The following is a 461,373-nucleotide window of genomic DNA, read 5'->3' on the forward strand; positions in this document are numbered from 1 at the left end:
GCCGCCGCACACGCCGTCAGATGCCCGGCGAACACCGGGCTGGACGCCATGAGTTCCACACCCATACCGGCCCACTGCGAACCCTGCCCGGGAAAGACGAAGACCGTCCTGCCCCGCTGAGCCGCCGCTATACCGGTGACGACCTGCGGCGACGACTCACCCGCCGCAAGCGCCGTCAAAGCGCCCCGGAAATCGGCCGGTTCACGGCCCACCACCACCGCCCGGTGGTCGAACACCGACCGGGCAACCGCCAGCGCATGGCCGACCTCCGCGGGCGGCAGCCCGGGGTGGCGGTCGAGGTGCTCCAGCAGACGGGCCGCCTGCTCCCCCAGCGCGGCCGGCGACTTCCCCGACACCAGCCACGGCACCGTCCCGTCCGTCACCACCTTCGGCTCCGGCACCGCGTCGGCGGTGCTCTCGCCGGGTTTCCATTCGCGCAGCACGACGTGGCAGTTGGTGCCGCCCATGCCGAAGGAGCTGGTGCCGGCGATCAGGGGGCGGTCGGGGTGGGGCCAGTCGGTGAGGTTCTGCTGGACGCGCAGCCGCAGCTCGTCGAAGGCGATGTCGGGGTTGGGTGTCTCGAAGTTGAGGCTGGGCGGCAGCTCGCGGTGCCAGATGCTGAGGGCCGTCTTGAGCAGGCCGACGATGCCCGCGGCGCCCTCCAGGTGGCCGATGTTGGTCTTCGCGGACCCCACGCGCAGCGGGGAGTCCGCGGGGCGTCCGGTGCCGAGCGCGGAGCCCAGGGCGGCCGCCTCGACGGGATCGCCCACGCGGGTGCCGGTGCCGTGCAACTCGACGTACTGGACGTCCTCGGGTCGGGTGCCGGCGCGCTCGTGGGCGCGGCGGATGACCTCTTCCTGGGCGCGGGCGCTGGGCACGGTGAGGCCGGGTGTGGCGCCGTCGTTGTTGACGGCGCTGCCCTCGATCACGCAGTAGATCCGGTCGCCGTCGGCGACCGCCCGGGACAGGGTCTTCAGGGCCAGGTAGGCGCCGCCCTCGCCGCGGACGTAGCCGTTGGCCCGGGCGTCGAAGGTCTTGCACAGTCCGTCCGGCGACAGGCCGCCGAACTTGGTCGAGCCGATGGTGCTCTCCGGGGTGATGGCGAGGTTGACGCCGCCCGCGAGCGCGAGGGTGCACTCTCCGGCGCGCAGGCTCTCCGCCGCCAGGTGCACCGAGACCAGCCCCGAGGACTGGGCCGCGTCGACGGCGAGGCTGGGGCCGTTCAGGCCGAGCGTGTAGGAGAGGCGGTTGGCGATGATGCTGCGGTGGAGCCCGGTGACGGAGTGGCGGTCGATGCGCCGGGTGCCGTGCTTGTAGAGCCGGATCGCGTAGTCGTCCCACATGGCGCCCACGAAGACGCCCGTCCGGGTCCCGGCGAGGTGCGCGGGGACGATGCCGGCGTCTTCCAGGGCCTCCCAGCCGAGTTCCAGCATCAGACGCTGCTGGGGGTCCGTCATCGCGGCTTCGTTCGGGGCGATCCCGAAGAAGTCGGCGTCGAAGCCGGCGATGTCGGCCAGGTAGCCGCCGCGGGTGGTGATGATCCGGCCGGGGGCCGTGGTGTCGGGGGCGAGCAGCCGGTGTGCGTCCCAGCGGTCGGCCGGGACGTCGGTGATGCCGCTCCTGCCGTCGCGCAGCAGTTCCCAGAAGGCCCGGGGGCTGCCGGCTTCGGGCAGGCGGCACGACATGCCCACGATGGCGACGGGCTCGCGAGCGGGCTCCTGCGGCCCGTGCGCCCGCGCCTCGCCGACGGCGCGTCGCGAGTAGGACCGGAACGTGTCGACGTCCTGCACCAGGACCTCCCCCAACGGTTGCTTAGAAGAACAGGTGTGGCTGCGGGTATCCGCGGTCGAGCGGTTCGTGAAAGGCGTGGTGACCGCGGGCGGGACCGGGCGGACGTGCCGGTGTCCGAAGGCCGCGGGCTGCTGTCACCGCCAGGAGGACAACTGCCTGCGCAGGTCGTCCGGCGCGTTCATGAAGTCGTAGTGGCCGCCGTCGAGGACCCGGAACTCGACCGCGTCCGCGTACTGACGCCACCCCATCAGTGCGTCGAGGCTCACGTCGGGGTCGTCCCGCCAGTGCAGTACGACGATGGGGCAGTCCACCTTGGCCGGCCGCTGCCGCCGGTAGGCGCCCGCGGCGGCGTGGTCGCGGCGCAGCACCAGCATGCCCATGTCGATCATGTCCGGCCGCGGCTCGATGCCCCGGCCGCGCAGGAACGATTCCAGTTCGGCACGGAGTTCGGGTTCGCTCATGGTGAGCATCCGGTCGCGTGAGGCGTCGTGCGGGGCGGGCTGGCCGGACACGAAGAGGCGGTCCGGGCCGGGCAGGCCGCGTTCGGCGAGCCGCAGGACGGTCTCGTAGGCGGGCAGCGCGCCCGCGCAGTGCCCGAAGAACGCGTACGGCCGGTCGAGCGCCGGTTCCAGCGGTTCGACCAGGCTGTCGGCGAGGGCCTCGTAGGTGCCGTAGTGGGGGTGGCCCAGCCGGTTTTCGCGGCCGGGGAACTGCACGGGGCAGATCTCGGCGTCGTCGATCGCGGCGGGCCAGGCGCTGAACGCGGAGGCCCCGGACCCGGAGAAGGGGAAGCAGAAGATCCGGCCCGGGTGGGCGGCGGACGGCGGCCGGACGAACCACGGCGAGACGGTGGTGGCGGTGGAGCCGGAAGTCATGGCGTGTGCCGTTTCTCGGCGACGATGGGCAGGTGGGTCATTCCGGCGATGAAGTACGACCGCAGATGCTGCGGTTCGCCGGCCGGCTCGATCGATCCGAACCGCTGGAGCAGTTCCTCGAAGAAGACGCGCAGGGTCAGCCGGGCCAGCGGCGCCCCGATGCAGAAGTGCGGCCCGAACCCGAACGCGACCTGGCGTTTGGCGTTGTCCCGGGTGATGTCGAAGACGTGCGGGTCGGGGAAGCGGGACGCGTCCCGGTTGGCCGACCCGATCCACGCGACGACCGCCCCGCGGGCCGGGATCGTGCCTCCGGCGATCTGGACGTCGTGCACGGCGTAGCGCATGAAGTTGCAGGCGGCCGATGTCCAGCGCAGCCCTTCCTCGACCAGGTTCGGGATCAGTGACGGGTCGGCCTGCGCCTTCTCGAACTGTTCGGGCCGCTCGATGAGAGCCTGCACGGTGCCCGACACGGTGTGCGGTGTCGTCACGTTGGCGCCCAGCAGAATGCTGTAGCCGTCGAGGGCGATCTCCTCGTCGGTCAGCGGTGCGCCTCCCGGGCGGACGCTCATGAGGTGGGCGAGCAGGCTGTCGTCCTCGCCTCCGGCCGCGCGCCGCCGTTTGACCCACTCGGTGACATAGGTGACCAGTTCGTGGTGGGAGATGGCGAGCGTCGCCGCTTCGCTGCCCTGCTGGAAGTGCGGGTCCGCGGGGGCGGTCACCATCGCGGTCAGCTGGACGAGTTCCTCCCAGTCCTTCTCCGGGATGCCAAGGAGCGGGCCGGTGACGAGCGCGGGCAGGAGCAGCGCCCGCTCGGCCAGGTCGAACGTGCCGCCGTCGAGCGCCGGTTCGAGGAAGCGCCCGACCGAGCGCCGGATGGAGTCCTCCCAGGACTTCACGGCCCGCGCGGTGAGCTGGGTGCCGATCGGCCTGCGGACCTCGGTGTGCCGCGGCGGGTCGGTGGAGGTCAGCAGAACGCCCGCCGCGACGTCGTCGGTTCCCAGGTGGGTGGGGACCGTGCCGCGCTCGGAGGTGAACTCCCGGTGGTCGCCGAGTACCCGGCAGACGTCGTCGTAGCGGGTGACGGACCAGAACTCCCGGCCGTCCGGCAGGACTTGGTGGTGCAGGGGCGCCTTCTGCCGCAGCACGTCCCAGACCGGGTGCGGATCGCCCGAGGTGTAGAGGTCCAGATCGAACAGGTCGATGCGGTCGAGGTCGATGTCGCGCGCGGGCCCCGGCGTCAGCCTCACGTCACCGCCCTGCCCTTCTCGATCAGCCCGGCGACCCGGGCCGGGGTCTGCGCCAGGTAGAAGTCGCGCACGGAGAGCTGGACGCCGTAGTCCCGGGCCACCCGGTCGATGATCTTGATGCCGGTCAGCGAGTTGCCGCCGAGGGCGAAGAAGTCGTCGTCCGCTCCGACCTCGCGGCCGTCGAGGTACTCCCCCCACATCTGCGAGATCTCCCGCACGAGTGACACCGGCGCGCCCGCGGACGCGTCCTGTCGTTCTGCTGCCTCGTCCCGTCCAGTTCGCTCGTGGACCTGTGACGACGATTCCATTGCCCGTTTTCCTTTCTCCGCCGGCCAAAAGTGCCCGCCCCGTCATGACCGCCCTGGTCCCCCGGGCCGTCACCACCGTCATGGCCACCGGGTCCTGTGCGCTGTCCCGCCGGCGAGACAGATCCAGGGGACGGCCGGACGAGTCTTTCGTGACGCGCTTGCGTCCGGCACGTGGTGACGGGGTGCGGCGCTCGTCGGCCGGATGGGGTTGAGGGCGGAGCGCCGGATCTGCATGCCGGCCCCGCCCGCGGCCCTGTGGCCGTTGTCCGGCGGCCGGCCCGGCAGCGGTTTTCCGGGGCCCTGCGCGGCATCGCCGCCCTCAAGCGGAACCGGCCGTGTCCGCCCTTGCGCGGCCGGCGAAGGCCCGTGGCAATATCAGCGGGTGCAGATCGCGATGCTGGGTCCATTGGAGGTACGCACGGACGCCAGTGGACTGGTCGACGTGCCGGGCGCGCGGCTGCGCGGGCTTCTGGTCGCCCTCGCGCTCAGAGCGGGCCGGGTGGTACCGAAGGCGTCGCTCATCGACTGGATCTGGGGGGAGAACCCTCCCACCGACGCGACGAACGCCCTGCAGCGCCTGGTGTCCCGGCTGCGCAAGGCGCTGCCCTACGGGGTGATCGAGGGCCATACCGACGGCTACCGGCTGACGGTGGATGCCGACGCCGTCGACGCCGTGCGCTTCGAGCGCCTCGTCGTCGCGGGGCAGGCCCGCACCGAGGACGCCGCCCGGCGGGCCCGGCTGCTGCGCGAGGCCCTCGAACTGTGGCGTGGTGCGGCCATGCAGGACGTCGGCCTCCAGGACAGCGTCGCGTTCGACACCGCGGTCGGCCGGCTCGACGGGCTGCGCCTGACCGCCATGGAGGAGCGGTTCGACGCGGAGATCACCCTCGGGCGCGGTGCGGAGCTGGTCACGGAACTGACCGATCTGGTGGCCGCGCACCCGCTGCGGGAACGGTTCGTCGCGGCGCTGATGCGCGCCCTTGTCGCGGCAGGCAACGCCGGTGAGGCGCTCCTCGTGTACGAGCGCGTGAAAGAGGCCCTGGCGGACGCTCTGGGCGCCGACCCCTCGCCGGAGCTGGCCGCGCTGCACGTCGCGCTGCTGCGGGGCGAGCTGGGCACGCGTGAGCAGAGCCGCAGGACCAACCTGCGTGCCGAGCTGACCAGCTTCATCGGCAAGGACGCCGATGTCGCCGCGGTCCGCGCGCTCATCGCCGAGCACCGGCTCACCACGGTGATCGGGCCGGGCGGCGCGGGCAAGACGCGGCTGGCCACGGAGACCGCGCGGACGCTGCTCGGCGAACTGCCGGACGGGGCCTGGCTGGTGGAGCTGGCCGCCGTCGGCACGGACGGTGACGTGGCCGACGTGGCGCAGGCGACGCTCGCCGGCCTCGGCCTGCGGGACGCCCTGCTCGGCGGATCCCCGAACGTGGAGCTGGCGGACCGGCTCATCGCCGCGATCCGCGAGCGGGAGGCGCTGCTGATCCTGGACAACTGCGAGCACGTGGTCGAGTCCGCGGCAGTCTTCGCCCACCGGGTGCTCGGTGAGTGCCGGCGGCTGCGGATCCTGGCGACGAGCCGGGAACCGCTCGGCATCACCGGGGAGGCGCTGTGGCAGGCCGAGCCGCTGGCCCTGCCGGAGCGGGGCGCGGGCCCGCGCGAGATCGAGTCGGCGCCCGCCGTGCGGCTGTTGCGGGACCGGGCCCGGACGGTGCGCCAGGATCTCGCGTCCGACGACGCCACGCTGGCCACGATGGAGCGTGTCTGCCGGACCCTCGACGGGATGCCGCTGGCGATCGAACTGGCCGCGGCCCGGCTGCGCACCATGTCCGTCGACCAGCTCGCCCACCGGCTCGACGACCGGTTCCGCCTGCTGACCAGCGGCAGCCGCACCGCGTTGCCGCGGCACAAGACGCTGCGCGCGCTGGTCGACTGGAGCTGGGAGCTGCTCACCGACGCCGAGCGGCTGGTCCTGCGCCGGCTCTCGGTGTTCTCCGGCGGAGCGGGCCTGGAGGCCGCCGAACGGGTCTGCGGGGGTGCGGAGGTCGAGCCGGACCAGGTCCTTGAGCTGCTCACCTCGCTGACCGAGAAGTCGCTGCTGCGCGCCGACGGCGACGGCGACGGCGGCCCGCGTTTCCGCATGATCGGCACGATCAGGGAGTACGCGCGGCAGCGGCTCGCGGAGGCGGGTGAGGCGGAGCGGGCCCGGCACGCGCACCTTGAGCACTTCACCGAGCTGGCCGAGACCGCGGATCCGCATCTGCGCCGGGGCGAGCAGCTGACGTGGCTGGCCATGCTGGAGGCCGAGCACGACAACATCGGTGCGGCGATGCGCGGCGCGCTCACGGCGGGCGAGGCGCAGGCGGCGATGCGGCTCGCGGCGGGCGCCGGCTGGTACTGGTGGCTCGGCGGGCACCGGACCGAGGGCCTGGAGCTGATCACCGCGGCCGGCCGGCTGCCCGGCGAGGTGGCCGACGAGGTGCGGGCCGTGATGTACGCGCTGGTCGTGCACTTCCTGAGTTCCGGTCCCGGCGACGAGCACCAAGTCGCGGAGTATGTGCACCAGGCGTACCGGTTCAGCCGGAACAGCCGCAGCGGCCATCCGCTGATGGGGTTCATCGCCCCGTTGAAACGCATGCTGGAGGGGCCTCACGCGTTCCTGCCCGCGTTCGAGCCGCTGCTCGACCACCCGGATCCCTGGACGCGTGCGCTGGCCCGGCTGCAACTGGGCAAGATGCGGGTCATGCTCGGCCAGGGCGGGCGGGACGTGGACACGCACCTGGAGCAGGCGCTCGCCGAGTTCCGGGCGCTCGGGGAGCGGTTCGGGATCTCGTTCGCCCTGACCGAGCTGGCGGACCGGATAGCGGTGCGCGGCGAGTTCGCCGCCGCGTGCGCGCACTACGAGCAGGCGATCGCGGTGGTCACCGAGGTCGGTGCCATCGAGGACATCATCCAGATGCGGTCGCGGCAGGCGCAGTTGTACTGGCTGCTCGGCGACGAGGACGCCAGCGCGGCCGCCGTCGCCGAGGCGCAGCGGTTCGCGAAGGGGGTCGCCTGGCCGGGCGCGCTGGCCGTGCTGGCCCTGTCGAAGGCGGAACTCGCCCGCTGGGGCGGCCGTCCCGAGGAGGCACGCCGGCAACTCGGTGCCGCGACGGCCCTGCTGGGCGCCGAGGCGGGGCAGGCGACCATCCGCGCGGTGACGCACGATCTGCTCGGGTATCTCGCCGACGACCTCGGCGAGGCGCGGGCGCACCACGCGGCGGCCTGCGCCGCGGCGTCGGAGGCGGGACACGCGCCGCTGATCGCACGGACGCTCGTCGGGGTCGCGGATCTGGCGCTGCGCCGCGACCAGCCCGAGCAGGCCTCCCGGCTGCTCGCCGCGAGTACCGGTGTGCGCGGACTGCCCGACCGCTCCCACACGGATGTGGCCCGCATCGAGCGGACAGCCCGTCGCCGCCTCGGCGACACGGGGTTCGTCGAGGCGGCGCGGGAGGGGACGCGAACGGGCTGGTCTCAGCTGGCCGAGGTCACGCTCGCTTCTTGAACGTGGAGACCGCCCACACGTAGCCGAGGACGGTGAACCCGGCGCACCACACGACGGCCGTGACGGCGTCGCCGGTGGACGCGCCGCCCATGAGCAGGCCGCGCAGGGTCTCGATGATCGGGGTGAAGGGCTGGTATTCCACGAACTGCCGCACGCCGGTGCCCATCGTGTCCGCGGGCACGAAGGCGCTGCTCAGGAATGGCAGCATGATCAGCGGTACGGCGGCCATGCCGGCGCCCGCCGCAGTCTTGGCGGACAGGCCCATGGCGACGATGAGCCAGCTGGCCGCGAAGCTGACCAGGGTGATCAGGCCGAACGCGCCGAGCCAGCCGGCGGCGCTCGCGCTCGGGTCGAAGCCCATGGCGAAGGCCACTCCGACGATGACCGCGCAGGCCACCACACAGCGCACGGTGGTGATGACGACGTGTCCGGTCAGCATGGCTCCGCGTGAGACGTCCATCGTCTTGAAGCGGTTGATGATGCCCTTGGTCATGTCGTCGTTCACGGCCGTCGCGGTGGCGCCCATGCCGTAGCTGATGGTCATCACGAGCAGACCCGGCGTCGCGTAGTCGATGTAGTCGACGCCGACGTCGAACCCGCCGCCGAACACCCCGACGAAGATGAGCATCATCACGATCGGGAACAGGATCGCGTTGAACACCGTGACGGGGTTCCGCGTGGTGTGCTTCAGGTTGCGGCGCAGCATGATGGCCGAGTCGGCCAGTGCCGTCGAGACAGCGCTCACTGCGAGATCGCCTCCTTGCTGGTGTCCTTGCTGGTGTCCTTGCCCGAGCGGTCGGTCAGGGCGAGGAAGACGTCGTCGAGGTCGGGGGTGTGCACGGTCAGTTCGTCCGCCTCGATGCCGACCGAGTCCAGCCAGTCGAGGATGGACCGCAGCTCGCGCTGGGTGCCGTCGCTGGGGATCTGCACCGACAGCGTCTCGTCGTCCGTGGTGACGTCGCGCAGCGCGGCGGCGGCGGAGCGGTAGCTGCCCGCCTCGGTGAAGCGCAGCCGCACGTAGCCACCGGGGACGAGTCGCTTGAGTTCCTCGGCGGTCCCCTCGGCGACGAACTTGCCCTCGCTCAGCACCGCGATGCGGTCGGCGAGTTCGTCGGCCTCCTCCAGGTACTGGGTGGTGAGGAAGATGGTGGTGCCCTCGGCGACCAGCTCGCGGACGATGCCCCACATCGTGCGCCGGCTGCGCGGGTCCAGACCCGTCGTCGGCTCGTCCAGGAAGATGATCTCCGGGCTGCCGACCAGCGTCATCGCCAGGTCCAGCTTGCGGCGCATACCGCCGGAGTAGGTGGCCGCCATCTTGTCCGCCGACTCCACCAGGTCGAAGCGCTCGAGCAGCCGCGTGACCAGTTCGTCGCCGGAGCGGACCCGCTTGAGGGCCGCCATCATCTGCAGGTTCTCGCGGCCCGTGAGCAGGTCGTCCACCGCGGCGAACTGACCGGTCACGCCGATCGCGGCGCGCACCTGCTTGGTCGCGGTCGCCACGTCGTGGCCGGCGACGTGCACCGTTCCCGCATCGGCCTTCAGCAACGTCGCAAGGACGTTCACCGTCGTCGTCTTGCCGGCACCGTTGGGGCCGAGCAGGGAGAAGATCGATCCTGCGGCGACATCGAAGCCGATGCCGTCGAGGACGGTCTTGTCCCCGTACGCCTTCCGCAGCCCGGAAACTGCAATCGCTGTCCGTCTCATGCCACCACAGTCGCGGCCGGCCCTGTCACGCACCTGTCACCCCTCTGACATGACCGCTGACATGAGCGCTGACACGGCCGGCGAGCCGCCGCTCTCACGCCTCAAGGGTGCCGCGGACGCAGGTCACGCTCGCGCCGCCGACCCAGATGTCCTGGCCCTGTGCCTCCACGGTGAGCACGCCCTGCCGTCCCAGGCGCGCTCCCTGGCCGACCCGGAAGCCGCGCGGGGCGCTCCCGTCGCCGATGAGCCATTGCGCGAGCCCCGCGGTGAGGCTTCCGGTGACGGGGTCCTCGCGCACACCCTGGGGCAGCGCGAAGGCCCGGACCTCGAACTGCTCGGGCGAGCCGTCGGGGTAGGCGCCGACCACGCCGAGTGTCAGGTCGCGCATGTGCTGCTCGTCCGGCTCCAGGGCCAGCACCTCCTGGGCCGAGGCGAGTTGTACGGCGGCCCAGCCGGGCCCGTTGTCGACCCATTGGTGTCCGACGATCCGTGCGCGGTCGACGCGCAGGCCACGGGCGATGCGGTCCAGGTGCGCGTCGTCCAGGGGGCCGCTGCGGCGCAGGGCGGGGGCCAGGAAGGCCGGCCCGTCGTCGCGGAGCCGCACCTGTACCAGCCCCAGGCCGCAGCTCTGTGTCAGCTGCCCGGGCTTCTTCGGGGTGCCGCCGGCCTCCAGCCAGGCATGCGCGGAACCCAGCGTGGGGTGACCTGCGAAGGGGATCTCACCGCCCGGTGTGAAGATCCGCAGCCCGTAGTCGGCGTCGTCGCAGGGGGGCGGGACGACGAACGTCGTCTCGGACAGGTTGGTCCAGCGCGCGATCCGGGCCATGTCCTGGTCGCGGATCCCGTCGCCGTCCAGGACGACGGCGACGGGATTGCCGCGGTAGGGGACCTCTGTGAACACGTCGACCTGCGCGAAGGCACGCCGGCGGCGGGACGGCGGTGTCATGCGCCCTCGCCCTCGCCCTCGATCAGGACCAGGTCCATGTGCGTGCCGTCACGGAGCGGGAGAATGGCCTGGTACTCGGGCGAGGTGTACCAGCGGCGGGCGTGCTCGGCCGTGGGGAACCCCATCACCGACATGTGCGCGGGATGCCAGTCGCCCTCCAGCACCTCGAACTCCCCACCGCGGATCACGAATCCCCCGCCGTAGAGACGAAGCGTGTCCAGCACCTTCGCGCGGTACTCGGCCATGCGCCGCTCGTCGCCGATGACTCCGACGTTGCCGATCAGTAGTGCTGTCATGCGATGTCCTCTTCCGGTGTCCTCTTTCATGGGTTTCATGGGCTTCGTGGGCTTCATGGGTTCCATGGGGTTCAGCAGGTGAAGTCGGCCTCGGTGCCGATGCGGAGGCGCCGTGCGGCACGGACGACGGCGAATCCGGAGGCGACGTCCTGTGCGGCCATGCCCAGCGACTTGTAGAGCGTGCGCTCGGCGGGGCCCGTACGTCCCGGGTGCTTGCCCAGCAGCACCTCGCCGATCTCGGTCAGCGGACGGTCGGCGGGCACCAGACCCTCCTCGACGGGCGCCGCGATCTCGGAGGACTCGCGCAGGGCTCCTTCCCTGCTGTCCACGAAGACCGTGCAGGAGGCCACCGCGCCCGCGTCGAGCTCGCGCTTGCCCGGGACGGAGGAGCCGACGGCGTTGATGTGCACGCCGGGTGCCAGGTCCGCCGCCCGGACCACGGGTTCGGCCGTGTCGATCGTCGTGCACACCAGGTCGGCGCCGCGCAGCGCGTCCGCGGGCGTGGCCACCTGCTCGACGTCGACACGGGCCTGCGTGCGCGCCCATGCCACGAACTCCTCGGCGCGTGCGCGGCCCCGGTTCCACAGCCGCACCCTGCGCAGCGGCCGGATCTCGCGCAGCGCGAGCAGATGGCTGCGTGCCTGGGTGCCGGCCCCGATCAGGGCCAGGTCGCCGGCGTCCGGGGCGGCCAGGGCCTCGGTCGCCACGGCGGAGGCCGCGGCCGTACGCAGCGCGGTCACGGCCGCACCGTCGATCAGGGCCATCGGCTGGGCGGTCTCGGGGTCGAACACCACCACCAGGCCCACATGGGTCGGCAGGCCGCGCGCGTGGTTGCCGGGCGCGTGCAGCACCGCCTTCATGCCGTAGCCCGTGCCGGATTCGCCGACGACGTGGCACGGCATGGCGGCGAACAGCGAGGCGTCACGGCCGGATCCGAGCACCGTGCGCACCGGCTGGACGACGTCGCCCGCGCTGTAGCGGCGCATGACCTCGGCCACCACCCGGTGCGCCTGCGCCACCGGCAGCGCCTGTCGTACCTGGTCCCCGTTCAGGAGTAGCACGGGACGGGCTCCTTCTCGTGGGCGTGCGCCGTGCCGCTGAACACCGACCAGACCATGCGGATGGGCCGGGTCTTGGAAATGAACTCCAGGCCGTGCAACCGCGCGGCCGGCATGGTGGTCAGCGCGAGATCGGAGGTCCCGTCCACGACGGCTCGGGCGGCGGCGCTGGTGGAGTCGTGGTGGATCACCTTGTACGTGGCGTGCGGGTCCGGCAGCAGCTGCGCGATGATCGGCTCGGGCGAGGGGTGGCTCGCGATGATCGGCACGTCGGGCACGGGTCCGGCTCCGCGGCGCATGGCGATGCCGTACAGCGGGGTGTCCATCACGAACACCCCGGCCAGCTCGACGGCCGGGTCCATGTAGAACTGGTAGATGCCCTTGTAGGCGTTGGCCACGACGATGTGGGACACCTCGCGGGCGCGCAGCGCCTCTCCGGCCTCCTCGTAGGTGTCGAACAGCCGGATGTCGGCGGGCGGCCCTTCGGGTCCGGTCATCTGGACGGCGTACCGCTTCGACGCCACTTCGCTGCTCGTTCCGGGCGGACCGAGGGTGCCGACGGCCACGGGATGGTCGGAGCCGGAGCGCGGGAGAGAGATGAGATCGGACGGCTTCATCCGTCTGTCCTTTCGCTGAGCGTGGAAGGGTGGTGGGGCTGGTGGAACTCCGTGACGGCGGTGAGCCATCGCGGGCGGTCCGCGGCCCGGTCCTGGCCCGTCGTGGCCGTGCGGTACAGGGCGGCCACGCGGGCCGCGACCGGTCCTGCCGTGCCGCTGCCGACGGCGCGGCCGGACAGCTCGATGACGGAGGCCACTTCCTTGCCGGTCGAGGTGAGGAACACCTCGTCGGCGGTGTAGAGGTCCACGGGGGTGAGGGGGTGCTCCAGGACCGTCGTCCCTGCCTCACGGCACAGGGTGATCACGGTGTCCCGAGTGATGCCGGGCAGCAGGTCGCCGGTGGCCGGCGGGGTGACGAGGACGCCGTCGCGCACCGCGAACACGTTCGCGGTGGTCGCTTCGGCGACGTTGCCCGACCGGTCCAGGAGGATGGCATCGTCGTATCCGGCCGCGCGCGCCTCGTCGCAGGCGAGGGCGCTGGTCACATAGCCACCGGCGATCTTCGCCTGGACGGGGAGCGCGTCGCGCGACGGACGCCGCCACGCGCTGAGGGCGCAGCGCACCTCCTGGACGTCACCGGCCGTCGGATACCCGAACGTGGTGAGGGACAGCGCGTCGGACACCCCGGCCAGGCAGACCCCGGGCGGTGTGCCCGGCAGCAGCGAGAGCTTGTGCGCCACGGGACGCACATAGACGTCTCCGTCGTGGGCGTTCCTGCGCATCAGCTCGACGGTGATGTCGACGAGTTCCTCGACCGTCGAGGGAATTCCCGTGATGCGCAGCATCCGGCAGCCGCGCAGCAGGCGCGCGTAGTGCTCGTGCGCCCGGAACAGCTGGAGCCCGCCGTGTGAGCGGTAGGCGCGGATTCCCTCGAACACCGCGGTCCCGTAGTGCAGGCCCTGTGTGGAGAGCGGCAGCCGCGGAGCGTGCGCCGGGACGAACTCGCCGCGGTCGTAGGCCCATGTCCCGAGTCCGAGCTTCGGCGGCCGCTGCGCGGAGGAGGTGTCCACGAGGGACGGGGCGGCCGTCATGCCCGGGCCCCGGCGATCCGCTCGGCCGAGCGGTTCTCGACCGAGGCCTCGGCCCGCGGGTCGCGGAGGTCCACCACGCGCGCGGCCTTCCAGCTGACCATGGCTCCGGTGCTGGTGATGGGACCGGGGTCGCCGAAGCCCACGCTGAACGCGGTGTCCAGCTCCTCGCGGCAGTCCGCGACGGCCTGTTCGACGGCGGAGTGCCGGTTGTGGTCCGGGTCGGCGTTCAGGGTCAGCGACAGCAGGTCCCTGCCCGCGTCGTCGCAGGACACGGTGATCTGGTAGTCGAGGTAGCCGCGGAAGTGACGCAGCAGCAGGTTCTCCAGGTCGTACCCGTTGACGAGGTGTCCGTTGAGCCGGAGCCGGTCGCGGACCCGTCCGACGGCCTCCAGCGACGGCGCCGGCACGGCGGCGCCGGGGCCGGCCTCTGTCATGCGCACCATGTCCCCGGTGCGGTAGCGGACGAGGGGCTTCGCACCGGTGTAGAGGTTCGTGACGACGAGTTCGCCGTAGCGCACCCCGTCGGGGCCGGGTGCCACGGGCTCGCCGGTGGCGGGGTCGATCACCTCGTAGAGGTTGATCAGCGGTGCGGTGCGCAGTGTCCCGTCGGAGGTGGCCGCCGCGAGGACGGAGGCTTCCTGCGACGCGTAGAGGCAGTTGTGCACCTGGGCACCCCAGAGGTCGCCGATGTTGTCGCGCAGGCTGGGCGACATCAGCTCGCCGGTGAGCATGAGCACGTCGAGGGAGAAGTCCCGCCGGGGGTCGAGGCCCGCCTCGACCGCCTTGCGGGCCAGCCGCAGGGCCATGCCCGGGGTACAGAAGAGCCCGGTCAGCGGCAGCAGCCGCATGACCTCCAGGGCGCGGTCGAATCCGATCACCGGCGAGTGCGGCCACAGCTTGGCCACCGCGTGCCCCAGGTTGCGGCACACGTCCCCGAAGGTGTCCCCGGTGGCGTGCAGTTCGGTGGGGCCGGAGATGCCGATGACCTGGCTGTCCCCGTGCGCCGCGAGGATGTCGCGGTAGTAGGAGGTGAGCACTGTGTTGTTGTGGATGGAGTCCCCGTTGGTGCGGGGGCACGGGGTGGGCCTGCCCGTGGTGCCGGTGGTCTCGTAGAAGGTCCAGGCGGCGGAGACGGGGAGCGAGAGCAGGTCGAACTGGGCCTGCTGGAGATCCGCCTTGGTGGTGAAGGGCAGGCTCCGGATGTCGTCGCTGCGCAGTGCGGACAGTGCCTCGTCGGAGATCCCGGCCAGCCTGTCCCGGTAGAACGGGGACCTGGCGCGGACATAGGCGAGCACCTCGCGCAGCTTGGCGGTCTGATGCCTTTCCAGCTCGCCGGCCGACCATTTTCCCGCGCCGAACTCGTCGAACCGTCCGCGCAACTCGTCGGTGAGCGCCGCGGATTCCGGGTCGTATTGCGTGAACACCCATCCTCCTTCAGAGGTCTTCCAGGTCGGCGACGACCCAGTCGGATATCGCCCGCCACTTCTGCACGGACTCCTGGTGATATTCGTTGGCCTGGTACTTCTCCAGTGCGGCGAGATCCGGCAGGACCCCGATCACGGCGAAGTCGTAGGAGATGTCCCGGTCGACGGTGTTCCAGCCCACCCGCCAGTCGAGGAGTTCCGGAACGTTGTCACCGACTCCCCGGGCGAGCTCCTCGGCCTCGGTCACGGAGGGAGCGGAGCGCTCGATGCCGTCCTTGAGCTTGAAAAGAACAATGTGCGTGATCACGATTGCCTTTCGTGCAGCATGTCGGCCGGTTTTCCGGCGCAGGGACGGGAATGCCGCCGCGGATTCACACAGCCCGGTGGCCCAGAAGGGATGCCACGAGGCCGGTGTCGACGTTGCCGCCCGAGACCAGCACCCCGATGTCCCGGGCGCGGCCCCCGGCGGCGAGGCGCAGCGCGCCGGCCACGGCGGTGGCGGCGGCGGGCTCGATGACCAGCCGGGCGTGGACGAGGACCATGCGCAGCGCTTCGGCGATGGCGCCCTCCTCGATCGTGAAGACATCGGCGACGCGGTCGTGGGCCAGGTCGTAGGGGAGCCGGCCGATGCGGTCGGGGCGCAGTCCGTCGGCGATGGTGGGCCCGGCGTCCACGGTGACCGGGCCCCCGGCCCGCAGGGCCGCGCTCAGGGCGGGCACGGCACCGGGCTCGGCGCCGTAGACGTCGATGTCCTGACCGGTGGTGGCCAGGCAGGCACCGGCCAGCGCGCTGCCGCCGCCCACGGGCAGGACCATCGCGTCCAGGTGCCCGTCGGCCGCCTGCACCTGGTGCAGCAGGTCCACGGTGGCGGTGGCCTGGCCGGCCACCACGTCCGGGTTCTGGTAGGGGTCGATCTCGTCCAGGCCGCGGGTGCGCTTCAGTTCCTCGACCACCGCGATCCGCTCGGCCAGGGTGGTGCCCGCCTGGAGCACCTGGGCGCCGATGTCCTTGATGCGCCGCACCTTGGCCGCGGCGGCGTCGACGGGCAGCACCAGCACGGCCGGAAGGCCGTGCTGGGCGGCGGCGAGCGCCACCGCTATGGCGTGGTTGCCGGTGGACTGCGCCACCACGCCGCGGCTGCCGGCCGCCACCAGCCGGTCCAGGGCCAGGAGCGCTCCGCGCATCTTGAACGAGCCGCCGCGCTGGAGGTTCTCCGCCTTCAGCCACAGCCGGGCGCCGGCCGCCCGGTCCAGTTCCTCGCTGCGTACGACGGGCGTCTGCACCACCCGGCCGGCGAGGCGCCGGCGGGCGTCGTGCACCCCTTCGCGGCTCAGCAGCGACGACGGCGCGGCGACGACCTCGGCCACAGCCACGGCATGCGCGCTGATCGACATGATGTGTCTCCGTTTCTTCCGCGCGTTCGAGGTGCCTTCGAGATTCCTTCGTGGCGGCGTGCGGACGTTAGCGACCGCCGCTGGATTCCGCCTCGATCACGTCCAGCACCTGCGCGCCGAGGTCGACCAGGTACATGTGGTCCCCCGGGAACTCCGCATAGCTGAACTCGCCCGACGTGGTCGCCTCCCGCCACTGCCGCGCCTCATGCGCGGTGACCAGGCCGTCGCAGGCGCCTCGCAGCGAGCAGATCGGCACCGACACCGGTACGTCGGTGCTCGGGACGTAGTTCTCGTGCATCTCGCAGTCGGCCTGGAGCACGGGGAGAATCAGTTCCCGCATCTCCGGGTGGTCCAGCGCCTCGTGCCGGAACCCCGCGAACTCCTCGACCCGGGTGAGGAATTCCTCGTCCGGCAGCCCCGCCGCGCGCCGCTCGCGCTGCGTCCACGGCCCCGGCGACCCGCTGACGACCAGCCGCTCGACCTGCACGCCGCGCGCGCTCAGCAGGTGCACCAGTTCGTACGCGAGCACCGCGCCCAGGCTGTGCCCGAACAGCACGGTCCGCGCCCCTTCGCCGAGGTCCGCGACGATGTCGTCGATCGAGCCCTTGGCCGCCTCGACGACATTGCGGTACGGCGTCTCCAGGATCCGCCGTTCCCTGCCGGGCAGTTCGACCGCGCTCACGCGCCACCGGTCGCCTGCCAGCTCCCGCCACGGGTGGAAGAACGAGGGACCGGCTCCCGCGAACGGCACGCACAGCAGCGTGGCCCGGTCCCCTTGTTTCGTGGACATGCCGGGTTCTGTCACCCCGACCAACCCCAATCGTCCGTGTGATGGTGCGTCGAACCGGTTCCGGGAGATCGCCGGCCGGTCATCGCGACAGCTCCGCCAGCTTGCGGTTGATGACCGCCATGACGTCGGCCACGGCCGCGGGCATGTTCATCTCGTGGTGGGTGGCACGCACCTCGTGCACCTCGATGGAGCCGAGGACGTAGGGCCGCCACAGATGCGCGTACGACTGCTCCTGGAGCGTCGCGCTGAAGAAGATCACGTCGCCGCGGTAGACCGGCGACTCGAAATCCATCATGAGCGTCGTGTTGTTGGCGAGGACCCTCGCCATGGCGTCCAGGAAGTCCTGCCGGTTGTCGGTGCCGATGTACTGGCCGAAGAACTCCTCCAGTTCGGCCCGGTAGTCCGCCGGTGTCTTGCCGGCGTGGATCTCGGTGAACCCGTGCCCGCCCGGCTGGGAGTCCAGGATCGCCACGAAGGCGATCTCGTGGCCGCGCCGGTCGAGTGCCTCCGCGACGGCCTGCACGACCGTGCCGCCGTAGGACCAGCCGATCAGGTGGAAGGGCCCTTCGGGCTGGATCCTCAGCATCTCGGTGACGTAGTCCTCGACCATCTCCTCCACCGACCCGGCCAGCTTGTCCACGCCGTCGGAGCCGCGGGCCTGGAGCGCGTAGGCGGGCCAGTCCGGCACGTACGCCGCGAAGCTGAAGTACGTCCAGCCGAGGCCGCCTCCGCCGTGGAAGAACCACAGCGGCAAGTTGCCCGTACCGGGATCGGTGTTCAGCGGCAGCACGACCGAGAGCGAGTCGGAGGCCTCCGCGGGGGTGGCGACGAGCAGCAGCGCGGCCAGCTCGCCCGCCGTGGGGAACTTGATGATCGTCCTGAGGGGCATGTCGATGCCGTACTCGTCGCGGATGCGGGCGCTGAGCCGGGTGGCCAGCAGCGAGTGCCCGCCGAGGGCGAAGAAGTCCTCGTCGACACCGACCCGCTCCAGGCCCAGCAGTTCGGCGAAGAGGCCGCACATCTTCGCTTCGTGGGCGTTGAGCGGGGCCCGGCCGGTCTCGGTGTGCGTGTCCTCGGCCGGCAGCGCCGCGCGGTCGAGTTTGCCGTTCGGGGTCAGCGGGACCTCCGCGAGCGCGATCAGCGTGGCGGGCACCATGTAGTCCGGCAGGCTCCCCCGCAGGAACCCGGGCAGTTCGTCGAGCAGCGCCTGGACACCGCCGTCGGCCTGCGCGGCCTTCGGCCCGGGCATCACATAGCCCACGATGCGCTTGTCGCCGTCCTGGTTCTCGCGCACCACGGCCGCCGCCTGCGCCACGCCGGGATGCCCGGTCAGCGCGTGCTCGATCTCCCCCAGCTCGATCCGGTAACCCCGGATCTTCACCTGGAAGTCGGTGCGCTCGAGGTACTCCAGCTGACCGTTGCGGTCCCAGCGCACCAGGTCGCCGGTGCGGTACATCCGCGTACCGGCCGGGCCGAACGGGCACGGCACGAACCGCTCCGCGCTCAGGCCCGGCCGGCCCTGGTAGCCGCGGGCCATGCCGGCGCCGGCGATGTACAGCTCGCCCGGCACGCCGCGCGGGACGGGGTGCAGCCGCGCGTCGAGCACGTACACCTGGAAGTTGCCCATCGGCCGCCCGATCGGCGCGCCCTGGCCCGGCCGTACGCGCGCCTCGGTGCACCAGGTCACCGTCTCGGTCGGGCCGTACATGTTGAACACCTCGGCGGCCTGCTGCGCCAGGGTCTCGGCCAGGCGGACCGGCACGGCCTCCGCGCCGATGATGATCCGCAGGTCCTTCGCCGCGTGCGGGTCGTGCATCAGCAGCATCTGGAAGAAGGCGGGCGTGGCCTGCACCACGGTGACCTCGTGGCGGCGCATCAGCTCCAGCACGGCCGCCGGGTCGGTGACGGTGTCCTTGTCCGCCACCACCATGGCCGCGCCGGAGATGAACGGCTGGTACAGCTCGGTGTTGGCCATGTCGAACGCCACGGTGGTGCTGAACAGCACCCGGTCCTCGGCCGACAGCGGGAACCGCCGCTGGTTCGTGGCGAGGTAGTTCGCCACCGCGCCGCGCGGGATCGCGACGCCCTTCGGCTTCCCCGTCGACCCCGACGTGTAGATCACGTACTGGATGTTCTCCGGGCGGACGGTCACCTCCGGCGCCGTCTTCGGGTACTGCGGCCAGTTCGCGCCGGCCAGCGTCTCGGCGTCGAGCACCAGCAGCGGATCGGCGTGCTCGAGGATGTAGTCGATCCGGGAGCGCGGGTGGTCCGGATCGATCGGGACGTAGGCTCCGCCGGCCTTGAGGACCGCGAGCAGCGCCACCACCAGGTTCACGGTCCGGGGCAGGCACACGGCGACCCGCGACTCCGCCCGCACGCCGCGCTCGGCCAGCCAGTGCGCCAGCTGGTTCGACCGCGTTTCCAGCTGCCGGTAGGTGAGGGACTCCTCCGCGCCGATGACGGCGGTGGCCTGCGGTGTCGCCAGGACCTGCCGGCGCACCGCCTCCACCAGCTCCAGGGTCGGCTCGGCGGTGTCGTTCACCTCCACCAGGAGGTGGTGCCGCTCGGCCGCGCCCAGCACGTCGACGTCCCCGACGCGCATGCCGGGATCGGCGACCAGCTGCTCCAGGACCCGCGCGAAGCGGGCGGCGACGGCCTCGGCCGTCTCCCGGTCGAACACGTCGGTCGCGTAGGAGAGGTCGCCCCGCAGCACTCCCGCGTCGTCCAGGGCCAGGTTGAAGAACAGGTCGACCTTGGAGATCGCCGGGACGGTCTGCTCGACCTCCAGGGTCAGTCCCGCGAGTTCGAGGTCCGGCCGCGCGTAGTTCTGCAGGCCGAGCATCACCTGGAACAGCGGCTGGTAGGCCGCGGAGCGTTCGGGGTTGACCGCCTCGACCAGCGTGTCGAACGGCACGTCCTGGTGCTCGTACGCCGCCAGCGACTTGTCGCGCACCCGGGCGAGCAGGTCGGTGAACGACGGGTCGCCGGAAAGGTCCACGCGCAGCACCTGGGTGTTGACGAAGAACCCGACCAGATCGGCCAGGGCCTCGTCGGTGCGCCCGGCGATCGAGCTGCCGATCGTCACGTCGTCGCCGCCGCCGAGCTTGCGCAGCAGCACCGCCAGCGCGGCGTGCAGGACCATCGACAGGGTCGCCCCGCGCTCGTCGGACAGCTTGCGCAGCCCGGCCGACACCTGCGGCTCCACGGTGAAGCCGACCGTGGCACCGTGTCCGCTCGCCTGGGCGGGACGCGGACGGTCCAGCGGCAGGTTCAGCGGCTGCGGCACCCCGGCCAGTTCCTCGCGCCAGTACGCCACCTGCCGCGCGGCGAGGCTGTCCGGGTCCGCCACGTCACCCAGCAGCTCGCGCTGCCACATCGTGTAGTCCTTGTACTGGACCGGCAGCGGCTGCCACCCCGGCGCCCGGCCGTCGCGCCGGGCGGTGTAGGCCTCGGCGAGGTCCCGTACCAGGGGGGCGCCCGAACTGCCGTCCGTGGCGATGTGGTGGATGACCAGGACCAGGACGTGTTCCTCGGGCGAGCAGCGCAGCAGGCGCACCTGCACGGGGACTTCGGCCGTCAGGTCGAAGCGGTACGCGAAGGCCTTCTCGACCGCGCCCGGCACGTCCTCGGGCGCCACCTCGACGACCGTGACCTCCGGCGCGGCCTGCGCCGTCGGGACGATCCGCTGGTACAACTCACCGTCGTCGCCGGTCCCGTAGACGGTGCGCAGGATCTCGTGCCGGTCGACCACGTCGCGGATCGCCGCGGCCAGGGCGTCCGGGTCCAGGGAGCCGGTCAGCCGGAAGGCGGCCGGCATGTTCCAGTTCTCCGACCCGCCTTCGAGCTGGTGCAGAATCCACATACGGCGTTGTGCGTATGACAGTGGAATCATCGCTTCTACTCCTCTACGAACATCTTGCGCAGGCCGGGGCGGCGGGGAGCGGCCGATTCCTCCGACCACGCGGCGAGCGCGGTCACCGTCGGCAGGTCGAAGATCTTGCGGATGGGGATCTCGATCCCCAGCACGGCGCGGGCGCGGCTGATCAGGCGGGTGGCGAGCAGGGAGTGCCCGCCCAGCTCGAAGAAGCCGTCGTCGATGCCGACCCGGTCCACGCCGAGCACCTCGGCGAAGAGCGTGGCCAGGGCCTCCTCGCGGGCGGTGCGCGGTGCCCGGTAGGCGGCCGTGCCGTACTGCGGTGCGGGCAGCGCGGCCCGGTCCAGCTTGCCGTTCGGGGCGAGCGGCAGCCGGTCGAGGACCACGAAGGCGGACGGCACCATGAAGTCCGGCAGCCGCTCGGCGGCGAAGGCGTGCAGCTCCTTGGGGTGCGGGCCGTCGCCGGTGACGGCGGGCACGACGTAGGCGACCAGCCGCTTGCCGCTGCCGCGCTCGTCGCGGGCGACGACGGCGGCCTGCGCGACGCCGGGGTACGCGGTGAGCGCGGCCTCGACCTCGGCGGGCTCGATGCGGAAGCCGCGCACCTTGACCTGCGCGTCCCCGCGGCCCACGTACTCCAGCCGGCCCTCGCCGTCGAGGCGGGCCAGGTCGCCGGTGCGGTACATGCGGGTACCGGCCGGGCCGAACGGGTCGGCGACGAAGCGCTCGGCGGTCGGTGCGGCGCGGCCGTGGTAGCCGCGGCCCACGTTCCCGCCGACGTACAGCTCGCCGACCGCGCCCGGCGGCACCGGGCTCAGGCCGGGGCCGAGGACGTAGGTGCGCATGTTGCCGAGCGGGGTGCCGACGGGCGTGCTGCCCGGCAGGGCCCCGGTGCCGGCGTCGACGGTGAAGGTGGTGGCGTAGAACGACTCGCTCTGTCCGTAGGCGTTGACGATCCGTACGCCCGGGAAGGCGGCGCGTGTCTTGTCGACGAGCGAGGAGGGCAGGGCCTCGCCGGCGAAGACGACCGTCTCCACGCGGGTGCGGTCACGGATGCCGTCGACGAGTTCGGCGAAGGCGGACGGCACGGTGGAGATGACGCTGCCGCTCCAGCCGTTCGCGTCGCTCAGGGCCAGGACGTCCTGGACTATGTCGACGACGCCGCCGGTGGCGAGTGTCGTGAAGATCTCGAACGCCGAGACGTCGAAGTTCACCGACGTGCCGGCCAGGAGCCGCTTGCCGGGCGCCATGCCCACGCGGGAGGCCAGCCGCAGCACGCCGTTGACCACGGTCTCGTGGGTGATGGCGACGCCCTTGGGCTTGCCGGTGGAGCCGGAGGTGTATATCACGTACGCCAGCTGCCCGGTGTGCAGCGGCGGTTCGAGGCCGGTGGCGGCCCCGGACAGGTCGATCGTGTCGAGGAGGACGTGCGGGGCGTCGTGCGCCGGCAGCACCGCGAGCGTCGTGGAGTCCGTCAGCACCAGGCGCGGCCGTGCCTCCTCGAGGATGGCCGCCAGGCGCCGGCTCGGGTACCTGGGGTCGACCGGCAGATACGCGCCGCCCGCCTTCAGCACCGCGAGGAGGGCGACCACCAGGTCCGCCGACCTCGGCAGCGAGACCGCGACCAGCGACTCCGGGCCCACGCCGCGGGCGGCCAGTTCCTGTGCCAGGCGTGCGGCCCGCGCGGTCAGTTCGCGGTACGTGAGCGAGACGTCCCCGGCGAGCACGGCGGGCTCGTCCGGGCGCTGTGCCGCCTGTGCCTCGACGAGGCCGGTGATCGTGACGTCCGGGGTCGGGACGGCCGTGTCGTTGAACTCGACCAGGAGGCGGTCGCGTTCGGCCGGCTCCAGGACGTCGAGCTGCGCGATCCGGCGTTCGGGGGCGGCCGCCAGCTGTTCCAGGATGCGCACGAACCGGGCTGCGTAGGCCGCCACGGTGTCCCGGTCGAGGGCACCGGGCGTGTACTGGAGGAGGAACTTCAGGTGGGTCTCCACCGCCGCCATCAGGGCCAGCGGGTAGTGCGTGCCGTTGGAGGGGCGCAGGCCGGTGATGGCGATGCCGTCCGCCGCCTCGGTGGCGGCGCCGATGCCCTCCTCGTCGACCGGGTACGACTCGAAGACGACCAGCGAGTCGAAGAGGGTCTGGAGGCCGACCGACTGCTGGATCTCCGTGAGGCTGTAGTGGTGGTGCTCCAGCAGGGCGGCCTGCCGGCCCTGGAGCCGGGTGAGGAGCTCGGCGAGGGTGTCGCCGGGTGCGTACTGGACGCGTACGGGAAGGGTGTTGATGAACATGCCGACCATCGACTCGACGCCGGTCACCGCGGCCGGGCGCCCGGAGACGGTCGCGCCGAACACCAGGTCCTGGCGGCCGGTGAGCTGGCCGAGCAGCAGGGCCCAGGCGCCCTGGACGACGGTGTTGATGGTGACGCCCAGCTCGCCGGCGCGCCGGTTGAGTGCGGCGGACACGTCGAGCGGGAGGCTGATCTCGACCTGGTCGAGGCCGTCCTCGATGGCGGCTCCCGGTACGAGCAGGGTCGGCTCCTGGACCCCTTCCAGTTCGGCCGCCCAGGCGCGGGCCGCCTCGTCGCGGTCCTGCCTCGTGTACCAGGCCAGGAACTCGCCGTAGCTCCGGGTGGCGGGCAGGCCGGCCGCGTCGCCGTGGGAGCCGTAGAGCTGGAGCAGGTCCTGGAGCAGCAGGGGCGCGGACCAGCCGTCGGCCAGCGCGTGGTGGACGGTCATCACCAGCTCGGCCCGGCCGGGTTCCAGGGTGACCAGTGCCAGCCGGATCAGCGGCGGGGTGTCCACGTCGAAGTGGGCGGCCCGGTCCTCGGCGAGGAACCGCTCGAACGGCTCGGTCCGTTCCGCCTCGCCGTATCCGCTCAGATCCAGGTGCTGCCACGGCAGGGTGACCCCTGCCGCCGGGATCACCTGGACGAGAGCACCGTCGGCCCGGTCGACGAACGCCGCCCGCAGGCTGGTGTGGCGTTCGAGCAGCGCCTGTCCGGCCCGGCGCATCCGCTGCGGGTCGACCTCGCCGCAGAGGTGGAACACCAGCTGCACGTGGTAGGCGTCGAACGACGATCCCGCCAGCATCGAGTGGAAGATGATCCCGGACTGCGCCGGGGTCACCGGCCACACCTCGGCCAGGTGGCCGAAGCGGTCCTCCCAGGTGTCGATCTCCTGCTGGCTGACGTCGACCAGCCGGGCGTCCGATGGGGTCAGTCCGCCGGCCTCGGGTGTCGCGGCGTACCGGGCCAGGGCGGTGAGCGCCCGGACCCACAGCCCGGCCAGCTCGCTCACCTCGTCCCGGGAGAGCAGACCGGTGGGGAAGCCGAACCAGGCGGTCAGCTCCTCACCGTCGGGGGTGGCGCCGGCCACCGCGTTGATCTCCAGGGCCGACATCACCGGCAGGTCCGCGTCGGGCGCGGCGATCAGGTCCGGTTGGGTGCCGTCCGGTGTCCAGCCCTGGCGCCGCAGGTCCTCGGGGGCGGCCCCGCCGGAGGTCCGGCCGAGGTAGTTGAACCCGATCTGCGGTTCCCGTTCCGTGCTCAGCGCGGCGGCGGTCTGCGGGTTGAGGTGGCGCAGCAGGCCGAAGCCGATGCCGTCGCCCGGAACCTCCCGCAGCTGCTCCTTGACCGCCTTGACGGCCCGGCCGGCGGCCGGTCCGCCCGCGAACGCGTCCGCGAGGTCGACACCGGCCACGTCGAGGCGTACCGGATACATCGCGGTGAACCAGCCGACCGTGCGCGACAGGTCCGCGCCGGGCACCGCCTCTTCTTCGCGGCCGTGTCCTTCGAGCCGGACCAGCGCCGAGGAGGCGGGCACGCCGCGCGTGTGGCGCCAGTGGGCCAGTGCCAGTGCCAGAGCGGCCAGCAGCCCGTCGTCGACGCCGCCCCGGAAGACCGCGGGCACCTTGGTCAGCACGGCCTCGGTGACGTCCGCGGGCACCTGGACGCGCACCGTGTCCACGGTGGCGGTGACATCGCGTGCCGGGTCCCGTTCCCGGGCGCCGAGCACCGGCTCGTCGCCGCGCAGGATCCGCTGCCACACGGGCAGCTCCGCGACCCGCTCGGGACGGGCCGCCTCGTCGGCCAGGGCGTGCGCCCACCGGCGCAGCGAGGTGCCGGGCGCCGCCGGCTGCGCGGCGCACCCGCCCCGGACCTGCTTCCAGGCCGCGGCCAGTTCCGGTACGAGGAGCCGCCACGACACCCCGTCGACGACGAGGTGGTGCAGCACGACCAGCAGCCGGTCCGCTTCCGTGCCGGAGGTGAACCGCACGAACTGCGCCATGACGCCCGCGTCCGGGTCGAGCCGGTCCGCGGCCGCGTCCAGCTCGGCCTGCGCGTCGGTGTCGCCGTAGGGGACTTCGCGCAGCAGCGCCTCGGCGTCCACGCTGCCGGGCGCCTGGATCGACAGGCCCTGCCGGGTCCGGTCCAGCCGGGACCGCAGCACGTCGTGGCGGTCGAGGACGGTCTGCACCGTCGCGATCAGCCCCGCGCGGTCGATGTCCTCGGGCAGGGTCAGCATCATGGACATGGAGAGCCGGCCGAGGCCGCCGCCGAGTCCGAGCACGTGCTTCGCCGTCGGCATCAGCGGGGCCCATCCCGTGCCGCCGCCCGGCAGCTCGTCCAGGGTGAACCGTTCGTCCTCGCGTCCTTCGACCAGTTCCGCGAGCCGGGCGACCGTGCGGAGTTCGAAGATCTCCCGCGTGCTGACCTCGATGCCACGCGCCCTGGCGCGGGCGACGATCTGGATGGAGCGGATGCTGTCCCCGCCGCTGGCGAAGAAGTCGTTGTCGATGCCGACGCTGTCCACGCCGAGCACCTCGGCGAACAGTGCGCTGAGGATCTCCTCCACCTCGTTGCGCGGTGCCCGGCCGGTCGATGCCTGCCCGTGGTCCGGTGCGGGCAGCGCCCGCTGGTTCAGCTTCCCGTTCGGTGTCAGCGGCAGTTCCGGGAGCGGCACGAACGCGGGCGGGACCATGTAGTCGGGCAGCCGCTGACGCAGGTACTCGGGCAGCTCGATGAGCAGCGGGCCGATCGACCTGGCCAGCGCGGGGTCGTTCGCCAGGGCCCGGCCGGCGGTGGTGCCGGGCACGAACGCGCCCGTGACGGCGCGCCGCCCCGTCCGCCGCCCGAGCAGCACCGCGTCGAAGCATCGCGGGTCCTGTCCCGACAGGGTGAGGACCACCTCGCGGTCGTGCTTGTCCGCCCACCGGATCAGATCCTGCGGATCGGCCGGGGCACCGGTCCTGGACGCCAGCTGGAGCAGGCCTGTCGCCGCGATCAGGACGGCTTCCTCGGCCAGACGCGCGTTGGGTATCCCGGTGACCCGCACCGGGCCGTCCGCCCGGTCGGCGAGGCGGCCGAGGCCGGCCAGGTCGTGTACGTGCTCGCCCCACGGCACCGAGGGCGCACCGGTCACGTCGAGGACGTCGGCCCGCCGGTCGTGCAGGATCACCTCGTAGCGGTGCCGGGTCAGCTCGTTGTGCGCCCCGCCGGGCTTCACCCGGATGTCCGCGCCGACGCACCGGCCCGCCGCCCACTGGGTGAACCACTCCGGGGCGATGGTCAGTTCCCGCTCGCCCAGCAGCTCTCGCTGCACCAGCGTGCGCAGTTCGTCGTACGAGGCGTGCGGGTGCAGGGCACGCTGTACGGCGGTCTGCATGAAGCTGCGCGTGGCGGCGCTGCGGACGTCACCGACGATGATGCGGCCGCCCGGCGCGAGGAGTTCCAGGGCCTGGTGCAGCACCTGGTCCAGATAGTCGACGTTCGGGAAGTACTGCACCACCGAGTTGAGGACGATGGTGTCGAACCGGCCGCGCGGCAGTCCGGAGGTGTCGTCGGCGGGCTGGGCGCTCAGCCGGACCCGGTCGCCGTAGCCGGCCTGTTCGGCCTGCACGCGGACCCGGTCGACCACCGTGCCCGAGATGTCGGTGCCGTAGTACTCCTCCACCTCGCCGGCGATCTGCGCGAGGAGCAGGCCGGAACCCACACCGATCTCCAGCAGCCGCCGCGGCGTGAACCGCAGCACCTGCGCCACCGCCGCGTCCTGCCACTGCCGCATCTGCTCGAGCGGGATCGGCTCGCCGGTGTAGCTGGAGTTCCAGCCCTGGAAGTCGTCGCCCAGTGTGCCGTCGCTGGATTCGGTGTAGCTGTCGTCGTAGAGGTCGCGCCACTCGTCCACCTGCGCGTCGGCGACCGCGGCCGCGGCATACGGTTTGGGGACCAGGTAGCCGACGAGCTGCTTGTCGCCCTGCGAGGTCTCCCGCACCACGGCCGCCGCCTGCGCCACGCCGGGGTGCGTCGTCAGCGCGTGCTCGATCTCCCCCAGCTCGATCCGGAAACCCCGGATCTTGACCTGGAAGTCGGTGCGTCCGAGGTACTCCAGCTCGCCGTCCTTGTTCCAGCGCACGAGGTCGCCGGAGCGGTACATCCGGGTGCCCGGCGCGCCGTAGGGGTTGGCGACGAAGCGGTCCGCGGTCAGCGCGCTCTGCCCGAGGTAGCCGCGGGCGAGGCCCGGTCCCGCGATGTACAGCTCACCGGCGACGCCGGGTGCGACCGGGCGCAGCGCGGTGTCCAGCACATAGGCCTGGGTGTTGGCGACGGGCCGCCCGATCGGCGGGGTACGGCCGTCGCCCACCATCGGGGCGCTCATGGCGGCGCACACGGTGATCTCCGTCGGGCCGTAGCCGTTGATCATCCGGCGTCCGGCCGACCACTGTGCCACCAGCTCGGGCGAGGACGCCGAGCCGCCCACGACCAGGGTCCGCACGCTCGGCAGGGAGCCGGTCGGCAGTGCCGCGAGCACCGCCGGTGGCAGCGTCGCGTGTGTCACGCCGTGCGCGGCGATCGTCTCGATCAGCGGCTCGCCCGCGGCCAGTTCGTCCTGGTCGGCCAGGACCAGCCGCGCCCCCGCGAGCAGGGACATGCCCCATTCCCAGAGCGAGGCGTCGAAGCTCGGCGAGGCGAACTGCAGCACCCGGCTGTCCGGTGTCACCGCGAGCCGCTCGGTCTCCGTCGCGACCAGGCTCGCCATGCCCGCGTGGCTGACCGCCACGCCCTTCGGCGTCCCGGTCGAACCCGAGGTGTAGATGACGTACGCGGTGTTGGCCACCGCCACCGGGGCGAGCCGGTCGGCGTCGGTGAGGGGGCCCGGGCCGGCGGCGGCCAGCGCCGCGGCCACGTCCGGGTCGTCCAGGCGGATCAGGGGCGCGGACAGCTCCGGCAGCTGCGCCGCCGAGGCCGCGTCCCCGAGCACCAGCAGCGCCCCGGAGTCGGCGACCATGAACGCCACGCGCTCCGCCGGGTAGGCGGGGTCCACCGGCAGGTACGCCCCGCCCGCCTTCAGCACGGCCAGGATCGCCACCACCCACTGCGGGGTCCGGGAGAGGGCCACCGCCACCACCGACTCGGGCGCAACTCCCCGTGCGGTCAGCACCCGTGCCAGCCGGTCGGCCCGCTCGTCCACCTCCCGGTAGGTCAGCGCCACGTCCCCGTGCACCACGGCCACGGCGTCCGGTGTCGCGGCGGCGCGCTCGGTGAAGAGCGCGTCGATGGTCCGCTCGGGCACCTGCGCCACCGTGTCGTTGGCCCCGCGCAGCAGCCAGTCCCGTTCGCCGGCCGACAGCACCTCGATGGCGCCGACCGGCAGTGCCGGGTCGTCGAGGACCTGCTCCAGGATGCGGATGAACCGCTCGACGATGCGCTCGGCCGTGCTGTGGTCGAACAGGTCCGTCGCGTATTCGAGGAGCCCGTGGGTGCCGCCGGACGCGTTCGGGACGATGTTGATGAGCAGGTCGAACTTCGCGGTGCCGGTGGCGGCCGGGACGGGGGTGACCTTCAGGCCCGGCATCTCGATCTCGCCCCACACGAACTGCCAGCCCAGCGCCGTCTGGAACAGCGGCATGTACGCGCTGGTGCGTTCCGGGTTGAGCAGCTCCACCAGCCGCTCGAAGGGCACGTCCTGGTTGTCGTAGGCGGTCAGGGCCTTGTCCCGCACCTGCTCCAGCAGATCACCGAAGGACGGGTTGCCCGACAGGTCGGCGCGCAGCACCCAGGTGTTGACGAAGAACCCGATCAGATCGTCGAGTTGCTCGTCGCCGCGTCCTTCGATGGGGCTGCCGATCGGCACGTCCTCGCCCGCGCCCAGCTTGTTCAGCAGCACCGCCAGCGCGGCCTGGGCGACCATGGGCGCGGTGGCACCGCGGTCGGCGGCCAGCTTGTTCAGCCGGGACATCAGCTCGGGCGCCAGCTGGAAGGGGACCTCGCCGCCGCGGTGGCTGGCCGTGGCCGGGCGGGGCCGGTCCAGCGGCAGCTGGAGCGGCTGCGGTATCTCGGCCAGCTCCTTCTTCCAGTAGGCCAGTTGCTCGGCGACGGTGCTCTCCGGGTCGTCCTCGTCGCCCAGCACCTGCCGCTGCCACAGCGTGTAGTCCTTGTACTGCACCGGCAGCGGCGTCCAGTGCGGCGCGCTGCCGCGAAGGCGGGCCGTGTACGCCGACACCAGGTCCCGGATGAACGGCGCCACCGACGAGCCGTCCGCGGCGATGTGGTGGAACACGAACACCAGGACGTGCTCGCGCGGAGCGATCCGCAGCACGGTCGTCCGCAGCGGAAGCTCCGTGTCCAGGTCGAACGGCTCGCGGGTGGCCTCGTGCAGCGCGTCGCCCACCTCGTCGGCGGCCACGTCGGCCACGCGGAAGGGGAAGACCGCCTCCTGCGGGGGCAGGATCCGCTGCTGTGCCGTGCCGTCCGCGTCCTCGAGGACCAGGGTGCGCAGACTCTCGTGGCGGTCGGTCACATCCGTGACCGCGGCGGCCAGGGCCGTCGTGTCCAGTGCCCCTTCCAGGCGCAGCACGAAGGGGACGTTGTAAGTCGCGGACGGGCCTTCCAGCTTGTGGAGGATCCACATCCGGCTCTGGGCGAAGGACAACGGGATCATCGACGGGTCTCCTGTACGTTCATCGGGCGCAGCCGGGGACGTTTCGACGTGGCGAGCTTCTCGATCTGCTCCGCCAGCTGGGCGACGGTCGGCTTGCGGAACACCGTCGTGACCTTCATGTCGGCGTCCAGCTCGCTGCGTATGCGGCCGATCAGCCGGGTGGCCAGCAGTGAGTGGCCGCCGAGGTCGAAGAAGTCGGCGTCGATACCGACCTCGTCGGTGCCGAGCAGTTCGGCGAACAGCCGGCAGAGGACTTCTTCGTTGGGGTTGCGTGGTCCTCGTCCGACCGCGGCTTCGGTGTGGTCCGGCGCGGGGAGCGCGCCCCGGTCGAGCTTGCCGGTCGGTGTCGTGGGGAACGCCGCGAGCGGCACGATCGCCGAGGGGACCATGTACTCCGGCAGCCGCTTGCGGGCCAGGTCCGTCAGGGCCGCGACGTCGGGGCCGGCCGGGTCCGCCGTGCCGCCGCCCGCCAGGACGTAGGCGACCAGCCGCTGGTCCCCGGCGCGGTCCTCGCGCACCACGACCACCGCGTTGGCGACGTCCGGATGTCCGGTCAGTACGTTCTCGATCTCGCCGAGTTCGATGCGGAAGCCGCGGATCTTGACCTGGAAGTCGATACGGCCGAGGTATTCGACCTGGCCGTCGTCGCTGAAGCGCACCAGGTCGCCGGTGCGGTACATCCGGGTGCCGGGCGCGCCGTAGGGGTTGGCGACGAACCGGTCCGCGGTCAGCGCGCTCTGTCCCAGGTAGCCGCGGGCCAGGCCGGAACCCGCCAGGTAGAGCTCACCGGCGACGCCGGGCGCGACCGGGCGCAGTGCCGCGTCCAGCACGTACACCTGGGTGTTCCAGACCGGCGCGCCGATCGGCACCCGGTCCGCTCCCGGCACGTGCTGCCACGCCGTGACCTCGACGGACGCCTCGGTGGGCCCGTAGAGGTTGTGCACTTCGCAGTCCGGCAGCAGTTCGGTGACCTTGTTCGCCAGCGCCGGCGGGAACGCCTCACCCGCGACCTCGATCCAGCGCAGGCTGTCGCACTGCCGTACCGCGGGCTCGCCGGCGAACACCTCCAGCAGGGAGGGCACGAAGTCCGCGCCGGTCACCCGCTCGCGCTGGATCAGCTCGGCCAGATAGGACGGATCGCGCCGCCCGTCCGGACGGGCGATCACCACGGCGGCGCCGACCTGCAGGGGCGCGAACAGCTCGGGCACCGACACGTCGAAGCCGGCCGAGGTGCTCAGGAGCATCCGGTCCTCGGCGGCGACGCCGAAGTGCGCCAGGCCCCACTTCAGCCGGTTCATGATCGACCGGTGGGACACGGCCACGCCCTTGGGGCCGCCGGTGGAGCCGGAGGTGAAGATGACGTACGCGGCGTTGTCCGGCGACAGCGCCCGCCGCGGATCGGTGGCCGGGTACGCGGACACGTCCGGCAGCGTCCCGTCGAGCACCAGCAGGGGCGCGGCGTTGTCCAGCACGTGCCGCACCCGGTCCTCGGGCAGTTCGGTGTCCACCGGCACATAGGCGGCGCCGGCCTTGACGATCGCGTAGATCGCCACCATCAGGTCGACGGATCGCGGAATGCGTACCGCGACCAGCCGCTCCGGGCCCGCGCCCTGTGCGATCAGCCAGTGCGCCAGCTGGTTGGCTCGCCGGTTGAACTCGCCGTAGGTGAGCCGCTCGTGCTCGCCGATCAGCGCCACGCGTGCGGGGTCACGCTCCACCTGGGCCTCGAACGCGTCCGGCAGGGTGTCGGGCGCCACGGGATGTGCCGTGTCATTGATCCCCCGCACCAGCCGGTCCCGTTCGTCCGCCGACAGCACGTCCACGGCGCCGATGGGCACGGTCGGGTCGTCGAGCACCTGGTCGAGGACGCGGACGAGGCGGGCGGCGATCCGCTCGGCCGCCTCGCGGCTGTAGAGGTTGGTCTGGTAGTCGAGGGAGGTCCGCAGGTAGGGGTCGGAGGCGTTGAGGGTGAGCGGGTAGTGCGAGCCCGCGAAGGGCCGGATGGCGTCGATCGAGAATCCCGCGGCGGTGTTCGCGTCGACGATGCCGGCCCGGTCGATCGGGTAGTTCTCGAACACCACGATCGTGTCGAACAGGGCGGGCAGGCCGACGTCGCGCTGGATGTCGGCGAGCCCGTAGTAGTGGTGGTCGAGGAGCGAGGTCTGCCGGTTCTGCAGGTCGGTGACGACCTGGGCGACGCTCCGGTCCGGCCGGCAGAACGCCCTGGTCGGCAGGGTGTTGATGAACAGGCCGACCATTTCCTCCGCACCGGGGAGTTCGGCGGGCCGGCCGTTGACGGCGGCTCCGAACACCACGTCCGGATGCCCGGTCAGCTTCGAGAGCAGGATCGCCCACGCGCCCTGGAGGAGGGTGTTCAGCGTGACGCCGAGTTCCGCGGCGCGGCGGGCGAGTTCGCGCCCCTTGTCGATGGACAGCGGTACCTCGATGCGGCCGAGGGCGGACACCGCGGCGTCCTGGACGGGAGCGTTCGGGGCCACGAGGGTCGGCTGGTCGAATCCGTCGAGTTCGGCGGCCCAGCGGGCGGCCGACGCCGCGCGGTCCCGGGTGGACAGCCAGGCCAGGTAGTCGCCGTAGCTGCGGACCGGGCCGAGCCCGTCGGTCGCGGAGTACAGCCGGATCAGGTCCCTGATCACCAGGGGCGAGGACCAGCCGTCGAAGAGGGTGTGGTGCGCCGTGATGATGAGCTTGGCCTGCTGCGGCCCGCAGGTGAGCAGGGCCAGGCGCATCAGCGGCGGCTTGAGGGGGTCGAGCCGGTCGGCCCGGTCGTCGGCCAGGGCCCGGTCGAGCGCCGCGTCCTGCTCGGCCGGGGTGCGGCCGGTCAGATCGGTGTGCCGCCAGGGCAGGGTGACGTGTTCGGGCAGGACCTGTACCGGATCGCCGGCGGCGCCGGCGAGGAACGCGGAGCGCAGGTTCGGGTACCGGCCGAGCAGGGCCTGCCCGGCCGCCCGCATGCGCGCCGGGTCCACGGTCCCGGACAGATGCAGCACGAACTGCATGTGGTACACGTCGAAGGAGCCGTCGGCGAGCGCGGCCTCGAACTGGATACCGGACTGTCCCGGGGCCTGCGGCCACACCTCGGTCAGCCGGCCGTAGCGCTGCTCCCACGCCTCGATCTCGTCCAGCCGCACCGAGACCAGCGGGGCGTCCGAGGGGGTGAGGCCGCCGGTGTGCGGCTGTGCGGCGTGCGCGGCCAGGCCGCGCAGCGCCGCCACCCACAGCTCGGCCAGTTCGGCGGTCCGCTCGCGGGACAGCACTCCGGTGGGGAACATGAAGACCGTCTGGAGCCGGGTGCCGTCGGCGGTGTCCGTGGCGACCGAGTTGACCTCGAGGGCGGACAGTGCGGGCAGGTCCGGGTCGGGCATCGCGATCAGTTCGGCGGACCAGGGCGCCGGCCCCCACCCGAGCGCGCGCAGGTGCTCGGGCACGTCGGCGTCGGAGATCCGGCCGAGGTAGTTGAAGCCGATCTGCGGGGCGGGGTACTCGGCGAGCTGCTCGGCGGTCTCCGGGTTCAGGTGGCGAAGCAGTCCGTACCCGATGCCCTTGTCCGGGACGCCGCGCAGCTGCTCCTTGACCAGCTTGATCGCTTTCCCGGCGGCGGGGCCGCCGGCCAGGGCGTCGGCCAGGTCCACGCCCCGCACGTCGATGCGGGCCGGGTACATGCTGGTGAACCAGCCCACGGTGCGCGAGAGGTCGGCCCCGGGGACGACGTCCTCCTGACGGCCGTGCCCCTCCAGGCGGACCAGGGTGGAGCCTTCCTCGCCGCGCCACCGGTTCACCGCCAGGGCGAGCGCGGTGAGCAGCACGTCGTTCGCGGTGCCCCTGAACGCGGCGGGCAGCCGGGTCAGGACCGCTTCGGTGACGTCGGCGGGCAGCTCCACCCGTACGGTGTCGACCGTGGACCACACGTCGACCGCCGGGTCCGGCGCCCGCGTGCCGATCAGGGGGTTCGGTGCTTCGAGCAGGTCCCGCCAGTAGGCCAGTTCCGCTTCCCGCTTCTCGGAGAACGCCTCGTCCTCCAGCGCTACCGCCCAGCGGCGGGCCGATGTGCCGACCGCGGGCAGCTCGGGCGCCCGGCCGGAGCGGACCTGCTGCCATGCCTCGGCGAGGTCCGACATGAGGATGCGCCAGGAGACGCCGTCCACCACCAAGTGGTGCAGCACCACGAGCAGCCGGCCCTGGCCCGAGGGCGCGGCGAACCAGACGAAGTCCGCCATGGTCCCGGCCGCCGCGTCGAGCCGGCCGACCGCGTCGTCCAGCTCGGTCCTCGCTGCCTCCAGCAGGTCCGGATCGTCCCATCGGCCGTCGCAGTCGACCCGGCGGATCAGGTCCGCCGCGCGTACGGTGCCCTGCGCACGCACGACGAGGGAGCTCTCGTCGCCGCGCACCAGCCGGGCGCGCAGCAGGTCGTGCCGGTCGAGCACGGCGTCCAGCGTCGCGGCGAGGCCGCTTTCGTCGATGCCGGCGGGCAGTTCGAGGACCATCGACATGGCGAACCGGTCGGTCCCCCCGCCGTGTGCGAACACCTGCCGGGCCACCGGCTGCAACGGCATCGGTCCGACGCCGCCGCCGTCGTCCTCGGCGAGCACGGGCACCCGGTCCCGGCGTGCGGAGGCCGCCTCGGCGAGGCGGGCCGCGGTGCGGAACTCGAAGATCTCCCGGGTGGTGAGTTCCAGGCCCCGGGCACGGGCTCGGGCGACCACCTGGAGGGAGCGCAGGCTGTCGCCGCCCACCGCGAAGAAGTCGTCGTCGACGCCGATCCGCTCCACACCGAGCACGTCCGCGTAGGCCGCGGTGATGACCGTCTCCGCCTCGGTGCGCGGCTTGCGGTAGGTCTCGCCCGTGAACTCCGGTTCGGGCAGTGCCGCGCGGTCCAGTTTGCCGGTCGGACCGAGCGGGAGCTTGCCGAGGGCGACGAAGGCGGAGGGCACCATGTAGTCGGGCAGCCGGGCCGCGACGAGGGCGCGCAGATCGGCGGCCGACGCGCCGGCCATCACGTCCACGTCGCCGATGCCGCCGGCGCCGTCGTCACCGACGGCCCCTTCGCCGGTGTGCACCACGTAGGCGACGAGCCGCCGCCCGCCCGAGGGCACTTCGCGGCTGACCACGACCGCCTCGCTGATGCCGGGGAGCGCGTTGATCGCCGCTTCGACCTCGGCCGTCTCGATGCGGAACCCGCGCACCTTCACCTGACCGTCGCCGCGGCCGAGGCATTCGAGCCGGCCGCGCGCGTTCCAGCGGGCCAGATCGCCCGTGCGGTACATCCGCTCGCCCGGGGTGCCGAAGGGACTGGCCACGTACCGCTCGGCGGTCAGGCCGGGGCGGCCGTGGTAGCCGCGGCCGAGGCAGGTTCCCACCACGTACAGCTCACCGACCGCGCCCTGCGGCACCGGGGCGAGGCCCGGGCCGAGCACGTAGGCACGCATGTTGCCCAGCGGGGTGCCGATGGGGGCGATGTCGCCGTCGGCCCACTCCTCGCCGGCCTCGAGGGAGAACGTGGTGGCGTAGAAACTCTCGCTCTGCCCGTACGAGTTCACGATCCGCGCGCCGGGCAGTGCTTCGCGTACTTTGCCCACCAGCTGGGCCGGGAGCACGTCGCCGGCGAACACGACCGTGCGGACGTTCGGCGCCTTGTCGAGGTGGCCCACCAGTTCCCCGAGCACCGAGGGGACCCCGCTGATCACATGGCCGTCCCAGCCGTCCCGCTCGCCGAGCGCGAGCGCGTTGTGCACCAGCTCGGCGGTGCCGCCGGTGGACAGGGCGGTCAGCAGCTCGAAGACCGAGACGTCGAAGTTCACCGAGGTGCCGGCCAGCATCCGCCACCCGGGCGGCGTGTCCAGCAGCCGCGCCAGTTCCCGCACGCCGTTGACGACGCCCCGGTGGGTGATCGACGCGCCCTTCGGCTTGCCCGTGGAGCCGGAGGTGTACATCACGTACGCCAGGTTGTCCGGGTGCGGCGGGATCCGGCCGGCGCCGTCCGGCGCCCCGGCGGGCGCCTCCCACGTGGCGCGGTCGTCGACGTTGACGCTCACCATGGTGTGCCGCGGCAGGTCCCGCGCCGTCACGGTGTCGGTGACGACGAAGCGCGGGCGGGCCTCGGACAGCACGCTCTCGGCCCGCCCGGCGAGGTACTGCGGGTCCATCGGCAGGTATCCGGCACCGGATTTGAGGATGCCGAGCAGCCCGGCCACCAGGTCCTGCGTGCGCGGCAGCGCGAGGACCACCAGGTCCTCCGGCCCGGCGCCCCGGCACACCAGTTCCCGGGCGACACCCTCGGCGCGCTCGTCCAGCTCGCGGTAGGTCAGTGTCCGGCCGTCGCACACGAGGGCCGGGGCGTCGGGCGTCCTGGCGACCTGGTTCTCGAACAGCTGCGCAGCGGTCAGCTCGGGCAGTGCCATGGCGGTGTCGTTGAACCGGGTGAGCAGCAGGTCCCGCTCGGCCGCATCGAGGACGTCGATGCCGCCGATCCGGTGTTCGGCGTCGGCCACGAGCCGGCTCAGCACCAGGACGAAGCGGTGCGCGAGGCCCTCGACGGTGTCCCGGTCGAACAGGTCGGTGCGGTACTCCAGACGGCACTGCGCTCCGCCCGAGTCCTGCGGGATCAGGTCGAAGAACAGGTCGAACTTGGCCGTGCGGGTCTCCAGCCGCTCGGAGCGGGCGAGAAGGCCGGGGAGCTCCAGTTCCGGTATGGACGGCTGCCAGGCGAGCATCACCTGGAAGAAGGGGTTGTAGGCGGTGGAACGGTCGGGGTTGAGCAGTTCCACCAGCCGCTCGAAGGGCATGTCCTGGTGGTCGTAGGCGGCGAGGGCCTGCTCCCGCACCCGCTGGAGCAGCTCGCGGAAGGTCGGGTTGCCGGCGAGGTCGACGCGCAGCACCCAGGTGTTGACGAAGAACCCGACGAGTTCGCGCAGTTCCTCGTCGGTGCGGCCGGCGATCGGCGCGCCGATGGGGACGTCGTCACCACAGCCGAGGTGATGCAGCAGGACCGCGAGGGCGGAGTGCATGACCATCGAGACCGTGGTGTCCGCCTGCGCGGCGAGCTTCTCCACGGACCGGAGCAGGTCGGCCTCGATGGAGAAGGGGACCATGTCGCCGTGGTGGCTCATCGACTTCGGGCGCGGGCGGTCGGTGGGCAGCGCGAGCGGCTGCGCCAGGTCGGCCAGGGTCCGCCGCCAGTACTCCAGTTGTGCGGCCGCCAGGCTGTGCGGGTCGGACTCGTCGCCGAGCACGTCCCGCTGCCACAGCGTGTAGTCCGCGTACTGCACCGGGAGCGGCTCCCACGCCGGGGCCCTGCCGTCCTGGCGGGCCGTGTAGGCGGTGATGAGATCGCGGCACAGCGGCCTGAAGGACTCCCCGTCCACGGCGATGTGGTGCATCACCAGCACCAGGGTGTGCTCGCGTGGTCCGCTGCGTACGAGGGTGGCGCGGACCGGCAGGTCGGCGGCCAGGTCGAAGGTCTCGGTGGCCGCCTCGTCGACCGCGGCCGCCCGCTCCTGCTCCGTGGCGGCCTCGACGATCCGCAGGGCGGGCCGGGTCCTGTCCGTGGGCAGCACCCGCTGGTACGGGACACCGTCGTCGTCCTCGACGACGATCGTGCGCAGAGCCTCGTGCCGGCCTGTGACGTCGTGGAGCGCTGCCTCGAGCGCGCCCACGGTCAGCTCACCGGTCAGCCTCAGGGCGAGAGCGCCGTTGTAGGTCGGCGAGGGGCCTTCGAACCGGTCCACGAACCACAGCCGGCGCTGCGCGAACGACAACGGGATCATTGTGTGTCTCCAAAATCAGCAGGACCACCAGGGAGCAAGCCGCAACTCAGCTCTGGTCGAGCAGCGTCAAGAGTTCGGTGTTGTAGAAGTCGTCGAGGGAACAGGCGCCCGACAGCGTCGAGAAGTACCGGTCGATCAGGTCCTGGTGGCCGACCAGCTTCCGCAGCAGCTCGGCCCGCCCCTCGGGCTTCAGCTCGGCCACGTTCAGCGCGCCCTGGTAGTGGCTGAGGGCGTCGCCGTCCAGGTCGTCCTCGTAGCGCTGGAGGGCGTCCTCGAGGGCCGCGTCGTCGTGCAGCTGCTGCCCGATGTGGTCGGTGAGCGACTGGGCCTGGGCGAAGGCCTCGGTGATCCCGCGGGCGGTGATGGAGTCCTTGTGGTTCACCGCGTCGCCGACCAGCACCCACCCGGGCCCGAAGGCCTTGCGGAAGAAGTTCTCCTGGTGCCCGGTGCCGTACAGCTGCTCCTCGCGCCTGCCCGCCCGCATCCGCTCGTACAGTTCGGGCGCCGTCGTGCGGAAGGCATCGAGGTAGAAGGGCTCCACGTCCTTGCGGACCCCGGAGAACTCGTCCTGCGGGAAGTAGGTCATGAGCAGGGTGAGGTCGTCGTTGGTGGGGATGACGCCGATCCAGCGCCCCGGCCGCTCGTACAGCTCGAAGTGTGCGGGGATTCCGGACCAGTAGCTGTAGTAGGTGCAGGTCAGCCGCGGGTGCTCGATGACGTTCGGCGCGCCGGTCTTGCGGGCGACCAGTGAGCGCATGCCGTCCGCTCCGACGACGAGGCGCGCCCGGTCCTCCGCGACGGCGCCGCCGGGCGTCGTGTAGCGCACGCCGACGACCCGGTCGCCGTCGAACACCAGGTCGTTGACCGCGCAGGACTCCCGGAACTCCACGCCGGCCGCCACGGCACCGTCCGCGAGGATCGGGTCGAGCACGTAGCGGCGCGGCGCGTACGTGGTGCGCTGGCCGTCGATCGGCAGGGAGAAGCCGTCGACGCGGACCCCCGGCCCCTCGTAGCTCTGGCGGTCGATCGGCCGGCAGCCCGCCTCACGGAGCCTGTCGAGCAGCCCCCACCGGTTCAGCAGCGCCACGCCCTGCAGGTGGATGTAGTGCGAGGACAGCGTGTCCTGCGGAAAACTTGCTTTCTCCAGGAGCAGGACGCGATAACCCTGCCGAGCGAAGAGCATGGCCGTCGGCGATCCCGCACAACGGGCACCTATGACAATCACGTCGTACATGGCGCCTCTCTTGCCTGATGGCTTCTTGGATTCCAACGGCCGCAGCCGGAAAGGACTTGTGCAAGGGAGCGAAACGCGAGAGCGCGCGGAGTGGGCCGGGCCTGACGCTAGGAGGCCACCGCGCCCCGGGATTCGCCCTGGGATTCGCCCTGGGATTCGATGTACGCGGAGATGGAGGCCACCGTCGGGTTGCGGAACATCTGGTCCACCGGCACCTCGACGCCCAGGTCCTCGAGGAAGGCACCCTGGATCCTGACCATGATCACGGACTGGCCGCCCAGGGCGAAGAAGTCGTCGTCGACCGCTATGTCGTCGCGTTTGAGTTCCCGGCACCAGATGGCGCGCACCTCGTCGGCGATCATCGCTTTCCTTTCGGTTGTCATCGGGGTCCGCCGGCTACGCCGTCGTGCCGCTGACGGCGTACCGGTCCCGGTGCATGTCGAGCAGCGCGGGCCGGTCCACTTTTCCGTGGGGGCTCAGCGGAATGCTGGAAACGGAGATGAATCGGGCCGGCACCATGTTCCGCGGCAGTGTTTTGAGGAGGCCGGCGCGCAGGTCGTTCTCGTCGGGAGCGTTCGCTCCCGCCGGGACGACGAACGCGAGCAGCTCGGCGTCGCCGGAGCCGGTGTAGGTGACCGCCACGGCGGCCTCGCGGACCCCGGCCAGCCGGCCGAGCGCGCGCTCGACATCGGTGGGGTCGATGCGCATGCCCCGCACCTTGACCTGCGCGTCGATCCGGCCGGCGACGACGAGTTCGCCGGCCTCGTTCACCCGGCCGCGGTCGCCGGTGCGGTACAGCCTCAGCGGCGCGCCGTCGGCCGTGATGGTCGTGAACTTCTCGTTCTCGGGGCCGGTGGCGCCCACATAGCCCGCGCCGACGCCGGCTCCGGCGATGCAGACCTCGCCGTACTCCCCCGCGGCGACCCCGCGCAGCTGCTCGTCAAGGAGGTGGATGTCGGTGTTGTAGGCGGGCTTGCCGACCGGGGCGATGTCGTGTTCGCCGGGCCGGTACCCGGCGAGGTCGTAGGAGGTCGCGACGTCGGTGCACTCGGCGACGCCGTACTGGTGCAGGAGGGTGCAGCCGTTGCCCTCGCGCTTGGCCCAGTCCGCGAGGCGCTCGGGCTTGAGCGGCTCCCCTCCGAAGAGCACGTAGTCCAGCCGGGTGAGTGCGTCGCCGCCGCGTGCGCTCTCCCAGTCGACCAGCACGTACAGCGTGCTGGAGGCGCAGTGCACCACGCGTATCTCGTGCTCGGTGAGGATGCGGTAGGCCATCATGGCGTCGAAGTTGCGGCTCGCCAGCAGGTACTGGGTGGCGCCGCAGAACAGCGGTGTCATCAGGGCCCGCTGGGAGAGGTCGAACCCGAACGCGCTGACGACCAGGTTGTGCGATCCGCTGTGCAGGCCGTACTCGAGCCGCAGCCAGTTCATCAGGTTGAACCAGCCCTCGTGCCGCACCGCGGTCAGCTTCGGCGTGCCGGTCGAGCCCGAGGTGAAGACGGCGTAGCAGATGTCGTCCCCGGTGACGGGGACTTCGGGCGCTGTCGCCGGGAGGTCCGCCAGAGGGCCGGACAGCTGCTGGAGGTCGACGGTCTCGACGTCTGCCGACTCGGCCATCGCGGCGGTCGCCGGGGAGACCACGGTGAGCGCGAGGTCGGGCACCTGGCCCAGCAGCAGTTGGAGGCGTGCCGCCGGGTAGGCGGGGTCGAACGGCACGTAGGCCGCGCCCGCTTTCAGGGTGCCGAGGATCGCGACGAGCATGTCGAGCGAGTAGTCGAGACAGACGCCGATCTTCGCGCCCCGGCCGTGTCCGCGCGCGGCGAGGTAGTGCGCGAACCGGTTCGCCCGCACGTCCAGCTCCGCGTACGTGGTCTGCCGGCCGGCGCAGACGACGGCGACGGCGTCGGGGGTGGCCGCGGCGTGCGCCTCGAACTGCCGGTGGACGACGGTCGACGGGGGCAGGGCGACCCGCTTTCCCTTGAGGATCATCAACTGACTCCGATGGTGAGAGGTGTCCGGTCGGACGGGCCGCCGGCACGCCACGGGGAGGGGGGTGTGACCGGCGTGTTGGGGCGGCGCGCAGCCGGGTGTGCGCCTTCAGGCGGTCCGTCGCTCGGCGGTCTCCAGGACCTGGGTCACCCACTCGCCGACGGGCAGGCCGTGCGCCGCCGCGGCTTGCGAGTAGTGCTCCAGCTGGCCGGCGGACAGCTCGATGGTCAGTGTCGTGACCTTCTGCCTGCGTTTGCCGGCGGCAGCCGACTCGGCCAGCCGCGCCACCTCCGGGCTCTTGCCGTCGCCGCTGGAGGGGATCTCGGCCGTGTCGCTCTGCACGGCCAGGCTGGCGCGGACCGTTCTGCGCAGCTCGTTGCGCGACCACTTCTGCTGCTCGGCCTTGCGCAGCCAGTAGTCCTGCTCGGGCGGTGACAGGCGGGCCACCTCGGCGTGGTGGGCGAAGCTGAGGCCGCCGCGCCTGCGGTGGTGGTCGAAGCGCCGGCCGACCCACGCGTAGTTGCGCAGGGTCTGGTAGTCGAGCCCTGTCCGCTCGATCGCCTCCTTGTACCTGCGCCAGCCGTAGGTGCTCTCCCCGTAGATCAGCCAGTCGGCGAGCCACCAGGCCGAGGAGTTCACCAGCTCGCGCAGGCTGGTCCCGATCCGTTCCCAGGACTGCTCCGAGAGGTTCGCGGGGAAGATCATCCCCGACTCGTGCACCTTGGCCCGGGTCCCCAGGAGGGACAGGACGGCATCGTGCTGCGCGGGCTCGCCACTGTTGTCCACCGGCCCCGCGCTCGCGGTTTTCACAGCGCCCCTCACGACCTTCATCTCCCAACTCAAAAAGTGTGTGCCCGGGCGTGAACCGAATCGTCGGGCGGAGCGCCCGGGCGGCGATCACTGTCGTTCCCCTTTGGGCCGGCCCGCGCGTGTTCTTCGCGGCCGCCGGCGAGAGGCGGGTGTGCGGGCGACGGGCCGACGAGGGTCGATCCGGCGCGGGTCCGGGCCGGGGTCAGTCCCCCGCCATGGCCTGCTGAAGGCTCTTGGGGCGCAGGTCGGTCCAGTTCCGCTCGACGTATTCCAGGCACTCGGACCTGGCCGCCTCGCCGAAGACCACGCGCCAGCCCGCGGGCACCTCGGCGAACACCGGCCACAGGGAGTGCTGCTCCTCGTCGTTCACCACGACGAGGAAGCGGCCGTCCTCGTCATCGAATGGGTTCGTGCTCAACTGGCACCGTCCTTGTCCGTCACGGGGTGACTGAGGGATGGAAAATCGCCGGGGGGGTGCGGGAAGGCACCGGGCAGGGTCGCCGGACCGGCGTTGTCCGGTCGACAGGACACCCGGCAGCGGTGGCGGCCCCCGGCATGCCACGTCACCGTAAGGAGCCGGTCGGCGGCGCCACAAGGCGTCATGTCCGCAGGCCGGTCGTCCGTCCGGCCCAACCCGCGGCGCGCCGGGATCCCCTGTACCCGGCGGCGTTCCTGTGTCACGATGCCGCGCCCGCGACTGCGGGAACGGGCCGGTCAGGCGCTGCCCGGTCCGGGTCCGGCCGGGCCGGCGGGCGATGCCGGGCCGATCACCGGCGGCCGCGCCTGCGGTGGGTGCGCGGACCGCTCAAGAGCCGCTACAGCGGCGGCGGAACTCCTCTCGCATCCGCGCCCCGCCGGCCGGAGACCGCCCTATGGTCGAGGACGCGTGGCCCGATCCGAGGGGGAGCGTGGGAGCGCACACGAACTGCCGTGCGCGTGCCGCGGATCCCGGACGCCGGCCTCGCCGGCTTCCTCGGGCACGACCTGCTCCCGCCGCGCCGTCGGTGACCACCGGCGTGTGACCGCCCGGCGCCTGCAACCGACTGAGATTCCCGCTTGTGTGAGGTGAAGAGATGCAGTTCCGCATTCTCGGTCTCGTGGAGGTCCAGGACGAGCAGAGCGGTCTTCGGATCCAGCCCACCGGTGCCAAGCAGCGTGCGCTGCTGGGGGCTCTGGTGGTGCGGGCCGGCCACAACGTCTCCGCGCACCGGCTGATCGACGAACTGTGGGGCCAGCGCCCTCCCGCCAACGCGACGAACGCGCTCCAGGTCCATGTGGCCCGGCTGCGCCGGCTGCTGTCCGGCCCGCCGAACCGGCACGGCGAACAGCACGCGCGACGCCCGTGGATCGTGACCACCTCGCACGGCTACACCCTGCAACTCGCCGCCGTCGAGACGGACGCCACCCGCTTCGGGCATCTGACCGCGCAGGGCAGGCGGTTCCTGTCCGAGGACCCCGGCAAGTCGGCTGAACTGCTGCGCCGGGCCCTGTCGTTGTGGCGCGGCCCGGCGCTGGAGGGCAGCGTCCTCGGTGACATCTGCGCGGTCGAGGCGGCCCAGCTGGAGGAGCACCGTCTGACGGCTCTGGAGATGATGTACGACGCGTATCTGCGCACCGGGCGCCACGGCGAGATCACCGGCGAGCTGGTGGAGCTGACCGTCGATCACCCGATGCGCGAGACGTTCTACGATCTGCTGATGGTCGCCTTCTACCGCTGCGGCCGGCAGGCGGAGGCCCTCGAGGTGTACGCCCGGGCGTACCACCACATGGTGGCCGAACTCGGTGTCGAGCCGAGTCCCGCGCTGCGCGGCCTGCGCGAGCGGATCCTGCGCCACGACCCGGCCCTCACCTCGGCGCCGGACCCCCTCCCGGCCGCAACTCTGGGGGGCGGAGCGGACGCGGCGGCCGACGACGTGGTGCTGCCCCTCTACCGGGAGATGGCCGGCCTGCACCGCCGCATCGAGCAACTGCAGCAGGAGCAGCACCGGCTGCTGTGCCGTTTCAACGAGCTGACGGCGAGCACGGAACGACGGGTGTCGGTCGGCTAGCCTCGCCGCTTGGGCGGGGGTGATGCGGTGTCGCCGCCAGGCAGTGGCCGACGGGGCCGATGCGTCCTCGGTGCCGGCATGGCGGGTGCTCAGCCGGCCGGGCGGGCAGTGCGCTCAGGCGGTCGAGGGCCGCGGCGCGTCCGTGCCGCCAGGGCCAGGTCGCTGATGTTCGCCGGCGCAGGCGTCGGCCACCCGCGGGTGAGAGGACGGCGGCGTGCGGCAGCCGGCAGCGAGGCTTCTTCGGGCCGGCGGTGGCCGGCTCCTCGTCCAGGAACGGGACGGGTATCGCGGCCGGCGCGGTGATCGCCGCGTGGCCGGCTTCGGCCGGACGGGCCGGCACGGAGCGCCTGTGCCCGGACCGGCAGAACCCCCGCGCAACCGTTCGAGTGCCGCTCCGGTGCCGCTTCAGCCGGTCCCGCCAGACTTATGGCTGATTGTGTGCACCCTTTTCCTGGAGGCATGATGGCGCGTCAGGCTGGTCGAACCGCGGGGTCACTTGGCGGCCCGGCAACCGTCCTCCCCCAGCCCCCGTCACGGCAGTCGCCCGCCACCGGGGCTGCGCAGGGCCGGGGCCAGGTACTCACGACCAAGGTGGGCCTGCAGTTGCCGACCGGGATGGCCTACGACGAGTGGGAACGCTCCGGCCGCCAGCTCGCCGGCGTCCTCGACTCGTCCTCCTGGTGGCTGGGCGACTGGCTCGTCTACGGCAAGGACCACTACACCGACCGGTATCAGCGCGGCATACGGGCAGTCGGCCTCTCGTACCAGACCCTGCGCAACTACGCGTGGGTCGCGCGGCGCTTCGGCCACGCCCGGCGCCGCCCCTCCTTGAGTTTCCAGCACCATGCCGAACTGGCCTCCATGCCGGTGGAGGAACAGAACTTTTGGCTCGATCGCGCCGAGCAGCGGCAGTGGACCACGAAGCAACTGCGCGGCGCCCTGCGCGCCGAACGCCGGGGCGAGCAGGAGCCGCAGGCTCCCGCCGAGCCGAGCCGCCGCCTGGAGGTCGCGGGCAGCCGTCTTCAGTGGTGGCACAAGGCCGCGGAGCAACTGGGCGTCGACTTCGAGCAGTGGGTGACGAGCGCACTGGACAGCGCGGCCGCGAACGCCCTCGAGGACCTCGGCGAGCCGCAGGCACCCGCGGAGATCTCCGGGCGCAAAGGCGTCCGGGCACTGGCTGCACCGGGCGCCGACGGTGCCGAGGAGAACGCGCGGACCCACAGACCGGCCGGGCAGGCCCCGCCGGTGACCGTCGGCGCCTGAGTCCCCGGCGCCGAGGCCCCCGGCCCGTCAGGGCAGCCGGCTCATCAGCCCGGCGGTCTCCCGCTTGTACGTGCACGCGCTCTGCCCGAACGATGCGCGCACCCGCTCACGCACCTCGCCCGGTTGCTCCTGGCTGAGCTTGAACATGCCCTCGGCCCCGGTCACGGTGAACCGGAAGGCCCCCACCGCGGGCGCGATCTTGCGGAAGTAGTCGAGCGACCCGGTCATGTCCCAGTCGTCACCGAACGCCTTCTCGAAGGCCTGCACGGTGGACTGCACCACGCCCAGGGTCTCCTCCAGCGAGTCGATCTTCTGGACCACGCCCCGGACATGGACCGCGGTGAAGTTCCAGGTCGGGGCCGCCGGCGTCACCTCGTAGACCGTGGGCGACACATAGGAGTGCGGACCGGTGAAGGTCAGCACCAGGACCCCGCCACTCTCCAGCGCCTGCCAGTGCGGGTTCGCCCGGTTCATGTGCCCCAGGAGCGTGGCCCCCGGCAGGTCGCCCTGCCAGTCGCCGGACGTCTCGGGGTCGAAGATCACCGGCAGATGCGTGGCGAACGGGCCGTTTCGCGCATCGCCGTTCGCCACCGCGAGCGCCAACGGATTACCGGCGATCAGGTTCACCATCCACGAACTGTCGGGTTCGCGGTAGAAGCTGGGCACAAACATCCGGATTCACCCTTTCAAAAAATGAGCGCAGACATGGCCGGAACATGGCCGTGGATCAGGTCATGGCCTGATCGCGTCACGTGGGGCATATACGCCGCCGACTGTGCCGTGCGGAGATTCTGAGAACCCGCGCCGACCATAGCTCCGTCCCGTCGCCAGGACAACGAGTTCGGATGTCGAGCATCCCCGTAGAAGCTCTCGACAGGACTTCATGTCGTCTTCGAGTTGCCTTTGAGAGTCTCTCAGGAGCACACTGCGAAACGGTCTCTCGGGACACCCTCCGAGTTTTCCAGACGCAAAGTGGGAGAATTTTCTATGGGCATAACGGGCAGGCGCAACCAAGAGATCTACGACCTGGTCGGCATCGGGTTCGGCCCGTCCAACCTGTCGCTGGCGATCGCCTTGGAGGAGCACGGGGCGAGCGCCCCGGAGCATCCAGTCACGTCCCGCTTCTTCGAGCGGCAGCCCGAGTTCGGCTGGCACCGGAACATGCTGCTGCCGTCGACGACCATGCAGATCTCGTTCCTCAAGGACCTGGCGACGTTCCGGAATCCGATGTCCCGGTTCAGCTTCGTCTCGTATCTGCACGCCTCGAACCGCCTGGTGCAGTTCGTGAACAACCAGGACTTCTATCCGACCCGGCAGGAGTTCCACCAGTACCTGGAGTGGGCGGCCGCCGGGTTGGGCGACCAGGTCACCTACAGCGCCGAGGTCACCTCCATCCGGCCCCTCGCCGGGGACGGGGAGCGCACGCCCGACCTCCTTGAGATCGAGGTGCGCTCCGGCGACGGCAGAACCGAAACGGTCACCGCGCGCAACGTGGCCGTCTCGACGGGCCTGGTGCCGCGTCTGCCGCAGGGCGTGACGTCCGGGGAACGGGTGTGGCACAGCTCGGAGTTCCTGAGCAGGTTCCACGCGCAGGCGCCGGACGACCTCAAGCACGTGGCCGTGGTCGGCGCCGGCCAGAGCGCGGCCGAGATCACCCGGTTCCTCCACGACGAGCTGCCGCACGCCCAGGTCAGCGCGGTCATCCCGTCCTACGGCTACTCCGTCGCCGACGACACCCCGTTCGCCAACCAGGTGTTCGACCCCGGCGCGGTGGACGAGTACTACTTCGGCACCTCGCAGGCACAGGAGGCGTTCTGGCGCTACCACCGCAACACCAACTACGCGGTGGTCGACTCCGACGTCATCCGGGCGCTGTACCAGCGTGCCTACGACGAGCAGGTGCGCGGCAGCCGCCGGCTGCACTTCCGCAATCTCGCCCGGGTCGACGCGGTCGAAGCGCTCGGGAGCGCGGCGCGGCTGGTCCTGCGCTCGCTGCTCGATGACCGCACGGAGGAACTCGCCGTCGACGCGGTGGTGTTCGCCACCGGCTACGACGGCCTGGACCCCGCCCGTCTGCTCGGCGACTTCGACCGGCATTTCCAGCGCGACGCGGCAGGCATGCACCGGATGGAACGCGACTACCGCCTCGTCCCCGCGTCAGGGCTGACCTGCGGCGTCTATCTCCAGGGCGGCACGGAGCACAGCCACGGCCTGTCGTCGTCGCTGCTGTCGAACATCGCGGTGCGCAGCGGCGAGATCGCCGATTCGATCGTGCTGCGGCGTACCGAGCGGGAACTGGACCGTACCCGCCCCGTGGGGGCGCCCTCCGCCGTCTGAAAAGGACGGCGCACTGCGAGGTGCGCCCCGGTGCCGTGGCAGCGGCACCGGGGTCCACTCCAGATTTGCTGTCTCAAACCAAACGGGGAATGATCACCGCCCTTCGGTCCACTCCCATTCAAGCCGTTCACGATTCCCTTTCGAGCGGACAGTAAAGAATCATCCCCGGCGGGGGGAAGCTGTCGGCCATTTCACGTGAAGTGAAGGGAATCCGGTCTTCACCTTCTCAGGGGCTCCCGGCACGGCTGGGGTCTTTCATGCCGAATTCAAGCGCGTGTCCACCGGTCTTGGGATTTCCGGGCCGGGCATCCGTCACAGAAGGAGTCGTGCCCATGAGCACCCACTGCCCGGCCGGCCCTCCCGCCTTTCGGCGTGCGAGGCTCTCATGACCGTCCCCGCGCATCCGGCCGAGGCCAAGGCCCGGTTCGTCGGCGAGGCCCTGCCGTGGCTGGCCCGTCACCAGGGCCGCACGGTCGTCATCAAGCTGGGCGGCCACGCCATGGTCGACGCGGACCTCACGGCGGCCTTCGCACGCGACGTCGTCTTCCTGCGCTACGCCGGGCTGCGGCCCGTGGTGGTGCACGGCGGAGGCCCCCAGATCGACGCCGAGCTGGCGCGGCGCGGTATGGAGCGCGAGTTCCGGGCCGGGCTGCGCGTCACCTCGCCGGCCGCGATGGACGTGGTACGGATGGTCCTGACGGGCCAGGTGCAGCGCGAACTGGTCGGTCTGGTCAACCGTTTCGGCCCGCTCGCCGTCGGCATGAGCGGCGAGGACGCAAACACCCTCACCGCGGTACGGCACGTGCCGTGGATCGACGGGGAGCCGGTGGACATCGGCAGGGTCGGCGACATCACCGGCGTGGACACCGGTGCCCTGGACGCGCTGCTGGCGGACGGCCGGATCCCCGTGGTCTCCCCGCTCGCCCGCAGCGCCGAGGACGGCCTGGTCCACAACGTCAACGCCGACACCGTCGCGGCGGCCCTCGCGAGGGCGCTGCGCGCCGAGTCGCTCGTCCTGCTGACGGACGTCGCGGGCCTGTACGCCGGCTGGCCGCACAGCCAGGAGGTCATCGCGCGGCTCACGGCCGGCGAGCTGGAGAAGCTGCTGCCGGAGCTGAGCGAGGGCATGGTGCCCAAGATGACCGGCTGCCTGCACGCCGTACGGGGCGGCGTGGGGACGGCCCGGGTGATCGACGGCCGGATCCCGCACTCGGTGCTCTGGCAGATGTTCACCGACGACGGGGCCGGCACGGTGATCGTGCCGGACCCGGACGAGGCGGAGATGCTGTCGTGAACGCGCAGCGGCAGCGGCGACGACGTCAACCGCGGGCCACCGGCACGTCCTGGCCGCGCGGCGGCCGTCGCGCCGGCACCCCGACGGCGGCAGGCGGGCGAAGGCGAGGACAGTGCCCGTGACACACGTTCCCCCGACTCCTTTCCCGGCCGGCGGCCGCGTCCCCGGCGCGGATCCCTCGGCGTGGGCGGCTGCCCTCGGCCACGAGCTGGCCGTCGCGGCCGCAACGGACCGGGACACGGCCCGCGTCCTCGCCCGCCGTCTCGCCGATTCCCTCACGCCCGAGGCCCGGTTCGTGCTGCTGAGCGCCCTGGCCGAGGCCCGCCCGGCGCACGGGCCCGGCGTGGTGCCGCCCCCGGGCGGTCACGGATGCGCCCGAGAGCCCCGCAACGACCCGCCTCCCGGCCTCGTCCGGCTGCGGTTCGCCGACGCGCGTGCCCTGGAGCGGGCCGGCGCCGCCTTCGGCGCCGGCCCGGGCGCGGAAGGCGGCGGCGCGCTGAGCGACCCCGCGACCCTCACCCTGCAACTCCCCGGCGACACCGGTGTCGAGACCGTACGGGCCGTACTGGCCGTACTGGACGCGGCAGCGGCCACGGCCGAGTCGCTCACCGTGCACTCCCGCACGCTGGACGACGTCTTCGCCGCGGTCACCGGCCTGCCGTGACCTGCGGGCGGGCACACCGGCCGCCCGGCATCGCGCGGTGCGGGCGGCGGGCGGACGGGTGACGCCGTGTCACGACAGCACGAGGGTGCAGCACTTGACGCTGCCGCCCGCCTTGAGCAGCTCACCGAGGCTCACCCCGATCGGGTTGAAGCCCCGCTCCTTCAGCTGGGCGGCGAGCCCGGTGGCCGCCTGCGGCAGCAGCACGTTCAGGCCGTCGGAGAAGGCGTTGAGACCGAACACCGCGGCGTCCTGCTCCGAGGCGAGGAGCGCGTGCGGGAACATCTCCCGCAGCACCGCCCGGCTGCCCGGGCTGAAGGCCGCCGGGTAGTACATGATCTCGTCCGGCGAGAGCACCGAGAGCGCGGTGTCCAGGTGGTAGAAGTTCGGGTCGACCAGGGTCAGGCCCGTCACGGGCAGGCCGAAGAACTCCTGGGCCTCCCCGTGCGAGCGGGAGTCGGTCCGAAAGCCGGTGCCTGCCAGCATCCGGCGTCCCACGCGCAGGTAGTCGCCCTCGCCCTCGTTGATGTGCTCCGGCCACAGCAGGTCGTCAAAGCCGTTGCGCGCGAACCAGTCGAGGTAGGCCGGCCCTTCCGCGGTCCGCTCCCGGTGCCGGAAGCGGGCGCCGAGGACCTTGCCGTCCACCACGGTGGCGCCGTTGGCGGCAAACACCATGTCCGGCAGGCCCTCGACCGGCTCGACCACCTCGACCGTGTGCCCGAGCGAAAGGTACAGCTCCCGCAGCTGCTCCCACTGGAGCAGGGCGGCTGCGGTGTCCGTCGGCTTGTCCGGGTTCATCCACGGATTGATGCTGTAGGTCACGTCGAAGTACTGCGGCCGGCACATGAGCAGTCGGTGCGCGACCGCCTTCCGTTCGGCCCGGGGTGCCCGTCCGCCGGGTGAGGCGCCGTTCAGGGACATGGCGGGTTCCTCCTTAAGTTCTTCGTGAGTGAGGGATGCGTGCTCGGCGCGGCGGGGTGTGCGGCGCCGGCCGCTCGGGCCCGCTAACGGGCCGTCGTCGGGTCGATGGGGCTGCTCGCCCGGGGCAGCGGTGGCTGCGCACCGGGCGGGCGGCACGGGGAGGGTCCTTGGCAGGTCCGGCTGCTGTGCGGACGGTTGTCCCCCGGCGGCACCGGCTCCCCTGTTCCACGGGGGCGGCCGGCCGCTCCCGTGCCGGTCCGCAAACCCGCCCGCCCCCGTCGGAAGGGATGACGGCGGGCGGGCGCGGACGGGGAGGGGATGTGCCCGGCCACTCTAGGCACGGGGCGGGCCCCGGCCCCCTCGGCTGTGCGGAACGTCGAGTTCAGTTGCGGCGGCGCTCCACCCCCACGCCGCCCTGCCGGGCCGCTGCCGCCCGCTTCAGGCCAGGTCGTCGCGGGTCACCCGGCGGTGCGCGGTGCGCCACCCGCCGCCGGCCGGGACCAGGACGTCCTCCATGACGCACACGTACAGGATCCGCGAACCGCCCTGGTCCGGGGTGCCGTAGGCCAGGGCCGAGCAGCGCGTGCGAAGCGAGCCGTCCGTGTGGAGACGTACGTCGAGCCTGCCGACCCAGTGCTCGAGGCGGCCGCCGGCCCGCCGCTGCCGCTCCGCGCCGGCGCGCCGGTAGTGGGCGAGCCCGGCGCGGGCGGGCATCGGCGCCGGCAGGTGCGGCAGTTCGAGCAGGGCGTCCTCGGTGAAGGTACCCGCCCAGCGCTCGGCGCCGTGCGCGTCCAGGATCCGCATCTGGTGCGCGTAGAACTGCTGCGCCTGCGCGTACAGGGCGGCGAACCCCTCACCGCCGGGCAGGCGTCCAGCGGTGCGCACCAGCTCGACGGTCATGATCTCGGCCCCGATTCCGGTCCGTGTCCTGTACGAAGTCCTGTACGCAGTCCTGTACGCAGTCCTGTACGGAGTCCTGTGCGGATCACTGTGCGGGGCGCGGATCGAGCATCCTTCGCGTGTTCCTCAAGCAGCCGTCGGCTGGATCGGTCCTCGAGCGGTCCTCGACAGGCGGCTGCGAGCATGCGTGCACAGTGGCGCTGGGCCCACTGGGGCATCTCGTCGATGGAGCAGTCATGCAGAAGGTGGAAGAGCCGGAGCTGCGTCTGTTCGTGTTCCACCACTCCGGTGGTTCACATCTGATGTACCAGGACTGGTCGTCGCACTTCCCGGCCGGCTGGGACGTGCGGATTCCTGACGCGCCGGGCCGCGGGCCGCGCGACGAACGCCCCGCGATGAGCGACACGGGCGCGCTGCTCGATCACTTCCTGGACGAGCTGGACGGCCTGCTGACGGGCCGCTTCGCGTTCTTCGGGCACAGCATGGGCGGGCTCGTCGCCTACGAACTGGCCCGCCGGCTCATCGATCTGGGCCGCACCCCGCCGGTCTGGCTCGGGGTGTCCGCGCGCGGCACGCTGCACCCCGACGGGGACCCGGTGCGCCGGCATCTGCTGTCCGACGCGGACCTGCGCGAGGAACTGCTGGCGATGGGCGGTTCGTCGTCCTCGGTCCTGGCCCACCAGGAACTGTGGGACCTGTTCGCGCCGACCATCCGCGCGGACCTGCGCATCAGCGAGACCTGGCGGACGAAACCCCTCACCGCGCCGCTCCCGGTGTCCCTGTCGGTGTTCGGCGGCACCCGGGACCATGTGGCGCCGCCGCACCGCCTGGGCGGCTGGGCGGCCGTGTCCGACCACTTCCTGGGCCTGCGGCTGTTCGACGGCGGCCACTTCTACTTCCAGGACCGGCTCCCGCAGGTCGCCGGGCGGATCCAGGACGACGTGCGCAGCGCCCTGCTCCTGCCCCGGGAGGCCACCGCGGTGGTGCGGTGACCGTCACCCGGGCCGCCCGGCGGGCCGGGTGAAGGCACGCGGTGGCTGGCGGCGGTGCGTTCCTCGCCGTCCGGCGTCCCCCTTTCAGCCCGCCGCGACCTCGGTGAGCACCCGGGCCAGCTCTCGCGCCGCGTCATCGTCCTCGCCGCTGCCGAGGACCACCAGCGGCGGTCTACGGCCCGCCGCCACCTGGTGGCGGGCGATCTCGTACGCGATGGCTCCTGCGCCGGAGAAACCGCCCAGCACCAGGCGGGTGCCGGGGCCGGCGACGGGGCCGAGCGCGGCCACGCCGCCGCCGGATGCGTCCGCCGGGGCCCGCAGGACGAACAGCGCCTCGGGGCCGTCGTAGTGGCGCACGAGGCGGTGGCACCAGGTGTCGGGCGCGCCCGGTGCGGCGACGAGGCAGATCGTGGCCCTGCCCGGCAGGGCCGCCGCGCGCAGCGGGACGAGCGGGCTCCCGGGCCCGCCCCCCTCGTGCATGCGGGGCATTTCCACGCCGCTGAGCGAACCGATCACGTCGGCGACGGTGGTCCGTTCCCGCACGGTGGCGGGCAGAATGCGCAGCAGCCGGGCGCTCTGCGCGAGCATGGCCCGCGTCTTGTCGTCCTCCAGGCGTTCGCGGTCGTGGACCGCGGACAGCACCAGAGCGCCCTGTCCGTCGTGGTGGGCGACGACGGCCAGCGCGCTCGCGGTGCGGGCCATGGCGGGGACGGGTTGCTCGACGCGCACGCCGTGCGCCGCGAGGGCGCGGGTGAGCCGGTCGTCGCGGCGCGGGGTGTGCTCGAAGGCCAGCAGGGTCTCGGCGGGTTCGGCGGCGTCCCGGCCGGTCCACTCCTGGATGCGGCCGGCCGGCGTCCATTCGTGGCCGGCCATGTCCAGCACCCGGTCGCGCAGGGTGCGCAGCAGCCGCGCCACCGTGTCCGCCGGGTCGACCTCGACGGTCAGCGGGAGCGGGTTGGCGAGCGGGCCCGGGATCCGCTCGATGTCCTCCATCAGGCTGCCGCGGCCGGAGAAGGAGACACCGAAGCCGACCGGGACGGGTCCGCGCAGCGGGCCGGAGGCCCGGTACAGCAGCATCGCCCACACGGTGTGCAGAACGCTGGACTCGGTGGCGCCCCACCGTGCCGCCCAGTGCACGAGCCGGGTCGTCTCGGCCCGGGAGAGCCGGGCGCGGCTGCGTCCCGAACCGTCGTGGCCGGTGCGTGTCCCCGGGGCGGCACGCGGCAGCAGGGCGGCGGCAAAGGGGTTGCGGCTCCAGAAGTCGCGGGCGGGGGCGGGGTTTTGACGGTCCAGCCATCGGGTGTAGTCGCGCAGGTCGGGGCGGCGTTCGCCGCCGGGCAGGGTGCCGCCGGACAGGTAGGCGCGGTAGAACTCGCGGATCAGGACGCGCACGCTCCAGCCGTCGAGGAGGGCGCGGTGGTAGGTGAGCACCACGTCGGTGGACGGCTCCTCGTCGAAGGAGCGCACGGGCGGCCCGTCGAGCAGGGCGACGCGCAGCGGACCGGGGCGGCGCAGATCGAAGCCGCGGGAGCGCTCGGCGCTCAGGAGGTGCTCGCGGTCGGCGAAGGTGCCGTGCGCGTGGCGGGTCACCTCGAAGCCGCAGCGGTCGAACAGCACAGCGCGGGGGTGCGGGTCCCAGATGAACGCGGACCTCAGGACACTCTCGCAGGCGGACACCGCCCGCCACGCCGCGGTGAACAGGGCGGTGTCCAGCGGCCCGTGCCACCGCCAGGCGAGCTGCTCGACCTGGTGGTCGGGGCCGGTCCTCTTCTCGGCGAGCAGCGCGCGCTGCAACGGGGTCACGGAGAAGGTCTGCGGCAGCGGCCCGTACGGCCGCGGCCGGCCGCCGCCGGCCGGGTTTGCGGCGCCGGGTGCCGCCGCCGGGGTGCTGGTGATCAGGTCGGCCAGGAGTCCGGCCGGGTAGGGCGCCGGGTCACCGGCCGCCGGGGGCAGTTCGAGGCTGTGGTGGCCGGGCCCGTGCCGGTGCAGCCGGAGCCGGCCGGTGAACGGTGTGGGATGGTCGGCGGCGATCCGGTCGAGGGCGGCCTGGAGCAGGGCCGTGTCGAGCCGGCCCAGCAGCTCCATGACCGGCCGCAACTCCCGGGTGGGGTCTCCGGGGTCCAGGACCACGGTCGTCGTCGCTGCCGGAAAGCGATCCGTCGGCATCGGTCTTCCTCCTCTCCTGACGCACGGACCTTCGATCATGGCCAGATCCGCCACATACCGCTGATACAGCGCTGACACGGTCCGGCAAAAGCGGCGCGGGCCGGTCGCGGAGCACAGGCGCCGCCGGGCGGCGTGCGGGCCGGATCGCGGAGGCGGGCCGTGCGCCGTGCGCGTCCGCGGGCCGCGTGCGCCCGCGGACGCGGGCGGTGGGCGGTACGCGCGCGGTGGTGTGCCGTTCGTCCACGGCCGGCTCCTCCCAGTCGACACCGGCCACGGTAGGGGCACGCGCGGCTTTGTCCCCGTTTCTCCAGCACTTGCCCAGCGCTTCGCTAGCGGTCATGTCCCCGCTAGCGGCGCGTGGCGCGTGGTTCAGCGGCCGGGGCGGGGCGCGGGCGCAAGGCCGCCGAGGGGTATCGGGCGGTGCAGGCGGGTGAGGGCGGTGAGGACGTCCGCGGTGTCGCCGACCGTGGCGGTGACGTCCCCCGCCCGTGGGTGCGGGCCGCATTCGAGGACGTGGGTGTGACCGGCCGAGCGCAGCCGGTGTTCCGCCCGGGGCGGGGCCGCCTCGGCCGGGCGGACGGTGCCGTGTGCCGCCGCGCGCAGGGTCAGCGTGCCCGCGACATGACCGGCGGCGCACGCGCCCACACCGTCACCGGCCAGGGCCGCGCCCCGCACCCCCTGGCCCTCCCACAGCCGGTACAGGGCCACCTGGTAGGCGAGCAGCGCGCCGCGGCCGTACTGCGGCACCGCGGACAGCCGTGTGTCCACGCCGTCTTGTGGAGCGAACACCACCGCAGCGAGCGGCAGGGGCAGGACGTCGTCCAGGGCGCGGCACACGGTGTCGAACGCGGCGCGGAAGACCGGGAACGTCCCGTACAGGGCACGGCACAGGGTCAGAGGCCGGCCCTGCCAGTCGGGGAACAGCACGGCGGGCCCGGGCCCGCCGTGCGGCGCGGGTGTTCCCAAAATCTCGGGGGTCGTCGGGGATTCGGGCACACGGACCACCTCTCACAGCATGCGGACCAGGGCCCCGGCGTGACGCTTGGCCAGCTCAAGGGTGGCCAGGCTGTCGCGGCCGAGCCACGCGCGCACATGGCGGCGGGCGTCGGCGACGGTCGCGCCCGGGCCGAGGACGGCTTCGATGTTCTCCTCGCGCAGCACGACGCTGTGCAGCGCGCTGGCCGTGACACCGGACGCGTCCGGCACGACGGACCACTCGCCGGTGTGGGCCGTCAGCAGTGCGGGCGTGAGGGTCTGCTTGTGGACGATGCGGCCGGCGTGCGGGAAGCACACGCGCACCGACTCGGTGGTGTGGGTGCAGCCGTCGGCGGTCGTGGTGTCCATGGACAGCACCTGGACGCCCGGCTCGGCCTCGGTGACGTCGCTCCGGGACACGTGCGGTATCCGCCCGGGCCAGTCGGCCGCCCGGTACAGGAAGTCGTAGACCAGTTCGGCGCCGCCCCTGACCCGGACCGATTCCTCGAAGAGCAGGGTCAGTTCGTCCAGGCGGCTGCATCGCTCGGCGATCCGGCTCAGGGCGTCCAGATCGGCACGGCCGGCGCGGTCCGCCCCGTGCAGCGCCCGCGCCGCGCAGGCCGGGCCGCCGCCCTCGACGACGACGTCGTGCAGCAGCGTCAGCCGGCTGCGCCGGGCGCCAGCCGCCTCGACGATCCAGGTGCCGAGCAGGCGTGCGCCGTACGCGTCCGGCGCCTGGCGGCGGAAGGTGATCCGCCGGCTCCGCGGGAACCGCCGCCGGTGGGAGGTCCAGGATGTGACCTGCCCGCCGTCGGTGGCCCACATCCGCAGCCGCTCGCTGCGGCCGTCGAAATCCAGTTGCTCGACGTGGACGCTGTGCGGGAGGTGAAGGGGCCAGCGCGCGGCGCCGGCGACCAGTTCATAGACGACACCGGCGGGGGCGGCGACGTTCACGTGGTGCGCTGTGGTGTGCACTCGCTCGGCGGCCATGTGTCCTTTGCACCCTCTCCACGATGGTGCTCGACACCGTGTCCCGGCCCGCTCGAGGCCCGCACGAGAGCGCCTCGAGCACGGCCACCCGCCCCGAACCGACCCGAACCGACCCGAGCAGGACCCGAGCAGGACCCGAACCGACCCGAGCAGGACCCGAGCAGGACCCGAGCAGGACCCGAGCAGGACCCGCGGACCCGCGGAGCCCGCGGAGCCCGCCGGGGGCGTGTCCCCCCGAGGTAGGCCTGGCCGGCTGAGCCGCAACGGCCTGTGCACGGTGAGGAGTTCCTGGCGCCGGGCCTCACCCGCCGAAGTGAAAGGAGCGCGCGAGGACCCGTCGGACGCCTCCGCAGCCGGGGGCCCCGCACCCGCGACGACAAGGTTCTCGCGCGGGGCGGGCGTCAGGCGGCGAAGAGGTCGAAGGTCGAGGTGCGCCGCGCCCCCGCGGCCACGTCCAGCTGCGGGTCGACCGTGAGCATGGCCTGGTGCAGCCGCTGAAGCTGCGGCGAGGGCTCCACACCCAGCTCGTCGATCAGCCTCATCCTCAGCCTGCGGTAGGCCTCGAGCGCCCCGGCCTGGCGCCCCGACCGGTACAGCGCCACCATGACCTGCGCGTGCAGGCCCTCGTGCTGAGGGTGGCGGGCCGTCAGATCGGTCAGTTCAGCGATGAGTTCGGCGTGCCGGCCGAGTCGGAGGTCGGCGTCGATACGCCGCTCGACCGTCGCCAGCCGGCTCTCCTCGAGCCGTCTGACCTCGATCTCCAGGATCGGCCCGACGCGTACGTCGACCAGGGCCGGCCCCGTCCACAGATCGAGGGCCGCCCGCAGCCGCTGCGCCGACACCTCGTTGTTGCCCGCCTCGAAGGCGGCCTGCCCCTCCCGTGCGAGACGCTCGTACTCGTACACGTCGACGCTTGCCTCGGGGATCTGCAGCAGATACCCCCCGTGCCGGGTGGCCAGCACCTCCTTGACGCTGCCGGGAGCGCTCGGGCCCATCGCGGTGCCCAGTCTCCTGCGCAGTTGGAGGATGTACGTCTGGAGGGTGGTGAGCGCGCTCTGCGGTGGCGCGGTCCCCCATATCTCCTCCATGAGCATCGGGATGGGCCTGACCCGCCCCGGATAGAGCGCCATCAGCGACAGGATCTGCCGCGGCTTGGCCGCCGTAGGAACGATCGATCCCCCGTCGACCTCGGCACTCAACGGACCCAGAACCTGAATTTTCACAGTTTCCTCCGTAGTGGTCGAGCTCTCTGTCCAGTTCCTTTCATTGGCCAGAAATCTGTGCCACGAGTCACGCTAGCCGGGCCCGTTTTGAGCAAGCGAGGTTCTGTAGTGGCCCTCTAGCAGGCCTCCAAGCACGGCATCGCCAAAGGGGCCGCGCCGCTGAAGGACGCTTGCAGAAATACTCGGAACGAACTCCCGGTTCCGCCCCTTCGGTGATCACTCCCCTATCGTTCAAAGCATTCCGAGGACACATTCTTGAATGCCGCTGCCCGGACGGAGACGCAATGAGATGCACCGGCTCTTCACCGGGCGGCCCGCAGGACCCCGGAACAGGTGGTGACGTGCGGCTCTTCGGGTGCCCGCAGGCGGGAGGACGGAGCCTGGCGTATCGGGAAAGGCCAGAGCGTTTTCCGTCCGGCCGGCGCGTGCGGGCGCCGGACGCACCAGGCCGCGGGGCGGTTGTAATAACGCCTGTGTTCATCGAAGGTGGGACTCGCGTCGCGTATTTCCCCGGCCTGCTCGCCCCGGAAATAGCCGGCGGCCGCACCCCGTTCGCGTTCTTCGGCCACGGCACGGGATCCCCCGTGGCGTACGGGCCGGCCCGCCGGCTGCAGGCGGAAGGACCGGCTCCGCCGGTGTGGCTGGGAATCTCCGCCGCCGGCACCCCGCGGCAGGGCGACGCAAAGGCCGAGGCCCCCTCGCCCGACGGCGCCCTGTCCGGCGTCACGTTGCGCCACTCCCCCGGCGGCATCCCGGCGCTGGTGCTCGCTCACCCGCGTCCGTGGACGTCCTTCACGCCGGCGATCCGCGCAGGCTTCGCCGTGCCGCGCGGCCTGCGCGGATCGGCGGCGGCCGCCCCGCTGCCGGTCGCGTTCTTCGCCGTCGCGGGCTCCGGCGACCGGGCCGCGGCCTGCGCCCGGTGCACGCCGCGGGCCGGGCGCACCGGACACCTCGGTCTGTATGTCGTCCCCGGCGGCCGCATCCTCGGTCCGTGTGTCGTCCCCGGCGGCCGCATCCTCGGTCCGTGTGTCGTCCCCGGCGGCTGCTTCTCCTTCCCGGACGGCCTCGGCGCCCCGGCCGCCCGGGTCACCGCCGGCGTGCGCAGCGCGCCGCGGTCCCGGCTCGCGGGTGCCCGGCGACCGGGACGGGTAGCGAGTTCCGGCTCCTGGGCCCGGTGGAGGTGCATCAGCCGCGCACCGGCTCGCCAGTCGTACCGCCCGGGGCCAGGCAGCGGGTCCTGCCGGCGACGCTGATCGTCCAGGCCGGGCACACCGTCTGCATCGGACGGCCGGACGGCCGGCCGACGAGCTGTGGGGCGCCCACCCGCCGCGCGGCGCGGCGGGCGCCGTGCAGGCGCACGTCGCCCGGCTGCGCAGGCTCCTCGGGCCGCCCGACGGCCGGGCGGGCCGCGAGGTGATCACGACCGAGCCAGGCGGATATCTGCTGCGGCCCGGCGAGGCGACCACCGACGCCGGGCACTTCCGTCGGCTATCCGCCGACGGCTGTCCGCCGAGGGACACGCGGCGGCCGCGTCCGACCCCGACCGGGCAGCCACGCTCCTGGAGCGCGCCCTGTCCCTGTGGCGGGGGCCGGCGCTCGCGGACTGCCGCGGCGGCCCCATCTGCACGGCCAAGGCCTACCGGCTGGAGGAGCAGCGGCCGCTGACGCTGGAGGCGTTCTACGACGCGAGGCTGCGTTCGGCCCGTCCCGACGGCATCACCGGCGACCTGGAACTGCCGGCGGAGGAACACCCGCTGCGGGAACGCTTCGCCGATCTGCTGATGGTGGCTCTGCAGCGCGCCGGCCGCCACTGCGAGGCCCTCGCCGTCTACGACAGGGTGCGCCGGCGGCTCGCGAGCGAACTCGGCGCCAGCCCCGGACCGTTGCTGCGCGGCCGCCGCGAGGCCCTGCTGCGCCACGGCCCGCCCCCCGGCCCCCTCGCCAAAACGGAGCTCCGAGAAGTACGAGGGGTGTGCGGGGTGCACGGGGTGCGCCGGGTGTGCGGGGTGTGCGGCGAGGGCCTCGGCCGCGGCGGGGACGTGGCGTACGGCGACCCGGCCCTGAAGGCGGCCGAGATGGCCCGCATCGGCAGGCGGCTGGAGGAGCTGTTCCATGAACTGCGCGACCTGAACCGACGGTTCGGCGCCCTGAAGGAGGCGGGCCATCACGCCGCCGGCCCGCCCGCCCTGCCTCTCGCGGACCAGGCCGGCTCCCGGTGACGGCCGGCCGGTGGGGCGCCCGGCGGTGTGCGGGCGCCCCGGCCGGCGCGGACGGGCCGGTGGGGTGCGGGCGCGGCACGAGGTTTGCGTGCCGCTCCCGCCCGCCCGCCCGCCGGGCGGTCAGTGGCTCACACGGGCGCCATGCGGCTGCGGCCGGACCCGGCCGGCGGCATCGGGGCCGGCGCCGCGGACGAGGGGTGCTCCAGGGACAGCGGTGTCTCGGGCACGGCCGTCAGGATCGACTGCTGGAGCCGGCGCAGCCGTGCCGAGGGCTCCAGGCCGAGGTCGCGCACGAGGGTGCCGCGCAGCCGGTGGTAGACGTCGAGCGCCTCGCTGCGCCGGCCCGAGCGGTACAGGGCCAGCATGAACTGCCCGTGCAGGTTCTCGTGGGTGCGGTAACGAGCCGTCAGCACGGTGAGTTCGGCGAGCAGTTCGCGGTGCCGGCCGAGCCGCAGGTCGGCCTCGATGCGCTGGTCGAGGGCGCACAGCCGGCTCTCGTCCAGCCGTTTGGCCTCCATCTGCAGCTGTACGCCGGTGTGCACGTCGGCGAAGGCGGCGCCGCTCCACAGGCCCAGCGCGTCGCGCAGTTTGCGGGCGGCGCCGGGAAAGTCCCCCGCGTCCATGGCGCGGTAGCCCGCTCCCGCGAGCCGCTCGAACTCGCGTACGTCGATGCTGCCGCCGCCGGTGGCGAGCAGATAGCCGCCCGGTGAGGTCACCAGCACGTCCTTGGCGCGGCGCGCCGGCCCGTCCCCGGCGGGGGTGTCCTTCTCCAGCGCGAGGGTGATGAGCTCGCGCAGCTGCAGGACGTAGGTCTGCAAGGTGGTGCGGGCACTGCGTGGCGGGTTGCCGCCCCACAGCTCCTCGATCAGCCCGCAGACCGGCACCACCTGGTCGGCGTAGAGCGCCAGAAGGGCCAGGACCTGCCGGGGCTTGGGTGCGGTGGGGGCGATCGAGACCCCGTTCTCCCTGGCGTCCAGTGCGCCCAGTATGTCGATGTCCACGCCGTCTCCCCCTGCTCCCTTTACGGTGTCCGGCCGCACACAGTAAAAAACAGCACGCACGGTATGTCAATATCCAACCGCTCGGGCCTCTTCGTCCACCGCCGCCCCACCGGTCCTCAAGTGCAGGGAAACCCAACTGACCTGCAAAAATGCCTGACTTGGCGTCATGCGAGCAGTGACAGGGCATCGTGCCGGAGAGGGAGGAGGCGGCGAGATCTCCGCCGGAAGCCGGGTGTACCGGCCCCCGGGGCATACCGTACGTGCTGTTTACACTCGGTCGGGCACGGTGTCGGGGGTCCCGCCGGACACCAGCCGGCCGAGGCCGTCGGCCGCCGCCAGCCGGGGCAGCAACAGCTCCCAGAACCGCACGAGCGTGGCCGCGGACGTCCACGTACGGTCGTGTGCGCCGAGCAGTTCGAAGCCCACCGTCGCCGCCACCACGGCGATCGAGGCGTCGGCCGCGGACACGCCCTCGGCGAGCACGCCCTCGCGCTCCGCGTCCCTGAGCACCTCCTCGACCCAGTCCTGCCACACGCCGCGCAGGTCCACGGCGTCCTCGCGGCGCGGCAGGGCGCTGCCCAGCCCGAATCCGGCCCGGACCATGACGTCCTGGTCCAGCCGTCCCATCAGGGCGTGGGTGGCGTCGATGAGCCGCTGCAGCGGATGCGGACCGCCGTCCGGGGCGGGCCCGGCGATGGCACGGACGACGGCGGCCGCCTCGTCCTCCACGGCGCGGGCCAGGGCCTGCTTGCTCGCGAAGTGGAAGTGCAGCGCGCCGGTGCTCACCCCGGCCTTCTTGCTGATGGTGCTGATCGAGGCCATGGTGAAACCGGATTGCGCGAACACCTCGGCGGCTGCCCGTACCAAGTCCTGCCGCGTGCGCGCGGCACGCTCCTGCTGCACCATGGCGGTTCTCCTGACTGCGCGGGCCCGGTGAAGTCACCTGCCCGCTCAAAGGGTCTGTCACTTGAGCGGCGGCGGCGCGCTCACGCGCCCCGGTGCGCCGGCCGGCCCCGCCGCGATGGACACCGGGTCCGCCGCCGTCGCCGTCGGGGCCTTCACCGGGAAGGGCCCGAGCAGGTCCTGCCCGGCCCGCAGAAGACATCATACAAACCGCACGGGCGGTTTATGAAGGGCGGGGGTCCCGCGCCGCCGAGCCGGCCACCGGGAGCCGCCGCCCGCACCCGCCCCGCCCCGCCCCGCCCTGGGACTGTTGCGTTCGCCGGGGAATGCCGCACACGCCCAACTCCCGTGCGCGGGGGGCGTCGGCCCCGTGATCCGTGCGGCGGGGGACGCTTCACGGCCCGCGGGGAGCCGTCCCGCACCCGGCACTGCCGGGGGTGGCCGGCCCCCGTCCGCGGGAGTGCGTCGTTCCCTTTGTGTACGGTCGCGGACTGCCCGCGCCCCTCCTAGAAATTAAACCGGATGGTATGTATCTTCGGTCCTGCCGAGGCAGTCCCCTCGGCATCAGGCCCACGCGGCTCAGGGGGAAAACCATGTCTGCGAGCACGTTCCGTACAGAGCGCGCGATACCCGGCGCGGCCGGCACAGAGAGCGCCACCAGCACGCTTCCCGGGACCAGGAGCCTGCTCGTGCGGCCCCTGACCACTCCCGTGGCGAAGGAACTCGTTGAGCGCGCGAGCGTCGCCGAGGTCATGCTCACCGGATGGGAGCAGGTGGGCGAGCACCGTTTCACCGTGGCCGCGCAGTGGCCCCGCGGGCACAGCTTCTTCGCCGTGGGCGGCCGCTACCACCCGCTCATCGCGGCCGAGACGATCCGTCAGAGCGCGATCCTGCTGGCTCACACCGAGTACGGCGTTCCGCTCGACCGGCAGCTGCTGGTGCAGGGCATCGGCGTGAGCCCCCGTCCCGAGCGCTTCGACATCGGCTGGACGCCGGCCACGCTCGAACTGCACGTCCGCGTCGCGGCGGACAGGGGCCACGACGGCACCCTGACCGGGCTCCGCGTGGAGGTGGAGATCCGCCGTGACGCTCAGCCGGCGGCGACGGGCCATGGCACCTTCGCCTGTGCCGCGGCAGCCGGCGGCCAGGCGCCGGGCCGTCACCCCCTGCCCCGCACCGCGCCGGCGCACCCCGTCCCCCCGCAGGCCGTCGGACGCCTCTCGCCCCTGGATGTCGTCCTGTCCGCCACAAGGCGAGAGGACCAGTGGCGGCTGCACGTGGACACCGGGCACCCCGTGTTCTTCGACCGCCGCACCGGCCACGTGCCGGACACGATCCTGCTCGAAGCCGCCTGCCAGGCCACGGCCATGACACTGGGACGCCCCTGCGTGCCGCTGGACATCACCACCGAGTTCGACCGCCGCGCCGAACTGGGCAGCCCCTGCCTGATCGAGGCGCACCGCATCCCCGGCAACGGGGCGGACGGCTCGGAAGCGGTGCGCGTGACGGGCCATCACAGCGGCAGGCCCCTCTTTTGCTCCACGGTGACCGCGGCCGCCGGCTGAGGACACCGGCGGGCCCGCCCCGGCAGGGCCGGGACGCGGTCCGCCGCGAGCGCGACGAGAACGTGGCACAACGCGCTCGCGGCGGCGGCGCGGGGCGGGGCGGGCGGCCCATCCGGTCAGCTCGCCACCGCCACGAGTTTCCCGGCCAGCTCCTCCTGTACCCGCGTGTCGCTCCGGGCGCCGAGTTCCCTCGCCCGCGCGGCGGTGATCTCAAGGCTCGCCAGGACGGCCGGAACCGCGATGCTGGGCAGCAGGTGCCTCAGGAGCGACACCACCCGCTCCTCAAGGTCCTCCCGCTGCGACAGGATCTGCGAATACACCTGCACGCCGGTCCAGGCGGCCGAGAACTGCCAGGCGGTCTCGGACGGCACGATGTGCGGAAGGAGCTCGCCCTGCTTCTTGGCCTCGGTGAGCAGATAGCTGCTCGCGTCGATCCACTGGGTGATGGCCGCGGTACCGAACGAGGCCCGCACGTCCTGGTCCAGGCTCAGCCTCGCCACCGCGCTCACCAGCGGATCGTGGCGCATGCGGTAGGCCACCGTGAGGGCCGTGTCCACCAGCTGCTGCAGTTTGCAGCTGCTCGGCTCCACCGAGATCAGACTGAACTGCTGGGTGAGCACACCCTCCGCCAGGGCCGCCTTGGACGGGAAGTGGAAGTAGAGCGCCCCCTTGGTCAGACCGGCTCTGGCCAGGATCTCGCCGATGGTGGCGCGATCGTAGCCGTACTCGTCGAAGACGGAGGCCGCCGCCGTCAAGATCGCCAGTCTCGTTCGCATCGCACGCTCCTGCCGTGCCATGAAAGCCCTCCCTGGTTGTTGCTGGGGTACGGCACCAGGTCACGTGTCCGCTCAACCCTGGAACCAAACCAAGCCGTCCGTATTTTCCCAACCCGACGGCCTGTTTCTCACTCCGTCCCTCTCCCTGATCCCCCGTGAGGAACTCTCCGTTGCCGAAGAATGCACTGGTCACAGGCACAAAAGGCGTCACCGGGCGGCACATGGTCCGCGTCGCCCTTACAAAACCAACCGTGCGGGTTCGGATGATACACCGCGGCACCCCAGCCCCCCAGGGGCACAGCGCGCAGCCCGTGGTACAGGCGAACCCCGCACCGCTGACGCGCCCGCACGAAGAGACCGGCGCCGCCGTGCACCGCGCGTCCCCCGCAAGGACGGACACGCGAAGCCCGCACGAAGAGGCCGACGCCCTTGCGCACTACGCGTCCCCCGCAAGGACAGACACGCGAAGCCCGCACGAAGAGACCGGCACCCTCGTGCACTGCGCGGCCCCCGCAAGGGCACACGCGCGGAGCCCGCACAAAGGGACCGACGGCGTGCACCGCGTGTCCCCCGCGAGAGCACACGCGCGGAGCCCGCGCGAAAGGACCGGCGCCCTCGTGCACCGTGTGTCCCCCGCAAGGACAGACACGCGAAGCCCGCACGAAGAGACCGACGCCGCCGTGCACCGTGTGTCCCCCGCGAGGGCGGACGCGCGGAGCCTGCGCACGGCCGGCGGCCTGGGCGTCCGGGCACTGGCCGAGGAGGCACTGCGCCACGGCGTGCGCCGCATCGTGCATGTCGGAGCGGCCGCGGTGTGCGGAGGGGGTCCCCTGCGCGGGGCCGGGGCCGCCGCTGCGGTCCGGGCCCGGGCGTCCGCCGCCGGCCGCACCCGTGCCGCCGCCGGGCGGCAGGTGCCGGCCGGCGGCGGCACGGTGGTGCGGCCGTACCCCGTCTGCGGCGCGGGCGGCGGGCGGGTGGTTCCCGGACCGTCCGGGCCCGTGCGGCTCGCCGGCGCGGACGCCGCGTGCCCCCCGGTGCGCGCCAGCGCCGGCGGCGGCGCGTCGTGTTCTGCCGCGGCCGGGGCGGCGGCGCGGGCAGAACACGGGGTGGCGGCGGTCCTCCACGTCAACCACCCCCGTGCGGTGTCCGCTTCGGCTCCGGTCGACAGGGCGAGGGGGCCCCTGGACCTGCCGGGCGGTGAGCCGCAGCCGCTGCCGCTGCGGCGGGCCGGGCTGCCGTTGCGGTGGGCCGGGCTGCCGTCGCGGCGGGCCGGGGAGATCACCGGCGGGTTCCCGTCCGTCCTGCGCCGGCGGCCGGTGCCGGCCACCGGCCGCCGGCCCGGCGGCGAGTGTGCCCGGACGGCGGTGGGCCGCGTTCCGGGCGAGGCGCCCGCCGCCGGCCCGGCCGCCCGCCAAAGGTGGTGGGGCGTGCTGCCGCGTGGGAGCCACGGCCGGTTGCGGTGCGCGAGGGCGGCGGGCAGGGGCGTCTTGGGCCGGCCCGGTCCGGGGCCGGCGCGGCGTGTCCTAGTGCGCGAGGGCCGCGGCCTCCTGCCGCGGCTGCGCCATGACAGGCGCTCGCTTCGCGGCGGACGGTCCGAGCATCACGGGCAGTTCCTGGTGTCCGTTGGAGATGAACGACTCCAGCGGGCGCAGGCTCTGCGCGGGCACGGCGAGTTCGAGCGCGGGGAACCGCTCGAACAGCCCGCTCAGTGCGACCGCCGCCTCCATCCTGGCCAGCTGGGCGCCGAGGCAGAAGTGCGGGCCATGGCCGAAGGAGAGGTGCTCGCGGCGGGTGTCGCGGGTGACGTCGAAGAGATGGCCGTCCCCGCCGTGCACCAAGGCATCGCGGCCGGCGGCGATGTAGGAGATGACCAGCGGGTCGCCCTTGGGTATCACCGTCCCGCCGACCTCCACGTCCTCCACCGCATAGCGCAGGATCCCGTTCGCGCCCGGGGCGTCCACCCGCAGGGTCTCCTCAACAACGTCCTCCCACGCCGCCCGGCCGGAGCGGACGAGCGCGAGCTGTCCGGGATGGGCCAGCAGCAGGGCGATCGCGTTGTCCAGCAGGTTCACGGTGGTCTCATAACCGGCCGTGTACAGCAGGATCAGGTTGTCGGCGAGTTCCTTCTCCGTCAGCCGCGTACCGCCCTCGTCCCGCTGGGCGATCAGCGCGCTGGTCAGATCCTCACCCGGGGCCTCACGTTTGAGAGCGAGCAGTTCATTCATCGTCAGATACAGATTGACACCGTTTCGCTGCGCCTCCTCCAGCGAGACGGAGGTCTGGAAGAAACCGACGATGATCTGGCGCAGCTTCTCGCGCAGCTCCCCGGGGATACCGAACAACTCGGCCAGCACCTGCGTGGGAACACGGTGGGCGAACTCCTGGCGCAGATCCACCGGCAGGTCCGGCGGCAGCTGCGCGAGCCGGTCCAGCAGATCGCGGGTGATCTCCTCGACACGCGGCCGGAGCCCGGCGACCCGGCGGGCCGTGAACGCCCCGGCCACAAGCCTGCGCAGACGTTTGTGGTCGTCCCCGTAAGCGGTGACCATGTTCTGCACCGACACCCAGATCGCCAGCGGCCAGGTCTGCGCGATCTCCCCCTCGATCCACGCCGGCCAGTGCAGATAGGCGTCCTTGGAGACACGCGGATCGGTCAGCAAAGCCTTGATCTCACGCTGACCCGTCACCGCCCACGCCCCCACACCACCGGGCAGCACCACCCGGACCACCGGACCCTGCGCCCCCAGCCGGGCGGCCTCACCGTGGATGTCCCGTCCCGACGGATCAAAAGCGTACGGACAGTGCTGTTGACGAGGCATGGACCCTCCGGTCGCTGAGGCGGACTCCGGGAATCCGGACCCGCACGATGAAGAAAACCGTACACGCGGTATTTCCACGGTCAAGGGCTTCTCGCACCGGAACCCTTAACGGAAGGCTCACCACCGCTTATGCCGGGACTGAGCGCCCTCGGGACCCTCAGATTCCCTGTCCAGTATGACGAAAAGGGCTTGAAAACAAAACCGGATAGTCTGTATGTTCTGTGCTCCAGCCCCACTGACCTGCTCGACTTCTATGCGAGAGGCGGAGAGCGAGCGTGACTGCTCCGAGAAGCCGTACGACGGACCTCCTCACCCCCCGAGGGCCGCACGCCATACCCACGAGCGGCATGCAGTCCCTGCCGCGGCTGACGACCACGGTCCCCAGGGAGTACGTGCACCGGGCCTGCCACGCGGAGGTCTTCCTGACCGGCTGCGAGAAACTCGACGAGGACCACTTCGCCCTCAGCGGCGAATGGCCGCGCATCCACCCGTTCTTCACCAGCGCCGACGGCAGACGCCACGACGCCCTGCAGGCCGCGGAAACCATCCGCCAGACCGGACTCTTCCTCGCCCACGCCGAGTTCGACGTCCCCCTAGGCCACCAGTTCCTGCTGTCGGAGCTCTACCTGACCACCTTCCCCGACAACATGGTCACCGGACACGGACCCAGCGAACTGTCCCTGACAGCCACCTGCACCGACATGATCCGCAGAGGCAAACGCCTCGCCGAGTTCACCATGAACATCACCATCGAACGCGACAACCGGCCCTGCGCCACCGGCGGCGGCCGCTTCGCCTGCATCTCCGACGGAACCTACCGCCGCCTGCGCGGCACCGCCACAACAGCCCGCCTCCACACACGGACACAACCGAAAGCCACACTCACCCCAGCCACCGTCGGCAAAACCGCACCCGCCGACGTGGTCCTCGCCGCCACCGCCCTACCCGGCCACTACCTCCTCGACCCCGACCCACGCCACGCCACCCTCTTCGAACACGCCGGCGACCACTACCCCGGCATGGTCCTGCTCGAAGCCGCCTGGCAAGCCGCCACCGCCCACACCCACCCCCAAGCCCGCACCCCCACCTCCGTACACGCACAATTCCACCGCTACGCAGAATTCACCACACCCGTCTGGATCACCGCCACCCCCCACCCAAACCCCGACAACAACGACACCACCCTCACAATCACCGCCACCCAGCAAAACCACACCCTCTTCACCGCAACCACCACCACACCACCCACCACCAACTGAACACATACCGGCAGAACCACAGAAGCGCGCCACACCAAAACCACCCCCACCACACCCCCTCCAGAACAGGCACCCCCCAACACCCCCGGCAAGGCGCCGTACGATGCGATACGGCGCGACGCCGGAACACCCCCGGGGGGCGGCCGGTGCGGGCGCGGTATTCCGCGAAATTCTCCAGCACCTCAATCAGCGTCGTCCTCTCGCCGATGTTCAGGTCGTCACCCTCCGCGTCGGCCACGGCGTCTTCGACCCGGGGGGCACCAGGCGTCCGCTTCCCTCAGCTCTCCGTTGGTGAGGTGCTGGAGGTGCAGGCAGTAGGCGGCCGCGCCGTGGTCGGCACCCGCGGCCCACCAGAACCTGGCGCTCTCGGGGCGATTGGCGAGCTAGAGCCAGCACGCGAAGACGTAAATGCCTGACTTCCCGTCCGGCTGTTCCTCGGTAACCGGGTATCGGGCGCCAACGTTCGCCTCTGCCTGGCCGGACAACTCAATGCTCCTGCAGTCGCGCCACCCCAGGCAGCCCGCGCGACCAGTCGATTCAAGATTCCTCCAAGGTCGGTCCAAGCACCGGCTAATAGCGTCTGTTCCGCGGCCTAACCCCCGCTTTCGCCTTCCGCAAACAGAAACCACCTGGAGGAAACTGTGACGATTCGTCATCGCTTGCGCGCAGCAACAGCAGCCAGTGCCGGCGTGCTGGGCCTGGCGGCAGCACTCACCGTCCTGTCCCCAGCCACTGCCGCCCATGCAGCGCCCAGCTGCCAGCCGTGGTCGGACTCCAACACCTTTGGCACCTACTGCAGCTCGGCAGACGGCAACCCCTCCTTCCGGGCTATGGCGAAGTGCAAGAACGGCGCGACCGTCCCTGGCCAGTGGAAGCGAGTCGGCGGCGGCACCTGGTCCTACGCATACTGCACCTCGGTGAACTCCTCGCTCAGCTACGGATGGGCAGAAATCGGCCGCTGAGCAGCGGCGGGTGCCTGGACGTCGTCCTCAGCAAGACCCGCCGCCCCTCATCACCCGCACCACCAGAGGGCCCGCAGCCACCACGGCCGCGGGCCTTTTCGTGCCCGGGTTTCTGGACTTTCTGGCCCTTACAACGGCTAACACAAAGAGGTGGACCGATCCTGGTTGCCGTGTCCGAGGCGGGAGTTGAGCGTTCGGTGCAGTGTAGGAACGTCACCGTGGATCATGTCGGATGAGCTGTGGGACCGCCTCGAGCCGCTGCTGCCGCAGCGTGAGCGCCGGTTCCGGTATCCGGGTCGTAAGCCGTTGCCGGGCCGGGAGGTGCTGTGCGGGATCTTGTACGTGCTGCACACCGGGATCCAGTGGGAGTACCTGCCCCAAAATTTTGGTTTCGGGTCGGGCATGACGTGCTGGCGTCGTCTGAGGGACTGGAACGAGGCCGACGTGTGGCAGCGGCTGCACCAGGCCCTGTTAAGGGCTGTCCCGAAACTGGGGTCACAGACAGGCGTCAGACGCTCGGGTTCCTCCACAGATGCCGCTCGTCCAGGGTCCCGAACCGAACGTCTCCGCGTTCAAGGTCGACGAGGATGGGCCAGCAGTCCAAGAGCTGCTCTCTCGCATCACGCGAGGCGAGGAACTGCACAGAGTTGTAGGGCACGATCAGGAGCCCGTTGCTCGCACGAAGCCGCTCTTCGTCGATGGCCAGAGGCGGCTCGTCATCGCGCTGGCTACGGGCGAGAAACGCCACCGCGAGTTGCAGGGCCTCGTCCTGCTCCATGATCCGTCTCCAGTCCGTCGGCACGAAGAAGGAACCCTAATCGGCCTGGGATGATCTTGGTGTGGCTGGTGTGATCACGGCGTCGGAACCTTCCTGGATAGCCCCGTTCACGGGGCTCAACCCACGGCAGTTCGGCAAGCTGGTGACGGTGCTGCGACGCACAGGTGCGGACTCGGTCCGCAGGGGTCGGCCGTGGAGTCTTCCGCCTGGGGATCGGGCCCTGCTGGTCGCGGCCTACTGGCGGACGAACCTCACGATGCGCCAGCTCGCCCCGCTGTTCGGGGTGTCCAAGTCGGCGCCGGACCGTATCATCAACCACCTCGGGCCGATGCTTGCCCTCCAGCCCCGCAAGCGGTTCGCGAAGGACACCGTGCTCATCGTGGACGGCACCCTCGTCCCCACCCGGGACCACACGATCGCCGAGCGGTCGAAGAACTACCGGTACTTTACCCAACCACCAGGTCGTCGTCGACGCCGACACCCGCATGGTCGTGGTGGTCGGCCGGCCGCTTGCCGGGAACCGCAACGACTGCAAGGCATGGGAGGAGTCCGGCGCCAAGGCCGCCGTCGGGCATACCCTCACGATCGCCGACGGCGGCTATCCCGGCACCGGACTCGTCATCCCACACCGCCGCGAGCACGGACAGGCCGAACTGCCGGCCTGGAAGGAGGAACACAACAAGTCCCACAAGCAGGTCCGGGCCCGTGTCGAGCACGTCTTCGCCCGGATGAAGACCTGGAAGATCCTCCGCGACCGTCGCCTCAGAGGTGACGGCGTCCACCACGCCATGCTCGGCATCGCACGGATGCACAACCTCGCCCTCGCCGGTTAGGCCAGCGGGTCACATGGCGGCCCGCCATGCCCGAGACGACCCAGAGATCATTTGCGGGACAGTCCTTAGCCGAGCTCAACGCGGCTTCCCGGCTGGACTGGTCCCGGTGTGTGGTCGACTCCTCCCACGTCAGGGCATTAAAAGGGGGATCCATACGGGTCCGTCACCGGTCGACAGGGGCCGGGCCGGCTCGAAGCACCATCTGATCAGTGACGGGCACGGCACCCCGCTCGCGGTCCTGCTGACCGGGGACAACCGCACGACGTCACGCAGTTGCTCCCGCTGCTCGACGCGGTCCCGCCGGTCCGCGGCAAGGTCGGCCGTCCTCGCCGCAAGCCGGACTCGTTGTTCGCCGACCGTGGCTACGACCACGACATCTACCGCGACCAGGTCCGCGCCCGCGGCATTGTCCCGGCCATCGCCCGCCGCGGCACCATGCACGGCACCGGACAGGGCACATACTGGTGGGTGGTTGAGCGGACCTTCGCCTGGCTCCACGGCTTCCGACGCCTTCGCACCCGGTGGGAACGCAGAGCCGACATCCACGAAGCGTTCCTCAAGCTCGCCTGCTGCCTCATCACCCGCCGACAGAAAACCGGTCGTGGTCAAGGATGATACGGGAATGAATGATCAAGTTCCCGCCGTAATTCCAGCGCTGGTGTTCGATCGGGAGCACGTACCCGAGCTCATCGGCGGCTCGGTAGTACCCGGGCGCTTCACGGTGGGCGGTGCCAGTGTCGTCATAGGCCCGGTCGGAATGGTGATCATCGCGGAAGCGAGTGACGCACCCGCCCAAAGCGGTGTGTGGAACGCTGAGGAGGTCCGCTTGATCGGGCCCGCACCGGCGCCGGTCACAGAGCGACTCATGGGGGCGCCCTAGGGTGTGGGCAAAGGCTCGTTGCCGATCCACATCGCGGTCCGCGTTGGGGGTGAAGTTTTGTACCTGGGCACCGCCCGAGTGAGCCAGGCTGGCACCTCCGATGGCGTTCTCACCGACTGTGAACTGCGCTTTGAAGCACCCTTGAGCAGAGAACTCCTGAACCGAGTGCGCCCGCCCCTTCCACCTGAGCACTTGCCGGGCTTGGAGTGGCTGGGGAATGTGAACGGTGACCGTGCGGCAGCTCTCGAGCAGTTCGTCACCGGCTGGTACCCCACCGCAGACGCCACCGAATCGCCTACCAGCGACTCCGCGTCACGCCTTCCCGGTGGACTGAGACAGCTGTACCGGCTCGCGAAGCAGCGACCGGGTGCCCTCGGAATCCAGAACAGGATCCTGCCCGAGCCAGACCTGCATACCGACCATCTCGGGGAGATGCTCGTCTTCGGCGTCGAGAACCAAGGAGGCTTCTTCTGGTCACTCCTGTGGACGCTTGAGGGACCTGAAGCCGATCCGACTGTCTGGTTCCGTGAATTCGACGAGGATCCGATCGCCGAACAGGAACCACTCAGCGGCTTCGTGATCCAGTTCTCCCTCTTCGAGGCCTCCATGGGCGCCGACTACCTCGCCCTGCCCCGCAAACTCACTGCACCACAGGTCGAGCAACTCACCGAAGCGCTGCACCTTGTGCCCCTGCGTCCCTTCTGGCCCTGGGCACCCACCCACTTCTATGTGGCCCCCGGCCTCGTCGTGCATGTCAGCAGCGAGGACGGCGAAGCATTCGATGCCTGGGCCGGCGCCACCCACCGAAGCGCCCTGGACCCTCTGGCCGACCTCCCTATCAACTGGAATCGCTTCGATGGCTGAGCGTCTTACGAGACCAGCTGACGGCCCGCCGTGGTGATCGCCTCAGCAGCCAGGCAGTCAACGGGGTAGTCGGGCGGTCCGCTCCGAGTACGCCGCAGCGACGTAGCGCATGGCGGTCTGAGCGGTAATCCCGAAGAGCCGCATCAGCTTGAGCGGATCGCTGGTGGCAAACGCCTCGTCGAGCATGCGGTCCTGGCGCAGGCCGACGAGCGTGACGTCCTTGGGTAGGGCCTTACGAAGCAGAGTCCTGCTGACTGTCGGCTGATCCGGAGCAAGGGCCGTCTTTTGGCTCACGAGGAGATGCGGATTGGCTGAGGCTGGCCAGCGCTGGTTGCGGTAGGCCAGCCACTCCCTGGCAAGTCGGTGAGTGAACTCCGCCAGGTAGAGGGTGTGTCGCAGCAACCGGCGTCGGACTTCGAGGGTGCCGCGGGCGAGGCTCAAATCGGTGGTCGGCACTCATCTCATTCGGCGGATCCCGCGACAGCCGGGCCGACGCCCGCGGGAATATGGGACACCGCCAGGGCGACGGCATCCTCGGCTGTGGCGGCCTCTCCGATGGTGTCGGCGTGCGGGTGCTTCATCACGCGGTAGGGGCTGCCGTTGCGTGCCGGAGCTATGGCGACCTCATTCCGGAAGGGGAAACCGGTGCAGGAGCTGAAGCCAAGCGTCCAGTGACTGGAGTACACGTAGAGCTGCCGCAGCCTTGGGTTGGCGTGAGCCGCTTCCACCAGTGCGCTGAACCCTGGGAAATCCGGGGCTTTGGTCGCCTCCGCCCGCGTCTTCCGCCATTGCAGCTCTACTACCGCCACCGGCCCGCGCTCGTTTGCCTCGGCGCGTTCACTGGAGTGCAGAAAGGGCAGGTCAGCCTGCAGCTCCCGCAGGCTCCTGGCCTGCCCCCACGCCACGCCGGCTCTGACGACATCCGCCAGGTCCGACGTGGCTCCGGTAATCATCTCGACGCCCTGTGCCCACCCCGAGAGCATGAACGAGCGGCTGTCTACTCCGATGTAGATGGACAGCGACTTGCGCCCCGGGACCGATGAGGCGGTACCCGCCGTAACGGGGGATCCTCCTGCGTGGGGAACCACCGTGAGGTCAACGCCAAGCTCGGCCGCCAGTTGTTCCAGCGCCGCGGTCAGGCTGCCGGCAGCAGCCAGGTCAGGGTAAAGGTCAGTGTCCATCTGCACAGTCTGCCCTTGCCATGTCACCGAGAGAACAGCGGTCAGGCACAGCAGCGGGGAATGGTACGCACGTCCCTCCATGTGTTCGTCGCTCGCGGCCCGGGGATTGCAACTGGCCGCCGGTGGGGGCTGTGAGCAGGGAACCGCTGGCCGTACATGGGAAGAGTTCTTGGCCGCTGTCAGCAGAGCACGGCCGCTTCACCAGTAGTTCGGAGAAAGCAGGAACCGGGGTGCGCAGAGGCAAGCAGTGGTGGTAACGACGCCTGCAGACAGGGCACGTGGCCCTCGCTGCGATGGCCTTGTCGAGCGCGCTTCCTTGGCCAGCGTCATCAGCCGCACCGGCAGGGCGAGGTCGATCCGGTACAGGTAGGCGGCGCGGGTACAGGCGCGCTGCGGACGGGCGGCGCAGGCCTTGCAGCGCAGAACCGCGACCGGCTCGTGCCCACCAGGGCGTAACCCGGCGGCGCGCAACTGGCGCCGCGTGGCCAGCACATCGGTGGGGGCGGTCCCCCACTCGTACTCCGGCAGGCCGTGCCAGGTCCGCGGCGCGGGTTCGCATCGACGGGCCCGGGCGCGTGCGGTCACCGGGTCGTCCACGTGCCGGGCAGCCGGTCGTGACGCTGCGGGTAGCGGGTGCCGGGGCGCTGGGGGTGGGGCCGGCCGATCCGGCGGCGCGGGCGGGGAATGCGCACGAGCGATCTCCTCCAGACGTCGGTGGACAGCACTGCGCCCCGGGCCGACTGGTGTCGGCGGGGCGCAACGGTGATGGGGTGGCGTGCTTATGCGGCGAGGCCGTGGGCCGTGGGGTGGTCTCCGGGTGTGGCCGGCGCGGGCGTGGTGTGGCCCGGCCGGGGGCGGTCCGGCACTCGCGGCAGCGGCCGAGAGCGTGGCCCCAGACCTGCGCAACCAGGGCGCACGGCCGGCAACACTCCCCTTCGGCGGCTCCAGCGCAGTGGGAGCGCTCGGCTACGACGCGTGAGGACGAGAGCTGCTCGCCCACGCCCCCGATCTCGACACCGTCGTGGCGGCCCTGGGTTCCGGCGGCACCATGGCCGGCCTCGTCCACGCCCTCGGTCCCGAGCGGGTACTCGGCGTGCACTGCGGCGCCGTCGACGACCCTGCCAGGGTGGTCTCCGCGCTCCTCACCCCGATGGGCGGCCGGCCCGTCACGCACGGCTCGCTGCGGGTACGCACCGACCAGGTCGGCCCCGGCTACGGCGCCCTGACCGACCCGGTCATGGACGCACTGACGCGCACCAGCCCGCACGCAGGGCATCGTGCTCGACCCCGTCCACACCGGTCGGGCCATGGCCGGCCTGATCGCCGCCGTAAGCGAAGGCAAGGTCGTACCCGCAGCAAACGGTGTTCCTCCACACAGGTGGACTGCCCGGCCTGTTCGGACACCCGGCCGCCCTCCGCGCAACGGCAGCCCAACTCGCCGGCGAACCCCACACACCCTGAACCAATCACGCGGACGCAGTGCACCCGCGGAGGCCGGCGAACACCAGAGACGAGCTCGGTGCCGGCGTCTGCGTAGGTGAAAAGGGGTTCTGGTCCAACTTCTGTGGAGCGGTGACGTTCAGTGTTGGCGAACAGGTCTGCGATGGGGTGTGCTACCGCGACAGACGGGTGTCGGTGGGACAGCCGAGAATGCCGGTCATGGCAGATCGCAGTCCGGTGCTCCGGATCATCACCTCAGCCGCGCGAGACTCCCTCAAACCGCTCGGCCTGGCCCAGCGCGGACGGTCGCGGCTGTGGATTGATGATCACGGATGGTGGCTCGGGGTTGTGGAGTTCACCCCGCCGCGGGTGGCCGGCAGCGGTCTGTACGTCGGTGCAATGTGGCTGTGGCACGACGTAGACCACCTGGCCTTCCACGTGGACGCAATCCGAGTGGGCTCCGAGCTGTTTCGCACCGAGGACCAGTTCACGCCGCTGGCACTCGAACTCAGTCGGCAGGCGGCCGCGAACGTGACAGCGCTGAGGGAGAAGTTCTCAGCTCTGCCGGACGTCGCCCGATATCTGACGTCCAGACCGGTGCGGCGGGGATTCCTCTGGGACAGCTTCGACTCTGGGATCGCAGCCGCTCTGGTTGGGGACCCGAACACGGCCCGCGATCACTTCGAACGAGTCCTTCGAGAGGACGCGCTGGCCACGTGGATGGTCGAAGCCCAAGAGAAGACGCGTGATCTCCACGCGATCGCAGCAGATCGCGACGCCGTGATCGCCTGGGTCACACGGGCCGTCGACTCCTGCCGGAGCAAGCTGGGCCTGGATCCCGTGCCGTTTCCGATCAGCTGACGGATCCGCTCAGCGAGCGACAGACCGGTCAGCAAAAGGGACTCGCTTCCGTAGCAGGCTGAAGCCAACCCGGCCGTACATCTGGCGTTTGATCATTTTGATCCCGTTGACGTGGCCTTCGACGATGCCGGAGTTCCAGGGCAGCGTGAGGCCGGCGATGACGGCGGCGAGGTCTCGTTCGAGGCCGTTGACGAAGGTAGTGGAGGCTAGGAAGGTCCCACTGGAAGTGTTCATGCCTCGCCGTCACGGTGGACGACGAGCCACCCCTCCGGCCGCCCCCGAGGCAGACTTGGGCGGCCCGGCTGATCCGGGTGGGCCTGCCCGTCTGCCGCTCAAGTGCCGCCAGCAGGGCACGCCTTCCTGCCGGAGGCCGAGCCGTACGCCGTGTGCGTCACGGACCAGTAGGACGCAGACCGCGGTGATCGGCGCACGGTTGCTGGACTGGCCCGCCGAGGAACTACGAAGCACCCCGACGGTGTCCGAGACGCCGGCCGTTACCGACCGAAGTCAGTCGTCGGAGGTCTGCGTCCGGCGAGACGTCTGGGTCGACTTCGCAGCCTCGGCCTCGGCCTTGGCGTCGCTCACCGCGGCGGCGGCCTGCCGTTCGGCCTCGTCGGCAGCCGCGGCAGCATCCAGGGAGGCTGTCCAGCCTGCGGTGAGCTCCGGGGTCCGTCCGTCGCCCGGCGTGTCATCAGCGCCTGCGGTGGCTTCCTCCGCCGGTCGCGCGGTACCGGGAGGACTTGCCGGCGACTGATCACCGAACGCACGAGTGACGGTCCGGACAGCCTCTGTCAGCTCCCCCGGGATCACCCAGAACGTGTTGTTGTCGCTGCCCGCCAGATGTGGCAGCGTCTCGAGGTATTTGTAGGCCAGAACCTTCGGGTCGGCATTGTTGCGATGAACGGCCTGGAAGACGAGCTCAACCGCCTTTGCCTCACCGTCCGCCCGAAGGATCATGGCTTGCTGCGTGCCCTGTGCCTCCAGGATGTCCTTCTGCTTCGTACCCTCCGCTGTGAGGATCTTGGCCTGGCGCTCCCCTTCGGCATGCAGGATGGCCGCTCGCTTGTCACGCTCGGCCCGCATCTGCTTCTCCATCGCTTCCTTGATGGTGTGCGGTGGATCGATGGCCTTGATCTCGACACGGTTGACCCGGATGCCCCACTTGCCGGTGGCATCGTCGAGGACGGCGCGAAGACGGGAGTTGATCTCCTCACGAGAGGTGAGAGTCTCCTCCAGGTCCATGCTGCCGATGACGTTACGGAGTGTGGTCACGGTGAGCTGATCGATCGCTTGCAGATAGTCAGCGACCTCGTAGGCCGCCGCCCGCGGATCGGTGATCTGGTAGTAGAGGACGGTGTCGATGTTCACCACGAGGTTGTCCTCGGTGATCACCGGCCTGGGGTCGGACGAATACACCTGCTCACGCACGTCCAGTTTGGTGTTGATGCGGTCAGCGACCGGCACGACGAAGTTCAGGCCGGGCTGCAGCGTCCGGCGATACCGACCGAACCGCTCGATGTTGCAGCGGCGCGCCTGCGGAACGATCCGCACAGTGGATGCCACGAGGAAGACAACGACGATGGCCGCCACGAGGGCGAGGATGACAAGCGGCTCCACAGTGCCTCCGTTGCTTGGTGTTCAGCCGTTCACGGAAGGAGTTCACGGGGATACACGAGGGCCGTGGCGCCTTCGATCTCCATGACATCCACCAGCGCCCCCACCGGGATCACCAGAGTGTCGTCGAAGGCGCGGGCGGACCACTCCTCGCCGGACAGTTTGATCAGACCACGGGTCGCGGTGACCTCCTGCATCACCTCGGCCCGCTTGCCGATCAGCGCATCGCTGCCCTCGCGCACGAGAGGTTGCAGCGCCATGTGCCGCAGCGCGACCGGACGGATGATGAACAGCCCCGCTGCCGCCGCCGCAGCCAGGGCGAGAAGCTGCCCGAGAAGCCCGACGCCCACACCTGCGACCACGGCGGCAACCAGCGCAGCACCGGCCAGCAGCCCCAAGACCAGTGTCAGAGTGAAGAACTCCGCGACACCCAGCGCCGCGGCGGCGAGCAGCCATGCGAACCAGGGCATCGAATCGCCCTCCTTCAGAGGCCTTCTCCCCCAAGTTACCGTCCGGACCGCCAGGCAGAACAGACACGGCGACCGGGTCCGTACGCGTGTGTGCGCGGGCCGCCTTGCGGGCAGGGCAACGGAGGGAGCAGATGCTCGCTGGCGCCGTCCGTGAGGGGCGCGACCCCGGAGGGAACAGGTGTGCTGATGACGCGACCCCTTGTTCGCTGGGCTCAGGGCGGTCTCGCACCGGTCGATGCGGTCGGCGTGGCCCACACTCATGGATCGGCTTTGAGGCTGTCGCGGCCTTCGGTCAGGTGTGTTCGGCCGTCGTAGGGGCCGGGGACGCTGCGGCGGGCGCCGAGGAGGGACCCGGAGGCAGCAGACCGGCTCTGGGGATACGGCACTGACGCCCTCCGCACTGCATAACCGCCTGCCGCCGCGGAAGGTCGACGCCTGCACTGCTGTTGGAAAGCCCGGCAGCGCCCGACCGACCCGAAGCGCCCACGCTTGAACGGATAGCCTCTGCACCCGCCCGGTGCTGCACGGCGGAGTCCTCCTGCTCCCTGTGCAGCACCCTTGAGCCGCTCGGCCCATGCGAATGCTGCGCGACAGACTCGGCATCACCCAGCCACCAACAGGCCCCCGGCCAGGCATACAGCAGCAGCGAGCAGCGGCGACGGCTACGACAAGGTGCCACGCAGGGCGCGGGGATCTCGTACGTCGGCGGCTTCGTTGTCGGAGTTGTAGGTCGTGGCGACTTCGAGCATCAGTTCCCCGAGCGCATGAGCGCTGGTCGCAAGATCGTCCACGACGGCGCGTAGTACGGCGACGGTCGGGTCCGCCGGCGGATCGGCGGGGGCCCCGCGACCTCGGTGCCGCTCCGGAGTTCGCCTGCGGCCGTCCGCCGTTCAGCGAGGTGCCACCGCATCACGTGATCGCCGCCTACCGCCACCCCGAAAGATGGGTGCAGTTGGGCGTACGGCCGCCGTCGGCGCCCGGGCTCCGGTTTCGCCGCGGACGGCACCAAAGCCCGCGACGCCCAAAGACTCGTCCTCGGTGGAGGCCGGCTATCCCAGGTGGAAATCCCGAGGGCGCTGAACACCGGGGACAGCACGGGGGGCCTTCGGCGTGCTGTTCGGGACGCATGTGCCGTTCACCGCCGCGCAGCTTGACCGTCGGTACCCTGCCCACGCGGGCTGTGTCGCCGGGCCGTCGGCGCCGACGGCGGTGCCGCGCGGCACAGTCATCCGCTGCTGGCCGACGTACGCGCCAACCTGCGTGACGCTCTGTTCTTCGAGGCGGATCTGCTGAGGCCCGCATCGGTGGCGCGGACGCGGGCCCGGCCTCCGCCGCAGTACGCGGCGTGCTGCGGGACTCAGTGTGTTTGGCCGCCCTCCCAGGGCACGGTGGGCTGGAGCATGGCCTCGGTCAGGGCGCCGCTTCGCAGCGCGGTCACCTCCTGGTATCCGGGGTCGGCCACCATACGGCCTTGCGCCTCCCGGCTCGGGTAGCGGACGAGCAGCACGGCGTCCCACGCCTGACCGTGCTCGGCGACCAGCGGGGTGCCGCCGTCACCGGCGTAGAGCAGTGCGCCGCCGTACCGGTGCAGGAACTCGGCCGCGCGCCGGGAGTACTCGGCGTACGAGGCCCGTCCGCCGGGAGCGAAACGCAGCAGGTTGAGCATGACGAAGGGGCCGTCCGGGGTGTGCGTACTCAGTCCGGCGAGTGCTGCACCCGTGGGTTCGACGGCCATAGCGGTCTCCTTGTCGTCTGGCCCGGCCCTGAGACGACCAGTGGGACGCCCGCAGCCCAGAGGCATTCCGGCGAGCGGCATACCGCCCAGTCGGTAAGCCCTGTCAGTACGGTGCCGGTGCAGTGCGGCCTCCACACGGTCGGCGTGTTTCCGACGGCGTGTTTCGGCCCCACTGGAACATTTGGCACCACTCTTGGGCCAAGGGGGCCTCCCCTGACCCAACCCGATGCGAAAAAACGCCTGGGCCTTCCTACCTCAGACCGCCACCTCATCGGCTCCCTCGTCCTCCCCTAAGACCAGCCCCGCTCCTTCCCCCCGGCCGAACGCGGCTTCCTTACCTCACCGGCTCCAAGCTGGCGGCTGATCAGGACTCGGGGCAGAGCGTCCTGCGCAGCCCAACGTTGATGTGACTTCCGTCGTCATCGGTCAGCGTCACGCCGTCGTACGAGAACCGCTGCGCAGCAGCGTGGTCGGGGTTCGTCGTGCCGTTATCAAGAGAGGAGCACTGGTTGCGGGCCGCCTCGATTGCCTTGTCCTCGTCACGGGTGAGGTTGCCGTTGACGTCGTGGATGGCCGCGAGGACGGCGTCACGCTCGGCGCCGGTGGGCTCGGACGGCAGGCCGGCGTTCTTGGCGGCGCCGCTGTCGTCCGAGCCTCTCGACGATGCGGCTACGGTGCTCTTGGTGGGTTCCGTCTTGCTGTCGCTGCTCTTGTCGCTGCTGCAGCCAACGACGGCGACGGCAAGAATGGCGAAGATGGCCGCGGTGGTTGTGCGGATGCGCATGATTCCCCCTGGTTATGACATGAGTAGGAACATGGTGTGGCACGTGGGGCGACGGGCCTGCAGCGGTGATGGAGCTGTGACGTGACCCGGACGCGCTTGAAGCAATCCGTTTCCTCGACGCCTGCCGGCGTCCGCCGGAACACCCTGCAGGGTTGGTCCCTTTACCATCCCGGCCAGCCGTGACGGCGAAGCCAGCCGCCACTTCGGCAGGCGCTCGACAGCGACTGACATACGGAGCAGCTCCCGGCATCTACCTGCCGGGCGTATCGCCGGATTGGTAGAAGCGGCAGCTGATACCAGGCCCCTGCGCGCGGGGTTCGCCGGGGCGCGTGTCGTGCAGGGCGCGGCCGCAGGGCCGCCGTCCGAGCTCGGTGAGAAGAGCAACGCCGTCGTCGATGTCCTTGTCCGACCATCCGTGGATGTCCAGCAGCAGGCCGTCCAGCGGCCCGCCGACCAGTTCGGCGTAGGTCCGGTGCGGGAGCGGGCCGGGGTCGGGGTCGTCGTGGTCCGCGCCATAGACCCGGCCGTTCAGCAGCTGCTCATCGCCGTTCATCCGACCAAGCGTTGCAGCCGCCACCGACAACGCGGGCTTGCCCAGGGCTGCCTTTGGGCTTGCCCGCGTGGTCGGTCGCCGCGGCTTGCCCAACGTCAGGTGCGGAAGCGGGAGAGCCAGCCGCCGGCCTTCTGCGCGGCGGCCTGTTCCTCTGCCTCCTGGCGCAGGCCTCCTGCTCCTGGCGCTCGCGTTCGTCGGCTTCAGCCTGCTCCTCGGCTGCGACGGCCCGGTCCTGGCAGTTCTCGCACAGGTGCGGGTGCGACTGGCGCTTGCTCCAGTCCCGGGTGTAGCCGATCGCCTCCCACCTCTCGTCGGTGAACTTCTGCCCACAGTCCGCGCAGACCGGCCGCCGCGCCTCCCGCTGTGCGGCTTCCCGCTCTGCACGGCGCCGCTGTTCTTCCCTGGCGGCCTGGCGGCGCCGGGCGAGGTAGGCGTCCCGGCGGGCATTGCCGATCGCGTTCCACCAGCGGCTGGCGGTGGTCACGGCCTAAGCGCCAGAAGGCGGGCCCGGCAGGGCCGTGCTCGCGCAGCAGCTCCAACGTGGTCGCCACGATCGGGATGCAGCGGTCGTAGGAGTGGTAGCCGCCCTCGGGATGCCACCGCCCTTGCCAGTGGTGGCGGGTGAGGTCGGCGACCCTGGCCATCTGGTACTTGGCGGAGCGCTGGCCGGCCTGGTGGAAGACGAGCAGGACCGGCGGGTGCACCCGTTCGTACTCATCGGAGGGGGGTGCGGACCATCGGGTGCGCCACATCGGCTTCTCGATGCCGTCGGTGTCCTTCTCCTGCCGCTGGAAGAACCGGGCGTACTTGTCGAACTTGGCGGCGATGAGGACGGCTTCCTCGGTGCAGTTGTCGGCCTCGATGAACAGCAGCGGCACCCCGGCCTCCGGGGCGGTCAGGACGACGTCGGCGCGGGCGCTGCCGATCGCGGGGTTCTTCCAGGTGCCCTTCACCGGGAGCGCGACCTCGGTGGCGTAGGAGGCGAGGGTGCCGATCCCGTCCGGTGCGTCGACGGCGGCCCGCGCGGCCGCGACCGCTTCGGCCGGCTCGCCCGCGACCAGGTCCAGGTTCGGCTTCGGGCGGATCAGCGCGATGACCGTCTCGTTCACCGTCATCGGGTGCGAGGCGCCGGAGCGGCCCGCGCTCTTGGGCATGCCGCCCATCTCCTCTATCTCGCGGTCCAGGTCGATCGCGGCGGCGGCCAGGCCGTCCTTCGTGAGCAGCCGGGTCTCCTCCCCTCCCTGCGTGCGGCCGCCGTCGACGGCCAGGCCGTGACGCCGAAGGTCGTTCACCGCGGCGCGGTGGGAGGCGGTCCGGGCTTCCTTCCGTTTGGCCGCCGTCGGCTTGGTCGTGTGCCGGTAGGTCAGGTGCGGCGAGGACAGCCGCTGGATCTGGTCGGCGGTGGCGACCTTGAGCACCCCGAGGACGCGCAGCACATCCGCGCGCAGGTCGTTGCTCGATCCCGCCTCGTTCTCCTTGCGCTTGCCCGCCATCAGGCTCGCCCTCCCGTCGTCCGCGACCGGCCCCGGGGCCGGGCGCCGGCCCCGGCCGTGGAGGGGACCGGGCCCCCGGACCCGATGATCTCCCCCACCACCGACAACCAACTCAAGGCCAAAGGGAGAGAAGAGGGTTGCGACGATCCGGCACGGACCAGAAAACCCGCGCTGACTAGGGGAAATACCGGGTGTGCGGCTGCCGGGCACGGAAGTGGCTTCGGCAGTGGGAACGCAAGCGCCGGCGGCAGGGCCTCACCGGGGCTTGCCCAGCAGCCGCTACGCGGGGCGCGGCCAGGCCGGGCGGCGACAGCGTGAGGGGTCGGGCTCCAGGATCGCGGCCGCGCGGGGCGGCGGGAAGGGGTGGGTCGGTCGGGAGCGGGCACGGTGTCCTCGTTCCTCCGGCCTGCTGGCCGGGTCGGTGGTCGTCCGACCCGCGCGCGGATGTTCGCACGGGCCAGGGCCACCGTGAGGAAGGACCCCTTGTCCGCGGTCTGACGACCAGACCCGGCATGTGTCCGTTTTCGCCTTGACCAACCCTTGCAGGGTGGGTTTGTCCGTGGCCGAGGCCACACCGCCGGGGCGGAGTTCAGCGGGCGGGACGTGTGCTGGACGGCGAGGCTCCGCGCCGCCAGTCCGAGGGCCTCTGGCCGCGGAACGTCTCGCCGCTCGCGATCCGGGCCTTGTTCCGGGCGAACTCCCGCTCGGCTGCCGACATCTGCCGGGGCGCACAGCCGGGGTGTCCCCAGCGGTCGGTCACCTTCGTGATGATCTCGCCCTTGGCGTAGTCCTTGAAGCAGGCCGGGCATGTGCCCGGATACGCGGCGCGCACCGAGCCGCGCGGCAGCGGCACCGCCTTCTTCGCCGCCGTCTTCTTCGCGGCCGGCTTCCCGCCGCCCGCCTTCTTCTTCGCCGCCTGCGCCCTCTTGATCGCCTCGCGCTGGCGCCTTGCCGGGCCGCTTCTTCGGCTGCTGCCCGCGTGCCGCCTTCTGTGCCGGGGTCTGTCCCACGCGCGGATCGTAGAGCCGACTCCTGGCGGGCATCGCGCGCCACGCGCACCAGCCACCGGGAACAGCGGCGCGCGGAGGCGCGCCGGTGGGCGCGCGGCGCGTTGAGTTGCGCACGATGCACCGCACTCCCCCACCGGGTGGAGCGCATCGGGTGGACTCCACCGCGCAGCCGATGCGCATCACGATGGGCTCCACTCCCCACCCGGTGCGCCAAGTGGCGTCCACTCCCACCCGGTGGAACGCACCGCGATGCCAGAGCGCGCGGCATCGTCCGCACCCCGCATCGCCCTTACGCACGGTGATGATGCGCGGTGTGCAGGGAGGGAGAGATCTCCCCTCCGCCATTCGAGCGGTCGAGGCCGCGAACGGGTGCTACTCGGTGCGCCACCAGCCCTGTCCGAAATGCCAGTCCCTCACCCAGCGCAGGAAATCGCCCCCAGACTGATCGGACGGGGACTTGGCATAAGGTGCGGCACATCCGTCTCTGAGCCACCACACCCGACCGCGGTGCGGCCCGGTCACCACCAGCGTCCAATACTCACCGGGCCTGTCGCTGCCCAGCAGCACTGAGCCGTGCTGGTAGGTCTGGTGCAACAGGGACGAGTGGCGGGTGTGGTCGTAGTATTCGTACTCCCACTGCCATTCCTCCTCAAGGGGGAAGGGCTGATCGAGCACGCGTGCGGCGGTGCCATCAAACGGCTCCGGGCTCATCCAGCAGTCCGCTTCCCAGAAGGCCCAGCTGTCCGGCTTCTCACCCACAGGCAGCAGACCACCCTCATCAGGCGGACCGTCGTCGGTACCGTTCGCGATCTCAGCCACGAACGTGCGATACGGCTCAGGCAACACCATCCCGTGCCTCCGCTCCCACGCCCGAAGCTCTTGCCAGCCCAAAGGAGAGTGCTGGACCTCTGCCGGCAAGGCTTCACGCAGGATGGCTATCGCACCCGAAATCGCATCTTCTACGGCCTACAGGTATCACCAGTCACCGACACTCGACCTCGGCCCACAGGATGCAGCGGGTTAAAGGACAAGCTGAGCGCCTGTGCCTGAGTCGTCCATGACGAAGTGGCGCTGGCGGGTCAACGGATCACGCTGGCAAGCCACTCGCTGAGCGGGTCGTGGGCCGGATCACCGGCATGACCGTCAGGGCACCGGAGCCGGCCCACCGCTCGCCCAGTAGGGCCGTTGTCACAGGCAGCGGCTACCTTGCAGCTCAACACAGAACCAAGGCAGGTTGCAGGAAGAGGAGCGGCAATGGTCGTCGAGGTGGGGTACGCGCAGGCGTGGGACCTGGAGGCTTGCGCGCCCTGGCGGCCGATATCCGTCGAGGAGGCCCGGGGGCGGGATGCCGCCGGGCTTCCGTACGTGGTGGTGTACCGGGCGCCGGGCCGGGAGGCTCCGCTGGAAGTCCGGCTCGTCTCCTGGCGAGACCACTACGTCGGGCTGTGGGTCTACGACGCCCACGGCCGCCGCACCTACGACCTGGACATGCGGCTGCTGGACGACCCGTCGCGGCTGCTGCGCCGGTTCTCTGTCGGCTGGTACTACACAGGCCCAGAGATGGCGGAGTTCGACAAGGCGTGCCCCCGCATCACCGTGGACCTCTTCCCGGACGGGAGGGGCCGACGGACGGAGGAGCGGCAGGGGCAGGGCGGGGGCTCCTACGTCACCTCGCCCGGACTCCGGGATGACGAGCGCTGGATGGACCGCCCCGCCTTCGGGGAGTGGCCGCTGCTCTCGGCTCAGGTGCACGAGTTCATTGAGCCGCCGGCCTTTAAGGCGGCTGAGGTGGCCGAGGCAGCCGAGCCAGGTGACGGAGCCGCCCCCGCCGCCTGCTGGCGTCCGCCGCGCCCCGCGCAGCCCGGGCCGATCAACGAGTTGTTCCGGCCTGGGGTGCGCGTGACCGACGGGTACCACCCCGAGATGACAGTGGTGGAGCCGCGCCGGGTCGGCACTTTGCGCGTACCCAGCGGGCTGCTGGCCGTCTTCGGCCCGGACATCGACCACGGCGACAGGCCGCGCATTACGGTCCCTGTCCGGCCCGGGGAGTACGTACTCGACGAGGCGCGGGTCCGCTTCAGCTACCACTGCGAGTGGCGGGACGCCGAGGTCACGACCACAGAAGCCACGGCCGTCCGCCTGCTGGTCAGCGAGACCCCCGCAGCGACCTGGGAGATGGCACTCGGTCCGGATGACGATCCCCGGCTGTTCATCGAGCAGCAGATAGCCGGCTTCGACACCGACAGCGCCACTGGCTGCTTCGCTGACGCCGGGGCCTGGGAGCCGCTCATCGCGCTCTTCGAGCGGGGGCTGATCCGGGGGGAGTCGGGCCTGGACGGGTACGAAGACATCGACGACGGTTCCATGTTCACGCAGCGCACCTGGGACGAGGCTTCCGGCGGCGAGCTCATGGCCTTCGCGACGACCGGGGACGGTACCTACCCGGTGTGGGTCGGCCGTTCCGAGGCCGGTGAGGTCATCGGCGTCGTGGTGCTGGTGGAGGGGATGCCCGAGCTGCTCCCGGAGCGGGACGGAACCCCCACCGATGCGGCTGTGTAGGCAAGGTCCTGCCTGCGGCCGCAGTCGCCAGCCTGGTTGCAGCTGGTGACGATCTCGGCAACACGGTTCACAACGCTCGGCGCCGGAGTCCGGGATACATGTACCCATCAGGTCAGCGGCGGGCGCCGCCCGAACTCGTGAACATCGACTCGGCCGCCTTCGGGGCGCCTCCCGCGCTCATCGACAAACGACTCCCGTTCTCGGTGGACAAAGCCATTGGTGCGATGATCCCCGAGGTGGGTGTGCGCTCGCCGAAATCTCGACTCGGGGGTGGCTCGGTTTTGGACACGTGGCAGGAGTTGTCGGCGGCGGTGGAGGATCGCCTGGCGGCCATGTCGTCGAGTGAGCGCGCAGTGTTTGCCGCTGGCGCCGCTGAGCGGCTCATGAGTTGGCATGAAGCACTACCCGAGGAGGATCGGGCGCCGTTCACGATGAGCCTTCGCCCCCTGCTGAACGCCGTATGGGAGGGTTCCCTCGGGGACTCGACGGCTTTCACGGCGGTGAAGCGGGGTGTGGCCGAATACATGCTCAGCGAGTACTGCCACAACGATGGCCAGGACGGTCCCGACGATGCGGACGAGAACGCGGCGGCCACGACGCTGTATGCCGCGCACGCCTACCTGTTCGAGTGCTGTGACTTCTCGGTCTGGGCCAGCCGACGGGCCGTGGACGCTGTGGACGAGCACCTTGAGCACCTCGCCGAGCAGGAAAAGGAAGTACCCGACCTCGACGAGGCAACCATTGCCGAGCTCCAGCGCCAGCTGCGGGATCTCGACCTCATCGCGACCTACTCGAAGGATCTGCGGCTCGCCAGCCTTGGGCTGCCCATCGATACTTCGATCCGGCTTCGCATGGAACTGCAGACCCCTCTTTCCAGCCGGGACTGACCGTGTGAACAGCCCGGTCACTTGCGTCGTTCTGCTTCGGTGATACGGAAGCGGTAGGACTCGGTGCCGGTCTGGATGAGGGTGCAGCGGAACGTGATCCGGTCGACGATGGCCGCGCAGAGGCGTGCGTCGCCGAAGGTCTTGTCCCACTTTGCGAACGGGGAGTTCGTGGCCACGGCGGTCGCCTTGCACTCTTCACGCTCGGTGAAAATCTGGAACAGCAGCTTGGCGCCCTTCTTGTCCAGGTTCAGATACCCAAACTCGTCCAGACAGAGGAGGTCGACCTTGCTGTAGCGGGCGATCACTGAGAGCCAGAGCGGTGACGTCCCTCAGCTGGCAGCGACGTGCTTACCGTGGGGTCGTGACCATGCCTTCCGATGACGCGGCCGTGCCGGTGCCGGTACGGGTCGCGCTGCCCGCCGACCTGGTGCTCGGACACCCAGAGCAGGAGGTCCTCGCGCGGCTGTGGAAGCGGCGGCAGACCGAGACGGGCTGGCTGTATCTGGTGGGGCTGCCGTCGTACCAGGAACGCGGGGACGGGGGTGTGGAGGCGGCGGAGTACCGGGTGTGGGTCCGAGCTCCCGACCATGTGCGGCCGGTCGACGGGTCGACTACCACCAGGTCGCCACCGAGCGGGCAGAGTCGTCACCGCAGTCGGTGGTCCGCGAGGTGCTCGGGGAGCGCCGGGCGTCGGGGTGGGTACTGGCGAAGGTGCGTGAGGGGTGGGGCCCGGCCCGGGGTGTACTGCACGCGCCCGACTGCACCGAAGCCCCACAGGGTGCACCGCTGCTCGACGTCGAGCACGCACTGAACGTCGCGGAGAACCCGGGGACACGGCTGTGCACGCTGTGCGGGTGCGCGCAGGAGCTGATGCCGATGCTGAACGGGTTCGACCACATCAGCGACTCCTGACCTGTCATGGTCGGGGTGAGCGGTGCCCTGGTCGGATCCACAGCGAGGTCGCAACTCAGTACAAAGCGGGTGACCTTCCCGACGCATCGTCGTTGAGGACATAGCGCACCTCCCCGAGCGCGAACCTGCCCGGGCACGCCGCGCGAACCTGCCCGGGCACCGCATCCTGACCGGCCCTGGGGACTCCTCACCCCCGGGGCCGACAATCCCTCAAGGGTGTCTAGGACGGTCTTCTTTGGCCCCGCTGTGACGGCTTCGTCTGGCCCCGGGGAGGAACGGTTTGAAGTGGCCCCACCTGGCTTCCCGGACGGCGGGGTGCCCCGCTGGGCTCAGTGTCGGCGGCAGCGCCTAGCTTTTGCGCATGACTGATCAGGCATGGACGGGCGTCCGTCAGCGGGTCGAGGCTTTGGGGGCGTCTTGCAAGAGCAACAAGGTGTTCGGGGCCTTGGGGCACAAATGGGTTCTGGAGGAGCCGCTCAGCCATGCTGAACTCGCTGAGCTTGAGGCGCAGGTGAAGGTGCGGCTACCAGAGGAATTTCGGTCCTTCCTCGTTCGAGTTGGCGCGGGTGGCGCAGGTCCTGCCTACGGCGTTTTCCCGGTGCGGCGAGTGCAAGGCCGCTGGCTGTGGGAGGGCGATGGAGCTGAGCTGGCGGACCTGTCCCGGCTTGCCGAGCCGTTCCCGGAGAAGGGTCCGGATCCGCAGCTTCTGGAGGAGCTTGCGGCCGAGCAGCCCGAGGAAGAGGACTTCGACGAGGTCGAGGAGTTCGACGACGCCATCGAGTCGTGGGACGAGCGCTGGGACGACGTCATGTTCAACCCTGATCGCACTGTCGGTGCCATCGTCATTGCAACCCGTGGCTGCGCCCTGCGCGATTGGCTGGTCGTCAGCGGACCGCACCGAGGCACGATGTGGTCCGACGACCGGGCCGACGAGGTTGACTTGGCCCCACGTCTCAACGACGACGGGACCCCTGTGACGTTCGCCCGTTGGTACACCGACTGGCTGCACCAGGCCGAGCGTCCGGACCCGCGCGGCTGATCGCCGCGCTGGCGTGACCGGCCAAAACTTGGCGCTCAGGCACAGGTGCACTCGATTGGAGTAGTGCGGTATTGACCCGGATTCGCGACCGGTATCACGCTGTGTGAGTCAGCGATTCCTGACCTGCGAGGGTCGGGGTGCGCGGTGCCATGGTTCACGGCAAGGTCGCAACTCGGCAGGCAACGGGTGACCTTCCCTGCGCATCGTCGTTGAGGACATCGCGCATCTCCCCGTTCTGCGCGTGTGGGGGACCCGGGCGTCCTTGAATTTGCCCGGGTCCCGCATCTTGACCGGTGCTGGTTTCCTCCAGCCCGGGGAAAATCCGGAGGACATGTTCACCTCCAGCTCGTACCGGCCGCTCGTGAAAGTGCTGGAGGGATTGCGGGCTCGTGATGAAGAGGCCGTCGAGTTGCTGGCCATTCCTCAAGCGCCGCAGAAGGACGTCGCGCAGCCATCCGAATGGATCGGCACGGCACCCGAGGAAGGCGCGGAGGAATCCCGGCTGCTGCTGCGTTTTGCTGCTCCGAGGGATCCGGTGATGGTCGCGGAGTGGGTGTCGTTCAACGTCATCGACACCGAACGGCAGGACTGGGCGCGTGGCTGGGCGAAACTGAAGGAGTACGTCGAGCGCGAAGGCCACGCCCGCGTCCCCTACGGACACCGGGAAGACGCCACACCCCTCGGGCAGTAGCGGAGCAGCGACGCGCGTACGGGGCCGGGGAGATGACCGGCCAGCGTGCGCGGCGGCTGGAGCGGCTGGGCATGGTCTGGTCGGTGACGGATGAACGGTTCCAGGAGAACCTGGAAGCCGCGAGGGCCTACTACGAGGAGCACTGGACGCTGTGCGCGCCGCGCACGGCGACGGCACTGGACCGGCCGATCGGACAGTGGCTGTCCAACCTCCGCCGCCCCGCTGCCCTCGACAGCCACCCGGAGGGGGAGGACGGCGCTGGAAGCCGTGGACGCCGACTGGAATCCGGCATGGCCGGCCGACTGGCAACGGCACTACGCCGCACTACGCGAGCTCGTACGCGACGAAGCAGGCCAGGCCGACGTCCTGCCCGGCGTCACCGTCCACGGCATGGACATCGGCAAATGGCTCGCCAAGAAGCGCCAACCGGCTGTCTGGGCCGGCTTGCTGGACGGGCAGCGCGAACGCCTGGAAGCCTTCGGCATCGCGCCGCTCGCCCCGGAGCCGGAAGCGCCCGCCAAGGCCCCTCAAAGCGCCCTGAGCGCCTTCGAGCGAGGTGTCGCGGCCCTCGCGCAGTACAAGGACCGCACAGGCTCCCTGGCCGTCCCCAGAAGCCACGTCGAGCGGCTGGAGGACGGCACCGAGGTCAAGCTCGGAGTCTTCTTGTCCAACACCAAGACCAGGTGCGCCAAGCTCACCGCCGACAAGCTCGCCGCCCTCGCCGCCCTCGGACTCGACTAGGCGCATGGAGGGCTGAGCTGACGCGCAACGGTATCGGTAACGCCGCCCCCGGCGGTGGTGCGACACAGTGGTACCGAGGACGGCGGAAGGGCTGGGTACCGAGCCCTCACCGCCTGTTCGGAGCCGACGGCCTTGATGGATGCCGTCGGCCGTCGTGTGTTTGGCCCCGCAACAATTGCCCCGGATGCGGGTCGGCGGCCGGACCGAGGCCTCACGTATCGTCTCCCGATATCGGAGTGCGTAACGTCTGCGGCTGTGCCGCCGAGGGAGTGGGCATGAGCAAGCCATCGACCACCGCCGGGATACCGGACGAGCTGAGCCGTCGGCTCGGGGTGCCGGATGCCGTGGTGATCGGTCTGGGGTCGATGATCGGCGCGGGGATCTTCGCCGCACTCGCCCCGGCCGCGGCGTCGGCCGGCTCCGGGCTGCTGATCGGCCTAGCGCTCGCGGGGGTGGTTGCCTACTGCAACGCCACCTCCTCGGCTCGGCTGGCAGCCCGCTATCCGGCCTCGGGCGGTACGTACGTCTATGGCCGTGAACGTCTCGGCGACTTCTGGGGCTACCTGGCGGGCTGGGCGTTCGTGGTGGGCAAGACCGCCTCCTGCGCGGCGATGGCGCTCACGGTCGGCTCGTACGTGTGGCCGGGCCAGGCCCACGCGGTCGCGGTCGCCGCGGTGGTGGCGCTGACCGCGGTGAACTACAGCGGTGTGCAGAAGTCCGCCCTGCTGACCCGGGTCATCGTGACCGTGGTCCTGGCGGTGCTAGCCGCCGTGGTGGTCGCCGCGGTCGCTTCCTCGGCGTCGGACGCGGCCCGGCTCGACGTCGGGGACGATGCGACGTTCGGCGGGGTGCTCCAGGCGGCGGGCCTGCTGTTCTTCGCCTTCGCGGGGTACGCGCGGATCGCGACCCTGGGCGAGGAGGTCCGCGATCCCGCCCGCACCATCCCCCGGGCCATCCCGATCGCGCTGGGCATCACCCTGGTCGTCTACGCCCTCGTCGCCGTCGCCGTCCTGACGGTGCTGGGTCCGCGGGAGCTGGCTGCGGCCGCCGCACCGCTGTCGGACGCGGCCAGGACGGCAGGCGCCGACTGGCTCGTCCCGGTCGTACGCGTCGGTGCCGCCGTGGCCGCGCTCGGTTCGCTGCTCGCGCTGATCCTCGGAGTCTCCCGCACCACGCTGGCCATGGCCCGCGACCGGCACCTGCCGCACGCCCTGGCTGCGGTGCATCCGAGGTTCAAGGTGCCGCACCGCGCCGAGCTCGTCGTCGGCATGGTGGTGGCGGTGGTCGCCGTGACGGCCGATGTGCGCGGGGCGATCGGATTCTCCTCCTTCGGCGTCCTTGCCTACTACGCCGTTGCCAACGCCTCCGCCTGGACTCTGCGGCCGCACGAGGGGCGTCCCGTACGGATCATCCCCGTGGTGGGGCTGGCTGGCTGCCTCGTCCTTGCCTTTGCCCTGCCGCTGTCCTCGGTGATCACAGGGACGGCGGTGCTGGCTGCCGGTGCCGCCGCCTACGGCGCCCGGCGCGTGGTGGCCACACGCACACCGTGACCCGGTGACGGTCAATCGGGGTGCGGCGGCGGGTGAGCGCCCAGCGGCCGAGCAGTACGGCGCCCAGCCCCAGCGCAACGGCCACGATGGCGCCGACGAGCCCGTTGCCGGTGCCGGGGCCGCCGCTGGAGGTGAGCAGGTGCAGCACCGCGAGGATTGTGCCGACCGTTCCCACCGCGATGGCCGAGATCCCGCCGGTGCGTGCGTTGCCCGTACTGATCCGGCCGCGGGCGCGGGCCAGGGCGAGCCAGCCGACGGCCAGGCCGAGCAGCCCCACCCCGAGGGCAAGGTTGGCCCCGGTCCGCCCGTCACCGATGATCCCGCCTTCGGCGGCTGCCACCAGTACTGAAGCATTCATGCCGTTTCCCCTCCGCCTCTGTCACTGTCCGAGGTCTTCGATGTGCCTTGAGCATGCGCGCCGGGCCCCCTGCCGGTCGTCCAGCAGGCGCAGGCACTGTCGGCTGCTGCCGCAGCGGGCATCCGGGTACTGCGGCCGCAGCAGGCCGTGCCCGGGTACCGCGCATGCGGTACCCGGCCGCTCGTCCACGAGCAGGACTCGCCCGCGACCAAGTGCGGCTACGGTGCCCGCATGGACACATGGCGGTTCGCTGTCCCGGCCCGGGTCACCGACTGGGCGATCGCCGTGGGCGTGGCGGCACTGCTGCTCAGCACCGGGCTGTCCGGACAACACCCGGCCGGAAGGCAGGAGTTGCTCGGCTGCGCGCTGCTGGCGGTCGGCGGGATCGCGCTGGCGGGTCGCCGACGGTCACCGCTCGTGGTCCTGGCCGTCACCGGGCTGTCCGCAGTGGGCTACCTGGGGGCCGGGTTCGAGGTGCTCGCCGTCTCCTATCTGGTCGCCGTCCACGGCGCGGTGCGCGCCGGGCACCGCGCCCTCACACTGGCCGCGTCCGTGGGCCTGCTGGTCGTGCTCCACCTCACCGTCCTGATCTCCCGCGACGGTCCCGCGCGCGACAGCTTGACGCAGGCCAGGAACACCCTTGAGATCGCCTGGCTCATCGCCGCGTTCGCCGCCGGAGAGGCGGTGCGGCAGGCCGAACGGCGGGCGAACGAAGCCGAGCACACCCGCGAGGAGGCCGCGCGCCGCCGGGCCGACGAGGAGCGGCTGCGCATCGCCCGGGAGCTGCACGACTCCCTCACCCACCAGATCTCGGTCATCAAAGTGCAGTCCGAGGTCGCCGTCCACGTGGCGCGAAGGCGAGGCGAGCAGGTGCCAGATGCTTTGCTGGCTATCCAGGACGCCGGCCGGGAGGCGAGCCGGGAGCTGCGCGCGACCCTGGAGGCTCTGCGCGACGACGACCTCACCCCGCCGCCCGGACTCGACCACCTCGCGCACCTTGTGGAACGGTTCCGGACGACCGGCCTGGAAACGACGCTCACGACGGAAGGACTGCCGCACGCCGTGCCGGCAGCGGTGGGCCGCACCGCATACCGGATCGTTCAGGAATCGCTCACCAACGTCGCCCGGCACGCCGCCGCCACCACCGCATCGGTCCTCATCGACTACCGGCCGGACACCCTCGCGATCCGCGTCGACGACAACGGAACGGCCACCTCGCACCCCGCGCCGACGCCCGGCCTCGGGCTGCTCGGCATGCGCGAACGCGTCACGGCCCTGGGCGGCCGGCTGCGCGCCGAGCCGCGCAGCATGGGCGGCTTCACGGTCCAGGCCGAACTTCCCACGAACGGAGCGTCGTGATCCGTGTCCTGCTGGTCGATGACCAGCCGCTCATCCGCAGCGGCTTTCGCGCGCTGCTCGACCTCGAAGACGACATCGAGGTGGTGGCCGAGGCCGGCGACGGCCAGGAGGGCCTGGCGCGCGTCAAGGAGCAACTGCCCGACGTCGCACTCATCGACATCCAGATGCCCGTGATGGACGGCATCGAAGCGACGCGGCGCATCGCTGCGGACCCGGCCCTGGCGGGCGTACACGTCGTCATGCTGACCAACTACGGCATGGACGAGTACGTCTTCGACGCGCTGCGCGCCGGTGCCGCCGGCTTCCTCGTCAAGGACATCGTGCCGGAAGACTTCCTGCACGCCGTACGCGTCGCCGCCCGCGGCGACGCCCTGCTTGCGCCCGCGATCACCCGAAAGCTCATCGACCGCTACGTCACCCAGCCACCCGCCCGCACCGGCCGCGGCCTCAAGGAGCTGACCAGCCGCGAACGCGAGACAGTCGCCCTGGCCGCCCAGGGATTGTCCAACGACGAGATCGCCGACCGCCTGGTCATCAGCCCGCTGACTGCCAAGACCCACATCAACCGGGCCATGGCCAAGCTGCACGCGCGCGACCGCGCCCAGCTCGTCGTCCTGGCCTACGAATCCGGCCTGGTGGCCCCGCGCAACTCCTGACCCCGCGCCGTTGACCGGCCGGACGCTACGGCGCCTCGTAGCCCAAGACCTCCCGAGCCAGTTCCTTCAGTGCCTTCCGGTCCTCCGCCAGGGCCACTTTTCCGGCCTCCGTCGCCCTGTACACCCGCCGGGTACGGCCGTCGACCACCCGCTGCCGCGAGGTGAGCAGGCCGTCGGACTCCAGCCGGTGCAGCGTCGGATACAGGGTGCCAGGGCTGATCCGGTAGCCGTGGGAGGCCAGTTCCTCGGTCATCCACGCACCATGGATCTCCTCCTCGGCCGCGTGATGCAGGATGTGCAGCCGCACCGCACCCCGCTGGAACTCCCGCACCCGGGCCACCTCCGACAGTGACGAAACCGATATCGGCATCCGATTTTACGCCGCCACTGGACCAGGCCGCTCCCGGCCAGCCACCCTCAACGGGCGGAGTTGGTGGCCGGCGGGGTCGTCGGAGTGCCGGCCGTGACGGTCGTGGCGCGCGCAGCGATCGGATTCTTATCGGGGTCGTGCCGGTGAATGACGCCGTCGCCAAGCCTCCGCCTGGACCCTGGCCTCGACGAGGGCCCGCTCCGCCCGTCCGATGCGCAGTGTGGGTTTGGCCGGCTGCCTGACTCTCGCGTTCGCCCTCGCTCCGGCCTGGTGTTTGCCACCGCCACGGTGGTGACCGTGGGCGGCGCCGTCCACGGTCCGCCGGACGGTGGCGGGCGGGACTGACCGCATGGCCGGGCTCGGCCTGAGGGCGCGGGTCAGGCGCAGTGCAGCAGGAGCATGAATCCGTAGTCCATGTGGAGTTGCTGGTGGCAGTGGAAGAGGGACAGGCCCGGCTGGTCGGCGGTGAAGTCGAGGGCCAGGGTCTGGTAGCCGCCGAGCATGACGACGTCCTTGCGCAGGCCGTGCGTGGGGGTGCCGGCGATGTGAGTGACCTCGAACGTGTGCCGGTGCAGGTGAACGGGGTGGATGTCGTCGGTCGCGTTGCGAAACCGCATGCGGTAGCGCGTGCCGCGCTCGACGTCGAGGACCGGTGTGTCGGTGTGCATGGAGAAGGGGGTGCCGTTGAGGGTCCAGACGTTGAACCCCTTGTCGGCGGCGTTGCGTTTCTCCACCAGGAGGTCGATGGTGCGGTCGGGCCGTCGGGCGGGGGTACCGGCGCGGGCGAAGGTGCGGTAGTCCCATATGGATCGGGACGGTGTCCTCCACTGCGGGGTGCCGGTGCGGCCAGCGTATTCGACGACGGTGCCCAGGCCGTTGTTGCGGTCGTCGTCGGACAGGTCCCCCAGCACCCAGACTCCGGGGTGGTCCATCTCCACCAGGGCGGACACGCGTTCGGCGGTGCCGATCCACAGCACCGGTACCTCCGCCGGGCGAGGTACCGGGTTGCCGTCGAGGGCGACCACCTTGAAGGTGTGGCCCGGCAGGGCCAGGCTGCGGATTTCGGTGGCGCTGGCGTTCAGGACATGGAACAGCACCCGCTGACCGGACTTGACCCTGACCGGCTCTCCGTGGCCCAGTTTGCGGCCGTTGACGCTGAAGACGCGGTAGCCGACCTCGTAGCCGTGCGGCATGCCCCGGGCCAAGGAGTCGGCCATGGCCTGCTTACCCTGGCGCCTCAACTTCGGCACCGGGGAGCCGGCCAGGAAGTCCTGGGCCATGTCACCACCGTGGCTGAGGGACGGCTCGAACTCCTTGAGAGCCAGGAAAACTTCCTGGTCGTAGGCCCCAGGGTGGATCTTCGGCTCGATGTGGACGGGGCCCGCCTGCCCGGTGTAGGTGCCCCGCGCCAGGTCGCCGAGCGCTGCCACATGGGTGTGGTAGAAGCGGAAACCGGACGGCCCGGGCGTGAACGACAGGCGCCGCATCCCGCGGGCGGGAACGTACGGCGTTCCCTCCTCCGAAGCCCCGTCCACCTCTGCTGGAACCACCTGGCCATGCCAGTGCACCAGCTCCGGGGTATCGGTGTCGTTGTGGACGTCGATCACCACCGGACGGCCCTCGGTGAACCGCAGCAGCGGTCCAGGAAACTGTCCGTTGTAGGTCGTGGTGGAGACCAGGGTGTCCGGCGCGAGCTCCACGCGCCCCCGCGCGATGCGCACCGTGTGATCCGCCCGGCCCGATACTGCAGGCCGTAGAGCAGGCTCCGCGGAACGGGACGCAGAGGCCGCACCGGCCTGGCTGCCGGCCAGCAGAGCCAGTCCACCCACCTTCAGCACATCACGACGAGAGATCGGCATGGCCCCGCTCCCTTCCCATAGGCCGGAGCACACCCAGCCGGCGGCACCGGGATCCCGGCTTCACACCACAAACGCCGAAAAGTCTACAGAATTCACATGACGGACATGACGCAACCTGGTCTCACCCATCGAGATGGCCCCGGCTCAACATCGAAAGGGATCGTCGACCGTCGGTGAAACGCCGGAGGGTGTGGGCCCCTGCTCACGGGTACGCCGCTCCCTCACACGGAGACACCCATTGGCCGACCCTGCTCTGCTACGGGTGAACCGGCCGGTTACCAGCGATGACAGATGACGCCTGGTATTTGGAACTGGATCTCGTGGCCGGGCAACGGACGCTCGTGACCGCAATCGTCCCCGACGAGGATCCGGCACGGGAACCCACGGTGTGCTTCGCCCCGCACGCAGGGCACGCTGACGTTCCGTACGAGGTCATGCGCTGGTTCATGCACCAATGTCGATGATGAGATCCGCACCTCCCGTGCTTGGATGCGGCTGAGACCGGAGCTCGTCGAGATCATCTACCAACTCCGTCAGGAGCACGTGGGTGTCATCGACAATGGCGACTTTCCCCAGGTTCTGGCGGACGTGCGAACGATGGTCTCCGAGGAAGACGCGGGGAAGCGGCTCGTACCGCGCACCGCGTGATCAGGATCCGCGAGAAGTGGATGTCCTTCCCGTCATCCATGCGCGCCGTTCGTCCGATGTCCGTCTCTTGCGCTCGGCTAGGGCCGGATGACGCTCGATCAGGTCCATGCGGCCCGTGGTGCTCCCGGCCAGCCGGTAAGAGCCTGGGATCAGCAGGCCCCATGGCTCCCGGAGTGTCGATGACCGTGCACCCCCGGAGCCGGTCACGGTGGCCGGATCGAAAGGACCGGAGCAATGACCTCCACCACCACCTCGGCCAGGAGCCTCCCGGCCGAGCATCGCGAACGACTGATGCGGATCGCCCGCGAGGTGTCCTTCGACGCGGGTGCCCGCCTGTTCGAGGAGGGCCGCCGTGCCGACCGGTTCTGGATCATCCGGACCGGCACGGTCACGCTGGACCTGAGGGTCCCCGGCCGCCGCGCCGCTGTCATCGACTCACTCGGCCACGGGGAACTCGTCGGCTGGTCCTGGCACTTCCCGCCGTACCTCTGGCACCTGGGTGCCGAGGCGATGAGCCCGGTACGCGCCTGGGAGTTCGACGCGGATGCCGTGCGCGCCCTGTGCGCCGAGGATCCGGACTTCGGCCGCGCGATCGCCGATTGGGTGGGGCATGTGGTCGCCGACCGGCTGCGCACGTCGCGGATCCGGCTGCTCGACCTGTACGCGCCCTACGGCAGCGGGAGTTTGATTTGAGTGCGTCGGCGCGGCCGGGCACCTCGTCGGCCGCCGCATCCGACCGTACGAGGAGGAGACCATGCATGGCAGTCCGTACATCGTGAGCGACGTCATGACGCATACCGTTGTGGCCGTCGGCCGTGACGCCTCGTTCAAGGACATCGTCGAGCTCATGCAGCAGTGGAAGGTCAGCGCCCTGCCCGTGCTGGAGGGTGAGGGCCGCGTGATCGGCGTTGTGTCGGAGGCCGATCTGCTGCCCAAGGAGGAGTTCCGGGACGGCGATCCCGACCGGTTCACCCAGATGCGCCGCCTGTCCGACCTCGCCAAGGCGGGAGGTATGACCGCCGGGGAGCTGATGAGCACTCCGGCCGTGACGGTCTACCCCGAGGCCACGCTCGCGCAGGCCGCCCGCATCATGGCCCAGCGCAACGTCAAGCGGCTGCCCGTCGTCAACGGCGAGTGCATGCTCGAAGGCGTCGTGAGCCGGGCCGACCTGCTCAAGGTCTTCCTGCGCACCGACGACGAAATCGCCCAGGAGGTCGACCGGGAGATCGTCACCTCGCTCTTTCCTGCGCCCGTGGAGCCCATCCAGGTGGAGGTGGTGGACGGAGTGGTCACGCTCACGGGCCGGATCCGGGACACCTCGCTGGTGCCTGTCGCGGCTCGCTGGTGCCTGTCGCGGCGCGCCTCGTGCGGGCCGTGGAAGGTGTCGTCGACGTCGAATGCCACCTCATGTGCGGATCGGCGGTAAGGGGGGTGACGGGGCTGCGCTGAGCCGAAGGCGTCTCACCGGTCCCGGGTAGGTGCCCCAGCCTCTGTCTGGGGCACCTACCCGCGTGGTCGCGGGGCCCGCTTACGTCACGCGGGCGATCGGGTCTCACCGTTTTTCACGGAGTCCGGGCTCTCCGCGAGGTCCGGTTCGAGCAGCGGGCGGTGGCGGGGCCCTCCGAGCGAACAGCGCACGTCCACCACGCCCTCGACGGTTCGCACCAGGCGCACCGCCAGCGGCACGACGGTGGTGTCGCGAACGCGGCCGGTGAGGATCACTACACCGTCCTGTACCTCCACGCCGACCGAGTCCATCGGATCCGGGAAACGACCGGCGACGACATCCCTGCGGACCTCCTCGGCGATCTCCTCGTCGTCGCGAAGGAACACCTTCAGCAGATCCGTCCGGCTGACGATGCCCACCAGGACCCCCTCGTCGTCGACCACCGGCAGTCGCTTGACCCTGTGCCGCGCCATCAGGCGGGCGCTCTGGGCGAGCGTGGCCTCGGGGTGGACGGTGACGGCGGGGGTGGTCATCAACTGCTGCGCGAGGACCGCGCCGGCCTTGTCCGAAGCGGACCGGTGTGCGCGCCCTGCAGGTCCCGGGTCGTCCCGCGCCTCCTGCTTGCGCAACAGATCGGCCTCGGAGACGACGCCGACCACCCGGCGGCCCTCGTCGACCACGGGCAGGGCGCTCACCCGCCACTGCCGCATGACCCGCACGATCTCCTTGAACGCCGCCCCGCTGGACGACGCTACGACAGTACGGGTCATGACATCGCTCACGGTGTGCGGGGAGCCCTTCATGACTTCCTCCGGTCTTTGACGCCGGGGACGTGCCCGTCAGCTGTGCGCGACGACAGCGACGGGTGTGCCGGCGTGGTGCAGGACGGCATGGGTGACCGGGCCGATGTGGGCGCCGAAGGGGCTGCGCCGGATGCGACGGCCCACCACGACCAGCGAGGCCGTTCGGGAGGCGTCGATGATGTAGTGCGCGGGACTGCCGGCGCGTGAGTTCTCGACGACCTCGACGCCCGGGTACTTTCCGCGCCAGGGGCGCAGCACCTCGGCGAGTTCCGCGGCCTTACGGCGCGCGGCTTCGTCGAGCGTCTTCACGTCGACGACGGGAGTATGCACGTAGTACGGAGGCAGGTCCCAGGCCTGGATCACGCGGAGGGCGGTGTCGCGGCGCGCGGCCTCCTCGATGGCGAAGGCGATCAGTGTGTCGTCGGGGCTGTCGGTGTCCAGGCCGAGAACGACGGGCCGGAACGAGGTCGCCGCGGACGGGACCCCGGCGGGATCCATGACGTGCTCGTCGGCGGCCGCCTCCCACGCCCGGACGAGGACCACGGGCACCTCGGCCAGGGCGACGACGGCCTGGCCGACGGAGCCGACCAGGAAGCCTCCGAGCCCGCTCAGGGCGCGGGAGCCCAGGGCCAGCAGCTCCGTGTCGCGGGCTGCCTGCACGAGCACGTCGGACGGTCGGCCGCTGAGGTGTTCGCTGCTCACCTGCACTCCCGGGTGGCGCAGCCTGAGTCCCTCGGCGGTCTCCCGGGGGATCTGCTCGGTCCAGTTCCAGTGGGTCTCGGTACCGAGCAGCGGGGCCTGGGCCATCGGCTCCGGTACCGGCTCCCGGACGTGGACGAGTTTCACGGAGAGTTCACGCAGTTTCGCCTCACGGGCGGCCCACTCGGCGGCCGCCCGGCTCTCGGGCGAACCATCCAGACCTACGGTGACGGTGCCGGGCATGGTGCCCACCTCCTGCATTGTTCGTCCGATTCGAGCATCGTCCTCGGTGGCTCGGCCCGCGAAGGGGCCACTGGTCCCTGTTCCGGGCCGACCGACCTGGCGGCCCTGAAGGGTCGCCGATGTCAGCGCAGCCGCCGCAGGTACGGGTCGTGCGGGTGGTGCGGCAGCAGCCGGATCCGCACGTCCAGGGCGGTGACGGCGTCAGGGCGGGCGACGACGGGGTTGAGGTCGGCCTCGGCCAGCTGCGGTAGGTCACAGGCCATACGGGACAGCCCCAGCAGGAGCCGTTCCAGTCCTTCGACATCGACGGCACCGCCGCCCCGGTAGCCGAAGAGCAGCGGTGCACAGCGTGGCGTGGTGATCAGGTCCCGCACGTCTGCGTCGGTGAGCGGCGCGAGCCTGGCGGCGTGATCGGCGAGGAGTTCGGTGGCCGTACCGCCGAGGCCGAACAGCACCAGCGGGCCGAACACCTCGTCCTGCACCACCCCGGCGACCAGTTCGGTGCCCCGCGCGGCCAGCGGCTGGACGACCACGCCTGTCATCAGGTCGCCGAAGCGGGCGGCCATGTCGCGGTAGGCGGCACCGACCTGGTCGGCCCCCTGGAGGTCGAGCCGGACGGCGCCCCGGTCGCTCTTGTGCACGAGGCCTGGCCAGTAGGCCTTCACGACGACCCGACCGTCGGGTCCGGCCAGTTGCTCCGCCGCGCGTACGGCCTCGTCCTCGTCCCGCGCCCAGGCCCACGGCGACTGCGGGATGGTGTAGTGGGCAAGCAACTCGGCGGTGGTCCGCGGATCCAGCCAGCCGCCGTCCGGGTGCTCGGCGAGGTAGCGGGCCACGACGGCCTCGGCGGCGGTGTTCACCTCGGGCTGGTCGGGGACGGTACCAGGGCGGCGGGCGAGCCAGCGGGTGCGGGTGGCGGCGTGTGCCAGAGCGAGTGCGGCGGACTGCGGATCGGCGTAGGCGGGAACCGTGCCGCCCCCCGTGGCGTCCAGCAGCCGCACGGACTCGGACTGGTCGAGCAGGACCGCGACGACCGTCCCGGGCCGGGTGTTGGGGGCGGCGTGGGTGAGCGCGCGGACCGGGTCGTCGCCGGTGGCCTCGGCGAGGGCGGTGGGGACGAGCGCGACCAGGACGGCGTCGACCGAGGGGTGGGAGGCGAGCAGGTTCACGCAGGCGGACAGGGCCTCGTCGCCTACGGCAGCGGTGGCGTCCACCGGGTTGGTGGCGCTCGCACCCGCAGGCAGGACCCGCAGGAGGTCCTCGACCAGGGGCGCGGGAAGTTCCGGCACGCTCAGGCCGGCCTCCGCGCAGGCGTCGGCGGCCAGGACTCCCGCCCCGCCCGCGTTGGACACGACGGCGACGCGGACGCCGGCGGGCAGCGGCTGGGAGTGCAGCAGGGCGGCGGTGTCGAGGAGTTCACCGACCGTGCGGGTGGCGATGACTCCGGCCTGCGAGAACAGCGCCTGACGGGTCATGGTCGGTGTGGCCGCAGCCGCGGTGTGCGAGGCGGCGGCACGCCGCCCCGCGGCGGAGCGTCCGGCGTCCACGGTCAGGACGGGCATCCTGCGGGCCACGCGGCGTGCGGTCCGGGAGAAGGCCCGCGGATTACCGAAGGACTCCAGGTGGAGCAGCGCCAGGTCGGTTGTGCCGTCGCTCTCCCACCACTGGAGCAGGTCGTTGCCGCTGACGTCGTACTTGTCGCCGAGCGACACGAAGCTCGACACGCCGATGCCCAGCCGCGACAGCCCGCGCAGGAGTGCGATCCCGACGCCGCCCGACTGGACGGCGACACCGGCGGTGCCCTGCAGCGGCCGGTGCGCGGTGAAGGTGGCGTCCAGGCGGACGGACCTGTCGGTGTTGGCGATGCCCAGGCAGTTCGGTCCGACCAGGCGCATCCCGTGGCGTCGTACGGCGTTCATAAGGGCCGATGCCTGCACCGGGTCCAGGCCCGCGGTGAGGACGACCAAAGCACCAATGCCCGCCCTGCCGCACTCCTCGGCCACTTCGGGCACCGCCTGGGCGGGAACCGCGAGGACGGCGAGGTCGGGGGTTCGGGGCAGGTCCTTGACGGTCGGGAAGCAGGGCGTGTGATCGATCGCATGGGCGTGCGGGTTGACGGCGTACACCAGTCCGGTGAACCCGGTCCGGCGGACGTTACGCAGCACGGCGCGGCCGACGGAGCCGGGCTTCGAGCCCGCTCCGACCACCACGAGGCAGCGGGGCAGCAGCAGCGGCTGCATGCTGGCCACGTCGGCGGCCCGGCCGCGTTCCTCGACCGCCGTCAGATACCGCTCGTCCTGTGCGAGGGCGATCGTGCAGCGCAGCTCGGGTCCCTCGAGTCGGCGCCGGACCTGCAGGCCGAGGTCGGTGAAGACCCGCAGCACCTTGTGGTTCTCGGCGAGTGCGTCGGCGGTGAAGCAGGTCAGACCAGCCTCGCGTGCGGCGCCGACCAGGTGTTCCAGCAGCAGCGTGCCGATGCCCTGGTGGTGGTGTCCGTCGGCGACCGTGAGGGCGATCTCGGCGCTGGTGGTGCCGGGTTCCGTCTCGTACTCGGCCAGGCCCACGATCCGTTCGCCGTCGTCGGCGACCAGGGCCCGGTGGCCGGCCCGGCCGGAGACGGCCCGGTCGGCGGCCAGTTCGGCACATCGCAGGCTCACGCCGAAGAAGCGCAGCCGCACGTTCTCCAGGGACATCTCCTCGTACAGCCGCAGGATGCCGTCCCGGTCCTCCGAGGCGGCCGGCCGTATCCGCACGGTGCTGCCGTCGGTGAGAAGGGCGTACGTCTGCGGCTGGGTCTCGGTCATCACGGTGCCTCCTCGGTGCCGAGCCGACGCCATCAGCGTCCGGCCGAGGGGACCGGGGCCCACAGGGGCCGACCGGGCAGGATCACCGGGCCGAGCGGCCCTACGTCAGGGCTCGCGCTGCGGCTGCCCCACCGGCACCCGCCACACCAGTCGCGCCCCGCCGCCGGAAGGACTGCTCACTTCCATTGAGCCGCCCAGCTGCTCCGCCCGGTCGGCCATGTTGCGCAGGCCGCTGCGGCGGCCGTCCGGCGGGATGCCGACGCCGTTGTCCGCGACCGTGAGGGTCAGGCTGTCGCCGTGGGCCTCCAGAACGACGTCGGTGCGGTCCGCGCGGGCGTGCCGGGCGATGTTGGTCAGGGCCTCGGAGAGCACGGCGAGGACGTGGTCGGCGGTCTCCACGGGTACCTGGGTGTCCAGCAGGCCCTCCATTCGCAGGCTCGCCGCGAAGCCGAGTACGGGCGCCGCTTCCCCAACCGTGCGGACCACCTTGGCTCGCAACCCCTGCCCGACGGCGTCGTCACGCGAGCGCAGCCCGAAGATCGTAGATCTGATGATCTTGATTGTTTCGTCCAGATCGTCCACGGCGCGCGCGACGCGCTCCGACGCCTGCGGATGGTCGATGAACCGGCCGGCGCTCTGCAGTGTCATTCCGGTGGCGAACAGCCGCTGGATGGCCAGATCGTGCAGGTCCCGGGCGATACGGTCGCGGTCCTGCAGGAGCGCGATCTGCTCGGCGTCCCGGCGGCGCTCGGCGAGCTCCATGGCGACCGCGGCTTGGGCGGCGAAGCCCTGGAGTGGTTCGGTCTCCTTGTCGGAGAACGCGGGCCGGCCCGCCGGGCGGACCAGCAGCACGACTCCGCGCACACCGTCCTTGCCACCGATGGGGACAGCGACCGCCGGGCCGAGCGTGCTCACCAGCTCGGGGTCGGCCGACACCCTTTCGTCGTCGGCCACGTCGGGGCTGGTGACCGGGACGCCGGCGGAGAAGGCCTGGCCGATCAGGCTGCCGTCGGCGGGCAGCACGCGCCCCCGGTGCGCGTCGGCCTCCTGGCCGATGGCGAGTTCCACGGTGAGGGAGTCGGTGTGCTCCACGGGCACGGCGACCACGGCGAGGGCGGCGCCGGTGTTCTCCCTGGCACGCTCGGCGATCAGGGCGAGGACCTCGGTGCGTTCGCTGCCGGACAGCAGCCGGTGGGTGATCTCGGCGCTGGCCCGCAGCCACCGCTCGCGCAGCCGGGACTCCTCGTAGAGCCGGGCGTTGTCGATGGCCACCCCGGCCGCCACGGCCAGCGTCGCCAGCACCGATTCGTCGTCCTCGTCGAACTGCGCCCCGCCGCGCTTCTCGGTCAGGTACAGGTTGCCGAAGATCTGCTCGCGGACCCGGATGGGGACGCCGAGGAACGTGTTCATCGGCGGATGGTTCGCCGGGAAGCCGTACGAGGCGGGGTGCGCGGAGATCTTCTCCAGGCGCAGGGTCTCGGGATTGCGGATGAGTTCGCCGAGGATGCCGTGTCCCTCGGGGTAGTGGCCGATCCGGGCGATCCTCTCGTCGCTGATGCCCACGGTGAGGAACTCCGACAGCCGCCTTCCGTCCGGGCCGATCACCCCCAGGGCCGCGTACTCGGCGTCCACGAGCACGGCCGCAGCCTGCACGATGCCGCGCAGCGCCTGCTGCAGGTCCAGCTCACGGCCGACGGAGAGCACCGCCTCCAGCAGGCTGTGGACCCGGTCCCGGGTCCCCCGGGCGGCGTCCAGGCGGGCCTGGAGCTCCTCCAGGAGCTCGTCCAGCCTCAGCTGCGGCAGCCGCACACGGGCCTGTTCCCCGGGTGCCTTGGGCCGTCCCACCGCTGGTCCTCCAGGTCCCCGTGATCTGTCCCGGGCCGATTGTTCCGGTCATCTACCACGGTATAAGGCCGTGGCCGCGTGCGGCACCGGGTAGGGGCAAATGGTCCGGAGAGGGGACGCGGACGGTCAGTGCTCTTGCTGTCTCATCCGGTCCTGGGCCTGCGTGGCGATGACGGCGGCCTGAATGCGGCGTTCCACGCCGAGCTTGGCCAGCATGCGGGAGATGTGGTTCTTGACAGTCTTCTCGGCGAGGTAGAGGCGCTGTCCGATCTGGCGGTTGGTGAGGCCCTCGCCGATGAGGGCGAGGATCTCCCTCTCGCGGGCGGTCAGCCCCGGCAGGGGGTCGGGCTCGGGCTCCGGCTGCTGTCCGCCGCGCAGCCGGGCCATCAGTCGTGTGGTGGCGCTCGGGTCCAGCAGCGACTGGCCGCGGGCCACCGTCCGGACGGCGGAGACCAGGTCGGAGCCCTGGATCTGCTTCAGCACGTAGCCGGACGCGCCGGCCATGATCGAGTCCAGCAGGGCCTCCTCGTCGTCGAACGAGGTCAGCATCAGACAGGCCAGGTCCGGCAGGCGCGAACGCAGCTCCCGGCACACCGTCACGCCGTCGCCGTCCGGCAGCCGCACGTCCAGCACCGCGACCTGCGGACGCAGGGCCGGCACCCGGACCAGTGCTTGTTCGGCAGTGGCGGCCTCGCCGATCACCGTGATGTCCGGCTCGTCGTCGAGCAGGTCGTGAACCCCCCGGCGTACCACTTCGTGGTCGTCGAGGAGGAAGACGCGGATCGGGGTCCCGGCGCCGCTGCGCTCACTGTCCGACATGGGCTGCTCCTGTCGTACGCCGTCGTCCCCGTCCGGACGCGTTCGGCTTCCCTGTGCAGGATCGTGCTCGCACGCGGGCCGAAGGGCCAGGGCCGGTCGGCCCTGTTTTCCCACCGTCTCAGGACCGGCCGGCACCTGCCTTCTCGCCCGCGCGCGTTCGACGCTGAAAAGGCGCCGGACCGCCGGGCCCGGCAACGGAAGGCAGGACAGCAGATCATGGGCCGCTACGTGTACGACTTCGCCGAGGGCGGCCGCGGCATGGCCGACCTGCTCGGCGGAAAGGGCGCGAACCTCGCCGAGATGACCCGCATGGGCCTTCCCGTGCCACCCGGTTTCATCGTCAGCACCGAGGCTTGCCAGGCCTTCCTGGCAACAGGCGCGGAGCCCGAAGGCATGTCCCGGGAGATCTCGGCGCACCTGTGGGCCCTCGAGGACGCCGCGGGACGCCGCCTGGGCCAGGCCGACGATCCGCTGCTGGTGTCGGTCCGGTCCGGGGCCCGATTCTCCATGCCCGGCATGATGGAGACGATCCTGGACATCGGCCTCAACGACGCGTCCGTGCTGGGGCTGGCCAAGGTCTCCGGGAACGAGCGTTTCGCCTGGGACTCCTACCGACGCCTGCTCCAGATGTTCGGCAGCACGGTCATGGGGGTCCATGCCTCGCTCTTCGATGAGGCGATGGCGGTGCTGAAGGAGGCCCGCAACGCCCCGGACGACCTGCACCTGGACGCCCGCGATCTCGCCGAACTCGTGGAGATGTTCAAAAAGCTGATCTACGACACCACCGGGCACGACTTCCCCCAGACCCCGGCCGAGCAACTGCAGAGCGCGGTACTCGCCGTGTTTCGGTCCTGGAACGGTGAACACGCCCGCCTCTACCGGCGCCGCGAGCACATCCCCGACGACCTGGGCACGGCCGTGACCGTCCAGCGCATGGTCTTCGGCAACCTCGGCCCCGGTTCCGGCAGCGGCGTCGCCTTCACCCGCGACCCCGCCACCGGGCGCCGCGGTCTCTACGGTGACTTCCTGCCCGACGCACAGGGCGAGGACGTCGTCGCCGGTGTCCGCAACACCGTCGCGCTGACCGAGCTGCAGCGGCGGGACCCGTCCTCGTACGACCAACTGCTCCGTTTCGCACAGGCGTTGGAGAGCCACTACCGGGACCTGTGCGACATCGAGTTCACCGTCGAGCGGGGCCGCCTGTGGATGCTCCAGACCCGCGTCGGCAAGCGCACCGCCGAAGCCTCCTTCACCATCGCCGCCGAGCTGACCGACGAGGGGGTCCTCACCCCCGACGAGGCGCTGGCACGCGTGAGCGGGGAGGAACTGGCCCGGTTGATGTTCCCGCGCTTCGACGAATCCGCGACCGGACCCGTGCTCGCGCGCGGCGTCCCGGCCTCGCCCGGCGCCGCGGTGGGCGCGGTGGTCTTCGACTCCGCGACGGCCGTGCGGCGCGCCGCCGCCGGGGAGAAGGTCGTCCTGGTACGCCACGAGACCACCCCCGACGATCTTCCCGGCATGGTCGCCGCGCAGGCCGTACTGACCAGCCACGGAGGCAAGACCAGCCACGCGGCCGTGGTCGCCCGCGGCATGGGCAAGGTCTGCGTCTGTGGCGCCGAGGAGCTCCGCGTGCACTCCGGTGCGCGGTGCTTCACCACTTCCGACGGTACCGTCGTCGAGGAGGGCACGGTCGTCTCGGTGGACGGGACCGCCGGTGCCGTGTACCCGGGTGCGGCGCCGCTGGTCGAATCGGCGGTCATGCGGTACCTGGAGACGGGCGAGCGGTCCGGTGATCTGATCGAGGCCGTGGCCGGCGCACTGCACCAGGCCGACGGAGTACGGCGTCTGGAGGTGCGGGCAAACGCCGACACCCCCGAGGACGCCGCGCGCGCCCGCCGGTTCGGCGCCCAGGGCATCGGCCTGTGCCGCACCGAGCACATGTTCCTCGGTGAACGCCGCAAGCTGGTCGAGGAGATAATCCTGGCCCGCACGGACCACGAACGACGCCGCGCGCTGGCCGCGCTGCTGCCGCGGCAACGCCAGGACTTCACCGGCATCCTGGCGGCGATGGACGGCCTTCCGGTCACCATCCGCCTCCTGGACCCACCGCTGCACGAGTTCCTTCCCGACCGCACCGAACTCGCCGTGCGCATCGCGACCGCCAAGGCCCGCGGCGGCCTGCCCGACCCCCGCGACGTCGAACTGCTCGAAGCGGTGAGCCGCATGCATGAGCAGAACCCGATGCTCGGTCTGCGCGGTGTCCGCCTCGGCCTGGTGGTCCCGGGCCTGGTCGCCATGCAGGTGCACGCCGTCGCCGAGGCGGTCGCGGAGCGCGTCCGGGCCGGTGGCACCCCGCTCGCGGAGATCATGGTGCCGCTGATCGGCTGCGTGGAGGAACTCCGGCTTGAGCGCGACGAGGTGGAGCGCGTACTGGCCGAAGTCACCAAGGACACCGGCGTACGGGTGCGCTGCCCGGTCGGCACCATGATCGAGCTGCCCCGGGCCGCGCTGACGGCGGGCCACATCGCACCCGAGGCGGACTTCTTCTCCTTCGGGACGAACGACCTCACCCAGACCACCTGGGGCTTCTCCCGGGACGACGTCGAGGCCGAGTTCTTTTCCGCCTATCTCGACAAGGGAATCTTCCGGGCCTCCCCGTTCGAGCGGCTGGACCGCGAGGGAGTCGGCCGGCTGGTCGAGCTCGCCACCGCCGAGGGCCGCGCCGCTCACCCCGGGCTGAAGATCGGTGTCTGCGGTGAACACGGCGGCGACCCGGACTCCATCCACTTCTTCCACGCCACCGGGCTCGACTACGTCTCCTGCTCGCCGTTCCGCGTCCCTATCGCCCGGCTGGAGGCCGGACGGGCCGCCCTCTGACCAGGGACAAGACATCATGGCCGTTCCGGACGGCCGGCCCGGCCCCGCCGGACCGCGCCAGAGCATCGCGCTCGACAGCGCCCAAGCCCTGCGGCTGCTGGGCAGTGTGTCCGTGGGCAGGATCGTTTTCACCCGGCGTGCCCTGCCGACGGTGCGGCCGGTCAACCACGTCCTGGACGGCGGCGACATCGTCATCCGCACCCACGAGGGCGCGGCGCTCACCCTGCACGCCCAGGACGGGGAGTTCCGCGAGGTGGTCGTCGCCTACGAGGCGGACGCCATCGACCCGGAGACCCACCTCGGCTGGTGCGTCGTGGTCACCGGGTTCGCGAGGCTGGTGACCGACGCCCAGGAGCTGGCCCGCTACCGGTCGATGCTGCATCCGTGGGTCCAGCAGGCCATGGACTACGCGGTCCGCATCCGCCCCGACCTGATCACCGGCATCCGCCTCACCGTCCCGGACGGGACAACCGTCTGACGGTGCACCGGCCGTGTGCTGCGGGCCATCCTCCGCGCCTGCGGCGCCGCTCATCGAGCGGCACAAGGCGCCGGGGCACCGCCGTGTCCTCACGGCGGTGCCCCGGCGGCAGGCGCGAGCACGTCACAGCAGCCATGTGTTCCGGCGGACGAACGGGAGCCGGGCCCACGCCCTGCCAAGACCCCAGGTCGCGCCGGCGCCCGCCGCCGCAAGGGCGACAAGGACGACGGCGTAGACGAGGTGGTAGTCGGCGAAGGGATTGGTGGACATGCTCGGCGAGCCGTCGGCCAGATGCCGGGCCGGCGGCCACTCGGCGATCCACATCAGCGCCATCATGACCGCGCCCCCCACGGCGGCGACCCGCAGGCCGATACCGGCGATCAGGGCGAGCCCGACTGCGAACAGGCCCAGCATGAACAGCGAGTCGGCCCAGGCGTCCCCGGCCCACGCGTGGAACGTCGACTCCATCGGCCCCACGGCGACCGAGCCCAGGAATCCCTCGGTGGGCGAACCGCCGTCGATCCAGGCCTTGGCGGACGGCGTGGCGTAGCCGAGCCCGAACGCCTTGTCCAGGAACGCCCACAGGAAGACGAACCCGGTCAGCAGGCGAAGTCCGGCCAGGACGCGGGCGCCGCCCGCCGTCATAGCCGTGCTCGTGGCCTCACCGGACGCGCGGACGTTCGCGGCACGGCGCAGGGACGGGAGGTGACGCAACCCCGGGTACCGGTGGGGGTGGTCGTGGACTGCCATGATGCTCATCCCTTCGGGTGGGTGGTGCGCGGGGTCTCGGTGACCTCTTGTCGCGCCCTCACTGTCCCGTTCGGGGGCCCGACGCCGCTGGGGCTTGGCGGCCCACGATTGAGGGCCGAAAGTCCCTCATCTCAAGGGAAGTTGACTTGTTCGACGGACGCCGATCTTCGCCACGACCTCGTCGACGCTAGGCCTCCGCCCGTCGGGTGTGTCGCGCGACGCGCCCGACGGGCGGCCGGGGCAGGGTCGCCGGGAGCACGGCGAGGTGCCGTCCGGCCCTGTGTGACGGGGCCGGACGGCACCTCGAGCCCGTGAGAATTCGGCGCGACCGCTCACGGACGGCCCACTGTGTCAGCGGGATTCGATGCGGCGGCCGGTGACAGCGACGGGGTCGATCCGCACCCACACGTCGCGTCGTCCGCCGGCCCAGGGCATGCTGTACGCCCTCTCCTCCAGTCGGCGCACCTCGTCCGGGTCCGAGACAGCTTGGGCGTGGCCGCGCACCAGCACGCTCCAGCCCTGGCTGAACGCGTCGTCGATCCGGTCGACCTCGAAGGCGATCAGCTTTCCCCGGGCCTGCCACGGTGTGGTGCCGGGCGCGGTCCGAAAGGCGATCTTCTGATCGACGACGCTGTAGTTGACGGGAACGATGGCGGGGCCGGCGGAGGTCGGTACGGCGATCCTTCCCACTCCGTGCATGCCGATCAGTGTCCGGCACTCCGCAGCGCTCAGCTCGGTGAACCGGCCGTGCCGTGTCGCCCGGCCGAGGCCTGGCGGCAGATCTACATTGCCGCCTGCGAGGTCGTCCACGGTGGTCCCGAGTACCCCGGCGAGCCGGAGCAGCACCCCGGCGTCCGGCCTCGCGGTCGCGTCCTCCTCCAGATGGCGCAGGTAGGTCGTGGACATCCCGGCCTGCGCGGCAGTCTCCCGCCGGGTCAGGCCGAGTTCCGCCCGCCGGTGGAACACACGCCGGCCGAGGTCACCTCGCGGCGAGGGCTTGGCCTTCTTCCACATCGCCTGTTCGGGCATGGCAGCTCACTTCCTCTCCGTCAGACAGGACGGACCGCGACGACATCGTGCTGCGGATCGCCGAGCACCACCTTGAGCGCGCCGGTGTCGGCGGCCCGGGCGAAGACGTCGTACGCCTCCTCCATCTGCTCCAGCGGGAACGTGTGCGTGACCAGCTGCGAGGTCGGGAGACGGCCGGCTGCCGCCATCCGCAGCAGGGTGGGCGTGGAGTACGTGTCGACCAGTCCGGTCGTGATGGTGACGTTCTTGATCCACAGGTCTTCGAGATGCAGGGTCGCGGGCCTGCCGTGCACGCCGATGTTGGCGACGTGTCCGCCGGGGCGCACCATGCGTGTGCACAGCTCGAAGCTCTCCGGTACGCCGACCGCCTCGACGACCACGTCGCCGCCCAGCCCGTCGGTGAGATCGGCGATCAGCTGTTCGGGACTCTCCCCGGCATCGGCGACGGCGTCCGCGCCGAGCTGCTTGGCGGCGTCCAGGCGGGAGGCGGCCAGGTCCACGGCGACGATCCGCTCGGGTGCGAACAGCCGTGCCGTGGCGATCGCCGCCAGCCCGATGGGACCGGCTCCGACGACGACCACGGTGTCTCCGGGCCGTACACGCCCGTTGAGCACGCCCACCTCGTAGGAGGTCGGGAAGATGTCCGCGAGCAGTACGGCGTCCTTGCTGTCCACCGCGCCAGGCAGCGCGTGCACGGACAGGTCCGCGTACGGGACACGGACGTATTCGGCCTGCGTCCCGTCGATGAGGTGGCCGAGGATCCAGCCTCCCCCGCCGCGGCACTGGCCGTACATGCTCTCCCGGCAGTACCGGCAGCGGCCGCAAGCGCTGATGCAGGAGACCAGCACCCTCTCGCCCGGCCGTACCGTGCGTACGTCGCCGCCGACCTCGACGATCTCGCCGACCGCCTCATGCCCCAGCACTGTGCCGGGACGCACCTCGGGCACATCGCCCTTGAGGATGTGCAGATCGGTCCCGCAGATGGTCACGGCGTCGACCCGCACGATCGCGTCGGTGGCGTCCTTGACGGACGGGTCCGGGATCTCCTCCCAGGCGGACTGTCCGGGACCGTGGAAAACGTAGCCCTTCATGACAATTCCCTCCTCGGGCAGGGACGCGGTGCCGGAAAAGGCCCCACAGGTCCAGGCTCACCCGCCGACGGGGGATCCGCTTGGGCCTGTCGGCCCCCCGTGCGCGGCTGCACGGGCCGCAAGCCGCACCGGGCCCGTCGGCCCCGTGGCCGCCCGCCTGGAGGGTCCGGCCGGCCCTACCGCGCGCGCCGGAAACGGGATGGTCTTTCGGTTGTGTACGACATCCTGGTAAGGGCCACGAACCACACCACCGAACGTGTCCTCGGTGACACGACGATCGTGGAACTGCGCGATGAGATAGACACGTGTACGGCGCCGTGCATCGGCGCCCGCCTGGCCGTGCTCAGCGCGCGTCCGCGGCCTGACCTGGTGCTCGACCTGCGCGCGGTGTCCTTCATCGACTGCAGCGGACTGGGACTGCTGTGCCGGGTCGCCAATATCGTCCGGGTCCGGCATGGCCGGCTGCGGCTCGTCACCTAGGACCCGGGCTTCCTGCGACTTCTGCGGCTTACCGGTCTTGTCGGCGCGTTCGAATACTGCGGCAGCCGCGCCGTCGGCCCTTCGGCCGCGACACCGGCGTGGAGCCCACCGCACAGCGCCTACTCGGTCCGTCACCCCGGGGACGCGTAGGGCGATTCTCCAGCATGGGCCATACGGTCCCCGAACGACGTACCTTCCGGCTCTCCCTCGGCGGACACGCGCGGGCGACCCTGAGAACACAGGAGCATGCGCGAAGACGGACCCGGCGCGGATCCGTCGGCATCCGGAGGTGCGTCATGACCGGACCTGTGGTGGTTGGCGTGGACGGCTCCCCCGCCGGGCTGAAGGCTGTCTGGTGGGCCGCCCACGAAGCAGTTGACCGGCACGCGCCCCTGCACCTGCTCCACTCGTGGACCACCCAACCGCTGGTCGTGCCCGCCGCCCAGGAAGCCGACGGCAGGCGGGAGCACGGGCGGGACGTACTGGAACGAACTGCGGCCGAACTCCTGGACCACCACGGCGATCTGCTGGAACTGACCACGGAAACCGTCTCTGCCCCCGCAGAACAGGCTCTGCTGGACCGCAGCGGCGACGCCGGACTGTTGGTGCTCGGCTCCCGCGGACACTCCTCGGTGGCGGGCTTCCTGCTCGGCTCCGTCACCCTGCAGGTCGTCAGCCTCGCCCTGTGCCCGGCCGTCGTCGTCCGGGCGGACGACCCCACGGTCGAAACCAGCTACGGCCGCCTCCAGGTGGCGGACCGCGACGAGATCGTAGTAGGCGTGCCGGAGTCGGGCCCGGCTGTCGACGCCGTGCTGGAATTCGCCTTCACCACCGCCGACGCAAACGGTGGGCTGGTACGCGCGGTCACGGCCGTACCTCCGTCCTCTCCTGCACACAGCGTCGAGGAAGAGCGCACTCAGCTCGCGGCGATGCTTGCCCCGTGGCAGGGAAAATTCCCTGACGTGCCGGTTGTCGCACGCGTAGGCGCAGGACCTGCCGGTCAGATCCTGCTCGCCTCCTGCGCGCGGAGCCGGCTCCTGATCGTGGGACGCCGACCGCGCCCGACGCACCTCGTCTGGAAGCTCAGACCGGTCACACAAGCGGCCGTGCGCCACGCCGCCTGCCCCGTCGCCGTTGTTCCGCACTGCTGACACGTAACAAGCGATCAATTGCAAGTCGTCAATGACTCCAGAGAGTTCCGCGACGTTGTCTCGCCGAACGGATCTTCGACTAACCGATCATCACCGCTATGTGGCTCGCGACTACAAAGCCATGGCACCGACGCCAGGCACGCACCGCCAACCCGTCCGCCCTGAACCCCCTGCATCGTCGGTGCGTGGCCGTGGTCGGCGATGTGCCGGCGAATGCAGGTCAGGACGCGTCCGGTGCATACTTGTTCGAATCGGTGCACAAGTGGAGATCCACGGCAGCCGGGAGCAGCAAGTGGGTGGTCAGGAACCGCTCTCGCGTCTCGACGCGCTGCGGTTCGTGCGGCGCTTCGTGGAGCAGCAGGCCGTGCGGCAGCTGCGGCTCATCGAGAGCTGGATCGCCGCTGAGGAACGCCGCGAAGCAGAACAGCGCCGCGGTGCGGAGCGGCGGCCGGCCCCGCCGGAGTGGCTGGTCCAGTACGGGCTCAACCACTCAAACATCGACGCCGTCCACACAGTTGACTGCCGGGCAGGGGCCCAGAGCGGCCGCTGCCGTCCCGCGACCCGGCAGCAGGCACTCGACGCCCTGCTCCAGGCACCCCCGTGCATCCACTGCCGGCCCGACACCTCCCTCGGCATCCTCGACGAAGCCGATTCGTTTGGATCACTCCCGCTCAGCAAGGTCGCCTGTGATGGAAATCGGGAAATGGTTGGCCAGGCAGCGCCAGCCAGCGGTCTGGGAGCGGCTGGTGAACGGGCAGCGCGAGCGCCTGGAGGCCCTCGGAGTTGTACCGCTGGCACCGGGGAGCCGGAAGCGCCCGCCAAGGCCCCGCAGAGCGCCCTGAGCGCGTTCGAGCGGGGTGTTGCGGCCCTCGCGCAATACAAAGCCCGGACAGGCACTTGACCGTCCCCAGAAGCCATGTCGAGCGGCTGCCGAACGGCGCGGAGGTCAAGCTCGGGGTGTTCCTGAGCAACACCAAAACCCGGCGCGCGAAGCTGCCGGCTCTGACAAGCTCCAGGCGCTGGCGGAGTTGGGGCTGCAATGGGCGGTGTAGGGACTGCTCCTCCAGAGCCCCCGGGGCTGCCTTAGCGGCCGGCGCGCTATAGGTTCCGCGGCTCTGCTTGGGTGCCACGGCAGATGACCGGATTTAGGGGTTGAGGCTGCAGAGTGCGCGGGTCCACGCAATGTCATAGAGCACCCAGCCGAAGTAGATGCTGACGAAAACCAGAGACAGTGGATCTTTGGTGACGGCTGCGAGGAGCGCGAGGACCGGGATGGCGAAGGCGATCATGCTGATGAATCCTGCTCGAACACTGCGGCGGCTGAAGAAGATCCAGTTCCAGGCCTCGTTACCGAGCAGCACTGTGAACGTCAGCAGGATCGCTTCCATGTTGTTTTGGTCCAGCGCTCGGTACAGCACCACGCCTATCAGGATGTAGTAGATCAAACCCACCACTAGGAAGCCCTGGAAGGGGATCATCCATCCGGGCTTGCGCAGCTCACGGAACCAGTGCAGAGCGTCTTTTGGCACCCAGAGGTTCCCCAGGAGGGCCGACAGCACCACACTGACGACCGTCACCCACGTCGCTGTCCAGTTCACGCGCCGCAGCCTATGGGTTGCCCTGCCTTCCGCGCATGGGTTGATCAGGCTGTTCGCGACACGTCCTCACACCCGGCCGGGAATGGGCCGGGGAAGTACGGTTGCTGCGGCAGCTGCGGCTCATCGACGGCTGGATCACCGCTGAGGAACGACGCGAAAAGGAGCGCCGCCAGGGTGCGCACCACTGCCAGCCTCCAGGAGTGACGGGTGTCCAACTGCTGACCAACCCCATGACGCACCTCATCGGCTCCACCACGTAGCGGGCTCGCCACACGGCACCTGCAACCTAACCACCACCATGACGGCGCTGACCGGCGAGCAGGGCCTGACGGCCGACAGGCAGCCGCCGCTACCGGGTCCCGATCTCTCACGATCGGGTACGCAGCAGCGTCGTCATGCAGCGGAGGGCGCCGTTGGACAGATCGATCACCGAAGGACGGATGAGCACGCGAAGCCCCTGGCGGACAACGTGATCTCGATTGAGAACCCGTCTACCAGGGGCTTCGCCGTTCCGTGCAGCCGGCAACCTCCAACACCTCACCGCCGCCGTCAGGTTGGAGACAGATGCACGCAGCTCACTGGACCTTCACTCCGAGTTGATCACGTTACTGACGGCACTTCCGAGTGCGTGGGGAGCCTTGGCTGGGCATCCTGGTTGCGGTACGGCGGCTCCTCCATGTACGGGGCTTGGGCAGCGTTGCGCCAGTGGGCGGTCTGACCTATGAGGCGCCTTTTCATCGCTCCCGGTCGCATCGAGCATCGCCGGGATCCCAGAAATTCGGTGAGCAATCATGGAAGTATTTGACTTCGTCGTAGTCGGTGGCGGAACTGCTGGGTGCGTCTTGGCCAACCGACTGTCCGAAGACCCGGAAGTGAGTGTTCTGTTGCTGGAAGCCGGTACGGCGGTTGGCCCCTCGATTGTGTCGGATCCAGCTTCATGGCAGAAACTGGCCGGCACAGAGGTTGACTGGGCTTTGTCGTCCACACCACAAGAACATACGGGCGGCGCTGTACAGCCTATTACACGCGGAAAAATGCTCGGGGGGTCAAGCAGTATCAATGCCATGATGCATATCCGTGGCCACACTCTCAGCTATGACACGTGGGAGAAAATTGGTGCAGCGGGCTGGAATTACCAAAGTATGCTGCCGTTTCTGAAGCGTACCGAGAAGGCGCCTGGGCGCAATCCCGCCTATCGAGGGATGGACGGCCCGATGTATGTGGCTCCTGCTGATGAAACTCATCCACTCTTCGATGCTCTGATGGACGCTGCGGTAGAAACAGGTCATCCGTACTACGACGACCTCAATGCGACGGATGGGGAGGGGGCATCATGGACTGAGGTGAACGTTGTCAAAGGCGCGCGCCAGTCCGCCGCCGATGCGTACCTCCGCCCGGTTCTCGGCCGCCGAAACCTTACGGTGGCGACCGACGCGATCGCCCAAAAACTCATCCTCGACCAGCTGCGATGCCACGGAGTCCTCTACCGACGGGACGGTGAGGAATGCTCAGCTTACGTGGAGCGTGAAGTCGTCCTTACTGCTGGAATTATAGGGTCCGCTCAGTTGCTGATGGTTTCAGGAGTAGGCCCGGCAGAGCATCTGCGCCGGGTCGGCGTCACGGTGAAGGCTGATCTTCCTGGTGTGGGCGGAAACCTGCATGACCACCCAGTCATCGCCGTTGCGTACACTTCGTTGCAACCGGTCCGCAAAGCCTTCGTCCGAAAGCCGTATATCCGATTCTGCAGCGGTCTTTCCGATCAGCCAGACCTGCAGATAATATTTCTCGACACGCCTCTGCATCCACGCCGAAACCCGGGAAGGGAAAGCGGATACTCCGTGCGCGTGGCACTCATGACACCCTCCAGTCGGGGATGGCTTCGCCTTGCTGACTCCACGCCCGGCACAGCGCCCCACATCAACCCGAACTACCTCGGAGACGAGTACGACCTCGAGCGCTTGGCCATCGGACTGCAACGGGCCCGGGAACTCGGACAGGCCGAAGCGCTGGCCGACTGGCGTGAACGCGAAGCCGCCCCCGCTGTGAGCGCATCCGACGGCTTCGACCCGAGGGGGTTCATCCGGCAGAGCCTGCATTCCTACAACCACCTCGTGGGCACCTGCCGCATCGGGACGGACGAGCACGCCGTGGTGAGCCCTCACCTGCGTGTCCACGGCATCGAGAACCTCCGCATCGCCGACGCCTCCGTCATGCCTTCCATCATCTCCGGCAACCCCAACAGCACCGTTCTTGCCATCGCTGAACGAGCGGCCTCACACCTCACAACCGAGTAGCCCCTGCAAAGCTGACAAGCCAGCCCACCCCGTTCGCCTGGACCCCCGCGAGGGAACATCGGAAAGGGGCGAGCCAGTTGCGGTCGAACCCTGCAAAGCGTGCGCGAACGGGTGAAGGGCTTCGGCTTACCAGCCAACCGAGAGCGCATCGTGGGGCGCCTAGGGTCTGTCGTCAAATGATCTTGCATAGTGGATCATGGTCGGGTGATACGTCGCCATGAACTGTCCGATGCTGAGTGGGAGTTCGTCCGGCCGCTGCTGCCCGAGTCGTTGCGTGGTCGCAAGCGGTCGGACGACCGGACGGTGCTCAACGGGATCGTGTGGAAGTTCCGTACCGGGGTGGCCTGGCGGGATGTGCCCGAGCGGTACGGACCGTGGGCCACGCTGCATACCCGGTTCCGCCGGTGGGCCAAGGACGGCACATTCGGGCGGATGCTCCAGGCAGCACAGGTTCGGGCGGATGCAGCGGGAGACATCGACTGGCTGGTGTCGGTCGACTCCACGATCGTGCGGGCCCACCACCACGCCGCCGGAGCCCGAAAAGGGGGCGCCGGGCACTCGGACGTTCGCGAGGCGGCCTGACCAGCAAGATTCATCTGGCCTGCGATGCCTTCGGCCGGCCGCTCGCTTTCGTGGTCACGGGCGGCAACACCAATGACTGCACCCAGTTCACGACGGTGATGAAAGCGCTCCGAGTGCCCCGCGTCGGCCCGGGCAGGCCCCGGACCAGGCCGTCTCATGTCATCGGCGACAAGGGCTACAGCTCGAGAGCGATCCGCACCTGGTTGCGCCGACGGGGCATCGCTCACACGATCCCCGAGCGAGCCGACCAGGTCCGCAACCGCCGGAAGCGCGGCAGCCGGGGCGGCCGGCCCCCGGCCTTCGACCAGCAGACCTACAAGCGGCGCAACGTGGTGGAACGCTGCTTCAACCGGCTGAAGCAGTGGCGCGGCATCGCTACCCGCTACGACAAGACCGCCGAGTCCTACCAAGCGGCCGTCGCCCTCGCATCCCTGCTGATGCGGGCGTGACATTTGACGACAACTCCTAGGCCTCCCACCGCCGGGGGCCGTCACACCACACTTCGCGGGCCGAACTGACACGAGCTGCCGGTACACGGATGGCCCACGGTGCCGACAAGAACCTTCGACGCCCCGGCCGACCACGCGATGCGCCTCGACGCCACCCCCGCAACTCATGCCCGGCCCTCGCCGACACCCCGAATGCGCGCCGTGATCACTCCGACAATTGCCGCATCTCGATCACGTGCAGCCCTAGCGACTCACAGCGCAGCAACAGCCTGTACAGCTCGGACGGCTCATCGACGGATCCGAACAGCACGCTCTGCCCACCCACGACCACATGATCCAGCTCAGGAAATGCCTTCACGAGACTCAGCGACATTTCACCGTCGATACGAAGCTCAACTTCAGATGCCCTGTTCCCACCGCATCGGGGGACGCCGACCAGACCTGCCATGGCCAACATGGCGTGATCCGTCCGACCGGGCCTCACCCGGAACAGGTGAGACCCCTAAGGCCAGCTGACCAGCACGTGATCGGTGTCCTCGTCGGTGAGGGTGAGGCGGGCGCCGGGCATGCCGCCGTACTTCCCGACCCACCTCCGGAACTTGCCGCTCGCAATCTCCTCACTCCCCCACCAGCCGTGCTGCACCGGCCGGCCATTGGCGGTGAGCAGCAGGTGGAAGCGGTGAGGGCTGGTCATGCGAGGCGGATCCCTCTCCACCATCCGGGCTCGCGCACGATCGCGGCTTTCGCCTCGAGCTCGGTCAGCTGGTAGTGCACCGAGGCCCTGCTGCGCATGCCGACTGTTGCCCGATCTGCTGAATCGTCGGTGCATGGCCGTGATCGGCGATGTGCCGACGGATACAGGACAGGACGCGTTCCTGGGTGTCGGCCCTGGCACAAGCGCTCGCTGCCTACCCAGCCGGTGTCACTCACAGCCACACGATCATGGAAATTGAGCCAGAACCCGTTCTCGTGGACAAAGCCACTGGTGTCAGCGGTCCAGGGGTGGCAGGTGGGCCAGACCGGTGTCGATCATGAGGCGGTCGACGGTCTCATGCAGGGCGCTGCCGGCGCCGATGACGGTCTCGACGCCGCCCGGCAGCAGATCGCGCGTCCGGTACCAGTCCCGCAGCTGGGACTCGTCGACGTCGTCGGCGATCGGTTTGGTGGCGTGCCGGGCGAGGGTCTCACCTAGGGGCACGTCCAGGTAGTAGCCGTGGGTCGGGCCCAGGTGGTCGGCGCGCAGCTGGGCGAGCATGTCGCCGTAGCGGTCGGCGTAGAGGATGCCTTCGACGACGACGTGAAATCCGGCGTCCAGGGCGTAGCGGGTGGTCAGGTCGATCAGACCGATGTTCGCGGCGCCGGGCCGGTCGTGCTCGCGCAACACGATGCGGCGGAGGTTGTCCTGGCCGACGATGGTTAGGCCGCGCCCGAACCTCTCGCGGACGCCGGCCGCGACGGACGACTTGCCCGAAGCGCTGTTGCCGCGCAGCACGACCAGCCGCGTCTCTTCGGTTCCCACCCTCACGAAGACCACGTTACCGACCAGCGGCGACACCCCTGGGACGCGCGCGGAGGCCACCGAGCTGCTAGCGGAGGCCGTCGCGGCGGCGGTGGGGGGCACACAGGCACGTGTGAAGTCGAGTCTTCAACTGCTGTGCGCGCAAAGGCAGTTGTCGCCTCGCACGTGTTCGCGTTAGGGAACGGGCGTCGAGTCGACGCGGGACGAGTACGGGCTTGTCGGGCAGCGGAAGAAGGGTTCGCACGACGGCTGAACTCAGGCCATACGAGCCGCATTTTGGCAGATCAGAGATAGTCGGACAGGGTCTCGGCAAACTGTGAAAACGCCATGTACGCTGCCTGCGAGCACTTCAGGGGTGGGGTGCGGCACGGGGGGTGCTCATTGTTCATACATTGCAAAGGGGCCGGATCGGACGTCACCGTCATCGGTGACCTGACCGACCGCGTTCCGCCTTCGCCGTCCGGTCGGCGGGCCGTCACCCTCGCCGCCGTCTGACGTTCTCGGTACCTGCCTTCGACTGACGCTCGACTTCGCGAGCAGAAGTCGTTTCGACCTCCCTCGCATTCGAACGTAAGTGCTGGTTTCTTCCTCGTTCCGCCCACGGTGTGGGCGTCCTCACGAAATGGTGCAGCTCATGTCCACGCTCACACGGAGACCCTCATGACACCGATCCGACGACGCGCAGCGCGCTTGACGGGAATCGGAGTCGTGCTGGCGCTAGCGCTGACGGCCGTTCCGGGCCTGCCACTCACCATCGGCCCGGCAAGCGCTGCTCCGTCGGAAGCCTCCACCGCACTGTCCCCCTCCGAAGAGGCGCTAGCCCGGGCCGAGGCGAGCGGCGAACGCGTGGAGGTGACCGGGGAGCGCACCGAGCGTGACACCGTGTTCGCCAACCCCGATGGCAGCACGTTCACCCTGGAGAAGTCGATCGTCCCGGTCCGGGTCGCCACCGCGAACGGCGGCTGGACCGAGCCCGACGCCACGCTGGAGAAGCGCGCGGACGGCTCGGTTGCCCCGCGGGCCGCCGCCGTGGAGGTGACCTTCTCCGGCGGTGGCTCCGGAGAAGGCCTCGTGACCATCGGCGAGGCGGGCCGGTCGGTCTCCCTGGGCTGGGCTGGCACACTGCCCGAGCCACGCCTGGACGGCAACCGCGCCGTCTACGAGAACGTCCGGCCCGACGTCAACCTCATCCTGACGGCTACCTCCGAAGGCTTCCGCCAAGTCCTGGAGGTAGAGACGCTGGAGGCCGCCGCCGCGCCCGAACTGCGCACTATCAGCTACGGCCTGGACACAGACGGGCTCTCCGTACGGGCGGGCGCCGCCGGCACCATGGAAGCCGTCGACGGCAACGGGCAGGTCGTCTTCCGTTCGCCGAGCGCCCAGATGTGGAACTCCGCGGGCGACAGCGGGCAGACCTCCGCCGCCGACGGCCCGTCGGCGCAGACCGCCGGCGCGCACCCGCTCGACGCCGAGCCCGCCCTGGTGCCGGTGACCGGCCCGGACCAGGCGGACCCGCTCGACGGCCCCGGTCCCGGCGACAAATCGGCCATGATGGACGTCGTCCTCGACAGCAACGCGCTCCACGTCACCCCAGACGACGCGCTCCTCACCGACACCGCCGCGGACGAACTCCCGCTGTACATCGACCCTTCGGTCGAGCTGAACGAGTCCGAGCGCACGGTGCTTTCCTCCGACGGCGATGTCTTCTACAACTTCTCCGGCGGCACCAACGGCATGAGCGTCGGCAAGTGCGGCTCCGCCGTGATCGGCGGCATCTCGTACTACTGCGGCAACGGCTATGTGAACCGCATGTACTTCGAGTTCGCCCCCGACAAGCTCAAGGGCAAGCATGTCCTCGACGCCGAGTTCCGGGTCACCGAGACCTGGTCCTTTTCCTGCGACGCGCGCTGGGTCGACCTGGAGCGCACCAACAACATCTCCTCGTCCAGCAAGTGGCCCGGCCCGACCAAGCTGGACCAGATGGGCGACCGCCATGTCTCCGCCGGCCGCGGCGACGCCTGCTCGCCCTCGCAGCCCAAGGCGCCGATCCGGTTCGCCGACAATCCCGAGGAGACGGACGAGAACCTCACCCCGACCGTCCGCTCCTTCGCCAACGGCTCGTTCCCGCGGCTGACACTGATGCTCATGGCCAAGGACGAGTCCGACACCGTCTCCTGGAAGCGCTTCGACGACGACGCCGTCCTCACGGTCGATTACGTCAGCAAGCCTGCCACCCCCACCGAGTACGGCGTCAAGGCCGGCGCCGGGCGGGTGTGCAGCAAGACCGAGTCGTCCCCGAGCACCATCACCGACCCCAGGCCCGACCTCCTGGCAACCCCGGAGACGGCCGCCGGCGGTGAGTCCGGGGCCCGGCTGCGGATCTACTTCGACGTCGACGTCAAGAATGGCACCACCTGGTCCGACGCGCCCGAGCCAAGCACTACCTCGTACAAGCCGACCAGCGGCTTCGCCGCGTACAGCAGCACGCTGAAGGGCTTCCCGGCGCAGACGAAGGACTGGGACACCGCCCTGGAGGACGGCAAGCTCTACCGCTACCAGGCCTTCACCAAGTCCTACTACAACAGCGACCAGAGCAACCTGACGAGTTCGGCCAGCCCCTTCTGCTACTTCCGCGTGGACAGCAAGGCACCGCAGAAGCCGAGCATCACTTCCTGGACCACGTACAGCGAGTGCGTGTCGGGCGGTAACTGCCTCGCCGCCGGCGGCCCCGGCACCGCGGGCACCGCGGTGTTCGGTCCGGCCCCGGGCGAGACCAGCACCAACAACGGCTACCGCTTCCGGCTGTCCACCGACGCCGCCTGGTCCGAGTGGAAGGCCGGCTCCACCTACAAGGCGACTTTCACCCCGCCGTCCTCCGGCACCTACCTGCTGCACGTCCAGGCCAAGTCCACCGCCTACCCGCTCGGCGGCGACGAGCAGATCGTCCGGTTCCTGGTCAGCGAGGGCCCCAAGCCCGTTGCCCACTGGAACTTCGACGAGTCAGGCGGCGCCGCCGTCGACACCTCCACCACCGACAGCTCCCTGCGCGACGACCTGACCCTGTCCGGAGCCGTGCGCACCCCGAATGGACGCCGCGGCGAGATCGTCAAGCAGCCCGCGACCGACACCACACCCGCGGTCATGGGCCCGGACCAGGCGCTGAAGATGTCCGACTCGGGCTACGCCGCGACCACGAAGCCGGTCCTCCAGACGGCCGCCGCGTACACCGTGGCGACCTGGGTCCGCCTCGGCGCCACCGGCCGCAACCTCACCGTCGCCGGCCAGGACGGCACCTACTACAGCCCCTTCTTCCTCAGCTACTGCGAGGACGTGCAGACGTGGTGCGTGCGCCTGGCCGACGCAGACGTCGTCAGTACCTCGCTCAGCAACCAGCGTGTCAACGCCAAGGACCCCGCCCAGGTGGGCTCCTGGACACACCTCGCCGTGACCGTCGACCACGACAGGAACGTCCTGTCGCTGTACGTGAACGGACAGCTCCAGGGCACCGACACGATCACCTCGAATTGGCCGGCGGGCGGTGCGTTCCAGATCGGCCGGGTCAAGTACAAGGGCGCCTACGCCGACGCCTTCATCGGTGAGATCGACGAGGTCACCCTCTGGCAGGCGGCCAAGTCCGCCGAGGAGGTCGCTGACGAGGCCCGGCTGCTCGACGGCGCCAACGGCACCGGTCTGCCGCACCTGGAACTGGTGGCCGACCTAAAGGCCGACGGCGCATCCGGCACCACCCTCCAGGACACCACCAGCAACTACGGCCCCACGCTCACCCTCGGCAGCGGCGCCAAGCTGGACGGCGAGTCCGTCGTCCTGGACGGCTCCGGCGGAGCCGAGTTCGGCGCGCCGCTCGTCGACGCCACCGGCTCCTTTACGGTGGCCGTGGAGACGAGGGTCGACGGGGCCGCGCTCAAGGACAAACCGGACGGCTACCGCGCCCAGATCCTCGGCCAGCGCACGGCGACAGGGTCCTCCTGGGGCCTGTGGTTCGAGAAGACCGGCGTCGACACCACCGGCCACGAGGTCCTGGACGAGAACGGCGACCCCGTTATCGACGAGACGACCGGCGAGCCGCTGTTTGAGACCTGGGCGCTCGGCCGCTGGCACTTCGGCCGGCTCAGCGCGGACGGGTCCGGGGTGTCGGTGCGCAGCGACGAGGTGGCCGTGCTCGGCACCGAGGTCGAGCTGACCGGCGCCTACGACGCCCACACCCGGCAGATCTCCCTCTTCCTCATCGACCGCCAGGGCGAACCCACCGCCTTCACCGCGACCGCGAGCAGCGGCGGCGCGGCAGTCGGCAAGGGCTGGCTGAACAGCGCGTGGGGCAACCACGTGCCGGGCCGCGTCAACCACATCCGCCTGTGGGCGGGCGCCGTGCAGAGCGCCCACCACAAGTCGGCCGTGGTCGGCGACTGATCACGGCCGTCGAGGCCGGCCGACCTCATCCCTGAGGCAGGGGCGCGGGACGCACAGCCCGCGCCCCTTCTCCTTCTCACCCCCTTTCTTCTCCACCTGCCACACCCCCTTTCTCCACCTCCCACCAGAAAGCAGACCGTGTTCAGACCACGTTCGCCGAGGGGAGGGAACCGCACCGGCCGACGGCCGGTGGTCGGTGCTCTCCTCCTCGCATTGCTCGCCGCCCCGGTGGTGCCCACCGGCGTGGCCATCGCAGCAGACCGCCCCGGCGCCCCCGACTCCGCCGACACCCGGGTCAGCAAGGTCCACCCCGTCACCGGACTGGGCGCGAAGAACGCCCGCAAGCGGGTCACCCGGGACGAGAAGGCCAACCAGCGCCTGATCACCGAAGCGCGCGAGGAGCGCCGTATCTCCTGGCCGGCCGCCGGAACCACGCGGGACTCCCTGGCGCAGCGGTCCGCCGACGCCGTCGTGGACGTCACCGCCGATCCGAAGGCCAGCGCCAAGCGGCCCTCCGGGGTGGCGACCGTGCGCATCCTGGACCGGCGGGCCACGGAGCGAGCCGGGATCACCGGCGTGCTGTTCACCGTGGGGACCGAGCGCCGCGGCACCGCCCGGCTGACGGTCGACTACAGCGGCTTCGGCTCCGCGGTCGGTGGCAACTGGGCGACCCGGCTCGGCCTGGTGAAGCTGCCCGCGTGCGTGCTCACCACTCCGGAGAAGGCTGAGTGCCGCACCACCACACCGGTGGCGTCCGACAACGACGCGAGCGCGCAGACCGTGACGGCCCGCACAGCCCTCGCCGCCAGCAGCACGCCGACGGTGATGGCCCTCGCGGCCGAGTCCGGCACCACCTCGCCGGCCGGCGCCGGCGACTTCGCCGCTACGCCGCTGTCCGCCTCCTCGGCGTGGCAGGCGGGCGAGTCGTCCGGCTCCTTCTCCTGGTCGTACCCGGTAAACCTGCCGCCGGCACCGGCCGGCCCGGTACCGCCGCTGACGCTCGCGTACGACTCCGGCTCCATCGATGGCCGCACCGCCAACACCAACAACCAGGGCTCCCAGGTCGGTGAGGGCTTCTCCCTCACCGAGTCCTACGTCGAGCGCAAGTACGGCTCGTGCGAGGACGACGGGCAGACCGACAAGCACGACCTGTGCTGGAAGTACGAGAACGCCTCGCTCGTGCTCAACGGCGTCGCCAACGAGCTGGTCAAGGACGACACCTCCGGCAAGTGGCGGCTGAAGAACGACGACGCCTCCCAGGTTTTCCATGAGGTCGGCGCGAACAACGGCGACGAAGGCGACGACATCGTCAGTGGCAAGGGCGACGGCAAGGGCGAGTACTGGAGGGTCGTCACCGGCGACGGCACGACGTACACCTTCGGCCTGAACATGCTGCCCGGCGCTGGCGCCGAGCGCACCGACTCCACCTGGACCGTCCCCGTCTTCGGCGACGACAGCGGCGAACCCGGCTACTCCTCGGGCACCGGCTACTCCGGCCGCGCCAAGACCCAGGCCTGGCGCTGGAACCTCGACCTCGTGCAGGACGTCCACGGCAACGCGACGACATACTGGTACACCAAGGAGAGCAACCACTACGCCAAAAACGGCGACAAGACGGCCCTCGCCTCCTACGTCCGCGGCGGCTATCCGACTGAGATCCGCTACGGACAGCGCGCGGACGCCCTGTTCACCGGTGTGCCCTCCGCGAAGGTCACCTTCGACTATAAGGAGCGCTGCACGGCCTCCTCGTGCGAGTCGCTCACCAAGGACACTGCCGCCAACTGGCCGGACGTGCCCTTCGACTCGATCTGCTCGGCTTCCGAGACGGACTGCCTGTCCAGCGGCCCCGCCTTCTTCACCCGCAAGCGCCTCACCGAGATCCACACCCACTGGTGGTCCACGGCCGCCGAGCCGGATGCCTTCAAGCCGGTCGACTCCTTCGCCCTGACTCAGGCCTTCTTCGACGGCCAGGACATCGGCAACAGCTCCGACCAAGTCCTCACCCTCACCGCGCTCAAGCGCACTGGCCTCAACGGTACGGCCGAGTCCCTGCCGGAGATCGGCTTCACCTACCAGCAGCGGCCCAACCGCGTCGACGGCGGCACCCAGCCCGGCGGCGGCGACATCCTTCCGCTGACCCGGCCCCGCGTCTCCACCATCACCTCGGAGACCGGCGCCGTCACGACCGTGGACTTGTCCCACCCGGAGTGTGTGCGCGGCAGCAGCATGCCGGCCTCGCCGGACAAGAACACCACGTCCTGCTACCCGGTGTACTGGGCCATCAACGGCGGCGATCCGGCGCTGGACTGGTTCCACAAGTACCGGGTCACGGCGGTCTCCTCCAGCGACACCGCCGCCAAGAACCCGGCGGTCGAGTACAGCTACGAGTACGACACCCCGGCCTGGCACTACAACGACGATCCTTTCACCAAGGAGAAGGAGCGCACCTGGTCCGAGTGGCGCGGCTACCGGAAGGTCACCGCCTACACCGGTGAGGTCGGCACCGTCCGCTCGAAGGCGGTCAAGCTGTTCATGCAGGGCATGAACGGCGACAAGCTGGCGGACGGCACCACCCGCGCAGCGAGCGTCGACCCGGTCACCATGCCGGGCGTCACCCTCTCCGCGGCCACCGACTCCGACCAGTACTCGGGGCAGTTGCGCCAGCAGATCACCTACGACGGCGCTACGCCGATCGCGTTCACCGTCAACAACTTCTGGTCCAAGCAGACCGCGAGCCAGCAGAAGTCGTACGCGCACACCAAGGCGTACTTCGTGCGCACGGCTCGCAGCTACGAGCGGACCTGGCTGACGGCCGGCCAGAAGTGGCGGACCACGGCCACCTCCACCACGTACGACGACACGTATGGCATGGTCACCCACAGCGAGAACCACGGCGACTGGTCGGCGACCGGCGACGAGAGCTGCTCGCGTACCTGGTACGCGCGCAGCGACGCCAAGGGCCTCACCTCGCTGATCTCCCGGACCCGCACCGTCGCCAAGCAGTGCGCGGACACCGACGACAAGCTGTCCCTGCCCGCCGACGCCGAGACCCGCGGCGACGTGCTGTCCGACGCCGCCGTCGTCTTCGACGACCCCGCGGCGACCGGCTGGAAGGCCGACCAGACGCCGACGCTCGGCCTTCCCACCTGGACAGGCCAGCCCAAGGGCTACCCGGCCGCCAGCGGCACCGCCGACCGCAACCCCGGCACGACGTCCTGGCAGACCGTCACCGCCACCACCTTCGACACCGCGACCGCGAAACTCGGCCGCCCGCTCAAGGTGGTCGACGCCGCCGGCACCGCGACCAGCACCGCCTACTACCCGGCCAACGGCGGACCGGTGACCGGCATCATCGTCACCTACCCGAAGCTCGCGTCCAACGGCCAGACGCACAAGTCGTACACCTACTTCGACCCGGCGCGAGGCACGGTCACGTACACCCTCGATGCCAACCTCAAGCGCACCGAGCACACCCGTGACGCGCTGGGCCGGCTCACCGCGACCTGGCTCTCCAACCGGTCGAAGGCCGCGGGCGACACACCGAACGCCCGCTACGACTACGGCGTCAGTCAGACCAAGCCGTCGTGGAACTCGGTCGCCAAGCTCCAGGCGGACGGCACCACCTACCGCACTTCGTACGCCCTGTACGACTCGCTGCTGCGCCCGATCCAGACGCAGGTCCCGGCCGCGGCCGGCGGCGGGCGGGTCCTCAGCGACACCCGCTACGACTCCCGCAGCCTGGCCGTCACCACGCAAAACGACGCCTACGACAACAGTAGCGCGCCGAGCAGCACGTACACCGGAGTGGAGTACGCGCAGTCGCCCAAGCAGAACGACACCGTCTACGACGGCGCCGGGCGCGCGGTGAAGACGACGCTGTCTTCGTGGGGCGTCCAGAAGTGGGACACCACGACGACGTACACCGGTGACTCGGTGGCGACCAGCGCTCTCGAGGGCGGCACGGCGTCCCGCATGATCACCGACGTGCTCGGCCGGACCAAGGAGACCCGCACCTACTCGGGCCCGAATCCGAACGACACCGAGTACGGCGCCGCCCAGGCCACCTCGTACACGAAGGTCGGCTACACCTACACGCTGGACGGCAAGCAGAAGACGGTCACCGGCCCCGACGGATCGGTGTGGTCGTACACCTACGACCTCGGTGGCCGCCAGGTCACCGCGACCGACCCCGACAAGGGCACGACGACCACCAAGTACACCGTCCTCGACCAGGTCGACCACACCAAGGACGCCAAGAACCAGTACCTCTACTACGGCTACGACGAGCTGGGCCGCAAGACCGGGCTGTGGCACACCAGCCGCACCGACGCCAACAAGCTCGCCGCCTGGACGTACGACAGCCTGCTCAAGGGCTACGTCGACCAGTCCGTGCGCTACGAGAACGGAGTCGGCCAGGTCAACAGCAAGGCGTACAGCAAGTCCGTCGACGCCTACGACAGCCTGAACCGGCCGACCAGCACCACGCTGACCCTGCCGGCGAACGACCCGCTGGTCACCTCGGGCGCGGTCCCGCAGAACACGCTCACCTTCGGCACGGCCTACCGGCTCGACGGCAACGTCAACAACACCAAGGAGCCCGCGGCCGGCGGACTGGCCGCCGAGACGGTCGAGACCCTGTACAACGACGCGGGCCTGCCCGTGCAGCAGTCCGGCATCAGCGGCTATCTGCTGGGCGTGGACTACTCGGCGCTCGGACAGGTCCACCAGTACCAGCTCGGCACATCCACCACGGCCAAGCGTGTCTTCATCTCGCGCACCTACGAAGCGGGCACCGGCCGGCTGGTGACGTCGGCCATCGACGACCAGACCCGCGGCCCGGTCCAGGACCTGGAGTACCGCTACGACCAGACCGGCAACGTCACCGCCATCCACGACCGCGCCGACATCGGTGCCGGCCCCGACTTCCAGTGCTTTGCCTACGACGGCCAGAAGCGCCTGAGCGAGGCCTGGACGCCGAAGACGGCCGACTGCTCCACGACCGGCCGCACCGTCCCCAACCTCGGCGGCGCGGCCCCGTACTGGACCAGCTACACCTACACCGCGTCCGGCCAGCGCCAGACCGAGACCCGCAACACGGCGGTCCCGACCCCCATCACCACCACCTACTGCTACGACCCCGCCCGCAAGCACGCCCTGAAGTCGACCACGACCGCGGCGACGTGCGACCCGGCGGCAACCGCCCAGTACTCCTACGACGCGGCCGGCAACACCGAGAACCGTGTGGAGTCCGCGGGGTCCGCCACCAAGCAGTCCCTGCTCTGGAACCCCGAGGGGAGGCTGAGCAGGCTCACCGAGGGCACCGCGGCCACCGACTACCTGTACGACGCCGACGGCACCCTCCTCATCCGCCGCAGCACCGCGACGGACGGCGAGACCGTGCTGTACCTCGGAGCCACCGAGGTGCACCTAAAGAGCGGCAAGAAGTGGGCCAACCGCTACTACGCGGTGGGCGGGGCCAACATCGCGGTGCGCAGCAACGCCTCCGGCACCGAGAAGGTGCACTATCTCTCGGGTGACCACCACGGCACCAGCACCGTCTCCGTCAGCAGCGACAGCACTCAGGCGCTGAGCAAGCGGTACACCACGCCCTTCGGCGCGGTCCGCGGCAGCGCGGTCGGTACCTGGCCGGACGACAAGGGCTTCCTCGGCAAGAGCGCCGACAGCTCCACCGGCCTCACCCAGGTCGGCGCCCGCGCGTACGACACCTCCACGGGTCAGTTCATCAGCGTCGACCCGCTGCTGATGCCAGACCAGCACCAGTCGCTCAACGGCTACGGATACGCGAACAATAACCCGACGACCGTCGCCGACCCGTCCGGACTCGGCGTGCCCGAGTGCCACACCGGTGAGATCTCCTGCACGGGCGGTATCCCGGACACCGAGGCGGAGCGCAACGCCAAGGGCTGGAAGCCCAGGAAAAACAGCAGCGCCGCGGGCACCTCGTACGTCTACAAGGACGGCCGCTCCGGCAGCGCCCCGCCGGGCGCGTCGCGGTACTCGCGGAGCATCGAGGAGATCCTCTTCACCAACCACGAGATCGCGGCGATGCTCCGCAAGGAACGGGTGAATCAGATCCTCGACGGGAAGTGGGACCTCTCCAACCCCATCGACGAGATGGTCGAGGAGATGAACGAGGACATGTGCCGCCGTGGCGCGCGGGACGGCTGCGGAGCGTTCAACCTCGGCGACGACCTGAAGGACTGGCTGACGGGCGGCATGGACCGCGACGAAGCCGAAGAGGTCATGGAGCGGATCGACGAGTCCTGGAAGCGCAAGAACACCAAGAAGGGTGCCAGCGAATTCGGATTCGACAAGCCGGACGAATTCCAGCTGGCCCTGACGCTGGCGATCATGGGGCATAAGGTGATGTCCCGGAACGACGACCAGAAGGCGCCGCACGCGGGTGACGCCTGGGTCGACGACAAGCGGGCCGACTTCAAGTCGATGACGAGCCATCGCAGTGACGGACTCAAGAAGCACCTGGAGAAGGCGGACAGACATCAGCAGGTGGACGTCGCCTACGTGGACCTGCGGCCCGGCGGAATGAGTGAGGACGCCGCCAAGGACGGCCTCAGGCAGTTCTCCCACAAGGGGCATCTGGAGCGTGTCGTGATCATCGGCAGAGACTTCATGATCAACGAGGACTTCTAGGCCGGTCCTCCGGAACGGGGAGCCGCCGCCCGCCTCGGCGGGCGGCGGCTCCCCGCCGTCCATGGCAACCTGAAGAGAGATTCCTATGACAGATTTCGCGCAGTACGACGGTTACAAGAAGGACTTCGACTTCTATGTCGGGCCCGCGCAGCCGGACGGCTTCCGGAGCGGAGAATTCGGCGACCGCCTGTGGGCGGACGTCTCCCGCATCCTGGGAACACCGTTCGACGGTGGCACGATCACGCCCGACGACCACGACGGATACACCTACTGGTTCGACAACAACGACCTGAGCGCTTCCCTGTACTCCGGCCCGCGCGAACCAGGCTCGGGAGCGCTGGACCAGGTGCCCGCGATACTCACCGTGATCTCACGGTCCGAGAACGTCGCGAGTTCGGAGCTGGCCGAACGGCTCTACATCGGGCTGACCGGGGCCGACGGCTACCTCGTGGTGGTGCTTGCGGACGACGGGATGCCGATCGCCGCCAACTTCGACATCGGCGACGGCTGGTGAACCCGGCCGCGCCACCCTCATCACATTGAGAGCTGCGATCAGCACGGTCGCCTCGTAGCGGACGGCGAGCTTGTCGTATCGCGTGGCGACAGCGCGGTGTCTCTTGAGGCGGTTGATCCCGCACTCGACCGCATGGCGCTCGCGGTAGTCGACCGGGTCGAAATGCGGCGGTCGGCCGCCGCGGGAGCCGAGCCTTCGGCGGTTGCGCGCCTGGTCGGCCTTGTCCGGGATGGTGCAGCGGATCCCCCGGCGGCGCAGGTAGGCGCGGTTTCTGCGGGAGGCGTACGCCTTGTCTGCACGCACCCGTTGGGGGCGGACGCGTGGCCGGCCCGGCCCGATGCGGGGCACACGGACCTTCTCCAGCACCGGTTCGAACTGCGGCGAGTCCCCACGCTGCCCTGCCGTCACCACGATCGACATGGGCTTCTGACCCTGCTCGACGGCCAGGTGCAGCTTGGTGGTGAACCCACCGCGCGACCTGCCTAGCCCATGATCACGGGGCTCGGTGAAGACGCCACCTGGTGGTTCTTTCTGCAGGTCGCCTTGCTTGCGAGCCCCGGCCGCATGCTGATGGGCGCGGCACACCGTGGAGTCGACGCTCAGGTCCCACGTGATGGCACCCTTCGCGTCGGCCAGGGACTGGAGCCGGGTGAGGATCCGCTGCCACGTGCCGTTCCGCTGCCACCGGCGGAACAGGTCGTAGATCCGGCTCCACGGTCCGTACTCGACGGGGATGTCCCGCCATGGAACACCGGTCCGGACCCGGAACCGTATGCCGTCGATCAACTGCCGCCGAGGCCAGACGGGCGGCCGCCCTGCCCTGGCCCCCTTCGGCAACAACGGCTCCAGCACCGCCCACTGCTCGTCCGTGAGATCTCCCCGACCCATGAACCGTGATCATCCACAGTCCAAGATCCACTTTCGATACACGGCCTAGGCGCCCACCGGCGTCTTGGAGGCCACCAAGCCGATGAGCACCGGCAGCAGTTCGGCATCGCTGCGGGGCTTGAGCCCGGCCTTGGCGGCCTGTCGCAGGACGTCCCCGACGTGGGCATCGGAGAAAGCCAGCGCCTCCTGGCCTGGCGGGAGTCCGTTCCAGAGCAGCAATCTGCGCCACTTTGCGCATCTAGCGCTGCTAGATAATTCACAGCGAATACCCGCACTCCTCGAACATCGGAGTCAACCCCTTCCGGAGCCAGCGTCGTCTCACGGCACGGTGTGGCCGAGGCCGGACCGTTTTCACTCAAGGCGAACCCCTCTCCATAACCTCGCTCGCGCCCGATTGCGCTATCACCTCCGCCTCGGCCCGCTGGTAGCGCACCCGGGCCCCTGCTGCGCACGACGCTTGCTTTGAACCTCGGATGCACGACGATCGTCAGCCATGCGATTCGCGGCAGGCTGGTGAGGGATGGCGTCTCGTCGATGGCTCCAGGTCTTGGCCTACGTTCTGTTCATCGTCGGCACGGTCATGTTCTTCATCAACGCCGAGGCGGTTTTGAACGGCAACGCCGTCGAGTGCGACGGCAGCCCGATGAGACCAGGCCAGTGGTGCGCAAGCTTCAGCGGCGGCGGAAGCGTCAGCTACGACGAGGAGAAGCAGAACGAAGCCCAAGGCGAACTTGTCGGACACGCCGGGATAGGCCTCGCCGTCCTGGGGATCGTTCTCTTCGCCAGCCACGGGATCACCGCTCGACGAAGAAGGCGATGACGCATCTGCCAGCGATTCGCGCACAGGTCACAAAGACGGCTTCGCGAACGGCGCACCTTCGGCCTGATGGCCCAACGAGCCTCTGGCCTGGTATGAAATGGGTGACCTCCCCGGCACAGTCCTCGTTGAGGACATCGCGCACCTCCCCGAGCGCGAGCGGGGGCCCGGGCCCGCATCCTGACCGGTCCCGGCGGACTCCTCACCCCGGGGCCGACAATCCCCTCAGGGGCTTTCCGGCCCGGCCTCTGTGGGGGCGTCTGATGTTCAGGTGAGGCGCTTGAAGAGCGCTGTGAGCAGCCTGGGGTATTGCCGGGGCAGGTCGATCCGGCAGTCGGGGCAGAGCCGGCCATCTTCTGCAGGCGCGTCGTCGTGGCGGATGCCACGCTGCCTGGCCACGGACGCCTGCCGCTGGAGCGGGATCACAAGCGACTCGTTCCGGCACGTACCGCCAGCGCGCAGCTGCTGCGACTATCAGCCCTACGAACGAGCCTGTGAAGGAGCCGCGAGGTGGGTCACGAGTCATCGCACTACCGAGAGCTCTACCGGCAGTCACTCTTCTACCGGCCCGGAAGCACGCTGCTGACCACGATCCGCGCGTACATGGGCGGGCCCACACCGGCCCGCCCCAACGACCCGGCTGTCCGTTTCCATCCGGAAGGAGTCGCGTACCACCAGGCATTTGGATACGTGCCCGTGATCAAACTGGGCTGGCCAGCGGTCCGAGCAGTCGCCGTACTCCCTGGACCGGTCCCGGACCGACAGGCCCTGTGCGTGTACCGGATCAACGAACCACCACAGCCCGACGTCCCGGCCCACGAAATGTTCACCGGCACTGGACGGGGCCTCGGGGCCCACTTCCAAGCGCTGTTCGGCACGAGACTCGTGGTACATCTGCACCACGTACGGGGCCCGTCACTGAAGAAACTCGCCCGGCGCCTACCCGCCTGGACAGACGGCCGCATCACCCTCACCACCGAACGCCCGGCCTGAAGCAGGCCCCCCTGAGCTACAAGACGGGTAACCTCCACCGGCGCGTCCTCGTTGAGGACATAGCGCATCTCCCCGTATTGCGCGTGTGGGGCCCCGGGCGTGCCACATGGTGCATCTGCCCGGGTCCCGCATCCTGACCGGTGCTGGGGACTCCTCACCCCCCGAGGCCCGGACACCCCACGGACCTTTTTCGGCCCGGTCCGTGGGGTGTCTGGTGGTCAGGTACGGCGCTTGAACAGCGCCGTGAGCAGACCGGGGTGCTGCCGGGACAGGTCGGTCCGGCAGTCGGGGCAGTGCCGTCGGTAAGCAGGGCGACGCCCGTCTTGTGCGATTGATCTCTGCATCCAGCAGGGGATGTGGACTTGAGGACGCAAAGTGATTCGACCTGTGGGGAGGGTGCTCTGCGCAGACCTACTCTGCGTTTTCCTTGCCCATGGAGATTGCCGCGTGCGTCACGTTCAGTTGCTGACGTCCTTCTTGATCTGTACTAGGGTCCGTCTTCAAACTGATCTTGCCCAGAGCAGGAATGACGCGAGATTGACCGCTGCTTCGTAGGAGGTGGCGGTCTTGTCGTATCTGGTGGCGATGCCGCGGAAGCCCTTGAGTCGGTTGAAACAGCGCTCAACGATGTTGCGTCGGCGGTAGATCTGGCGGTCGAATGCGGGTGGGCGGCCGCCGCGGCGCCCGCGGCTGCGGCGGTGTTGCATTTGGTCGGCCTTCTCCGGGATGGTGCACGCGATGCCGCGTTTGCGCAGGTAGGCGCGGAACCCGCGGGAGCTGTAGGCCTTGTCGGCGATGACCTGGTCGGGTTTGCATCGAGGTCGGCCGAGGCCGGTGCGCGGGACGCGGATGCGTTCCAGGAGAGGGCGGGCGTAGACGCTGTCGTGGCGTTGGCCGGGTGTCAGCAGGATCGCGAGCGGGCGTCCCTTGCCGTCGCATGCAAGATGGATTTTGGTGGTCAGGCCTCCTCGGGATCGGCCGAGGGCGTGATCGTCCGGTTCGTCCGGCCGGTGGATCCCCCTTTTCGGCCGGTGGCGGCGTGCTGATGGGCGCGGACGACGGTCGAGTCGATCTGGACGAGCCAGTTGATGTCGCCGACCTCATCCGCATAGGCCTGGACTTGCTGGAGAGCTCGAGTGAACATGCCTTCCAGCGCGTAGCGGCGGAAGCGGGTGTAGACCGTTTTCCATGGGCCGTAGCGTTCCGGCAGGTCACGCCAGGAAATCCCGGTGCGGATCTTGTAGACCATCCCGTTGATGATCTGCCGGTCCTCCACCCGCGGCCGGCCCGTGGCGGCCCGCTGTATGAGTGGAGCGAGTAACTCCCACTCCCGATCGGTGAGTTCGTGGCGGCGTATCACCCCGTCATGATCCACCAACGCGATGATCTTTGAAGACGGACCCTAGTGCCTCATCCCACACGTCGCCTCCATCCGCCCAAGTCCACAGCCATTGGCGCAGAGACGGTGCTGCGTAGCGCAGGCCGTCGTGAGGGTTCTGGCCCCAATCGGGTTCCCAGCCGTCGGCGTCCCAGAGAAGCACCGGGTTGTCGACCGCTATCAGGGAGACGTGCCACTCCATGGTGCAGCCGCCGCCGGTCAGGAAGAACCACGAGGCCGGTGGCCCCCATCCTGGCCGCTGGTCATGAAGGGCGGTTGCGCAGGGCCAGTCCTGGACGTGCCAGTGCGGGATGCTGCGCGGTATCAGTGATGCGAGGCCGCCATCCGGTCCGAATCCTCCGTCACCGATCTCGGTGTAGACGCGTCGAAGCAACTCGGGCAGCCGAAACCCGAGCTTCAGTTCCGCGTCCTTAACTTCAGCGAACGTGACAGGCGGGAAGGGCTTGTCGGGGAGGCTTCCGCGGGAGGGGAAGGCGCCTCCCGCGCCCCATGTGAGTGCGTGCAGCCTCTCCAGAAGCGCGTCGTCGTCCGCAGCAGTGCGGTGGGTGGCATCGGTCACGAGCCGGAACTGTAGTGGGGAAGGGTTCCTGCCTCGGAAGCTCGGCGTCTCTTCGCGACTTCTTCGCGCATGAGGTCGTGGGTGCGTGTGCTGTGCCAGAGGGTGCCCTCCCACTGCACGTACTGAGGGTCGCGGTCGCGTAGGAGGACGGGCTCGAGGTGGCCGTGGAAGAGGAGTGTGCGGCCCTGGTTCCGGCGGAGCCGAGGTTGTGCAGCTCGTCCACCAGGACATCGCCGACCGGGCGCTCAAGGACCAGATGACCTACTGCGGCTTCCTCGCCGAACTGCTGATGGCCGAGTGCGACGACCGGGCCCGCCGCAGGTCGGAGAGGCGGATCAAGGCAGCCGGTTTCCCGAGGGAGAAGTCCCTGAGGACCTTCGACTTCGACGCCAACCCGAACATCGACCCGGCGGCCATCCACACCCTCGCCAGCTGCGAATGGATCAAGAAGAGCCAGCCCCTCTGCCTGATCGGCGACTCCGGCACCGGCAAGTCCCACATGCTCATCGCTCTGGGCACAGAAGCCGCGATGAAGGGCTACCGCGTCCGCTACACACTCGCCACCAAGCTGGTCAACGAGCTGGTCGAGGCCGCGGACGAGAAGCAGCTGAACAAGACGATCGCCCGCTACGGCCGCGTCGATCTCCTGTGCATCGACGAACTCGGCTACATGGGACTCGACCGCCACGGCGCCGAACTCCTCTTCCAGTCCTGACCGAACGCGAGGAGAAGAACAGCGTCGCCGTTGCATCCAACGAGTCGTTCGGCGGCTGGACGAAGACCTTTACCGACCCGAGGCTCTGCGCGGCGAATCGTCGACCGGCTCACGTTCAACGGCACCATCATCGAGACCGGCACCGACTCCTACCGCCTCGCCAGCACCCGAGCCCGAGCCGAGGAGCCGGTCAAGGCCGGCTGAATTATCCGGGTCCGCCCCGCCTGCGGCGGGGCGGACTCACAGCCAGGACACCTGGGCCAGCCGTGAGATCCTCTCCGTCATGTTCGAGAGCGAGCGCAACCAGCGGGCGATAGCAGGCGTCGAGGCCCACGTTCGCGACTTCTTCACCGGCCAGGCGATCACGGTCAGCAACTACGACCTGGGACCTGGACGAAGGCAAGCGGTTCCCCACTTGAGGATCCTCACCGTCAGCCCAGGACCGCGCGCCGACAGCTGGGCCTACATCACCGCCGGCTGCTGGTCCACGGTCGAGACGGACGGTCACGGCCACGAGTTCGTCCTCACCGCTCCCGTCCGCGACGAACGCTTCGCCGAGCTCCTGGCCATGACCGCCTACTACCACGCCGATCACCACCTCGACCTCGAGCACAGCCTGCCCATCGGGGAGCCGTGGCTGCCCGGGTCCCACTGCGACCACCTGCTCATCAGCCTCCCCTACCTCCACGGCCCTGACCTGGAATACTGCCCGCTGCCGGACGGTGATGCCCGCATCCTCTGGGCCCTGCCGGTCACCGCAGCCGAGATGGCATACCGCCGTGAGCACGGCCACGAAGCCCTTGAACAGCTCTTCGACGAGCACGCGATCGTCCCAACCGATCCAAATCGTCCATCCGTCGCCTGAACCTCGCGGGCACAGTTCGGGCAAAAGCGGCAGTCGAGGAGCCCTCCAGCGCCGTCAAAACTCGGGTTCTGGTCCAACTTCTGTGAAACGATAACGCTGGGTGACGATCACGCCATAGCGTAGGCGGCATTGGTTGTCAGCGGCGAATGCGATGATCGGCTCCGTGGAGCGCTACACGGCTGACCAGATCCAGGCAATCACCTTCGAGGAGCACGTGCGGGCGCGTCCTGCGATGTACTTCCGGGTCGCCCGGGAAAGTCCTGAGCTTCCGACAGAGATTCTTCAGCAAGTGGTGTGGGACGCGCTGCACCACCGCGACGGCACGCATGGCCAGATCAGCGTGGAGATCGAATCGGACCTGGCCTTCAGCGTGGAGGATGACCAGCGCCGTACTGGCGACGAGCGGGGAAGACCTGTCCCTGGATTCTTCGGTTCTCTCGTCGACAAGGAGCGATGGGCGCCTGCGGCGGCCGCGGTCCTCAGCGTCCGTACTGTTGTTGAGGTGCGGCTGAACGGGCGAGGCTTCCGCCAGGAACTGGCCGGGGCCGTGTCGGCGGGCGACTGGGATGAGTTCGCCACATCCAAGCTCCGGTACACGGACCACATTCCAGCTGGACCCGTCGTACTGCGGCCCCGGCGAGGCCATCGCCTGGTCATTGCGCCCGGAGGAACTGCACGGCCGGGAATGCGACGCGAGTCCTTCGCCGGTGACCTTCTCTATTCATGACCTACGCGCAGAAGCCGAGAACTCAGCTGGCGAGTAGGACTCGCTTCCGCAGGAGCGCGAAGCTGGCACGGCCATACATTTGGCGCTTGATCATTTTGATCCGATTGACGTGGCCTTCGACGACGCCGGAGCTCCACGGCAGTGTGAGGCCGGCTGTTACGGTGGCGAGATCGCGTTCGAGGCCGTTCGCGAAGGCGTGGAGGCTGGGCAGGTCGTCGGAGCGGACCCGCTTGATCCATTGTGGGAGCTGGTCGCCCGAGCTGGGTGAGCATCTTCCCGAATGCGCTGACGTGTCCGGTGAGGGCTTCCAGTTCGGGGCAGCCGGCAAGGACGGACTTGAGCTTCAGTCGCTCGCTCTCCGGCAGGGTGTCGGGGTGAGTCAGGATCCAGCCGGTGACCGTGCGTGGTGACGGCGGACGAGCTGCGGGTGCGGTCGGGGATGTGCGGAATGGCTGGAGGTAGGCGCGGACGGCTCCGTAGCCGCCCGTGTAGCCATGCGTCTTGATCTCTTCCCAGAGGCTCCAGGCGTTCGTGCAGCCCTCGGCCCACCGCTCGTGCAGGTAGGGCCTGAAGTCGTCGAGCTTGGTCCTGCGGTTCTGCCACTGCCCGTGGAACAGGTCTTCCGCCTTCGCGGCGTCGGCCAGCAGCTTGACGGTGCGGTAGGTCATGCCGAGTTCTCACTGGATCGAGCGTCGGCTGTGGCCGGCAGCCAGCAGCGCGTGGACGGCGGCGTGCTTGGCGCGGGTGCGATCGGCGAACCGGTGTCCGGTGGGCCACGGCGACCCGCTCCCGGCCGGTGCCGGAGGGCTCTCTGGCGCCGGCTCGGCGAAGGTCGCACGGAGGCAAGAGCGGTGGCGGGACACGCACCGTTCTGCCGCTTCGCCGAGGTTGCGCCAGAGGTGGAACCTGTCGGCGACCTGGACCGCGGTGGGCGCCCCGATGCTGGCACCCTCGGCGAAGAACGGGGCGCGATCGCGGCAGACAACCTCGATCCCCGGATGATCGGCCAGCCAGGCCGCGACCGTGCCCGCCTCACGATCCGGCAGCAGGTCCACCGGCCTGCGGGTCTCGACGTCGACCAGCACAGTCCCATAGACACGCCCCTTGCGCATCGCGTACTCATCGACGCCGACCACACGCGGGCTCTGCGGTTGCGGCTCCGGCAGGGCCTCGACCAGTCGCAGGACCGTGTTCCTACTGACCCTCGCCCCGAAGACGTCGGTCAGCGGGCACCGGCGCGGCCGGCCAGGGCGAGGCCGACCTCGGCCAGCAGCGACCGCATTCGTTCGGTCCGCTGACTGTGCCGCCGGGTCAGGCCCGCGACCTGCTCGACGAACGTCCGCCGCCCGCAGGAGACGTCTCCGCACGTGAAGCGCCGGACACGAAGTCGCAGCACAACCCGCCGCCCCACCACGGGCAGGTCCGCCGGAAACCGCAGGTAAGAGCCGTGCACCCGCTCGGACCAGCCACCGCAGCCTGGACACCATGCCCCCGGTCGTTCGGCATCTGACACCGAATCGAATCACTTCGCCATCGTCCTGCACGGACTCCACCCTGATCCCCGGATCCGCCAGGAAGAGCAGCTCTTCCAGCCGGAGCAGTACCTCGCGCACAGCTCAGAACCATCAGCCCGAACGCTGCAGGCACCAGCTCTTTCGAGACGATCTCGCGAAGCGCACCAGCGAGATCACCAGTCACAGGGAGTAGCCACACCACAGAAGTTGGACCAGAACCCAAGAACGGACAGCAGATGTTCACCACTTCGGGAGGCACCGCTGTCCGGCGCTGTTCGATTGCGGAACAGATCGGACGGGGTCCTGGCACCCTGTCAGTCGACTAGAAGAGGCCAGTGCGCATGTGCTGCGTGAGGTTGTCGTGGATCTCGCGCAGCCACGGGGTGCGGACGGCTGGCAGCCGGGCCAGGGTTCGCTGGAAGACTTGCCAGTCGATCCGGAACACGTCGTGGACACTCGGCGTGGGCGGGTCGTCGCGAAGGACGCCGTCGGGTAGGAGACCCGATGCGGGGACGGGCAGCTGCGACTCGGGGATGACCAGCCGGAGCCACACCCCGAACGGCAACGGCACCAGGTACGCCGACGCGGCCGGGGTCCATGCCTTACCGGTCTGCGGATGGGACGGCACGAGGAGGATGTCCGCGTCAGTGTCGCGCGCGGGCTGTCCCGGTCCGGCCAGGACGGCGCGCCGCGTCGGCGGACCGGCCGGCAGCAGGATGTCGAGGGCCCGTTGGAACATCACTGCGGTCAGGCCCTCCGGAACGGCTACCGCCCGGCCTTCCGAGGCCACCAGGAGGTGGGCGAGCGCCTGCCCGGCTGCCGCCACCCACTGGGGGCTCCAGTGCCACCGGTCGCTCGCCCCGAACAGCGCTCCCCACCGGGCGATCGGCTCGGACGGGGGCACGCCCGTACCCTCCGCGAGCAGTTCCTCCCAGGACAGCGGTCCGGCGTCGGTGCCTTCGACGGGAAGGCGGCGCACGGCGTTCGGGGCGAGCCACACGGCCTGCCAGAGCGAGCAGTCGTCGATCCGTGCAGCCACCGGAAGACCGCATGCCGCGCAGGCCATGTTGGGGCCGTCACCCCCGTCGAAGCCGCAGCAGGCGCCGCCGCGCTTCTCCGGGATCAGCACGGCGCCACGGGTGTCTCCCGGTGCGATGACAATTGCGCCGGGCGCGCCGTCGGACAGGGCGGGGACCGGCGCGTAGATGCCGCGGGCTGCTGCCTCGTCCGGATCGATCTCCTCCCACCTGCACCACGGCGGCCCCCAGGGCTCCGGTTCCACGGCGAACGTCCCCGATTCCATGAGCACCGGGAGCTGAAGCCCGTTCCCGTACTGCTGACGAGCATGGGCCGGCAGGGCGACCTGGGACAACGGGGCGGTCAGCTCGGCGTCACACCGCACACACACGAAAACGAACAATCGTCCTCCGCTCGGGAACAGGGGGCATCGTCGCAGCTCCGCGGCAGACCGGCCAACGTGTTTTCAATTGGCTGGGGGGATCGAAGCACAGCCACGACGCTGGGCATCAGCGTTCGGATCTTCGACGGGCTCTGGTGCCTCCTGAAGGCGCCGGCCCTGCCCGCGGCCCGCCCACTCGCGACGAGCGTGGAATTCGAGACCCCGGCGACCTTGCGGTCGACGTCACCGGGCTTGCCTGGCGCCAAGCCGACCGCCCCTGACCCACCTGCCGACTTCGCCCCCAAGGCGCAGCCGTCATCGCCCCTGTCTACGCACATCAGGCCAGTGCCGCATACCAGGCCCGCTACGACGAGCGGGCTTTCGGCGTGCTGCGGCCCGGGACGGGGCGCGGCCCTTCGCCGACCGGGCAGCCCAGATCCAGGCCATGGCCGAACGGCTCCTGCGAGGCCAGGCCGCACGAGCCCGGACCCCACGGCCATCGTCCGCGCCACCGCAGACAGCCGTGCACGCCTGGCTCCACGTCAATCCACCCAACAGACTCCAAGCAGCCTCAGGGGCAGCGGGGCCCTCACACTCGTCTGCGACCAGCGGGGACTGACCTGCTCGTACTGTCAACATCGTCCCCTCGCGCACCTGGTGTCCGCTGAGGGCTTCCCTGTAGGGGGCTGTCAACGGGCCGCGAACCCGCATCGGCCGTGCATCCCGCATCAGCATCCCACGGCGGCCCGTCCGCCCGACCGTCCGGCCCGTCCTTCGATGAACCCGGTCAGGGGTTCGCAGGGTCCCGCCATCGAATCAGGCCCTATGCGGGTCGAGCGTTCAGCCCGGACGGCATCCACCGCAGTACGTGACCCGCGGCTTACCACGGTGACGCCCGTCCGGTCCCGGAGCGCGCGGACACCGGCTGAGCCTGCGAAAGCCGGCGCCCCATAGCACCGTGGAAGGAGGTGACGGCGGCGCCGGAACCGGCGGCCGGAGCCTGTGCCCGTCACACCGGCTACGGGAGTCAGCGATGGGGTACGACAATTTGCTCATCGTCCTCGTGGTGGCGGCTGCTGTCCCGTTCCTCCTCGCCCTGGTGCCCCGGGTTCCGCTCCCGGGGCCGGTCCTGGAGATTGTGGCAGGCATCGTGCTGGGTCCGGCGGTGCTGAACCTGGTGCGGCCGGACGCCACCGTTCAGGCCCTGTCCGTCATCGGGCTGAGTTTCCTGCTGTTCCTTGCGGGCCTGGAGATCGACTTCCAGTTGCTGCGCGGGCCGCTGGCCAGGCTCGTCGCCGTCGGCCTGGTGGCCTCGATCGCGCTGGCCGGGATCGTCGGCTGGGGCCTGGACCTTGCCGGCCTGGTCGAGAGCCCCCTGCTGATCGGCACCGCACTCGTGGCCACGTCCCTGGGACTGCTGGTCCCGATCCTGAAGGACGCCGACGCGGTCGGACGCCCGGTCGGCCAACTGACCATCTGTGGCGCCTCCGCCGGTGATATCAGCGCCGTCGTGCTGCTGTCGCTGTTCTTCTCCGAGCATTCGTCGAGCCCGGGCTCCAGGGTCCTTCTGCTGATCGGCCTCGCCTGCCTGACGGCGCTCATCGTGGTCACGTCGATGCGCGCCGGACGCTCCATGTGGCTGTCGCGGACTCTGGTGAATCTCGCGGACACGAGCGCCCAGATCCGCATCCGCCTCACGATGGTTCTGGTCGTCGGGCTGTCCGCCGTCGCCATGCATCTGGGATTCGAGGCCGTTCTCGGCGCCTTCATCGCCGGGGCCGTACTGCGGCTGGTCGCACCTGACGCAGACCGGAAGCACCCCCAGTTCCACGTCAAACTCCAGGGAATCGGCTACGGCTTCCTCGTCCCGGTCTTCTTCGTCACCAGCGGCATCCAGTTCGACCTCAAAGCGCTGTTCGCCGACACCGCGACCATCCTGCGCGTGCCGATGTTCCTCGCCGCACTCCTCCTAGTACGCGGCTTGCCCGCCTTGGTCTACCGCAGGGCCGGTCTGTCCCGGGCGGAAGTGTTCGCCAGCGGCCTCCTGCAGGCCACCTCCCTGCCGTTCATCGTGGTGACAACGACGATCGGACTGAAGCTGGATGCGATCCAGCCCGCCAACGCGGCGGCCCTGGTGGCGGCCGGGCTCCTGTCTGTGATCGTCTTTCCCCTGACGGCGCTTCCCTTGCTGCACCGTTCACGGGAGCCCGTGAAACCAGGCTCGCAGGAGAGATCTGATTGACGGTGTCACGCGTGGGGATGCGCCCAGGCGACTACGTGGACGCGGACGTCACCGCCCGCGGTCGTCGCCCCCGCCGCCCAGGTCCTCGACGTGAGGAGCGGGTATCGATCACGGCGACCCCGCTCGCCTTGATGCGCCGGCTTTTCGTTCTCCGTCTCAGCGGCCGGGTGCCCGCATGGTGACCTCCTGGATCACCCAGCCGTTGCCGTCCGGATCGCTGAAGGTGGCGTAGGAGCCATAGGAGGCACGGTCCGGATGGGGGCCGGCCTCGCGTGTCTGGCCCTCGCTGTCATGGACGACTCCGCCATTGTCGTGGCCGTGGAAGAAGATGCCTCCGGCGTCGTGGAATACCTCACTGACGTCGACGCCGCGGGCGGCGAACTCCGCGCGTGCCGCCTCAACGTCGGGGACGATGAGGTACAGGCCCTGGATCGCGCCCGGCGGGGTCGAGGTCAGTCCCTCACCGAAAATGATGGAGCACTCCGAGCCAGGCGGCGTGAGGTGTACGGCGCGCCACTTCGCGCTGACGGTGGCGTCGAGGTCCAGCCGGAATCCTGCGGCCTCGTAGAAGGCCTTGGCCCTGTCGACGTCGGAGACGGGCAGGACTATGAGCTCTAGCTTCACATCCATGGGAAAGTCCTTCTTTCGGCGGCGGCCCAGGCCCGGAGGCCTCAGAGGCAGGTACAGCGCGCCAGATGTCGCCGAGCGGATCGTGCACGCCAGAAGCGCCTGCGTAGCGTCGTGAATAGGCCGCTATGGCTGCTCTGACGTACCCGAACAGGTGACGTCCCGCAGCCGGTCGTCCTGTTCTGCCCAAGATCACCGGCCGCACTCCGGCATCCTCAGCCCTGGGAGGGGCGTGGAGCACGCAAGTGCGCCCTTTCGTTCAGCTCATCCTGGTCGACCACTGTGAGCATAGGCTGACCGGGCGCACACACCATGGTCACGATGAATTTGGCCGGTGCGTCCGAGTTGGCGTTTCCGTCCTGGTAGTGGATTACGTCACCGCCCGGTTCCCAGAACGTCCCACCGGCCTCGATCACGCGCTCCGGCTCACCCTCGAGTTCGAAACGGAGTTTTCCCTCCATCACGTAGCCGAACGCTGGCCCTGAGTGGCGATGCGGAGGGAGGCCAGGATGGCCAGGAGGCCACTCCACAAGGATCGTCATTGCCGATCCGCCCTCGGGAAGAAAGGGCGGAGTGACCTCCTGCAGCAGCTGGACCTCAGAAGGCAGCGAGACCTCCAGCGCCGGATTCTTCTCGGCCATGGACCACACCTCCATCACCAGGCCCTGGAGCGGGTGATCAACTACAGCACGGATCTATGACTCGCCGGATCCGGATACCACCCTCCCTCACCTAGACGGCGCCCACAATCCGGGAGCAAGCGCACTCCGCGCAGGCCAGAGTGGTCCGGGCCCGCTCGCCCGCACGGGCCGACGCCGCATCACCCGCCCAAGCCGCCAGCTGCGTCCTGCTTGCCGGGCGTCTCTTGACCGAGGGCCTCCTGGCGGGGAGCGCTTCGTCAAACTCGCTACGTGCACATCGGCGGGCCTTTCGAGCTCGTCGGCGACAGGGGTCACACTCGGGGGATGAGAGAGCTGAAGGGCGTGGATGTCGGGACGCCGCATGCGCATTTTCTGGTGGCGGAGCATTGGAGTCTGCTGGCGACGCGAAGTATGACGTGGCAGGAGATCTTCAGCCGGACCGCGACGTATCTGACGGTGCTGTCGGCTGCGGTGGTGGCGCTGTCGCTGGTGGCCAACGCGACGGGGTTCGGGTCCGGGTTCACGACGTTCGCGTTGCTGGTCCTGCCGGTTGTCCTGCTCGTCGGCTTCGGGACGTACTTCCGGCTGATCGAGGCCGATATCGAGGACACTTGGCTGATCATCGGCATGAACCGGCTGCGGCACGCATACGTCGAGCTCGCTCCGGAGCTGGAGCCGTACCTCATCGCGGGGTACCACGACGACCCGCCAGGGATCTGGACGACCTACAGCTTCCGCCGCCGGCTGGGGGTGACGCACTGGCTATCCGGCTCGCCTCTTGTCGTCGGCGTCATCAATTCCTTTGTCACCGGCGTGCTGGCCGCGGTGGTCTGCGAGGCCGTTGACGCCGGGGGCACAGTGCAGGCACTGGTCGCCTCCGCCACCGCCGTCGTGACCGCGGCCGTCCTCGGGTTCCTCGGCCTGCGCAAGGTGCACGAGGTGTCCCGCACTTACCAGCCGCGCTTCCCCAGCGACGAAACACGACAGCCGACGCGTTGAGGCGGCCGGAACCCCCGTAGTTGGCCGTATGGTCGATTTCCCTGATCCAGGCGGCGACCGTAGTGACGGCGAGGGACCCGAAGAGCTTCGTCGCCCGTTGCTTTGCCGGTGAGGAGCTGGTTGTCCGCTGTGTGCAGCAGGGCGTCGTGTTCCCTCCTTCCCGGCAGTCGCCCACACGAGTCCGACAGCAGGGCATGGTCCATGCTTGACGCCTCGTGGAATACCCGCAGTCCATCGCCGATCAAGCCGCGCGGTCAGGCACACGCTCGCCTGCCGACACGCCGCCGCTTGCCGGGAGTCCCACGGTCGCCCGGAACTGGTGTTTTGTCAGGGATGAACGAGCGGCTCGGAGCGGGGTCCGGAAGTACGGCCGAAGGAACACTGAGCACCGAAGGGGCCGAGATGGCCGATGATGTGCAGATCGCGAACCGTCGACTCGACGCGAGTCGCAACGAGGTGCTCATCGGCATGGCCCGGATGGGCGCGGATGCGTTTGGATACACAGCGACGCTGCGTATCGACCGCGGTCTCGCCCAGCTACTGCGCCTGCGGGTCTCGCAGCTCAACAACTGCACCTACTGTCTCAACCTGCATTATCAGGCGGCACGTGGGGCGGGCATCCCCCGGGCCAAGATCGACACTCTGACCGCGTGGTGGGAGACCGAGCTGTACTCCGAGGCCGAGCAGGCGGCGCTGCGCTACACCGAGGCGCTCACCCGCGCTGCCGACACCGATCGCGACGCGGCATTCCAGCGCTTCCACGACGCGCTCGCTGCGCACTTCAGCCCGGAGGAAATGCTTGAGATTGTCGGCGTCGTCGTCAACATGAACGTCTGGACCCGCATCAAGCTCGCCGAGGGCGCGATGCCGGGCCTGGCGGACTGAGCGGCCCTTCGTACCCCCGTCCATCGGGAGGCGATGCCCCGGGCGGGCCCGTCGGCCCATCCGGCGTCGCCCAACGCACAGCTCGGGCAAGAGGTGCCGCGCGACGGGTTGCTTCGAGCCCCTGCTGCTGCGCCGAGCCGGCGGCCCTGAGGAGCCGCCGCGCGGATCGGGATCAGACCGGACGGCGGACGCGTCGCGGCGCCGGGCACCGGCCGGGGGCGGACGCCGTCACTCCCGGCGGGGGCTGCCTCGCCCTGGCTGGCAGTGCGGCGGGCGGTTTGGCGATGGGCGGGCGGGTGCGTCGGGTATGGGGCACCGCGTGGGCGAACCGGATACGACCGTGACCACTTGGTCGTGGTGGCAGATCGTCATCGGCTCTCCTGCGAGCAGTGTGTAGGTGGCTTCTTCGTCTGTGATCTCCACGCGGAGCCGGCGGCCCCAGATGATCATGTGGAATGCCAGGCGGCTGAATTTCTCGGGCAGCCTGGGGACGAACGTCAGGTTGTCCTCGTTGTGCCGCATGCCTCCGAAACCGCCTACCAGAGCCATCCACGTGCCAGCCAGCGAGGCGATGTGCAGCCCGTCCCGGGTGTTCATGTGGAGATCGTTGAGATCTATGAACGCCGCTTCGACGGCGTACTCGTAAGCCATACGTTCGTTGCCCACCTCCGCTGCGACTACGGCCTGGCAGCAGGCGGACAGGGAAGAGTCGCGCACGGTCAAGGACTCGTAGTAATCGAAGTTGCGCGACTTGTGCTCCATGTCGAAACAGTCGCCACAGGTATACATGGCCAGCACCAGGTCCGCCTGCTTGACCACCTGCTTCCGGTAGATGTCGAAGTAGGGGAAGTTGAGCATCAGAGGGTACTGATCGGGCCGGGTGCCGGCGAAGTCCCACGGCTGGCGGTCGGTGAACCCGGCGTGCTGTTCGTGCACCCCCAGGTCCTCGTTGTAGGGGATGTGCATCGACTCGGCGGCGTGACGCCATGACGCGGCCTCCCGGCCGTCCGCGCCCAAGGCCGCCGCATCGTCGGGGTAGCGGTCAACCGCCTGGGCGGCCCCGCGAAGGTTCCTCGCCGCCATGAGGTTGGTGTACGTGTTGTCATTGACGATCGCGCTGTACTCGTCCGGCCCGGTAACGCCGTCGATATGGAACAGGCCACGATGGTCTTGATGGCCCAACGACATCCACAGCCGGGCGGTCTCCACGAGGAGTTCGACACCGCTGCTGCGGGCGAAATCCTCGTCGCCGGTCGCGGAGACGTAGCGTATGACCGAGTCGGCGACGTCGGCGTTGATGTGAAAGGCTGCGGTGCCAGCCGGCCAGTAGGCGCTGCATTCGGCGCCGTCGATGGTTCTCCAGGGGAACGTAGCCCCCCGAAGCCCGAGTTGGCGTGCTCGCTCGCGCGCTGCGGGCAGTGTGGCCTGGCGCCAGCGCAGCGCTTCGGCGACGGCGCCAGGCGAGGTGTACGTGAGCAGCGGCAGCACAAAGGTTTCGGTGTCCCAGAAAGTGTGACCGTCATATCCCGTTCCCGTGAGCCCTTTGCCGGGGATGGCCCGCTGCTCGGCACGCGCACCGGCCTGCAGCACATGGAACAGGGCGAAGCGGATGGCCTGCTGCAGTTCGTCGTCGCCGTCGACCTCGACATCGGATCGTTCCCAGAAGCGCTGCAGATAGGTCCGCTGCTCCTCCACCAGGCCCTCCCAGCGTGTGCTGCTCGCCGCCGCGAGAGCCGCTTCGACCTGGTCCCGCACCGCCGGAAGCGACCGCATGCGCGACCAGCCGTAGGCGACCATTTTCTCGATCCGCAGCTTTTCGCCGGCCGCCAGCTGCGTCGTGACGGTCAGGCGTGCGACGTCCGCAGTGCTCTCGCTGCTGGTCTGTGTCCCGGCGGGTCCCTCGACAGTGTGGTCGGCCGCGGTAGCGATCCGGAGCTTGCTCCGGCGAGTGGCGTGGACCAGCAGCAGTCGGTTTCCCGACGCGCGGTTCTCCTCCGACTCGAGAGGTGACTTCAGGACCGCGGCTGTGCGAGGATCGCCCGAGACCGTCGGAAGCTGCTCGTTGGCGATGAGTTCCGACTGGAGGACGATACGCACCGCGGCGTCCAGGGCTTCGACCTCGTAGGCGACGGCCGCGATCGCACGCTGAGTGAAAGAGACCAGCCGAGTGGAGTGCAGGCGCACGGTGGAGCCGGCGGGCGAAGTCCATTCGCAGTGACGGTGCAGCAGACCCGCACGCAGGTCCAGGACGCGCTCGTGGCTGTGGACCTTGCCGTAGCGCAGATCGAAGGGCTCGTCACCGACCAGCAGCCGGATCACCTTGCCGTTGGTGACGTTGATCGCCGTCTGACCGGATTCCGGATAGCCGTACCCTCCTTCCGCGTAGGGCAAGGCGTGTGCCTCGTAGAACCCGTTGAGGTACGACCCGGGTATCCCGTGCGGCTCGCCCTCGTCGAGGTTGCCCCGCCAGCCCAGGTGACCGTTGGACAGCGCGAAGACCGACTCGCTCTGCGGCAGCATCCCGAGCTCGAGCGGTGTCTCCTTCAGACTCCAGCGGTCCATGGAGAAGCAGGGCTCAGTGATCATTCCCGATCCACCAGTTCTGAGATGTCCCGCACAACGACGTCGGCGCCATGGGCACGCATGACGTCCCCCTGACCCGCCCGGTCGACACCGATGGTGAAGCCGAAACGGCCCGCCCGGGCGGCGTCGATCCCCGCGAGCGCGTCTTCGAAGACCGCAGAAGCCTCGGCCGTGGAACCGAGATCGTGAGCGGCGGCAAGAAACGTGTCAGGACGCGGTTTTCCTGGCAGTCCCCGTTCCGCAGCGACGAGCCCGTCGACACGGACGTCGAACAGCTCCTCCGCCCCTATCGACCGCAGGACCTCACGGCAGTTGGCGCTGGAGGACACCACCGCGGTCCGCAGCCCGAGCCGCCTCACCTCTTCGATGTAGTGCAGCGTGGTGGGATACGGCTCTACGCCCTCACTGCGGATCTTCTCCAGCAGCAGCTCGTTCTTGCGGCGTCCCAAACCGTTGACCGTGTCCTGCTGCGCGCTGTCGTCGGGGAGGCCCTCCGGAATCACGATATCCCGGGACGCAAGAAAGCTCCGCACGCCCTCGGTACGAGGTCTGCCGTCCACGTACGCGTTGAACGCATACAAATCGAACGGCCGGAAGTCAGCTCCGAGCCGTCGGCGCAGGAAAGGGTCGAATGTCTCTCGCCAGGCGGCCTCATGCATCGCAGCCGTCTTGGTGATGACACCGTCCAGGTCGAAAAGACACGTGTCGATCGTTTCCGGCACACCGAGATGCGTCATCGCGCGGCCCTCCTTCGAAGCAGGGGCCACCATCCGGCGGGCAGGGACGAAACGCGTCGACTGCTAATCGTCCGAGCGCCTATCCCACCATCCTCCCGACAGCGATCCACCGCAACGGAAGAGGGACGAAGCGACACCGTAGGACGACGCCTTCACCGTGCTACGAGGGTCTCCCACCCGCGTCACCGAAAACTACTCCTAACTGAAGGTTTCAGAATGAGGTTCGAATGACGCGACCAGCCCAGAGCGTCCTCGCAGGTCATGCAACACTCGACGCGTGACAACGCCCGAAGAACCGCCCAATGCAAGCCCTCCCAGTGGCGGTCCGTTTGCCTGTCCCTGCTGCAAACTCATGACGCTGGAAGCCCGCGGACAATTCCAGATCTGTGACGAGTGCAGCTGGGAAGACGATGGCCAGGACGACCCGAACGCCGACGAGGTCTGGGGCGGCCCCAACGGGGCGGATAGCCTGACCGACGCACGTCGTCGCTACGCGCAGTACGTCACCACGACGAGGGCAACAGATCCGAGATCGGCAGCCAATGGAGGCCCAGGCAGGTGGCGTTCACGCCCCAACCGTCGTCGCAGCTGACCGATCGCTTCCGGATGATGTGCGGAGTCGTCGGAGGCAGATGATGCTGCAGGCGAGTTCCAGGAGGCCCTGGTGGAGGCCGGCGCGGCGTTCGTAGCGGATCCGCAGTCGTTTGAACTGGTGGAGCCCGGCGAAGGTGCGCTCGACGACCCAGCGTGTCTTGCCCAAGCCGGTGCCGTGAGCGGCGCCGCGCCGTGCAATGAGGGGCTTGATGCCGCGCTGCCACAGCAGTCGGCGGTACTTGTCGTAGTCGTAGCCGCGGTCGGCGAAGAGTCGCTTGGGTTTGCTGCGCGGACGTCCCCGCAGTCCCCGTATTCGGGGGATCGCTTCCAGCAGCGGGATCAGTTGGGTAACGTCATGCCGGGTTCCCGCCGGTCTCGGACACGGCCAGCGGGGTGCCGCGGCGGTCGACGATCAGGTGGTGTTTGGAGCCGGGGCGGCCTCGATCGACCGGCGACGGCCCGACGTGGTCCCCCCTTTGAGGGCCCTGACGTGGGAGCCGTCGATCGCGCAGTCGTCCATCTCCAGCAAGCCGGTCTTGCGTAGTTCGGAGAGGAGTTCCGTGTGCAGCCGGGGCCAGACACCGGCTTCGGTCCAGTCCCGCAGGCGGCGCCAGGCGGTCACGCCCGAGCAGCCAACCACACTGGCGGGCACATCCCGCCAGGCCACACCCTTGCGCAGCACGTAGACAATGCCCACGAGTGCAACACGGTCAGGCACCCGAAGCCGGCCTGGGTGCCGGTGCCTTCGCTCGGGCTGCGGCGGCAGCAGTGGGGCTATGCGCTCCCACAGGTCATCAGAGGCAAGATCATCGGACACCCCGCAGACCCCGCCGACGAAGATCACCGGCTGCCAGCCGACACGCCGATCTCATCCTGAAACGATCAGTAAGCGACGCCGGCATCCGCGAAGCATTTCTCAAACTCGCCTGCTGTCTCATCACCCACCGACAACTCAAGTCCCTGTGTTGATCCTGGGAAGCAACAGATGGTGGCCGTCGCCTTGACGTCCTAGGCACGTGCCATGATCCGGCTTCATGAGTGGACCTTCACTGTCACCTGCCTGGCTGGCCGCGTGGATCAGCAGGGTCTCGGACCCCCTGCAGACCATGACAGCCGAGTTCGAGCGCCGGCACGGGTATCCCCCGGGCACCAATCAGGTCCGGCCGGCCGCCCCCGACGACCAGGCAGCACCCCGCGCTCTGGCCGAACTGGATCTCGCCTCCGCCGACCTGGTCACCCTCTACGACAGCATCGCCGACATCGCCTGGGCGGACGTCGGCAACGGCTACTTCGTCGACCCGGTACCTGACGTCCTTCTGCGGCTCAAGGAGTACGGCGCTATCAGCGATAGTACGGGCGAGGAAGCTCGTGGCCTGGTCATCGGCTCGACCGGTGGCGGACTGTGTTACGTCACCGACCCCAGCGGGGCTGTCTACCGGACACGCACAGCATCACTGGACGAACCCGAACTCGACAGGGTGGCTGATGATCTGCGGCACTTCCTGGAACTGCTGGAGCAATCGCTGAAGCAGTTCGTGGCCAACAGCGAGCCGGGATACCTATAGGTGCGGTTCCCGGCGCTTCTTTGTGTTAGCCGTTGTAAGGCCAGGTGACCAGCACGTGATCGGTGTCTTCGCCGGTGAGGGTGAGGCGGGCGCCGGGCATGCTGCCGTACTTACCGACCCACCGCCGGAACGTGTCACGCGCGGTCACCTCACTCCCCCACCAGCCGTGCTGCACCCGCCGACCACCGACAGTGAGCAGCAGGTGGAAGCGGTGAGGGCTGGTCATGCGAGGCGGATCCCTCTCCACCGACCCGGCTCGCGCACGATCGCGGCTTTCGCCTCGAGCTCTGTCAGCTGGTAGTGCACCGAGGCCCTGCTGCGCATGCCGACAGCCGTTCCGATCTGCTCGATCGTGGGTGCGTGCCCGTGGTAGGCGATGTGCCGGCGGATGCAAGACAGGACGCGTTCCTGAGTGCCGGCGAGGCGGTCGACGCGGTGCATACTTATATTAGATCACTTGTTCGAACAGGCGGCCAAAACGGAGGTGAAACGGCGGCCGGGAGCAGCAGGTGGGTGGTCAGGAGCCGCTGTCGCGTCTCGACGCGCTGCGTATCGTGCCGCGCGTCGTGGAGCAGCAGGCCGTAAGCAGCTGCGGCTCATCGACGGCCGGCTCGCCGCTGAGGAACGACGCGAAGCGGAGCGCCGCCGCGGTGCGGAGCGGCGGCCGACCCCGCCGCAGTGGCTGATCCAGTACGACATCAACCACACGAACATCGACGCCGTGCACGTGGGTGACTGCTGGGCCGCGGCCCAGAGCGGCCGCTGCCGCCCCGCAACCCGGCAACAGGCACTCGACGCCCTGCGCCAACAGACACCCCCGTGCATCCACTGCAGACCCGACACCGCCCTCGGCATCCTCGACCAGGCCACAGGGGGCTAGAGCCTGTCTCTTGGAAGATGTCTAACGAGCTCGTGCACGGTAAGCGGTGAGACGCCGGGGACCCCAGCGGGGCTTGGTGGTCACACCTGCCGTGCCGGGACCAGGTCCGCGGTCTGCTGATTGGAGAGCAGGCCAGCGATGGCTTGCACGGTGTCGCTGATGTGCTCGCGGCGGCCGAGGTGGCGGGCCAGCGTCCGCCAGTTCTTCAGGTGTGCGATGCCGTGCTCGACGCGGATGCGCCGCGAGGAGTGCGCTTTGCGTTGGCGCTCGTGCATCTCCTCGTACCAGTCCGGAGCGTTCTTCTTGAACTTGCGGTGCGGAGGTGTCACCACGCGCCCGCCGGTCTGGGCTCCCAGGCCCTGGTAGCCGGCATCCGCGAGGATCTCGGCTGCCGGACCACCCTCCAAGAGCCTGACCAGCCCTAACTGGCGGGCATGGGTGATGTCCGCGCAGCTGCCGTGCTGCGCCGGGCTGCAGAAGAGCATCCGGCCGTCGCCATCCGTGACGACCATGGTCTTGACCGCGTTCTGCTTGCTCTTGCCGGAGATGAACTTGTCCCGGTCTTTGTGTCCGGCAGTCGGGCGCCTGACGCGGATCTCGGTGCCGTCGATGATGCCGGTATTCCCGCTGGCGCCGATATGGTCGATGACCTCGGCCAGGGTCCGCAACCGCACACCCGGGCTGACGGTGCAGCCTCGCTCGGCGAGCAGGGGTCGCACCTCGCCGATGGCCCGGGTGATCGTGGAGCGGTCGACGCCGAACCAGCAGGCCAGCACGTCATGCGTGGCGGCGTGACGGAGATGGATGAGCGTGGCCAGCAGCCGGTCGACGAACACCAGCTGGTGCTTCGCGCCGGCACCCACCGCCCGCTTCCGTGGCCGGTACGCAAGCCTGGCCTGATGCCGCTCGTGCCACAACGGGCCTACCTCAGCAACGAGTTCAGCAATCACAGCAGCCGACATGCCCGTGATCCTCCGGTTTCTGATGATCGCTGCACGAGACGCGTTCCCCACCACATGACCATGATCGACGATCAGGAGCTCGACGTCTCACCGCTTACCGTGCACGAGCTCGTAAGGGCTGTCCCGCAAGTGCTCTGAGGCGTGCTCCTCATCAGCCGTCGGTATAGATCCGCTATCCGGTCAGGGTGAGGTTGTGGAGGCGGGCGATGCCGAGCATGGCGTGGTGGACGCCGTCGCCTTTCAGGCGGCAGTCGCGGAGGATCTTCCAGGTCTTCATACGGGCGAAGGTGCGCTCGACTCGGGCGCGGACTTTGCGGTGGGAGGTGTTGTGGGCTTCCTTCCAGGCCGGTAGCTCGGTCTGGTTGGGTTCTCGGCGGTGCGGAATGATCAGACTGGTGCCGCGGTAGCCACCGTCGGCGATCACGGTGGTGTTGCCGACCGAGCGCTTGGCACCGGAGAGTTCCCACGCCTTGCAGTCGTTGCGGTTGCCCGGCACAGGCCGGCCGACGCAGACGACAAGGCGTGAGTCAGCATCGATGACGACCTGGTGGTTGGTCGAGTAGCGGTAGTTCTTGGACTGCTCCGCCACGCTATGGTCCCGTGTCGGCACCAGGGTTCCGTCCACGATCAGTACCGTGTCTCTGCGGAAGCTGCTCCGCGGCCGCAGCGCGAGCAAGGGACCGAGCTGGCTCACGATCCGGCCCGCGGCCGACTTTGAGATCCCGAACAAGGGAGCCAGCTGCCGCAAGGTCAGATTCGTCCGCCAGTACGCGGCAACCAGCAGCACCCTGTCTTCCAGCGAAAGACTCCACGGGCGGCCCCTGCGAACAAGGGGCGGGCCTCCGCACCGCAGCATGGTGACCAGCTTCCCGAACTGCTTTGGACTCAGGCCGGAGTACGGCGCTATCCATGACGGCTCCGACGCCGTGATTACAGCCCCCACATGAAGATCATCTCAGTGGTGGGGCTGGGCATCCCCGCACGTCGCCATCTACGGACTCTGGATCTGCCGGCCGAAATCAGTAGAGCCAGCGGTCCAGATGTGCTGGCCAGAGAAACCCCTCGTAGCCGTTGAAGGCCGCCGGGTCGATCTCCTTCAGTCCCTCGGCCAGCCGGTTCAGCTCGGCAAAAGCCCGCTCTTCCTCCTCTTCGGAGAGGTACTCCTCAGGACCGTCCGGCTCGCTGAGGAGCTCAGAAGCTGTGATGAGACTGCCGTAGCGGTGAAGGACGTCGAGCCACACGTCGACACCCGAGTTGGCGAACCATGCCTCCCCGTCCGGCATGACGAAGTAGACCGCCCCGGTCTCCGGCTCGACGCCGAAGGATGACCGTTCGGCTTGATCATCGTGGTCCGCCTGTTCGGTGAGACGGTAGAGCGGGCCACGGGACGTGAGAAGGACTGGCTCAGCCTCGCTCTGCATCACGACTCGTTCAATGAGGCGCGGTGATACCGGGATGCCCACCTCGACGAGCTGTGCCTTCATGGGGCCAGGGATCCGCCAGCCGGCCACAACGTCCTGTCCGGCCCGTGTGACACGACCCAGGCCGGCCCACTCAGTCAGCTGGTCGTACGTCGGCATCGAACGATCCTCTTCCATAGGCTGAGCCCTGACCCTATCGAGCCGGTCTCGGGTCACGGCTCGGCCGCACTTGCGGGAACAGCCATTAGGGACGCCATTTCTGCTGGTAGGCAGGGTGCTCGGCATACGACTGGGCAAGGACGCGAATCGCGTAGGTGAGGCCCGCGCGACGGGCGTCTGTGGGCTCCAAGGCCTGGTAGTCCCGTGCCAGCATGTCGATGAGATCGAGCATGGCCAGGTGGCTGTCGAGGAGGGCTTCACCGCCGAACGTCTGGGCCACGTAGGCGTAAGCATGGTTGTCCTCCTCGATGCGAGTGCGGAGGAATTTCAGGAGGTCGTCCATGCGCCAATTTTTGCGCGCCGCGCTTGCTTCTGGGAGGCGTGTTCGTGATCGTCCCCGTCATCAACTCCTGGTCCAGATGAGGATGGCAGCAAGGTGGAGTGCGGCCTGGTAGGCAAGAGCTAGTATGTCGGTGCGCATGGCCAGGCCCCGCCACTGTTTGAGTCGGGCGATACAGCGTTCGACGCTGTTGCGCGCTTTGTACGTCTCGGCGTCGAAGCCTGGCGGGCGGCCTCCGGCGCGGCCGCGCCGGAGGCGGTGACCGATCTGGTCGGCGGGTTGCGGAATCACGGCTCGGATGCCGCGCCGGCGTAGATGTGCGCGGATTGCCCGGGAGGAGTACGCCCGGTCGGCGAGGACGAGTGCCGGTCGAGTCCTTGGTCTTCCAAGTCCTGTTCGTGGCACCCGGATTCTGGCCATGACTGCCTCGAAGGCCGGGGCGTCACCGGCCTGGCCAGCAGTGACATGCAGAGCCAATGGTCGTGCCTGACTGTCACTGGCCAGGTGGACCTTCGTGCTTAGGCCACCGCGTGAGCGTCCCAGTGCGTGATCGTGAGGTTCCGAACGTCCGAGTGCCCCCTTTTCCTGGCTCCGGCAGCGTGCTGGAGGGCCCGGCAGATGGTGGAGTCCACCGACACCGTCCAGCCCACGTCGTCACCAGCGTCCGTCCCGGCGAGAATCACCGAGAGAATCCGTTCCCAGGTGCCGTCAACGGCCCATCTGAGCAGGCGTTTATGCGCGGTCTGGAACGGCCCGAGCTCACAGGGCAGGTCGCGCCATGGGGAACAGGTGCGGTAATTCCACGCGATGGCCTCAAGAGTCCGACGGTGGTCGGCCCAGCGTCGGCCGCGGACCGGATCGGCCAGCATGAGCGGCTCGATCCGGGCCCACATCGCATCAGTGATTACTAACCGGACAGACACATCCGATCAACCGACCAACCCATCAAAGAGATACGCTCTAGGGGGCACGGGCTGGACCATCCTGGGCGCCTGTTTCTGGCCCCGTAACAGCAGGCCGAGGGCCGCCAGTCCGGGATGGGAGCTTTGCGAAAGCGTGCGGGGAACGGTCACTGCGACCGTTCCCCGCACGCTGACGCGGAGTGCTTTCACACTACCCAGGTCAACACGTACGGCCGGTGTACCAAGCACCGTCGATACCGGAACTGGAACCGATCCAGGTCACACCCGGTCCCACACACCGCTCACTGTTCGGACCCCAGTCATCGATCTCGATAATGATGTTTGAGCCGTCCGAGGTGCAGTGGTTGTAGTAGGCGTCGGAGTGGGTCTCGTAGAAGCCGCAGGGGTTCGCTGCGGCTGGACCGGCACTCATCGTGACTGCGCCGGCGGAAGCGAGAATGAGAGCGACGGAACCAAGGGCACCAGTCGCGATACGACGAAGACGCAAGGGGAGCTCCAAACAGTAGAGGGACGAGAGTCCGGCCCGCAGGGTGCCTGCCGATCCGCTATCCAAGCCCGAGAGTGGCAGCTCAGAGCAGCCATCGCGGTCTCGGTGACACCTTTCACCCGGCGAATCGATTCGCTTCTGCGCCGACCGGTTGGTCTTTGCCAGTTCCGCATACGCCGGGTCAGAAGCAGACATGCCGGTTCCACCCGCTCGGTGACCTTCCCAAGCGCGTCTTCGTTGAGGACATCGCGCACCTCCCCGAGCACGAGCGGGGGCCCGGGCACGTCGTGTAAACCTGCCCGGGCCCCACATCCGGCCGCTCCCGGGACTCCACATGCTCGGAAGCCCAGACGCTCCCCAAGGGCTTTCGGCCTGGCCCGTGCAGGGGCGTCTGGTGGTTGGTCAGGCGCGGCGTTTGAACAGTGCAGTGAGCAAACCGGGGTACTGCCGGGGCAAATCGATCCGGCAGACGGGGCAGTGCCGACCATCTTCTGCAGGCGCGTCTTCGTAGCGGAGGCCAGGCTGCTCGGCTCGGGGCTGCCCGCACCGCTCGCACAACTCCCAAACAGGCGTCGCGGGCGGCTCGGGGCGCCGTGCGGCGTCCTGCTACTCGGGGCGCTCCTGTGGCGGCACCGACTGCGGCACGGTGGCCGGCTCACCTCAGCCTGCTGCCTGCTCCTGCCGTTCACGTTCGCATTCTTCGTCGCGTCTGCGGCTGCGTTCGTCGTCGCGTTGGTGCCAGGCGTCGGTGTTTTTGGGGTTGGCCAGGGCGGTGTCGAGGGTTTCCGACTGGCCGTGTCCGCAGCGCCACCACACCGCCGCCCGCGGACCGTGCTCCTTCAGTCGTTCGAGGGTGGTGAACAGGATCGGGATGGCGTCGGCGTAGTTGTAGTAGCCGTCCGGATCCGTGTCGCCGAAGCCGTCCATCCGCTCAAAGCTGCCGGACCAGATGGCGCGGGTCGCCTTCATGACCGCGTTCATGCGGTTCTTCAGCGCCTGCGATCCCATCCTCGTGCTCGGGTTGAAGACCACGACTACCGGGGGGATGCCCTTCGCGGCCGGTCGGCGGGTAGAGGTTCCGCCACGCGGGAACGTCCCGGCCGCGGTGGTCCTTGGCCTGCAGGCGGAAGAAGCGCAGGTACTTGTCGAACTTCGCGGCCACGACGTCGGCCGCCTCGGTGCAGTTGTCGACCTCCACCAGCAGCACCGGCACCCCCGCTACCGGAGCCTGCAGCACCGCGTCCGCCCGGACACCGGACCGGTTCCGGCCCGTGCTGGGCAGGTTCAGCGCCACCTCCGTCGACCAGGCGAAGATGCTGCCGATCCCCTCCGGCGCGGCCGGCGCGGTCTCGGTCGGCGGGGCGGTTGCGGGGTTGCGTGTGCTGGGTATGGGGCGGGTGGCGGCCGGCGGGGTGCGGGTGATGGCGATGACCGTCTCGTTCACGGCCATCGCGTGCGGGGCACCGGAACGGGCAGCACCCCGCGCGATACCGCCCATCTCCCCCGGTCCCCGGCCCAGCACTTCAGCGGCCGCGTCCAAGCCCAGGGGCGTCAGCCCCCAGAGCTTGTTGCCGTCCCGGGCCGCGCCCTCCGACAGGGTCAGTCCGTGGCGGGCGAGGTCGAGGCAGGCGTTGCGGAAGACCTTGTTGTCTTTGTGGCCGCCGCGGCGCCGAACTCCTCGTCCAGATTCTGACCGAGCGGGAGGAAAAGAACAGCGTGGCAATCGCCTCGAACGAGTCGTTCTCTGGCTGGACCAAGACCTTCACCGACCCCCGCGTCTGCGCGGCCATGGTCGACCGCCTCACCTTCGGCGGCAACATCATCGAGACCGGCACCGACTCCTACCGACTCGCCACCACCCGCTCCCGCGCCGAACAGCAGGCCACGGCCAGCTGACTTCCCGCAGGGCTCAGAGCGCGATCGGTCGGTACCTCAGAGCCTCGTCGACAATCTGCTTCGCAGACGCGCCCCGCAGGATGTCTGCGGGGTGGAAGACCAGGTCGCTTACCCGGGGGTGCGACACGTTCGCCTCCAGGAGGCGCAGGTAGTAGTCGCTCTCCGGGTCGGCCAGCAGGAGTCTGCGAACGATCTCAACGAGCTCGTCCCGGGTGATGTCCGCAACCACGGGGTGAGCCGGACGGGCCGCCTCCCGCGCGAACTCCTCCAGGCTCCTGCTTCCGTCGTACTCAGCGAAGTCGAGGACCTCGTAGTCATGACCGGTCATCGCGTTGAAGGCCGTGATTGCCTCACGCGCTGCCGCCCGGCGGGTTTCCAGCATGTCAGCGATCCGCTCAACCTCGGCGCACAGCTCGTCCAGCCGCTGCCGACTCACGGGCGGGGGCAACAACTCCGGTCTCAGGTCCACAGCCGCATTATGTCCGTCCGTGCCAACACGCCCGAGCCAAGCCCTCTGGGCGCTGCCAGTTCTCATCGACATTGCTGGGCGCCTCGATCAAGAACCGCTGCCAGACCCCGGCGACATTCGCTCTCCGTTCTCACCTACGAAGCCAATTGGAGACGCCGGGCGAGCTGTTGCACATGTGCGAGAGGTGCGACTACTCGCCCGTGATCCGCTGGGCCACGGCAGGCAGCTACTCGAGGGCGACGGCGACTAGGGCGGCCATGATGACGTGCTTGTGCTGGCGGGTGGACCAGTGCAACTCTTCTACTGCGGACCCAGGGCGTCGGCTGACTCTTCGGCATGTACCAGGAACGGCGGTCCATGGCCGGGCCCTTGGCTCGTGCGGGGCGCTGTACGGGCTCATGAGCGGCCGGGGCGGGTACCTGTGGCGCCGGGGAACGTCTCCGTCGTCGGTACGAGTGTGACGGGAGCGCAGAAGGGCGGTGAGGTCCCCGCCGTTGGCTGGGGGCGGCAGTTCCTTCCTGCGGGCGCTCACTGTCCGGCCCTCAGGGTCTTGGCGAGCGCGCGGTACGCCTCAGCGTGCTCGGAGTCGGGGGCGTAGTCGACCACGGTCCGGCCGGACCGCCACGCCTCGGTGACGACGACACCGAGCGGCGCCGTGCCCAGGATCGGCAAGCCATTGAGCTTCCTCAGCTCATCGAGGACCGATTCCGCGAGCTTCGTCGTCGGCCGACGCAGCAGGAACACGACCAGGCCGTGCAGCTCTAGCGGCTTGTCCCGCAGGTCGGCGTCCACCGAGGAGATCTGAGCAGCAGCAGACGAAGGGCCTTGAGCGAGCTGTCCTCCGCTTGGACGGGGATGAGCACCCCGTCGGCGGCCGCGAGCGCGTTGTCCGTGAGGATGTCCAGGCTCGGGGGCGCGTCGATGAGCACGTGGTCGCAGATGCAGCGGAAGGCCGCCAGGAGCCGGGCGAGCCGGTGCTCCCGCGCGCGCTGCTTGTCGAGCTCCCGCACGGCCATGAACATCTCGATGGTGTTCGGCACCAGGTCGAGCCGTTCGGCCGGGACAGAATGCGGGGTGATCAGGTCGGCAATGCTGCCGGTGTACTCCCCGATCAGCGTGCGGTACAGGTTCGCGGCGCCTTCCCCGGCGGGCGCCTGGTCGATGCCGAGCCCGTCCGTGAGGTGGCCCTGGGGGTCGAGATCGACCAAGAGCACGTTGTGCCCGGCCTCTGCTAAAGCGCCGGCCACGTTCAGGGCGGTGGCGGTCTTGCCGACCCCGTCCTTCTGGCTCCTGCCTCGGTACTGGAATGGGTGATGTGCCGAAGCACGATGGTTGTCACCACCGGCATCGGCTGGCCTGCGGCTTCAATAGGACCAAGCATGGTGGTTGTCACCGATGCGGCGCGCTACCTGTCACCAGCGGCAAGCGAAGCAGGGGCGATGTCATCGCGTTCGGCTTCTGATGGGCAGGGTGCCGCACGGCGGCCTTTGGCGATCACGGGCCATATTTCGCGAGCCCTACGCGAACCCCGCCCCTACGATCACCTGGTACGACTGCTGGAGGGGCGGAATGCTTGAGGACATCAAGGACGGGACAGCGGCAGCGACGCGGCTCGCGGGAGGTGCGCCGCTTCACAGCACGCTTGATGTCGCCGACCCCGCTGACTGGCTCGCGCTGGACGCAGGAGTGCGTGAGATGGCCTGGCACCGCCCGGAGTTCCTGCCGGGGTGGGAGCACTCCGCCCCACTGCCCGCCGACCTGACTCAGCTCGGCGAGTCTCGGCTCGCACTCGCCCTCTGCCACCGCGACGGGCGGATCCGTCAGGAGGCGGTGCGTCAGTCGGTCCGATACCCCGGTCTGCTGCCGTTGGTCGTGATCCGCTGTGCCGATTGGGTCGGCCCAGTGCGCGAGCACGCCCGGAAGTTGCTGCGCGAGGCCCTGAACGTGGACTCGGCCCTCTCCCTCGCGCCGCTCATCCTCCGCGTCGGCCGCCGCGACAGAGGGGCCTTCGGCGTCGATGTGCTCGGCCAGATCCTGCGCCAGGCATCCCACGGGCAGCTCGCTATTCTCTTCGCTGCCCCCGACCGCGTCGTCCGGCGGTTCGCGTACCGGTTTGCCATCGAGGGCCGACTGCTCCGTCCCGCTGAGCTGGCCCGCGCGGCCGCCGGGGACCAGGACACCGTGGTCCAGGACCTCTGTGCCACAGCAGCGCTCACGGCTCTGGGGGATGAGGATGCCTACGAGGGAGTGCTGCCTTCACTGCTGTCCGCACGCAACCCACGTACCCGTTCGGCCGGCGTCACCGCGCTGAGGCGCGCGGGGCGGGCAGAGCAGGCGGAAGCGTTTCTCAGCGACCGCTCCGCGCTCGTGCGCGCTTGCGCCCGCTATGTCGTACGACAGCAGGGAGGTGACCCGGAGGTCTGGTACCGGGAGCAGTGCACGACACCGGACGACCCCGATTTGCCGCCCGGTGCGGTGATCGGACTGGCCGAGTGCGGGAACCGTGCAGACGCCGGACTGCTGCGGCCGCTGCTCGTGCACCCGGCGGCCGGGGTGCGGGCGCGAGCGGTGGCCGGGCTGCGGGCGCTGGATTGCGCGGATGCGGAGCAGTTGCGGCCGCTCCTCGACGACCCTGCCGCCGGTGTCGTCCGCGAGACTGTCGCCGCCCTGTTGCCCTCGGTCAGGGAGCTGCCCGCCGACTGGCTTTTGGCGCGCACCAGTACCGATCTGCCGCGGCACGTCCGCGTCGGTGCGTTCCGGCTGCTCGACGCGCGCGGCGGCACCGTGGCGCTACGGGTGGCGGTCGGTCTGTTCCAGGACCCGGATATGAAGCTGCGCACCTGGGCCGCGCAATCAGTGCAGCGCTGGCATCCGTAGCCGGGCGAGCGGCGCGGTGACGCGGAGGTGGGTGAACTGCTCGACCAGAGCCGACACCTCTTCAGCGACCACATGCTGCGCCGACGCAAGTGGGAAGCCGGGGTGGACAGCTGAGACTGCACCGCAGTCAAGAAACTCGGCTCAGCACTCGCCCCCCCCGGCGGCCCTGGTGACAGCACGCCTGCCTTGGTGACAACTATCGTGCTTTGAGCTCGTAACACGATCACGCGAACCAGTCCCAGTAGTCGTGTCGTGGTAGAGCGTGGGAGCGTGGCCCTCGATCGTGGGCGATGACCTGTGTGGGGATGGGGGGCTGGATGAGCGTGGTGTGGGCGGCGACGTCGCCGGAATCGGGACTGTTCCATCCGGTTGAGAGAGGTTCAGAGGTGAAGGATCTGGCAGACCGCTTCAACGAGCTGCGTTCCCGTGGTCAGGGGTACGTCGAGGTTTGGTCGCCGAACAGGGAGTTCCCGGTGCTGATCCTGGCCTTCCGAGATGATCACGCAGTCGTCCATCTGATGAGTGACGCTGAGCGGGTGTCTCTGCTCGTAGGAGACGGCACCGTGCCCTCGAGTGCCGAGGTCGAAGTCCCGATCATGGACGACCTCGCCGCGTTCACGGGTGACTTTGCCCTGCATATCGATCGTGCGTGGGACCTGCTGCACGACTTCACCCAGACCCGGGCGGCCGGCCCTCTGGGTAAGTGGTGTGAGTTGTAGCCAAGGAGCTAAGTTCACGATCATGATCGGTGCTTCTTCAGCCGTCCCCAGCAGATGAGGGCGCAGGCCAACGAGACGAAGGCGTCGTGGAGCTCTGTTCGGCGTTCCCAGCGGACGGCGAGGCGCTTGAACTGGTGGAGCAAGGCGAAGGACTGCTCGACAACGTAGCGGAGTCGAACCCATCGCCCTCAGACATCTGGACGAAGTGAGCAAGCACACTGGGCACCTGCGGCAACGAGAACCCGACAGGCGCCGCGTTCCTACGGGCAGCAGCCTCCCCACCCCGAGACTGCTTCGTCCAGGACGTCCTGATCCATTGCACCGTGATGTCCACTGCACCCGCCTTTCGCCGGGAGCCTACGGCGATCACGCCCAGGGCGTCATCCGGCTTCCGACACGCAGGTGCCCGTTACCAGTTCTCAGCAACATTCCGAAGGGCCAGGAGCCCCGCGTGCTCTCCGAACCCACCAGCAAACGCTCCTAGATTTCACCAACGCAGCCAGCCCGCGCCCGCCCGGAGGAGCGGAGCGACGACGGGTGCTTGAACCAGTAGAGAAAGTTGCAACAGTACGTGGTGCAGGCCTCTCCGGTCCCGGTAGATGCTTGACGGTGCGTGGCTTGAAGTCGTGTGCACGCGTGATGAGTTTGCTGGTCTCGCGGTGTGCGAGCGGTAGGAAGAGGGCTGGCCGGATCGTCCACGTGATCTGGGTGCTGGCGTGCGTGACCGTCACCATGCATGGCTCGGAGCTAATGAGAGCTCTGCGGGTTTCGGTGCGGCCCTCGTACAGCCAGGTCCATGCCTCGTCGCAGGCCTCGGAGTCCAGGGCCGGCGTAATGCTCCGGAGCTCGACGGCTACCCATCTGTCTGCCTGCGGAGCGGAGTAGGCGTCGAATGACGCGTGCAGAGTGGGGCGTTCGGTGGCCGCTGTGAGGTCTTCGGTCCAGCACTCGCACCAGAAGCCGTAGCGGAGTCCGGTCATCAAAGCACTCCCGTCGCTCCCGTCGGCGATGCCGTCAGTACGTACTGCGCACTCTCGTTGTACAGGGTGAGTCGGTAGGCGCTGCCCGACGTCAGATACAAGAGGGCGCCTTCGTGTTCCGCTTCGTCCATCAGCCAGTAGCGGACCGGATGCGCGTACGCCGTGTCGAGCTGGTCGACCACGTGGCTTGTCTGGTCGCGGAGCCATCTCAGGGCGAGGCGGGGGCTCGTTGCCTGGTGAGATCCGAGGTTGATGCAGTCGGGCGTGTGCCACGGGTATGCGGCTGGCACGTGTACCAGACGACGCGAGTCGCCGCGGGAAAGCTCCCGGCGCTGGCCGGCGCCCCCGCTGGGTGTCCTCCGTGCCCGTCGCGGTGAAGAGCTCCGCCGTGACCGTGTAACCCGTGCCGTGGCTGTTGTGGATGACCACCCGGTGGGCGAGGGCGGCGACCATGCCGAGTCCGCGGCCGTGTTCTGCGTGCTGGTTCTGGTGCTCGGCCTTGGGGGCCGTGCCGGTGCCGCCGTTGTCTGTGACCGAGAGGGCGATCACCTGCGGGGAGACGGCTAAGGCCAGGTGGAAGCTGCCGGACTCCGTCCCGCTGTCGGTGTGGAGGATCGCGTTCGCGCTCAGCTCGCTCACGATCACTTCCACGACCCGCGGCACGCGGGCAACACCCTGGCCTCGATCGTCGGCGCCAGCACGCGGGAGCTGATGATCCGCATGGGCCACAGCAGCTCTCGGGCCGCGCTGATCTATCAGCACATGACCAGTGACCGTGATCGGGCCATCGCCGATCGACTCGGAGCCGTGATCCGCAAGGGTGGGCGGGAGGAAACTCCCGATTAGGGTCTGTCGTGCCTGTGCAGCTCAGAGCACGCATTGAGACAACGACTGCGCGGGCCGGCTCCATCCGCCACCTGTACCGCAAGAGGGCATAACACTGGGCGGCCGATAGCATCAAGGGGTCGGCATCCCGCCCAGAAGCACGGCAACCACTATGTACATCGGGATGGCCAAGGCTACGGCCAACCCGGCAAGGCAGCCCCACATGGTCAGTCGCATTCTGGTTCTCGCGTAGTCATCGCTCTTCGGCACGTCCGTATCCAACAGTGAGAGACACCGACCCTCTGCCCAGTGGATGTGGACTCCGTGCGAACCCTGTTGGCACGCGTGTGGCACGACCCCGGACACGACGAAGGGCCAGCCTGGGAGGAAACCCCTCCTGAGCCGGCCCTCTTCTCTGTGGTCCCGGCAGGATTCGAACCTGCGACACCTGCTTTGGAGTTCGGTCTGACCGCCTGTCCACCCGTGCTGCGCGCGGCGGCCGTGGCCGTGTCAGACCGCAGCACCACGCCGCTGCTGTCCGCTGCCGTTGATGTCAGCCCTGGATGTCACCTCATACCGGCTGGGGTCATTTGCGACGCTTGCGTGCCTTCGCCTTGCGTTCGGCTTCCTTGCGCTTCTCGATGGTGTACGACGACCACTCGCCACGGTGCAGGTTGCATCGCGACGCACCGAACATCGCCAGCCGTCGGTACCGAGTGCCCCTCGCCGTGAGCGCTCCACGTCTGGACTGCGTACGGGCCACGTCTCCACCTCCGGTTTCGACCGTTTGCGGACCAGGGCAGGATTGCCGGCACGTGTCCTATGTGGAAGGCGCACTGCTCCGCGGCGGTGCTCGGCGTTCCAAGGAGGTTGCTTGGGGGCGCACTCTTTCCAACTGCGCTGGTCGGGGGTTCACTGGCGTTCGCCTGGGTTCGTGGTGTCTCATCACGAGGTCGGAATCGGCTCCGGGGCTCGGCTGAACGCCAGTGAACCCGGTTAAATGAGACCGAAACTGAGACGGTCCACCCGGCGGCTGGTGTCACTGGCGTCACATACTGTCTGTCCATGAGCATGATCGGTGAGTACTTGCGCGTCACGGCTGCGGAGCTTGACCGGGCGGTCCACGACCCCAACTGGGCTCTGGACTTCGTTGAAGAGGTCCAGGACGCCGAGGAGGAGTCGGAGCCTGCGCCGGCCAAGGCGCGTCACTTCAGCACGTACAAGACCTGGGGCATGCTCCGCTTCCTGCTGGCGCGCATCGAGTTCCCCGTGAACGTGATCCACGGTGAGGAGCCGTTCGCAGAGGACGAGGACTGGGGATATGGGCCTCCGAGGTACCTGCGGCCTGAGCGGGTCCGGCTCGCAGCAGAAGCCCTGCGGGCCACCACCTATGCCGAGCTCATCAGTGGGGTGGATCCTGCTGAACTGACCAGCGCCGAGATTTATCCGCTCGGATGGAGTGAGCCTGGCGCGCTGGAGTGGGGTCGCCCCTGGTACGACGGCCTCAGACAGTTCTTCGAGGCTGCTGCCCGGGCGGACGACGCGATGCTCGTCTGGCTGGACTGACGGGCCACGACGGCAGTGAGCCCCCAGCTTGGGAAGCTGCGATCATTGGTCGCTATGTCGGGCGCCGACCTGGCCGAACGGTCGGGACGCGACCTCGCTGGGCTTGACTGCTTTCACCGTGATTCCCCGCTGCTCCCGGCTCGATCAGGTACGGTTGTGGTGCGTGCCACCACAGACTCGGTGCCGGAGGACGCTTGCGACTTCCTTCTTCGGCGGCGTCGATGCCAGCGCTCCGAGAGCTCCCCGACGGCGATGGAAGCGGCAGCCAGCCCGGCGCACGCCGACCAGCTCCCGGAGTCGTTGATGACCACGCGGACAAGGCGGAGCACCGCCGTCGCCAGGCCCCACCAGACGACCGACCAAGCTGATGTGCCGATCCACGTGCTTCTGCCGTTCACGGGCCAAAGGTAGCTGTCCCGTCAGAGGGCCACGGATGTCTGTCCGGCAGACAGCCTTCTGATCCGTGACTCTACAGAGATCTCGCATTGGCAGTCATACAGGCTGCCGGACGGGGGTTGATGGGCACTCAGAGCCATAACGGTTGTTGTAGTTGCTGTACTTCGATGCTGTGCAGGCACAACTTCACTGTGCGAGTTCTTCCCAGGGGTCGTAGCGCTTCAATGCGGTTTGCTCCGACAGACCAAGTCGCTTGGCCGCCCGGCGTCGCGCGTACTTCTGCAGTCGACCGCGGCCGGTAGCCAGGACCTCCGCAACCGCATGAGTGGAAGGTAAGGCCGACGCGCAGTGCTGCCCCAAGTGCTTCCCAATCCCTCTTGTCTCTGCGGCGGGGGATGGCAAGGTCGAACCCAGCATTGATCATCGGAGTGCCGCAGCGCGGGCATGGATGAGCTCGCGGCGGTAGCGGGCTCTGCTTGAAGGACGACCGGCACGCCAGACACACGAAGTGCGGCTTGTAAGGGGTCGCGTATCGACACATGCCGACGCGGTAGAGAGAGCGCCCGGACAGAACCACCGCTTTAGAAGCCATTTCAGTTGGCGTGATCTTGCGGCAGCCTGGGGTGATGACTGCTGCGCTTGTCGAACGGTTAGCGCCGGAGGACTTGTGGGAGCTGTTCCAGCGGGTAGTGCCGCCAGCCCCGCAACGTCCGCAGGGCGGTGGGCATCGTCGTCGAGGGGATCGTGAGGTGCTGGCCGCGATCATCTTCGTGGCTACCTCGGGCTGCACCTGGAACCAACTGCCAACGGGCTTCGGACTGTCGGGCGTCACCGCTTTCCGCCGGTTCACCGAGTGGACCGAGGCCAGGGTGTGGGCCAAGCTCCACCGCCTGGTCCTCGACGAACTCGGTTCCCGGGGCGGGCTGGACTGGTCGCGCTGCGCGATCGACTCCGTCAGCGTCCGAGCCCTCAAAGGGGGCAGCTGACGGGACCGAATCCGACCGACCGCGGCAAGGCCGGATCGAAAATCCACCTCATCGTCGACCGCGGCGGCATGCTCCTTTCCCCCGGGATCTCCGCCGCGAACCTCCACGACAGCCAGGACCTGATCCCGCTGGTCCGCGGCATCCCACCCGTCCGCTCACGTCGCGGACCCCGACGCCGACGGCCCGGCAAGCTGCACTACGACTTACCGCCACCTGCGACGCTGGCTGTCCTCCCGCGGCATCAAGCACCGCATCGCCCGCAAGGGCACCGAATCGTCCCGACGCCTGGGCCGACACCGCTGGGTCGTGGAACGAACCGTGTCCTGGCTCTCCGGCTCCACCGCCGCTACGAGCGCAAGCCCGAACACTTCCTTGCCTTCACCGCCATCGCCGCGACCCTCATGGCCACCGCCGACTCACCGACTGAAATGACGTCTAAGTAGGTCTTTTTGAAGGCTCAAGGCCCTACTGTTTGGTGATGTGCTCCGTCCGTGTTCACCGCCTGTTTGAATGCGTGAGTGATCGAACTAACGATTGGTGTGGTCGCTGTAGCCATCGTTGGATGGCTCATGCGCCGGAAGCGGCAGCAGAGGTCGACCGCGATAGCCGCCGGGGAACTTGCCGGGGTGCCATGCATGCTCAAGTGGTCAGCTCAGGGCTCACGCTGGAGGGCAGGACGTCTACTGATCGGTGCTGATCCTCTCGTCTGGAAGCCTTCCTTCGGTAAGCAGGAGGCCGCCCTACCGGCCGGTCTACGTCAGACGGGGATACGCTCGACCTCACTGCGTGAGGCACTGGCCTTCAACCCGAGATCCCGGATCGTGAAATGCGAGTCGTCCGACGGCGAGGTCCTGATCGCGGTCATGCCAGAGGAACTGGACCACGTGATCAAGGCTCTTGAAAGCCCGTAGCGTGCTGCTCATGCTCTCGACTGAGGAGTAGTCAGCCGAGGGCTTGTTCTTCTTCGTCCAGCTGTCGGTGTGCGGGCCCTTCCGGGCCAGGCGCCGAGTCATGAGCGTAATGAACGCCCAGTTCAGATGGGCTTCGGCATGCTGAGGCAGCCGCTATTAGGGCCTGTTGCGAAAGTGGCTGAAGGTGCGGGAGGTTTTCAGAGGCTGCGAATGGCCTCGGCCAGGTCGGAGCCGTAGGAGGCCCAGCAGATCACCGAGCCGTCATCGTCGAGCTGCCCCATGAACCACTCACCGTCGTCCCTCACGAGGCACAACTCGTGGAACGCAAGAATCACATCGGGCCGAAGCGGCTCGTAGTCGCCCTGGCCGGCCACCTCGATGACTACGAGCCGATCGAAGGAAAGCGGGGCGGCGCTTGGGTCTCCGGAAAGAGCGCGCACGCGCTCGATCGTCCATCCGGCGGGGAGTCCTGAGTTCACCGGCGCATGGTCGCAGGAGGGCGACCGTCACAGCCACTCGTTAAGGACCGCGACCAGTACGGTCGCCTCATAGCGGACCGCAAGTTTGTCGTACCGGGTGGCGACGGCACGGTTCCTCTTGAGGCGGTTGATCCCGCACTCGACCGCATGGCGCTGGCGGTAGTCGGCCGGGTCGAAGTACGGCGGCCGGCCGCCGCGGGAGCCGAGCTTTTGGCGGTTGCGTGCCTGGTCGGCCTTGTCGGGGATGGTGCAGCGGATCCCGCGGCGGCGCAGGTAGGCGCGGTTTTTGCGAGAGGCGTACGCCTTGTCCGCGCGGACCCGGTTGGGGCGGACGCGTGGCCGGCCCGGCCCGATGCGGGGCACGCGGACCTTCGCCAGCACGGGCTCGAACTGCGGTGAGTCCCCGCGCTGCCCGGCGGTCACCACGATCGCCATGGGCTTCTGACCCTGCTCGACGACCAGGTGCAGCTTGGTGGTGAACCCGCCGCGCGAGCGCCCCAGCCCATGATCTCCAGCCTCTTCATGGACACCGCCCGGCGGTTCCTTCTGCAGGTCACCCTGCCTTCGGGCGCCGGCCGCGTGCTGATGGGCGCGGCAGACCGTGGAGTCGACGTTCAGGTCCCACACGATCGCCCCCTTCTCGTCGGCCAGGGACTGGAGTCGGGTGATGATCCGCTGCCAGGTGCCGTTCCGCTGCCATCGGCGGAACAGGTCGTAGACCCGGCTCCACGGTCCGTACTCGGCGGGGATGTCCCGCCACGGAACCCCGGTCCGGACCCGGAACCGTATGCCGTCGATCAGCTGCCGCCGAGGCCAGAGGGGTGGCCGCCCCGCCGTGGCACCCTTCGGCAACAGCGGCGCCAGCACCGCCCACTGCCCGTCTGTGAGATCTCCCCGCCCCATGAACCGCGATCATTCACAGCCCAAGACCCACTTTCGATACACGGCCTAGTCCCGGCAGATGCGGCGAGCGTTCATGATCCAGCCGATCGAGCGTTCGACCTTCCAGCGCCGGGGCAGCACGACGAACCCTATAGCGCCCCTGGGCCGGAGGACGGGCCCCAGGGTCAACCACAGATGGTCCGCCGTCCAGGAGGGCAACAGGTCACGGGAGTAGGCGGAGCCCGTCCAGACCTGGGTGATCTGCGGGTGGGTGAGCCTGAGGCGCCAGCGAAGGTCCCTGGCCATAACCTCTTCCCGGGCATCGCCGGGCGTCACCGTGATCATCACAGGAAGCTCGAGGGTGTCGACCACGATGCGTCTCTCGCGCCTGTTGATCTTTCTGCCCGCGTCGTAGCCGCGGCTGTCCTTGCCGACGGTGGAGGCGCTTCCACGGACTGAGAGTCGACGATCAACGTCACCGGGAACGGGCAGCGGCCCTTGTTGGTACGGACTTGCCGGCACGTGAACGCTGAGCTTGGGAACGTTGAAAGACCCCGGTCCCACCGGGGCAGAGGTTTTCGTGTTGGTGGGGCTGAGCTGACAGGATTTGAACCCGTGGCCTCATCTCTATCAGGTCGATCACAGGGGACCGTCGATGTCGGTCAACCGGGCCTGGGCCACGGTCGATCGTCCACTGAGGTCCGGCGCCGACCGCTGCTGTTCGTGCTTGTTGGCGTCAGCCGTTGGTGTCAGCCGCCGTGCGCAGTCTTGACAAGCGGCTTTGCCCCGGCACTCCCGCTTCTGGGCTCGGTACTGCTTGAGCAGAGCCGTGATCTTTTCGCTGTCGGCCGCGCCGCTTAGTTCGACCAGTAGAAGATCGGGAAACAGCTCGTAGAGATCGGCCCACTATCGGCGCCCTCGGTTGTCCCAGATCCGGAAGCCGCCCGGCAGCCTCTGGCTACGTACCGACGCTTACCCATGGCTGCTCCCCAGGCCGTGACAGCCGCAGGGCTTCCTCACGGACTCCCTTGTCCTGGTCGGCGGCGAGTCTCGCAAGCTGGTCCACGAACTCGTCTGTCCGGTCGTCGGCAATCATCCAACTCTGGTAGCCGAACACCTGGCCGTCGAGCTGGTCGGCGGTCCACCACTCCTCAGCCCGCGACAGCGCCGCCAGCACCGCGCGCAGACCGACCAGGTCCCTCCGTTCGAGCAAGGCCTGCGCCGTCTCCTGTGTAACTGCGGTGTCATGGGCGTCCAATAGGAGCCGCTCAAGGATTGGGCCGACCTCTTCCCGCTCGGCCCACGCCGCAAGCTGTCGGCCGGCCGCGGCTCTTCGCGACCACGATTCCGATTCCGAGTCACGAAGCGCTGCCTTCAATCGGTCCGTCCCCTGGTCCTGGCTCACGTAGCCATACTGCCCGTGACGAGATCGTGCAGGAAGAGACCAAAGCACAGCTCGAGCGCCGGGAGAAGGCTTGAAAACCGTCGTGGCGCGAGTCACCGTGGGTTCAAATCTCACACCCACCGCGCAGGTTGAAGGCCCGTGACCAGGAACATCAGTCGGGGGCCTTCGTCATGCTCGTTGGCCGCGAGTGACCGCGATTCCCCGTGAGTTCCCGGTCTATCGGGCACGGGAGGGGCCTGACCGCTACCCCTTGCGGCTCGCGGTACATACGATCAGCGTGTGACGACGCCTCATGACGGCTTTGGGAACCATGTAGCGATACCTTCCGCCGCTGCTGATGCGGTCACTGGGTGGGCTTTGCTCGGCCCATTCCTCATGGGCGCCTGCGCAGTCGCAGTAGGACTGATCATTGTTTGCGACTTTCGAGGCTTCGCGACTTGGCACCATCAACAGGCTGATGCCAGTGTGCCCTCGTGGCTGCGGCATCTGTCCGACGGACGTGAGGGGCAGCGGCGCGAGGCCAATGATCGCCACGCCCGCATCATTCAGAAAATCGTGGGCTGTGGCTTCGTGGGCGTCGGTGGGGTCTTCGCCATCTACGCGTTGATCCAGGGGATTTCTGAACTGACCTGAGGCCTATGGAGACCCCCGTTCACCCACCACTCTCCCCAGCTCCCATCCCGTCCGCCGTCGACCCACATACCGTGGAGCGGGCGTGGTTCCTGGCGTCCAGGAGGAGCGCGCCACTGTACGAACGACCTGGACGCCAGGGGCCGCGTCTGCTCGGCTCTGCCTGGGTCGACGGCAAACGGGATGGGAGCTCCCACGCACACCACGACCAACCTGCACTCGGGTACGGCGCCTCCTCCATCCCGGCTTCGGCCGATCCCCCGCCGGAGGCTGGTTCTGACCTCATGTGGTCGCGGGGCGGCAGCGGCCGCTCTGGCCGCGGCCCAGCAGTCACCCACATGCACGGCGTCGATGGGACCTCGCCACCAGTCAGCCCAGACGCACCTCGCCGCCCCCCTCGCCTGGAGTGGTGGCGTTCAGCCCGGACGGACGCATCCTGGCCATCAGTACGGGCAGCTCCGTCGAACTGTGGAACGTCGACCTGCCCGACCCGGCCCGCGCGATTGGCACCATCGGCGAGGCCATCGACGCCGCTCTCACCCCTCAGGAACAGTCCCGCTACCTGCACGACCACTCCGCTAGGACCGGCTGCCCGTCGGCTGGGCGATAGGACCTCACTGCATCACCAGTCGACGATGCGCTGCGGCTCGTGGGGTACTACTACGGCGGCAACCGGACCGACGCTTAGCTCCCGACCAAGGGATTCGTGCCTCACCCGTACACGCTCCTGCACCCGGATTTCCGGGCGCAGGTCCCCTTGCCAAACCCCGACAAGGTGAACTGTGACGAGGTGACGTTCGCCTCGACGTACGAGACCGCCGGCCTGCCTGCCACAGCCGGCGGGTTGAACCCGGCCGGCACGGCCAGCGGCTAGCGTTGCATCCAGACCTGGCGGCGAAGGTCGACAACGTCAGTGACCACCTCCTGGATGACACCCGCTACGACGCGCCGACGCTCGCCAAGAAGTGCGGCCGCTCCTCGATGTCGGCGTTCGTCAACCAGGGGGCGATGAACAAGTACGGCAACGAGTTCCTCCCACGGATGCGGGTCGTCGACGGCGACGAGCTCGCGATCGAGGCGGGTGATCTGTGGTTCAAGGGTTGCCGTTTCAAGGGTTGCCGTTTCAAGGGTTTACCACACCGGCGCGGCGACGCTCGTCTGCGAGTTGAAGGAGCCGTAGCCACCGCACTCTGCCCGGGTCCACCCACCAGGCGGGCTCTGGGCAGATTCACGGTCAGTGGACGGGCTGCCAGTGCTCCAACGCATCGTCCAGCAGAGGTGCCTCGGGGTCGTCCCAGATCAGGCAGCCCCAGACCAGGCCGGGCACATCGGGGCCCATGGCGTCGGCCGGCCCCTCGGTGAGCGTGCGGTGAACGGCGTCCAGATAGGCGGCGATCGACGGATAACCGGGCTTGTCGCATGCGAGATTGTCCGGCAGCGACCAGTAGCCGACGCCGTCCTCGCCCACGTAGAGCCCCGACTCAGGTCCTGCCTCGTCGCCGGTCAGCCAAGGCACCACCGCGGAGCCCCACATGTCGCCGCGCCCGACCTCCGGCAGCCGCGGCCGGAGCGCATCCTGCGGACCGAGCAGAACCCCGCCCGGCAGGAAGGCCCCTGAACCGACCTCGCCCGCATCCTCATTGGCCTGGATGTACTGGTGCTCAACACCGCCGCACAGCCGCCACAGCGCCGCCACCTCCGTGGGCAGCCCGAACCCGACGGCAAGCCTCAGGCGGGAGTCAGCCGCGGCGATCTCCTCCTCCATCGCGGGCGCAAGGAGAGAAGCGTGGGAGAGGGGAGCATGCTCGGCTAGCCAGCCGGTCACCTTCCGCCAGGCGGCCGCGACCCGCTCGCCCTCACCGGTGTGTTGAACAGACACGCGCCCACCGTAGCCGCCAGCATGCCCAACTCACTATGCGCAAGCCGCGTTCGGAGGCGGCGGAACGGCCGAGCCATGATCCGCCCGGATCTCTGAGTTGTCAGAACAGAGCCCCCGCCCGTCCGGCACACGCGGCTGCCTGACGCTCGCCGCCGGGAGAGCAGCCTTCGGTGCTGGTGCGGGAGACGCCTCTTCCTGCACCTGCGTCTTGCGCTTCCGCCCGCGCTTCCCCCCGCGGTGCGGATGCAGCGCCCGCCAGCACCTTCTTCAACCGGTCCCGCTCCCGGTTCCCCCGAGCTGCCGGATGCGCTCACGCGTGACTCCGCACTCCTCGCCGGGCGGTGACATAACTGCACGGGAATGGGCGCAAACACCCACGGATGCGAATCCAATACCGAACGCGGCGTTCTGGCCCTTGTCAATTCCATACTCTGGCAATTCCCCGCGTGTGAATCCCTTTCGCCGACCTGTCCGTCACAACTGGTCGGTCCGCCCCGGTCTGTCCGAAGAGGGTGCCTAGGCCAACGGTCGTCGTTCGCCGGCCCACGTGATGCGCCTGGAGGGCCGTCACCCGTCATGAGCTGGGCTGATCTGGACGTGCGTCCGGCGCAGGGCGGCAGAAGGGGCAGCCCTGTATCTACGTGAGGGCACTGCGGGAAGTCAAGTGTTGACATGTGCCTGAGCAGTGACTGATCATCACCAATGCACCACGAAGTATTCCAGTGAGCCGCAATCCCACCATCCTTTCTCTTGGGAGCGGATCACTGGGCCAGTATTTCTTCCGTCATATCCCCTCACGACCGTTCAGCAACGAGCCGACACCTCTCCTCCCCCATGCTGCGCGCTCCCTCAGCCCCCCGACACGGGGCGCGCGCTCTTCTCGGCCCCCGGCCGTCCGGTGATCCCGGGCCGCCGCGCCCCTCCTCTCCCCCAGTCCCCTCTGACGGGAAGACCAGGTAAGCCGGTGCAGCACACTCCCACCTCCGTCCCCGCGCCGCGCTCGTGTGCGGACCCCGATAGCCGCGCCGAGGCCGCCCCCAGAGCCCTGCCGGCCTCCTTCGCCCAGCAACGCCTCTGGTTCCTCGCACAGTTGCCCGGTGCGAACGCCGCGTACAACGAGACCGTGGCGCTCTCGCTCACCGGTCCGCTCGACCACTGGGCGCTGGCCAGGGCCCTGGACGTTCTCAGTGATCGCCACGAGACGCTGCGCACCCGGCTGGTGGCCGAGGCCGGGAGTGTCCAGCAGATCATCGATCCGCCCGGCACCGGCTTCGCGCTGACTTCGCAGGACCTCAGCGGCCTCGCCGACCCAGACGCCCAGGTCACTGCCTTACAACGCCGGGAAGCGGGGCAGGAGTTCGATCTGGAGGCCGGTCCCCTCGGGCGCGGCCGCCTGTTGACGCTGGCCTCCGAGCGCCACGTGCTGCTCCTGACGTTCCATCACAGTGTTTACGACGGCGCGTCGATGAACGTCATGATGCGCGAAATCAGCCTGCTCTACGTGGCCTTGCGTGCGGACGACCCGGTTCCCCTGGCACCGCTCGCCACGCAGTACGCGGACCACGCGCGAGCCCAGCGCGAGGCGGTACTGGCCGGTGCCCTGGCGGATCAGGAACGCTATTGGGAGCAGGCGCTGTCGGACGCGCCGCCCGTTCTCGATCTGCCGACCGACCGACCGCGTCCGGTGGAGCAGCGGTACGAGGGGGGCCGGGTCGAGTTCGAACTGGACGCGGACGTGGTCTCGGCGCTGCGTACGCTGGCCCGGGCGCACAGTGCCACCCCGTTCGTGGCGGTGCTGACCGGCTGGATCAGCCTGCTCTCCCGCCTGTCCGGCCAGGACGACATCGTTGTCGGCAGTCCGGTGGCGAACCGGCGCGGGCCCGGCGCGGCCGGCCTCATCGGCTTCCTGGTCAACTCGCTTCCGCTGCGCGTCGATCTGTCCGGTACGCCGACCGCAGCCGAGGCGCTCGCCCGTACTCGGGCTGTAGTCCGCGACGCACTGGCCCACCAGGACCTGCCCTTCGAACGCATCGTCGAGCTTGCCAAACCGCCGCGCAGCGCCGCTCACACCCCGCTGTTCCAGACCATGCTGGCCTGGGTCCCGGACCGCCGGGATCTACTGGACCTGCCCGGCGTCGAGACCCGGCCGCTGCCGATCGCCGACGCCGCGGCCAAGTTCGATCTCGCGCTGTCGGTGACCGAGTCCGAGGGGCGTCTGCTCGGCCATCTCGACTACGCGACCGCCCTGTTCGACGATTCCACGGCGCGGCGCTGGGCGGAGTATCTGCGTCGGCTACTGACCGACATGGCCCACCATCCCGACCGTGGCATCCGGGATCTGGAACTGATGGACCCGGAGGAGTCACGGCAGCTGGTGCGCGAGGGCGACGCCACGCCGTCGGGGGACGGGCCGGAGAACGACGCGGAGGCCGATCCGGTCGCCCTCGCTCTGCGGTCGGCGTCCGGGATCGCGGAACTGTTCGAGGCACAGGCGCGGGCGCGTGGGGAACTGACCGCGGTGGCCGACGGTGAGAGGTCCCTCGACTACGCGACCGTGGACCGCCGCGCCAACCGGCTGGCGCACGCCCTCGTCGCCAGGTCCGTGCGTCCCGGTGATGTGGTGGGCCTGCACGCCGGACGGTCGTGCGACCTCGTCGTCGGCATCCTGGGCATCCTCAAGGCGGGCGCCGCCTACCTTCCACTGGACCCCGGGCAGCCCAGCGAGCGGCTCGCCGGCATGGTCGAGGACGCCGCCTGCCCCGTCGTACTGAGCGACCAGGGGGACGACACGGACCGGCCGGAGGGTTGGCTCGCGCTCGCCGCCGTCGAGGCCGAGGGAGCGGAGAGCGAGCGGCCGCCGTCCGGCACCGACCGCGCGCCGGACCGCACGGCGTACGTGATCTTCACCTCCGGGTCCACGGGCCGGCCCAAGGGCGTCGCGGTGGAGCACCGCAGTGTCCTCAACCTCTTCGCCACCTGGCACGACCGCATGGGCACGGCCCCCGGAGAGGCCGGTTCGGCCTGGTCCAGTATCGGCTTCGACGCCTCCATCCACGAACTGCTGCTCCCCCTGACCACCGGCGGTGTGCTGCACGTCGTCCCCGAGGCGCTGCGCGGCGACCCGGAGGCCCTGCTGGCGTGGCTGCGCGAGCGACGGGTGACCCAGGCGTTCCTGCCGCCGGCCTACGTCAGGTGGATCGACGAGGACCCCGCCGTACGGCTGCGCGGGCTGGCGCTGCGCAAGCTGCTCACCGGAGTGGAGTCGCTCACCGAGGCCGCCCTGCACCGCATGACCCTGCACCTGCCCGGCCTGCGGATCTGCTTCGGCTACGGGCCCACCGAGGCAACGCTCTACAGCACCGCCTACTACGCGCCGCGTCCGCTGGAGCGCCCCTGCCCCATCGGCCACCCGCTGCCCGGTACTCGTCTCTACCTGCTCGACGACCGGATGCGGCCCGTCCCGCCGGGCGTGGTGGGAGAGGTGTACCTCGGCGGGACCTCCCTCGCCCGCGGCTACCTCAACCGCCCCGACCTCACCGAGGAGCGGTTCCTGCCCGACCCGTTCGTGCCCGGCGAGCGGATCTACCGCACCGGCGACCTGGCCAGACGGCAGCCGGACGGCGAGGCGGTCTACGCGGGGCGCGCGGACGACCAGGTCAAGCTGCGCGGGTTCCGGATCGAACCGGCGGAGATCGAGGCGGCGTTCATGGCACTCCCCGGTGTCCGCGAGGCCGTGGTCCTCGCCGACCGCGACGCCGCGGGGCAGATCCGGCTGGTCGCCGGGGTCGGCCGGGGTACGGCACCGGCGCGTGCCGCCGGCGACTGGCGCGCCACACTCTCCCACCGTCTGCCCGACTACATGATCCCCGCCGTCGTGGTCGACCTCGACGCCCTGCCGCTCAACCGCAGCGGCAAGGTCGACCGTGCCGCCCTGCTCGCGCTGGCCCACGAGCGGACCTCCACACAGGTCAACACCGCCAGCCCGCGCGACCACGTCGAGCACGCCCTGTACCGGATATGGCGGAGCGTGCTGCTCCACCCGGACATAGGCGTCGGCGACGACTTCTTCGAGGTGGGCGGCACCTCCCTGTCCGCCATCAAGATGGCGCACGCCGTCACGGAGGCGTTCGGCCGGCATCTGCCGGTGGCCGAGGTCATGACGCGGCCCACGATCGAGGCGCTCGCCGCGCTGCTGCGCGAGGACGGCGCCGACTCCGCGCCGGGCAGTCTCATCGAGTTCCGGCGTGGCGCGGGGCCACGGGTGGTCTGCATCCACCCGGCCGGGGGCACGGCGTTCTGCTACCTGCCGCTGGCCGAGCATCTGCCCGCCGAGGCCGGCCTCTACGGTGTCCAGTCGCCGGGCGTGAACCCCGGCGAGGACGTCCTGCCCACGGTGGAGGCCATGGCGGAGGAGTATCTGCGCCTCCTCGGCCCGATGGACGACGGCCCCGTCGTGCTGACCGGCCTGTCCTACGGGGGGCTGGTCGCCCACCGGATGGGGGAGATCCTCGGCCGGGCCGGGCGCCGTGACGTCAGTGTCGTCCTCCTCGACACCCAGGCCACCGACGACGCCACCGCCCGTGCGGCGATCACCGCCGTCGACGAGGCGGAGTTCCGCGACAAGCTGGTGAGGTTCAACGGGATGTACCCCGGCATGGACGACGCTCAGATCGAGCGCTACTTCCGGTTGTACAACCACAACCGGTCGACGGCCCGGGATTACCTGCCCACCGCCTCCCCGACCCGCCTGGTCCTGGCCCAGGCCGTGCCGGACGGTGACGACACGCCGTTCCACGCTGAGGTCCGTGCCTTCTGGCAGCGGCGGGCCGAGGGAGACTTCCAGGTCGAGACCCTCGCCTGTGACCACTGGGAGATCCTCGAAGGCCCCGGAGCGGTCCGTGTCGGCGCCCTGCTGACGGCGGAACTGGTTCACCACGGACACCGGTCCGCGCCGGCGTCCGCCGCTGCCCTCCCCGTGGCGGGAGTCCGATGAACACCGACGTCACCTCCCCTTCCGCCGACTCCGCCCCGAGCCGATCGGCCTCCGCCCTCGCCGAAGCGGTGCTCGCCCGGGCCCGGCGCAACCCGTCCGCCGTAGCCGTCGAGGACGACACGCACCTGCTCGACCACGCCGGCCTCGACCGCCTCAGCGGCCGGGTGGCCACGCGGCTGCGCGATCTCGGGGTGGGCCCTGGGCAGTCCGTCGCCGTCTGCCTGCCGCGCTCCTGGCGGCTGGTGTGCGTGATGCTCGGCATCCGTCGCGCCGGTGCCACCGTCGTCCCCCTGGACCGGCTCAGTCCGTCCGACCGGCAGCGGCACATCCTCGACGACTCGGGCGCCGTCGCCGTCGTCCACGACGAACTCCCCGATGTCGGCGGAGAGCTCCTTGCCCTCGACGCCGACCTGCTCCTGCGCGACGAGGAACCGGACGCGGTGCGGGAGGCCCGGACCGACCCGCCCGCTAAGGCGTCGACGGACACCGGGGGCACCGGGACGGGTTTCGTCTTCTACACCTCCGGCAGCACGGGCCGCCCCAAGGGCGTCGAGGTCACCGACGCGGGCGTGCTGCGCCTCGCCGAACCCGGTTACATCGACCTGCGGCCCGGCGCCCGGTACGCCTGCCTGTCCAACCCGGCCTTCGACGCCCTCAGCTTCGAGGTCTGGGCACCGCTGCTGACCGGCGGTGTCTGCGTGATCCTCGACGACGAGCAGGTGCACAGCCCGCACCGGCTCGCCGCGGCGCTGACGGACCGGCGCATCAACACACTGTTCATCACGGTCGCGTTGTTCAACACCGTCGTGGAGAAAGTGCCCGACTGCTTCGGCACCGTCTCCCAGGTCCTCGTCGGCGGCGAGCAGCTCGACGCGCGGCTGATCCGCCGGTGGTACGCGGCCAACGCCGCCTCGCGCACCGTCCTGCACAACGTGTACGGGCCGACGGAGGCGACCACGTTCGCCCTCTGCCATCCGATCCCCCGGGACTTCGCGGGCGCCATTGTTCCCCTCGGCACCCCGCTGGCCGGCACGCGTACGTTGCTGCGCACCGAGGACGGACGCACTGCGGAGCCGGGCGAGATCGCCGAACTGCTCCTCGCGGGTCCCGCGTTGGCCCGGGGCTACCGCAACCTGCCCAGTCAGACCGAGCAGAGCTTCGTCATGCTGCCGGACCCGGAGGGCGAGACGCCCGGCGAGGAACGCTGGTACCGCACGGGTGACCTCGTGCGCCGGGACACCGAGGGACAGGTGACCTACGTCGGCCGGGCCGACCGCCAGGTGAAGGTGCGCGGCTTCCGCATCGAGCCCGGCGAGGTGGAACGACGCGTCCTCGCCCACCCTGACGTGCGCCAGGCGTACGTGTGCACACGCCGTGACGAGGCCGGCCGCAACGAACTGCTCGCCTTCGTCGTCCCGGGCGGTGATCCCGGCGACCTCTCCTTCGACGCCTACGACCGGCACCTCACGACCGGGCTGCCCCCGTACATGCGCCCCCACCACACCTACCTCGTACCGGAACTGCCGCTCACCGCCAACGGCAAGGTCGACCGGGAGGCGCTGCTGCGCGACGCCCCGGCACCGTGGCGGCGCTCGTACGAGGGCGAGGGACGCGTCAGCGACGAGCAGCGGCCCGTGCTCGATCTCGCCGAGGACATCCTCGGGGTGTCCGGCCTGCGCCCCGAGGACCGGTGGATACCGCACGGCGGTGACTCCCTGAAGGCGCTGCGCCTCCGCTTCGAGGTCATGCGGCGTTTCCGCGTCGACCTGCCGCAGAGCCTGGTGCTCACCGCCGACTTCGCCGCCCTCGCCGAGGCCGTGCACGCCCAGGACGCCGCGACCGGCGAGCACCCACCCGTGCCCGCCGCCTCCGGCGAACCGACCGCGCCGGCCACCAGGGAGCAGGAACGCCTGTGGTTCCTGCATCAGCGGGACCCCGAGGACCGCGCCTACGACGTACCGCTCGTCTTCCGCCTCCGGGGCGGCGTCGACCGGGGGGCCCTGCGCCAGGCGGTGCGCGGGCTGGTGGAACGGCACGCGGCTCTGCGGACGCGACTGGTCCCCACCCCGCACGGGCTGCGCCAGCGGGCGGGCGACCCGTACGACCCCTGGGAGCCGCTCGACGGTGGTGAGGGCCCGGATTCGCGGGACTTCGACGGCAGCGAGGGCGAGGGGTGGCAAAGCTACGCCGACCGGTTCTTCGAGCACCGCTTCGACCTCACGGACACCCGTATGCTGCGCGCCGCGTGGGTGGGCGCTCCGGACGCGGGGGTGCTCCTGCTGCACTTGCACCATGTCGCCGTGGACGGCTGGTCACTCAACCTCCTCTTCCGCGACCTCGCCGACGCCTACTCCGCCGCGCTGCGGGGCGAGTCGGGCGTGCCCGGCACCGCGTCCGCGTCCACGCCGCTGGAGTTCGCACGATGGCAGCGGGAGTGGCAGGCGAGCGCCGCGTACGGACGGCGACGGGCCCGGCTCGGTGAGCGCTACGGCCGTGACGGCGAGCTGTCGCCCGTCCTGCCCGCCTCGAAGGAGGTGGCTGTCCGGCCCCGGGCGAGGCTGCTGCGGACCTCCCTCGACCTGGTCCGCCGGGCCACCCTGGACCGGCTCGCCGCCGAACGCGGGCTTACCCGCTTCCAGTTGCTGGTGTCCGCGTTCGCCGCGAGCGTGTACGGCGTGACCGGCCAGGAGCGTCCCCTTGTCGCGTCGCCGGTCTCCGGCCGGTCGCGGCCCGAGTTCGCCGACGCCGTCGGCATGTTCGCCAACACCGTGCTGCTGGAGCTGGAGCTGCGCCCCCGCGACAGTCTGGCCGCCCAGCTCGCGTCGCACGCCGACACGGTCCGGGGCGTCCTGGAGGACCAGGAGGTGGCCTTGGCCGACCTGTTGTCCGATCCGGTGCTCCGCGAGCGCACCCCCCTCTTCGACTATCTGTTCGTCCTGGAGAACACCGACTTCTCCGCGCTGCGGCTGGACGGTTGCGAGGTGCGGCCCGTGTGGCCCGAGCCGCTCGGCGCCAAGTGCGCGCTCACCCTGTCCGTCGTCGAGCACGAGTCCGGCTTCGACTGCCTGTGGGAGTACCGCGACGACCTCGGCGCCGAACGCGCGGAGGCGGCGGCGCGGCTGTTCCGCCGGTGCCTGGACCACTTGACCAGCGGCGACGACGTCACCTTGCACGAGCTGATCGCCGACCACCGTCGCGGTCTGCCCGACATCGGCCGGGGCGAGGCGCTCGTCCCCGACTTCCCGACCGTCGCCGACGGCTTCGCCCGGCAGGTGGCCGCCACCCCGCACGCCCCGGCCCTCACGGACGGCGGGACGCCCCTCACGTACGCCGAACTCGACGCGCGGGCCGACGCGTTGGCGACCGATCTGCGCGCCCGCCATCCGCTGCCGGCCGACCCTGCCGCTCCGGCGTCCGTCGCGCTCTACCTCCCGCCCTCCGTCGAGCACATCGTGGCGCTGCTGGCCGCCGCCCGACTGGGCGTGACCGTCGTCCCCCTCGACCCGGCCTATCCGCCGGCCCTGCTGCGGCACGTGCTCGACCAGGCGGACCCCCTGTGCGTGCTGGTGACCAGGCCGGACCTCGGTGTCCTGGAGACCCTCGCGCCACCGTCGCTCCCCCGCCACGTCGTCACCCTCACCGACACACCCGCCCGCACACCCGCAGCGGTGCCCGCGCCGTACACGCACGAGGGGCTGCGCCCGCTGTACACGCTCTTCACGTCGGGCTCCACCGGCGTCCCCAAGGGCGTCCAGGTCCCCGACCGGACTTTGTGCAACCTGCTGACCTGGCAGCGCGTCGCGGGCGGACTGGACCGGCCGACCCGTACCCAGCAGTTCTCGATGCTCTCCTTCGACGTCTCCTTCCAGGAGATCTTCACCACGCTGTGCTCCGGGGGCCTGCTGCATCTGGTCGATCCTGGCTGGCGGCACGACGCGCCCGCCCTGCTCGAACAGTTGGAGTCGGCGGCGGTGGAGCGCGTCTTCCTGCCTTACGTGGCGCTCCAGTTGCTCGCCGAACACGGTGTCCGCACCGGGCAGTACCCGTCAGGCCTGCGCGAAGTCGTCACCGCCGGAGAGCAGTTGGTGTGCACCGACGCGATCCGCCGCTGGTTCGCCGGACTGCCGGGAGCGCGTCTGTTCAACCACTACGGCCCCACCGAGACCCATGTCGTCAGCGCCCTGTGCCTTGAGGGCGACCCGGCCCACTGGCCGTTGCGCCCCGCCATCGGACGGCCCGTGGCGGGCGCGGTCCTTCGCGTGGTGGACGGCAGCGGTCTCCCCGCCGCGCCGGGGGCCACCGGCGCGCTGCTGATCGGCGGGCCCATGGCGGGCCGCTGCTACCTCGGTGACCAGGCAGCGCACCGCGAGCGCTTCACCGACGATCCCGAACTGGGCCTGCTGTACCGTACGGGCGACCTCGCCCGCTTCGACACGCGGGGCCTGCTCCACTACGCGGGGCGGGACGACGCCCAGATCAAACTCGCCGGTCACCGGCTGGAGCTGGGGCAGGTCGAGGCCGCGATCCTGCAGTACCCGGGCGTGGTCAACGCGGTCGCGGCCGTGGCGGACGGCCGCCTGGTCGCCGCGCTGGAGTGCCGGGGCGAGGACCCCGATCCGGCCGGGCTCGCGGAACATCTGTCGGCGCTGCTGCCCGCCCATGTGCGCGTATCCCGCTTCCGTCGCGTGACCGCGCTGCCACGGACCCCGAGCGGCAAGCTGGACCGGCGCGCGACGCTCACCGCCTCTGGTCACGATCTGCGCCAGGGAGAACCGGCCGCCGCCGATCTGTCACCACTGGAGGAGCGTCTGACGGCGCTGTTCGAGGACGTCACCGGCAGACCGGTCGGCGTGCGCCAGCGGTATTTCGACGCCGGCGCCACCAGCCTGGACCTCATGCGGTTCCAGCTCGCCTGCGCGGGCGAGGACGGGCTCTCCTTCTCCGTACCGGACCTCTTCGAACACGTCACGCTCCGCGCCCTCGCCGGTTACCTGAAGGGGCGGCGCGCAGGGCACGACGCGGCGGCTCAGGTGGCGGTACGACCGGACGGGAAGGCGGGCGGGGCCCTGCCGGGCCGAGTGACGGGCGTGGCCGCAGCGGACCGTGACAGCGGCGCGATCCGACCCGGCCGGGACGCCGACGTGGTACGACCGGCCCTGGACACTGGCACGGTCCGACCGGCCCCCGAGGCCGCCGACGTGCCCGTCGCGGTCATCGGCATGGCCGTGCGGCTGCCGGGCGCGCCCGACCTGGCCGCCTTCTGGGACCTCGTGACCTCCGGCCGCCGTGGCATCGAGCACTTCCCCGCGGCGGACGGCCGCGTCGGTGCCCGCAGCCAGATGGAGGGGCTCCTCGCCTTCGACGCGGGACGCTTCACCCTCAGCCCGGCCGAGGCCCGGCTGATGGACCCGCAACAGCGCCACCTGCTCATGAGCTGCGTCGAGGCGCTCGCCCACGCGGGCATCGGCGACCCGGCCGCCCGTGGGGTGGGCCTGATCGCGGCATGCGGGGAGAACACCTACTTCCAGAACATGCTGCGCGAGGGCGATCCGGACGTGCTGCCCGACGCCTTCCGGCTGGCCCTGCACCACGAGAAGGACTTCCTCGCCACCAAGGCGGCCTACCACCTGGGGCTGACCGGTCCCGCCTTCACCGTGCAGTCGGCGTGCTCCAGTTCGCTCGTCGGCGTGCACCTGGCGGCGGGGCTGCTGCGCCAGGGCGACGCCGAGGTCATGCTCGTCGGCGGTGTCCTCGTCGACACCGAACTGACCGACGGCTACACCTACCGGCCGCAGCACATCTTCTCCCCCGACGGGCACTGCCGGCCGTTCAGCGCGGACGCCGCGGGCACCGTGGGGGCCAGCGGCACCGGTGTGGTCGTCCTGAAACCCCTCGCCGCCGCCCACCGCGACGGCGACACGGTGTACGCGGTCGTCACAGGGTCCGGCATCAACAACGACGGTTCGGACAAGCTCAGTTACAGCGCGCCCGCCCGCTCCGGCCAACGGGCCGCGATCCGTGCCGCCCTGCGCCGCAGCGGCCGTACGGGAACCGACCTCGGCTATGTGGAGGCGCACGGCACCGGCACCGCCCTGGGTGACCCGGTGGAGGCCGCCGCGCTGCGCGACGCATACGGTCTGGCGGACGACGCGGGCGTGGCACTGTCCTCCGTCAAGAGCCAGATCGGGCACCTGGGCGCCGCCGCGGGCGTCGTCGGCATGGTCCGTGCCGTGCTCGCCGTCCACCACGGGGTGGTCCCGCCCACCGCGGACTTCGACCGCCTCAACCCGGAGATCGACGCGGGACCGTTCCGGGTGCCGGTGACAGCCGAACCCTGGCCCCGGGACGTACCCCGGGTGGCCGCCGTCAGCAGTTTCGGGATCGGCGGAACCAACGCCCACCTGCTCCTTGAACACCCCGCGGACCGGCCGTCCGGACCGGCGCCCGACGCCGCGACACCCACTGCCACGGCCGCCACGGCGCCCGCCGCCGTGCCCTGCGTGGTGCTCTCCGCGAGCAGCGAGGCCGCCCTGCGTGCCGACGGCCGCCGCATCGCCGACTACCTGGACGCGCACCCCGCCACCTACCCGCAGGTGCTGCGGCACCTTCAGGCCGGGCGTCCCGCGCTCGGTCACCGTGCGGCGGCGGTGTGCCCGGACGCCGCGTCGGCCTCCGCCTGGCTGCGCGCGCCCGCGCCGATCGCCGCTCCGGTCGCCGTCGGGTCCGCCCGGGACGAGGCGCCGGTGCACAGCGGCGACCCGCGTCACCTCGCGGAGGCGTGGACGGCCGGCCGCACCGTCGCCTGGCCCGAAGGTCCGGCCTGCGCTCCCTGGGACTTCCCGCCGCCCGCTCTCGACCTGTCCGAGTACGACTTCCCGCGCGCCACCGGCCCCGCCGCGCCCGCGTCCGCCTCCGCGCCGGTCCCGGACGACGCCGGCCCGCCGTCCCGGCGGCTGCCCGCCGATCAGTGGCTGCACCAGCCGCAGTGGACACGGCTGCGCCGGGCCCGCACGGGCGTTCCCTCGGGACCGGACACGGCCGTCGGCGCGGCTCCCGGCGCCGTGGACGTCCCAGGGACGCCGACGGACGGCCCCACGAAGTCCCGTACCGCACGGCGTACCGCCCTCGTCGTCACCGCGGACATCGGCGGTGGAACCCGGGGTGACAGCGGCGGCGGCATCGGTGCGGACACCTGGCGGTTCCTTGAGGACCACTACGCCCGGGTGGTGCGGGTGCGGCCCGCGACGGTTCTCGGCCGACTCGCCGACGACCGTTACGAGGTCGACCCCGGCGACGCGGCCCAACTCGCGGCCCTGCTCACCCTGGTCGGCGACGGTGTTGGCCGGACGGATGGCGGAGCCGACGGCATCGACTGGCTGCACGCGCTGCCCCTGGCCCTGGACGGCCGGGTCGACGAGCGCGCGCTGGAGGACGCCCAGCGGGTCTGCCTCGACGCGGTGGCCGCGCTGGGCAAGGCCCTGGCCGACCTGCCGGACGTCTCCAGGCCCCGCGTGTGGCTGCTGTCGCACCGCGCACAGCCCGTCACCGGCGCCGTCGCCACGCCCCTGGCCGGCCTCCTCGCGGCGGGCATCGAGACACCCCGCCAGGAACTGGGGGTGGTCCCCCGCTGGATCGACCTGCCCGGCCCCGACCCGGCGGACTGGGCACCGTATCTGCCGGAACTGCTGCGTGACGAGACGCTCGTCCCGCGCGTGGTCGCCCTGCGCGACGGCTACTGGTGGCATCGCCCGCTCCAGCCGGTCCCCACTCCCACGTTCCCGTCCACCGCCGACCGGGTGGCGGAACCGGGAACGCATCTGATCCTCGGCGGGACCGGCGGCATCGGTGCCACGCTGGCCGCCCGGCTGCTGGCGGACCCCGCCAACCGCGTGGTCCTGGTCGCCCGCGGGACCGAGGTGCCGGCGAGGCTGCGGCCGTACGGGGAGCGTGTGACCCTGGTCGGCGCCGACCTCGCCGCGGAGGACCTGGACGCAATCGCCGACCGGCTCGCCCCGCACCTGGACGGCCTCGTCGGTGTCGTGCACGCGGCGGGCACGGCCGCGGGCGGGCTCCTCGCCGGGCGGGTGGCCGCCACGGCCCGCCGCGCCACCGCGGCCAAGCTGCGCGGCGCCCTGCTCGTCGAACGGCTCGCGGTCCACCACGCCCCGGCGTACGTGGCCTACTGCTCGTCGATGGCGGCCCACCACGGCGGGGTCGGCCAGTTCGACTACGCGGGGGCCAACGCCTGCCTGGACGCCTTCGCCCACCACGCACCCCCGGCGGACGGCGGGGCGACCGTCCGGTTGAGCATCGGCTGGGACATCTGGAGCGAGGTCGGCATGGCGCGGCAGGCGCTGGCTGGTGACAGCCGCCACCAGGAACACCTGAAGGTCGCGCTCGCCCCGGAGGACGGCGCGGCGGTCTTCGCGCACGCCCTGAGCCTGGGACTGCCGCATCTCATGGTCAGCACGACGCCTCTGTCGCAGGCCCGGTTCTTCTACGAGGCAACGCCCGCCGCCCACCGGAGCGGGTCGGGGGAAGACGTGACGGACAACTCGAGGGAGGTGGCGGCAGGGGGAGCCCTCTCGGGCGAACCGGCGGCCGGCCTCACCGAGGTCCTGTGCGATCTGCTCGGCGTCGACACCGTCGACCCCGACGCCCCTCTGTACGACCTGGGGGCCGACTCGCTGACCCTCCTGGAACTGCTGGAGGAGGTGAAACGCCGTCACGGCACCGACATCGACCTCGCCGCCCTCGGCCACCACGTGACCCTCACGGAAATCCTGGGGAAGCTGGGCGGAGGCGCCCGTCAACCCGCCCAGGCGGGGGGCGAGGCAGAGGTCGAGGTCTGGCAGCGCGGCACCGGCGAGGACGTCCTGTGCCTGGTCCATCCGGTCGGCGGCGACATCCAGGCGTACCGGCCGCTGGTCTCGGCCCTGCCCGGCGCGCTGACGGTCTGTCTGATCCCCGACCCGGCGCTGCGCGACCCGCGGCTGCCCGCCCGGTCGATCGCCGACCGCGCCGCCGACTATCTGCGGGCCGTGCGAGCCGCCTTCCCCGACGCGGGGCCCCGGCTCCGGCTGGCGGGCTGGTCGTTCGGAGCGTGGACCGCCCTCTCCATGGCGGCCCTCGCCGAACGGGACGGGCGGCCCGCCGCGGGCCTGTATCTACTCGACCCTCCCCCGCCCGGCGCCGGAACGGAGTTCGCCGCGTACGACAAGGCGCAGGTGGACGAGGTCTTCGCCCGTGAGCTGGGCGGCAGCCGCGCCGACGGCCTGACCGATCCGGGCCGCGCGTACGCCGAGCGCCTCGCCCGCTGCTGCCGGGCCAACCTGGCCGCCATGGCCGAGCACCGACTGCCACGGATCACCACGACACCCACCACCGTGTGGCTCGCCGAACGCCCGGTGGACACCCCCGTGCTCGCCCCACGGCCGACACCGCCGGGCGCCTGGGACGCGCACCTGCCCCGGACCTCGCGAGTGCACTGGGTCGACGCCGACCACTACGGCCTCGTCGCCGCGCCGCACGTGGTGGACGTCGCCGCCGTACTCGCCGCCGGCCCGGGTCCCTCCACCCGGCAGCCCTGAGGAGGCACCCCCGATGGCATCACACCCTTATACGAGCTTGCCGGAGCGCTCCTTCTGGCGCAGCGCGGTCGCCGAGCGGGACCCGCTGGACATCGCCGACCTGTGGACGCCGAAGTGGCCCATCGGGCAGGACGCGCCCGTCATCACCGCGGGGTCCTGCTTCGCCGGCCACATCGGACGCGCCCTGCTGGAGGAGGGCATGCACTGGTACGACGCCGAGCCGCCGCCCCCGGGACTGACCGCCGAGGAGCAATCGGCCCGCGGCTACCGCCGGTTCTCCTTCCGCACGGGGAACATCTACACCGCCGCCGCGCTGCGCCAGTGGATCGCCTGGGCAGTCGGCTCCCGCATGCCCCCCGGGGACGTCTGGGAGGAGGACGGGCGCTTCTACGACCCCTACCGGCCCACGGTGGAGCCGGAGGGGTTCGCCTCGCCCGGTGTGCTGCTGCGCTCCCGCGAGGTCACCCTCGCCGCGCTGCGCACCGCGCTGGCCGAGGCGGAAGTCTTCGTCTTCACCCTCGGCCTGACCGAGGCGTGGCACGACACGGAGCGGGAGACAGTGCTGCCGATGTGTCCCGGGACGGTCCGCGGTTCCTTCGACGCCGGCCGGTACGCCTTGCGCAACCACACGGTCTCGCAGGTGCACGAGGACCTCACGGCGGCACTGGCCATGGCCCGGGGCGTCAACCCCGGTCTGCGGACGGTCCTCACGGTCTCTCCCGTGCCGTTGACGGCCACCGCCACCGGACGGCACGCCTTGGTCGCGACCACCTTCTCGAAGTCGGTGCTGCGGGCGGCGGCCGGGCAGCTCGCGGACGAGGACGACCGCGTCGACTACTTCCCGTCGTACGAGATCGTGACGGGACTGCCGGGGCTCCCGGTCCTCCCGGCCCCTTCGGGTGACCGGGATCCGTACCCCTCGGGTGCCCCGGATGCGTCGGCCGCCGGAGGCCGGCGCGGCTTCTTCGAGGCCAACCTGCGTACCGTCCGTCCCGAGGGCGTGGCCTTCGTGATGGGGCACTTCTTCCGGGCCCTGCAGGGCGAACCGACCCACGCACCGCACACTCCCCCGCAGCCGCCGCCCACCGCCGGCGGAGAGGACCACTCCTGTGACGACGCCCTGCTCGACTACTACGGCCCCCGCCCGGTTCCTCCTGCTCGGTGACTCCCACGCGGCCTGCGTCGGTGAGGCAGCGCGGGCCGCCGGACTGCCTTTCGCGGGCGGGCCGCTCGGTTCGGGCCGGGATTTCCTGGGCCCCTTCTTCGACACCGATGGCACCGACGGCACCGAGATCCGCTTCCGCGCGCCCGAAGGACAGCGGCTCTACCGGGAGTTCCTCGACGCCCTGGGCGCCGAGGGGCTCGCCGGGCTGCCGGTGCCGCTGCTGTGCACCTTCGGGTTCAGCGCCCACACGGTGGCCACCCGGCAGAACTGGGACGTCCACCGCGACCGCCGCGGCGACTTCCCTGAGTCCTTCCTGCGCAGCGCGTACTTCTCGGCCCTGGTGCGGGCAATGATCCGCGGGGCGCTCGACTTCTACGACCACACGGCCGCGCTCGGCCTGCGGGTGGTGGCGGTCATGCCGCCGCAGCGCGTCCCCGACATGTCGGACGCACGGGTGTTCCACGCCGCGCAGGACATCGTCCGTGACGAGGTCGCCGCGCGCGGCGTCGAGATCGTCGACCTGCGGGCCCGGGTGACCGACCGCTCGGGAGAGCAACGCCCCGCCTTCTGCCTGCCGAACGACACGATCCACGGCAACCTCGCCTTCGGCCGCCTCGTGGTCGCCGAACTCCTCGACCGGGGACTGTGATCCGCCCCCCCCCTCATCCGTTCCAGTCCTCTGCCCCACCCACCCCGTCCCATTCGGAGGTTCCCCATGGAGCAGTACGCCCTTCAGGCAGTCGAACGCCTGACCACCCGGCCCGCCGAGCGGTACGAGACCCTCTCGGTCAGCCCCCTCACCCCGCTGCTGGGCGCGGAGGTCTCGGGCCTCGACCTGTCACAGGAGCTGACGCCCCAGCAGGAGAAGGAGGTCAAGCACGCCTTCCAGTCCCACCACGTCCTCGTCTTCCGCGACCAGGACCTCACTCCCGAGCAGCACAAGCGGTTCGCGGGCGTCTTCGGTGAACTGCACCCGGTCACCCTCCCCGTGGAGGGTTCCGACCCGTACATCCTGGAGATCAGCGCGGACAAGAATTCCCGGGCCGTGGCCGGCAACGGCTGGCACTCCGACGGTACGGCGGACCCGGCGCCCTCCCTCGGATCCTTGCTGTACCTCACGACCGTTCCCGAGGGGGGCAGCGGCGGCGACACCCTGTTCGCCAACATGCACCTCGCCTACGAGCTGCTCTCCCCAGCGATGAAGGAGTTCCTCGGCGGACTGACCGCACTCCACGACGGCGCCCTGCCGTGGACCGCCGCCGGGCAGACCCCTCCGGCCGAGTACGACGTGCCGCGCACCGAGCACCCCGTCGTCGTCCGGCACCCGGAGACGGGCCGCGAGCTGCTCTTCGTGAACGCCCCCTACACCTCGCACATCACTCAGCTCTCCCGCGCCGAGAGCGACACCCTGCTGGGCATGTTGTACGCGCACGTGGCCCGCACGCCGCTGCTGCAGTGCCGCGTGCGGTGGCAGCCGCGCACCCTGGTGCTCTGGGACAACCGCAGCGTGCAGCACCACGCCGTATGGGACTACTTCCCGCTCACGCGGCTCGGCCGCCGGGTCGCCGTCGAGGGCACGCCCCTGCACCGCTGATCCATTCCGCGCACATCATCGATCCCCTGGGGACAGGAGGGCGGTACCGCATGACTTCCACGACCGACGAGGCGGCGGATTTCCTGACCTCGCTGAGGTCACCGGACGCCGAGCCCAGGTCCGGCCCGGCAACTTTCGTGGGGCTGTGGCCTCTTGCGACCGCCCTCCACGACGTGTTGCCGGCCGACGTCCGCGACGGCTGGGCCCGTCGTCTGTACGCGCTGCTCCAGGAACGGTACGAGGAGGACAAGGTCACCGATTCGTCGGTGGGCTCCGGCCTGTCGGTGGTCCACGACTGGCACCGCCACACGGTCCTGCCCCTGGTCGCCGAGACGGTGCCCGGCGCGCAGGCGGTGCCGTTCTCCTCACTCGCCCGTCTGCATACCAGGGCGGCCGCGGGGCAGCCGGCCACCCCGGACGCCTGGCGGACCGCACTGCATCCGGTCCTGCTCAACCTCCACACCGCCGCGTACGACCGCACGACCGCATACGCCGAGGGCCACGCGGGGGCCCGCGACTACGCGCTGTCCCAGGGCCGGTCCCCGGCCGAGGCCGACGCCTACGGTCACGAATACGCCGAGCTGAGCTGCACCGCCAACGCGCGCGCATTCGCCGAGGCGCACGCGCTGGCCCTGAGCGACGCACTGGCGCTCGCCTACGCCGCCGACGACCGTAGGGCCTACGCGGACACCTTCCCCGGTTCCCACGTACGTGCGGTGGTCCGTGCCTGTGAACAGGCCGGGCCGCACGCACCGGCCGCCGGGAATCCGGCCGAGCGTATGTCCGAGGGCTTCCTCATGGCACTGGTCGGGGCGCGACCGCTCCGGAGCCGGTGAGCGCGCGGTCGTACACGGCCCGCGCCACCGGAGACACCCACCTGGGAACCTCTGCCGGTCCAGCTCCCCACGGCTTCACCGCACCCCTGACACCCGCGTGCCGTTCCGGCCGTGGTCCTCCTGGGGTGTTCGCGTTCGCGGTGCTGCAATCCCTGATCTGTCCGGTCCTGCCACGGCTGCAGGTTGGAAGGCGGGAAGTCGTGCGGCAGGTAGTCCGGAATACCGGTGCGGTTGACACGCCACATCCAACGACCACCAACGACGCGAGTCACAAAATCATCCCAGGACACCAACTACCTAGATCAGGTGCCCTCTAACGAGTTGGTGCGTAATAGGGAGTGCGACACGTTGCCCTGCTCAGTGCCTTCTTCAAACGGTGGTGTTGCGGGCGGACACGAGAGCGGCGTTGGCTTGGTAGGTGTCCGAAAGGTGAAGCACCTGCCGATACCGGCCAGACGGACGGCGTCGTGCATCCGCCCAGGACGCAGGCCGTCGGTCCACAAAGTGCGGCCCTGGTGGTCGGCGATGACGGTGGCCTTCATCGTGTTCTGCTTGTTCTTGCCCGACACGAACGCCCGCCGGCCGCCCCGGCCCGCGGCCGGACGGCGGACCTGGAACTCGGTGGCGTCCAGCCGTAGCCGGACACCTTCGGCCTGGGCGTAAGCGCACACGTCCTCCAGCGTGCGAAGCCGCACACCGGGCCGTTCCGGGACAGCAAATCCTCTCCCCGCCGGCAGTCTGCGCACCTCACCGACCGCCCGGGTCATGATGGAACGGTCCACCTCGTACAGCAGTGCCAGGACGGCATGCGGCAGGTCGTGACGCAGGTTAGATGAGCGTGGCTACCGGTCGGTCCACGCACACCAGCCGATGGCGGCACCTGCTCCCCGAGCCCGCTCCCTGGCCCCGCCCGAGAGCCTCGGCCTCGAGATGACCGCGGTGTGGGCCCGAGCACGCACCGACACCCGGCTCACGATCGCGCTCGCCGGCCGGGACCCCGATGCCCTTGAGGAGCGTGTCCGGACCGGACGGGCCGACTACCCGCGTCTGCTCGCCCTCGGCGTACCGCCCGGCCGGGCCGAGCTCATCCTCGGTATCGCGCACACGAGCGGCTGGCGCAGCGACGGCCCGGCGTTCGCGTAGGCCTGCGATGCCGTGGCCGCGGCCTCCGCCCCGTACGCGCACACCGGGCAGACGCGCCTCACCTCCGCCCTGGTGGCGCAGTTCCTGCAGGAGTTGCGCAGCCCCACACGACGGTCCTCGCGGCCTCGGCCGCCGTCGGGGACACCACACCGGCCAACTACCAGAAGCGCCACCGCGACGACGCGCGCGCGGACGCCCGCCAAGCCGCTACCTGAGCCGCGCCACCGTCACCACCGCATGCCGGGTCGTGCCCGCGAGGACCTCAACCAGGACATCGACGTCGACCGCGGTGTACCCGTCGCCGCCGCTGGTGCCTGCTCTGCGGGCCGGTCGACCCCGATGGGTCTGCCAACCGGCGCCACGGCGCCGGTGCAGCCAAGAGACACCGACCTGCCGTTCTACCTCACCACCTGCCAAATGCCAGGCGCGGTCTCCTCGGAGCACTCTCGTACGTCGTCGGTGATCGACGCCGGCCAGCGGGTGGCGGATGACCAGTGCACCGACATGAAGATGCCCGAGCCGGTGTGCGCCTCGAACAGACGCCTCCCGTACGCCTCCCGTTGTACGTCGCCGACCCCGTCCGGCGGGCCGTCCACCATCTCCAGCCGCGCGCCGCGCAGATCCGCTTCCCGGAACGTCGCTTCGGCGACGTCGGACAAGAATTCAAGCTCCGCCTCACGCAGGTCGGCGCGGCTGAGGTCCGCGCCCCGGACGCTCGCGAATGACAGGCGGGCGTTCCGCAGATCCGCTCCTGTCAGATCCGCTCCTGTCAGGTGGGCGCTGCGCAAGTCTGCGCCCTGTGCTCGTGCGCCGGTGAGCCGCGCTGAGTGCAGCTTCGCGGCCTGGAGGACGGTTTCGGTCAGATCCGCGTCGGTGAGGTTCGCGTGGACGAGGTGTGCCAGGGCGAGGCGTTGCCCGTGCAGCCGCGCCCCGGTCAGGTCCGCGGCGTGCAGGCGCGTCCCGAGCAGGTTTGTCCCGATGAGGTTCGCACCCCCCAGGTCGGCACCGGTCAGGTTCGCGCCGGACAGGTTGGCGTACTTCAGATTGGCGTCGCCCAGCCGCGCGTTCGTGAGATCCGCGTGCCGGAGGTGGGTGAGCGTCAGGCTCGCTCCCCGAAGATTCGCACCTCGGAGCTTCGCTCCGAACAGGTTGACGTCGTCCAGCTTCGCGCCCGACAGGTCCGCCCTGGTCAGGTTCGCTTTGGTCAGAGTTGACCCTCTCAGATTGGCGCCCCTCAACCGTGCCCATGGCAACCAGGCCCCGGGAACGTATTTGTGGTGCAGCCGCGACCCCGACCTGCTCTGCAGCCGTATGAGCAACGAGCGTACACACCGGTCGAAATTCTTCATTCGGCTACCACCAGGGGGAGGTCACATCACTTGGGGAGCGCTTTCCCTTGCACATTATGCCCAGGGCCAATCGGGGTTCCCCGTTGATGCGTGACGGGGATCTTGGGTGGGTTCTCACAGAAGCTGGGGCGATCGAAGTTTGTGTCGGCGAAGATGGGTCACTTCACTGTTTGTGACACTGAAGATGGGCCGATGGTCTATCCGGAGGCTTTGACGATCACTCGTGAAGCGTCAGCCAGCGGCGCTAGGCTGCTGTCTCGTGCAGGAGACGCGCCTCGACACTGCTCGGATCCGAGCCGCTCGGCGGGTAATCGACCCCATGTTTCTCGACACGCCGCTGTACCGCTGTGAGGCGCTGGAGCCCGTCCTCGGGTGCGCGGTGAGCGTCAAGCTCGAAACGGCGAACCCGGTCCGCAGCTTCAAGGCCCGTGGCACCGAGGTGGTTGCGAGCCAACTCGCCGAAAGCGATTCGAGAGCCGTGGTGTGCGCGAGCGCGGGCAACCTGGGCCAGGCCCTCGCCTGGTCCGGTCGCGGCCGGGGACTCGACGTCACCGTCGTGGCCTCCCGCTTCGCGACCGTGGCCAAGCTTGATCGCATCCGCGCGCTGGGCGCCAGGTTGGAGCTGGTGGACGGCGACCACGAGATGGCTCGTGAGCGGGCCGCGGCCATCGCGCGACGCGACGGCATTCGCCAGGTCGAGGACAGCCTGGACATCGAGACCTGCGAGGGTGCGGCGACCATCGGCCTGGAACTGGTGGACGCCGTGCCGTCGTTCGACGCCGTCCTGATTGCTCTGGGCGGCGGGGCGCTGGCCACCGGTGTGGGGCATGTGGTGAAGGCCCTTGCGCCCGGGGTCGAGGTGATCTGCGTCCAGCCGCTGGGTGCACCGGCGCTGACATACTCCTGGCGCCAGCGGCGCGTCGTGACCACTGACTCGACCGACACCATCGCTGACGGCGTCGCGGGCCGGTGTCCCATCCCGGCCGTCCTGGACGACCTTCTCATGGTCGCCGACGACGCCGTCCTGGTCCAGGAGGCGTCGATCATCGCCGGTATGCGGATGCTCCTCGACCATGCCGGCCTCGTCGTGGAGCCGTCGGCCGCGCTCGGCATCGCGGCAGTCCTCGAAGACCGTGACCGCTTCAGCGGCCGACATGTAGCCACCATCGTGTGCGGCAGCAACGTCGACATGGGCGCGTATCACCGCTGGGTCGGTGCCGGCCAGCCGGTAGCACGTTCGTGAACACCAGCGCCGGCCCCTGCCGTTCGCGGGGGGTTCGTACGGCCTCTGGCGTTGTTTGCAGATCAACGGGTTGAAGAAGGTGGCTGGGACATGGCCTTGGGATCCCTGTGTGCGGCATCGGCGGCTGCACCAGCGGCGATGCGGGTCAGAGGGGAGCTTCGTCACTGTCGGGGTTCCCCAGAACGTGTATGTCCTTGAGGGCAGAGGGAGCCCGTGCTGTTCGATCATCCAGTGCCAGCGGGAGATCTGCCGTCTGCATTTCTCTGAGCAGGTGATCTCGAGGGCGGGGTGGTCGGTGGCAGGAGGTGCTCGCAGGCGATGCAGGTGCGGGGTCTGTGCTGCTCAGTGGTGTCCTTGTTGCGAAGCTGACGTTCGATGCAGGCCACTCTGCGACAGGCGGAAGAACAGAGCCGGTAGCGTTGACCGAACTGGATCTTCATGGGTTGCGGAGCAGTAGCGGGGCAGGTAGCGGAAGGTGTGGTCGAGCGGAAAGACGGAGCCGCACTCCTTGCACTTGGCGGTGTCGAGAGTCTTCGGAGGTCCGGCGAGGAAACGCCGCAGGTGGGCGGGCGGGAAGCAGTTGGCATGGGCGTGTCGGCGTACGACTGTTTGCGTCCAGCCGCGTACACCGAAACATCCCCATGAATCCGGCGGCGAGGGCCGGCGGAGGCCGGGTGCCTGTTGACTCTCCCTCCATGGGAGACCCAAGGGTGGAGCGCATGCACGTCGGTGACAACACGCTCTGGGGTATCGGGGAAGTCGCCCGGAAGACCGGGCTGTCGGTGAAGCTGATCCGGCACTGGTCGGACGCCGGGGTCGTTCACCCGACACGTCGGACCGGGGCCGGCTACCGGCTGTACGGCACCGAGGCACTGACCCGGTTGCAGCTGGCGCAGACACTGCGCGGGCTGGGCCTGGGGCTGGCGACGATCCGGGACGTACTGGAACGCGAGAGCACCCTGCCAGGCGTGGCCGCGACGCACATCGACGCGCTGGAGAAGCAGATCCGCACGCTGCGAACGCAGCAGGCCGTGCTGCGCTCCGTCATCCGCCGCAACACCACTGCCGAGGGGCTCACCACCATGACCGAGCTGGCGCGCATGTCCGCAGCCGAACGCCGTGCCATCATCGAGGACTTCGTCACCGACACCCTGGGGGAACTGGACGTACCCACCTATCGACGGGGCCTGCTGGCGGCCACTCCTGACCTGCCCGCCGATCCCACCGACGAGCAGGTCGACGCCTGGCTCGAACTGGGCGAGCTCGTCAGGAATCCAGCTCTGCGCGCCAGCGTGCGCCGAATGGCCCGCTACGCCGCCGAACACCACCCGGGCGAGCACGACGACAGCGCTTTGCGGAACGCGGAGCAGGTGACGGACGACTGGCTGAGGCGAGTGGAGACAGCGAGGACGCAAGGCATTGCCCCGGACTCGCCGGCAGCCGATCCCGTCGTCACCGCGATCGTGGCGACCTGGATCCCCACGCAGGCTGCTCCGGACGGAACGGAGCTTGTCGACGACGCGCAGGCCAGAGCTCTCCTCCTTGAGCAGCTCGAAGTCGCCTCCGACACGCACGCGGAGCGGTACTGGCAGCTGCTGTGCATCATCAACGGCTGGCCCGTGCGGCCCAGCATGGCGGCAGCCGGCCGATGGCTGACGACGGCACTGCGGACGCATACTGAGCCCGGTGTGCGAGCCGCGCGACTCGGCGAGATGTACGACGCCGGGGAGAACGCGTGGGAACCAACCGGCGTGCTCCAAGCCTGTGAGGAGGTCCTGGACGCCGTCGGCGTGCTCGTCTCCGAGGTGGAGCCGGGCCAGTTCGACCAGCCAACGCCCTGTGCCGACTGGGACGTTCGTGCCCTCCTCAACCATCTGGTCTGGGAGAACCTGCTATGGGCCGGACTGGCAGACGGAACTCCCCGCTCCGACTTCACCGCCGACCACATCGGGGACGATCACGTCACGGCCTTCCGTACTGCATCCCGGGCCGCACGGTCGGCCTTCGCACGCCCGGGCATGCTTGAGCGACGCTACGGGCCCGCCCCCGGTCGACGGATCGTCGAGCAGCTGCTGATCGAGATGCTGGTCCACGGCTGGGACCTGGCCCAGTCCATCGGGCGCCCCTACGACACCGTTCAGCACATCGCCGAGACGGCGCTCCCCGTCGTACGCGAGATCTACGGCGATCTGCCCCCTACTACCGCCGGTTCCTTCGCTCCCCCGCAGCCGGTCCCCGATGACGCCGACCCTCTCGACCGTCTCGCCGCGTACCTGGGCCGGACTGTCACATCGGGGGCCATGGCCAAGTGCAGTTCATCGAACCGGGCTCGGCCCTGTCAGCGCCACCGCGACTGAACGAGTGGATACGGTTCCCCCATGACGAAGACTGCCCGGACCATGAAACGTACGGGAGCCCTCCTCGCGGCAGCCGCCGTGGCCGCGCTCGCCTTCCCCGCCCCGGCCCACGCCGCTGCCGTAGCCTGCGGCGGCGGGGTCTCGACGCAGAACATCGGCGCCCGGGGCTGTATTTCCGCCGAACGCTGGAAAGACGGGCAGATCTTCTGGCGCGAGATCACCGCTCATGCCCTCCTCACCAACTCCCGCTCCCACGCCTCATGGGTCGAGTACGAGGCGTATCTCCACGTACAGGGAGACGGCGACGACTGGATGAAAATGGGCAGCGGCCGGTCCATCGTGCAGCGACGTTCCACGGTCGGCCCGATCGCCGTCGCCACGAACACCCGCATCTGTGGCCCCGTCAAAATCACGATCCGCATCCATGTGAGGCCGGCGGGGGGCGCCTGGTCGAACTGGTCCAGCGCGGCAACCTCGCAGTGCCAGACCTGACGCTGCCAGACTTCGCACACCGCAGCGCCCCCGCCTCCACGCCCAGGAGGACGGGGGCTCTCGTGTCTCGTGCGGGGGGAATTGCGCGGCCGCGGGACGCCTGTGCAGCTCCCCATAGGCTGGTGCATGAGACCGGTCGAAACAGCCTGCTTGTCACCAGTGAGGCACGCGGCTTGTCACAGATCCTCGTACAGGACCCTCGTAGCCGACTAAGAAGCGGTCTCTCAGTATCCCCATCTGGCATAAATGGTCACGTTGGTGTCATTGTCCCTGGCTCCTACGCACACGTCACGCCAGTCGAGCAGCCAACCGCTGGAGCGGCAGCTCTCCTGCTGGAGGCCCAGTTCGCGGATGATCTCCGAGCGCGACAGACCCTCCCCGCTGGTAACCCTCGCGGCACGCCAGCAGCCGCCCGAACCGCAGCCGATGCCCTCGTCAACCATGCTGATGCCTGGCGGCAATGAGGGGAGGGCCTTGGACGGCGGGGCATCCGAGCCTTCGCTGAGCATCAGCGCATACAGGAGACCGACCACGAGGGTGAGTGCGAACTGCATCCCTAGGAAACCGATCGCTCCGTTTCGTCGGGAGGTCCATTCCGGGGAACGAAGGTTCTCGTTGCGGCCTTCCAGTCCCGCACCGCAGGCGATGACCAAGGGCGCCAAAGCCGCGAACAGCAGGTGAGCGTCAGGCCTTGGGGCGTGGATCCAGCTCTGCTGGACACTGATCAACAGAACGGCTCCGGCGAGCAGCGTGCCGCCGATCGCGAAGCCGACAGGGCGGGTACGGGCGATCGTCATCCAGACGACGACGGGCGCGACGGCGAAGAGTATCCCCAGGACGATCAGCATGTACGGGAGGACGTGCGGCTCCGAACGCCCGGTTCCACACGGCCGGGGCTCGCCGTAGGCCCGCGGGCCGGTCGTTCATGCCGTGACTCCGGCGCCGTCGTCGGTCGTGCCCATGGGCGCGGAGCGTCGAACCGGGCCCGCGTCTCCACGGTCATGCCGCCGGTGCTCAAGAAGGTCCAGCGCGACTGGCACCCGGAAATGTGAAGGACGGGGTCTCCACCGCGGTGAGATCGGTGGCGTTCATCGTGTCGGCGGCTTCGGGGCGGTCTCCCCTACCGGCGAGATGCTCGAAGCGGCTGCCGGTGAATGGCATCGCGCCGAGAGGGCAAGCCGAAACCTGTCATCATCCTCACCCGCACCGCCTCACTCCACCAACGCGCCCCCTGGCCGAACACCTCATCCTGCCCAGCGCCGGCCCCGGGCCCTCGCCCCACAGCCGACCAGGGCAAGCTGTTCTGACATGCCGGTGACGCGGCGCGGGAGTTCGCCTGCTGACCGCGATGTGCCCGCACCGGGCCAAGCGCACTCGCCGAGGTCCGCAGATCGCCACCATGTGTGGCCGGAAGGGAGGGGGCAACTCTGTGTTCAGGCCGTATACCGGCGTTCCTTGGGGCCGGTCCGGCTCAGGCTTCCCCGGTTCAGCCCGAGTGCCGGAGGGCCCGTCTAGCCGGGGCTTCAGTCGAGGTTGCCCTCCATGCATACCTCTCAAGCATGCTCAGGGCGCCCCGCTGTCCGATGCGCTGCTCGGGGAGTTGCAGGCGGCCCTCGCCCGTCATCGCGCCGGCACGCGACCGGATCCCTGACGAGGGTCGCCGCTTCCGTCACCGTGCACGCCCTGGCGCCGATCACTCAGGCGCTGATGTCACCACCCAGCATCCGTTCGGCACGTGAACACCGCGCCGATGCCCACTTCGCGACCATGTACAAGGCTCTTGGCGGCTAATACGGTCAGGCTCGCCGCTCGTCGGCAAGCGGCGAGCGGCGAGCCTGAGGGGGGCACTCTTCGACCAAGGCGCTTGCGAGCTACTGCCCGGCGTGCACGTCCCTGGCCACGAAGACGTACGTGCCGGAGGGCACGTGGTAGACCGCCCGGTCATCTTCGACACGGCGGAAGGTCGCACCCTTCGGGATCTCGTGAGCGGTGCGGCCGCCTCGCGGTACACGAACTTCTGCTGTTGCGTTGGGCGGCACGCTGATCTTGAGTCTGAAAGTGCCTCTCGTCAGGGACCATTCGGATGCGACCTCGCCTTGGGGCGTCTGGTAGGTGCCCTCGACGTGCGTCAGGTCCCCCACGATGCGCGGATCGATGACCAGCTGCCGGTAGCCGGTGGTACCGCGGGCCTGACGGATGCCCGCAAGGCCGCTGTGGAACCACTCCTCGATCTGGAGAAGGATCATGTGGTTCTTGGAGTTGCCCATGTCCCACTGCTCGGGGTGCGTGGTGAGCCCCTGAGGGTTCGCGGTGGTCGGCGCCATGAAGTATCCGTAGCTCGGCCGGGTGTCTTCCTGCAGCACGTCCCACAAGACATCGTCGCGGCCGCCGTCCGTCAGGACTCGAACGATGGGTGCAAGCCCGATGGTGCCGCCGCTGAAGTGCGGGCCGCCACCGAAGGGCTGGAAGCCGTAGACCAGTTCGACCAGGGAGTCCAGCACCCGCTGGCGTTCGCTTTCGGGCACGAGGTGTTCGTCGAGCGCGAGGGCCTGGGCAGCCTGGGTTGCTCCGGCGGTGCCCGCGTTTCCCTGGCTGGTATAGCGGCCGAGAGCTTGATTGTAGAAGGCGTCGTTGAACGCGGTTCTGATGTTGGAGGCGAGACTGCGGTATTCGAGGGCTTCGGCGCGCCGGCCGAGGAGCGCGGCCATCTTTGCCATGCGATCCGCGATCTGGTGGTAGCCCCAGGTGCCGGTGATGCGGCCGGAGGTGGTTTCGGCGGCGATCCAGTCCGCCAGAGCGGCGTCGACGATGTAGGCGTCGGCGCCCGTTCCCACCTTCTGCGTCCTGATGTAGTTCATGAACGCCTGCATCTGCGGGTAGTAGCGCTCCATTGTCTGGGTGTCGCCGTAGAGCTCGTAGAGGAACCACGGCACCAGGATGATGCCGTTGCCCCAGTTGATCTCGTCGCCGAAGCGGCCGGTGTAGCCCCAGTCGTACACGGGCGCCTTGAGGGCCACGTTTCCGATGTTGTCGCCGGCCTTGGACTGCCCCTCAGCCAGATGACGCTGCATGGTGCGCAGGTAGGCGTTGTAGCCGAAGATGCGGTGCAGGGAGCCGATGGGCTGGAGATAGTCCGCGGGGTAGGCCAGTTTCTCGCGGCCGGGGCAGTCGGTGAACGTCGACATCATGTTGCTCATGACCGAGTACCGCGACATGCGGTGGATCCGGTTGATGCGCTCGTTCGAGGTCTTCAGTGTCCCGGCGACGGGGGTGTCGGCATGGAGCTGCACTGCGGTGATGGTGTCGGCGGTGGGCGTGTAGCCCTGCGGCAGACCCGTGACCTGGAGCCACTGCATACCGAAGTAGTCGAAGCGGGGGTGCCACGTCTCCCCCTGGCGATTGCCGTGTGTGGTGTAGGTGGCGAAGACGTTGGTTCCGCGGCTGCTGCCTCCGCCCATGATGGAGCCTTGGTGGACCGTCCCGTCTGCGGACAGCGACTCTGCCGGCTTCATGGTGATCGTTGTGCCCGCGGGGACCGTTCCGTCGACCGCGAGCTCTGGCCAGCCGGCAATGTTCTGGCCGAAGTCGAAGACCCATACTCCGGGGCTGGGCTCGGTGATACTGACGGGACGTATCCGGTCGGCCTTCTTCACCGGCTCGCCCACGCGCCATACGAGCTCGGTGGTGAGGTTCGGGGGTGGCGCGATGCCCGCCCGCACCCATGCGGCCGGGCTGCCGTCGCGGCGCTTGGCCGTGGCGGAGAGGTCGGCGCCGGGGGCGTTCCATCCGACCTGTTCCCTGCGGGCGTCGTAGTCGGTCCCGGAGTACCAGTTACCCGTCGTCGTCGGTCCGAGTGAGGTCTTCCAGGAGTGGTCGGTGACGATGCTCTGGACGGAACCATTTGCCCTGGTGAGCTCCAGGCGTGCGATCAGGCGGGGTGTGACGGCGGCTCCGGCACTGGGGTCGGTGCTGGCCAGTGAGTTTCCAGAGCCGCTGACGGCCGCGCCGCCCGCATGCTGCTTGGTGAGGGCCGGGGTGACGGTGATGCCGGTGCCGTCGGCTCCGGCCGTGCCGATCGCGGTGATGGTGCGCGACTCGAGGCGATCGCCGCCGTCGCCGGTGTCGATGTTGATCGTGCCGCCTACGTGGTAGCCGCTGACACTGGTGAGCTTGACCACGGAGTCTCCGCCTGCGACTGGTGCTGCCAGTTGGCCGGTGCCCTTGAACTGGCTTTGCCACCAACTGTATGGAGCGGTGCGGCCCGTGGCCGGGTTGGTGACGGAGCGGGTGACCAGGGCCTGTCCGTGACCGAGTTCCACCCCGAGGGTGTTGGCTCCGGGACGGATGAGACGGGTGACGTCATAGGCGCGGTACTCGACGGACAGCTGGTAGTTGGAACTGCCCGGTGCGAGCGCCTCGTCGGTGACGGGCCGTCCGTTGAGGCTGGCCTCGTGGAAGCCGACGCCAGCGATGTACAGCCGCGCCTTGACGACCTTGCCGCCCTGCCGGTCGCTCACGCCGAAAGCGCGGGCGAAGATCGGCAAGGGGTCGCCGACCTGCCGGCCAGGGTGCTCGATCCACTGTGCCGGCTCCCACTCGGTGCGCTTGAGGAGTCCCATCTCCCACGAGGACGGGCTGCTCCACGGCGTTGCGTCGTCGTGGGAGTCCCACAGGCGTACCTGCCACACGACGTTCTGACGGGATTTGAGGGCCTTACCGCGCCAGGGAATGTCGGTCTGAGCGCTGGAGCGTATCTTGCCGGAGTCCCAGATGTAGCGCCCGTGGATCAGATCTGTGGCGCTTGCTGCCGCGCGGATCTGGTAGGCCTTCTGGGTCCAGTTCGGCGGTGCGCTGGTGACCTGCCAGGCCAAGCGTGGAGAGGGGTCGTCGACACCGAGCGGTTCATCGGTGCGGCCGTCGATGCTGAGGTGTCCGACGGTCGCCCTGCGGTCGTGCCTGAGCGGCGTAGTGGCAGCTGCCGGAGTTTCGCTGCCCATCGGGATTGCCAGTCCGCCCGTTCCAGCCACCATGATCCCTACGACGTGTCGGCGGCTCAAGCCACGCGAATCTTCGGACATTGACGAACTCCTGTCAGTCAGGGCGTGCTTTTAGGAAGGTGCGGCGGTCAGCGTTCTTCGATGAACAGCTGCCGCTGGCCATGGCACTTGTGTCAGCGGCTGACGCTGATGTCGTACGTGCCGCCGGGAACGTTGAGCTGCGCATAGCCGTCGGTGATGGCGCCTTGGTAGGCGTTGCACTTCCCTGCCGTGCATACGGTGCGACCGTTGACCTTGACGATGGACTTGCTGGTGACAGGCACGGCGACGGTTCCGGCCGTGTTGCGGGGCGTGCTGGCGTGGAGGCTGAACTGCCCGGCCTTGGCCTTCGCTTGCCAGCTCATCGCGATGTTGCCGTACTTCGTGGGAATGGAGCCCTTGGCCCACTTCAGGTTGCCGGTGCGGGGCTTGATGCTCCACGTGGCGTAGCCGGGATCGCGGGGTGTCACACCGAGGACCTGCTCGGTGAGCTGGACGGTCGGGGAGGCGGCCCAGCCGTGAGCAAGGCTGGCAGTGGCGCGATTGACGCCGCCGTTGTTGTTCTTGAACTCCCAGAAGGTTCCTGTGTACAGGGGGTCCTTCTCGTCGACCATCGGCCCCCACGTGCGGCGCATCAGGTCGAAGGCACCGTTGGTGTCGTCGACGGCGAACCTTCCGGCGGTTTCCATACCGTTCCCGAAGGGCTCGATGGTGTGGCCGGTCGGGTCGACCAGACCAGGCCCCATGATCGCGCCGTAGGGCGTCCAGAGGGTCTTCAGCGCGCTGAGCACACTGGCGCGCCGCTCCGCCGGGACGAAGCCGTACTGCAAGGCGAGTGCGTTGGCGTCCTCGACGAGCACGTCCGGGTGGTCGGTGCTCTGGCCGTAGGCGCCCAACTGCGGATTCCACAGCGTGGCGTTGACGGCTTCCTTGATCTGGTCGGCCTTGTTGTCGTGCTCGTCGGCGATGGTGGCGGAGCCGACCTGTCGCTCCAGCCAGGCCATCTCCTTGAGGAGGATGTAGTAGTCGATGCTGTACTTGGTGACCTCGCCGGTCTGGCTGGACTGCCAGTAGTCACGGTCGTTGGATTCGACGAGATGGTTGGCGGTCAGGAACGTGTCGTTATAGGCGAGTTCGGCGCGCAGGGCAGGCAGGATCGTGGTGATGTAGTCCTCGTCGCCGGTGTAGCGGTAGTAGTCGATGGCGGCCCGTGCGCCGTATCCGGAGTAGTTGTTGGAGTAGAACAGCGGTGATCCGGCTGGGTTGCTGCCCTTGCGGAAGTCCGGCGATCCGGGGATGGCTCCGTCGGCGCGCTGGGTGGCGAGCAGCACGTCGATCGAGGCCTTGACGTAGCCGGCGCCCTCGTCGCCGAGGGTGGAGATGGCCGTCGGTCCCTGGACCAGGAGGTCGCCGGTCCAGATGCTGCGGTCGCGCTTGGCACCGTCGTAGATGCGTTTGTCCGCCAGGCCGTTCAGTCCTGCGGGCTTCAGGTTCAGCTGCAGAGTGTAGGCGCCGGAGTACCACATCTTGTTGAGCTCGTGGTCGTCGGAGAGGAACCAGCCCTTGTAGTGCGCGGGGGTGGCCCGGACGCCCTGGAAGTCCACGCCGGCGGCGGAGATGGAGATGCTGCCGGGCGAGGTCAGGGTGAGCAGGGCGAAGCGGAAGCCGGGGTGATAGCTGGCGGAGATCCGGCCCGTGGCGGTGGGCTGCAGGTTGTCTATGCCGCCGACGCCCGCGAGGCCGCGGGACTCGTCCGAGCTGGGTGCGCCCGGCGATGAGGTCGTCGTGGCCTGGGCCGGGACGTCGCTGGTCAGGGCGGGCTTGAAGGAGATGATCCTGGCGGTGGTGTCGAAGGCGGTGATCGTTCGGTTCTGCGCGGCCGACCCGGTGCCGAAGGTGATCGTGTTGCCGACTTCGAGGTTCGTGGTCGAGGCGACGGTGACCTGTGTGGCTCCCGACGCCGCGGTGGCGGACACGGTGGTCAGGGCAGGCGTGCGGATGTAGCGGCGGGCCTCCGCCGTGGCCAGGGACAGTGTCGGATTGCCTTCGAGGGCGGTGATGTCGAAGTACGGGGTCCCGGCGATGTTCTTGCCGAAGTCGAGGAGGACGGATGCGGGCGGACCGCCGGCGACCGTGGTCAGCGTGGTGGCTTTCGGCTTGCCCTTGCCCCCGCCGCGGACCAGGGTCTTCGGGTGGGTGACGTTGCCGCGGGTTTCGACGTCGACCGGCCTCACCTGCGGGGTGGACGGGGCCAGGACGTAGGACTGCCAGTCGGGGTCCTCGGTGGAGAAGGCTTGGGCCTGGACTCCGGTTGAGCCGACAGTGGCCAGCAGTGTGACAGCCATGACGACCCGAGAGCGTCTGAGGCCGCGGGTGCCGCCACCAACCGAATTGAATCGTTTCATCATGAGGGTGTGATCTCTCTTGGAGAAGGTGAACGGAGTCGAACTCACATCGCAGGGGCAGCACTTGCGCCCCGGCGGTCGGTCTGGGTCAGGAGCCGGTCTTGTAGTCGGCGTCCATGGCCTGGAGTACCTGCTTCGGGGTGGACTGTCCGCTGAAGATCTCCTGCAGGCCGCTGAGCATGGTCTGCTGCACCTTGGCGTTGGGCCAGAGCTGGTCCATGAAGGGGACGGTGCGGTCGCCGTTGACGAATGTGGACACCTCGGCAAGCGAGGGGTCGGGGGTGAAGCCGGTGTCCGACAGGGTCGGAAGGCCGCCTTGTGTCTTCACGAAGAGGTTCATGCCCGCGGGCGACATGACGAAGTCGACGAATTTCAGGGCGAGGTCTTTGTTCTTGGTCTTGGCGTTGACTCCGTAGCCGGTGCCTCCTGCGGCGGGCATGAGGAATTCCGAGGCGGTGTCGGTGGCCGGGAGTGCCTTGACGGTGAACCTCCCGTTGGGGTTCTTGCCTTTGAGCAGGGCGATGACCCAGTTGCCCTGGATGATGCCGAGAGCCTTGCCGGTGGCGGCGAGTTCCTGGCTGGCCTCGTAGCTGGTGCCCAGCGGATCCTTCTGGAAGCAGCCGGACTTGTCCATCTGCTGGTACTTGGCCATGGCCGTGGTCCACGGCGAGTCCGCGAAGGTGGCCTGGCCTGCCTGCATCTTCTTGTCGAAGTCCGGGTCGGGGCCGTAGACGGTGGTGGCGACCAGGGCGTAAAGGACGATCTGGGTGACCCAGTTGTCCTGGATACCGAGTGCGAAGGCAGGGGTTCCCTTGGCTGCGGCACCCTTGCAGAAGTCAAGGAGTTCGGTCCAGGTGCCGGGTGGGGTGAGGCCTGCCTTGTCCAGAGCGTCCTGGTTGTAGACGGCGCCGATGCCGTTGAGTCCGAAGACGCCGTTGTAGGTCTTTCCCTCGTACTGGGCAACGGTCTTGACCGCGTCGGGCAGCTTCGACGCCCACGGGCGGTCCGACAGGTCGAGCAGGTAGCCAGGCTTGGCCAGCACATAGGTGGCCGCGGGGTTGCCGTTGCCCGGCCAGACCGACATCACGTCCGGACCGGTCCCGGAGGCGAGCCGGGTTCTGATCTGCTGCTGGTACTGGTCGGCGCTGCTGACGGTGAGGCGTACGTCGATTCCGGGATTGGCCTTCTTGAAGGCCTCGACGACGGGCTCGATGGATCCCTGATCCTGCGAGGCGATGGTGAGGGTGGTCGAGGTTTTCCCGCCCGCGGCGTTGGTGCCGCCGCTACACGCTGCAAGAAGGCCGGCGGCCGTCACTGCCGCTATCGCAGCGGACAGTCTGGTTCTGATCATGGTGTCTCCCATGGGGAAGGGGCTGCGATCACGAGAGGATCGGTGAAGTCAGCACCGGGGCAGCGGCGCTGACGACGTAGTGGCCTGAGGCCGGCCGAAGAGCGGCTCCGGCCGGACGGGGTACGAGGCTGAGGACGCCTGGCCGGCCGGCAGCGGGTACGGCGCCTTCGCGGACGCTGCTGAGGTCGGGCGTGGGTACGAGCAGCGTGGCGGTGGCGCCTGGAGGCACGGTGCAGGTCACCGTGAGCAGGCCGTCGGCCAGGTCCCATCCGCAGGTGACGTGCCCGCGGGCGGTGTCCTGTTCGGCGCGGGCCCAGGTGAGCCTGCCTCCGGGCTGAGGTCGCAGCAGCAGCTCGCTGTAGGCGACCGAGGAGGGGGTCTGGTCGATGCCGGCGACGCGGCCGAAGAGCCAGTCGCCGATACTGCCCAGGCTGTAGTGGTTGAAGGAGTTCATCGCGGCGGCCTGGAAGCCGCCGTGGTCGGTCCAGCCGTCCCAACGTTCCCAGATGGTGGTGACGCCGTGGCGGATCGAGTGTTGCCAGGAGGGATCTGCGTCCTGGTGCAGCAGGGCGTAGGCCAGGTCGGCACGGCCGTGCTCGGCCAGTACCGGGCAGTGGAGGGCGGTGCCGACGAAGCCTGTGGTCAAGGTGGTGTTCCGCTCTTCGATGTCGGCGGCCAGGTGGCTGACCGCGGCTTCGACGAGGCGCTCGGGCAGGAGGCCGAAGGCCAGGGCCAGCAGGTATCCGGTCTGGGTGCCTCCTTCGATGCTGCCGTCGGCGTGGACGTAGGACTCGATGAAGACCGTTCGGATAGCGGCGTGGAGCATCCGGAAGTGCGTGGCTTCCCGCGTGCGGCCCAGGACTTCGGCGGTGTCGGCGACGATCCGGGTGCTGTGGGCGAAATATGCGGTCGCCAGCACGTCGCGGGGTGTGGTGACGCCGACCTGCAGCCAGTCGCCGTAGGAGTTTCCGGTGCGGTGCCGCCACCGGAGGTCGGGATGGTGACGTCGGACGTGTTCCACCCAGGCGGCCATCGCGTCGAAGGAGCTCTCAAGGGCGTGTCGGTCGCCGTAGGCGCGCCACAGGAACCAGGGAATGATCACTCCGGCGTCGCCCCAGGCAGGGGCCGCCTCACAGGCGAGGGTCATGACGGGGGCGACGTCCCTGAAGGCGCCGTCGTCGTCCTGTCCGTCGAGCACGTCGCGCATCCACCGTGCGAAGAAGGCGCTGACGTCGGCGTTGCGGCTCGCGGTCGGGGCGAAGATCTGGGCGTCGGCGAGCCAGCCGAGCCGCTCGTCGCGTTGCGGACAGTCGGTGGGCACCGCGAGGAAGTTTCCCCGCTGTCGCCAGGCGATGTTCGACTGCAGTTGGCTGACCATGAGGTCGGAAGACTCGAAGCTGCCGGTCCATGGTGTGTCGTTGTGCACGACGCGGGCCGTGACGTCGGCGGCGGCAAGAACGCCCGGGTAGGGGTCGATCTCGGCGTGGCGGAAGCCGTGGACGGTGAATTGCGGTTCGAACATCTCGATACCGGTGCCGCCGGCGATGTAGACGTCGCTGGCCTGGGCGCGACGGAGATCGTCCAGGTACAGCTCGCCGTTGTCGAGGACCTCTGCGTGGCGCAGGACGATCCGCTGTCCTCGTTCGGCGTCGCGGACGGTCAGCTGGACGCGGCCGACGAGGTTCTGCCCGAAGTCCACGATGTACCGGCTGTGACCGCGGTGGTGCACGTCGATGGCCGGCAGATTCCGGGTGACGCGGATGGGGTGGTCGGGCTCGGCGACCAGCGGTCCAGGGTCGGTTTCGACAACGGCGGCAGGGCGGAAGCCCGCAGGGACCCGGCCGGGTGCGTCCCAGCCGGCGGTGTGCCGGCGGGCGTCGACGGTCTGGCCCATGAGCAGGTCGGCCGAACGGATGGAGCCGGGCTGCTCGGCCCGTTGCGGACCGGTCGCAACCACCTGGCGCGAGCCATCGGTGAGGTCCATGACCAGCTGGGCCAGGACGGCCGGGCGGTCCCCGTAGTGCTGCGCTGCGCGGCGCGGATCGAACCCGACATACCCGCTCCACCAGCCATCGGCGACGACGACGGCCAGGACATTGGCGCCGTCCGTGACCAGGTCGGTGACGTCGTAGGTCTGGTACTGCAATCGGCGACGGTACTCGGTCCGGCCCGGTGACAGTTCGCTGTCGCCGATGCGGGAGCCGTTCAGGCGAGGCTCGTAGACACCGCGTGCCGTGGCGTACAGGCGCGCTCGCGCTGGCCTGCTGGGCGCGTGGAAGGCGCGGCGCAGTTGCAGGGGCGGGGACTGCAGTGACGAGGCTTCGGGGTCGTCGTCCTGTGGTGGGTCGTAGGGGGGAAGGGTGGCCAAGTCGCGGCCTACCCACACGCCCAGCCAGTCCGCGCGGTCCAGCAGGCCGGTTTCGAACCAGGACCGGGCGGTGCCCCCGCGGGCGCCGTTCTCGTCCCAGGCCTCGACTCGCCAGTGGTAGCGAGTGGCCGATGCCTGGGCCGGTCCGTCCAAGACGATGAGCAGGGTGCCGGGCGATGCACGGCGACCGCTGTCCCAGAGCAGGCAGCCTTGGGTGTCGAGGTCGGTGGGGTGTGCGGCGACGGTGATGCGGTAGGCGCTCTGGGCTGCGCCGCGGCGCCGACAGCGGAGTTTCCAGGAGAGCCTCGGGTGCCGCTCCCCTACCCCAAGGGGTGCGTCGCGCTGCTCCGTCTGCAGTGCGTAGGGAGTGAGGAGCGACGGGTTCATGGCGTCGGTCATCCCTTCAGCCCTCCGGCGAAGCCGCTGATGATGCTGCGCTGCAGCGCGAAGTAGACGGCCAGGATCGGCACGATGCTGATCGCCAGGGCGGCGAAGACGAGGTTCCAGTCGGTGACGTACTGGCCGAAGAATCCGGCGATCGCCACTGGCATGGTCTGCTGGGTGCTGCCGCTGAGATACAGCAGCGGGGTGAAGAAGTCGTTCCATACCGCGACGACATTGAGGACGAGCGCGGTCAGGGTGATCGGTTTGAGCATGGGCAGCACCACGTGGCGGAAGCTCTGTGCCGGCGTGCAGCCGTCGATGAGGGCCGCGTCTTCGAAGTCGCGGGGCAGGGCGCGCAGGAATCCGGTGTAGAGGAAGGTGGTGAAGGGAACTTGCAGGCCCGAGTAGAACAGGATCAGTGCCCAGGGGGTGCCCAGCAGGCCGAGGTCGCGCATCGTCTGGTAGAGCGGCAGCGCGGCCAGTTGAAAGGGCAGTATCAGTCCGAGCATGATCAGCAGGAACAGTCCGCGTGACCATCGTGCGGTCGAGCGGGCCAGCGGGTAGGCGGCGAACGAGGACACCGTCAGGATGATGAGCACGCTTCCGGCGGTGACCAGGACGCTGTTGAACAGTGCGCCGCCCAGGCCGCCTTGCTGCCAGGCTTGGGAAAAGTTGTCGAAGGTGGGCGAGGTTGTCGGCCGGATCGGCGAGGAGGTGTCCGCCACGGGCCGCACGGCCAGGTTGACCAGCACGTAGACGGGGAAGGCGACCACCAAGGCGACGGCGATCATGGCCAGTTCGAGTGCGAAGGTGCGCTTGCGGTAGCGGGTCATGAGGCGGCTCTCTCTCCGCGGGCCAGGACGAGGTACTGCCCGGTGGAGGCAACCGCCACGATGATCGTGAGGACGACTGCCAGAGCGATGCTGTATCCGAACTCGCCCAGGGTGAAGGCGTCCTTGTAGATCAGTGTGGACAGGGTGTCGGTGGCGTGGCCGGGGCCTCCCCCGGTCAGGGCGTGGACCTGGTCGAAGAGTTTGATCCCGCCGATGACCGACAGCATCAGATTGATCGTGAAGGCGGGGGCCAGCAGGGGGCAGGTGATGGACCAGAACCGGCGGACGGGGCCGGCTCCGTCGATGTCGGCTGCTTCATGGATCTCCTGTGGCACAGACTGCAGTCCCGCCAGGAAGATGACCATGGAGTAGCCGCCGAACTGCCACACGATGACGCCCACGATCGACCAGAGGGCCAGTTGTGGGTCGCCGAGCCAGTTCTGCTGCAAGGAGTCCAGGCCGACCGCGCCGAGGAGGCTGTTGACTGCGCCGCTCGGGCCGAGCAGGTTGCGCCAGAGGTAGGCGGTCACGATCGGGGTGATCACGGCCGGGGCGAAGAGCAGGACCCTCAGCAGGTTGCGGGTCTTGATGAGGCTGTTGACCCCGAGTGCCAGCAGGAGCCCGAACAGGTTCTGGATGATGGTGACCGACACCGCGATCAACAGGGTGTGCCAGATGGCTTGCACCGCGTTCGGGTCGTCCAGTATGCCCGTGAAGTTGTCGAGGCCGACGAAGGAGAAGTCCGGGTCGAGGCCGTCCCAGTCGGTGAAGGCGTAGTACACCCCGCGGGCGCTGGGCACCAGGACGACGAAGGCGAACAGCGCCATCGCCGGTGCGGCGAACCACCATGGGGAGGTGGTCCGGCGCGGGGAGGGCCGTTTGCCCATGGGGGGTCTGGGGGCGACGGTGGTCGGCCGCGACAGCTGATCGCGGGAGGCTGTAGGCACTGGTGACGCCCCGTTCTTAAAACGTTTCAATTTCGTGGGTAACGTTCCCCAAAACGTGCGACAGACCCTAGGGAGGGGTCCACGAGACGTCAAGATGTCGCACACGATCAACTGGCGCTCCCTACGCCGCAGTCGGGCCCGTCCTGCCGTGAGCTGCCGAAAGAGACTGCTGGACGGTACGGTTCGTCGACGAGATGGCCACGCAGGGCTGTCCGCCCGGTGGGGAACGTTTCCTACGTGAGTCCTGGAGGGAGCCCGATGGAACCGCCCGCGCAGCCCAAGCGCGTCACCATCGTCGACGTCGCACGGCATGCTCAGGTGTCCACCACGGCAGTGTCCAAAGTGCTGCGCAACGCCTACGGGACGAGCCCTGAGATGCGCGCGAAGGTCCGTCAAGCCATAGACGAACTGGGATACCGCCCCTTCGCCGGGGCACGAGGCATGCGGGGCCAGACGTACACAGTCGGCGTGATGCTGCCCGACATCCGCAACCCTTTCTTCCCCGACATCCTCGACGGCATCACCGACGCCCTGTGGGACACCGACTACCGGGTCCTCATGGCGCCGGGGCGTAACGGCGAGGAGGCGGAAGCCAAGGTCACCGACGCCATGATCGACCGCGGGATGGACGGCTTGATCCTCGTTGCCCCCATATCACCGCGGTCCCATCTCGAAAGCGTCGCCGGCGTCGTACCCACAGTCGTCGTCGGCCGGCACGGCCAATCCGCCGCGTACGACACGGTCTCCGACGACGACCTGGCCGGCGCAGCCCTCATCGTCGACCACCTCGCCGATCTCGGGCATCGCCGCATCGCCCACATCGAGCACGCCGAGACCGACCCCAGCCGCCTTGCCGAGATGCCCAACGCCATCCGCGCCGACGGCTACCGACGGGCAATGCGAGCCCGCGGGCTGGAAGAGGAGATCGCGGTCGTCTCCACCACTTACACCCAGGAAGGCGGATACCTCGGCGCGCAGCAACTACTCGCGCGAGACCCCCGGCCCACCGCCATCTTCGCCGGCGCGGACATCGTTGCCATGGGAGTCCTGCAAGCCGTATCCGAGGCCGGCCTCCAAGTTCCCGGCGACATCTCCATCACCGGTTACGACAACACCACCTTCGCCGCCCTCGGGCCCATCTCTCTCACCAGCGTGGACCAGGCAGGCCGTCTGATCGGCGCAAACTCCGCCCAACTCCTCATCGCCCGCATCCGCGACCGAACCCGCCCCACCGCCCAGATCAAGTTCTCCCCCACCCTCGTCTCCCGACGCACCAGCTCTCCCCCGCCCAGCTGACTCCCCGTGGTCAAAACGAGCTGACCGGGAACAGCAACTCGACGGAGCAGTTCTCCGACGCGCCAGATTGCCGGCTCGTAAGGTGCGGCTCTGGGAAGCAAGAGTGCGCTTCTCGCGCCTACTTGGCAGCGGGACGTCTGACGTTCGCCGGAGGGCACCACGTCCCGCCCTCCGCAGACGAACTGCCGGGCCGCGTCGCTCTGAATGGCTCGCCCGTCAAAAACCCGTATGAACATGTCAGAGCTCCGTCATAGGACGGGATCCCGGCTTGCCCGGGGCGTACGGCAGGGCTTCCATGGACTTCGTGAACAGCGCCTGGCTTCTCTTGGACCGACCGCCGAGTCCCACTCGGCCGTCGTGTCCTGAGCCGCGCTGACAGGAAGCGCCCTGCGTCCCGCCGACGCGTGTCCGCCGACTCCGCTTCCTGATACATGAGGGGCGCCGTGATCAACTCCGGCGCCCCTCATGCTTCCTTGCCCTCCGCACGTCCGCCGCCCCTAGCCGGGCCGTGCCGGCGTGCCCGCAACCCCGGATTGGATCATGTCCGACTCAAGCCTGTCCTCCTTCTCCGACCGCACCGTCATGGTGACCGGCGCCACCACCGGCATCGGCTACGAGACCGCGCGCCGACTCGCCGAGCGCGGCGCGACCGTGCTGCTGCACGGCCGTACCGCCGAGGAGTCCCGCGCGGCCGCCGACGCCCTCGTCGCAACGGCGGGCATCGACGCGGACCGCCTGTGCACATACGCCGCCGACTTCACCCGCCTCGACGAAGTCGAGACCCTCGCGCACAAGGTGGTCGCCGAGCACCCCCACCTGGACGTCGTCGTCAACAATGCGGCCATGGCCGCCCCGGAACGGCACACCGTCACCGCCGACGGCAACGAGATCGCCTTCCAGGTCAATTTCCTCGCCCACTACCTGCTGACCTGCCTGCTCGAGCCGGCGCTCACCACCGAGCCGGGGGGCCGCGTCGTCAACGTGTCATCGGCTCTGCACCGCACGGCTTCGATTCAGTGGGCCGACCCCAACCGCGCCCGTCGCTACTCCCGGCTCGCTGCCTACGCCCAGTCCCAACTGGCCCTGACGGTGTTCACGGCCGACCCCCGTGTCACCGCGGTCTCCGTGCATCCCGGCGCCTGCGACACCGCGCTGCTCCCCTTGTATGCCCACGAAGGCACCACGCCCGCCGAGGGCGCCGCACACGTCGTCCGGCTGTGCGACCCGGCCGTCGAGATCGTCAACGGCGCCTACTACGACCGCGACGAACGTGTCGCCCCCGCACCGGCCGCCACCGAGGACCGCACGGTCAAACGCCTCAACAAACTCGCCGACCTCTTGGTCGGCCGCAGCACCACCTGAAGCACACCGCACAACACGGGAGTTGACCGCAATGTCGAAACGAGCCCGCAAGAAGAGGACCCGCCGCAAGAAGAAGGCAAACCACGGAACCAAGGCCGGTCAACGCTAGGCCCGGCGTCCCAGAGCGGTCGCCGAGGAGCGGAACACGCGTTCCCCGGCGCCCGCCCTTCCCATGCGAGTTCTCCATGCCTCACCCCCGCACCGTTGCCGCCCGCGGATCCATGCTCGGTCCATCGGCACATGAGGCTGTCGCGGATATGGAGCGGTGGCAGACCGAGACGGGCTGGCTGTACCTGGTAGGGCTGCCGTCGTACCGAGACCTTGACGGCGGCAGGGTGGAGGCGGCGGAGTACCGGGTGTGGGTCCGCGTGCCAATGTTGCGCGGCATCCGATCACACGCGCCTCCCACACCCCGAAAACCGCCGGCAGACGACTCCACCGTCACCGAGCGCACATCTACGTACCGCTCCCCCACCCAAAGGCCAGAGACGCCACGCCCTGCACCACGTCACCGACTCTCCGCCCCCAGCAACGCCGGGGGCTTCTTCAGTCTCACTCGAGCCGCCGGACGGCCGCTGCGGACCTGGGGCTACTGGGAGGCGGGCACCGACGGCCCCGAAGAGGTGGTCGGCGCGTCCTGGCCCCGGCTGCGGGTGTGTACGGCACCGACGGCCGGCCGGTCACGGTGGAGCCCGCCCCGTCACCTACCGCATGGTGCGCTCCGCCGACTTCGAGCGGAGCCGGCATCCTGTCAGCGGCTGTTGGCCACCTCGCGTTCCTGATACTCGCGTGCGGAGAGCCCGTGGAAGCGGGAGAAGGCGGCGCTGAACGTGGGGAGGTGGGCGTATCCGATCCGGCGCGCGACGGCGCTGGGCGGGGCGCCCCCGGCGAGCAGGTCGCGGGCGATGCGCATGCGGGCGGCGTAGCGCCAGCGGCTGAGTGTCATACCGGTCTCGTCGCGGAAGGCGCGGTGGATCTCGGCACGGACATCGACATCATGCGTACTGCCAGGCTCGCGGATACGGCGCAGGTACTCCATCGCGACGGCACGCGCGCGCGGATCGGTCGGCATCGGCACCGACAGCGCTCGCTGTACGGCGATCTGTTCCGTGAACAGGTCGAGGATGTGGAGGGGGTTGTGAGCGTGGGGACGCAGAGGGGACCGGGCGCTGATCGAGCAGAACATCAAGTAGTCGTTCCACGCGGGCGAGAATCGCACCTGCAGCGGCGCGGTCAGGTGGAGGTCGGCGGTACTGGCGTTGCCCAGCGGCAGGGAGACGGAGTTCTCGCGGAGGCCGGTGACATGCTCCAGGTCCGCCGGGATCCAGGTCGCCACGCCCCGCTCCCGCTCGTAGCGCTGGTCGCCGATGTCCAGGTACCCGCTGCCTCGGTACATCCAGCTGAGGACGTGAATGTCGTTGGTATGTGACGGCGTGCTGGCCGCGGGCAGGGTCTCAGGCGCGGCGGGAGTGTCCGTCTCGCGCATCATCCGGATCAGGTGGTCGGTCTGCCGTGCCGCCGCCGCCCGTTGCGTCAGCCCACCGGCGCCAGGCCGGACGGACAGTTCCCGTCCGAACTCGTGGGGGGTGAGTCCGAATTGTGCCTTGAAGGCCCGCGTGAGGCCGTTGCGGCTGGCGAAGCCCACCAGAGCGGCCACTTGGTCCACGTCGTAATGGGCGGCGAGGAACTCCACGGCGGCACCGAGCCGGCAGAGCAGCCGCCACCGCTCGAACGTGAGCCCGGTGTCGGCGAGGAAGTCACGGCGTAGGGTCCGCGCGCTGCAGAGCACCCGCGCTGCCCATCGCTCGACGGTGAGGTCGAGCCCGGGGTCGCGCATCAGTTCCTCAGCGACCGCTCTGGCGCCGCGGGCTCGCGGCATCGCCGGCGAGGCGAACCCCTCCTGGCTTGCCTCTCGCCCGACCACTGCGGGCGCCGGCGGGCGCGAGCCGGGGCGACTGAGAAGCTCTTCGATCGCCTCCAGGGAGTACCCGCGGCCGCTGAACGGAGTGACCTGCATGTTGAAGAGCTGGATCAACCAGTCCTGCCAGCCGCTGGGAACCTCGAACCGCGTCAGTTCCGACAACCCCCGAGAGCCGACACCGGCCGGGGGAGACAGCGGGAAGGCGACCGTGCCCGGCTCAGTGGTGATCGCCCGCTCCGCCCGGCCGTCCGCGGGAATCCAGGCGCCTTCGCCGGCCCTGAGATGGAGCACCGGCCCGCCGTCCAGGCGTACATGTGCGGTGCCGGTGCGCACCCACAGCAGCAGCGGTCGAACGGGCGCGTCCGCCGTATTCCAGCGCGACCCCGGAATCGGCGGAGGGCAGCTGGAACCTGCGGCGAACGAGGAGGGCAGGACCATGTCCTAACCGTACGGCAGTCTGCGCACGCTATTCGAAGTAAGGTTGCCCTAACCTTACCTCTGCGCCCCCCTGATACCGGCGCGCAGCTCCTGCCCTCGAAGCCCGTGCCTCGAACGATGAGAAAGTCCGGTTTCCCGCATGCCCAAGACCTCGCGCCGGCTCACCGTGCACCCGCCGACCCTGCGTGAGGTCGAGGTGGTCCGGACTGCCGACCTCACCCCGGGAATGCGGCGCGTCACGCTGAGCGGCGATCAGCTGCGCGCTTTCACCACCGCGGCCGGCTTCGCGCGGCCGGCCTTCGAGTCCGAGGGGTTCGACGACGACCTCGGGCTCTACTTCCCGTACCCCGGTCAGAGCGATCCGGTGCTCCCGGTCCAGGGTGAGGCCAAGCTGACCATGCCCAAAGATCCTCGACCGCTGTCGCGGACCTACACGGTCCGACGGTGGGACCCCGAGACGGGCGAGCTGGACGTGGACTTCGTCAAGCACGGGGTGGGCGCGGGAACGACGTGGGCCTACCGCACCCGGCCGGGCGACCGGATCCACCTCAGCGGCCCGAGCACGTCGAAAGCATGGCCGGTCGGCGCCGACTGGTGGCTCGTGGCAGGCGACGACACCGCACTCCCCGCGATCGGCCGCCTGCTCGACGAGCTCCCGTACGACTCCCGGGCGCAGGTCTTCATCGAGATCGCCGAGGACGCCCACCGCCAGGAGCTGCGTGAGCTGCCCGGGGTGGACGTGACGTGGCTGGTCCGCCCCGCAACGACGACGGCCGGTACCGCCTCGCCGCTCACCGCGGCCGTCCGCGATGCGCAATGGTGGCCGGGCCAGGCGTTCGCCTGGCTGGCCGGCGAACACACGGCGGTCCGGGACATACGCCGGCACCTGGTCGAGGAACGTGGCGTGCCCAAGGAGGACATCGACTTCGCCGGCTACTGGCGTCGCTCCTCGGTCGTCGCCCTGGACAGCGACGGGGCGATACCCGACCCGGAGAGGACGGTCACGCCGTTCCAGAAGCTCCATGACCTGACCGAACTCGTCGCGCCGATCGCGATCCGCACCGCCGTCGATCTGGGTCTTCCCGACCTCATCTCCCGCGGCGTGACCGGCGTGACAGAGCTGGCAGCCAAGGCCGGCGCCGACGAGCGCGCCCTGGGCAAGCTGCTGCGTTACCTGCACACCCTGGACGTGGTGACCGAGACCGAACCGCGTCACTATGCGCTGACACCGGTCGGTGATGTCCTCACCCTCGACTTCATCGCCGACAGGCTCCACTCCGACGGAGTGGTCGGTCGCGAGCTGCTCGGCATCCACGGACTCACGGAGTCGGTCCGCACCGGCCGACCCGCCTACGCCTCGGTCACCGGGCAGACCTTCGCCGATGTGCGAGCCGAGCAGGGCTACGAGGACCGCCACTTGGAGCGCCTCGCGAAGTTCCAGCCCGCGCTCGCGGGACCGATCGCCACGTCCGACCTGCTCGCCGGAGTCAGGCACCTGGTGATCCACTCCGGTGGTGCCGGTGCTCACGCCCGTGAGTACGTCGCGGCCCACGAGAGCTTGCGCGTGACGATCTGCGCGCTGCCTGCCCAGGCCGACTGGCTGCGCCGCGACCTGCCCGCCACGATTCCCGACGAGCGGCAGCGCACGCGGGTCTGCGTGCTTGAGCAGTCCGTCTTCGAGCCCGGCCCGGCAGCCGACGCCGTGCTCATCAGCCGCGCCTTCAAGACCCTGCCCGACGCCGACGCCGCTCACGCACTGCGCCGGGCAGCCGAGAACCTCACCCCCGGCGGACGAGTGCTGCTGATCGAGGAGGTCTTCGACACCGACGGCCTCGACGAGCACGACGGCGAAGCAGACCTGATCGGCCTGGTCTGCCACGGCTCCGGCCTTCGCACAGCGGCGGAGCTGGACGCCGTCATCGCCCGGGCCGGCCTCACGCGCAGGTCCGCGCGGACCGTCGGCCTGGGCGTCACCGTCCACGAACTCGTCCGCTGCACCGCCGACTGATCCCCTCCACCGCTGACTGATCCCCTCCACCCGGGAAAACCCCTCCACCCGGGCAAGAAGAGAGAGAAAAACATCATGAGCAGCACCCCCGTAGCCAGGCGCGGCACGGCCCTTGCCGCCGCACTGATGAGCGCGTCGCTCGTCCTCACCGCCTGCGGCAGTGAAGGCGAGGACACCGGCGACAAGGCCGCCGAGACCCGTAGAGTCAAGGCCGAGAACGGCACCGTCGAGATTCCCGCCGCCCCCCGGCGGATCGTCACGATCGGCAACACGAACCTCCCCTTCATCGACCTGGGCGGCAAGCCGGTGGGCGTCACCGAGGTGTCCGACTCCGAACTCGACGTGCTGCCCGCAGAACAGAAGGCCGCGTACGAGGCAGCCGAGGTCGTCGGCAGCAACGGCGGTGAGGTCGACCTCGAGAAGCTCGCCGGCCTCGAGCCGGACCTCATCCTGGTCCAGTTCCACTCGAACGACTGGGACAAGGTCGGCAAGCGACTCGAGTCCATCGCCCCGACCGTGCTCTGGGGGCTCGACACCGAGTGGAAGACATTCGCCGGCGAGATAGCGGAGGCCGGCAACGTCACGGACGCGCTCAGCCGGCAGACGGAGCAGTTCAAGGAGAAGGTCGCCAAGATCCAGAAGACCTACCGCAAGACCATCGACGACACCTCGTTCGTCGACGTCTCCCGCGGAGACTGGAGCGATCCGGGAACGTTCTACGTCGCGGACATCGGATGCTCCGAGATCGCCCGGGACGACCTCGGCTTCGACCTGCCCGAGGCGGCCGAGGGCAAGGACCCCCTGGCCTACGAGTCCCTGCCGTTCGAGCAGATCGGTGAGCTGTCCAAGTACGACGTGATCACCTACCCCGTCGACGCCGAAGGCCGCCCGACCGAGCCCTTCGTTCCGGTGACCAAGACCAACTCCTGGAAGGCGCTGCCCGCCGTGAACTCCGGTCGCGCGCTGGGAGTCTTCTGCCCCGGCAACAACTCCTACGGGCCCGTCCTGCAGTACCTGGACTCGCTCGACCGTGCCCTGGCGACGCTCGCGCACGACGACGCCAACTGACCCTCATCAACGAAGGAAAAGAAGAGCACGGCGATGGAGTCGCTCAAGGAGAAGCCCGGAAGGTTGCCCGAGGCCGGATGAAGCTCGTGGACACAACGCAAACGTCGGCTCTCGCAGAGGAGCGGCAGCCGCCGGTCTCGTATCGACGCCGCCGGGTCATCGGACTGGTCGCAGCCCTCACCGTGTTGATCGTGCTGATGATGCTCAGCGTGATGGTCGGCTCCAAAACGATACCGGTCCCGGTGATCTGGGACGCGCTCTTCAACCCGCCCTCCCGACCTGACCAGTTCGCGATTCGTGACTTCCGGCTGCCGCGCACGATCGTGGGTCTGGTCGTCGGCGTCGCACTCGGCCTGTCGGGCGCGCTCATCCAGGCGCTCACCCGCAATCCCCTGGCCGATCCGGGCATCCTCGGCGTGCACGCCGGTGCATCGTTCGCGGTGACGGTTGCGGTGGGAGTGCTGGGCGTACGTGAAGCCCAGGGCTACATGTGGTTCGCGTTCGCGGGGGCGCTGATCGTCACGCTCCTGGTGCTTGCTCTCGGGTCGACCCGGAAGGGTTCCTCGCCGGTGGTCATGGTGCTCGCCGGGGTCTGCGTCGGCGCCGTGCTCGGCGGCGCCAGGGAAGCCCTCCAGTTGACCGACCCGGACGCCTTCGACGCGATGCGGAACTGGAACGCCGGGTCGATCGCGGGTCGCCCGCTCGACGTCGTATGGCCGATCCTGCCGTTCTTCGCGGTGGCGCTCGTTCTCTCCTTCGCGGTGTCGGGCCCGCTCAACGCTCTGGCACTGGGTGACGAGTTGGCGGTCGCCCAGGGGGTCCGGCTGGCACGCACCCGTGTGCTCGCGGTGATCGCCCTCACCCTCCTCGCAGGTGGTGCCACCGCGATCGCCGGACCCATCGGATTCGTCGGACTCATGGTGCCGCACATGGCCCGCTGGATCGTCGGCCCGGACCAACGCTGGATCTTCGCCTACTGCGTCCTCCTGGCGCCGAGCCTGCTGCTGGTCTCCGACATCCTCGGCCGCATCGTGATGAGACCCGGCGAGATCCCCGTGGGCATCGTCACCGCGTTCGTCGGCGCTCCCGTCCTCGTCGCGGTGGTGCGGCGGAAGAAGGCGAGCGGACTGTGAACACACACATTGCGCGGGTGGACTTCGGGCGGCGGGTGCTGGTGCTGCGGCGCGGGCGGATCGCGGTCCGGCTCCAGTGGCGCTCGGTCGTCGTCTGTACGGTGCTCGCGGTCGTGGTCGCCGGTACGGCGGTGCTCGGGCTGATGACCGGCTCGTACTCGCTGAGTCCCGGGCAGGTGCTCTCCGCGCTGACCGGCCAGGAGACCGGCTTCGTCCGCGAGATCGTGGTCGAGTGGCGGCTGCCCCGGGTCGCCGCGGCGCTGGTGTTCGGCGCGGCTCTGGGGGTGAGCGGGGCCGTTTTCCAATCACTGTTGCGCAACCCTCTCGCCGACCCCGGCATCATCGGGCTCTCCCAGGGCTCCTACACCGGCGCACTGGTCGTGATCCTGGTCGTCAACGGCACCTACACGCAGCTGGTCGGCGGGGCGCTGCTGGGCGGGATGGCCACCGCCGTGGGCGTGTACGTGCTCGCCTACCGGCGAGGGGTGCAGGGGTTCCGGCTGATCGTCGTCGGCATCGGAGTCTCGGCGATGCTCGAGTCGCTCAACACCTGGCTGATCCTCAAGGCCGACCTGGACCAGGCGATGTCCGCGGCCGCGTGGGGTGCTGGGTCGCTCAACGGCGTGTCCTGGAACCAGGTCGTCATCGGCGGCGCCTGCATCACCGTACTCCTGCTGCTTGCCGGGATGTTGAGCCAGCCGCTGCGGCAGCTGCAGCTGGGTGACGACGTAGCCGCCGCACAAGGAGTACGGGTCTCGGCCGCGCGCCTCGGCCTGATCCTGGTGGGTGTGGCGCTGACGGCGACGGTCACGTCCGTGTCGGGGCCGATCGCGTTCATCTCCCTGGTCGCCCCGCAGATCGCACGCCGGCTCGCCCGCACCGCCGGCATCACCCTCGCTCCCGCCGCTTTCGTCGGGGCGCTGCTGTGCCTGGCGTCGGACTACCTCGCCCAGCACATCGCCCCCACCCCGCTGCCGGTCGGCCTCATCACCGTCGTGCTCGGCGGCGGCTACCTGGGATACCTGCTGTTCACCGAAGCAAGGAGACGCCTGTGAGCGCGCAGACGCCTGTCAGCACAGTCCCCACCGGCCCCGCGCGCCTGCGCGTGGAGTCGGCGACGATCGGCTACGAGCAGCGGATCATCTCCGAGCGTCTCTCGGTGGAGATCCCCGACGAGTCGTTCACCGTCATCGTCGGCCCGAACGCGTGCGGCAAGTCCACCCTGCTGCGCGGCCTGTCCCGACTGCTGAAGCCGTCGGCCGGGCAGGTCGTCCTGGACGGTGCCGGCATCAACTCGTACAAGACCAAAGAGGTGGCGCGGCGGGTCGGACTGCTGCCGCAGACCTCGACGGCCCCGGACGGGATGACCGTCGCCGACCTGGTGGCCCGAGGACGGTACCCCCACCAAGGATTCATCCGGCAGTGGACCGAGGACGACGAGCGGGCCGTGCTCAGGGCGATGCGCCAGACCTCGGTCACCGACCTGTCCGGGCGCCTGGTGGACGAGCTGTCGGGCGGGCAGCGCCAGCGCGTGTGGGTGGCGATGGCGCTCGCGCAGCACACCGACATCCTGCTGCTCGACGAACCGACCACGTTCCTCGACATCACCCATCAGATCGAGCTCCTTGAGCTGTTCACCGACCTGCACCACGCCGGCCACACCCTGGTCGCCGTACTGCACGACCTGAACCACGCCGCCCGCTACGGCACCCACCTGATCGCCATGAAGGACGGCGCCGTGGTCGCCGAGGGCACTCCGGACGAGGTCGTCACCGCCGAGCTGGTCGAGGAGGTGTTCGGTCTGCGCTGCCTGGTGGTGCGCGATCCGGTGGCCGGCAGCCCCCAGGTGGTGCCGCTCGGCCGCGAACGAACCCAGCACAGGTCCGCTGACTGCAGGCCCGCTGACACCACCGATGCAGAGAGCGCGATACATGTCTGATCCGTCTGTCGATCCGTCTGTCGAGAAGCTGTCGACCGGTGAGTGGAGCCCGGAGAGGTTCCGGCGCCATCTCCAGGAGACGGGCACACCGCTTGTCGAGCGGGTCTGTGCGGACGAGGTGGAGGTGACCTTCGTCGACGAGCCCGGAGACGACACGACAGTCGCCCTCTCGGTGGTGATCGGCCCCAGAATCGCCTTCAACCCGATCGACGCGGAGTTCGCCCCGGTGGCGGGGACGCCGTTTCGCGTGCTCACGCTCCGGATGCGTTCCGACCTGCGCTTCTCGTACGTATTCGTACGACGTGGGCCGGCAGGCGAGCGCGCACAGGTCGCGGATCCGTTCAACCCGCCGCCGAGGTTCTCGCAGTGCTCGGTGGAACGGTTCTCCGGGGCCTCGGTGGCCGCGCTGCCCGACGCACTGCCGTTGCCCTGGCTTGATCAGGCCGAGGCGCGGCCGGCCCCGGCAGTGGAACCTGCCGTGCTGGCGAGCGAGCTCCTGGGAGACGAACGCCGCATCTGGGTCTCGATGCCCCCGGGAGAGTTCCCCGACGAGAGCGCACTGCCCTTCGTGATCCACCTGGACGGGACGCCGGACCACAGCGCCCCGAGCGTGCGTGACGCCTTGGTCCGGGCGGGACTCATCCGGCCCTGCGTGGTGGTTCTCGTCGAGCAGCCTGCGCTGCGGCGCGCCGAAGAACTGCGCTGCGACCCTGCGTTCTCCCGGATGCTGGTCGAAGAACTGCTTCCGTGGCTCCACCACAGGTATCCGCTCTCGCGGGACGCCGGTGACGTCGCGCTGGCCGGTGAGAGCTTCGGCGGTCTGTGCGCCGGCTGGACAGCGCTCCATCACCCGACGGTGTTCGGCAACGCCATCCTCCAGTCCCCGTCGTGCGGGTACCACCCCGACCTCATGTGGGGCACCGAGGCAGGTGAGTTGCTGCGCCGCACCCCCGTACCGACACTGATCGCCGACTGCCTCGCCGCGGAAACGGCGCCACTGCGCGTCTTTCACGACGTCGGTGAGCTGGAGGGCTCGAACACCCACAGTCGCTGGCTTGACCACGTGCTCACCGCGAAGGGCTACGACACCCTCTACAGGGAGTTCGCCGGTGGACACGACTACGCATGGTGGCGAGGACTCTTCGCCGACGCCCTGCTCTGGTGCTTCCCGCTCAGGAGCGGGGACGGGAGCCAGGCGTGAGCAACTCCGCACAGGTCCCGGACGCCGACACCGCACAGATCCCGGGCACCGACACCGCGGGACTGGGACGAGGACCTCTGACCCGCCGTCTGCCCGTGCTGCTGCAGGCACCTCCCCAACCGCGCGAGGCTCCTGCGTACGAGGCCGGGGCGGGCATCACACCAGGTCGGTTCCTGCTGCGTGTGATCTTCTCCGTGAAGCGGGTCACCGTTCCGGCGATGCTGCTCGCGGTCGTCTGGCAGGTGGGCGAGTCGGCGGTCCCTGTGGTGATGGGTGTGGCCATCGACCGGGCGCTGGCGACCGGGAACGCGGGGCAACTGGTGCTGTGGCTCGGCGTGCTGATGACCCTGTACGTGGCGTTGACGATGGCGGCGAAGGTGTCGAACCGGCTGACCTCGTATGCGGTGCAGCTGGTGCAGCACCGCCTGCGGAGCACCCTCTCGACCGCCGTGCTGCATCCGGTCGACGGTGCCGCCCGGCCTCCGGACGGCAGCGTCGTCTCGGTGCTGACCAGCGACGTCGCCCGCCTGGCCAACGGGGTGCTCCTCGTGATCCTGCCGGTCGCGAGGATCGCGGCCATCGGCTTCATCGCCGTGTCGCTGCTGGCGACGCACCGGCTGCTCGGGCTTGTGGTGCTGCTCGGAGCGCCTGTCGCGGTGTGGCTGATGGGTGTGCTCAGCGAGCGGCTCTCCCGGGACACCCGCGCCTACCAGGGGCTCTTGGCCTCCACCGTCGGGCGGGCCACGGATCTGGTCGCCGGCTACCGGGTGGTCAAGGGGATACGCGCCGAAGCCGAGGCGACCAGGAGGTACCGGCAGGCGAGCCAGGAAACCCTCGTCGGGGCCAGGCGCAACGCGGGGCTACTGGGAAGGTTCCTCGCAGGCTCGGGTGCGGTCACCGGCACGTTCGTCGCCGCGGTGATGGGGCTGGCGGGCTGGTTCGCCGTGGGCGGGCGGCTGAGCATCGGCGAGCTGATCGCCGCTGTCGGCCTCACCCAGGCGATGTTGCCGCAGATCCAGTCGATCGCGAGCGCCTCCATCCCCAACCTCGCCGGAGCCCGCGCCGCGTCCGCGCGCGTCATCGACGTGCTGCGCGGCAACGGCGAGGAGAGCAGAAGGGGGAGCCCCGGGCAGGACGACAGGACGGAGGCAGAGGTCGCGCAGCTGCCGGTGGTGGAGGTGTCCGCGCCAGGCGCGACGATCCGGGTGGACCCCGGCGAGTTCGTGGGAGTACGCGCTGACGACCGGACCGCCGCCCGCATCGCCCAGGCACTGCTGGACCCGCGGGCCGGCGGCGAGGTGGAGGCGCGGCTCGACGGACTCCCGGCGCGGGAGCTGACCGCGCAGGAGTACCGCTCCCGGGTAACGGTCGCCCCGCACCGGGCCACATTGTTCAGCGGAACGATCCGCGACAACCTCACCGCCGGCGCCGGCACGCCCGTGCAGGTCGATGTCGCGGTGCGAGCTGCGGCATGCGACGACTTCGCCGCCGATCTCGACCTCCCGGTCGGCGAGGACGGCAACCGCCTCTCCGGTGGCCAACGCCAGCGGATCGCGCTCGCCCGGGCACTGGCGAGCGATGCCCCGGTGCTCGTGCTGCACGACCCGACCACGGCAGTGGACCCGGTCACCGAGCACGCGATCGCGGTGCGTCTGCGCGACGTCCGCGCGGGCCGCTCCACGCTGCTGATCACCTCGTCCCCGGCACTGCTCGGGCGCTGCGACCGCATCGTCGACCTGCCCGAGGGCGCACCCTTGCGCGGAAGGACGGTGGGATGAGCGTGGCAACCGATACGACCGGGCACGCGCTACCCGTCGCGGGCGGCCGGGCGACGGCCAGGGAGGTTCTGCGGCTCAGCCGCGGACACCGGCTCCGGCTCGCCGCCGTCGGCGTGGTCGGGATCGTCAGCACCGCCATCGACCTGATCCCGCCGGTGGCGATCGGGTACCTCGTCGACCGGGTGCAGGCGGGCACCGCGGATCTCGGCACCGTGCTGACGGTCACGGCCGTCATGGCGCTCTCGGGCGTCCTCGGCGCCGCGGGCACCGCGGTGGCGATCGTGCACGCCACCCGCATCTACCACACCGTCCTCGCAGCGCTGCGCGAACGGCTCGTCAGCCGCGCCATGTTGCTCCCGCAGCACCTCGTCGAGCGCGCCGGTACCGGGGACCTGATATCCCGGTCCAGCGACGACGTCACCGCCGTCGCCGATGCCGCTCCCACGGTGATCCCCGCACTCACCGTCACCGCCTTCACCATCATGGTGTCGCTGGGCGGGCTCGCGGCGCTGGAATGGCCCTATGCGGCCGCGTTGGCCGTCGTGCTGCCCGTCTACGCGCTCGCCATGCGGTGGTACCTGCGCACCGGGCCTGGGGTGTACCGGGCCGAGCGTGCGGCGATGAGTGGGCGTGCCCAGCAGATCCTCGAATCCCAGCGCGGCTACGCCACCGTCCTCGGCTTCGGGCTCGCCGAGCACCGTCATCGCGCCGTGCTGACGGACTCCTGGGGCGTCGCGGTGCAGTCGCTGCGGGCGCGCACCGTGCAGAGCATGCTCAACGCCCGGCTCAACCTCGGCGAATGCCTGAGCCTGGCCGCCGTGCTCGTCGTCGGATTCCTCCTGATCGACCACGGATCCTCAACCGTCGGCGGCGCCACCACCGCCATGCTGCTCGTGCTACGCCTGCTGGGGCCGGTCAACCAGTTGCTGTTCGTCATCGACACCCTCCAGTCGGCCCTCGCATCGCTGAGCCGCATGATCGGAGTCGTCACGATCCCGACGGTGGACGACGCGGCCGACGCGTCGACGACGCCGACGGACATGGCCACCGCCGTACGGCTCCACGAGGTCGCGTTCCGCTACGCCGACGGTCCACTCGTCCTCGACGACATCCGCCTCGACATCCCGGCTGGTGAGCACCTCGCGATCGTCGGCCCGTCCGGGGCAGGAAAGACCACGCTCGCCGCTGTGATCGCGGGCGTTCACCGACCTGACGACGGGACAGTGACACGTCCAAGCCGCACTGCGGTGATCACCCAGGAGATACACGTGTTCGCCGGGACGCTGCGGGAGAACCTCACGCTCGCCGCCCCCGAGGCTACCGACGGCGACATCCGCGCCGCGCTCGAGACCACCTGCGCGGCCGAGCTACTGGACCTGTCGGCGGATGCCCTCGACACGGTGGTCGGCACCGGCGGACATCCGCTCACCGAGGCACAGGCGCAACAGCTAGCCCTCGCCCGCCTGCTCCTCGCCGATCCCGAACTGGCGATCCTCGACGAAGCCACGGCCGAGGCCGGTTCCGCCCACGCCGAGCGGCTGGATCGCGCCTCGGAGGCGGTCCTTGCCGGCCGGGCCGGCATCGTGATCGCTCACCGGCTCTCCCAAGCCGCTACCTGCGACCGGATCGTGGTCATGGACGCCGGCCGCGTCATCGAGACCGGCACCCATGACGAACTCCTCACCGCCGATGGCACATACGCGCGGCTGTGGGCGGTGTGGCAAGCCGGGCAAGACATCGGCGCGAACAGGTGAGGGGTTGCCGGATGGTCTTCTGGCAACGGGGCAGCCTCAACGGGCAGCCGCTGCACGTATCTGCTCAGCATCCTGCTGCCGCCCCGGCTGACGCGCACGAGGCGGTGGTGACGCGGAACGGGTGACGGCCTGGCGGGTGTCCTCGCGCGACCGGTCCATGAGGTTGGCGTAGTCATTGCCGCGGTGGCGCCGATGGCAGATGGCTACCCTGGTGACGCCGACGGTGGCCGCGAGGACCGTCGTGCGAGGCTTGCGCGGCTCTTGCGGAAACTGCGCCGCCCGCGCCGGGCGAGGCGCGTCTCTCCCGCGGCGGGAGTGCGCCACTGGGGGCAAGCGCCTCCTCAGGCTGGAGAAGCGTTCGGAGGCTCCCTGCTCCGTCCGCGCACCCCCGGCGGGCTTCGCCGTCACACTGATGGGGAGCCGGAGCCCCGCCTGACCGACGGAACGGCCTACTTCTCGATCTGCAGCACGGACATCATGCCGAGATCCTCGTGGTTGAGGATGTGGCAGTGGAGCACGGTCCTGCCCGAATAGTCCACGAACCGGGTCCGGATCACCATGGTGCCGCGCGGCGGAATGTCCACGGTGTCCTGGAACCCGTAGTTGGGTTTCGACTTGCCGTTGATGCTCATCACCTGGAAGTCGTTGGTGTGGACGTGGAACGAGTGCACCTCGTCGGTGTCGTTTCGGATGGTCCACTCTTCGACCGTGTTCAACTTGACGCGGAAGTCGACGCGGTTGTGGTCGAACTGCTTGCCGTTGACGAAGAACTCGGTACCCGCCGCGTTCTCGGTGTATGTGATCGTCTTACGGTCGGCGACGGAGGCTTTGGCGAGGTCGTCGGTGGGCCCGAAGTTGGTGGGCATGGGCTCGGGGGTCATCGGCTCGCCGGCGGACTCAACGGTGGCGAGGGTCGCCTGCGGGAACTGGTTGCCGGCCTTTCCGCTGTTGTAGGGGAGCGTCAGCAGTTCCCGGGAGCCCTCAGGGCCGCCTTGGACGAGCAGGTCGTAGCGGGCACCCGCTGGAATGACGATCGAGTCGGCCGAGTAGACCTTGTTGACCGGATAGCCGTCCTGGGCCACGACGTAGAACTTCTGGCCCGGCAAGGCGACTTTGTAGAAGATGTTGGCTCCGACGTTGGCGATCCGCCACAGCTGTGTCTCGCCGGGGCGGATCCGGATCCGAGGATTGAGCTGCCCGTTGACGGTCCGCGTGGTCGGCGCGCCCATCTTCAGGTCCTGGGTCTTGATCCGGTCACGGACGATCTGGAAGTCCTTCAGTGCGATGACGTGTTCGGTGATGCCGCGCAGGGGCGGCGGCAGATACTTGTCGAGCCCGTCGACCACGATGATGCCGGAGAGTCCACCGGCGGTCTGAGCCGCCGATTGCGTGTGCGGGTGCGGGTGATACCAGTACGTGCCGGGTTCGAGGCTCTCCGGGAAAAGGTAGGAATATCGGAAGGTCTTTCCCGGTTCGATCGCCAGGAACACATTGTCAGAGTTCCCCGCCGGTGATACGTGCATTCCGTGCACATGTAGATTGGTCTGCTTGTCGAGCTTGTTCTCGAACGTGATCTCCATGCGGTCGCCGGGCTTGAGGCGCAGCGTCGGCGGCATGTACTGGCCGTTGTAGGTCAGGGCCCACAGGCGGCGGCCCGCTAGGTCGACCTTCTTCTGCTCGACGACGATGTGTGTGCGGAGCAGCCCGTTTCGGCTCACCACCTGTGCGGGATCCCGCAGTTCGGTCGTGGCCGGCGCGGTGAGGGCGGCTGACGGGGAGACCGTGGCCAGGTCCGCCGGTGGTGGTGTCGAATGGGAGTGCGTGTCGGCTTCCGGACTTCCGGCACAGCCCGACACCAGAGCGAGAACGGCGAGAAGAGATACGACGGTGGACCAACTCCACGTGAAACGCGCATACATTCCGGGTCGACTCCGTAGCGAAAATCCTTGGCGGGCGGACGAGATTCGTCGCATGCCATCCTGCCTTGGAAGAACTTCCTGCAGAGTAGCGACCCGCGAGTGACCGGAAACGGACTCGAACCCGACACGCGACGTCCCCGCAGCCGCCGAATTTCAGGCCGCATCGCTATGCGGTCCGACTGCGGCGGAGATCTCACTGCCAGGGCGGGTGTGACGCTTGGCGTCGGAGCTTGGCGCCAACTTTGTGATGAGCCGGGCGGGTTATGCCTCGACGGTCGCGAGAACTCTCCCCCACTGCATGGCGGGTAGCCAGCTGACGGTTCTTCGAGCCCGCAGGTCGTCCGAGTCCGGGACGTGTTGGTTTCGGCGAACCGGCTGGGGAGCCGGTCTTCGTGCGCAGGTTCCCGTACCCTCGCCGGACGCGGGCAGACGTGCGGTTTTTCGCCTCGGTCTGCTTCTCCCAGATTCTGCGGAGGTTGGCGGCCAGGGTCGGGCGAGCCGGTAGAGCCCTGTACCACTTGCTAGCCCCAGGAGCTCGGTTTCGGCTCGGGCATGACCTGCTGGCGCCGGCTGGCGGCCTGGAACGAAGCCGGGGTCTGGGACCAGCTGCTGCTGAACAAGCTGCGGTCGAAGAACCAGCTGGACTGGTCGCGGGCGGTGACCGACTCCTCCCACGTCCGGGCCGCACGACTGCGAAGAGTATCCCCAGGACGATCAGCATGTACGGGAGGACGTGCGGCTCCGAACACCCGGTCCCACGCGGCCGGGGTTCGCCTCAAGGCTCCGCTGCTCTTCTTGGGTGCCACGGCAGATGACCGGTTCAGGAGTTGAGGCCGCAGAGTGCTGCGCCCGTCCACGCAATGTCGTAGAGCACCCAGCCGAAGTAGATGCTGACGAAAACCGAAGACAGTGAGCTATTTCCATCTTGATCAGGCGGCGAGTTCAAGGGCGACGACGGCGCGGACGATGGCGGTGATCCGAGTGGTGCTGCAGCGGAGCTTCCGCAGGAGCCGCCAGCATTTGAGGGTGGCCATGGCACGCCCGCCGAGGCCGCGGATCTTGGCGTGATCGAGGTTGTGACGTCGGCGCCAGCCGCGCAGATTCTTGCCCCGAAACGGGACGCGGACCGCTGGATCTGCGCCCTGGTACGCCTTGTCGGCCCAGCACTTGATGGCGTTGGCGGCGACGGCAGCGGGAATGCCATGGGTCCGGGCCGCGGTCAGATCGTGCACGGCCCCGGGTAGCGCGTCCGAGGCCCAGATCAGGCGGCCGGCTGGATCACTCCTGAGGTGTTCACGGCCTCCCTGCCGCTCGGAGCTGGACGGCTGACCCACGAGTTCCTCCCGGACCAGGACCCGCCCACCCCGCAACAGCTGCACGCCCTGCGCCGCAAGGTCCGCCACCAGTTGCGAGACGTCGGCTCACGAATCCGCTGGGAAGGCCCCCGGACCGCCGTAGCCACCTCGCGGGCCTTCCTGCAGCTCGGCAGATTGTGCGGAGCCGCCCCGGGACGACAGGGACCGTTCGCCGAACGGCAGGTGCGCCGCGCCGACCTCAAGGCGGCTGTCGGCCGGCTGGCGGCGCTACCCACAGCGGAGCGGGCCCTGCTCCCCGGGATTTCCGAGCCGCGGGCGGAACAGAGCCTGGCCGGCGCAGTGGTCGCACACACGATGATGAAAGTGACCGGGCTGACGACAGCCACCGTCTGCCCCTGGGCGATCCGCGAAGGCGTCCTGCTGCGCCACGTCGAGGACGGCCCCTCCTGGTGAGCCGAAATCTGCCGCCTCAGCCTGGACGCCACACCGCTACCCGAACCACGGCCACTGCAACTCGCCGCCGCCACCCCCTGCCCCCCCACCACAGCCGCACGCCGAGAAGATGGTCCTGATGACCGAGCACGGTCAGAAAGCCGAGGCGAGCCGCGTTCTTTCAGTGGTTCCGGAAGCCGCGGTCGGGTGTCGGTCAGCCGAGACTCGCCTGGTAGGGGGTAGACGTCGGGGAATGAGCGCACCCGGCAGTGGTCAGTTTCCGTCGTTCGCTTTGGACTACACGGCGGTCTTCCGCGCGTTTCCGGGGCCAGGACTGCTCCTGACCCCGGATCTGGTGATGGTGGACGCCACCCAGGACTTCCTCGACAGATCCGGGCACTCCCGTCAGGAACTGGTGGGCTACTCGGTGTTCGACGTGTTCCCGCAGGATCCACGAGACCCCCAAGCCCCAGGCAACCAACTCCGCGCTTCGGTGCAGCGAGTGCTCACCACACGCGAGCCCGACACCATGGCGCTGCAGCGGTACGACTCTCCGGTGCCCGGCCGGCCAGGGCGCCGTGAGGAACGCTACTGGAGCCTGGTCACCGCCCCGGTCCTCGGTCCAGGCCGTCAGGTCCTTCTGATCCTTGCGCACGTCAAAGACGTCACCACTTTGGTCCATGCCCGTGCTGCGCTGCGCAACGGCGAGAAGCTGAGCGATGAGGAAGCCATGGCGGCCTCGCTACTGGCCCGCTCCCAGGAACTCAGCAAGCTCAACGAGGAGCTGCAGCGCGCTTACGCGCGGGAGAGGGAGATCGCCGTGACCTTGCAGCAGGCCATGCTGCCCGACACGACGCGGGAGCGGAGTAACGTCGCGGTGCGCTATCAGCCGGCTGCGAGCACCATGCACGTGTGCGGGGACTGGTACGACTTCTGCGAGCTCGGACCGGACTGGCTTTCTGTCGCGGTCGGGGACGTCGTCGGTCACGGCCTGAGCGCCGCCGGCATCATGGGCCAGCTCCGCAGCGCCCTGAGCACCGCCATGCACGCCACATGTCAGCCCGCCCGAGCTCTCAAGGCCCTGGCCCACTACGCGGTCACCGTCGAAGGCGCACTGGCGACCACCGCCGTGCAGACCCTTATCGATGAAATCACCTGCACCATCACCTACAGCCGCGCCGGCCACCCCCCACCCCTGCTGCTCGACGCCGACAGACGCACCGTGCTCGTCCTGGATCAGGTGGCCGACCCGCCACTGGGAGCATTGGCACCCCAAGCACCCAGAACTCAGGCCACCCTGGCCTACCGGCCCGGCGCCACCTTGGTGCTCTACACCGACGGCCTCATCGAACGCCGCGACCAGGACATCGACACCGGGCTGACCCACCTCACCCAGAGCCTGGCCCGCCACGGCCATCTCAGCCCCGAACCCCTGGCCGACGCCCTCCTCACCGACCTACCGCCACTTCAGAACGGCCCGGACGACGACATCGCCCTCGTCGTCGTCCAACTCTGACCTCAGCACCGCGCTGCCGCAGCGCACAGAAGGGACACTGCTCCCGGCCGGGGCGGACGGCGGTGCCAGCGAACACCCTCGACGCCCTGGCCCAACGCTCAGCGGCCACCACCATTCACCCGACCCGCGCCCCACGCGCGAGGGGGCCCGCCGATATTCGCGACAGCGCAGGAGACGCTCCCGAAGACTCCGCCACGTCGACCAACAGACTCGTACGTCTTCCGCTTTGGCACGCACGCGTCGCAGACGGCCCCAGGGCCAGGTGACCTGACCAGCACGTGATCGGTGTCTTCGTCGGTGAGAGTGAGGCGGGCGCCGGGCATGCTGCCGTACTTCCCGACCCCACGCCAGAACGTGCCACGTGCGGTCTGCTCACTCCCCCACCAGCCGTGCTGCACCAGCCAGCCATCGGCGGCGAGCAGCAGGTGGAAACGGCCGGGACTGTTTGCAGGAGGCGGATCCCTCTCCACCGGCCCGGCTCGCGCACAATCGCCGCTTTCGCCTCGAGCTCCATCGACTGGTAGTGCACCGAGGCCCTGCTACGCATCCCGACCGCTGCCCCGATCTGCCGGATCGTGTCCATGATCGGCGATGTGCCGGCGGACGCAGGACAGGACGCGTTCCTGGTGTCGGTGAGGTGGTCCACGCAGGTGCACAATTTCATTAGAGCGCGTGTTCGGATGGACGCCGTGCACGTGGGTGACTGCTGGGCCGCGGCCTAGAGCGGCCCGTGCCGCCCCGCGTCCCGCCAGTGGGCGCCCCCGTGCATCCACTGCAGGCCCGACACCGCCCTCGGCATCCTCGAATAGTGCCGCATCAAGCACCGTTTGCCCCGTCCTGCCGGACGGGTTCGCGGCAGGTAGCCGGTGGATGCGGTCCGCGTAGTCTCCTGGGATGCATTCTCATCTGAGCTTCGAGAACCCTCCCGCGCTGCCTCACGGGGTGGTGGTCGAGACGTTGGAGCGGGCTCTGCGTGACCGCTCAGCAGAGGTCGAGGCGGCGGGAGTCCTGGTCGGCACCGCGTTGAACGACGACGACGCGGGGTTCGTCGAGCACTGGTGCGTGCAGGTCGGGACGCGGGCTGTGTCGGGTAGTCCGCTGCTCGGGCTGGCTGAGCTGTGCCTGGGCCATACCGCTCGACGCTTCGGGCATCTCAGCGATAAGGCCCGTGCCTTGGCGGAGTCGCTGGCGGCGCGGGCGGAGGCGGACCCGTCGGATGTGGACGGTCGGGCCCTTGATGGCTATGACGATGTCCGGGACTTCCTTCACCTGTGGTGACGTCGCCTGTTGCCGCTGTTGTTGCAGGTCAGGCTGTGTTGGCGCTACTCACGAGGGCTTTGGGGTGCTTGTCAGCGGCGTTCTTGTTCCGCCAGATGGCATAGCGGCGGATCATGCTGCCCTGAGGATTGCGGATGGGGTGGTCGGTGCCGTCGAGGCGAAGTAGCGCAGGGCGGTGAACTGGGCCTCGATGCGGTTGAGCCATGAGCTGTGGGTCGGGGTACAGGCGATCTTGACGCTGTTGACATGGGCCCAGTCGGCGACGCGGCGGCAGCAGTTGGTGGTCAGGTGCGGGTAATAGTTGTCGCAGATGATTGCGATGCGCTTGCCGAAGGGGTGGAGGGAGCGCAGGTAGCGGCAGAACTCCAGGAACTTGGAGCGGTTCTTGGTCTTCTTGATGTGGCCGCAAAGATCGTCCTTGCCCAGGTTGTATGCGGCGAGCAGGTGGCGGACACCGTGCGGGCGGGTGTAGGTCGCGCGGCGGCGCGGAAGCGGATCGTGGTCGGCGTCCTTGGGCTTGCCGCCGCGGCCGGTCCACTGATGGCCTGGGTGGGGCTGGGTGTGAGGGGGCCGAACTCATCCAACTGGTTCGCCGACTGGAACGAGCACCCGCGTCCCTTCGTCTGGACGAAGACCGCCGACGGCATCCTCGACAAAGTCGCCGCCTACTGCCCACGAATCTCCGACTCAGGACACTAGCGGTCGAGCCGCACATCTGACGGTGCACAAGGTCCCATCCTTGTCCGATGGGCGGGCGACGCCGCTCACCACCGTCTGATCACGATGGAGGACGTCAAATTCTGGCGCCGTTACGAGGCGCCGCCGGCTTCGGGTACCGGTTTGCCCGGGGGTGTGAAGGCGGCGAGAACTGTGGCCGTGATGTGGTCGGCAGCGCGGTCGGAGGTGAGTCGGCCGGCGCGGATCTCCTCCGCCGCGCTGTGCATGACCGCGTGCAAGACGTTGACCATCCAGGCGATCGGCAGGTCCGTACGGAAGACCCCCTCGGCGCGGCCGCGGGCGACCAGTGCCTCGACACGGGCGGCGGGCCCGGCATGCAGTTCGCGGATGCGCCCAGCGGACAGCTCCCGTTGCGCGGCGGTGAGCAGCGCCCGTGCCCGGTCCACCAGGTACCAGCCGGCCTCGATGTACCGGGACAGGGCGAGCCGCGGGTCACCGGTCATATCGACCGTGTCCAGGACCTCGTTGCCCCGGTCGAGAGCGCGGCTCATCGCCGCGTCGACGACCTCCGCCCGTGAGGCGAAGTGGCCATACAGCGTCACCCGGCCCACGCCTGCGGCCCGCGCGATCTCGCTGAGGCTCGCCTCCGGGTTGCGCCCGAGGCATTCGGCGGCGGCCTGCACGATCGCCTCGATGCTGCGCAGCGCGTCGGCGCGTTTGGCGGTCGTGGAGTTCTTGCTGCCCATGGCGCCCACTCTACCCCGGTAGGTCGTACAGCACTGTTTGGCTTATACCCCCCGGGCGTATAACGTGAACATCGCTGTACGACTTAGAGACGAGGGGTACGCGTTCATGAGCGACACGGAAACCACCACCAGCCGCCCGCCGGATGCGCCGCATCCACTGCGCTGGACGGCCCTGGGACTGCTGGGACTGGCCCAGCTGATGCTGATCCTCGACATCACCGTCGTCGCGATCGCCCTGCCGGACATGGGCGCCGAACTGGACCTGGACCGCGCGGCCTTGACCTGGGTGGTCAGCGGCTACGCCCTCACGTTCGGGAGCCTGATGCTGCTCGGCGGCCGGGCCGCGGACCTCTTCGGCCCCAAGCGGGTCGTCCTGGCCGGGCTCGCCGTGTTCACCGCCGCCTCCCTGGCCGCCGGGCTGGCCACCGGCGCCCCACTGCTGCTTGCCGCACGGACCGCCCAGGGCGCGGGCGCCGCAATGCTCTCACCCGCTGCGCTGTCGGTGGTGGTGCGGCTGTTCGACGGCGACGAGCGCAACCGCGCGCTGGGCATCTGGTCGGGGCTTGGCGGCGGGGGCGCCGCCCTCGGTGTGCTGCTGGGCGGGCTGATCACGGCGGGTCCGGGCTGGGCCTGGGTCTTCTTCGTCAACGTCCCCGTTGGCCTGGTCGTCCTCGTCTCACTCGCCCGGATCCTGCCCCGCCTGCCTCGCGCGGCCACAGGCTCCCTGGACATACCTGGCGCCGTTTTGGTCGCCGCCGCGACCGGCGCGCTCATCTACGCCCTGATCCGTGCCGGTGACCACGGCTGGCTCGAACTGGTCACCGTGGCCTTGGCCTTCGCTGCGGCAGCCGGTTACGGGGCCTTCGCCCTCTGGCAGCGCCGGGCGGCGGCGCCGCTGATGGACCTGCGGCTGCTCATCCGGCGGCCGGTGGTGGCGGGCACCTTCGTCATCGCCGTCACGACGGCGCTGATGGTGGGGGCCTTCTTCCTCGGCTCCTTCTACCTGCAGAACCTTCAGGACCACGCGGCACTGACGACCGGTGTGCTGTTCCTGCCGGTGGCGCTGCTGACCATGGCCGCCGCCGCGGCCGCCGGCCGTGTGATCGGCGTTCTTGGACCCCGGCTGCTGGCGGTGCTCTCTTTGGCTGTGGCGTCCGCCGGGTTCCTCGTGCCGGTGCTGTGGTCCGGAACGGCCGCGATGGTCACCGGAGTGAGCGTGGCCGCGGCGGGACTGGGCGGCCTGTTCGTGGTTGCCTCCGCCACCGCACTCGCCAGTGTCGCCCCCCACGAGGCCGGGGTCGCGTCGGGCATCGTCAGCACCTTCCACGAGTTCGGCGCCTCCGCAGGCGCCGCGGCCGTCTCCAGCGCCGCCGCCGCGGGCATCGCCGCGCACACCGGTGCCCAGAGCGCCTCCGGCTTCGACGACGCGTTCCTCGTCGCCACCGGCCTGGCCGCAGTCTCCGCCGTCATCGTCTGGTGGCTGATCCCCGCCAAGCAGCAGTAGGCCCAGGCCACATACCGCAGGGCCGAAAGTGGCGGGCCGCGCAGGCGAAGCCGAAGGACTGCGCTATGCCCCCGCCACCGCATCGCAGCGATCCCACCCACAACGGAACGGACGTACCGCACGCCCTCGGAAATGCTCACGGAGGCACAGGATGAACATCGGAAAGCGCCGGCTGCTGACGGCCGGCATCACAACGGCCTGCATGGGCGCGGCAGTGAGCGCAGCCATCTGGATCGGCGGCCCCCAAAAGGACAGCAGCGAGCGGCGGACCGACCGGCAGGAAGCGGTCGCCGAACGCGGCCGGTCCGTGATGCCCTTCGACCTCGAAGAGACCACCCACCACTTCACCCCGACCGACACAGGCGGCATCCAGGACGTCGTCGCAGATAAGCCCGACGACACCAAGCAGATCGCCCTCATTCGCACCCACCTGAAGCAGGAGGCCAAGGCTTTCGGCCAGGGCGACTTCGGCGACCCCGCCCAGATCCACGGCGACAGCATGCCGGGACTGGCCACACTGGAGGAGAGCTACGACCGAATCGAGGTCCGCTACACGGAGCGGACCGACGGAGCCACCCTGACGTACACCACCGACGAGCCCACGTTGGTGGACGCCCTGCACGACTGGTTCGAAGCACAACTCACCGACCACGGCGGCCACGCCGAAACCGGCCACTGACCCACCAGCCGAGCCCCACGGCAGACCGTCACCGCAGCGAACGCACGATCGGAAGTGGACAGCTTGAACGACCCGTACGAGTTGAGCGTCGGTGTGCCCTCCGTCGAGGTCTTCCGCCGCCTGCGCACCGACGCCGGCCTCTCCGACAAGGACCCCGAAGCGGTCACGCTCGCCCTGCCGAACACGTGGTACGGGGTGATCCTCAGCCACGGAGGGCAGCCCATCGGCATGGGACGGATCATCGGGGACGGCGGCACCGCCTTCCAGATCGTCGACATGTGCGTTAACCCCGCCCACCAAGGCCGCGGCCTCGGCAAGCGCATCATGACCGCACTCACCGAGGAACTGGAACGCCGGGCGCCCGCCACCGCATACGTCTCACTGATCGCCGACGGCCCGGCCTGCTTTCTCTACGAGAAGTTCGGCTTCGCCGACACCGCCACCCACGACTCGATCGGCATGTACCGCGTCATAGGCAAACCCCCTGGGGCCAGCCCACCACAGGCGCAGCCGTAGACGTTGCCGGTCACGTAGACGCAGCCCCGAGACCGCGCCTGCCTGTCCGATACCAACAACGGGCAGGGGAACGAGGGTGGACTGGACGCTGCCAGGAGGACTGGTTGCCGGGCTGCTGACGCGTGGGGCAGGAAGTACACGGCGATCGTGAAGCTGTGGTAGAACGCATCGTCTGCACCACCAACGCAATTGAGTCGGTGAATGCGCGGATACGACGGGCTCTCAAGGCCCGCGGCCACTCCCCCAGCGAGCAGGCCGCGTTGAAGTGCGTCTACATGGCGATCATGTCCCTCGACCCCACCGGCAAGGGACAGGCCCGCTGGACCATGCGCTGGAAGACCGCGCTGAACGGCTTCGGCACAACCTTCCACGGCCGACTGCCAGCAGCCCGTCAGTAACCAACAACCCCAGATACACCGCTCGTTTGACAGACCCCTTCCTGTCCGCACGGCTGCGCGCCCATCGCCGCCGGCGCGGCACCCGCTGGCGACGGCTGACCACGGGCCGCCAGGCCCTGCTGGCCTGGCCCACCTGCGGTGCGGGCACACCTATGCCCAACTTGCGGCCGGCTTCGGCGTAGGCACCACCGCCGCCTGCCGGTACATCGCCGAGGCCGTCGAGGTCCAGGCCGCGGCTTCCTCGCTGGGTACGGTGCTCCACTCCCCCAGGCCACGGTGCCCGCATGTCCGGTCAGTCGAGCGACTTGGCGATCCTCGCAGCGTGTGCCTGGGCGTCAGCGTTGCCGAAGAGGCCCGGAAGTCCTCCCGTATGAAGGAAAACGGTCTTCTCGCCCGGCCTGATGTCGCCGTCACGGACGGCGGCGATGAGACCGGCCATGGCCCGGCCCGTGTAGATGGGATCCAGGATGATGCCTTCGGTGCGGGCCGTGACCGACAGGGCGGCGGCGGCCTCATCGGTGTATGTCGCGTATCCGGCCCCGATCTGATCGTCGCGGACACGCAGATCGGCTGCCTCCAGGGGGCGTGACATGAGTGGGCCGGCGAAGTCCTGCACGGCCTCGGCGGCACCGGAGCGCGCTCCTGTGTCCACCCCCAGGACCGCTTCGGCACCGAAGCCGGCGACCAGGCCGGCCATCGTCCCCCCGGATCCCAGGGCCACGACGGTGTGCCGGATGTCGGACGCCTGTGCACGCAGTTCCCTGGCGCACTGGAGGTAACCGCGTGCTCCCAGCGAACTGGACCCGCCGAAGGGGATGAACGCGGTCCTCGCCCCTGCCCTCCGCAGGCGATCGGCCACACTATGGGCGGCGTCCGCGAGCCCGTCCGCATCGACCTCCCCTGCCCAGAAGATGCTCGCGCCCAGAAAGCTGTCGAGGACCAGGTTGCCCGTCCACGACGGACTCGGTGTGCCGGGAAAGACCAGGACGACGTCAAGCCCGAGTCGTGCGCCGGCGGCGGCAGTGAGACGGGCGTGGTTGCTCTGCGCGGCCCCCGTTGTGACCAGGGTGTCCGCGCCGTCGGCAAGAGCCGCTCCGACCGTCCATTCAAGCTTGCGGATCTTGTTTCCGCCGCCCGCGAGTCCGGTCAGGTCGTCGCGTTTGATCCAGAGGTCCTCTGGCCGCAGACCGATGGCTGTGGCCAGCCGACTGGCCGGCTGGAGGGGCGTCGGGTACGTGCTGAGGAGGACTGGACGGTGACGAGTGTGATCTGGTGCGGTCATCGTGGTTCCTTTGTGTTCTTGCAAGCAGGTGCGGGTGTACGGGTCGCCGCTCACGGTCGGAAGAAGGCAACCCTGCCCAGCCCCGCTCTCCAGCCAAATAGGCCACCCGTGAAATACGGGGCCAGGTGAGGATCTTGCTGTCGAGCTCGCCAAAGGGACGAGTAAGTTCCGGCGCTACGTCGTCCTCCTGGGAGAGGTGCGTCGGTGCGCCCGCGCGCGACGGTGACTGGACCTCCGGTTCCGAGCTTGTGCGCGACGGCGAGGCCGACGCCCTTGTCGGCGGCACCGATCATGGCGGTCCGCACAACGGCCTCCTCATGGTACGGAGAGGTGATCCCCTGGGCCGTGTCCAGACCCCACAGTCCGAGGCAGCAGAGGTCAGCGGAGAGCTTGCCGTGCCCCTTCCAGATGTTCTTATGGCAGATTCCCGAATCCCCTACAAGGCGCTCGGGCAATCTCATGAGGCAGCAATCAATAGTTTGCGGGCAGGTCTCGGGATGCTGGCCCCGGAGGTCGAAGTACTGCTGCGAGACACCATGGACGATGTACGCATGGCGATGCCCGACCTCATGGCCGGCGAGCGCACGCGCTTGGATGGGACGCGCCAAGGTTTCTTGATGGCAGCGCGTCTTCCGCTGGACGGCGGGCTGCCTGGTACCTCCCGGGACGGAGACAACGCGTGATCCCAGCGAGGGGAGCTACTACGCCCATTACGCGGCATCAGGTACGGCCCGCTCACCCGTGGCCGGAGCGGCCCAACCGGTGGCGGGCGCGGTGACCGTAGGGCCGACGCCCTATGTGGTGCCACCGTCTCGTGGAACCGGGCAAGACGCCGGAGCACGGCCCGGTGCCGCAGCCGGATCAGCACCTCGAAGCGCGCTTCGAGCAGCAGCCTGTCCGGCAACCAGTGTTCAAGACCGCGGGAGCAGCATTGCGCGGCGTGGAGCCGGCCGTACCGCACCGGCGCCGACCACCACTGCATCCGCTCCCGCCGGCAGCAACGCCGCGTCAGAGACAACGGGCGGCCCTGCCGCCATGGTCACCGAGTCGGTCGGCACCACGCGAGGCGGGCGCGGCCGCTCGGAGGTGGCCGAGTGAACAGCGCCGACCTCATCCTCCGGGCTCTCCACCAAGGCCAGAGGCACTGGCCAGAGAAGTCGCGGCGGTGACGGACGACATCGGAACGACCAAGCGGGCGCAGGGTCTCCACGGTGATGCCGCCGGTGGCGGCGCCTTGGCGCTGCCGGCTTTGTGTACGCCGGGGTCCCATCGGGCCCGGACCGTGGCGTACATGTTCGCGGCGATGTCGGGTCAGGCGTGTTTGCGGGCGCCGCGGCGGTAGCGGTTGACGGAGTCGGCGGTGACACCGATCTCCTGGCGACTGCCTTGGCGCTGCCCAACTGACGGATAGGGTGGCCGATCTGGCCTTTCGAGGTCTGGGGCGGCTCGCCGGTGAAGGCTTCCCGGTCGGCGCGCTCGATGGCATCCTCGATCTCCCCCACGGTGTACTCTCCCTCGCCCAGGACGGCGTCGCCCGCCTTTGATGTGGCGGGCCGGGTTCGGCCCCTGCTCCAGCAGATCGACCGCACATCATCGGCTGGACGCCCTCCAGCTTCGCCAGTCCGGGCGTGGGTCCGAGGCGGAAGCCGCCGGGATAGGGCCTGCCGGACGCTGCGTGGGGCATGAAGTACAGCGGGCTGGAGTTGGGCGAGGGGTGGACGAGGCAGTCGGAGGGTACGGCGAGCGGGAACAGGCCCGGGTTTTCGCCATGTTGGCGAGCTTGCGGTGCATATTGACCCGGGCCTGGCTGATCACGGCCGCCCGTATGCCGGGGCGCCACGTCGGCCGCTCCCGTGCCAGCCATCGTGAACCCGCCGTTACGCCGGACTGAACCACGACGGGGTGCTCCGGGGCGGCCTCCGGCGGAGCCGGGTCCATCGGCTCCCTTCCCAGCGAGCCCGGGTTGTGCCCCGAGGTCCAGTTGCCGGTCTCCGCATCGCGCTGCGGCTTTGTCGGCGGGCGCAGCGCCGTCATCAGCTCCAGCCCGGAGACGACCGTGGAGCCGGGCGCGACGATGACCCGCTGGGCATAGACCCCATTGTCGAGCCCGTCACTACTTGCGTCGGCGCTGCCACCAGCGCTGCGGGCTCTCCTCGGCGGGGAGCTCGGCCTGGGCCGGGGACTCCACCCTGGCGCGGAACTCGGCCGCCGCCTTGAGCTTCGCTGCCATCGAGACTACGCGTTCGGCTTGGATGCGGGCGGCGGTGCGGGTGGTGTCGTTGACGGGGTTGGTGCCCTGGCCGTCGGCGTGGGAGGTGCCGTAGGGGTTGCCGTCGGTGAACTTGGCCGGGTCCGTGAAGCCCGGGCTGACCACGATGCCGCCGAAGTGGTGGACCGAGTTGTACAGGGCGAGCAGCGTCGACTCATGGCCCGCGTGCGCCGTCGCCGTGGAGACGAAGCCGCTGTAGACCTTGTCGGCGAGCTTGCCCTCGGCCCACAGGCCGCCCAGGGTGTCCACGAACTGCTTCAGCTGGGAGGAGACGTTGCCGAAGCGGGTCGGCGTGCCGAAGATCACGGCGTCCGCCCACTCGATGTCCGCCGGCGTGGCCTCGGGAACACCCGCGGTGGCCGCGTGGTTCGCCGCCCAGGCCGGGTTGGAGTCGATGGCCGCCTGCGGAGCCAGCTCCGCGACCTTCAGCAGCCGGACATCGGCACCGGCCTTCACACCGGCGTCATGGAGCTCCCTGGCGATCTCCGTGATCGTCCCGGTGGAGGAGTAGTAGACGATAGCGAGCTTGACAGGGGTAGTCATGAAGATTCTCCATCGAGTGGGTATTTTCAGGGACAGTAGACGACCGGTCGCCTATGCAAAGTAGACGACCGGTCGAGAGGTGTCAAAGGAGCATCGAATGACGTCGGCACTGCCTGGCGGAACACAGCCGCCCCGAGCATGGCGGCGAGCGGTCAGCTCACTCCCGGGCCACCGGTGGGACCGCCTCCTGCATGGCAGGCCTGTGAACCGACTCCGGGTGCGGCCGGAGGCTTCGGAAGTGCCGGCCTGAGCGACCGCCGCGACGGCAGCCGGGACGTTGCCACGGAGCGTCTCTGCATACGTGGCGACACCGGGGATTCCGGCGTGCCGGTGGGTCGCCGGCACCTCGACGCAAGGCCCGTCCGCCCCCAGGTGGAACACGGGCGCGTGCCAGGCAACTATGCGGTGGAGATCAAGAAACGTAGGCGTGCCGGGTGTGCGAAGGAGCACATATGCCCCGAATGCGGCGAGACACCGACCCGGGTGGGGTGCAAGCAGTGCCGTCGGTTCGCAGGACTACGAACGATGCCTCGCACCTTGGGGAGAGGGGTGCGCGATGTGTGCGACCGATTGGCTCACACCTGGTAGTCCAGGGCTCCCATCACCGGTGAGTAGGCCTTGTGTTCAAGAGAAATCATCGAGCGTCCGGAATTTGTCGACCGGTCGACTAGTTTAGACGACAATTCGAAGAACCGACTCGATTCCCTTGGAGAAGGCACATGACCACCACCGACCAGAAGGTCGCCGTCATCACCGGCGCGTCGCAGGGCATCGGCGCCGGCCTGCTCGACGCCTACCGCAAGCTCGGCTACGCCGTCGTCGCCACTTCCCGAACCATCACGCCGTCTGAGGACGCGGACGTCGTGACGGTGCAGGGTGACATCGCCGACCCATCCACCGCCGAGCGCGTGGCGAGCGCCGCCATCGAACGGTTCGGGCGCATCGACACGCTGGTCAACAACGCCGGCATCTTCATCGCCAAGCCGTTCACCGAGTACACCTCGGAGGACTACGCCGCGGTCAAGGGCGTGAACCTGGACGGCTTCTTCCGCCTCACCCAGCTCTCGGTCGAGCGGATGCTCCGTCAGGGCAGCGGACACGTCGTACAGATCACGACCAGCCTGGTCGACCACGCCAACTCCTCCGTCAACTCGGTTCTCGCGTCGCTGACCAAGGGCGGCCTCCAGTCCGCGACCAAGGCCCTGGCCATCGAGTACGCCACCCGCGGCATCCGCAGCAACGCCGTGTCTCTCGGCATCATCAAGACGCCGATGCACAGCGAGGAGCACCACGCCACGTTCGCGGCGCTGCATCCGGTCGGCCGGATGGGCGAGGTCAGCGACATCGTCGACGCGGTCGTCTACCTGGAGAACGCCCACTTCGTCACCGGCGAGATCCTCCACGTCGACGGCGGCCAGAACGCCGGCCACTGACGGCCGAGGCCCCTCCGGAGGGGTTCGACGCGGGCTCCCGGCGTCCACACGCGGAGCCCGCTGCCCCCACGACGGAATCACCGGTGACCAAGACCTTCCTCATCACCGGCGCCAGCGCCGTCCTGAGGCGCTCCTTCGCCCGCGAGGCACTGGCGGCAGGTCACCGGGCCAGCGCAACCGTACGCCAGGCGCACCATCAGAGACTTCTCAGCACGGCTCCAGGTTGCCCCACCAGCATGCTGCTGGACATCACGGCCGACCACGAGGTGGAGGCCGTGGTCCAGCAGGCCGAAGAAGAGGTGGGCCCCCGGAAACGTCCCTTCCTGGCCACCCGCTTGGACCTCTTGAACGTATCCGCACATCGCTGGACGTCGTGGACCAAGTAGGCAGCCACGTGTACGCGCACGGGCAGTGCCGCGAGCTGCTTCACGAAGACGGCTGGCGCACGCTCGTCAGCGACGACACAGCGAGAGCCGCCGACGAGGTGGCCGAGCTGGGCGATGCCCGACGCGCGATCGCTCGCCCCGCCCGCCGCGCCGCGGCAGTACGGCCTGGATGTGCTGCCCGAGGGAGCGGCAGGGTGAGCTCACCAAGATCGAGGGCTGGAGATGGGCTCAGGCCCCAGCCCGAGCTGCTTCTACGCCGAGATCGAGGGCTTCCCCGACCAGCCGCGCGTGGCCCGCGCCCGTCAGAACTGCGCTTCTTCACGTTCGAGTTGCGCGCCCTCGGGGCCCACCGGCGCATCCGCACCGTCTGCGGTACTGGGCGGGTGACCGCGCGGCGCCCCTGACCACTCGTTGCCGGGCGATGAACCCCGTCAGCTCTTCTCGTTGCGCCGACGGGCCCGGTATGCGGCGGCCTTGACCCTGTTGCCGCACGTCTCCATGGCGCACCATTCCCGTCGGCGGCCGCGCGATCGGTCGAGGTAGGTCTGGGTGCACTCGGGGCGGGAGCACTCGCGCAGAAGATCGGCTTCCGCTCCGCCCAGGATCTCCACCGCCTCGCGGGCCAGGGTCGCGAGTCCCTGGGAGACGGAGCCCGTCCGGAGCGCGCCATCGTCGCCGAGCTGCACCTGTACGGGCAGCGCGGCCGCCCGCTGGTTCACCTCGGTGAGTGCGTCGGCGGGCAACGATTCCTTCGTGAGGGTCGACGCCGTCACCGAGTAGAGGGACTCCCGCAGGCTCACGGCGATGGCAAGTTCGGTGCGATCGGCTCCGGGAGCCGCGTCCACCATTCCCGACTCGACGAACCAGTCGTCGAGCGCTTGTGGGCCTGCCAGCATCTCCGTCGGTTCCTCGCCGCGGCGCGCGCGCAGCGTTCCGACGAAGTCGAGAAAGAGCGTCCCGCAAGGAAAGGCATGCACGTCACCACTCTAACCGGTGAGCGTCACTCGTGCAGAGGTCCCGCCCGTGCACCGTCCACCGGCCCTGGCCGCGTACCGAGTCGGGAATCCAATGCGCGACACCGGTACCGGCACCCGGCGCTCAGTCGCAGGTGACCAGTTGCCCCGTGAACCTAAGTGGGCGCCGCCGACGTCTTCCTGACAGCGGCCCGGTGGCCGGTCGGGCGCACACAGACGGAACGCCGGCCAACGCCACGGCTGTCGCGGCTGCCGTCGCGACGCCGACAATGACGGGAGTCGTCGCCATGGCGACGGCAGGACGGCACGCTGTACGGCCACGTCGAGACGGGGACACCAAGCCAAGTCAGCTTCACCCTGCGCTTCGGGGTGTATCCAGCAGGCCGATCGCTGACCAAGCCCTGCACACCGAGCACGTGCACAGCGGGAGCCGCATGGGCAGCACGCCTGTCGCCCTGGAGGTGCTGCCCGTCCCCCGCCCCGGCGAGACGACAGCGGAGCATGCCCCCCACCCCGGCTTCAAGTGGAAGCGGGATGCCCTCGGGCTCAGGCCGTCCGCTGCCCGGTCGCTGCGGCGTTGTGGCGGCTGACGTTGGTCGTCAGCCGTCGCACGAGGGTCTGAAGGGTGGCGATCTCGTCGTGCGTGAGCCCCACGGCCTCACCGATCGCGGGCGGAACGCTGGAAAGGCGCTGGTACACCGCCAGGCCCTCCTCGGTGAGCGCCACCTGGACCACCCGCTCGTCGTCGGCCCGGCGCTCCCGCTTGAGCAGACCATTCGCTTCCAGGCGCTTGATCAGCGGCGTCACGGTGCCGTAGTCCAACTGCAGCCTGGCGACCAAGTCCTTGACGGACACCGTGTGGTGCTCGCCGAGAGCGACCAGCAACAGGTACTGCGGATAGGTCAGGCCCAGCGGATCGAGCAGAGGCCGGTAAGCGCCGGTGAGTGCGCGCGAGGCGGCGTACAGGGTGAAGCACAGGTGCTTGTCCAGCATGGGCGGGACAGCGGTCGAAGCCGGCGCGTTCGCGTCGTCGCTCATGTGTCACTCCTTGTCTCTCAGGTCGGCGGGCCGCCCTTCCGGATGCTGGCAATTCGGACATTGCCGCACCTTTCAGGGGACACTATACACTCGCCTCCACTTAACTTGCGCACAAGTTAATCGTGCACTAGCTTTCTCTCTGTCGCCGCCGACCGAGGCGGGACAGCCGGGGCTCCCCCGGCACGCCGACTTCGTCCTTCTGGAGATCCACATGAACGTCTCGTCCGTCTTTCGCCGCACCCGCAAGCGCGCCGCCGTCGTGGGTGCCCTGACGGGAGTGGCCGCGCTCGCCCTGTCCGTCACCGCCTCCGCGGACGCGACGACCAAGCACCACACGTCGGAGAAGAAGCCGACCGTCGTCCTGGTGCACGGCGCGTTCGCGGACTCCTCCAGCTGGAACGGCGTCATCAAGCGCCTGAAGCAGGACGGCTATCCCGTGGTCGCCCCGGCCAACCCGCTGCGCGGCCTGAAGAGCGACGCGGAGTACCTCAAGGCCTTCCTCAAGAGCGTGCAAGGCCCCGTCGTGCTGGCCGGCCACTCCTACGGCGGCGCGGTGATCACCGAGGCCGCCGAGAACGAGCCGAACGTCAAGGCACTCGTCTACATCGCCGCCTTCGCCCCCGACAAGGGCGAGTCCGCTCTGGAACTGTCCAACAAGTACCCGGGCGGCACGCTCGGTCCGACTCTGAACTCGGTCCCCTTCGCGCTGCCCGGCGGTGGCACCGGCAGTGACCTCTACATCAAGGCCGACAAGTTCCACGATCAGTTCGCGGCCGACGTCCCCCACCAGATCAGCGACCTGATGGCCGCGACGCAGCGCCCCGTGGCCGCCACGGCCCTGGAGGAGCAGGCCACGCACACCGCCTGGAAGGCCATCCCGTCGTGGAACCTGATCACCACTCAGGACCTCAACATTCCGGCCGCCGCGCAGCGGTTCATGGCCCAGCGGGCACACTCCCACACCACGGAGATCAGGGCCTCCCACGCCGTGTCGGTCTCCCGCCCCGGCGCGGTGACCCGCGTGATCGAGCAGGCCGCACGCTCCACCGCCGGTCACTGAGTCCCACACCGGGCCTCGCGCGCTGGGACCGACCGGCTGGATCCAGGCCGAACGGGTAGGGCCGCTCCATCTCGGCGGGAGTGGCCGTACCCGTTGGGCCGCAGCGACACTTCGCGCTGGCACAGCCAGGGGCACTTCCTGCGGGCGAAGCCGGGTGGCGCCTCGGCGGCCGGCATCGGCCGGCCGAGCGGTCAGGCGGCGGCACTCTCCGTCCACGCCTGCTCCAGTGCCTGCGTAAACATCTCGGGCGACTGGACCCCGCTCACGCCGTAGCGCCGCTCCAGCACGAAGAAGGGCACGCCGCCCGCGCCCAGTTCCGCGGCCAGTTGCTCGTCGGAGCGCACTTCGTCGGCGTACGCGTCCGGATTGTCGAGCACCTCTCGCACCTCGGCCTCGGCCAGCCCCGCCTCGACCGCCACACGTACCAAGGTCTCGCGGTCGTAGATCGAGGCCTCCTGCGCGAAGTTGACCTGGAAGGCGAGGTCCAGGAACGTGCCCTGCAGTCCCCGGGTGGCGGCGAGGTGCGAGAGGCGGTGCACGTCGAAGGTGTTTCCGAAGACACGTCCGCCGATGCGAAACTCCAGGCCCACGGCGTTGGCCATGGCCGCGGCTTGTTCCTCCCGCGCGACCTGCTGCTCCCGGGTCCGGCCGTACTGCGCCGCGACGGCGTCGATGATCGATACCGTGCCGTTCTCGGCCTGGGGGTTGAGCTCGAAAGACCGGTGTACGACCTCGACCTGGTCCCGGTGCGCGAAAGCGGCAAGCCCTCTGGTGAAGTGCTCCCTGCCGACGTAGCACCACGGGCAGGCGACATCGGTCCACATTTCGACACGCATCATCTGGTTTCTCCTCTGCACGTGGCGGCGGGCATGCGGTGCCCGGCGCGGAATGACAAGGACGCCCCGCCCGAGTCAGTCACAGTGGTGAGTTACGACCTGTTACCGGTCGACTTAACGGCACCCCTGCAGAATAGACGACCGACCGTCTTCTATCAAAGTCCCCTGGTCAGGGAGGCTTCTCCTCAGCAATCCCCGACATGACCAGGGGTGCCGGAGCCCTGCGCCCCGACGGCTGGTGCCCGCCGGGGATGGTGGGGTGGAACTCGGTCACGCCGATGCCGAACACCGTGGAGGCGGTGCAGGTTTGGCGCGTCCTTCAGGTGCCGCACAGACCAGTCCCCGCGCTGCTGAACCAGCAGCGCGGCGGCGCCGGCCACATGCGGGGTTGCCGTGGAGGTCCCGGACAGCGAGACATAGTGGCTGGGCGACCAGGTCGCCCAGGGTGATGCCCTCCGCGCGGGCGGCGACGATGCCGACGCCCGGGGCGGTCACGTCCGGCTTGACGGCCCCGTCGCCGTAGCGCGCTCCGCGGCCGGGAAGGGCGCGAGGGAGTCGTCGCGGTCGACGACCCCTACGATCCCACCTCGGCGTGATGTATCCGGGACGGGCGGCACGGGGCGGTACTCCCGCCCGTGGCCGCGGGGCCGCCGGGATCCGCCGTCCGGGGCGGCTGTGTGCGCTCCGGCGGAGGTCGTCGGCCGCCCGGGCGAGGCTCCCACGCACAACGCACCCGGCATCCGGCGCGCCGCGGAGGCGCAACGCAGGACAGGTGCTGCCCAAACCATTCGACAGCCGCGCCGGGGTCGCGCCCTCAGCCGGTGTCTCCACGTCGCTTCGCGTGAGCGTCATCTCGTCTTTCCTTCCGGGTCCGTCGCAGGCGTGGGGGCCGCTGGTGCAGCGCGCCGGTCACCGCCAGCCCTCTCGGTGGCGACCGTTTTCCTCAGCCGGACGCGCCGTGCGCCTGGACGCCGTTCAGTCGGCCAGGCGGCGGCCAAGGTCGACCTCGACGCCGTCGGGGCGCTGGAGGCCGCGCTCGAACAGCACGCGGACGCGGTAGGCGTTCTCGGGGCGTCCGGAGGTCTGGAAGAAGGCCTGGAGGCTGGCCCCGTACGACTCGGCCGTCGGCAGGGACTCGACGTCCACCAGGGACTTGGGCCGAGCGACGGCGACCTTGTCGAAGCCCGCGACGCGCCTGGCGAAGCCGTCGACGAAGCGCTCAAGTCCCGTTCCCGGCAGCGATCGGCCGCCGGGGGCGGAGGGTCGGGTGGCCGACGGGGTGGCTTCCCGGCTTCCGTAGGTCGTCGTTCGGTGGGTCCGCACCCGCAGGACGGCAGACGCGTCGCGCGGTCGGACCGCGTGGGAGGGCCGGAACGGGTGGTGTGGTCAGAATCCTGTGGAAGCCTGCGGTCAGACCAGCCTGTTCCATGTGAGTTCCGCCGTACGCTCGGCACCCCACAGCCGGGTGGGCGTGGTGACGCCGAGTCGCAGGAACGAGCCGGCGAACTCGACGCTGCGCACCTGCTTGCGCCCGATCCAGTTCGGAAAGAGGCTCGTGGTCAGGTGGTGCTCGACAGTGTGCGGATCGACCACCTCGAACGGGCCGCCATAGGCGACGTAGCCGGTGGCCGCCCGGGCCAGGTCGTCGGCTGACGCGTCCTCCAGACGCGCCGAGCCCAGGAGCGGCCGGTCCCCGCGACCCAGTTGAGCGGACATGTATCCCTCGGGGGTGTAGAGGATCAGGCCGTACGGCGAGCGGCCCAGAGGGTGGATGACCGCCCCGTCGGCACTGGTGGCGGTGTACGCGACGAGCTGCCACGCGCCGAACAGCTTCATGCGGATCACGTCGCGGGCCACGCCCTCTTCGTGTTCTGCGGACGGGTCTGTCGTGGTCATGAGTACTCCTCTTCGGACGGGAAGGGGGCTGCGGGACAGTACGGTGGGCGGACGGTCCCGCAGCGGGTTCACTACCGGGTGAGTTCGCCGTCGACGAGACGCCAGACGTTGAGCGGATTCGCCTCGCGCAGGGGCTGCGGCAGCAGGTCGTCGGGGAAGTTCTGGTAGGTGACCGGGCGGATGAACCGCTCGATCGCGCCCATGCCGACCGACGTGAAGCGGCTGTCGGAGGTGGCGGGGAAGGGGCCGCCGTGGGTGGAGGCGTACGACACCTCCTGGGGGATCGAGAAGGCGTTGAAGACGATCCGTCCGGTACGGCGTTCCAGGACAGGCAGAAGCTGCTCCGCGGTCGCGCGGTCGGCGGCGTCCGCGTGCAGGGTGGCCGAGAGCTGTCCGCGGAAGGCGCGTGCCGCCTCCAGCAGTTGCTCCGTGCTGGAGACCTTGACCAGCAGGAGTGTGGGGCCGAAGACCTCCTCGCGCAGGGTGGGCTCGGCCAGCAGCTGCTCACCAGTCACCTCGAGTAGCAGAGCCTGTCCGTACGCCCCGCCCTCCGGGACGGCTCCCTCGCCGAGCCGGACGGCGCCGTTGTCCTGGTGGCGCTGGGCATTTCGGGTGTAGGCGTCGTGGATACCGGGCGTGAGCATGGGGCGCGCGTCCCACTTCTCCACCTCGGTGACGGCCGCCTCGCGCAGCTCGGCGTAACCGGGCCCCTCGACGGCGATGAGGACGGCGGGCTTGAGGCATGCCTGTCCGACGTTGTACATGCCGCGCTGCACGAGGCCGGTGCCGATCTCGGCGGCGCGCGCGGCCAGGGCGGCGGGCAGGACGAAGGTCGGGTTGACGCTGGTCATCTCGGTGAAGACCGGGATGGGTTCGGGGCGCTGCTGGGCGCGGCGGTACAGGGCCATGCCGCCGGCCTCGGATCCGGTGAAGGTGACCGCCTTGACCAGCGGGTGGTCCACGATGGCTTCGCCGATCTCGTTGCCGGAGCCGCGCACCAGGGAGAAGACGCCCGCGTGCAGACCCGATTCGGCGACCGCCTCCTGGATGATGCGACCTTCTATCTCGGACGCGCCGGGGTGCGCGTTGTGGGCCTTGAGGACAACGGGGCAGCCGGCGGCCAACGCGGAGGCGGTGTCACCACCCGCGACCGAGTAGGAGATGGGGAAGTTGCTGGCGCCGAAGATCGCCACGGGGCCGAGGGCTATCCTCTGCAACCGGTGGTCCAGTCGCGGGGTGGGCTGCCGATCCGGCTGTGCGGGGTCGATGGCCGCGTGGAGGAAGCGGCCCTGGCGTACGACGGCGGCGAACTTGCGGAACACGCCCGCGCTGCGCACCGCCTCGCCCTCGAACTGCGCTGCGGGCAGGCCGGTTTCCAGGGAGGTCCGCGTGGCGAGTTCGTCCTTTGCCGCCTCCAGCTTGTCCGCGACGAGTTCGAGGAACAGCGCCCGCTCCTCCAGCCCGGTGTGGCTGTAGCTGTCGTAGGCTTCGTCGGCCAGGCGCAAGGCACGGTCGACTTCGGCCTGCCCGCCGAAGGCGAACTCGGGCTCGATGAACTCTCCGGTGGCGGGGTTGAATGCCTTCATGGTTCCCGCGGTGGCGGGCACCTGGCCTCCGCCGATCAAGAGGTCTCCGGTCAGTTTCATACGCTTGCTCCCTTGAACGCGGCGATGAGCTCTTCGGTGGTGGTGATGGCGTGGGCGTAGGTGGGCCCGTTCAGCTCGTGCGCGGCGTGCACCATCTCCGGCAGGAACGCCGCGGTCGCGTCGCGTACGAGCGTCACGTGGTAGCCGAGCTCCATGGCGAAACGGCCTGTGGACTCGATGCAGGTGTTCGCCAGTAGGCCGACAAGCACCACATGGGTGATGCCGTGCTGCTTGAGCTGGAAGTCCAGGTCCGTGTTGGCGAATCCGCTCTGCGCCCAGTGCTCGGCGACGACCGTCTCGCCGGGCAGCGGCTGGAAGTCCGGGTGGAATTCGCCGCCCCAGGTTCCTCGGGCGAAGCTGTGGCGCTCCATGATGCCGAGCTGGGTGGGGTTGGGGTGGGCCCACGTCTCATAGTCGCCCTTCTCCCAGCGTCGGTGCGGAACGAAGATCACCTGCGTGCCGATGTCACGGGCGGTGCCGACGACGGACCGCAGATGATCGAGCAGACCCACCTGCTCCGCCATGGGCTCGAGGCGCGGCCAGATCTTGCCGCCTTCGGACAGGAAGTCGTTGAACGGGTCGACCAGCAGAACGGCCGTGTGCCGCGGGTCATAGGTCAGGGGCATGAAGGTCCACTCCGATCTGGATTATTGGCATCATCCCGTTTGAGGATTACGTTCATCATCCTCAATGTCAAGGGAGAGTTGCTTTCATGCCGTGCTAACAGCGACAGGTGTATGATGAGTGTCATCCAGTTGCGCTGCGTCGCACCGCGCCGCCCTCTTCGAAAGGCAGGGTCGTCATGGGCCACTCGCAGGCAGAGAAGGCGGCCACCCGCGAACGGGTGCTGAGGATCGCGTCGCGCAGGATCCGCACGGACGGCGTCAGCCGCCCCGGCGTCGCGGAGCTCATGCAGGAGGCCGGCCTGACCCACGGGGGCTTCTACAAGCACTTCAGTTCCCGGGACGACCTGATCACCCAGGCTGCCGCCTTCGCACTGTCGGAGGGAACGGCGAAGATGGAACGGTCCGCCCGCAAGAACACGCACGATGCGCGAGCCGGCCTCATCGAGGCCTACCTCGCAAAGCAGCACCGGGACGGACCGGCCACTGGATGCGCCCTGGTCACCCTGGGCGCATCCGCCGGCCGTGGCGACGAACAGATCAAGCAGGCGTACGAGAACCAGGTCCGCACCTACCTGGACCTGATCGCGGGTCTGGACGAGGACACCGAGGACGCCCGGGCCGAGGCCATGCTCACGCTCAGCGCGCTGGTCGGCGCCGTGTTGATGTCCCGGGCCGTGGCCGACAAGGGATTCTCCGACGACCTGCTGGAGACCGTCACCGAGCAGCTGACGGGCCGCACCTTCCGCGAGGTCTCCACGAACACCTGACGCACCTTTTCAGCTGCCGGCACGGCGGCTCACGTGCCCGCACCGGCGAGGTGTCCTATGCAGCCCCTGCCCGCGACCGCTCCATGACATCCTCCAACCGCAACTAAGTAGACCGGTCGTGTTCGTGCGGTGAAAAGAAGGCCTCAAGATCGCGTGCTTCTTTCCAGGACCGCACGCGCGAGGCGGACCAATCGGACACCCGATGGAAGCGAACACTACTCTGCGGCCAATCCGTACGCGGTGCGCATGGTGGTGCACACGGGCATGACACCCGCCGTGGAGTCGGTGTTCGCGCGCGACCTATTGACGGAAGGCGTGCGCGGGCCGGCCGGACTGACAGACGTTCAGATCTGGCCCGCGCCCCGCGGACCGCAGCGCCCGGGGATCAGCGGCGACACCGTACGTATCCGGCTCAGCACACCGGCCGGGACGACCACCCTGTCGGTGCCGACCGTCCCCCTGCGCAGGTTTCTCGCCCAAATCCTCGAACAGGTCCCGGTCGGGGCGGAAAACAGCTCCGTGGCAGTCGACAACGCCATCGCCTCATGGTTGCTCGCCAGGCTCCCGGAGGGCGGGGCGGACTGAAGGGCACGCCGTGACGGGCACAGCAGGCGCCACTCCCCACAGTGTTGCTTGACGAAGCAACTTCTTGTTTGTTTACTTGCGTCAGCAACTACATCTCGGATCGGTACCCGGGGTGGCCTTCCTGAAGGGTTCCACATGATCAAGATCGGCATCATCCTCGGCAGCACCCGTCCCGGGCGTAACGGCGAGGCCGTGGCCCACTGGGTCCGCGACATCGCCGCGCAGCGCACCGAAGCCGAGTTCGAGCTGGTCGACCTGCTCGACTACAAGCTCCCGCACCTCGACGAGATGCTCCCGCCGTCCCTGGGCCAGTACGCCCAGCCGCACACCCAGGAGTGGGCGCGCAAGATCGACTCCTTCGACGGCTTCATCATCGTGACGCCCGAGTACAACCACTCGACGTCCGGGGTGCTGAAGAACGCGATCGACTTCCTCTACGCCGAGTGGAACAACAAGGCCGTCGGCTTCGTCAGCTACGGCTCCCTGGGCGGCGCCCGCGCGGTGGAGCACCTGCGCCTGGTGGCGGCCGAGCTCCAGATGGCCGACGTGCGTGCGCAGGTCGCCCTCTCGCTGTTCCACGACTTCGAGAACTTCAGCGAGTTCAAGCCCGGCGCCTTCCAGGTCGACGCTCTGAACGCGACCCTGGACCAGGTCGTGGCCTGGAGCCAGGCGCTCGCACCGCTGCGCGCCGCGTAACGCAGATACGTTGTCTGCGCGTGCGGACGCGCGAGTACACGCGGGGCTGGTTCCCCCGCACATCGGGGTCCGGGGCCGCGCGGGCAGTCTCGCAGTACGGCCCTCGAGGGCCCGGCCGGCATCCCGTAGTGCCCGGCATGCTCCGTCTGGCCCTGCGACATGCCCGGCCGACGTTTCACCTGTCTCCGGGCCCACGCTTCCTTAGACCGGAGCCCCCACCACCACTTCATCGACAAGGATCATCGTGTACATCGCCGCTGTCATCCTCAGCGCTCTTCTCGCTCTCTTCTCTCTCGCCGCGGGCGCGCCTAAGGCACAGCTCAAGGGCAGTGTGCCGGACGGGCTCGTAGCCAAGGGCCTCAGTTCCGGCCTGATCCGCATCATCGGCCTGGCCGAGGTGGCCGCAGCGGTGGGCCTCGTCGTGGGCATCTGGTGGCAGCCTCTGGGCATCGCCGCCGCCATCGGTGTGGCCGTCGTGATGATCGGTGCGGTCAGGTACCACGCGAAGTGGGGCGACTACGCGGACAACGAGGCCCGTGGTGCCGCGACGGCGCCTATCATCTTCACTCTCGTTGCGCTGGCGACGGCCCTCACCCTGGCCGCCTCGCAGTGACCGTGTCCTGTCATGATCCTGACAGGATAACCCCGGGCTGAAGCAAGGCACCCGGCCGCGGACGTACGTCTTCTCGCGTGCGTCCGCTTTCGCATGTCCGACCGGATTGGCTTGCGCCGGTAGGTATGACACGTGAAGCGCGGCGCCACCGCGCCGCACCGACACCCTCCAAGACGGCCTGAACCGAGTGAGACGGCTCGAAGCCGGCACGCCAGCGCCGCAAGCGAGAGACTTCACGCCCTCGGACATTCGGCATCCAATCGTTGACGCCTGCCCGCGACGCGATATACTTGCAGCGTCAAGCAATTATCCCCGGCCGGTGGCCGCGCCCACCATCCGGACGACCTGCGGGCATCCCCACGACATCGCCATCACGGCGTCAGCAGGCACCGCAACCGCGACACATCGTCGGGCCGGCACTGCGATGGATCTACGGCCGACGCATCAGCGCGGCCGGCCGCAGCCCTCAGACACACAGCTGCTCAATTCCCCTTCAACGACAAGGAGAGATCACATGGGAATCCTCGAGGACAAGGTCATTCTCATCACTGGCACCAGCGGGGGCATGGGCCGCGTCGCCTCACTCATCTTCGCGAGGGAGGGAGCGAAGATCGTCGGATGTGACATACAGGTCGAGGGCAACGAAGAGACCGTCGACATGGTGCACCGCGCCGGCGGCGACATGACCGGCATCGCCCCCGTCGACCTCACCGACCCCGACCAGGTGCACCGCCTTGCCGACGAAGCTGCCGCCGCCTACGGCGGACTCGACGTCGTCTACAACAACGCCGCAATGCAGCGCTTCGGAGCCATGCCCGACTTCTCCATCGAGGACTGGCGCGCCACCGAGGCCGGAGAGCTCGACATCCCCTTCTTCGTCTCCAAGTACACCTGGCCCCACCTCGTGCAGCGCGGCGGCGGCGTCATCATCAACGTCGCCTCCGAAGCGGGCCTGATCGCCGGTTCGACGCCCCCGATGGTCGCCCACACCGCCGCCAACGCGGGCGTCATCGGCATGACCCGCCAACTCGCCCTCGAAGGCGCCCCCCACAACATCCGCGCCGTCGCCATCAGCCCCGGCCCCGTCCTCACCCCGGCCAGCGACCGCGACCTCGGCGACAACCAGGAAGCACGCGACGCCATCACCAGCAAGACCCTCCTCAAACGCTTCGCCCGGCCCGAGGAGATCGTCGAACTCGCCGCCTTCCTCGCCTCCGACCGCGCGAGCTTCATCACCGGAGCCAACTACCCCGTCGACGGCGGAGCCAGCGCCTGGTGACACACGGCCGCCGACGAGGACACTCATGCGTCGTCGCGCATCGGGCATCGAGCGCGGGCCAGGCCGAAGCAGGCCGGCACTCACGGGCTTGACACCCCTGGCCCGCACACGAGGTTTTCACATGTGCGCCAGGCCGGAAGAGATTTCGCACCCGCCCGGCTCATGTCTGATCCGCCGGGATGCCTTGGCACGCGCAACGAGCGGTGAACGCGGCCGTGCCGCAGCAGCGACTTACCGCAACCCGCAGCCTGAGCCGAAAGAAGCGCGCTGATCATGACCACAAACACCCGGCATGTCGTCATCGTCGGCGGGGGCTGTGCCGGGGTTCGCCCGGCGCGCGAGCTGGACGCAGGCACCGACGTCACCCTCGCTCATCGCACCGGCATTCGGACGCCGGTTTCGCGGGGCAGGTCTTCGAGCGGATGCGCGTGTAGGCCCGATCGATGCCTGACGACGTGGGTCCGTGGCGTAATCACGATCACCACAGCGCGATCGTCACCAGTCAAGACCGTGACGACAACTAGTGCCGCCACCCGCGCGATCCGGTGCGGAGGGCTGGGACCGGAAGCACGGCACGGCAGCCCTACACCTTGATCTAGAGCGGTTCGGAATGACTGCTCCGAAATGATCGCGCCGCTGGTGTACCGCAGCGGGCTGCGGCAGCGCAATGATCAAGGGAGGGGCGCCGACGGCGGAAAGACGGCCTACGAGGACCGAATGTCGGGTCGCAAAGGGGCAGGGCCCAGTCGTGGTAGCACCCGACAGATAGCCGATCGGTCGTATACTCCACGTATGGGGCGAACGAGCGATGCCAGGAACAGGATTCTCACCGCTGCTCGGTCACTGCTCGAGCGGCGGGGCTATACGGCGCTGGGCGTGGGCGAGATCTGCAAGACGGCCGAGGTGCCCAAGGGCAGCTTCTACTACTTCTTCGAGTCCAAGGAAGCCCTTGCCCTCGCCGTCATCGACGAGCAGTGGGCCGCGGAGAAGCGGGAGTGGGAGGGCATTCTGCGCGGCGAATCCCAGCCCTTGGACCGGTTGAGGCAGCTCTTCGAAGCCACTGAAAGCCGCCAGCGGGCCGGGCAGGACAGCTGCGGAGTGGTCTCCGGATGCATGTTCGGGAATCTCTCCCTGGAGATGAGTAATCAGACGGACGCCGTACGCGAACGCCTCCAGCAGATCTTCGAAGCGCAAGTGGACATGGTCGAGGCGACCATCACCGAGGCTCTGGGGAGGGGTGAGATCACGGTGGCTGATCCGCGCGAGGCCGCTCGGTCCGTGGTCGCACAGCTCGAGGGACAGGTGCTCTTCGCCAAGCTCTACAACAACACGTTGCAGCTGAGCTCCTTGTGGCCCAACTGCCTCGCCCTGCTGCGCGCCCACGATTCCCAGGTCGCTGAACTCGCCTGAGCGAGGCACGTCCGAAGCAGGTCACCGTCGGGGCGGGCATGTCGCACCCCAGAGGTGCCGGCCGTGCCGCGGTTGGCCGTGCGACCGCGGGGCGCCGCGCGGATGCGTGTCCGCAGAGGCCGGTTGCCCTCCTCTGGGACGTGCCATGCGCCCCGGACACCGCGTACGGTCCGTTCCCGGCGTGTGGACATGGCGCAGGCGCGGTACGGGGTCTCTGGCGTCCCAGCGCTTCAGGGGTTCTCCCACCGGTGCGGCACGGAGGTCCTACGCACCGCCCACGGTGAGCAGCGCCTCGCATGATCAAGCGGGGGTCGCACTACCGGCACATGACCGACCCGGCCGGGACATGCTCGTCGGTGAGCTCCGGGAGAGATGCGGGCGGTCGCACCCCGTTCGCTGCGAGCGGGTCCGTACCCAGCCCGGCCGCACGCAAGTCATCTGCTGCGCGGTGACGGCTCCGTATTGCTGATCACTTCTCGCCTTCACGGCGACGTCGTCGGCCCGGCACCACTCAGGGGCTGCCGCCCCGGGCGATCGACTCGGGCGAACGGCTCGGGCGCGATCACTTCACGTGCGGGCGAGGCCGAAATGCTGACGTGAGTCCCAGCGCTGCTTCCGCACCATCCGGCTCAACCCTGGCGTGTCAGTGACGGAACACGGCCGCCTCCGCCGCTCCGTGCCCGGAACGGCAGATACGTATGTCTGCTGGGCCACCGTACGCCATCGTCACCAGTTTGACCGGTGACGCGGCGGTGTGGAACAGTCGGGAACATGGGCAGCGCCGGGATTCCCGCACGCTTCATCGGGAGCGCCTGCGCCTCAACAGGACACTGGACGACGGAGTTGTCACACATGATCAACAGGCGCACTTTCAACCAGGCTGTGGGCCTCGCCACCGGCGCGGCCGCGGTCTCCCTCGCCGGCCTCCAGGCCAACGCGAAGGCGTCGACCGGCCCTTGGGCGGGCGGCGACGCACCGGCGCCTACGGTGCCCCCGGTAACCCCGGGGACGCACACCTCCTTCGACCGGATCAAGCAGGTCAGGGCCGGAGTGCTGGATGTCGGCTACGCCGAGGTGGGCCCGGCACACGGCCCCGTCGTCATATGCCTGCACGGCTGGCCCTACGACATCCACAGCTTCGTCGACGTCGCCCCTGCGCTGGCGGCGCAGGGGTACCGGGTCGTCGTGCCGTTCCTGCGTGGTCACGGCACGACCCGGTTCCTGTCCTCCCGGACGTTCCGCAATGCCCAACAGTCGGCCGTCGCCCTCGACGTCATCGCCCTGATGGACGCTCTGAAGATCGATCAGGCGCTGCTCGCCGGCTTCGACTGGGGTTCGCGCACCGCCGACATCATCGCGGCCCTGTGGCCCCAGCGGGTCAAGGGACTCGTGTCGGTGGGCGGCTACATCATCACCAACGTGGAGGCTCAGAAGCAGCCCCTCCCGCCCAAAGCGGAGTACGCCTGGTGGTACCAGTACTACTTCGCGACCGAGCGGGGCCGCCTCGCGATGGAGAACAGGACGAGTCGGCACGACCTGTGTCGCCTGGTGTGGGATACCGTCTCTCCCACTTGGAACTTCGACGACGCCACCTTCGAGCGCACCGTTGCCGCCTTTGAGAATCCCGACTACGCCGCGATCGTGATCCACAACTACCGCTGGCGGCTCGGTCTGGCCGACGGCGAAGCGCGCTACGAGCGCTACGAGCGCAGACTGGCCACCCGTCCCGTCATCGAAGTGCCTACCATCACCCTCGACGCCGAGCGCGACCCGTTCACCGCACCCGGCGACGGCGCCTCGTATCGCGACCAGTTCACGGGCAAGTACGCCCACCGAACGCTGACCGGTATCGGTCACAACCTGCCGCAGGAGGCTCCCACCGCCTTCGCGCAGGCGGTCGTCGACGTTGACCACCTCTGAGGCGTCGCACACGCTACCCGCCCCGCGGTGCTCACTGGGCACACCTGTCCGGCGTGAGTCGCACACGGGCGGGGCAGGTGTGTGCAGGACCTCCTATGGAGCAGAGACCCCGCTCCCCCGCTCACCACGGACACGGCGGTGATCGTTCGGCCGGTTCCGCTCATATCGAGGCTCAGGGTGCTGCCGGCACTCAGCGCCGTCGTGGACTATCGGCTGATCGTGGCGCGGAGTCCCGGACTCGTCCGCAACGAGGCCGTCGGCCAGTGGCGGGACAGGTGCACTCGCAGTCCGCCCTGGGCACATTGTTGCCCGAGGCGGACGTCGTGATCCTCACGGTGCCACCCACCGGGAGGACGCGGCACTTGGCCGACGCCGCGTTCCTCGGCGCGATGAAGGACGCTGCTCTGCTCGTGAACGTGGCGCGCGAGGCGATGATGAACACCAAGGCGCTGTTCGCGGAGGTCGGGAGGTGCAGGCTCCAGACGCCCCTCGACGTGATCGATTCCGAACCGCTGCCCACCGGGCTCCCCTTGTGGACCGCATCGGGAACCCTGGTCAGTCCGCACGCCGATGCCGACATTTCCGCCGTGCTGCCCTCGCCAAGCAGCTGCTCAGGGTCCGTTGCAGCGCTTCGCGCGCAGGCGAGAACTCGGCACCGCGGTGCCCGCGTCTCGCTGGCCGGCCCCGCCGCCCCACCGCCCGCGCCTCACCAGGCGTCGCTGAGTCGCCTCAGCGTCCGGGCCGCCGGCTCATGCACGGCCCGGCGGTACCCGGTGCCCGCCCACAGGTGCATGAGTCCCTGGTCGCCCGCCGCAGTGGCCGCCTTGCGCAGCGGGGCCGTGAGGTGGTGCACGGCCGGATACCCGGCCGGGGCCGAGGATTCGTAGCGGTCGGTGAAGGCGTTGCGCAGCCCGCGAGCGGGCCGTCCCGTGAAGGCACGGGTCAGCACGGTGGTGTCGAACGCCGGGTCCGCCAAGGCCCGCTTGTGGGGGACGGAGGCGCCGCTTTCGTCCGTGCGCAGCAGAAGTGTGCCGACCATGGTGGCCTCCGCCCCCTCGCGGAGCGCGGCCGCCACGTCAGCGGGCGTCCCGATGCCTCCGGCGGCGACGAGTGGGAGGGTGACCTCGCTGCGGATGTGTGCGACCAGGTCGGGCAGGGAGGCGGGGGCGAGCGGGCGGTCGGGAGTGAGGGTGGCCGAGTGACCGCCCGCTGCTGGCCCCTGCACGACCAACGCGTCCATACCGGCCTCCGCCGCCAGGCGGGCCTCGTCGACCGTGGTGACGCTCTGCAGGACCGTGGTGCCCGCTCGCCGCAGAGCCGTCACGACCGTGGAATCGGGGATGCCGAACGTGAAGGACACCCACGGGACCGGCGATCCGACGAGCACGTCGATCTTCGCCGCCCAGTCGTCGTCGTCCTCCTTCGGCCCGCTGTCGGACAGGCTCAGCCCGTACCGGTCCGCCTCGGCCTGCACCGCACGGGCATAGCGGCTGAAGGCGTCGACCGAGACGGGGACCGGGTTGGGTGCGAACACATTGACGCCGAAAAGGGCGCCCTGCTCCCGGACGGCCCGCATCTGTTCGGCGAGGAGTGCCGCGGACTTGTACCCGGCCGCCAGGAAACCCATGCTCCCCGCACGCGCGGCCGCCACGACCAGCTCGGTGGTGCTCCCCCCGCCTGCCATGGGTGCCGCGAGAACCGGGAGTTCTACACCAAGGTCGGACAGCAGTCGGCTCATGCCTGGTAACTCCTCTGCGCGCACGGAGGGCAGCGTATTGATCCCGCTCTCATGGCGGGCGGAGCGCCTCACCGGCGTGACGGACGCCGGATCCCGCTCACGTCGACAGCGTATGACGCCAGGCACGCACGGCCGGGACCGTGGCGATACCTATTAGGCTGCGACTATGCACGTCGGGCATCGATACGCGAGGGACTGAGGCGTGGAGGTCGAGATCCGCCACCTCCGGGCCTTCGCCGCGGTGGCACGCCACCGGTCCTTCTCCCGTGCCGCCCGAGAGCTGTTGATCACCCAGCCGGCCCTGAGTCGCACGGTCGCTCAGCTGGAGGCGACGCTGGGTGTCCGCCTCCTCGATCGCACGTCACGCCGGGTCGAACCGACGGATGTCGGCAAGGATTTCTTGCAACAGGCGGAACGAGTCCTCGCCTCCTTCGACCACGCACTCACCACGGCACGCCGACGGGCTGTGCTACGACTCGGCTTCAGCTGGCTGCTGCCGGCTCCCTGGGCGCAGCGGACGATCAAGGACTTCGAGCAGACCACCGGCGCCTCCGTGACACTCAGCCGCACCGACGATCCACTGGAAGCCCTGCAGCGGCGCACCGTCGACATCGCGGTGGTCCGCGGGGACGCGGTCGATCCGGAACTCCTGCATTCCGTCTGGCTGTACGACGAGGCACGCTTCGCCGTCTGCGCCCGAGAGAGTCCGCTCGCCGGCCGCGGCCACCTGGACTGGGGCGAGGTGCGGCAGTGGCGCCTGATCGTAAACGTCGTCAGCGGCACCACCGGGCCGTGGTCCTGGCCCGAGGAATCACGGCCGACAGACATCGTGGAGACGTCGAACTACGACGAGTGGGTGGAGACGGTCGCCGCGAACCGCGGCATCGGTATCGTCCCAGAGACCGCCAGGCACCGTTCCCCCCACCCCTCTCTACGATTCGTCGCACTCACCAACGCCCCGCCTGTTCCCGTGAGACTGGTCTATCTGCCGGACGGTCCCCGCATTCTCATCCGCCGGTTCGTCGACGCTTCCCTGGCGGCGGTCGGCAGTTGAAACGAGGTTCGTGTGGACACACCTCGCAGGCGGGCGTGTACGGCATGCATGTGTCTCCACCGGCCGCAACCACGCCGTGGGCGCCATTTATGCATGAGCGGCATGCATGCGCATGCCGAGGCATTTCATTTGCCAACCGGAAATGATTAGCGTGGGCGTGAACAGTAGTGATCACCAGAGCCGGCGAGGATGGGCATGGCAACGACAGGACTGCCTCGGCAGAAATGCGCAGTGACGGTGCTCGGAGGCCCGACGACCGTCATCGACATCGGAGGCCTGCGCATCGTCAGTGATCCAACCTTCGACCCGCCCGGTCCGCAGGGCTACCTCACCAAGACAATCGGACCCGCCGTCAACGAGCAGTCCGTCGATCCCGTGGACCTGGTGCTCGTGAGCCACGACCTCCACCCGGACAACCTGGACGCGAGCGGGCGGGCGTTCGCGACGTCCGCGCCCCTTCTCCTCACCGGCCCTCTTGCCGCCGCCCGGCTCGGGGCCCCCGCCGTGGGCCTGGCCCCCTGGACGACCCACACCGTGCGGCGCCGGGACGGCGAGGGCGACCTCACCGTTCTCGCGGTGCCGGCTGTCCACGGCCCGGAGGACGGCGAACGGGACGCCGACGGCAACGTCAACTGCGAGGTCACCGGGTTCGTCCTGTCCGGCGAAGGGCTCCCCACCCTCTATGTCAGCGGAGACAACGCGTCCATCCGGGCGGTGGCGGAAGTGTCCCGCCGCGTCCCGGATGTCAGTGTGGCGCTTCTGCACGCCGGTGCCGCCCGCGTACCGGCGAAGTTCGAAGGGCGTCCGCTGTCCATGGACAGCGGACGGACCGCGTCGGCGGCGGCCATTCTGGGCGCCGACATCGTGATTCCCGCCCATTACGACGGCTGGACCCACTTCTCTGAAGGCCTGGCCGAGCTCGAACTCGCCTTCAAGGAGGCGGGACTGTCCTCCCTTCTGCACGCACCGGCGCACGGATCCTGGGTACATCTGGGCTCCTGAGGCGCCTCTGCACCGGTACCGCAGGCATCCGGACCGCCCCTCCCGCCGATGCGGGCACCGACTACTCCCCCGAAGTGCATTACTCGGTTCTCGGCACCGTGCGTGCCGTGCGCGGGGACACGGAGCTCGACGTGGGTCCCCCGAAGCGGTTGGCACTGCTCTCGCCGCTGGTGCTCCGGGCGCCCGGTCGGGTCTCTCTGCGCGATGCGCTGGACGTGCCGTGGGACGACGAACCACCGGTCAGCGCCGTCAACGTCATCCACCGAAACATCGGTGCTCTGCGCAGACCGCTGGAACCGGGGCTGCGCAGCCGCAGCATGGCTGAGCATCTGGCACGGTCCGCCGACGGATACCGACTCCTCCTCGACACTTCGACATCCGACCTCATCCGCTTCCGCGATCTTCGTGCCCGGGCGCAGCTGGCCGTGAAGAATGGCGGCGCCGTGCAAGCCGCCATTCACTTTCACCGACGCCCTTCGCCTGTGGCGCAGCCCCGTGGTGGCCGACGGCATGTTCTTGGCCCAGCGACCGGTGTTCACCTCGGATGGACACGAATTCGTCGCGACGGCCAAGGAGCGCGCCGATATCGCCCTGACCGCGGCCTCAGCATCGACGGAGAGGTGCTGACCGCCCTGCGGCGCGCGGTCGAAGGGCACCCTTTCGACGAGGCGCTGCACTCCCACATCATCACCGCCCTGGCCTCGACCGGTCGTCGGGTCGAGGCCCTGGAGCAGTTCGAGCGCATCCGCCCACCGTGGCCGACGACCTCGGGGTCGAACCCGGCCCGGGCTCGCGCTCCGTCCAGCAACGCTTCCTGCGGCGAAGGCACACGCACACTGCCGAGCCCGTACGCCGGAGCCGACCCGTCCTCGACTCGGGCCACCTGCCCGAGGACTCCTTACAGAGATCGCCGCTTCGGCACCCGGTCGCGCGGGAGGCAATCCGGTCAACGCGCTCTGGAGTACCGGACCTCCGGTGCGTCACCTTCGTTGTCGCTCGCCCGGGCGAGCGCGGGGCCCTCCCGCTCGGGGCCCATCCATCGGGAGTGGTAGCGCCTGGCCCAGGCGGTGCTGACGTATCCCGTGCGCATGCCGAGCCGTGCTTCGGGGTCCCGATACGCCATGCGGATGTGCCCAATGATCACGATGGTGATCAGCCAGGCCAGGCCGTCGTGGACGAAGATGGCGCTGGTCCGGGAGATGAAGGGCAGCAGCCCCAGGAACCACATGAGCAGACCGGTGAACATCATCACCGGCACAGCCCCCGCGATCCAACCCGCGAAGAGCTTCTGACCCGCGTTGAACTTGCCGGCGGGCCGCGCCTGCGGCGAATGGCGACGCCCGCGGACAGCCCTCAGCCACTGCCGGTCGTACACCGCGAACCGGTTCAGCCGCTGCAGGTCCGCGCGGAAACTCCGGGAGAACAGGCCGAGCAGGAAGGGAGCAGGCAGGCAGATCCCCGACCATTCGTGGACGGCGGCGACCAGATGACGGCGGCCGACGAGTTGGGCCAGCGGATCAAAGTACAGACAGGCGGCGGTGACCAGGCACACCAGCATCAGCCAGCCGGTCGCCCGGTGCACCGCCCGCTGGACGGGACCGAACCGGCGGATCCGGTCGCCCGGCTCAGGCCGCATCGCTGCGCCGGTCCGCGTCGTCGAGCCAGCCGTCGACCGCATAGCCGCGCTCCTCCCAGAAACCGGGAATCACCCTGTCGGTGACCTCGATGCCGGACAGCCACTTGGCCGACTTGTAGAAGTACATGGGTGCCACGAAAAGGCGTACCGGCCCGCCGTGTTCATGGGTGATGGGTTTGTCCTGCATGTCGAGCGCGACCAGGACGTCGGAGCGGCGCGCCTGCTCAAGGGTGAGGCTCTCGGTGTAGGCACCGTCGAAGCACGTGAAACGGATGGCCGTGCCCGGCTCGCGTACCCCCGCGGCGTCCAAGAGGTTCGCGAGCTTCACCCCGGTGAAGGGGGTGTTGTTCACCCTCCAGCCGTCCGTACAGAGGACGTCATGCACCACCCGGGTCTGAGGCAGAGCTCGCAGTTCGGGCAGCGTGTAGGTCTTCGGCCTCTCGACCAGACCGCCGATGCGCAGCATGTAGGTCGACTCGTTCTTCCGCGGCACCGAACCGACGACGCTGTAGTAGCGGAAGCCTCCTGGGTTGGGCAGCAGACTGGTCAGCCCCGTCCCGTCGACCTGCGAGGCAGCGCCGAGCGCGCTTTCCCAGCCGCCCTGGAGGTAGGGGGCGGCGGCGATCGCCGTGGCACCGGCGGCCAGCGTCCCGAGGAAAGCCCGGCGGCCCACCGGAGCTCCGCGTGTCGCCCGCTTCGGCTGGTTCGTCATGTCGTGTGCTCCTTCAAGGTGCCGGCCTCCCCGGCGTGTGTCGCCGAAGATGGCCGCGGGTGGCCGTGGGCGCCCGGAACAGCGGGAGCGCCGCCACCACAGCACCCTCCCTGAACGGGCCGCATGGGGGGGCGGTCCGTGCCGCTTGGGCCGTCGCTCCTCTCGCATCCCGGAAATGCATCCGGCAGAAGACGAGTTGGCAGGTCGGATCCGCCCAGATCGTCACCTGCTTAAGCGGTGACGGAAGAGTTGCATGACTCTACGCCCGGTGTCAACGCGCGACCTGATCTTGGGCGTAGCGGCACTCGCTCTAGCGCCCGGCCTTCCTCGCCACCCCGGGGAGTCACCTGACAAAGCGGTGATGTGAATCTCGACCATGTCTTCGTCTGCGGCGGTCCCGCGCACGACTTCGCGGGCGACCCTGCGCGCGGCGCTCGTTACGGTTCGAGATGTTGACCTCGCCGGACCGGCTCAATGCCTGATACAGGGAATCAGTACTGATCGACCGGATGTAGCCCTTCTGCGAGGACGATGTCCAAATGGCTGTGTCCGTGCGAGGGGCGATATACGCGCTGGTCTTCGCACCGCGTCAGGGGCAGAGGTACGACACCGAGGCGCTGAGTGTCCTCAACAGCGCAGCTCCACCGGTGGGCCCCAGCTCACGGCGGCCGGGCGGCACGCGAAGGCGCGCCTCCAACAAGCCCTGTCCTCCGCCGCAGGGCTCGCTGTCGAACTGCTCGCGGGCACCGATGTGCCGTTGCTCAAGGGGGGCGGTATCCCGGAGTGCACCGCGTCCGGACGCAGCGGAGCGCGCTGCCTCCGTCGCGCATGGGCCGCCCCTCACCGTTGTGGCGGTGATACCGAGGCTGGGCCGCCCCCCATCCGCCCGGGGGCTGCCGGACCGCCCGCCGGTCGGTAATGGTGCGGCGCGGTGGTCTGCCGACAGGGGGCCCAGGACGCCCCTCGGGAGGTGCCCCTCATGCGAGCTCGGACACCTGGTAGTGGCTGATTAGCCATTCGCTGTCGACGCGCTTGAGAACGACGCTGAGATTCACGGAGATCGTCGGGCGGTCGACGAAGGTGAAGTCGACACCGAGGTAGCCGAGCAGGACACCGTCGGCGAGTTCGCGCGTCTCGAGGACGGCATAGTCGGCCTTGAGCCCGAGCGGCTGTGAGTCGTAGTACTCGGCCACACCTGAGCGGCCGACGCTGTAGGGGCGCAGGCCCTGGAAGATCGCGTCCTCGGTGAAACATGAGGCCACCTGCTGCGGCTCATGGGCATCGACGGCGGCCTTCCACCGGTCGATGACGCCACACAGAATGTCTCGCTGCATCCACGTGCTTTCCATCATGTACACCAAATTTCGTAAGAGGGGGTGCTGCCGTCAATCCATGTGGGCGTTGCCGCGCGAGGCCTGCCGGAAGACTCACCCGACCCGGCCCGGGTCGTTGGGGTGGGACTGCAGCGGCGTAATCATGGCGGTCATCCACGGCCACAGGGGAAGACTGCCGAGCACCTTCGAGCGCAGCTCCGCCTCGTCATCGGCAAGCCAGACACCGATGCTGCGAAGCTCACCGACCGGGCGCCACAGCCTGGACAGGTGCCCCTCAGCCGTCAGTTCCTTGGCCCGCATCGCTTCGGCGGCTCGACGTTCGTCGACCACCGCCTGGTCGGTTCCCTCAGGAACGGTAGTGGTCAGTTCGACCAGGAACTCCTTCATGAGCTTTCCTCTCTCAGTGGCTCAGTCGGTAACCGGGGTGCAGACCAAGGCCGCGAGCCCGGCGGTCATCATCCTGTTGACGCCGCCCGGACCGGCAACGCCCGACATCACGGGCCCACGTCCCACGCCGTGGGCCCGAGCAAACTCCCGTTCGTCCCATCCCGAGGAGGGTGACTGCCTCATGCCGTCACCGCTCGGGCTGGGTCAGGCAGCCGCCTTGAACGCGTCGGCGATCTTGACTACGCGTTCGGCTTGGATGCGGGCGGCGGTGCGGGTGGTGTCGTTGACGGGGTTGGTGCCCTGGCCGTCGGCGTGGGAGGTGCCGTAGGGGTTGCCGTCGGTGAACTTGGCCGGGTCCGTGAAGCCCGGGCTGACCACGATGCCGCCGAAGTGGTGGACCGAGTTGTACAGGGGGAGCAGCGTCGACTCATGACCCGCGTGCGCCGTCGCCGTGGAGACGAAGCCGCTGTAGACCTTGTCGGCGAGCTTGCCCTCGGCCCACAGGCCGCCCAGGGTGTCCACGAACTGCTTCAGCTGGGAGGAGACGTTGCCGAAGCGGGTCGGCGTACCGAAGATCACGGCGTCCGCCCACTCGATGTCCGCCGGCGTGGCCTCGGGAACACCCGCGGTGGCCGCATGGTTCGCCGCCCAGGCCGGGTTGGAGTCGATGGCCGCCTGCGGAGCCAGCTCCGCAACCTTCAGCAGCCGGACATCGGCACCGGCCTTCACACCGGCGTCATGGAGCTCCCTGGCGATCTCCGTGATCGTCCCGGTGGAGGAGTAGTAGACGATAGCGAGCTTGACAGGGGTACTCATGAAGATTCTCCATCGAAAGGGGCCTTCTCGGTGCCGGTAGGCGACCGGTCCCCTAAACATAGACGACCGGTCGCCTAACAACAAACAGCGTGGCAGTCGTGAATCCCACACCGGTGCGGTCACCCCGCGACAGACCCCGCCGCAGAGGGCTCGGCGGCATGCACCCGGTTCCTGCCGTGGCTGGTGGCCAGATTGGGCGTCGGCCTGGTTATGGGCGGGGACCTCGCTGATGTCAGGTTGTGGGCGGGTGAACTCGCGGCGGTGCACGAGCGGTCTGTGCACCGGTTCAGCAGGTCGGAGCCGCGGGAGTCGGCGCTGGCCTACGGATCCCAGCCCCGGACGTCCGCTCGGGGCGCTGCCATACCGAGAGATCACCTTGATGGCTCTGCCGGCCTGGCGCACGCCGGCCTGCGCGTCCCCTGGGCTCTCCTTTCGCCGAAGGCGTGACCTGACCCCCGAGTAATATGACGACCGTGGAACTGCGCCAATTGCGGTACTTCGTCGCGGTCGCCGAGGAACTCAACTTCGGCCGTGCCGCCGCCCGCCTACTGATCGCCGGCCCTTCCCTGTCGCAGCAAATCAAGGCACTCGAACGAGACCTGGGCGTACCGCTGTTCCACCGCGACCGTCGCTCCGTCTCCCTCACGACCGAGGGCTCGGCCCTGCTTCCCGACGCCCAGGCCCTCCTGGACCAGGCCGACGCCTTCCAACACCGAGCCCGGGGGTTCTCGGGTTCGCAATCGCTGACAATCGCCTATGTCAGCTGGCTGCCGCCGGACCTCGGACCCCGCACCTCCAACGCGGCCCAGGTTCACATCGACCCGTGGGTCGCACCGTCACACGTGCAGGCGGCCCGGGTGGCCGACGGCAGTCTCGACCTCGCCGTGTGCTGGGTGGGGTCCTCAGACCTGGAGAAGCTAGGCCTGCGGGCTGCGCTCGTCGGCGTCGACCGGCTCCATGCGGTCTCCTCGCGGAAGGACATGGGCGACGTGGCCGCAAAGGACACGGTCCTTCTCCTCCACGACGACACCACGTGGCTGTCCTGGAACGCCTATGCGAAGCAGATGTCTCGTGCCACCGGGGCCCGTTTGAGCCAGGTGTCCCACAGCAGCCTCACCGGACAGGCGTTCTTCGACCACGTACGTCACAGCCGCCGCCCGGTCATCAACAACCCGAAGAGCCAGACTGCTCCCCTCCCACAGGACCTGATACGACGGACGGTCGTCAGTCCCGAGATCTACTGGACCTGGTCTCTCGTGTGGCGCCGGGACGACGACCGCGCCGAAGTTCGCGCGGTCGTCGAAGCCCTGTGCCGTAACTCCGAGGACCTGGGCATCCACGGCCAAGCTGCCTGGCTCCCCGACGACGACCCTCATCGGCGGTGAGCGCCCGTCGACGCCGCAGGTGCCGGCCCCGGCAGCAGCTGCCGGCCGCCGTCGATGTCGTCCTTCCAGTCGCATGTGCCCCCCGCACGAAGGTCCATTGCCACGGACTCCAACCAGTCCACCAGGTCGCCGTCCCCCCAGTAGGCGGTCGTCCTGTCCCGATCGCGCAGCCGCGGGGACATCCAGGGGCCCTCCGCTGCTCGCTTCAGTCCCGGTACACGCCATGCGTCCGCGCGCGCCACCACGGGACGCAGCAGTGCCTTGCTCGGTTCACACGCCACGGACGAACAGCCTCCGCCGAGCAGCTCGCTGCACGACCACCTTGGCGAGCCCGGCGGCCCTGGTGCGCTCGGCGAGGTCCTCACCCGTGGGGCCAGCACCAGGACCTCCACGTCATAGACGCCAGGTGCTTCCCATGCCTGCTCCAGATTCTCACTCGAATCCCAGCCTCGTCTTGCGGTATAGGAAAGGCACTGCTCGGGGAGAGGCTCGCCCCGGGTTCACGCAGCTTCGTCGCATGTTCCCCCGAATGAGGAGGGTCCGTGCGGCGATTGGGACAGGCGGGAGCGAAGGCAGGCGAGCGAAAGATGCTCCCGTGCCGCTGCCATACGAGGGGACCGTGTGATCGGGCGGCAGGTACCCGGTCACCGCAATCGGGCAAGACAAGCTCCGCCCCCGGGCAACTCGCGGCAGGCGAGGGCTCGAACCGTCATGTACAGCCGCGGAGGAGCCGCTCGCCCGGAGTACCTGGCCGCGAGAGCACCGGCGTACGGATCTGGACGGCGCAGAGCGGTCAGTGACCTGCCGACTGGCCGCCGTCGACCGGCAGGATCACACCGGTGACGAAGGGGGCGTTCTCCAGGTAGATCACCGCGTCCGTGATGTCGCTGATCTCACCCATGCGGCCGACCGGGTGCAGTGCCGCGAGCCTGTCGTGGTGCTCCTCGGGGTGCATGGGGGATTTGATAGTGCCCAGGGCCACCGCGTTCGAGCGGATGTTCCTGGACGCGTACTCAATGGCCAGGGCCTTGGTCGCGGCCTGCAGGCCGCCCTTCGACAGCGAGGCGAGCACGGAGGGGACGTTGGAGTTGGCGTGGTCGACCAGGCTGGTGCTGATCTGCACGACGTGACCGCCCCCCTGCCGCAGCATCTGCTCGATCGCAAGCTGCGAAATGCGGAAAAAGCCGGCGACGTTGATGCCGAGCACCGCGTCGTAGTCGTCCTCGGTGAAGTCGGTGAACTCCTTGGAGATGAAGATGCCCGCGTTGTTGACGAGCGTGTCGATGCGGCCGAATCGCTCCACACCGGCCGCGATGACGCGCTCGGCGGTGGCCCGGTCAGCGATGTCGCCCTGCACGGTGAGGACATCGGGGTCTCGCGACTCGGCGATGCTCCGCGAAGTGGCCACGACGGCCCAGCCCCGTGCACGGTAGGCGTCGACGAGTCCCGCGCCGATGCCCTGCGACGCGCCGGTGATGACGGCGACCTTCTGCCCCGTGTTGGTCATGTTGCTCCTTCGGGAAAACGATGCGGCCGGCCCCGGCTCACCGGTCCTCGAATGACGACCGGTCATGGTGTTTCAGCAGAGTCGGATCATGGAGTGGCACGGTGGCATGACGGCCGGAACCAGATCCGCGGTAGTCACGCTCGGGTACCGGTTCCACCGGACCGGAAAGGCATCGCGCTTAGCGGGCAAATATCGCCGTTTCGGCGGGGTTCTCCCATCGGTTGGAAGGCGGGCGGGACGGTCGGCGAGGCGTGTGCACGGCTGATTACTCGGCGGCCTGTTGTCGATCCGCATCGGGATGCCGATTGGCGCCTTGGCACCGGTGCTGGCTTCGGCCTCTTCCAGGGATCGGGCCGTGGTCACCGACTGGGCTGATGGTGGCGGCGTGGGGGTGGCGAGGGTCAGGGAGCCGACGGGTCCTTCCGATGACCGCCGTGCCGCCGACGGCTGGGCGTCGGCGACGATCGGGGGTCCGGCGACGAGAGGCGGCATCGAGGATGTAACGCCCTCTCCTCGAGAACGACGGCTCGCCCCGGCATCGGTCCGTTCGGTCTTTCTGATCGGGCACAGCACAGGCCGGCACCGAACACTTCGAGTGGTGGCCGGCAACCTAGCGCGATAGCTTCGAGGTGGCCGCGGGTGCTGTCAGCACCACATCACGAGCGACGGTCGGCCGAGGCTCGTTCCCCGCACAAGCGGGAGGTTGTCTTGCAAGCAGGTCGAACGCTGCCCTGTGTCCGTGACCGGCACAGACGCGCTGGGGACCGCGCCCGAAGCCCTCCCGCACTGCCCTACGGTCTTGTCCTGCTGAGCCGTGCGGCCGTGCGCTCACCGGGCACAGCGAGCGGCCGGTCCGTCCCGTCACTTGTCCCATTCAGCGGCCGACGTCTGTGGTGCGGGGATCGGCAGCTTATGACACCGGTTCGTCAGGAAGGGCTCATCGATGGACATGAAACTGGAAGTCGTCGTGGTACCGGTGGCCGATGTCGACCGGTCGAAGAGTTTCTATGAAGGGCTGGGATGGCGGCTGGACGCCGACTTCACCGCCGACGACGGCCTGCGCGTCGTGCAGGTGACGCCGCCCGGTTCGGGGTGCTCGGTGATCTTCGGTCACGACGTCAGCGCTGCCGCCCCAGGGTCTGCCGAAGGGCTCCACCTCGTGGTCTCGGACATCGAGGCGGCGCGGGAGGAGTTGGCACGGGCAGGCGCAGACGTCAGCGAGGTCTTCCACGATGCCGGTGGAGTGTTCCATCACGCAGGGCAGAAAGCCCGGGTCTCCGGCCCTGACCCCCAGCGGGGCAGCTACAGCTCCTTCCTCTCGTTCACTGACCCAGACGGGAACGGCTGGATCGTGCAAGAGGTCACTGAACGGCTGCCGGGCCGCTGAGAGCGTCACGTGCCCGGTCTGCGCGACGGCAAGGTGGTCTCGCACGAAGCGGTCCGCGACGACATCTCGGTGCTCGGGCGGCTGGGCGTGTTCCCGCCGGAGCCGGGCAACATGCTGTGCATGGTCGGGTGGCGACTGACCGGGCGGGCCAAGCGCGCCGCGCAACTCGTGACGGCACAGGCGGCCGAGGCAGCCGCCCAGGCGTAGCCGGCCCCCGCGCCCTACCGGCCCCTGTCACCCGTCTGGGTCCTTCAGAAGGCCCCGGCTGGGCCGGGGACAGCGGCCGGAGCCGCCTTCAGCGCCTGCGGCCGTACGGCCATGGACCAGCGCCGTGCAGGTCAGGCACTCGCCAGGCCACTGACCTCGGCCAGCAGTTCCAGGGACCTCAGCCACGCCCCGCGATCGACCGCCACGGACGCGACGATCAGCTCGTCGGCCCGCGCCGCGGCCGTGAAACGGTCCAGGTAGTCCTTCACCTCCGCCGGAGTTCCGACGGCTGCGTACCTCATCTCCTGCTCGACCTGCTGAAGCACCTGCGCCCCGGACGGCGTCTCCAGGATCGTCGCCGCCGCCCCCGGCTCGACGACCACCCCTGCACGGCCGAGCAGCTGGATCACTCGGCCAGTTGGGCGGCGGGCTGGAAGTCCCGCCGATACAAAGCCACGGCGTCCACCAGTGCGCCGGGCGCGAAGTGCGAGGCGAGAGCGAAGGGCAGCCCGAGCGCCGCGGCAAGGCCCGCTCCGTAGTGCGACGAGCGAGCACGCAAGGCGGCACATCGGTGCCCTTGCCGGGCGTGGCGTCGACCCCGGGAATCTCCGGCTGGCCCCGCTGCCTTGCCCTGACCGCGCCGCCTTATGGGGCCGGTTCTCCCTCGTCACCGACGGTGGCTCCATGCTGGCGCCGCTTCTTGGCGACCGAGTCATGCATGGCTTCAGTGGGAGCGTCGGAAGGCGTGTGGTCCTCGGCCTCGCGAGCACTATCCGCAGCCTGAGGGGCATCCGCTGGGGCGGATGCCCTCCCGTCACCTTCGCCAGAACAAGTGGTGTGTCACGCCGCTCGGGCTCGGTACGACCTCCACGTGGAACCGGTCGAGCAGCTCATCGGGAGACTCCCAGAGCCGTAGTCCGGACCCGAGTTTTACCGGCGAGACAGCCACATGCATGGTGTCGACCAGGCCAGCATCGAGGAACTGCCGGATGGTGGCGACCCCGCCGCCGAGTCGAACGTCCTTGCCCTGCGCCGCTTCGCGCGCCCGTTCGAGGACGGTGGCCGGGTCGCCGTCGACGAAGTGGAAGGTGGTGTCGGAGAGCGTGAACGACGGACGCTTGTGATGAGTCATGACAAACACCGGCGTGCGGAACGGGGGTTTCTCCCCCCACCAGCCCTGCCACTCATGATCCTGCCAGGGCCCGCGCTGAGGCCCGAACTTGTTGCGGCCCATGATCTCTGCACCGACGTTGCGTGCGAAGTCCCGCGTGAAGTAGTCGTCGAGGCCCCGGCTCCCTCCGGGATCCGTGCGCATGGGCCAGCTGGCCGTGGCTCCGGCCCAGGCGAACAGCCTCTCGGGATGTGCGTGGCCGAACGGACTCTCGAGACTCTGGTGCTCACCGGCACCGATTCCGTCACTCGAGACGTTGAAGTTCATGACTCTCAGCAGTTGATCCACGTGCTTCCTCGTCAGGTTGTCGCATCCTCGTGTGGCGGGGCGCCGCACATCATGACGTCGAACGGGCCGTGGCCAGATCGACACCAGCCCGCATCTCATTTCCAGGCCACGTCACGAAGCTGCCCCATTGCCGGTATGGCCGTGGCGGACGCGGCCAGCGTCGAGGTGGCCGCCGCGACCATTTGCGTGCGCCGCATCGGACGTCACTGCCCATCCCAACGCTCCGACCGCCAACCTGGCGAGCCTTCGCCGGATCGTCCCGTCGTCTCGTGACTCAAAGACGACATCCAGCACCGCCTGCCGGCCTGCTTCTTACCGGTACCCGACCAACCGCCAGGTCATCATCTACGCCGACACCCGTTTCGGAGCTGTCCCGGAAGAAGGACGTCGCCGGCAGCACCACCTCGGGTCATCGGCTCGGTTCTGCCGTGTCGGCGTCGGCAGGCTCAGTCGAGTTCGATGACGACCTTGCCGAACAACCCGCCGGCGGTCTGAGCCGTGTACGCGGCTGGGGCGTCGAGGAAGTCGATCCGGCGGTCGATCACCGGGTGGATGTCATGGGTCTCGACGTGACGCACAAGATCGCGGTGCATGGCCTCGCTGCCGACCGCGACGCCGCGGATCCGAGCCTGCTTGCCGAGCAGGGCGTACCCGTCCAGTGGCCCGCTGGTCGCATCGAACAGGCCGAGGGTGGCGATCTCACCGCCTGGTGCGAGGGCGGCCAGGGCCTGGTTCAGGATCGAGACGCCGACGCTGTCGACCACCTTGTCGACGCCCCCGGACAGCGCGAAGACCGCATCGCCCCAGTCTTGGGTGGTCGTGCTGTTGACGTAGCCAGCAGCTCCGAGGTGGACGAGGGCGTCACCCGCGGCGTTGTTGCGCACGGTTGCGTAGACCCGGGCGCCGGCGGCCCGAGCGAACTGTAGGGCGGAGAGCGCGACGCCGCCGCTGCCGATGATCAGGACGGTGCTGTCCGCGGTGATCGGGTGGTCTCCGTAGAGGGCGTTCCAGGCGGTCAGGGCCGCCACGGGCAGGGTGGCTGCCTCGGGGTGTTCGAGGTTGGCGGGGGAACGCATGACGCGTCGGGCCGGAAGGACGACGTACTCGGCGAGCACTCCGTCCTCGTGCAGGGCGCCCAGTCCCAGGCCCATGGCGGCCGGCGGGCGGCCGTCGCTCCAGTCGAGCACGTGCAGATTGGTGACGCGCTCACCCACGCTCCAGCCCTTGACTCGCGGACCGACGGCATCAATCTCGCCTGCGACATCCGACAACGGGACGAGATCCTGCTCCGGCAGCCGGCCGAAGGGGCCTTTGAGGATCAGTTGGTCGCGGTAGTTCATCGAGATCGCCCGGACGCGAATGCGGACCTCGCCGGGGCCCGGTGCGGGCACAGGCGCCTCGTCCAGGACGAGCTTGGCGGCATCGGTCGCGTCTGCGGGCAAGATCCAGCGCTTCATCAGCTGCGTGGGGGGCGTGCTGTCGGCGGTGTGAAGGGAAGTCATGGGTCCCTTTCTATGGGGGCTGCGGGTACCGGGCCAGGTCAGGACGAACCTGGTTACGGCAGGACCAGTCAGGGGCGTCCTGGGCCGCCTACGCTGGAGAAATGCCACGCGACCGCGCCGCGCTCGGAGCGTTCCTGCGTTCCCGCCGAGACCGCCTCACCCCGTCCCAGGCCGGCATCGAGCCCTTCCCCGGAGCCCGGCGGGTGCCGGGCCTGCGCCGGGACGAGCTGGCCGTAGCGGCAGGCGTGAGCCCGGACTACTACAGTCGGCTCGAGCAGGGACGCCAGGCCAACATCTCTGCCGCGGTACTCGACGCGCTGGCCCGGGCCCTGCGTCTGGACGAGGTCGAACGCACTCACCTCCACGACCTGGCCGCGCCCACCACCCCGCACCGGCCGGCGACGCCGCGCACGGCCCAGCGCCCCGATCCCGGGCTGCTGCGTCTGATGGACACCCTCCACCACGTCCCGGTGCTGCTGCTCGGCCATCGCGGCGAGGTTCTAGCCCGTAACACTCTTCTCGCAGAGGTCCTGGGCAGCCCACTGGAACCAGGCACATCATTCGTCCGTTACATGTTCCAAGACCCGAGCGCCCGTGAACGGATCGTCAACTGGGACGACTTCGCCTCAGCCACCGTCGCCACCATGCGCCGCGAAACCGCCCGCCGCCCGCACGACCACCGCCTCACCGCACTCATGGACGAGCTGCGCACCACCGACCGTGACGTTGCCCGATGGTGGGACGATCACACGGTCCGCGACTACGCGTCGGTGAACAAACGTATCCAGCACCCCACCGCCGGTCCGATGTCATTCAACATCGAGATTGTCTGCGCGCCTCACGAACCGGACCAGCGCCTTGTCGTCTACACCACGGAGCCCGACTCCCCCACCGCGCGCGTCCTGCCGTTCCTGGCCAGCTGGAACGCCGTACCCCGTCGCTGACCGGCCCAGCCCAGCTACCCCCACCCCGCGGCGCGCGGGGCGTCACGGGCAATCACCGGTTTCCTCATCCGGAGGACTACAGCCTGCGGCCTCGTGATCGCGGCAGGGGCACCGGCACCCAGGGGACGCCATAATATTTGCTTCGCACAGCAATTAAAAGTACCGTGGCCTTCGCCCGACACGCTCGCGTACCGGCGCACAGCCTCCCCTCACACCCGCAAGGAAATCCGCATGTCTTCCACCGCGCCCGACAGTCAGCCCGGCCACTCCCGGACCGCAAGTGACCTCGATGTCGCAGGCACCGGACGGCACCGGGGCCGACAGGCGGATGGAGAAGTGTGGACCCTGGGTGCCGACACCACGGGTCGCGGCCGGCACCGCAGGACGACGCTCGTCGTCGCGGCCTGGCCGGCGCCGCCCGGCCACCCCGACAAGGAGCCGGTCCGGCAGCTCGTCTCGAGCTGAGACGCGGACCACTGCCAGAGCCGCCTGGACCGCCCCCGGTACGCGCCCCACGGACTGCCCAGGTCGCGCGCTGCACGGCACCAGTAACCGGCCGTGGCCCCGCGGCGCAGCCCGGCCCCGCCGATCAGCGGCCGGGTATCGGCTGAACGAACGATCCGTACAACAGACAGGACTTGGACGATGCAATTCGGGATCTTCGGCGTAGGGGACATCGCTCGCGACCCGGTCTCCGGGCAGACACCCACGGAACACACGCGGATCAAGGCAGTCGTGGAGTACGCGAAGCTGGCCGAGGACGCGGGCCTGGACGTCTTCGCCCTGGGCGAGCACCACAACCCGCCCTTCGTGCCGTCCTCCCCCACTACGATCCTCGGCTACATCGCGGCCCGCACCGAACGAATCCTGCTGTCCACCTCAACGACGCTGATCACCACCAACGACCCAGTGAAGATCGCCGAGGACTACGCGACGCTCCAGCATCTCGCCGGAGGCCGGGTCGACCTCATGATGGGCCGGGGCAACACCGGGCCGGTGTACCCCTGGTTCGGCAAGGACATCCGTGACGGCATCGCCCTCGCGGTGGAGAACTACGCCCTGCTGCGCCGGCTCTGGCACGAGGACGTCGTCGACTGGGAGGGTAAATTCCGCACGCCGTTGCAGGGTTTCACCGCCACCCCGCGCCCGCTGGAGGGCGTACCCCCCTTCGTCTGGCACGCCTCCATCCGCAGCCCGGAGATCGCCGAGCAGGCCGCCTACTACGGCGACGGATTCTTCCACAACAACCTCTTCTGGCCGAAGGATCACGTGCGGCGCTTGGTCGAGCTCTACCGGACCCGCTTCGAGCACTACGGTCACGGCAGGGCGGACGAGGGCATCGTCGGACTGGCCGCGCACGTCTTCATACGGCCGAACTCCCAGGACGCCGTGCGCGAGTTCCGTCCCTACTTCGCCAACTCCCTCTACGGCGGTGGCCCGTCCCTGGAGGAGACCATGGCGCAGACCGCGGTGATCGCGGGCAGCCCGCAAGAGGTGGTGGAGCGCGTGCTCACCTACCGTGAGCACGCCGCAGGCGACTACCAGCGGCAACTGTTCGTCGTGGACGGCATCGGCGTACCCCACAAGACCGTGCTCGAGCAGATCGAACTGCTGGGCGAGGTCGTGCCGGTGCTCCGCAGGGAGTTCGCGAAGGACCGCCCGGCACACGTCCCCGACGCCCGCACACACCCCTCGCTCGGCAAGACGGATCAGGAGCGGGCGGCATCCGAGGAGGGCCGGCGATGAAGCGCTCCCTGGCCGTCGTCTCGGCGGGCCTGCGGCTGCCCTCCTCCACCCGGATGCTGGCCGACCGGCTCGCCGAAGCCACCCGGCGGGAGCTGGAGGGGCAGGGCGCACAGGTCGACGTCGATGTCGTGGAAGTGGCCGACCACGCCCAGGACCTGGTCGGCTACCTGACGACGGGCTACCCGACGGACGGACTTCGACGGGCGTTCGAGACGGTTGCGGCGGCGGACGGACTGATCGCCGTCACGCCCACCTTCACAGCCTCGTACAGCGGGCTCTTCAAAATGTTCTTCGACTGCCTCGACGACACCTACCTGGTGGGCAAGCCGGCGCTGATCGCAGCCACCGGCGGCACCGGACGGCACTCCCTGGTCCTGGAACACGCCCTGCGCCCGATGTTCGCCTACCTGCGCGCGGTGGTCGTGCCTACCGCCGTGTTCGCCGCCACGGAGGAATGGGGCGGCGGCAACTCCCAGGAGCCGCTCGTACGGCGTATCGAGCGGGCGGCCGGCGAGCTCGCCGGTGAGGTGCGGCGCCGTGAGTCCCCGGAAGTCCGGGACCCCTACCGCGATCCCGTGCCATTCGAACAGTTGCTGGAAGGCCGGTGAGGTGCCTCCACGGGGGGGCGCATTCCCGTCGGCAGCCGTGTCCACTGCGAGATGTCTCACTGGTCCGGCACACCTCACCACTAGACAGATCTGTCTAGGATGGGGCTCCAAGCCTGCCGATCGGGAAGTACCGCATGCGCTCCGCACCCCCCACACCTCAGTCCGACTCGCTGAGCATGCCCAAGAAGCGGGCACCCGCCCACGCGGCCCCGCGCCGCGGACGGCTCGGCCCCACCGCCTCCATAGGCGTGCTGGCCTCGATCCTCGTCTCACTGCTGGCCGCGTCGAGCGCGCCGACCCCGCTGTACGCGATCTACCAGCTGCACTGGGGCTTCTCCCCCGTCACCGTCACCGTCATCTTCGGCATCTACGCACTGGCCGTGCTCCTCTCGCTCCTGGTCTTCGGGAAGATCTCCGACCATGTGGGCCGGCGGCCCGTGCTGCTGGTCGCCCTGCTCGGCCAGGCGCTGGCGATGGTGGCGTTCGTCGAGGCCGGCGGGGTGAAGTCGCTGCTCGCCGCCCGGGTCCTGCAGGGAATCAGCACCGGCGCCGCGGTCGGTGCCCTTGGTGCCGGCATGCTCGACATCGATGCGCGCCGGGGCGGCTTCCTGAATTCCCTCGCGCCCACCCTCGGCACCGCGGGCGGCGCCATGGTCTCCGGTGTGCTCGTGCAGTACCTGCCGGCCCCGACCCGTCTGGTCTACCTGGTGCTGCTGGGCGTGTTCGTGCTGCAGGCGCTGGCGGTGCTCGCCATGGGCGAGACCGTCTCCCGCGAGCGGGGTGCGCTGGCCAGCATGGCTCCCGAGTTCAAGCTGCCCAGGGCGGCACGTCCGGCGGTGGCGATCGCCGCGCCGGTGATGTTTGCCGTGTGGGCGTTGACCGGCCTGTACGCCGCGCTGGGACCCGCCATCATCCGGACTCTGGTCCACTCCGACTCCGTCGTGTGGGGCGGCCTGCCCCTCTTCGTGCTCGCGACCTCCGCCGGACTGGCGGTGGTGCTGCTGCGCGGAACGGCGACGCGTACGGTCATGTTCACCGGCATCGGGTCGCTGATCGTCGGCGTGCTGATCACCCTGGTGTCCGTCGCCTCGCACGGCGGGTCCCTCGCCGTGACCACGTTCTTCGTGGGGGCAGCGATCTCGGGCTTCGGCTTCGGTGCCGGCTTCCAGGGCGGCATCCGGCTGGTCGTCCCGCTGGTCGAACCGCACGAGCGGGCAGGAGTGCTGTCCCTGCTCTACGTCGTCTGCTACGTCGGCCTCGGCGTCCCGGCCGTCATCGGCGGGTTCCTTGTGGTGCACGGCGGAGGCCTGGTGCCGACCGCCCGCGAGTACGGCGGGGCGGTCGTCCTGCTGGCCCTGGTGGCGCTGGTCGGGCTGCTGCGCAGCGGTCGCCGCGTCGAGCAGACGGCAGTGGCGCGGTCAAGCGACCTCCCGGCCCAGCCAGCACACGCCGAATAACCGGCCCCCGCCCCGGAGGCGGCACCCGCCGCACAGCCGGCCCAGCAGTGGCGTTCCCCGAGGCGCTAACATAGACAGATCTGTCTTATCGAGGTGACGAGATGTCGACCAGCAGCAGGGGGGCCAGGACCCCGGCCCGGGAGCGGCTGCTCCAGGCAGCCAATGAGCTCTTCTACGGCGAGGGCGTGGAGACCGTCGGCATCGACCGGGTCATCGAGCACGCCGGGGTGGCCAAGGCGTCCCTGTACAACACCTTCGGAAGCAAGGAAGGCCTTGTCTGCGCCTACCTGGAGTACCGTCACGAGCGCAGCCGTGAGCGGATCGCCCGGACCCTGACCCGCTTCCGCTCACCACGTGAACAGCTGCTCGGCGTGTTCGACGCACAGGGTGAAGCCTTCACCGACCCCGCCTACAACGGCTGCGCGTTCGTCCGGGCCAGCGCCGAGGCACCCGCGGGCAGTGCGGTGCGCCGGGCCGCCCAGAAGTACCGCGCCTGGGTCCTCGACCTGTTCACCGAACTGGCCGCCTCCGCCGGCTACGCCGAGCCGGAGGAACTGGCCCGACGGCTGCACCTGCTCTACGACGGCGCCGAACAGGCAGCACGGATGAACCGCGACCCTTCCGCCGCCACGACTGCCCGCGGCGCCGCGGCCGACCTCCTCGACGCGGCCCCCCTGGCGGAGAGCTCGCGCTAGCCGCCGCGCCCCAACGCCCCGGGCGGCCCTGCGCAGCATGGTGCGCAGGGCCGCAGTGCGGCAGCAGGAGACGCCCTCCGATCACCACACCGCGACGCCGGTCCACGCGGCGGCAAACATGCCTGCCGCCCGGACCGAGCGAACCGGGGCATGCGCGGGCCCCATGATTCGCCCATCGCTCCCCGAATTCACCATGCAACATAGGGTTCATACATGGACGTTTCCTCCCCCTTCCGAGTGGAACGGAGGTCCGCGTCGTACTGGCGGGTGACCTTCGACTCTCCCCCGATCAACCTCGTCACCTTCGACACCTTCGCGGCCCTCAGCGAGCTCGTCGACCGGATGGACGCCGACGACGACGTCAAAGTGGTGGTCTTCGACAGCGCGGATCCGGATTTCTTCCTCGCGCACTTCGACCTGGTGCCGCCGAAGCAGCCCTACACGGGACCCACGTGGCTGGACGTCGCCGCGCGCATGACACGTTCACGGGTGCTCACCATCGCCTCGGTCCGGGGCCGGGCGCGAGGCGTGGGCAACGAGTTCCTCCTGGCCTGCGACATGCGGTTCGCCAGCAAGGAGAGGGCCGTCCTTGGCCAGCCGGAGGTAGGAGCGGGGATCACCCCGGGCGGTGGAGCCACCGAACGGCTGCCGCGATTGGTGGGACGAGCCCGCGCCCTGGAGATCATCACCGGCGGCGACGACTTCGACGCCGAGACGGCCGAGCGGTACGGCTGGATCAATCGGGCGCTGCCCGATTCCGAACTGGACGCGTACGTGGAGCGCGTCGCCACGCGCATCGCCTCCTTCGACCGGCAGCCGCTGGCCGAGGTGAAGGAACTGATCAACCGGTCGACGCTGCCGACCGAGAGCGACCTGACGGCCGGTCAGAACGCCTTCCGCGCCTCGCTGACCTGGCCGGAGGCGCAGGGGCGGATCCGGCTGCTGCTCCAGCGGGGCATGCAGCAGCGCGGCGACCTCGAGTACCGCCTCGGAGAGCACATCACCGACAGGTGAGGGTCAGAGCCCCGTCGCGGCCGGGGACCGGCCTTGCGCACCCACCCGGGCACGGACGCGATCCCACACCCCCACCGAAGGGAAAGGAGGCACTTCGCGGCGCCGGCCGTCCCAGCAGCCTTACCACCACCATGCTCGCCGAGCGCAGTCAGCCCATACCCACTCCGGCGCCGTCGGGCATGACAGCCCCGGTGCCGTAGGTCGGCCTCGAACGTATGAAGGCGACAGCTGCCGCGATCTCCCCGGGCCGGGCAAGCCGGCCGAGCGAGATCTGCTCACCACGGCCGACCGCTGCTCCTCTGCGAGCTCCGCCGCCATCGCCGTCGCGGTCAGGCCGTGTGCGACGACGCTGAAGGTGATCAGACGCTGTCGAGAGCAAATCATTGTGGGCGACAGCGTGCTCACCACGGAGCTTGACGGAAACGCCAGCGACCTGCACTCATGACGCCGGTCGCTGCGGCAACCGCCACGTTGGACGCAGGGAACGGCGATGAGCAAATGACAGCTCCAGATCGGCAGCGCGCGTTCGCCCGAGGTCCGCGACCTGCTCGTCGACAACACCGCTCGACGATGGTCCCCTGGGTCCTTCAGTCCTGGGGGATGACCAGGTTCAGGGCCACCGTCTTGCCCTGACCGTTGGGATAGCTGGTCCACTCGTCGGCCAGAGCCTCCACGATCAGCATGCCGCGGCCGTGCTCGGCCTCGGGCGCTTCCTCCTCGGTCAGCGACAGCGAGGAGGGAATGGGCGGGTTCGTGTCGGAGTCCCGGACTTCCAGTCGCAGATGGTCCTCGAAGACCCGCATACGCAAGTCCACGTCACTCCCGGCGTGGATGAGCGCATTGGTGACGATCTCGGAAGCCGCCAACTCCACAACGTCCACCATGTCCTGAAGGCCCCATGAGCCGAGCTGGTCGTGCACGAAAGCGCGGGCCGTCCTGACCCCCCGCAGATCGCGTCGCTGGATGTGCATTCCTGCCACCCGGGGCTCGCCCTGATGCCGCGCTCCCTCGTACCGAGCCAGCAGCAGGGCGGCGTCGTCACGGCGCTGCTGCGGTGTGACGACCTCGGAGACGATCCTGTCGGCCAGATCCTCAAGGGCCGGCGACGTGGTGTCGCCCGAGCCGAGGAGATCCCGCGCACAGGCTTCCGGGCACATCGACCGTGAGGAGACGAGACCGTTGGTGTACAGCATCAGGATCGAACCGGACTCGAGCGTGTGCTCCCGGGCCTCATAGGGCTGGGTCATGGGCACCCCGAGGGGCACGTTGGCCGGTGCGTCCAAAGCCTCGATGCGCCCGTCACACCTCCGCACCAAAGGAGCGGGATGGCCCGCCAGGGCCACCTCCGCGGTGCCGTCCAGCGTGTCCAGCGCCACGACGCAGCAGGTGACCGTCAGGGCGGTGCCCAGCGCGGCGAGCACCCTTCCGGTCCGGTCGATCATCGCCGCGGGTCGATGGCCCTCGATCGCATAGGACGCCATCGCGGTGCGCACCTGCCCCATGACGGCGGCGCTCTCCACCGCATGCCCCTCCACATCGCCGATGACAAGTACCGCGCGCTCATCCGCGATCTTGAACACGTCGAACCAGTCGCCCCCCACCTTGGAAGTGACGTCGGCGGTCCGGTAGCGGGCCGTGGTGACCAGTCGCGGCAGGTCCGGCAGTTGTGCCGGCAACAGGAACCGCTGCAGAAGCTGGGCCGCTTCGTGTTGCTCCGCGCTCAGTTCGACGCGGTCCACGGCCGCCCCAAGCAGCCCCGCCATCATTCCGAGCAGCACCCGCTCCTCGGAGGGGAACCGGCGGGGTCCGGAGAAGGCCAGACAGCAGACGGCTACGACCCGGCTGCGGTCGGCGAAGGGCAGATCGACGAACTGTCCATCTCCCCTGAGCGGCAGGTACGCCTCGGTGCGTGTCTCGCCCGCCGTTGTCTTCCCGAGGAACGAGGTTCGGTCCCCGGTGAGGTACAGCGGCCGTCCGTGGAAGGCCACGGCAGCCGGTGTCTGGTCGTCCACCCCGGTACCGTGGATTCTGCGGGCCAGATCCGCGGAGTCACCGCTGTGACCCAGCACCCACAGGCGGCCCTCACGCGCAGCGACCATCACCAGCGCGTCGGCGCGCAGGGACGACATCACGCAATACTGGGCTGCCGCCACGACGTCGTCCATGGTCGTGGCCCGGTTCAGCAATTCCGCCAGTCGCCGCAGCGGGAACATCATGCTCGTACCCGAGGACCCCGGAACGTCGCGCACACCCCAACCGGGTGTGCACACACTGGTGTCCACCTCCTCCTCCGCGGGGACGAGCATCGGCGTCGGGCCCGCCGCCACGCTGACGCCGTCGTCCACGAGGCGTGCCAGGACTGAGGCCAGCTGGCGCCCGATTTCCTCCAGGACCCGCATCTCGGCGGGTTCGAAGACGCCGGCAGTCTCCACGCGCAGCACCGTGAGGCATCCGAAGCGGCGCTCGGCCGTGGCGACGGGCGCCGAGAGGGCGACGTAGGGATAGGGGAGAACGTGTTCCTGGTCCGGACCGGCGGGATCGGGATCGATCAGCACAGCCGCCTTGCCCGTGGCCCACGCGCGCACCGTTGCGGACGGCGTGTCGAGTGCCATCCGGCCGGGGAACGTGAAGAACGAGGGCGCGCTCCCGCCAGCCAGCGCCAGCCGCAGAGCGCCTTGGTCCTCGTCCGACAGGTAGATCGCCGCCGACACGGCGTCCAGTGCGCGCCTCGCCTCACGAGCGGCACAGTGCAGGGCCTCTGCCAGGTTGGAGCCCTGGACGACGCGGGCGCCGCCGTGCCGCTGATCTCTTCCCGGTGTACTGCTCCCCACGAGAGGGCTCCCTCCAGCGCTGCGTGCCTGTTGGGCGTCGGCAGAAGATCGTCGCATGCACGGAGTCTTTTCCGGCGGGGCGGGCCCGGCGCCTCGTCTGTCCCATCATGTCCGGTCCGGGCTCCGGGGGCACGGACCGCTGATCCGTGCCGCGCCGCCGGTTACCAAGCGGGAGGGTCTTCCCCCATCCGTGTACGGCCTTCCCGACAAGCTGCAGGAGCCGCTTGCTCCGGCGCGATGGTCGCCGGAGGGATGCCTACAGCTCCAGTAAACACCTTCCTCGTCGGTGTCCCTGCGGTGCTTGCCGACGTCCGGGCGGAGCCCCGGCGGCTGAACGGAGGCGTTGCGTTGTTCCCGATGTCCCAGTTCGGCGGCATCCAGACGAACGTCTCGATGGGGTATCCGCCCCGGAAGCCGGGACCTCGCCCAGGAGGGCTCGCACACCCCCTGTTCCGCGTGCAGGGCACCCGATGCGGAACGGGATGAGGCGCGGGCGACGATCCGCTCAGCCCACTACGACCGCGCTCGTCCGTTTGGTGTTGGCGTCCTCGATGCAGCCGCGCAGGCGCACCATGTCGTGCGGGGGCAGGGCGGGTCCGATGACGGCGACGTAGACGCCGTCACGCAGCTCCCTCAGGCGCGCGTCCTCATTGAGGGCCGCGGTGGAACGGCGGCAGGTCTGCCACAGGTCGTTTGCGGAGAGCTGGGTGTCACCACTGAAACTCCCGTGGGTCTCCACCTTGAAGGTGACCGTGGTGCGCGCCGTGTGGGGAGCGGGCTCGGGCCGGGTCCGGGTAGCGTCAGCGAGAGCGGACCACAGGAGCGGGACGAGCAGCAGACCACCCCCTACGGCCGCCGCGACCGCCATCGCCCGGCGCGCCGGGCGGCCTGGCGGCACTGCGGGCCGGCTCTCCAGCGTGTCCGTCCCGCCGACCGTCAAAGCTGCCCCCGCGACCTTCTGGAGAATCGTGGCGAGGCCGGACAGCGCCGCGCCCGCCACCGTCCGGATCGACGGGGGCGAGCCAGTCAAAGCGGCCCCGGACCTGGCCCCTGGTCTGCTCCAGCCGACTGCGCACGTCCTCCATACGCGAGACTGACTCGTCAGCCGACTATTCAGATGGGCGAACCGGGCAAAGGCCGGACAACCCGCCGAGGGCGTACCCGGCCAGTTTCATGCGGCCGACTCCAGGTCGCGGACGGTCACGGCTCCGGTGTCGCCGTCGACAACCAGGGGGGTGCCGGCTGGAAAGCCCATGGTCGCGTCCGCGACCCGACGGAGGTGCCAGGGCGGGGTCCAGGAACTCCACCTCCAGCACCCGTCGCTCGGGGCGCTCCTCCTGCCCGTGCAAGGCCGTTCCGGCGCCGAAGCCGCCGCCCCGCGCCCTCTCCCTGGTCCGAGGCCGCCGGGCAGGACACCGTTGTCCGGGCGAGCAACTCTTTCGTCCAGGCCGGACGGCAACCCCTCGCCCCGGGCAGCCATCCGGACCGGCGTCCGGGTCCGGGGCGGGTTCGGGGCTGGGTGGAAACCACCCACCCCTGCGGGTCCCAGGCGTCCGCCTGTCGCCGGCGGCGCTCCGTCTCCTGCACAGGGATGCGACCCGCGATCCACCAAGCCAGCAGCGGCACCCCCGCGGCAGGGCGGCGCACTGGGGGTCGGCGGACGTCAGGACGGACGTCATGACGGCACCGGTACCGATCGTCGCGACGGCAATCCGTGCACGCGGTGAGGGGAGGGCGGTCGCCATGGCGGCCGCCGTCGACAGATACCAGCCGGTGAGAGCGCCCGGCAGCGCCAGGTACTCCCGGAAGAGGCTGCCTTCGTGCGCCGCTGAGAGGTCCCCGAACGCCTTCCAGCCGGCTTGGGCGAGCCCGGCCGCGCTCGTCAGCAGCAACGCGACCGCGGCACGGGCGTAGAGCCCTGGCCGCTGGTGCGCCAGCCACAGCAGGACCAGGGCGGTCAGCGGCCAGGGGACGAGCGTGTAGAGGGAGGTCGTCACCTCTGCCGTGTTCATCCTTGCGAGGTCAGGGTACGGACCGCCGTGGAGAAGACGCCGAGCACGGCTGCGTGCAGCATCGCAACCGCCGCCGCTCCCGTAGCCAACTGCCGCAGGATGCCAGGCAGGCGCGCCTCTCGCACGGCCCGGTACGGCGGTCGCCGGTCGAGGGATCGATTGCCCGGATGCCCGACAGGGAGCGGGCGCTTCCGCGCCGACCGAGACGGTGGCGCAGCGCAAACTCCCCACCCCACGAGAGAAATTGACGTCGGATCTGATGGCACCAACGGCCGTTCACAGCGCCGGTCACCACAGCGAGGGCGCCTGCGGGTCAGGACTGCAAGGGCCGGGCGGCGACGCCTCATGGCAGCCGAGGGAACCTGGTCGGCGTCAGAGAAGTGGCTGTGAGTCCCCCGCCCCGCCCTGGGCCGTCGGGGCGGGGCGGACGTCACCCGAGGATCTCGAGGAGCCGGTCCGCGAGGATGGCGGCCGAGTGGGGATTCTGCCCCGTGATCAGGTTTCGGTCCTCGACCATGTACGGCGTCCACATCTCACCGCAGCTGTATTCGACGCCGACCTTGTCCTTCAGTTCGTCCTCCAGCAGCCAAGGCGCCTTGGCTGCCAGCCCAACGGCCTCTTCCTCGGCGTTGCTGAAGCCCGTGACCCGGTAGCCCTTGAACGGGGACTCACCGTGGATCCTCGTGGACAGCAGCGCCGCGGGGGCGTGGCACACGATCGCGAGCGGCTTGCCCGACGCGAGCTGAGCGGTGAGCAGCCGCCCGGCGTCTGCGTCCTCCCACAGGTCCGACATCGGGCCGTGGCCGCCGGGCAGGTACACCGCGTCGTAGTCCTCAAGGCGGACGTCGGACAACTTGAGCGGGCGGCGCATGACCTCCGCGGATCGGATGATGGACTCGAGCTCCAGTGCCCCGTCCTCGCCACCGGCCATTGACGGGCGCAGGCTCATCATGTCGACGTTCGGAGTCACGCCGTTCGGGGTGGCGACGACGACCTCGTGCCCCGCCTCCGTGACCTTCTTGTAGGGGAGTGCGAATTCCTCGGCCCAGTAGCCCGTCGCGTAGCGGGTGCCGTCCTTGAGCACCCAGTACGTCGCCCCGGACACCACAAAAAGTATCTTCGCCATTTGCGTACGCCTCCCAGACCCCCATGGGGACATATGACGGTTTGCGGCAGTCGAGCACCTTAAACCGTAGGCGGTGCTCCAAACGTGCGCATCCGGGAAGGGGGACCACCCCCGCTTTAGTCACCGCCTTGACCGGTGACGAGTGAACCTGGCAGGCTGTCACCAGTTCAACCGGTGACGCACGAAAACGTCGTGCCCGGTCCGTGGAAGTGAAGGCGAAAATGGATCTGAAGCTCGAGGTTGTGGTGCTGCCCGTCGCTGACGTCGACCGAGCCAAGGCCTTCTACGAGAAGGCCGGCTTCCGCCTCGACGTCGACTACGTCGCCGACGACAGCTACCGCGTGGTGCACCTGACGCCCCCCGGCTCGGCGTGCTCGATCCTCTTCGGCACCGGGGTCACCACCGCCACACCGGGTTCCACGCAGGGTCTGCACCTGATCGTCGACGACATTGAGGCCGCCCACGCCGAACTCGTGAGCCGGGGCATCGAGATGAGCGAGATCTTCCACGACGCGGGCGGGGTGTTCCACCGCGGCACGGAGGAAGGACGGGTGAGCGGCCTGGCCCCGGAGCGCGCCAGCTACGGCTCGTTCGCCACTTTCACCGACCCGGACGACAACGGATGGGCGCTCCAAGAGGTCACCACCCGGCTCCCCGGCCGCTAGGAAAAGCACACGGCCGCCCGGGACACGGCGAGGCCACCCCAGCCCCTTCGACAGGGGCCGCAGCACCCCACGCCTACGACGTAGTGGTCATCGGCGCGGGCCCGGTCGGGGACCGCGACACGCGGTCGCCCTGTGCACCGGCACCACCCGCCACGCATACCGGGCATCGACACCGTGACCCGGGCGGCTCGACGTGGTGGGCGGCGGCGTGGTCGCCGTCGACATGGCCACCGCATGGCAGGCGCTGGGGGCCCGGGCGACCCTGCTGGACCAGGGTGAAGAGCTGCTGCGGACGATGGAACCGTTCGGCGGCGAACTCGTCGCGGAAAACGTGGCCGACCGCGCCCGCGCCGCGGGACTCAGCACCGTGATCGTGGAGCGCGAACTGCTAGGCGGTGAGTGCTCGTTCTGGGAGCGTTCCGCGAGGCCGGTGTGGCCATCCGGACGGGCACCGAGGTCACGTCCGTGAAGCGCGAGAGGGGGGCGGATGGTGACGTACGCATCGACCGCGCACGGTGGACGTCGGCCTCACTCCGGGCTCGTGGCTCAGAGTGGACGACACCTTCCGTCGGCTTTTGGCTGCTTGACATGGTTACGGATCAGTCCACTGGGCCTCGTAGGGTGCGCAGCGGCTGCTGGGCGTGTGGTCGTCTTGGGTGAGCTCGCAGACCGCCTGCGGCAACGCCGGAATGCCAAACGCACTGGTTTGCCGGCTCAAGCCGACGAAGAGCCAGGCACTGCTTGGCGAGCGGGCAGGGTGATGGCCCTCTCCTGCAAAGGAAGGCTCGTAGTCAGTGGCCCATCCGGCGACGCTCGTCAAACCGAAGCAGCACCCGTACCAGACGCCACACTCCGGCCACCACCCCGACGAATCGATTCGCTTCTGCGCCGATTGGTTGGTCTTTGCCAGTTACTCGTAAGCCGCCACAGTGGATCCCCAATGTCAGCGTTGGGCTTCCAACGGCTTTTGAGAGCCCGGGCGGGTGAGCGGTCGAGGAGTGCGGCGAAGAAGTCGGCGAGCAGGGGCTGGGTGCGGCAGCGGGACGACGACGCCCTTGCGCCAGGCGGACGGGGTGGTGGTCTCGGCGTGGGTCAGCAGGCCCGTACGCACGAGGTGGTCGAAGTCGGCGGCGCGGAGCCCGAGGACGGCTGCGGCGTCATCTCGGGTGTATGTGCGGCCGGCGGCGGAGGCCCGCGCGGCCTTACGGCGGTCGGTGAGGCGCTCCAGGGTCAGTCCGCAGTAGAGGGTGTGCCCCTAGTACTCCCCGTTCCCTTTCAGGTCCTGCGTGTTGAGGCAGGGCTTGGACGTGAGGCAGGGTTGATGGTTGACGTGTACCGGGATCGGCTCCCGCGCTTGAGTTTCCCTGCCGGCAGGAGAGGCAGCATGGTGCTGGGCGTCGTACATGCCTGAATTTGATCGTCGACAGTGAAACAGTGGAGTGGTCGACTTGACGCACGGTGCGGAGCCGGACCCTGTCCTGCGCGAGGAGGACATCCAAAACAGTCTCGACAGCGGGTACTTCACCCGCTGCCCGAAGTGTGGCCGCATCAGCTTCCTCGCCTGGGTGATACACGAACCGCGGTTCCGGCTCCGGCTGTGCCAGTGGCGACGGCACTGCCGACACGAACCGGTCACGCGAGAACAGGTCAGAGCCTTCACCGGAATGTCGGAGCGAGACCTGCTCAGGCTCATGTACTCCTACCTGAAGTCGCGCTTGGCTGGGAACGCCTCCAAGAAGATCGGCGCCGAGGTCGAACGTCGCTTGGGCTTGTCCCCGGTCCGCCCGACAGAGGTCTCCTTCGGTCAGGTCCGGACCGACAGTGTGGATGCGGCGCTTCGGATTCTCACGGACGAGGCGCTCCCGGCAGTCCCCGTCATCTGCCAGGCGCGGGCCGAGGCCGAACACGAACCGCTGACGCGGGGCTATCGGATGGGGCCACTGAGGAGCGGCCCGCCGGAAGACGCGACAGCAGTACTGCGGGCGGCTCTGGAGCACGAGCAGCATCGACCGGATTTCCGCTACTTTCAGATCGAAGTCGAACCAGCGAAGTTTTGCGTCCAACTGGACAGCAAGGGCGGCGATCCGATCCAGGTGCCGGGCAAGCCGCTCTTTGCGTTCGCCGGCTACCGGGTCTGGCGGGGTGCAGACCAGCTGTTCCTCTGCGCCCACGAGAACGCTGTGTTGTAACCAGTAGCCGTTTCCGAACACCCCAACCTCGCCGGGCCCGGGAGGCCCAGCAGGCCAACACTCGCCCGGACTGCGCGAAGCAGGGCCCTCGCCGCGATCAGTGGTGCGGTCTCCGGGACCTGGGAATGTGTCCGTAGGGCGAGGCCAGGGCACGACACCCCTGCGGCTGGGAGCCAGGCACTGGCCCCGCGCCGTGCCCGTAGGCTCGGCGGGTCCTGGCGCGTCGTGCACCTCCAAAGCCGACGACGCGCGGTAGAGGACACACCTCGCCGCGTTTCGTCCGCGCTCAACGCGCGCCAGCGCCCGTACCCGACTACTGAATTGATCTGGACCTGGCGCAGGTTCGTGTGCTCGTGAACGGGATCACGCTGTGGCCAGTTGTCGGCCGGCCATGTCAGGAGGCCGGGCTTAGCAGCGTGTTGAATTGCTGGAGCAGATCCGGCGTGACCGAAGGGCGGAGAACGCTTCGGTCCGGAGTCTGGGCAAGCGTTGTGGAGTGCACCGCCGGGCGGTGCGTCAGGCGCTGGAGAGTAGCCACGATCTGCATCGTGGCGCGGGTCAAAGGTTGCCATAGATCGGCTGACGAGGCAGGGGCGAGGACTGCTCCCATCAGGCGGGGGTAGCGGCGGGCGCGCGTCAATGCGCAGGCGCACAGTGGCGCCCGACTCGTGTGGACAGGCGGTGCCATGTGACGCGCTGCAGGGTGATCCTGCCGCCTGGCTGCGATGCTTTACTCATCTGCGACTAGTTGCATACTGTACTTTATGTCAGCTTTGCCCACCCGTGGGCCCGAGATACTCGTCCCCCTGTTCGACCAGGTGGTCGAGGAGAGCGGCGCCCATGGCGGCCTGCTCCTGCTGCTCCCGCCGGGCGAGCCCATGCTCTTCGCCACCCTCCTCACCGGCTTTCCCGCCAAGTACGCCGACCCGTGGACACGGATCTGGCTGCAGTCGAACTTCGCCATCGCCCGGTCCGCACGCGAGCGCCGACAGATCTGGATGGGCCCGAACGAGCGGGCGCTGCTCTACCCCGAGTCGGCCGTCGCGGCACCGTACCCGTACGCCGTCATCGACACACCCTTGGTCACCGGCGACACCCTGTGGGGGGTCCTCAACCTCGTCTGGCCCGGTTCCCACCCGCCCGAGCCCGTTCCGGAGGAGCTGAAGGTGGTCGACGCGGGGGCGCACCGGCTGAGCAAGCTACTCAGCCGGTGCGCCGAGGACGGGCGACCAGTGCGGCCCCACCGCCGGCCGCTCGTCGTTCCCCGGCGAGAAGCGAACCACTACAGAGCAGGCGAGGCACGTGCGGGCGCCCACTTCGCGGAACGGCTCCCCGGAGGGGGCCTCGGTATGAATCTGGAGGGTGAGGTCACCTTCGTGACCCCCACCGCCGCTGATCTCCTCGGCACTTCGGCAGGCGCCTTGATCGGCGCGCCGCCCTGGGAGGCTCTGCCCTGGCTAAGCGATCTCGTGTACGAGGACAGCTACCGACGGGCCCTGTTCACCCGGCTGCCGACCTCGTTCACCGCGCTGCGTCCCCCCGATGTCTGGCTGTCCTTCCGTCTCTTCCCCGGCGCCTCCGGTATCAGCGTCCTTGTCCAGCGCGCCGCGCCCCCCGCCGCGAATGCGATCTCAGGCATCCCGGCACGCACGGCCGAGGCCGCGGAACTCACACCGACGACGGACGAGGCCCCCACCCGGGTCGGCTCCCTGTACCACCTGATGCAACTGGCCACCGTCCTCAGCCAAGCCGTCGAGGTGCAGGACATCGTCAATATCGTGTGCAATCCCGTGATGTCCGCTTTCGACGCCGAAGGCATTGCCCTGCTCACCGTGGACGGGGCCAGGCTGCGCCTCCTGGGCCACCGGGGAATCACCGAGGAGGCCACCAGGATGATCGACGGCCGCCTGGTGGACACCGCGACCCCCGCCGCCCGCTGCATCCTGGAACAGGAGGCGTTGTACTTCTCCAGTGCGCAGGAGATGGACCACGCCTTCCCAGGCTGGTCGGCCCGCAGCCGCTTGTCCTCATTCGCGTTGATGCCCCTGACGGCCTTGGGGCGACCGGTCGGCTGCGTGGCGTTCGGCTACCGTGAGCCGCATCAGTTCGGCTCCGGCTACAGGACCCTGTTCACCTCGCTGTCGGGGCTGCTCGCCCAAGCGCTGGACCGGGCCCAGCTCTACGACACCCAGCACCAACTCGCCCGGCGACTCCAGGACTTGCTGCTACCCACAGCCCTGCCTGAGATCCCGGGACTTCAGGTCGCCGCGCGCTATCGGTCCGCGACCCGGGGCGTGGAGATCGGGGGCGACTTCTACGACCTCATCCGGCTCGACTCCGGCTGCGCGGCCGCGATCGGCGACGTCCAGGGGCACAACGTGACCGCCGCCGCTCTTATGGGGCAAGTACGCACCGCTGTGCACGCCACCGCGGGCGCCCGCCCCGACGAGGTGCTCACCCGCGCCAACAAGCTGCTCACGGACCTGGACGCCGGGCTCTTCACCAGTTGCCTCTATGCCCACGTCGACTTCGCCACCCACCGTGCCGTGCTGGCCACCGCAGGTCATCCACCGCCTCTGCTACTGGATCCCGAGGGGCAGGTAACCATCCTGGACGTGCCCCCGGGACCGCCGCTCGGCATCGAGCCGGACGCCCTCTACACCCCGATGGAGGCACCCATGCCACCCGGCAGCGCTCTGCTGCTCTACACCGACGGACTGGTCGAGACCCCCGGGACCGACATCGACGTCTCCCTCGCCGGGCTCGCCGACCACCTGCAACGAACAGCCGGGTCACCACCGGACGCCATAGCCGACAGACTCCTCCGCCAGGCACCCGGAACCACCGCCGGCACCGACGACGTGGCGTTGATCCTCATCCGCCGCGAAGACGATCACCACTGAGGTTGAAGACGGGCCCTGGCAGCCGCAGACACGGCGGGCCCCGGCCGGTGCCGACTCCCTCACATTCATCCCATCGTCGGCCCTTCACCAGGGCGCACTCTTCCTCGGAGGAGAATGTCGCCCCTGAGACCGCGGCAGTGCTCGCACGGGCGTGGCCAGGAGCGGTGTCGGTTCGGGTACGGTCTTGCCGACCGACTGGTTCAGACGCGGGCTTCCGCGGCGGTCCGGCGGTGATCATCGGCGATCTGCGCTGCCTGGGCCTCCGGCACCACGCCGCTGTCGAGACCGCAGGTGCATCGCACCACGGCACATCCGGTCGGCTCGTACTCGACGCACCCTCCCCGGTGGGTTCTGTTCCGGGTGATGCCGTGCAGGACCGTCGCGTGTTCCACCATGGCACCCATGCAGCGCCCGGGCAGTGGCTGCCAACGCCCCGGCCGCCGAATGGCCGATCAAGGTCAGCAGCAGACCGCTCCTTTGTGCTGCGACCCTGTGCTCAGAAGAAGAATGCGTGGCGGCGTGCCCTTCCCGTTCCGTGGGCGCAGACCGGGGCCGTGTACAGCGGCACGCGGGCAGCGCACGGGGGGCGCGGGTCTATGGGGCGGGGCGGCGCGCGGGTAGGCGCCCGTGCATGCGGATCAGCGTGGTGGATGTCGGATCGAGAACGGTCCGGCTCGTGGTGGCGTATGCGGAGGACGGCATCCCGCTGCCGGTCCACACCGCCTAGTGGCGGCTGCGGCTGTGCGAGCCCGCCCACAGGCGTCCACGGTCCCGCCATCCCAGGGCGTCCTCTCAGCTGCTGACGAGCTCGCCTTCCCGTTACCGGGAGACGGGCATCTGCGAGACACCCAAGCGCTCGCCGATCTGGGCCTGGGTGAGTCCCTCCACATACCGCATGTGAAGCACCTGGTCCTTGCTACAGATGAAGTCCTGTAGGACGCTCTCGCCGTCCTCGCACCTGAACGTGTGAGGTGTCTGTCCGCTTCCCTCCGGGCTCGGGACCAAGCGCGACGGCTGGAGGCGAAGGTGCTGGTGCCGGCACCAGCACCGGAGACGAGCAGACGCCAGTGCCAGATACCGGGCACTTCACGAGCGGAAGTGCCGAACTCGCCGTGATTTCATGCCTGGTCGTCGCGTGCTGAGCGTCGACGAAGCCAGGCCGGCAATCCGTACCAGCACATGGCGAACCACAACATGACCCCGCCGACCAGCAATTCGGCGAGAAGGCTCGGCACCACGACATGCAGGAGAAGCAGTAGCGTGCCGCCGATGGTCAACGCGAGAAGCACCATTCCGAACACCATCAGCCTGCCCGCAACCCTGACGATGTGGTCCTTCATGCGTTGCCCCGACAGCAGCCGATGTATGGACACCGGCGCAATCAACGCTCCGGTAGCGGATGCCCCGAGTATCACGGTGATCACGTAAACCACGTGATCGAAGGTTTCCAACCTGTGGAAGTGCGCAGTGAACGCCACGCTCAACAGAAACCCGAAGAGAATCTGCACGCCGGTCTGCGCGACTCTCGTCTCCTGCAGGATCTCATTCCATCTGCGATTCAGACGTTCCCGCTCCGATTCCTGCGGTTCCTGGGTCTTGTGTTCTCCCGCCTCGCGACAACAGGGGCAGCCGGGCTGCGGCGCGTTGGACGGCAACTTGTCAGTCATGCTCATGGCATCCTCCTGCTCAGGGAATACCCGGATGCCCGCCATCGGTGATTTCACGTCTCTCGCAGCAGAGCGAGATGCTCAAGCTTCCGCGCACTGCGCCGTGACGGGAGCCCCCCCCCCGTACCGTCCAGTAGGCGGGCCTTGCTGTAGCGAGGCCTGTCCGGTCCGCTCCCCCAGGACCCGCAGGGACGGCCCCCCGGCCTGCTGGCGTGACCGACCCAGCAGGGCCGCGAAGTCGACAGGCCCCTGCCCTTGCCAATCGGGCCGAGATTCACGTGCATTTCGAGCATTCCTAAGCCATGCCACGCCTCGCCATCCTGGGATTGGCAAGGTCTCCCCGCAGGCCTGTCTGGACAACACCCGCTTCATGAGCCCGGGCGTCGAAGCGGATGCAGTCCCACTGGCGGCCGCTTGTGCTTCTACGGCAAGGACGGCAGCGTCGCCTCTATCACGATCAAGCGACTCAATCCCACCGACGACTCCGTCAACGGCGCGGCCACGGCCGACATCACCGTCTGGCCAGGCGCCACCGAAAGCCATCTCTTGGGGATGGACAGGGCGCATCTGCTGTGGTTACTCCCCCGCCGACCACGCACAACGGAGACCAGCCAATGATCATCAAGAAGATGCATCACGTGGGAATCCGCAGCGAACACGCCTACATGGCAGCCATGGCTGCCATGGGGCTCACCGTCGCAGCCTGGGCCGACTCGCTCAAGCTGGATTGCCCGCGCCGACCGTTGGGGCCTCTTCGTCGGCGAATGGACACCCACCTCCTCGGCCTCGCCCTCTCCCACTACGAAGGCAAACTCGGCGCGACCTTAAGCCAGGGAGCGGGGCGCAGGAGCGCTGATCGTCACAGCCTCGGACACCCGGGAGTCAGCTGTCACCGGCCGCGGCCGTCGGCCGGGTCGAGTCGGCGGCGCGGCGATATTCGGCGTTGAGGCGCTGAGCTTCTTCGAGCTGGTCTTCGAGGATCACGATGCGGCAGGCGGCCTCGATGGGAGTGCCGTGGTCGACGAGTTCCCGGGCGCGGGCGGCGATGCGCAGCTGGTAGCGGGAGTAGCGGCGGTGTCCGCCGGCGGAGCGGAGTGGGGTGATGAGGCGGTGTTCGCCGATGGCGCGGAGGAAGCTCTGGGTGGTGCCGAGCAGTTCGGCGGCCCGGCCCATGGTGTAGGCGGGGTAGTCGTCGTCGTCGAGACGGCCCAAGGTGTCGCCTGCTGTCATTGCACCTCTCTGTGGAACGCGTGGAGGGGCCCTGGCGCCGTTGGCGCCAGGGCCCCGAAGGAACGACTACACCATCTGCCGGCCCTGGTACTGCGCCGGCCTTCTGTTTCCGCTGGCCCGACCAGGGTGCTGTCGGGGTCGCGGGGATCGCGGTTGCTTGACCGGAGACCACCTCACTATCGATGTCCTGCGGTACCCGGGCTCGACATTTCTGCCCGGGCGATCCTGATGGTGCTCAGCCCCTCCGTTCTTCCCTCTTGATCACTTACCTACGGGACTGCGTACTGCTGGTTCTGCAAACTGCCGTGTACCTGCTGGTGACCTGACCAAGCGTCACCTGTGGTACCGCTGATGGCGGCCCCTGATCACTGCGGCCGCCCGGTCCGGTCGTCAGCCCCGTCACCGTCCTGCAACAACCCTGGCTTCGGGACTCCACCACCGCACCGTCCTGCACACTGCACCTACGGGTACTGCGGATACCGCTGACCGGCAGTTCATCTCTGCCAGGCCCTCTTGTCTTCCTTGGCTACGAAGGAAACCATAACCACACCACCGCCCAATGTCTACTCTGGCAAGCATAGATTTTCGCGTGTTCGACGGAGAGGCAATAGGCCTCGAACACGGGCGGGTGTGGCGCGTAGGACCGTCACCCCGCGGGGCAGCGGGCCACGGTCAAGGACACGAGCTCCCCTGCGGGAACCGGCATCGGACGAGCCAGGCCGGGGTGACTGCTGGACACGATGTGCAGGCCGTTGTGCGAGGTCGGGTGTCGGTCGGCCGAGACCGGCCGGACGGACGGAAGGTGAAGGTCGGAGAGTGAGCACATCCGGCAGTGGTCAGGTCTCGTCCTTCGCTGTGGACTACACGGCCGTCTTCCACGCGTTCCCTGGACCGACACTGCTCCTGAAGCCGGGTCTGGTGATGTTGGACGCGACCCAGGCTTTCCTTGATACCTGCGGGCGCTCCCCGGGAGCTGCTGGGTCATTCCGTGTTCGAGGTGTTCCCTCAGGATCCGCAGGACCCGCACGCGCTGCGGGGTTACGACTCTGCGGTGCCTGGCCCGCCAGAGCACACCGTAGAGCGGTGGTGGAGCCCGGTCACCGCGCCGGTTCAGGGCCGGGAAGGACAGGTCCTTCTGATCATTGCGCAGGTCAGGGATGTCACCGCTTGGGTCCGGGACCATGCCGCGCTGCGCAGTGGTGAGACATTGACTGACCAGGCGGCCATGGCCACCTCGCTGCTGGCCCGCGCCCAAGAGCTTGGCGAGCTCGACGAAGAGCTGCGGCTCGCGCCCGTATCAGGGACCCGCGCAGGTGGCGGCCCGCAAACTGCCGGCCGCTCACCTCAGCGCTGCCTGATCCTCAGCCCCGCTCGTGGCTTCACGCATCACGGGGCCCATGCGGCCTGGCGGGGACCTGCGCACCTACCTGGGGTTCAGAGGGCGGTCGGGAAGCGGTCCCAGACGCGATGCCGGGCGAGCAGCGGGGAGAGGCCGCTCAGGACGGCCGCGCCGCTGTCGGCGAGGACCACTCCCGGGGCACCGGCCGGAATGCCGGCGGCGTCCAGGACGACCTCGGCATCCGCCCATCCGCCGAGGGCCTTCGCGTGCCGGAACGCCTCGGAGACGAGAAGCAGGAGCCTCGGGTCCAGTGGGGCACCCGGTCGGGCCTGCTCGCCGGCCTTGGCGTCCCGGGCGCCGAAGGCGTCGCCGCCCAGAGCGGGCACCCCGGCCAGGACGAGCGCGTCGAACTCGATCGACCGGGCCGTCGCCAGTGTCCGCTGCACCGTGATCGCGTCCTCGCCCGTACCGAGCTTTCCGCCGGCCGGTGCGATGACCAGCGGCACCATGCCGGCGTCCAGGACCGCCTCGCGCAGCGTGCGCACCCCGTCGGCGTCGGTCGCGCCGTCGGCGACGATGCCGATGATCCGGCCGTCGGCGGGCCATTCCTGTCCGATCTGGGACAGCGCCGGGCTCGGCTGCACGTCCACGGGCGGCTCGGCGGGCTCCGGGGCGGGCAGACCGAGGCCCTCGGCGACCTGGGCGCACAGCTCGGAGTCGATGTTGGCGAGCGCGTGCAGCTGCCGTTCCTTGATGGCGTTGCTCCAGCACTTGCCGAGCTCGAAGGTGTAGGCGGCGACGATGTGCTCGCGTTCCACCGCGGACATGCTCAGCCAGAACAGCCGGGGCTGGCTGAAGTGATCGGCGAAACTGGCCGGCGCCTCACGGACCTTGCGGGCTGCCGGCACCTCGACGGGTGTCTCGACGAAGGCTCCGGTGTCGGCCCCGGCGAAGAACGGGCAGCCACCGTCCAGCGAGTTCGGCTTGTAGGGTGCCACCCCGCTGTGCACGGCCTGCTGGTGGAAGCCGTCCCGCAGCATGTCGTTGACCGGCGCGTGCGGCCGGTTGATCGGGCTCTGGCTGAAGTTGGGGCCGGCCAGGCGCGTGATCTGGGTGTCCAGGTAGGAGAAGAGCCGGCCGGCCAGCAGCGGGTCGTCGGTGACGTCGATGCCGGGCACCAGGTGGCCGACATGGAAGGCGACCTGCTCGGTCTCGGCGAAGAAGTTGCTCGGATTGCGGTTGAGCGTGAGGAGGCCGACGGGCTGCACCGGGGCCAGCTCCTCCGGGACGATCTTGGTCGGGTCGAGCAGGTCGATGCCCTCGAAGGTCTGTTCCGGGGTGTCCGGGAAGACCTGCAGGCCCAGCTCCCACTGCGGGAACGCGCCGGCCTCGATCGCGTCGGCGAGGTCGCGGCGGTGGAAGTCGGGATCGACGCCGCCGGCGATCTGGGCCTCCTCCCACACCAGGGAGTGCACTCCGAGCTTCGGCTTCCAGTGGAACTTCACCAGTGACGTCCCGCCCTCGGCGTCCACGAGCCGGAAGGTGTGGACGCCGAAGCCCTCCATGGTCCGGTACGACCGCGGGATGCCGCGGTCGGACATGTTCCACATGGTGTGATGCTGGGCCTCGGTGTGCAGGGAGACGAAGTCCCAGAAGGTGTCGTGAGCGCTCTGCGCCTGCGGGATCTCACGGTCGGGATGGGGCTTTCCTGCATGGATGACGTCGGGGAACTTGATCGCGTCCTGAATGAAGAAGACCGGGATGTTGTTGCCGACGAGGTCGAAAACGCCTTCCTCGGTGTAGAACTTGGTGGCGAATCCGCGGGTGTCACGGACCGTGTCGGCGGAGCCGCGCGACCCGAGCACCGTGGAGAACCGCACGAACACGGGAGTCTCGCTGCCCTTGCGCAGGAAGGCAGCGCGGGTGACGTTGTCGGCGGTGCCGTAGGCCTGGAACACCCCGTGGGCCGCACTGCCGCGGGCGTGGACCACGCGCTCGGGAATGCGCTCGTGGTCGAAGTGCATGATCTTCTCACGCAGGTGGTGGTCCTGGAGCAGGACCGGTCCGCGCGCGCCCGACTTGAGCGAGTGGTCGGTGTCGTAGAGGCGGGTGCCCTGGGCGGTGGTCAGGTAGGGGCCGCTCTGTGCCTTGCGGGTGGGCTCCGCGCCGGTCGGCTGACCGGTAGGGCTGACGGTCTCCGGGGCACCCTGGTCGGGCTTCGGCGGCAGGGGTTCGCGCGGCTCGACGGGCTCCTCCACTGGGACGGGTTCCGGGGACGGGGCGCCGGGAATCCCTTCGGCGGGCCCGTCACCGCCAAGAGCATCGGCCAGTTTCTTGGCTGCGGCCTTGAGCGGGTTGGTGTCGGACATGATTCCTCCGTGGTCGCGGGAGAGAAATACAGCCATGACCGCTGCCTTGAACAGCCAAACAGGTGATTCGCGAACGTCGCTCGAACTGCACAGGGCTAGCCCGCCATGCGGAGGCGTGTCAGGGCAGCGGGGTGCCGTCCGTGGCGTTGAGAATCTCCGCCGTGATGAAGCTCGCCCTCGACGACGCCAGGAACACGTAGGCGGGTGCCATCTCGGCCGGCTGGGCGGGTAGCCCCAAGCGGGGCCTGTTCGCCGAATTCCATCACCCCTCGATGCCGGCTGCGTCATCGGCGGCGCCGACCGGTTTGGACTCCGGTGAGCCGCGATACCTGAGGTGGATGGCGAATACGGCCGTGGAGGCGACGGCAAGCAGTTCGGACTGCCAGTTCTCCAGTGTGCGGCTCCAGAAGCTGTTGTTCGCTGTGGGCGGCCACGCCGGTGATGTCTGTGTCCGGCAAGGGGGGCTCACCCTTTTGGCGGCAGGTGTGGCCCTGGCAGTAGGGGGCTACTCGCTTGGCAGCGGGGTTAGGAATCCAGCCCCACCGGGTGAGTCCTTCGGACCGTGGGTCTGGGGGACTCACGCGTTGTGTCCGGCCGCGGCCGGCGGGATCCTGGAAGGGAATGCTGGGCAGGCGAACGAAATGACGTCGCCCCGATTCACCATGGATGAGCGCATGGCTTCCTCAGCGGCCCATCAGCCCACCCCCGCCACCGCCGCAGTCAGCCAGCTGCAGGCCGAAGTGGAACGGCTGCGTGCGGAGAACCGCCAGCTGCACGAGGCGATCGGCTCACACGCGGTGGTCGACCAGGCCATCGGGGCGCTGACGGTGCTGGGGCCGATAACAGCGCAGGACGGCTTCACCGTGCTGCGGGAGGTCTCCCAGCACACCAACACCAAACTCGCCCACGTCGCCGAGCAGGTCCTCAAGCACGTCCAAGGCGCAGCCCTGCCCGAAGAACTGCACAAGGAACTCCAGGCTGCCCTCGTCCGTCACGCCACCGGCCCGGCACGCGGGTCCTGACTCCGCCACCGCAGCCGTTTCGCCGGCGGGGAGGCCGATGGGCGGGGTTCACAGGCCGCCGGCGATGCAGCGGAAGGCGGCCAGGACCGGGTTCGTGGCAGGCCGCGCTACTGGGGGCCGTCGCGTTGTCAGTCGGTGAGGGCGATGCGGGCGGTGAGCCGCTTGCCGACCGGTTCCCGGTGCGCTTCGAAACTCTGCACGACGGCCATCACGATCTCCAGGCCATGCTGGCCCACCCGGCCGGCGTCAGCGGCCCTGGCGACCGGCAGGACCGGGTCGGAATCCCACACCGACACCTCCACCGCATCGTCATCGATCCGCAGATCCATCAGCGCCGGGCCCGGCGCATACTTGCGGGCGTTGGTGACCAGCTCACTCACCACCAGCTGCGCCAGGTCGATCGCGCGCGTCGAGACCGGCAGGCCGTGCTCGGACCGGCACCGGGTGAGAAACGCGACCGCTAGATGGCGGGCCTTCGCAATGGCCGTGCCGTCCCCCTCCAGAGCCACGGCGGTCCGAAGCGGCCACGGCGGTGGCACGCTGCTACCGTCCTCGTCCGCCTCGTCGGCAGGCACCGATCCAGTCAACACGACCACCTCATTACCCCCGTTCCCCCTCGCGCGTACCCGTCTTCGCAGGCGTCACCGCACGTGCGGAGAGCAATTCCGGGCGATGGTCTGGCTGTGCCAGTATGACCGGCATGGCTGAAAAAGCAGCAGCGAACCACGCACCAGCGCAGCGACCCGGCCATTTGTCGGTCACCACCACGACCGCCGAGGGCATCCACGTCCTGACCGTGGCAGGAGAGATCGACCACCACAGCGGTGAGGCACTGCGCCAGGCCCTGGACTTTCCCAGCGCACCCCGCCTCCGCGCCGTTATCGACCTGCACCAGGTCACCTTCATGGACTCCAGCGGCATCAACATCCTTCTGGCCGCACATCAAACACTCACCGCTTCCGACGGATGGCTACGCCTGGCCGCGCCCACCGAACCCGTCCTGCGCACCCTGCAGATCGTCGGCATCGACACCATCATCGACTGCCGCCCCACCCTGAACAGCGCACTGGAAAACTGACTGCTCACCACGCCGCGGTAACTGGCTGCCGCATGCCCCGGAAGACGAGCGCCCCGATGCACTGCATGGGAACCTCTGTGGGCCAGGGCGTACGGCTGTGCCGGCGAAAACCCCGACATCCTGGCCCACCGCTTGTGCCACGCCCACACCGCTGCGACGTCCTCCGGCTGAGCGCGAGTTGGGCCAGGTGGCCAGCACATGATCGGTGTCGCCGTCGGTGAGGATGAGGCGGGCATTCGGCATGCCGCCGTACTTGCCGACCCACCGCCGGAACTTGTTGCGCGCGATCTCCGCGCATCCCCACCAGCCGTGCTGCACCGGCCGACCATCAGCGGCGAGCAGCACGATCGCGGCCTTCGCCTCGAGCTCGGTCAGTTGGTAGTGCACCGAGGCCAGGCTGCGCATCCTGACCGCCGCCCCACGCGTGTTCGTCGTCACGCTGGTTCCAGGCGTCGGCGTCGTTGGGGTTGGCCCGGGAGGCGTCCAGGGTCCCACTGGCCCATGCCTCCAGCGCCACCATGTCGCGATATAGCGTTAGTCTTCTACTCGCGCCGCTGCCCGCGTCGCGCGGAGACGTTCGACACGACCAGGACGGAAGCATGTCGGGAGAGATTTCGCCCATCGGGAAACGCCCTGACCCCGGCTCGCCGCCCGAGCTGCGAGCCTCTCATGCGGACCGGGACCGGGTGGTGGATGTGCTGCGTATCGCGGCGGGGGACGGCCTGCTGACCGCGGAGGAGCTGGACGAACGCCTGGAAGCTGCCCTGTCGGCGCGGACTCTGAGCGAACTGACCCCGCTCACCGGCGACCTGCCGGCCGTGTCGGCTGCGGTCGGCGCGACTGGAGCAGAAGCCAAGGACATAGTTCGGATCGAACACGTCCACAGCGGCGCGGTCGAGCGCGCGGGGCGCTGGGTGGTACCGCGGAGGCTGGAGCTTGCGGTGACGTACTGCAAGGTGACACTCGACTTCACTCACGCACTGATTACGCACGACACCTTGCGGATCGACGTGAGCATGACGGGGAAGACCCTGACGCTGGTCACGAGGCCGGGCATCGTGGTCGACACTGACGGCCTGCAGCTGGTACACAGCAGCGTCAAGTACCGGCATAGTTCGATGAATCCCGACATGCCGGTCACTCTGCGAGTGGAACTGGTCGGCCAGAAGGCTCACGGCCGCGTGGTGGTGCGGCCCCCGCGTAGGACGTTCGGACAGTGGCTGCTGCGCAGGCCGACATCCCATCCTGCAGGTGATTGACTTACGCATCCGCCACCGCCCCCACCACGCGCCTGAAGGCATGAGCCGCCGAGCCCAACACTTCGTTCAGCCTGCCCTGCCCATGAAGGTGGGGCGAGCCGACTGCAACCGCCCTATCAGGTCGCACCGGAGTAGTAGAACCGGCAGCTGACGCCAAGCGCCTGCGCGTGAGGCTCGCCGGGGCACGGGTCGGGGCTCGGCCCCCGGGCCACCGCGACAACTCAGTGGACAGGGCGACACCGTCGTCGACTTCCTCGGTCCGCCACCCGTGGATGACCAGCAGCAGGCCGCCCAGCGGCCCGCCGACCAGTTCGGCGTAGGTCCGGTGCGGGAGCAGGCCGGGGTGGGGGTGGTCGTCGCGGGCCTCGCCGTGGTGTTCCCTACCGCTAGCACGCTGCCCGCCCTTGACCCCACGGCTTCGTCGAACAGCAACCACAGGGGACCGACATCGGCAACTACACGTGTACCAGACCCTATGGCAGTAAAGGAGCCGGTGACGCGTCTGCCGGTGGTAGGGCGAGCAGACCCTGCTGCACCCGGCGAGCGCACCCGTACGCCTCCTCACCCCCGGCCTGCCCGTCACAGGGGCCGGGCGGGCGGGGTATGCCCTTCGCGCATGACAGGGCACAGATAGTGAAGGAACCGATCTTCCTTGGCACCCGTCCGGCGGCGCCCGGAGGACGCCGATTGACGTGACCTGACCATCCCTGCCGCGATCAGCATGGCGATCGCCCCGGTATGACGTTGTGTGGAGCACATGATCGTCGACAGCGGCTAAGACGGCTTACCTTCCGTCGTGGGCAAGGCCTGCCAGGTACCGCGACCTCGGCGACCACAGCCGGAGGCGTGACGCCCCTGCCTGCATGCGTGTCGCGCAGGGAGCTCCGGTGGCGGCCGACCCGGCCGCGTGTCGGAGGGCAACAGAAATAGGAAAAGAATCTGCCCGGGCGGTGTCGAGAACGTGTCATCGGCTCCGACGTTCTCCGTGAGTGTGCAGCCCAGTCCCGCACCCGCGAGATCAGACACAAGGAGACAGACATGGCCCCCGTCACTTTCGACTACACCATCACCCGCACCCTGGAGGCTCCGGTCGAACAGGTCTGGGCCGCCTGGACCCGCGCCGACCAGTACGGACAGTGGGCCAACGCCGAAGAGGTCGTCCTCGACGTCCGGCCCGGCGGCGCCTGGAGCTCCGTCATGGTCATCCCCGGCGGCACCCGCGTGCCGCTGTCCGGCCGCTACACCGAGGTCGTGGAGAACAAGCGACTGGTGATCGGCATGAGCGTGCCCGGCCGCGAGGAGCTCGTCCTGATGACCGTCGACCTGGCCGCCGACGGAGACCACACCCGGATCACCCTGTCCCAGACCTTCGAGAGCGCCGAGAACCGCGACCAGTCCGAGTTCGGCAGCAACATCCTCCTGGACGGGCTCACCGCCTTCCTCGCGGCAGCCTGAGCTTGGCGTCGACGTCCGCTCCTGGAAGAGGGCTGCGGGCCCACCCGCTGGCGAATGGGCCGCGAACGAGGAGTCCGGTTCTGGCCTGACGAGGTGCAGCCGGCTCCGGCAGTGACTCGACAACTCGCCCAACAGCGGTCCGCGGCAGCAGCTTCACGCTGTCGGACGGGACCCTGAGCAGATGTTCCGCTCAGGGTCCTTCGCTGTCCCCGTCTACGGCGCAGCTGAAGTTCGCGTCGGCACTGGGTTCTTGGGTCCCTCCTGGGAGGCAATGCCGGCTCCGCCGCTTCTCGGCGGGGAGTCGGCTTAGCACGAGACGTCAGTGGCGGCCGAGGTTGGGATTCCTCGGCCGGAAAGGCCGGGGTCTGTCGATTCTGGGGCGGCATCGGCAAGTGAGTGGCCGGCCCGCTAGGTGGTCTTTGAACTGCTCTGTGCGGGCGCGGATCTGGCGGGCTACCGTACGAGCGACTCGCCGCCACCCCTTAGGGGACACCGTCTCCTTCTGCAGAACGCGGAAGTATGTGTGCCGGATCTCCCGTGCGCGCCCTTTGTCGCCGGTGAGGACGAGTCGCATGGTGTCTTCGGCTGCTGTGCGAGCCCCGGCTGGCAGAGCCAGGTGATTGCACACGGCTCAGGACGTACCGAGTCCCCGGACCAACGTATCCACGACCATGTCGGCCGCCTCCGGGGCAGCCATGTCAGGAAACTGATGCGCCGCACTTTGTACTAGCTGGTCAAGGACCGCCCTCGCCCACGCTGCGGAGACGTCGGAGCGCAGAAACCCTTCGTCGATGGCGCGTTCGATGAACCTCGTGAGTCGCTGGCTCTGCTCTTGCCGTCGTTCGCTGGCGCTCGGGTCCTGCTGCATCATGCGACCTGTGTCGACGGGCCACTCCCTACTGACGGGGATGATCCCCTCCACGTAACGGTGCAGCGCGACGGGCACCGGTGCCTGCAGGAGTCTGGCGTCGTCCAGGACCTGCTCTGCGGAGTCGAGCTTCGCCTGAAATACCGCCGCGAGCAGCGCTTCGCGTGTGGCGAAGCGTCGATGCACTGTCGTGCGATCCACGCCTGCCGCGCTTGCGATGGCCGCCATCGAGGCGCCCGGGTCCTCGGCAAGGAGCCGGGCCCCCGTGCGCAGGACGTTACTCAGGTTCCGTGCGGCGTCAGCTCTCATGATCCCGACATGTTACCAGCCATGGGCACTTACATGGCCTTTCGCAACGTTGTGGCTGCGACCAAAACCATTACCGCAACACTGATGTTGCGTTTTCTGAGATTACATCTACAGTGAAGAGGTGGCCGCGACGTTGCGGCCCGGTTCCAGCAGAGACAGGAGTAATGCACCATGGCGCGGACTTGGCTGATCACCGGTGGTTCCCAGGGGCTGGGCAAGGCGCTGACCGTCGTGGCCTTGGCGGCAGGGGACCAGGTCGTGGTGACGTCGCGCCGACCCGATGCACTGGCCGACCTCAAGGCGAAACATCCGGAGCGGCTACAGACCGTGAGCCTGGATGTCACGTCCCCCGCCGAGGCCCGCGACGTGGTGGCCACCGTCGTGGAGCGCTTCGGCTCCCTCGACGTGGTCGTGAACAACGCCGGATACGCCACCAGCGGGTCGATCGAGCATTTCCCCGAGGACGAGTTCCGCGCCCAGGTCGAGGCGAATCTGTACGGCGTCATCAATGTCACCAGAGCGGCACTGCCGATCCTGCGCGCCCAGCGCTCCGGGCACGTCGTGCAGATCTCGTCCATCGGCGGCCGTGTGGGCGGCACCCCCGGGCTCAGCGCCTACCAGACGGCGAAGTTCGGCGTCGAGGGGTTCTCCGAGGTGCTGGCGAACGAAGTGGCCCCCTTCGGTGTGAAGGTGACCATCGTCGAGCCCGGCGGCATCCGTACGGGGTGGGCAGCGGGCGCGGCATCCGTCTCGGGAACGATTCACCCCGACTACGAGCCGACCGTCGGGCAGTGGCTGGCGGCCTTCGCCGACTACAGCGGGAAGGAGCCCGGGGACCCGGACCGCATGGCCCGGGCGATCGTCAACGCGGTGGACGCGGCCGAACCTCCGCGTCGGCTGCTGCTTGGCAGTGACGCGTTGGAGATCGCCCTCGCCGCCGGGGAGGAGCAGCTCGAGCAGGCACGGCAGTGGGCGGACGTCAGCCGCTCCACCGACTTTCCGAACGTTTCCTGAACCCCGCCACACCAGATGGCGCTCTTCACCGTCCGGCGCCGAAGCCTGATGCCTCGGGGCGCCTGACGGAGGATCGAGACAGTCTTATGAGCAAGGTCCTTCTCATCACCGGGGCGGCCGGTGGGCTGGGTGCGAGCCTGGTCGGTGCCGCTCTGGAAGCGGGGCACCAGGTGGTTGCGACCGACCTTTCAGCCGACGCGGTACCCGTGCCCGACGGTTGCGGCGACCGGCTCCGCGTGCGGGCGCTGGATGTCACCGACCCCGACGCCGCACGCGACGCGGTCGCTTACACCGTAAGCGAGTTCCACCGCCTGGACGTACTGGTCAACAGTGCCGGCACACGCAGCGTCGGCTCGATCGAGGACATCCCGGAGGCAGCCTTCCGGGCCGACTTCGAGGTCAACTTCTTCGGAGTGGTCAACTTGGTGCGGGCCGCCCTGCCCGTGATGCGACCGCAGCGCTCGGGCAGCATCGTGAACGTCTCCACCATCGGCGGACGACGCAACCAGCCGGGTCTGGCTGCCTATCAGTCGTCGAAGTGGGCCTTGGGCGGCTTCACCGAGATCCTCGCCCGCGAGGCGGCTCCTCTGGGGATCCGGGTCACCCTCGTCGAGCCCGGGGGGATCCGCACACCGTGGGCGTCCCTGTCCATGCCGGCCCTGCGTGAGGAGTACGAGGAGACCGTCGGCGCCTTCGTCCGCTCCTACAGCAACAACCCGGACGTACGGCGCGGCGACCCCGCCAAAATGGCCGCGGTCATTTTGCGCATGACGGAAGTACCGCATCCCCCGGTCCGTCTTCTCCTCGGCTCGGACGCAGCCTGGCTCGCGCCGCAGATCTCCGCGGCCCGCGCTGCCGAGGACGCCGCCTGGCACGACGTCAGCATCTCCACCGACCTCGACGGTCTCGAGGACTTTGCCGACACTCCCGTCGCGCAGGTGGTCCGGCCGCAGACCTCCCAAGCGGGCTGAGCCCCGATCCGCCTGCCCCGCACTGCCCCTCGAAGTCCCTTTCGCCACTGCGGCCAGGTGGCACGTCGCCCGCCGGCCTCCCCCATCCAGCAAGAAGGTAGTGACAGACATGATCATCCGTGACCGACTCTTCATCGGCGGTTCCTGGGTCTCCCCCAGTGACCCTGCACTGCTGCTCGACATTCGCTCCCCCCACGACCACTCGGTTCTCGGCCGCGTGGCGCAGGCTGCCGAGAACGACGTCGACGCCGCCGTCAGTGCGGCACGCGCAGCCTTCGACCACGGCCCGTGGCCTCGCACCTCTCCCCGAGAGCGGCAGGAGATCATCAGGCGCTACGACGCCCTGCGCTCCGCGCGCGCCGACGAGATCGCCGCACTCATCTCCGCGGAGAACGGCTCGGCGGGCTGGTTCACCAGGGCAGGCCAGCCTTTCCTGACGCGTCAGGCCAATGCCGACCTCAAGGCCGCGGAGGAGTTCGGCTGGGAAGAGGTCATAGCCCCCTCGGATCCGGCCGTGCCCTTCGACACGATCGTGCGGCGGGAACCGATCGGCGTGGTCGCCGCGGTCATCCCCTGGAACTCACCCTTCTCCGCAGCCAGCGCCAAGCTGTTCCCGGCACTGCTGGCAGGCAACACCGTGGTGCTGAAGGTGTCTCCGGAAAACTCCCTGAGCATGGCGCTGCTGGCCGACCTGTGGCAGGAGGCCGGCCTGCCCGAAGGCGTACTCAGCGTGCTGCCGGCGGACCGGGACACCAGCGAATACCTCGTCTCCCACCCCGACATCGACAAGATCGCCTTCACTGGCTCGACCCGGGCGGGACGCCGCATCGCCTCGATCGCCGGTGAGCAGCTCAAGCGGGTGAGCCTCGAACTCGGCGGCAAGTCCGCCGCTCTCATCCTCGAGGATGCCGACCTGACCGCCGTGGCTCAGGGACTCCGGTTCGGCTCCCTGGGCAACAACGGCGAGGCATGCATCCTGCAAACCCGCATCCTCGCCCCGCGCAGCCGCTACGACGAGACCGTCGCCGTACTCAAGGACATGGTGGAGTCCCTGGCGGTCGGCGACCCTTCTGCCCCGGACACCTTCATCGGTCCGATGATCCGTCCCGATCAGCAGCAGCGCGTCATCGACTACATCCGGCTTGGCATCGAGGAGGGCGCCCGCCTCGTCACGGGTGGACCGCAGGTGCCCGAGGGGCTGGGGACGGGCAACTACGTCACTCCGACCCTGTTCGCCGACGTGGACAACCGCATGCGCATAGCGCGGGAGGAGATCTTCGGCCCGGTCCTGGTCGTCATCGCTTACGACGACGAGGAGCACGCGATCAAGATCGCGAACGACTCGGAGTACGGTCTGTCCGGCGGCATCTGGTCCTCCAGCCCGGAGCATGCCCTGGATGTCGCCCGCCGACTGCGCACCGGCACGGTGACGCTCAACGGCTCCCCCATCAGCTTCGACGGCCCCTTCGGCGGATACAAGGCCAGCGGCCTGGGCCGTGAGTACGGCACGGTGGGTCTGACCGGCTATGTCGAGCACAAGACGATCACCCGCATGCGCTGACGACTCGGCGGCGATACAAGGTGCTCTTCGGGCCCACTCGTCGGGGCCGGATGTGTGATCTCGTCCGGCGGGGCGGCGCACCGCCTCGCCGGACGAGACCGTCAGAGCGTGTTCAGCACGGCGAAGGGATCGACCGCGTTCCGGTTGTCGACCGCTGTGATCCGGCGGCGCAGGGTGTAGCTCGCGCCCGGCTGGATCGTCACCTGTCGCTGGGTCATCGCCCAGATGTCACAGGCGTACGCGGTGAATGCCTGGTCCTCGTAGATCAGGCCGTAGGTCTGGCTGTCGGAACCGGTCATGCCGATCCAGGGGGCCTCCGGCAGGTAGTCGGCAGGCGTACCGATCGTGATGGTGCCGTGGCCGGGGACACCACTGCGCTGCCCCGCTCCGTCATGGTCGATCACGTCGCCGATCCACAGGGTGCGTTCCACCGTGCCGCGATTGGTGAAGACGCTCTCGGCGGTGATCCAGCGCTCGCCCTCGCGGATGGAGAAATCGGTGACGACTGAGACGTCCGTGACGGCGGTACTGGCGCCGGTGGCCCTGATGCGCGCTTCGGCGCCGGTGGAGGAGACGACCTCGACGGAGGTCGACCTCACCGTGCGCTGCTGCCATGCGCTCGTGCCGCGCGGCTGACTTGCGGACGCGTACGGCAGGTTGAGCCAGTCGATCTGGTCCAGGTGACCGACGGCGGCCATGTCTCGTGGCTTGCCGAGGGTGACGGGGGTCAGCTGTGAGTCCTCGGAGCCGGCCGAGATCGCCAGGGCAAGGTGGTCATTGGAGATCACCAGGTCGGAGGTGAGGCCTTCGGCCACGGGGCCGGGAATGGTGGTTCCGGTGCCGGCCCGTGCCCGTGCCCGGTCCGCCCGCAAGGTGACACGGGTCTGCATACCGTCCTGAACGGTGGCAGAGACGTGTACGGGGTCGTAGCCGACTCCGTCGGCCTGCACGGTGTAGACGCCGGGGACGGCGAAGGCGAGGAACTCGCCGTCGGCACCGGTCGTGCTCGTCACGATGGCCTTGCCGGTCGAGTCCAGCACCCGTACGCGCATGTTGGCGAGGGGGGTTCCTGTCCGGCTGTCGGTCAGACGGCCGGACAGGCCGTCGCCGACGCCGTCGAGACGCCGGGCGCCTGGGACGCCGTCGAGTACCTCGAACGCGGCGATCGTGTACGCGGGAGAGCCGGCGTCGCCTGCGTTCAGCACGATCCGAAGGTCGGCACGCCAGCGCTTCGGCGTGATGTCGCAGATCACGTAGCCGCGGTAGGTGCCGTTGTAGAACTTCACGTGCGGATTGGCCGGGAGACCCGCCCGTACGTCCGCGTCCCAGCCGGCACCCGAGGAGATGGAGGTGCCGACGAACTCGGTCGCGACGGTGCGGGACGTCGCGTCGTCGAAGTCCTTCTTCAGGTCGTTCACCCAGTGCGTGTGCCAGTCGCCGCTGAGCACCACCGGGTTCTCGGGGCGCTTGCGGTCCAGGAAGTCCAGGATCCGGGAGCGGGCGGCGGGGTAGCCGTCCCACTGGTCGAGGTTGACGACCTTCGACGGCCCCAGGTCGTAGTCGAACGCGGCCATGATGGTCTGCTGGGCGATGACGTTCCACTGCGCGCCGGACCGGCCCAGGCCCTTGAGGAGCCACTGTTCCTGCTCCGGACCGGTGAGGGTGGCCGCCGGGTCGCCGACCGCTTCGCAGGGTGTCTTCCGGCCGTCGCCGCAGGGCTGGTCGGTGCGGTACTGGCGGGTGTCGAGGATGCTGAACTCGGCGAGCCGCCCGAAGCCGAACCTGCGGTACATCAGTGCGTCGGGGCCCTCCGGCTCCTGCTGCCGCCGCAGCGGCAGGTGCTCGTAGTAGGCCTGGTAGCCGTTGGCGCGGCGCTCCAGGAACGGCCGACCGTCACCGGCGCCGCCCGCGACGTCGCCCGCGTAGTTGTTCTGGACCTCGTGGTCGTCCCAGGTCACGAAGAAGGGGAAGCGGGCGTGCGCGTCACGCAGTTCGGGGGCCGTCTTGTACTGGGCGTGCAGCCGCCGGAACTCCGTCAGGCTGCCGTTGGTCGTCTCATAGATGTAGTCGCCCAGGTGCATGACGAAGTCGAGGTCCTGCTCGGCCAGATCGCTGTACGCCGCGTAGTGGCCACCGACCCAGCTCTGGCAGGAGACGAAGGCGAAGCGCAGATGATCGGCCTTGGCCCCGGGCGTCGGCAGGGTACGTGTACGGCCGGTGCGGCTGTACACGCCGTTCACCTCGAACCGGTACCAGTACCAGCGGTCCGCCTTCAGGCCTGCCGCCACGACGTGGACACTGTGCGCGGAGTCGGGTACCGCTGTGGCGTGCCCCTCGTCGACGACGTGACGGAACTCCTCGTCCTTGGCCAGCTCCCAGCGCACCTTGACAGGTTCGGGGGCCATTCCGCCGGTCTCCGCGTCGAGCGGATCGGTGACGAGCCGCGTCCAGAGCACGACGCTGTCGTGGTGCGGCTCGCCGGAGGCCACACCGAGCAGGAAGGGAGCGGGGTCGGCCACGGCCGCCACGGCCGTCACGGTCGCAGCGGTCGCAGTCCCGGCGGCAGCGGCCGCGCCGATGGCGAGCTGACCGGCAGCCAGCGCACCGAGGGTGGTGCCGCCGGTAGCCACCAGGAACTTCCGGCGGTCCAAGGGAGCGAATTCTGGTGTATCCATCATGTGCCGAGGGTGACCGGTTGATGCGCCCTTGCGGTTGCGTGATCATGAATGGAATCCGCACGGCAGATCATCCTGCGACGTCACCCCGCCGTCTTCCGCTCACCCGTTCCGTCCCGCTCGACCGCAGCGGAACCTGGCGCCCGGGGCGTCACGGGCAGCCCCTTCGGCTCGCGGCGAGCACCGAGGGCGGGCCGGCCGCCGGTGACGGATGCGCAGAGGCGCGCGTCCGGTATCGCCGCGGGACGTACGGTCGGAACATCCTCCCCGCATGCGGGGTGGATGCGTGACGATCTCCTGGACGACGGCGGCAGCAAGGTGTGGTGCGGTCCGCAGCAGTGGAGCGGCTGCGGCCTCCGTCTCACGTGAGAGCAGGCGCCCGTACGGCTCAGCTGAGCTGGTACGAGCCGGCGCGGTCGTACCAGTTGACGGCTGGGCAGTCTCCGGTCCCTGAACCGCCCAAGTGAGTGCACCGGTCGATCCATTCCGAGGAGGCGCCGGTGTAGTCGGCGCCGTCGAAGAGCTTGATGTCGCAAGACTGTGCCGTGTAGGTGCTGACCGAGCTGTACGTGTTGTTCTCCTGAATCCCGCTGGGATTGTTGGAGTTGTACGGATGCGTGAGACCCGGAAGGCCGTACTCAGCGTCGCTGGTGGTGGCGGTACAGGCGTGATCACCGTAGTAGATGGAGTAGCCGCCGCCTTGTCCGTAGTTGATCCAGTTGTAGACCGAGACCAGTGGAAGCGACGCGAGAGTGGAGCCGTAGGAGACCAGGTCCTGTTCCGTGGTGAAGCAGGCCGACTTCTGCTCGCTGAGATCGACCGCGCAGTACCGCCCGGCGGGGTCGGACACCGGGGCCCGAGGGGCCTGAGGGGTGGGTGCGGCGGTGGCGGTGGAGGCCGTGGCACCGAGTGCGAGGGCCGCAAGGACCGCGAACAGCGCCCTCACCGGTGACAGATCTCTGGGCACGGGCACGACATCCTCCTGAGGGCACGTCCGCTGAGGGGTCCTCATGGTGGCCGTCGCCCGGACCGCTGACCAGTGCCATATCGGGCGACATGTTTTCAGTCACAAGTACCAGAGGCGGCGAAGGTACCTCGCAGATCGGCGTCCAACAAGGTGCCTCTAGCCGGGACGCGTTCCGTGCCCGAGATCTCCAGTCCCTCCCGCGACCACACGGATCTGTCGGTGGAGGTCAGCGCGATCCGCGGCGCTTGGGCCTCCTCGGTCAGCCGACGGCCCACGGACAGTCCGTCCGGGGCGGAAGGGTGTGGTGTCCGAGCCCCGCCCCACCGGACCCGCAAGCCTCCCCCTGTGGATTTAGCTGTCATTGACGTCTTGCTCTCGGTCACACGAAGCGCGCTTTTCCCCGAGTTGTGCGGGGAAGGTGCGCGTTGGGTCAGTATGCAGCGACCCCATAAGCGCTACCGCTGTAGAATATAAGATAGAACTTGGTGCCGTCCTTGACGTCGGTGGCCGCCAACGTCCATGTGTTGGCCCGGACTTCGTGACCCCCGTTGCAGTACTCCGGGCCACTCGATGGGATAAAGCAGGTTTCCACCGTGTTCTGACCAGTAACCTTGACGTTGATGTCGCTGCAGTTGGACGTGGTGAAACGGTAGCCGGTGACGGGCCACCGCCCATTGGGGTCCGTGCCATTGATGCTCTTGGCGCTGCCATAACAGGACGTGACCCCGGACGTGGCCGCGGTGGCCGTACCACCAGCGGTCATAAAACCAGCCGCCAGCACGGCAACAGCCAGAACCCTCACGGCACGTGCATGGATACGCATGCTTGCCCTCCCTCGTAGGCACCGGTGAAGCGGTGCACAGAGTCAAGGAGGTGCATGGCCCCGCGGGGTAGTCGACTTCAAGCCAATCACGCCGAACCGGCCCCAGAAATTCGCCGAAGCAGGCCTTGCAATTCCATTGACGTCGCGCTTCCATGAAGCGGCCTGTCCGAGGCTTGATCAGAAACATGAAAAGTGCTCCCGACTTGCGCAACGATAGGACTTTTCGGGGGTCCAGATCGTGCCGTGGAAAGAAGCACTTCTCAGGTGCGCGAGCGCAGCGGGTCGTGCGGGCAGTCAGTTCGTGGCCGTGAACGCGCCTTGTGCCCAGTCGGCGAAGCTCCTCCGGGCAATCGCTTCCAGAGGGACCTTCTTGTGCCACACTTCTCGTCCCAGGACGGCATCCAGTGCGGACGCCGCTGGGTGGGGGTGGGCGCGTCGCTGGCCAGTGCGATACTCCGCCCTACATATTGCGCGGGGTCGAGCAGAACTCCGGCCGCGAAAGCGCCGTGGTCACTGCGGCCCAACTGCTGCAGCCGCCGGCCGGACGTTACGGGACGGTCAAGTACACCGTCGCTTATGTGCTGTGCTGCCCCGGGCGCATTGTCGAAGAAGTAGGTCGGGTCCCAGGATCGTCCTTTCGGGGGCAGTTCTAGACTGATGACGAGGGCAACAGCGTCTCGGTCAACGTTCTCGGGCGTAGTCCCAGATGAGCCGCCGGGCTTGACACGTCGATCGCCGTCAGAATGCCCTTCGTGTCTGGACGTATCAACCTGGCTTTCTACGTTGCGCGGTTGGAGAGCTGGGCCGACGCGCTGGACCGACTCGACGCCGGCGAAAAGGCGGGGACGGAGATGAGCAGCGTGCCGTCCGTCTTCATCCAGCGCACGGGGCGAGCGCGACTGCCCGGAGGTGGTAGTTGAGGACGAGTCCGAGTCCGAGTCACCGTGCGGGCCCCGCTCGTCCCGCCGCACGACTGGATTACCGACCACCGCCGGCGTCTGCCTCCGGGCCGCCCGCAGGGGCCCAAGAGTAGGGTCCAGCCCGGTCGACCGCGTACGGCCGGGCAGCAAGCACCGCGTCATCGCCGACGGCCAGGGCATCCCGCTTGCGGTGTCGCTGACCGGCCAGAACCGCAGCGACGCCACCCAACTCCTGCTGCCGTCGGACAAGATCCCGGCGTGGCCCACCGGCCCGACGCGCAAGCGGCCCGACATGCTCTTCGCAGACCGCGGCTACGACCATGACCAGTGCCGCCGGCTCCTGCAGCGCCGGATCCGACCGGTGATCGCCGAACGTGGCCAGCCCCACGGCACCGGCCCTCGGGCACCTTTCGCCGGGTCGTCGAGCACACGATCTCCTGGCTGCACGGCTTCCGACGCCTTCGCATCCGGCGGCAACGCGACGACATCAACGAACCCTTGCGCGGACTCGCCACCTCCCTGATCACCACCGCCACGTGCAGAACCTCTGTCGGGGCCAGTTAGCCTCATGGAGAGGACGTCGGACGCCGCGGGTGTCCACTGTGAGGAGGCGATGGTGTTGTCCAGACGCACGCGTGTACTCGTGGCCGCGTCGGTCGTATCCCTCATCGCGCTCGTCGGCCCCAGCGCGCCCAGTGGCGTTCCCTTCGCCGGGCTCTCCTCCGGCACGGCCCCCGCGGACGTCGTACCCAACCGTGTCATGACCTGGAACATGTGCAACCCGTGCGAGGAGAGCAACGTCGACCGGGCGGCGGAGATCGCCGCGTACGCCCCACAGGTCATAGGTCTGCAGGAGGCATGCGTACGGGATGTCGAGAGGATCCGGGGCTACCTGGCCAGTCGTCACGGACTCGTGTACCAGGTCGAGTACGGTCCCGTGCTGCGCAATTGGAGCAGATGCGGAGGACTGCCTTGGCACCCGGGTGCCTACGGACAAGCGGTGCTGTCCATCGCGTCGATGACCGACTCCGTCAACGTGGAGTACCCGAACGGCGGCTCCGAGGACCGCGGTTACATGGCCGTCACCACCACCGTGGGCGGCCGGTCCGTGCGAGTCTTCAACACCCACCTCGCCGAACGACGGCAGGAGCCCGTCCGGGCGGCCCAGATCAGTGTGCTCGCAGCCGAGGTCGCCCGGCACAAACACACCATCGTCCTGGGCGACTTCAATTCGGTGCCAAACGCGCCCGAACTCGCCAGAATGTGGGACCTCGCCGCGGACGCGGACACCCAATGCCATCCCTCCCTGGACGGCGAGTGCGAGCCGACAACGGACTGGCAGAGCAAATTCGACTACATCTTCCTGCGGGGCATCATCCCGCTCGACCAACGGGTGCGCCCGACCCGCTACTCTGATCACAACCTGGTGTACGCCGACGTCGATCCCACGTAAGCGAGCGAGCGGTCTCTCGTACAGCCCGGGATGTGCCCGGGCAGTTTCGCGAAACCGTGGCGCTTCACCATGCGGCGAGCTTGCGCGACGTGCGGCCTGGCCCTCCGAACGGGGCCTGTGGATCGGCCGCCAGCGGCTCAACTCCCGCTTCATCGCCTACCGCAAGGCCCTGAGCCTGGAAGACGGACTCGACGTCCGCTCCTTCGGCAAGTCCTACGTCACCCCACCTCATCGAGGGCGGCTGGGACCCGCGCTTCGTCCAGGAACAAGTGGGCCACGAGCACGCCAGCAGCCCCATGGTTCCGGCATTCTGCGGGTTGCCGCCGGGGCTGTGGGGACAGTTCAATGCGTAGGCTCACGATGACATGGCCGGGTGGCCAGAGCACAATGATCGCGCCCCTCTGGTAGCGCGCACCGCCTGGCCACGAGAATCACGCCATGGACGCAGGACTTGCAGGACTCCTCGGTGGCGTCATCGGCGCCGCGGTCGGCGCAGTCGGTGCCACGGCATCCGCCTGGATCACCGGAAGGAAGGCAGAGCAACAGGCCGAGATCCAGTCCGAGACGCTGCTGAGGCAAGCCCGCCTCCAGATAGATGCTGAACGGGCTGGTGCTCTTCGCGAATCACGCAAGAGTGCCTACCTGGCCTTCTCCGAAGGCTGTCACCTCGTACTCGGAACGCTGAGCGAAGCGGGCATCAAACTTGGAGGCATCGCAGCGAGCGACCCTCCTGAGGAACGCGAAGAACGCCGCCAAGCCGCCCGCCGCCTCTGGAACGAGGCACGAGTTCTGCACCGCCAGCTCGACCGCCTTCAGCACATCGTTTTCATGGAAGGCCCCAGTGGGATGGGCACTGCCGCGCAAGCGGCAACGGGTGCTTTGGTGCCATATTTCGGCGCAGTCATCGACTGGCTGCACGCGGTTGACAATGAATCAGAAACGCCGCAACACAAGGCAGAGCAAGATAAAGCGCACGGCGATGCATACGGCAAGCTCCTGGAGTTCCTCTATGCCGCCGCGGACACCACCTTGCCGGACATCCAGGACCGGTGAGCCTAGGGTATTAGGGCAGTTCCAACACTCGGCTCCACAGCGATCCCCCCGGACCAGCAAGTGAGTGCCCCACCGCACCCGGGCGGTGTCGGCGTGAGCAGAGCTCTCCGCAGGACTGAGGGACGAGGGATTCGGATCCTGTGAGAAGGGTGGGGTCTTCGCGCGTCCAGGTGGTCACCGCGTCAGGTCCTGCGTTCGGTCGGTGCTCGGTTTCCGGGTGGTCCACGAGGTGAGGATGCGCAGGGCGTCGTGGGAGGGGCTGCCGGGTTCGGCGGTCAGGATCATCAGGCGCTGTCCGGAGCCGTCGGGGCTGGTCCAGGTGTCGCAGTCGAGGGTGAGGTCGCCCACCAGGTGGTGGCGGTAGTGCTTGGTGCCGTAACTGGCGCTGTTGACGCGGTGTTCGGCCCACCAAGTGCGGAAGTCGGGGTCCTGGACCGACAGTTCGCCGACAAGCTGGGCGAGGTCGGGATCGTCGGGGTCGGCCGCAGCCTCCATGCGCAGTGCGGCGACGGCTTCCCGGGCGTCGTGGGCCCAGTCCTGGTGCAGTTGCCGGACCACCGGGTTCGTGAACACCAGTCGCATGTAGTTGCGCCGGTTCGCCGGAAGGGCGGCGAAGTCGGTGTAGAGGGCTGCGGCGGCGGGGTTCCAGGCCAAGATGTCCAGGCGCTTGCCAAGGACGAGTGCGGGGGTATCGGTGAGCTGGTCGAGCAGGCGCCGCACGGCGGGACGCAGGCGTTGGGCGGGCCGGCGGCGGGGCGGGTGGGCGTCGCTTCGGCCGGCGAGTTCGTAGAGGTACTGCTGCTGGTCGTCGTCGAGGCGCAGGGCGCGGGCCAGAGTGGTCAGCACGGGTACGGATGCCCGGACGCGGCCCTGTTCCAGTCGTGTGTAGTAGTCCACGCTGATGGCGGCGAGCTGGGCGACCTCCTCGCGGCGCAGTCCGGCGACTTTCCGGGGGGAGTCCGTCTCGGGGAGGCCGCACTCTTGCGGTGTCAGCTGGGCCCGGCGGGCCTTGAGGAAGGCGCCCAGCGCCCGGGAGTCGGAGTCTGCGGTCATGCTCTCCAGTGTCCTTGCGCCGCGACGGCCACGGCACAAGTGTGAGGGGGCAAGTTCTTTCCCAGGCAGAAACCTGGCTCTCCCGCGCGTGCGGAGGCTGACAGAACGTGGATATGTGCCCGGCAGGAGCGGACCTCGAGTCCGCCGCGCCGGTGCGTTACACCACGTCATCACTTCTCACGGAGCGTGCCCTCATGGCCCAGACCACCGTCAGTTTCGACAGCGCCGGCATCCCGCTCGCCGGCCACCTCTACACCCCCGACGCGCCGGCATCGGGTCCGTGGCCCGCGCTCGTGGTCGGTCACCCCGGCACCGGCGTGAAGGAGCAGACATCCGGCACCTACGCGCGACGGATGGCCGAGCGCGGGTTCGTGACCCTCGCCTTCGACGCCGCCTACCAGGGCGAGTCCGGCGGCCTACCCCGTGGCCTGGAAGACCCTGCCCAGCGGGTGGAGGACTTCAAGGCGGCCGTCTCCCACCTCACCACCCGCGACGACATCGACGCCGACCGCATCGGCCTGCTGGGCATCTGCGCGTCCGGCAGCTACTCGCTGGCCGCCACCGGCGGCGACCACCGCGTCAAGGCTGTGGCCACCGTGTCCACCGCTGAGCCTGCCCGCCAGTTCCGTCTCGGCGCCGACGGCACCCAGGACCCGGCCGTCTTCCAGGCCCTGCTGGACGCCGCCGCAGCAGCCCGCAACGCCGCCGCACGGGGTGAGGACCCCGGCACGATGACCATGTTCCCGAAGACTGCCGAGCAGGCCCGCACGCTTGGCGGCCAGCACGGCGTCGAAGGCTTCGAGTACTACTGCACCCCGCGCGGCCAGCACGAACGCTCTGCCAAGACTCTCTCCTGGGAGAGCATCGACAGGATGGCCCTCCACGACGCCTTCGTCGCCGTCCCGCTGATCGGCGCCCGCCCCATCCTCCAGATCATCGGCGACCGCGCCGTCACCGCCTGGATGGCCGTCGAGGCCCACCAGCGCGCCACCGGTCCCAAGGAAATCCACTGGATCAAGGGCGCCAGTCACGTCGACCTCTACGACAAGAAGGAGTACATCGACCCCGCCATCGACAAGCTCACCGACTTCTACACCACCCACCTCATCATCGCCTGACGAGCACTCCTCCGCGGCGGGATGGGCCCTCGGGGGCGTGTTACCGCGCGCCCTCTTCGCGAGCGCCTTGATTACCGCAGCCACGCACGACAACCGCTTCGGCGCGGCCGTCGAAGCTGGATCCGTTCACGCCGCTGATCGACGAGGTCCTGCTCGTTGATCTGGATGCGCCCAGGGAACAGCGCCACACCGTCACCCCGGATCTACCGCCGTCTGATCGACGAGCACTCCTCGTCCGAGGCGTGCGTTGACCACGTGAACCCGCACCGATGAGAGGGCGCAAGCGTACTGCGAGCAACCGCGCGGTCCGGCCAGGGACTGAGAGTCCGGTGTTTATACCTTGCTCGCGACCACCATGTAGTTCTCGGCCTGAAGATCGAACGTGCTCAGTTCCGTCCGGAGTCCGACCCGGTGCAACTCGACTTCGAGTTCCTCGTACCGGTAGGGCCAGCAGGACAGCACTTCCGAGCGGACAAGAACCAACCCGGTCGCATCAACTTGCGCGATCGCAATCTCGATGTGGTGCTCCTCCTCCCAATGCGGCGCAATCTCCCAGCGGTAGACCACTACGGCATCGCGACCGTTCCGGCGGACGAGTCGGTCACTGATCTCCAGCCGGGAACCTCTGGCCCTCACAAGTTCCCAAGTGCGGGATGCGAGTACCAAGCGCCCGCCGGGGCGCAGAAGCCGTGACATCGACTCCAGAGCAGCACCCCTGCCTGTCGCGCCCGTGGCATGGTGAAGCGAGTTGCCGACGCAGAACACCACGTCGAACGTGTTGTCCTGGAAATGGTCGGGCAACTCTTCCCAGCTCGCCCGTACGGCCCGGACGGATGCCCCGAACTCCTCAGACAACTCTGCGGTCCGACGAACCATCGCCTCGCTGGCGTCAGTTGCGACAACGTGCATGCCACGACCGGCGAGGCCAACCGCCAACTGTCCGGTTCCGCACGAACAGTCGAGGACGTGAGCGTTCGACGGCAGGAGGTTGAGGACGTCGTCGAACGACGCAGCGAACTCGGCTGGAGGCAACTTTGCATCCGAGATAAGCCATTCGTACACCTCGGCAAGCACGTCATAACCTGTCACAACCACTACCTCCGTCACGCGGCAGACTCACGGTAGGACGTCAGTCCATCAGCGGAGCAGGTGGGGCACCAATGGTTTTCGCAAGGATGGCTCTGACGGTATTTGTGGGTTGTCAGTTGTCCGTCTGAGTGGATGTCACCCGCCGGTTAGCTGAGGGTCGAGTTCTATGCCGCGCTGCGGCGTGACGCTCGCGAGGGCATGTCGAACCGGGCGCTGGAGCGCAAGTACCGGGTGGGCTGGCGGACTGTTCGGAAGGCGCTGAGTTCGGCGTGGCCGCAACCTCGGGAACCGTACGCGCCTCGCCGTTCCAAGCTGCATCCGTTCAAGCCGGTGATCGACCAGATGCTACTGGCTGCTCTGGATGCGCCGAGGAAGCAGCGTCACACGTGCTCCGGATCTATCGCCGGTTGATCAACGAGCACGCGATGGACGACGTATCCTACCAGGGCGTGAGCGCCTACGTCGCCAAGCGGAAGCCGGAGATTCGGGTCGAGGCCGGCCGTGGCCCGGCGCAGGTGGTCGTCGAGCAGTCGCACCTGGCCGGCGCCGAAGCCGAGGTCGACTTCGGCGAAGTCGCGGTCCGTTTTGCGGGGCGAGGCCTTCGGCGGTCAGGAGGCGTTCCTCGAGGGCCCACGAGCACGCTTTCAGAGTGCTGGGCGGCGTGCCATTCGGCGAAATCCGGCCTGACAACCTGAAGGCCGCGGTCGCGTCGGTGCTCGGCGTCACGCGGCGCCGGGTCGTACAGGGTGGTGCCGCATGTCAACGGCGTGCGCGGTGTCGTGAATGCCGCATTGCGCAAAAAAAGTGTTTTACCACGATTTGATGGCACGTGCCCTCAGATGGAGTATCGTCGATAGTGGTGTGGCGCCAATGCGGTGTGTGCCGCATGAGGGTTCCACGCGTGGAGAGCGTGTGCTGTTTGCGGGCTATGGCCACCGGATACGTCAGGTGGTGCACTGCGGTCAGCTTCCCCCTTCCCAGTCCAGATGGGCTGTGCAGGGGAGGCGTCATCCGCCGCTGCCTGGATCACCTCCTCTCATGATCCTTCCTTCGCGCAGTCGATTCGGAGGACGAAAAGAATGGCGCTTTCCCAAGCGAAGATCTTCGAGTGCCTCAGCGACGTGGCCACACCGCAAGACGCCCGCGCTCTCTTCCGTACCGCTCACGTTCTGGGCGGAAGTATCGGCGGACTGCTCGCGGCCCGCGTGCTCTCCGACCACTCAGAGCATGTTGTGATCATCGAGCCGGACACTACGGGGGCGGGCTGCGACCCCCGCCCGGGGGTGCCGCAGGGGTATCAAGTCCACATCTTGCTGCCCGGCGGTCGGACGCAGCTGGAACGCTGGTATCCGGGAATCGTCCAGCAGGCACTTGACGAGGGCGCTCTCCTTTCCCCTCCCCAGCAGACCGCGCTGTATGTCGATGGAGTCCAAGAGGTCACCACGTCCAACGCGGAGCTGGTGACCAGCAGCCGCCCCTTCCTGGAGTCAGTGATCAGAAGGCAGACCCTCGCACTCCCCAATGTCGAAATGCGGACCGGCCGTGCTGTCGGTGTGGAATGTGATCGCGACGTCGTGAACAAGGTCCGGTACAGGACCTCATGTGGCGAGAGCGTCGAGGCCACCGACTTCGTTGTCGACGCCACCGGCCGCGGTAGCAGACTCTCGGACTGGCTGGCCAAGGGAGGGTGGCCCATTCCGGAACTGGAGAGGCTGAAAGCCGGGATCCGCTACTTCACTGCACGCTTTGCCCGCCCCCCGGGCTGGACCGGGTTCAACATTTTCATCCATCGCTACAGCGCCGGCTTCCCGTCCGATGGACTGTGTGGCGCGCTGGCCACCGCCATCGAGAACCAGCAGTGGGCTCTCACCCTGGCCTACTTCGACGGCGAGCGCGAACGCATGAGTGAGGAAGATTTCCGCGCCCGCTGCCGCGAGCTGCACCCGTTCTACGACGAGGTGGTGTCCAACCAACAGCAGGGTGCGCTCATCTCCTACCGTCATCCCGAAAGTCGCTGGCGACACTTCGAGTCCCTCGGCCGCTTCCCAGCTCGCCTGGCCCCGATGGGAGATGCGGTGGCGTCGTTCAATCCCGTTTTCGGCCAGGGCATGTCGTCTGCAGCGCTCCACGCCTCATGCTTGTCGGACTATCTGCGATCGGATCCGGACCTCAACGCGCCGGCGCGGCGATTCATGGACCTGCAGAAAGTCGTGGTCGAGGCCGCCTGGGGGTTCTCCACACGGGCCGACGCCGCCAGGCTGGGGATCGTCGAGGAGCCTGTCACCGAGGATGACCGATGGCAGGCATGGGCGATGCAGCAAGTCCTGTCTGCGGTAGGTCGCGACGAGCAGGTCACCAAGGCCTTCCGGGCCGCCGCCTTCATGACGACACACCCGGCCACACTGCTCGCCCCCGAACTGGTGCGCAGGGCGTTGGCCGTGAACACCAAACAGGATGCGTAGGTCCGCCCGCTTCTGAAGCGACCTGCACTTCATAGCCGGCAGGCGCCGACTCTGCTCGATGCGCGCCCCGAGCGCGATCAAAGTACGAGACCTTCCCAGGCATCCGGCGATCCGCTACTCGCACGCGCGCTCCCGGACCTCCTGGTATGCGCGGACCCGTGATCGCGGACGCCGCAGGAGTCGGAGCGGGACGAGGCCAGTCGCGGACGCCTGCGATATGAGATCGAGACGGTCGCGATCACTTGAGCAGCCAGCTCATTTGGCGGCGTGGGAGGCCGCTGATACGAGCACGGCCAGCTGGCGCAAGCGGTGGAAGTATTGGAGTTCTTGAGCTTCGGTGATCTCCAGGAGGACTCGATCCAGGTCCTTGATGCTGTCCTGCAGGATCCGGCTGCGCGCTGGGTCGAGGGTGCCGGCGTGGTTCAGCCAGGTGGTGACGCAGCCGGCGACGCTCGCGTCGAGTAGCACCATGTCGATGTCAGCCAGCTCCGCGCCGCGCAAACCGGCCGGAAATACGGCACCGAGGTGTTCCTCCCACAGCCGGGACGCGTTCTGCAACTCTCCTGCTCTGCTCATCCGGACCATACTGCTGCAGCCAATGATGGACTGCGAGTGAGGTTACTTGTGCAGTCAGCGCAAGCAGATGAGGGTGCAGGCGATGCTGGTGAAGGCGAGAAGGACTCGGGCCTGTCAGCTGAGCGCCGTTGCAGTATTACGGTGCAGGTTCCGTGCCGCTGAATGCCTGTGTCTTCAGCGCCAATGACTTGTCCTGGGCGCTCCCCCAGGCGTAGACGACGTTGCTGGTTCCTTCTTGCAGTTTCAGGTCGGCCGGGCCGATAGCCACGGTGTCTGTTCCGGCGAGTACGACATCAGCGTCGACGGAACCGGCATCCACCGTGGTTGACTTCTGGTCGGGATTCTCCAGCCCCTTGAAGATCGGTTGCCCGCCCGCTCGAACGTCCACGGCAGGGGCCGCGGCGACGTGCCGCACGGTCAGCCGGGCCTTACCGTCCTCGACTTCGGACACATCATTGACGAACGCTGTCAGTTGAGGCTTGCCCTCGGCCGAGAGGTGGGCGGCAACCGTGGCGTTAGCTCCCGCAGGTACCTTGATGTCCTTCTCGATGGCCGGTGTGCCGTCAGGCCCTGTGCCCGCCTTGAAGATCTGGACGTTGTAGGTACCTGCGTCCAGGGCCTGAGGGTCCGTGACGGTCCCGGGCTTGAAGTTCCCCAGCAGTTCCTTGCCGTCGGCATACACATCGACCGTCAATCCGGGTACGCCGTGGAAGACGGACACCATCGCTTGATCGTCGGTCTCGGCGGCTGGGGCTGCCATGGCGGGCGTGGTGACAGCCAGCGCTATGCCGAAGGAACTCACTGTGGCAGCCGCAAAGCGGAAGCTCTGATAGATCATGATAGTCACCTGTTCACGAGGTATGCCCTATGCCTTTTATGAGGGGCTTTGCTACTACTTCGTGAGCAGGTCCAGTCCTGGATGCGGTAAGGACCGAACCGGGACGCATGTATCCAAGGTCATGCCTGTCCCCCACGGTCATGCCTCGTTGCGGGCCGAGTCTTTCCCACCCCGCCCCAGATCCAAAAGGATCTGCGACGCAGTGGGTGATCAGCACCGCGATGGTGTCCGCACGGCTGGAGACGTCGAGCAGGGCGCGCTGGGACTGGACGTAATCAGCGCGGCCGAGGGGCCGGGGTGGCGTCTCACGCGCGAGACAGGTCGGCGCCAGCGGTTACGGCCCGTGGATCGCGGTGAGGAACGCAATCGTCTCGCGGCAGTGCTGATCATCCATCCGAGCGCCGACATCGACCCGGCATTCCGGCAGCCCGCCTTTCTGCTGGGCCTCCCTTTCGAGACCGCCCGGACCGTCGTGGATCTTCTTTACGCCGGGTGCTTCCACAAGTACCCCCGCCTGACGGTGGCCCTCGCCCACTGCGCCGGAGTCCTGCCCGCCCTGTCCGGCCGCACCGCCGCCTCGGGCTGCTCGGAGTGGAAGACCATGTGCCCAACCCACGTGGTTTGACGATGTACGACTTCCATGCCGTCCTGGTTCCCTGCTCGAACGAAGACTGCATGCGCTGCAACATCAATTCACTTCGCCGCCCCGGAATCCTCGCAGCGGGCGAGGTCGACACCCTCGGTCGTCGCGGCTTCGACCTCTTCACCTCAGCAGCCCGGTGCCACCTGACGGCTGCCATGTCAGCTGAGCACAGCGGTCGGGCAAAGAGCGGCACCACCCGCCATCGCCTCGTCGGGCGTACGACAGGTGCGTTGTGGCCGCACCGGCCCTCCTCTTGCAACTCCCCGTGTCCCAGGGATGGTCGCTGAGTGCGTGTCCTTCAACGTGATCGATGCGGCGAAGCAGGACTGGGTGCGCGGCTGGCGAAGGGGAAGGCGTGCACCGTGCGCAAGGGGCACGCCCGGGTTCCGGACGGACACCCATGGGGAGGTCGCAGGTCGGCCGCCGTCGGCATGAGCGTCGTCCTCGCAGGACGGGGCTGATTCGGACGATCGACGCGGCGCGAACCCGGCGCATGCTTGCCGCACGGCCACCGGACGGTGGGCGGTCACGATAGGAGAAGGCCACATGGGCATCCAAACGCACCAGATCGGCAGCCAGGGACTGACGGCGTCGGTCGAGGGTCTGGGCACGATGGGCATGACCGCGCTGTACGGCACCCGCGATGACGCCGGGTCGATGGAGACGATCCACCGGGCGGTCGAGCTCGGGGTCACCCTGTTCGACACGGCCGACATGTACGGACCGTTCACGGGTGAGGAGCTGGTCGGACGTGCGGTGGCGCCGTTTCGGGACCAGGTTCTGCTGGCGACGAAGTTCGGCGGTCTGACGCTCGATGAGTCAGGCAACGTCGTGGGCGGTCCGAACGGGCGGCCGGAGTACGTGCGGAACTCGATCGAAGGGTCACTGCGCCGGCTCGGCACGGACCGCATCGACCTGTACTACCAGCACCGCGTCGACCCGGACGTACCGGTGGCAGAGACCTTCGGCGCCCTGGGCGAGCTGGTCGCCGAGGGCAAGGTGCGCTACCTCGGCATCAGTGAAGCGTCCGCCCAGACGATCCGCGCCGCACACGCGGCGGCGCCCCTGTCGGCCGTGCAGACCGAGTACTCGCTGTTCACGCGGACCGTGGAGACCAATGGTGTGCTCGACACGGTGCGCGAGCTGGGCATCGGCTTCGTGGCCTACTCACCGCTGGGCCGCGGGCTCCTTACCGGTCGACTGCGCTCGTTCGACGGGCTTCCGGAGCGGGACTGGCGGCGCACGACCCCCCGTTTCAGCGACGAGAACTTCGCACGCAACCTGGCGCTCGCCGACCGGATACAGGTCATCGCCGACAAGGCCGGTGTCACGTCCGGACAGCTCGCTCTCGCGTGGGTGCTGGCCCAAGGCGTCACCGCCATACCCGGCACCAAGCGGGCGGCGTATCTGGAGGAGAACGTGGCCGCAGCGGCGCTCCGGCTGGACGCCGCTACGCTGGAAGATCTCGGCGCGGCGATCCCCGTCGGCGAGGTGGCCGGTGAGCGCTACACCTCGCAAGGGATGACGTCGATCCAGGAATGAGCGGCGCGATGAACCACAACGAGCTCGGGCGCTACCTGCGGGCCAGGCGGGCAGTCTTGCGCCCGGCCGACGTCGGGCTGGTCGCGGGCAGCCGCCGCCGGACACCAGGGCTGCGCCGGTCCGAAGTGGCGCTGCTGGCCAATATCTCCGTCGATTACTACGAGCGACTGGAGCAGGCCCGCAACGCTCACCCCTCGCAAGCCATGCTGGCGAGCCTGGCGGGAGCCCTACGCCTGTCAGTGGACGAGCGCGACCACCTCTACCGGCTGGCCGGTTACGCGCCGCCGCCGACAACGGGAGGCGGCCGTTACGTCGACCCCGCGATGATGTTCCTGCTCGACGCCCTGACCACGGTGCCGGCACACGTAATAGACGATCTGTCGACAATGCTCGCCCAGAACACGTTGAGCCGGGCACTCTTCGGCTCATGGGAACTCGGTGACGAAAGGGCCGCCAACGTGACATGGCGCTGGTTCACCGCCCCAGAATCCCGAGCGCTCAACGTTCCCGAGGAGCACGAGGCGATCGGACGCGGCTACGCCGCGGACCTACGGTCCGCGGCAGCACGGCGCGGGCGCGACGCTGTTGCGGACCAGCTCGTAGCCGATCTCCTCCAGGCCAGCGAGGAGTTCGGCCAGTACTGGGGCGAGATGGATGTCGGACCGCTGAACTCCACACGCAAACGGCTGGTGCACCCGCAGGTGGGCCCACTTGATGTGCAGTGCGATGTAGTCCTCGGCTCGGTCACGGGACACCGAATGGTGGTCTTCCGTCCGCAGCCGGGAAGCAGCACCGCGGACCAGTTCGAATTCCTCGAGGTGCTCGTTGGACAAGGCCTCGGCAATTGACGTTCCCAAGAGGAGCTTCGAGCGCGAGCCACTGAGGGGCCATGCCACGCTGACCCTGCAACGCGTAGTGCAACTCACCGCCATCGGATGCACTGGGCAATAACGCCGTACACACAGGGTGTGGGACAGGAAAGGGACCACTGCTGGGCGTGGCGGTGGGTGATCGGAGAACCATCGGCTGCCCTTCCCTCCGAGTTGATCCGGCTTCTTGACCCGAGCGTTCAGCGCCGCTTGCCGCGCGGCACTCCTCCCGAAGTCGGCTCAGGGTCTGCGACTGCGTCTCTGATGGACGAGAGGTCGACTCAGGCAAGCGCTCCGGGAACGTCAGCCAGCAGCAACCGTTGCGCTTTCGGTCAGCTACCAGGCGCGGCGGCGAGGCGAGGGTCGCCCTTGTTCGACGGCGGGCGTGTCGGTTGTGGTGCTGCCGCAAGATCAGAGAAAGCAGGGTGGACGAAGATCGCGTCGGAGGGGTGCTCCGCGCAGCGGCGGTGCGGCCGAGTTCCAATAGGGCCTGGCGGGCCCTCCGAGGTGCTGCCGATCTCGTAATCGGCCTGGAGCGACCGGGCCAGCTCATCCTCGCCGGGACTGCGCTTCAGCCCTGCTGAGCGGCCCCGAGAGCTCCAGGTCGGGCGTGGGCATCGCAGATCTGCAGGGCAGGCGGCCGCCGCAAACAGCATCGGCGCAGCCTCCAGGAACAGGCCTTTCGTCGATCAGGACGAGGCTCTCCTCCATGACGATCACGACCGGAGGGGCAGGACGCCAGGTCTAGCCTCCCCAGGCCCCATCCGCAACGAGACACAAATTACGATGACCGACCGTCTCGACCCGAATCAAGAGTTATATCCTATTTGACAGAAAGATGACGACTGGTCGTATTATCGAGTACAGGCGGGTAGCGGCTATGCGACGAGAGCTGATCAGCCAGGCCTCGACCTGGAGGTCGAGTCCCTCAAACGACCACTGGAACGGGTAGCGTCCTTGATCCTCTCCGACGTGCGTCGCCTGGAGGACTGAAAATCCGTCGACGCAGAAGAAGGGCCCTCATGACCCGGACTCAGCGCTGCAGCATCTAACACCGTAGGCATCTACATTCGGCCCACTCGAAGGATCCTCGCCGAACTGCGGCGGGAGTTGAAGCGTCAGCCGACTCTGACACCTTTCCTACCGTCACCGGCACGGCATGGTGGGGTCCGGCGCAGCGTGGCCGGCCACGTTCCGCCTCAATCCAGCCTCGTGCACAGCTCAATGGACGGCTCAGTACCAGCCGCGCTCAGGACGAGTGTGGGGGCGCCTGCCGGAAAGGGCGGCCTGACGCAACAGAGAGTTGAGAAGCCGTGAACAACGAGAAACACGACAGCGTCATGACAGGCGACGGAGTTGAGATCCACTACAGGGAGGCGGGAGAAGGACAAGTCCTCGTCATGTTGCCAGGGTTCTCTCAGTCCGCCGCCGAGTTCGACAAGCAACTCGATGGACTGGGCATATCTCGTCGCGTGTTGGCGTTGGATCATCGCGGTCATGGTGAGTCCGCCAAGCCGGCTCACGGTTACCGCATCGCGCGGCTTGCCGCCGACCTACAGGATTTTCTGCTCGCACTTGACCTGAGCGAGGTCACGTTGCTGGGCCACTCGCTCGGTTGCACGGTGGTCTGGAGCTATTGGGACCTCTACGGCGGCGACCGGATAAAGCGGATCATTTTGGTGGATCAAGGCCCAATCGGCCTCAAGGAACTGGCCCAGGGTGCTCCAGCGGAGCAACGAGGAGCAATCTTCACATTTGAGCAGGCTCTGCACATCGCGACCGGACTGAGAAACGATCAGTATCTGCAGACCTCGCGAACGGTAGTTGACATGATGCACACCCCTGAACTGAGCGACGCAGAGGCGGAGTGGATTCTCCGTCAGAATCTCCTGCTACCACGAAAGCATGCCGCCACTCTGCATCTCGACTACTGCGGCAGCGACTGGCGGGACGTGCTGCCTCGGATCACCCTCCCCACACTGGTCATCGGAGGAGCGGCCAGCTTCATCCCACCCGACGTCGCAGAAGGCACCGCGAGACGCATCCCGGGAGCCGTCTCACGCATATTCTCAGCAGCCGAAAAGGGCAGCCACTTGATGTTCCGGGAGAACGCCGCGCTGTTCAATTCGGTGGTTTCCCGATTTATGGAGGGTGACACAGTGAGGTGAAGCAGAAAACCCCGATGCCGAGGTCCCCAAGGGTGAGGGCCGCCTGCGAAACTACGGAATCGCTTTGGCTGTCGACGCAAGACCGGCCAGATCAGGCCCGGGTACATCCAACACACACGCTGCGATGTCTCAGACAGTCCGCAGTCGTTGGTCGCACCCTCGACGGCCAAGAGCAAACAGAACGCGAGGTCCTCACCGCATGACCAGCAGGGCATCCTGGACACCGCTCCCCCGTGTGGGCACTCCACGCCCGCACGGTCAGTAGACGAAGCCACCGTGGGATCAGAACCCTCGAGCGCGGGCCGCGGCGGCCGGGTCGGTGTCTCGCGTGCCAGACGTCTCGGAACGGCGGTGACAGCGTTGATCGCGGTCAGGAGCGGGCCACGTCCAGGAGTCGGTACGCCTGCGCGCGCCCCGTGCCGAACTCCGCGTCGTAGAAGGCCACCCCGCTCGGGTGACCGAGTGCGTGCCCAGATGCGAGCAGCGTGCGCGTCCAGGACACCGGCGACGAGCTCCTGAACTGAGCGTCGGACGTGGTCCATCGCTTCACACAGTCCAGCCGTAGTTTCCCCGGCCTGCGCCGCGCTGAGCGGCGGCCGCGCCAGGTGAGCTCCGTCGTCCCGGTCGTCGTCGTGCTTGCCCATGACGTCGTCGTCCTCCGCGGCGACCGCTCAAGCAAGGGGGGTACGGAAGCGCGAACGCGTGCTCCGTTGTCCTGTGTCATCGGACCTGGACCGATTGCCGCCGGCCTCCGACCATCTGAGACGTTGCCCTCCACCAGTAGCGGTCGGGGTCATTCGTCTACGGATCCGGCCCCGGCCGCAGTCGGTCCTGGCTGCCGGGCCTTACCTTCGACATAAGGGCGTAGCTTCTCGATGACGGCGTCCGCATCCATGTCCGCGCGCACGTCCGTCAGGCGAGGTTCATCGGGGGAGTACGAGAAGGAAGCCGGGCAGCTGTCACGCCCCTTGACCTTAAAGCTGGCGACAAGGTTGGAAGACTTCGCCTCGAGCACCAGATAGGTCGCCCGAGCTTGCACCAGCCACACCTGGCCGTAGCCGCGATACGCACACTTGATGTCCGTGATGCCTGTTTCTTCCACGTACTCGCAAACGACCAACTCAGCGGTGTACGGCTCGTTTTCGGGAGCCTTCCAGTGAGAGGGCAGAGGAGTGTGGGCCAGTTGGAAACGGAGATCCACTGTGTGTGGGCCTGGGCCGGTGTAGGGCCTTGCATCCTCGGTGTAGGTCGTAGGGTAGGTCCCTCTCTCGGATGCAGCGGATGCAGGACACGGGTCAGAGGGCAGAACGGGCGAGCCGGATTCGAACGCCGTTCCGTCCACAATCAAGACGAGCATGGTCACCGCGGGAATGATGACCAGAGGGGCGAGCACCGCCGGTCGTATACGGAACATCATCACCCTTGCCTTCGGTACGGCCTCGCTCAACTGACGGATCAAACACCGCGATTATCCGACCTCCCTGACAGCTAGTCCAAGTGCAGCGTCACGGGACATCCGTTTCCAGCTCACCCCGCCCATATTTCCGTCTCTTCGGTGTCCCCGCCTTCGAGGGGGTGGCCACGAGCGTGCGCTGCCGCGATGACGACGCCCTCTGCTGCTCGGCGTCGCGCGGGCAAACCGCGACCAAGCAACGACCACCTCCGAACTGCTCCACACCATGCGAGCGGCTCTGACTCCCGATGCCGATCGGTGGCCCCAGCTCCGCCCGACGCCGGCCGGCCGGCCGGCCAAGGGAGCACACTCATAGCCGACTGCCGGCGTCACGGGCCATGCTCTTTACACTCGGCACCGGCATCGCCACGGTGCTGAACACCTTTTCCGCGCTTCGTACGAAGTGGCGGTCTTGTCGTATCTGTTGGCAATGGCGCGGAAGCCCGTGAGTTGGTAGCAGCAGTGCTCAACGAGGGTGCCTCGGCGGTAGATCTGGCGGGCGAATGCGGGTGGGCGACCCCGGTGGTAGAGGTACTGCTGTTGAGCAGCGTGGTCGGAAACATTTCTCAGCGCTGAACAGGAAGCGGAGAACGCCCTGTGCCGCCGGGCCCCACGCGCAGGTGGAACACGCCGTGTCCCGACTGAAGAACTGGAAGATCCTTCCGGGACTGCCGACTCAAGGGCGACGGTGATCAGGCACTCGCGGCCGCCTGTCCACCTGCTTCGGCGGCGACTCGGGAAGCAACGGCTCAATGAGCGACCACAGTTCGTCCGACACGATCCACGGCCGCGCCTCACGCTCCCCCGGCTCCCAACAACGGGTGATCAAGCCAACAGCCACATGATCAAACCGCTTTTGGTTGGAGCCAGTAAACGGTCTCCCACAAGCGGCCATCAGCGCATTCAAGGTTCGTCCCAGCTTTCTGCAAGACCGTTCCGACACAGTTCTGCCACAGCATCCGGACCAACGCGAAAGCAGGCAAACATGCGCAAGATCCGCAATGCAGTCTCAGTCCTCGCCGCTTCGGCCGCCGTGCTGACGGGCACCGCCACCAGCGCCATCGCGACCGACAGCCCCGACACCAGCCGTTCGGCAGCGGCCTCGTGCACCGTGTCCGGCGCATTCTGCGCCACCAGCGACAGCGGCGGCCGTCTCGTCCTGTACTGCGGCATGTCCGCCAGTATGCCCTGGAGCGGCGGCGGTTACTGGAACAACCGCCTCCCCGGGAACGGCAAGGTCAAGATGTTCGGATCGAGCAACACGGTGATCTACACGACACCCGCCAACTACGGTCCCGTCAGGGGCAACTGGAGCCCCGTCTACAGCCTCCGCGCCGACTGCTGAGACCTCCCACGTCAACCACGGCCACGCCCAACCCAAGGCTCATCACCGCAACGCCCTCGTCCGCGATCCAGCAGGCGGGGGCTCACCTCCGCAACCGCCCACCGGCGTCACATCACCGCCCTTCCACCTCCTGTCACCTACGCCTAGAGTTTGATGTTGCACGGTTCAACTCATCTACCACGCATACACCTTGAGACCGTGGCCGACTGGTCGCGCCGGGGGGGCAACATGCATGCGCTCGGTCCGGGCGATCCCACACACGTCGGCGCCTACCGGCTGACGGGAAGGCTCGGTGAGGGCGGAATGGGGACGGTCTACCAGGGCCGTTCCCCGGGCGGGCGACTGGTCGCGGTCAAGATGGCGCGGCCCGAACTCGCGGCCGACGTCGGCTTCCGCTCACGATTTCGCAGCGAGGTCGAGGCCGCCCGACGCGTGGGCGGGTTCCACACGGCGCAGGTCGTCGATGCCGACCCGGACGCAGACCCGCCGTGGATGGTGACGGCCTACATCCCGGGCAGGCCCTTGGACGCGGTGATCGTCGAGGACGGGCCGATGGGCCACGCGGAGCTGCGCGAGCTGGGGGCCGCGCTGGCGGAGGCACTGGTGGCCATTCACAGCTGTGACCTGGTCCACCGCGATCTGAAGCCGTCCAACATCATCATGACCGACGACGGACCGCGGGTCCTCGACTTCGGCATCGCCCGGGCCCTGGACGAGACCCGGCTGACGAACACCAGCATGGTCGTCGGTACTCCGGGGTTCCTCGCTCCCGAGCAGATCGGGAGCGGTCTCGTCGGGCCCGCCTGCGATGTCTTCGCGCTGGGGGCGGTGTTGGTGCACGCCGCCGGCGGCCGGGCGTTCGGTGAAGGCGGCCACATGGCCCTGATGTACCGGGCCGTGCACGACGATCCCGAACTCACCGCACTGCCGGATCCTCTGCGCCGATTGGTCGCGCAGTGTCTCGCGAAGGACCCAGGGACCAGGCCGACGGCGGAACAACTGCTGACCGCATTGGCCCCTACGGCCGACGGTGCGGCGGCCCGGAACACGGCGACCGGGGTGCCTCCGCTCGCGCACTCTTCAGCCCAGACCTCCGTTACGGCCGTCAATCCTGACTCGGTCACGATCCGTCCCACGCGGCAACTGGCCGCCACCCGGCCCACCATGGGCTCCGGCCCGCAGGCGGTCACCTTCCGCACCCCCTGGACGGCGCGCGTCGCCGCTCTGACGCCGGTGGTCTTCTTGTGCCTCGTACCGAGCGGGCTGGCCGCCTATCTCTTCAGCACAGGAGCCACGTGGGCATGGGCCCTTGTGCTGCCTGCACTGCCTGGCGTGCTGGGCATCCTGAGCCTTCTGATGCGCGGCCGCAGTTCCGTCCGGCTGGATGCCGACGGCGTGACGACGCGGAGAGGCACCTGGTTCGGAACGAAGTGGGATCGCGTTCCGTGGGAGGACGTCGCCGCTGTTGACGTCCGCGTGGGCGAGCGGCCGCTCGCCGTGTTGAAGCTGGGCATGTTCGACGACGCTCCCCTGCCGTTCGGCGCGACCGGCGATCCGGTGTTCGGGCCGATCGCCGATGTCCATCTGTTGCAGCGCATCGAGGTCCTGGACCCGGACGGTACTCGACGCAGGCTGCCGGGATCCGCTCCGCGGGAGGCAGCCCGCGTCGCACTGGACGCCGTACGGCGCTTTGCCCCGGAAACGCTGTCGGACGAAGAGGCCACGACCCGGCGCCCCGCTGCGACCACGAGAGGGACCGGCGACGGGGACCGGCCCCGACGGGACACGTCGCAACGGAGCACGTCGCAGAACACCGTCACGCACATGGAGTTCACCCGCAGCCCCCGCCGAAAGGCCGCTGCCGGCGGGGGATGGCTGTTCCTGACCGTCTGCTGCGGCGCGTTGGCCTACATGATCTGGGGGCGTGGAACCTTCCCCGACAACCTCTTCACCTACGTGCTGGGCATAGCCTCGATCACGGGCCTGGTCCTCTTCCTGGGCAAAACCATGCTCCCCCAGGGGCTCACCGTGACACTTGACGCGGACGGTATCAGCGTCCACAGCCGGGCCGAGCGCGTCGCGCCGGCCACCACGCAGGTCATCCCGTGGCGTGATGTGGCCGCCGTCTCCCCCGCCGACAACTCGGAGGGCCTCGACTGTGCGATCGAGATCCGGGTTCACGAGGGGAGACCTCTGCCGCGTCGACAGCACGGACTGGTTCCCGAGGAGCCGAACCGTCTGAAGGTGACCGTTCCCCACCCGTCGACCGTCACCGCCGAGACGAAGCGCCTGCGTATCGCGGCCCTGGTCCGCCAGCTGGCCCCCGAGGTCCACACCGACTACCTCTGAGCCGACAGCTCGTGGTCGCAGCCGCCATGAGTTTTGGATGCGAAGCAATCCTGGACACCTTCATGTGTGCCCCACTGCGCTGTCTCCGCGGCACAGGCCTGCGGCCTTGTGCTGTAGATGGCCAAGGGCAGTCACGCGCCACGGCCTTGCGACGTGGGGGCTACGAGGAGGTCGTCCAGCGGGGTGCTGTCTTGGCCCAGGCGGCCTCCCATGCGGCGAGGTTGCGCCGCTGCAGTGCACGCTTGGCGGTGCCGTACGCGAGAGCGCCGGTGGCGTGGACGGCCGTTGCGGCGACGAGTGCCCAGCCCATGCTGCGGCTGCGGATCTGTTCAGCGGTCATGGGCGGACCGGTGATCTTGCCTTCCGTGCTCGCCCAGATGTGGGTGGTGCTGCCGGCCGACAGTTGCGGCTGGACGTCGGTCTTGCCGGTGCGAACGTGTCCGTTGGGGTCGGTGAAGCGGACTTCGACGGGGTAGCGGGTCTCTCTGGCTTCGGCGGATCCGGGTTCGGGATGGCGTGGGGCGTCGTGCAGGAGGACGGCGGTGGTCGCCTGGCGGGTCTGGGCCTGGTGCCGCGCGATTTGGGTGTAGTGGTGGTGGGCGGTGTCGCCGGTGAGGAACACGACTGCGGGAGTGACGGCCAGCACGGCGAGCAGCAGACCCAGGCCGATCCATGCCTCCCACAGATCAGTGCGGCGCCGTAGCGGGTTGCGCCGCAGGCGCCACAGCATGACGTTGGGGACTTCTTCCGGTGGAGGTTGAGCTGTAGGTATGACGCGGGCCATGGTGCCTCCTTCGTCCGCAGGGGCGGCGCAGAGGGGCACCCGGCTGGTGGTCGACCAGCCGGGTGCCTGGGGGACGGGGCCTAGAAGCCGCTGTTGGAGGGGTGGGCGTGTGCGGCGTGCAGGAGTTGGGCGGCGCCGCGGACGGCGGCCGTATGCGGTGCCGGCACGATGCGCAGGGGTGCCCGGAGCCTGCCGGTGAGGTGGTAGGTGATCTCGGGGCGCAGGGCGCCTCCGCCTGCCACGAGGACGTCGGTGTGCAGCGCGTGTACGGCGAGGGTCGTAGGGTCCTGCCGCAGCATCACGGTCACCATGGTCCCCACCGCCTCAATGATGTCCGCGCATGAGGTGGTGGCGAGGTCGCTGGTGCCCAGTGCGGTGCGGCGTGCGTCGACGACGGCGCCGTCGGACAGCAGCACCACCTCCGTGAGGTGGGCGCCGATGTCGATGACGAGCAGCGGCCGGGACAGGTCGGCGCCGGCGGCCACGGCAACGGCCCGGGCGCTGGGGACGGTGAGCACGCTGCGTGGCCGCAGCGCCTCGACGGCGGTGCGGGCCGCGGTCCGGTAGGCGATGCCGTCCAGGACGGGGGTGGTGACGACGACCATTGGGCGGATGAGGCGGGGCAGACGGTGGCCGAGCAGGCGCTCCAGCATCCGGGCGCATCCGGCCGGATCGACGATGGTGCCGCGTTGGATGGGGTACACCGTGCCGGTGCTGGGAAAGGCCACCGTCGGAACGTCGGCGATCAGTCCCCTTCCGGCGATCCATACGCGGGTGCGGGCGCTGCCCATGTCCAGCGCGATGCCGCTCCGGCACCGGCATGAGGGCCGGTGCCGGTCGGCGGAGGTGTCGCGGGGGTGGCGTGTCGTGGTCACCGGCCGGCCTCTCTGACCTGCTGGCAGCGGGCGCAGTAGCGGGCCTGCGGCACGATCATCAGCCGCTCTCGGGCGATGGGGCGACGGCACAGGTGGCAGTCGCCGTAGCGGCCCTCGTCCACGCGCTGAAGGGCGGCTTCGACGTCGGCGAGGACCATCCGGGCGGAGGCGGCGAGCTTGACGTGGACCTCCACCTGCGAGGCAGCGTGCTGGTGCCGCAGGTCGTGTGCGCGGGACGGGGCCGCAGCCGCGATCTGCTGGAGTTGTTCCTGGCGGAACAGGCGCTGCTCGTGCAGGTTCTCCCGCAGCGCGGCAAGGTCCTCGGCCGTCAGGCGCGTGTCGCGTTCGTCGATGGTCTGGTGGTTCACCACTGCACCCCTTGGGCAGAGCGGAAGACGAGGGACTGGTGGGTGCCGGTCAGGCGGCGCTGCGCTGGCAGGCGACGCAGTACCGGGTGTACGGGAGGATCTCCAGGCGCTCCGCGGGGACGGGCTTGGCGCAGCCCCGGCAGATGCCGTAGGTGCCGTCGTCGACGCGCGTGACGGCTGCGTCGATCTCTTTGAGCACCCGTTCCAACGCCGCCTTCTGCGCCGCGACCAGCGGGTCCGCGGTTCGTTCGGCCTCATCGAGGGCGTGCAGTTGGGTCAGCCGGGTGCTGCGGGCGTGCTCCAGGCGCTGGCGCGCCTCGTGCGCGGTCACCCGCTCGGGTCGGGACTCGGTCCGGGGAGCGTCGAGCGACACGGTGGCTCTCTTTTCACTGGGTGGGTGGACACTGCGGGGCAACGAGTGCGGCGATGGCCGACCTCGGAGACCGCCCCCGCTGTGGGCCTGTGGGGCTGACTTCACTCTCGCTGTTTCGGTGGCGGATCCCTATCGGGCCCCGGACCCATTTGCGCGGGGGCGAAGGATGCAGTCGGCCTGGCCATGGGTGTACCGCGCCCGGGGAAATGGGGCCTGGGCCCCATCGACCCTGCGGCCGGGCGCGGGCAGGCTTGATGGAGGCCACGGGCTCCGCCGGCCCGTCCGGGATGCGTATGCCCGACAGTGGAGGCAGGCCGCATCTCAGAAGGAGGCGTAACGTCCGGTGTCCCTGTTCTGGCGGATCTTCGGGCTCAATGCGGTGGTCCTGGGTACGGCGACAGCACTGCTGCTCTGGGCCCCGGTGACCGTCTCCGTGCCGGTCCTGCTGACCGAGGCCGTGATTCTGGTGGGCGGCCTGGTGGTCATGCTGGTCGCCAACGCCGCTTTGCTGCGGTGGGGTCTGGCCCCACTGGACCGGCTGACGAAGCTGATGACCACCGTCGACCTGCTGCGGCCCGGCCAGCGGCTGTCCGCGGACGGCGGCGGCGAGATCGCCGAGCTGATCCGCACGTTCAACGCCATGCTGGAGCGGCTGGAGCAGGAAAGGGCCACCAGTAGCGCCCGCGTGCTGCTCGCGCAGGAGGAGGAACGCCGCCGCATCGCGCAGGAACTGCACGACGAGGTCGGGCAGAGCATGACCGCGATCCTGCTCTCGCTGAAGCAGGCGGCGGACCAGGCCGGTGAGCCACTGCGCGGCGATCTGCAGCAGGTGCAGGAGATCACGCGGGAGAGCCTGGACGAGGTCCGCCGCCTTGTCAGCCGGCTGCGGCCCGGCGTCCTGGACGACCTCGGCCTGGTCAGCGCGCTGACCTCACTCACCCACGACTTCGCCACCCACACGGGGCTCAAGGTGATCCGCCGCTTCGACACGGATCTGCCCCCGCTGGCGCCGGAGACGGAGCTGGTCTTCTACCGCGTCGCCCAGGAGAGCCTGACCAACGTCGCCCGCCACGCGGACGCCGAGGAGGTCAGCGTGGCCCTGCATCACTCCGGCGACAGCGTGGTGCTGTCGGTCACCGACGACGGCAGCGGCCTCAAGGCCGCGCGCGAAGGCGCCGGTCTGCGCGGCATGCGCGAGCGCGCCCTGTTCATCGGTGCCCGCCTCGACGTCGCCCCGGCGCCCCGGACCGGTACCCAGGTCCGGCTCACCGCGCCCCTGCCCAGGGAGCCATGACCATGTCGCAGACGCCTGTGATCCGCATCCTGCTGGCCGACGACCACGCGTTGGTGCGCCGTGGCGTGCGGCTCATCCTCGATCAGGAGCCGGACCTGGAAGTGGTCGCCGAGGCCGGTGACGGAGCCGAGGCCATCGAGACGGCCCGCGGCCATGACATCGACCTCGCCGTGCTGGACATCGCGATGCCCCGGATGACCGGACTTCAGGCCACACGTGAACTGGCCGCGTCCACACCGGGTTTGCGCATTCTGATACTCACCATGCACGACAACGAGCAGTACTTCTTCCAGGCTCTCAAGGCCGGGGCCAGCGGCTACGTCCTGAAGTCCGTCGCCGACCGGGATCTGGTCGCCGCCTGCCGGGCCGCGATGCGCGACGAGCCTTTCCTCTACCCGGGCGCGGTCACCGCGCTGATCCGCAACTACCTCGACCGGGTTCATCACGGCGACGAGTCTCCCGACCAGACACTCACTCCGCGCGAGGAGGAGGTCCTCAAGCTGGTCGCCGAGGGGCACTCCTCCAAGGAGATCGCCGACCTCCTCTTCATCAGCATCAAAACCGTGCAGCGGCACCGCGCCAACCTGCTGCACAAGCTAAGACTCCGTGACCGCCTGGAACTCACCCGTTACGCCATCCGCGCCGGCCTGATCGAACCCTGACCCCGTCCCGCGAACCGCCTGGGGTCCCGGCCGCGCTCCCCGGCCGGGACCCCAGGCCCACACACCCGACCGCCGGCCCACACACCCGTCCGGCCCCACCAGCACTGCCGCGAAAGGGGGATTGGCGCATGCATCCTGCCGCACCTGTCGACCTGCGCACGGCCTACGGCCAGGCGGTCGCCGCGCTGGCAGTGCTGACGGCCGTGCTGCTGGCGCTGTTCTCGGTCCTCCCAGGCAGTTCGCAGCCCACCCCAGCCGGCGCGGCAGCAGCCGGTGCTGTCAGTGCCGACCGCCACGACACCGGCAGGGAGGCGAGCGAGGGCTGGGCCGCCATCTGCACCACCCCGACCGGCACGTGGCCCGCACCCGGCGGGGAACGCACCCCCCACGCGCATCTCCCCACCCGGCGTGCCGGCGCCACGACTCTGCCCGTCACTGACCAAGAAGCAGCATCGTCCTCGCACGCTCCTTGCAGCACGGCCCATGGGTCCGGCGACCGAGGGCGGGCGCCTCCGGCACGTCTCGGCGCCTGAACCTTCCCGTCCCCTCTTCTTCTGCCGCGGCAGGCCAGCCGCGGTCGCAGTGTGCCCGCCGGAGGCTTCGTTGTTCCGTTCTGCCCGCGTGAGGGCGCTGTTGGCCCTCACCGTGATCGCCCTGTCGCTGTACATCACGTTCACCGTGCCGGTCCGCCTCGGACTCGACCTTCGCGGCGGAACCCAGATCGTGCTGGAAACCCGCTCCACCCCGACCACCGCCGCAGACCACGAGGCCACCGACCGCACCATGGAAGTGCTGCGCGGCCGCATCGACGCCTTGGGCGTCGCCGAGCCCACCCTCCAGCGTTCCGGCAGCAACCGCATCATCGTCGAACTGCCCGGGGTGCAGGATCCCACCGAAGCAGCCGCTGTGCTGGGCCGCACCGCTCAACTCACCTTCCACCGCGTACTCGGCACCTCCGATACGGGCGAAACGCAGCGGCCACTGCCCAAGCGTCCGCGCGAACTCATCCTGCACGATGAGACCGGCCGGCTCCTGCGCCTGCAAACCACCGCACTGACCGGCCAGGAAGTCGAAGGCGCCGCCGCACGCTTCGACCAGCAGACCGGGGCCGGATGGCACGTCACCCTGGACTTCGACAGCTCCGGCCGCGACCAGTGGGCCCGCCTGACCGGCGAGGCCGCCTGCCACCCGGCCGGCGACCCGGCCCGCCGCGTCGCCATCGTCCTCGACGACAGAATCATCTCCTCACCGCAGGTGGACCCGTCCGTCACCTGCCAGGGGGGAATCGTCGGCGGCTCCACCCAGATCAGCGGCTCCTTCACCGACACCGAAGCACGCGAACTGGCACTGCTCATCAGCGGCGGAGCCCTCCCGGTACCGGTCGAAACCATCGAACACCGCACCGTAGGCCCCACCCTCGGCGCCGACGCCATCACGGCCAGCGCCTGGGCCGCCGTCATCGGAACCACCCTGACCGCGCTGTTCATCACCGCCGTCTACCGCCTCATGGGCGCCCTCGCCGTGGTGGCCCTGGTTTGCTACGGCCTGATCTCCTACGCCGCACTGGCCGCCCTCGGCGCCACCCTGACCCTGCCGGGCCTTGCGGGTTTCGTCCTGGCGATCGGCATGGCCGTGGACGCCAACGTGCTCGTCTTCGAACGCGCCCGGGAAGAACACGCAACCCGCCGCCGCCCCAGCCCGCGCTCGGCCCTGACCGCCGGTTTCCACAACGCCTTCACCGCGATCGCCGACTCCAACATCACCACACTGATCGCGGCCTGCTTGCTGTTCTTCCTCGCCTCAGGACCCGTACGCGGCTTCGGCGTCACCCTCGGCATCGGGGTTGCCGCCTCCATGATCAGCGCCCTGGTCGTCACCCGCGTACTCGCCGAGTACGCCGCCTCTCGCCCCTGGGTACGCCACCGCCCCCGAATCACCGGCCTCGCGACCACCGGCAAGGTCCGCGACATCCTCACGCGTCGCAACCCACAACTGATCCGCAGACCGCGCCGCTGGCTGGCCGTCTCCGCCACCGTCCTGGTCCTCGCCGTATCGGGCATCACCGCCCGCGGCCTGGAACTCGGCATCGAGTTCACTGGCGGCCGACTGCTCGAATACACCACGACCAGCCCCGTAGATCCGGAAAAGGCCCGGTCCGCCCTCGACGAGGCGGGACTCCCACGGGCCGTCGTCCAGTCCTCCGGCAACACCGGCCTCACGGTGCGCACCGGGGAACTCACCAACTCCGATGCGGACACCGTCACACGAACCGTCGCCACCCTCGGCGGCGACGCCGACAAGATCCGCGACGAGCGCGTCGGCCCCAGCCTCGGCGACGAACTGCGCCGCAACGCCTTGATCGCCCTCGCCGTAGCCCTCGGCGCCCAACTGCTCTACCTGGCCGCTCGCTTCCGCTGGCTGCTGGGCAGCGCAGCAGTCATCGCGCTCGCCCACGATGTGCTCATCCTCGTCGGCATCTTCGCCTGGCTGGCCAAACCCATCGACGGCGTGTTCCTCGCAGCCCTCCTCACCGTCATCGGCTACTCCGTCAACGACTCCGTCGTCGTCTTCGACCGCATCCGGGAACTGCGCCGACGCGACCACGAGGTACCGCTGAGCAAGGTCATCAACCGGGCGATCCTGCAAACCCTGCCCCGCACCGTGAACACGGGCATGGGCGCTCTCCTCATCCTCGCCTCCCTTGCCGTCCTCGGCGGCGGCTCACTCACCGACTTCGCCATAGCCCTGCTCATCGGTCTGGCCGTCGGCACATACTCCTCCCTCTTCACCGCCGCACCCCTCGCGATCGCGATCAACCACCGCACGAAGTAGCGTCTCGTCGATCGGGGATCGAGCCGGATGGGTGTGCCGGCCAGGGCGATGGCGGCGAGGTGGCGGCCGGGCTGTATCTCGTAGCGGGGTAGCGATGCCGCGTCATTGCTTGAAGCGGTGTGCGACGACGTTGCGGCGTCGGTGGACAGCTCTGTCGAAGCCGCAAAGACGCTCCCGGCTGCGGCGCCGACCCGCGAGATGGTCGACCCGTTCGGGGACGGTCGCCTTGATTCCGCGTCTGTGTAGTTGGGCGCGGGACGAGCGGGCCGAGTAGCCCTTGTCGGCCACGAAGTGGTCGGGCCGGACCCTGAGGCGTCCCGGCCTGGCGAGGCGGAGATGGCATCGATGACGGTTTCGGCCTGGGTGCAATCGCTGCGGGTGCCGGCCGTGACCGTGTCCGACCAGATCCGCAATTGCAAGAAGCTAGGCGCCCGCGGTGGTCGTCCGCGAAGTTCGACAAGGCCGACTACCGTAGGCGCCACGCGGTCGAGTGCGGGCGGGTTCAACCGCCTCAACCGCCATCGAGCGGTGGCCGCGAGATACGACAAGCTGGCCGTCCGCTGCGCGGCCACCTTCACCATCGCCGTCATTGACGAGTGGCTCTGATCTTGCTCGCCAACCTGGTTCAGCGAGAAACGCGGTATCGGTGCACGTAGCCAGACATCTAGCCTGTGGTCCATGCATCAGCCCCGAAGGCGCGATCGGCGCCTGGCTCGCCGTGTGCCACCGGAGGCGGCCCGGCACCAGGCATCTCGGCTTACGGCCGACGGCGCCGATGTAGTGCTGGTCGGCTACTTCTCTGCGAAGCAGAAGAACTTCGAAACACTCATGGCATCGGCAGCCACAGAACTGGCAGCACACGGCGCTCGGGTCGTCGTGCAAATCGTGCAACGACGAGGCGTCTCGGACGGTGAGGTCCAGAAGATGGGCCTCCCCTACTCCTCGCGGACTCTGCTGAGCTATGGAAAAGTCCGTGAGGTAGCTCAGGCCTGCGACCAGGCCCACGCTGACGCAGTGATTTTCGCTGCCTCCTTGACCGAGCGTCAGAAGCGCGCGCTCACAGCGCTGCTTGGCCGCCCCGGCGCGAGTCTCTCCGACATCCTCGCCGCCAACTGACCGCTCGCTCGAAGCAGGCTTCTGAAACAGGCGCCACCCCAGGTCCGGCCGAAGTGACGGGCGGCGTCACAGCCGGCGTCGCGGCCAGCCGGGTTCACCAGTCGTCGCCGATGTCGAAGTTGGCGGCGATCGGCATGCCGGTGTGCGCCAACACCACCACGAGGTAGTCGTCCGACGCGGTCAGTGCGGCGTAGATCCGTTCCGCCAGCACCGAACTCGCGACGTCCTCCGACCGTGAGATCACGGTGAGCATCGCGGGCACCTGGTCCAGCACGCCCGATCCCGGTTCCAGCGGACCCGAATACAGGGAACAGCTCAGGTCGTGGTTGTCGAACCAGTAGTTGTATCCCTCGTGGCTGTCGGGTGTGATCGTCCCACCGTCGAAAGGCGTCCTGAGGATGCGCGAGACGTCCGCCCACAGGCGGTCGCCGAACTCCCTGCTCCGCAAGTCGCCCTGCCACGCAGGCCCGACATAGAAGTCGAAGTCCTGCTTGTAGCCGTCGTATTGCGCGAAATCTGTCATCGGAATCGTTCTCCAGCTTGTCATCGAGAGCGGGTTTGCCGCCGCTCGCCGAAACGCGCGGCGGCACCGCGACCGTGACCGGACCAGGCCGTGTATCGAAAGTGGATCTTGAGCGATGCATGATCACAGTTCATGGCGCGAGCAGATCTCACGGACGAACAGTGGGCGGTGCTGGAGCCCTTGTCACCGAAGGGGAGGAAGGCGGGACGGCCGCCCATCTGGTCCCGGCGGCAGCTCATAGTCAGCATACGATTCCGGGTCCGTACCGGTGCCCCATGGAGGGACGTCCCTGTTGAGTACGGGCCTTGGGGCCCGATCTACGATCTGTTCCGTCGATGGCAGCGGGATGGCATCTGGCACCGGGTCCTCAGGCGGCTGCAGTCCCTGGTTGATACGGAGGGTTCGATCACGTGGGATCTGAGCGTTGACTCCACAGTGTGCCGCGCTCATCAGCACGCGGCCGGGGCTCGTAAACGGGGTGACCTGCAGAAAGAGCCACCCGGCGGTCTATTCACCGAGCCCTCTGATCACGGACTGGGACGTTCGCGCGGCGGGTTCACCACCAAGCTGTACCTGGCCGTTGAGCAGGGACAAGAGCCCGTGTCCGTCGTGATCACCGCTGGACAGCGCGGGAGCTCCCCGCAGTTCGAACCAGTGCCGGAGAAGGTCCGCGTGCCCCGCGTCGGGCCGGGCCGGCCTCGTGTACGTCCCGATCGCGTGAGGGCAGACAAGGCGTACGCCTCCCGCCGGAACCGCGCCTACCTGCGCCGACGTGGCATCCGTTGCACCATCCCGGACAAGGCCGACCAGGCGCGTAACCGAAGGAGGCTGGGCGCTCTCGGTGGCCGGCCGCCCAGATTCGACGCCGAGGACTACAAGGCTCGGCATGCGGTCGAGTGTGGAATCAACCGACTCAAAAGGCACCGAGCTGTGGCCACCCGCTTCGACGAACTCGCGGTCCGCTACGAGGCGACCGTCCTCGTAGCGGCCATCAACGAGTGGTTGTGACGTAATGGTCCGACGGCAACTCGAATACGCGTACTCGCCGACCGCCAGCGGGACTGACGGTCTCACGGACCGGATGCATCCCCAGTTTGGTCATGATCCGTTCGGAGGCGTCGTTGCCCACTTGAGCGATGCTGACAATGCGCTCCAGCCCTCGCTCTTCGAACCCGAACCGCACAGCGGCCGCAGCGGCCTCGGTGGCCATGCCCTGCCCCCAGTAGGAACGTCCCAGCCGCCAGCCGATCTCAACAGCCGGTAGTACCTCCGGCAAGTAGTTGGGCACCGAAAGGCCGGTGAACCCGGCCAGCTCGCCAGTGGACCGGATCTCCACGGCGAACAGACCGAAGCCCTGTGACTCCCACTCGTTCTCCCACGCCTGGACCCGGACGCGAGTCTGTTGTTCGTCAAGGACGCCGCCGTCACGGATCCACCGCATGACCTCGGGGTCTGCATTGACGGCAGCCATGGGCGCAACGTCTTCCTCGCGCCAGCGACGCAGGATCAAACGGGGAGTCTCAAGCATGACCATCCAATCATTCTTGATCACAGATGGGCCCTCCGTCATCCTCGCCAGGCGCTGTCGGCACACGCGGTAGAAGTCATCGTCGATCACGAGGTCCCTGCCGATGATCACGACCCGCTCCAGATGCCCCTTGTGGGAAAACTGCCTGAGGCCGTCCCCGGCGGCGTCCTCACTCACTCCGCCGGGCCGCAGGTCCACACAGGCGACGTCCACCTGCTGATGTCTGTCCACCTTCTCCAGGTGCTTCTTGAGCCCGTCACTGCGATGACTTGTCATGACTTGCGCTCGGCCCGCTTGTCGTCGACCCAGGCGTCACCCGCGTGCCTCTGAGGCCTGCCTCATGATGCGTGCTCCCGAGCCGGCTCGCCAACACGGCGCCCTGAACAGGTCGGTGCCGGCCTGAAAGGCCATCCCATTTGGCGACTCTGCGACAGCAGATGAGGGTGCAGGCGGGGATGTCCGTCGCACCCGCTCAGCTGGCCGAAGGGGACTCCGTAGCCTCGCGAGCCTCGGTCAGCGCTCGCTGCCTCAGGTCGCGGCCGAACAACTGAATCGTCGTGGCGGCCAGGATGTCATCCCTGCCGATGGTCCGCCTGTCCCCCATACGGGCCGACAGGGCCCGGAGGGAATCCTTGAAGACCGGGGGCGGCACCGCTTCGCCCGACATCACCACGGTGCCCGTACCGAAACCTTGGACCCCGCCCTCACGGACGACCATGGCCGCGTCCCGGGCGAGGTCCGTCAGGAACACGCTCGCGATTCCGTCCAGGTCGCGGACCATAGCTGGGACGGCCGTCGCCCCCTGGCTCCGCAGCAGCCTCTTGACCCCGGCCTCGAACCTGTGGGCGCCGACCACAGCACTCGGTTTGCGCGACCTGCTGCGCTTACGAGAAGGCACAACGACGCCCTCGGCGTCGTACAGAACACCGGTCAGTCCTTTGAACGTCGGACTGTGGACGTACCACTTGTCCCCCACCTCGAGCTCGGCGTCCCGGTCGATCGCCGAGAGAAGGTCCCCGGGAATCAGCTTCGTCCGGGCCTCCGCCGCTGCCGCTCTCCTCGCGCCGTCGATGATCGCCGTCAGCACCGTTCGCGTCACAGACGCGGAGGCCCACGCGGCCGACCGAGAGACGTGCAATGGGGTCACGTCCCTGAACACCGCCTTCACGAGGGAAGGCTTGAACGGCGAGACATACAGGCTCAAGTCGGTCTCGAAGCCCTTGCGTTCAGGCTGTACGGACTGTGCGGTCATGGAAGAAGCGCTCCCTACTCTTGGAGTTGTCAGAGGCCCACAGTTCACCACGCAGACCCGCGGCCGGACGGGCACCCCCGTCCGGCTGTACCCCGCTCTCCAGCTTCTGCCGCTCAGGACGAGGGGTCGGTGAAGCGCGCGCAGGACACAAGTCGGCGGCCAACCTGCGGCGCGGCGAGGCGTTCCACGCCCGTGGGGGGAGGCGTATGGACGTGCCCTGCAGAGCCTGCGGCAGCAGATGAAGGTGCAGGCCATGCTGGCGAGGGCGAAGAAGGGGGCGGCTATGCGCTCGTACGTCGGTGGAGGCGGCGGCAGTCGGCGGGCCTGCCCAGGGCGAGGACATCTCAGGTCGCCTCCTAGAGGCCGCGGTCAGTTTCCGATCAACGACGTCCACGTTTCCGCGGTGCGGAAACCGAGGCTCTCGAAGAGACCGACCGCCTCTTCGGTCGCGTGGAGGTAGGCCGTGTGCGCGCCAGAGGCCCTGCCGTCCTTCAGAATCCTTTCGACCAGGATTCTGGCGTGACCCTTTCCGCGGTGCTGCGGCGTAGTGGCGACGTTGATGACTCCGAGGTGGCCCTCGACCACGACGCCCAGGCCCGCGGCTACGGCGCCCCCGTCCGTCTCGGCCACGTAGGCGGTGATCCCCGGCGTGTCCAGAACGGCTGATGTGTAGAGGCTGGAGATGATCACCGCAGGCGCGCCGAATCCCGCGGCCAGCACCTCGGCGAACTCGTTGTACTCATCACCACCGAGGGCGCGCACCCGCACCTGTCCGGTCTCCGGCGGGAGTGCGGACGCGTCCGTCAGCGGCAGCACCATGAAGGGCTGCTCGGACCTGCCAGTCAGTCCGTACTCACCGGCCTTGCGCGTCATCGCCTCGTCCGGGCCGCCGCGCAGGCGGATGCTCCAGGGGAATCCGCCGCGGTCCGCCTCTTGGGCGGCCTCGGCGGCCAGGTCTGCGATCTCCCCCGCGTCGGGTTCCTTCACCGTGCTCATCACGACGTTCAGAGCGGGTATCTGCGAGCGGGTGAGGGCGAGGAGAGTGCCCTGGGGGCCGCTGCGCCCGGTGGCGCCGGGCACGACGCTCACCAGCCTCTCCATCGCGGACCCGAAAGCGTGCGCGGCCGCGTCCGCCTGGGAAGCGAGGGACTTGGGATCCATGTGAACTCCAGGTTCAAGGTGCTGTGACGCCGGCGGTATGCCGGACGGGGAGAAGAGCGTTCGTGAGGCGCGCAGGGCGCCCGATGGGGGGGCCTGCCACAGGAGACGTCCGTGATCACGCGCGGAACCGCTGGGCCGCGGACGGTGCGGCCGTCCGGTGGTTCACCACGACGACGAGCCGGGTGTCAGCGTCAATGACGACCCGATGCCCGGTGGACCACGTGTACTTCTTCGACTGCCAGCGCCTCGCAAGCTCTGGCAGTGCAGTGCCCAACTTGTGCGACGCGACCACTCATTGAGCTTGAACGTCAGGGCATCACTATTCGGTAGTCGGAGATGGGCCGGTATCCGATGCGCTGGTAGACGCTGTTGCTCGTCGGGTTGGCCAGGTCGGTGAAGAGAAGTACGTGTTCCGCACCGGCGTCGCGGGCTGCTTGGGAGACGGCTGCGGTGACGGCGGATCCGTAGCCCCGGCCGCGGTGGTCGGGCAGCGTGTAGACCGGGGTGAGGCGAGACGTACCGGCTACCACCGACGTCATGGCGGCCATGGCCACTGGTTCGTCCCCGACGGCCCACAACCGCCACCCGCCCCGGCTCATCCGCTCGTCGATGAATGCGTCGAGATCCGCGCCGAGCGAGCCGGCTTCCGTGACGAAGCGGGTGCACCAGTCGTGGAGAAGAGCCCGGTCATCGTCAGTGGCCGTCCGGGGTGCCCCCGGCGGTGTGACGCCAGGACACACAAGCCGCCCAAGACGATGGAGGCGCAGGTGCGGTCCGCTCCTCGGCGCGGAGCCGGTGGCCGTCTGCCACGCTTCGGAGAAGACACGAACCGATGAGTCGTCGGCCAGAAGCTGGGTGAATGGCTGAGATCGGGTGGACAGGAGTCCGGCCAGGTGCGTTGCCGCCGCCCGGGAAAGGCGGCTCGCGGTCAGCATGTGCGGTGGCAGCCACACGAACGCGGCCGTCGTCGCCGCTTCATCCGGCTCCCGCCACCAGCCGAGCACCGTGGGCGGTGTCTTACCCCCGGCCCGCAACTGCTCGATCGTGCCGAGTCCGGACAGCAACATGGTGTGCAAGTCGGGACGTTCGGCGAGGAACTGCCCCGCCTCGGAACGAAACACATCGGGCTTGTCCGTAATGAACCAGGTCACGAGTTGTGTCTCCTGCTTACCCGACGGGCGTCAATGCACGGAGCCGGGGAGCGGTCGAGGGCCCACCGGCGCAGCCGACGCGATGGGCGGGTGGTTGGGGCGGCCGGGCTCACGCTCCGGCCCCGGGCGGTGCCGGCCGGTTCAAGGCAGGCTGAGTTCGTGCCTGATGAGTTGTGCGAGTGCGGAGGGCTGCGACAGGAAGGGCGAGTGCGAACTGTCCAGTCGCAGTGTCCTGTCGGCGCGCTTCGCGAAGAGTTCCTGGACGAAGGGTGGGATGGCGCCGTCTGCTTCGCAGATGATGTAGGTGGTCGGAATCGTCTGCCACGCGACCGCGGTCAGCTTCTGGGTGGTAGCGGCGTAGGACTGGTAACCCAGGACTGCCGCCGCTCTCTCTGCGACGCTCCTGTCCACATCGCCGTAGAACAGGTCGACCGGGTTCGCGACGGTCAGGAAGTCGCCGACGCCTTCCTGCCGGTGGAACTCCCACCAAGGTGGCGGGGTGCCGCCCGCGCTCGACAGCAGGGAGTCCCCCGCGTCCAGCTGGAACGCGGCGAGGTAGACGATGCTCTTGACGTTGGGTGCATCGGCCAGCGCCTGGGTGGTGGGAACGCCTCCGTACGAGTGCGCGACGACGACCACGGGCCCGCCGATCGCCTCGACCGCGGACCTGATGGCGGCCGCGTCGGAGTACATGTCACCCAGCGTCTTGGGATCGTCGCCACACGAGGTGAGGGCAACGGTGTGCACATCGATGCCGGGCAGGTCGTCGATGAGGAGTTGCAGATGCTCGGGCTTGTGCCACGCTCCAGGCACCAGCAACAGCGAAGGCAGGGTCATTAAAACCTCGTAGTACAGGTGATGCGTCGGGCATGAAGTGCGGGCCCATCATGTAGGCCGTCACCGCACAGCGTCCACGTGATAGATGTCACCAACCATCTAACAGGTCATCCCGCGACCCTCCGGTCGTCGCGTCCGGCGATGCCGTTCGGGGAGTGGAGGGGCAGCGCCTGCCGAGTGGGGCCGGACGTCGCCGACGCACGGATCCTGACCAACATCCTGTGCGCAGCGAGATCAACGCCCACCGGCCGCCGGCTACGGACAGCGCGCTCGGCGAGGCCTTGCCCGCGCCCACCAGGACGCAGTCCGGGACAAGGGTCAGCCGATCAACTGGCTCCACTCCCCACCAGCGCGAGTACTACCTACCGCGCTAACGACCTCCCACAGGCGCGGCAAGCTCGGTGACGCCAAGAGGCATCCCCGTGGAGGTTTGCCGACACTTGAGTTGCGGGACTCGCCTCCACCGGGTTAGATCACAAGAGTAATCTAAATGCGCTGTACGCGCAGTACGCACAGCCACCTTGAGAGGAACCCCCTATGAGCACCTATCTGATCAACCATCTCCGTATCCCTGGCGACGTCCCGAACGAGCAGGGGCTGTCGTACCTGGAGCAGGTCGAGGCCACTGTCCAGCCGTTCGGCGGGAAGTGGCTGGCCAATGGTGCAGCCGACGCGATCGAGGGTTCATGGCCGGGTCTGGTCGTGCTGATCGAGTTCCCTGACCGCGCCGCCGCTGAGGCCTGGTACCGCTCGCCCGAGTACCAGGCGATCCTGCCGCTGCGCGTGAACAACGCGATCTCGGACCTCGTCCTGATTGACAGCCTGCCCCCGGGCTACACCGTGAAGGGATTCGCCCAAGAGGTGCGCGCCGCGGTCGCGGCAGCGGCAGGCGCCTCCGAGTAACGTCGCCATACCGACCGGGACCGGCCAGGTGCACGGCCCGGGAGCCGGCGACGCAACGGCCCTTGCCCTCAGGGCCGCTCCGCGCGGGGCAATTGCCTTCACGGCATCATCGAATAACGAACACGTACTCGTTCGGCCACGCACTGCCTGACGACGACACTTCGTCCAACTCAGAAGCCGCGCGGCGCACCACCACGACAAAGGCGAACGTTGCCTGGGCTGTCCGTGCTCCGCGGGATGGTCGGGGGGCGACTGCGACGGCGCGATCGACGGTGGCGTGCTCTCCGCGGCGTGGACGGTTGTGCGGCCTTCGGCGTCGGCGCAGGCGTGGCGGACGACCTCGGAGGCCATGAGGCGTCCCGGATGGTGACGGTGCGGTCGGCTGCAAAGGCCACCGCCCGATCGCGGCTGACGAGCACGACAGTCGTGACGAGCTTTCCGTCGGCTGTGCCGCATGCGCCGAACAGCGGCTCGGCGGTGGCCGAGTCGAGTGGGCCGGCAATTCGTCGGCCATTATCAGTGAGGCTCAATGGGCCGGAGCCGCAGCGTCACCGGCGTCCGGGGCGCGGCCTTGGCCCCGGCGGCGCGCAGCGCCTTCGTGTCCATGCGGCACCCGCCGGGTGGGTACAGCATCGAGCGCCAGTACGCCGACCCTTCACGTAACCATGATCAGGCCGACCGAGGACCTGACGGTCTCCGAGCCGGACGCCCGTCACCTCGCGGACACCCGAAGCCTTCCGAACCTGCGCGCCGAGTCCCTCGGGAGGGCGCCGAAGGTTTGCACGCGGGCGTCCGCGCCGACTGAGGTCACCGCGGCGCGATCGCGTCCCGCGCCTGCGAGGACGGATCCTCTCGAAGGACTCGAAGGAGGTGACGGTTACGGCCCCCAGCATGGTCGGCACGGGGGCCGTCGCCAGCAGCGCCGACGCCGCGCACGCATCCTCTGCGGGACGTCGAGCGGTTGACAACGCCAAGGCGGCGTAGCACGTCAGCCGTTCGCCGGCTCGGCACTGTCGGCAACCCTCGCTACTGCGGCATGTGAAGCCCGCAAGATTTGTTCAGACAAAGGCGTGCCTGCGGTGGCGCGGGCGAGGAGTATGCCGCCGACAAGCGTGGCATAGGCGGCCAGACCGGCGTCACCAGGCGCGATCCACCCCGCGAGTTCCTGGACGCCCCTGGCGTAGGTCTCCCTGTGCTCGGGCTCGCGCGCAACATCGCCGGCGAACCCGGCCGCGGGGCAACCGGTACCAGGGTTGTCGCGATGATCGACGGAGAAATAGGACTCAAGCAGCGACTGCCACGCCGCCTGATGCTCCCCGGCCTCCTGGTCCAAGGCCAGGAGGTCTTCCAAGTTGTCGGCGAACGCCTTGGCAGCCGCTTCGTCAACAAGCGCCGCCTTGGAGGCGAACTGCTTGTAGAAGCCGCCCTGGGTGAGTCCGATCGACTTCATCACATCCGCGATACCGACATTGGTCACGCCGTCCTCACGAAACAGCCGAGCGGCGGCGGCCACTACTCGCTCTCGGTTGGCACGCGCTTCAGCTTGCGAGACGCGACTCATCCATCACCCTCCGTGACGCCAGGCAGCCATTTACTGCCCTTTAAAGATTACGCCTACCGTCTATCGCTTGCCGCAGCCGTCCGCCTCCCGCATCACCGGCAGGCACACCCGACCACGCCCCGCAGGGCACGGCCGATCGGCCGATACCAGAGGGTCATCCGCTACACCGGCAAGAATGCGCAAAAACCGTCGTATTCCAGACAGCGAACACCCTCGGGTATGTAAGATTGCAGACACAATCTAACATGCGGTTGCCGCCACGAACGGGCCGAGGTGGGCATCCACCCAGAGCGAAGCGAGCTCCTTGGCACAATTCCGTGGCTCGTCGTGCCTCTGGATGGCGCGGTTCGGCAGTTCACCCCCAAGAGCGCCGATCGAACAGGCACAAGTCCCTTCAGCAGGCGGGAGGGCATTGCCACAGAAGCCGCGGGAAGATCCGGCCGGGCGGCCTGCCGCCGATGCCCGTTCCCGTGCGAGCCGCACTACCCGCCGAGGGCTTTCCCTCGCCCACACCGAGACACCTTCCGGCGGGGAATGATCCCAGCCGCCGAGCCGGTCGGGCGAGGTCGGCGAGATGCTCCGAGAAAGGGAAGCGCAGGAGGCACCTATGACGAAATTCGGAACGCAGGGACGGTGACGAGGATGGCCATGCCCCGACTCCTCCTGCTCCGGCACCCGAGTGCACTGCTCGCCGTCTATCTCGCTGCGACCAGCACACTGCAGCTGAAGGCGTCTGCGGTGGGCTTGGTCCGCTGGTCGGACTACTCGGTCCTGGCACCGCTGATGGCGGCAGCACTGCTACCCGTCAGGCACACAGTGATCGTCGGAACTTTCACACTGGCAACCAGTGTGGCCATCTACGGTTTCGTCGTACCGGGCGTGTCGGACGGGGGCCGGACGGTGGTCATCACCGCAACCGTCCTGTCCCTAGGCGCGAGCCTGCTCATCTGCCGAAGCCGCCTTCGCCAGAAGGCCAGGTGCCGCCTCCCCGCCCGTTCCGGAATCGCCAAGGAGACGGGCCGCGTCGCCGCCGCACCACATCAGGCCACCGATCTGTGCACCCCCCGGCCGGTGGACGAACCGCCGCCCATGCCCCGGTCCGCGGCCGTGGAACTCGCATACTGTCGGGCTGATGACGGAAGGCCGCAGGCTCATTGGCTGGACGCGATCCCCCTGTCCGGAGCCCGGGTGGCGCTGGTCGCCGGCAGTGTGACCGAGGACGGATACCCCGCTCCCGCCCTGGTGCCCGAACTTCGCGCCGCGGTGCGGACCCTGGCGGACATCGATGTGCAGCCGGACGAGGTGCTCATCCATCTCCACGACGTCATACGTCAGTTGCGGCCGGACGAGAGTGGCCGCGACGTCATGGCAAGCTGCCTGTACGCCGTCTACGACCCCGTCACCGCAGAGTGCACCCTCGCTTGCGCCGGACATCCTGCACCCACCGTCGTCACCCCCGACGGCGCGATCACTGCCGTCGACCTACCTCCTGGAGCACCGCTCGGCCGTGCGCGAGCGAAGGTCGAGACCTCCGAAATGCGGCTTCGGAAAGGCAGCGTTCTCCTGCTGGACACGCGCTCCGCCGAGCCATCCGCCTCCGAGACAAAAACCGATGGGCTCGAGGTACCCGCACGAATTGCCGAGCCAGGGTCCTCGCTCACAGACACCTGCCGTGCCGCGTTGGAGGCCCTGGTGGCATCGGGAGCCCCACAACAGTTGCGCGTGCTGGCCGCCCGCACCCGCACGCTCGACGACACCACCGTGGCGACCTGGAACCTCCCGGCCGACACGGCGGCCGTCTCCGCCGCACGAAAACATGTCACGGCCACCATGAGGACATGGGGTTTGGATGGGGCGACCTCCAACACCGTCCTCATCGCCAGCGAGCTGGTCACCAACGCCATCCGCTATGCCCAGCCACCGGTAAGTCTCCGTCTGATCCGCGGTGCCACGGGCCTGACTTGCGAGGTCACCGACGGCAGCACCACCTCCCCACACCTTCGACGCGCCCGGACCTTCGACGAAGGCGGTCGGGGACTGTTCATCGTTTCCCAGCTCACCCAGCGGTGGGGAACCCGTTATCACCCACAGGGCAAGACCATCTGGGCCGAGCATCCCTATGAGGCCGACGAACCCGCAGGAGAGGAAGGACCGGCGCTGTAGGTGAGGGCTCCCGCCCACCGGGTGCACGGCACGGAACCCGCCCCCACATCAGGCACTCGCAGATGTTCTTGCCGACCCGCCCCAAGGTCGCCCAGCAGCGAGGACGTCTGCTCCTCGTGTACATGTGGGCCGAGCTCCGGGTTCATGCCGCGGACCAGTCGCCGCACGTTCGGCAGCAGATGGGGCGCGACCGTGGAGATCACCCCGAGCCGCAGCACCCCGGTACAGGGCGTGCGTCTCATCCGCCCCGTCCAGCAGGTCACCCGCGTCGGCACGGCTCCCCGCTCCCCCGCCAAGGTCGGCAACACCCCTTGCGGCTCGTACGCTCGACGAGCACTACCCCCAGCGCCTCCTCGAGCGCGGCGACCGCCCCGGACAAGGTCGGCGGACTCGTGTCGGTCGCCGGGCCACGCCCCTTACGTACAGGCTCTCGGCGACTGCCAACAAACCTGTGCGCTTGGGACGCCAGATGGGGAAGGATGAGGACGGGCCGCAACGACCAGGTCAGCTCCACAGCCACACGTCTGCGGGGCAGGCGTAAATGCGCCTGCGTGACATACACTTCCCGCGCCGCGCCCACCTGAGCCGCCATCACAGCCTTCTGGCATGCCGGGGGCGGTGGCGGCTTCACGCTCCGCCCGGCATCGGCGGGGACGACTCCGACCCGCAGCGCCCTTGACGGGCCCACCGCCACCGACCCGGTCCCGGTGGGCCGAGTTCCATCAGCCGGGCAGGATGTTGTGGTTCACACGGAACATATTGGTCGGGTCGTATGCCTTCTTCGCGGCGGTCAGACGTCGGTGGCGCTCAGCACCGTAGACCTCGCTCAACCGCTCGGCGTCGGTTGCCTCTTCGGTGGAGAGGAAGTTGACCATCCTGCGCCTGTCTGCCCAGGGCTCCATCGCGGTCATCACCTCTTCGAGTTTGCCGGTCAGGAACTCGGCCCGGTCGGGGGCGCCCACGCCGAAACCGAAGAGGACGAAAGGAAGCCCTCGGCTGGAAACGGCGTTGGGTACCTCGGGCTCACGGTCGAGCGCACCGCCGAGCATGCGAATCTCGACGCTCACCAGCGGGGAGTCCGACCCGGGACCGAGCAGTTCGACCAGCTTGTCGGCCGCCTCGGCGGGAAATGCGCGCAACAGTGTCGTGCGGTCGTAGTAGGGCATCGGGGCCGGCGGGTCCATGTGGATGGCGCCCATGGCGGTGTAGGGCATCTCACCCACGGTGTCGAGGAGAGCCGGGGCGGCCGCGCGCAGGGGGGCGATCAACCGCTCGCCCTCGGCCAGCGGACCGAGGTAGGCGATGCGCACGTGAACTACGAACGCCCCCCGGAGCGGCTCCGGCAACTCGGGCAGCGGAGGGAGCCGTTGCACGGCGACCGAGGAGGACATCTCCTCCGGCATGTCTGATTGCCAGGTGCGCCAGGTGTGCAGCACATCGGAGAGTCGTGCGCCGGGGAAGTAGATGCCGCCGCCGTAGAAGTGGGTCAACGGGAACAGGTCGAACTCCAGCGCCGTGACAACGCCGAAATTGCCTTTTCCTCCGAGCAGAGACCAGAAAAGTTCACGATCGCTGTCGGCCGTGACATGCCGCAACTCGCCGTCAGCGGTCACCACCTCCAGCGAGCGGACATGGTCCGCCGCGTATCCCCGGCTCCGGCCGAGGACCGGGCTGAGTCCACCTCCGAGGGTGTAGCCGGCCACGCCCACCAGCGGAGCCGAGCCGCTCATGGGGGCCAGGCCGACGTCGGCGGCCCGGTCTATGACCTCCTGCCAGATCACCCCTGCCTCGACCCGGGCGCATCTGCGTCCGACGTCGACGGCGATGCCCTTCATACGCCGGGTACTGATCAAAACGCCGCCGCGGGCAGGGTGGACCTGTTGGTGCCCCGTGGTCTTCACCGTCACAGGCCGACCCTGGCGGGCCGCGAAGCGGATGGCCGCCTGGACGTCGGCCGCGTTGGCGGCACCGACCGCGAGCGCGGGCTCCAGGGGGACGTTCAGGTTGTAGATCCGGCACTCGGTGTCGTACCCATCGTCCCCCGGCAGCAGAACCGGACCGCTCACCAGCGATGCGAGTTCGGCCGCCTCGGTGGGCGACACGCGTGGGAGCAGATCGTCAACGTTCATGGGTTCCTCGTCACATGGCACCAACGTGAGCGGGCAGCTGCCCGCTGGGGTCATCCCGCGTGTGCGAACCGAAACTGCACGGCGCGAGCAAGAAGCCACATCCCTGGCGGGCGGACAACGGACGCTTACATTACACCCATAATCTAACGTGTCACGATGAAGGCCTCTGCGGACCTCGCCGTTGCCACGCCACTGCTCGCGCCCCGGCGGCCACCGTCATGGTGCCGTCGGGCACGACAACGTCGTAGCCCGGGCGTCGACCCACCACCTGCGGCCGCTTCGGACGGCTCTGCCCTGCCGTTCAGACAGTCCGCTCGCGGCATTCGATCGGCGGAGCGCGGCCGGGTGCCGCCGTCCGCACCCGGCTCGGTCGGCCTCCCGACCAACGCCGTGACCGTCACACCGGGTGTGCGCGGCGCCTGTCGCAGTCGGGTGGGGCGCCAGGGGAGGTGTCCACGCCGGCGCGGCCGGTGGTGCGCGGGTCAGCGCGCCTCGCACGCGAAGATTTTGGAAGTCGGCGTCTGGTGGTCAGTTGCGGCGCTTCAGAAGCGCCGTGAACAGACCGGGGTGCTGCCGGGAATGGCCCTCCCGCCACTCACGGAAGTGCGGCCAATCCGCTGCGGGAACAGCATCGTCGTAGGAGATGCCACTGGCCGAGTCCGCAGCGCCACTACACCGCTGCTCGGCCATGTGGCGCCCCCTTGTTCAGCCAACAGCTACACCGGCCATGCTGTACCGGTATTAGAATCGGCGTCATGGTCAGGTTGCCGCTCACTCCCGAAGAGATCGAACGCGGGCAGCGTCTCGGTGCCCTCCTGCGCCGGGCAAGGGGAGAGCGTTCGATGCTCGACATCGCCCTCGCCGCACGCGTCTCGCCGGAAACCCTCCGGAAGATCGAGACGGGACGCGTGGCCACCCCCGCTTTCCCGACCATCGCGGCGATCGCTGACGTGCTCGGCCTCTCACTCGACGCGGTGTGGGCTGAGATCAGCGGAGCCGAACGCGCCGTCGGGGCCGCCGACTTCACCGACTGCCCCCCGGAGCGGCTGGCGTCCTGAGCAATGCCGCCCCGGCTCTGCCCGTCGGGGCAACACGGAATCGGCCCTCCAGCCGGACCAACTTCGACGGCGACGCATGTGGTGGGACGGGCAGGCCCTGGAGGTCCAGCACGGGCCGCCGCCCGGCACCGCGCCGGGAGGCGTCTCCGAGGACCTAACAGGGGCCGAACCGCTCACCCATGGCCCGGCAACCTCTCACCACGCACCGACCGGCGCGCGGACTTCAGCCCTGTGGCTGCGACAGCGTCGGCAGCGTGAGGATTTCGGCTCCGTCCTCGGTGATGGCGATCGTGTGCTCGCTGTGTGCCGTCCGGCAGCCCGTCGCGCTGCGGAGCGTCCAGCCGTCGGCGTCGGTGACGAGTTCGGCGGTGTCGGCCATGACCCAGGGCTCCAGCGCCAGCAGCAGTCCGGGGCGGAGTTTGTATCCACGGCCTGGTCGCCCGGTGTTCGCGATGTGCGGGTCCTGGTGCATCGTCGACCCGATGCCGTGTCCCCCGAATTCGGTATTGATCTTGTACCCGGCCTGCCGGAGGACCGTGCCGATGGCGTGGGAGATGTCGCCGGTACGGGCTCCGGGGCCGGCGGCGGCGATCCCTGCGGCCAGCGCGCGTTCGGTTGCTTTGATCATCGCAACGCTCTCCGGGGGCTGCACGTCGCCCACGACGAAGCTGATGGCGGCGTCTGCTGCGACTCCCCGCTGGGAGACGGCAAGGTCGAGTGTGAGCAGGTCGCCGTCGGCGAGCGTGTAGTCGTAAGGACGTCCGTGGAGCACCGCATCGTTGACTGCTGTGCAGATGTAGTGGCCGAACGGGCCGCGTCCGAAGGACGGCGCGTAGTCGACGTAGCAGGACGAGGCTCCCGCCTCGGCGATCATGGTTTGGGCCCACTGGTCGATGTCCAGGAGGTTCGTGCCGACCGCGCTCCGGCCCTTCAATGTCTGCAGGATGTCCGCGACCAGGGCGCCTGCTTCTCGTGCCCGGACCAGCAGGGAGGGGTTCAGAATCTCGATCATGTGGAGCTTTCCTCGTGGAGCCAATAAGTATCCCGGTAAAACTATACCGGTATTTGAATGGTGTCCATGCGTCGGCGGCGGGGCGATCGGCGCGTTGGCCCGCCTCGTCGCAACTCCTCACGGCTCGCCAGCAGTTGAGGGCATCCCCGGGCAGGCGCCTACTCCGTTCGCGAGCAGTTCGACACCGGCTCGGCGGCCCTTGCCTCGCCCGCCGGGTCGTCGTCGCTCCTCGTAGCCACGCGGCGCCGCCCACGCCGCCGGATCTGCGACACCTGACACGTCGCGGTCCACCCAGCGCCGAGGTACGAAAAGGGCATTGGCGGGGAGATGAGGTGGCCCTGTCAGCGCTGTCCGTCGTACTCCGTGAAACGTGGCACGACCGGCTCGGGGCCTGTCAGAAGTCGCAGTCGCGCGAGACTGCTTCTCTGGTCCACCGCCTCGGACAAGCCCTGGCCTGGGCAGATACCGTACGGGTATCGTCGGCGGCCATGGAGCTGCGCACCCTAAGCTATTTCGTGGCCGTGGCCGAGGAACTTCACTTCGGCCGGGCCGCCGACCGCCTGCACATGAGCCAGCCTCCTTTGAGCCGGGCGATCAAGCATCTGGAGGCCGACCTCGGTACCCCACTCTTCGAGCGCTCCCCCGCAGGAGTCACGCTCACCCCGCCCGGCGCGACGCTCCTGAGCGAGGCACGCACCTTGCTCGACCGAGCCGATCAGGTACGGGTGCGTGTGGCCGCGGCAGCCGGCGCCTCGGTCCTCACGGTCGGCATGCTGGGTGACGGCTCCGACCGGGGTGCCCAGCGGCTCGCCGCCGCATACCGGCGCCGCCACCCGTAGGTCGAGGTCCGCATCCGCGGGACCGACCTCACCGACCCGACCTGCGGACTGCGCGCCGGACTGGTCGATGTTGCCGTGACCCGCGCACCGTTCGACGAGACCGGCCTGACCGTGCACGAACTGCGCGCCAACCCAGTGGGCACAGTGTTGCGCGCCGCTTTCGCCAGCGAGCCGACCGGGACGCCTGGACGTGCACGGCGCCAGGAACTCGGTCAGCGCGGCAAGCTCTGCTCAGGTACATGCTCGGCGACCCAGTGCCCGCAGCCGGGGATTTGAGCCAGAGCCAGGAATTCCCCACCGTGGCGGTCTGGGGGGTTTCTTGGGGAGCTGTAACCGTGAGTGAGCCCGTTGATCGCGCTCGGCCCCAAGCGATTGCGAGAGGATCCGGTGGACATTGCCGAGATAATGGCACCATGGCCATCACTCAGCAACTCGCCCGCATTCCGGAGGTGTATCTCGCAGTCTGCCGCCAGTCAGCCAGCGCGTCACCTGACGGTGATCCTCGATGGGATCCGCCGGCATCGGACGTGTTGGACCTGGACTGGGCCCCAGCCTTGCTCTCACGTCTGGGCGAGGTGTCCGGGCTCGATGAGGCTCGCCTCGACGCTCTCCGCCAGGCCACCGACGGCGACACCGCTCTCGACCTGGGCTTCCTCAATAGGCACCCGCACGCCATCGGTCCGTTCGGGCCTGTCCCTGCGGGCCTGTCCAGCGCTCAAGTGGCGCGTGTCTCCGATCTGCTCAACCAGATCGACATCCACGCCCTCTTGGCTGCCCTGCCGCTCGACGAGCGCGAAGCCGGCTGCGTCATCGGACACGGGGCCGACCGCATCATCGGCGGTCCGCGTGAGTACCTGGTCAAGCACTTCAACGCCCTGCGGGACTTCTACCTTGACGCAGCGAAGCGCCACTTGCTCATCGTGCTCTGGTGGCACTGACCCTGGCACCAGCCGCGGCATCATCCCGAGGAGCACCGGGGGATTTCGTGAACTTCCGCCCTGGAATGACGTGATCGTCAACCACTGTCAGGAACGGACATCAGCTTCACAGATCACGGACGGCCGCAGACCCACGACAATCCTCATCAGCACTGCTGGAACGAAGATGCAACCGGGCCCTCGCGGTCGTCGTGTCGCCGAGCCGTTGGAAGAGAGGGAGTGCTCGTGAGTGAGCTGACGTCGTTCCAGATGCATGATGGCGATGGGGGAATCGTAGGTCTTGCTGACCTGCTTGCCTTTGTACCTGGAAACGACTGGGTGTGGAGCATCCTCGATTTCGACGGCATCGCGCCCCCTCCCGATGGTCTTGGCTTTGAGGAGTTCAGAGCTACGGTGCATGAATCTCCGGAGGGTCACACCATGTCGTGGGGGCAGTTGCAGGACTTCGCAGTCGGCGTCCGCCAGTGCTTCGATCTGCTCCTCGTGGCAGCAGAGGACCGCAGCCGGCTCTCACCGCGGAAATTCGCTGTGGATGACTTCGGAGAGTGCCTCGTGGTCCTTGCCGCGATTGACAGCGGCTCATGGGAGGTGACCGTCGACGACCGTCTCGAGCAGACCCTCGGTCTCGCGGCAAAGCTACGAGCACGGTATGCGGCCGGGGCGTCAGGGACCGCGTAATTCCTGCACGCAGGTGCGGGGCACTGCGAAGCGTACCGGCATCTCCCAAGGCACGCACGAGCGGCTGTCGCCCTGAAACGTGGTGTTGGTGCGCGTCGGCCGTGCCCCCCTGACCTGGTGGGGGCTGTGGTACGGCCGATTCTCCCCTGGCCTGCCAGTTCCGTTGCGGGCACGCGAATACGGGATCCTGAGCCTCTTCCAACCTCAGGTCTAGGCGTGGTGAAGGACGAGCGCGGTCTTCACGAGGCCGTTCCCGGTGGCCCGCACCAGGGATGGGCGCCCCGTCCGTCCGTTCGTTCAGGAAGCACGGATCGCCTGATCGATCTCCGCGCCGGTGCGGGCCACCACGACCGGCCACCCGTCCCTGAGAGCGGCAGGCAGAAGGTCGCGGTCCTCGTCCCGCTGAATCATGGTTGGTCCGCCCGGGACGACGAGCACGGCGTCCAGCCGGCGCAGCAGGACGGCCAGGAGGTCCATGATTCCGCCGCCTCCGAAGCGGTTGAAGGTGATGTTGTCCGGGCTGGAGAAGAACACATCGGCCTCCTCCCTTTCCCCCGTACGAACGTGCAGGAAGTTTGTCCGGGGGTCCCGTGCCACCACATAGGGGGCGAGGACCTCGTGCGCAGCACTCATGTCCAATCGCGTCGGCTCACCGTTCTCGAACCGGCACACGAAGATGTCGAAACTCATAGAGTGTTTTCTATCCTCAGGTCGAGGACGGCCTACCTCAGTTTGTGCAGTCCAGGTGCAGGGTGAGCATCGCATGGACGAGCCTGCTGATGCGATTGGTGCTGCAGCGGAGTTCGCGGAGCAGGCGCCAGGTCTTCAGGGTGGCCATGGCCTGCTCGCTCAGGGACCGGATGCGCGCGTGGGCGATGTTGACGGCTTGCTGACCTGCGGACAGTCGCTCCCACCGGCTGCGGATGAGCACCCGGAGGGTGCCGCCGGCGCCCTGGTAGCCCTTGTCGGCCCAGCAGGTCAGGCCGACGTCGGTAAGGGCATCGATGATGCCGCGACTGCGGGGCGCCTTGATGTCGTGGACGGCGCCGGGCGGAGCGGGCGAAGCCCACAACAGGCGGCCGAAGGGGTCGGCGAGGATCTGCACGTTCATGCCGTGCTTCTTGTGCTTCCCGGAATAGAACGGGCGGTCGGGGGCGATCCGGTCGATCGCCAGCAGTGTCCCGTCCAGGATCACGAACGCCTTGCGGGATGCGGCCAGACGGCACTCGCCAGGTCCGGGGCGAGCGCGGCCCGGGACCTCGACGGCCTCGGTGATGTACCGGTAGGAGGTGGTGGGTGCCTACGCCGAAGCCGGCCGCAAGTTGGGCATAGGTGTGCCCGCACCGCAGGTGGGCCAGGGCCAACAGGGCCTGGCGGCCCGTGGTCATCTGTCGCCAGCGGGTGCCACGCTGGCGGCGATGGGCACGCAGCTGTGCGGACAGGATGCGCAGAGCGGAACTCGACACGTCGATCCCCGACGGGTAGACAAGCATATGCAGCCTCTGGTGGAGACGGTTCTCTCAGGGCTGTCCCGCAATGATCGGTTGGGCGCAAACAACGCGGACAACCTACTGTCGGCGGAGGCTGGGATGGGGGTGAGCAGACGCCTAAGCTTCCGCCATGCAGCAGCCTGGACCTATGGCGATGACCGACGATGACCTGGTTGCGGCGTTCCCACACCACCTTGCCAATGACGTTCGCGCGGTCTCGGCGGTCATGCCGGAAGCCCGGATCGCACCCGTATCGCCGTTCTCGGTGTACGTGGGCGATGAAGTCGTCGCTATCCCGTATCGGATCTATCAGGATGAGCTGCCCGTCCACGTGGTGTGCGCGCTGACGGGGGTGCAGCAGGCGATCCTGCACTGCCTGTACTCACGGCACAGCAACGGGCTGGTCCGTCAGCGTCACCTGGAGCAAATCGCCAGTTCCGACGAGGCGTGGGCGGTGCCGTTCGTGGTGCAGTTGGCCGGTGAGTACGTCTTGGAGATCCTGGAGTCCATCCAACACGGCCTTTCCGACCTGCCCTTCAAGCGGTCTGCCCAGCGGCTGGCATACGGGGACTTCGTCGCGCGGAATCCTGGGTTCTTCGCGCGGACCGAGCGCCGGGTGGTGAGCTACTGGTCCTGCTACTACCGGTGGAAGTTCCCAGTGTTCGGCACATACCCGGGCTGCCATCTGCTGGAGCTGCTGCGGGCCGCTGCAGTCGATCACACGGGCAGGCCGTGGCCCCGCCACACGCCGCCGGGCTAACGGAGATGAATACCGTCGCAGTCATCTGGTGAGTGCGAGGTTGTACAGGTGGGCGATGCCGAGCACCGCGTGGCGGACTCCGTCGCCTTTCAGCCGGCAGTCGCGAAGGATCGTCCACGTCTTCATGCGGGCGAAGACGTTCTCGACACGGGCCCGGACCTGCTTGTGGGACTTGTTGTGCGCCTGCTTCCGGGCAGGCAGCTTCTCGTCCTTCGCGTGCCGGCGATGTGGGATGACCAGCCCTGCTCCCCGGTAGCCGCCGTCGGCGATGACGGTCGTGGCGCCAACGGCGGTCTTGGCGCCGGACTCGCTCCAGGTCCGGCAGTCGTTGCGGTTGCCGGGCAAGGGCCGGCCGACCACGATGACCAGGCGGGTGTCGGCGTCGATGACCACCTGGTGGCTGGTGGAGTAGCGATGGTCTTTTGACTGCTCCGCGATCTTGTGGTCGCGGGTGGGCACCAACATGCCGTCGACGATGAGAACCGTATCCCTGCGGGACCGCGTCCTGGATTGCAGCGCCAACAGCGGACCGGTGCGGTCGATGGTGCGATCGGCCGCTGACTTCGAGATCCCAAAGAGTGCTGCAAGTTGGCGCAGGGTCAGATCGGTGCGTCAGTACGCCGTGACGAGCAGGACCCGGTCCTCCAGCGACAGGCTCCGCGGCCGGCCCCGGCCGGATGCGTCGCCGCCCTCGCGCCGCAGCTGACGCATCAGCTTGGCGAACACACGCGGGCTCAGCCCGGTAAACGGGGCAATCCAAGACAACTCCGACGCCGTGATCACACCAGACACCGCAAGATCATCTCAGCTGTGGCCAGCCGTTACGGGACAGCGTTCAGGCCGAAAAGCCATCAACCAGGGGCTTCACCGCGCTGTCAGCCCAACTGGCCATCACAGATGCCAGGTTGGAAAACGCTCCCTCAACGCCTCAGAGACGACCGGGCCGTCGGTCCAGGACGCCACCAGGTGGGGACTCTCGCCGATCAGGGGCCAGCCGGGGTCGGGAACATGGGCACGAAGGATCCCGACCTGGCAGGTGTGCCCGCTGTCCCCGAGTGCTGCCGCCGGGATCTTGCCGGCCGCTCACCCCGCCCGCCTCGGAGGGGGGGATCGCGCCTTGAGATGACCCACCTGGCGTGCCACGACCCTCCGCATCCGCACGCAGAGAGAACTGAGCCCAGCACCGACGTTGACTTGACTCAACCTTTGTCGCATCATCCTGAGTCAAAGGTTGAGACAAGAGGTGGGATGTCGATGAATCCGAAAGACGAGCGACGGGATCGTCCAGTCGATCTTGAGCGGGCCCGCCTCTGGCTGTCTGGGCACGGGCTGTCCCACGTTCCGGCGACGCCCCTGTTGGCCAGGCGCCTGGCCGCCCGGCAGAGTTCCCGGCTGGCCGGGCAAATCCTCCTGGCTGCGTTCATCATCGCGCTCGCCCTCGTCTACAGCACCAACCTCCCCGCCGAGGCCGCAACCGAGGCGCCCTACGAGAACGGGGCTCTGCCGTTCCTCGCCGGAGTGGTGGCGATATTCGTGCTGGCGCAGGCGTCGCTGGACCGGCGGGTGCGTCGGATCGACCGTCAGGTCGGCGCAGAGTTGCCACGGAGGGCGGCCCATCTGACACGCCCGAGCTGGCGCACCGTTCTCGGCTGGCCGCGAGCGGCTCTCACGGCCGGTACGTTCGTCGGTGCGATCGCACTGACCGCCGGCGCGCTGGCATCCCCCGCGCCCGGCGTCCGGTACGCAGCGACCATCCTGCTTATCGGGCTGTTCGGGGTGGCCGCCGTCATGCTGGTCCAGCTTCGCCACGTTCTGACGCACCCGGCAGTGGCGGACGACGAGGCGACGTTGCACGCCGATGCCGTTCTCCGGGCTGAGGATGCCCGTGAGATCGCGACGCCCACCATGGTGTGGTGCCTGCCGTGGGGCATTCCCGCCGCCGCGGTCACCGACGGCACACTTGCCTGGTGGACCACCGCTTGGATTGCCCTCGTCGTCCTCGGCGTCGTCTCGCTCGCCGCGATCACGTTCCGGTCGGCGAGGACGGGCAACGCACCACATCGTCCCCCCGTCGACAGCTGACCACGTGATCATCATCGACACGGCCTCCGCCGTCCCGCCGTTCGAGCAACTCCGAGCCCAGCTCGCACGCCAGATCCAGGACCGGACCCTCGTCGTGGGCACCCGGCTGCCCACCATCCGCAGGCTGGCCGCGGACCTGGGCCTGGCGGCCAACACCGTCGGCAGGGCATACAGAGAGCTGGAGGAAGCGGGCCTGATCGAAACCCGCCGCGCAGCCGGCTCCTTCGTGGCCGCCACCGGCGAGGACGGACGCGAACAAGCCCGCCACGCAGCCACCGAGTACGCCGCCCTGATCACACGCCTCGGCATCAGTCCGGACGAAGCCCTGAACATCGTCAGAGCGGCACTCGGCCCCTCCCCCACGCCAAGCCCATGAACCCCCCGTCTCCGGGCCGTTATGCGTAACTGGACGGGCCGGATGCGGGATGCGTTCATCAATGCGGGCCGACCCACGAGCAGCCGGGTGAACCCGATGGAATGCCCTGCTTCTCCTCAGGCCGTCATGGGGTCACCCGGAGGATCAGGTCGTAGTCAGGGCCGGTGCGGCCGTTGGTCAGGACCCACAGCGAGCCGTCCGGGGCCACACTCACGTCGCGCAGTCGGCCGTACTCGCCGGTCAGCAGCTGCTCGGGCGACGAGCCGTCGGTGGCGATCCGGTAGAGCCGCTCCCCGCGCAGGGAGGCGACCCAGATCCGTCCGTCGTGGTAGGTGATCCCACTGGGGGACGCGTCGGCGGGCTTCCAGGTCGCGATGGGGTCCGTGAAGTCGGGCTCCCCACCGGTGCCTTCCAGTTCGGGCCATCCGTAGTTGGCGCCGGGTTCGATGCGATTCAGCTCGTCGAGGTTGTGGTGGCCGAACTCGGAGGCGTAGAGCTGATTCTTGTCGTCCCAGGCGAGTCCTTGCGGGTCGCGGAACCCCCAGCTGTACACCGGTGAGCCCTCGATCGGGTTGCCCGGTGCGGGCTTGCCCTCCGGCGTGATCCGCAGGATCTTGCCGCCCAGATCGTTGCGGTCCTGGGCCCTGGAACGCTCGTCGGCTTCCCCGGTGGTCACGTAGAGCATGCCGTCCGGACCGAACCTGATCCGCCCGCCGTTGTGGATTTTCCCGCTGGGTATCCCGGTCAGTATCGGCTCGGGCGGAGCCTTCGAGTCCAACCGGAGCCGGCTCACCCTGCTGTCCTGCTCGGTGGTGTAGTAGACGTAGACCCAGCCGTCCCGCTCGTAGGAGGGAGAGACCGCCACTCCCTGCAACCCGGCTTGGACGACCGGCTCCGCGATCTCGTGGATCGTCCGGACCTCACTGATCTTCCCGTCCGAGGTGACCTTCCGCAGGCGGCCGCTCTCGCGCTCAGTGACCAGCGCCGACCCGTCGGGGAGGAACGCCAGGTCGAAGGGATGGCGCAGCCCGCTCGCGAGCGGCTTCACGGACGCCGGTTTCGCCACGGGGGCGTCGCGGACGGTCGGGCGGGCCCACCAGCCGAAGAAGGAGCCGTAGAAGTAGACACCGACGGCCGCCGCCACCACTAGCACAGCAGCCGAGCCAAGTAAGAGTATCCGTGACCTACGCACGCGGCGATCCTAGGAACCGGCCCGTTGCATCATCCACCTCGAGATGGTGACCGTCAGCTGAAAAACTGGTTCTGTGACCCGGTCGACGACCGTACACATTCGCTCCGATACCCCTACCGAATCGGAGTTGACGAGTCTCCTGAAGATCGCCCTCGTCAGAATTCGGGGCACAGCACGACGCGTGCACCGCACGAGAGTCACTGAGCACGACGAAGACGATCAGCAAGCGCTGCCAGAGCCTGTGCGGAGCCTCGGTCCCGTCTGCCCCAGGCCAGCAGATGGTGGCGTCGTGCCCAAGGATCCCGGAGTTGACACACCTCGAGCTGCAGGTCGGGGTCCAGGGCGCGGCGCGGCACCACGGCGAGTCCGACACCGGAGGCAGCAAGGGTGATGAGCGCGTTGAGGCTGCCGACACGAGTGCGATAGCGCGCGACCGGGCTGTTGGAGCCGAGGTGCCTCTCGATCCATCGCTGATACGAGGAGGCGTCGTCCAGCCCGACGAGAGGGTGTTCAGCGACCTCGTCGTAGCTCAGCTCGTCCCGGCCGGCGAGGATCCCCGCGACCTGCCCGATCACCACGAGGGAGTCGTCACCGAGAGGCTCTGTCCGCACATCCGCATCACGGGCCTCGTCGTCGAGAACCACCCCCAGGTCCGCCGCCCCATCGGCCAACATCCGCAAGGTCCGCGGGGTACGGCTCTCACAGACCGTGACATCGACATCGGGGTACGCGCGGAGGAAGGAGACCAGTGCGTTCGGTATGAGCCGGTGCATTGCGGATCCCCCGCCGAGCAGGACCAGAGGGGCCGTCGGTGACCGGGTGTAGCTTGCGACAGCGCTCTCCAGCCGGGCCGTCTGAGCAAGGACCTCGCGTGCGTGCCGCGTCAGTGTCGTCCCCGCGGGAGTTGGCCGCACTCCCCTACGGCCGCGGATCAACAGCGCCACCCCGACACTGCGTTCCAAGGAGCGCAGCCGGGCACTGGCCGAAGGAAGACTCAGATGCATCCGCCGAGCACCCGCCGTGATCGAACCCTCCGTCACGGTGTGGAGGAAGAGCCGCAAGTCGTCCAAGTCGTAGCGCACGCCGCCAGGCTACGGCTCGGCCTTAGGCCGGCTTCGCCGATTACGCATTGTGAGGCGGCCGCTCACGCGTGATGCTCGGCGCGTGACGGAGATACTGCTTGTTCTGCTGGCGGGCGTCGCCGCCGGGGCGCTCAACGCCCTGGGCGGCGGGGGCACGTTCGTCGCCATGCCCGCCCTTGTCGCGTTCGGCCTGTCACCGGTGACGGCGAATGCCGTGTCGCGTATCGCGCTCGCGCCCGGGGCCATTGCCAGCGCGGCGGTCTACCGGCGCGACCTCGCCCCAGTGGGAGGCACGTCCACGAGGACACTCACGGCGACCAGTGTGCTCGGCGGCGTCGTCGGCGCCGTCCTGCTGCTGGCGCTGCCGGCATCGTCGTTCGACGCCGCGGCGCCGTGGCTGCTCGCCTTCGCCACAGTGGTGCTGCTCTTCGGACGCCGACTCTCAGGAGTGGCGAGCACCGTGCTGGGACGCACCGTCGACATGAGTCCCCGGGCCATCCTGATCGGCCAGTTCCTCCTCGCCGTGTACGGCGGATACTTCGGCGGAGCCGTAGGCATCCTCATGCTCGCGCTGTGGAATTTCGGCCTCGGCATGGATGCCGCGGCCGGAAATCCGATGCGGGTTGCCCAGCTAGCCGCCATCTATCTCAGCGCGACCGCGCTGTTCCTCGTCGCCTCGGACGCGCTGAGCGCTCCCCTCCTCCTGACCGCCACCCTCGTCGGCGCTGTCGTCGGCGGCATCGCCGGCGCCCATCTGGCCCGCCGTCTGCCCAGTCGGCTCCTGCGGGTTGTCATCCTGACCACTGCCGTGACCACGACGACCCTGTACTTCCTGAAGGGCTGACACGCGACGTCTCATCCGGGCGGCAATGCACGCGTACGGTGCTCCCGGTCCGTCGGGGTCAGGCCCGCAGGTAGGTGAGGACGGCCAGGACCCTGCGATGGGTCGTATCCGTCGGAGGCAGGTCCAGCTTGGTGAGGATGTTGCCGATGTGCTTGCCGATCGCCGCTTCGGAAACCACCAGCTCCTTGGCGATCGCGCCGTTGGACTTGCCTTCGGCGATCAGTGCCAGCACCTCGCGTTCGCGCGGGGTGAGCTGCTCCAGCGGATCGCGGCGGCGGCGCAGCAACTGGCGCACCACCTCGGGGTCGACCACTGTCCCGCCGTCCGCCACCTTGTGCAGCGCTGCCACGAACTCCTCGACCTGGCCGACTCGGTCCTTGAGCAGATAGCCGACGCCTGATCCGTCGCCGGAGTCGAGGAGTTCGGCGGCGTACGTCCGCTGCACGTACTGGCTGAGGACCAGGACCGGAAGTGTGGGGCGCTGCTCGCGCAGCCGTACTGCCGCGTGCAGGCCCTCGTCCTGGAAACCGGGCGGCATGCGTACGTCCGTCACCACGATGTCGGGGGCGTGCTCCTCGACAGCGGCAGTCAGTGCCCGCGCGTCCCCGACGGCCGACACCACCTCGTGGCCGCAGCGGCCGAGCAGGCCGATGAGTCCTTCCCGCAGGAGCACGCTGTCTTCGGCCAGCACTACGCGGAGCGGTCGGCCGCCTCGGTCAACTCGCAAGGAAACTCCACACGCAACGATGTCGGTCCACCGGGCGGACTGGTCAGGGCAAGTCTGCCATCCAGGACCGACACCCGGTCCGCGAGCCCGGTGAGGCCGCTGCCCGCCGAGGGGTCCGCGCCGCCGCAGCCGTCGTCGCGCACTTCGAGGAACAGGCGTCCGTCACGTTGGCCGCCCCTCACCTGCGCGCGTTCGGCCCGGCTGTGCTTGGCGACGTTGGCCAGCGCCTCGCAGACCACGAAGTACGCCGCGGATTCGACCGCCTCCGTTGGCCGGCCCGGCAGTTCGAGGTGGACCTCGACGGGGACCGCGCAGCGGTCGGCGGCGTCGGCGATCGCAGCCTGGAGGCCGTAGTCCGTGAGGACCTTGGGGTGGATGCCATGGATGAGTTCGCGCAACTCCACGAGCGCCTTCCCCGCCTCCTCGTGGGCCTTGGTGAGCTGGTCGGCGAGCGGGCCGGGCGGGACATCGAGGCGGGCCAGGCCGAGGGCCATCGTCACCGCCACGAGGCGCTGTTGGGCGCCGTCGTGCAGGTCGCGCTCGATACGGCGACGCTCGGCCTCGAAGGCCTCGACCAACCGGACGCGGGAGCGGGCCAGTTCGACCACCTTGGCGTCGAGCTCGCCCTCGCGGGATGCGATCAGCAGGCGGGTCAGCTCGGCGCGGGCGCCCGCCGTGACGCCGAGCAGGTAGGCGCACAGGGCCAACAGGAACAGGCCCAGGACAGCGACGCCGAACGCGGTCGGCCATGTGGTGACCGTCCACTGCTTGAGCACCTTCGTCTCGTGGCCGTCGCCGACCGTGGCCATCAGCAGCGGAGTGGCGACCATGGACAGCGGGAAGAGCAGGGCGACCGTGACGGCAAGGGCGTCGACCGGCCACAGCAGTCCGGCGAACAGCAGCGCGTACCCGAGCTCCCGCCAGGTCCACTTCTCGCGCAGCCGGGTCGTCAGCCAGGCCCACAGTCCCGGGGCGGTCGGGACTTGATGCCGGCCGGACACCGGGTCGCGGTCGATCAGGCGCAGCCTGCGCCGCTCCACCTCGGCCACCGGGATCCCGGTGAGGGCGACCACCACGAGCAGAGGCAGCCCCACCAGGACAAGGGCGAGAGCACCGCCGACCGCTGCCACCGTCACGATCCCCACCAAGGTGGCGACGCCGCTCACCGCGCCGGTGAGCAGATACGCGGCGGCGCGCCAGGGCCAGGCCGACAGCAGGAAGCCCGGCCGGGACATGGCCTGCCACACATTCCGAGGGTGCATGTGCATGACCGTATGGGGCCGCACCGGTCCGGTGCCATCGGCCCTGGGTCCGTATCGGGGGTATGCCTGGCACTACCCCAAGTCTCGTTCGGGCCGTACTGCGCCGCGCGGCGCTTCCGCGGTTTCGTGGAGCCACCAACGAGACGAGGAGCAAGTACTGGTGGGGGAACTCATGAGCAACGACGCGGTCCGGTTGCGCTCCGTGATCCGGCGATACGGCTCGGGCGGCGGCACGTCCGTCACCGCCCTCGACCAGGTGTCGCTCGCCTTCCCGAGGGGGACCTTCACCGCCGTGATGGGCCCGTCCGGGTCCGGCAAGTCGACCCTTCTGCAGTGCGCCGCGGGCCTGGACCAGCCCACATCGGGCTCGGTCACCGTGGGCGGCACCGAGCTGACCAGGCTGAGCGAGACCAAGCTGACCCTGCTGCGCCGCGAGCGCATCGGGTTCGTCTTCCAGGCGTTCAACCTGCTGCCCTCGCTGACCGCCGAGCAGAACGTGGCCCTGCCGCTACGGCTGGCCGGCCGCCGCCCGAAGAGGGCTCACGTGCGCGAGGTGCTCGACCAGGTCGGACTCGGCGACCGTGCCCGGCACCGGCCGACGGAGATGTCCGGCGGCCAGCAGCAGCGGGTCGCGCTGGCCCGCGCACTGATCACCCGCCCCGAAGTGCTGTTCGGCGACGAGCCGACCGGCGCGCTCGACTCGCAGACCAGCCGCGAGGTGCTGACCCTGCTGCGAAGCATGGTCGACCGGAACGGCCAGACGATCATCATGGTCAGCCACGACCCCGTCGCCGCCTCCTACGCCGACCGCGTCGTCTTCCTCGTCGACGGCCGCGTCAACGGCGAGCTGATCGGCGCCTGCGCCGAGGACATCGCGGCGCGTATGACCAAGCTGGAGGCGGCACCGTGCTGAGCACCACGCTGCGCACACTGCGCACCCGCTGGGTCACCTTCCTCGGCAGTTTCGTCGCCCTCTGCCTCGGCGTCGCGCTGATCGCCGTCATGGGACTGGCCCTGGCGTCCTCGCTGGACGCACCTGACCGGAAGCCGGAACGGTTCGCCGCCGCGCCGGTGGTGGTCAAGGGCCAGGACACCCTCACGGTGCCCACCGCGGTCGGCGACCGCACGCAGAAACTCGCGCAGCCGCGTGCCGTGCCCGACGACGCGGTGGCGGAACTGCGGGACCTCGGGACCGTGGTCGAGGACCGGTCGTTCGCCGTGCGGGCCGAGGGCGGGCCCGCCGATCTGGTGGGCCACCCCTGGTCCACCGCGGCCTTCGCTCCGTACGCGCTCGACGCGGGACGCGCGCCCGAGGCCGCGGACGAGGTCGTGGTCAGCGGTGACTGGGCCCGTCCGGGCACCCGGGTGCGGACCGGCGGCGGCACCGTGCGCGTCGTCGGCACCGTGGCCGGACTCGGCTTCGAGAACGCCGTGTACTACACCGACACCCGAGCCGCCCAACTGTCGCCCCGCAGCGTCCAGCTCGTGGTCGACGCCGATGCGGCGGCCGTGCGCGAGGCTGTGCGCGGGAGCGGGGGCGTGCGGGTCCTCACCGGGGACGCGCGCCGGTACGCCGACGCCGACCCCGACCGGGACAGCGAGGCCCTCACCGCGATGAACGCCATGTTCGGCACGGCCGGCGGCGTCACCGGATTCGTGTCGGTGTTCGTGGTGGCCTCGACCTTCGCGTTCGCGGTGGCCCAGCGGCGCCGCGAGTTCGGGCTGCTGCGCACCGCCGGGGCGACCCCGGGGCAGATCCGCCGCATGGTCGTCTACGAGGCGCTCGTGATCGGTGTGCTCGCATCGGCCGCCGGCTGCGTGCTCGGCTCCTACGGGGCTCCGGACCTCGCCGAGTGGGCGGTCGACGAGGGCCTCGCGCCCCGCTGGTTCACCATCGGCGACTACGCCTGGCCCTACCACATGGCGTTCTGGACAGGCCTGTTCGTGGCCCTGTGCGGCGTGCTGGCCGCGTCCTGGCGGGCGGGGCGCACCGGCCCCACCGAGGCACTGCGTGAGGCGACCGTGGACACCCGGCCCATGACACGGGGCCGCCGGCTGTTCGGCACGGCCCTGCTGATCACCGCCGCGGTGACACTGGCCCTGGCCCTGGTCACGAACCCGGGCGAGCTGCTGCAGCGCAAGACCTATGTGAGTCGGCCGATGCTGCTGATCACGGCGGTCGCGCTGCTCGCCCCGGTGCTTGTGCGGCCACTGGCCCGGCTGATCGCCTGGCTACCGGCCCAACTGCCGGGCGCCGGCGGGATGCTGGTGCGGGAGAACGCCGTCACCGGCGTGCGCCGCACCGCCGCCGTCGCGGCGCCCGTACTGGTCACGGTCGCACTGGCGGGCTCACTGCTGGGCGCCACCGCGACCCTCAACGAGGCCAAGGCAACCGAAGTGCGCGGGCAGACGGCCGCAGACTTCCTGGTCACTCCGGCGGGCGGCACCGGTTTCGACGAGGCGACGCTGCGGAGGCTGCGCGCCGTGTCCGGTGCCGAGGTCTCGGCGAGCTCGTCCAGTGCCGTGTACGTCATGGAGGACGGTGTGGCGCTCATCAGGTCCGACGCCAGGGCCGTCGAGCCGGAGCCGCTCGCGGCAACGGCACATCTCCCCCTCACCGCAGGGAGGTTGAGCAGCCTGGACGACGACTCGATCATCGTCAACGAGGAGTGGGAGAACCACACCGTGGGCGAGCGCGTCGACGTGTGGCTCGGGGACGGCACGAGGAAGTCCCTGAGGATCGCCGCGGTCATGACCATCGGCACCGGCAACAACGGCGTCTACGTCACCCCGCGCAACGCCCCCACGGCACCCGTCGACCGGGTCGACGTGCGCCTCGCGGACGGTGCCGACGCGGGCGCTGTGGCCGCCGGTCTGCGTCAAGCGGTAAGGCCATCGGGCGGGGAGGTTCTCACCAGGGACGCCTGGGTGCGGACGACGTACCCCGAGACCAGCCGGACGACCCGGATGGGCTTCTTCCTGGTCCTCGGGATCGCTCTCCTCTACACCGGCATCTCGCTGGCCAACACGATGGTCATGGCCACCTCCGACCGGGCCCGCGAACTGGCTGTCCTGAGGCTGGCCGGCGCCACCAGGTGGCAGGTGCTACGACTGGTGGGCGGCGAGTCGTCGATGGTGGTCATGGTCGGCGGACTGCTGGGAGCGCTGGTCGCCGGGGTCAACCTGCTGGGCATGTGGAGCGCGCTGGGCCTGCTCTCGGTGTGGACGTCCATCGAAATCCCGTGGGTGACGCTCGCAGCGGTCCTGGGGGCCTGCGCGGTGCTCGCCGTGATCTCGGCGGTGGCTCCGGCCGGCCTCTTCCTGCGCCGCGGGGCGGTGGAGCTGGCGGGCGCACGGGAGTGACGTCGTCGTGTCTTCTTCTGCGGGGCTGTCCGAGCCGGAAGACTTCCCCGCAGAAGAAGACACGAGACCGGCCAGGCATCGGAGCGGCATCAGGACCTCAGCAGTCCGCCCACCCACCAGTCGTGCGGCTTGCCGTCGTTGGCGATGCTGCGGTTGCGCAGCGTCCCTTCGACGGTGAAGCCGAGTCTTTCGGCGACGGCACGCGAGCCGGTGTTGCCGGCCATGGCCCACCATTCGATGCGGTGGACGTCGAGGGTGTCCCAGCCCCAGTCGCACAGGGCCCGAGCGGCCTCCACCGAGTACCCGTGTCCGCGCTGTTCCTTGACCGCCCAGTAGCCGAGCTCCCAGACGCCGCGGCTGATAAGGGTCAGGCAGTACGACCCGACCAGGGCGCCGGTGTCCTTGCGGAACGCGCCGAGGGTGTAGTCCCTGTCCTCGGCCCACTGAGCGGGCAGCTTCTCGCCGACGAGTTTCTCCGCGTCAGCACGCCGGTACGGCACCGGCACCGGGGTGTAGTACTGGATGTCCTCGTCCTGGCAGGCCTCGTACACCGCATCCACGTCGGCAGGTGTGAAGGCCCGCAGGACCAGACGGTCGGTCTCAAGCGTCACTGGATCCATCGCGGCAGTATGACCACCATCAGCAAGCGGCAACCAGCGAATATCCCGACCGGGCCGGCTCATGATCCGCCCGGCTTGCCCTGCGCGAGGCGCGCGACGTGGTCCCACTGCTCCAGCCCGGCGAGCCGACCGGAGTACTCGGCGCGTAGGGCCTCCAGGCCGCCGGTGCCGAACAGCACCCGCAGGGGCGGCTCAGGCGTGTCCGCGAGCGCGAGAAGGGCTTCGGCCGTCGCCGCGGGATCGCCGGGCGTGAGGCCCGCAGCTCCTGCCCCTGCGTAGAGCGCCTCCCGGGCATGCGCGTACGCGGGCTCCTGCCGGGCCTGCGGGGACGCGGTGGCAAGACCGGTGGGGAACATGACCGGCTCGATCAAAGTGACGTATATGCCGTACGCGGCCACTTCGGCCGCCAGTGACTCGCTCACCCCCTCCAGGGCCCACTTGGAGGCCTGGTAGATGCCGAGCGCCGGATACGCGACCAGACCACCGAGCGAGGAGACCTGCAGGATCCGGCCCGCACGACGCTCCCGCATTCCGGGCAGCACGGCCCTGGTGGCCCACAGCGCGCCGAAGTAGTTGACGTCCATCTGTGCCGGGCCTGCTCCTCCTCGATCTCCTCGACGGCACCGACCAGCATGTGACCCGCATTGTTGACCAGCACGTCGATCCCGCCGAACGCCTCCTCGGCGCTCCGCACGGCCGCACCGACAGCCGCGGAGTCGCGGACGTCGAGCTGCATCGGCAGAACGCGGTCGCCGTAGCGCTTGGACAGCGGTGCCAGCGCCGCGGTGTCACGAGCGGTCGCCGCCGGCCGGTCACCGCGGTCGAGGATCGCCTCGGCCCAGATTGCGCCAAGTCCGCGAGAGGCTCCGGTGAGGAACCAGGTCCGGGAAGTTGCGGCCGTGCTCATGAGGATCTTCCCCTCGTCGAAGTCGTCGACCGGGAGGTTCCCGGCACGACGACGAGCCTGTCGCCGATCGGAGACAGCAGGCAGAGTCGCCTTACCCAGGGATCGGCGGTCTCTGGCTGCCGCTCGGGGCGCGACCGCAGACTTGAAGGGTGGACACCAAGCAGTTGGCGGACTTCCTGCGGGTGCGCAGGGAGGCGCTCAGCCCTGGGGACGTGGGTCGTCGCGAGACACGACGCCGACGTACTCCCGGACTGCGCCGCGAGGAGGTCGCACACCTGGCCGACATCTCTGCGGACTACTACACCCGTATGGAACAGGATCGCGCGCCGCAGCCGTCGCCCGGCGTATTGCCCGCGATCACCAGAGCACTGCGCCTGACCCTGGACGAGCGCGACCACCTGTCCGGCTCGCCGGGCATCAGCCGCCAGACCGCATACGGTCGGACGACCACGTTGCACCGAGCCTGCTGGGTGTCCTGGACCATCTCTCCGACATCCCGGCTCAGGTCATGACCGATCTCGGCGCCACCCTGGCCCAGAACGAATTGGCTCGGGCCGTCTTCGGTGACCTCACCCAGGTGCGCGGTCCCGTTGGCACGGTGATCTACCGCTGGTTCACCGATCCCCGTGCCCGCGCCGGATACCCGGTCCAGGACCACGCGACGGAATCCCGGGCGCTCGTCGCCGACCTGCGGGCTGCTGTCGTCCGCCGCGACGACGCCCAGGCGAACGACTCGGTGGAACGGCTGCTACGGGCGAGTGCCGAGTTCGAGGCCCTGTGGCGTCTGCATGCGGTGGGAGTCATGCGCAGCAGACGCAAGCGGATCCAGCACCCCGAGGTCGGGTTGCTGGAACTCGACTGCCAGGTGCTCCTGGACGAGGAACGCACTCAGGTCCTCGCCCTCTTCTCTCCAGCGGTGGGCACACCTGCGGCAGAACGTCTGGGTCGCGTCCGCCGGATCCTGTGACTTCTACGGATGGATCGCTCCGGTCGATGTCAGGCGGGGTGATCCTTCAAATGATCGGCGGGGTCGGGGAAGGCGAGTTCGCCGATGAGCAGGACGACAGTGAAGCCGAGGCCGGCGAGGACCGCGAGTGCTCCGACATCGGCCCAGGCGAGGTCCCCGAACGGCTCCAGCAGCGCGACCAGGCCCTCGCCGGCGGGGTGCTTGGTCGGGACCGCGGAGTGCGCGATCGGCGTAAAGCACGCCGACCACCGAACGCGGTCGACTCGCCGCCCTGCGTAGCCGAGCGTTGTCGGCCGCCGACTCGATCGGCCGCTGTGCCGTCACGCCGGTACGGGCATACCGTCCCTATATGGGCGACTTCACGGAGGCCGAGGCGCAGCGGACCCCGGAGGCCGTCGCACCGCAGGAAGGAGCCAGGTGGGCAGAGATCACCACGGGGCTGGGCATCGGGGCGGAAGCGGTCCGTGACCCCTTCGGCCGCGCCGGCACAGCCATGGCACCCGTCGCAGGAATCAGGTAGCAGCCATGCAGTCACCCATCGGGGCCCGTAGCGGTGCTGAAACCGCCCTGGAGAACCTGGGAGCGCCGCTGTCCGACGTGGTGCGTGAAACCCGTGCGTCGGTCGGCCTGCTCTACCTCCTGCCGCCCGGGGCACGGCTGCTGCGTCTGGCGCTGGTCACCGGCGTCTCCCCGGAGATCGCCGCTCCCTGGACGCGGGTACCCATGGACGCTCTGTCACCGGTCACGGACGCCATACGCGAAGGGCGCCTGCTCTGGCTCCGCAGCCAGGAGGAGATGGCGCGTCGCTATCCGCAGATCGGTCTCGTACTCCCCTACGACTTCATGCTCGCCGCAGCCCCAGTCCCCACAGGCGGCACCGGCGTACAGGGCGGCATCGCACTGCTGTGGCCCGCCCGGCACCCGCCACACCTCAGCCCCGACCAGCACGAGGCAATCACCACATGCTGCCGAAACATGGGAGCCCTTCTCGAGCGGGCGGCCGACGACGGTCATCCGGTGTTGCCGCCGGATGAGCCCTGGATGCTTCCCGCCCTGCCGGCGGAGGCGACCTCCGGCCAGGCCATGGCCGCGTACGAGTTCGCCGAGCGTCTTCCCGTCGGCTGCTGCGCTCTGAACCTGGACGGCCGGCTCACCTTCATCAACTCCGCCGGCGCCCAGCTGGTGGGCGCCGACGCCGCCTACCTGGTGGGCAATCGCCCCTGGGAGGTGCTGCCCTGGCTGCGGGCCCCGGTCTGCGAGGACAGCTACCGCGCAGCGGCCGTCACCCGCCGACCCGCCGGCTTCACCGCCGTGCGTCCGCCGGACACGACCCTGCATTTCCAGCTCTATCCCGGCGACAACGGCATCAGCATCCACATCACCCCCGACGCCCAGCGGCCGGACGCTCCACAGACCGCCACGCCGGTAGGCGCCATGGCGCTGTACCACCTCACACACCTGGCCGTCGTGCTCGCCGAGGCGGTAGGCGTCCACGACGTGATCGACCTCGTCGCCGACCAGATCGTGCCCGCTTTCGGCCCCCAAGGCCTGGTCCTGATGACCGCCGACGAAGGACGCCTGCACATCGCCGGCCACCGCGGCTACGACCCCGACTTCCTCAGCCGCTTCGACGGCACACCGCTGGCGGCGCGCACCCCACCCACCCACGCACTGACCACCGGAGACCCCGCCTTCTTCACCAGCTTCGCCGACTTCCAGCACGCCTACCCCGACGCACCCCGCCACAGAGGACGCAGCGCCTGGGCATTCCTGCCGCTGACCGCCTCCGGCCGCCTCATCGGCTCCCTCGTCCTCTCCTACGACCAGGAGCGACCGTTCCCCCCGGCCGAACGGGCCCTTCTCACCTCCCTCGCCGGACTGATCGCCCAAGCCCTGGACCGCGCCCGCCTCTACGACACCAAACACGCCCTCGCCCGCACACTCCAGCAAGGCCTGCTGCCGCACACGCTGCCCCACATCCCCGGTCTCGAGGTCGCCGCCCGCTACCTGCCCGCCGGCCACGGCATGGACATCGGCGGCGACTTCTACGACCTCATCCACCCGGCCCCCACCACCGCCGTCGCCGTGATCGGCGACGTCCAAGGACACAACCCCACCGCCGCCGCGCTCATGGGGCAGGTCCGCACCGCCGTGCACTCCTACGCCACCACCGGCACCGCCCCCGACGAAGTCCTCGCCTGCACCAACCGCCTCCTCACCGACCTCGACACCGAACTGTTCACCAGCTGCCTGGCAGTCGAGCTCTGCCTCACCCACCACCGCGCCCGCCTCGCCTGCGCCGGACACCCCCCACCCCTGCTCCGCCACCCCGACGGACACACCGACGTCCTGCGCGCCACACCCGGGCTGCTGCTCGGCATCGACTCCGACGCCGATTACCTCAGCACCGAGATCGCCCTCCCACCCGGAGCCGTCCTCGCCCTGTACACCGACGGACTCGTCGAATTGCCGGGCGTAGACATCGACGAGACCATCGACGCTCTCGCCCGTCACCTCGCCAGAACCCGGGCGCAGGACCTCGACGAACTCGCCGACGCCCTCGTCGAGCACGCCGAACGCTCCGCCCCCCGCCACGACGACATCGCCCTCCTCCTCGTCAGCCCCACAGCTCGGCGAGAAGGGCGGCACCCGCCGTCGACGTCTCGATCCGCCACCCGGTGAGACTCAGCGCCGGTCCGCCCAACGGGCCTCAGGACGGCGAGCCAGTCGCCGCTTCCCCGCGAACGGCCCCGTCAGGGACCTCTTCCGCCACGCCGCTGTCACCTGGCAGTTCTCCCCCTGCGACCACGCCGTCCGGGACGCGCGCGAGCGGCGGACCTTGCGGTTCATCGCAGTCAAGTGACGGGGGCCGGCCACCCGGACGCAGGGTGCCTTGGCCGGACACGACTGCGGCCGTCGCGTGCCGGGTCGGCAGACCCCACCGACGCCTGGCCGCGCTGCCGGCCGACCGCAGCTACGACTACGACGAGCACCGCCGCCTGCAGCGGTAGCGCGGGTTCCGTGCCGTGGTCGCCGAGGGAGGCCACTCACGGCCCTCGCCGTCTGCCTGATCGCATACCGCTGCGTCCAACGCCTCGATCGGGGCCAGTTTTCGCACACCCCAGAAAAACACGCCGTTTCCTGCAAGATCGGGCTTGAGGTACGGGACCTCGAGCCCGGCAGGCAACGGCGTGCTTTGCGCATTGTGCTTCACGCTCGGGCTGATGGACCGCCCGCCCGGCCGTCAGGTCCAGCAGTTCCTGACGTGCCAAATGGGCGTCCAGTAGTAGCTGTCGTCCGAGCTGTACGGGGCCGGGGTGGTGTAGGCGACGCCCCCGCTGCTGTTGTAGAAGGTGGCCCGTGTACCCGGGGTCTGGTCATTGATCCACGAGCCGTATCCGGCCCACGGCATGGAGCGCTTGGCACAGGCGTACCAGTAGTAGTAACTGCCCTGGTAGACCTCCTGGCTGTACACGCAGAAGTAGCCGCTGTAGACCGCTCCGGTCAGGCAGGGGTCGGCCGCGGCGCGCGTACCCTCCCCAGCAGCGAAGTCTCTCGGTCGGTCTTCTCCGGGGATGGCCACCAGGAGCGTGGCGCCGTCCACCTCGATCTTGTTGAGCGCGACCTGCTTGCCGCCGGTCTTCTTGAGGTAGCGGTTGACCTCCGACTTCAGTGCCGAGGTCTGGGCGGCCGTCAGGTGTGCGTCTCGGGCCTGATCGGCGAACGGCGCTGCGGAACCGGACGACGCCACGTCGTTTGCCGGCGCGGCTGCCACGGTCGTGGTGCCGAAGCCGAACAGGGCACTGGCCGCCGCGACGGTCACCATGAACAGACGAGTACGCATGGATCTTTCTCCTTCCGTCGATCGCGGTCCCGCCTGGCAACCGGGACCGCGGTGATGTCTCAGCGAGAGTGGCAGCGACCCGATTTGACCGACAAGAACATGTCATAAGGGCCGAAATACGCTGGTCAGCATGCGTACTGGGTGCCAATAATCAGCAGTACGGGGTGGCAACGGGGAGGGCTATGGCGCTCAGGCTGCACTTCACAGCGGAGGATCTGTCCCGCATACGGACGGTCTCGGGGCCTGATCCCGGCTGGGAGATCGTACTGAGCGTCACACAGCTTGCAGCCACTCAGGCACCGGCGGTCTTCGGACCCTGGCGTGCCGCAACCAGGGCACGCCTGCGGTTCCTGCGGACGCCTCACGTGCGTCTGCTGCGGTATCTGGTACCGCAGACAGGTGACTTCCCCGACTTCCTCACACCCGTCCAATCCGCCCCCTGTCTGGAGTCCACGGTCGGCGCGGTGCTGTCCACGCCCAAGGAGCGGCTGAGGAAGGACTTGGCTCTGCTCCCCAACCCGCCCGGCTGGGCCCGTACTTGGGCCCGCACCTTGGCCGATGCCGAGCGGACCGCGCTCGCCGCGATCGGTGACGCGCTGCACGACTACCACCGCGCTGCCCTCGCTCCGGTGTGGCCGCGCCTCCAGGCACTGGTCGACGCAGATCGGGCCCGACGGTCCCGAGCCCTCATCGATCACGGCACCGAAGGTCTGCTGCGCAGCCTGAGTCCTACGTTGCGCTGGCGCCCGCCGGTGTTGGAGTCGGACTACCCGGTCGACCGCGACCTCCATCTCGAGGGTCGTGGGCTCCTCCTGGTGCCCTCGGTCTTCTGCTGGCGCACACCTGTCACGTTTGTCGACCCCGAGCTCTGCCCGGTCCTGGTCTATCCGATCACTCAGGAGCCCGGCTGGTGGCTACCGCCGGCCGATCGCGCGCCGGGAAAGCGAGACCGGCTCGCCCACTTGCTCGGGCACAGCAGGGCCACCGCTCTCCGCGTGATTCAGGACGGCTGTACGACGGGCGAACTCGCTCGTCGTATCGGCGTCACGGCCTCCACCGCCAGCCAGCACACCGCCATATTGCGCGAGTCGGGTCTGATCCTCTCGGTCCGGTATCGCAACACGGTGCGTCACACTCTCACGCCGCTGGGCATCGACCTGATCAGCGTCAACCTTGAAAAGCAGCCAAGGATCGACGCCAGGAACTGACCGTCGGGCTGCGGCACGACCGTAGCGGCGGCGCGTGGTCCTGGGCGACGCCCCGGAGCGGCTCACGAGCGAACGCGGGCTGCTACCGAGAAGTCGAGAATGCGAATCGTCGGCATCTGCCGCAGCAACGCGCGTCCCACTACCTGCTGGTCCGTGATCGGCATGGCACTTCCCCATGCCGGACCCCTACGGACCGGGACTTCCACAACGCTCCATGGCTCGCTAGACGCGCTCCAACGGCTGGTGCGGGGGCGGCGGCAGTTCCACGTCGACGGTGTCGCCAGGGCGTACGACTCCCCCGCGGCGCACCACCCCCATCACGCCGCTCTTGAAAGTGAACTCGCCGGACACCGGATCCATGGCGAACATCTCCGCGAGCAGTCCCGTACGGAAATCGTTGATCTTCGAGCAGGGGTTGCGCAGGCCTGTCACCTCGACCACCGCCCCGTCGCCGAGGTGGAGCAGAGTGCCGGTGGCGAGGCCGAGAAGGTCGACGCCGCGCGTGGTGATGTTCTCGCCGAGCTGGCCCGCGGCCACCTGGAAGCCCTTGAGGGCGAGCTCTTCGAAGAACTCCTCGTGCATCAAGTGGACTTGTCGCAGGTTGGGCACGTCGGGTTCGTACGTCATGCGGAACTGGTGCCGGATCGTTCGTCCCGCGTGCACGTCCCCCTCGACCCCGAGCCCGGCGAGCAGGGTGACGGACGTGTGGTTGGGCTTGCTGAAGGAGTACGTTGCGTGACGGCTGACTCCCGTGACTCGGCCTTCCATCCTGCCCTCCCGCCCGTGCCGCGGACCTGTACCTACGTGAAACCGACCGGTGACCTGGTCTGACGTGTCCGGCTCCCCGGAGCATAACCACCCACGCCGCTCGGCGATGACCCTGGTGAGCGCTTGAGGGCGTGTCCGGACGACCACTCAGGGGCGTTGAGAGCCTCTACCAATTCAGCGGCGCGGCGAGGAAAGGCGTGTGGTCGGGTGCTTCTCTGTGCGCGCCCAGGATGTTCTTCGCGCTCTCACCGACGGGGATACGGAACGGCGCTTTGTCACCTTCCGCGACCACCGCTGTCACGACGTCGGCGACCTCCAGGACTGAGACAGGTGCCGCGCGGAAGGGGCCGATTCTGTCCAGGAGTGGGCGGTAGGGGTTACCGCTGTCGAGGTACACCTGGGCGCGCTCAGCGCCCCCGGAGGCGACCGCGGGCGGCTCGATGACGTGCACGGACACGCCGAAGTGGCCGGACTCGATGGCCAGTGTCTCGGCGAAGGCCTCCAGAGCGTGCTTGGTCGCGCTGTAGGCGCCGATCAAAGGGATGACCAGACGGCCCTGGATGCTCGACATGAAGATCAACTGCCCTGACCCGCGTTCGCGCATCTGGGGCAGGATGCCCTGTGCGACGCGCAGGGCTCCGAAGACGTTGAGCTCGAAGAGGTCCCCCAGCGCGGTGAGCGGGATCGTCTCCAGCGGTGCCCGCACGGTCGCCCCGGCATTGCTGAGGAGGGCATCGACGTGGCCGGCTTCGGCCAGCGCTTGGTCGACCGAGGCCTGGTCGGTGACGTCGAGTCGCAATTTCTGTGCCACCGGCAGGTCTTCGAGCATCGACACGTCGCGGGCCGTGGCGATGACCTCGTGACCCGCTTCGTGCAGTGCTATCGCACTGATCCTTCCAATGCCTCGGGATGCTCCGGTGATGAGTACGCGCGTCATGAGCGGAACCCCTCTTCCCACTGTGGGCGGGCAGATACTATGTAGGCCAGCATACATAGCGGTGAGATCAACGCGCCGGATCGGCAGCCATGGCCGACCGGAGGAGACGAAGCCGACGGGCTTCAGATGCGGCCGGGCTTGAGGCCCTTCGGCGACACGCTCACAGCGTGGGCTGCCAGTACGGCGCGTACCGAGTCGTACGGCGTGGGACTTCGCAGAGCGCGGGAGGTGATCATCGCTCCCTGGACGCCCGCGATCACGGTCTCGGCGAGCGTTCTCGCGGAAGCACGCTCCACACCGAAGGCGACGAAGTGGAAGGCCATTCTGTCTGTCATCTCCGAGAAAGCCCGGCGTGCGGTTTCGGCGAGCTCGGCCGAGTCCTGTGTGGCGCCTTCGGTGATCAGCGGGGCGACGCCGCAGCCTCGCCCGTACTCGCTCGCGATCATGCCTTCTCGGCCCATACCGATGAAGATCTCGATCAGCTGAGCTGCGGATTCGGCCTGGCGGGCGACCCTGTCGATGATCTCCACCTGCTCGAATGCGTGGGCTTCGGCAGCTTCGACGGCCAGCTGCGTCTTACCGCCGGGGAAGTGGAAGTAGACCGAACCGCGGGACGTACCGCTGAGCCCCAGCACGTCGGAGAAGGCCGTCGCGTTGTAGCCGCGCTGCCGGATGAGCTGCTTGGCGGCCTGCACCATCTTCTGCTTGGCATCCGTCCGCTTCCCCATCCTGCGTCCTCTCCTCGTGTCATGTATGGTGACCTACATAGTACCTGTTCGAGGGTGGAACCCGAGAACGTGGTCACCCCGAGGAGGTTCTCCTCATGTAAATCTCCCTGGTCCGCGGCAGGCCGACCCCTGTCCAGAGGCGGCCTCACGGGCTGTGCGCGGGACGCTCCTCGCCGTGTGCGCACGAAGCGGAGGACGACACCGTCCTGCCGATACCCCATGGCGACTTCACCTTCGAAGTACCCGCTCCTGCGGATCGTGGGCTCCCGGACGTATGTGCCGGTCTCCTCGAAGCAAGAGACCGGTCCGGAAAGGAACGCATCATGACCACCGAACTCAATTACCTTGATGCGAGCGAACTCGCGGAGCTGATCCGAACCGGGAAGGCTTCCTCGGTCGAGGTGGTGCAGGCGCATCAAGACCGGATCGCGGCCGTCAACCCGCGACTCAACGCGATCGTCACGCTCGTCGATGACGCGCTTGAGACAGCGAAGGCGGCGGACGATGAGCTCGCGGGCGGAGGGGAAGTAGGGCCGCTCCATGGCGTGCCCTTCACAGCCAAGGACTCCTTCGACACCGCCGGCGTGCTCACCCAGCGCGGCTCCCCCATCTTCGCCGGGCGCATCCCCGACACGGACGCCACCGCCGTGGCGCGCATGAAACGCGCAGGCGCGATCCTCCTGGCGAAGACAAATCTGCCGGAATTCTCGTACTGGATCGAGTCCGACAACCTCCTGACAGGCAGGACGAACAACCCCTGGGACGTCAACCGTTCGCCCGGCGGTTCGAGCGGCGGCGAATCCGCCGCGATCGCGGCCGGAATGTCACCGCTAGGACTCGCCACGGACTTGTCCATCTCGGTACGCGGTCCGGCGGCCGACACCGGAGTCTCCTCCTTCAAACCGACGCACGGGCGCATCCCGATGACGGGAATCTGGCCGCGCGAGCCCCGCCGCAACTGGCATGTCGGCCCCATGGCCCGCACCATCCGTGACCTCGCACTCGCCTACACGCTCTTGGCCGGCCCCGACGGCGCCGACGGATTTGCCACCGTCCCGATCGAGGTCGACACAGGCCTGGGCGCCGATCCCAACCGGTCGCTACGTGTGGGCTGGCTGGTCGACTCGGGACTCGGCCCGACCGACCCGGAGGTCTCCGCAACCGTCCAGGCAGCCGCCGACGCCCTGAAGGAAGCAGGGGCCCAGGTCGACGCCGTGCGTATCCCGGCCTTCGAGCGGGACAACCCTCTCGAACTCTGGTCCGAACTGAGCGTCATGGAGGTGAAGCCGGCCTTCCGCCAGGTCACCGCGGGCCACGAGGAGCAGATGTTCAGCTACTCCAAGTTCGTCGCTACCCTGCCTGACACGTCCGTGGAGGACTTCGTCCTGGCCGAGCAGGCCGTCGAGCGACTCCGGGACGCTATGGCAGGGTTCTTCCAGCAGTACGACATCCTGCTGCTCCCGGTGACGACGATTCCCGCTCACGAACATCAGCTCCAGGACTTCACCGTCGAGGGCCGGACCGTAGGCCCCTTCCACGTGAGCTCGACGACCGTTCCCTTCAACCTGACGGGGCATCCAGCTTTGTCGATGCGGTTCGGTACGAGCAGCGACGGCATGCCGATCGCTGTACAACTGGCGGCCAACCTGCATGCGGAATCGACGATCCTGCACGCCGCGTCGCTGCTGGAAACCCTCAGCCCGGTACACGGCCGGCACCCCATCATCTAACAGGCACCGGACACACCCCGGAACAGGACTCCCGAGGCTGAGACATGTCTACAACCAGCACGCCGAACCGAACAGCAGCCAATTCATCCGTCCCCGACGTCCTGGCGCACCCCGGCATCTCAGCGATTCAGTTCGGGATACCCCTCGGGCTCGCGGGACTGGCCGGCGGTTGGAGCGCGGCAGTCCTCGAACTGAACGCGCCGGCGTGGCCCGCCGAATTGTTCTACGCAGCCGGCAGCTTCCTGTGGATCATCCTCACCGTCCGCTACGCCGCAGGAAGACTCCGTCGGCGCGCGGCGCGCGGCGCCCGTATCGGGCACCGAACCATCGATCCGTTCGCCTCGCTCATCCCCCTGGTGGCGGTGCTGCTGACCGCGCACTACACCCAGTACGCCTTCACCCTCTTCGCTTGGCTGTGCGGCGCAGCGATCGCGGCTCAGGTACTCCTCGCCGCGTGGCTCATCGCCCGCTGCATCAACGGTGACGTACCGTTCGACGCTTTCCATGCGGGCTACTTCATCCCACTGGCGGCCGGGCCCAACATCGTCAGCATCGGTCTCTCCGCGATCCATCAACACCATGCGGCGCTGGCGGCCGCCGGTGCCGGGCTGTTCTTCTGGATCGTCATCACCACGGCCATTCTCGTCCGCGCAATCAGCGGCGAGAGAACACCAGCCGAGATGAAACCCGGTATGGCCGCCTTCCTGGCCGCCGCTGCCACCACGAACCTGGCCTGGATCCTCGCCCATCCCGGCCGCCTTCAGGAGACCCAACAGCTCCTCACCGGCGTCCTCCTCGTCATGCTCCTCGCGCAGATCTTCCTTCTGGGCGAGTACGGCAGGCTCCGCTTCAGCCAGGCATGGTGGATCTTCACCTTTCCCATGGCCGCAACCGCCAACTACACGGTCCGCTGGATGGCGGTGTCGCATATCCCTGGTTGGCACGTCTGGTCATGGTGCGCACTCGCCATCACCACCGCGTTCATCCTCTACGTCGCCGCCCGCACCATCTCGGCCTCGGTGCGCGCTCGGGCAGACCGACCCGGCAGCTGCTGAGCTGCCTGCCATGGGCATATGGGGTCCGTTTCTTCGATCGGCGGCGGCCGATGAATCCTGTGGTCCGCTGCGGTCCACGTTTCCAGTGGCTGGGCCGACAGGTGGTCGGGCTGCACTTCGCGCTTTACGCAGAAGGCCGCAATACAGAGGAGTGGCGTGATCATCATTGCCGGGAAGTTGTGGGTGGACGCTGCCGACCGCGAGGCGTATCTGGCTGGATGCTCTGAGGTCGTCGAGCAGGCACGTGCCGCCGTCGGTTGCCTCGATTTCGCTCTGTCGGCGGACTTGATCGAGCCGGACCGGATCAATGTGTACGAACGCTGGGAGTCGGACGAGGCGCTCGCCCGCTTCCGCGGCGCGGGTATGGAGGCTGAGCACGCAGCTCAGATCCGCGACGCGGAGGTCAGCAGGTACGGCATCTCCGACATCGAGGCCCCGTAGGTTGAACGCCGGTCCCCTGCGGAGCGGCCGCCTGCTACGAGTAGGTGGCCGACCGCTCTCTCAGTAGTCCCAAACGACCGGTACGAAGCGGAAGGCGTTGCCGTCGACCGCCACGTGGCAGACGGACGGGAAGGGCAGGTGGGCGCCCACCAGTTGCTCGCCGCGTGACGCCAGCTCTGTCAGCAGACGAATCCGGACGCGGGTTGTCAGTTCGGGGTCGTGGTCGAAACCGTTGTGCCAGTCGGGTTTGTCGAACCCGGGCTGGAACAGTGCATCACCGGCGAACGTCAGCCGGTCGCCGCCGGACTCCAGACGGACGATGCTGTGGCCGGCGGTGTGCCCGCCGGTCCGCTGCATCACCACTCCTGGTGCCACCTCGTACTCCGTCTCGAACGGCCGCAACTGGCTGCGGTACACGTCCAGGAACCGCGAGGCGGTGGTGCGCAGCACGTCCGGGACAGGTGCCGGCATGACGGTGCGGGAGAAGTCAGGCGCGGCCCAGAACTCGGCCTCGGCGGCCGCCAGGTGGACCCGCAGGTCCTGGCGCAGCCGACCTCGCAGCCCTTCGACGAGCAGTCCGCCGATGTGGTCCATGTGCAAGTGGGTGAGTACCACGTCGGTGACGGATGCGGGATCGATCCCGGCCGCCTCCATTCGCGTGACCAACTGTCCGGCTCGCTGGAAACCGGGAAACTCCGTCCCCAGCCCGGAGTCGATGAGGATGGTCTGGCCACCGCTGCGCACCACGGCCACATTCAGTGGCCAGTTGCACACCTCCGGCGGAAGGAACATGTCATCGAGCCAGGCGGCCAGGTCCGACTGGGTGGCGTTGGTGGCATACGTGACGCTGGGGATGGCCATCACTCCGTCACTGATCACCAGCACGTCGATGTCGCCGACCTTCAGCGCGTAGCGCGACGGAACCAGTTCGTCATGCCCCGGCGCCTCGGTGTGTGCGGTGTGGACATGGCTCATGTTCTACTCCTCTTGCAGAGAGTCGCCCGAAGACATCGACAGCGCCATGGGTCGCACTGTCCAGCCGTCCCCTACGACGGGACAGCTGCCCGTTTTGCGACATTAGCCATGATTGTGCCATCTGCTCTACTCCCTCAGCCTCAACGCCGTCAGACGTGTCGTTGCCTGAGCAAGGAGACGGCGAGGCGCCCTTGTCCCCGCCCGCGACGACACCGTCGCCGAGTAGTCCAAAAGCTATGGGTACTCCGCCAACCACCAAGTCGTCGGCGCGAAAGACGCCAGATATGACAGCCCATAGGTTGGGCGTATGACGAGCCTCGATCATCCGCAACTGTCCGGGCTGGGGCGGAACCCAGCGGCCCCTCAGGACGTCCTGGTGCGCCTGGCCGCACACAGGGCCGGCCAGGGCGGGCTGTCGCTCCGTCGCGGGCGGCTGGACGACGCCGTCGCAGAGGCTCTGCTGACATACGGCGACGCCAACACCGCTGTGCGCCTTCACGGAGACCGGCTATCTCCTACCATGCGCCGCAGAGTGGCTGAGCATCCCGACCCGGCGATCCGCGACGCATTCGCGGACTTCGTCCGCGGCATGGTCGACAGCGGGGTGTCCCTCCGCATCGACGATCTGGAGGAAGCGTACGGCCAGACTCGGACAGCACTCGTCGGCGCGACGAGCCCGAAGCTACGCGCCGCGATCGCGCAAGCCTGGCACGACCGGCCTCTTGCCGTACAAGTGGGACTGCTCAACGACCCGGATCCACAGGTCCGTGCAGCCGCCACCAAGAACAAGCGACCGGGTATCCCTCCGGAATGGAGTGACCGTTGTCTTGCTGACCCGGCCGTGCGCGCCAACGTGGCGTGCTATACCCCACTCACGCCCGACCAGTTCGCACGGCTTATGGAGAGCGAGGACGACAAGGTCCATCGGGCCGTCGCCGAAAACCCCCATCTGTCGGCGGAGATGGTTGCCTCGCTACTGGACATCGAAGACCCGCTCGTGCGCGTCATGGTGGCGCAGAGTCGCCACGTCGACCCCGAAACCCGCAAGCGACTCTACGCGCTCGTGGAAGCGGAACGCGCGGACGGAAGCATCGCGGCTGAGGTGGCTCTGACATGGAACTTCACCGAACCGGGCTGGCTACGCGAAGCGCCCCTCGAGGAGCGGATGACCTACCTGGACTGCCCTCACGCGCTGTTCCGGCGCGTACTGGCCTCCTGCCAGGACCTACCGGAAGAGGCATGGCATCGACTGGACAACGACCCGGAAGTCGCCGTCCGCCGTAGTGCCGCCCGCCGGCCGGACACACCACCGGAAGTACTGGAACGCCTGGTTCGCGCCCACGGCGAGCTGTTCCATGTCCGACCGCTGCTCGTCGACCACCCCAACTTCCCTCGACACACGTTGCGCACGTTCGTCGACGAGGGGAGCGCGAACGTACGCTACGTCGCCCTGCAGGACCCGGAGCTGCCCGTAACAGCCCTTCAGCAACTCGCCGCAGATCCCGAATCCTTCGTGCGCCGCGGGGTCGCCCGTCACCCCAATGCCGCGGACGCGTTGCTGGAGCAGTTGCTGTCAGACCCGGTCCCCGAGGTCGTAGACGACGCCGCTGCCAACTCCGCGCTGCGGCCGACCCACATGTATCGCATCCTCACCGCATCTGGCTTGTGACCTCGGGGAGGAGTCAGGCCCCGGCGCGGACTTCGTCGCACCGATACCCAGTTCCCGCTGCGTCGGCAGCACGCGCTCCTCGACGCGCCCTGGGTGAGTGCGTATCGGGGGAGTTCTGACGGCGGAGCTTCTTCTGAACTGGACGCTCTGGACGGTGCACGGCCGATCGCACATCTTCATGGCGCGGGCTTGTCCTGTGAAGGGGACGCGGGTGGCGTGATGCCGTCGATCAGGTTGGTGACCAGGGCGACGACGAAGTCGTCGGTGACGGGCTCGTCCGGGACCAGCATTCGGTGGTAGACCGCGCCCCAGAGCTGATCGACGAGGACCTGGACGTTCACCTCCGCCCGGATCTGGCCCTGCTGCTGGGCGCGCAGCAGCCGCTCGCCCGCCAGCCGTCTCCGCTCCGAGGAGTACATGGAGCGGAAGGCGGAGGCCAGGTCGTCGTCGGTCTGGGACTGGCCGATCAGTTCGGTCACCACCCGCCCGGCCGGTGTCCGGGTCAGTATCCGCGCGAACGCACGCAGTTGGCTCATGAGGTCGGCGCGGATGTCGCCGGTGTCCTCGAAGGCGAGGCTCTGCTCGACGGCGTGGAAGTAGCCGTCCAGGGCGAGGGCGCCCTTGGAGGGCCACCACTTGTACAGCGTCGTCTTGCTGACGCCGGACAGGCGGGCCACCCGCTCGAAGGTCAGGTCGGCGATTCCCTCGCTGAGAAGCACCTCTCCGACCGCGCGCAGGACGTCGGCCCGGACCTCGTCGGCCGGCCGCCGCCCCCGCCCGCGGGCCGGGCGCTCGTCGCCGCCCTCGGCCTGCTTCGTCACGTCGTCTCTCCTTCGAAGCGTTCGGCTGGTCCGGCCAGTCTAGGAAGCCGGACGCTCGGGCCCGGAGTGCGACAGCACCGTGGGCTCGCCTTCCGGCTCCGAGGGCCGCGCTCCGCGAACCGTGAGGAGTTCACCGAAGCCGAGTCGTGTGACGAACTGCTCCTGGGCGCGGCGCAGGACCTCGTTGACCTCCTCCACGCCGGCCTGGCTGAAGTCGACCACGGTACGGAAGGGGCGGGTGTCGGCCGGAAGGGCGAGCACGCGGGTGATCTCCTCGGCGACGGCACGCGGGTGGGCGTCCACGCCGGGCGGGAAGAGGGCCTCGGTGGCGGCCTCGTTGCGGGCCACCATGGCGTCCAGTGGAGCGTAGGCGTGGGCGCGCTCGTCGTCGGCGGCGTGGCCGGCGTTGGGGAAGTGCTCGGTTCCCTGGGTGAAGGGGCCCGGCATCACGATGGTGGTCTCGATGCCGAACTGGCTCACCTCGTACGCCGTGACCTGCGCGAGGGCGTCGGCGGCGAACTTCGACGCCACGTAGGGGCCGAGGAAGGGCGGGACCACCACCGAGGTGGTGCTGCCGACGTAGAGGAGGGTGCCGGAGCGGCGTGAGCGCATGTGAGGCAGGGCCGCCCGGTTCACGCGCTGGATGCCGAGCGTGTTGATGTCCAGGAGGCGGTGGATGTCCTCGGGCGTGAAGGCCTCCACGTACCCCACGTAGAGGTGTCCGGCGTTGTGGACGACCGTGTCCAGCCGGCCGGCCTCGCCGATGACGGTCGCCACGGCCGCGTCGACCGAGGCATCCGACTGGACGTCGAGCTCGACGACGCGGATGTCCTGCCCCTCGCGGCGTGCGAGTGCGAGGAGTTCCTCGGCGCGGGGAGCGTTACGGCCTCCGACATCGCGCATGCTGGCGTAGACGGTGTGGCCGGCAGCGGCGAGGGCACGGGCGGTGAGGTTGCCGATGCCGGTGGCGGCGCCGGTGATGAGAACGACGGATGACACGGGTGGTCTCCCTTTTCCAGCGAACGGATTGACGAGGTGGGGGGTGGGGGGCGGTGCCGCGGCAGCGGCGTCAGGCGAGACCGCCGTTGGCGTAGAGGACCTGGCCGTTGATCCAGCGGGCGGGTCCGGCGAGGAAGGCGACCGTTTCGGCGATGTCCTGCGGTGCGCCCAGCCGCTCCAGGGGGGTGGCCTTCGCGAAGTTGGCGACGGTGGCCTCGTCCTTGCCCTCGAAGAAGAGCGGGGAGGCGACCGGGCCGGGTGCGACGGTGTTGACGGTGATGTCGCGGCCGCGCAGTTCGCGGGCGAGGATCAGCCCGATGCTCTGGGCGGCGGCCTTGCTGGCGACGTAGGCGCCGTAGGTCGGGAGCTGGGTGCGGGTGACGGACGTGGACACGTTGACGATCGCGCCGCCGGCGCGGACACGGCGGGCCGCCTGCTGGGCGACGACGAAGGTGCCGCGGATGTTCGTGCGGTGCATGCGGTCCAGATCGTCGAGATTCAGTTCGGCGATCGGCGCGAGCACCATGATTCCGGCCGCGTTGATCACCACGTCGATCCCACCGAAAGCGGACTCGACGCTGTCGAAGGCCGCTCCCATGGCGTGCTCGTCCGCCACGTCTCCGCCGACGGCGATGGCCTTCCCGCCGGACGCGGTGATCTCGGCGACGAGGGATTCGGCCCTGGCCTTGTTGCCGGAGTAGTGCACGGCCACGGCGAACCCGTCCGCGGCGAGCCGCTCGACGACGGCCTTGCCGATCCCGCCGGAACCGCCGGTGACGAGTGCGACACGTGGGGTGGTGTGCGTGGTGGTCATGAGACCTTCTCCTGCTCCGCTCGATATGAACACTGCGTTCATATAAGCATGATGTGAACGCTGCGTCCATATCCAGCGGCGAGATTTTCTACTCGACGGTCGATGTCCCTGGGGTGCGTGCGCCTTCAGGTACTCGTGCAGGCGGTCACAGCACGGTCGAGTGAGAGCAGTTGGCCGTTCGTCAGCCGGCGAGGTCCAGTTGCTGCTCCGCCCAAATGATCTTCCCCTCGCGGGCGTGCCGGCTGCCCCAGCGGGAAGCGAGCTGCGCGACCAGGAGGAGGCCGCGGCCACCCTCGTCGAGGGTGTGGGCCCGCCGGAGATGGGGAGCGGCGCTGTTTCCGTCGGCGACTTCGCAGACCAGGGAACGGTCCTTGATGAGCCGCACGTGGATGGGGGCGCGTCCGTACCGTATGGCGTTGGTGACCAGTTCGCTGACGATCAGCTCGGTGGAGAAGAGCTTGTGGTCGAGGCCCCAGGTGCTGAGCCTGTCGCTCGCCTGGTCCCGTACGGTCGCCACCGCCGAGGGATCGGCCGGCACCTCCCAGTGGGCGATGTCGCCCTGGTCCAGCGTGCGAGGCCGGACCGTGAGGAGCGCGGCGTCGTCGCGTCCGCTGTCGGGCAGAACCGCGGCGAGGATGTCGGCGCAGACGGCCGTGGGCGAGGTGGAGCAGGAAGAGAGGCACGCCTGGAGTCGAGCGATGCCGTCCGTGAGGTCCTGGTCGCGGGATTTCACCACCCCGTCGGTGAAGAACACCAGGAGCGAGTCTTCGGGCAGGGTCACTTCGACCGATTCGAAGGGCAGTCCTCCCAGCCCCAGGGGTGGCCCGGCCGGCAGATTCAGAAACCGGCTGCTCCCGTCCGGCAGCACCAGCAGGGGTTCCAGGTGCGCTGCCCGGGCGAGGCAGCAACGACGGGACGTCGGGTCGTACACCGCGTACAGGACCGAGGCCCCGAGCTCCGGTTCGAGGGTGTGGGGCTCCGTCACCTGGTCCAGCCGGTTCACGATGTCGTCCACCCTGGCGAGCACTTCCTCCGGTGGGAGGTCGATGTCGGCGAGGGTGCGGACCACCGAGCGCAGCCGCCCCATGGTGGCGGCCGCCCGTACACCGTGCCCCACGACATCGCCGATGACCAGGGCAACCCTGGCACCGGACAACGGAATCACGTCAAACCAGTCGCCCCCGACCCCGGCCGCCAAGTCGGCGGGACGGTAGCCATAGGCGGCGTCGACCGCGTTCTGCGCAGGTGGTTCGCGAGGGAGAAGGCTCTGCTGGAGAGTCAGCGCGGTGCTCTGTTCACGCTCGTAGTTGCGTGCGTTGTCGATGCACATCGCCGTGGTCTCCGCGAGTTCCTCGACGAGGAGCAGGTCGTCGGAGTCGAACGGCACTTCATGGCGCAGGAACGTCACGACACCGAGCGTTCTGCCTCTGGCGGTGAGGGGAGCGCACATGGCTCCGCCCCGTCCGTCCACGTCGCGGTCGGACCTCAACTCGGGCCACCTGGCTGCCTCGTGTGGCAGCTCGACCCGTATGCCTTGGTCCTCGGACAGGGCCCTGCCCATCAGGGTGCTGTGGTCAAGGCTGTGCCATGCGCTCGTCTCGTGTCCGTCCGCGGTTCGGGGTCCTGTGCGGACCTGCTCGGGGTGTCGGCTGTTCATAGCGGCGAGTCGTACCGACATCGGGTTGTCGGAGCTCGAGCGGTCGGTGCCCCATGCCTCGGGCAGCAGATGCACCATCGCGACATCGGCGAGATCGGGCACCGACAGCCTGGTGAGCTCACGAGCCGTGGTGCACACATCGAGGGATGCGCCTATGTGGCGGCGAGCTTCGTTGAGCAGGGTGAGCCGCTGACGGGCCCAGAATTCCGCGGAATTGTCCCGGGCCATAGAGCACAGGGCCACCACGATCCCGTTCCGGTCCCGGACGGGGTCGATGTGGATCACCCACTCGTGCCGCCGGGTCTCCCCCGGCACTCGTTCGTACGTGAGGACCGACTGCGTGACTCCGGTGTCACGGGCCTGCGCCAGCTTCTCCTCCACCGCGCGGTGCTGGCGGTCCGGCGTGAGGATCTCCGTGAGGCGCCGCCCCCACATGTCGCTGAGACTCGTGTCGAACAGTTGGCAGGTGCGATCGTTGGCCCAGAGAATGCGCAGTTCAGGGGTGTACACGACGATTCCGGCGGACGATTGCGTCCAGGTACGCCCCAGAGGGGCGTCGCACTCCTCGGTCTGCGTCGACGGCCCGCTGAGGAACCAGATGGTGGACTTCCCCTGGGCGAGCGCGGGCTCCACCAGGACATCCAGTTCCACGGCGTGTCCCGCCTCGTGCCGGAAGACGGCCCGGTCGTCCCACCGGCGGGCTTGGAGACCCGCCGCCATGGCGTCGCGCCGGCGAGCCGCCACCAGATGTAGCACGGGCCGGCCGATCACCTGGTCTCCGCGGTAACCGAGAACGGCTTCGGCTCCGGGGCTCCAGCCGTCCACGTGACCATGGGCGTCCACGGATATGGCTGCCAGCCGCTGCGTCGCTCGGTTCGTGCCCGTTCCCCCGGATTCCGTGCCCGCTGTGTGCATGTCCGGACCATTCTGTTCACTGCGGTGGTATGGGAGTGCCCTGGTCAATGCATCCACGGTACGACGAGGCGTGGGGAAGAAAAGTGCGGCTAGCGGTACCTACGGCGCGCTGTCTCCCGCACCTCCCCCTACCCCGCCTCCCCCACCTCCCCCGCAGTGAGGCCGAGGAGATTGGTGCGTCCGAAGCCTGTGATCACCTCGTCGGCTGTACTCGCACCCATGGCCTGCACACAGAAAGTGGCGCACGGCTACACACCGCGATCGACACGGCTGCATGAGCTGCACCGCCAGGCGCCCTGGTGCGCAATTGCCTCGCGCCTGATCCGCTCCGCGATCTACGCTCCCGGCCATGACGTCACACGATGCGCCTGAAGGCTCCCGGATCGCTCCCGCTCCAGCCGGGCCGGTGATCCGGCAGGAGACCGCAGACGATCACCGAGATGTGCACGAGGTCCATACGCGCGCCTTCGGCGACAGCGAGCGGGTTCCCGGGCTCGTCGACGCACTCCGCGTGGCGAAGGCCGCAATGGCGCCGATGTCCTTCGTCGCTGTCGTCGACGACCGGGTCGTCGGCCATGTCCTGCTGAGCGCGACGCGGTTGGACGCACCGCGCCGCATCGTGGACGTCCTGTCGCTGTCACCGCTGGGCGTGCTCCCGGAGTTCCAGGGTCAGGGCATCGGTACGCGGCTCATCGCCCACGCCCTCGACGCGGCCGACAGGGAGGGTGTGCCGCTGGTGTTCCTGGAGGGTTCGCCGCACTACTACGGCGCACGCGGCTTCGAGGCCGCCGGTGCGGTGGGCTTTCGCTCACCGTCGCTGCGTATCCCTGAAGCCGCGTTCCAGGTCGCCCGGTTGTCCGCTCACGAGCCGTGGATGACGGGCACTTTCGTCTACTCGGAGGTCTTCTGGGCACTCGACTGCGTCGGCCTGCGCGACCCTGAAGCCTGAGCGGCTGCCCGACTCCGCCTCATCTTCGGGACCCGCCGGGCGCCCCCGAGGAACACGGAGCACCCGGCGGTCGTCGACGATCGGCCCGGTCACGTCAGCTCAGCGGTGCGCGCCCGTACGGCACCAGGCGTACCGGACCCACCAGCCCGTAGTTCTGACGCTTCGCTCCGCCGAAGACGGACGGGTTCGCGACCCGAAGCCGGTTCAGCAGCGTGGTCGCCACCTCCACCTCGACGGTGTTCGTGCCCCGCCGCAGGTAGCGGCCCACGTCGACCCGAGGCGTCAGCTGGTCCGCCGGTGGGAGCCGGTGCCCGTTCACGGTGACGCGGAAGGTGTCGAAGACCTCGCCCAGATCGAGGTGGGCCCCGTACCCGCCCGTCCATGGTGCGCCCAGGTGCACGGTGGTGCGGTAGCGGCCGATGCCCGACACGTCTTCGAGGCCTGGGACGGCGGGCCAGGCGGTCAGGGCGTCGAGGGTGAGGTCTCGGCGTGGCTTGCGGGTCTGGGAGGGGCGGTCGCCCGGCTGCCAGTCCTCGACCGTGAGGGACCAGCGCGTCAGCGGAATCGGCTCGGGCAGCCCGCCCAGGACGGTCTCCACGGTCCGGCCGTCGTGGAGAGTCGTGCGGTACGTGCCCGGACGGACGTCGCGGATCTCCGGGCGGCCGCCCGCGCCGCGGACCACCTCCGCCGCCTCGCTGGACCGGGCCGACAGGTGAGGGCGGTCCCCCCACGCGCCCGGACGGACCAGGGCGACGATCGTGGTCGCGCCCGGCTCCAGGGTGATGCGCACTCGGATCCGCCCGTCCTCCGTACGGGAGTACAGCGGCAGCGGCTCCACCGCGCCTGTCCAGGCGTCGAGGCGGTAGGGCACCGCGTCCGGCCGGCGTGCCGTAAGGGTGACGTCGTGGTCGAGCCGGGTGGTGGCCGAGTTCTTGGTCACCGAGTCGACGGCGAAGAAGAAGTAGTCGGCCTCCTGGTCGGCGCGGTGGGCGTGGACCAGCCATGAGCGCTCGGCGTACTCCACGTCGCGGCGCAGGCCCAGTGCCGCGATGGCCTCCGGCACGTACGGCCGGTCCGGGACCGCGCGGACCTTCGGCAGTGCCAGCAGTTCGGCGAGCAGGGCGCGCAGCCGTTCGTTGTCGCCGGGACCGGCGAGGCCCGGGACGCGGGCGTCGGACCAGTCGCCGATGACGATCAGCGGCAGCCCGTCCCTGGCCCAGCCGACGAGTTTCTCGGCGACGTCGATCTGCATCGTGCGGTCCTTGCCGCTCAGGACGTCGCCTTCGATGACGAGTGCCTTGAACGCCGGGCCCTCCGGGGCGAGCCGTCCGTCGCGCACCTTCGCGGACGGCAGGTCGAGCAGCCGTGGGCTCAGGAAGAGGTGCGTCCAGCCCACGGGCACGCCGTCGGCGGTGAACCAGGGCGCCCCGAGTCCCGTGCCGGCGGGGCCCTTCTGCCGCAGGATGCCGATGTCGGCCTTGTTGACCCCTGTCTGAAGGATCAGCTGGGTCCGGCTCAAGTAGCCGGCGATGTCGCGCACATGGCCCCAGGTGGGCTGCCGAGGCCCCCACGCCTCGCCGTATCCGCCGCTGCCGTTGTACGGCGAGAACGCGGCGAAGCCGGGCCAGGCCGCGCCGGGGGCCTCGGCGTAGGCGAAGCCGTGGAGGACGGCCTGGTTGACCCCGGCCGCGTACTGGACGACCAGTTTGCGCAGCGTGGCGTCCCACGTCGTGCCGTAGGCGCCGCCCGCTGTCGCGCCGGCCTCGTTGGACAGGATGTGCTTGCCGCCCATGTCGCGGCCGCCGGCCAGGCAGCGGAAGTCGTCGGCGTTCTTGAAGCCCAGCGACTCGCCCTCGGAGATGTCGAGCACGGCGGCGGCCCACATGGAGTCGGTGCCCGGGCCGTACGGCTGCACGCGCAGCCGCAGGCCGAGGCGGTGGGCCCACTCCTGGAACGGCTTCAGGTGGTACTCGACGTACAGCTCGGAGAGCACCTCGACGACGTCGCGGCGTACCGCCTTGTCGAGGTCCGGGCCGAAGGCGTGCACCGGGTCCTCGTCGCGCTCGACCACGGTCGCGAGGTAGGGCAGCAGGGAGTAGCCCATGCGTTTCTCGAACTCGGCCGGCAGGGCGGGCGTCCACATCGTCTCGTCGGTCTCCAGCTCGATGGAGTCCTCGAAGAGGGCGCCGCCCGTCTCGCGCAGCAGCTTGCGGGTGCTGGGCGGGAGGAGGTGCCGCTCCCAGAAGTCGAGGGCGGCGCGGCTTCCTTCGGTGCTGAAGTGGTCGATGACGTAGCTGAGGGGGTCGGTGTGGTGCGGGCCCTCGGGCCGTTGGCCGGAGCCGCGCTCCCAGTAGGCGATGACGAGCCAGGATGCGCCGTCGTCCGGAGCCGTCCAGCGAAGCTCTGCGCCGGTCACGGCGTCGGTGATGTCGGTGACCGTGGTCCGGTCGAGCAGGAGGGGCCGGGCGGCGGCGTCGGTGATGCGGATCGCCTGGACCAGCATGAGTTGCTGCCGGGTGACGCCTTCGGCGGGCGGGGTGCCGGGCGCGGGGGGCGCGCCGGTGAAGCTCTGTCCGGCGGTCAACGTGACCGTCCCGTGGGCGAGTTCCTTCACGGCGCCCGGGCTGTCGGGGGTGATCGAGGGTACGGAGTTGGGCCACGCGGGACCCAGGGTCAGGTCGACGGTGATGTCCCGCTTCTTCGCCTGCCGCAGGGCCGCCTCGACGGCCGTGACCCAGGCGGGCGTTCCCCAGCCGTGGCGGACGGGGTCGATGATGTCGCCGCCGCGCATGCTGTGGGTGACGGCGGCGATCTCGACTCCGCCGAAGCCGGCGGCCGCGATCTGGTCGATCTCGCGGGCGATCTCCTCCGTGTCCACCAGCGCGTCCGGCCACCACCAGCGGAACTTCGGGCGTACGGCGGCGCCGGGCGCGGCGAACGCGCGCGGCACCCCGTGGGCGAACGTGCCCGGCACACCGCCCGGTCGGTCCGGCGCGGGAGCGTGCCCGGCGGGCGGTGCCGCGCCGGCCTCCGCGGCCGTGGCCCAGGGCAGGACCATGGCGGCTCCGGCCGCGCCTCCCCTCTTGAGCAGCGCTCGTCGCCTCAGGCTCACGCCGGCCCCCTTGCTGTGCACATGTGGCGCACTCATGGTTTAAACGATTCAAGAAGTTCGGCGGAAACATACGTGCTCGACTCTGCCGCGGCAAGGGGTCGCGTCACCGAAGCCAAATTTTCCCTCCAAGCACGCCCCTTGACCGGGTTCGCAGTGTGGCCCCAGAGTGACCGTCAGCTCTCCGAAACGTTTCAATCACGTGGGTCAAAGGAGCTCCTTCTCAATGCCCTCACATCCGCTGACGCGGCGTCATGTCCTCGCGGCCACAGGTGCCGTCACCACTGCTGCCGCCCTGGGATCCGCGGGCACGGCCACCGCCGCCGGCGCCGCGCCGGCACACCAGACACCCGCCGCCGCGGGGCATGTCGTGCGCGGCCCGGCGCTCTCGCCCTTCCCTCTGAGCGCGGTGACGCTGCTCGACGGCCCGTTCCGTGCCAACATGCGCCGCACCTGCGCCTACCTGCTCGCCGTCGACCCCGACCGGCTGCTGCACACCTTCCGCGCCAACGTGGGTCTGCCTTCCACGGCCGAGCCCTGCGGCGGCTGGGAGGCCCCGACGGTGCTGCTGCGCGGCCACACCACCGGGCATCTGCTCTCCGGTCTGGCCCTCGCCCACGCGAACACCGGCGACGAGGCCTACGCCGCCAAGGCCCGCAGCATCATCGCCGTGCTCGCGGAGTGCCAGGCGGCCGCGCCGGGCGCCGGATTCTCGCCCGGCTACCTCTCGGCCTTCCCCGAGCAGGTCTTCGACCAGTTGGAGGCCGGAGGCAAGCCCTGGGCGCCGTACTACACGATTCACAAGATCATGGCCGGGTTGCTCGACTGCCATCAACTCGTCGGCAGCGCACAGGCGTTGGACGTGGTGCGAGCCATGGCCGGGTGGGTCGAGCGGCGCACCGCGGCGCTGCCCCATGCCACGATGCAATCGGTGCTGAAGGTCGAGTTCGGCGGTATGAACGACGTCCTGGCACGGCTCCACCAGGTCACCGGTGACGCCGATTTCCTGCGCACCGCACGCCGCTTCGACCACGAGGAGGTTTTCGGGCCGCTCGCGGAGGGCCGCGACGAGCTCGCCGGGCGCCACGCCAACACCGAGATACCGAAGATCGTCGGCGCGGTCCACACGTACGAGTCCACGGGCGACAGGCGGTACCTGCGGCTCGCGGAGTACTTCTGGCACACGGTCGTGAACGACCACTCGTACGCCATCGGCGGCAACTCCAACCAGGAGTTCTTCGGCCCGCCCGGCGAGATCGTCAGCAGGCTCTCCGAGGACACCTGCGAGAACTGCAACAGCTACAACATGCTCAAGCTGGGCCGGCAGCTCTTCCTGCACGACCCGGGCACGGCCGCCTACATGGACCACTACGAGTGGACCATGCTCAACCAGATGCTCGGCGAGCAGGACCCGGACTCCGCCCACGGCTACGTCACCTACTACACCGGGCTCTGGGCCGGTTCGCAGCGGCAGCCCAAGAGCGGGCTCGGCGCCGCCCCCGGCAGCTACAGCAGCGACTACGACAACTTCTCCTGCGACCACGGCACCGCGCTGGAGACCCAGACGAAGTTCGCCGACACCGTCTACGCGCACACCCGTGACGCGCTGTACGTCAACCTCTTCATCCCCTCCGAGGTCCGCTGGGACGCACGCGATGTGACGGTGCGTCAGGAGACCCGCTACCCGGACGACGAAACCGTCCGCCTCACCGTCGTCCGGGGCGAGGGCCGCTTCGCTCTGCGGATGCGCATCCCCGGCTGGCTCGCCGGGCGGCCGAGGCTGCGGGTCAACGGCCGGCCGACGGACGTCGGCGCCCGGCCCGGCCGTTACGCGACCCTCGAACGGCACTGGCGCGCGGGTGACGTCGTGGAGCTCACGCTGCCGATGGAGCTGGTCCGCCGCCCCGCACCCGACAACCCGCACGTCGAGGCGGTGACGTACGGCCCCTTGGTGCTCGCCGGAGCCTTCGGCGAGGTCAAGTCACCGACGATCCCGGCGCTCGATCCGGCGTCGGTCCGCCGGGTGCGGGCGGACACGCCCGAGTTCACGGCCGTCGCCGAGGGATCGACGGTGCCGCTGCTGCCCTTCCACCGGGTCCACCACCAGCGCTACAACGTCTACTTCGCCGTCCCGCCACGTCGGCGCCCGGCCCGCGAGGTCGCCCGCTTCACCTTCGACCGCGGGGACGGCGCCGAGTCCACGGGGACGTTCCCGGCCGCCGTCCTGGCCGGTGGCGCCCGGTGGTCCCCGCACGACGCCGGGCGCGACGGCGTCCAGCTCGACGGGGTGGACGGCCATGTCGTCCTGCCGTCCGGACTGATCGAGGGACTTGCCGAGCTGACGGTCAGCGCCTGGGTCCGGGTGGACACCCTGGTCAACTCGGCCCGTGTGTTCGACCTGGGCTTCCACAAGGGCACGTACTTCTTCCTCGCCGCACGCACCGGATCGGGCCGTGCCCGCGCGGCGCTGAAGATCGCCGGCATGGAGGGCGAGGACGTCGTCGACGCCCAGGGGCCGCTGCCCCAGGGCCGCTGGACCCACGTCGCCGTCACACTCGCCGCAGGCCCGCGCGGGCGTACGGGCGGCGGCAGCGGGGTGCTCCACATCGACGGAGCCGAGGCCGGGCGCAACGACGCGCTGGTGATGAGCCCGCTGCTGCTCGGCGCCACCACGCGCAACTACCTGGGGCGCTCGCAGAACACGACCCACCCCTTCCTGCTCGGCGCGATCGACGACTTCCGGGTCTTCAACCGGGCCCTGTCCCCGACGGAGATCGGCGCCCTCGCCCGCGTCTGAGCCCCGTCCGCCCTTCCCAGCCGCTGAGGAGCGAGCCCTCGATGTCCACACCCCTGCCCGAATTCGACATGAGCAGACGCACCTTCGTCGTCGCCGCCGGGGTCGCCGCCGCCGCGGTCGGCGGCTCATTGCCGGCCTCCGCACACTCCGGCCCCGGGTCCGCGGCCTGGGCGTCGGGGTTCAGCCCCGCCGCCTTCGCCGCCCCGCCCCGCGACAGCCGCCCCACCGTCTACTGGTACTGGAACGGCCCCGTCACCCACGAACTCGTCGACCGGCAGATGGCGGACCTGCGCGACAAGGGGATGTACGAGGTCGTCCTCTTCCCCTACGACAACGACGAGATGCGACCGGTCTTCTTCTCCGAGGAGTGGTTCGACGTCGTCGGGCACGTGCTGGAGGAGGCCGAGCGCACCGGCATGCGGGTGTGGATCTTCAACGACAACCACTTCCCCAGCGGACGCGCCGCCTACCTCGTCGCCGAGGGCGGCACCGTCGGCACGCGCACCTACCGTCCGCGTCCGGAACTGCGCCTGAAGGGGCTGTGGCGGTCCACGACCGTCGTCGAGGGACCGGCCCGCGTCGACCTGCGCGCGACGACGGGCGTCGGCGTGACCGCGGGCCGGCTCGTCGCCGACGCGGCGGTGCTCGCCGGGGCCGCCGTCATCCGCGGGGGCGAGGGCTGGACGGACTACGACGTCATCGGCAACGCCAAGACCGAGACCGGCTCCGTCGGGCTCGTCGTCCGCGCCTCGGCGACCGGCTCCGACGGCTACGCCGTGGAGTTCGACCAGACCGGCGTCGTCACCGTCTCCCGCCTGACCGGCGGCAACGCACAGGAACTGGCCCGGAGCAGCCGCACGGACGGCTTCAACCGCACCAAGTTCCACGCCTTCGCCGTCTCGGTGCGCGGGACGACGATCTCCGTCACCCTCGACGGCCGGGACAAGGGAACCGTCACCGACGGCACCCACCCGCGCGGCGGCGGCGGCGTCCGCGCCGTCGACGGTCAGCGCGCCCTGTGGGAGGACCTGTCCGTCACGAGCGCCGACGGCGGCGCGCTCCACGCCTCGGACTTCCAGGACCCGGCTTCGGCAGGCGCGTTCCACACCCGGCAGGTTCCCGCCGCCGCGGCCACGCCGGTCGCCGCGACCGCCCGCCCCGTCGGCGTGGCCGACGCCGACGCGCTGAGCGAACTCACCGCCGACCTGGCGTCCGGGCGTGCCTGGCAGGCACCCGCGGGGCGCTGGCAGATCGACCTCTTCGGCGGCGCCGCCCTCATCGACGACTCCCAGGGCTACACCCGCGCCTATCTCGACCTCCTCGACGACGAACCGGCGGACCTGCTGCTCGACATGGTGCCGGGCGAGTACCACCGCCGCTTCGGCCGCTACTTCGGCAACGTCGTGCCCGGCTTCTGGGACGACGAACCGTTCATCGCCTCGGCCGGACCGCACCCCTTCAAACGGCTGCCCTGGTCGCCGACGCTCGCCGCCGCCCTGCGCGACACCGGCGCCGACCCCGGCAAGGCGTACGCCAGCGCGTTCGACGACCTCGGCGCGGCGGGGCAGATCCTGCGCGGCAGGTACTGGCGGGCGGTGTCCAACCGGTTCGCCCAGTACTTCGAGAAGCAGGCCCACTGGTACGCCGACCGCCGCGTCCGGCTCATCACCAACCCGCTCTACGACGAGGCGGGCCCCGCCAAGCGCATCCTGTCGACCGGTGACCTGCACAAGGTCAACCAGTGGGCGCAGGTGCCCGGCGGTGACGTCATCACCGCGGAGTACGTGGCGGGGCAGCCCACCATGGACCCGCGCAACCCTGCGTCGGTGGCGCACCAGACCGGGCGTGAGCGCGTGGTCATCGAGGCGTTCGGCAACATGGGCTGGCAGGTGGCACCGGAGTTCGTGCACGCCCTGCTCGGCGCGTTCGCGGCACGCGGCTGCAACCTCACCGTGCTGCACGCGCTGTGGACCAACGAGGCGAGGGTGTTCTTCCCGCCGCCGTTCGGCCCCCGCGCACCCTGGTGGTGGGCCATGCGCCCGGTCGCCGACTGGATCGGCCGCGTCATGGAGGTGGCCCGTGGCGCGTCCGCCGCTCGCAGCGCCCTGCTCCAGCCGCAGCGAGCGGCCGAGCAACTGACCGGCACCGAACGGCAGGACGAGCTCGACGCGGCGTTCGCCACGGCGGCCTACGCCCTGGAATCCGCGCAGGTCGACTTCGACCTCGTGCACGAGGGCGCGCTCGCCGACGACCCGGACCTGCTGCTCCATGCCCGCGTCCAGGGTGGCCGGCTGGCCGTCGGCCGAGGCCGCTACGACCTGGTCGTGCTCCCCGAGACGCCCGTGCTGGAGGCGGCGGCCGTCCGCGCCCTGGCCCGCTTCGCCCGCGACGGCGGCACCGTGATCGCCGTCGGCGCCCTGCCGGAGCGGGAGGCGGCCGGCCACGACGGTGACCTACGGCGCGCCCTCGACGACCTGTTCGGACACCGCCGCGCCGTCCGTGTCGCCACGGCCGGAGAACTCGCTTCGCTCACACGGGAGTTCGCGGCAGCCGTCCTCGAACCGGCCGCACCTGCCGTACGGGTCCTGCGGACGACTCGTGGCAAGGACGTCGCGTTCCTGTTCAACAACGAGAGCGCCACGCCCGTCGACACCTGGGCCACCCTGCCGGCGCGCGGAGTGCCGGAGTGGTGGTTCCCGGCGGACGGCTCGACACGTCCCGCGCCCGTTCACCGCACCGCCGCGCGGCCCGGCGACGGCGTACGCGTGCCGCTGCGGCTCGGCCCGTACGAGACGGTCGCCGTCGTCTTCCGCGGCGGCGAGGGCGAGACCCGGCCGCACCTCACGGAGGCCGGAACACTCCAGGTCACCTCGGTCACCGCACACCGCGGGGCACTGCGCGCCGAGGCGGTCGCCACGGCACCCGGCACCCACTCCCTCACCGGCACCGACGGCCGCCGCGCCTACCGTGGCACCGCCCGCGTCACCGACCCGCTGGAGCCCGTCGCCCTCGACGGGGACTGGACGCTGACCCTCCACCAGGACGGTGCCCAGCCCGTCGTCCGTCCGCTCGGCAGCTGGAGCGACATCGCCCGGCTGTTCTCCGGCACCGCCACCTACACCAAGGACGTCACCCTCGACGCCTCGGTCCTCGCCGGCCGCCGGATCCAGCTCGACCTCGGGGCCGTCCGCGAGGTCGCCGAGGTCACCGTCAACGGCACCACGCTGCCGCCCGTGCTGTGGACCCCGTACGTCGTCGACGTGACCGAGGCCCTGCGCCCCGGCACCAACCATCTCGCCGTCCGCGTGTCCAACACCCTCTCCAACGAGCGCAACAAGCCGCTCCCGTCCGGGCTGATGGGCCCCGTGTTCCTGCGCCCCCTCCGCCCCGTCACCGTCGACCTGCACTGACCCGTATGGAGACCACCGGCATGAGTCCACTGGCCAGACCCGCGCTCGTCCTCGCCACCGGGCTGACGGCGCTCGTCACCGTCGTACCCTCCGCGCCGCCGGCGTCCGCGTCGCAAGGCGGCTCCACCGCCTCCGCCACCGCGCTGCGGACGCAGCATCTGCGCTCGGCCCTCGGGATCGACGACACCACCCCCGACCTGACCTGGCAGCTCAGCGCGCGCGGCCGGGGCGTCGTCCAGAGCGCCTACCGCATCCAGGCCGCCAGCAGCCCCGAGAAGCTGCGGCAGGGCCGGCCCGACCTCTGGGACTCCGGCAAGGTCCGCTCGGACGAGCCGCACGCCGTCTATGCGGGCAAGGCACTGGGGTCCCGCGACCGAGTCCACTGGCGCGTCCAGCTGTGGTCCGGCGCCCGGATCTCGCAGTGGAGCGACATCGCCGTCTTCGAGACGGGCCTGACCCGCGCCGAGGACTGGTCCGCCCAGTGGATCACCAACGACGCGTGGCGGCTCAGCGAGCACCCGGTGCAGCCGGTCGTCGTCACCCTGCCGAGGACGACCGCCCGCCATGTCCGGCTCGACGTCACGAAGCTCGGACTGCCGCTGGACGACCAGTGGCGTCTCCAGCTCGGCGAGATCGAGGTCCGCGACTCGGCCGCGCCGGACGTCAACCACGCGAAGGGCGCCGCCGTCACCGCGTCCGAGAGCGACACCGTACGCAAGATCTGGGAACCCGCTCTCGCCGTCGACGGACTGACCAACAGCGCCCTCGACCGGGCCGCCGGCTACACGAGCCCCGCGCACACCGGCCCCGAATCGCCAGTCTCCCTCACCCTGGACCTGAAGGCCGCCAAGACCTTCGACCAGGTGCTGCTGTTCCCGCGCGCCGACGTGCTGACCGCCGACGGGCGCGTGCCGCACTTCCCCGTCGACTACACCGTCTCGACCGCCGAGACCGCCGACGGCCCCTGGAGCAGGGCCGCGGAGGTCACCGGGCAGCGGGCACCCCAGCCGTACCTGCCGGCCGGACTCCCGCTGTTCACCAAGGACTTCACCCTTCCGAAGGGCGCCCGCAGCGCCCGCCTCCACCTCGCCGGCCTGGGCATCCACGACGCCATCATCAACGGCGAGCCGGTCAGCGACGCCGTCCTGGAGCCCGCCAACACCGACTTCGACGACCGGGTCCAGTACGCCACGTACGACGTCACCGACCGGCTGCGGCGCGGCGCGAACTCGCTCGCCGTCGAGCTCGGCAACGGCGCCTCCCACGTCGTCAGCACCGCGGACCGCTACCGCAAGTGGTACGGCAACCTCAGCGACCCCAAGCTCGTCGCGCAGTTGGAGATCACCCTGGACGACGGCAGCGTGCGCCGCATCGCCAGCGGCACGGACTGGCGCACCACGCTCGGCCCGACGACGTCCTCCAACTGGTACGGCGGCGAGGACTACGACGCGCGGCGGGAGATCCCCGGCTGGGACGAGCCAGGGCGCGACCGCGCGTCCTGGGCGTCGGCCGTCGCCCTCGGGCGCCCCGGCGGAACCGAGCAACCGGCCGCGCTCAGCGCCCGGGAGACCGAGCCGGTCCGGGTGATGGAGACGCTGAACGGCACCGAGGTCGCGGGCGCCGACGGCAGCCGCGTCTTCGACCTCGGGCGCAACATCGCGGGCTGGCCGGAGATCACCGTCACCGCACCCGCGGGCACCGCGGTGCGCATCTACCCGGCAGAGAGCCTCAAGGACGGACACGCCTTCCAGTCGATCAGCAACGTCGGCGCGCCCCTGTGGGACAGCTACACCACCAAGGGCGGCGGCCGCGCCGAGACCTGGCACCCCCGCTTCAGCTACCACGGCTTCCGCTATCTGGAGCTGAAAGGGCTGCCCGCAGGGGCGACGGTCTCCGTACGCGGCAAGGTGCTGCACACCGACAACACCAGTGCCGGGAGCTTCACCAGCTCGGATGAGCTGATCAACGGCATCCACGGGCTGATCCGCCGCGCCGTCCAGGGCAACATGATGAGCATCCTCACCGACTGCCCCAGCCGCGAGAAGCTCGGCTGGCTGGAGCAGAACCAGCTCGTCTTCCCGACCCTCGCCGCCAACTACGACATGCGCGCCTACCTGCGGAAGATCGTGCGCGACATGGCCGACGCGCAGACCCCCGAGGGACTGATCCCGAGCACCGTCCCCGACTACGTCGAACTCTCCGGCGGCTACCGCAACGACGCCAACTGGGGCGGCGCCTTCGTCCTCGTGCCCTGGCAGCTCTACACCACCTACGGCGACGAGGAGACCCTGCGCACCTACTACCCGCGGATGAAGCAGTACGTGACCTTCCTGGAGCAGAAGGTCTCGGGCGGCATCCTCGACTACGGCCTGGGCGACTGGATCACCCCCGACCGCACGTTCCCCCGCGCGGTCGCGGGCACCTACGGCTACTGGCGCGTCGTCGACGGCCTCAGCCGCATCGCCCGCGTGCTCGGTGAGGACGGCGACGCCGCGCTGTACGAGGAGAAGGCGGACACGAGCGCCAAGGCGCTGTCGGACAAGTACTACGACCCGGCCACCGGCACATTCGGCGGCGGGGGCCACGGCGCCGAGGCACTCGCCCTCGACATGGGCGCCGTACCGGAGGGCGAACGAGCCCGGCTCCTCGACCACTTCACGCAATCGGTCGTCGCGGCGGACCATCACCTGATCCTCGGTGAGATCTCCCTGCCCGCCGCGATCCGCGTGCTGTCCGAGGCGGGCCGTGACGACATCGTGCACGGGATCGCGACCCGGACGACCAGCCCGAGCTACGGCTACCAGTTCCTGGCCGGCAACACCACGCTGGGCGAGACCTGGGACGGCGGTCCCGGCCAGTCGCAGAACCACTTCATGCTCGGCGCCATCGACGCCTGGTTCACCGGCCGGCTCGCCGGGATCCAGCAGCGGCCGGGGTCCGTCGGCTACCGCGAACTGCTCATCGACCCGGCGGTGGTGGGTGACCTGACGTCGGCGGCGGGCTCGTACACCACCCCGTACGGAACGGTCCGCACGAAGTGGTCGCGTGCGGGTTCCACCTTCCGCCTGGAGGTCGTCGTCCCCGCCGGGTCCACGGCGGAGATCCATGTGCCGGCGACGGCATCCGGCGCGGTCCGCGCCGACCGTGAGGCGCGTCTGCTGCGCACGGAGAAGGGCTCGGCCGTGTACGAAGTCGGGTCCGGGACCTGGAGGTTCACGTCGAGGACCGCGCCGCAGGGGAGCTGAACCCGTCGTCGAGGCGCATCTCGGGGGTGAGGTCGGCTGACTCAGGCATGCAGGGTGGGCCGGTGGACGAGCTCCTGGACGCGGCCGTCGAGTGTCCGGGACTCGATCAGTTCGAGGTCGAAGTCGGCCGCGTCCCGGATGACCGGCTCCCGCCCGGTCCGACCGGTGATCACGGGGAAGACCGTCACCTGGACGCGGTCGACCAGGCCGGCGGCCGTCAGCGCCCGGTTCATCGACAGGCTGCCGTGCGAGCGCAACGGCAGCTCGGACTCCTGCTTGAGCCGGGCGACGGCATCGACGGCGTCACCGTTCACCACGCTCGCATGGGGCCGGTCGAGGAGTGATGCCAGTGTGGTGGACACGACCGTCGTCGGCAGGCTCGTCATCCGGGTGACCCAGGGGTCACGCACCTCGGACTCCTCGGTGGCCGAGGCCGGCATCCGCGCGAACGCCCGGTAGGTGGTGGCCCCGAGGACCATCCGCTGCTCCTCACTGTAGAGGGCGAGGCGGTGGTCGAGCAGCTCGGGGCCCTGCTTGCCCCAGTAGCCGGTCCAGTCGCCGCCGGCCGAGCCGAAGCCGTCGAGGCTGGAGAAGACGTCACCGCCGGACTCCTTCACGCGACGCCCGGCAGTCGGGCAGAAGTCGGCGGATCGTGTCATCGGGATGGTGGGCGGGCGGAGTTACAAGGGGTGGAGAGGGCGCCCTCCACTCTGTTGGCTCGCAACGATCCGCAAGGAGTCCCACGTCCATGACTCGGATGACGACAACGAAGAAGTGCGCGGCCGCCGTGGTGGTAGCGGTCACGCTGGCGGGAGTGCCGGCGGCGGCCCAGGCCGTCGCGCCGGAGCACTCCGCGGCGACCACGAAGGCCCACAGCCGATCCATCGCGGCGACCGGACACGCGTCCCAGTCGGTGCGGGTGGTGGCGCCCGGTGAGCGTGTCGACGCCGGGGCGGGCGTCGAGCTGTGGCTGACCGGGGAAGGCAAGCACTGGTCGACACCGGAGATGGACTACCAGTTCCGCAGCGTGGTCGACGGCAACATCGACCTGGGCCACCCCGGCATCGGCCTGATGACGGAGCCCCTGGGCGACCGCTACTTCCTTTCCGGGATCTACGTGACCGGGAAGAGCGAGGTCCGGGTCGTCGTCGACACGAGCGACGGCCAGGTCACGGCTTCCGTCGTTCGGCTGGCCGGCAAGCCCGGCTGGGGTGTCTGGTACACCGATGTCCCGCTGCACGACGACCTCGTCATCGACAGCGTCACCCTGTACGACAAGCATGGCAAGGAGATCGCGTCCCTCGCCCCTTCGCACCCGTAGGTGCACCGGGCCCTGACGACTCTCCAACCGTGAGCTCGTAGGCGGGGGCCGGACCCCCGGCCCCCGCCCAGCCCATTCAGCCGTCCCCACTCCCCCGACTCCCCGCCTACTCCAAGGATCCGTTGTCGTGACGCACGAGAGCCACGCCGACTTCACCGAGTTCGCCACCGTGGCCTGGCCCCGCCTGGTGCGGACGGCTCATATGCTCACCGGCGACTTCCACGAGGCCGAGGACCTCGTCCAGACCACGCTGGCCAAGGTGTACGCGCAATGGCGGAGGATCCCGCGGGACGAGATCAACCCGTACATACGGCGTGCTCTGGTCAACAACAACATCAGCCGGGTGCGCAAGAAACGTGTAGCCCACTTACTCATGCCGTTCCTGCCCGAGTCGATGCACCGCTCGCACGGCGGGCACGCCGAGGGTGTCGAGCGGAGCGCCGTCATCATCCAGGCCCTCGCGGTCCTGTCCGCCCGCCAGCGTGCCGTCGTGGTGCTGCGCTACTGGGAGGACATGAACGAACAGGAGATCGCCGAGGCGCTGAACTGCTCGGTCGGCACCGTCAAGACGCACGCCCGGCGCGGGCTGGAGGCCCTGCGCGCCCATCCCCACCTCATCCTCGACCCAGCCCACCAGGAAGCGGAGCGCTGATGTCCCGGACCACTGGGCCCACCCCTCGGCAGCGGTACGAAGCCGAACGACTGCATGACGCGTTCAACGAGGTGGCCGACTCCGTCACCCCTTCTCCCGTCCCGATGGCCGCCATCGAACGGGCGGGCCGGGCCAGGCGGCGCCGGCGAGCCGCGGGACTGGCGATCGGTTGCGGACTGCTGCTGGCCCCGCTGGCTGTCGTCACGGTCCGCGCGGCCCTCCCCGATCACACCCCTGCGCAACGTACCGAGGTCGCGACGTCCCCCACACCGTCGGAAACGCCGGCGGAGACCACGGTGCGGGTGGTGGCATCGGGCGAGCGGGTCAAGGCCGGGGCAGGCGTCGAGATATGGCTGACGGGCGAGGGCAAGCATTGGTCGACGCCCGAGATGGACCACCAGTTCCAGAGCGCCGACGACCCCGAGATCGAGCCTCACCGACCTCACGTAGGACTGCACGCGGAAGAACTCGACGACCGCTACTTCCTGTCCGGGGTGTACGAGGGGACCGATGACGCCGCCCGTGTCGTCGTCGACACCAGCGACGGCAAGGTCACCGCGTCGCTTGTCCGGCTGGCCGGCGCGCCCGGCTGGGGCGTCTGGTACGCCGATCTCCCCACCCACGACAGCCTCGCCATCAACGACGTCACCCTCTTCAACACGCGCGGAAAGGCGATCGCCGCAATGACACCGGCCCAACCGTGACGTTCGTCGATGCCTACGTACGACGGGTCTTGAGCAGGTCACGGCGTACCTGGAAACGCAGATGCGTGACGAGCGGCGACGGGAGGACTCTTGTCCGTTCCAGCTCAAGGTGTTCCGTTCCCAGATGCTCGAACAGCCGGCGCCCGCCTCCCAGGAGCACGGGAGCGAGCTGGAGGTTGATCTCGTCGAGGAGCCCCGCGCGGAGCGCCTGCTGGGCGACGTCCGCCCCCATCAGGGTCACGTCTTTCCCATCCGCAACCGCCTCCGCCTGACGAAGCGCGCTCTCCAAGCCCTGGGTGACGAAGGTGAAGGTCCCGCTCTTCATGGCACGCCGGCTTCGAGCGTGGTGCGTGAGGACGAAGCACGGCACCGGGAAGGGGGTGTCCTGCCAGACCTCGACCCCCACGTCGAATGTCCTTCTTCCCAGCACGACGGCACCTGTCGAGGCCGACACCTCCTGTGCCACTCCGGCATCGACGTCGTCGGTCGGAGTGTGGAGAATCCAGTCGTGCAGCCTCAGACCACCCCGGCCCATCGGGTGTTCGACGCTGATGTCCGGACCGGCCATGAAACCGTCGAGTGACATGGTGACGTGCAGGACTACCTTGCTCATCTGACCAACACCTTTCCGCACGGTCGTGGTCGACAGTGCTGGAAGTCGGACCGTGCGGCGACGACAAACTCATCGGCCCAGGCTCATGGCGCAGGGCCCGGTACCCGGGGTCTGGTACACGGTCAGGGCGCGTCGCCGGTGTAGGTGAGGCGGCAGATCACACCCGGACCAGGAGTGCGGGGGTCGCCGGGGCGGGGGTCGTACAGGGCGCGGCCCCCTGGCCATCGCGACAGCTCGGTGGGCAGGGCGACGCCGTCGTCGATGTCCTCGGTCCGCCAGCCGGTGATGTCCAGCAGCAGGCCGTCCAGCGGCCCGCCTACGAGCGCCGCGTAGCTCCGGTGCGGGAGCGGCCCGGGGTCGGGGTCGTCGTGGTCGTGGCCGTAGACCCTGCCCCGCAGCAGCTGCTCATCTCCGTTCATACGACCAGCCTCGCAGCCGCCACTGACAACGCGGCTTTCCCGGAGCTGCCTCGGGGCCCGGAAGGTGCAGCCTGCGCGGCGGCCGTCCGTCATCCGGTATGCGGGTCCGTGGCGAGGCGGACGGCCGCGTCGACCATGGTCCGCAGCACAGGGGCCGACTCCGGCCAGCCCTCGTACCGCACGCGCAGCTCATGGCCGCTGGTCTCGACCGCGTCCACACCGTAGGGCAGGCCGAGCTCGCGTGCCTTGCCGCGGTGCGGCCGTGCCGGCGGCCCCTCTTCGGGCAGCAGGACCATGACCGTCGTGAGGGCCACCCCCGCCTCGCCTCTGTCCTCCATGGAGCAGACGACGCCGACCTCGACGCCGTCCCGACGGCCCACCGCAAGCAGCTCACCGGAGAACCGCGGACTGGCCGGCAGCTCCCACCGCGGGGTACCGCCGGTGAACGCGGCCGAAGCGGTGCCGAAGCGTCCCTCGTTGAGGTCTGCCCACGCGGACAGGATGCTCTGGGTCTGCGCCTTGCGTTGCGCGCTGCGGCGCACCTGGCCCAGTGTCATCCAGGTGATCACGACAGCTGTCACGGCCGAGACGACGACCAGCAGCAGCGACACCTGCCACGGAAATCCGAAGAAGAGCCCCGCCACCACGAGCACCGCCGCCGAGACAGCCGCCAGGAGGACTCCCGCTCGCCGCACCTCACGCTCTTCGTCCCTGGACGGCATGTCATGCAGTACACCACAGGCGGCAACACGGCGGAACAGCCCGGCAGTTGACGGTGAGGCGGCGCCTTCCCGGGAGGGTCGAGATGGCGGCGAGACGCCCAAGCAGGGTACTCACTCCCACTGGTAGGGCAGGTACTTACCGTCGAGGGTGACGACGACCCGGTCACCCGCAGGATCGGGAACCCGCCGGACGTCGAGCCGGAAGTTGATCGCGCTCATGATGCCGTCACCGCATTGCTCGTGGATGAGCTCCTTGATGGTCGGACCGTAGACCTGGACGATCTCGTAGAACCGATAGATCGTGGGGTCCACGGGGACGGCGGCGTCGAGAGCTCCGCGGGTCGGCTGGAGCTGGAAGGCAAGGGCAACGTCCTCGCCGAGCTCGAGCAGCGCCGCCGCTGTGGCTGCCTCGTCCTTGCCCATCGGGTGCTGTCCGAGCAAGGCCGCCGTGGTCCAGGCCAAAGGCTTGCCCACCGCTTCGGCCAGTTGGACCCACGTCACCCCGGTCAGCACCTTGGCCTGGCGTACGGCGTCGGCGGCTTCCTGCTTGCTGAGCATGTGTCCTCCTTGACGACGGTCACCTCGTCGAACTTCGACGTCTTCCGGTCCCCACCGTTGGGGCCGTGTCGCGGGCTCTGAGGATCGTGGAGTTCGGAGCGCGCCCCTGAGGCAGTACCCGACGCGCCGGGCTGGCCTGACCGGTGGGATCACACACCGCGAGACCGGGATCCCATTCCGGTTCGGAACGGCCGAAGGACTGGCCCCGATGCCGCAGGCAAGCGGGTGATCTGCGGCATCGTCTGGTCGAGATCGGGGTGGAGGCCACTTCCCGGTAAGGGCGACGAACGTGCATGTCAACCGCAGCTGAAGCAGCCCGGGGTGGCCTCCACTCGTCAGCGTCGGGCCGGAGAAGCCGTCACTTCGTCACCGAGTACGAGTGAGCGCCCGTTCCCGCCAGGGCGCCCCCGTCGACGATCAGGTACTCGTCGCGGATCGGGCGGCCCGCGAACCAGGACTCCAGGATCTCGCGGGTGCCGGCCGCGTAACGGGCCTGTGCGGACAGGGAGGAGCCGGAGATGTGCGGGGTCATGCCGTGGTGCGGCATGGTGCGCCAGGGGTGGTCGGCGGGGGCCGGCTGCGGGTACCAGACGTCGCCGGCGTAGCCCGCCAGCCGCCCGCTGCGCAGGGCGCGGTCCACCGCGTCCCGGTCCACGATCTTCGCCCGGGCCGTGTTGATCAGGTAGGCGCCGCGCTTCATCGTGCCGAGCAGGTCGTCGCCGAACAATCCTTCGGTCTCGGGGTGCAGCGGCGCGTTGATGGTGACGACGTCGCAGTGCGGCACCATGTCGGCCGTGCTCTCGTGCCAGACCAGTCCGAGCTCACGCTCGACGTCCTCGGGCAGCCGGTGCCGGTCGGTGTAGTGCAGCTTCACGTCGAAGGGCGCGAGGCGGCGCAGCACCGCGAGGCCGATGCGGCCGGCGGCGACGGTCCCGACGTGCATGCCTTCGAGGTCGTACGAACGCGCCACGCAGTCGGCGATGTTCCAGCCGCCGTCGAGGACCACCTGGTGGGAGGGCAGGTAGTTGCGCACCAGGGACAGCGTCATCATCACCACGTGCTCGGCGACGCTGATGCTGTTGCAGTACGTCACCTCGGCGACCGTCACCCCGTGGGCGATCGCGGCGTCGAGGTCGACGTGGTCGGAGCCGATGCCGGCCGTGACGGCCAGCTTCAGGTTCTTCGCCGCGGCGATCCGCTCCGGGGTCAGATACGCCGGCCAGAACGGCTGCGAGATCACGACGTCCGCGTCGGCCAGCTCCCGGTCGAAGACGGATCCGGCGCCGTCCTTGTCGGAGGTGACGACGAGGGTGTGGCCCGCCTTCTCCAGGTAGGAACGCAGGCCGAGTTCGCCGGAGACGCTGCCGAGGAGGTGACCCGGGGTGAAGTCGACGCCTTCGGGGGTGGGGGTGGTCTGGCCGCCGGGGTAGTGGCCGATCGCGGGGAGGTCGTCACGGGCGTACTCGGTCGGGTATCCGCCGGTGGGGTCGTCGTACAGGACGCAGAGCACCTTGGCCATGTCGCGGCTCCTCAACTACGTTTCCAGTAGGTGAAGTTCACGATCCTCGTCGGCGAACACCCTGGTCAAAGCGAACTTCGCTATGCCTGTATAGGCGTCGGCTATGAGTGCTCGTGCGCGTGGCCCACGCAGACGCCAACACCAAGCGCACTTCGGCCACTGCAATCAACGCGAACACAGCCCCTCAAGACCGCCGAGCAATCAGAACAAACACCGTTGCAAGGTGAAGTCCCGGCCGTGCTGGCGGGCCTGGCGCAGAAGGCTGCGGATGAGCTGGCTGCCGATCCCGCGTCCCTGGTGGTCGGGGTGTAGCTCGATCCGCGCCAGGTAGATCTCCTTGGGCCGGTGCTCGAGATGGAGCATGCCCACCTCGACGCCGTCGGCGGTGATGATCTGCCATCGATCCGGGGTGAACGCACAGGCGGGGAGGTCGCGTTGCATCTGCTCGTCCCAGCCCCGGATGGTGGTGATGTAGGCGCCCATCGCGGTGGCCGGCCGCAGGCCGATGCCCGTCATGGCACTCTCCTCGTGGGCCGTCCGATCATCCGGTCGCTGATTCAATTGACGTACAGAAATGCGGGAATCATCAAAAGCGGGAGGGTAAAGGCCATCTGGAGAACCCATGGAGCGCCGGGGCCGCCTTCCAATGGCCCACGGCGCACAGGGCCGAGCCCACGAGGATGGCGCAGTACACGGCGAGCCACTCGGTCACAGACTCCCCGTAGCGGCGGGTCAGGCCCACCATGGGCAGGAAGGTCACGACCGGACCGCAGGAGACGAAGATCTTCTGCGATCGGTTGACCATGCCCGGCAGCATCAGAGCGATGAAGAGCGCCGCGCTCAGGGCGGCGAAGAGCCACCACAACGGCGACGTCTTGTCCAGCATGCGTAAGCCTTTCGTACGCGTGCGATATTACTGGACAACTGAAGCGGTTCTGACGGCACGCTTCGCCAGACAGGTCGATAGCAGCAGAGAAACTGCTGTGCTTTGCTGTGGAAATCCGCCTCGACAAACGGATCGAAGGCGGTCTCAGCGCATGGGGAATTGCACAAGGTACCGGTCCCACGTTGCCGCTGCCCGCAGCACCGCCGCCCTGTCCGACTCTATTTCGATCACGTACTGGTAGAGCTCCAGACCCTCGGCATCCTGTGCAGGCGGAGGTGCGGCCTCCAGCGACAGATGGACCCGCAGGACTCCGCGGCCGTCGCGCCACCGAACCTGGCTGAAGGCGATGACCGGCTCGATGAATATGAGGTCCGGGACGAACTTCCCGTCCTCGTCCGGTTGCGCGTCCGGCCTCTCCTCGCTCGCGACGGCACGCAGCCACCTGGACACCTCATGAGCCTCGTCCACCAACAGGGACGGGTCCGTGAAGGACCAGCTGACCTCAGGAGTCTTGCACTCCCCCGCGATGACAAGCCAGTTGTCGTCCCACCGGTTACCACGGGCCACCGGGTACTCGTAACCCAGCGGCCGTATGCCGAAGTCACCGGCACTGTCAGTAAGTCGCACCGCCGAAGAATGCCATATCCCGGCGGGCCCCACCGGCCGTCATGTGACTCCGCGCCGCCTCCACGCGGTCATCACAACTGATCTTTGCCGGTTGTTCATCCGGTCACTCCGTCGGTGCTTGCCCGTAAGTGGCACGATCCGGCGCCGTAATGACTGTGTGGGAGGGGAACGATGTCCCAGAAGAGAACGTACGCCGCGCTCACGGTGCTGTCACTTGCGGCGGGGACGCTGGCCGGCGGGGGCGTGGCGAGCGCGGAGCAGCGGGCGGGCGCGGAGCACGGGTGGAAGCCGAGGGCGTTCGAGCGCACCGCGACCTACCCGGTGTTCCAGAACCGGCCGGCGGGCGAGGACCCGGCCTCCCAGACGGTCGCGGAGATCTCGGCGGTCAGTGAGGACGGCCGTACCCTCGTCTACACCGACGCGGCGGCCCGGCGGATCGGTTTCCTCGACATAGGCAACCCCGACCGGCCGCGCGGGCTCGGCACCCTGTCGCTGGCTCAGCTCGGCAACGCCGAGGACGAGCCGACCTCCGTCGCCGTGGTGGGCCAGTACGTCCTGGTCGTGGTGAACACGAGCGCCGGCCACGCGAGCCCCTCCGGCCGGCTCGACGTGATCTCGCTGCGCGACCGCACGCGCGTCGCGACCTTCGATCTCGGCGGCCAGCCCGACTCCGTCACGATCAGCAAGGACAAGCGGTACGCCGCCATCGCGATGGAGAACGAGCGCGACGAGGAGGCCACCCCGCCCGGTGGGGAGGAAGGCGATCTGCCGCAGCTGCCGGGCGGCTTCGTCCAGATCATCGACCTCAAGGCCTCGTCGTCCCCGAAGAGTTGGCGTCTTCGGCCGGTGCCGCTGACGCAGGGCGACGGGGGCGCGCTGCCCGCGCTCGCGACCGCCGGAATCACCGAGCCGACGGACCCCGAGCCGGAGTACGTCTCCGTCAACAGCCGCAACCAGCTCGTCGTCACCCTCCAGGAGAACAACGGCGTCGTCCTCATCGACCTGCCGACCGGGCGGATCACCAAGGCGTTCAGCGCCGGGACCGCGTCCGTGAAGGGCATCGACACCGTCGAGGACGGCACGATCGAACTGACGGGCTCGATCACCGACGTGCCCCGCGAGCCCGACGCGGTCGGCTGGATCGACGACCGCTACCTGGCGACCGCCAACGAGGGCGACTGGCGTGGCGGCACCCGCGGCTGGTCCGTCTTCGACAGCCGAACCGGCAAGGTGGTCTGGGACGCGGGCAACAGCTTCGAGCGGCTGGCCGTGCGGTACGGGCTTTTCAACGAGGACCGTTCCGAGAACAAGGGCACCGAGCCGGAGGGCCTCGCGATCGCCGAGTTCAACGGCATCCGCTACGCCTTCGTCGGCTCCGAGCGCAGCAACTTCGTCGCCGTGTACGACATCAGCCGGCCGACCCACCCGGTCTTCCGTCAGATGCTGCCCACCACCAACGGCCCCGAGGGCCTGCTGCCCATCCCGTCACGGGGGCTGCTCGCGGTCTCCAGCGAGGAGGACGACGCCGAGGCAGGCGTACGGGCCTCGGTCAGCCTCTTCCGGCTGGGCAAGGAGACCCCCGGCTTCCCGGGCATCGTCTCGGCCGACGACGCCACCGGCGCGCCGATCGGCTGGGGTGCGCTCGGGGCGCTGTCGGCCGTACCGGGCAGGTCGCACCAGCTGTACTCCGTCACCGACGCCGCGTACACGCCCACCAGGATCCTCACCGTCGACGCGTCCCGGGAGCCCGCGCTCATCACCCGGGCGCTGACCGTCAAGGACGAGGCCGGACAGCCGGTCGGCTACGACGCCGAGGGCATCTTCGCCCGGCCGCAGGGCGGATTCTGGCTCGCCGTCGAGGGCAAGACCGGTACCGGCAACCAGCTGGTCCGCCTCGACCGCGACGGTGTGACCCGGCAGACCGTCTCCCTGCCCGCCGACGTGGCCGCGGGCCTAGGCAGCCAGGGCTTCGAGGGTGTCACCGGCACCACCGACCGCAACGGCCACGAGGTTCTGTGGGTCGCGCTGCAGCGCGAGGTGAAGACCGACCCGGCGGGGATCGTCCGGCTCGGCCGCTACGACGTCGACGCCGGCACCTGGAGCTTCTTCGGCTACCGGCTCGACTCCACCACCACGCCGGGTGACTGGATCGGCCTCTCCGAGATCACCGTCGTCGGTGACAAGCTCGCCGTCATCGAGCGCGACAAGCTCAACGGCCCGGCCGCCAAGATCAAGCGGGTCTACACCGTCGACCTGCCGAAGTCGGCCGCACAGCCGGGTTCGCTCCCGGTCCTGCCGAAGAAGCTCGCCTACGACGTCCTGCCCGAGCTGCGGGCGACGGACGGCTGGACGCAGGAGAAGCTGGAAGGGCTGACGGTCGCCGGCGACGGTGAGGTGTTCGCGGTCACCGACAACGACGGTCTGGACAACGCGACCGGCGAGACGGTCTTCATGGACCTCGGCTCCAGCAGGAAGATCTTCGGCCGACGCGGCTGACGTCTCCCACGTGATGCCCCGGCCGCGCTCGTCGGCCGGGGCATTCGCGGCTCGCAGCCGATGCGGTCAGGGGACGAGCATCTTGTCCTGCTCTACGGGAGGTGTGCCGTCGTGCCAGGGCAGGACCTTGCCGAAGCGCACCAGCTCGCCGTAGAGCGCGGGATCGGCGTGCTCGGCGAAGACCAGATCGAGGACGGCTTCGGCTGCCTTGGCGGGAGTCTGGGCCTGGCTGTAGTCGCTGAACCACGGGCGCGAGGTCTCGGTGTCGACCATGCCGGGGCACGCGGCCGCGACGAGCGTGTCGTCCGCGAGGTCCTGCGCGCGACGTTCGGCGGCGACCGCGCGAACTGCGGCGACCTGGGCCACCTTGGACGGGACGTTCAGCCACAGTGGCCAGCCCGCCTCCTGAGCAGTTCCGTCGTGAATGGCGTTGCGCCACGACTCGACGGCCTGCTCGACCTGGTCGAGACTCGCGCCCTCGAACAGGTGGTGGAGTCGGCCGTCGAGGTGGCCGAGGGTACCCAGGCTGCTGGCCACGACAAGCAGCCGACCGCCGGGGCGCAGCACCGGGCCGAAGGAGCGCAGGATCGCGTGTGTGGCGGTGTTGGAGACGTCGATGAACTCGTCGGCCCGCTCGGCCTGTGACTCCTCGGGCAGCAGACGGGCGACCGCATTGGAGACGACGATGTCCACTCCTCCGTACTTGGCCCGCAGCTCCTCGGCGAGACGGGCGATGGCGTCGGTGTCCGTGACATCCAGGACCCGGCCCTCGACCCGGGCGCGTGCGGCGGACGACCGGGCGATCTCACCGGCGGCGTCCTCCACGCGCTGCGAACTGCGACCGGTGAGCAGGACCAGGTCGTCCGGTTGCATACGGGCCGCCAGTCCTTCGACGAGGGCCCGGCCCAGTCCCTGGTTGGCGCCCGTGACGAGGGCAATGCGTGACGTGGTCATGGATTCCACGCTAGAAACCCGTGACCCATGAGTCCAACGAAAGATCAGCACTCCGGCTATGCGTATTCATCATGGACCTCGCCCAGGTGTCACCGACCGCGGTGCGCGTCCTGATGCGGAGGCCGAGCAGGGGTTCTGCACCGCCGCCTCACTCGACCCTACGCACTTCGCGGTGTTCCGGCAGATTGCCGCGGTCGAGCGGCCGGCACGGAAGTGCTGACTCCGTCGTAAACATGGGTGTCGTCGGTCAGAGTGCCCGAGTGGGGAGGGAAACTCCGGTGAGGCGTTCGGCCTCGGTCCACAGACGCGCCGCAAGCGTCTTGTCCCGGGCGCTGCGCGGCAAGCGGGTGTCCCTGGTCGGGCCGACGAGCCCCCAGCGCGGCCCGTAGTAGCCGCCCGCCTTCGCGTCCGGGCTGGTGGCCGCGTACAGCAGCGGTTCCGTGCCCTGCTCAGGACCCTGCGACGGCACGATCTTGTACAGAAGCGATTCCACACGGCCGGGTCGGCCGCCGTTGAGGGTCGGTCCGGAAATCGTCAGATTCGTGCGGGTGTAGCCGGGGTGAGCACCGGCCGACAGCAGAGGCCAGCCACGCTCGGCCGCCAGGTCGGCCAGGTGGATCATCATCAGCATGTCGGCGAGCTTCGACTGGGCGTAGGCCCGGGTGGGGCTGTAGTCGCGGGTGGATTGCAGGTCGTCGAAGTCGATCGCGGCTCGGTTGGCGGTGCCGCTGCTCATGGTCGCCACCCGCGGGGCCGGGGCGGACAGCAGGAGCGGCAGGAGCTGGACGGTGAGGGCGAACGGGCCGAGGAAGTTGCTGCCCAGCTGCAGTTCGAAGCCGTCCGCGGTCTCGGTGCGCTGGGGCACGTTCATCACGCCTGCGTTGTTCAGCAGCAGGTCCAGGGGCCTGCCGTCGGAGATCAGGCCGTCGGCGAAGTCGCGGACCGAGGCGAGGTCGGCCAGGTCCAGGCGTCGGACCTCGACCCGGGCGCCCGGGTGTGCGGCGACGATCTCGCCCCGAGCCTGTTCACCCTTGGCCGGGGTACGCACCGCGAGCACCACATGCGCCCCGGCTCCGGCCAGCTGCTTGGCGGCCTCTCTTCCGGTTCCGCTGTTCGCGCCGGTCACCACGGCGAGCTTTCCGCTCTGGTCAGGAACCTGGTACATGACGAATCTCCATTAAGTACTGGCGGTATCTTGCGTCCCTGCACACTAACGGACCGCCGGTATCTAAGCAAAGTACCGGCGGTTTGTAACATGAGGAGGTGACCTTCCAACGCGCGCGCACCGACGAACAGCGAAGCCAGCGGCGGCGCCAGATCCTGGACACCGCGGCGACGATGCTGACCGAGATGCCCGTCGCGAAACTGAGCCTCAACGAGCTCAGCCGCCGCGTCGGCCTGGCCAAGGCGAACGTGCTGCGCTACTTCGAGTCACGCGAAGCGGTTCTGCTCGAACTGCTCGACACCGAGATCCAGAGCTGGATCGCCGAACTGGCACAGGCGCAGCCGTCCGGCGAAGGCACGGAGCAGGAGCGCGGGGACCGGTTGGCCGACATCCTGGCCACCTCGATGGCGCGACGGCCCGTGCTGTGCGACCTGCTGAGTGCGCAGGGCTCGGTGCTGGAGCACAACATCTCGACCGAGGTGGGCATCCGTCACAAATACGCTGCCCGCCGTGTGCTGCAGGACGTGGTCCAGCTCGTGCAGCGCCACCTTCCGGAACTCGGTACCGAGGGGGCCGTCGCACTGGTGGAGACGACCCTTCTGATGGCCATGTCGGCATGGCAGTGCAGCCGCCCCTCGGAAGCGATGCTGGCGGCGTACGCCTCCGACCCCGAACTCGCCTCCATGCGTGTGGACTTCACGGACCTGGTGCGCCGCACGACGGCGGTGACCGCCAGCGGACTGCTGGCTCGCCGCGACGACAGATCAGCCGTGCGCGGGACTCCCGAATAGAAGCCCGCCTGCCGCGCGTGCAGCCCGGTGGAGGACCCCTCGCGCGCTACGTGGGCCAGTCGTACCCGAGGGTGAAATTGACCACCACGGCGAAGGTGAGGTACAGCAACCAGACGGCGGTCAGCAGGCGGAACAGTCCCATCACACGCTCAGCAACGGGCACGCCGAGCGACGCGACGAACTTGCTGAGATAGACGCAGAAGAGCCCGACGAAGACGAGGCCCACGGGCCAGTCGTCCGCCGCGAAGAACACCGTCGCGCCGAGGGCCGACAGCACCATGTAGGCCACGCCGACACCGGCGTTCACGCGTGCGTCGTTGCCGCGGTACCGGTCCCAGCCGAGTGCGAACCAGTGGATGCCGTACGCCGAGAAGGCCAGCGCCGCCATGTAGAGCGGCGGCTCCTTGAAGACCTCGAACCAGGTGAGGCCCACGAAGAGGATGACACCCGCGAGGAACTGACAGAACCCCGGAAGCCAGATGCCCCAGACGCCCATCGCCCGGTCGACCCGCTCGTCTCTTTGGGGCCAGCCGAACAGTTCCTGGGAGCCCCAGATCAGGTATCCGGTTGCCAGACCGAAGAAGCCCAGGGCGAGCGGCGGATACACCGACGGTTCGAAAATTACGTCCATCAGAGCATTATTCGCCTGAAAGGTACGAATGGCATTTTTGGTGCACGGGCCGAGAGCCCTCCGTGCCCGGCCGCCCTCCCCGCCGCCCGACGACACGAGCGCACCCGCACCCGTCGAAATACGATCTACTCGTGGACATCCCCGAGGATCTCATTGCGCTGGAGCGCGCGGCTGAAGAGCAGCGCGCGAGGCTCGCCGGGCTCCACGGCGCCGAGTACGACGCGCAGCGTGCGGTCTGGCGGGAAGCGGCGAAGGCGGCGCAGACCGCGATCACCGATCATGCCGCTGCGACCGGTGAGTCCCGCTACGACTTGGAGACGGCTCTGAAGCGTGCGGTCCGGCATTCCCGGGAGGATCCCGCCGAGTAGCGGGCACGCCTCGGGGGCTCCGTGTCACAGATCTCGCAGACCCGTGGAGGGACGTCGGCGAGGCCCTGTCCCAGGGAGGGTGCGCAGGAGGGTCACCCGAGCGTCTGGCGTCCGTTACGGCCCCGCACGCAGGGGCACTCGCCGCTCATGGCATTCACACAGGTCACGCACCGCTCACCTGGCTTCGCGCGGCGGTCGGCCGGCAGCGTCGCCATCGGTGCCGCGGCAGGCCTGACAGCTGCCGCCGGGCTTTTGTTCGGTCGCAAGGCCGCGACGATCAGCAAGATCGGCCAGGGACATCCGCTCAAGCACCGCGCCCTGGACCTGGCAGCCGGCGCGATCCAGCCGAAGTACCCGCTCGACGCGATGAGCACCTACCTCAACGGCTTCCACATGTACGCCGACGACATGGGCCGGCAGGTCGAAGCCACGCACTTCTGCATCCATCTCCAGCACGACCTGCACCAGTGTGTGATCTTCGACCGCAACGCACCCGACGCCCGTCTGATCGGCATCGAGTACATCGTCAGCGAGGAGCGTTTCCGCAGCCTGCCGGAGGACGAGAAGCGGCTGTGGCACAGCCACCACTACGAGGTGAAGTCGGGCAGCCTCACCGCTCCCGGTATCCCCGACATGGCCGAGCACGCCTACTTCGAGGATCTCGTGAGCACCTACGGGAAGACGTTCCACACGTGGCAGTACGACCGCGACGACTTCCCCTACGGGATTCCGCAGCTGATGATGGGCTTCACCGAGGACGGGCAGGCCCGGGACGAGATGATCCGAGCCCGGGACGACAGGCTCGGCATCTCGACGTCCCGCAAGCGGCAGAACCGGTCGGACATCGCCGTCCCGACGGTCGCACCGGGCGCCAACAGCTGGGAGAGCGGCCGAGCGCTGCGGACGAGCGTCACGGAGACGGACTTCAAGCGCTGACCGTCATCCCTCAAGCTCTGACTTCAAGCCCTGACCGTCACCGTTGTGCCTTGTCAGCGCCGGAGCGGGCTTCCGTCCATGAGGTGAGGAAGCTCAGCGCCTGGTGGGAGGGACTGCCGGGTTCGGCGGTCATGAGCAAGAGCTGCTGGTCGGGGTCGGTCGCACTGGTGAGGATCTCCCAGTCCAGCGCGAGGTCACCGGCGACGGGGTGGTGCAGGAGCTTGGTGCCACCGGTCCGGAGCGCCACGTCGTGCGAGGCCCACCAGCGCCGGAAGTCCGCGTCCTGCACGGACAGCTCCCCGACCAAGGAGGTCAGGCGGGAGTCGGCCGGGAATTGCGCGGCTTCCATACGCAAGAACGCCACACAGTCGCGCCCGATCGTCTCCCAGTCGTCGAAGAGGCTTCGTACCGCGGGATCGAGAAAAGCGAGGCGGACGTAATTCCGCTGCGCGGCGGGAATCTTCGAGAAATCGGTCACCAATGCGGCTGCCACGGAATTCCACGCCAAAATGTCCATGTACCGGCCCAGGACAAGGGCGGACGATTCGGTGAGCTGGGCGAGCAGCCGCTGCCAGGAGGGGCGGACGCGCTGTGAGGTGCGGCGACGGGGCCTCGCCGCGTCCTTGCCGGCCAGGCTGTACAAGTACGTCCGCTGGTCCTCGTCCAGCCGCAGGGCACGTGCAAGGGCCGCCAGGACGTGGGCGGATGCCGGGAGATTGCCCTGTTCGAGACGGGTGTAGTAGTCGGTGCTGATCGAGGCGAGCTGTGCGACCTCCTCCCGCCGCAGACCCGGCACCCGCCGGGGCCGACCGGTGTCGGGCAGTCCGACCGTGTGAGGGAGCAACTCCGCACGCCTGGCCTTGAGGAAGTCGCCCAATTCACTGCGATGTGCTTTGTCGCCGGTCATGGAACCAGTGTCCCAGGCCGTCGCGCGATCGTGGGTAGGAAGGTTTCCTCCTATGCAGGTTCTCTCCACTTTTGACCTGCGGACATGGATGCCAGTCTGCATATGTGCCGAGCGGATTCCCTTCCGCCGGCACCAGGAAAAGATCAACCATCAGCCACCGGAACAGGGCTCTTCGCATGCAGACCGTGACCTTCAAGAACAAGAACCTGGACATCGCCGCCGATCTCCACCTGCCGGACGATTTCGACCCCTCCCGCAGGTATCCCGCGATCGTCAGCGCCCATCCCATCGGCAGTTGCAAGGAACAGACCTCCGGCGGCATCTACGGCAAGGCTCTGGCCGGGCAGGGCTACGTCGTGCTCGCGTTCGACGCCGGCCACCAGGGCGCCAGCGGAGGCGAACCTCGCTACATCGAGGACCCCGGCCTCCGTGTCGAGGACTTCCGCTGCGCCGTGGACTACCTGGTCACCCTCGATCACGTCGATGAGGACCGCATCGGCGTGCTGGGCATCTGCGGCGGTGGCGGCTACGCCGTGACCGCGGCCATGACCGAACGCCGGTTCAAGGCGGTGGGCACCGTCGCGGCGGTCAATTACGGCCGGCTGATGCGCGAGGGCGACCTGACCCCGGACTCGGCGATCAGGACGCTGGACGCCATCGCCGCGCAGCGCACCGCCGAGGCCCGGGGCGCCGAGCCGCGGGTCGACGACGTTCTGCCCTCGTCGCCGCAGATGGCGGAGGAACTGGGCATCACCGGACTCGACATGGTGGAGGCGACCAAGTACTACCGCTCCCCGCGTGGGCAGCAGCCCCACGGAGTGAACCGATCGCTGTTCTCGCACGCCGGCCCCGCGATCGGCTACGACGCCTTCCACCTCGCCGAGCAGTTGCTCACCCAGCCGCTGCAGATCGTCGTCGGCGGCGTCCCCGGTGAGTTCGGCTCCTACCGTGACGGGTTCGACCTGCTCGACCGAGCCCGTTCCGCGCAGAAGGATCTCCTGGTGGTGCCGGGGCAGTCCCACTACGACCTGTACTGGAAGCCCGAGGCCACCCAGCAGGCCCTCGACGCACTGATCCCCTTCTACGACAAGTACCTCTGACCTCGCACGGCGCACACGGCACCAGCGACCGGGCCGCCACGGCGCACCGCCGTGGCGGCCCGCGCCCGTTTCCCCACCCCCGCTGCAACGATCCGTCCGGGTCCGGCCGGCATCACAGCCGTTGCCCGGCAGCACTCTCCAGCCCCTCCCTTGCCCGATCTATCGAATCTCGATAGATTTCAATCGCAGTTCGATGGAAGGATGGGTCATGGGAAAGCTGACCGTGCGTGCGCTGCGCGTCCTGCTCGTGGTGGTGCTCGCCGGCACCGTGTTCGTGCAGGCATTGATGGTGTGGACCTTGGTCAGCGGGAGCGACCCGGAGGACGGGACGCTCCCGCTGACCGGGTTCCGCGTGCTCACGATCCTGGGCATGATGTCGGTCCAGGTCGCCCTGGTCTGCGTATGGCGGCTGGTGACGATGGTGCGACACGGAACCGTGTTCTCCCACGCCGCCTTCCGGTACGTGGACGGCGTGACCGGCGCGATCGTGGCGGCTGCCCTCGTGTGGTTCGCGGTCACCGCCATCAATGCGCCGGGTCAGCGGGACGACCCGGGCGTCACCGTCATCATGGGCGGGGTCGGCATGGCCATCCTGGGGGTCGCGCTCATCGTGCGCGTGCTGCGGATGCTGCTCGCCCAGGCTGTCGCGCGCAACGTCGAAGCGGCACAGATGCAGGCAGAGTTGGACGAGGTGATCTGATGCCGATCGCCGTCGACATCGACGTGATGCTGGCGAGGCGGAAGATTTCCGTGGGCGAGCTCGCGGACCGCGTAGGGATCACACCCGCCAACCTGGCGGTACTCAAGAACGGCCGCGCCAAGGCGGTGCGCTTCGCGACCCTCACCGCGCTCTACGAGGTACTCAAGTGCCAGCCAGGCGACCTGCTGCGCCGGGAGGCCGAGAACGCCGCAGCTGACTGACGTGCTCTGCCCAGATATATGTGCCGCAGCCGGCGACCGCCTGGCCCCCGCCGCCCGCCCGGCGCGGCGTGCTCCCCGCCTCGGCGGAGCGGGCGGCGGGGTCCGTCAGTTACCCGGCAGCGGGAAGGCGACGGGGCTCCGCTTGCCGTCGCGATTGACCGCCCGTACGCCGAAGAAGACGTTGTCCTTGGACAGGTCCACCGTGTGCGTGGTCGTGAGGCCGACCTTGATCACATGTGTCCACTCGGCCTCGGTGGTCTCGCGCCACACCACCTCGTAGCCCGCCAGGTCCGGCTCCGTGCCGAGCGCCCATTTCAGCTCGGTGTCGTTGGTGAGGTTGCTCGTGACGATGCGGACCTCGCGCGGCGTCCCCGGGGCCTGCGCCAGGGTCCACAGCACCGCGCCGTTCACCCGCGTCACGCGGGCGATGTAGTCGAAGTCGCAGAACTCGGGCAGGTCGCCGTACTGCTTGCCGTCCTCCACCCGTACGTCCTGGTGCTGGTGCGCGAAGTCCTCGGCCGGTTCGGTGAACCGGGCCGCCGGGTAGCCCCGTTCGAGGAACGGGATGTGGTCGCCGCCCCGCAGATAGCGGTCGCGCCGGTAGACCACGCGGACCTTCATGCCGGTCGCGTCGTTGCTCCCGACGTCGCTGACGAAACGGGCGAGCTGCCGGGTCGCCGAGTCGTTCTCGCCACCCACGGAGCGGCGGATGTTGGCCTGTGCCGGGGTCTCGGACGTCGGCACGCCCTCCGTGAACAGGCGTACCGTGTACGGGTCCTTGGTGCCGTCGTCAGCGCGCGAGCTGCCGATGATGTCGTTGGTGAACATGCCCTGGACATCCACCCCCGCCGCCTTGAACTGCTCGGCGGCGTAACCCGATCCGTACAGCCCCTGTTCCTCACCGGCGACCGCCATGAACACGATCGTCGCCGCCGGGCGCCGCTTGGCCATCACCCGTGCCAGCTCCATGACGAGCGCCACACCTGACGCGTCGTCATCGGCGCCGGGCGCGTCGCTGGTCGCGTCCATGACGTCGGTGGCCCGCGAGTCGTAATGCCCGGCGACGACGTACACCCGGTCGGGGTCGACCGAACCGCGCAGCGTGGCGACCACGTTGGTGATCCGCGTCGCCACCGGGATACGCGAGGCGGGTTCCTGGATGTACGACTGGAGTTCGGCGGTCATCCGGCCCCCGGACACCGCCGCGTACTTCCTCATCTCGGCCAGGATCCAGTCGCGCGCGGCGCCGATTCCGCGCTTGGGGTCGTCCTGAACCGACAGCGTGTGCCGGGTCCCGAACGCCGCGAGACGCCGGACGGTCGCCTCGATCCGGTCCGCGTCGATCTCCTTGAGCAGCGTGCGCAACTCCCGGCCGGGCGCCTGCGTGGTCGCGGCCCCGCCGCCGTGCCCCGGACCGCCTTCGCGGGGCGCGGCGGCGGCCTGCCCGGCGGAGGCGATCAGGGGTACGGCGGCGGCCGTCCCGGCGGCCGAGGTGAGAACGGTCCTTCTACGCGGCATTCCAGCGGACTGCTCGGGCATGGAAAGTCCCTTCCGAAACGATGAACGGGCGCTTCATCGTCATGGACAGGCCAACCCTGCACAAGGCCCCGGCGACCGAACGTCCGTTCAGTGCGAAAGGTCCAGCTCCGCGCGTACGGTCTTGGCCACCGGCACCCGGTCCAGCACCTCCCACCGGCTCGCCAGCGCCTCCACGATGCGCAGCCCGCGCCCCGGGCGCGCGTCGAGCGGTGGCACGAGCGCCGTGCGACCCGAGACCGTGACCAGGGCGGTCTTGCCGACGGACCGCAGTGACGTGTCCGTCCTTTCCGTTGTTGCCTGGTGTTCAGTAGCGGGCGCTGCTGGCCCGCAGGAGCGGGGAGACCGTCGCAGGCCGGCCGTCCACGGTGGCGCCGCCGAACTGGAGCATCGGAGCCAGCGTCCTGTTGTTCTCGGCGGGGAAGTTCAGCGCGGGAGCGGAGACCTCGTCCAGTGCCACGCGCTGGGCGTCGGTCAAGGTCACGTCGAGGGCCCGCAGATTGGCTTCGAACTGCTCCAAGCGGCGGGCGCCGACCAAGGTGGAGGTGATTCCGGGACGGTCCCGCACCCAGGCCAGCGCCACGGCGGCAGGGCTTGCGCCCACCTCGCGGGCGACGGCGTTGAGCGCGTCGATCACGACGTAGTCGGCTTCGCTCGGGGCGCCGACCAGTTGCGTACGTGCGGTGTCCACCGGTCCCGTGGCGGAGCTGGAGTACTTGCCGGACAGGAAGCCGCTCCTCAGTGGCCCCCAGGGCAGCACTCCCATGCCCAGGGCCTGGGCCATCGGGATCAGTTCGCCCTCCGAGGTACGTTCGAGCAGGGAGTACTCCACCTGCAGCGCGATGATCGGGGCCCACCCGCGGAACCGCGCGACGGTGGCCGCCTCCGCGGTCGCCCACGCCGGTACGTCGGAGAACCCGACGTACCGCACCTTGCCCTCGGCGACCAGGTCATCCAGCGCACGGAGCGTCTCCTCGGTCGGCGTGGAGGGGTCGAAGTTGTGCAACCAGTAGATGTCGACGTAGTCGGTCCGCAGGCGCCGAAGCGAATTCTCCAGCTGTTGCACGACGGCCTTGCGGCCTGGTCCGCCGCCGTTCGGGTCCTTCTCGTAGAGGTTCCCGAAGAACTTCGTGCCGATCACCACCCGGTCGCGCAGTCCGGGCCGGTCGGCGAAATAGTCACCGATGATCTTTTCGGAATGTCCGTTGGTGTAGATGTTGGCCGTGTCGATCGAGTTTCCGCCCCGATCGAGATATGCCGCGAGAATGCCCTTGGACTCTCCCGGGCTGCTGCCCCATCCGTGGTCCTCCCCAAAAGTCATGGTGCCCAACGTGAACGGGCTGATGCGCAGTCCGGAACGTCCGAGCGTCACATAGGAATCGAGCGACATGGTGCGACCTCTCAGGCGGGAAATGTGCGAGGACGGACGCTGCGACCGCCCTCCCGGGTACCTCTCCATTCGACCCCGCGGCCCGATGTCCTCCTAGACCGATGGACGCGGATGACTGCACGATCCGCGCAACCCCGCCCGCATCGTGCCGGCCGCGCCGACCCGCACGTGGTTGTCTGGCATGGTGCAGCAGCTCAAGGAAATTCAGCACCGGATCACACGACTGGCCGCGGGAAGCCCCCGTCCGGTCTGGATCCAGCAGATGGCGGTCTTCTCGACCGAGCGTGCGACCGAACCACTGGGCTCGGTCACCGAGCCCATGATCGCGCTGACGGTGCAGGGAGCCAAGCGCTCGATTCTCGGCGACCACGTCTTCGACTACCACGCCGGTCAGTACCTGGTGGCAACCGTCGACCTGCCCCTGACCTCGCACATCACCCGCGCCACACCCAGCGAGCCGTATCTCGCGTTCGGGCTCCCCCTGCGGCCGGCGATCATCGCCCAGCTGCTGCTGGAAGCCGGCCCGACCACCGTCCGTCCGCACACGGGGCCGGGCGTGGCGACCAGCGACGCCGACGACAGACTGCTCGACGCCGTCGTCCGGCTGCTCCGCCTGCTGGACGAGCCCCATGACATTCCGGTACTGGCACCCGGCCTCCGACGCGAGATCCACTGGCGACTGCTGAACGGTCCCCAAGGCGCCATGATCAGACAGGTCGGCCTGGCCGACAGCCGCACGACGCTCGTCGCCCGTGCCATCGCATGGATCAAGACGCATTACGACGAGATGATCCGCATCGACGACCTCGCCACCGAAGTGGGATTGAGCGTTTCGTCACTCAACCGGAATTTCCGGGCAGTGACCTCGATGAGTCCCCTGCAATACCAAAAACAGCTCCGGCTGCAAAAGGCGCGTATCAAGCTCATGGCATCGCCACGTGACATTGCGGCAATCAGCTACGCCGTGGGGTACGAAAGCCCTTCGCAGTTCAGCAGGGAATACCGGCGAATGTTCGGTGCACCCCCGGGTCAGGACGCGGCGCGCCTGCGAACCATGGACGTTCTTCAGGAGCAGGGGTCGCCTGAAACATCACCGGATGGTTCGATCATCTCCGCTTTCTGACCTCCTGCCCGCCCTGAGAGGGAATGAGCTTGAAAGGGTGTGGCGGAACATGTGCAGAGTCCAGGACGGCTCGGCCGTCGGCTTCGTCGCGTACTCGACGGCCCCCATGGCCGCGTAGAACGGAGCGGCGTTCGGATCCGAAGCGACGATGAAGTCGGATCGCCCGAGCTCACCCGCGGTGTGGATCGCGTGCCGCCAGAGCAGCTTGCCGTATCCCTTGCCGATCTGGTCGGCGTCGACGAAGAGCTTGTCCAGGAACAGGTCGCCGCCCTCCTCGGTGAAAGCGTAGAAGCCAAGGACTCTGCCGCCCTCCTGCTCCAGCACGAAGACCGGGTTGATCCGGACGTAGGCCTCTGGAATCGCCCGAGCGTCGCCCGCCCAGTCGAAGTATCCCGGTGGGTACCCCCAGTGCGTCGACGACCGCTCCTGGAGCCGCTCAAGCCCTGCGGCCTCGTCGGGATCGGCGCGTCGGATCCGCCAGGCACCATTCGTGGACACGGCACGGACCACCCTTCTCCAGCGGGCTTCGGACTCCGCGCATGCCCGATGCGATCCGCTCCACGCCACCCCTCTATACAAAATAGGACTTTTGCCACAGACTGGTCGCGTTACGTCTGAGGAATGCGACCGCCGAGGAGTTACACGCCGCATGACCCAGGGATCCCGCTCCCCCCACCTCCCTGTGCCCCCTCATCCCGATCTGTCAGAAGCCCAGCGCTGCGAACACTGCCTCGGCTGGGGAACCGTCGTCACCTACGACGGACGGCACGAGCTGTGTGGAACGTGCCAGCAGGCAGCACCCACACCACCCCAGGCCACCAGTCGGCACCCTTCAGGGAACGACCAGCCGTAGTCGGCGCCTCACCTGCGATTTTCCCTCGGCTAACAGCCGTTGTGGACAGTCGTACAGCATCAAGCTGAGCAGGGGAAGGTGACGATGAAGCAGCCGGTCGAGGTACCACGCGCTCCTCGGACTATGAGCATCCACCGCGGAGACGGACTTCAGTTCCTTGAGTCGCATCCGAGCGAACCGGGAAAGGGCGTCAGCGTGGCGCCCGTCCTCGGGCCGGACCACGGCGCCGGCCATCTGTCCATCGCCCTTGTCGAAATCGAACCCGGCGGTCACGTCATCGGCCACCGGCACCCGTTCGAGGAGTCCTTCTTCGTCCTGGAAGGCGCCCCGCTGCTCGCGGTCGCCGACCACCAGTACGCCTTGGTTCCCCATGACTTCGGCCTCGTGCCCTACGCCGTCGGGCACGCCTGGAGCAACCCGACCGACCAGCGTGTACGCATGCTCCGCGTGCACGCTCCTCAGCCGCGGCCCATCGACGGCAGGGGGACGTGGGGGGTGTTCGCGGCCGACGAGACACAGGTGCCGACGCACGGGGTGCCCGTCGACGAGCTGGACCCCACCAAGCCGTATGTCGGTCACTTCGACCAGGCGGACATGGCACCGCCCGGTTCGATCTCGATGCCGGGGTACCACGGCGCCAACGTGCAGAACGTCCAGATCCGCATGATGGTGGACGACCTCCTCGGCGCGCGGCACCACGCCATGTTCATCGTGCAGTTCACGCCTGGGACCGTGAACGACGCCCCCCTCAAGACGGCGAAGGAGCACTTCCATCCGTTCGAGGAGATCTACTACCTGATCTCCGGTGAGGCTCGGGCCTTCTGCGACGGCGAGCAGGACCTGGCAGGCGCCGGCGACCTCGTCTTCGCCCCTGTCGGCGCATCGCACGGTTTCGCCGCCCTCGGCACGGAACCGCTGTGCTGGATCGAAGTGCAGTCGCCGATGCCACCGGCGAGCGGCGGATTCACGTTCCACAACGACTGGTCGCACCTGAAGAACATCGGTTGACCGTCGCCGAGACGCCCTCCGGGCATGACCACCGGGTGAGCCGGCGCATGCACGTGGGGGCGTCTCAGCGCGTGCGGTAGCGGGCGTAGATCAGTCCGCTGTCGAAGGCACGCTTGTCCACCAGCTCGAGATCGAGGCGCAGGCCGTCGGGGAAGAACCGTTTGCCGCCGCCGACCACGCTCGTGGTGATGAACAGGTGGTACTCGTCCACCAGGCCGGCCGCGATCGCCTGGGCCGCGAGGTTCGGACCGTCCACGGTGAGGTCGTGGTCGGCCTCGGCCTTGAGTTTGCGCACCGCGTCCGGGTCGAAGCTCCGCTCGATCCGGGTCTTGGCGCTCGACACGGATTCGAGCGTCGTGGAGTACACGATCTTCTCCGCCGCCTGCCAGTCGCGGGCGTACTGCAGGATGTGCGGCGGCTGGTCGGGCTCGGTGTGGGCGGTCTCCCAGTACACCATCGTCTCGTACATCCGCCGGCCGTAGAGGTACGTGCCTACGGGGCGGAAGAGGTCGTTGATGAAGGTATGGACCTCCGGATCCTCGGCTCCGGTGCCGAGGTCGCCCTCCGCGGCCTCGGCGTAGCCGTCGAGCGAGGTGACCATCGAGTAGATGAGCTGTGCCATGCGTCTCCTCCGGGTACGAGCGCGTCGGTTCGCCAGTGGTCCTGCTGCTTCTGACGTCTGACCCCGGGACGACCCACAACTCATCGGTCGGCGGCCCCACAAGACTCTTGCTGCGAGGACCGCCGTGGTGGGGCCGTCGCGCCCCCACCACGGCGGTCGTGCCGGGTGAGTCAGGCGGTGAGCTGCTGGCCTATCTTCTCGGCCTGCAGGCGGGCCTGCTCGTGGGCGTTGGCCAGGGAGGCCTCATGGACCGGGATGAGGTGGGCGAGCGCCGGCACGACGGGCGCCTTGGTCAGCTCGGCGACGAGGGTGGTGACGTCGAGGCTGAGGTATTCGGCGTCGCCCAGCACGGACTCCAGGGTCGGGACGAGGAAGTCCTTGCCGTGGTTGGGGGTGCCGGGGCCGTAGCCGCCGCCCCGGGCCGAGATCAGCACGGCCGGGCGGCCGGCGGCGGGCGCGGCGCCGGTGCGGCTGATGGTCCGGCCGACGACGATGACCTGGTCGAGCCAGGCCTTGAACACCGAGGGCATCGTGCGGTTGTACATCGGCACGGTGAACAGGTAGGCGCTCGCCCCGAGGAATTCGGCGATGAGTTCATCCTGAACGCCGGCCGCCTCGGCCTGCTCCGCGGTGCGCTGGGCGGGGTCCGTCGACTGGGCGGAGATGGCCGCGGCGCTCAGGTGCGGCACGGGGCGGGAGGCCAGGTCACGATGGACGACCTCGCCCGTCCAGGCGTCCCGGAAGGAGTCGGCGACCTGGCGGGAGACCGAAGCCGTGCCGAGGGAGGAGGAGTCGACGTGCAGCAGGTAGGACATGACGAGTGATTCCTGTCGTGCGGGGTGAGGGAGAGGGAGGAAGGGCCGCGCTTCGTTTGCGGCCCGTAGGGCTGTGAGGGCTGCGGAGGGGCCGAAGCCGGGTCAGTGACGTGCGGCGTGATCGCCGGGCACCGCGCATCCGTCCGGGCCGCAGACCTCGTCGGCGTCTTCGACCAGGGTCGAGACGAGCGGTGAGTGGCTGGCGTCCCACACGTGCTGGAAAGCGCCGAGGAGGGTGTCGGTGTCCTGGGCGCCGGCGATGGCGTACTGCCCGTCGATGACGAGGAACGGCACCCCGCGGGCGCCGAGTTCCTTGGCGCGGCGGGTCTCGTCCTGGACCTGCTGCCGGTAACGGCGGTCGGTGAGGGCCTGTCGGGTCTCACTGCGGTCCAGCCCGAGTTCGTCGCTCAGTTCGAGCAGGGCGTCCATGTCGAACAGCGAGCGGGCCTCGCCGAAGTAGGCGCGAAAGCCCAGGTGCCAGGCCTCCCTGTGCTTGCCCCGGGTGGTGGCATGGGCGAGGAACTCATGGGCCAGCTGGGTGTTGGCCTTCTTGTTGTCCAGGACGACGTACGGCCTCAGCCCTTCACGCTCGGCCAGCGCCTCGACCCGGCGGGTGGCGGCCTCCGCCTGCGCGTCGTCCATCCCGTACTTCTGCTTCAGCAGCTCCCGGGTGGGCACCGCCGGGCTGCTCGGCAGATCGGGGTCCAGGGGGAAGGAGCGGTGGATGAGCTCGATGTCGTCGCCGTGGGCGAACCGCTCCAGAGCCCTGTCGAGACGATGGCTCCCCAGACCGCACCACGGGCAGGTGAGATCGGACCAGATTTCCACCTTCAACGGGTGGCACCTCCAGTTCTTACGTCTTGGGCGTAACGCCATCATGGGCCAGTATGGGAGGCCGTACATAAGGCACATGGGTGTGTGCAACCGGAAGGGGATGTGCGCCATGGACGCCACCGCGGAGGACGTCACGGCCAAGACGGACACCGTCGTGCCATCGGGTCCCTGCGCCCGCTGGCCACCGGAGAACAGGGCGATCATCCGGCAGATCATGGACCGGGCCGGCGACAAGTGGAGCGCGCTCGTGATCGCCGCCCTGAACGACGGAGCTTTGCGTTACACCGACCTGCTGCGCCGCGTCCCCGGCATTTCCCAGCGCATGCTGACCCTCACCCTGCGGCACTTGCATCGCGACGGACTGATCACCCGTACCGCGTACGCCGAAGTGCCGCCGCGGGTGGAGTACGACCTCACCCCGCTCGGCGGGACTCTGCACGACATCGTGGTGTCACTGATCGACTGGGCCGGCCTCCACCACGACGAGATCAGCCGGAACCGGGACCGCTTCGACGCAGCCGCCAAGTGAAGCCTGTGCGGGACGCAGGCGGGCACTCTTCCGCTCCGGGGCAGGCATGCGCACATGCCTGCCCCGGAGCGGTCTCGGATCGGGGCCCGTGCCGGGTCAGAGCTCCCGGTAGTAGTAGGTCACCGGGAACGGGGTGCAGCCGAGACTCTCGTACAGTGCTCGGGCGGGCGCGTGGAAGGCGTCCCCTCCGGTCCCGATCTCGACCGACCGGGCTCCGAGCGTCCGCATCTGCGCGAAGGCGTGCTCGCAGAGTTCAGTACCGAGGCCGTGTTGGCGCTGTCCGGCCGCGACGGCGAGGTGCGTGACGCTGCCGGTTCCGCGGGTCGGCTCGACGCTCCACGCCACGTAGCCGACGATGCCTTCGTCGGATTCGGCGACCGCGACGTAGGCGTGCCGCTCGGGGGCATGGAGTTCGGTGATCTGCTTGCGGTAGTCGCCGCGCCAGTCGTCGTGCAGGCCGGTGAAGACGACGTCACCCACCAGAGGCCGGAAGGAGTCCTCGTAGAAGGGTCGGAACGTCTCGATGGTCAGTCCGATGAGGGTCGCAAGGTCGTCCGGGACGAACGCGCGAATGGGCATGGAAGTGTGCCTTTCAGGCTGAGGGAGAACAGGGCATGACCGGCCCGCTCAGTCCGTCAGTCGGCGGTGAGCGGGTCCCTCAGAGACGGGTACGCGCGGCGGCGAAACATTCCATGGCTCGCATGATAGCGGCCGGCAGCGACACACCCGTTGCCCTGATCACTGTCTCAGCCGTCGATGAAGGTGACCGTTTCCGTGAGTTCCGCGCGGCCCGTTCGCGGGTCGCATGCCGTCGGCTCCTCGAATCCGATCGACATGCCGCAGAAGAGCATCTGGTCGTCGGGCGGGGACACGACCTCTGCGACCGTCTTGTGGAACTTCGCCCACGCCATCTGCGCACAACTGTGCAGCCCTTCGCTGCGCAGCAACAGCATCACGCTTTGCAGGAACATGCCAACATCGGACCACTGCGGTCGCCCGAGGGTGCGGTCGATGTAGCAGAACAGTGCGGCGGGAGCACCGAAGCACTCCCAGTTCGCCGATGCGGCCCTCTGACGCGCTTCCAGATCCTCGCGACGGATGCCGAGCGCACCGTAGCGCTGCTCGCCGAAGGCCGATCGACGCTCGGAGTAGGGCGACTTGAGTTCCGACGGGTACTGCTCGTACTCGGGTTCGTCCCATTCATCGCCGGCGGCCAACCGCTCCCCCGCACGCTTCTTGAGTTCCTCCAGGGGGCTGCCGGTGAGCACGTAGGCGTTCCACGGCTGGAGGTTCGACGCGGAGGGGGCCCACGCCGCGGTCGACATCACGCGTTCCAGCACCTGTCTGGAGACGGGACGATCGGTGAAGCTGCGTACCGCCCGTCGACTGGCGACCGCCTCATAGACATCCACGAACAACATCTCCTGCTCGAGTTGCACGATTATCGTTACGACTGCAACCGTATCACTCGATACGATCTTGCCTGCAACTCTGCCCGTTGCGCCCACCAGCCCTCGATCCCGGCGCTGGCGCCGCGTCAGGAGACGCTCCCGGACGCACTCTTACGCCGGCGAACCCCGTCACGATGTACGACTTCGTCATCCCTTCATGGCCGACTTCGCTGCGATTTCCCTGGCCTGGGTGATCGCGTCTGCGAAGGCACGTTTCAGGACGGGTCGCGGGGCTGCGGCCGGAGCGCCGTGACTGGCAGACTGTGCGCCACCTGGGGTGGGGGAGATCGTGGTGCCGGATCAGCTGACCGTCCGCCGCATACTCGGGGACCGGCCGTTCGCCGAGATCGGCCGGCCCGTGTGGGCGGTGACCGACGCGCGTCACGACTGTGTCGTCGCGGCAGGTGACCTCGGGCACGTCATGTGGCGCGGTACGGGCCACTGGCTCGGCCACCGGATCGGCGTGTACGACGCCGGCACGCTCCGTCCGCGCCACATCGTCCCCTCCCGCTACTCCGTGTGTGCCATCGAGCCGCACCCCGAGCTGCCGCTCGTCGCCGTCGGCACCGGCCGCTACGACGGCACATGGGACTTCGAGGGACAGCTGCTCCTGCTGCACCTGGAGACCGGGCGCGTGACGAACCTGCTGAGCAAGAGCCGCCAAGTGCGCCATCTGCGCTGGCTGGAGGACGGCAGGCTCGCGATGCTGCTGTCCCCCGAGGACAAGGACGGCGGCTTCCGCAAGGGATTCGAGTGGGCCGTCGAGGCGGACGACTGGCTGTCCGCTCCGGCCGGCCTGGTCGACCCCGATCAAGCGCGCCATCCGATGGTCGAGAGCGGGCTCCTGTACGACCCGCGCGTGGAGGACACGCTCGCGCGGCTGACGGAGGGACGGTGGCGGCGGCGGGCCCAGGTGCGGGACCTGGCGGTGCTGGCCGACGGCCGGGTGCTCGCCACCGGCCTGCACACGGACCTCGAGTGCTGGGATCCGTCGGGCGCCCTGAGGTGGGCTCTTCCTGCGGACGGGGAGGGAAGCGTCCGGGTCGAGGCGACCCCTGACGACATGTCGGCGTGGGTGACGTACCGGGGCTACCGGCGCGACGAGGAAGCGGGTCGCCTCATCGACCGCGCCACCACTGTCCGGCGGATATCGACGGCGGACGGCCGTGCGGTGGACTCCGTGGACGTGCCGGCCGCCCCATCACTGTGCACGACGGAAGAAGGCTGGCTCGCCCTGCGCCCGCAAGGGCCCGGCACACACGCCGCGGTGCTCCTCCCCCCCACGCACCAGGAGGCGGCACGTCTCGACATCGCCGCCGGCCACTCCAACGTTCCGGCGCCGCGCGTCAGACACAGCACTCGTCTGCTGTACGTGGACGGCCCCGGGCCGGGCGACGACGAGCCGTGGATCCACGTCATCGAACCACCAGGCGCCCACGGCCCCGCCGCTGCACGCCCCCTCTTCCCGTTGCGCTGGGACCCTGAGTCCGCAATCCGGCCCTCGTACGGCCCCGCCGTCGAGCTGACACACACGCTCGTCCACGCGGGCCGATCGTACGAGCAGGGCGCCACCTACGGGGAAGCCCGTGAGGGCACCTACGTCGTCAGCCGTCGGCTGCCGGACGGAGGAGCACGCTGGGTGTACGGCACCGACAAGCCGCTCGCCGATCTCGACGGCGACGAGCGGAGGCTCTACGTCGTGTACCTCACCGGTGAGGTGGAGGTCCTGGACACGGCGACGGGCGAGGTGCGAGCCCGCCACACCCTGCGCGCCCACGGCCACCCGGTCACGCCGGTGTCCGCGGCGTACCGGGCGGACCTACAGCGGCTGGTCGTGGGAACGGTGGACGGGCGGATCCTGGACTGCGAGGTTCAGGCGGGGACCACGTAGGGGAAGGCGTCGGTCCGCTGCTCGCCGGCGACTGCGGGGGTGAGTCCGGAGGGCACGGCCGTGTTGGTCACGAGGGACAGCATCGCCTCGGGTGCGTTGTCGGCGTGGGTGCGGCCGTTGCGGGTGGCGAAACCGAAGCTGGCAGGGGTTCCGATCTCGTAGGGCAGGACGTCGGGGAGCAGCTGCCGTGCCACGGTCCGGCCGTAGCCGGAGGGGTCGGCCGAGGTCCCGGTCGCCGCCACGACGGCGGCGACCTGCTCCGCGATGAGCCGGCCGTCGGCCGCCGCGTCCTCGGAGGGGTGCCGGGTGTTGGCGGGGTGGGAGAAGTCCGTGTCGTCGGGCCAGAAGATCGGCCACATCATCGGGTGTCCCGCGCGGTTGATCTGCCGCCACCCACCGGAGTCCGTGGCCAGCTTGGTGGCGCACCACACCCCGGCACGGGCCCCTGGCCGCAACTGCGCGTGCTCGTGCGAGACCTCCAGCACGATCGTCTCGACGGTGGTGCCGGCAAAGCTGTTCCGGGCTTCCTGCGGGTGCCAGGCCGACAGGTCAGCGGCGGTCCCCTTGGCAACTGCGCCATTGACGACGGCCAGCAATGACAGGTCGATGTAGAACGGGTCGGCGATACGCCCCGCCCAGACCCGGGTGGAGTCGGCCTCGGCGGTCTCGCCGGTGCGTCCTTCCAGCAGCACTTCGCCGTCGGCGGCGTCCTCACGCGCCTCTTCTCCGGTCAGCATGTGCAGGCGGAGGGCCTGACGACCGACGGCGTCGGGTTCGGCGAAGGAGAACCGGTAGGTCAGGGACTCGAACTCGGCGCCGTCGAAGTGTGCTTTGAACTCGTAGCGCGCCTCGGGGTGGAAGCCCGGTTCGGCGTAGGCGCCGGTGATGTTCGAGTTGACGTCGACGACGAGGACGGTGCTGTTCTCGCCAGGAAAGACGTACAGGTCATCGATGAACAGCTGGCCGCTCTGAGCCGCGAGGGGGGTGTCGAGATGATGGGACATGAGGGATCCGTATGGTGTGCGATGTCGATCAGGGCTGCTTGAACATCCAACACTGAGGCGCGAGATTCACCCGCTCCCACTCTCAAATGCTAGTTCTATAGAGCGGAGCCCGCATGTCGGCAGTGGTGGGGACGCAGGATCACTCGTTGCGCTCTTTCGCATCCAGGACGGAACGGAAGCGGAATACCACCGCGCACTGTCCTCGGAATGCCAACTCGCGCTACAGGATCGCCATGACGGAGAAATCCCAGGGCCCAGCAGCAGCAGTAGCCCCCGGCGCATTATGGGCGCGCGCGGGGGCATGCGGGGGTTCTTTCATTCCGCACACCTGAACGACCTGGGAGGAAGACTCTCCGGTCAATTCCTCCCAGGTGTTCTGGTGGTGCGGTGATGCTGTGGTGCTGTGGTGCTTACGCCGCCGCGAGGCGGCAGGCGTTGTCGGCGATGAGCGGCGGGACGGACGACACGTTCATGAGGAGAACGCGGCACAGGAGCCGGTCGGCCGGCAGGCCGGAACCACCGACCGTGCAGGCGAGGTTGGTGTCGGTGCTGGAGAAGCCCAGAGCGGCCAGGTAGGCCGTGCAGTCGCTGGGCGTGGCCTGCGCCGCGGGCGCGGCCACGACGGTCATGCCACCGATCGCCACCGCGGCGACGGCCGCCGCGGCCAGTCGAGCACGAAGGGGACGCCTCATTGTTCCTCCTAGGTGAGCGGAAATCCCGGAAGTGGACCTTCGGGATTAATCCGTAAGGTAGGGGAATCCACCGGCATCGAGAAATAGGGGTGGAGCGGAAGAGGTCCGCCGGCCCGGTTATCTCGTAGGAATCCGGCCGCTTGAAGGAACTCAAGGGTGGCTGTTTGTCGTGCGATACGGTGCGACTGAGACTCTACGGATGTGAGAGACAGTCAGCCGATCGGGGCGCGCGCACGAAAGGGCGTGAAACCGTCAGACACGGTCACCCAGGCACCTCTTTCACACAGGGCAGATTGGCCAGATATGGTATGCCGTTGGCACAGTCCAATCGGCTTCTCCACAAACCGTCCTGCGTTCTCAAACTTCGATAAACGGGCGCATTCGAAGCGGCCGGCAAACAAAGGGCAGCAATGAGCGCATTCGCTGTCCGAGATATCCGCCCGTCGGTCTCCGGTGGTACACCGGCGGCCCGGACCGGCGCGGGCATCGTGCGCCCGGGCAGCTTAGGAACAGCACGCACTCCCCTGCGCAGGCTCGCCCGCCGAGCCGTTCCAAATCCGGTGGATTCTCCGCTACGCGCGAGGCAAGATCCCGGTGAAACCGGGCCGAGGAGGAGCTTGTTTGGGAGGGTGGGAGCAGCTGCATCCTCCGCTGATGGAGCCCGCGACGTACGCCGTCGATCCCCAGCCCACCGGCCCGCCTTGGCTGCGGTGGAAGGAGGTCGGAGCGGATGCGGCTGCTCGGCAAGGAGTGTTCGCTCCGGTGTATTCCGTCTCCTTCGGCGCGCGGAACAGGATCGTCCTCGCTCCCGGCGACTCCCGGTCCATGCGCCTGATCCCCGAGAAGTGCGACGGCTACTGCCGGGGTGTGGACGGCCGGGACGGCCCCAACCTGGCGTGCCAGGGGTGCGAGAGGGCGGTGGCCACGCGCACGGACGACTGCGGAATGTGGCAGACGGTGTGGCTCGAACCCGACGCGGTCACACGCCGCCCTTCGGGGCTCCCGGCCGCTCCTCCTCCGGACTGGGACGATCTGGAACACGCGGAGCATCGCGTCCCACCCGTCGAGCCCGACGGGTCGTGGAGCCGGCGCCGGGAGGCGGCCGTCGGAGTCGCACTGGCCCATCTCGTGGCCGCCACGGAAGACCGGCCGGTGAGTCTCCTTGCCGGTCCCCTCGACGACTTGCTCGGCCACGCCGTCGGTCGCCATCTCCCTGCCGGATCCGGAGCCAGGTCCGTAGGGCTGGCCGGTCCGGGGATCAGACCGCGTCGGCCTCGTCCCGACATCCTCCTCGTCCCGCGTCATCCCCTCACCGGGGCGTCCTGGCGCGAGCCAGGCTTTGAGGGGCCCGTGGTGCCGCTCGACAGCGGGGTCTGGGCGTACCTCGCCCATCCGGGTGAGACCTCGCCGATGCCCGCGACCGGGAGCCTCCCGGAAGGGGTCCTTCACGACGACTACCCCCTGCCGCCGAGGCCCTGGTACCTGCTGACACCCCATCGCCACGCCTTCGACGACACCCTGATCGGGCTGCCCGCCGTGCGCTCCCCCCGGCTGCGCAAGTACCACGACGCCTACCTCCAGGCCGTTTCGTCTGCGTCTGAGGGCTGAACGACGGAAGACCTGGGAGATCCGGACGTCCTGGGGCCCCTGCCACGTCAGGGCGTCCGGCAATCGATACTGGGACCGGACCACTCAGCACTCTTTGCAGACCCGGTACGACGCCTTTTCACACAGGAGACTGCTTCATGAATGACCGCCCCTTGACGCTCATGGCGGTGCACGCCCATCCAGACGACGAAGCCACCGGCACAGGAGGGGTCCTCGCCCAATACGCGGCCGAGGGCATCCGCACGGTCCTGGTGACGTGCACCGACGGCGGCTGTGGAGACGGGCCGGGCGGGGTCAAGCCAGGCGATCCCGGGCACGATCCGGCGGCCGTCGCCCTGATACGACGTCAGGAACTCAAGGCGAGCTGCGAAATCCTGAACGTAAGCCATCTGGAGACCCTGGACTACGCCGACTCCGGGATGATGGGCTGGCCGACGAACGACGCCCCCGAATCCTTCTGGCAGACCCCTGTGGAAGTGGGCGCCGCCCGACTGGCAGAACTCCTGCACCGCTATCAGCCGGATGTCGTCGTCACCTACGACGAGAACGGCTTCTACGGCCATCCGGACCACATCCAGACCCACCGCATCACCATGGCGGCGCTCGCCATGACGACGCTGACACCCAAGGTGTACTGGACGACGGCACCCCACTCCATGATGCGGCGCTTCGAACAGGCCATTCGCGAGTTCGGGACGGACGAGCCGGCGTCGGACGCGACGCCGACCGCCGGGGCCGCCGAGACCGTCGATGACACTGCGACGGCCGAGGACACCGCGACGGTCGAGATCGGACTCCCCGACGAGGAGATCACCACCTGGGTCGACACCACCGCGTTCGCCGGCCAGAAGCTCGACGCGCTCGCCGCACACGCCAGTCAGGGCGACAACATCTTCTTCCTCAGAATGGGCAAGGAGCGGTTCACCGATCTGATGGGCGTCGAGACCTTCCTGCGAGTCCGGGACACCACCGGAGCAGCCACACCCGAGAACGACCTGTTCGCCGGGCTACGCTGACCCGCCCCCGCCGGGCCTCCCGGAACGGTGCCCGGGCGGACGCGGGGTCAGTGCCGCGCGTAGCGCCGGGGTGAGGAGGCGCCGGATCTCGGACGGGGTGAGGGCGGCGGGCGTGGGGAGGGGATTGAGGTAGCGCGTGTAGATGAGGCCACCGAGGACGGTCACTGCGGCCGTGGCGCGTGCGGTCGCGTCCCGGCCGCCGAGAAATTCACCGAGCCGGGCCAGCAGCTCGCGTTCGAGGTATTCCCGTATCACGTCGGCGGCCTCGTCGCCCTGGGCGGTCAGCTCACGGAAGTCGGCGTCCTCCCACAGGCCCGTCACCGCGTCGATCAGCCGGTCGGGGAGGGTGGCCGGGTCGCCGCCCAGGACGTCGTCCGCCGCCAGCGCATGGGCGCACTGGAATCGCATCACGTCCGCGAACAGGCCCTTCTTCGAGCCGAAGTGGTAGGCGATCAGCGCCGGGTCGACCCCGGCGGCCCCGGCCACCGCGCGGACGGTGGTGCGCTTGTAGCCGCGCTCCAGGAACAGCGCGCGGGCCGCGCTGACGATCGACTCGCGGGTCGGCGGGTTGCCGCGGGGGCGGCCACGGCCACGGGTGCGGGCAGGCGCGGCGACGGCGATATTCATCAGCATTGAGCTTGCGTTTCGTGACCGGCACCGTCAAGGGCGTTCCGAGATCCGTACGAAGGGATTGCCCGACACCATGCGTATCGCAGTCTTCGGCGCGAACGGGCCGACCGGCCGCCACCTCACCGAACAGGCTCTCGCCGGCGGGCACGAGGTCGTCGCGGTGACCCGCCGCCCCGGCTCACTCCCTCGGCGGCCCGGGCTCACCGTGGCCGTCGCCGATGCCACCGACCCGGCGGCCGTCGACGCCGCCGTCGACGGGACCGAGGCCGTCCTGTCGGCGCTGGGCGCGCGCTTCAGCAAGGAGACCATCAGCACGTACTCGGCGAGCGCCACCGTCATCACCGAGGCCATGGCACGCCACGGCATCAAGCGGCTGCTGGCCGTCAGCTCCAGCATCGCCGACCCGAACTGGCGGCCCACCGGTGCGCACTTCTTCAACCATGTGCTCGACCCGTTGGTGAATCGACGCCTCGGCCGCACCCTCCACGAGGACATGCGCCGCATGGAAGCCGTCATCCGCCGGACAGACCTCGACTGGACCCTCGTCCGGCCCTCGGGCCTCTTCGAGCATCCGGCAGTGACGGACTTCCACACCGCCGAGAACAGCGCGGACGGCGTCTTCACCGCCCGCGCCGACCTCGCCGCGAGCATGCTGCTCGATTTGGCGGAGCGACGGTACGTCCGGACGGCCATGGGCGTCATCACCACGGCGGTGAAGCCGAGCATCGCCAAGCTGATCTGGAACGAGGGCGTGAAGAAGAGGTGAGCCCCGGGGCTGCAAAACCAGGAGCTTCTGAGCCGTGGCCGAGACAGGATGCTCTCCGTGAACAACGTCCACCACATCCTGTGCGGGCTCGCTGCCAACACGGCACTGCCGTCCGGGTTGGTCGACCGGCTGATCGCGGTCGCGGACGCTGAGGTCGCTGCGGAGCTCGCCGGTCGCCCAGACCTCAGCCATGCGCAGGCGGTCGCGTTGGCGTCTCGCGACGAGGAGTGCGCCGTTCGGCTCGTGTACGAGGGCAGGTTGACGGCCACTGACATCGACCCGATGGCACAACCACACGCGGCCCTGGCACTGTTGGACGAAGGTGGTGGCAGCCCGGAGTGGGCGCGCCTGTTCGCCGCAGACCCGGTCGTCGGACGACGGGAAAAGCTGGCTGCTTGCCCCGGCCTCCCGTCCGATGTGGTGGAGACGCTCGCGGCGGACCGGGACGTACGAGTGGTCACAGAACTCGCGTGGTGGGCCACGCCGGAAGTGGCCGGCAGGCTTGCGGAGCATCCTCACGCCGAGGTCCGCCGCGCGGTGGCAGCCAACGAGGCGACACCCCCGGTGATCCTGGAAGCACTGATCACCGGCACGGGGTTGCCTCCCGCGCAGAGGTGTCTGGTCTGCGACCGCGAAGAAACGCCGTTCGCACACGATCAGAACTGCCCGCGGCCGGACTGCGATCTCCTGCCGGGAGCTGCCTGCGACGGCTCTCATCAGTCCACCGTCCACGACGTGCAACAGGCGGCACTACGGAATGGGGCGACACCCACGGAAGCCGCGTCGAGCTTCGTCGACCATCCATCAGTTCTTCTGCGCTCGGCACTCGCTGCCCGCCCGGATCTTCCCCCGGAGGTGTGCCGACGACTCGCCGCGGACCCCGTTCCCGGTGTCCGAGCCACTCTTGCCGAGAATCCGGCGGTGGACGACGCCCTCATGACGGTTCTGGCCGACGACCGCGGTCACGATGTGCAGCGCAGGCTCGCGCACAACCCGCACGTGCCACTCGACGTGCTCCGTCACCTGGCCGGCGCTACCAAGATCGGCGCCACTCTGCTGCCTCGGATAGCAGCGGCGACTCCCGCCGAAGTCGAGGATCTGGCTCATTCCCCGAACCCGACCCTACGGATGCTCCTGGCCCAACGACGCGATCTACCGGACGAGATCCGCGACGCGCTGGCCATCGACCCCGACGCGAAAGTCGTGAAGTCCGTCGCAGGCCACCCGGGCCTCTCCGAAGCACAGTTGCGCGCAATGGTCGAACGGCACGGAGTCCAGGTCGTCGCCAAGGTGGCGGCCAACCCGGGCGCAAGTGGAGCCTTGCTGGAGGACTTGACCCGGCACGAACCACCGGTGCAGAAATCCTTCCGCGAGGTGGCCAGGCATCGCAACGCGACAGCCCCGGCGCTACTCGCCTGCTTGGCAGACAACCAGGCACAGCGCGTAGCAGCGAGCCATCCGGCGCTGCCTCCGTCGGCCCTCTCGACGTTGCTCACCGACACCGATTGGCGAGTGGTGGAAGCCGCAGCCGCCAACCCGTCGCTTCCGCTGTCCGCGATGTCGGATCTGGTGCCCGGGACGTGACAACCTCGCTGCTGTTCGCCCTTCGCGGTGGGTGCTCTGTCGCATTGGTGGACCGGTGGGGGCACTGCCAATCGGCCGCAGTGCCCCCGCACGGGGCCAGGTCTCTGCTCGGTGGTCGACGTGGGCGACGGACAGGTCGGCGTCAGTGGGTGGGCAGGGTGGCTACTACGTCGATCTCGACGAGGATGTTCATCAGGTCCGAGCCGACGGTGGTGCGGACGGGGTACGGCTCCTCGAAGAAGGTGCGGTAGGCGGCGTCGTACTCCGGGAAGTCCCGTCGCAGGTGTTGCAGGTGCGCGGTGACCTTGACGACGTCCCGCATGGTCAGTCCGTGTTCGGCGAGCACGGCGCCGATGTTGCGCAGTACCTGGGTGGTCTGTGCCGCGACGCCCTCCGGGGTCTCGCCGGTGGCCGGGTCCTGGGGGCCGAAGCCCGCCGTCCAGAGGAATCCGCCTGCCACCACACCTTGGGAGTAGGCCCCTGCGGGGCGCGGGGCGGAGGGCGTGTGGACCTGCTGCTTGACCGTCGGCTCGTTCATCCGGTCAGGTCACCTTCCCGCTCGTTGACGGCGGCGTAGTGCCGCAGCTTGTCCTCGTCCACGGTGACGCCGAGACCGGGGCCGGTCGGCACGCGCAGCCTGCCGTTCTCCAGGTGGAGCGGCTCGATGATGTCGTCGGCGTGCAGGTAGTACATGCTGTCGATCGCCCGGGAGAGCACCGGGGTGCTGGAGACGACGGCGAGGTGCGCGGCGGTGGCGATGCCGAGTTCGCCGCCGCTGTGCAGGTTCATGCCGAGGCCGAAGGTTTCGCAGTGTGCCGCGAGGGCCTTGGTCGCCGCGATGCCGCCCCATTTGTAGACGTCACCGTGGATGACGTCGACGGCGTTGAGCCGCATGGCGGGCGCGAAGTCCTCGAAGCGGACGACGCACATGTTGGTGCACAGCGGGATGCGGACCTTGGCCTTCACCTGGCTCATGCCCTCGATGCCGGCACACGGGTCCTCCAGGTACTCCAGGTCGAGTTCCTCCAGCGCGATGCCGGCACGCACCGAGTCCGGTACGGACCAGGCCGCGTTGGGGTCGACCCGCAGGTTCACCTCGGGCAGTGCCTCGCGCACCGCGCGCAGGATGGCGACGTCGCCCTCGGCGTCGCGGGTTCCCTTGAGCTTGACGGCCTGGAATCCGCCGTCGCCCACCACACGTACGGCGTGCTCCGCCAGGGCCGCCGGCAGGTCGGCCCGCTCGGCGCGCGGTGCGTCGGCCCGGGTGATCAGTGCGGTGATCGGCACCTCGTCGCGGACGGCGCCTCCCAGCAGGTCGGTGACGGACTGCCCGGTGGCCTTGCCCATCGCGTCCCAGCAGGCGACGTCGACGGCCGCGATCGCGGCGTAGCCGAGGTAGCCGTAGAAGAACGGCACCATGTGCTGCTTGCGGTGGAAGCTCTCCAGCGCGAAAGGGCTGGTCCCGATCAGGTCCGGGGCCATCGACCGCACGATCGCGGCCACCGGGCTGCCCCACATCGTCTCGCCCCAGCCCTCGACGCCCTCGTCGGTGCGGACGCGCACCACGGTGCGGGTCTCCCCCGTCTTGGTCTCGAAGGAACTCGTGAAGGGATTGATCAGTGGGAGGTTGACGACCCACACGTCGACATCAGTGATCTTCATTCTCTCTCCTTGCAAGGTGCGGGGGCGGCGGCCTGCGCGGCGGCCGTGGTGCGCGGGACGACGACCGGTGTCAGCGCGTGGCCGCGTCGAAGGCCGCGACGGCGTGGGCCAGTCCACGTGCTCTGTCCTGAAGCAGTTGTTCTCCGGCGACGCGGTCGGCGCCCGAGGGGTCGTCCGTGGCGCCACCGACCCGGGCCCACTCCCCGTGTCGCTCGACGGTCAGGCCGGGGTGGGGCGGACGGTCGAACAGGGGCGGCGGTTCGACGGGGGTGCGCGCCGGGACCGGTGTGCGCACCAGGCCGGGGTGGGCCGCCAGCATCAGAGACGTCTCGAACCATCCGGCGTGGCCGGGGGTGACCTCGGGTCGGCCGAGGTCGGCCTCGCCCGTGGTGAGGTTCCAGTAGGAGCAGGCCGCGACGGTGACCTCGGAACGCAGCGCGAACCGCTTCACCGCCAGCCGCATGATCTCGTCGTTGCCGCCGTGCCCGTTGACGACCATGACGCGGCGGTGGCCGCTGGTGACGAGGGAGTCCAGGATCTCGTCCAGGACCGCGCCGAGAGTGGCCGCGGACAGCGAGACGGCGGCGGCGAACAGATGGTGCGGACTGTGCCCGTAGGGCAGTGCCGGCAGCCGCACCACCTCGGGCCCCGAGGGCTCCTGGGCGAGCAGGTGCAGCGCCCGGTCGACGACCTCCTCGACGAGGTACGTGTCGGTGCCCATCGGGAGGTGTGCGGCGTGCTGCTCCTGCGATCCGATGGGCAGCAGGGCGATGCCGTGCTCACCGGCCCGCCGTACTTCGTGGCAGGTCAGTTCGCTGAGTCTCGATTGGCTCACGGTGCTACCTCTCCGAATCGGGCCCATGGCAGAGTCGGCGCATGGTCCACAAACGTTCTCCGTTGCGACTGGTCACCGCGGCCGATACGCAACCGGCAGCTCCCCGTGCGCCACAGACGCTGGGGGCCGTCGAGCTGGTGCCGGGTCGCATCAGGGCGGCGGTGCTGTCCGGGGCGGGCCGGATCCTGGAACGTGTCGAGACCGCGTACGACGCGTCGGGCGCCACCCCGGCGGACATCGACACCGCCCTCGGCGAGGCGGCCACGGTCTTCGACGGTCAGGACCTCAGGGGCATAGGGGTGGCCGCCGCCGGACTCGTCGACCCGCTGACGGGTCTGATCCGTGAGGTCAACGACGTTCCCGCGCTGCACGGGTATCCCGTGGCGGAGCGGCTCGGCGCGCTCACCGGCGTGCACGTGCGGGTCGAGCACCGGGCGCGGCTTCAGGTGCTGGGTGACCGTTGGTTCGGTGCGGGCCGGGGCCGTCGGACCTTCGCCTCGGTCTCCACCGGTGAGGTCCTCGGTGTGGGGGTCCTCTACGACGGCGACGTGATGGCGCCGCCAGGTGGCCGCAGCGGTGCCCATATGACCGTTTCGGCGGGTGGTGAGCGCTGCACCTGCGGCAACCGCGGCTGCTGGAAGACGCTCGCCACCACCGGCTGGCTGCGCGCGCGGGCACGTGCCGCGGGTGTCGGGGACGGCGTCTCGCTCGCCTCGCTGGTACGCGATGGGGACGGGCCTGCCGCCCGGGTGGTCGAGGAGTACGCGCGGAACCTCGCGCTGGGGCTGGTGAACGTCCAGCAGTTGTTCGCTCCGGGGCTGTTCATCCTGCACGGCGAGGCGCGTGAGGGCGGGGAGCGATTCCGTACGGTGGTCGAGGAGCGGCTGCGGGCGGCTGTGGCGTTCTCGGGTGCCGAGCAGCCGCGGGTGCTGGTCAGTGAGGCCGCGGTCGACGATGTCGCGCTCCTCGGTGGTGCCGGTCTGGTGCTGTCGCACGGGTAGTGCGGGGGCGGTCATCGGCTCTCTTCAGTCGCTGCGGGCAGCCGCTCGGCGGCGCGGCGGCCCCGTCGCGGGTCGAGGTCCGGCACCGCGTCCAGCAGTTGCCGTGTGTAGGGGTGTTCGGGGGTGCGGAACACCGTCGCGGCGTCGCCGACCTCGACGAGGCGTCCGTGGCGCATGACCGCGACCCGGTCGGCGACCTGGCGTACGACGGCGAGGTTGTGGGAGACGAAGACGTAGGTGAGCCCGAGGCGCTGCTGAAGGTCCGCGAGCAGGTCCAGGACCGTGGCCTGCACCGAGACGTCCAGGGCGCTGGTCGGTTCGTCCAGCACCAGCAGGCGGGGTCGCAGAGCGAGGGCCCGCGCGATGGAGACGCGCTGGCGCTGGCCGCCGGAGAACTCGTGCGGGTAGCGGTCCTGGATGCCGGCGCTCAGGCCCACGGCCTCCAGCAGGTCCCCGACCCGCTCACGGTTGCGGGCCCTGGCGCGCCGCCCGCGGGCCGCCGGGTCGTGGGTGACGAGGGGTTCGGCGACGATGTCGCCGATGCGCATGCGCGGGTTCATGCTGGAGTACGGGTCTTGCAGGACGACCTGCATCTGACGGCGGACGCCGCGCATCTCGGCCGCGGTGAGCGTGGCGAGGTCCCGTCCGTCGAAACGCACGCTGCCCGATGTGGGCTCGACGAGCTTCAGGAGCAGCCGGGTCAGGGTCGTCTTGCCGCATCCGGACTCGCCGACGAGGGCCAGGGTCTCGCCCTCGTGGACCTCCAGCGACACGTCGTCGACGGCGACGTGGACCCCGCCGGTGCCGAACTCCTTGCGCAGTCCGACGAGTTCCAGGAGTGCCTCGGCGGTCGCGGGCGTCCTGGCGCCTGTACCTGTGCCTGTACCTGTGCCTGTACCTGTGCCTGTGCCTGTGCTCATGCCGCCTCCAATCGCGGTGTCGCGGCGAGCAGTTCGCGGGTGTAGTCGTGGGCCGGACGGTCGAAGACGTCGAGGACGTCGCCCGTTTCGACGACCGTGCCCTTGTTCATGACCACGACGCGGTCGGCGGTCTCGGCGACCACCGCGAGATCGTGGGTGATGAGCAGGACCGCCATGTCGTGTCCGCGTTGGAGGGTGACGAGCAGGTCGAGGATCTGCTGCTGGACGGTCACGTCGAGAGCGGTCGTCGGTTCGTCGGCGATGAGCAGCCGGGGCCGCGAGACCAGTGCGGCGGCGATCATCACGCGCTGGCGCAGGCCGCCGGAGAGTTCGTGCGGGTACTGCCGGTAGCGCACGGCCGGGTCGGGGACGCCTACTTCCTCCAGCGCGGCCAGCGCGGCCTCCTTGGCCTCGGCCCTGGACATGCCGGTGTGGTGCCTGAGCACCTCGGCGACCTGGGAACCGACGCGCTGGAGCGGGTCGAGGCACGTCATCGGGTCCTGGAAGACCATGGCGATCTCACGTCCCCGCACCTGTCCCAGTTCCCTCTCGGAGAGCGTGAGCAGGTCTCGTCCGCCGAAGACGATCTCGCCTGCCGGGTAGACGCACGGTGGGCTGGGGTTGAGGCGCAGGACGGACAGCGCGGTGGCGGTCTTCCCGCTGCCCGACTCGCCGACCACGGCGAGGGTCTCGCCGGCGCGGACGTCGAAGGAGACGTCCTGGACGGCGTGCACGACGGAGGTCTCCAGCCGGAAGTCGACGCGCAGGTTCTTGATCTGGAGCAGCGGTTCGTCGTGCGCCGGGCGGCGGCTCGGCGCGGTGGTCGGTCGGTTCGTCGTCATCGGCGGTAGGCCTTCGGGTCCGCGACGTCGCGCAGGGCGTCGCCGGTGATGTTGATGGCGAGGGACGTGAGCATCAGGGCGATGCCGGGGAAGACGGCGACCCACCAGGACGTCCCGAGGTACAGCTGGCCGTCGGCGAGCATGCCGCCCCAGGTGACCGTCTCCTTGGGCACGCCCAGCCCCAGATAGCTGAGGGAGGCCTCGGCGACGATGGCCGCGGCGACGTGCAGGGTGCCGATGGTGGCCAGCGGCGCCAGCACGTTGGGCAGCAGGTGCCGGCGCATGATCGTGACGTCGGTGACGCCGATCGCCCGGGCCTCGGTGACGAAGTCGCGTGAGCGCAGTGACATCACCTCGGCCCGCACCACACGGGCGTAGGAGACCCAGCCGGTGAAGCCGAGGACGAGGATCACCATCCACAGGCCCGAGCCGACGAAGCCCACGATCGCCAGGGCGAGGAGCAGCGAGGGGAAGGCGAGTTGGACGTCGGCGAGTCGCATCAAAGCGCGGTCGGTCCAGCCGCCGAAGTAGCCGGAGGACAGACCCACGATCGTGCCGATCACGCCGGCCAGCAGTGCTGCTCCGGCGCCGACCAGCAGGGAGACCCGCGCTCCGTGGACGACCCGTGAGAGCAGGTCGCGGCCGAGCTGGTCGGTACCGAGGAGGTGGGCGGTGCTTCCGCCCTCCTGCCAGGCGGGAGGGCGCAGGCGCAGCAGCAGGTTCTGCGCGTTGGGGTCGTAGGGCGCGACGAGCGGGGCGAGCACGGCCGCCGCCAGCAGCAGCGTGAGCACGATGAGTGCGGCGACGGCCAGTTTGCTGCGCAGCAGGGAGCGCAGAACGGCGGAGCGGGAGGCGTCGGCCGGGGCTTGTGCGGTCGTCCCGTCGGTCGCGGCAGGTGACATGACGGTCATCGGGACGTCCTCACCCTCGGGTCGAGGAAGCTGTAGGAGAGGTCGACGAGGAGGTTCACCACGACGAAGGTTGCGGCGAAGAACAGGACGGTGGCCTGTACGAGCGGGAAGTCGCGGTTGGAGATCGCCTCGACGGTGAGCTGTCCGACGCCCGGCCAGGAGAAGACGCGTTCGGTGAGGATCGCTCCGCCGAGCAGGTTGCCGACCTCCAGGCCGACCACGGTCACCACGGGCAGCGAGGCGTTGCGCATGCCGTGGGTGAGGACCACTTTCAGCGGGCCGAAACCTTTGGCGCGGGCGGTGCGGATGTGGTCGGAGGACAGGACGTCGATGAGTGAGGACCGCAGCAGCCGGGCGACGACGGCGACGGAGTAGATGGCGAGCGTGACCGCGGGGAGTATCAGGTGGGCGAAGGTGCCGTACCCGGAGGCGGGCAGGGCCCGCAGCCAGACCGCGAAGACCAGGATGAGCAGGATGCCCACCCAGAAGGGCGGCGTGGACTGGCCGATCAGGACGCCGGTCATCACCGTGTGGTCCGAGCCGCGGCCGCGCCGCATGGCGGCGAAGATGCCGGCGGGAATCGCGACGACGAGGGTCACCGTCAGTGCCGCGGCGGCCAGTTCGACGGTGGCGGGCAGTCGGTCGAGGAGGATCTCGCCGACGGGCTGGTTGTAGACGAGCGAGTCGCCGAAGTCGAAGCGGCAGATCCCCCACAGGTAGTCGAGGTACTGGGTGAGCAGCGGCCTGTCGAGGCCGAGCGAGGCCCGTAGCGTGCTCTCCTGTGCGGCGGTCGCGTCGGGCGGCAGCAGGATCTTGACCGGGTCCCCGGACAGCCGGACGAGGAAGAAGGCGACCGTCGCGGTGCAGAACAGCACGAGCAGGGCGGTGGCGAGGCGGTGGAGGACCATGCGCGGCACGCGTGAGCCGCCGCTTCGCGGGGGACGGACCGCCGGCGCCGCGGGCGGCTTGTCCAGGGTGAGGCTCATCGGGAGACCTCCGCGCTCTCCATGGCCAGCACACCGGCGGATCCCGGTTGCCAGCGCGGCCGTTCGTTGCGGGCGTAGATGTTGTCCGTCTGGTACAGGAAGACGAAGGGCGCTTCCTCCCGCATCAGCCGCTGGAGGTCGGAGAACGCCTGCTCGCGCCTGGCGGGGTCCTCGGAGAGCTCTTCGGCGTCGATGAGGCGGTCCGCCTCGGCGGAGTGCCAGCGGCTCTGGCGCCGGTCGCTGCGCACGTTCGACTGGACGATGCTCTGCCCGTCCAGCGTCCACACGGTGCTGGCCGCCAGATACATGGGACCGAGGGCTCCGCGGTTGTCGGAGGTGAGCCGGGTCGAGTAGGTGCCGGGATCGAGGAGGTCGACGCGTGCGCGCACTCCCGCCCGGGCCAGGAGCCCCGCAATGGCCTCCGCGACGTTGGAGTCGACGTTGGAGGCCGTGAGGGTCGTCTCGAAACCGCTCGGGTATCCGGCCTCGGCCAGCAGCGCGCGGGCGGTCTTCACCGAGCGGGTGAACGGCTTGACGGAGGGGTCGAATCCGAAGGCGCCGCGGGGGACGAGCGCGGGTGTCTCGGTCGCCTTGCCATCGAGTACCGCTTCGATCAGCAGCGGCACGTCGACGGCGTGGTTGAGCGCTCGGCGCACCCGGCGGTCCTGCAGCGGGCCCTTCTCCAGTGTGTTCAGCGAGAGATAGGAGGTGCGGATGCCGGTGTGGCCGTCGATCCTCACACCGGCGTAACCCTGGAGTTGCTGGGCGGCGTCGGGGGTGAGCCCGGCTACGAGGTCGACGCCACCGCTCTGCAGAGCGGCCAGGGAGGACGACGCGTTGGGGGCGGGGCTGAAGACGAGGCCGTCGATGCCCGGGCGTCCGTTCCAGTGGCCGGGGTGGGCCCGCATGCGCAACTCGTGGTCGCGCTGCCAGCTGACGAAGGTGAACGGCCCTGTGCCCACGGGGTGTTCGGCGAACCCGTCGTCGCCCACCTCGGACAGATGGCGGGGCGGGACGACCACGCCGCCGAACAGGGACAGCTTGGCGGGCAGGATCGGATCGTGCACCGTGGTGTGCACGTCGACGGTCAGCCGGTCCACGACGGTGACGTCCTCGACGAAGCGCAGCTCGACGATCGGTGACTGCGTCGCGGGGTCGAGCAGGCGCTTGATGCTGAAGGCCACGGCCCGCGCGTCGCACACTTCGCCGTTGTGGAAGGTGACGCCGGGGCGGATGGCGAAGCGCCAGGTGCGCGCGTCGGTGGCTTTCCACGACAGGGCGAGACGGGGATGCAGTTGGTTGTCCCGGCCCCGCGTGGTGAGGGTGTCGAACATGTTGATCAGGACGTTCATCGACACCATGTCGCCCTGCTTGTGCGGGTCCAGCGTCTTGGGGTCCCCCGGCTGGGAGACCCGCAGCACGTTTCCCGCGCCGTCTGCCGCCGCGGTGCCGCAACCGCTCAGCAGCGCGGGAGCGGTGAGCGCACCGAGCAGCAGACCACCGGTCCGCAGGACGCCTCGCCGGGTCGGATCACTCCGGTCCACCGTGCGTCCCTGACGAATTCGTTCCACTGAACAGCATCTCCGTTCCGTCAGATGGAATGCGGTTGGGTTAAGCTAAGCGACATGGTGAAAGCGGTCAACACCCGATCGGTCGACCAGGAGCCCGCCAAGGGGCCCGTGGAGAAGGCGATGGAGGTGCTCGAAGCCCTCGTCCAGCCCGGCGGTCCCCATCGCCTGGGCGAGATCGCACGACGGACGGGGCTCACCAAGCCCACCGTCCACCGGCATCTGCGCGCCATGGCGGAACACGGCTTCGCCGAGCCCGCGGAAGGCGGCAGTTACCGCGCCGGCCCCCGTCTGCTCGGCCTGGCGGCCGCGGCCCTCGACGACAGCACCGCCCTCGCGCTTGCCCGTCCCGTCCTCGCCGACCTACGGCAGCGCACGGGCCATGTCGCGCTCTACGCCGTGCGGCACGATGCCGACGCGGTGTACGTGGCGCAGTCCGAACCGGCCCGCGAGTACCGGATGACGGCACGGCCCGGTCATCGCGCACCGCTGTACGCCAGCGGAGTGGGGCTCGCCATGCTCTGCGCCCTGCCGCCCGAGGAGCTGTCCGCGGTGCTCCACGCGTCCGACCTGGTGGCCCGCGCGCCCCGCACCCTCACCGACCCCGCCTCGCTGCGAGCCGAACTGGCCCGGGCCGTGCTGCGCGGCTACGCGGTGGAGGACGAGTACGAGGAGCCGGACGTCCGGTCGGTGGCCGCGCCGGTGCTGAACGCGCACGGCGAGGCCGTCGGCGCCATCGCCGTGTGCGGACTGACGTTCACCATGGACGCCGACAGCCTGGAGGTCTTCGGGCCGATGGTGCGCGCCGCCGCACGCACGGTTTCCGCGGGCCTCGGCGCGCCCACTCCCCCGCCGGGCCCGATGCACACAGCACCGCGGGGTGATCAGCGATGACCGGCGTCGACCAAGTGCTCATTCGTGGACGCGAGGAACGCGTCTACTCGGGCGCCGCCTGGTCGGTCGGCGACGCGAACGGCGCCGTGCTGCGCGGCTGGACCGGGACTCGTTCATGGAACGGCCCCGAGCTGGACGGAACAGAGCTGTGGGACCTCGCGTCGGTGACGAAGCCGATCGTCGGACTCGCCGTCATGGCCCTGGTGGAACGGGGCGTGCTCGCCCTGGACGACACCGTGGGCGCACACCTGCCGGACTACCGTGGCGGCGACAAGGAGAACCTGACGGTACGTCACCTGCTCACCCACACTTCGGGCATCCCGGGTCGGGTTCCGCTGTACCGTGATTACCCCACACGAACGGCACTGCTGGACGCGGTCCGCCTGCTTCCCGTGACCGCGCGGCCAGGCGCCCGCGTCGAGTACTCCTCCCAGGGCTTCATCGTCCTCGGCCTGATCGCCGAGGCCGCCGCCGGACAGCCGCTGGACCACCTGGTGGACCGCCTGGTCGGTGCACCGCTCGGTATGCGGCACACCCTGTTCCGTCCCGGCGCGCAGTGGCGCACCCGAGCGGTGGCCACCGAGGACTGCCCCTGGCGCGGCCGGACGATCGTCGGCGAGGTCCACGACGAGAACGCGGCGGTGCTCGGCGGCGTGGGCGGGCACGCGGGGCTGTTCTCCACGCTCAGGGACATGGAACTGCTCGGCGCGGCGCTCGCCGCCGGTGGCGGAAAGCTCCTGAAAGCGGACACGTTCGCCCGGATGACGGCGGCGCACACGGACCATCTCGCGCTCCGGCGGTCCCTCGCCTGGCAAGGACAGGACCCCGTGACCTCGCCTGTCGGCAGCTCCTTCGGACCCGACTCCTACGGGCACACCGGCTTCACCGGAACCAGCCTGTGGGTGGATCCCGCCACCGCGCGCTACGCCGTGCTGCTCACCAACCGCGTCCATCCGACGCGCGCCGGGGACGGGATCGTCGGCGTCCGCCGAGCCTTCCACGAAGCCGCCGCCCGGGTCGGACCGAGCGGGCCCGCGCGGTCGGCGTGCCCATAACTGGCGTACGGGGTGGGCAGGATGAGGGCCATGATGCGTAGAACATCATCCACCGTCCTTCTGGCCGCTGTCGTCCTGGCCGCTCTCACGTCCTGTTCCTCGGATTCGTCGGGAGGCACTTCCGCCGACGAACGCCCCAGTCGTTCCGATCCCGGTTCGTCGACGCCCGTCCCGAGTACGACTCCCCCACCGTCGCCCTCGCCGACCGGGCCGTGCGCCGATGGATCCTGCGAGATCGAGGTGGCCGTGGGGGATGTCGTGAGAGTGCCGGACTCCTACGGCCTGGGCCCGATCGAGGTGACGGCGATCACCGGCGGCGAAGTGACCATGGTCGCGCCGCTGACGGGGTCGGGCTACAGCGTGGCGGGCTGTTCCGGAGGTGGCGGCGTGTCCTCGGCGGGCGGCGGCGGTGTCTCGCTCACCTGCGAGGAAGGACCGGCCGCGACCGTCAACGACGCCATGAGCCTGAAGGTCGTCGAAGCCGGCGACGACGCAGCCGTCCTGCGGATCGAACCCGCGGGGTGACGGGACGGCACGTGGAGTTGGGCCGGCGAAAGCCTCGGGGTGGCAATTGTCTGTTCTGCCACGCACCGGAGCGGGTGAAGCGAGCCACGGCCCATGAACCAGGTGCGATGGGCGGTCCTGATCATGGCGTTGGGGTGCTCCGCCGTGGCGGCCTGGAACGTGCGCGCACTGATCGGGACTGCTGAAACGCCAGCGAGGGCATCGAGGCCTCATTGCGCCGTGAGGCGGAGGAAGAGGTCGATGCCGTGACACGGAACGCCAGAGCCCGGCCGGCCGGCGCTCCCGTTGTCGATGCGCTCTCCGACGAACATTCGATCCGGCTATGACGAAGCGCAGGGCTGCTACATCGGCTACGTGGGCAGTGTCTTCCGCACACCGGACGGCCGTACGGCTGTCCGGTGGAGCGAGCGGTACCGCGGATTCCCGGATCAGGCCCTTGCGAGCCGTCTCAGCCAGGGCGCGCCACCTTGTCACAGAGCGGAGCGCCGTCCGGTCAACTAGTCGAAAAGAGACAAATTTCACCCTTCCACTCATACCGCCGCGCTTCACGGCCACCCCGGAACGGAACAGTTCGATGCCCGAGAACACGACCAGCATCGGCCGAGTGACACTCGGTGAGCGGATGCTTGCATCTGACATATCCGACACGGCGTTCGCGCTGCTCGACGACCGGGGGACGGTGGTCGCGTGGACGCAGGCCGCCGAGTACCTCGTCGAGTACTCCGCGGGGGAGATGGTCGGCCGATCCGTCGGACTCGTCCTCCCGTGCTTCGAGGCAGCGCCGACGATGCCGGCCTACGTCGAACGGTGCCGCGAAGGCATTGGCTGGTCGGGCGTACCGGCGGTGCGCCACCGGGACGGCCGCATGATCGACGTCGGGATGCGGATCTCGTCGCTGCGGGGGCGCGACGGAGCAGCGCGGTGGCTCGTGTCGGCGACCGACATCGGCGTGCCGTCCGGGGACGCGGTCGACGCGTTGCTGCGGGGGTCCCTCCTTGACCGCGCCCCGATCGGTGTCGTCGTCCGTGACCTGGACCTCCGGTGTGCCTGGGTGAACGACGCGATGGAAAGCCACGACGGCATCTCCCGGGAGCGGCGACTCGGACGCGGGCTCACCGACGTATGGCCAGGTGTCGAGACCGAAGCCACTGAAGCGGTGATGCGACGAGTCCTGAGGAGTGGCAGCACCGATGTCCACGAGTACCGGACATGGCTGCCGGCGAGTCGCGGACAGGAGCGCCCGTTCGCGGTCTCGTTCTCCTGCCTCCGGGGTGCCGACGGCAAGGCGCTGGGCGTATGCGCCATCAGTGCCGATCTCACCGAGAGCCGGCTGGAGCGCGAACGCATGGCGGTCCTCGATGAGGTGGGCACTCGCCTGGGAGTGACCCTGGACGTGATGCAGAGCGGTCAGGAGCCGGCCGATCTGGCAGTGCCGCTGTTCGGCGACTTCGTCACCGTCGACCTGGAGCAGTCGGTCCTTCTCGGCGAGGGACCCCCGGTCCGCGTCGGCACCGTGGGCGAGCGCCTCCCCTTGCTCCGCCGCGCAGGTCTGGCCCCGGTCGTCCAGGGAATCCCGGAATCACTGTGGGTGCACGGTGAGCCGGTGCCCATGGGTCCCGCCTCGCCCTACGCGGAGGCCCTGCGCACCGGGAGGCCGTGCCTGGAGGCACTCCTGGGCACCGCTCGGGGCTCCTGGCTCGACCAGGACCCGGAGCGGGCGCAGGAGATCGCCGCGGAGTTCGTCCGCACCGAGAATCCGGCACCGTTCCACGAGGACGACGTGCTCCTGGCCGAAGAGTTCCTCGAGCGCGCATCGGTGTCGTTGGACAACGCTCGCCAGTACCGCCGCGAGCAGACTGCGGCGCTCGCACTCCAACGGTGTCTGCTCCCCCGCCGTCTGCGGGGCGGTGCGGCCGTCGAGGCGGCCTCGCACCACCTGCCCGCCGACATCGACAGAGGTGTCGGAGGTGACTGGTTCGATGTGATCCCGCTGTCCGGTGCCCGGGTGGCCCTGGTGGTCGGCGACGTGGTCGGGCACGGCATCAACGCTGCCGCGGCGATGGGGAGGCTCCGGGCCGGGGTCCACGCCCTTTCCGGACTGGAACTGTCCCCCGACGAACTGCTGGCGCTCATCGACGAGGCGGTCCAGCGAGAGGCTGAAGGAGACGCCGACGACGCCGAGCACGGCACCGCGCCGGTGGGGGCCACGCTTCTGTACGCCGTCTACGACCCGGT

The 461,373-nt window shown here is 69.3% G+C and carries 374 protein-coding genes and 44 pseudogenes (1 of these 418 only partly in view); 193 read left to right on the plus strand and 225 right to left on the minus strand.

The window, feature by feature from the left end; all coding sequences use genetic code 11:
• The 4 genes from ACIP2X_RS07655 to ACIP2X_RS07670 form a co-directional block, all read right to left on the minus strand.
• Window positions 1-1,685 (minus strand): type I polyketide synthase (locus ACIP2X_RS07655; protein ID WP_401672227.1); only part of this gene is annotated, 1,685 nt, incomplete at its 3' end.
• Window positions 1,686-1,925: 240 nt separating this feature from the next.
• Entirely contained in the window at window positions 1,926-2,666 is a 741-nt protein-coding gene (locus tag ACIP2X_RS07660; RefSeq protein WP_401668955.1) for a thioesterase II family protein, read from the minus strand.
• Window positions 2,663-3,913, minus strand: coding sequence for a cytochrome P450 (locus ACIP2X_RS07665; RefSeq protein WP_401668957.1), 1,251 nt, complete (start codon window positions 3,911-3,913; stop codon window positions 2,663-2,665). The genes ACIP2X_RS07660 and ACIP2X_RS07665 overlap by 4 nt, the downstream gene beginning before the upstream one ends.
• Entirely contained in the window at window positions 3,910-4,131 is a 222-nt protein-coding gene (locus ACIP2X_RS07670) for a phosphopantetheine-binding protein (protein WP_401668959.1), read from the minus strand. The genes ACIP2X_RS07665 and ACIP2X_RS07670 overlap by 4 nt, the downstream gene beginning before the upstream one ends.
• A gap of 472 nt (window positions 4,132-4,603) precedes the next feature.
• Between ACIP2X_RS07670 and ACIP2X_RS07675 the strand changes: the two genes are divergently transcribed.
• Complete coding sequence (locus ACIP2X_RS07675) at window positions 4,604-7,762, plus strand: BTAD domain-containing putative transcriptional regulator (RefSeq protein ID WP_401668962.1); 3,159 nt, start codon at window positions 4,604-4,606, stop codon at window positions 7,760-7,762.
• Here the strand turns inward: ACIP2X_RS07675 and ACIP2X_RS07680 are convergent.
• The 19 genes from ACIP2X_RS07680 to ACIP2X_RS07770 form a co-directional block, all read right to left on the minus strand.
• Window positions 7,746-8,507, minus strand: a complete 762-nt coding sequence (locus tag ACIP2X_RS07680) for an ABC transporter permease (protein ID WP_401668965.1) — start codon at window positions 8,505-8,507, stop codon at window positions 7,746-7,748. The two genes, ACIP2X_RS07675 and ACIP2X_RS07680, sit on opposite strands and share 17 nt — an antisense overlap.
• Entirely contained in the window at window positions 8,504-9,466 is a 963-nt protein-coding gene (locus tag ACIP2X_RS07685) for an ATP-binding cassette domain-containing protein (protein WP_401668967.1), read from the minus strand. The genes ACIP2X_RS07680 and ACIP2X_RS07685 overlap by 4 nt, the downstream gene beginning before the upstream one ends.
• A 94-nt stretch (window positions 9,467-9,560) precedes the next feature.
• Complete coding sequence (locus tag ACIP2X_RS07690; protein WP_401668969.1) at window positions 9,561-10,412, minus strand: PhzF family phenazine biosynthesis protein; 852 nt, start codon at window positions 10,410-10,412, stop codon at window positions 9,561-9,563.
• A complete protein-coding gene (locus ACIP2X_RS07695; RefSeq protein ID WP_401668972.1) occupies window positions 10,409-10,708 on the minus strand; it encodes a DUF1330 domain-containing protein in 300 nt (99 codons plus the stop codon). The genes ACIP2X_RS07690 and ACIP2X_RS07695 overlap by 4 nt, the downstream gene beginning before the upstream one ends.
• A 71-nt stretch (window positions 10,709-10,779) precedes the next feature.
• On the minus strand, window positions 10,780-11,769 hold the full coding sequence (locus tag ACIP2X_RS07700; RefSeq protein ID WP_401668975.1) for an ornithine cyclodeaminase family protein: 990 nt from the start codon (window positions 11,767-11,769) through the stop codon (window positions 10,780-10,782).
• Entirely contained in the window at window positions 11,757-12,383 is a 627-nt protein-coding gene (locus ACIP2X_RS07705) for a prephenate dehydratase domain-containing protein (protein WP_401668977.1), read from the minus strand. Before ACIP2X_RS07705 ends, ACIP2X_RS07700 begins: the two co-directional genes overlap by 13 nt.
• Window positions 12,380-13,414 carry an aminotransferase class IV gene (locus ACIP2X_RS07710; RefSeq protein WP_401668979.1) on the minus strand — a complete coding sequence of 345 codons (1,035 nt, stop codon included), beginning with the start codon at window positions 13,412-13,414 and terminating at the stop codon, window positions 12,380-12,382. Before ACIP2X_RS07710 ends, ACIP2X_RS07705 begins: the two co-directional genes overlap by 4 nt.
• Entirely contained in the window at window positions 13,411-14,838 is a 1,428-nt protein-coding gene (locus tag ACIP2X_RS07715) for a phenylacetate--CoA ligase family protein (RefSeq protein WP_401668982.1), read from the minus strand. Before ACIP2X_RS07715 ends, ACIP2X_RS07710 begins: the two co-directional genes overlap by 4 nt.
• Before the next feature lie 10 nt (window positions 14,839-14,848).
• Complete coding sequence (locus ACIP2X_RS07720; protein ID WP_401668984.1) at window positions 14,849-15,145, minus strand: Dabb family protein; 297 nt, start codon at window positions 15,143-15,145, stop codon at window positions 14,849-14,851.
• Between the two features lie 64 nt (window positions 15,146-15,209).
• Window positions 15,210-16,232, minus strand: a complete 1,023-nt coding sequence (locus ACIP2X_RS07725; protein WP_401668987.1) for a threonine/serine dehydratase — start codon at window positions 16,230-16,232, stop codon at window positions 15,210-15,212.
• A 67-nt stretch (window positions 16,233-16,299) separates the two neighbouring features.
• Entirely contained in the window at window positions 16,300-17,022 is a 723-nt protein-coding gene (locus tag ACIP2X_RS07730; protein WP_401668989.1) for a thioesterase II family protein, read from the minus strand.
• A gap of 79 nt (window positions 17,023-17,101) precedes the next feature.
• Window positions 17,102-20,914, minus strand: coding sequence for an amino acid adenylation domain-containing protein (locus ACIP2X_RS07735; RefSeq protein ID WP_401668992.1), 3,813 nt, complete (start codon window positions 20,912-20,914; stop codon window positions 17,102-17,104).
• Between the two features lie 5 nt (window positions 20,915-20,919).
• The gene (locus tag ACIP2X_RS07740; RefSeq protein ID WP_401668995.1) at window positions 20,920-29,835 is read right to left on the minus strand and encodes an amino acid adenylation domain-containing protein; all 8,916 of its coding nucleotides are present in this window, start codon (window positions 29,833-29,835) and stop codon (window positions 20,920-20,922) included.
• A complete protein-coding gene (locus ACIP2X_RS07745) occupies window positions 29,832-37,616 on the minus strand; it encodes an amino acid adenylation domain-containing protein (protein WP_401668997.1) in 7,785 nt (2,594 codons plus the stop codon). Before ACIP2X_RS07745 ends, ACIP2X_RS07740 begins: the two co-directional genes overlap by 4 nt.
• 46 nt (window positions 37,617-37,662) lie before the next feature.
• Window positions 37,663-38,850 carry an NAD(P)/FAD-dependent oxidoreductase gene (locus ACIP2X_RS07750; protein ID WP_401669000.1) on the minus strand — a complete coding sequence of 396 codons (1,188 nt, stop codon included), beginning with the start codon at window positions 38,848-38,850 and terminating at the stop codon, window positions 37,663-37,665.
• 107 nt (window positions 38,851-38,957) lie between these two features.
• The gene (locus tag ACIP2X_RS07755; RefSeq protein ID WP_401669003.1) at window positions 38,958-39,212 is read right to left on the minus strand and encodes a phosphopantetheine-binding protein; all 255 of its coding nucleotides are present in this window, start codon (window positions 39,210-39,212) and stop codon (window positions 38,958-38,960) included.
• Window positions 39,213-39,246: 34 nt separating this feature from the next.
• Complete coding sequence (locus ACIP2X_RS07760; protein ID WP_401669006.1) at window positions 39,247-40,836, minus strand: amino acid adenylation domain-containing protein; 1,590 nt, start codon at window positions 40,834-40,836, stop codon at window positions 39,247-39,249.
• Window positions 40,837-40,944: 108 nt separating this feature from the next.
• A complete protein-coding gene (locus tag ACIP2X_RS07765) occupies window positions 40,945-41,646 on the minus strand; it encodes an LmbU family transcriptional regulator (RefSeq protein ID WP_401669009.1) in 702 nt (233 codons plus the stop codon).
• A 202-nt stretch (window positions 41,647-41,848) separates the two neighbouring features.
• Entirely contained in the window at window positions 41,849-42,064 is a 216-nt protein-coding gene (locus ACIP2X_RS07770) for an MbtH family protein (protein WP_401669011.1), read from the minus strand.
• 655 nt (window positions 42,065-42,719) lie between these two features.
• Here ACIP2X_RS07770 and ACIP2X_RS07775 point away from each other — a divergent pair.
• Together ACIP2X_RS07775 and ACIP2X_RS07780 are read left to right on the plus strand one after the other, a co-directional pair.
• On the plus strand, window positions 42,720-43,694 hold the full coding sequence (locus ACIP2X_RS07775; RefSeq protein WP_401669014.1) for a BTAD domain-containing putative transcriptional regulator: 975 nt from the start codon (window positions 42,720-42,722) through the stop codon (window positions 43,692-43,694).
• A 591-nt stretch (window positions 43,695-44,285) separates the two neighbouring features.
• Window positions 44,286-44,957 (plus strand): LmbU family transcriptional regulator, encoded by a 672-nt coding sequence (locus ACIP2X_RS07780; RefSeq protein ID WP_401669016.1) that lies wholly within the window; start codon window positions 44,286-44,288, stop codon window positions 44,955-44,957.
• A 27-nt stretch (window positions 44,958-44,984) separates the two neighbouring features.
• Here the strand turns inward: ACIP2X_RS07780 and ACIP2X_RS07785 are convergent, their stop codons facing one another.
• Entirely contained in the window at window positions 44,985-45,629 is a 645-nt protein-coding gene (locus ACIP2X_RS07785; protein ID WP_401669019.1) for an FMN-binding negative transcriptional regulator, read from the minus strand.
• A gap of 315 nt (window positions 45,630-45,944) precedes the next feature.
• Here ACIP2X_RS07785 and ACIP2X_RS07790 point away from each other — a divergent pair, with 315 nt between their 5' ends.
• The 3 genes from ACIP2X_RS07790 to ACIP2X_RS07800 all read left to right on the plus strand — a co-directional run bounded on the left by ACIP2X_RS07790 (window position 45,945) and on the right by ACIP2X_RS07800 (window position 49,252).
• Entirely contained in the window at window positions 45,945-47,294 is a 1,350-nt protein-coding gene (locus tag ACIP2X_RS07790) for a lysine N(6)-hydroxylase/L-ornithine N(5)-oxygenase family protein (protein ID WP_401669021.1), read from the plus strand.
• 385 nt (window positions 47,295-47,679) lie between these two features.
• On the plus strand, window positions 47,680-48,588 hold the full coding sequence (gene argB / locus ACIP2X_RS07795) for an acetylglutamate kinase (RefSeq protein WP_401669023.1): 909 nt from the start codon (window positions 47,680-47,682) through the stop codon (window positions 48,586-48,588).
• Between the two features lie 118 nt (window positions 48,589-48,706).
• Window positions 48,707-49,252: a hypothetical protein gene (locus ACIP2X_RS07800; protein ID WP_401669026.1), complete on the plus strand. Its 546-nt coding sequence runs from the start codon at window positions 48,707-48,709 to the stop codon at window positions 49,250-49,252.
• Between the two features lie 69 nt (window positions 49,253-49,321).
• On the opposite strand, the gene ddaH is transcribed toward ACIP2X_RS07800, so the two are convergent.
• Window positions 49,322-50,170, minus strand: coding sequence for a dimethylargininase (gene ddaH, locus ACIP2X_RS07805; RefSeq protein WP_401669029.1), 849 nt, complete (start codon window positions 50,168-50,170; stop codon window positions 49,322-49,324).
• Window positions 50,171-50,608: 438 nt separating this feature from the next.
• A complete protein-coding gene (locus tag ACIP2X_RS07810; RefSeq protein ID WP_401669032.1) occupies window positions 50,609-51,070 on the minus strand; it encodes a nuclear transport factor 2 family protein in 462 nt (153 codons plus the stop codon).
• 236 nt (window positions 51,071-51,306) lie between these two features.
• Here ACIP2X_RS07810 and ACIP2X_RS07815 point away from each other — a divergent pair, with 236 nt between their 5' ends.
• Window positions 51,307-52,062: a thioesterase II family protein gene (locus ACIP2X_RS07815; protein ID WP_401669035.1), complete on the plus strand. Its 756-nt coding sequence runs from the start codon at window positions 51,307-51,309 to the stop codon at window positions 52,060-52,062.
• A gap of 84 nt (window positions 52,063-52,146) precedes the next feature.
• On the opposite strand, the gene ACIP2X_RS07820 is transcribed toward ACIP2X_RS07815, so the two are convergent.
• The 4 genes from ACIP2X_RS07820 to ACIP2X_RS07835 all read right to left on the minus strand — a co-directional run bounded on the left by ACIP2X_RS07820 (window position 52,147) and on the right by ACIP2X_RS07835 (window position 57,416).
• Entirely contained in the window at window positions 52,147-54,228 is a 2,082-nt protein-coding gene (locus tag ACIP2X_RS07820; RefSeq protein ID WP_401669037.1) for a condensation domain-containing protein, read from the minus strand.
• Between the two features lie 369 nt (window positions 54,229-54,597).
• The gene (locus ACIP2X_RS07825) at window positions 54,598-55,224 is read right to left on the minus strand and encodes an acyltransferase domain-containing protein (protein WP_401669040.1); all 627 of its coding nucleotides are present in this window, start codon (window positions 55,222-55,224) and stop codon (window positions 54,598-54,600) included.
• A gap of 12 nt (window positions 55,225-55,236) precedes the next feature.
• Window positions 55,237-56,193: an aromatase/cyclase gene (locus ACIP2X_RS07830; RefSeq protein WP_401669042.1), complete on the minus strand. Its 957-nt coding sequence runs from the start codon at window positions 56,191-56,193 to the stop codon at window positions 55,237-55,239.
• Between the two features lie 401 nt (window positions 56,194-56,594).
• Entirely contained in the window at window positions 56,595-57,416 is an 822-nt protein-coding gene (locus ACIP2X_RS07835) for a BTAD domain-containing putative transcriptional regulator (RefSeq protein WP_401669044.1), read from the minus strand.
• Between the two features lie 284 nt (window positions 57,417-57,700).
• On the opposite strand from ACIP2X_RS07835, the gene ACIP2X_RS07840 reads away from it, so the two are divergent.
• Window positions 57,701-58,669, plus strand: a complete 969-nt coding sequence (locus ACIP2X_RS07840; protein ID WP_401669046.1) for a thioesterase II family protein — start codon at window positions 57,701-57,703, stop codon at window positions 58,667-58,669.
• A 57-nt stretch (window positions 58,670-58,726) separates the two neighbouring features.
• On the plus strand, window positions 58,727-59,635 hold the full coding sequence (locus tag ACIP2X_RS07845) for an AfsR/SARP family transcriptional regulator (protein WP_401669048.1): 909 nt from the start codon (window positions 58,727-58,729) through the stop codon (window positions 59,633-59,635).
• Between the two features lie 128 nt (window positions 59,636-59,763).
• Here the strand turns inward: ACIP2X_RS07845 and ACIP2X_RS07850 are convergent, their stop codons facing one another.
• On the minus strand, window positions 59,764-60,636 hold the full coding sequence (locus tag ACIP2X_RS07850; RefSeq protein ID WP_401669051.1) for a BTAD domain-containing putative transcriptional regulator: 873 nt from the start codon (window positions 60,634-60,636) through the stop codon (window positions 59,764-59,766).
• Between the two features lie 267 nt (window positions 60,637-60,903).
• The gene (locus ACIP2X_RS07855; protein WP_401669054.1) at window positions 60,904-61,542 is read right to left on the minus strand and encodes a ScbR family autoregulator-binding transcription factor; all 639 of its coding nucleotides are present in this window, start codon (window positions 61,540-61,542) and stop codon (window positions 60,904-60,906) included.
• Between the two features lie 590 nt (window positions 61,543-62,132).
• On the opposite strand from ACIP2X_RS07855, the gene ACIP2X_RS07860 reads away from it, so the two are divergent.
• On the plus strand, window positions 62,133-63,104 hold the full coding sequence (locus tag ACIP2X_RS07860; protein WP_401669056.1) for a ScbA/BarX family gamma-butyrolactone biosynthesis protein: 972 nt from the start codon (window positions 62,133-62,135) through the stop codon (window positions 63,102-63,104).
• Between the two features lie 116 nt (window positions 63,105-63,220).
• On the opposite strand, the gene ACIP2X_RS07865 is transcribed toward ACIP2X_RS07860, so the two are convergent.
• Window positions 63,221-63,880, minus strand: a complete 660-nt coding sequence (locus ACIP2X_RS07865; protein ID WP_401669058.1) for a ScbR family autoregulator-binding transcription factor — start codon at window positions 63,878-63,880, stop codon at window positions 63,221-63,223.
• A 1,523-nt stretch (window positions 63,881-65,403) separates the two neighbouring features.
• Window positions 65,404-66,699 (minus strand): cytochrome P450, encoded by a 1,296-nt coding sequence (locus tag ACIP2X_RS07870; protein ID WP_401669060.1) that lies wholly within the window; start codon window positions 66,697-66,699, stop codon window positions 65,404-65,406.
• A 275-nt stretch (window positions 66,700-66,974) separates the two neighbouring features.
• Here ACIP2X_RS07870 and ACIP2X_RS07875 point away from each other — a divergent pair, with 275 nt between their 5' ends.
• Both ACIP2X_RS07875 and ACIP2X_RS07880 read left to right on the plus strand, forming a co-directional pair.
• Complete coding sequence (locus ACIP2X_RS07875) at window positions 66,975-67,958, plus strand: ScbA/BarX family gamma-butyrolactone biosynthesis protein (protein ID WP_401669062.1); 984 nt, start codon at window positions 66,975-66,977, stop codon at window positions 67,956-67,958.
• A 1,127-nt stretch (window positions 67,959-69,085) separates the two neighbouring features.
• Window positions 69,086-69,475: pseudogene (locus ACIP2X_RS07880) on the plus strand (transposase); the annotation flags it as partial.
• Here the strand turns inward: ACIP2X_RS07880 and ACIP2X_RS07885 are convergent.
• Window positions 69,429-69,698, minus strand: coding sequence for a hypothetical protein (locus ACIP2X_RS07885; protein ID WP_401669065.1), 270 nt, complete (start codon window positions 69,696-69,698; stop codon window positions 69,429-69,431). The pseudogene ACIP2X_RS07880 and the gene ACIP2X_RS07885 overlap by 47 nt on opposite strands.
• Window positions 69,699-69,846: 148 nt before the next feature.
• On the opposite strand from ACIP2X_RS07885, the pseudogene ACIP2X_RS07890 reads away from it, so the two are divergent.
• The 4 genes and pseudogenes from ACIP2X_RS07890 to ACIP2X_RS07905 form a co-directional block, all read left to right on the plus strand.
• Window positions 69,847-69,981 (plus strand): annotated as a pseudogene (locus ACIP2X_RS07890) (transposase family protein); the annotation flags it as partial.
• Between the two features lie 49 nt (window positions 69,982-70,030).
• Entirely contained in the window at window positions 70,031-70,531 is a 501-nt protein-coding gene (locus ACIP2X_RS07895) for a transposase (protein WP_401669067.1), read from the plus strand.
• Between the two features lie 65 nt (window positions 70,532-70,596).
• A pseudogene (locus ACIP2X_RS07900) lies at window positions 70,597-71,146 on the plus strand (IS5 family transposase); the annotation flags it as partial.
• 283 nt (window positions 71,147-71,429) lie between these two features.
• Window positions 71,430-72,275, plus strand: a complete 846-nt coding sequence (locus ACIP2X_RS07905) for a hypothetical protein (protein WP_401669070.1) — start codon at window positions 71,430-71,432, stop codon at window positions 72,273-72,275.
• 57 nt (window positions 72,276-72,332) lie between these two features.
• Here ACIP2X_RS07905 and ACIP2X_RS07910 read toward each other — a convergent pair whose 3' ends face one another.
• From ACIP2X_RS07910 to ACIP2X_RS07920, 3 genes and pseudogenes are all read right to left on the minus strand, one after another.
• Window positions 72,333-72,731 (minus strand): hypothetical protein, encoded by a 399-nt coding sequence (locus ACIP2X_RS07910; protein ID WP_401669074.1) that lies wholly within the window; start codon window positions 72,729-72,731, stop codon window positions 72,333-72,335.
• 5 nt (window positions 72,732-72,736) lie between these two features.
• Complete coding sequence (locus ACIP2X_RS07915) at window positions 72,737-73,456, minus strand: DUF6193 family natural product biosynthesis protein (protein ID WP_401669077.1); 720 nt, start codon at window positions 73,454-73,456, stop codon at window positions 72,737-72,739.
• A gap of 369 nt (window positions 73,457-73,825) precedes the next feature.
• Window positions 73,826-74,053: pseudogene (locus tag ACIP2X_RS07920) on the minus strand (hypothetical protein); the annotation flags it as partial.
• Between the two features lie 1,062 nt (window positions 74,054-75,115).
• Here ACIP2X_RS07920 and ACIP2X_RS07925 point away from each other — a divergent pair.
• The gene (locus ACIP2X_RS07925) at window positions 75,116-75,757 is read left to right on the plus strand and encodes a hypothetical protein (RefSeq protein ID WP_401669080.1); all 642 of its coding nucleotides are present in this window, start codon (window positions 75,116-75,118) and stop codon (window positions 75,755-75,757) included.
• 9 nt (window positions 75,758-75,766) lie between these two features.
• Here ACIP2X_RS07925 and ACIP2X_RS07930 read toward each other — a convergent pair whose 3' ends face one another.
• The 9 genes from ACIP2X_RS07930 to ACIP2X_RS07970 form a co-directional block, all read right to left on the minus strand.
• Entirely contained in the window at window positions 75,767-75,991 is a 225-nt protein-coding gene (locus ACIP2X_RS07930; protein WP_401669083.1) for a hypothetical protein, read from the minus strand.
• 273 nt (window positions 75,992-76,264) lie between these two features.
• On the minus strand, window positions 76,265-77,374 hold the full coding sequence (locus tag ACIP2X_RS07935; RefSeq protein WP_401669086.1) for an SPFH domain-containing protein: 1,110 nt from the start codon (window positions 77,372-77,374) through the stop codon (window positions 76,265-76,267).
• Between the two features lie 29 nt (window positions 77,375-77,403).
• Window positions 77,404-77,841, minus strand: a complete 438-nt coding sequence (locus ACIP2X_RS07940) for an NfeD family protein (RefSeq protein ID WP_401669089.1) — start codon at window positions 77,839-77,841, stop codon at window positions 77,404-77,406.
• 1,357 nt (window positions 77,842-79,198) lie between these two features.
• Window positions 79,199-79,576, minus strand: coding sequence for a DUF1330 domain-containing protein (locus tag ACIP2X_RS07945; protein WP_401669091.1), 378 nt, complete (start codon window positions 79,574-79,576; stop codon window positions 79,199-79,201).
• A 364-nt stretch (window positions 79,577-79,940) separates the two neighbouring features.
• Complete coding sequence (locus tag ACIP2X_RS07950; RefSeq protein WP_401669094.1) at window positions 79,941-80,360, minus strand: DUF732 domain-containing protein; 420 nt, start codon at window positions 80,358-80,360, stop codon at window positions 79,941-79,943.
• A gap of 250 nt (window positions 80,361-80,610) precedes the next feature.
• On the minus strand, window positions 80,611-80,913 hold the full coding sequence (locus ACIP2X_RS07955) for a hypothetical protein (RefSeq protein WP_401669097.1): 303 nt from the start codon (window positions 80,911-80,913) through the stop codon (window positions 80,611-80,613).
• Window positions 80,914-81,113: 200 nt separating this feature from the next.
• Window positions 81,114-82,406 carry a replication-relaxation family protein gene (locus ACIP2X_RS07960; RefSeq protein ID WP_401669100.1) on the minus strand — a complete coding sequence of 431 codons (1,293 nt, stop codon included), beginning with the start codon at window positions 82,404-82,406 and terminating at the stop codon, window positions 81,114-81,116.
• A gap of 589 nt (window positions 82,407-82,995) precedes the next feature.
• Window positions 82,996-83,259, minus strand: a complete 264-nt coding sequence (locus ACIP2X_RS07965; RefSeq protein ID WP_401669102.1) for a hypothetical protein — start codon at window positions 83,257-83,259, stop codon at window positions 82,996-82,998.
• A gap of 529 nt (window positions 83,260-83,788) precedes the next feature.
• Window positions 83,789-84,334 (minus strand): SMI1/KNR4 family protein, encoded by a 546-nt coding sequence (locus tag ACIP2X_RS07970; protein WP_401669105.1) that lies wholly within the window; start codon window positions 84,332-84,334, stop codon window positions 83,789-83,791.
• 336 nt (window positions 84,335-84,670) lie between these two features.
• Between ACIP2X_RS07970 and ACIP2X_RS07975 the strand changes: the two genes are divergently transcribed.
• Together ACIP2X_RS07975 and ACIP2X_RS07980 are read left to right on the plus strand one after the other, a co-directional pair.
• Window positions 84,671-85,975 (plus strand): DUF4241 domain-containing protein, encoded by a 1,305-nt coding sequence (locus ACIP2X_RS07975; RefSeq protein ID WP_401669108.1) that lies wholly within the window; start codon window positions 84,671-84,673, stop codon window positions 85,973-85,975.
• A 137-nt stretch (window positions 85,976-86,112) separates the two neighbouring features.
• On the plus strand, window positions 86,113-86,862 hold the full coding sequence (locus ACIP2X_RS07980; protein WP_401669110.1) for a hypothetical protein: 750 nt from the start codon (window positions 86,113-86,115) through the stop codon (window positions 86,860-86,862).
• Between the two features lie 17 nt (window positions 86,863-86,879).
• Here ACIP2X_RS07980 and ACIP2X_RS07985 read toward each other — a convergent pair whose 3' ends face one another.
• On the minus strand, window positions 86,880-87,167 hold the full coding sequence (locus ACIP2X_RS07985; RefSeq protein WP_401669113.1) for an ATP-binding protein: 288 nt from the start codon (window positions 87,165-87,167) through the stop codon (window positions 86,880-86,882).
• Window positions 87,168-87,229: 62 nt separating this feature from the next.
• Between ACIP2X_RS07985 and ACIP2X_RS07990 the strand changes: the two are divergent.
• The 6 genes and pseudogenes from ACIP2X_RS07990 (at window position 87,230) to ACIP2X_RS08015 (ending at window position 91,795) form a co-directional block, all read left to right on the plus strand.
• Window positions 87,230-87,774 (plus strand): annotated as a pseudogene (locus ACIP2X_RS07990) (DUF6233 domain-containing protein).
• Between the two features lie 361 nt (window positions 87,775-88,135).
• Window positions 88,136-88,813: an SMI1/KNR4 family protein gene (locus ACIP2X_RS07995; protein ID WP_401669115.1), complete on the plus strand. Its 678-nt coding sequence runs from the start codon at window positions 88,136-88,138 to the stop codon at window positions 88,811-88,813.
• Window positions 88,814-89,144: 331 nt separating this feature from the next.
• Window positions 89,145-89,504, plus strand: a complete 360-nt coding sequence (locus ACIP2X_RS08000; protein WP_401669117.1) for a helicase associated domain-containing protein — start codon at window positions 89,145-89,147, stop codon at window positions 89,502-89,504.
• A gap of 71 nt (window positions 89,505-89,575) precedes the next feature.
• Window positions 89,576-89,668, plus strand: a pseudogene (locus tag ACIP2X_RS08005) (hypothetical protein); the annotation flags it as partial.
• Window positions 89,669-89,771: 103 nt separating this feature from the next.
• A complete protein-coding gene (locus ACIP2X_RS08010) occupies window positions 89,772-90,245 on the plus strand; it encodes a helicase associated domain-containing protein (RefSeq protein WP_401669120.1) in 474 nt (157 codons plus the stop codon).
• A 275-nt stretch (window positions 90,246-90,520) separates the two neighbouring features.
• Window positions 90,521-91,795: an APC family permease gene (locus ACIP2X_RS08015; protein WP_401672230.1), complete on the plus strand. Its 1,275-nt coding sequence runs from the start codon at window positions 90,521-90,523 to the stop codon at window positions 91,793-91,795.
• Here the strand turns inward: ACIP2X_RS08015 and ACIP2X_RS08020 are convergent.
• Entirely contained in the window at window positions 91,719-92,153 is a 435-nt protein-coding gene (locus tag ACIP2X_RS08020) for a DUF6223 family protein (RefSeq protein ID WP_401669122.1), read from the minus strand. The genes ACIP2X_RS08015 and ACIP2X_RS08020 overlap by 77 nt on opposite strands.
• Before the next feature lie 231 nt (window positions 92,154-92,384).
• On the opposite strand from ACIP2X_RS08020, the gene ACIP2X_RS08025 reads away from it, so the two are divergent.
• The gene (locus ACIP2X_RS08025) at window positions 92,385-93,512 is read left to right on the plus strand and encodes a histidine kinase (protein WP_401669125.1); all 1,128 of its coding nucleotides are present in this window, start codon (window positions 92,385-92,387) and stop codon (window positions 93,510-93,512) included.
• Window positions 93,509-94,168, plus strand: a complete 660-nt coding sequence (locus tag ACIP2X_RS08030; RefSeq protein ID WP_401669127.1) for a response regulator — start codon at window positions 93,509-93,511, stop codon at window positions 94,166-94,168. The genes ACIP2X_RS08025 and ACIP2X_RS08030 overlap by 4 nt, the downstream gene beginning before the upstream one ends.
• A 25-nt stretch (window positions 94,169-94,193) precedes the next feature.
• Here the strand turns inward: ACIP2X_RS08030 and ACIP2X_RS08035 are convergent, their stop codons facing one another.
• Together ACIP2X_RS08035 and ACIP2X_RS08040 are read right to left on the minus strand one after the other, a co-directional pair.
• Window positions 94,194-94,499 carry a PadR family transcriptional regulator gene (locus tag ACIP2X_RS08035; RefSeq protein ID WP_401669130.1) on the minus strand — a complete coding sequence of 102 codons (306 nt, stop codon included), beginning with the start codon at window positions 94,497-94,499 and terminating at the stop codon, window positions 94,194-94,196.
• A gap of 416 nt (window positions 94,500-94,915) precedes the next feature.
• Window positions 94,916-96,259, minus strand: a complete 1,344-nt coding sequence (locus ACIP2X_RS08040) for a multicopper oxidase family protein (protein WP_401669132.1) — start codon at window positions 96,257-96,259, stop codon at window positions 94,916-94,918.
• A gap of 422 nt (window positions 96,260-96,681) precedes the next feature.
• On the opposite strand from ACIP2X_RS08040, the pseudogene ACIP2X_RS08045 reads away from it, so the two are divergent.
• The 3 genes and pseudogenes from ACIP2X_RS08045 (at window position 96,682) to ACIP2X_RS08055 (ending at window position 98,494) form a co-directional block, all read left to right on the plus strand.
• Window positions 96,682-97,045: pseudogene (locus tag ACIP2X_RS08045) on the plus strand (hypothetical protein).
• A 234-nt stretch (window positions 97,046-97,279) separates the two neighbouring features.
• A complete protein-coding gene (locus tag ACIP2X_RS08050; protein ID WP_401669135.1) occupies window positions 97,280-97,738 on the plus strand; it encodes a cyclic nucleotide-binding domain-containing protein in 459 nt (152 codons plus the stop codon).
• Window positions 97,739-97,799: 61 nt separating this feature from the next.
• A pseudogene (locus ACIP2X_RS08055) lies at window positions 97,800-98,494 on the plus strand (CBS domain-containing protein).
• Between the two features lie 84 nt (window positions 98,495-98,578).
• On the opposite strand, the gene ACIP2X_RS08060 reads toward ACIP2X_RS08055, so the two are convergent.
• The 5 genes from ACIP2X_RS08060 to ACIP2X_RS08080 all read right to left on the minus strand — a co-directional run bounded on the left by ACIP2X_RS08060 (window position 98,579) and on the right by ACIP2X_RS08080 (window position 105,705).
• Complete coding sequence (locus tag ACIP2X_RS08060) at window positions 98,579-99,295, minus strand: CBS domain-containing protein (protein ID WP_401669137.1); 717 nt, start codon at window positions 99,293-99,295, stop codon at window positions 98,579-98,581.
• 36 nt (window positions 99,296-99,331) lie between these two features.
• Window positions 99,332-100,237, minus strand: coding sequence for a universal stress protein (locus tag ACIP2X_RS08065; protein WP_401669140.1), 906 nt, complete (start codon window positions 100,235-100,237; stop codon window positions 99,332-99,334).
• Between the two features lie 122 nt (window positions 100,238-100,359).
• Window positions 100,360-103,041 (minus strand): GNAT family N-acetyltransferase, encoded by a 2,682-nt coding sequence (locus tag ACIP2X_RS08070; RefSeq protein ID WP_401669142.1) that lies wholly within the window; start codon window positions 103,039-103,041, stop codon window positions 100,360-100,362.
• Window positions 103,042-103,146: 105 nt separating this feature from the next.
• On the minus strand, window positions 103,147-104,886 hold the full coding sequence (locus ACIP2X_RS08075) for a GAF domain-containing protein (protein WP_401669145.1): 1,740 nt from the start codon (window positions 104,884-104,886) through the stop codon (window positions 103,147-103,149).
• A gap of 126 nt (window positions 104,887-105,012) precedes the next feature.
• On the minus strand, window positions 105,013-105,705 hold the full coding sequence (locus ACIP2X_RS08080; RefSeq protein WP_401669147.1) for a response regulator: 693 nt from the start codon (window positions 105,703-105,705) through the stop codon (window positions 105,013-105,015).
• A 216-nt stretch (window positions 105,706-105,921) separates the two neighbouring features.
• Between ACIP2X_RS08080 and ppdK the strand changes: the two genes are divergently transcribed.
• Window positions 105,922-108,582, plus strand: a complete 2,661-nt coding sequence (gene ppdK / locus ACIP2X_RS08085; protein ID WP_401669150.1) for a pyruvate, phosphate dikinase — start codon at window positions 105,922-105,924, stop codon at window positions 108,580-108,582.
• A 16-nt stretch (window positions 108,583-108,598) separates the two neighbouring features.
• Window positions 108,599-109,060: a pyridoxamine 5'-phosphate oxidase family protein gene (locus tag ACIP2X_RS08090; RefSeq protein WP_401669152.1), complete on the plus strand. Its 462-nt coding sequence runs from the start codon at window positions 108,599-108,601 to the stop codon at window positions 109,058-109,060.
• A gap of 123 nt (window positions 109,061-109,183) precedes the next feature.
• Here ACIP2X_RS08090 and ACIP2X_RS08095 read toward each other — a convergent pair whose 3' ends face one another.
• From ACIP2X_RS08095 to ACIP2X_RS08105, 3 genes are all read right to left on the minus strand, one after another.
• Window positions 109,184-109,810, minus strand: a complete 627-nt coding sequence (locus tag ACIP2X_RS08095; RefSeq protein WP_401669154.1) for a hypothetical protein — start codon at window positions 109,808-109,810, stop codon at window positions 109,184-109,186.
• Window positions 109,811-110,161: 351 nt separating this feature from the next.
• Window positions 110,162-110,839, minus strand: a complete 678-nt coding sequence (locus ACIP2X_RS08100) for a helix-turn-helix domain-containing protein (RefSeq protein ID WP_401669156.1) — start codon at window positions 110,837-110,839, stop codon at window positions 110,162-110,164.
• A gap of 20 nt (window positions 110,840-110,859) precedes the next feature.
• A complete protein-coding gene (locus ACIP2X_RS08105; RefSeq protein ID WP_401669159.1) occupies window positions 110,860-111,930 on the minus strand; it encodes a zinc-dependent alcohol dehydrogenase family protein in 1,071 nt (356 codons plus the stop codon).
• A gap of 213 nt (window positions 111,931-112,143) precedes the next feature.
• Here ACIP2X_RS08105 and ACIP2X_RS08110 point away from each other — a divergent pair, with 213 nt between their 5' ends.
• The 3 genes from ACIP2X_RS08110 (at window position 112,144) to ACIP2X_RS08120 (ending at window position 114,462) form a co-directional block, all read left to right on the plus strand.
• Complete coding sequence (locus tag ACIP2X_RS08110) at window positions 112,144-112,410, plus strand: STAS domain-containing protein (RefSeq protein ID WP_401669161.1); 267 nt, start codon at window positions 112,144-112,146, stop codon at window positions 112,408-112,410.
• A 296-nt stretch (window positions 112,411-112,706) separates the two neighbouring features.
• Entirely contained in the window at window positions 112,707-113,561 is an 855-nt protein-coding gene (locus tag ACIP2X_RS08115; RefSeq protein ID WP_401669164.1) for a universal stress protein, read from the plus strand.
• Window positions 113,562-113,823: 262 nt separating this feature from the next.
• A complete protein-coding gene (locus tag ACIP2X_RS08120) occupies window positions 113,824-114,462 on the plus strand; it encodes a DUF6233 domain-containing protein (RefSeq protein WP_401669167.1) in 639 nt (212 codons plus the stop codon).
• 244 nt (window positions 114,463-114,706) lie between these two features.
• Here ACIP2X_RS08120 and ACIP2X_RS08125 read toward each other — a convergent pair whose 3' ends face one another.
• On the minus strand, window positions 114,707-115,159 hold the full coding sequence (locus ACIP2X_RS08125) for a TspO/MBR family protein (protein ID WP_401669169.1): 453 nt from the start codon (window positions 115,157-115,159) through the stop codon (window positions 114,707-114,709).
• 101 nt (window positions 115,160-115,260) lie between these two features.
• Here ACIP2X_RS08125 and ACIP2X_RS08130 point away from each other — a divergent pair, with 101 nt between their 5' ends.
• The 3 genes and pseudogenes from ACIP2X_RS08130 (at window position 115,261) to ACIP2X_RS08140 (ending at window position 118,484) form a co-directional block, all read left to right on the plus strand.
• Window positions 115,261-115,419 carry a hypothetical protein gene (locus ACIP2X_RS08130; protein ID WP_401669171.1) on the plus strand — a complete coding sequence of 53 codons (159 nt, stop codon included), beginning with the start codon at window positions 115,261-115,263 and terminating at the stop codon, window positions 115,417-115,419.
• A 531-nt stretch (window positions 115,420-115,950) separates the two neighbouring features.
• Window positions 115,951-117,453, plus strand: coding sequence for a GMC family oxidoreductase (locus ACIP2X_RS08135; RefSeq protein WP_401669173.1), 1,503 nt, complete (start codon window positions 115,951-115,953; stop codon window positions 117,451-117,453).
• A 207-nt stretch (window positions 117,454-117,660) separates the two neighbouring features.
• Window positions 117,661-118,484: pseudogene (locus ACIP2X_RS08140) on the plus strand (IS5 family transposase).
• Window positions 118,485-118,689: 205 nt separating this feature from the next.
• Here ACIP2X_RS08140 and ACIP2X_RS08145 read toward each other — a convergent pair.
• The 4 genes from ACIP2X_RS08145 to ACIP2X_RS08160 all read right to left on the minus strand — a co-directional run bounded on the left by ACIP2X_RS08145 (window position 118,690) and on the right by ACIP2X_RS08160 (window position 120,018).
• On the minus strand, window positions 118,690-118,932 hold the full coding sequence (locus ACIP2X_RS08145) for a hypothetical protein (protein ID WP_401669176.1): 243 nt from the start codon (window positions 118,930-118,932) through the stop codon (window positions 118,690-118,692).
• A 54-nt stretch (window positions 118,933-118,986) separates the two neighbouring features.
• Entirely contained in the window at window positions 118,987-119,178 is a 192-nt protein-coding gene (locus tag ACIP2X_RS08150) for a hypothetical protein (protein WP_401669178.1), read from the minus strand.
• 64 nt (window positions 119,179-119,242) lie between these two features.
• Window positions 119,243-119,350: a hypothetical protein gene (locus ACIP2X_RS08155; RefSeq protein WP_401672232.1), complete on the minus strand. Its 108-nt coding sequence runs from the start codon at window positions 119,348-119,350 to the stop codon at window positions 119,243-119,245.
• Window positions 119,351-119,472: 122 nt separating this feature from the next.
• Window positions 119,473-120,018: an AAA family ATPase gene (locus ACIP2X_RS08160; RefSeq protein ID WP_401672234.1), complete on the minus strand. Its 546-nt coding sequence runs from the start codon at window positions 120,016-120,018 to the stop codon at window positions 119,473-119,475.
• Between the two features lie 831 nt (window positions 120,019-120,849).
• Here ACIP2X_RS08160 and ACIP2X_RS08165 point away from each other — a divergent pair.
• From ACIP2X_RS08165 to ACIP2X_RS08175, 3 genes are all read left to right on the plus strand, one after another.
• On the plus strand, window positions 120,850-124,431 hold the full coding sequence (locus ACIP2X_RS08165; RefSeq protein WP_401669180.1) for a LamG-like jellyroll fold domain-containing protein: 3,582 nt from the start codon (window positions 120,850-120,852) through the stop codon (window positions 124,429-124,431).
• A gap of 243 nt (window positions 124,432-124,674) precedes the next feature.
• Window positions 124,675-131,103, plus strand: coding sequence for an RHS repeat-associated core domain-containing protein (locus ACIP2X_RS08170; protein WP_401669183.1), 6,429 nt, complete (start codon window positions 124,675-124,677; stop codon window positions 131,101-131,103).
• A gap of 85 nt (window positions 131,104-131,188) precedes the next feature.
• Window positions 131,189-131,617: a hypothetical protein gene (locus ACIP2X_RS08175; RefSeq protein ID WP_401669185.1), complete on the plus strand. Its 429-nt coding sequence runs from the start codon at window positions 131,189-131,191 to the stop codon at window positions 131,615-131,617.
• A gap of 21 nt (window positions 131,618-131,638) precedes the next feature.
• Here ACIP2X_RS08175 and ACIP2X_RS08180 read toward each other — a convergent pair.
• Together ACIP2X_RS08180 and ACIP2X_RS08185 are read right to left on the minus strand one after the other, a co-directional pair.
• Window positions 131,639-132,505, minus strand: a pseudogene (locus ACIP2X_RS08180) (IS5 family transposase); the annotation flags it as partial.
• 45 nt (window positions 132,506-132,550) lie between these two features.
• Window positions 132,551-132,724, minus strand: a complete 174-nt coding sequence (locus ACIP2X_RS08185) for a hypothetical protein (protein ID WP_401669188.1) — start codon at window positions 132,722-132,724, stop codon at window positions 132,551-132,553.
• A 328-nt stretch (window positions 132,725-133,052) separates the two neighbouring features.
• Between ACIP2X_RS08185 and ACIP2X_RS08190 the strand changes: the two genes are divergently transcribed.
• Window positions 133,053-133,325 carry a hypothetical protein gene (locus tag ACIP2X_RS08190; RefSeq protein ID WP_401669191.1) on the plus strand — a complete coding sequence of 91 codons (273 nt, stop codon included), beginning with the start codon at window positions 133,053-133,055 and terminating at the stop codon, window positions 133,323-133,325.
• Between the two features lie 1,490 nt (window positions 133,326-134,815).
• Here the strand turns inward: ACIP2X_RS08190 and ACIP2X_RS08195 are convergent.
• Together ACIP2X_RS08195 and ACIP2X_RS08200 are read right to left on the minus strand one after the other, a co-directional pair.
• Window positions 134,816-135,672 (minus strand): IS5 family transposase gene (locus ACIP2X_RS08195; protein WP_401672237.1). Its coding sequence is split into 2 segments (ribosomal slippage): window positions 134,816-135,309 and window positions 135,309-135,672, totalling 858 coding nucleotides; the frame shifts between segments, so codons are not numbered across the junction.
• A gap of 7 nt (window positions 135,673-135,679) precedes the next feature.
• Window positions 135,680-136,273 (minus strand): SMI1/KNR4 family protein, encoded by a 594-nt coding sequence (locus ACIP2X_RS08200; RefSeq protein ID WP_401669193.1) that lies wholly within the window; start codon window positions 136,271-136,273, stop codon window positions 135,680-135,682.
• 241 nt (window positions 136,274-136,514) lie between these two features.
• Here ACIP2X_RS08200 and istB point away from each other — a divergent pair.
• The 3 genes and pseudogenes from istB to ACIP2X_RS08215 form a co-directional block, all read left to right on the plus strand.
• Window positions 136,515-137,192 (plus strand): annotated as a pseudogene (istB, locus tag ACIP2X_RS08205) (IS21-like element helper ATPase IstB); the annotation flags it as partial.
• 79 nt (window positions 137,193-137,271) lie between these two features.
• Window positions 137,272-137,853 carry a suppressor of fused domain protein gene (locus ACIP2X_RS08210; protein ID WP_401669195.1) on the plus strand — a complete coding sequence of 194 codons (582 nt, stop codon included), beginning with the start codon at window positions 137,272-137,274 and terminating at the stop codon, window positions 137,851-137,853.
• Between the two features lie 163 nt (window positions 137,854-138,016).
• Window positions 138,017-138,580, plus strand: a complete 564-nt coding sequence (locus tag ACIP2X_RS08215; RefSeq protein WP_401669197.1) for a hypothetical protein — start codon at window positions 138,017-138,019, stop codon at window positions 138,578-138,580.
• Between the two features lie 22 nt (window positions 138,581-138,602).
• On the opposite strand, the gene ACIP2X_RS08220 is transcribed toward ACIP2X_RS08215, so the two are convergent.
• The 5 genes and pseudogenes from ACIP2X_RS08220 to ACIP2X_RS08240 form a co-directional block, all read right to left on the minus strand.
• A complete protein-coding gene (locus ACIP2X_RS08220) occupies window positions 138,603-138,908 on the minus strand; it encodes a transposase (RefSeq protein WP_401669200.1) in 306 nt (101 codons plus the stop codon).
• Between the two features lie 349 nt (window positions 138,909-139,257).
• Window positions 139,258-139,716: a transposase gene (locus ACIP2X_RS08225; RefSeq protein ID WP_401669202.1), complete on the minus strand. Its 459-nt coding sequence runs from the start codon at window positions 139,714-139,716 to the stop codon at window positions 139,258-139,260.
• Between the two features lie 86 nt (window positions 139,717-139,802).
• The gene (locus ACIP2X_RS08230) at window positions 139,803-139,976 is read right to left on the minus strand and encodes a hypothetical protein (RefSeq protein WP_401672386.1); all 174 of its coding nucleotides are present in this window, start codon (window positions 139,974-139,976) and stop codon (window positions 139,803-139,805) included.
• Window positions 139,977-140,000: 24 nt separating this feature from the next.
• Window positions 140,001-140,093, minus strand: a pseudogene (locus ACIP2X_RS08235) (hypothetical protein); the annotation flags it as partial.
• A gap of 323 nt (window positions 140,094-140,416) precedes the next feature.
• Entirely contained in the window at window positions 140,417-141,514 is a 1,098-nt protein-coding gene (locus ACIP2X_RS08240) for a hypothetical protein (RefSeq protein ID WP_401669204.1), read from the minus strand.
• Window positions 141,515-142,526: 1,012 nt separating this feature from the next.
• Here ACIP2X_RS08240 and ACIP2X_RS08245 point away from each other — a divergent pair.
• Window positions 142,527-143,735 carry a cation:proton antiporter gene (locus tag ACIP2X_RS08245; RefSeq protein WP_401669206.1) on the plus strand — a complete coding sequence of 403 codons (1,209 nt, stop codon included), beginning with the start codon at window positions 142,527-142,529 and terminating at the stop codon, window positions 143,733-143,735.
• Window positions 143,736-143,891: 156 nt separating this feature from the next.
• Here ACIP2X_RS08245 and ACIP2X_RS08250 read toward each other — a convergent pair whose 3' ends face one another.
• Together ACIP2X_RS08250 and ACIP2X_RS08255 are read right to left on the minus strand one after the other, a co-directional pair.
• Window positions 143,892-144,365 (minus strand): VOC family protein, encoded by a 474-nt coding sequence (locus ACIP2X_RS08250; RefSeq protein ID WP_401669209.1) that lies wholly within the window; start codon window positions 144,363-144,365, stop codon window positions 143,892-143,894.
• Window positions 144,366-144,577: 212 nt separating this feature from the next.
• The gene (locus tag ACIP2X_RS08255; RefSeq protein ID WP_401669211.1) at window positions 144,578-145,003 is read right to left on the minus strand and encodes a cupin domain-containing protein; all 426 of its coding nucleotides are present in this window, start codon (window positions 145,001-145,003) and stop codon (window positions 144,578-144,580) included.
• Window positions 145,004-145,327: 324 nt separating this feature from the next.
• Between ACIP2X_RS08255 and ACIP2X_RS08260 the strand changes: the two genes are divergently transcribed.
• Complete coding sequence (locus ACIP2X_RS08260) at window positions 145,328-146,002, plus strand: hypothetical protein (protein WP_401669213.1); 675 nt, start codon at window positions 145,328-145,330, stop codon at window positions 146,000-146,002.
• 402 nt (window positions 146,003-146,404) lie between these two features.
• Entirely contained in the window at window positions 146,405-146,887 is a 483-nt protein-coding gene (locus ACIP2X_RS08265) for a carboxymuconolactone decarboxylase family protein (RefSeq protein ID WP_401669216.1), read from the plus strand.
• 228 nt (window positions 146,888-147,115) lie between these two features.
• On the opposite strand, the gene ACIP2X_RS08270 is transcribed toward ACIP2X_RS08265, so the two are convergent.
• Both ACIP2X_RS08270 and ACIP2X_RS08275 read right to left on the minus strand, forming a co-directional pair.
• Window positions 147,116-149,473: a glycoside hydrolase family 65 protein gene (locus ACIP2X_RS08270; protein WP_401669218.1), complete on the minus strand. Its 2,358-nt coding sequence runs from the start codon at window positions 149,471-149,473 to the stop codon at window positions 147,116-147,118.
• Window positions 149,470-150,207: an HAD family hydrolase gene (locus tag ACIP2X_RS08275; RefSeq protein ID WP_401669220.1), complete on the minus strand. Its 738-nt coding sequence runs from the start codon at window positions 150,205-150,207 to the stop codon at window positions 149,470-149,472. The genes ACIP2X_RS08270 and ACIP2X_RS08275 overlap by 4 nt, the downstream gene beginning before the upstream one ends.
• 277 nt (window positions 150,208-150,484) lie before the next feature.
• On the opposite strand from ACIP2X_RS08275, the gene ACIP2X_RS08280 reads away from it, so the two are divergent.
• A complete protein-coding gene (locus ACIP2X_RS08280; RefSeq protein ID WP_401669222.1) occupies window positions 150,485-150,799 on the plus strand; it encodes a CPCC family cysteine-rich protein in 315 nt (104 codons plus the stop codon).
• Here ACIP2X_RS08280 and ACIP2X_RS08285 read toward each other — a convergent pair.
• A pseudogene (locus tag ACIP2X_RS08285) lies at window positions 150,773-151,618 on the minus strand (IS5 family transposase). The gene ACIP2X_RS08280 and the pseudogene ACIP2X_RS08285 overlap by 27 nt on opposite strands.
• A 217-nt stretch (window positions 151,619-151,835) precedes the next feature.
• Between ACIP2X_RS08285 and ACIP2X_RS08290 the strand changes: the two are divergent.
• Window positions 151,836-152,366, plus strand: coding sequence for an SMI1/KNR4 family protein (locus ACIP2X_RS08290; protein WP_401669224.1), 531 nt, complete (start codon window positions 151,836-151,838; stop codon window positions 152,364-152,366).
• A 25-nt stretch (window positions 152,367-152,391) separates the two neighbouring features.
• Here ACIP2X_RS08290 and ACIP2X_RS08295 read toward each other — a convergent pair whose 3' ends face one another.
• On the minus strand, window positions 152,392-152,592 hold the full coding sequence (locus ACIP2X_RS08295) for a hypothetical protein (protein WP_401669226.1): 201 nt from the start codon (window positions 152,590-152,592) through the stop codon (window positions 152,392-152,394).
• Entirely contained in the window at window positions 152,589-152,807 is a 219-nt protein-coding gene (locus tag ACIP2X_RS08300) for a LexA family protein (protein ID WP_401669228.1), read from the minus strand. The genes ACIP2X_RS08295 and ACIP2X_RS08300 overlap by 4 nt, the downstream gene beginning before the upstream one ends.
• A gap of 286 nt (window positions 152,808-153,093) precedes the next feature.
• Between ACIP2X_RS08300 and ACIP2X_RS08305 the strand changes: the two genes are divergently transcribed.
• Window positions 153,094-153,246 carry a DUF6233 domain-containing protein gene (locus tag ACIP2X_RS08305; RefSeq protein ID WP_401672240.1) on the plus strand — a complete coding sequence of 51 codons (153 nt, stop codon included), beginning with the start codon at window positions 153,094-153,096 and terminating at the stop codon, window positions 153,244-153,246.
• Window positions 153,247-153,326: 80 nt separating this feature from the next.
• Here the strand turns inward: ACIP2X_RS08305 and ACIP2X_RS08310 are convergent, their stop codons facing one another.
• The 8 genes from ACIP2X_RS08310 to ACIP2X_RS08345 all read right to left on the minus strand — a co-directional run bounded on the left by ACIP2X_RS08310 (window position 153,327) and on the right by ACIP2X_RS08345 (window position 159,261).
• Entirely contained in the window at window positions 153,327-154,208 is an 882-nt protein-coding gene (locus ACIP2X_RS08310) for a transposase family protein (RefSeq protein WP_401669231.1), read from the minus strand.
• 172 nt (window positions 154,209-154,380) lie between these two features.
• Window positions 154,381-155,151, minus strand: a complete 771-nt coding sequence (locus ACIP2X_RS08315) for a transposase (protein ID WP_401669233.1) — start codon at window positions 155,149-155,151, stop codon at window positions 154,381-154,383.
• Between the two features lie 76 nt (window positions 155,152-155,227).
• The gene (locus ACIP2X_RS08320; RefSeq protein WP_401669235.1) at window positions 155,228-155,788 is read right to left on the minus strand and encodes an SUKH-4 family immunity protein; all 561 of its coding nucleotides are present in this window, start codon (window positions 155,786-155,788) and stop codon (window positions 155,228-155,230) included.
• Window positions 155,789-155,873: 85 nt separating this feature from the next.
• A complete protein-coding gene (locus tag ACIP2X_RS08325; protein WP_401669237.1) occupies window positions 155,874-156,131 on the minus strand; it encodes a DUF6221 family protein in 258 nt (85 codons plus the stop codon).
• Window positions 156,132-156,191: 60 nt separating this feature from the next.
• Window positions 156,192-157,021, minus strand: a protein-coding gene (locus tag ACIP2X_RS08330) for an IS5 family transposase (protein ID WP_401669239.1) whose coding sequence is annotated in 2 segments (ribosomal slippage) — window positions 156,192-156,712 and window positions 156,712-157,021 — 831 coding nt in all. Because the reading frame shifts where the segments join, the coding sequence is not laid out codon by codon here.
• Between the two features lie 229 nt (window positions 157,022-157,250).
• Window positions 157,251-157,538: a DUF6355 family natural product biosynthesis protein gene (locus ACIP2X_RS08335; RefSeq protein ID WP_401672242.1), complete on the minus strand. Its 288-nt coding sequence runs from the start codon at window positions 157,536-157,538 to the stop codon at window positions 157,251-157,253.
• 660 nt (window positions 157,539-158,198) lie between these two features.
• Window positions 158,199-158,507: a hypothetical protein gene (locus ACIP2X_RS08340; protein WP_401669242.1), complete on the minus strand. Its 309-nt coding sequence runs from the start codon at window positions 158,505-158,507 to the stop codon at window positions 158,199-158,201.
• Entirely contained in the window at window positions 158,470-159,261 is a 792-nt protein-coding gene (locus tag ACIP2X_RS08345) for a replication-relaxation family protein (RefSeq protein WP_401669245.1), read from the minus strand. The genes ACIP2X_RS08340 and ACIP2X_RS08345 overlap by 38 nt, the downstream gene beginning before the upstream one ends.
• On the opposite strand from ACIP2X_RS08345, the pseudogene ACIP2X_RS08350 reads away from it, so the two are divergent.
• A pseudogene (locus ACIP2X_RS08350) lies at window positions 159,198-159,434 on the plus strand (ATP-binding protein); the annotation flags it as partial. The gene ACIP2X_RS08345 and the pseudogene ACIP2X_RS08350 overlap by 64 nt on opposite strands.
• Window positions 159,435-159,447: 13 nt before the next feature.
• Here ACIP2X_RS08350 and ACIP2X_RS08355 read toward each other — a convergent pair.
• The 3 genes and pseudogenes from ACIP2X_RS08355 to ACIP2X_RS08365 form a co-directional block, all read right to left on the minus strand.
• Window positions 159,448-159,903 (minus strand): hypothetical protein, encoded by a 456-nt coding sequence (locus ACIP2X_RS08355; protein ID WP_401669247.1) that lies wholly within the window; start codon window positions 159,901-159,903, stop codon window positions 159,448-159,450.
• 528 nt (window positions 159,904-160,431) lie between these two features.
• The gene (locus ACIP2X_RS08360) at window positions 160,432-160,695 is read right to left on the minus strand and encodes a ParA family protein (protein ID WP_401669250.1); all 264 of its coding nucleotides are present in this window, start codon (window positions 160,693-160,695) and stop codon (window positions 160,432-160,434) included.
• Window positions 160,665-161,180 (minus strand): annotated as a pseudogene (locus ACIP2X_RS08365) (ParA family protein); the annotation flags it as partial. The gene ACIP2X_RS08360 and the pseudogene ACIP2X_RS08365, both read right to left, overlap by 31 nt.
• 292 nt (window positions 161,181-161,472) lie before the next feature.
• On the opposite strand from ACIP2X_RS08365, the gene ACIP2X_RS08370 reads away from it, so the two are divergent.
• Together ACIP2X_RS08370 and ACIP2X_RS08375 are read left to right on the plus strand one after the other, a co-directional pair.
• The gene (locus tag ACIP2X_RS08370; protein ID WP_401669252.1) at window positions 161,473-162,780 is read left to right on the plus strand and encodes a hypothetical protein; all 1,308 of its coding nucleotides are present in this window, start codon (window positions 161,473-161,475) and stop codon (window positions 162,778-162,780) included.
• Window positions 162,781-163,097: 317 nt separating this feature from the next.
• Window positions 163,098-163,499, plus strand: coding sequence for a hypothetical protein (locus tag ACIP2X_RS08375; RefSeq protein ID WP_401669255.1), 402 nt, complete (start codon window positions 163,098-163,100; stop codon window positions 163,497-163,499).
• Window positions 163,500-164,107: 608 nt separating this feature from the next.
• Here ACIP2X_RS08375 and ACIP2X_RS08380 read toward each other — a convergent pair.
• The 3 genes and pseudogenes from ACIP2X_RS08380 to ACIP2X_RS08390 form a co-directional block, all read right to left on the minus strand.
• Window positions 164,108-164,479: pseudogene (locus ACIP2X_RS08380) on the minus strand (hypothetical protein); the annotation flags it as partial.
• Window positions 164,479-164,661, minus strand: coding sequence for a hypothetical protein (locus ACIP2X_RS08385; RefSeq protein WP_401672388.1), 183 nt, complete (start codon window positions 164,659-164,661; stop codon window positions 164,479-164,481). The gene ACIP2X_RS08385 and the pseudogene ACIP2X_RS08380, both read right to left, overlap by 1 nt.
• A 151-nt stretch (window positions 164,662-164,812) precedes the next feature.
• Window positions 164,813-165,142 (minus strand): annotated as a pseudogene (locus ACIP2X_RS08390) (ATP-binding protein); the annotation flags it as partial.
• On the opposite strand from ACIP2X_RS08390, the pseudogene ACIP2X_RS08395 reads away from it, so the two are divergent.
• The 3 genes and pseudogenes from ACIP2X_RS08395 to ACIP2X_RS08405 form a co-directional block, all read left to right on the plus strand.
• Window positions 165,113-165,325: pseudogene (locus ACIP2X_RS08395) on the plus strand (site-specific integrase); the annotation flags it as partial. The pseudogenes ACIP2X_RS08390 and ACIP2X_RS08395 overlap by 30 nt on opposite strands.
• A gap of 1,044 nt (window positions 165,326-166,369) precedes the next feature.
• Window positions 166,370-166,870: a YfbM family protein gene (locus ACIP2X_RS08400; RefSeq protein ID WP_401669257.1), complete on the plus strand. Its 501-nt coding sequence runs from the start codon at window positions 166,370-166,372 to the stop codon at window positions 166,868-166,870.
• A 1,022-nt stretch (window positions 166,871-167,892) separates the two neighbouring features.
• Window positions 167,893-168,695: pseudogene (locus ACIP2X_RS08405) on the plus strand (IS5 family transposase).
• A gap of 665 nt (window positions 168,696-169,360) precedes the next feature.
• On the opposite strand, the gene ACIP2X_RS08410 reads toward ACIP2X_RS08405, so the two are convergent.
• The 4 genes from ACIP2X_RS08410 to ACIP2X_RS08425 all read right to left on the minus strand — a co-directional run bounded on the left by ACIP2X_RS08410 (window position 169,361) and on the right by ACIP2X_RS08425 (window position 171,929).
• Entirely contained in the window at window positions 169,361-169,642 is a 282-nt protein-coding gene (locus ACIP2X_RS08410) for a hypothetical protein (protein WP_401669259.1), read from the minus strand.
• 27 nt (window positions 169,643-169,669) lie between these two features.
• The gene (locus ACIP2X_RS08415; protein ID WP_401669261.1) at window positions 169,670-170,545 is read right to left on the minus strand and encodes an IS5 family transposase; all 876 of its coding nucleotides are present in this window, start codon (window positions 170,543-170,545) and stop codon (window positions 169,670-169,672) included.
• 45 nt (window positions 170,546-170,590) lie between these two features.
• Window positions 170,591-171,088, minus strand: coding sequence for a transposase (locus ACIP2X_RS08420; protein WP_401669263.1), 498 nt, complete (start codon window positions 171,086-171,088; stop codon window positions 170,591-170,593).
• Window positions 171,089-171,482: 394 nt separating this feature from the next.
• Complete coding sequence (locus tag ACIP2X_RS08425; RefSeq protein ID WP_401669265.1) at window positions 171,483-171,929, minus strand: hypothetical protein; 447 nt, start codon at window positions 171,927-171,929, stop codon at window positions 171,483-171,485.
• Between the two features lie 279 nt (window positions 171,930-172,208).
• Here ACIP2X_RS08425 and ACIP2X_RS08430 point away from each other — a divergent pair, with 279 nt between their 5' ends.
• Both ACIP2X_RS08430 and ACIP2X_RS08435 read left to right on the plus strand, forming a co-directional pair.
• Window positions 172,209-172,562, plus strand: a complete 354-nt coding sequence (locus tag ACIP2X_RS08430; protein ID WP_401669268.1) for a hypothetical protein — start codon at window positions 172,209-172,211, stop codon at window positions 172,560-172,562.
• 406 nt (window positions 172,563-172,968) lie between these two features.
• The gene (locus ACIP2X_RS08435; protein ID WP_401669271.1) at window positions 172,969-173,169 is read left to right on the plus strand and encodes a hypothetical protein; all 201 of its coding nucleotides are present in this window, start codon (window positions 172,969-172,971) and stop codon (window positions 173,167-173,169) included.
• A gap of 624 nt (window positions 173,170-173,793) precedes the next feature.
• Here the strand turns inward: ACIP2X_RS08435 and ACIP2X_RS08440 are convergent.
• The gene (locus ACIP2X_RS08440; RefSeq protein ID WP_401669273.1) at window positions 173,794-174,438 is read right to left on the minus strand and encodes a hypothetical protein; all 645 of its coding nucleotides are present in this window, start codon (window positions 174,436-174,438) and stop codon (window positions 173,794-173,796) included.
• Window positions 174,439-175,402: 964 nt separating this feature from the next.
• Between ACIP2X_RS08440 and ACIP2X_RS08445 the strand changes: the two genes are divergently transcribed.
• The 6 genes from ACIP2X_RS08445 to ACIP2X_RS08470 all read left to right on the plus strand — a co-directional run bounded on the left by ACIP2X_RS08445 (window position 175,403) and on the right by ACIP2X_RS08470 (window position 192,616).
• A complete protein-coding gene (locus tag ACIP2X_RS08445; protein WP_401669275.1) occupies window positions 175,403-179,431 on the plus strand; it encodes an amino acid adenylation domain-containing protein in 4,029 nt (1,342 codons plus the stop codon).
• On the plus strand, window positions 179,428-189,021 hold the full coding sequence (locus tag ACIP2X_RS08450; protein WP_401669276.1) for an amino acid adenylation domain-containing protein: 9,594 nt from the start codon (window positions 179,428-179,430) through the stop codon (window positions 189,019-189,021). Before ACIP2X_RS08445 ends, ACIP2X_RS08450 begins: the two co-directional genes overlap by 4 nt.
• A 13-nt stretch (window positions 189,022-189,034) precedes the next feature.
• On the plus strand, window positions 189,035-190,186 hold the full coding sequence (locus ACIP2X_RS08455; protein WP_401669279.1) for a GSCFA domain-containing protein: 1,152 nt from the start codon (window positions 189,035-189,037) through the stop codon (window positions 190,184-190,186).
• Window positions 190,131-190,835 (plus strand): hypothetical protein, encoded by a 705-nt coding sequence (locus ACIP2X_RS08460; protein ID WP_401669281.1) that lies wholly within the window; start codon window positions 190,131-190,133, stop codon window positions 190,833-190,835. Before ACIP2X_RS08455 ends, ACIP2X_RS08460 begins: the two co-directional genes overlap by 56 nt.
• A 66-nt stretch (window positions 190,836-190,901) precedes the next feature.
• Window positions 190,902-191,780: a TauD/TfdA dioxygenase family protein gene (locus ACIP2X_RS08465; RefSeq protein WP_401669284.1), complete on the plus strand. Its 879-nt coding sequence runs from the start codon at window positions 190,902-190,904 to the stop codon at window positions 191,778-191,780.
• Window positions 191,781-191,830: 50 nt separating this feature from the next.
• Window positions 191,831-192,616 (plus strand): hypothetical protein, encoded by a 786-nt coding sequence (locus tag ACIP2X_RS08470; protein WP_401669286.1) that lies wholly within the window; start codon window positions 191,831-191,833, stop codon window positions 192,614-192,616.
• 431 nt (window positions 192,617-193,047) lie between these two features.
• Here the strand turns inward: ACIP2X_RS08470 and ACIP2X_RS08475 are convergent.
• Window positions 193,048-193,593: pseudogene (locus ACIP2X_RS08475) on the minus strand (transposase family protein); the annotation flags it as partial.
• Between ACIP2X_RS08475 and ACIP2X_RS08480 the strand changes: the two are divergent.
• Complete coding sequence (locus tag ACIP2X_RS08480; protein WP_401669289.1) at window positions 193,547-193,759, plus strand: hypothetical protein; 213 nt, start codon at window positions 193,547-193,549, stop codon at window positions 193,757-193,759. The pseudogene ACIP2X_RS08475 and the gene ACIP2X_RS08480 sit on opposite strands and share 47 nt — an antisense overlap.
• Before the next feature lie 398 nt (window positions 193,760-194,157).
• Here the strand turns inward: ACIP2X_RS08480 and ACIP2X_RS08485 are convergent, their stop codons facing one another.
• Window positions 194,158-195,108 carry a pentapeptide repeat-containing protein gene (locus ACIP2X_RS08485; RefSeq protein WP_401669292.1) on the minus strand — a complete coding sequence of 317 codons (951 nt, stop codon included), beginning with the start codon at window positions 195,106-195,108 and terminating at the stop codon, window positions 194,158-194,160.
• Between the two features lie 259 nt (window positions 195,109-195,367).
• Here ACIP2X_RS08485 and ACIP2X_RS08490 point away from each other — a divergent pair, with 259 nt between their 5' ends.
• From ACIP2X_RS08490 to ACIP2X_RS08500, 3 genes are all read left to right on the plus strand, one after another.
• Complete coding sequence (locus tag ACIP2X_RS08490; RefSeq protein WP_401669295.1) at window positions 195,368-196,351, plus strand: threonine/serine dehydratase; 984 nt, start codon at window positions 195,368-195,370, stop codon at window positions 196,349-196,351.
• Window positions 196,352-197,046: 695 nt separating this feature from the next.
• The gene (locus ACIP2X_RS08495; RefSeq protein WP_401669298.1) at window positions 197,047-198,708 is read left to right on the plus strand and encodes a TIGR03086 family metal-binding protein; all 1,662 of its coding nucleotides are present in this window, start codon (window positions 197,047-197,049) and stop codon (window positions 198,706-198,708) included.
• Between the two features lie 21 nt (window positions 198,709-198,729).
• Complete coding sequence (locus ACIP2X_RS08500; protein WP_401669301.1) at window positions 198,730-199,200, plus strand: hypothetical protein; 471 nt, start codon at window positions 198,730-198,732, stop codon at window positions 199,198-199,200.
• Window positions 199,201-199,424: 224 nt separating this feature from the next.
• Here the strand turns inward: ACIP2X_RS08500 and ACIP2X_RS08505 are convergent, their stop codons facing one another.
• The 8 genes from ACIP2X_RS08505 to ACIP2X_RS08540 all read right to left on the minus strand — a co-directional run bounded on the left by ACIP2X_RS08505 (window position 199,425) and on the right by ACIP2X_RS08540 (window position 212,464).
• Entirely contained in the window at window positions 199,425-200,048 is a 624-nt protein-coding gene (locus ACIP2X_RS08505) for a hypothetical protein (RefSeq protein WP_401669304.1), read from the minus strand.
• 166 nt (window positions 200,049-200,214) lie between these two features.
• On the minus strand, window positions 200,215-200,361 hold the full coding sequence (locus tag ACIP2X_RS08510) for a DUF6308 family protein (protein WP_401669306.1): 147 nt from the start codon (window positions 200,359-200,361) through the stop codon (window positions 200,215-200,217).
• Between the two features lie 710 nt (window positions 200,362-201,071).
• Window positions 201,072-204,278 (minus strand): family 78 glycoside hydrolase catalytic domain, encoded by a 3,207-nt coding sequence (locus ACIP2X_RS08515; protein WP_401669308.1) that lies wholly within the window; start codon window positions 204,276-204,278, stop codon window positions 201,072-201,074.
• 92 nt (window positions 204,279-204,370) lie between these two features.
• Window positions 204,371-206,581, minus strand: a complete 2,211-nt coding sequence (locus ACIP2X_RS08520; protein ID WP_401669310.1) for an alpha-L-rhamnosidase C-terminal domain-containing protein — start codon at window positions 206,579-206,581, stop codon at window positions 204,371-204,373.
• A gap of 148 nt (window positions 206,582-206,729) precedes the next feature.
• Window positions 206,730-207,992: an ABC transporter substrate-binding protein gene (locus tag ACIP2X_RS08525; protein WP_401669312.1), complete on the minus strand. Its 1,263-nt coding sequence runs from the start codon at window positions 207,990-207,992 to the stop codon at window positions 206,730-206,732.
• 28 nt (window positions 207,993-208,020) lie between these two features.
• A complete protein-coding gene (locus ACIP2X_RS08530) occupies window positions 208,021-210,759 on the minus strand; it encodes a family 78 glycoside hydrolase catalytic domain (RefSeq protein WP_401669315.1) in 2,739 nt (912 codons plus the stop codon).
• The gene (locus ACIP2X_RS08535; RefSeq protein WP_401669317.1) at window positions 210,756-211,577 is read right to left on the minus strand and encodes a carbohydrate ABC transporter permease; all 822 of its coding nucleotides are present in this window, start codon (window positions 211,575-211,577) and stop codon (window positions 210,756-210,758) included. Before ACIP2X_RS08535 ends, ACIP2X_RS08530 begins: the two co-directional genes overlap by 4 nt.
• A complete protein-coding gene (locus ACIP2X_RS08540; RefSeq protein WP_401669319.1) occupies window positions 211,574-212,464 on the minus strand; it encodes a carbohydrate ABC transporter permease in 891 nt (296 codons plus the stop codon). The genes ACIP2X_RS08535 and ACIP2X_RS08540 overlap by 4 nt, the downstream gene beginning before the upstream one ends.
• Before the next feature lie 318 nt (window positions 212,465-212,782).
• Between ACIP2X_RS08540 and ACIP2X_RS08545 the strand changes: the two genes are divergently transcribed.
• Together ACIP2X_RS08545 and ACIP2X_RS08550 are read left to right on the plus strand one after the other, a co-directional pair.
• A complete protein-coding gene (locus ACIP2X_RS08545; protein ID WP_401669321.1) occupies window positions 212,783-213,820 on the plus strand; it encodes a LacI family DNA-binding transcriptional regulator in 1,038 nt (345 codons plus the stop codon).
• A gap of 540 nt (window positions 213,821-214,360) precedes the next feature.
• Window positions 214,361-215,182 (plus strand): SDR family NAD(P)-dependent oxidoreductase, encoded by an 822-nt coding sequence (locus ACIP2X_RS08550; RefSeq protein ID WP_401669323.1) that lies wholly within the window; start codon window positions 214,361-214,363, stop codon window positions 215,180-215,182.
• Between the two features lie 751 nt (window positions 215,183-215,933).
• Here the strand turns inward: ACIP2X_RS08550 and ACIP2X_RS08555 are convergent.
• Window positions 215,934-217,541: a helix-turn-helix domain-containing protein gene (locus ACIP2X_RS08555; protein WP_401669326.1), complete on the minus strand. Its 1,608-nt coding sequence runs from the start codon at window positions 217,539-217,541 to the stop codon at window positions 215,934-215,936.
• Between the two features lie 139 nt (window positions 217,542-217,680).
• Here ACIP2X_RS08555 and ACIP2X_RS08560 point away from each other — a divergent pair, with 139 nt between their 5' ends.
• The 8 genes from ACIP2X_RS08560 (at window position 217,681) to ACIP2X_RS08595 (ending at window position 228,422) form a co-directional block, all read left to right on the plus strand.
• On the plus strand, window positions 217,681-219,549 hold the full coding sequence (locus tag ACIP2X_RS08560) for an SIP domain-containing protein (protein WP_401669328.1): 1,869 nt from the start codon (window positions 217,681-217,683) through the stop codon (window positions 219,547-219,549).
• Window positions 219,550-219,624: 75 nt separating this feature from the next.
• Window positions 219,625-220,617, plus strand: a complete 993-nt coding sequence (locus ACIP2X_RS08565) for an ABC transporter substrate-binding protein (protein WP_401669330.1) — start codon at window positions 219,625-219,627, stop codon at window positions 220,615-220,617.
• Window positions 220,618-220,694: 77 nt separating this feature from the next.
• Entirely contained in the window at window positions 220,695-221,750 is a 1,056-nt protein-coding gene (locus tag ACIP2X_RS08570) for a FecCD family ABC transporter permease (protein ID WP_401669332.1), read from the plus strand.
• Window positions 221,747-222,805: a FecCD family ABC transporter permease gene (locus ACIP2X_RS08575; protein WP_401669335.1), complete on the plus strand. Its 1,059-nt coding sequence runs from the start codon at window positions 221,747-221,749 to the stop codon at window positions 222,803-222,805. Before ACIP2X_RS08570 ends, ACIP2X_RS08575 begins: the two co-directional genes overlap by 4 nt.
• Window positions 222,802-223,689: an ABC transporter ATP-binding protein gene (locus ACIP2X_RS08580; protein ID WP_401669338.1), complete on the plus strand. Its 888-nt coding sequence runs from the start codon at window positions 222,802-222,804 to the stop codon at window positions 223,687-223,689. The genes ACIP2X_RS08575 and ACIP2X_RS08580 overlap by 4 nt, the downstream gene beginning before the upstream one ends.
• Complete coding sequence (locus tag ACIP2X_RS08585) at window positions 223,682-224,890, plus strand: alpha/beta hydrolase (RefSeq protein WP_401669340.1); 1,209 nt, start codon at window positions 223,682-223,684, stop codon at window positions 224,888-224,890. The genes ACIP2X_RS08580 and ACIP2X_RS08585 overlap by 8 nt, the downstream gene beginning before the upstream one ends.
• Entirely contained in the window at window positions 224,887-226,668 is a 1,782-nt protein-coding gene (locus tag ACIP2X_RS08590) for an ABC transporter transmembrane domain-containing protein (RefSeq protein ID WP_401669342.1), read from the plus strand. Before ACIP2X_RS08585 ends, ACIP2X_RS08590 begins: the two co-directional genes overlap by 4 nt.
• On the plus strand, window positions 226,665-228,422 hold the full coding sequence (locus ACIP2X_RS08595; protein ID WP_401669345.1) for an ABC transporter ATP-binding protein: 1,758 nt from the start codon (window positions 226,665-226,667) through the stop codon (window positions 228,420-228,422). Before ACIP2X_RS08590 ends, ACIP2X_RS08595 begins: the two co-directional genes overlap by 4 nt.
• A gap of 449 nt (window positions 228,423-228,871) precedes the next feature.
• Here ACIP2X_RS08595 and ACIP2X_RS08600 read toward each other — a convergent pair whose 3' ends face one another.
• On the minus strand, window positions 228,872-230,395 hold the full coding sequence (locus ACIP2X_RS08600) for a multicopper oxidase family protein (protein WP_401669348.1): 1,524 nt from the start codon (window positions 230,393-230,395) through the stop codon (window positions 228,872-228,874).
• Window positions 230,396-230,866: 471 nt separating this feature from the next.
• On the opposite strand from ACIP2X_RS08600, the pseudogene ACIP2X_RS08605 reads away from it, so the two are divergent.
• Window positions 230,867-231,019, plus strand: a pseudogene (locus tag ACIP2X_RS08605) (IS5/IS1182 family transposase); the annotation flags it as partial.
• A gap of 251 nt (window positions 231,020-231,270) precedes the next feature.
• On the opposite strand, the gene ACIP2X_RS08610 reads toward ACIP2X_RS08605, so the two are convergent.
• On the minus strand, window positions 231,271-231,744 hold the full coding sequence (locus ACIP2X_RS08610) for a transposase family protein (protein WP_401669351.1): 474 nt from the start codon (window positions 231,742-231,744) through the stop codon (window positions 231,271-231,273).
• Here ACIP2X_RS08610 and ACIP2X_RS08615 point away from each other — a divergent pair.
• The 3 genes and pseudogenes from ACIP2X_RS08615 to ACIP2X_RS08625 form a co-directional block, all read left to right on the plus strand.
• A pseudogene (locus tag ACIP2X_RS08615) lies at window positions 231,634-232,185 on the plus strand (Ppx/GppA family phosphatase); the annotation flags it as partial. The gene ACIP2X_RS08610 and the pseudogene ACIP2X_RS08615 sit on opposite strands and share 111 nt — an antisense overlap.
• 157 nt (window positions 232,186-232,342) lie before the next feature.
• Window positions 232,343-233,605 carry a PP2C family protein-serine/threonine phosphatase gene (locus ACIP2X_RS08620; protein WP_401669354.1) on the plus strand — a complete coding sequence of 421 codons (1,263 nt, stop codon included), beginning with the start codon at window positions 232,343-232,345 and terminating at the stop codon, window positions 233,603-233,605.
• A gap of 894 nt (window positions 233,606-234,499) precedes the next feature.
• Window positions 234,500-234,883, plus strand: a complete 384-nt coding sequence (locus ACIP2X_RS08625; protein WP_401669357.1) for a hypothetical protein — start codon at window positions 234,500-234,502, stop codon at window positions 234,881-234,883.
• 28 nt (window positions 234,884-234,911) lie between these two features.
• On the opposite strand, the pseudogene ACIP2X_RS08630 reads toward ACIP2X_RS08625, so the two are convergent.
• Window positions 234,912-235,467 (minus strand): annotated as a pseudogene (locus ACIP2X_RS08630) (transposase); the annotation flags it as partial.
• 1 nt (window position 235,468) lies between these two features.
• On the opposite strand from ACIP2X_RS08630, the pseudogene ACIP2X_RS08635 reads away from it, so the two are divergent.
• Window positions 235,469-235,582: pseudogene (locus ACIP2X_RS08635) on the plus strand (IS630 family transposase); the annotation flags it as partial.
• Window positions 235,583-235,692: 110 nt separating this feature from the next.
• Here ACIP2X_RS08635 and ACIP2X_RS08640 read toward each other — a convergent pair.
• Window positions 235,693-236,307, minus strand: a complete 615-nt coding sequence (locus tag ACIP2X_RS08640; protein ID WP_401669360.1) for a TetR/AcrR family transcriptional regulator — start codon at window positions 236,305-236,307, stop codon at window positions 235,693-235,695.
• Window positions 236,308-236,413: 106 nt separating this feature from the next.
• On the opposite strand from ACIP2X_RS08640, the gene ACIP2X_RS08645 reads away from it, so the two are divergent.
• The 5 genes and pseudogenes from ACIP2X_RS08645 to ACIP2X_RS08665 form a co-directional block, all read left to right on the plus strand.
• Window positions 236,414-237,811 (plus strand): MFS transporter, encoded by a 1,398-nt coding sequence (locus ACIP2X_RS08645; RefSeq protein WP_401669362.1) that lies wholly within the window; start codon window positions 236,414-236,416, stop codon window positions 237,809-237,811.
• 151 nt (window positions 237,812-237,962) lie between these two features.
• Window positions 237,963-238,490, plus strand: a complete 528-nt coding sequence (locus tag ACIP2X_RS08650) for an aspartate carbamoyltransferase (RefSeq protein WP_401669365.1) — start codon at window positions 237,963-237,965, stop codon at window positions 238,488-238,490.
• A gap of 54 nt (window positions 238,491-238,544) precedes the next feature.
• Complete coding sequence (locus ACIP2X_RS08655) at window positions 238,545-239,006, plus strand: GNAT family N-acetyltransferase (RefSeq protein WP_401669367.1); 462 nt, start codon at window positions 238,545-238,547, stop codon at window positions 239,004-239,006.
• A gap of 164 nt (window positions 239,007-239,170) precedes the next feature.
• Window positions 239,171-239,404, plus strand: a pseudogene (locus ACIP2X_RS08660) (transposase); the annotation flags it as partial.
• A gap of 26 nt (window positions 239,405-239,430) precedes the next feature.
• Window positions 239,431-239,639, plus strand: a pseudogene (locus ACIP2X_RS08665) (transposase family protein); the annotation flags it as partial.
• 57 nt (window positions 239,640-239,696) lie between these two features.
• Here the strand turns inward: ACIP2X_RS08665 and ACIP2X_RS08670 are convergent.
• The 3 genes and pseudogenes from ACIP2X_RS08670 to wrbA (ACIP2X_RS08680) all read right to left on the minus strand — a co-directional run bounded on the left by ACIP2X_RS08670 (window position 239,697) and on the right by wrbA (ACIP2X_RS08680) (window position 243,498).
• On the minus strand, window positions 239,697-240,686 hold the full coding sequence (locus ACIP2X_RS08670; RefSeq protein ID WP_401672244.1) for a D-cysteine desulfhydrase family protein: 990 nt from the start codon (window positions 240,684-240,686) through the stop codon (window positions 239,697-239,699).
• Window positions 240,687-242,194: 1,508 nt separating this feature from the next.
• Window positions 242,195-242,783 (minus strand): annotated as a pseudogene (locus ACIP2X_RS08675) (hypothetical protein); the annotation flags it as partial.
• Window positions 242,784-242,799: 16 nt separating this feature from the next.
• Entirely contained in the window at window positions 242,800-243,498 is a 699-nt protein-coding gene (gene wrbA, locus ACIP2X_RS08680; protein ID WP_401669370.1) for an NAD(P)H:quinone oxidoreductase, read from the minus strand.
• Between the two features lie 719 nt (window positions 243,499-244,217).
• Between wrbA (ACIP2X_RS08680) and ACIP2X_RS08685 the strand changes: the two genes are divergently transcribed.
• The 3 genes from ACIP2X_RS08685 to ACIP2X_RS08695 all read left to right on the plus strand — a co-directional run bounded on the left by ACIP2X_RS08685 (window position 244,218) and on the right by ACIP2X_RS08695 (window position 245,721).
• Window positions 244,218-244,931 (plus strand): SDR family NAD(P)-dependent oxidoreductase, encoded by a 714-nt coding sequence (locus tag ACIP2X_RS08685; RefSeq protein ID WP_401669373.1) that lies wholly within the window; start codon window positions 244,218-244,220, stop codon window positions 244,929-244,931.
• 83 nt (window positions 244,932-245,014) lie between these two features.
• Window positions 245,015-245,317, plus strand: coding sequence for a hypothetical protein (locus tag ACIP2X_RS08690; RefSeq protein WP_401669375.1), 303 nt, complete (start codon window positions 245,015-245,017; stop codon window positions 245,315-245,317).
• A gap of 8 nt (window positions 245,318-245,325) precedes the next feature.
• Entirely contained in the window at window positions 245,326-245,721 is a 396-nt protein-coding gene (locus ACIP2X_RS08695; protein WP_401669377.1) for a hypothetical protein, read from the plus strand.
• A 27-nt stretch (window positions 245,722-245,748) separates the two neighbouring features.
• On the opposite strand, the gene ACIP2X_RS08700 is transcribed toward ACIP2X_RS08695, so the two are convergent.
• Together ACIP2X_RS08700 and ACIP2X_RS08705 are read right to left on the minus strand one after the other, a co-directional pair.
• A complete protein-coding gene (locus ACIP2X_RS08700; protein WP_401669380.1) occupies window positions 245,749-246,294 on the minus strand; it encodes a CGNR zinc finger domain-containing protein in 546 nt (181 codons plus the stop codon).
• Between the two features lie 543 nt (window positions 246,295-246,837).
• A complete protein-coding gene (locus ACIP2X_RS08705; RefSeq protein ID WP_401669382.1) occupies window positions 246,838-247,329 on the minus strand; it encodes a MarR family winged helix-turn-helix transcriptional regulator in 492 nt (163 codons plus the stop codon).
• Between the two features lie 211 nt (window positions 247,330-247,540).
• Between ACIP2X_RS08705 and ACIP2X_RS08710 the strand changes: the two genes are divergently transcribed.
• Window positions 247,541-248,389: an alpha/beta fold hydrolase gene (locus ACIP2X_RS08710; RefSeq protein WP_401669384.1), complete on the plus strand. Its 849-nt coding sequence runs from the start codon at window positions 247,541-247,543 to the stop codon at window positions 248,387-248,389.
• A gap of 191 nt (window positions 248,390-248,580) precedes the next feature.
• Here the strand turns inward: ACIP2X_RS08710 and ACIP2X_RS08715 are convergent, their stop codons facing one another.
• From ACIP2X_RS08715 to ACIP2X_RS08740, 6 genes and pseudogenes are all read right to left on the minus strand, one after another.
• A complete protein-coding gene (locus ACIP2X_RS08715) occupies window positions 248,581-249,228 on the minus strand; it encodes a DsbA family oxidoreductase (RefSeq protein WP_401669386.1) in 648 nt (215 codons plus the stop codon).
• 308 nt (window positions 249,229-249,536) lie between these two features.
• A pseudogene (locus tag ACIP2X_RS08720) lies at window positions 249,537-249,803 on the minus strand (S8 family serine peptidase); the annotation flags it as partial.
• Between the two features lie 397 nt (window positions 249,804-250,200).
• Entirely contained in the window at window positions 250,201-250,548 is a 348-nt protein-coding gene (locus tag ACIP2X_RS08725) for a hypothetical protein (protein ID WP_401669388.1), read from the minus strand.
• Window positions 250,549-250,635: 87 nt separating this feature from the next.
• A complete protein-coding gene (locus tag ACIP2X_RS08730) occupies window positions 250,636-251,121 on the minus strand; it encodes a lipocalin-like domain-containing protein (RefSeq protein ID WP_401669391.1) in 486 nt (161 codons plus the stop codon).
• 71 nt (window positions 251,122-251,192) lie between these two features.
• Complete coding sequence (locus ACIP2X_RS08735) at window positions 251,193-252,767, minus strand: aldehyde dehydrogenase (NADP(+)) (protein WP_401669394.1); 1,575 nt, start codon at window positions 252,765-252,767, stop codon at window positions 251,193-251,195.
• Complete coding sequence (locus tag ACIP2X_RS08740; protein ID WP_401669397.1) at window positions 252,764-253,393, minus strand: isochorismatase family cysteine hydrolase; 630 nt, start codon at window positions 253,391-253,393, stop codon at window positions 252,764-252,766. The genes ACIP2X_RS08735 and ACIP2X_RS08740 overlap by 4 nt, the downstream gene beginning before the upstream one ends.
• 176 nt (window positions 253,394-253,569) lie before the next feature.
• On the opposite strand from ACIP2X_RS08740, the gene ACIP2X_RS08745 reads away from it, so the two are divergent.
• The 8 genes and pseudogenes from ACIP2X_RS08745 to ACIP2X_RS08780 all read left to right on the plus strand — a co-directional run.
• Window positions 253,570-254,160 carry a TetR/AcrR family transcriptional regulator gene (locus ACIP2X_RS08745; RefSeq protein WP_401669399.1) on the plus strand — a complete coding sequence of 197 codons (591 nt, stop codon included), beginning with the start codon at window positions 253,570-253,572 and terminating at the stop codon, window positions 254,158-254,160.
• Window positions 254,161-254,313: 153 nt separating this feature from the next.
• A complete protein-coding gene (locus tag ACIP2X_RS08750; RefSeq protein ID WP_401669401.1) occupies window positions 254,314-254,745 on the plus strand; it encodes an SsgA family sporulation/cell division regulator in 432 nt (143 codons plus the stop codon).
• Between the two features lie 135 nt (window positions 254,746-254,880).
• Window positions 254,881-255,441, plus strand: a complete 561-nt coding sequence (locus tag ACIP2X_RS08755) for an NADPH-dependent FMN reductase (protein WP_401669404.1) — start codon at window positions 254,881-254,883, stop codon at window positions 255,439-255,441.
• A gap of 244 nt (window positions 255,442-255,685) precedes the next feature.
• On the plus strand, window positions 255,686-256,054 hold the full coding sequence (locus ACIP2X_RS08760) for a DoxX family protein (RefSeq protein WP_401669406.1): 369 nt from the start codon (window positions 255,686-255,688) through the stop codon (window positions 256,052-256,054).
• Between the two features lie 514 nt (window positions 256,055-256,568).
• Window positions 256,569-257,333 carry an SDR family NAD(P)-dependent oxidoreductase gene (locus ACIP2X_RS08765; RefSeq protein WP_401669409.1) on the plus strand — a complete coding sequence of 255 codons (765 nt, stop codon included), beginning with the start codon at window positions 256,569-256,571 and terminating at the stop codon, window positions 257,331-257,333.
• 792 nt (window positions 257,334-258,125) lie between these two features.
• A complete protein-coding gene (locus ACIP2X_RS08770) occupies window positions 258,126-258,743 on the plus strand; it encodes a TetR/AcrR family transcriptional regulator (RefSeq protein ID WP_401669412.1) in 618 nt (205 codons plus the stop codon).
• A gap of 852 nt (window positions 258,744-259,595) precedes the next feature.
• Window positions 259,596-260,663 carry an alpha/beta fold hydrolase gene (locus tag ACIP2X_RS08775; protein ID WP_401669414.1) on the plus strand — a complete coding sequence of 356 codons (1,068 nt, stop codon included), beginning with the start codon at window positions 259,596-259,598 and terminating at the stop codon, window positions 260,661-260,663.
• A gap of 95 nt (window positions 260,664-260,758) precedes the next feature.
• Window positions 260,759-261,217 (plus strand): annotated as a pseudogene (locus ACIP2X_RS08780) (NAD(P)-dependent oxidoreductase); the annotation flags it as partial.
• 152 nt (window positions 261,218-261,369) lie between these two features.
• On the opposite strand, the gene ACIP2X_RS08785 reads toward ACIP2X_RS08780, so the two are convergent.
• Window positions 261,370-262,401 carry a nitronate monooxygenase gene (locus tag ACIP2X_RS08785; RefSeq protein WP_401669417.1) on the minus strand — a complete coding sequence of 344 codons (1,032 nt, stop codon included), beginning with the start codon at window positions 262,399-262,401 and terminating at the stop codon, window positions 261,370-261,372.
• A 241-nt stretch (window positions 262,402-262,642) separates the two neighbouring features.
• On the opposite strand from ACIP2X_RS08785, the gene ACIP2X_RS08790 reads away from it, so the two are divergent.
• The 3 genes from ACIP2X_RS08790 (at window position 262,643) to ACIP2X_RS08800 (ending at window position 265,509) form a co-directional block, all read left to right on the plus strand.
• Window positions 262,643-263,455, plus strand: coding sequence for a LysR family transcriptional regulator (locus tag ACIP2X_RS08790; protein WP_401672246.1), 813 nt, complete (start codon window positions 262,643-262,645; stop codon window positions 263,453-263,455).
• 195 nt (window positions 263,456-263,650) lie between these two features.
• The gene (locus ACIP2X_RS08795; protein ID WP_401669419.1) at window positions 263,651-264,457 is read left to right on the plus strand and encodes an MBL fold metallo-hydrolase; all 807 of its coding nucleotides are present in this window, start codon (window positions 263,651-263,653) and stop codon (window positions 264,455-264,457) included.
• 317 nt (window positions 264,458-264,774) lie between these two features.
• Complete coding sequence (locus ACIP2X_RS08800; protein ID WP_401672249.1) at window positions 264,775-265,509, plus strand: BTAD domain-containing putative transcriptional regulator; 735 nt, start codon at window positions 264,775-264,777, stop codon at window positions 265,507-265,509.
• Here the strand turns inward: ACIP2X_RS08800 and ACIP2X_RS08805 are convergent.
• The 5 genes from ACIP2X_RS08805 to wrbA (ACIP2X_RS08825) all read right to left on the minus strand — a co-directional run bounded on the left by ACIP2X_RS08805 (window position 265,404) and on the right by wrbA (ACIP2X_RS08825) (window position 269,342).
• On the minus strand, window positions 265,404-266,135 hold the full coding sequence (locus tag ACIP2X_RS08805) for a cytochrome b/b6 domain-containing protein (protein ID WP_401669421.1): 732 nt from the start codon (window positions 266,133-266,135) through the stop codon (window positions 265,404-265,406). The genes ACIP2X_RS08800 and ACIP2X_RS08805 overlap by 106 nt on opposite strands.
• Window positions 266,083-266,805, minus strand: coding sequence for a molybdopterin-dependent oxidoreductase (locus ACIP2X_RS08810; RefSeq protein WP_401669423.1), 723 nt, complete (start codon window positions 266,803-266,805; stop codon window positions 266,083-266,085). The genes ACIP2X_RS08805 and ACIP2X_RS08810 overlap by 53 nt, the downstream gene beginning before the upstream one ends.
• 977 nt (window positions 266,806-267,782) lie before the next feature.
• On the minus strand, window positions 267,783-268,139 hold the full coding sequence (locus ACIP2X_RS08815; RefSeq protein ID WP_401669425.1) for a hypothetical protein: 357 nt from the start codon (window positions 268,137-268,139) through the stop codon (window positions 267,783-267,785).
• Between the two features lie 93 nt (window positions 268,140-268,232).
• On the minus strand, window positions 268,233-268,526 hold the full coding sequence (locus ACIP2X_RS08820; RefSeq protein ID WP_401669427.1) for a muconolactone Delta-isomerase family protein: 294 nt from the start codon (window positions 268,524-268,526) through the stop codon (window positions 268,233-268,235).
• Between the two features lie 204 nt (window positions 268,527-268,730).
• Window positions 268,731-269,342 (minus strand): NAD(P)H:quinone oxidoreductase, encoded by a 612-nt coding sequence (wrbA, locus tag ACIP2X_RS08825; RefSeq protein ID WP_401669429.1) that lies wholly within the window; start codon window positions 269,340-269,342, stop codon window positions 268,731-268,733.
• A 464-nt stretch (window positions 269,343-269,806) separates the two neighbouring features.
• On the opposite strand from wrbA (ACIP2X_RS08825), the gene ACIP2X_RS08830 reads away from it, so the two are divergent.
• Window positions 269,807-270,727, plus strand: coding sequence for a LysR family transcriptional regulator (locus tag ACIP2X_RS08830; RefSeq protein WP_401669431.1), 921 nt, complete (start codon window positions 269,807-269,809; stop codon window positions 270,725-270,727).
• Between the two features lie 793 nt (window positions 270,728-271,520).
• Here ACIP2X_RS08830 and ACIP2X_RS08835 read toward each other — a convergent pair.
• Window positions 271,521-272,234: an SDR family NAD(P)-dependent oxidoreductase gene (locus tag ACIP2X_RS08835; RefSeq protein WP_401669433.1), complete on the minus strand. Its 714-nt coding sequence runs from the start codon at window positions 272,232-272,234 to the stop codon at window positions 271,521-271,523.
• A 943-nt stretch (window positions 272,235-273,177) separates the two neighbouring features.
• Between ACIP2X_RS08835 and ACIP2X_RS08840 the strand changes: the two genes are divergently transcribed.
• Complete coding sequence (locus ACIP2X_RS08840; RefSeq protein ID WP_401669435.1) at window positions 273,178-273,621, plus strand: VOC family protein; 444 nt, start codon at window positions 273,178-273,180, stop codon at window positions 273,619-273,621.
• A 9-nt stretch (window positions 273,622-273,630) separates the two neighbouring features.
• Window positions 273,631-273,828: a hypothetical protein gene (locus ACIP2X_RS08845; RefSeq protein ID WP_401669438.1), complete on the plus strand. Its 198-nt coding sequence runs from the start codon at window positions 273,631-273,633 to the stop codon at window positions 273,826-273,828.
• Between the two features lie 131 nt (window positions 273,829-273,959).
• Here ACIP2X_RS08845 and ACIP2X_RS08850 read toward each other — a convergent pair whose 3' ends face one another.
• The 4 genes from ACIP2X_RS08850 to ACIP2X_RS08865 form a co-directional block, all read right to left on the minus strand.
• Window positions 273,960-274,238, minus strand: coding sequence for a hypothetical protein (locus ACIP2X_RS08850; protein ID WP_401669440.1), 279 nt, complete (start codon window positions 274,236-274,238; stop codon window positions 273,960-273,962).
• The gene (locus tag ACIP2X_RS08855) at window positions 274,235-274,387 is read right to left on the minus strand and encodes a hypothetical protein (RefSeq protein WP_401669442.1); all 153 of its coding nucleotides are present in this window, start codon (window positions 274,385-274,387) and stop codon (window positions 274,235-274,237) included. The genes ACIP2X_RS08850 and ACIP2X_RS08855 overlap by 4 nt, the downstream gene beginning before the upstream one ends.
• Before the next feature lie 255 nt (window positions 274,388-274,642).
• Window positions 274,643-275,287 carry a dihydrofolate reductase family protein gene (locus ACIP2X_RS08860; RefSeq protein WP_401669444.1) on the minus strand — a complete coding sequence of 215 codons (645 nt, stop codon included), beginning with the start codon at window positions 275,285-275,287 and terminating at the stop codon, window positions 274,643-274,645.
• Window positions 275,288-275,733: 446 nt separating this feature from the next.
• Window positions 275,734-276,789 carry an NAD(P)-dependent alcohol dehydrogenase gene (locus tag ACIP2X_RS08865; protein ID WP_401669447.1) on the minus strand — a complete coding sequence of 352 codons (1,056 nt, stop codon included), beginning with the start codon at window positions 276,787-276,789 and terminating at the stop codon, window positions 275,734-275,736.
• A gap of 101 nt (window positions 276,790-276,890) precedes the next feature.
• On the opposite strand from ACIP2X_RS08865, the gene ACIP2X_RS08870 reads away from it, so the two are divergent.
• The 7 genes from ACIP2X_RS08870 (at window position 276,891) to ACIP2X_RS08900 (ending at window position 283,253) form a co-directional block, all read left to right on the plus strand.
• Complete coding sequence (locus ACIP2X_RS08870; protein ID WP_401669449.1) at window positions 276,891-277,733, plus strand: helix-turn-helix transcriptional regulator; 843 nt, start codon at window positions 276,891-276,893, stop codon at window positions 277,731-277,733.
• Between the two features lie 231 nt (window positions 277,734-277,964).
• On the plus strand, window positions 277,965-278,198 hold the full coding sequence (locus ACIP2X_RS08875; RefSeq protein WP_401669451.1) for a hypothetical protein: 234 nt from the start codon (window positions 277,965-277,967) through the stop codon (window positions 278,196-278,198).
• A 180-nt stretch (window positions 278,199-278,378) separates the two neighbouring features.
• Complete coding sequence (locus tag ACIP2X_RS08880; protein ID WP_401669454.1) at window positions 278,379-279,479, plus strand: CE1758 family FMN-dependent luciferase-like monooxygenase; 1,101 nt, start codon at window positions 278,379-278,381, stop codon at window positions 279,477-279,479.
• A complete protein-coding gene (locus tag ACIP2X_RS08885; protein ID WP_401669456.1) occupies window positions 279,476-280,087 on the plus strand; it encodes an FMN reductase in 612 nt (203 codons plus the stop codon). The genes ACIP2X_RS08880 and ACIP2X_RS08885 overlap by 4 nt, the downstream gene beginning before the upstream one ends.
• Window positions 280,088-280,221: 134 nt before the next feature.
• Window positions 280,222-281,544 carry an MFS transporter gene (locus tag ACIP2X_RS08890; RefSeq protein ID WP_401669458.1) on the plus strand — a complete coding sequence of 441 codons (1,323 nt, stop codon included), beginning with the start codon at window positions 280,222-280,224 and terminating at the stop codon, window positions 281,542-281,544.
• Between the two features lie 101 nt (window positions 281,545-281,645).
• The gene (locus ACIP2X_RS08895) at window positions 281,646-282,239 is read left to right on the plus strand and encodes a TetR/AcrR family transcriptional regulator (protein ID WP_401669460.1); all 594 of its coding nucleotides are present in this window, start codon (window positions 281,646-281,648) and stop codon (window positions 282,237-282,239) included.
• Window positions 282,240-282,452: 213 nt separating this feature from the next.
• On the plus strand, window positions 282,453-283,253 hold the full coding sequence (locus ACIP2X_RS08900; protein ID WP_401669463.1) for an enoyl-CoA hydratase/isomerase family protein: 801 nt from the start codon (window positions 282,453-282,455) through the stop codon (window positions 283,251-283,253).
• A gap of 587 nt (window positions 283,254-283,840) precedes the next feature.
• On the opposite strand, the gene ACIP2X_RS08905 is transcribed toward ACIP2X_RS08900, so the two are convergent.
• The 3 genes from ACIP2X_RS08905 to ACIP2X_RS08915 all read right to left on the minus strand — a co-directional run bounded on the left by ACIP2X_RS08905 (window position 283,841) and on the right by ACIP2X_RS08915 (window position 289,222).
• On the minus strand, window positions 283,841-286,141 hold the full coding sequence (locus ACIP2X_RS08905; protein WP_401669466.1) for a SpoIIE family protein phosphatase: 2,301 nt from the start codon (window positions 286,139-286,141) through the stop codon (window positions 283,841-283,843).
• Window positions 286,142-286,589: 448 nt separating this feature from the next.
• Window positions 286,590-287,114 carry a hypothetical protein gene (locus ACIP2X_RS08910; protein ID WP_401669468.1) on the minus strand — a complete coding sequence of 175 codons (525 nt, stop codon included), beginning with the start codon at window positions 287,112-287,114 and terminating at the stop codon, window positions 286,590-286,592.
• A gap of 1,412 nt (window positions 287,115-288,526) precedes the next feature.
• A complete protein-coding gene (locus ACIP2X_RS08915; RefSeq protein ID WP_401669471.1) occupies window positions 288,527-289,222 on the minus strand; it encodes a type 1 glutamine amidotransferase domain-containing protein in 696 nt (231 codons plus the stop codon).
• Between the two features lie 221 nt (window positions 289,223-289,443).
• Here ACIP2X_RS08915 and ACIP2X_RS08920 point away from each other — a divergent pair, with 221 nt between their 5' ends.
• From ACIP2X_RS08920 to ACIP2X_RS08935, 4 genes and pseudogenes are all read left to right on the plus strand, one after another.
• Complete coding sequence (locus tag ACIP2X_RS08920) at window positions 289,444-289,887, plus strand: VOC family protein (RefSeq protein ID WP_401669473.1); 444 nt, start codon at window positions 289,444-289,446, stop codon at window positions 289,885-289,887.
• Between the two features lie 115 nt (window positions 289,888-290,002).
• Window positions 290,003-290,456: pseudogene (locus ACIP2X_RS08925) on the plus strand (NAD-binding protein); the annotation flags it as partial.
• A gap of 879 nt (window positions 290,457-291,335) precedes the next feature.
• On the plus strand, window positions 291,336-292,076 hold the full coding sequence (locus ACIP2X_RS08930) for a hypothetical protein (RefSeq protein ID WP_401669475.1): 741 nt from the start codon (window positions 291,336-291,338) through the stop codon (window positions 292,074-292,076).
• Between the two features lie 764 nt (window positions 292,077-292,840).
• Window positions 292,841-294,979 (plus strand): SpoIIE family protein phosphatase, encoded by a 2,139-nt coding sequence (locus ACIP2X_RS08935; RefSeq protein ID WP_401669477.1) that lies wholly within the window; start codon window positions 292,841-292,843, stop codon window positions 294,977-294,979.
• Window positions 294,980-295,798: 819 nt separating this feature from the next.
• Here ACIP2X_RS08935 and ACIP2X_RS08940 read toward each other — a convergent pair.
• The 6 genes and pseudogenes from ACIP2X_RS08940 to ACIP2X_RS08965 form a co-directional block, all read right to left on the minus strand.
• Window positions 295,799-295,933, minus strand: a pseudogene (locus ACIP2X_RS08940) (sigma factor-like helix-turn-helix DNA-binding protein); the annotation flags it as partial.
• A 164-nt stretch (window positions 295,934-296,097) separates the two neighbouring features.
• Complete coding sequence (locus tag ACIP2X_RS08945; RefSeq protein ID WP_401669479.1) at window positions 296,098-296,652, minus strand: DUF6328 family protein; 555 nt, start codon at window positions 296,650-296,652, stop codon at window positions 296,098-296,100.
• 876 nt (window positions 296,653-297,528) lie between these two features.
• On the minus strand, window positions 297,529-297,876 hold the full coding sequence (locus tag ACIP2X_RS08950) for a MerR family transcriptional regulator (RefSeq protein ID WP_401669481.1): 348 nt from the start codon (window positions 297,874-297,876) through the stop codon (window positions 297,529-297,531).
• A gap of 1,434 nt (window positions 297,877-299,310) precedes the next feature.
• Window positions 299,311-301,584 (minus strand): catalase, encoded by a 2,274-nt coding sequence (locus ACIP2X_RS08955; protein ID WP_401669483.1) that lies wholly within the window; start codon window positions 301,582-301,584, stop codon window positions 299,311-299,313.
• A 118-nt stretch (window positions 301,585-301,702) separates the two neighbouring features.
• Window positions 301,703-301,844 (minus strand): annotated as a pseudogene (locus ACIP2X_RS08960) (SDR family oxidoreductase); the annotation flags it as partial.
• 2 nt (window positions 301,845-301,846) lie between these two features.
• Window positions 301,847-302,005 (minus strand): annotated as a pseudogene (locus tag ACIP2X_RS08965) (DUF6766 family protein); the annotation flags it as partial.
• A gap of 253 nt (window positions 302,006-302,258) precedes the next feature.
• Here ACIP2X_RS08965 and ACIP2X_RS08970 point away from each other — a divergent pair.
• Window positions 302,259-302,606, plus strand: a complete 348-nt coding sequence (locus ACIP2X_RS08970) for an ANTAR domain-containing protein (protein ID WP_401669485.1) — start codon at window positions 302,259-302,261, stop codon at window positions 302,604-302,606.
• A gap of 128 nt (window positions 302,607-302,734) precedes the next feature.
• Here the strand turns inward: ACIP2X_RS08970 and ACIP2X_RS08975 are convergent, their stop codons facing one another.
• Entirely contained in the window at window positions 302,735-303,181 is a 447-nt protein-coding gene (locus tag ACIP2X_RS08975; protein ID WP_401669487.1) for an ATP-binding protein, read from the minus strand.
• Between the two features lie 125 nt (window positions 303,182-303,306).
• Here ACIP2X_RS08975 and ACIP2X_RS08980 point away from each other — a divergent pair, with 125 nt between their 5' ends.
• Both ACIP2X_RS08980 and ACIP2X_RS08985 read left to right on the plus strand, forming a co-directional pair.
• On the plus strand, window positions 303,307-303,684 hold the full coding sequence (locus ACIP2X_RS08980) for an STAS domain-containing protein (RefSeq protein ID WP_401669489.1): 378 nt from the start codon (window positions 303,307-303,309) through the stop codon (window positions 303,682-303,684).
• A gap of 599 nt (window positions 303,685-304,283) precedes the next feature.
• Complete coding sequence (locus ACIP2X_RS08985) at window positions 304,284-304,943, plus strand: DUF1707 domain-containing protein (RefSeq protein ID WP_401669491.1); 660 nt, start codon at window positions 304,284-304,286, stop codon at window positions 304,941-304,943.
• Window positions 304,944-305,059: 116 nt separating this feature from the next.
• Here ACIP2X_RS08985 and ACIP2X_RS08990 read toward each other — a convergent pair.
• Window positions 305,060-305,379, minus strand: a pseudogene (locus ACIP2X_RS08990) (hypothetical protein).
• A gap of 602 nt (window positions 305,380-305,981) precedes the next feature.
• Between ACIP2X_RS08990 and ACIP2X_RS08995 the strand changes: the two are divergent.
• Window positions 305,982-306,398 carry an SRPBCC domain-containing protein gene (locus ACIP2X_RS08995; protein WP_401669494.1) on the plus strand — a complete coding sequence of 139 codons (417 nt, stop codon included), beginning with the start codon at window positions 305,982-305,984 and terminating at the stop codon, window positions 306,396-306,398.
• A 631-nt stretch (window positions 306,399-307,029) separates the two neighbouring features.
• Here the strand turns inward: ACIP2X_RS08995 and ACIP2X_RS09000 are convergent.
• Window positions 307,030-307,575: a TetR/AcrR family transcriptional regulator gene (locus ACIP2X_RS09000; protein WP_401669496.1), complete on the minus strand. Its 546-nt coding sequence runs from the start codon at window positions 307,573-307,575 to the stop codon at window positions 307,030-307,032.
• 171 nt (window positions 307,576-307,746) lie between these two features.
• On the opposite strand from ACIP2X_RS09000, the gene ACIP2X_RS09005 reads away from it, so the two are divergent.
• The 3 genes from ACIP2X_RS09005 to ACIP2X_RS09015 all read left to right on the plus strand — a co-directional run bounded on the left by ACIP2X_RS09005 (window position 307,747) and on the right by ACIP2X_RS09015 (window position 311,121).
• Window positions 307,747-308,589 carry an oxidoreductase gene (locus ACIP2X_RS09005; protein WP_401669499.1) on the plus strand — a complete coding sequence of 281 codons (843 nt, stop codon included), beginning with the start codon at window positions 307,747-307,749 and terminating at the stop codon, window positions 308,587-308,589.
• Between the two features lie 86 nt (window positions 308,590-308,675).
• Entirely contained in the window at window positions 308,676-309,560 is an 885-nt protein-coding gene (locus ACIP2X_RS09010; protein ID WP_401669501.1) for an SDR family NAD(P)-dependent oxidoreductase, read from the plus strand.
• 109 nt (window positions 309,561-309,669) lie between these two features.
• Window positions 309,670-311,121 carry an aldehyde dehydrogenase gene (locus ACIP2X_RS09015; RefSeq protein ID WP_401669503.1) on the plus strand — a complete coding sequence of 484 codons (1,452 nt, stop codon included), beginning with the start codon at window positions 309,670-309,672 and terminating at the stop codon, window positions 311,119-311,121.
• Window positions 311,122-311,222: 101 nt separating this feature from the next.
• On the opposite strand, the gene ACIP2X_RS09020 is transcribed toward ACIP2X_RS09015, so the two are convergent.
• From ACIP2X_RS09020 to ACIP2X_RS09030, 3 genes are all read right to left on the minus strand, one after another.
• Entirely contained in the window at window positions 311,223-313,772 is a 2,550-nt protein-coding gene (locus ACIP2X_RS09020; RefSeq protein WP_401669505.1) for an alkaline phosphatase D family protein, read from the minus strand.
• Window positions 313,773-314,184: 412 nt separating this feature from the next.
• Window positions 314,185-314,769 (minus strand): hypothetical protein, encoded by a 585-nt coding sequence (locus ACIP2X_RS09025; RefSeq protein WP_401669507.1) that lies wholly within the window; start codon window positions 314,767-314,769, stop codon window positions 314,185-314,187.
• Window positions 314,770-315,193: 424 nt separating this feature from the next.
• Window positions 315,194-315,586, minus strand: coding sequence for a hypothetical protein (locus ACIP2X_RS09030; protein WP_401669509.1), 393 nt, complete (start codon window positions 315,584-315,586; stop codon window positions 315,194-315,196).
• Between the two features lie 728 nt (window positions 315,587-316,314).
• Between ACIP2X_RS09030 and ACIP2X_RS09035 the strand changes: the two are divergent.
• The 4 genes and pseudogenes from ACIP2X_RS09035 to ACIP2X_RS09050 all read left to right on the plus strand — a co-directional run.
• Window positions 316,315-316,506: pseudogene (locus ACIP2X_RS09035) on the plus strand (DUF5959 family protein); the annotation flags it as partial.
• The gene (locus ACIP2X_RS09040) at window positions 316,496-317,029 is read left to right on the plus strand and encodes a transposase (RefSeq protein WP_401669511.1); all 534 of its coding nucleotides are present in this window, start codon (window positions 316,496-316,498) and stop codon (window positions 317,027-317,029) included. The pseudogene ACIP2X_RS09035 and the gene ACIP2X_RS09040, both read left to right, overlap by 11 nt.
• 90 nt (window positions 317,030-317,119) lie before the next feature.
• Entirely contained in the window at window positions 317,120-317,959 is an 840-nt protein-coding gene (locus tag ACIP2X_RS09045; protein WP_401669514.1) for an endonuclease/exonuclease/phosphatase family protein, read from the plus strand.
• Window positions 317,960-318,397: 438 nt separating this feature from the next.
• Entirely contained in the window at window positions 318,398-319,012 is a 615-nt protein-coding gene (locus ACIP2X_RS09050; protein ID WP_401669517.1) for a hypothetical protein, read from the plus strand.
• Window positions 319,013-319,186: 174 nt separating this feature from the next.
• Here the strand turns inward: ACIP2X_RS09050 and ACIP2X_RS09055 are convergent, their stop codons facing one another.
• Window positions 319,187-320,065 carry a helix-turn-helix domain-containing protein gene (locus tag ACIP2X_RS09055; RefSeq protein WP_401669520.1) on the minus strand — a complete coding sequence of 293 codons (879 nt, stop codon included), beginning with the start codon at window positions 320,063-320,065 and terminating at the stop codon, window positions 319,187-319,189.
• A gap of 194 nt (window positions 320,066-320,259) precedes the next feature.
• Between ACIP2X_RS09055 and ACIP2X_RS09060 the strand changes: the two genes are divergently transcribed.
• Complete coding sequence (locus ACIP2X_RS09060) at window positions 320,260-321,183, plus strand: alpha/beta hydrolase (protein WP_401669522.1); 924 nt, start codon at window positions 320,260-320,262, stop codon at window positions 321,181-321,183.
• Window positions 321,184-321,516: 333 nt separating this feature from the next.
• Here ACIP2X_RS09060 and ACIP2X_RS09065 read toward each other — a convergent pair whose 3' ends face one another.
• Entirely contained in the window at window positions 321,517-322,272 is a 756-nt protein-coding gene (locus ACIP2X_RS09065) for a class I SAM-dependent methyltransferase (protein WP_401672251.1), read from the minus strand.
• Between the two features lie 386 nt (window positions 322,273-322,658).
• On the opposite strand from ACIP2X_RS09065, the gene ACIP2X_RS09070 reads away from it, so the two are divergent.
• Both ACIP2X_RS09070 and ACIP2X_RS09075 read left to right on the plus strand, forming a co-directional pair.
• Entirely contained in the window at window positions 322,659-322,967 is a 309-nt protein-coding gene (locus tag ACIP2X_RS09070) for a hypothetical protein (RefSeq protein WP_401669524.1), read from the plus strand.
• A gap of 384 nt (window positions 322,968-323,351) precedes the next feature.
• The gene (locus tag ACIP2X_RS09075; RefSeq protein WP_401669527.1) at window positions 323,352-324,734 is read left to right on the plus strand and encodes an FAD-dependent oxidoreductase; all 1,383 of its coding nucleotides are present in this window, start codon (window positions 323,352-323,354) and stop codon (window positions 324,732-324,734) included.
• A 255-nt stretch (window positions 324,735-324,989) separates the two neighbouring features.
• Here ACIP2X_RS09075 and ACIP2X_RS09080 read toward each other — a convergent pair whose 3' ends face one another.
• Together ACIP2X_RS09080 and ACIP2X_RS09085 are read right to left on the minus strand one after the other, a co-directional pair.
• Window positions 324,990-325,310 carry a hypothetical protein gene (locus ACIP2X_RS09080; protein WP_401669530.1) on the minus strand — a complete coding sequence of 107 codons (321 nt, stop codon included), beginning with the start codon at window positions 325,308-325,310 and terminating at the stop codon, window positions 324,990-324,992.
• Between the two features lie 139 nt (window positions 325,311-325,449).
• Window positions 325,450-326,148 (minus strand): annotated as a pseudogene (locus tag ACIP2X_RS09085) (DUF4397 domain-containing protein); the annotation flags it as partial.
• A gap of 202 nt (window positions 326,149-326,350) precedes the next feature.
• Between ACIP2X_RS09085 and ACIP2X_RS09090 the strand changes: the two are divergent.
• The 4 genes from ACIP2X_RS09090 to ACIP2X_RS09105 all read left to right on the plus strand — a co-directional run bounded on the left by ACIP2X_RS09090 (window position 326,351) and on the right by ACIP2X_RS09105 (window position 331,370).
• A complete protein-coding gene (locus ACIP2X_RS09090; RefSeq protein ID WP_401669532.1) occupies window positions 326,351-326,773 on the plus strand; it encodes a hypothetical protein in 423 nt (140 codons plus the stop codon).
• Between the two features lie 564 nt (window positions 326,774-327,337).
• Entirely contained in the window at window positions 327,338-328,333 is a 996-nt protein-coding gene (locus ACIP2X_RS09095; RefSeq protein ID WP_401669534.1) for an aldo/keto reductase, read from the plus strand.
• 8 nt (window positions 328,334-328,341) lie between these two features.
• Window positions 328,342-329,181, plus strand: a complete 840-nt coding sequence (locus ACIP2X_RS09100) for a helix-turn-helix transcriptional regulator (protein WP_401669536.1) — start codon at window positions 328,342-328,344, stop codon at window positions 329,179-329,181.
• Between the two features lie 1,334 nt (window positions 329,182-330,515).
• Window positions 330,516-331,370: an alpha/beta fold hydrolase gene (locus ACIP2X_RS09105; protein ID WP_401669539.1), complete on the plus strand. Its 855-nt coding sequence runs from the start codon at window positions 330,516-330,518 to the stop codon at window positions 331,368-331,370.
• Window positions 331,371-331,740: 370 nt separating this feature from the next.
• On the opposite strand, the gene ACIP2X_RS09110 is transcribed toward ACIP2X_RS09105, so the two are convergent.
• Window positions 331,741-331,872, minus strand: coding sequence for a hypothetical protein (locus ACIP2X_RS09110; RefSeq protein WP_401669541.1), 132 nt, complete (start codon window positions 331,870-331,872; stop codon window positions 331,741-331,743).
• 291 nt (window positions 331,873-332,163) lie between these two features.
• Window positions 332,164-332,829, minus strand: coding sequence for a hypothetical protein (locus ACIP2X_RS09115; protein ID WP_401669544.1), 666 nt, complete (start codon window positions 332,827-332,829; stop codon window positions 332,164-332,166).
• A gap of 452 nt (window positions 332,830-333,281) precedes the next feature.
• On the opposite strand from ACIP2X_RS09115, the pseudogene ACIP2X_RS09120 reads away from it, so the two are divergent.
• The 3 genes and pseudogenes from ACIP2X_RS09120 to ACIP2X_RS09130 all read left to right on the plus strand — a co-directional run.
• Window positions 333,282-333,513, plus strand: a pseudogene (locus tag ACIP2X_RS09120) (transposase family protein); the annotation flags it as partial.
• 295 nt (window positions 333,514-333,808) lie between these two features.
• Window positions 333,809-334,168, plus strand: coding sequence for a hypothetical protein (locus ACIP2X_RS09125; protein WP_401669546.1), 360 nt, complete (start codon window positions 333,809-333,811; stop codon window positions 334,166-334,168).
• A gap of 303 nt (window positions 334,169-334,471) precedes the next feature.
• The gene (locus ACIP2X_RS09130; protein WP_401672254.1) at window positions 334,472-336,517 is read left to right on the plus strand and encodes a serine/threonine-protein kinase; all 2,046 of its coding nucleotides are present in this window, start codon (window positions 334,472-334,474) and stop codon (window positions 336,515-336,517) included.
• 160 nt (window positions 336,518-336,677) lie between these two features.
• On the opposite strand, the gene ACIP2X_RS09135 is transcribed toward ACIP2X_RS09130, so the two are convergent.
• From ACIP2X_RS09135 to ACIP2X_RS09150, 4 genes are all read right to left on the minus strand, one after another.
• Window positions 336,678-337,301, minus strand: a complete 624-nt coding sequence (locus ACIP2X_RS09135) for a hypothetical protein (protein ID WP_401669548.1) — start codon at window positions 337,299-337,301, stop codon at window positions 336,678-336,680.
• Window positions 337,302-337,381: 80 nt separating this feature from the next.
• Window positions 337,382-338,176, minus strand: coding sequence for a rod shape-determining protein (locus ACIP2X_RS09140; protein ID WP_401669550.1), 795 nt, complete (start codon window positions 338,174-338,176; stop codon window positions 337,382-337,384).
• On the minus strand, window positions 338,173-338,547 hold the full coding sequence (locus ACIP2X_RS09145) for a TraR/DksA family transcriptional regulator (protein ID WP_401669553.1): 375 nt from the start codon (window positions 338,545-338,547) through the stop codon (window positions 338,173-338,175). The genes ACIP2X_RS09140 and ACIP2X_RS09145 overlap by 4 nt, the downstream gene beginning before the upstream one ends.
• A gap of 46 nt (window positions 338,548-338,593) precedes the next feature.
• On the minus strand, window positions 338,594-338,917 hold the full coding sequence (locus ACIP2X_RS09150; protein WP_401669555.1) for a TraR/DksA C4-type zinc finger protein: 324 nt from the start codon (window positions 338,915-338,917) through the stop codon (window positions 338,594-338,596).
• A gap of 343 nt (window positions 338,918-339,260) precedes the next feature.
• Between ACIP2X_RS09150 and ACIP2X_RS09155 the strand changes: the two genes are divergently transcribed.
• The 5 genes from ACIP2X_RS09155 to ACIP2X_RS09175 all read left to right on the plus strand — a co-directional run bounded on the left by ACIP2X_RS09155 (window position 339,261) and on the right by ACIP2X_RS09175 (window position 344,821).
• Window positions 339,261-340,211 (plus strand): HAMP domain-containing sensor histidine kinase, encoded by a 951-nt coding sequence (locus ACIP2X_RS09155; RefSeq protein WP_401669557.1) that lies wholly within the window; start codon window positions 339,261-339,263, stop codon window positions 340,209-340,211.
• A complete protein-coding gene (locus ACIP2X_RS09160; RefSeq protein WP_401669559.1) occupies window positions 340,208-340,873 on the plus strand; it encodes a response regulator in 666 nt (221 codons plus the stop codon). The genes ACIP2X_RS09155 and ACIP2X_RS09160 overlap by 4 nt, the downstream gene beginning before the upstream one ends.
• 603 nt (window positions 340,874-341,476) lie before the next feature.
• Window positions 341,477-343,705 carry a protein translocase subunit SecD gene (gene secD / locus ACIP2X_RS09165; protein WP_401669562.1) on the plus strand — a complete coding sequence of 743 codons (2,229 nt, stop codon included), beginning with the start codon at window positions 341,477-341,479 and terminating at the stop codon, window positions 343,703-343,705.
• A 336-nt stretch (window positions 343,706-344,041) separates the two neighbouring features.
• Window positions 344,042-344,311, plus strand: coding sequence for a hypothetical protein (locus ACIP2X_RS09170; RefSeq protein WP_401669564.1), 270 nt, complete (start codon window positions 344,042-344,044; stop codon window positions 344,309-344,311).
• Between the two features lie 72 nt (window positions 344,312-344,383).
• Entirely contained in the window at window positions 344,384-344,821 is a 438-nt protein-coding gene (locus ACIP2X_RS09175; protein ID WP_401669567.1) for a hypothetical protein, read from the plus strand.
• 94 nt (window positions 344,822-344,915) lie between these two features.
• Here the strand turns inward: ACIP2X_RS09175 and ACIP2X_RS09180 are convergent, their stop codons facing one another.
• A complete protein-coding gene (locus ACIP2X_RS09180) occupies window positions 344,916-345,344 on the minus strand; it encodes a hypothetical protein (protein ID WP_401669570.1) in 429 nt (142 codons plus the stop codon).
• 132 nt (window positions 345,345-345,476) lie between these two features.
• Here ACIP2X_RS09180 and ACIP2X_RS09185 point away from each other — a divergent pair, with 132 nt between their 5' ends.
• A complete protein-coding gene (locus ACIP2X_RS09185) occupies window positions 345,477-346,352 on the plus strand; it encodes an IS5 family transposase (protein ID WP_401669572.1) in 876 nt (291 codons plus the stop codon).
• Here ACIP2X_RS09185 and ACIP2X_RS09190 read toward each other — a convergent pair.
• The 6 genes and pseudogenes from ACIP2X_RS09190 to ACIP2X_RS09215 all read right to left on the minus strand — a co-directional run bounded on the left by ACIP2X_RS09190 (window position 346,336) and on the right by ACIP2X_RS09215 (window position 351,273).
• The gene (locus ACIP2X_RS09190; protein WP_401672256.1) at window positions 346,336-346,872 is read right to left on the minus strand and encodes a GNAT family N-acetyltransferase; all 537 of its coding nucleotides are present in this window, start codon (window positions 346,870-346,872) and stop codon (window positions 346,336-346,338) included. The two genes, ACIP2X_RS09185 and ACIP2X_RS09190, sit on opposite strands and share 17 nt — an antisense overlap.
• 472 nt (window positions 346,873-347,344) lie before the next feature.
• Window positions 347,345-348,124: a hypothetical protein gene (locus tag ACIP2X_RS09195; protein WP_401669574.1), complete on the minus strand. Its 780-nt coding sequence runs from the start codon at window positions 348,122-348,124 to the stop codon at window positions 347,345-347,347.
• A 369-nt stretch (window positions 348,125-348,493) separates the two neighbouring features.
• Complete coding sequence (locus ACIP2X_RS09200; RefSeq protein WP_401669576.1) at window positions 348,494-349,285, minus strand: GNAT family N-acetyltransferase; 792 nt, start codon at window positions 349,283-349,285, stop codon at window positions 348,494-348,496.
• A 148-nt stretch (window positions 349,286-349,433) separates the two neighbouring features.
• Window positions 349,434-349,523 (minus strand): annotated as a pseudogene (locus ACIP2X_RS09205) (IS5/IS1182 family transposase); the annotation flags it as partial.
• A gap of 70 nt (window positions 349,524-349,593) precedes the next feature.
• A complete protein-coding gene (locus ACIP2X_RS09210; protein WP_401669578.1) occupies window positions 349,594-350,436 on the minus strand; it encodes a GNAT family N-acetyltransferase in 843 nt (280 codons plus the stop codon).
• Window positions 350,437-350,577: 141 nt separating this feature from the next.
• On the minus strand, window positions 350,578-351,273 hold the full coding sequence (locus tag ACIP2X_RS09215; protein ID WP_401669579.1) for an alpha/beta hydrolase: 696 nt from the start codon (window positions 351,271-351,273) through the stop codon (window positions 350,578-350,580).
• Window positions 351,274-351,810: 537 nt separating this feature from the next.
• Between ACIP2X_RS09215 and ACIP2X_RS09220 the strand changes: the two genes are divergently transcribed.
• A complete protein-coding gene (locus tag ACIP2X_RS09220; RefSeq protein WP_401669581.1) occupies window positions 351,811-352,176 on the plus strand; it encodes a DUF1330 domain-containing protein in 366 nt (121 codons plus the stop codon).
• A gap of 988 nt (window positions 352,177-353,164) precedes the next feature.
• Here the strand turns inward: ACIP2X_RS09220 and ACIP2X_RS09225 are convergent.
• Window positions 353,165-353,737: a TetR/AcrR family transcriptional regulator gene (locus ACIP2X_RS09225; protein ID WP_401669583.1), complete on the minus strand. Its 573-nt coding sequence runs from the start codon at window positions 353,735-353,737 to the stop codon at window positions 353,165-353,167.
• A 642-nt stretch (window positions 353,738-354,379) separates the two neighbouring features.
• On the opposite strand from ACIP2X_RS09225, the gene ACIP2X_RS09230 reads away from it, so the two are divergent.
• Window positions 354,380-355,900, plus strand: coding sequence for a SpoIIE family protein phosphatase (locus ACIP2X_RS09230; protein ID WP_401669586.1), 1,521 nt, complete (start codon window positions 354,380-354,382; stop codon window positions 355,898-355,900).
• Window positions 355,901-356,622: 722 nt separating this feature from the next.
• Here ACIP2X_RS09230 and ACIP2X_RS09235 read toward each other — a convergent pair.
• Complete coding sequence (locus ACIP2X_RS09235) at window positions 356,623-358,029, minus strand: FAD-binding protein (protein ID WP_401669588.1); 1,407 nt, start codon at window positions 358,027-358,029, stop codon at window positions 356,623-356,625.
• Between the two features lie 755 nt (window positions 358,030-358,784).
• On the opposite strand from ACIP2X_RS09235, the gene ACIP2X_RS09240 reads away from it, so the two are divergent.
• Complete coding sequence (locus ACIP2X_RS09240; protein ID WP_401669591.1) at window positions 358,785-359,087, plus strand: helix-turn-helix domain-containing protein; 303 nt, start codon at window positions 358,785-358,787, stop codon at window positions 359,085-359,087.
• A gap of 223 nt (window positions 359,088-359,310) precedes the next feature.
• Here the strand turns inward: ACIP2X_RS09240 and map are convergent, their stop codons facing one another.
• Window positions 359,311-360,099, minus strand: a complete 789-nt coding sequence (gene map / locus ACIP2X_RS09245) for a type I methionyl aminopeptidase (RefSeq protein ID WP_401669594.1) — start codon at window positions 360,097-360,099, stop codon at window positions 359,311-359,313.
• A gap of 488 nt (window positions 360,100-360,587) precedes the next feature.
• Here map and ACIP2X_RS09250 point away from each other — a divergent pair.
• From ACIP2X_RS09250 to ACIP2X_RS09260, 3 genes and pseudogenes are all read left to right on the plus strand, one after another.
• Window positions 360,588-361,157 (plus strand): annotated as a pseudogene (locus ACIP2X_RS09250) (LysR family transcriptional regulator); the annotation flags it as partial.
• 194 nt (window positions 361,158-361,351) lie between these two features.
• Window positions 361,352-361,876, plus strand: a complete 525-nt coding sequence (locus tag ACIP2X_RS09255; protein ID WP_401669596.1) for a DUF1877 domain-containing protein — start codon at window positions 361,352-361,354, stop codon at window positions 361,874-361,876.
• Between the two features lie 225 nt (window positions 361,877-362,101).
• On the plus strand, window positions 362,102-362,554 hold the full coding sequence (locus ACIP2X_RS09260; RefSeq protein ID WP_401669599.1) for a hypothetical protein: 453 nt from the start codon (window positions 362,102-362,104) through the stop codon (window positions 362,552-362,554).
• Window positions 362,555-362,851: 297 nt separating this feature from the next.
• Here ACIP2X_RS09260 and ACIP2X_RS09265 read toward each other — a convergent pair whose 3' ends face one another.
• Window positions 362,852-363,244: a hypothetical protein gene (locus tag ACIP2X_RS09265; RefSeq protein WP_401669602.1), complete on the minus strand. Its 393-nt coding sequence runs from the start codon at window positions 363,242-363,244 to the stop codon at window positions 362,852-362,854.
• Window positions 363,245-363,281: 37 nt separating this feature from the next.
• A pseudogene (locus tag ACIP2X_RS09270) lies at window positions 363,282-364,047 on the minus strand (transposase family protein).
• Window positions 364,048-364,192: 145 nt separating this feature from the next.
• Between ACIP2X_RS09270 and ACIP2X_RS09275 the strand changes: the two are divergent.
• Window positions 364,193-364,804, plus strand: coding sequence for a hypothetical protein (locus tag ACIP2X_RS09275; protein WP_401669605.1), 612 nt, complete (start codon window positions 364,193-364,195; stop codon window positions 364,802-364,804).
• 21 nt (window positions 364,805-364,825) lie between these two features.
• On the opposite strand, the pseudogene ACIP2X_RS09280 reads toward ACIP2X_RS09275, so the two are convergent.
• Window positions 364,826-365,596: pseudogene (locus ACIP2X_RS09280) on the minus strand (transposase).
• Between the two features lie 462 nt (window positions 365,597-366,058).
• Between ACIP2X_RS09280 and ACIP2X_RS09285 the strand changes: the two are divergent.
• Window positions 366,059-366,886 (plus strand): hypothetical protein, encoded by an 828-nt coding sequence (locus tag ACIP2X_RS09285; protein ID WP_401669607.1) that lies wholly within the window; start codon window positions 366,059-366,061, stop codon window positions 366,884-366,886.
• Between the two features lie 4 nt (window positions 366,887-366,890).
• Entirely contained in the window at window positions 366,891-367,262 is a 372-nt protein-coding gene (locus ACIP2X_RS09290) for a GntR family transcriptional regulator (RefSeq protein WP_401669610.1), read from the plus strand.
• Between the two features lie 124 nt (window positions 367,263-367,386).
• On the opposite strand, the gene ACIP2X_RS09295 is transcribed toward ACIP2X_RS09290, so the two are convergent.
• Together ACIP2X_RS09295 and ACIP2X_RS09300 are read right to left on the minus strand one after the other, a co-directional pair.
• Complete coding sequence (locus ACIP2X_RS09295; protein WP_401669613.1) at window positions 367,387-368,406, minus strand: PQQ-dependent sugar dehydrogenase; 1,020 nt, start codon at window positions 368,404-368,406, stop codon at window positions 367,387-367,389.
• A gap of 245 nt (window positions 368,407-368,651) precedes the next feature.
• A complete protein-coding gene (locus tag ACIP2X_RS09300; protein WP_401669615.1) occupies window positions 368,652-369,536 on the minus strand; it encodes a LysR family transcriptional regulator in 885 nt (294 codons plus the stop codon).
• A gap of 82 nt (window positions 369,537-369,618) precedes the next feature.
• On the opposite strand from ACIP2X_RS09300, the gene ACIP2X_RS09305 reads away from it, so the two are divergent.
• Window positions 369,619-370,380: a sulfite exporter TauE/SafE family protein gene (locus ACIP2X_RS09305; protein WP_401669618.1), complete on the plus strand. Its 762-nt coding sequence runs from the start codon at window positions 369,619-369,621 to the stop codon at window positions 370,378-370,380.
• A gap of 58 nt (window positions 370,381-370,438) precedes the next feature.
• Here the strand turns inward: ACIP2X_RS09305 and ACIP2X_RS09310 are convergent, their stop codons facing one another.
• Together ACIP2X_RS09310 and ACIP2X_RS09315 are read right to left on the minus strand one after the other, a co-directional pair.
• Window positions 370,439-371,071: a response regulator gene (locus ACIP2X_RS09310; RefSeq protein ID WP_401669621.1), complete on the minus strand. Its 633-nt coding sequence runs from the start codon at window positions 371,069-371,071 to the stop codon at window positions 370,439-370,441.
• The gene (locus tag ACIP2X_RS09315) at window positions 371,071-372,342 is read right to left on the minus strand and encodes a sensor histidine kinase (protein WP_401672259.1); all 1,272 of its coding nucleotides are present in this window, start codon (window positions 372,340-372,342) and stop codon (window positions 371,071-371,073) included. The genes ACIP2X_RS09310 and ACIP2X_RS09315 overlap by 1 nt, the downstream gene beginning before the upstream one ends.
• Before the next feature lie 199 nt (window positions 372,343-372,541).
• On the opposite strand from ACIP2X_RS09315, the gene ACIP2X_RS09320 reads away from it, so the two are divergent.
• Window positions 372,542-373,282, plus strand: coding sequence for an ABC transporter ATP-binding protein (locus tag ACIP2X_RS09320; protein WP_401669623.1), 741 nt, complete (start codon window positions 372,542-372,544; stop codon window positions 373,280-373,282).
• Window positions 373,276-375,732 (plus strand): FtsX-like permease family protein, encoded by a 2,457-nt coding sequence (locus ACIP2X_RS09325; RefSeq protein ID WP_401669625.1) that lies wholly within the window; start codon window positions 373,276-373,278, stop codon window positions 375,730-375,732. The genes ACIP2X_RS09320 and ACIP2X_RS09325 overlap by 7 nt, the downstream gene beginning before the upstream one ends.
• Window positions 375,733-375,821: 89 nt before the next feature.
• Here ACIP2X_RS09325 and ACIP2X_RS09330 read toward each other — a convergent pair whose 3' ends face one another.
• The 3 genes and pseudogenes from ACIP2X_RS09330 to ACIP2X_RS09340 all read right to left on the minus strand — a co-directional run.
• A complete protein-coding gene (locus ACIP2X_RS09330; protein ID WP_401669627.1) occupies window positions 375,822-376,352 on the minus strand; it encodes a GNAT family N-acetyltransferase in 531 nt (176 codons plus the stop codon).
• A gap of 59 nt (window positions 376,353-376,411) precedes the next feature.
• Complete coding sequence (locus tag ACIP2X_RS09335) at window positions 376,412-376,936, minus strand: SDR family NAD(P)-dependent oxidoreductase (RefSeq protein ID WP_401669630.1); 525 nt, start codon at window positions 376,934-376,936, stop codon at window positions 376,412-376,414.
• A 62-nt stretch (window positions 376,937-376,998) separates the two neighbouring features.
• A pseudogene (locus ACIP2X_RS09340) lies at window positions 376,999-377,259 on the minus strand (SDR family NAD(P)-dependent oxidoreductase); the annotation flags it as partial.
• A gap of 149 nt (window positions 377,260-377,408) precedes the next feature.
• Here ACIP2X_RS09340 and ACIP2X_RS09345 point away from each other — a divergent pair.
• Window positions 377,409-377,771, plus strand: a complete 363-nt coding sequence (locus tag ACIP2X_RS09345) for a helix-turn-helix domain-containing protein (RefSeq protein WP_401669632.1) — start codon at window positions 377,409-377,411, stop codon at window positions 377,769-377,771.
• Window positions 377,768-378,226: a hypothetical protein gene (locus ACIP2X_RS09350; protein WP_401669635.1), complete on the plus strand. Its 459-nt coding sequence runs from the start codon at window positions 377,768-377,770 to the stop codon at window positions 378,224-378,226. Before ACIP2X_RS09345 ends, ACIP2X_RS09350 begins: the two co-directional genes overlap by 4 nt.
• Before the next feature lie 56 nt (window positions 378,227-378,282).
• On the opposite strand, the pseudogene ACIP2X_RS09355 reads toward ACIP2X_RS09350, so the two are convergent.
• A pseudogene (locus ACIP2X_RS09355) lies at window positions 378,283-378,381 on the minus strand (Na+/H+ antiporter NhaA); the annotation flags it as partial.
• A 194-nt stretch (window positions 378,382-378,575) separates the two neighbouring features.
• Here ACIP2X_RS09355 and ACIP2X_RS09360 point away from each other — a divergent pair.
• A complete protein-coding gene (locus ACIP2X_RS09360; RefSeq protein ID WP_401669637.1) occupies window positions 378,576-378,746 on the plus strand; it encodes a hypothetical protein in 171 nt (56 codons plus the stop codon).
• A 5-nt stretch (window positions 378,747-378,751) separates the two neighbouring features.
• Window positions 378,752-380,908, plus strand: coding sequence for a SpoIIE family protein phosphatase (locus tag ACIP2X_RS09365; RefSeq protein WP_401669639.1), 2,157 nt, complete (start codon window positions 378,752-378,754; stop codon window positions 380,906-380,908).
• A 562-nt stretch (window positions 380,909-381,470) separates the two neighbouring features.
• Here ACIP2X_RS09365 and ACIP2X_RS09370 read toward each other — a convergent pair.
• Window positions 381,471-382,070 carry a hypothetical protein gene (locus ACIP2X_RS09370; protein WP_401669641.1) on the minus strand — a complete coding sequence of 200 codons (600 nt, stop codon included), beginning with the start codon at window positions 382,068-382,070 and terminating at the stop codon, window positions 381,471-381,473.
• Between the two features lie 182 nt (window positions 382,071-382,252).
• On the opposite strand from ACIP2X_RS09370, the gene ACIP2X_RS09375 reads away from it, so the two are divergent.
• Window positions 382,253-383,278 carry a DUF5937 family protein gene (locus ACIP2X_RS09375; protein ID WP_401669643.1) on the plus strand — a complete coding sequence of 342 codons (1,026 nt, stop codon included), beginning with the start codon at window positions 382,253-382,255 and terminating at the stop codon, window positions 383,276-383,278.
• A 222-nt stretch (window positions 383,279-383,500) separates the two neighbouring features.
• Here the strand turns inward: ACIP2X_RS09375 and ACIP2X_RS09380 are convergent, their stop codons facing one another.
• The 3 genes from ACIP2X_RS09380 to ACIP2X_RS09390 form a co-directional block, all read right to left on the minus strand.
• Window positions 383,501-384,046, minus strand: a complete 546-nt coding sequence (locus tag ACIP2X_RS09380; protein ID WP_401669645.1) for an MOSC domain-containing protein — start codon at window positions 384,044-384,046, stop codon at window positions 383,501-383,503.
• 166 nt (window positions 384,047-384,212) lie between these two features.
• Window positions 384,213-384,983, minus strand: coding sequence for an SDR family NAD(P)-dependent oxidoreductase (locus tag ACIP2X_RS09385; RefSeq protein ID WP_401669647.1), 771 nt, complete (start codon window positions 384,981-384,983; stop codon window positions 384,213-384,215).
• Window positions 384,984-385,105: 122 nt separating this feature from the next.
• Window positions 385,106-385,711, minus strand: a complete 606-nt coding sequence (locus ACIP2X_RS09390) for a TetR/AcrR family transcriptional regulator (RefSeq protein WP_401669649.1) — start codon at window positions 385,709-385,711, stop codon at window positions 385,106-385,108.
• Window positions 385,712-386,034: 323 nt separating this feature from the next.
• Here ACIP2X_RS09390 and ACIP2X_RS09395 point away from each other — a divergent pair, with 323 nt between their 5' ends.
• The 3 genes from ACIP2X_RS09395 to ACIP2X_RS09405 all read left to right on the plus strand — a co-directional run bounded on the left by ACIP2X_RS09395 (window position 386,035) and on the right by ACIP2X_RS09405 (window position 388,937).
• A complete protein-coding gene (locus ACIP2X_RS09395) occupies window positions 386,035-387,441 on the plus strand; it encodes an amidase (protein WP_401669651.1) in 1,407 nt (468 codons plus the stop codon).
• Window positions 387,442-387,485: 44 nt separating this feature from the next.
• Window positions 387,486-388,496 carry a TDT family transporter gene (locus tag ACIP2X_RS09400; RefSeq protein ID WP_401669653.1) on the plus strand — a complete coding sequence of 337 codons (1,011 nt, stop codon included), beginning with the start codon at window positions 387,486-387,488 and terminating at the stop codon, window positions 388,494-388,496.
• Between the two features lie 156 nt (window positions 388,497-388,652).
• Window positions 388,653-388,937, plus strand: a complete 285-nt coding sequence (locus ACIP2X_RS09405; protein ID WP_401669655.1) for a putative quinol monooxygenase — start codon at window positions 388,653-388,655, stop codon at window positions 388,935-388,937.
• 60 nt (window positions 388,938-388,997) lie between these two features.
• Here the strand turns inward: ACIP2X_RS09405 and ACIP2X_RS09410 are convergent, their stop codons facing one another.
• On the minus strand, window positions 388,998-389,912 hold the full coding sequence (locus ACIP2X_RS09410; RefSeq protein WP_401669657.1) for an MBL fold metallo-hydrolase: 915 nt from the start codon (window positions 389,910-389,912) through the stop codon (window positions 388,998-389,000).
• Window positions 389,913-390,219: 307 nt separating this feature from the next.
• On the opposite strand from ACIP2X_RS09410, the gene ACIP2X_RS09415 reads away from it, so the two are divergent.
• Window positions 390,220-391,581, plus strand: a complete 1,362-nt coding sequence (locus tag ACIP2X_RS09415; protein ID WP_401669660.1) for a hypothetical protein — start codon at window positions 390,220-390,222, stop codon at window positions 391,579-391,581.
• 176 nt (window positions 391,582-391,757) lie between these two features.
• On the opposite strand, the gene ACIP2X_RS09420 is transcribed toward ACIP2X_RS09415, so the two are convergent.
• The 4 genes from ACIP2X_RS09420 to ACIP2X_RS09435 all read right to left on the minus strand — a co-directional run bounded on the left by ACIP2X_RS09420 (window position 391,758) and on the right by ACIP2X_RS09435 (window position 396,787).
• The gene (locus tag ACIP2X_RS09420) at window positions 391,758-392,402 is read right to left on the minus strand and encodes a TetR/AcrR family transcriptional regulator C-terminal ligand-binding domain-containing protein (protein WP_401669662.1); all 645 of its coding nucleotides are present in this window, start codon (window positions 392,400-392,402) and stop codon (window positions 391,758-391,760) included.
• A gap of 39 nt (window positions 392,403-392,441) precedes the next feature.
• Window positions 392,442-393,401 carry an SDR family oxidoreductase gene (locus ACIP2X_RS09425; protein WP_401669664.1) on the minus strand — a complete coding sequence of 320 codons (960 nt, stop codon included), beginning with the start codon at window positions 393,399-393,401 and terminating at the stop codon, window positions 392,442-392,444.
• A gap of 70 nt (window positions 393,402-393,471) precedes the next feature.
• Window positions 393,472-394,215, minus strand: a complete 744-nt coding sequence (locus ACIP2X_RS09430) for an SDR family oxidoreductase (RefSeq protein ID WP_401669666.1) — start codon at window positions 394,213-394,215, stop codon at window positions 393,472-393,474.
• Between the two features lie 181 nt (window positions 394,216-394,396).
• Window positions 394,397-396,787, minus strand: coding sequence for a SpoIIE family protein phosphatase (locus ACIP2X_RS09435; protein ID WP_401669668.1), 2,391 nt, complete (start codon window positions 396,785-396,787; stop codon window positions 394,397-394,399).
• A gap of 406 nt (window positions 396,788-397,193) precedes the next feature.
• Here ACIP2X_RS09435 and ACIP2X_RS09440 point away from each other — a divergent pair, with 406 nt between their 5' ends.
• Window positions 397,194-397,736 carry a GNAT family N-acetyltransferase gene (locus ACIP2X_RS09440; RefSeq protein WP_401672261.1) on the plus strand — a complete coding sequence of 181 codons (543 nt, stop codon included), beginning with the start codon at window positions 397,194-397,196 and terminating at the stop codon, window positions 397,734-397,736.
• 94 nt (window positions 397,737-397,830) lie between these two features.
• Here ACIP2X_RS09440 and ACIP2X_RS09445 read toward each other — a convergent pair whose 3' ends face one another.
• Window positions 397,831-400,884, minus strand: coding sequence for a glycosyl hydrolase (locus tag ACIP2X_RS09445; RefSeq protein ID WP_401669671.1), 3,054 nt, complete (start codon window positions 400,882-400,884; stop codon window positions 397,831-397,833).
• A gap of 187 nt (window positions 400,885-401,071) precedes the next feature.
• On the opposite strand from ACIP2X_RS09445, the gene ACIP2X_RS09450 reads away from it, so the two are divergent.
• Genes ACIP2X_RS09450 through ACIP2X_RS09460 form a run of 3 tightly spaced genes read left to right on the plus strand, consistent with a single transcriptional unit; the run spans window position 401,072 to window position 410,297 of the window.
• Window positions 401,072-403,642: a beta-L-arabinofuranosidase domain-containing protein gene (locus ACIP2X_RS09450; RefSeq protein ID WP_401669673.1), complete on the plus strand. Its 2,571-nt coding sequence runs from the start codon at window positions 401,072-401,074 to the stop codon at window positions 403,640-403,642.
• Between the two features lie 41 nt (window positions 403,643-403,683).
• The gene (locus tag ACIP2X_RS09455; protein WP_401669675.1) at window positions 403,684-407,052 is read left to right on the plus strand and encodes a glycosylhydrolase-like jelly roll fold domain-containing protein; all 3,369 of its coding nucleotides are present in this window, start codon (window positions 403,684-403,686) and stop codon (window positions 407,050-407,052) included.
• A 20-nt stretch (window positions 407,053-407,072) separates the two neighbouring features.
• On the plus strand, window positions 407,073-410,297 hold the full coding sequence (locus ACIP2X_RS09460; RefSeq protein ID WP_401669678.1) for a family 78 glycoside hydrolase catalytic domain: 3,225 nt from the start codon (window positions 407,073-407,075) through the stop codon (window positions 410,295-410,297).
• A 41-nt stretch (window positions 410,298-410,338) separates the two neighbouring features.
• On the opposite strand, the gene ACIP2X_RS09465 is transcribed toward ACIP2X_RS09460, so the two are convergent.
• A complete protein-coding gene (locus ACIP2X_RS09465; RefSeq protein WP_401669681.1) occupies window positions 410,339-410,956 on the minus strand; it encodes a dihydrofolate reductase family protein in 618 nt (205 codons plus the stop codon).
• An 89-nt stretch (window positions 410,957-411,045) separates the two neighbouring features.
• Here ACIP2X_RS09465 and ACIP2X_RS09470 point away from each other — a divergent pair, with 89 nt between their 5' ends.
• From ACIP2X_RS09470 to ACIP2X_RS09480, 3 genes are all read left to right on the plus strand, one after another.
• On the plus strand, window positions 411,046-411,618 hold the full coding sequence (locus ACIP2X_RS09470) for a hypothetical protein (protein ID WP_401669683.1): 573 nt from the start codon (window positions 411,046-411,048) through the stop codon (window positions 411,616-411,618).
• 127 nt (window positions 411,619-411,745) lie between these two features.
• Window positions 411,746-412,270 (plus strand): SigE family RNA polymerase sigma factor, encoded by a 525-nt coding sequence (locus tag ACIP2X_RS09475; RefSeq protein ID WP_401669686.1) that lies wholly within the window; start codon window positions 411,746-411,748, stop codon window positions 412,268-412,270.
• A gap of 104 nt (window positions 412,271-412,374) precedes the next feature.
• Complete coding sequence (locus ACIP2X_RS09480) at window positions 412,375-412,974, plus strand: hypothetical protein (protein ID WP_401669688.1); 600 nt, start codon at window positions 412,375-412,377, stop codon at window positions 412,972-412,974.
• Window positions 412,975-412,987: 13 nt separating this feature from the next.
• Here ACIP2X_RS09480 and ACIP2X_RS09485 read toward each other — a convergent pair whose 3' ends face one another.
• The 8 genes from ACIP2X_RS09485 to ACIP2X_RS09520 form a co-directional block, all read right to left on the minus strand.
• A complete protein-coding gene (locus ACIP2X_RS09485) occupies window positions 412,988-413,587 on the minus strand; it encodes a dihydrofolate reductase family protein (protein WP_401669690.1) in 600 nt (199 codons plus the stop codon).
• 122 nt (window positions 413,588-413,709) lie between these two features.
• Window positions 413,710-414,006, minus strand: a complete 297-nt coding sequence (locus ACIP2X_RS09490) for a hypothetical protein (protein ID WP_401669693.1) — start codon at window positions 414,004-414,006, stop codon at window positions 413,710-413,712.
• Window positions 414,007-414,095: 89 nt separating this feature from the next.
• Entirely contained in the window at window positions 414,096-414,728 is a 633-nt protein-coding gene (locus ACIP2X_RS09495; protein WP_401669695.1) for a hypothetical protein, read from the minus strand.
• A 111-nt stretch (window positions 414,729-414,839) separates the two neighbouring features.
• On the minus strand, window positions 414,840-415,286 hold the full coding sequence (gene cynS, locus ACIP2X_RS09500) for a cyanase (RefSeq protein ID WP_401669697.1): 447 nt from the start codon (window positions 415,284-415,286) through the stop codon (window positions 414,840-414,842).
• A gap of 358 nt (window positions 415,287-415,644) precedes the next feature.
• Window positions 415,645-416,805 carry an NAD-dependent formate dehydrogenase gene (locus tag ACIP2X_RS09505; RefSeq protein ID WP_401669699.1) on the minus strand — a complete coding sequence of 387 codons (1,161 nt, stop codon included), beginning with the start codon at window positions 416,803-416,805 and terminating at the stop codon, window positions 415,645-415,647.
• Between the two features lie 201 nt (window positions 416,806-417,006).
• Window positions 417,007-417,321, minus strand: a complete 315-nt coding sequence (locus ACIP2X_RS09510) for a GNAT family N-acetyltransferase (RefSeq protein ID WP_401669702.1) — start codon at window positions 417,319-417,321, stop codon at window positions 417,007-417,009.
• A 70-nt stretch (window positions 417,322-417,391) separates the two neighbouring features.
• Window positions 417,392-417,691: a hypothetical protein gene (locus ACIP2X_RS09515; protein ID WP_401669704.1), complete on the minus strand. Its 300-nt coding sequence runs from the start codon at window positions 417,689-417,691 to the stop codon at window positions 417,392-417,394.
• 144 nt (window positions 417,692-417,835) lie between these two features.
• The gene (locus ACIP2X_RS09520) at window positions 417,836-418,318 is read right to left on the minus strand and encodes a hypothetical protein (protein ID WP_401669706.1); all 483 of its coding nucleotides are present in this window, start codon (window positions 418,316-418,318) and stop codon (window positions 417,836-417,838) included.
• A gap of 171 nt (window positions 418,319-418,489) precedes the next feature.
• On the opposite strand from ACIP2X_RS09520, the gene ACIP2X_RS09525 reads away from it, so the two are divergent.
• Entirely contained in the window at window positions 418,490-420,814 is a 2,325-nt protein-coding gene (locus ACIP2X_RS09525; protein WP_401669708.1) for an esterase-like activity of phytase family protein, read from the plus strand.
• A 66-nt stretch (window positions 420,815-420,880) separates the two neighbouring features.
• On the opposite strand, the gene ACIP2X_RS09530 is transcribed toward ACIP2X_RS09525, so the two are convergent.
• A complete protein-coding gene (locus tag ACIP2X_RS09530; RefSeq protein ID WP_401669710.1) occupies window positions 420,881-421,768 on the minus strand; it encodes an SDR family NAD(P)-dependent oxidoreductase in 888 nt (295 codons plus the stop codon).
• Between the two features lie 247 nt (window positions 421,769-422,015).
• Window positions 422,016-422,933: an SDR family oxidoreductase gene (locus tag ACIP2X_RS09535; protein ID WP_401669713.1), complete on the minus strand. Its 918-nt coding sequence runs from the start codon at window positions 422,931-422,933 to the stop codon at window positions 422,016-422,018.
• Between the two features lie 98 nt (window positions 422,934-423,031).
• Here ACIP2X_RS09535 and ACIP2X_RS09540 point away from each other — a divergent pair, with 98 nt between their 5' ends.
• Window positions 423,032-423,724, plus strand: a complete 693-nt coding sequence (locus ACIP2X_RS09540) for a TetR/AcrR family transcriptional regulator (RefSeq protein WP_401669715.1) — start codon at window positions 423,032-423,034, stop codon at window positions 423,722-423,724.
• 46 nt (window positions 423,725-423,770) lie between these two features.
• On the opposite strand, the gene ACIP2X_RS09545 is transcribed toward ACIP2X_RS09540, so the two are convergent.
• A complete protein-coding gene (locus ACIP2X_RS09545; RefSeq protein ID WP_401669718.1) occupies window positions 423,771-424,355 on the minus strand; it encodes a hypothetical protein in 585 nt (194 codons plus the stop codon).
• Between the two features lie 131 nt (window positions 424,356-424,486).
• Here ACIP2X_RS09545 and ACIP2X_RS09550 point away from each other — a divergent pair, with 131 nt between their 5' ends.
• Complete coding sequence (locus ACIP2X_RS09550; protein ID WP_401669721.1) at window positions 424,487-424,723, plus strand: hypothetical protein; 237 nt, start codon at window positions 424,487-424,489, stop codon at window positions 424,721-424,723.
• 147 nt (window positions 424,724-424,870) lie between these two features.
• Window positions 424,871-425,659, plus strand: coding sequence for an OBAP family protein (locus ACIP2X_RS09555; protein WP_401669724.1), 789 nt, complete (start codon window positions 424,871-424,873; stop codon window positions 425,657-425,659).
• Window positions 425,660-425,696: 37 nt separating this feature from the next.
• On the opposite strand, the gene ACIP2X_RS09560 is transcribed toward ACIP2X_RS09555, so the two are convergent.
• Entirely contained in the window at window positions 425,697-426,566 is an 870-nt protein-coding gene (locus ACIP2X_RS09560) for a helix-turn-helix domain-containing protein (RefSeq protein WP_401669726.1), read from the minus strand.
• A gap of 176 nt (window positions 426,567-426,742) precedes the next feature.
• Between ACIP2X_RS09560 and ACIP2X_RS09565 the strand changes: the two genes are divergently transcribed.
• From ACIP2X_RS09565 to ACIP2X_RS09575, 3 genes are all read left to right on the plus strand, one after another.
• Complete coding sequence (locus ACIP2X_RS09565) at window positions 426,743-427,666, plus strand: alpha/beta hydrolase (protein WP_401669728.1); 924 nt, start codon at window positions 426,743-426,745, stop codon at window positions 427,664-427,666.
• Window positions 427,667-427,874: 208 nt separating this feature from the next.
• Window positions 427,875-428,366: a DUF2975 domain-containing protein gene (locus tag ACIP2X_RS09570; RefSeq protein ID WP_401669731.1), complete on the plus strand. Its 492-nt coding sequence runs from the start codon at window positions 427,875-427,877 to the stop codon at window positions 428,364-428,366.
• Entirely contained in the window at window positions 428,366-428,587 is a 222-nt protein-coding gene (locus ACIP2X_RS09575) for a helix-turn-helix domain-containing protein (protein WP_401669733.1), read from the plus strand. Before ACIP2X_RS09570 ends, ACIP2X_RS09575 begins: the two co-directional genes overlap by 1 nt.
• 105 nt (window positions 428,588-428,692) lie before the next feature.
• Here the strand turns inward: ACIP2X_RS09575 and ACIP2X_RS09580 are convergent, their stop codons facing one another.
• The 3 genes and pseudogenes from ACIP2X_RS09580 to ACIP2X_RS09590 form a co-directional block, all read right to left on the minus strand.
• The gene (locus ACIP2X_RS09580) at window positions 428,693-430,105 is read right to left on the minus strand and encodes a M20/M25/M40 family metallo-hydrolase (RefSeq protein ID WP_401669736.1); all 1,413 of its coding nucleotides are present in this window, start codon (window positions 430,103-430,105) and stop codon (window positions 428,693-428,695) included.
• A gap of 108 nt (window positions 430,106-430,213) precedes the next feature.
• Window positions 430,214-430,327 (minus strand): annotated as a pseudogene (locus tag ACIP2X_RS09585) (ATP-binding protein); the annotation flags it as partial.
• Between the two features lie 103 nt (window positions 430,328-430,430).
• Window positions 430,431-431,513 (minus strand): aldo/keto reductase, encoded by a 1,083-nt coding sequence (locus ACIP2X_RS09590; RefSeq protein WP_401669738.1) that lies wholly within the window; start codon window positions 431,511-431,513, stop codon window positions 430,431-430,433.
• Between the two features lie 262 nt (window positions 431,514-431,775).
• Between ACIP2X_RS09590 and ACIP2X_RS09595 the strand changes: the two genes are divergently transcribed.
• A complete protein-coding gene (locus tag ACIP2X_RS09595) occupies window positions 431,776-432,636 on the plus strand; it encodes an AraC family transcriptional regulator N-terminal domain-containing protein (RefSeq protein ID WP_401672264.1) in 861 nt (286 codons plus the stop codon).
• On the opposite strand, the gene ACIP2X_RS09600 is transcribed toward ACIP2X_RS09595, so the two are convergent.
• Window positions 432,604-433,134 carry a GNAT family N-acetyltransferase gene (locus ACIP2X_RS09600; protein ID WP_401669741.1) on the minus strand — a complete coding sequence of 177 codons (531 nt, stop codon included), beginning with the start codon at window positions 433,132-433,134 and terminating at the stop codon, window positions 432,604-432,606. The genes ACIP2X_RS09595 and ACIP2X_RS09600 overlap by 33 nt on opposite strands.
• Before the next feature lie 478 nt (window positions 433,135-433,612).
• Between ACIP2X_RS09600 and ACIP2X_RS09605 the strand changes: the two genes are divergently transcribed.
• Window positions 433,613-434,497, plus strand: a complete 885-nt coding sequence (locus ACIP2X_RS09605; RefSeq protein ID WP_401669743.1) for a cupin domain-containing protein — start codon at window positions 433,613-433,615, stop codon at window positions 434,495-434,497.
• A gap of 64 nt (window positions 434,498-434,561) precedes the next feature.
• Here the strand turns inward: ACIP2X_RS09605 and ACIP2X_RS09610 are convergent, their stop codons facing one another.
• The 3 genes from ACIP2X_RS09610 to ACIP2X_RS09620 all read right to left on the minus strand — a co-directional run bounded on the left by ACIP2X_RS09610 (window position 434,562) and on the right by ACIP2X_RS09620 (window position 436,762).
• Complete coding sequence (locus tag ACIP2X_RS09610) at window positions 434,562-435,119, minus strand: dihydrofolate reductase family protein (RefSeq protein WP_401669745.1); 558 nt, start codon at window positions 435,117-435,119, stop codon at window positions 434,562-434,564.
• Window positions 435,120-435,289: 170 nt separating this feature from the next.
• Window positions 435,290-435,934 (minus strand): FMN-dependent NADH-azoreductase, encoded by a 645-nt coding sequence (locus tag ACIP2X_RS09615; RefSeq protein WP_401669748.1) that lies wholly within the window; start codon window positions 435,932-435,934, stop codon window positions 435,290-435,292.
• A 102-nt stretch (window positions 435,935-436,036) separates the two neighbouring features.
• Entirely contained in the window at window positions 436,037-436,762 is a 726-nt protein-coding gene (locus ACIP2X_RS09620) for a DsbA family oxidoreductase (protein ID WP_401672267.1), read from the minus strand.
• 115 nt (window positions 436,763-436,877) lie between these two features.
• Here ACIP2X_RS09620 and ACIP2X_RS09625 point away from each other — a divergent pair, with 115 nt between their 5' ends.
• Entirely contained in the window at window positions 436,878-437,297 is a 420-nt protein-coding gene (locus ACIP2X_RS09625; protein ID WP_401669750.1) for a winged helix-turn-helix transcriptional regulator, read from the plus strand.
• A gap of 96 nt (window positions 437,298-437,393) precedes the next feature.
• Here the strand turns inward: ACIP2X_RS09625 and ACIP2X_RS09630 are convergent, their stop codons facing one another.
• Both ACIP2X_RS09630 and ACIP2X_RS09635 read right to left on the minus strand, forming a co-directional pair.
• Window positions 437,394-437,876: a GNAT family N-acetyltransferase gene (locus tag ACIP2X_RS09630; RefSeq protein WP_401669753.1), complete on the minus strand. Its 483-nt coding sequence runs from the start codon at window positions 437,874-437,876 to the stop codon at window positions 437,394-437,396.
• A 167-nt stretch (window positions 437,877-438,043) separates the two neighbouring features.
• Complete coding sequence (locus ACIP2X_RS09635) at window positions 438,044-438,709, minus strand: nitroreductase (RefSeq protein ID WP_401672270.1); 666 nt, start codon at window positions 438,707-438,709, stop codon at window positions 438,044-438,046.
• A 331-nt stretch (window positions 438,710-439,040) separates the two neighbouring features.
• On the opposite strand from ACIP2X_RS09635, the gene ACIP2X_RS09640 reads away from it, so the two are divergent.
• Window positions 439,041-440,639 carry a hypothetical protein gene (locus tag ACIP2X_RS09640; RefSeq protein WP_401669756.1) on the plus strand — a complete coding sequence of 533 codons (1,599 nt, stop codon included), beginning with the start codon at window positions 439,041-439,043 and terminating at the stop codon, window positions 440,637-440,639.
• On the opposite strand, the gene ACIP2X_RS09645 is transcribed toward ACIP2X_RS09640, so the two are convergent.
• Both ACIP2X_RS09645 and ACIP2X_RS09650 read right to left on the minus strand, forming a co-directional pair.
• Complete coding sequence (locus ACIP2X_RS09645; protein ID WP_401669758.1) at window positions 440,621-441,643, minus strand: DUF4331 family protein; 1,023 nt, start codon at window positions 441,641-441,643, stop codon at window positions 440,621-440,623. The two genes, ACIP2X_RS09640 and ACIP2X_RS09645, sit on opposite strands and share 19 nt — an antisense overlap.
• 410 nt (window positions 441,644-442,053) lie before the next feature.
• The gene (locus tag ACIP2X_RS09650; protein WP_401669760.1) at window positions 442,054-442,335 is read right to left on the minus strand and encodes a hypothetical protein; all 282 of its coding nucleotides are present in this window, start codon (window positions 442,333-442,335) and stop codon (window positions 442,054-442,056) included.
• 762 nt (window positions 442,336-443,097) lie between these two features.
• On the opposite strand from ACIP2X_RS09650, the gene ACIP2X_RS09655 reads away from it, so the two are divergent.
• Window positions 443,098-443,943, plus strand: a complete 846-nt coding sequence (locus tag ACIP2X_RS09655; protein ID WP_401669763.1) for a hypothetical protein — start codon at window positions 443,098-443,100, stop codon at window positions 443,941-443,943.
• A 137-nt stretch (window positions 443,944-444,080) separates the two neighbouring features.
• Entirely contained in the window at window positions 444,081-444,959 is an 879-nt protein-coding gene (locus ACIP2X_RS09660; RefSeq protein WP_401669766.1) for a PIG-L family deacetylase, read from the plus strand.
• On the opposite strand, the gene ACIP2X_RS09665 is transcribed toward ACIP2X_RS09660, so the two are convergent.
• Window positions 444,951-445,586 carry a TetR family transcriptional regulator gene (locus ACIP2X_RS09665; protein ID WP_401669769.1) on the minus strand — a complete coding sequence of 212 codons (636 nt, stop codon included), beginning with the start codon at window positions 445,584-445,586 and terminating at the stop codon, window positions 444,951-444,953. The two genes, ACIP2X_RS09660 and ACIP2X_RS09665, sit on opposite strands and share 9 nt — an antisense overlap.
• 76 nt (window positions 445,587-445,662) lie before the next feature.
• On the opposite strand from ACIP2X_RS09665, the gene ACIP2X_RS09670 reads away from it, so the two are divergent.
• Both ACIP2X_RS09670 and ACIP2X_RS09675 read left to right on the plus strand, forming a co-directional pair.
• Window positions 445,663-446,355: an NAD(P)-dependent oxidoreductase gene (locus ACIP2X_RS09670; RefSeq protein WP_401669772.1), complete on the plus strand. Its 693-nt coding sequence runs from the start codon at window positions 445,663-445,665 to the stop codon at window positions 446,353-446,355.
• A gap of 57 nt (window positions 446,356-446,412) precedes the next feature.
• On the plus strand, window positions 446,413-447,939 hold the full coding sequence (locus tag ACIP2X_RS09675; protein WP_401669774.1) for a hypothetical protein: 1,527 nt from the start codon (window positions 446,413-446,415) through the stop codon (window positions 447,937-447,939).
• A 142-nt stretch (window positions 447,940-448,081) separates the two neighbouring features.
• On the opposite strand, the gene ACIP2X_RS09680 is transcribed toward ACIP2X_RS09675, so the two are convergent.
• The 3 genes from ACIP2X_RS09680 to ACIP2X_RS09690 form a co-directional block, all read right to left on the minus strand.
• A complete protein-coding gene (locus ACIP2X_RS09680; RefSeq protein ID WP_401669777.1) occupies window positions 448,082-448,477 on the minus strand; it encodes a RidA family protein in 396 nt (131 codons plus the stop codon).
• Window positions 448,474-449,601 carry a mandelate racemase/muconate lactonizing enzyme family protein gene (locus ACIP2X_RS09685; protein WP_401669780.1) on the minus strand — a complete coding sequence of 376 codons (1,128 nt, stop codon included), beginning with the start codon at window positions 449,599-449,601 and terminating at the stop codon, window positions 448,474-448,476. The genes ACIP2X_RS09680 and ACIP2X_RS09685 overlap by 4 nt, the downstream gene beginning before the upstream one ends.
• 70 nt (window positions 449,602-449,671) lie before the next feature.
• Window positions 449,672-450,436 (minus strand): creatininase family protein, encoded by a 765-nt coding sequence (locus ACIP2X_RS09690; RefSeq protein ID WP_401669782.1) that lies wholly within the window; start codon window positions 450,434-450,436, stop codon window positions 449,672-449,674.
• 62 nt (window positions 450,437-450,498) lie between these two features.
• Here ACIP2X_RS09690 and ACIP2X_RS09695 point away from each other — a divergent pair, with 62 nt between their 5' ends.
• Entirely contained in the window at window positions 450,499-451,437 is a 939-nt protein-coding gene (locus tag ACIP2X_RS09695; RefSeq protein WP_401672273.1) for an ROK family protein, read from the plus strand.
• A gap of 11 nt (window positions 451,438-451,448) precedes the next feature.
• Here the strand turns inward: ACIP2X_RS09695 and ACIP2X_RS09700 are convergent, their stop codons facing one another.
• From ACIP2X_RS09700 to ACIP2X_RS09720, 5 genes are read right to left on the minus strand one after another with little or no spacing between them, the layout of a single operon-like run.
• Window positions 451,449-452,357, minus strand: a complete 909-nt coding sequence (locus ACIP2X_RS09700; protein WP_401669785.1) for an ATP-binding cassette domain-containing protein — start codon at window positions 452,355-452,357, stop codon at window positions 451,449-451,451.
• On the minus strand, window positions 452,354-453,199 hold the full coding sequence (locus tag ACIP2X_RS09705; RefSeq protein WP_401669787.1) for an ATP-binding cassette domain-containing protein: 846 nt from the start codon (window positions 453,197-453,199) through the stop codon (window positions 452,354-452,356). The genes ACIP2X_RS09700 and ACIP2X_RS09705 overlap by 4 nt, the downstream gene beginning before the upstream one ends.
• Window positions 453,196-454,110, minus strand: a complete 915-nt coding sequence (locus ACIP2X_RS09710) for an ABC transporter permease (RefSeq protein ID WP_401669790.1) — start codon at window positions 454,108-454,110, stop codon at window positions 453,196-453,198. The genes ACIP2X_RS09705 and ACIP2X_RS09710 overlap by 4 nt, the downstream gene beginning before the upstream one ends.
• Window positions 454,107-455,096, minus strand: coding sequence for an ABC transporter permease (locus ACIP2X_RS09715; RefSeq protein ID WP_401669793.1), 990 nt, complete (start codon window positions 455,094-455,096; stop codon window positions 454,107-454,109). The genes ACIP2X_RS09710 and ACIP2X_RS09715 overlap by 4 nt, the downstream gene beginning before the upstream one ends.
• Window positions 455,093-456,667, minus strand: a complete 1,575-nt coding sequence (locus ACIP2X_RS09720) for an ABC transporter substrate-binding protein (RefSeq protein WP_401669795.1) — start codon at window positions 456,665-456,667, stop codon at window positions 455,093-455,095. The genes ACIP2X_RS09715 and ACIP2X_RS09720 overlap by 4 nt, the downstream gene beginning before the upstream one ends.
• A 54-nt stretch (window positions 456,668-456,721) precedes the next feature.
• Here ACIP2X_RS09720 and ACIP2X_RS09725 point away from each other — a divergent pair, with 54 nt between their 5' ends.
• The 4 genes from ACIP2X_RS09725 to ACIP2X_RS09740 all read left to right on the plus strand — a co-directional run.
• Entirely contained in the window at window positions 456,722-457,558 is an 837-nt protein-coding gene (locus ACIP2X_RS09725; protein ID WP_401669797.1) for an IclR family transcriptional regulator, read from the plus strand.
• The gene (locus tag ACIP2X_RS09730; protein ID WP_401669799.1) at window positions 457,555-458,613 is read left to right on the plus strand and encodes a serine hydrolase domain-containing protein; all 1,059 of its coding nucleotides are present in this window, start codon (window positions 457,555-457,557) and stop codon (window positions 458,611-458,613) included. The genes ACIP2X_RS09725 and ACIP2X_RS09730 overlap by 4 nt, the downstream gene beginning before the upstream one ends.
• 258 nt (window positions 458,614-458,871) lie before the next feature.
• Window positions 458,872-459,138, plus strand: a complete 267-nt coding sequence (locus tag ACIP2X_RS09735; protein ID WP_401669802.1) for a hypothetical protein — start codon at window positions 458,872-458,874, stop codon at window positions 459,136-459,138.
• Between the two features lie 622 nt (window positions 459,139-459,760).
• Window positions 459,761-461,373: the 5' portion of a SpoIIE family protein phosphatase gene (locus tag ACIP2X_RS09740; protein ID WP_401669804.1), read on the plus strand. 760 nt of this gene lie beyond the right edge of the window; the window shows 1,613 of its 2,373 coding nt (coding positions 1-1,613); its start codon is at window positions 459,761-459,763; its stop codon lies beyond the right edge, outside the window.

The sequence above is a fragment of the Streptomyces sp. NPDC089424 genome, from assembly GCF_044749345.1.
Classification (GTDB): domain Bacteria; phylum Actinomycetota; class Actinomycetes; order Streptomycetales; family Streptomycetaceae; genus Streptomyces.

Coding starts and splice junctions, on each gene's coding strand:
- ACIP2X_RS07730 (WP_401668989.1), bottom strand. CDS start 17,022: ATGTCCACGAAACAAGGGGACCGGGCCACGCTGCTGTGCGTGCCGTTC.
- ACIP2X_RS09385 (WP_401669647.1), bottom strand. CDS start 384,983: ATGACGCGCGTACTCATCACCGGAGCATCCCGAGGCATTGGAAGGATC.
- ACIP2X_RS08890 (WP_401669458.1), top strand. CDS start 280,222: ATGCGCTCCGCACCCCCCACACCTCAGTCCGACTCGCTGAGCATGCCC.
- ACIP2X_RS08935 (WP_401669477.1), top strand. CDS start 292,841: ATGTCAGCTTTGCCCACCCGTGGGCCCGAGATACTCGTCCCCCTGTTC.
- ACIP2X_RS08090 (WP_401669152.1), top strand. CDS start 108,599: ATGGCCGTTCCGGACGGCCGGCCCGGCCCCGCCGGACCGCGCCAGAGC.
- ACIP2X_RS08400 (WP_401669257.1), top strand. CDS start 166,370: ATGAGCATGATCGGTGAGTACTTGCGCGTCACGGCTGCGGAGCTTGAC.
- ACIP2X_RS08985 (WP_401669491.1), top strand. CDS start 304,284: ATGTCGGGAGAGATTTCGCCCATCGGGAAACGCCCTGACCCCGGCTCG.
- ACIP2X_RS08795 (WP_401669419.1), top strand. CDS start 263,651: ATGGCAACGACAGGACTGCCTCGGCAGAAATGCGCAGTGACGGTGCTC.
- ACIP2X_RS08640 (WP_401669360.1), bottom strand. CDS start 236,307: ATGGGCAGCAAGAACTCCACGACCGCCAAACGCGCCGACGCGCTGCGC.
- ACIP2X_RS09275 (WP_401669605.1), top strand. CDS start 364,193: ATGGCGATGACCGACGATGACCTGGTTGCGGCGTTCCCACACCACCTT.
- ACIP2X_RS08470 (WP_401669286.1), top strand. CDS start 191,831: ATGACTTCCACGACCGACGAGGCGGCGGATTTCCTGACCTCGCTGAGG.
- ACIP2X_RS09410 (WP_401669657.1), bottom strand. CDS start 389,912: ATGAGCCATGTCCACACCGCACACACCGAGGCGCCGGGGCATGACGAA.
- ACIP2X_RS08775 (WP_401669414.1), top strand. CDS start 259,596: ATGATCAACAGGCGCACTTTCAACCAGGCTGTGGGCCTCGCCACCGGC.
- ACIP2X_RS08545 (WP_401669321.1), top strand. CDS start 212,783: ATGGAACCGCCCGCGCAGCCCAAGCGCGTCACCATCGTCGACGTCGCA.
- ACIP2X_RS07750 (WP_401669000.1), bottom strand. CDS start 38,850: ATGTACGACGTGATTGTCATAGGTGCCCGTTGTGCGGGATCGCCGACG.
- ACIP2X_RS09235 (WP_401669588.1), bottom strand. CDS start 358,029: ATGAACGTTGACGATCTGCTCCCACGCGTGTCGCCCACCGAGGCGGCC.
- ACIP2X_RS09510 (WP_401669702.1), bottom strand. CDS start 417,321: ATGACGGGCATCGGCCTGCGGCCGGCCACCGCGATGGGCGCCTACATC.
- ACIP2X_RS08260 (WP_401669213.1), top strand. CDS start 145,328: ATGAGAGAGCTGAAGGGCGTGGATGTCGGGACGCCGCATGCGCATTTT.
- ACIP2X_RS07695 (WP_401668972.1), bottom strand. CDS start 10,708: ATGACAGCACTACTGATCGGCAACGTCGGAGTCATCGGCGACGAGCGG.
- ACIP2X_RS08520 (WP_401669310.1), bottom strand. CDS start 206,581: ATGGCTGTCACACTGCTGGCCACTGTCGGCTCAACCGGAGTCCAGGCC.
- ACIP2X_RS08710 (WP_401669384.1), top strand. CDS start 247,541: ATGAACGTCTCGTCCGTCTTTCGCCGCACCCGCAAGCGCGCCGCCGTC.
- ACIP2X_RS09075 (WP_401669527.1), top strand. CDS start 323,352: ATGGCGCTTTCCCAAGCGAAGATCTTCGAGTGCCTCAGCGACGTGGCC.
- ACIP2X_RS09465 (WP_401669681.1), bottom strand. CDS start 410,956: ATGACACGATCCGCCGACTTCTGCCCGACTGCCGGGCGTCGCGTGAAG.
- ACIP2X_RS09665 (WP_401669769.1), bottom strand. CDS start 445,586: ATGAATATCGCCGTCGCCGCGCCTGCCCGCACCCGTGGCCGTGGCCGC.
- ACIP2X_RS09240 (WP_401669591.1), top strand. CDS start 358,785: ATGGTCAGGTTGCCGCTCACTCCCGAAGAGATCGAACGCGGGCAGCGT.
- ACIP2X_RS08450 (WP_401669276.1), top strand. CDS start 179,428: ATGAACACCGACGTCACCTCCCCTTCCGCCGACTCCGCCCCGAGCCGA.
- ACIP2X_RS09625 (WP_401669750.1), top strand. CDS start 436,878: ATGGACGCCACCGCGGAGGACGTCACGGCCAAGACGGACACCGTCGTG.
- ACIP2X_RS08250 (WP_401669209.1), bottom strand. CDS start 144,365: ATGGATGTGAAGCTAGAGCTCATAGTCCTGCCCGTCTCCGACGTCGAC.
- ACIP2X_RS09515 (WP_401669704.1), bottom strand. CDS start 417,691: ATGCTGGACAAGACGTCGCCGTTGTGGTGGCTCTTCGCCGCCCTGAGC.
- ACIP2X_RS08495 (WP_401669298.1), top strand. CDS start 197,047: ATGGGAGACCCAAGGGTGGAGCGCATGCACGTCGGTGACAACACGCTC.
- ACIP2X_RS07975 (WP_401669108.1), top strand. CDS start 84,671: ATGGTCGTCGAGGTGGGGTACGCGCAGGCGTGGGACCTGGAGGCTTGC.
- ACIP2X_RS08900 (WP_401669463.1), top strand. CDS start 282,453: ATGGACGTTTCCTCCCCCTTCCGAGTGGAACGGAGGTCCGCGTCGTAC.
- ACIP2X_RS09445 (WP_401669671.1), bottom strand. CDS start 400,884: ATGAGTGCGCCACATGTGCACAGCAAGGGGGCCGGCGTGAGCCTGAGG.
- ACIP2X_RS09670 (WP_401669772.1), top strand. CDS start 445,663: ATGCGTATCGCAGTCTTCGGCGCGAACGGGCCGACCGGCCGCCACCTC.
- ACIP2X_RS07930 (WP_401669083.1), bottom strand. CDS start 75,991: ATGAACACTTCCAGTGGGACCTTCCTAGCCTCCACTACCTTCGTCAAC.
- ACIP2X_RS09190 (WP_401672256.1), bottom strand. CDS start 346,872: ATGCTTGAGACTCCCCGTTTGATCCTGCGTCGCTGGCGCGAGGAAGAC.
- ACIP2X_RS09360 (WP_401669637.1), top strand. CDS start 378,576: ATGGGCGACTTCACGGAGGCCGAGGCGCAGCGGACCCCGGAGGCCGTC.
- ACIP2X_RS08540 (WP_401669319.1), bottom strand. CDS start 212,464: ATGGGCAAACGGCCCTCCCCGCGCCGGACCACCTCCCCATGGTGGTTC.
- ACIP2X_RS09265 (WP_401669602.1), bottom strand. CDS start 363,244: ATGAGTTTCGACATCTTCGTGTGCCGGTTCGAGAACGGTGAGCCGACG.
- ACIP2X_RS08715 (WP_401669386.1), bottom strand. CDS start 249,228: ATGATGCGTGTCGAAATGTGGACCGATGTCGCCTGCCCGTGGTGCTAC.
- ACIP2X_RS09330 (WP_401669627.1), bottom strand. CDS start 376,352: ATGGATCCAGTGACGCTTGAGACCGACCGTCTGGTCCTGCGGGCCTTC.
- ACIP2X_RS08300 (WP_401669228.1), bottom strand. CDS start 152,807: ATGCACCGCGTCGACCGCCTCGCCGGCACTCAGGAACGCGTCCTGTCT.
- ACIP2X_RS08455 (WP_401669279.1), top strand. CDS start 189,035: ATGGCATCACACCCTTATACGAGCTTGCCGGAGCGCTCCTTCTGGCGC.
- ACIP2X_RS08810 (WP_401669423.1), bottom strand. CDS start 266,805: ATGACGAACCAGCCGAAGCGGGCGACACGCGGAGCTCCGGTGGGCCGC.
- ACIP2X_RS08530 (WP_401669315.1), bottom strand. CDS start 210,759: ATGACCGACGCCATGAACCCGTCGCTCCTCACTCCCTACGCACTGCAG.
- argB (WP_401669023.1), top strand. CDS start 47,680: ATGACCGTCCCCGCGCATCCGGCCGAGGCCAAGGCCCGGTTCGTCGGC.
- ACIP2X_RS09460 (WP_401669678.1), top strand. CDS start 407,073: ATGAGTCCACTGGCCAGACCCGCGCTCGTCCTCGCCACCGGGCTGACG.
- ACIP2X_RS09185 (WP_401669572.1), top strand. CDS start 345,477: ATGGCGCGAGCAGATCTCACGGACGAACAGTGGGCGGTGCTGGAGCCC.
- ACIP2X_RS08740 (WP_401669397.1), bottom strand. CDS start 253,393: ATGCCCCTGACCTATGACCCGCGGCACACGGCCGTTCTGCTGGTCGAC.
- ACIP2X_RS08505 (WP_401669304.1), bottom strand. CDS start 200,048: ATGCTGATCGTCCTGGGGATACTCTTCGCCGTCGCGCCCGTCGTCGTC.
- ACIP2X_RS09285 (WP_401669607.1), top strand. CDS start 366,059: ATGAATCCGAAAGACGAGCGACGGGATCGTCCAGTCGATCTTGAGCGG.
- ACIP2X_RS08535 (WP_401669317.1), bottom strand. CDS start 211,577: ATGACCCGCTACCGCAAGCGCACCTTCGCACTCGAACTGGCCATGATC.
- ACIP2X_RS09320 (WP_401669623.1), top strand. CDS start 372,542: ATGAGCAACGACGCGGTCCGGTTGCGCTCCGTGATCCGGCGATACGGC.
- ACIP2X_RS08905 (WP_401669466.1), bottom strand. CDS start 286,141: ATGCGACGATCTTCTGCCGACGCCCAACAGGCACGCAGCGCTGGAGGG.
- ACIP2X_RS08800 (WP_401672249.1), top strand. CDS start 264,775: ATGGCTGAGCATCTGGCACGGTCCGCCGACGGATACCGACTCCTCCTC.
- ACIP2X_RS09590 (WP_401669738.1), bottom strand. CDS start 431,513: ATGTCGCTCGATTCCTATGTGACGCTCGGACGTTCCGGACTGCGCATC.
- ACIP2X_RS08895 (WP_401669460.1), top strand. CDS start 281,646: ATGTCGACCAGCAGCAGGGGGGCCAGGACCCCGGCCCGGGAGCGGCTG.
- ACIP2X_RS08485 (WP_401669292.1), bottom strand. CDS start 195,108: ATGAAGAATTTCGACCGGTGTGTACGCTCGTTGCTCATACGGCTGCAG.
- ACIP2X_RS08685 (WP_401669373.1), top strand. CDS start 244,218: ATGACCACCACCGACCAGAAGGTCGCCGTCATCACCGGCGCGTCGCAG.
- ACIP2X_RS08245 (WP_401669206.1), top strand. CDS start 142,527: ATGGGGTACGACAATTTGCTCATCGTCCTCGTGGTGGCGGCTGCTGTC.
- ACIP2X_RS08325 (WP_401669237.1), bottom strand. CDS start 156,131: ATGGACGACCTCCTGAAATTCCTCCGCACTCGCATCGAGGAGGACAAC.
- ACIP2X_RS08585 (WP_401669340.1), top strand. CDS start 223,682: ATGTCTGATCCGTCTGTCGATCCGTCTGTCGAGAAGCTGTCGACCGGT.
- ACIP2X_RS09570 (WP_401669731.1), top strand. CDS start 427,875: ATGGGAAAGCTGACCGTGCGTGCGCTGCGCGTCCTGCTCGTGGTGGTG.
- ACIP2X_RS07995 (WP_401669115.1), top strand. CDS start 88,136: ATGACTGATCAGGCATGGACGGGCGTCCGTCAGCGGGTCGAGGCTTTG.
- ACIP2X_RS09505 (WP_401669699.1), bottom strand. CDS start 416,805: ATGGCCAAGGTGCTCTGCGTCCTGTACGACGACCCCACCGGCGGATAC.
- ACIP2X_RS09030 (WP_401669509.1), bottom strand. CDS start 315,586: ATGCGTATCCATGCACGTGCCGTGAGGGTTCTGGCTGTTGCCGTGCTG.
- ACIP2X_RS08805 (WP_401669421.1), bottom strand. CDS start 266,135: ATGCGGTCGACGGCTGGCTCGACGACGCGGACCGGCGCAGCGATGCGG.
- ACIP2X_RS08705 (WP_401669382.1), bottom strand. CDS start 247,329: ATGAGCGACGACGCGAACGCGCCGGCTTCGACCGCTGTCCCGCCCATG.
- ACIP2X_RS09545 (WP_401669718.1), bottom strand. CDS start 424,355: ATGGACGTAATTTTCGAACCGTCGGTGTATCCGCCGCTCGCCCTGGGC.
- ACIP2X_RS09005 (WP_401669499.1), top strand. CDS start 307,747: ATGGCGCGGACTTGGCTGATCACCGGTGGTTCCCAGGGGCTGGGCAAG.
- ACIP2X_RS07785 (WP_401669019.1), bottom strand. CDS start 45,629: ATGTTTGTGCCCAGCTTCTACCGCGAACCCGACAGTTCGTGGATGGTG.
- ACIP2X_RS08955 (WP_401669483.1), bottom strand. CDS start 301,584: ATGTCCGACACCAACCCGCTCAAGGCCGCAGCCAAGAAACTGGCCGAT.
- ACIP2X_RS09395 (WP_401669651.1), top strand. CDS start 386,035: ATGACCACCGAACTCAATTACCTTGATGCGAGCGAACTCGCGGAGCTG.
- ACIP2X_RS09555 (WP_401669724.1), top strand. CDS start 424,871: ATGGCATTCACACAGGTCACGCACCGCTCACCTGGCTTCGCGCGGCGG.
- ACIP2X_RS08135 (WP_401669173.1), top strand. CDS start 115,951: ATGGAAGTATTTGACTTCGTCGTAGTCGGTGGCGGAACTGCTGGGTGC.
- ACIP2X_RS09335 (WP_401669630.1), bottom strand. CDS start 376,936: ATGGACGTCAACTACTTCGGCGCGCTGTGGGCCACCAGGGCCGTGCTG.
- ACIP2X_RS09370 (WP_401669641.1), bottom strand. CDS start 382,070: ATGCGTACTCGTCTGTTCATGGTGACCGTCGCGGCGGCCAGTGCCCTG.
- ACIP2X_RS07690 (WP_401668969.1), bottom strand. CDS start 10,412: ATGACACCGCCGTCCCGCCGCCGGCGTGCCTTCGCGCAGGTCGACGTG.
- ACIP2X_RS09060 (WP_401669522.1), top strand. CDS start 320,260: ATGGCCCAGACCACCGTCAGTTTCGACAGCGCCGGCATCCCGCTCGCC.
- ACIP2X_RS07775 (WP_401669014.1), top strand. CDS start 42,720: ATGCAGTTCCGCATTCTCGGTCTCGTGGAGGTCCAGGACGAGCAGAGC.
- ACIP2X_RS09195 (WP_401669574.1), bottom strand. CDS start 348,124: ATGACCGCACAGTCCGTACAGCCTGAACGCAAGGGCTTCGAGACCGAC.
- ACIP2X_RS07855 (WP_401669054.1), bottom strand. CDS start 61,542: ATGGTGCAGCAGGAGCGTGCCGCGCGCACGCGGCAGGACTTGGTACGG.
- ACIP2X_RS09125 (WP_401669546.1), top strand. CDS start 333,809: ATGCGCAAGATCCGCAATGCAGTCTCAGTCCTCGCCGCTTCGGCCGCC.
- ACIP2X_RS07870 (WP_401669060.1), bottom strand. CDS start 66,699: ATGCCTCGTCAACAGCACTGTCCGTACGCTTTTGATCCGTCGGGACGG.
- ACIP2X_RS08995 (WP_401669494.1), top strand. CDS start 305,982: ATGGCCCCCGTCACTTTCGACTACACCATCACCCGCACCCTGGAGGCT.
- ACIP2X_RS09135 (WP_401669548.1), bottom strand. CDS start 337,301: ATGGCCCGCGTCATACCTACAGCTCAACCTCCACCGGAAGAAGTCCCC.
- ACIP2X_RS08095 (WP_401669154.1), bottom strand. CDS start 109,810: ATGGCAGTCCACGACCACCCCCACCGGTACCCGGGGTTGCGTCACCTC.
- ACIP2X_RS08020 (WP_401669122.1), bottom strand. CDS start 92,153: ATGAATGCTTCAGTACTGGTGGCAGCCGCCGAAGGCGGGATCATCGGT.
- ACIP2X_RS08620 (WP_401669354.1), top strand. CDS start 232,343: ATGAGCGCACCCGGCAGTGGTCAGTTTCCGTCGTTCGCTTTGGACTAC.
- ACIP2X_RS08820 (WP_401669427.1), bottom strand. CDS start 268,526: ATGAAGGAGTTCCTGGTCGAACTGACCACTACCGTTCCTGAGGGAACC.
- ACIP2X_RS09685 (WP_401669780.1), bottom strand. CDS start 449,601: ATGAAGATCACTGATGTCGACGTGTGGGTCGTCAACCTCCCACTGATC.
- ACIP2X_RS09605 (WP_401669743.1), top strand. CDS start 433,613: ATGAGCATCCACCGCGGAGACGGACTTCAGTTCCTTGAGTCGCATCCG.
- ACIP2X_RS08270 (WP_401669218.1), bottom strand. CDS start 149,473: ATGATCACTGAGCCCTGCTTCTCCATGGACCGCTGGAGTCTGAAGGAG.
- ACIP2X_RS09660 (WP_401669766.1), top strand. CDS start 444,081: ATGAATGACCGCCCCTTGACGCTCATGGCGGTGCACGCCCATCCAGAC.
- ACIP2X_RS09350 (WP_401669635.1), top strand. CDS start 377,768: ATGACCGATCTCGGCGCCACCCTGGCCCAGAACGAATTGGCTCGGGCC.
- ACIP2X_RS08320 (WP_401669235.1), bottom strand. CDS start 155,788: ATGCCGACGTACGACCAGCTGACTGAGTGGGCCGGCCTGGGTCGTGTC.
- ACIP2X_RS08210 (WP_401669195.1), top strand. CDS start 137,272: ATGTTCGAGAGCGAGCGCAACCAGCGGGCGATAGCAGGCGTCGAGGCC.
- ACIP2X_RS09560 (WP_401669726.1), bottom strand. CDS start 426,566: ATGACCGGCGACAAAGCACATCGCAGTGAATTGGGCGACTTCCTCAAG.
- ACIP2X_RS09215 (WP_401669579.1), bottom strand. CDS start 351,273: ATGACCCTGCCTTCGCTGTTGCTGGTGCCTGGAGCGTGGCACAAGCCC.
- ACIP2X_RS07885 (WP_401669065.1), bottom strand. CDS start 69,698: ATGGAGCAGGACGAGGCCCTGCAACTCGCGGTGGCGTTTCTCGCCCGT.
- ACIP2X_RS09575 (WP_401669733.1), top strand. CDS start 428,366: ATGCCGATCGCCGTCGACATCGACGTGATGCTGGCGAGGCGGAAGATT.
- ACIP2X_RS07865 (WP_401669058.1), bottom strand. CDS start 63,880: ATGCGAACGAGACTGGCGATCTTGACGGCGGCGGCCTCCGTCTTCGAC.
- ACIP2X_RS07815 (WP_401669035.1), top strand. CDS start 51,307: ATGCAGAAGGTGGAAGAGCCGGAGCTGCGTCTGTTCGTGTTCCACCAC.
- ACIP2X_RS09055 (WP_401669520.1), bottom strand. CDS start 320,065: ATGACCGCAGACTCCGACTCCCGGGCGCTGGGCGCCTTCCTCAAGGCC.
- ACIP2X_RS08555 (WP_401669326.1), bottom strand. CDS start 217,541: ATGGTCCTGCCCTCCTCGTTCGCCGCAGGTTCCAGCTGCCCTCCGCCG.
- ACIP2X_RS09630 (WP_401669753.1), bottom strand. CDS start 437,876: ATGCCCATTCGCGCGTTCGTCCCGGACGACCTTGCGACCCTCATCGGA.
- ACIP2X_RS09730 (WP_401669799.1), top strand. CDS start 457,555: ATGACCGGCGTCGACCAAGTGCTCATTCGTGGACGCGAGGAACGCGTC.
- ACIP2X_RS08080 (WP_401669147.1), bottom strand. CDS start 105,705: ATGTCGGACAGTGAGCGCAGCGGCGCCGGGACCCCGATCCGCGTCTTC.
- ACIP2X_RS08595 (WP_401669345.1), top strand. CDS start 226,665: ATGAGCGTGGCAACCGATACGACCGGGCACGCGCTACCCGTCGCGGGC.
- ACIP2X_RS08550 (WP_401669323.1), top strand. CDS start 214,361: ATGTCCGACTCAAGCCTGTCCTCCTTCTCCGACCGCACCGTCATGGTG.
- ACIP2X_RS09225 (WP_401669583.1), bottom strand. CDS start 353,737: ATGAGTCGCGTCTCGCAAGCTGAAGCGCGTGCCAACCGAGAGCGAGTA.
- ACIP2X_RS09650 (WP_401669760.1), bottom strand. CDS start 442,335: ATGAGGCGTCCCCTTCGTGCTCGACTGGCCGCGGCGGCCGTCGCCGCG.
- ACIP2X_RS09565 (WP_401669728.1), top strand. CDS start 426,743: ATGCAGACCGTGACCTTCAAGAACAAGAACCTGGACATCGCCGCCGAT.
- ACIP2X_RS09010 (WP_401669501.1), top strand. CDS start 308,676: ATGAGCAAGGTCCTTCTCATCACCGGGGCGGCCGGTGGGCTGGGTGCG.
- ACIP2X_RS08560 (WP_401669328.1), top strand. CDS start 217,681: ATGCCCAAGACCTCGCGCCGGCTCACCGTGCACCCGCCGACCCTGCGT.
- ACIP2X_RS08515 (WP_401669308.1), bottom strand. CDS start 204,278: ATGTCCGAAGATTCGCGTGGCTTGAGCCGCCGACACGTCGTAGGGATC.
- ACIP2X_RS08950 (WP_401669481.1), bottom strand. CDS start 297,876: ATGACAGCAGGCGACACCTTGGGCCGTCTCGACGACGACGACTACCCC.
- ACIP2X_RS07760 (WP_401669006.1), bottom strand. CDS start 40,836: ATGATCCTCAAGGGAAAGCGGGTCGCCCTGCCCCCGTCGACCGTCGTC.
- ACIP2X_RS09430 (WP_401669666.1), bottom strand. CDS start 394,215: ATGACCACCACGCACACCACCCCACGTGTCGCACTCGTCACCGGCGGT.
- ACIP2X_RS08770 (WP_401669412.1), top strand. CDS start 258,126: ATGGGGCGAACGAGCGATGCCAGGAACAGGATTCTCACCGCTGCTCGG.
- ACIP2X_RS08835 (WP_401669433.1), bottom strand. CDS start 272,234: ATGACCAACACGGGGCAGAAGGTCGCCGTCATCACCGGCGCGTCGCAG.
- ACIP2X_RS09095 (WP_401669534.1), top strand. CDS start 327,338: ATGGGCATCCAAACGCACCAGATCGGCAGCCAGGGACTGACGGCGTCG.
- ddaH (WP_401669029.1), bottom strand. CDS start 50,170: ATGTCCCTGAACGGCGCCTCACCCGGCGGACGGGCACCCCGGGCCGAA.
- ACIP2X_RS09455 (WP_401669675.1), top strand. CDS start 403,684: ATGTCCACACCCCTGCCCGAATTCGACATGAGCAGACGCACCTTCGTC.
- ACIP2X_RS09390 (WP_401669649.1), bottom strand. CDS start 385,711: ATGGGGAAGCGGACGGATGCCAAGCAGAAGATGGTGCAGGCCGCCAAG.
- ACIP2X_RS09645 (WP_401669758.1), bottom strand. CDS start 441,643: ATGTCCCATCATCTCGACACCCCCCTCGCGGCTCAGAGCGGCCAGCTG.
- ACIP2X_RS08025 (WP_401669125.1), top strand. CDS start 92,385: ATGGACACATGGCGGTTCGCTGTCCCGGCCCGGGTCACCGACTGGGCG.
- ACIP2X_RS08105 (WP_401669159.1), bottom strand. CDS start 111,930: ATGAAGGGCTACGTTTTCCACGGTCCCGGACAGTCCGCCTGGGAGGAG.
- ACIP2X_RS08255 (WP_401669211.1), bottom strand. CDS start 145,003: ATGGCCGAGAAGAATCCGGCGCTGGAGGTCTCGCTGCCTTCTGAGGTC.
- ACIP2X_RS09715 (WP_401669793.1), bottom strand. CDS start 455,096: ATGAGCCTCACCCTGGACAAGCCGCCCGCGGCGCCGGCGGTCCGTCCC.
- ACIP2X_RS09315 (WP_401672259.1), bottom strand. CDS start 372,342: ATGTCCCGGCCGGGCTTCCTGCTGTCGGCCTGGCCCTGGCGCGCCGCC.
- ACIP2X_RS08670 (WP_401672244.1), bottom strand. CDS start 240,686: ATGACCGCACCAGATCACACTCGTCACCGTCCAGTCCTCCTCAGCACG.
- ACIP2X_RS08175 (WP_401669185.1), top strand. CDS start 131,189: ATGACAGATTTCGCGCAGTACGACGGTTACAAGAAGGACTTCGACTTC.
- ACIP2X_RS08340 (WP_401669242.1), bottom strand. CDS start 158,507: ATGAAGGCGACCCGCGCCATCTGGTCCGGCAGCTTTGAGCGGATGGAC.
- ACIP2X_RS09710 (WP_401669790.1), bottom strand. CDS start 454,110: ATGACCGTCATGTCACCTGCCGCGACCGACGGGACGACCGCACAAGCC.
- ACIP2X_RS08745 (WP_401669399.1), top strand. CDS start 253,570: ATGGGCCACTCGCAGGCAGAGAAGGCGGCCACCCGCGAACGGGTGCTG.
- ACIP2X_RS08875 (WP_401669451.1), top strand. CDS start 277,965: ATGTCTTCCACCGCGCCCGACAGTCAGCCCGGCCACTCCCGGACCGCA.
- ACIP2X_RS08625 (WP_401669357.1), top strand. CDS start 234,500: ATGCATTCTCATCTGAGCTTCGAGAACCCTCCCGCGCTGCCTCACGGG.
- ACIP2X_RS07745 (WP_401668997.1), bottom strand. CDS start 37,616: ATGATCCCGTTGTCGTTCGCGCAGCGCCGGCTGTGGTTCGTGGACCGG.
- ACIP2X_RS08145 (WP_401669176.1), bottom strand. CDS start 118,932: ATGGCAGGTCTGGTCGGCGTCCCCCGATGCGGTGGGAACAGGGCATCT.
- ACIP2X_RS09080 (WP_401669530.1), bottom strand. CDS start 325,310: ATGAGCAGAGCAGGAGAGTTGCAGAACGCGTCCCGGCTGTGGGAGGAA.
- ACIP2X_RS08730 (WP_401669391.1), bottom strand. CDS start 251,121: ATGACCACGACAGACCCGTCCGCAGAACACGAAGAGGGCGTGGCCCGC.
- ACIP2X_RS08415 (WP_401669261.1), bottom strand. CDS start 170,545: ATGGGGCGGGGAGATCTCACAGACGGGCAGTGGGCGGTGCTGGCGCCG.
- ACIP2X_RS08840 (WP_401669435.1), top strand. CDS start 273,178: ATGGACATGAAACTGGAAGTCGTCGTGGTACCGGTGGCCGATGTCGAC.
- ACIP2X_RS07950 (WP_401669094.1), bottom strand. CDS start 80,360: ATGCGCATCCGCACAACCACCGCGGCCATCTTCGCCATTCTTGCCGTC.
- cynS (WP_401669697.1), bottom strand. CDS start 415,286: ATGCTCAGCAAGCAGGAAGCCGCCGACGCCGTACGCCAGGCCAAGGTG.
- ACIP2X_RS09415 (WP_401669660.1), top strand. CDS start 390,220: ATGACGAGCCTCGATCATCCGCAACTGTCCGGGCTGGGGCGGAACCCA.
- ACIP2X_RS08645 (WP_401669362.1), top strand. CDS start 236,414: ATGAGCGACACGGAAACCACCACCAGCCGCCCGCCGGATGCGCCGCAT.
- ACIP2X_RS07945 (WP_401669091.1), bottom strand. CDS start 79,576: ATGGCCGTCGAACCCACGGGTGCAGCACTCGCCGGACTGAGTACGCAC.
- ACIP2X_RS07660 (WP_401668955.1), bottom strand. CDS start 2,666: ATGACTTCCGGCTCCACCGCCACCACCGTCTCGCCGTGGTTCGTCCGG.
- ACIP2X_RS07940 (WP_401669089.1), bottom strand. CDS start 77,841: ATGCCCTGGTTCGCATGGCTGCTCGCCGCCGCGGCGCTGGGTGTCGCG.
- ACIP2X_RS09725 (WP_401669797.1), top strand. CDS start 456,722: ATGGTGAAAGCGGTCAACACCCGATCGGTCGACCAGGAGCCCGCCAAG.
- ACIP2X_RS08565 (WP_401669330.1), top strand. CDS start 219,625: ATGAGCAGCACCCCCGTAGCCAGGCGCGGCACGGCCCTTGCCGCCGCA.
- ACIP2X_RS08525 (WP_401669312.1), bottom strand. CDS start 207,992: ATGATCAGAACCAGACTGTCCGCTGCGATAGCGGCAGTGACGGCCGCC.
- ACIP2X_RS07915 (WP_401669077.1), bottom strand. CDS start 73,456: ATGGACACTGACCTTTACCCTGACCTGGCTGCTGCCGGCAGCCTGACC.
- ppdK (WP_401669150.1), top strand. CDS start 105,922: ATGGGCCGCTACGTGTACGACTTCGCCGAGGGCGGCCGCGGCATGGCC.
- ACIP2X_RS09365 (WP_401669639.1), top strand. CDS start 378,752: ATGCAGTCACCCATCGGGGCCCGTAGCGGTGCTGAAACCGCCCTGGAG.
- ACIP2X_RS07740 (WP_401668995.1), bottom strand. CDS start 29,835: ATGATCCCGTTGTCCTTCGCCCAGAGCCGGATGTGGATCCTCCACAAG.
- ACIP2X_RS08375 (WP_401669255.1), top strand. CDS start 163,098: ATGAGCGTGGTGTGGGCGGCGACGTCGCCGGAATCGGGACTGTTCCAT.
- ACIP2X_RS09180 (WP_401669570.1), bottom strand. CDS start 345,344: ATGACAGATTTCGCGCAATACGACGGCTACAAGCAGGACTTCGACTTC.
- ACIP2X_RS08980 (WP_401669489.1), top strand. CDS start 303,307: ATGGCTGAAAAAGCAGCAGCGAACCACGCACCAGCGCAGCGACCCGGC.
- ACIP2X_RS08510 (WP_401669306.1), bottom strand. CDS start 200,361: ATGCCATTCACCGGCAGCCGCTTCGAGCATCTCGCCGGTAGGGGAGAC.
- ACIP2X_RS08945 (WP_401669479.1), bottom strand. CDS start 296,652: ATGAGCATGACTGACAAGTTGCCGTCCAACGCGCCGCAGCCCGGCTGC.
- ACIP2X_RS09015 (WP_401669503.1), top strand. CDS start 309,670: ATGATCATCCGTGACCGACTCTTCATCGGCGGTTCCTGGGTCTCCCCC.
- ACIP2X_RS07710 (WP_401668979.1), bottom strand. CDS start 13,414: ATGACGGCCGCCCCGTCCCTCGTGGACACCTCCTCCGCGCAGCGGCCG.
- ACIP2X_RS09375 (WP_401669643.1), top strand. CDS start 382,253: ATGGCGCTCAGGCTGCACTTCACAGCGGAGGATCTGTCCCGCATACGG.
- ACIP2X_RS07830 (WP_401669042.1), bottom strand. CDS start 56,193: ATGGCCGCCGAGCGAGTGCACACCACAGCGCACCACGTGAACGTCGCC.
- ACIP2X_RS09705 (WP_401669787.1), bottom strand. CDS start 453,199: ATGACGACGAACCGACCGACCACCGCGCCGAGCCGCCGCCCGGCGCAC.
- ACIP2X_RS08100 (WP_401669156.1), bottom strand. CDS start 110,839: ATGCCCGAACAGGCGATGTGGAAGAAGGCCAAGCCCTCGCCGCGAGGT.
- ACIP2X_RS09450 (WP_401669673.1), top strand. CDS start 401,072: ATGCCCTCACATCCGCTGACGCGGCGTCATGTCCTCGCGGCCACAGGT.
- ACIP2X_RS08815 (WP_401669425.1), bottom strand. CDS start 268,139: ATGCAGCGAGACATTCTGTGTGGCGTCATCGACCGGTGGAAGGCCGCC.
- ACIP2X_RS08065 (WP_401669140.1), bottom strand. CDS start 100,237: ATGCCCGGCACCGTCACCGTAGGTCTGGATGGTTCGCCCGAGAGCCGG.
- ACIP2X_RS07820 (WP_401669037.1), bottom strand. CDS start 54,228: ATGCCGACGGATCGCTTTCCGGCAGCGACGACGACCGTGGTCCTGGAC.
- ACIP2X_RS08915 (WP_401669471.1), bottom strand. CDS start 289,222: ATGGCGAAGATACTTTTTGTGGTGTCCGGGGCGACGTACTGGGTGCTC.
- ACIP2X_RS09535 (WP_401669713.1), bottom strand. CDS start 422,933: ATGTACCAGGTTCCTGACCAGAGCGGAAAGCTCGCCGTGGTGACCGGC.
- ACIP2X_RS09170 (WP_401669564.1), top strand. CDS start 344,042: ATGGCATCGATGACGGTTTCGGCCTGGGTGCAATCGCTGCGGGTGCCG.
- ACIP2X_RS09175 (WP_401669567.1), top strand. CDS start 344,384: ATGCATCAGCCCCGAAGGCGCGATCGGCGCCTGGCTCGCCGTGTGCCA.
- ACIP2X_RS08275 (WP_401669220.1), bottom strand. CDS start 150,207: ATGACGCATCTCGGTGTGCCGGAAACGATCGACACGTGTCTTTTCGAC.
- ACIP2X_RS07725 (WP_401668987.1), bottom strand. CDS start 16,232: ATGTCGATCAGCGCGCATGCCGTGGCTGTGGCCGAGGTCGTCGCCGCG.
- ACIP2X_RS08115 (WP_401669164.1), top strand. CDS start 112,707: ATGACCGGACCTGTGGTGGTTGGCGTGGACGGCTCCCCCGCCGGGCTG.
- ACIP2X_RS08785 (WP_401669417.1), bottom strand. CDS start 262,401: ATGAGCCGACTGCTGTCCGACCTTGGTGTAGAACTCCCGGTTCTCGCG.
- ACIP2X_RS09530 (WP_401669710.1), bottom strand. CDS start 421,768: ATGACCACGTCACGCATTGCCCTCGTCACGGGCGCCAACCAGGGACTG.
- ACIP2X_RS08000 (WP_401669117.1), top strand. CDS start 89,145: ATGTTCACCTCCAGCTCGTACCGGCCGCTCGTGAAAGTGCTGGAGGGA.
- ACIP2X_RS08920 (WP_401669473.1), top strand. CDS start 289,444: ATGGATCTGAAGCTCGAGGTTGTGGTGCTGCCCGTCGCTGACGTCGAC.
- ACIP2X_RS08755 (WP_401669404.1), top strand. CDS start 254,881: ATGATCAAGATCGGCATCATCCTCGGCAGCACCCGTCCCGGGCGTAAC.
- ACIP2X_RS07755 (WP_401669003.1), bottom strand. CDS start 39,212: ATGATCGCCGACGAGGTGCGCGCCATCTGGTGCCGGGAACTCAAACGC.
- ACIP2X_RS07840 (WP_401669046.1), top strand. CDS start 57,701: ATGAGATGCACCGGCTCTTCACCGGGCGGCCCGCAGGACCCCGGAACA.
- ACIP2X_RS09470 (WP_401669683.1), top strand. CDS start 411,046: ATGACTCGGATGACGACAACGAAGAAGTGCGCGGCCGCCGTGGTGGTA.
- ACIP2X_RS09200 (WP_401669576.1), bottom strand. CDS start 349,285: ATGGATCCCAAGTCCCTCGCTTCCCAGGCGGACGCGGCCGCGCACGCT.
- ACIP2X_RS08290 (WP_401669224.1), top strand. CDS start 151,836: ATGAGTGGACCTTCACTGTCACCTGCCTGGCTGGCCGCGTGGATCAGC.
- ACIP2X_RS09615 (WP_401669748.1), bottom strand. CDS start 435,934: ATGTCCTACCTGCTGCACGTCGACTCCTCCTCCCTCGGCACGGCTTCG.
- ACIP2X_RS08650 (WP_401669365.1), top strand. CDS start 237,963: ATGAACATCGGAAAGCGCCGGCTGCTGACGGCCGGCATCACAACGGCC.
- ACIP2X_RS08830 (WP_401669431.1), top strand. CDS start 269,807: ATGACGACCGTGGAACTGCGCCAATTGCGGTACTTCGTCGCGGTCGCC.
- ACIP2X_RS09220 (WP_401669581.1), top strand. CDS start 351,811: ATGAGCACCTATCTGATCAACCATCTCCGTATCCCTGGCGACGTCCCG.
- ACIP2X_RS09480 (WP_401669688.1), top strand. CDS start 412,375: ATGGCCGCCATCGAACGGGCGGGCCGGGCCAGGCGGCGCCGGCGAGCC.
- ACIP2X_RS08265 (WP_401669216.1), top strand. CDS start 146,405: ATGGCCGATGATGTGCAGATCGCGAACCGTCGACTCGACGCGAGTCGC.
- ACIP2X_RS08500 (WP_401669301.1), top strand. CDS start 198,730: ATGACGAAGACTGCCCGGACCATGAAACGTACGGGAGCCCTCCTCGCG.
- ACIP2X_RS08885 (WP_401669456.1), top strand. CDS start 279,476: ATGAAGCGCTCCCTGGCCGTCGTCTCGGCGGGCCTGCGGCTGCCCTCC.
- ACIP2X_RS08480 (WP_401669289.1), top strand. CDS start 193,547: ATGACCGCGGTGTGGGCCCGAGCACGCACCGACACCCGGCTCACGATC.
- ACIP2X_RS08570 (WP_401669332.1), top strand. CDS start 220,695: ATGAAGCTCGTGGACACAACGCAAACGTCGGCTCTCGCAGAGGAGCGG.
- ACIP2X_RS08060 (WP_401669137.1), bottom strand. CDS start 99,295: ATGAAGGGCTCCCCGCACACCGTGAGCGATGTCATGACCCGTACTGTC.
- ACIP2X_RS08870 (WP_401669449.1), top strand. CDS start 276,891: ATGCCACGCGACCGCGCCGCGCTCGGAGCGTTCCTGCGTTCCCGCCGA.
- ACIP2X_RS09485 (WP_401669690.1), bottom strand. CDS start 413,587: ATGAGCAAGGTAGTCCTGCACGTCACCATGTCACTCGACGGTTTCATG.
- ACIP2X_RS09000 (WP_401669496.1), bottom strand. CDS start 307,575: ATGAGAGCTGACGCCGCACGGAACCTGAGTAACGTCCTGCGCACGGGG.
- ACIP2X_RS07925 (WP_401669080.1), top strand. CDS start 75,116: ATGGCAGATCGCAGTCCGGTGCTCCGGATCATCACCTCAGCCGCGCGA.
- ACIP2X_RS07735 (WP_401668992.1), bottom strand. CDS start 20,914: ATGATTCCACTGTCATACGCACAACGCCGTATGTGGATTCTGCACCAG.
- ACIP2X_RS08600 (WP_401669348.1), bottom strand. CDS start 230,395: ATGCGACGAATCTCGTCCGCCCGCCAAGGATTTTCGCTACGGAGTCGA.
- ACIP2X_RS08050 (WP_401669135.1), top strand. CDS start 97,280: ATGACCTCCACCACCACCTCGGCCAGGAGCCTCCCGGCCGAGCATCGC.
- ACIP2X_RS07810 (WP_401669032.1), bottom strand. CDS start 51,070: ATGACCGTCGAGCTGGTGCGCACCGCTGGACGCCTGCCCGGCGGTGAG.
- ACIP2X_RS08465 (WP_401669284.1), top strand. CDS start 190,902: ATGGAGCAGTACGCCCTTCAGGCAGTCGAACGCCTGACCACCCGGCCC.
- ACIP2X_RS08765 (WP_401669409.1), top strand. CDS start 256,569: ATGGGAATCCTCGAGGACAAGGTCATTCTCATCACTGGCACCAGCGGG.
- ACIP2X_RS09495 (WP_401669695.1), bottom strand. CDS start 414,728: ATGCCGTCCAGGGACGAAGAGCGTGAGGTGCGGCGAGCGGGAGTCCTC.
- ACIP2X_RS07705 (WP_401668977.1), bottom strand. CDS start 12,383: ATGAAGCCGTCCGATCTCATCTCTCTCCCGCGCTCCGGCTCCGACCAT.
- ACIP2X_RS08015 (WP_401672230.1), top strand. CDS start 90,521: ATGAGCAAGCCATCGACCACCGCCGGGATACCGGACGAGCTGAGCCGT.
- ACIP2X_RS09700 (WP_401669785.1), bottom strand. CDS start 452,357: ATGAGCACAGGCACAGGCACAGGTACAGGCACAGGTACAGGCACAGGT.
- ACIP2X_RS08070 (WP_401669142.1), bottom strand. CDS start 103,041: ATGACCGAGACCCAGCCGCAGACGTACGCCCTTCTCACCGACGGCAGC.
- ACIP2X_RS09045 (WP_401669514.1), top strand. CDS start 317,120: ATGGTGTTGTCCAGACGCACGCGTGTACTCGTGGCCGCGTCGGTCGTA.
- ACIP2X_RS09435 (WP_401669668.1), bottom strand. CDS start 396,787: ATGCACACAGCGGGCACGGAATCCGGGGGAACGGGCACGAACCGAGCG.
- ACIP2X_RS09490 (WP_401669693.1), bottom strand. CDS start 414,006: ATGAACGGAGATGAGCAGCTGCTGCGGGGCAGGGTCTACGGCCACGAC.
- ACIP2X_RS09230 (WP_401669586.1), top strand. CDS start 354,380: ATGGCCATGCCCCGACTCCTCCTGCTCCGGCACCCGAGTGCACTGCTC.
- ACIP2X_RS08370 (WP_401669252.1), top strand. CDS start 161,473: ATGCTTGAGGACATCAAGGACGGGACAGCGGCAGCGACGCGGCTCGCG.
- ACIP2X_RS09130 (WP_401672254.1), top strand. CDS start 334,472: ATGGGGACGGTCTACCAGGGCCGTTCCCCGGGCGGGCGACTGGTCGCG.
- wrbA (WP_401669370.1), bottom strand. CDS start 243,498: ATGACTACCCCTGTCAAGCTCGCTATCGTCTACTACTCCTCCACCGGG.
- ACIP2X_RS09100 (WP_401669536.1), top strand. CDS start 328,342: ATGAACCACAACGAGCTCGGGCGCTACCTGCGGGCCAGGCGGGCAGTC.
- ACIP2X_RS08150 (WP_401669178.1), bottom strand. CDS start 119,178: ATGACCAGCCCTCACCGCTTCCACCTGCTGCTCACCGCCAATGGCCGG.
- ACIP2X_RS07685 (WP_401668967.1), bottom strand. CDS start 9,466: ATGAGACGGACAGCGATTGCAGTTTCCGGGCTGCGGAAGGCGTACGGG.
- ACIP2X_RS09680 (WP_401669777.1), bottom strand. CDS start 448,477: ATGAACGAGCCGACGGTCAAGCAGCAGGTCCACACGCCCTCCGCCCCG.
- ACIP2X_RS08970 (WP_401669485.1), top strand. CDS start 302,259: ATGGCTTCCTCAGCGGCCCATCAGCCCACCCCCGCCACCGCCGCAGTC.
- ACIP2X_RS09160 (WP_401669559.1), top strand. CDS start 340,208: ATGACCATGTCGCAGACGCCTGTGATCCGCATCCTGCTGGCCGACGAC.
- ACIP2X_RS08865 (WP_401669447.1), bottom strand. CDS start 276,789: ATGACTTCCCTTCACACCGCCGACAGCACGCCCCCCACGCAGCTGATG.
- ACIP2X_RS08880 (WP_401669454.1), top strand. CDS start 278,379: ATGCAATTCGGGATCTTCGGCGTAGGGGACATCGCTCGCGACCCGGTC.
- ACIP2X_RS07955 (WP_401669097.1), bottom strand. CDS start 80,913: ATGAACGGCGATGAGCAGCTGCTGAACGGCCGGGTCTATGGCGCGGAC.
- ACIP2X_RS09255 (WP_401669596.1), top strand. CDS start 361,352: ATGGCCATCACTCAGCAACTCGCCCGCATTCCGGAGGTGTATCTCGCA.
- ACIP2X_RS09595 (WP_401672264.1), top strand. CDS start 431,776: ATGGCGGTCTTCTCGACCGAGCGTGCGACCGAACCACTGGGCTCGGTC.
- ACIP2X_RS09610 (WP_401669745.1), bottom strand. CDS start 435,119: ATGGCACAGCTCATCTACTCGATGGTCACCTCGCTCGACGGCTACGCC.
- wrbA (WP_401669429.1), bottom strand. CDS start 269,342: ATGAGTACCCCTGTCAAGCTCGCTATCGTCTACTACTCCTCCACCGGG.
- ACIP2X_RS09580 (WP_401669736.1), bottom strand. CDS start 430,105: ATGCCGCGTAGAAGGACCGTTCTCACCTCGGCCGCCGGGACGGCCGCC.
- ACIP2X_RS08735 (WP_401669394.1), bottom strand. CDS start 252,767: ATGAAACTGACCGGAGACCTCTTGATCGGCGGAGGCCAGGTGCCCGCC.
- ACIP2X_RS09380 (WP_401669645.1), bottom strand. CDS start 384,046: ATGGAAGGCCGAGTCACGGGAGTCAGCCGTCACGCAACGTACTCCTTC.
- ACIP2X_RS09400 (WP_401669653.1), top strand. CDS start 387,486: ATGTCTACAACCAGCACGCCGAACCGAACAGCAGCCAATTCATCCGTC.
- ACIP2X_RS07860 (WP_401669056.1), top strand. CDS start 62,133: ATGTCTGCGAGCACGTTCCGTACAGAGCGCGCGATACCCGGCGCGGCC.
- ACIP2X_RS09525 (WP_401669708.1), top strand. CDS start 418,490: ATGTCCCAGAAGAGAACGTACGCCGCGCTCACGGTGCTGTCACTTGCG.
- ACIP2X_RS08295 (WP_401669226.1), bottom strand. CDS start 152,592: ATGACCAGCCCTCACCGCTTCCACCTGCTGCTCACTGTCGGTGGTCGG.
- ACIP2X_RS08310 (WP_401669231.1), bottom strand. CDS start 154,208: ATGTCGGCTGCTGTGATTGCTGAACTCGTTGCTGAGGTAGGCCCGTTG.
- map (WP_401669594.1), bottom strand. CDS start 360,099: ATGATCGAGATTCTGAACCCCTCCCTGCTGGTCCGGGCACGAGAAGCA.
- ACIP2X_RS07790 (WP_401669021.1), top strand. CDS start 45,945: ATGGGCATAACGGGCAGGCGCAACCAAGAGATCTACGACCTGGTCGGC.
- ACIP2X_RS09050 (WP_401669517.1), top strand. CDS start 318,398: ATGGACGCAGGACTTGCAGGACTCCTCGGTGGCGTCATCGGCGCCGCG.
- ACIP2X_RS07960 (WP_401669100.1), bottom strand. CDS start 82,406: ATGGCGGGCAAGCGCAAGGAGAACGAGGCGGGATCGAGCAACGACCTG.